This is a genomic window from Variovorax sp. PBS-H4 (assembly GCF_901827205.1).
In the GTDB taxonomy this organism is placed as follows: domain Bacteria; phylum Pseudomonadota; class Gammaproteobacteria; order Burkholderiales; family Burkholderiaceae_C; genus Variovorax.
Map to the genome: position 1 here is coordinate 1,338,354 of NZ_LR594675.1, position 448,814 is coordinate 1,787,167.

The window sequence follows — 448,814 nt, forward strand, 5'->3', positions numbered from 1 at the left end:
AGCGTGCCGGGCGGCAGCCCGTCGAAGCTGAAGTTGGTCGGTCCCTCCGGCGTTGTGCGCCAGCGCACCGCGATGCCGCTGGCACGCGACTGGGCGCGCGCCGCTTCGAGCAGGGCTGAAAGACGCTCGGCTTCGCGATCCAGGTTTTCGTGGCCGGTGTCGCGCAGCGCGAGACCGACACCCGCAGTGGCGAACGCGATGATCGCGATCACCACCAGCAGCTCGATCAGCGTAAAACCACCGGGCCTCCGGCGTCGGGCGCGGTCCAACCGGGAAGCAGCGCGCCTATTGCCAGCTGCCGATGTCGGCATTCTTGCCTTCGCCGCCGGGTTGGCCGTCGGGGCCGAGCGAGAACACGTCGATCTCGCCCTTGAGGCCAGGGTTCATGTATTGGTAGGGGCGGCCCCAAGGGTCGTTGGGCAGCTTCTCGATGTACGGTTTCCAGTTGGGCGCGGCCGGACCGGTGGTAGGCCGCGCGACCAGCGCCTGCAGGCCCTGCTCGGCCGTCGGATAGCGCTGGTTATCGAGCCGATAGAGCTTGAGCGCCTGCATCAGGTTGTTGACGTCGGTGCGGGCGGCTGTCACACGCGCGTCGTCGGCGCGCTCGATCACGTTCGGCACGATCAGCGCCGCGAGCACGCCAATGATGACCAGCACGACCATCAGCTCGATGAGGGTGAAGCCTCGCTGCAGGGTCCGCGCAATAGTGCGTTGGAAAAGGGGCATGAAATTGGGGAGAGGGAGGGTGGAATGCGCGTGGGCGCCTGTGCTGAATGATAATCCCGCCCCATGGCAGCTTCCTACGCCCCCGACCGCTGGCCCTCGGCCACGGCAACGACCGTGTTGTGGGCCTTGGCCGCAGCGAGCATCGTGTTTTGGGGATTGCGGCTGATGTCCCCGTCAGATGCACTCGCGCCGCCCGCACTGAACAGCAACGCCGCGGTAACGGTCGACCCGGCGGCGGTCGCGCAGATGCTGGGCGTGCTGCCGAGCCAGGCTGCCGTCGTGGCAACGCCGGATGCCGCCAGCCGCTTCCAACTGCTCGGCGTGATCGCCGACGCCGACCAGCGGGGCGCGGCACTCATCGCCGTCGACGGCAAGCCACCGAGGCCCTTCCGCGTTGGCGCCACTTTGGCGGACGGGTATGTGCTGCAATCCGTCAGCGCGAGGGCCGCGTCGATCGGTGCGAGCGTCGATGCCGCGCAAGCCTTTGCGCTGCAACTGCCGGCGCGGCCGCTCGCCGTCAACGGTCCGCCGCCTTCTTTGTCCGAGGCGCCGCAGCCTGTGGTCGCGCCGCCGGAGCGTCGCGGCGTCCGACGCTAGGAGTTCGCGCGGCAGAAGCCGTCGCAGCGTTGCAGCCGGCCGTCTCCGGCCCTGTAGACAGCTAGGCCTGCAGAAACAGCCGATAGACCGGGTTGCCGGTTTCCTCCACGAACGGATAGTCCAGCGTCCGAAGGAACTCGTCGAAGGCAGTGTGGTCTGCCGCCGGGACTTGGAGCCCGACCAGGATGCGGCCGTAATCTGCGCCTTGATTGCGGTAGTGGAACAGGCTGATGTTCCAGGTAGGCCGCATGAGGCTCAGGAACTTGAGCAGCGCGCCGGGCCGTTCGGGGAAGACGAAGCGCAGCAGCCGCTCGTCGTGCGCCAGGCTGCTGCGGCCGCCCACCAGGTGGCGGATGTGCTCCTTGGCCAGCTCGTTATGCGTGAGGTCGATGGCGCCGTAGCCATGGGCGAGGAAGGTCTCGGCGATGGTGATGGACTCGCCGCGTGCCTGGGTGGTCAAGCCTACGAACACGTGCGCCTCCCTGGCGTCGCTGATCCGATAGTTGAATTCGGTCACGCTGCGCGAAGCGCCGGGCAACTGCCCGACCAGCTCGCAGAAGCGCCGGAAGCTGCCGCGCTCCTCGGGGATGGTGACGGCAAAAAGCGCCTCGCGCTCTTCACCCACCTCGGCGCGCTCGGCCACGAAACGCAGCCGGTCGAAGTTCATGTTGGCGCCGCAGAGGATGGCCACGTACGTCTGGCCCTGCGTGCCGTGAGCCTCGACGTACTGCTTGATCGCCGCCACCGCCAGCGCCCCGGCAGGCTCGACGATGCTGCGGGTGTCGATGAAAACGTCCTTGATGCCAGCGCACACCGCGTCGGTGTCTACGGTGATGAACTCGTCCACCAGTTCGCGAGAAATCCGGAAGGTTTCTTCGCCTACCAGCTTGACCGCGGTGCCGTCGGAAAACAGGCCGACATCGGCCAGCGTCACACGTTCGCGGGCAGCGACGGAGCGCAGCATCGCGTCGGAATCGTTCATCTGGACGCCAATCACCTTGATCTCGGGTCGCACCGCCTTGATGTAGTTCGCGACGCCCGAGATCAATCCGCCGCCCCCGATGGCGACGAAGACCGCATGGAGCGGTCCTTGGTGCTGGCGCAGGATCTCCATCGCGATCGTGCCCTGGCCGGCGATGACGTCGGGATCGTCGAAGGGGTGTACGAAGACGAGGCCATGAAGCTTCTGCTGCTCCAGCGCATAGCCATAGGCGTCAGAGTAGCTGTCGCCGTGCAGCTGCACTTCTCCGCCGAGCGCGCGCACGGCGTCGATCTTGAGCTGCGGCGTGGTTACCGGCATCACGACCACGGCGCGCGCTCCGAGCTTGCGGGCGCTGAGCGCGACGCCCTGGGCATGGTTGCCTGCCGAGGCGCAAATCACACCTCTGGCGAGTTGCTCGGCGCTGAGGTGGGCCATCTTGTTGTAGGCCCCCCGCAGCTTGAAGCTGAAGACTGCCTGCTGATCCTCACGCTTGAGCAGCACCGTGTTTCCCAGCCGCGCGCTCAGAGCTTGCGCAGGCTCGAGCGCGGATTCAACCGCTACGTCATAAACACGCGCCGTGAGGATTTTCTTCAAGTAGTCGGCGGGGGAAAGCGAAGGAGGCGGCGTGGACATAGGGTCGGGATCATAGGCCGGAGCCCGCTGCCGCAGCATCCCAAGAAAAAAGCCCCGGGCCTTGCGGCTCGGGGCTAAATCCACCAATTGGGAGGGTGGAGGAGACAACCGGTACACACGTTTGTGTGTGCGATGAAATAAAGTATATCGATTCTTTGTTGCGTTGCAACAAGGGAGTGACGCTTTTCCAACACAATCGACACCGGTGCGGTCTTTCATGCTGCGCGCCGCGACCATGGAGTCTGCAAGGATGGAATGTACAGTGAGCTGGACTGGCAGCGCGGGGACGCAATCTGCCATGGGTTTCGTCGCCGAAACCGGCAGCGGCCATGTCCTGGTGATGGACGGAGCGCCAGATGCGGCGAAGCCGGAGAACGGTGGCCGCAACCTGGCCGCGCGGCCGATGGAAACGGTGCTCGCCGGCACCGGCGGCTGCACCGCGTACGACGTGGTGCTGATCCTGAAGAGAGGCCGGCATCAGGTCGAGCGCGTCAGTGTCAAGCTGAGCAGCGAGCGAGCGGAAAAAGATCCAAAAGTCTTCACCAAGATCCACATGCACTTCACTGTGGCGGGCAAGGGCATTCCGGCACCCGCCGTCGAGCGTGCGATCGCCCTGAGCCACGATACCTACTGCTCGGCGAGCGTCATGCTGGCAAAAACGGCCGAGATCACGACGAGCTTCGACCTCATCGAGACTTGAGCGCGGCGCAGGCGCGCCTCAAATGCGGTGGGCGACCGTGGTCATCACCCGGGCTGCCAGCCGCATCAGGGCCTTGGCTGGGGCCGGCAATTCCTGTGCGCCGGCGCTCCAGGCCTGGGCCGCGTGGCGCGCCTCGTCCAGCTTCATCTGGTTGACCACAGCGCGCGAGGCTGTATCGCCCGCAGGCAGACGGTCCAGGTGGCCGTCCAGATGAGCCTCAACCTGCCGCTCGGTCTCTGCGACAAATCCCAAGCTCCACGGATCGCCGAGCCGACCGGCGACGAGACCGAGTCCAAATGCCCCGAGGTACCACAGCGGATTCAGGGCCGAGGGGCGCGCGCCGAGCTGCTCCAGCCGTTGCTGCGTCCAGGCGAGGTGATCCGTCTCCTCGCGCGCGGCCTCGTCGAAGTGCGCCCGAAGCTTCGGGTCCCTCGTGACCACAGCCTGCGCGGTGTACAAGGCCTGGGCACACACCTCGCCGACATGATTCACGCGCATCAATGCGCCGGCCTCGCGGCGCTCGGCTTGGCTGAGTTCGACGCCCGGCCCGGCGGGCTGGGGCACGGCACGAGTGGCATGGGGCTTGGCAAACAAGGTACGCAGAGCCGCGTCCGCGGTCCCTAGGAGATCGTCGAGCGAGAGGGTCATGCAGCAATTGGAACCCATGTGCAGCAGGCGGCTCGCACGGCAGCTCTTCTTTTCATATGACGGGATTTTGCAGGCGGCTGGTGCTTTGTTGCACGAGTGCAACGAAACGGCGAAGCACGCGGCGTTTTCGGGAGAATTGTTTTGCCCAGACGAAGCGGCTCTGGTGCAATAGCGACAACTTCCCAAAAGGAGGTTGGCCCGGGGTCCGGTGGGAGCACAGAAGTGCCAGTCACGGTGAGCCCTTCGCACCGGAGCCCTATGTTTAACCTTGGAGAAACTTGCAATGAAAAAATCTCTAGTTGCCCTGGCTGCTCTGGCTGTTGCCGGTGTTGCCTCGGCGCAGTCGTCCGTGACGCTGTTCGGCGTGGTTGACGCTGCTGTCAGCGGCTTCTCGAACAAGTCGGACCTCGCTGTCCCGTCCCTGACGACCCCGTTCCTGCCGGGCAGCGTCAAGGTTAGCCGCAACGAACTGCGTAACTCGGGCTACAACTCCAGCCGTATCGGCTTCCGTGGTACGGAAGACCTCGGTGGTGGTCTGGCTGCCAGCTTCTGGCTCGAAGCCCCGATCTCCAACGACAATGGCCAAGAAGGTATTGCGACGTTTGCTCGTCGCTCGACCGTGAGCCTCTCGGGTGGTTTCGGTGAAATCCGTCTGGGCCGTGACTACACCCCGACGTTCTGGAACGACACCGTGTTCGATCCGTTCGGCACCAATGGCGTCGGCACCAACCTGATCAGCACCGCGAACACCTCGTTCGGCGCGTGGAACGGCGGCGGGACGACCAGCGTCCCCGGCTTCACCAACGTGACCGGCAGCAACTACGTTCTTGCCAGCAACACCGTCGGCTACTTCCTGCCCCCGAACCTCGGTGGCTTCTATGGCCAGGTGATGTACGGCTTCAACGAGCGTGACAAGTTCGATCCGGGCGCAGCTACGCCGACCGCGCTGAACACTCAGCGTACCGGCCGTTACGTCGGTGGTCGCTTCGGCTACGCCAACGGCCCGCTGGATGTTGCTGCCTCCTACGGCAACAGCACCGTCGGCGACAACTTCTTTGTCGGCACCACGACCTCGGTCAAGACCTTCAACGTCGGCGCTTCTTACGACTTCGGCGTCGTGAAGCTGTTCGGCGAGTACTCGAAGGCCAAGAACGAAGTCGACAGCGAAAGCTTCGTGTTCACCGCTCCGGCCGACATTGACCTGAAGGGTTGGCTGCTCGGCGTGACCGTGCCGGTTGGTCCTGGCCTGATCCGCGCGTCCTACTCGGGCGTCAAGTACGACTTCAACCTGCCGACGACGCCGTTCTTCACGACCGACGACCCGAAGGCTAACAAGTTGGCTCTCGGCTACGTGCACAACCTGTCGAAGCGTACGGCCCTGTACGCGACGGTGGCTCGTGTTCGCAACAAGAATGGCGCCAACCTCACCCTGGGTGGCCCGGCCTTCCTGACCTCCTTCGGTGGCGGCGCATACGCGCCGAAGACCTCGACGGGTTACGACTTCGGTATCCGTCACGCTTTCTGATCTAAAGCTGGCTTAAGCCAGCTTTAATGGAAAGTCTTGAAAGCCGCCCGGCGTAAGCCGGGCGGCTTTTTTCTTTCCGCACTGCGGCAGCAGGGACTACTTTTAAATTCCCGGTGCGTCCCTCTGCACAACCAGATCATCTCTGCCGATGAAGAAGGGCAGCTTCGGACTCCATTGCGCCGACAACCCCCATTGAGAGTTTCATCAAGGTCAACTGATCACGCCCATCCGCCTCGAGCTCGGACTGTGGTGCAACCCCGGGGAACCACCTCTTGGGCATGCGGCTTGCTCTGCTAGCATCATTGAACACGTGCCCTGCTGAATGATTGCTTTCGTACTGCGTCGCCTGATACAGGCCGTGATCGTGATGGTCGCGGTCGCTTTCATCGCCTTCCTCCTGTTCCAGTACGTGGGGGATCCTGTGGTGTTCCTGCTCGGTCAGGATGCGAGGCCGGAGCAGATCCGCGAGCTGCGCGCCGCGCTGGGCCTGGACAAGCCCTTCTTCGTCCAGTTTTGGCATTTCCTGATCAATGCGTCGCAAGGTGAGTTCGGTCTCAGCCTGCGCCAGGGCAGCAAGGTGTCGCGCCTGATCGGCGAGCGCTTCCCAGCGACCCTGGAGCTCTCGTTGGTCGCCGCCTTCCTGGCGCTGGCGATCGGCATCCCGATGGGTGTCTACACGGCGTTGCGGCGGGGCACCTTCATGAGCCAGGTGTTCATGATGATCTCGCTGCTCGGTGTCTCCCTGCCCACCTTCCTGATCGGCATCCTGCTGATCCTGGTCTTTGCCGTGCTGCTCGGCTGGTTTCCCAGCTTCGGGCGCGGCGAGACGGTTCAGTTGGGCTGGTGGAGCACCGGCCTGCTGCGCGCCGACGGCTGGATGCACATCGTGCTGCCGGCCGTGACACTCGCCATCTTCCAGCTCACGCTGATCATGCGGTTGGTGCGCGCCGAAATGCTGGAGGTCCTGCGCACCGACTACATCAAGTTTGCTCGCGCCCGTGGCCTCTCGGATCGCGCCATCCATTTCGGGCACGCGCTCAAGAACACGATGGTGCCGGTCATGACCATCACCGGCTTGCAGCTGGGCGGGCTGATCGCCTTCGCCATCATCACGGAGTCGGTGTTCCAGTGGCCCGGCATGGGCCTGCTCTTCATTCAAGCCGTCACATTCGCCGATATTCCAGTCATGGCCGCCTACCTGTGCCTCATCGCGCTGATCTTCGTCGTCATCAACCTGGTCGTGGACCTGCTCTACTTCGTGGTCGACCCGAGACTGCGCATCGGCGGCGCCGGAGGGCATTGATATGGATGCCCCACGCTATCAGGCTTTGGGACGGGCCTTTGCGCACATCGCCCGCTTCCATCCGGAGATCACCTCCTTCCGGCGCGACCTGCATGCGCACCCCGAGCTTGGCTTCGAAGAGATCTACACCTCCGGCCGCGTGCAGGAGTCGCTGCGGGCTTGCGGCGTTGACGAGATCCATCCGGGTATCGGCAAGACCGGCGTGGTCGGCGTCATCCGCGGGCGCTCGACGGCCAGCGGCCGCATGATCGGCCTGCGCGCGGACATGGACGCGCTGCCGATGTGCGAGGACAACGACTTCGGCTGGCGCTCCGCCAAGAAGGGCCTCATGCACGGCTGCGGTCACGACGGCCATACGGCCATGCTGGTCGGCGCCGCGCGCTACCTCGCCGAAACCCGCGACTTCGACGGTACGGCCGTCCTGATCTTCCAGCCGGGCGAGGAGGGCTTCGCCGGCGCGCGCGCAATGATCGAGGACGGCTTGTTCGACCGCTTCCCCGTGAGCGCGGTCTACGCGATGCACAATTGGCCCGGCCTGCCCGCCGGCACGGTCGGCATCAACCGCGGCGCCATGATGGCAGCGGCCGACCGCATCACGATCGAGATCGAGGGCAAGGGCGGCCACGGCGCGCATGCCTACCTCACCGTCGACCCCGTGCTGGTCTCGGCCCACGTCATCACCGCGGTGCAAAGTATCGTCTCGCGCAATGTGCGGCCCATCGATGCAGCCGTGATCAGCATCTGCGCCGTGCAGGCAGGCGACCTCGGCGCCATGAGCGTGGTGCCCGGCAAGGCAACGCTGGTGGGTACGGTGCGCACCTTCAGCGTCCGGGTTCAGGCGCAGGTGGAGCAGCGGCTGGTGGAGCTGTGCTCAGCCGTCGCAGCCGGATTCGGTGCCACGGCGCAGGTGAAGTTCGAGCGCATTTACCCGGCCACCATCAACACTGCGCCCGAGGCGATGTTCGCCGGCGATGTAGCGCAATCTTTGGTCGGTGCGCACAACGTCGAGCGCAACATGGAGCCAAGCATGGGCGCCGAGGACTTCTCCTTCATGCTGCAGAAGAAGGCCGGCGCCTATTTGCGCATCGGCCAGGATGCTCGCGGCGGCGCCTTTTTGCACAACAGCCGCTACGATTTCAACGACGAAATCCTGCCGCTCGGCGCCGCCTTGCATGCCGGCCTGATCGAGCAGGGCATGCCCCTGCATGTCGCGGACCGTCCCGCCACCGCCGGCGTGGCGACGTCAGCGGTGTCCTGAGTCTTTCCAACCTGAGGAGTGTTTCCATGAACCTGAGAAACAAGCTGGCCGTGATGGCCGTCATTTCCGCGCTGGGCACACTCTGCCTGCCGGCAGGGGCGCAAACGATTCGTGTGGCGAATCAAGGGGATGCGCTCTCTCTCGACCCACACTCGCTCAATGAGTCGCTGCAGCTCTCGGTCGACCTCAATGTGTACGACGCGCTGACCGATCGCAACAAGGATCTGAGTCTCGCGCCCTCATTGGCCACCTCCTGGCGCCAGACGTCGCCGACCGTGTGGCGCTTCGAACTGCGCAAGAACGTCAAGTTTCATGACGGCACGCCTTTCACCGCGGACGATGTCCTCTTCAGTGTGACGCGTGCGGCGGGCGACGGCTCGGACGTGAAGGCCAAGGTCAACGACATCAAGGAGGTTCGCAAGGTCAACGATCACGCCGTCGACATCGAGACCAAGGGGCCGTTCCCGATCCTTCCCGACGTCCTGTCGGACCTCGCGATCATGAGCAAGAAGTGGTGCGAGGAAAACAAGGCCGAGAAGCCGGTCGACCGCCGCAAGGGCATCGAGAACACCGCCTCGTTCAAGGCCAATGGCACTGGGCCTTACCGCGTGCGAGAACGCCAGCCCAATGTGCGCACGGTGTTCGTGCGCAACCCCACATACTGGGGCAAGATCGACGGCAACGTGCAAGAGGTGATCTTCACCCCCATCGCCAATTCGGCGACACGCGTGGCGGCCCTGATGTCGGGCGAGATCGACGTGATGGAACCCGTGCCGGTGCAGGATATCGCGCGCATCAACGCCAGCCCGAACGCGCAGGTGGTGGTCGGGCCCGAGCTCCGCACCATCTTCCTGGGCATGGACCAGAAGCGCGACGAGCTGCTGTATTCGAGCGTCAAGGGCAAGAACCCGTTCAAGGACAAGCGCGTGCGCCAGGCCTTCTATCAGGCCATCGACATCGTCGGAATCCAGCGCACCGTGATGCGAGGCGCCTCGCGGCCCACGGCGCTGATGGTCGGCCCCGGCATCAACGGCTGGAGCGAGGCGCAGGACAAGCGCTTGCCGTATGACGTGGAGGGCGCCAAGAAGCTGCTGGCAGATGCTGGCTACCCGAACGGGTTCGAGGTGACGATGAACTGCCCCAACGACCGCTATGTCAACGATGGGCAGATCTGCCAGTCGGTGGCCGCGAACCTTGCGCGGATCGGAGTGAAGATCAATCTCGCGGCCGAGACCAAGGGCACGTACTTCCCCAAGATTCTGCGTCGCGACACCAGCTTCTATCTCCTGGGCTGGACGCCGACCACGTATGACGCGCACAACGCACTCGACGCGTTGATGCGCTGCCCCGATGACAAGACGGGTGATGGCCAGTTCAACCTCGGCTCGTACTGCAACCCGAAGCTCGACGACTTGATCGGAAAGATCAAGTCGAGCACCGACAAGACTGAGCGCATGGCGATGATCAAGGAAGCCTTCACGATTCACGCGGACGACATTGGGCATCTGCCGTTGCACCAGCAGTCGCTGGCCTGGGGCGTGAGCAAGAAGGTCGCGTTGACGCAGCGGGCCGACAACTTCATGCCTTTCAAATGGATGAGCATCCAGGCGCCCGCAAAGCCCTGAACGCCGGACGAGAAGTGACGACTCCGAGGGCCTGCGATGCGGGCCCGCCTTTTAAGCCTCTAGATGAAAAAGACACTGGCCCGCTGGCTCGACAGCGACGTCGGCTACAGCTTCCGCACCTCGCCCGTGGCCATGCTCGCCGCAGCGATTGCCATCGTCTGCGTCTTCTGCTCGGTCTTCGCCGGCTGGGTGTCGCCGCACAACCCCTTCGACCTCGCGGCTCTGGAACTCGGCGATGCGCGCCTGCCCCCGGCCTGGAGTGCCGAGGGCACGACCAAGTACCTGCTGGGTACCGATGACCAAGGCCGCGACATCCTTTCAGCGTTGATCTACGGTGCACGTATCTCGTTGGTCGTTGGATTGGTCTCGGTGGTGCTGTCTGTCGTGATCGGCGTACTGCTTGGGTTGCTGGCCGGGTTCTGGGGCGGATGGCTGGATGCCTTCCTGATGCGCGTGTGCGACGTCATGTTGTCCTTTCCGCCCATCCTGGTCGCACTGCTGATCGCCGGAGTCGGGCGCGCGCTGTTCCCCAACGCGCACGAGACGGTGGCCTTCGGCGTGCTGATCATCTCGATATCGCTGACCGGTTGGGTGCAGTACGCGCGCACGGTGCGCGGTTCGACCATGGTCGAGCGCAACAAGGAGTATGTGCAGGCGGCGCGCGTCACCGGTGTCGCGCCGCTTCGCATCATGCGCCGGCACGTGCTGCCGAACGTGCTGGGTCCGGTGCTGGTGCTGGCTACCATCCAGGTGGCCACGGCGATCATCACGGAGGCGACATTGTCTTTCCTGGGCGTCGGCGTGCCACCGACCTCGCCGTCCCTGGGCAGTCTCATCCGCGTGGGCAACGACTACCTGTTCTCGGGCGAATGGTGGATCACTGTCTTTCCCGGCCTGATGCTGGTCCTGATCGCGCTCAGCGTGAACCTTCTGGGCGACTGGTTGCGCGACGCGCTCAACCCGCGGCTACGCTGAAGCCGGGAAGCACATTCGAATGAGTCTTCTGCAAGTCCGCAACCTGGTCGTCGAATTCCCGCATCGGCGCGGCACGCTGCGCGCGCTGGACGACATCAGCTTCGAGATCGCGCCGGGCGAGGTTCTCGGCGTGGTCGGCGAGTCGGGCGCGGGCAAGTCCCTGACCGGCGCGGCCATCATCGGTCTGCTGGAGCCGCCCGGGCGCGTGGCTGCGGGGCAGATCGTGCTGGAAGGCCGGCGCATCGACAACCTGGGCCACGAGGCCATGCGTCATGTCCGCGGTCGCAAGATCGGCGCCATCTTCCAGGACCCGTTGACCTCGCTGAATCCGCTCTACACCATCGGACGGCAACTGACCGAAACCATCCGAACGCACCTGCCCGTGGGCGAGGAAGAGGCGAAGAGGCGCGCGATCGGGCTCCTGCAGGACACCGGTATCCCTGGCGCGGCGCAGCGAATCGACCACTATCCGCACCAGTTTTCCGGTGGCATGCGCCAGCGCGTCGTGATCGCGTTGGCCCTTGCCGCCGAGCCCAAGCTGATCGTCGCGGACGAGCCAACCACCGCACTCGATGTCTCGATCCAGGCGCAGATCATCAGCTTGCTGAGGCGCATCTGCAAGGAGCGCGGCGCGGCGGTGATGCTGATCACCCACGACATGGGCGTGATCGCCGAGACCTGCGACCGGGTCGCCGTGATGTACGCAGGCCGCATCGCCGAGATCGGCCCGGTGCAGGAGGTGATCCACCAGCCCGCTCATCCCTACACCTCGGGCCTGATGGCCGCCATTCCCGACATGACGATGGATCGCGAACGGCTCAACCAGATCGATGGCGCCATGCCGCGCCTGAACGCCATCCCGCGCGGCTGCGCCTACAACCCGCGCTGCCCTCGCGTCTTCGAACGCTGCCTGGTCGAGCGGCCGGATCTGCTCAACGCCGGTGCGACCCGTGCGGCGTGCTGGCTGCACGACGCGCACAGCATGTCCACCGTCAACGGGATCGCGCCATGAGACGCCGGTCGAGTGGCACCGCAGAGCCAAGTGCGGGGGCGGCCGAATGAGTGCACCCCTGGTGGTCGCCCAGGACCTCGCCAAGGTCTTCGACGTCTCCCCGCCGTGGCTCAACCGCGTTCTGGAGCGAAAGCCGCGCCTCCTGTTGCACGCGGTCGACGGCGTGAGCTTTTCGATCGAGCGCGGCAAGACCTTGGCGCTGGTCGGCGAATCCGGTTGCGGCAAGAGCACCGTCGCGCGCCTGCTCGTGGGCCTGCACGCGCCCACCCGCGGCGGCATGCAATTCGACGGCCAGGACGCCCACGCCACGTTCAAGAGCGGCGAGGGCCGCAAGCTGCGCCGGCGCATCCAGATGATCTTCCAGGATCCGTACGCCAGCCTCAACCCTCGATGGCTGGTGGAGGACATCGTGGGTGAACCCTTGCGCGAACACGAGATGCTGAACCAGGGGCCTGCTCTCAAGGCGCGGGTCGGCGAGTTGCTGGAGTCCGTCGGCCTGAGCCCGCTGGACATGGTCAAGTATCCCCACCAGTTTTCCGGGGGTCAGCGGCAGCGCATCTCCATCGCGCGTGCCCTTGCCACCCAGCCCGAGTTCCTGGTGTGCGACGAGCCGACCTCTGCGCTGGACGTGAGCGTGCAGGCGCAAGTGCTCAACATCATGAAGGATCTGCAGCGCGAGCGCGGCCTGACCTATCTGTTCATCTCGCACAACCTCGCCGTTGTGCGCCACGTTGCGGACCGCGTCGGGGTGATGTATCTCGGGCGGCTGGTAGAGGTCGCCGACAAGGCAAAGCTCTTCGAAGTGCCGCAGCATCCCTACACCCGCATGCTGCTCGCCGCCATTCCGAAGATGAAGCACGCCGGGGAGGCACGTACGCCGGTGCAGGGTGAGGTCCCCAACCCGCTCGCCCCACCCACTGGCTGCACCTTTCACCCGCGCTGCCCGCACGCCAACGCACGCTGCAAGGCCGAGCGCCCGCCACTGCAGATGCTGCGCGGCGTGCAGGTCGCTTGCCACGCCGTGGAGGAAGGGCGGATCTGACACCGCCATTCGGAAACGAATGGCGCGAAGAATGCGGATCTACTGCTCTTCGCTCCAGGCGAACCCATCGCGCGCGATCATCGCGCTCGATGCGCTGGGGCCCCATGTTCCCGCTGCGTAAGGCCGCGGCGCTCCGTCCGAGGCCCAGCTGTCGATCAGCGGCTCGACCCAGCGCCAGGCTTCCTCCTGCTCGTCGCTGCGCACGAAGAGGTTGAGCCGGCCGTCGATCACGTCGAGCAGCAGGCGCTCGTAGGCGCCCACGCGCTCGGAACCGAAGCGCTTGTCGAAGTCGAGGTCCAACTGCACCGGCGCCAACTGCGGCCCGGCATGGCGGTGGCCGTTGCCGTTGCGTTGGCGCCCATCCTGGGCCTGGGCGAGCATGTGCAGTTCCAGGCCGTCCTTCGGCTGCAGGTTGATCACCAGCTTGTTGAACGCGTTCTGCGGCGCTCTGAAGATCGCATGCGGCGTCGGCTTGAAGTTGACTGCAATGTGCGCGTCGCGCGAGGCCAGCCGCTTGCCGGTCCGGACGTAGATCGGCACGCCGGCCCAACGCCAGTTGGCGATCTCGGTGCGCAGCGCGACGAAGGTCTCGGTGCGGCTCTCCGGGTCCACGCCCTGCTGCTCGCGGTAACCCGGCACGCGCTCGCCGTAGGCGGTGCCTGCGGTGTACTGTCCGCGGATCGCGTGCAGTCCGATGGCTTCCGCCGTCCAAGGCTTGAGCGCGCGCAGCACCTTGAGCTTTTCGTCGCGGATCGCGTCTGCATGCGCGTTGATCGGCGGCTCCATGCCGATCGCGCAGACCAGCTGCAACGCATGGTTCTGGACCATGTCGCGCAGCGCGCCAGTCTGGTCGTAGAACGCACCGCGCTTCTCGACGCCGAGGTCCTCGGCAATGGTGATCTCGATGTTGGCGATGTGCTCACGGCGCCAGATGGGCTCGAACAACGCATTGCCGAAGCGCATCGCGAACAGGTTCTGCACCGATGGCTTGCCCAGGTAATGGTCGATGCGGAACACCTGGTGCTCCGCCAGCACCTTGCAAACTGCCTTGTTGATGGCGCGGTTGGAGGCCAGGTCATGCCCCAGCGGCTTCTCCAGCACCACGCGGGTCTTCGGGCCGTTGAGCCCGGCGGCGGCAATCTGTTCCACCACCTGCGTGAAGAGGGCAGGGGCGGTGGCGAGGTACATCACGACCGTGCTGGCGTCGCGCTGCTTGAGCAGGTCGGCGAGCTTCGCGTAGTCTTCGGTCCGCGACAGGTCCATGCGCTGGTAGTGGAGCAGGGCGGCGAACTTCTTGAACTCCTCCGGGGTCGGCCGCTTGGCGCCTTCGACGGCCTCGAAGCGCGATTGGATCAGCTCACGATAGCCCTCGTCGGACAGCTCGTCGCGCGCCACCCCGATGATGCGGCCGCCCTCGGGCAGGCTGCCGTGACGAAAGGCCTGGAACAGCGCCGGCATCAGCTTGCGCCAGGTGAGGTCGCCGGTACCGCCGAAAAGGACAAGGTCGAAACTCATTGATAAATCCGTGTGGTCGTGGTGATGCTCGGCACGCGAAGCCCCGCCGCCGAATGGTAACGGAGGCTGTCCCGACAGCCACTTCGCTTAAGCTTCGGGGGCGGCCCTGCGGGGCCCTTTTCTAATGAACGAGCAGCCATGAAGAACGTTGTGTTCGATCTGGGCGCGGTGCTGTTGAGCTGGGAGCCGGTGTCGCTGGTGCATGCGGTCATCGCGCCGCACACGCCCACCGCGCAGGCCGCGCATGCTCTGGCGCGCGAAATGTTTCACCACGAGGATTGGCTGGGCTTCGACCGCGGCACGCACAGCCTGGAAGATGCCATCGGGCGCATGGCGCTGCGTCTTTCGCTGCCCGCGGAGCGGCTCAGCACGACGCTGGCGCCGATGGGCGAGCGCCTGGAACCCATCGACGTCACCATCGAACTGCTCGCCTCGTTGCGTGCGCGCCGCGATGCCGGGGAGGCACTGCGGCTCTACTACCTCTCCAACATGCCGGCGCCCTACGCGCGCGTGCTGGAGCAGCGCCATGATTTCTTTGGCTGGTTCGACGGTGGCATTTTTTCGGGCGACGTGCGCCTCCTCAAGCCCGAGCCCGAGATCTACGAACTGCTCGCCGCGCGCTACGGGCTGAAGGCGCCCGACACGGTGTTCATCGACGACTCTGCGGCCAACGTGGCGGCAGCACGTGCACTTGGCTGGGAGGCCATCCACTGCGAGGCGCCGACCGCGCTGCCGTCGCAGCTGGCACCTTATCTGCCAGAGCGCTCGATCCTGTCGACCTCGAAGCCCAGCGAGCGCGCGTAGTCGAGTTCGGCCTGCAGCGTTGCATCGTCCAGCCGCGGTGCGCGCGACAGGACCCACAGGTACTTGCGGTCCGGCGTGCCGACCAGGGCCACCTGGTAGTCCCGGTCGAGCTTGAGGATCCAGTAGTCGCCCCAGGCGAAGGGGAGCCAGCGCATCCAGTCGGGCGCAAAGCTGACCTCGAGCCGGCCGGCGCCGGGCTGCCCGGTGACCGGGGCAATGCGCGCGATCCCGATCGATTCGTCGACACTTCCATCCGACAGCATGCAGCGGTTGAGCACCTGCAGCTTGCCGTCTTCCAGCAGCGTGTATTCGGCCGTGACATCACCAGCGCAGCGCTTCTCGAAGCGATTGGGCAGGCGCGCCTGCTCGTGCCACAGTCCCACATAGCGTTGCAGGTCCACCGGGGCGACCACCTGCAACGGCGCGCGCATCAAGGGTGCGCCATCGGCGGGGCCTGCAAGACGCGCGTTACGCGATGCGCGGGCGGTCGTGAATGCCAGCAGCGTCAGCGCCCCGCCGACGCAGAAGGCCGTGGCCAGAGTGCCGATGGACGCGCTGTGCACACGGTCGTCGAAGACGACGCGCTGCGGCGCAACGGACTGTTGGCGGCGAGAGAACATGAGCATTCCTTCGAGTCGGTCAAGGGACCGACGGTAGTCCTGCCCCTGGCCCCGCTCCGTCAGCCGGGGACCACACGAACTGTAGTTGTGCGGCGGGATAATGCCCGCATGAACCAACTCGATGCCCTCCGACAGTGGACGACCGTGGTAGCCGATACCGGCGACTTCCGCCAGTTGGCCCAGTTCAAGCCCCAGGATGCAACCACCAATCCTTCGCTCATCCTCAAGGCGGTGCAGAAGGCCGAGTATCGGCCCCTGCTCGACGAGGCCGTCAAGAAGCACGGCCATCTCGCGACCGACGAGGTCATCGACCGCCTGCTGGTGCGCTTCGGCACCGAGATCCTCTCGCTCATTCCAGGCCGTGTCTCCACCGAGGTCGATGCGCGGCTGAGCTTCGATACTGCCGCCACGGTGGCGCGGGCGGAGCGCATCGTCGCCCTCTATCGGGCCGAGGACATCGACACCGAAAAGCGCCTGCTGATCAAGATTGCTGCCACCTGGGAAGGCATCGAGGCGGCGCGCCAGCTGGAGCGCAAAGGCATCCACACCAATCTCACCCTTCTGTTCTCGTTTGCGCAAGCGGTGGCTTGCGGCGCCGCGGGCGTGCAGCTGATCTCGCCCTTCGTCGGGCGTATCTACGACTGGCACAAGAAGGCAGCCGGGACAGCCTGGGATGAAGCAGCCAGGTCCGGCGCCGACGACCCCGGCGTCAGGTCGGTGCGCCAGATCTTCGAGTACTACAAGAAGCACGGCATCAGGACCGAGGTGATGGGCGCCAGCTTCCGCAACGTAGGCCAGATCGCCGCGCTCGCGGGCTGCGACCTGCTGACCATCAGCCCCGAGCTGCTGGCCGAACTCGCCGCCAGCAATGAACCACTGGCGCATGCGCTGGACGCGGATGCTGCGCAGGCGCTGGACATCCCGCAACTGGTGCTGGACGAGCCGGCCTTCCGCTTCGCCCTCAATGAGGACGCCATGGCCACCGAGAAGCTGGCCGAGGGCATCCGCGCCTTCGCGGCCGACGCGGTGAAGCTGGAGAAGCTGATGGAGACCGCCGAATGACCCGTACCCGCACACGTTGCGACCGTACTTCGGCCTGGGGCCGCCTTCAGGCGCACTACGACGCTGCCGGCCGCGATTTCGATCTCCGCCAGGCGTTTGCCGCCGATCCGCGGCGCTTCGACGCCTTCAGCCAGCCGGCACCGCACCTCTTCGCCGATCTGTCCAAGAACCTGATCGATGCGAAGACAGAAACCCTGCTGCTGGCGCTGGCCAGCGAGGCGGGTGTCGAGGCACATCGCGATGCCATGTTCGCCGGTGAGCACATCAATGCGACCGAAGACCGCGCCGTGCTCCATACGCTGCTGCGGGCGCCGGCCTCGATGGCCGTGCCTCCCGCGCTGGCGGGCAAGCTGGCGCAGGTGCACGCCACGCTCGACGCCATGCTGGCGTATGCCGAGCAGGTGCGCACCGACCACACCATCACCGACGTGGTCAACATCGGCATCGGCGGCTCGGACCTCGGGCCGCAGATGGCTGTGCGCGCACTCGACGCCTACGTGGCGCCTGGCAAGCGCTTCCACTTTGTCTCGAATGTCGATGGCCACGAACTGGCCGGCGTGCTGCGCGGCCTCGCGCCCGAGCACACGCTGTTCCTGATCGCCTCCAAGACCTTCACCACGGCCGAGACCATGGCCAACGCGCATTCGGCCAAGCGCTGGTTCGAGCAGTCGGGCAACGCCGACATCGCCCACCACTTTGCCGCGCTCACCACCAACGTCGAGGCCGCGCGTGACTTCGGCATCGAAACCACCTTCGGCTTCTGGGACTGGGTGGGCGGGCGCTATTCGCTGTGGTCCTCCATCGGCTTGCCGATCGCGCTGGCCATCGGCGCCGAGGGCTTCCGACGGCTGCTCGCCGGGGCGCACGCGATGGACGAGCATTTCCGCAGCGCGCCGCTGGCGCAGAACCTGCCGGTGCGCCTCGCGCTCCTCGATGTCTGGTATCGCAACTTCCACCGCTTCACCAGCCGCAGCATTGCGCCCTACCACAGCGCCCTGCAGCGCCTGCCTGCCTACCTGCAGCAGCTCGAGATGGAAAGCAACGGCAAGCAGGTCGACGCGAGCGGCGCCGCGCTGCCCTTCGGCACTTCGCCGGTGCTGTGGGGCGAGCCCGGCACCAACGGACAGCACGCTTATTTCCAGATGCTGCACCAGGGCACGGACGTGGTCCCATTGGAGTTCATCGCCGTGCGCGAGCCGGCGCATGAGCTGGAAGGCCACCATCCCAAGCTGCTGGCCAATGCGCTTGCGCAGGCCCAGGCGCTGATGGTGGGCAAGCAGGACGCCGGCGGGCACCGCAATTTTCCCGGCAACCGGCCGAGCAGCTTCTTCGTCTTCGACCAGTTGACCCCAGAGGCGCTGGGCGCCTTCCTTGCGATGTACGAGCACCGCGTGTTCACCAGCGGTGCGCTGTGGGGCATCAACAGCTTCGACCAATGGGGCGTGGAACTCGGCAAGGTGCTCGCCAAGGACATCGAGCCGCGCCTCGCCTCGGGCGACACGGCGGGTCTCGATGCCTCGACAGCCGGCTTGCTGGCACGGCTGCGGTAGCCGGCGCCGAGTCATCAAAGCCGGCGAACCGCCCTTTATGATGGCCGCGGGAGTTTTCCCGTGGGAACTATCAAGAGGAGCTGTTCGATGAATTTTCAAGAAGCCGTCAAGACCTGCTTCAGCAAATACGTGGACTTCAGCGGACGCGCTTCGCGGTCCGAGTACTGGTGGTTCGTCCTTGCCTACGTGATCATCGCGATCGTCGCCGGCTTCATCCACCAGGTGGTCTATGGCGTCGTGGTCCTGGCCTTCCTGCTGCCGATGCTGGCGGCCGGCGCGCGCCGCCTGCACGACATCGGCAAGAGCGGCTGGTGGCTGCTGCTGGGGTTGATTCCGCTGGTGAACCTGGTGCTCCTGTACTTCGCCGTGCAGCCGAGCGCGCCCGAGAGCAATGAATACGGTGCGCCGCCTCTCGCCGTCGCCTGAGCCTTCAGCGCCCCGAACTAAAAAACCCCCGCGGCTCGCGCCGCGGGGGTTTTTCGTTGGCTGAAGCGCGGGGCTGTCTTACATGCCCATGCCGCCCATGCCACCCATGCCGCCCATATCGGGCATGCCGCCGCCGGCAGGTGCGTCGTCCTTCGGCGCTTCGGCGATCATGGCTTCGGTCGTCAGCAGCAGGGCAGAGACGGAAGCGGCGTTCTGAAGCGCGGTACGGGTCACCTTGGTCGGGTCCAGGATGCCCATCTCGAGCATGTCGCCGTAGGTGTCGTTCTGCGCATTGAAGCCGTAGTTGCCCTTGCCGGCCAGCACCGAATTCACCACCACGCTGGCTTCGCCGCCGGCATTGAACACGATCTCGCGCAGCGGCGCTTCGATGGCCTTGAGCACCAGGCGGATACCGGCGTCTTGATCAGCGTTGTCGCCCTTGAGCTTGTCGCCCACGGCCTGCTTGGCGCGCAGCAGCGCCACGCCGCCGCCAGCCACGACGCCTTCTTCCACTGCAGCGCGGGTGGCGTGCAGGGCGTCTTCGACGCGGGCCTTCTTTTCCTTCATCTCGACTTCGGTGGCAGCGCCCACCTTGATCACCGCCACACCGCCGGCCAGCTTGGCCACGCGCTCTTGCAGCTTCTCGCGGTCGTAGTCGCTGGTGGCTTCCTCGATCTGCACGCGGATCTGCTTCACGCGGGCTTCGATGTCGGCACCGGCGCCTGCACCGTCGATGATGATGGTGTTTTCCTTGCCCACTTCGATGCGCTTGGCCTGGCCGAGGTCAGCCAGCGTCACCTTCTCGAGCGTCAGGCCCACTTCTTCGGCGATGACCTTGCCGCCCGTCAGGATGGCGATGTCTTCCAGCATGGCCTTGCGGCGGTCGCCGAAGCCAGGCGCCTTGACGGCCACGACCTTCAGGATGCCGCGGATGGTGTTCACCACCAGCGTCGCGAGGGCTTCGCCTTCAACTTCCTCGGCAATGATCAGCAACGGACGGCCAGCCTTGGCGACTTGCTCCAGCGTCGGCAGCAGGTCGCGGATGTTGCTGATCTTCTTGTCGAACAGCAGCACGAACGGGTTCTCGAGGATCGCGCTTTGCTTGTCGGGGTTGTTGATGAAGTAGGGCGACAGGTAGCCGCGGTCGAACTGCATGCCTTCGACGACTTCCAGCTCGCTGTCCAGCGACTTGCCGTCCTCGACGGTGATCACGCCTTCCTTGCCGACCTTGTCCATCGCGTCCGCGATGATCTTGCCGATGGTCTCGTCGCTGTTGGCCGAGATCGAGCCGACCTGGGCGATTTCCTTCGAGGTGGTGGTGGCCTTCGATGCCTTCTTGAGCTCTTCGACGAGAGCGGTGACCGCCTTGTCGATGCCGCGCTTCAGATCCATCGGGTTCATGCCCGCGGCCACGTACTTGAAGCCTTCGCGCACGATGGCCTGGGCCAGCACGGTCGCGGTGGTGGTGCCGTCACCGGCGTTGTCCGAGGTCTTGGAGGCCACTTCCTTCACGAGCATCGCGCCCATGTTCTGGAGTTTGTCCTTGAGCTCGATTTCCTTGGCGACCGACACACCGTCCTTGGTCACGGTGGGAGCGCCGAAGGAGCGCTCGAGCACCACGTTGCGACCCTTGGGGCCCAGGGTCACCTTGACCGCGTTGGCCAGGATATTCACGCCTTCGACCATGCGTGCGCGGGCTTCGCCGCCGAAGACTACGTCTTTTGCTGCCATGAGTTTTCTCCGAATTCAGAAAAAGGGTTGACTTACTTCTCGACGACCGCGAACAGGTCGTCTTCCTTCATGACCAGCAGCTCGTCGCCCTCGACCTTGACGGTCTGGCCGCTGTACTTGCCGAACAGCACGCGGTCGCCCACCTTGATGTTCAGGGCGATCAAATCGCCCTTGTCGTTCTGCTTGCCAGGTCCCACAGCCAGGACTTCGCCCTGGTCGGGCTTCTCGGCGGCGTTGTCGGGGATCACGATGCCCGAGGCGGTCTTGGTTTCGCTTTCAATGCGCTTGACGATCACGCGATCGTTCAAAGGACGAAGTTTCATTGCATCTCCTGGATAAGAAAACGGGTTCGGTTTTTAGGTGGCGGCTGGGGGCCGTCTGCCTGGCCACTGGAAGCGGGTGTTGTTAGCACTCCTCTTCAGCGAGTGCTAATGATAAGCGCAAATCTGAGGCTTTCAAGGTCACTGTGTGCATTCCGGTCCGGCGCGAGGCGGACCGTGCAGCGGTCGATGCGCCTGCGCTACCGGGACTGCGGCCAGGCGCGCCCCGGGGCGAGCGGCACGCGCTATCGACCCACGGTGCCATCAAAGGCGGGCGAGGCCGTCATCCCGGAGGTCTTGACGCGCATCCAGGCACTGTCGGGCGGCAGTGTCGGGACCGCGAGCCGCTTGTCGTAAGCGGGGACGTTGCCGAGGTAGTCGAGCGTGAACAACGTGCCGTAGGAAGCGGTGTCGCCGCCAAAGGCATTCGTGAAGCCCAGCGCGTCGGTATGGAACGGCAGGAAAGTCGTCGTCTCCTTCGTCTCGGAGATGGAAGTGGTCTTCACTTTCAGGAGGTCTTGTCCCACCACGGCAGGGCTGAGCTTGAACAGGCGGCCGATGGCGTCGATGGAGCCGTGCAGCGACAGCGAATTGCCGTCGAAGCCGAAGCCGGTGTACGGCAGCGTTCCGCTGCCGCTCCAGGTCCTGGTGAACAGGCCGGACGAGTTGGTGCCCGAGGACTTGTAGCTCGCTTTCGTGTCCGACGCCGGTACGAACAGGCGCACGCTCCGGCCCAGGCTGCCATCGACCTCGGTGCGCAGCTCGTGCGCATCGCCGCGCACGTGCAGGTCGAGGTTGAGGACGCTGGTCAGCAAGCCGGTGCTGCCCGGGATCGGAAGCGTCTCGAAGGTGTACTCGACCGAACCCCGCCACGACGTGAGCACGCGCCGGTTGCTGGTGCGGTCACGGGCAGTCACCACCACGTCGCCCATCGACCCCGGCGGGTCGTTGTCCGCCGTCGGCAGGTTGACCTCGATGCGATCATCGCTCCAGGCGCTGACCTGGACGGGCGTGCCGCCCACCGTCACCGTTCCCGTTTTGGTGCCGAAGTTTCCATGGACAACCATGATGTCCTTCCAGCGCGTCTCCAGGTCCGTGATCACCGGATTGGTCAGGTCGAAGCCGTTCCCGAAGCGCTTGACGAAAGCCGGAGCCTGTCCTTTGCCTTCGGCGTCGGGCGTGACGAGCAAGTTGTTCGTGTAGACGTAGCCATCCTGCTCGAAGCCCCGCTTGCCGAGGTAGTCCCAGACCGCCTCCATGTCGAACGCCCGGTTGGCCGGGTCCTTGGCGTCGAACTTGTTGGCGGCGGTCAGGCGGTCGAACATGATCTTCATGGCCACGTGGCCGATGTCGTTGGAAGAGCCATCCCACGCGATGATCGTGCCGGCGCCAGCGTCGGTGAGCCCTTGCCGGAACCCTGCGGCGTCCGGTGTTCCGCTCTCGCACGAAACCATCACCACCAGGGAATTTTCCGAGAACTTGAGACGGTTGCGCACGAACGCCTCGGTGATGCCGTAGCGCGGACGCTGTTGGCCGAGCAGCATCTCCTTGAGCCGTGCCCGATTGCGGTGGTAGATGATTTCGCCGCTGTCGAGCTCGGCCTTGTACCTTGCATCGAGTTCGTCGGTGGTCAGCGTCTCGGTGATCACGCCGAACTGGCGCACCCCGGTCGGCCCGATCAGGGCCGAGTGCGCCGTCAGGTGCAGGATGCCCATCTTTGTCGTCGACAGCGACATCAGCGTATCGATCGTCAGGTCCTTCTGCGGCGCGATCGTCCATCCGCGATCCTTGAGCATTTCCGCGATCCTGGCCTGGGCGGCCTTTGCGTAGGCGAAGTTGCCCTGGTCGTCGGCGGAAAGGAACACTGCGATGCCGCTGGCGGGCACTTCCGGCTTGCCGTTGCCCGATGCCCCCTTCTGCTGGAGAGCATCGCCCGGGCGTTCCATGCGCTGCAGCGATTCGGCAGACAGCGGACGCGCGAGCGGCTTGAGGTTGTCGGTGAACAGGAACTGCCGCCCGTCCCTGAAGCGCGCCCACAGGGATTCCTTCCCGAGCTCGGCTTCGACGAACTCCGGCTGCGCCAGCACATAGGCTTTCAGGTCGCCCCAGGGATCGGCGACCTTGGCCTCCAGCAGGGCTTCGTACTTTTCGGCCACGCGCGACGTGGAGGCGGCGCGTTCGTCGGCCGTCATCACGAGCGACCCAGCCGAAGGACCGCCGGTCGCGTCGCCTCCTCCCCCCAGTGGGAGCATGCCCCCGCTACCGCCTCCCCCGCCGCCGCACGCGGCAAGCAGGAACAACGGAGTGCTTGCAAGAAGGCAAAGAACCCATCGGCGGCAATGGCCTCCCAGGGCGCGGTACAGAAATGCTGGCAACAAAAAAAGCATGCGGCTTCACCTGAAATGAACAATGCGACGCGACTGCATCGCGAAAGCCGCGCAGCTTATGTTCGGATCCGTTCCCTGAGGCCGCACCGCCCTCACGCTCGAACGCCGGGCTCCCATTTCCGGCGTCCTGGCACGGGCAGCGGAGCCCCTTAGCGGTCGGGGCGGCCGGAATCGCCGGGTGCGAAGCCGAAGATGCGCTTGTAGGCGCGCGCCAGGACCGGGCCGGTGGAATAGCCCACGCGCGCGGCCGCCTGGTCCAGCGTCAGCCGCTTGTCGCGAAGGAGCCGTGCGGCCAGGTGCACCCGCCATCGTGCGAGATAGCGCATGGGGGTCTCGCCCGTCTGCTGTTGGAAGCGGGTCGCGAAGGCGGTCCTGCCCATATGGCAGGACGCCGCCAGCGATTCGACGGTCCAGGGGTCCTGCGGATGCGTATGGATCGCGCGCACCGCCTTCAGCACGCGCTCGTCGCGCAGCGGGCCGGAAGTCGCGGGCGATGTCGATCCAGCCTCGCCGCGCAGGTGCGCGAGCACCATGTGCCGGATCAGCACGTTGGATGCTTCCGCCATTCCGACGCCCGCACCCCGGCGCAAGTCGGACATCCAGCGCATGACTGCCACCAGGGGCTGTAGCCACTCCTGCGCGCCGCCGTCGCCGCGCAGATGCAGCACGGGCGGAAGGGCGGCCATCACCGCATGAGAAAGGAAATCGCGCGCCCAGAAGAAGCTGCCGCTCCAGACGCTGTCGTTGCCGTCGATGGCCATCGCGTAGGCGTGGCCGCGCCGCAGCCGCTCGCGTGCGAAGACATCCTCCAGCGACAGCACGGCCGCGTCGGCCCTTGTGAACACGCGGTGCTGCCCACCGTGCGGCAGCAAGGCGACGTCCCCGTGCCGCATCTCGATGGGCTCGTGGTCACCGTAGCGAAGGTAGGCAGTGGCGCCGCACGCCACGTAGAGCGGCGCCCGGGCGTTGCTGTCGACATCGAGTGCGAAGTCCTCGCCGAAACCGAAGTGGAAATGAAGCAATGGCGTAAAAGCCATGGCATCGGCGATGGCCTCGAGGGTCTGCGGCGAGCGCGCGGTGCGGTCGCGCGGCGGGCGACGGGGGCCGGAAGGCAACAAAGGCATTGCGGGGCGTCCAGGGGCGGATGGCGTAGCGGCGCCGCTGCGGCTGGCGGCTCCAGCGAATGTTATCCAGGTCGCGCAGGGTACCGCGCGCACTCAGCCTCCGGGCCGGCGCCTGATCGCGACCAGTTGTGGTCGGGACGCACTCGGCAAACTTGCGACGAGGCAGCAGGCGTCGCACGGTTGGATAGCGAGCGCACCTTTGTCTGTACCCCTTCGCGATTGGCCGCAGAATGGCCGCGATGAAATTCCGCCTCGTCACGGCCGCCTTCGCCGCTGCCGGCTGCTGCGTCGCACAGGCCCAAGACGCTCCGCCCGCGCCCATGCTGCGGGAGATCACCGTGTCGACTCCGCGCGGCGAGATCAGGCCTTTCGACGTGCCCGGCTCGGTCGACCGGGTCGAAGGCAGCGAGATGCGCGAAGGGCGGCTGGGTGCCAACCTTTCCGAAAGCCTCGGCCCGGTGCCTGGGCTGCAGCTTCTGAATCGCCAGAACTACGCGCAGGACCTGCAGCTGTCCATCCGCGGCTTCGGCGCGCGCTCCACCTTCGGCGTGCGCGGCGTGCGCATCTACGTGGACGGCATCCCGGCCACGCTGCCGGACGGCCAGGGCCAGACCTCCAACATCGACATCGGCTCCGCCGCCCGCGTTGAAATCCTGCGCGGGCCTTTCTCGGCGCTTTACGGCAATTCGTCGGGCGGTGTGGTGCAGGCCTTCACCGAGGAAGGGGAGGGGTCGCCCACGTTGGACTTCTCGGTGGCCGGCGGCAGCTTTGGTACCTGGCGCACCGGCAGCAAGCTCAGCGGTTCGACCGACGCCGTCGACTACACGCTGAGTGCGAGCCGCTTTCATACCGACGGCTGGCGCGAACACAGCGCGGCGGACCGCGAGATCCAGAACGGCAAGCTGCGCTTTCACCTGGACGACGGCAGCAAACTCACGTTGGTCTTCAACAGCGTCCATGTCTACGCCCAGGACCCGCTGGGCCTGTCGGCCGGGCAGTACGCGCTCGACCCGCGCAGCGCCGGCCTGGCAACGCAGTTCGACACCCGCAAGACGGCGGACCAGCAACAGCTGGGCCTCACGTACGAGCGCCGCATCGATGCGCGCAACGCGTTGCGCCTGATGGTCTACGGCGGACAGCGCAGCACCGTGCAGTTTCAGTCGATCCCGGCTTCGGCGCAGCTGAATCCGCTGCATGCCGGCGGCGTGATCGACCTGGCACGCGACTACGGCGGCATGGACCTGCGTTGGAGCGCCAACCTGCAACTGGCCGATCGGCCCTTCGACCTGGTCGCCGGCCTGGCCTACGACAAGCTGCGGGAGCAGCGCCGCGGCTTCGAGAACTTTTTCGGACGGGCGACAGCTCCGTTGGCGCTCGGCGTACAGGGCAGGCTGCGCCGCGACGAACGCAACGAGGTTCGCAACCTCGATCCTTATGTCCAGGGCAACTGGCGCTTCACCGACCGCTGGACGTTGGAAGCTGGCGTGCGCCGCAGCAATGTGCGCTTCTCCTCCCACGACCTCTACATCGTCGGCCCGAACGGCGACGACAGCGGCAGCGCGCGCTACGGCAAAACGCTGCCGGTGGCCTCGTTGCGCTACCAGGCTACGCCCGACCTGGCACTCTACGCTTCGGCCGGCCGTGGCTTCGAGACGCCGACGCTCAACGAGCTGTCCTATCGTGCCGACGGCGTCGGCGGGCTCAACTTCGGGCTGCAGCCTTCGGTCAACACCAGCATCGAGGCCGGGGCCAAGGCGCGCCTCGCAGGCGGGCTGCTGACCGCGGCCCTGTTCCAGACCCGCACCCGCGACGAGATCGTGACCAACACCAACGTCAGCGGCCGCGCCACCTTCCAGAATGCGGGGCGCACCAGGCGCGACGGCTTCGAACTTGCCTGGCAGCACGAGACCTTGGACCACTGGCGCACGCAGCTGGCCTACACCTGGCTCGACGCACGCTACCGCGATGGCTTCTGCTCGCCTTCGCCCTGCAGCGCCGCAAGCACCGTGCCCGCCGGCAACCGCATTCCAGGCATTGCCGAGCACGCGCTTTTTGCATCCTTCGGCTGGGTGCCGCCCGAGGGCTGGCGCGCCGGCGCCGAGCTGCGTGCGCTGGGCGCCATCGAGGCGAACGACCGCAACACCGCCGGCGCGCCGGGCTATGCGCTGGCGGCGGTGTACGTGGGCTACGTCAAGCGCTGGTCGCGCTGGGACCTCAACGCCTTTCTGCGCGTGGACAACCTGTTCGACCGCCGCTATATCGGCTCGGTGATCGTCAACGAAGCCACACCGATTGCGCCGCGCTACTTCGAGCCCGCCCCGGGACGAAACTGGACGCTCGGCATGGGAGCGGCGTATCGTTTCTGAATTCCGGCTGCCACGACGAGGAGTGCAGATGGCGCAGATGGAATTCAGGGATCGACACGATGCGGGCCGCGTGCTCGCGAGAGCGCTGGCCCAGTGGCGCGGCCAGTCCGAGGTGGTGGTGCTGGCGCTGCCGCGCGGCGGGGTGCCCGTGGCCTGGGAAGTCGCTCCGGCCCTGCAGGCATCGCTCGACGTGCTCGTGGTGCGCAAGCTCGGCTTCCCGGGCCAGGAGGAGCTCGCGATGGGCGCGATCGGGCCCGGCGGCGTGCGCGTGATGTCCGATATCCCGCGCCTGTGGCCGGTGGAAGATGCCGAGGTCGAGAAGGTGGTCGAACGCGAGCAGGCCGAGCTGGCGCGCCGCGAGCGCCTCTACCGCGGCGAGCGCGCTCCGCTGGCGCTTGCCGGGCGCGTCGCGATCCTGGTCGACGACGGTCTCGCCACCGGCGCCAGCATGCATGCGGCAGTGCTCGCGGTGCGTGCGATGCGGCCGCGGCGCATCGTGGCGGCGGCGCCCGTGGCTTCGAGGGAGGCCGTGCAGTTGCTCGAGACCGTGGCGGACGAGGTGGTCTGCGTCCACGTGCCGGAGCCCTTCCGCGCGGTCGGCATCTGGTACGAGGACTTCGAGCAGACCGGGGACGACGAGGTGCGCCGGCTGCTGCAAGGGCAGGGCGCCTGACGCTGCCAGACGCCCTGCAACTCAGCGTCCTGCGGCGGCTCGCAGCGCCGCTGCCTTGCTCGTATCTTCCCAGGTGAACTCGGGCTCTTCGCGGCCGAAGTGGCCATAGGCCGCCGTCTTGCCGTAGATCGGGCGCAGCAGGTCGAGCATCTGGATGATGCCCTTGGGACGCAGGTCGAAATGCTCCTGCACCAGCTCCGCGAGCTTCTCGTCGGGGATCACGCCGGTGCCTTCGGTGTAGACGGTCACGTTCATCGGGCGCGCCACGCCGATCGCGTAGGCGACCTGGATCTGGCACTGGCGCGCCAGGCCCGCGGCCACGATGTTCTTGGCCACGTAGCGTGCCGCATAGGCGGCCGAGCGGTCCACCTTGCTCGGGTCCTTGCCCGAAAAGGCACCGCCGCCGTGCGGGCAGGCGCCGCCATAGGTGTCGACGATGATCTTGCGGCCCGTCAAGCCGCAGTCGCCCTGCGGGCCTCCGATGACGAAGCGGCCGGTCGGGTTGATCAGGTACTTGGTGTCCTTCAGCCACTCCTTGGGCAGGACCGGCTTGATGATCTCCTCGATGATGGCTTCGTTGAACGAGGCCTTCATCTTGGTCGGCGTCTCGCTCTGGTCCGGATGGTGCTGCGTGGAGAGCACGACCGTGTCGATGCTGTGCGGCTTGCCGTCGACGTAGCGCATCGTGACCTGGCTCTTGGCGTCGGGGCGCAGGAAGGGCAGGCGGCCGTCCTTGCGCAACTGGGCCTGCCGCTCCACCAGGCGGTGGGCGTAGTAGATCGGCGCGGGCATCAGCTCGGGCGTCTCGTCGCAGGCGTAGCCGAACATCAGGCCCTGGTCGCCGGCGCCGGTGTTGAGGTGATCGTCGCTCGCGTGGTCCACGCCCTGAGCGATGTCGTTGGACTGCTTGTCGTAGCAGACCATCACCGCACAGCCCTTGTAGTCGATGCCGTAGTCGGTGTTGTCGTAACCGATGCGCTTGATGGTATCGCGCGCGACCTGGATGTAGTCGACGTGGGCGTTGGTGGTGATCTCGCCGGCGAGCACCACCAGGCCGGTGTTGGTCAGCGTCTCGGCGGCCACGCGGCTGCGCGGGTCCTGGGCGTAGATCGCGTCGAGGATGGCATCCGAGATCTGGTCCGCGACCTTGTCGGGATGGCCCTCGGAAACCGATTCTGAAGTGAAGAGAAAGTCGTTCGCCATGTCGATGAAGCTCCAAGCAGTTGAATTGGCGCGTTGCCAATCCGGTTTGGAGTGTGGCGAACGCTTTAGCAGTGATGTTTAACGTCGCCCTGCAAGTAGTTCCATAACTCAGCGACAATTTCGATTGTATCGAGCCGCGCGATAGCCCGCGCGCGCGTCCTGGTTTTCACCCCCTCCGACCGGATGATTCTTCTGTTTCGATTGCTCGCCCATGTGCCGCTGCGCTGGATGCATGCCGCCGGCCGCTGTCTGGGTTGGCTGGTGTGGTGGGGCTCGCCCACCTATCGCCAGCGCTTCAAAGACAACGCCGAGCGCGCCGGATTCACCCCCGCACAGTACCGCCCGGCCATCGGCGCCGCCGGCGCCATGGCGGCGGAGCTGCCGTGGCTGTGGGCCAGGCCGCAGGGCGAGAGCGTGCTGCCGCGCGTCGTGCGCTGGGAGGGCGCAGCCGAGTTGGAGGCGGCGCTGGCCGCGCGCAAGGGCGTGATCGTCGCCTCGCCGCATGTCGGATGCTGGGAGATCCTCGGGCAGGCGCTCGGCGAGCGCTTCGTCGACGCCTACGGGCCCATCACGGCCCTGTTCCGCCCGGCGCGCAAGAAATGGATGGCCGACCTGATCAATGCAGGCTCGCGCGAGCGGCGCGGCCTGCAGATGCTGCCCACGAGCGTGGCCGGCGTGCGCGGACTGATCCGCACGCTGCGGGCCGGCGGCTACACCGGCATCCTGCCGGACCAGGTGCCGCCGCTGGGGCAGGGTGTCTGGGCGCCCTTTTTCGGCCGGCCTGCCTACACCATGACCCTGCTGCCGCGGCTGGCGCAGCAGACCGGGGCGCGCGTCTTCTTCGGCGTATGCGAACGGCTGCCGCGCGGGGCGGGCTATGTCATCCGGCTCATGCCCTTCGACGGTACCGCCCTGGGCGACCCGAAGGCCACGCCGGAGGCCGCTGCGGCCGCGATGAACGAAGGCGTCGCCGCGCTGATTCGTGCGCTGCCGGGGCAGTACGTCTGGGACTACGCGCGCTACAAGCAGCCGCGCGGCGAACCGGCCGCGGTAACCGAAGCGGAGGCCGCGCGATGAGCGTGTTTTCGCGCCTTGGCATTGTCTTCATGCGCACCCTTGCCCATGTGCCGCTGCCGCTGGTCCGCGGTTTCGGTACTGTGCTTGGCCACGTGCTGCACGCCGTCGCCGGCTCCCGCCGGCGTGTGGTGGACGCCAATCTCGCGCTGTGCTTCCCCGCCAAAGTGCCCTCCGAGCGGCGGCGCATCGCGCGCGAGACTTTCGTCTATGTGGCGCAATCCTGGCTGGACCGAAGCTGGCTCTGGCATGCGCCGGAAGAGACCGTGGCCGCCCGGCTGCAAGTGAAGGGTTCGCCAAGGGAGATCGACGAGATCGCCAATGGAAAGGAGCCGATGATCCTTTTCGCGCCGCATTTCTACGGGCTCGACGCGGCGGCCACCGCGCTCACCATGCACACGGCACGGCCGTCCACCACCATCTACACCACGCAGCGCGATCCGATGGTGGACGAGTGGATCCGCGAGGGCCGCAAGCGCTTCGGCAACGTGATCACGCTCAACCGGGTCGACGGCATCAAGCCGATCATCGCGGGGCTGCGCAAGGGCGGCTTGCTGTACCTTCTGCCCGACATGGATTTCGGGCGGGACCAGACCGTATTCGTGCCCTTCTACGGCGTGCCGGCGGCCACAGTGCCGTCGCTGTCGCGCTTCGCGCGGCTCGGGCGGGCCAAGGTGGTGCCGATCGTCTCGAAGCTCACGCCGACCGGCTACGAGATCGAGGTGCTGCCGGCCTGGCAGGACTTCCCTACCGAGGACGTGGTGGCCGACACCGCGTTGATGAACCAGCGCTTGCAGGGCTATATCGACACCATGCCCTCGCAGTACTACTGGGTGCACCGGCGCTTCAAGACCCGGCCCGAGGGCGCGGCGCCGGTCTACTGAGTCCGCTGCAGAAACGCCTCGATCTCGCGGGCGACGAATTCGGGCTGTTCGTGCACGATCCAGTGCGTGGCGTCGGGCACCTTCTTGAGGTCCAGCTGGGGCACGTAGTCTTCGAGGCCCTCGAGCAAGCCTGGCAGGAGCGCCTTGTCGTCGAGTGCCCAGAAGACGAAGGTGGGAACCTCCACCACCAGCCGCTCGCGCGGCAGTTCGGGCAGTTCGGCGGCAGGCTTGCCGGGCACGGCGGGCTTCATCGGCGTCACACGGTAGAGATTGCAGGCGCCGGTAAGCCCGTGGTCCCACACCTCGCGGTACTTGGCCTTGACCTCTTCCGTCAACCAGCCGTAGCCCTCCGGCCCGGCTTTCATCTGGGTGAACGAGAGCCACATCCGCTTGTAGTCGTCGGCTGAGAGCAGTGCTTCTGCATCGGGGCGCGCGAGAAAGTTCATGTAGGCGCTGGCAGCCTGCTGCGCGGGGTTGTCGCGCAGCTCGCGCACGAAGGTGCCCGGATGCGGTGAATTGATGATGACGAGCCGGCCCAGCTTGTCCGCATGCTGATTGCCGTAGCCCCAGCCGAAGGCCCCGCCCCAGTCGTGCGCGACCAGCGCCTCGATGCGGCCGTCCTCGCGCTCGCTTTGTGCGAGCTGCTCGACGTCCTGGATCAACAGGTGCGCACGATAGGCCGACACCTCTGTGGGGCTGCTCGACTTTTCGAAACCCCGCAGATTCGGGGCCACGCAGCGCCAGCCGCCGTGCTCGGGCTGGCTGAAATGCTCGAGCAGATCGTCCCAGATGAAAGCAGCTTCGGGAAAGCCGTGCAGGAAAACCATCAAGGGGCGGCCGACTTCGCCGGCGGCACGGCAGCTGAGCGTGGTGCCGTTGGGCAGTGCTCGGGCAAAGGTCTGGATCATGGCTGGCTGTCTCCTTCGGTCGGTTCGGCGGGCAGCTCGTCCTGCGGATGGGCCCAGCGCCACAGCAGTTCTGCTGCCTCGTCCACTCCCTGTTGCTTCAAGGCCGAGAAAAGTTTGACCTCGCCGCCGCCGGCCTGCAGTCGCACGATCGACAACGCCTTGGCGCCGTCCGAGCGTGTCAGCTTGTCGGCCTTGGTCAGCAGCACGAGAAACTTCAGCCCCTGCTCGACCCGCGGGCGGATCACCTCGAGCAGGATCTCGTCGAGCTCGGTGAGGCCATGGCGCGGGTCGCACATCAGCACCACGCCGCGCAGGCTCTCGCGCGTCATCAGGTAGTTGCCCATGACGCGCTGCCAGCGCAGCTTCGCCTCACGCGGCACGGCCGCGTAGCCGTAGCCCGGCAGGTCCGCCAGCACCGCGTCGTCCACCTTCTGCTTGCCAACGCCGAACAGGTTGATGTGCTGGGTGCGGCCGGGCGTCTTGGAGGCGAAGGCCAGCCGGGTCTGCTGGGTCAGGGTGTTGATGGCGGTCGATTTGCCGGCGTTCGACCGCCCGACGAAGGCGATCTCCGGCAGCTCGAGGGCCGGCAGATGCTCGAGTTGCGGCGCGCTGGTGAGGAAGTGGGCGGTATGCAGCCAGCCGCGCGCGATGCGGATGCGCTCGGCCGCTGCGGCGTCCACGACAGCGGCCATGCGGGAGGGAGGGGCGGCCGGCTTGCGGCTCGGGGTGGTCATGGGTGGAGCCTCGGTAACGGGGCGCCATTGTAGAATCGCGCGGTTTTGCGCCATAAATCCAGAGCCCCCGATATGAAGTTGTTTGCCCGTTTCCTGCTTGCAGCCCTCGTCGGCCTTGCCGCCAGCACCAGCTTCGCGGCCGACGATCCGGAAGGCAAGCCGGCTGCCGCCGCTGCCCCCGCCAAGGCTGCCAAGCCTGATCCAGCCAAGGGCGACACTGTCTTCAACAACACCCCGGCCAACAGCCAGAGCTGCGCCTCCTGCCACAACGCCGACGGCAACTCGGCCATCGCGGCAAATCCCAAGCTGGCGCAACAGCATCCCGAATACATCCTCAAGCAGCTGCAGGACTTCAAGTCCGGCAAGCGCAAGAGCGCGATCATGAAGCCGCTGGCCTCGGCCCTGTCCGACGAGGACATGCGCAACGTCGCCTGGTTCGTCGGCTCCAAGAAGGTCAAGCCGGGCTTCGCGAAAGAGAAGGACCTGGTCGGCCTGGGCGAGAAGATCTATCGAGGCGGCATCGCAGAGCGCCAGATCCCGGCTTGCGCGGGTTGCCACAGCCCGAACGGCGCCGGAGTCCCGGCCCAGTATCCGCGCCTGGGCGGCCAGCATGCCGACTACACCATGGCGCAGCTCAGCCTGTTCCGCGACGGCACCCGCCAGAACAGCCCGCAGATGATGGGCGTCGCCGCCAAGCTCAACGACCGCGAGATCAAGGCCGTGGCCGACTACATTGCCGGCCTGCGCTGATGGCGCTGGCGCCAGCGTGAACTAACCGCCGATAACAAACCCCAACAGGGCGGGCCGATCCAGCGAGGATGGCCCGCCTTTTTGCTTTCCACTCTCCCCGCGTCCATGTCAGCAGTCTCCACCCACGGCCTCCGCGTCCGCCGCGGTCCCCACGCGGTCCGCGCTGCGGTGGAATTGCTGTCGTCGATGCGCTTCGCCATCGCGCTGCTGACTGTCATCTGCATCGCGTCCATCATCGGCACCGTGCTCAAGCAGCACGAGCCGATCAACAACTACATCAACCAGTTCGGCCCTTTCTGGGCCGAGGTATTCCGTGCAGCACGGCTCGATTCGATCTACAGCGCGTGGTGGTTCCTGCTGATCCTGACCTTTCTGGTGGTCAGCACCTCGCTGTGCATTGCCCGCAACACGCCGCGCATCTTCACGGACCTGAAGAACTACAAAGAGAGCATCCGCGTCCAGAGCCTGCGTGCCTTCGGCCAGCGTGCCGAGACCGCGCTCGACGAGACGCCGGATGTTGCGGCCAACCGCATCGGCCAGCTGCTCGCGGGGGGCGGCTGGAAGGTCAAGCTGCAGCACCGCGATGGCGACGGTTGGATGGTGGCGGCGCGCGCGGGCGGCGCCCACAAGCTCGGCTACATCGCGGCGCACAGCGCCATCGTTCTGGTCTGCCTGGGCGGGCTGCTCGACGGCGACCTGGTAGTGCGCGCGCAGACCTGGTTCAACGGCAAGAGCGTCTACACCGGCGGCGGGCTGATCGCCGATGTGGCGCCGCAGCATCGGCTTTCGCCCAGCAACCCGACCTTTCGCGGCAATATCCTCGTGCCCGAAGGGGGGCAGTCCAGCGTCGCGATCCTGAACCAGGCGGATGGCGTCCTGCTGCAGGACTTGCCCTTTTCCATCGAACTGAAGAAGTTCATCGTCGACTACTACTCGACCGGCATGCCCAAGCTGTTTGCCAGCGAGGTGGTGCTGCACGACCGCGCGACCGGCCAGCAGGTGCCCGCACGCATCGAGGTGAACCACCCTGCCAGCTACAAGGGCATCGAGATCTACCAGTCCAGCTTCGACGACGGCGGCTCGACGGTCAAGCTCAAGGCGGTACCGATGGCGGCTGCGGCGAAGCCCTTCGAGGTCGAGGGCATCATCGGCAACAGCTCGGAGATCACCAACGGCAGCGAGCGGCTGACGCTCGAGTACACGGCGCTGCGCGTCATCAATGTTGAGAACTTCGGCGAGGCCGGGGCCATGACGAGCGGTGCCGATGTGCGCAAGGTCGACCTGCGCAACGACATCGAGTCGCGTCTGGGTGCTGCCAACAAGACCAACAAGCCCAAGGTGCTGCGCAACATCGGCCCGAGCATCGGCTACAAGCTTCGCGATTCCGCGGGCCAGGCGCGCGAGTACCAGAACTACATGGTGCCGGTCGACACCGGCGATGGCCAGCCCGTGTTCCTGCTCGGCATGCGCGAACGGCCAGAGGAGCCCTTCCGCTACCTGCGGGTGCCGGCCGACGAGCAAGGATCGATGGACGGCTTCGTGCGCATGCGCGCAGCGCTGGCCGACGCGGACATCCGCACGCGCGCCATCGAGCGCTACATCGCCCGCGCCGCCGACCCCAAGCAGCCCGAGCTGGCCGGGCAGCTGCGCACCTCGGCGGGCCGGGCGCTCGCGCTGTTCGCTGGCGCCGAGCGTGCGAAAGCCGACGCGGTGAGCGGCGGCGGCTGGCAGGCGATCGCCGAGTTCATGGAGGCGAACGTGCCCGAGGCCGAGCGGGAGCGCGCCGGCGCCGTGCTGGTGCGCATCCTCAACGATGCGCTCTTCGAGGTGCTGAACCTGAGCCGCGAGAACGCAGGCCTGGCGGCGCTGCCGGCCGACGAGAAGTCCCAGGCATTTTTGACGCAGGCGGTGCTGGCCATCAGCGATGCCTACTTCTACCCCGCGCCCGTGGCGATGATGATGACCGACTTCAAGCAGGTGCAGGCCAGCGTGTTCCAGGTCGCCCGCGCCCCTGGCAAGAACATCGTCTACCTAGGGTGCCTGTTGCTGATCGTGGGCATTTTTGCGATGCTGTACGTTCGCGAGCGCAGGCTCTGGGTCTGGCTCGCGAAGGATGCGGGCGCCGGCGGCACGGCGGCCACGATGGCCTACTCGGTCAACCGCAAGACCATCGACAGCGACCGCGAGTTCGAGCGCCTGAAGGACAGGCTGCTCGCCATCGGAAAGAGCGGCTCTTCGTGAGCTGCCGGGCCGCTCCCAGGGCGAATACCGTAGCGCATCGCGCGGAGGCTTAAGCAATGACCACCACCACTCTCACGCTCAATGACGGCTTCCTGTCGCGCCGCAACGCCTTCGACTGGGTGTTCGCCGCGTTGGTCGTGGCGGGCGGGCTCTTCGCCTTTGCGCGCTATGCAGGCGCCATGGACATCTACGAAAAGGTGATCCTGCTCGCCGCCATGCCCTTCGTCGTCTGGCTGGGCTGGTTCTGGCGGCCGTTGCAGGTACTGGCGATCGTGGTGGCCGCGGCCGCGCTGCTCGGCATCGGCTCGTACCAGGGCGACCTTGCAAGAGCCGAGACCGTGTTCTGGCTCAAGTACTTCCTGTCCAGCCAATCGGCCATCCTGTGGATGAGCGTTCTCTTCTTCATGAGCACGTTGTTCTACTGGATCGGCTTCTTCGGCGGCCGGCAGGCGGACACCATGGACCTGATCGGCTCGCGCCTGGCCTGGGCGGCGGTCACGATGGCGCTGATCGGCACGATGGTGCGCTGGTACGAAAGCCATCAGCTCGGCCCGGACATCGGCCATATTCCGGTCAGCAACCTCTACGAAGTCTTCGTGCTGTTCTGCTGGCTGACGGCAACCTTCTACTTGTACTTCGAGTCGCGCTACCGGACCCGGGCGCTGGGCGCCTTCGTGATGCTGGTGGTGAGCGCGGCGGTCGGCTTCCTGCTCTGGTACACGCTGGTGCGTGAGGCCCACGAAATCCAGCCTCTGGTGCCGGCCCTGCAGAGCTGGTGGATGAAGCTGCACGTGCCTGCGAACTTCATCGGCTATGGCACCTTCTCGCTGGCGGCCATGGTGGCTTTTGCCTACCTCATCAAGGAGCAGGCCCAGGAGACGCGCTGGTACAAGCTCACGCCGATGTGGCTTCTTGGCGTGGCGCTGTGCTTCGTGCCTGTGGCATTCCGCCAGCGCGCGCAGGAGGCGGGCGGCAGTTACTGGTTTGTCTACGCAGCCATTTCGGCGCTGATCGCGGCGGGCATCCTGCTGGGCCGCAAGCGCATCGCGGAGCGGCTGCCGGCCAACGAAGTGCTGGACGACGTGATGTACAAGTCCATCACGGTCGGCTTTGCTTTTTTCACCATTGCCACCGTGCTCGGCGCGCTGTGGGCAGCTGATGCCTGGGGTGGGTACTGGAGCTGGGACCCGAAGGAAACCTGGGCGCTGATCGTCTGGCTGAACTATGCGGCGTGGCTGCACATGCGCCTGGTGAAAGGACTGCGGGGCACCGTCGCCGCCTGGTGGGCGCTGGGCGGACTGGCAGTGACAACCTTCGCTTTCCTGGGCGTCAACATGTTCCTGAGCGGCTTGCACAGCTACGGGACCTTGTAGCTGGGGCGGTCCGCAGGACGGGCGGGCAAGTTGAAACCGGCGGAACGTTGGGCGCGTAACCGGATCAGCATTGGGGACGAATAGATCCCAGTACAGCTAAACAGTCGAAAGGCGATCCATGTTGATTCGATCCAAGGACCAGGGCTTCATTCATCCGCACCCGAGCGAGATCACTCCGCGCGCGGCCTACGAAGGGCGGCGCGACATGCTCAAGCTGCTCGCCACTGGCGTCGCGGGCGCGGCCATGGCCTCGTGGGCCGGGCGGGAGGCGCTGGCCCAGGCCACCGCGCCGGGCAAGCTGGCCGCACTCAAAGGCGAGAAGTCGGCCGTGGCCGGTGCGCAGACCATGGAGAAGCTCACCGACTACAAGGACGCCACCAGCTACAACAACTACTATGAGTTCGGCACCGACAAGGGTGACCCGGTGAAGAATGCCGGCACGCTGAAGACACGGCCCTGGACCGTCGAGGTCGAAGGGCTGGTCAAGAAGCCGGGCAAGTACGCTCTCGAAGACCTGCTGAAGCTCAGCGCGCAGGAAGAGCGCATCTACCGGTTGCGCTGCGTCGAGGGCTGGTCGATGGTGATTCCTTGGGTCGGCTACTCACTGGCCGAACTCATCAAGCGGGTCGAGCCGCAGGGCAATGCCAAGTACGTCGAGTTCGTCACGCTGGCGGATCCCAAGACCATGCCCTTCGTGGGCTCGCGAGTCCTCGACTGGCCGTATGCCGAAGGCCTGCGCATGGACGAGGCGATGCATCCGCTGACGCTCCTCACCTTCGGGATGTACGGCGAAGTTCTTCCCAATCAGAATGGTGCACCCGTGCGCATCGTGGTGCCCTGGAAGTACGGCTTCAAAAGCGCCAAGTCGATCGTCAAGATCCGCTTTGTCGAGAAGGAGCCGGGCACGGCCTGGAACAAGGCGGCGGCGCAGGAGTACGGCTTCTACTCCAACGTCAACCCCAACGTCGACCATCCGCGCTGGAGCCAGGCGACCGAGCGGCGCATCGGCGATGGCAGCGGGCTGTTCGCCAAGCGCCACAAGACGCTGATCTTCAATGGGTACGAGGCACAGGTCGGTCAGCTCTACGCCGGCATGGACCTGAAGAAGTTCTACTGACATGTCTGCGCTCAAGCCCGGTACTGCTGTGTCCCCGCTGCCTGGCAAGGCGGCGCCAGTCGCCGGGGGGCGGCCCGGCGGCGGCATGGGCATGAACAAGCTGCTCCTGCATCCGGCGGCCAAGCCCCTGGTGTTCGTGCTGTGCCTGCTGCCTTTCGCCTGGCTGGCGTGGGGCGCTTTCACCGATGGGCTGGGCGCCAATCCGGCGGAGGCCCTGATCCGTTCGACCGGCGACTGGACGCTGCGCTTCATCTGCATCGTGCTTGCCGTGACGCCGCTGCGGGTCATGACCCGGACCAATGCGCTGGCGCGGTTTCGCCGCATGTTGGGCCTGTTCGCGTACTTCTACGTGGTGGTCCACCTGTTGAGCTACAGCCTGTTCGACATGGGCTTCGACATCCCCGAGATCGCGAAGGACATTGCCAAGCGGCCCTTCATCCTGGTGGGCTTCAGCGCCTTCGTGTTGCTTACGCCGCTCGCGGCGACCTCCTTCAACCGTGCCATCAAGGCGATGGGCGCGAAGCGCTGGCAGACGCTGCACAAGCTGGTCTATGTGATCGCCGGCCTGGGCCTGCTGCATTTCTTCTGGATGCGCGCCGGGAAGAACAACTTTGCCGAGGTCTTCGTCTATGCCGCCATCATCTCGGTGCTGCTGGGATGGCGAATCTGGAACTTTGCGCGCACCAAAAGGGCGACCGGGGCTGCTTCCGCTGGGCGCGCTCAGCTGAGCAAGTGAGGGCGCTCAGCCCTCGACCTGCTCGCAGCGCAATTGGTCCTCGATGCTTTCACGGCGGCGAATCAGCGTGGCGCGGTCGCCGCTGACCAGCAGCTCGGCCGCGCGGCCCCGGCTGTTGTAGTTGCTTGCCATCGCCATCGAATAAGCACCGGCCGACAGCACCGCCAACAGGTCGCCGGCCTGCACGTCGAGCGTGCGGTCGCGGCCGAGCCAGTCGCCGCTCTCACAGACCGGGCCGACGACGTCGTAGCTGACGCTCTCGCCCTGACGCGGCGTCACCGGGACGATGCGATGGAAGGCCTGGTACATCGCGGGTCGCGGCAAGTCGTTCATCGCCGCATCGACGATGCAGAAGTTCTTGGCCTCGCCCGGCTTGGTATAGAGCACTTCCGTCACGCAGACACCGGCATTGCCGACCAGTGAGCGTCCCGGCTCGACGATGAGTCGCCGCTGGCCGAAGCCGCGCGCATCCAGGCGCTGGAGCAACTGTTGCCACAGGGCATCGGCCGCGGGCGGCCTGTCGCCGTTGTAGTCGATACCGAGTCCGCCGCCGAAGTCCAGATGGTGCAGCGTGATGCCGGCCTTTTCGATGGCTTCGACCAGGTCGAGCACCCGCTCCAGCGCCTCGAGATAGGGCGCGGCATCGGTGATCTGCGAGCCGATGTGGCAATCGATACCGACCACCCGCAGGCCCTTGAGCGAGGCGGCATGCTGGTAGATGGCCAACGCGCGGTCGTGCGCGATGCCGAACTTGTTGCCCTTGAGACCGGTCGAGATGTAGGGATGGGTCTTTGGATCGACGTTGGGATTGATGCGCACGCTGATCGCGGCCCGCTGTCCTTCCTCTAGCGCGACCGCGTTGAGCACGTCGATCTCGGCTTCGCTTTCCACGTTGAAGCAGGCGATACCCGCTGCCAGCGCTTGCCGCATCTCCTGCTTCGTCTTGCCGACGCCGGAGAAGATCACCTTGGCCGGATCCGCACCCGCGGCGAGCACCCGCGCGAGCTCGCCGCCGGAGACGATGTCGAAGCCGCAGCCCGCCTCGGCAAAGATGCGCAGCACGCCCAGCGCCGAGTTGGCCTTGATCGCGTAGCAGATCAGCGCGTCGCGCCCTTCGAAGCCGCGCTGGTAGGCGGCCAGTGCATCAAGCATCCACTGCGTCGAGTAGATGAAAAGCGGTGTGCCGTGCTCGCGCGCCAGGTCGGGCAGCGCCGCTGCCTCGACGTGCAGCGCGCCGTTCTTGTACCCGATGTGGGGATGGCCAGGGAGGCGTTCGGCGCTCGTCACTTCGTTCCTTCCCGGGTCACGGGAGCGCTGCTGGCAGCGGCGGGCGCCGCGGCAGCACCCGTCGCTGGGCTTGCCGTGCTATCGGCGTTGCGCGAATTCGGGATGAGCAGCCCCGGGAGCGTGGCGCGATTGGTCGCGGCGGGTTCGGTGGGCAGGTAGAGCGCGCCCTTCTGCCCGCAACCGGCGAGCGCGACCCCGACGATCGCGAGGCCAATTGCGCTCACTAGAATTTGACGAACATTCAGCATCACGAAATTGTAATGACCGACCCCGAGTACCTGGACCGCGCCGAGGCCGCGCTTGCTGCGATCGAGCGCAGCTGCGATCACATCAACGACACGAGCGATGCGGACATCGACAACCAGCGCGTGGGCGGCATGATCACCATCACCTTTCGAAATGGCAGCCAGCTGATCGTCAATCTGCAGAAGCCCTTGCAGGAGATCTGGCTGGCGGCACGCTCGGGCGGCTACCACTATCGCTACGACGGCCGGGCCTGGGTCGACACGAAGACCAGCGAGGAGTTCTTCGCCCAGTTGTCGCGCGAGGCAAGCGCGCAGGCCGGCGTACCGCTGCAGTTCACCGCCGACTGAGGCCTTCGGCCGAGGTGATCAGTTGCGGAAGAGGTCCAGGATGCGGCTGCGCTCTTCCGGCTGCGGCGTCGGACCGATCGGTGCGCCCGAGATCGCCTCGGCAGGCGGCGTCGGACCCGGCTCGACGCCCAAGGTCGCGACACCGCGGCCCGGCGCATAGTCGTCGTAGTACCACTCGCCGCCCACGTTGACCACGCCAGCGGGCGGCTTGGCAGTCAGCTCGGTCACCGGCACGCCCTTGATGGCGGTTTCCATGTAGCTGATCCAGATCGGCAGGCTCAACCCGCCGCCGGTCTCGCGGTCGCCCAGCTTGCGCGGCGTGTCGTAACCCATCCAGGCCACCGCCGCCATCGTGGGCTGGAACCCGGCGAACCAGGCATCGAGCGAGTCGTTGGTGGTGCCAGTCTTGCCGTAGATGTCGGGTCGCTTCAGCGTGGCTTGTGCCTTCGCGGCAGTGCCGCTGCGTGCGACTTCCTGCAGCAGGCTGTCCATGATGAAGGCGTTGCGCTGCGGGATGGCGCGCAGGGTCTCGTTGAGCAGTGGCGGCTGGGTTTCCACCAGCACCTTGTCCTTGTGATCGGTAATGCGCGTCACGAGATAGGGACTCACGCGATAGCCGCCGTTCGCGAAGACCGAATAGGCCGTCGCCATTTGCATCGGCGTGACGGCGCCAGCACCCAGGGCCATGGGCAGATAGGCAGGGTGCTTCTCCCGCTCGAAGCCGAAGTTGCCGATCCAGTCCTGCGCGTAGCGCGTGCCGATCGACTGCAGCACGCGGATGGAAACCATGTTCTTGGACTTGGCCAGCGCTCGGCGCAAGGACATGGGGCCCTCGAAATTGCCGTCGTAGTTCTTCGGCTCCCAAGGCTGGCCGCCGGTGGTGCCCGCATCGAAGAAGAGCGGCCCGTCGTTGACGACCGTTCCGGGCGTAAACCCTTTTTCGAGGGCGGCCGAATAGATGAAGGGCTTGAAGCTGGAGCCCGGCTGGCGCCAGGCCTGCGTCACGTGGTTGAACTTGTTCTTGTCGAAGTCGAAGCCGCCGATCATGGCCTTTACGGCGCCGTCGCGGGGGTCCAGCGCAATGAATGCGCCCTCGACCTCGGGCAGCTGGGTAATCTCCCAGGTGTTCTTCGGCGTCTTCACGACGCGGATCACGGCGCCGCGGCGGATCTTGATATTCGGCGGCGCCTTGTCCGAGAGCCCCGATTGTGCAGGCCGTAGCCCTTCGCCGGTGATCTGGACAGTATCGCCATTGGCGCGCACGGCGTTGATTTCCTTTGCACTGGCCTTCAGCACGACCGCCGACATCACGTCACCGTTGTCCGGATGCTCTGCCAGCGCATCATCCACGGCTTCGTCCAGTTCCTTCGGATCATTGGGCAGATCGACAAACTTTTCCGGGCCGCGGTAGATCTGCCGGCGCTCGTAGTCCATGATGCCCTTTCGCAAGGACTTGTAGGCTGCGGCCTGGTCGGCAGCGACCAAGGTGGTGTAGACCTTGAGGCCGCGCGTGTAGGTGCTGTCGCCGTACTGCGCGTACATCAGTTGCCGCACCGTCTCTGCCACGTACTCGGCATGCAGGCGGGTGGGGTCGGCCCCGTCACGCAGGTGCAACTCTTCCTTCTTGGCCTCGGCCGCCTGCTCGGCGTTGATGAAACCGGCTTCCTGCATCCGGTCGATCACGTAGAGCTGGCGCCCGCGCGCACGCGAGGGGTTGTTCACCGGATTGTTCGCGCCCGGTGCCTTCGGCAGCCCCGCGAGCATGGCCGCCTGGGCAATGGTGATGTCCTTGAGCGGCTTGCCAAAGTAGGCTTCCGCCGCGGCCGCAAAGCCGTAGGCCCGGTTGCCGAGGTAGATCTGGTTGAGGTAGATCTCGAAGATCTGGTCCTTGCTGAGCAGGTGCTCGAGCTTGAAGGTCAGCAGCACTTCGTAGATCTTGCGGGTCAGCGTCTTCTCGGAGCTCAGGTAGACATTGCGCGCGACCTGCATGGTGATGGTGGAGGCGCCTTGGCTCTTCACGCGGTTCATGTTCGCTAGGCCCGCGCGCAACAGCCCTTTGTAGTCGACTCCGCCGTGGTCGTAGAAGCGGGCGTCCTCCGCTGCCAGCACAGCATCCTTCATCACCTTGGGGATGGTCGCGATGGGCGTGAGGTTGCGGCGTTCCTCTCCGAACTCGCCGATCAGGATGCCTTCCGACGAAAACACCCGCAGCGGAAGCTTGGGCCGGTAGTCCGCCAGATCGGAGATGTCCGGCAGGTTCGGATAGGCCACAGCGAGCGCCACGGCGACCACGCAGACCAGCGACACCGCTCCGGCCGCGGCAATGCCCAGTCCCCACATCGCAAAGCGCAGAAGCCAGGTCAGCCAAACAGGGCGCTGGGCCGGAGGAGGTGTCTTGGTGGGCCCGTTCGGGCGTGTTTTTTCGGCCATGAAGCGATGTTGAAGTCAGTGCCAATTATAAAAAGCGGGGGCTCTCCAGCGGCTCTTCAATCGACATAAAACCCAAGTACTCGCATTTGTGACGTAAGTTGTGAATCGACGCTGTTACGTCCCCTTTTGACAACGGTTGATGCAAGAGTTGGCCCCCTGGCGCTTGGTTGGCTGTACACCTCCTGCTAGCATGCAACCACACGTAAGTATTTCTAATCGTTACAAACACAACGGGATATAACTTGGCTGCTTTGGGATCGCTATTCAGCCGTCAGCCCGCGCCATTACTCGGGCTGGACGTCAGCTCATCCAGTGTCAAGCTGGTCGAACTCGGCCGCGATGCCGGCGGCAAGCTGGTTCTGGAACGTTGTGCGATCGAGCCCCTCGAGCGAGGCTGGATCACCGATGGCAACGTCGAAAAATTTGACGAAGTGGCCGAGGCAGTCCGACGCGCCGTGCGCAAGAGCGGCAGCCGTACAAAAAATGCCGCGCTGGCCCTGCCGCCCTCGGCCGTCATTACCAAGAAGATCGTCCTCCCGGGCGGCATGAGCGAGCAGGAACTCGAGATCCAAGTCGAGTCCGAAGCCAACCAATACATCCCCTTTTCCCTCGATGAGGTGAGCCTGGACTTCTGCGTCATCGGCCAAAGCGCCAATTCGACCGGCGATGTCGAAGTCCTGATCGCAGCTTCCCGCAAGGAAAAGGTGCAAGACAGACAGGGCCTGGCCGAAGCGGCGGGCCTCAAGGCAGTGATCCTCGATGTCGAGTCCTATGCGTCCCGACTGGCCACTGCGCGACTGATCGAGCAGTTGCCTGGCCAGGGTCGTGACGCCGTGGTAGCCCTGTTCGAAGTGGGCGCCTTCACCACCAGCATGCAGGTACTTCGCAACCAGGAGGTGCTCTACGACCGCGACCAAGCCTTCGGTGGCGCCCAGCTGACGCAACTGATCGTGCGCCAGTACGGCTTTTCCGCGGAAGAGGCCGAGACCAAGAAGCGTAGCGGCGACCTGCCCGACGACTACGGATCGGGTGTGCTCAAACCCTTCGTGGCGAGCATTGCCCAGGAGATCGCGCGCGCCCTGCAGTTCTTCTTTACAAGCACCCCGCATAACCGTGTCGACTATGTACTGCTGGCAGGTGGGTCGGCGGCGCTGCCGGGGCTCACCAGTGCCGTGACGCGGCAGACCTCCTTTGCCTGCTCTTTGGTCAATCCCTTCGATGGGATGGAGATCGGAGGCGGCATTCGCGAGAAGAAGGTGCGGCGCGAGGCGCCTTCGTACCTGACCTCATGCGGGCTTGCCATGCGGAGGTTCCTGCAGTGATCTTGATCAACCTGCTCCCGCACCGGGAGGCTGCGCGCAAGCGTCGGCGGGAAACTTTCTATGCCGCTCTCGGTGCTTCGGCCGTGGCAGGGTTCCTGATCGCGGGTGGCGCGTATCTCTGGTACCAGGCCCAGATCTCCAACCAGCAGAGCAAGAACAGCTTCCTCCAGGCCGAAATCAAGAAGCTCGAAGCCGAGATCAAGGAAATCTCTACTCTCCAGGCCGAGATTGCCGCCTTGCGCGCCCGACAGCAAGCCGTGGAGGATCTCCAGGGCGACAGGAACATGCCGGTGCACCTGCTCAACGAACTGGTGCGTCAGCTTCCTGACGGGGTCTACCTGACGAGCATGAAGCAGGACAACCAGACCGTCACCCTCCTGGGTCAGGCGCAGTCGAACGAGCGGGTCTCGGAACTGTTGCGCAACCTGGGCAACAACAGCCCCTGGCTGGTCAAGCCCGAGCTGGTGGAAATCACGTCCGGAAACGTCAACCTGAGCCCCCGCGATCAGCGGCGCGTCGCGAATTTCACGATGCGCATCGGGCTCAAGCGGCCCACGGATGCGCAAAAGGCGGCCCCAGCGGCGGGCGGCGCTGCAGGATCCGCTGCAGGAAAAGGCTGAGCGTCATCATGGCAACCCAACGCGCATCCTCCAATATCGACTTCGCTGGCGCTCTGCAGCGCTTCGGCGACCAGTTCCGCGGGCTGAATCCCAACGACCCTTCCGTCTGGCCGCCGGTGCCTCGCTACGCCCTGTGCGTGCTGGTCACCGCCCTGGTCCTGGTGGGTCTGTGGTTCGTGTGGCTCACCAACTCGAACGATGAGCTCGTCGCCGAGCAAACCAAGGAAGTTGCGCTCAGGGCCGACTACCAGAAGAAGGTCGGCCAGGCGGCCAACCTCGAATTGCTGAAAAAGCAGCGCGAGCAGGTGCAGCAGTACGTGACCTTGCTCGAAAAGCAGCTCCCGAGCAAGGCCGAAATGGACGCCCTGCTTTCCGACATCAACCAGGCCGGTCTCGGCCGCAGCCTGCAATTCGAGCTGTTCCGCCCCGGCCAGGTGGTCGTGAAGGACTACTACGCCGAGCTGCCAATCGCCGTTCGCGTGACAGGGCGATACCACGACGTGGGTGCCTTTGCGGCAGACATCGCCAATCTCTCGCGCATCGTGACCTTGAACAACCTGGCGGTCGTCCCCGGAAAAGACGGGATGTTGACGATGGACGCCACGGCGAGGACCTTCCGTTACCTGGACGACGAAGAGCAGGCGGAGCAGAAGCGGGCAGCGGCGGGAGCGAAGAAGAAATGAGCAGGCTTGCTTTTGCGTTGTGCGTCGGCGTTGTGACTGCCGTCCTGAGCGGCTGCATGGGCTCGGACCAGGAAGAACTCCAGCAGTGGATGGCCGAGCAGCGGGCGAATGTGCGCCCAACGGTGCCTCCCATCACGGAGCCCAAGAAATTCACGCCCCAGGCCTACACCGAGGCCAGCGCGTTCGAGCCCTTCAACATGCAGAAGCTCACGCAGGCCTTGCGTCGCGACTCGGCTCAGCCGAGCACCTCAGGCCTCATCGCGCCGGAGCTGGCGCGCCGCAAGGAAGCACTCGAAGCTTTCCCCCTCGATTCGATGGCGATGGTGGGCAGCATGAACCGAAATGGTCAGCCGGTGGCACTCGTCACGGTCGACAAGTTGCTCTACCAGGTTCGGGTTGGCAACTACCTGGGACTCAATTACGGGCGCATCACCCGTATCAGTGAAACCGAACTCGCCTTGCGTGAAATCGTGCAGGACGCCGGCGGTGAATGGATCGAACGCGTGGCGACGCTGCAGTTGCAAGAGAGGTCGAAATGAAGAATTCAAGGTTCGCGCAGTGGCTGCGCGTGTTCGGCGTGAGCCTGCTCACGCTCGGCGCGGTTGCGGCAGCGCATGCGCAGAACGCCATCGAGTCGGTCACCAGCTCGATGCAGTCGGGTGCCGAGGTCATCCGCGTCGACCTGACGCAACCGCTTTCCGCCGTGCCCACCGGCTTCGCGATCCAGACGCCTGCGCGCATTGCGCTCGACTTTCCGGGCGTGACCAATGCAATCGGCCGCTCGACCATCGATGTCAACCAAGGCAATCTTCGTTCCGTCAATGTGGTCCAGGCCGGTGAACGTACTCGCCTGGTGCTGAATCTCAAGCAGGCCACCGCGTACAAGGCCGAGATCCAGGGCAAGTCGCTCCTGGTCTCACTGGAGCCCGTCCCGGGTGCCGCGCTCGTCGCCTCGACGCCCCAGGCTTTTGCCGAGAACCGCAACCGGGACACGCTGCCGTTGCGCGACGTTGATTTCCGCCTCGGATCGGACAACACGGGTCGCGTGATCGTCGATCTTGCCAACAACCAAGTAGGGGTCGACATCCGCCAGCAGGGCCGCAGCCTCGTGGTGGAATTCACCAAGTCGACGTTGCCCGAGGGGCTGCGCCGTCGCCTCGATGTGTCGGACTTCGGCACGCCGGTGCAAACCGTCACCACGCAACAGGCCGGTGACCGCGTGCGCATGACCATCGAGCCCAAGGGTGACTGGGAGCACAGCGCCTACCAAAGCGAAAACCAGTTCGTCGTCGAGGTGCGCCCGCGCAAGGTAGACCCGACCAAGTTGACCCAGGGCGTAGGTTACACGGGCGAGAAGCTGTCGCTGAACTTCCAGAACATCGAGATCCGCTCGCTGCTCCAGGTCATCGCCGACTTCACCAACTTCAACATCGTGACCTCGGACTCCGTCACCGGCGCGCTCACCCTTCGCCTGAAGGACGTGCCCTGGGACCAGGCCCTCGACATCATCATGCAGGCCAAGAACCTGGGCATGCGCAAGAACGGCAGCGTGTTGTGGATTGCGCCCAAGGACGAAATCAACGCCAAGGAAAAGCTCGAGTTTGAAGCTCAAGCCGCGATCCAGAACCTGGAGCCTCTTCGTACCCAGTCTTTTCAACTGAACTACACCAAGGCCACCGCGATTGCGCAGGGGTTGACAGGCACGGGCGCGTCCAGCGGCGGCGGCTCCGGCACCACCACCCGCATCCTGAGCCCGCGGGGTAGCGTGATCGCCGAATCGCGCACCAACCAGCTCTTCGTGTCGGACATCCCTTCGCGACTGCAGCAGGTTGCCGAACTCATTCAGAAGCTGGACATTCCGGTGCGGCAAGTACTGATCGAGGCGCGCATCGTCGAGGCTTCCGACACTTTCGGCAAGTCGCTGGGCGTGCGGCTCGGCGGGGGAATTTCCGGTGGCACGGTCGGCTCCAACAACGGACGTCCTGTCTTCGGCAACGTTGGTGCGTTCCCGGTGGTCACGCCGGCTACCGCGACCACGCCGGGCAGTGCACTGACCACCTTCACCAACTCCAACTTCGTCAACCTGCCCTCGACCGGCGTGCAAGGCAACGGCAACGCGCCCGGCACCTTTGCCATTTCGCTCTTCAATTCCAGCTTCTCGCGCATGCTGAACCTGGAAATCTCCGCGCTCGAAGCCGATGGCAAGGGCAAGGTGGTATCCAGCCCCCGCGTGGTGACGGCCGACCAGACCAAGGCGCTGATCGAGCAGGGCACGGAACTGCCCTACCAGGTCGCGACCTCCAGCGGCGCCACCTCGATCGCCTTCCGCAAGGCCAATCTCAAGCTCGAGGTCACGCCGCAGATCACGCCCGAGGGGAACATCATCCTGACGCTGGACGTCAACAAGGACACGGTCGGGCAGGCGACGACGGCAGGCTTCGCAATCAACACCAAGCACGTGCAGACCGAAGTGCTCGTGGAGAACGGCGGCACGGTGGTGATCGGTGGTATCTTCGAACTCACCGAAACCAACGATGAATCGCGCGTGCCGGTGCTCGGTGAAGTGCCCTATGTCGGGGCACTGTTCCGCACACGCAATCGCGTTGCCAACAAGACCGAAATGCTCGTCTTTATCACCCCGAAGATGATTACCGACCGGAACGCCGCGCGCTAAGGCGCGCGGGCGTTCGCAGCACTGCGTGGCGGTCGCACTCGTCGGCTTGCCAGGCGCCGGAAAATCCGCGGTGGGCCGGCGCCTCGGACAGCGTCTCCATCTGCCTTTCGTTGACAGCGATGAGGTGATTGAGCGCCGCATCGGTTGTTCCATCCGGGACTACTTCGAACGCGAGGGCGAGCAGAGTTTTCGCGATGTCGAGGAAAGCGTGATCGCCGATCTCGCAGCCTCTCCCAAAGGCATCGTGTCCACCGGAGGCGGTTCGGTGCTGCGCGAGGCCAACCGGATCCAGCTGCGCTCCCACTTCCATGTGATCTACCTGCGTTCCTCGCCCGAGGACCTGTTCAGGCGGCTTCGGCACGACGTCAAGCGGCCCCTGCTGCAGGTGGCCGACCCCCTTGGCCGGCTGTACGAGCTCTACAGCGCGCGCGACCCCCTGTACCGCGAGGCCGCTCATGATGTGGTCGAGACCGGCCGACCTTCGGTTGCAATGCTGGTGAACATCATCGTGATGCAGCTGGAGCTCGCCGGCGTGATATCCCCGGGCTCCCGAAGCGATGCGCCGGGCTGAGCCTGGACCAGGCGCCATGCGCCTAAACTCGGAACCATGCGAGTGTCCGCCACCCCCGAATGCGTCGAGATCCAGCTCGGCGAGCGCAGTTATTCGATCCTGATCGGCAACGAGCTGCTTCGCGAGCCCGAGAGCTTCGACGCCGTGCCTGCAGCCGCCGCGGCGCTGATCGTTACCAACACCACGGTGGCGCCGCTCTACGGCGAGCAATTGCGCAATGCCTTGGCGGGGCACTTCCGAGCCGTGCACATGCTGGAACTGCCTGACGGCGAGACGCACAAGGACTGGTCCACGCTCAACCTGATCTTCGACGCTCTGTTGCGCCACGGCTGCGATCGCAAGACGGTGCTGTTCGCGCTCGGCGGCGGAGTGGTGGGCGACATGACCGGATTCGCTGCCGCCAGCTACATGCGAGGCGTGCCCTTCGTACAGGTGCCGACCACCCTGCTTGCCCAGGTCGATTCGTCGGTCGGCGGCAAGACGGCGATCAACCATCCGCTCGGCAAGAACATGATTGGCGCCTTCTACCAACCGCGCCTCGTCCTGTGCGATCTCTCTACGCTCGCCACGTTGCCGCGGCGCGAACTCAGCGCCGGACTGGCCGAGATCATCAAGTACGGCCCGATTTACGACATGGACTTCTTCGACTGGATCGAAGCGAACATCGACGCGCTGGTAGCGCGGGAGCCGGCCGCGCTGGCTCACGCAGTCCGGCGCAGTTGCGAGGTCAAGGCTGCGGTCGTGGGGCAGGACGAGCGGGAGACCGGCGTGCGGGCGATCCTGAACTTCGGCCATACCTTCGGTCATGCGATCGAAGCGGGCCTGGGCTACGGCCAATGGCTCCACGGCGAGGCGGTCGGCTGCGGCATGGTCATGGCCGCCGAGCTGTCGCAGCGCCTGGGCGGCGTCGATGCTGCCTTCGTGCAGCGCTTGTCGGCGCTGATCGAGCGGGCAGGATTGCCGGTGGTCGCGCCCGCGCTCGGTGCCGAGCGCTATCTCGAGCTGATGCGCATCGACAAGAAGTCGGAGGCTGGCGAAATCCGCTTCGTGGTGATCGACACGCCCGGCTCGGCTGTCGTGCGCAGCGCTCCCGACGCCCTGGTGCGTGAGGTGCTCGCGCAGTGCTGTGCGGCCTGAATCGAACGCTGGAGCGGCCATGAGCCTGGCACCCCACGCCAGCCATCCTGCGCAGTCCCGCGGGCGGCGCCATGCCGAGGCCCCGGCTCCGACGCGCGATGCGTTCCAGCGCGACCGTGACCGCATCGTGCATTCCACGGCCTTCCGGCGGCTGGTCTACAAGACCCAGGTCTTCCTCAACCACGAAGGCGATCTCTTCCGGACTCGTCTCACGCATTCGCTCGAGGTTGCGCAGCTGGGCCGCTCGATCGCGCGCTCACTGCGGCTCAACGAAGACCTGGTGGAGGCCATCGCTCTGGCGCACGACCTGGGTCACACGCCCTTCGGCCATGCCGGGCAGGATGCGCTCGATGCCTGCATGGAGGCGCATGGCGGGTTCGAGCACAACCTGCAAAGCCTGCGGGTGGTGGATGCGCTCGAAGAGCGCTATCCGCAGTACGACGGACTCAACCTGAGTTTCGAGACCCGCCAGGGCATTCTCAAGCATTGCTCCCGTGCCAACGCCGAGCGCCTGGAGGCGGCCGAGCCCGGCGGAGTGGGACGGCGCTTTCTCGACCGTACCCAGCCGAGCCTCGAGGCGCAGCTGTGCAACCTGGCCGACGAGATCGCCTACAACGCGCATGACATCGACGATGGCGTGCGTTCGGGGCTCATCGGCCTGGAGCGGCTCGGCGAGGTGGCGCTTTTCAGCCGCTATCTGCGCGAAACGCTGGAGGAGCATCCGCATGTGCAGGGCCGGCGCGTTCTCTACGAAGCCATCCGGCGGATGCTGAGCGCGCAGGTGTACGACGTGATCAACGCCACGCGTAGCGCGCTCGAAGCGGCCTCGCCGGGCAATGCGGATGGCGTCCGCCGCGCGGCGCCGCTGGTGCTCTTCAGCGAGGCGATGCGCGCGCAGTCCACCGAGCTCAAGCAATTCCTCTTCCGCAACCTCTACCGGCATCCGCGTGTCATGCAGACCACGACTCGGGCGAAGGAGGTGGTACGCGAGCTGTTCGCCGCCTACATCGATGATGCCGAGCAGATGCCGGCTTCCTATGCGCAGCGCGACGGCCGCCACCGCGCAGTGGCCGACTACATCGCGGGCATGACCGACCGCTTCGCGATCCGCGAGTACGAACGTCTCACGGGAAGGCAGTGGGACCAGTGAACCGCTCCGCCAGTTCCGAAGGCACCGCAGCTGAGGGCGAAGCTGCTCGAATGAGTCGTGCGTCTTCGCACGCTGGCGTCCCCCGCAACGCCTTGGCCGTGGTGTTCGCCGGAGTCGCTGCGGCCCTGCATCTGGGCAAGCTCCCGCCCGCCGTGCCGGCCTTGCAGGCCACGCTGGGCGTGGATCTGGTGCAAGCAGGCTTCCTGCTGTCGCTGGTGCAGGTCGCGGGCATGTGCCTGGGCATGGTGTTCGGACTCGTGGCCGATGCCGTTGGCTTGCGTCGCAGCATGCTGGCAGGTCTGATTTTGGTCACCGGTGCAAGCGTGCTCGGCGGCTGGGTCGGGAGCACGGTCGATGCAGGCCCCCGGGCCATCCATTCGCTGTTCGCCTTGCGCGCCCTCGAAGGCGTGGGCTTTCTGCTGGCGGTGATGCCCGGGCCCGGGCTGATCCGCGCCCTGTCGCCGCCCGGCGCAGAAAAGAAGGCGCTCGGCCTTTGGGGTGCTTACATGCCCCTGGGCGTGGCGCTGGCGCTCCTGCTCGGTCCGGCGTTGATCGCCTGGGGCGGGTGGCCGGGCTGGTGGTGGGTGCTCTCGGCCGTTTCCGCTCTCGCGGCGCTCTGGGTCCTGCTCGCAGTGCCGATGGACCAGCGGCCAGCCATCAAGCCCGTTGCCTCTTCGCCACCGCGTTGGAGCGCGCCCTTGCTCGGCACGGTCCGCGCCAGTGGCCCGCGGACGCTGGCGCTGGCGTTCGGCGTTTATTCCGCCCAATGGATGGCCGTCATCGGCTTCCTGCCGGCGATCTATGCGGACGCCGGCGTGCCGGCCGCCTGGAACGCGGCACTGACAGCGCTTGCCGCCGCGATGAACATCGTTGGCAATGTCAGCGGCGGCCGCTTCCTGCAGCACGGCGTGGCCCCGGAGCGCCTGTTGCGCTGGGGCTTCGTCGTCATGGCACTCGGCGGCGTGACGGCCTTCGCGCAGATCGGCCTGGCTGGCAGCAGCGGGAGCCTGCCACCGGCCTTGCGCTACGTTGCCGTCTGCCTGTTCTCGTTGGCCGGTGGGATGATCCCGGCCACCCTCTTCATGCTCTCCACCCGGCTCGCGCCCAGTCCGTCGGCTGTCTCGACAACTGTGGGAATGATGCAGCAAGCCTCCTCCCTCGGGCAGTTCATCGCTCCACCGGCGGTCGCCTGGATCGCCCATCGGTTCGGCGGCTGGCAATGGACGTGGGGCGTGACCCTGGCCTGTTCGCTGGCGGGCTTGGCACTGGCGGCGCGCGTGGCACCTGCGAGATCGCACAGAGGGCCCGCAACATGAGCGGGGGGGCCGTCACCACCGCAGCGCAGGCACAGGCAGACACGCAGCGCTGGCTCGAGCGCGCGGTGATCGGCCTCAATCTCTGCCCTTTCGCCAAGGCCGTGCATGCGCGCCGCCAGATCCACTACGCGCTGTACCTGCGCGAGGACGACGGAGGCCTGATCGACGCGGTGCTGGACGAAGCGCGTGCGCTGGCCGCATGCTCTGCGTCCGAGCGCGACACCACCCTCCTGATCGCACCGAACACCTTGGCGGATTTTCTCGAGTTCAACGATTTGACGGCGCGGGCCGAGCGTCGCCTGGTCCGCGGCGGCTTCGAGGGCCAGTTCCAGCTGGCGAGCTTCCACCCACGTTTCCAGTTCGCCGGCGCGGAGCCTGACGACATCACCAATGCGACCAACCGCGCGCCGTACCCCACGCTGCATCTGCTGCGGGAGGACAGCGTGAGCCGCGCCGTCGAGGCCTTTCCGGACGCGCAGGCCGTCTTCGGGCGCAACATGCAGATCCTGGAGCAGCTCGGCGCCGAGGGCTGGGCAGCCCTGGATGTCGGGCCCGGGGGAGCGCAGCGATGAGGCCACGCCCGCCCGTTCCGAAGGGGGCTTGCACCGCAGCGCGCAGCGCGGAGGGCTCCCTATGAACGGCAAGGCACCTGCCAAGGTCTCGAAGGCCGAAGCCGAGCTGCACGAAGTCCTGCGTCCCGGCCAGTCCATCGAGCTGCTGAAGGAGCTGCACATCCTCACGCGTGAGGGGCGGCTCAACCAGGATTCGCGCCGCAAGCTCAAGCAGGTCTACCACCTGTTCCAGTTCATCGAGAAACTGCTCGTCGAGCTGCCGGAGGAGGGCGCGCACGCCAGCCTGGCCGACCACGGCGCCGGGAAGTCCTATCTGGGCTTCATCCTCTACGACCTGTTCTTCGGTCCGCGTGGCGGAGGTCAGGTGTACGGGATCGAGACGCGGGCCGACCTGGTCGACAAGTCGCGCGCGTTGGCGAAGCGGCTCGGCTTCGATCGCATGGCCTTCCTCAACATCAGCGCCGCCGAGTCAGCCGACGCGGCCGAGCTCCCGGCGCAGATCGACGTGGTGACCGCGCTGCATGCTTGCGACACGGCCACGGACGACGCCATCGCCTTCGGGCTCGCCAAGCGAGCGCGCTTCATGGTGCTCGTGCCATGCTGCCAGGCGGAGGTCGCCTCCTGCCTGCGCCAGACCAAGGCGCTGTCGCTCTCGCGTACGCCCCTGGCCGAGCTTTGGCGGCACCCGCTGCACACGCGCGAGATCGGCAGCCAGCTCACCAACGTCCTGCGCTGCCTTTACCTGGAGGCCAACGGGTACCAGGTCACCGTCACGGAACTGGTAGGTTGGGAGCACAGCTTGAAGAACGAGCTGATCATCGCCCGCCGCACCGGTCAGCGCAAAGCCAGCGCTGCGGCCAGGCTCGAGCAGCTGCTGGCCGAGTTCGGGCTGGAGTCGCTGCTGGAGACGCGCTTCCGCCTGGGTTGATCCTGCCATGGCCCGCCTTCCCCGTCTCACGCTGGCCGAGCAGCCGCACCATGTGATCCAGCGCGGCAACAACCGCCAGTCCATCTTCGTCGACAACGCAGACCGTGAAATGCTGCTGGGCGTGCTCGGCGAGAACGCGGTGCGCTTTGGCATTGCACTGCACGCCTACGTGCTGATGGACAACCACTATCACCTTCTGGCCACGCCCGCGAGCGCGGACGGGCTGCCGCTGTGGATGCAATCGGTGGGCCGGCGCTACGTGCGCTACTTCAACGACCGGCACGGGCGGACGGGCACTCTGTGGGAAGGGCGCTACAAGTCCACTTTGATTCAGACCGACCGCTACCTGCTGACCTGCATGGCCTACATCGATCTGAATCCGGTGCGCGCCGGCATCGTGGCGGAGGCGCGTGACTATCCATGGTCCAGCCATGCCCACTATGCCGGGCTGCGACACGACAAGCTGGTAACGCCGCATCCGCTCTACTGGTCACTCGGCAATACGCCTTTTGCCCGGGAAGCCGCCTACGTGGATCTGGTGCGCGGCGGCGTCGCGGCGGGCGACCAAGCCGTGTTGACCGAGGCCACGCTCCACGGCTGGGCCGCCGGGGATCCCGACTTTCTCGAGGCGTTGCAGAAGAACACCGCGCGGCGGGTTTTGAAGTCCAGGCCAGGGCGACCTCCAGTTTCGCGTGACTGAAGCAATAGCCCCGGCGCTGGCGAACCGTTCGGCTTATGTGTCCCTAATTTAGGATCAGCGTAGAACGTCGAAATTTAATAGGAATCTGACCCCGAATAAAGGACTTGGCATTATTTGTGCGACGCAATATCCTTCCTTTCCCCGCGAAAAACTGAAGGAGTGCGCCATGACCACGGCTGCCGAGATCGAGTATCTCCAACGAAACGGTCTTTATTCCGCCGCTGACGAGCACGACGCCTGCGGCGTCGGCTTCGTCGCCCACATCAAGGGCGAAAAGAGTCAGTCGATCGTCCTGCAGGGTCTGAAGATTCTCGAGAACCTCGACCATCGCGGCGCAGTGGGCGCTGACAAGCTGATGGGCGACGGCGCAGGCATCCTGATCCAGTTGCCGGATCTTTTGTATCGCGACGAGATGGCAAAGCAGGGGGTGACGCTGCCGCCGCCCGGCGAATACGGCGTCGGCATGATCTTCCTGCCCAAGGAGCACGCCTCGCGCGAAGCTTGCGAGCAGGAGATGGAGCGCGCCATCAAGGCCGAAGGCCAAGTGCTGCTGGGCTGGCGCGACGTTCCCGTCAACCGCGAAATGCCGATGTCGCCGGCCGTGCGCAAGAAGGAGCCGCTGCTGCGCCAGGTCTTCATCGGCCGCGGCAACGACGTGATCGTGCAGGACGCGCTGGAACGGAAGCTCTACGTCATCCGCAAGACCGCCAGCGCGGCCATCCAGCGCCTGAAGCTCAAGCACAGCAAGGAATACTACGTTCCGAGCATGTCGAGCCGCACGGTTGTGTACAAAGGGCTGCTGCTGGCCGACCAGGTCGGCACGTACTACCTCGACCTGCAGGACAAGCGCTGCATCTCGGCGCTGGGCCTGGTGCACCAGCGCTTCTCGACCAACACCTTTCCCGAGTGGCCGCTGGCGCACCCCTACCGGTACGTCGCCCACAACGGCGAGATCAACACCGTCAAGGGCAACTACAACTGGATGAAGGCCCGCGAAGGCGTGATGTCTTCGCCGGTGCTGGGCGCCGATCTGCAGAAGCTGTACCCCATCAGCTTCGCCGACCAATCCGACACCGCCACCTTCGACAACTGCCTCGAACTGCTCACCATGGCCGGCTATCCCATCAGCCAGGCCGTGATGATGATGATCCCCGAGCCCTGGGAGCAGCACGCGACCATGGACCCGCGCCGCCGCGCGTTCTACGAGTACCACGCGGCCATGCTGGAGCCGTGGGACGGGCCGGCCTCCATCGTCTTCACCGACGGCCGCCAGATCGGCGCCACGCTCGACCGCAACGGCCTGCGTCCGTCGCGCTACTGCGTGACGGACGACGACCTGGTGATCATGGCCTCCGAATCGGGCGTGCTGCCGGTGCCCGAGCAAAAGATCGTTCGCAAATGGCGTCTTCAGCCCGGCAAGATGTTCCTGATTGACCTGGAGCAGGGCCGCATGATCGACGACGAGGAGGTCAAGGCCACCCTCGCCAACAGCAAGCCGTACAAGCAGTGGATCGAGAACCTGCGCATCAAGCTCGACAGCGTCGAGGCGCACGGTGTCTCGGCGCCGGTCAGCCAGGTCAGCCTGCTGGACCGGCAGCAGGCCTTCGGCTACACCCAGGAAGACATCAAATTCCTGATGAGCCCGATGGCCGCCGCCGGCGAGGAAGGCATCGGCTCGATGGGCAACGACAGTCCGCTGGCGGTCCTGTCGAACAAGAACAAGCCGCTGTACAACTACTTCAAGCAGCTGTTCGCGCAGGTGACGAATCCGCCCATCGACCCGATCCGCGAGGCGATCGTGATGTCGCTGGTGTCCTTCATCGGCCCGAAGCCGAACCTGCTGGACATCAACCAGGTCAACCCGCCGATGCGGCTCGAGGTGAGCCAGCCGATCCTTGACTTCGCCGACATGGCGAAGCTGCGCGACATCGGCGCCTACACGCAGGGCAAGTTCAAGAGCTACATGCTCGACATCACCTATCCGCTCGCCTGGGGCGAGGAGGGCGTGGAGGCCAAGCTGGCATCGCTGTGTGCCGAGGCGGTGGACGCCATCAAGGGCGGCCACAACATCCTGATCGTGAGCGACCGCGCAGTCAGCGCCACGCAAATCGCCATTCCCGCGCCGCTGGCGCTCTCGGCCATCCACCAGTATCTGGTGCGCGAGGGCCTTCGCACCACGGCCGGCCTGGTGGTCGAGACCGGATCGGCGCGCGAAGTTCATCATTTCGGCGTGCTGGCCGGCTACGGGGCCGAGGCGGTGCATCCGTACCTCGCGATGGAGACGCTCGCCGCAATGCACGAGGACCTGTCCGGCGACCTGAGCGCCGAGAAGGCTATCTACAACTATGTGAAGGCAATCGGCAAGGGTCTGTCCAAGATCATGTCGAAGATGGGTGTCAGCACCTACATGAGCTACTGCGGCGCCCAACTGTTCGAAGCCATCGGCCTCAACAGCGACACCGTGGCCAAGTACTTCACTGGCACCGCGAGCCGGGTCGAAGGCATTGGCGTCTTCGAGATCGCCCAGGAAGCGATTCGCATGCACAAGGCGGCATTCGGCGACGACCCCGTGCTCGCCAGCATGCTGGACGCGGGCGGCGAATACGCATGGCGCGTTCGCGGCGAGGAGCACATGTGGACGCCGGACGCCATTGCCAAGCTGCAGCACAGCACGCGCGCCAACAACTTCAGCACCTACAAGGAGTATGCGCAGCTCATCAACGACCAGAACCGGCGCCATCTCACGCTGCGCGGTCTGTTCGAGTTCAGGATCGACCCGGCCAAGGCCATTCCCGTGGACGAAGTCGAACCCGCGAGCGAGATCGTCAAGCGCTTTGCCACGGGCGCCATGTCGCTAGGCTCGATCAGCACCGAGGCGCACGCGACGCTCGCCGTGGCCATGAACCGCATCGGCGGCAAGAGCAACACCGGCGAGGGCGGCGAGGACCCGGCGCGCTACCGCAACGAGCTCAAGGGCATCCCCATCAAAGTGGGCGACACGCTCAAGAGCGTGATCGGGGAGGCCAACGTCGAGGTCGACCTGCCGCTGGCCGACGGCGATTCGCTGCGCTCGAAGATCAAGCAGGTCGCCTCCGGCCGCTTCGGGGTCACCGCCGAATACCTGGCTTCCGCCGATCAGCTTCAGATCAAGATGGCCCAGGGCGCCAAGCCCGGCGAAGGTGGCCAGCTGCCCGGCGGCAAGGTCTCCAACTACATCGGCCAACTGCGCTACTCGGTGCCCGGCGTCGGCCTGATCTCGCCGCCGCCGCACCACGACATCTACTCGATCGAGGACCTGGCGCAGTTGATCCACGACCTGAAGAACGTGGCGCCGCATGCGAGCGTCAGCGTCAAGCTGGTCAGTGAAGTCGGCGTCGGCACCATCGCGGCCGGGGTCGCCAAGTGCAAGAGCGACCATGTCGTGATTGCCGGCCATGACGGCGGCACCGGCGCTTCTCCGTGGTCCTCCATCAAGCATGCGGGGAGCCCTTGGGAGATCGGCCTGGCCGAGACCCAGCAGACCCTGGTGCTCAACCGCCTGCGCGGCCGCATCCGCGTGCAGGCCGACGGCCAGATGAAGACCGGCCGCGACGTCGCGATCGGCGCGCTGCTGGGCGCGGACGAGTTCGGCTTTGCGACTGCGCCGCTGGTGGTCGAGGGCTGCATCATGATGCGCAAGTGCCATCTCAACACCTGCCCGGTCGGCGTGGCCACGCAGGACCCGGTGCTGCGCAAGAAGTTCTCGGGCAAGCCCGAGCATGTCGTGAACTTCTTCTTCTTCGTCGCCGAGGAAGTGCGCCAGATCATGGCGCAGCTGGGCATCCGCAAGTTCGACGACCTGATCGGCCGCGCTGATCTGCTCGACACCCGGAAGGGCATCGAGCACTGGAAGGCCCGCGGACTGGACTTCAGCCGCCTGTTCGCGCAGCCGAACGTGCCGGCCGACGTGCCGCGTTATCACGTCGAGGCGCAGGACCACGGCCTCGCGAAGAGCCTTGACAACAAGCTCATCGAACGGTCGCGTCCCGCCATCGAGAAGGGCGAGAAGGTGCAGTTCATCGAGGTCGCGCGCAACGTCAACCGTTCCGTGGGCGCCATGCTCTCCGGCGCGCTGACCAAGGTGCATCCGCAGGGCCTGCCCGACGATTCGATCCGCATCCAGCTCGAGGGTACCGGCGGCCAGTCCTTCGGCGCCTTCCTGGCGCGCGGCATCACGCTCTACCTCATCGGCGACGCCAACGACTACACCGGCAAGGGCCTGTCGGGCGGTCGCGTGGTAGTGCGCCCCAGCCTGGACTTCCGCGGCGAGGCCATCCGCAACACCATCGTCGGCAACACCGCGCTGTATGGCGCGACCACCGGCGAGGCCTTCCTCAGCGGCGTCGCGGGCGAGCGCTTCGCGGTACGCCTGTCGGGTGCGACCGCGGTAGTCGAAGGCACGGGTGACCACGGCTGCGAGTACATGACGGGCGGCACGGTCGTGGTGCTCGGCAAGACCGGGCGCAACTTCGCGGCCGGCATGAGCGGTGGCGTCGCTTTCGTCTACGACGAGGACGGCCAGTTCGCGACGCGCTGCAACCTGGCCATGGTCTCGCTCGACAAGGTGCTGACCACGGCCGAGCAGACGGCGAGCGTGCATCGCAAGATCTGGCACGAGGGCGAGACCGACGAGGCCAAGCTCAAGAAGCTGCTGGAAGACCACCACCGCTGGACCGGCAGCAAGCGTGCGCGCGAGCTGCTCGACACCTGGGCCGTGGCTCGCACGCGCTTTGTCAAGGTGTTCCCGAACGAGTACAAGCGCGCCCTGGCCGAGATCCACGACCGCAAGGTCGAGCTCACGAGCAGCGGCAACAACGCGCACGTGGGCCTCGAGCCGCATGCGATGACGAAGCCGGCCGTGGCGGCCTGAGCACCGCGACAGACGAAGAACAGAACCAGGAAATCACGATGGGAAAAATCACGGGCTTCATGGAGCACGAGCGCATCGAGGAGGGCTACAAGCCCGTCGAAGAGCGCGTCAGGCACTACAAGGAATTCGTCATCGGCCTCGATGCCCAGCAGGCCAAGGTGCAGGGTGCCCGCTGCATGGACTGCGGCACGCCGTTTTGCAACAGCGGCTGCCCGGTCAACAACATCATTCCGGACTTCAACGACCTGGTTTACCGCAATGACTGGCAGAACGCCTTCACGGTGCTGGATTCGACCAACAACTTCCCCGAGTTCACCGGCCGCATCTGCCCCGCGCCCTGCGAGGCGGCCTGCGTGCTCAACGTGAACGACGATCCGGTCGGCATCAAGTCGATCGAGCACGCAATCATCGATCGCGCGTGGGAGGAGCAATGGGTTGCGGCGCGTCCGGCCAGGCACAGGACCGGCAAGAAGGTCGCGGTGGTGGGCTCCGGGCCGGCCGGCATGGCAGCTGCGCAGCAACTCGCCCGCGTCGGCCACGACGTCACCTTGTTCGAGAAGAACGACCGCATCGGCGGCCTGCTGCGCTACGGCATCCCCGACTTCAAGATGGAGAAGGTGCACATCGACCGCCGCGTCGAGCAGATGAAGGCCGAGGGCGTGGTGTTCCGAACGGGCGTGGTGGTCGGTGCGGCCAAGGACCCGCTGGGCAAAGGCTCCAAGGTGACCAACTGGGCCAAAGAGACGGTGACGCCCGAGCAGCTCGACAAGGAATTCGACGCCGTTGTCCTGACGGGCGGTGCCGAGCAGTCACGCGACCTGCCGGTGCCCGGTCGCGATCTCGACGGCATTCATTTCGCGATGGAGTTCCTGCCGCAGCAGAACAAGGTCAACGCGGGTGACAAGGTCAAGGGCCAGATCCGCGCGGATGGCAAGCACGTGATCGTCATCGGCGGCGGCGACACCGGCTCCGACTGCGTGGGCACCAGCAATCGCCACGGCGCCGCCAGCGTCACGCAGTTCGAGCTGATGCCGCAACCGCCCGAAGAAGAGAACCGGCCGCTGACCTGGCCGTACTGGCCGTACAAGCTGCGCACCAGTTCCAGCCACGAGGAGGGCTGCGAGCGCGAGTTCGCGATTTCCACGAAGGAATTCATCGGCGAGAAGGGCAAGGTCACCGGCCTCAAGACGGTGCGCGTCGAGTGGAAGGACGGCAAGATGATCGAGGTGCCGGGCACCGAGACGGTGCTGAAGGCCGACCTGGTGCTGCTCGCCATGGGCTTCGTGAGCCCCGTCGCCGGCGTGCTGGATGCCTTCGGCGTCGAAAAGGATGCCCGTGGCAATGCCAAGGCCGGCGTCGACTTCGTTGGCGGCTATGCCACCAACGTCCCCAAGGTGTTCGCCGCCGGCGACATCCGCCGCGGGCAGTCGCTCGTGGTGTGGGCGATCCGCGAAGGGCGCCAGGCGGCCCGCGCCGTCGACGAGTTCTTGATGGGCTACAGCGACCTGCCGCGCTGAAGGCCTCGAATCAGGCGGGGGTTGGCCCCTCAGTTCGGTGGATGGGCACGGGCTGTGCTTGATTTATCATGGACGGCTACCGCAAGCCGGGGATGCCTCAGGCGCCCCGGCTTTTCTGTTGCCCATGAACCCACCCGAGTCCTCACTGGTTGAATTCCGCGATGTCCGTTTCGGCTACGGCGAACGCGCGATCCTCGACAGCGTTTCCTTCACCGTGCCCCGCGGCAAGGTGACGGCACTCATGGGGGCTTCCGGGGGCGGCAAGACCACCGTGCTGCGCCTGGTCGGCGGCCAGGTGCGCGCCCACCGCGGCGAAGTGCTGTTCGACGGCCAGGACATCGGCAAGGCGGGCAGCGACGCACTCTATGCCGCGCGTCGCCGCATGGGCATGCTGTTCCAGTTCGGCGCCCTGTTCACCGACATGAGCGTGTTCGACAACGTCGCCTTTCCTCTGCGCGAGCACACGCCGCTCTCCGAAGCGCTGGTGCGCGACATCGTGCTCATGAAGCTCGATGCGGTCGGCCTGCGCGGCGCACGCCACCTGATGCCCAGCGAAGTTTCCGGCGGCATGGCGCGGCGCGTCGCGCTGGCCCGGGCCATCGCGCTCGATCCCCAACTGGTCATGTACGACGAGCCCTTTGCCGGCCTCGACCCGATCTCGCTCGGTACCGCCGCGCGCCTGATCCGGCAGCTCAATGACACGCTGGGGCTCACCAGCATGGTGGTGTCGCACGACCTGGAAGAGACCTTTCGCATCGCGGACCACGTGATCATCCTGGCCAACGGCGGCGTTGCGGCAGAGGGCCGGCCGGAGGAAGTGCGCCGCAGCGGCGATCCGCTGGTCCATCAGTTCGTCAATGCGCTTCCGGACGGGCCTGTGCATTTCCACTATCCCGGGCTCCCGGTGGAGCAGGACTTCGGCAACAACGCTCACGGGGAGCGGGGATGAGCTGGTACAGGCCGGCCGACGTGGGCTTTGCCGTGCGCTCCAAGCTGGGCGATCTCGGCATGGGCGCGCGCCTGTTCCTGCGCCTCACGCTGCGCGGCGCGGGCAGCCTGCGCCGCTTCGGCCTGGTGCGCGACCAGATCCATTTCCTCGGCAATTACTCGCTCGCGATCATCGCCGTCTCCGGTCTCTTCGTCGGCTTCGTTCTCGGGCTGCAGGGCTACTACACGCTGCAGCGCTACGGCTCCTCGGAGGCGCTCGGCCTGCTGGTCGCGCTGAGCCTGGTGCGCGAGCTCGGCCCCGTGGTTTCGGCCTTGCTGTTCGCGGGGCGCGCGGGGACGTCGTTGACTGCGGAGATCGGCCTGATGAAAGCGGGCGAGCAGCTCAGCGCCATGGAGATGATGGCGGTCGACCCGGTGCAGCGCATCCTGGCGCCGCGCTTCTGGGCCGGCGTGATCACCATGCCGCTGCTCGCGGCCGTGTTCAGCGCGGTCGGCGTGGTCGGCGGCTGGGTGGTCGGCGTGCTGATGCTCGGCGTCGATCCGGGGGCATTCTGGGGGCAGATGCAGGGCGGGGTCGATGTCTGGCGCGACGTGGGCAACGGCGTGGTCAAGAGCGTCGTCTTCGGATTTACCGTCACCTTCATCGCGCTGCTGCAGGGCTTCGAGGCCCAGCCGACGCCCGAAGGCGTGTCGCGTGCCACCACCCGCACCGTGGTCGTGGCCTCGCTCGCGGTACTGGGGCTCGACTTCCTGCTGACCGCGATGATGTTCAGTATCTAGAAAGCTAAAGGCGCTTCATGCAACGTTCCAAGAATGACGTCTGGGTTGGCTTGTTCGTGCTTATCGGGGCGGCGGCACTGCTGTTCCTCGCGCTGCAGTCCGCCAACCTCTTGAGCCTGAATTTCCAGAAGACCTATTCCGTCAGCGCCCGGTTCGACAACGTTGGCGGCCTGAAGCCGCAGACCGCGGTCAAGAGCGCGGGCGTGGTGGTCGGCCGCGTCGAATCGATCACGTTCGACGACAAGATTTTCCAGGCCAGCGTCACGCTGGCTTTGCAGAGCCGTTACAGTTTCCCCAAAGACAGTTCCCTCAAGATCCTGACGAGCGGCCTCCTTGGCGAGCAGTACATCGGAATCGAAGCAGGGGCTGAGGAGAAGACCCTTCAAGCTGGCGACATCATCACCTCGACGCAGTCGGCCGTCGTGCTGGAGAACCTGATCGGACAGTTCCTCTACAGCAAGGCGGCCGATGGCAGTACGCCATCGGGCAATGGCAACAAGAAATGAAAACACGATCCCCCCTCGATTTGCCGTGCCTGCCGCGCGGCACCGCCTCGGCCGTGCGCTGCCTGGGTGCTGTTGCAGCGCTCGCCATTGCTACCGGCTGCGCTTCCGGGCCGAAGGCCAATCCGGCCGACCCGTTCGAACCCTTCAATCGCGGCGTCACGCGCTTCAACGACGTGGTCGACGACGCGGTGCTGGTCCCGGCGGCAACGGCCTATCGCCGCGTGCTGCCTTCTTTCGTGCGCACGGGGGTCAATAACTTCTTCGGCAACCTGTCCGATGTCTGGAGCTTTGCCAACAGCGTGCTGCAGCTCAAGCTGCAGAACAGCGCCCAGACCTTCATGCGCGTGAACGTCAACACCGTCTTCGGGCTCGGCGGGTTGCTGGACATTGCCACCGAGGCCGGCATCGACCGCCACTCCGAAGACTTCGGCCAGACCCTGGGCCGTTGGGGCGTGCCGAGCGGCCCGTACGTGGTGCTGCCGCTGCTGGGCTCCTCGACAGTGCGCGACACGGCCGCCCTGACGATCGATCGGCAAGGGGATCTGCTGAACCAGATCAACGACATTCCGTGGCGCAACTCGCTCTACTTTGTTCGCGTGATCGACGCGCGATCGAACTTTTTGCGTGCCAGCCAACTGATCGACGACGCGGCGCTCGACAAGTACACATTCACGCGCGATGCCTATCTGCAGCGCCGACATAACGAGGTGCATGACGGAGACTTGCCGAACGAAGGCAACTGACCGTGCGTGCGGCGCTTGCATTCCGTTGCGCGCTTTGCACAAGGGCGGGAACCCCGCGGACAGGCTTCCGTTCCAATTGGCTTGCCACGGGTCGCAACGGCTCGAAACTTTCAACAAGGGAAACACGATGATTCAGATCCTGCAACGACGCTCCCTGGGGCGCCTGATGCTGGCCGGTCTGCTGCTTGCAGGCGCCGCTGCCTTCGTGAGGCCGGTCCATGCCGCCGACGAGGCGCCGGATGCGCTGGTCAAACGCCTGTCGAGCGACGTCCTCGAGACCATCAAGGCCGACAAGTCGATCAAGGCTGGCGACGTCAACAAGATCATGGTCCTGGTCGATACCAAGATCATGCCGAACGTCAATTTCCAGCGCATGACCGCATCCGCCGTCGGGCCCGCATGGCGCCAGGCGACGCCCGAGCAGCAGCAGCGGCTGCAGGAAGAGTTCAAGAAGCTGCTGGTGCGTACCTACGCCGGCGCGCTCGACCAGGTCAGTGACCAGACCGTGGCCGTGCGCCCCTTCCGCGGTTCGCCCGACGACAAGGAGGTGCTGGTGCGCACGGAAGTCCGTGGAGGCGGCGACCCGGTGCAGCTCGACTACCGCCTCGAGAAAACGCCTGGCGAGGCGGGTGGATGGAAGATCTACAACTTCAATGTGCTGGGCGTGTGGCTGGTCGATACCTACCGCAGCCAGTTCGCGCAGGAGATCAATGCCAAGGGCATCGACGGCCTGATCACCGCACTCGCCGAGCGCAACAAGCGCAACGGCAAGAGCTGAGTATCGATGCTGGTCCTGCCGCCCAAGCTGACGCACGACGAGGCGCCGGCCTGCGTGCTCATGCTGCGGCAAGGGCTCGCGGGGCAGGCTGCCTCGTCCACCGTGGTTGATGCCAGCGCGCTCGCGCAGTTCGACTCCTCGGCGCTTGCGGTGCTGCTCGAATGCCGGCGTGAATCCAGTGCAATGGGCCGCGGCTTCGCAGTCAAGGGCCTGCCGCCGCGCCTGCGGGAACTCGCGTCGCTGTATGGTGTGGCGGGCCTTCTGCCTGCAGCGCCATGATCCAGCGGCTGCAACCGGCCCGCCAGGCCTTTGTCCCGCCGGAAAGCGAAAAAACGGCGGGGCCCTAAAATCGCGGGCTCCCATGCCTGCGATCTCCTTCCAATCGGTCTGCAAGACCTATCCTGCCTCGCGCCAGCAGCGTGCCGAGGGAAAAACCGGACTGCGTGCAGTCGACGAGGTCACGTTCCAGATCGAGGAGGGTGAGTTCTTCGGCCTGTTGGGCCCCAATGGGGCCGGCAAGACCACGCTGATCAGCATGCTCGCCGGCCTGTCCAGGCCGACCGCCGGAGCCATCAGCGTCCACGGCTTCGATGTGCAGCGCGAGTACGGCCAGGCTCGCCGGAAGCTCGGCGTGGTTCCGCAGGAGCTGGTGTTCGATCCCTTCTTCAATGTGCGCGAGTCGCTGCGCATCCAGTCGGGCTACTTCGGGATCAAGAACAACGACGACTGGATCGACGAGCTCCTGAGCAGCCTTGGACTGGCCGACAAGGCCGGCGCCAACATGCGCCAGCTCTCCGGCGGGATGAAGCGGCGGGTGCTGGTCGCCCAGGCCCTGGTGCACAAGCCGCCGGTGATCGTGCTGGACGAGCCGACCGCCGGCGTCGACGTGGAACTGCGCCAGACCCTGTGGCAGTTCGTCGCCAAGCTCAACAAGCAGGGCAGCACGGTGCTGCTGACCACCCATTATCTCGAGGAGGCGGAGGCGCTGTGCCACCGCATCGCCATGCTCAAGCAAGGCCGGGTGATTGCGCTGGATCGCACCAGCGAGCTGCTGCGCTCGGCCGCGAGCAACGTGCTGCGCTTCAAGACCGATGGCATGCTGCCCTGGGAATTGGCGCGGCATGCGCGCATCACGGGCCGCATCGTGCAGCTGCCGGCGCAGAACGCACGCGAGGTCGAGCAGTTGCTGGCCGCCATCCGCGAGGCCGGGCTCGACGTGGAAGATGTCGAGATGCGCAAGGCCGATCTGGAAGATGTCTTCATCGACCTCATGGCCGGCGAGCAGACGCCGCTGGAGGTGGCTCGATGATGGTTCACGCGTTGGGTTGGCGAGCGCTGCTCTACAAGGAAACGCTGCGCTTCTGGAAGGTCGGCTTCCAGACCGTCGGCGCGCCGGTGCTCACGGCGCTGCTCTACCTGATGGTCTTTGGCCATGTGCTGGAAGGCCGCGTCACGGTCTACGGCTCGGTCAGCTACACCGCCTTCCTGGTGCCGGGCCTGGTGATGATGAGCGTCCTGCAGAACGCCTTTGCGAACAGCTCGTCGTCCATCATCCAGAGCAAGATCATGGGCAACCTGGTGTTCATCCTGCTCACGCCGCTGTCGCACTGGGGCTGGTTCCTGGCCTACGTGGGATCGTCCGTCGTGCGCGGGCTGGTCGTCGGAATGGGCGTGTTCGCGGTCACGGCCCTCTTCGCCGTGCCGGGCTTCGTGGCGCCGCTGTGGATTGCGGTCTTCGCCTTCCTGGGCGCCGCCATCCTCGGCACGCTGGGCCTGATCGCCGGGCTCTGGGCCGAGAAGTTCGATCAGATGGCCGTGTTCCAGAATTTCCTGATCATGCCCATGACCTTCCTCTCGGGCGTGTTCTATTCCATTCATTCCCTGCCGCCCTTCTGGCAGAAGGTGAGCCACCTGAACCCCTTCTTCTACATGATCGACGGCTTCCGCTACGGCTTCTTCGGCATCAGCGACATCTCGCCCTGGGTGAGCGTGGCGATCGTCGGCGGCGCCTGGCTGGTGGTGAGCGCGATCGCGATCCATCTGCTGCGCATCGGCTACAAGATCCGGGGCTAGTCATGTTGGCTCCCAGGCTTTTCACTCGCTGCGCTCCTGTAACTCCACATCCCGAGGGGGCCGAGCCGCGTTGGAGCGGCCCGGCGGCGACCCCCTTCCCACTATGACTGCCGAAGAGCTGCAATCCATCATCCAGGCGGGCCTGACCTGCGAGCACATCACGCTCGAGGGCGACGGCCGCCACTGGTACGCCACCATCGTTTCCGCCGAGTTCGAGGGCAAGCGCGCGATCCAGCGACACCAGCGCGTCTACGCCACGCTCGGTGCCAAAATGCATACCGATGAAGTGCACGCGCTCTCGATGAAGACCTACACGCCCGCCGAATGGGCGGCTCAAAACGCCTAGTCGCTGGACTTTTTCATGGACAAACTCCTGATTCGCGGCGGACGCCAGCTCCGCGGCGAGGTACTTATTTCCGGCGCAAAGAACGCGGCACTGCCGGAACTCTGCGCGGCGCTGCTGAGCGACCGTCCCGTCACGCTGCACAACGTGCCTCGCCTCAACGATGTCACCACCATGTTCAAGCTGCTGCGCAACATGGGCGTGGCGGCCGAGCGCGACGACAACGGCACGGTGCGCCTCGACGCGGGTCCGCTGCACACGCACGAGGCGCCTTACGAACTGGTGAAGACGATGCGGGCGTCAGTGCTCGCGCTGGGCCCGTTGCTGGCGCGCTTCGGCAAGGCCCGGGTCTCGCTGCCGGGCGGCTGTGCCATCGGCTCGCGTCCGGTCGACCAGCACATCAAGGGCCTGCAGGCCATGGGTGCCGAGATCGTGGTCGAGCACGGCTACATGGTGGCGAGCATTGCGGGTGGCCGCCGGCGCCTGCATGGCGCGCGCATCACCACCGATATGGTGACCGTCACCGGTACCGAGAACTTCCTGATGGCCGCGGCGCTCGCCGATGGCGAGACCGTGCTGGAGAACGCGGCGCAGGAGCCCGAGATCACCGACCTGGCCGAGATGCTGATCGAAATGGGCGCGAAGATCGAAGGCCATGGCACCAGCCGCATCCGAGTCCAGGGCGTGGAGAAACTGGCGGGCTGCACGCACCGCGTGGTAGCCGACCGGATCGAGGCCGGCACCTTCCTGTGCGCCGTGGCCGCCACCGGGGGCGAAGTGCTGCTGCGCCACGGGCGCGCCGATCACCTCGATGCCGTGATCGAGAAGCTGCGCGAGGCCGGCGCGCAGGTAGACGTGGTGGCCGAGGGCATCCGCGTGCGCAGCCAGGGCCGCTTGAAGGCACAGGGCTTCCGCACCACCGAGTACCCGGGCTTCCCGACCGACATGCAGGCCCAGTTCATGGTGCTCAACGTGATTGCCGAGGGCACCTCGACCGTGACCGAGACGATCTTCGAGAATCGTTTCATGCACGTCGACGAGATGCTGCGCCTGGGCGCCAGGATCCAGACCGACGGCAAGGTGGCGGTGATCGAGGGCGTGCGACAGCTGTCTGGCGCTACCGTGATGGCGACCGACCTGCGTGCTTCCGCCAGCCTGGTGATCGCCGGCCTGGTGGCCGAGGGCGAGACCCTGGTCGACCGCATCTACCATCTGGATCGCGGCTATGACCGAATGGAAAGCAAGCTGCGCGGCCTCGGTGCCGATATCGAGCGCGTGGCCGGACCGGCGGAGTACCAGCCGTGATCACGCTTGCATTGTCCAAGGGCCGCATCTTCGATGAGACCCTGCCACTGCTGGCCGCGGCAGGCATCGAGGTCAGCGAGGACCCGGAGAAATCGCGCAAGCTGATCCTCTCGACCACGCGCCCCGAGGTGCGCGTGGTGCTGGTGCGCGCGTCCGACGTGCCGACCTACGTGCAGTACGGCGGCGCCGACCTGGGCGTGACCGGGCTCGACGTGCTGCTCGAGCACGGCAACCAGGGCCTCTACCAGCCGTTGGACCTGCGCATCGCTGCCTGCCGCCTGAGCGTGGCTGTGCGCGCCGACTACGACTACGCCTCGGCCGTGCGCCAGGGCTCGCGCATCAAGGTCGCGACCAAGTACGTCGGCCTGGCGCGCGAGTTCTTCGCGAGCAAGGGCGTGCATGTGGACCTGATCAAGCTCTATGGCAGCATGGAGCTGGCGCCGCTCACCGGCCTGGCCGATGCGATCGTCGACCTGGTTTCGACCGGCAACACGCTCAAGGCCAATCACCTGGTCGAGGTCGAGCGCATCATGGACATCAGCGCGCGCCTGGTGGTCAACCAGGCCGCGCTCAAGCTCAAGCAGGCGCCGATCCGGCACATCATCGATGCCTTTGCCGCAGCCACTCCATCCGCCTGAAATGAAATGCCCGCACGCTTATCGCTCCGTGTATCGCTGCCTCCCGAGGGGCTGACATGCCCGTGAAAGCCGCTCCCGCCCGACTCTCGACCGCCTCGGCCGGCTTCGAAGCCGATTTCCAGGCCCGCTTGCACTGGTCGGCCGATACCGACGCAGCGATCGAGCAGGTGGTGGCCGACATCCTGGCCGATGTGCGCGGGCGCGGCGACGCAGCCGTGCTCGACTACACGCGGCGTTTCGATCGGCTCGACGTGGACGACCTGGAGGCGCTCGAACTGAAGGCTTCCGAATTGCGTGCTGCCTTCGAGGCGCTGCCCACCGCGCAGCGCGAGGCCCTGGAGGCCGCCGCGAGCCGGGTGAGGAGCTATCACGAGGCGCAGAAGAAAGCCAGCGGCGAGAGCTGGAGCTACCGCGATGCCGACGGCACCCTGCTGGGCCAGAAGGTCACGCCGCTCGACCGCGTCGGCATCTACGTGCCGGGCGGCAAGGCCGCCTATCCGTCGAGCGTGCTCATGAACGCGATCCCCGCGCACGTGGCCGGCGTCGGGGAGATCATCATGGTCGTGCCGACGCCGGGCGGCGAGAAGAACCCTCTGGTGCTCGCCGCCGCGCACGTGGCCGGCGTGACACGCGCCTTCGCCATCGGCGGCGCCCAGGCCGTGGGCGCGCTGGCCTACGGCACCGCCACCATCCCGGCGGTCGACAAGATCACGGGCCCCGGCAATGCCTACGTGGCCGCCGCCAAGCGGCGGGTGTTCGGCACCGTGGGCATCGACATGATCGCCGGACCGAGCGAGATCCTGGTGCTGGCCGACGGCAGCACGCCGCCTGATTGGGTGGCGATGGACCTGTTCAGCCAGGCCGAGCACGACGAGCTCGCGCAGAGCATCCTGCTGTGCCCCGACGCCGCCTACATCGAGCAGGTGCAGCAGGAGATCGACCGGCTGCTGCCCTCGATGCCGCGCGCCGCGATCATCGCCGCCTCGCTCAATGGCCGGGGCGCGCTGATCCATACGAAGAGCATGGAAGAGGCTTGCGCAATCAGCAACCGCATTGCGCCCGAGCACCTGGAGGTCAGCAGCCGCGAGCCGCACCGCTGGGAGCCGCTGCTCAGGCACGCCGGGGCGATCTTCCTCGGCGCCTACACCAGCGAAAGCCTGGGCGACTACTGCGCCGGCCCCAATCATGTGCTGCCCACCAGCGGCACGGCCCGCTTCAGCTCGCCGCTGGGGGTCTACGACTTCCAGAAGCGCTCCAGCCTGATCGAGGTCAGCGAAGCGGGGGCGCAGCCGCTGGGCCGCATCGCCGTGACTCTGGCCGAAGGGGAGGGCCTGCAGGCGCACGCCGAGGCCGCCCGAATGCGCCTTCGTTGAGAGGTGGGCATGGCGATCCCGGCGCTTCGATCCGTTCGTTGCCTGCTCCTGCTGGGCCTGGTGGCTGCCGGTGCCGCGTGCCAGGCCATGAGCATCCGCGAGCTGCGCATGCTCGAAGCCAACGAGAAGGACGGCAAGCTCTACGCGAGCTACTACCTCGTGGGCGTGGTCGAAGGCCTGCGTGAAGCCAGCGAGACCGAGCAGCGCGCCGGGCAGAAACCGCTGTTCTGCGTCAACGGCCGCCGGCTCGAGCCCGCGATGGCGCGCACGCTCTACCAGACCGAACTCACCCGGAACGCCGACAGCTACGAGGCCGACATGCCGGTCCAGCTTGTCGTTTCCGCCGCCTTGCGCAGCAGCTACCGCTGTCCTTGACCGAATGACCTCCGCTTCCGACAACACCACCCGCGCGCTGGGCCGCATCCGCGCCGACGTCAAGTCCATGCATGCCTATGCCGTGCAGGACGCGCGCGGCCTGATCAAGCTCGACGCGATGGAGAACCCCTTCGGCCTCCCCGCCGCGCTGCAGGCGGCGCTCGGCGAGCGCCTCGGCGCATTGGCGCTGAACCGCTACCCGGGCCCGCGCAGCGGCGACCTCCAGCGCGCGCTGGACGCGTACGCCGGGCTGCCCGAGGGCTTCGGACTGATGCTCGGCAACGGCTCGGACGAGCTGATTTCGCTGCTGGCCATGGCCTGCGATCTGCCTGGGGCTGCCATCCTGGCGCCAGAGCCCGGCTTCGTGATGTACGCGATGAGCGCCCGCTTGCAGGGCCTGCGCTTCGTCGGCGTGCCGCTCACTGCCGATTTCGAGCTCGACCAGGCGGCGATGCTCGCGGCCATCGACCGCGAGAGGCCGGCCCTCGTCTACCTCGCCTATCCCAACAACCCGACCGCCAACCTGTGGGACGACGCGACCATCGAGAGGATCGTCGAGGCGCAGGGCGCGCAGGGCGGCCTGGTCGTGATCGACGAGGCCTACCAGCCGTTCGCGGCGCGCAGCTACATCGACCGGGCGTCGCGCCACGGCCACGTGCTGCTGATGCGCACCCTCAGCAAGTTCGGGCTTGCCGGGGTCCGCTTGGGCTACCTCGTCGGCCCGCATGCGCTGATCGCCGAGGTAGACAAGGTGCGCCCGCCCTACAACATCAGCGTGCTCAACTGCGAATGCGCGCTGTTCGCGCTGGAGCATGCCGAGGTGTTCGCAGAGCAGGCGGCCCGCATCCGCGCGGCCCGCGCCCGCATCGTCGAAGCCCTTGCGCGCCTCCCGGGCGTCAGAAGCTGGCCCAGCGAGGCCAACATGATCCTGGTGCGGGTGCCCGATGCCGGCAAGACCTTCGAAGGCATGAAGTCCCGCGGGGTGTTGGTCAAGAACGTTTCTAGAATGCACCCATTGCTCGCGAACTGCCTGCGCCTGACAGTCGGAACCGCCGAAGAGAATGCGCAGATGCTCGCGGCCCTCGAAGCCTCGCTATGAATATCCCCAAGGCCCCTGAAGCAGTCGTCGCCGCCACCGCGCGGACGGCATCCGTTACGCGCAACACGGCCGAGACGAAGATCTCGGTCGAGCTCAACCTCGACGGCACTGGCCGCTCCAAGCTGTCGACCGGCATCGGCTTCTTCGACCACATGCTGGACCAGATCGCGCGCCACGGCCTGATCGACCTCGACATCGACTGCCAGGGCGACCTGCACATCGACGGCCACCACACCGTGGAAGACGTGGGCATCACCCTGGGCCAGGCGGTGGCCAAGGCGGTCGGCGACAAGAAGGGCATCCGCCGCTACGGCCACGCTTACGTGCCGCTCGACGAGGCCCTCAGCCGGGTGGTGATCGACTTCTCCGGCCGCCCCGGCCTGGTGATGCACGTGCCCTTCACCAGCGGCATGATCGGCGGCTTCGACAGCCAGCTCACCTACGAGTTCTTCCAGGGCTTCGCCAATCACGCCTTCGTCACCCTGCACATCGACAACCTCAAGGGCGTCAACGCCCACCATCAGTGCGAGACGGTCTTCAAGGCCTTCGCGCGCGCACTGCGGGCAGCACTCGAGCTCGATCCGCGCTCGGCCGGCGTCGTTCCTTCGACCAAGGGTTCCCTCTGAACAGCAGCAAGAACACCGTCGCCGTCGTCGATTACGGGATGGGCAACCTGCGTTCCGTCTCGCAGGCGGTGCAACATGCGGCCGACCAGGCCGGGGTGGAGGTCTTCGTGACTTCCGACCCCGAGGTGGTCCGCCGCGCCACTCGCGTGGTGCTGCCGGGGCAAGGCGCCATGCCCGACTGCATGCGTGAACTGCGCGACTCCGGCCTGCAGGAGTCGGTGCTGGAGGCGGCGGCTTCCAAGCCCCTGTTCGGCGTCTGCGTGGGCATGCAGATGCTGCTGTCGTCAAGCGACGAAGGGCCCACCGACGGCCTGGGCCTCATCCCGGGCCGGGTGCTCAGGTTCGAGCTGGCCGGCCGTACCCAGCCCGACGGGAGCCGCTACAAGGTGCCGCAAATGGGCTGGAACCAGGTGCTGCAGACCCGCCCACACGCGGTATGGGCGGGGGTGCCGGATGGCAGCTACTTCTATTTCGTGCACAGTTTCTACGCACGGCCAGCGAATGCGCTCCACAGCGCGGGCGAGACCGAATACGGCGAACGCTTTACCGCTGCCATCGCACGCGATAATATTTTTGCGACCCAGTTCCACCCTGAGAAGAGTGCGGACCATGGGCTGCAGCTGTACAGAAACTTTCTCCACTGGAATCCCTGAAGCAGTTTTTCGCTGCGATTCATCGCTCGCGCTCCGCGCAATCCCGCACCATGCTCCTAATTCCTGCGATCGATCTCAAGGATGGTCACTGCGTTCGTCTCAAGCAAGGCGACATGGACCAGTCCACCACCTTCAGCGAGGACCCGGCCGCCATGGCACGCCAGTGGCTGGAAGCGGGTGCGCGGCGGCTGCACCTGGTCGACCTGAACGGCGCCTTCGCGGGCAAGCCGCAGAACCACGCTGCAATCAAGGCGATCCTGCGGGAGGTGGGCGACGACATTCCGGTGCAGCTCGGCGGGGGCATCCGCGACCTGGACACCATCGAGCGCTACATCGACGACGGCCTGCGCTACGTGATCATCGGCACCGCGGCCGTCAAGAACCCCGGCTTCTTGAAAGACGCCTGTAGCGCCTTCGGTGGCCACATCATCGTCGGCCTCGACGCCAAGGATGGCAAGGTCGCCACCGACGGCTGGAGCAAGCTCACCGGCCACGAGGTCGCCGACCTGGGCAAGAAGTTCGAGGACTATGGGGTCGAATCGATCATTTACACCGACATCGGCCGCGACGGCATGCTCTCGGGCATCAACATCGACGCCACCGTCAAGCTCGCGCAAGCGCTCACCATCCCGGTGATCGCCTCCGGCGGGCTCTCGAACATGGCGGACATCGACAAGCTCTGCGCCGTCGAGTCCGACGGCATCGAGGGGGTGATCTGCGGGCGTGCGATCTATTCAGGCGACCTGGACTTCGCCGCCGCGCAGGCGCGAGCCGACGAACTGGCCGAACAGTAACTCGTAGTCCTGCATCGTGGCGCCCCTTGCCGGGCGCTCTCAAGTCTCAGGGCACGCATGGCGTGCCCTTTTTTCTTTCCGCCGACTTTCCGCAGACGCCGGTGCTCGAATGAGCCGGCGTGTCGGGCGGCAAATGAATTCTCGCTTTTTGTTGCTTTTATCTGTTTGCGGCGACGGGAATTCCTAGCATCCAACGGTCGCCGATTCCCTTCGGTTTCACGAATTGCGGCCTGAGCTCTCGACGTGTGGGTCCGGGAGCGCACAGCCATCGTTCAGGCGGCATCGCCCGCCACGTGCGCGCCACGCGTGTGCGTCCTTGAACGACCCGTGAACTCCCCCCCATGAACAGAACGCATCGCAGCCTTTGGAACTCCGCGCTAGGCGCCTGGGTTGCCGCTCCCGAGAACGCCCCTACGCGAGGCAAGCCCAGCGGCATCGCGCGGGCTTCGGTGCTGACGGTCGCCGTCATGTGCGGCGGCATGCCGGCCGCCCATGCGTGCACCGCAGGCAGCACCACCGAGCTGGCTGCCTGCATTGCGGGGGGCGATGCGGTCATCGATCTGACCGGGGCCATCACGCTCGGTACGCACCTGCCGGTGATCGACCGCAGCGTCACCATCAACGGCCACGGCTTTACCCTCGACGGCGCCGGGCAGTTCCGTGGCTTCTTCATCGGCTCGGGCACTACCACCGTCAATGGGCTGACCATGCAGAACCTGAAGGCCCAGGGGGGGCACGGGGGAACGGTGTACACCCCAGGGGGCGGCGGCATGGGCGCGGGCGGGGCGGTGTTTGTAGCCAGTGGAGCGGGCGCCAGCTTGAACGACGTGATCATCATCGCCAGCCAGGCGGTCGGCGGTGTCGGGGGCGGCCAGCTGACGAGTAGCTTCGCCGGCAGCGGCGGGGGCGGGGGATTGGGCGGCAACGGGGGCGGATTCGTCCAGGGCCTCGACAACGGATACGGCCGAGGCGGCGGGGGCGTGTTCGAAGATGGGGGCATTGGGTCGGTGCTCGCTGGTGGCGGCGATGGCGGGGGACCGAATCCCGGTCAAGGGGGCGCTGCCGGTGCAAACGCCGGCGGTGACGGCGGGGCGTATAGCGGAGGGGGCGGGGGCGGCGGCAATCTCGTGACCAACAGCGGCGGCGGGAACGGTGGCCTGGGCGGCGGCGGAGGAGGCAGCAGCAATACTTTCGACGCTACCGGGGGTTCCGGGGGCTTTGGAGGCGGCGGTGGCGGAGGTCGAGGCAGAGGCGGGGCTGCCGGCTTCGGCGGTGGAGGCGGGGGCGGAGCTTTCACTCGGGGCGGAGGCTCCGGAGGTTTCGGTGGGGGCAACGGCGCAGGTCAGTCCACATCCGACGGCGGAGGCGGGGGTGGCGGCGCAGGCATGGGCGGCGCCATCTTCGTCATGGACGGGGGGGCGATCACCCTCGGCGGCAATACCCAAGTGCGGGGCAGCAGCGTGGTGGCGGGCGAAGGCGGCGGCGGCTCTGCGCAGGCCGGCCTGGCCTTCGGCAGCGGCATCTTCATGCAGGGCACGGGCAGTACGCTGGCCTTCGTGCCTGGAGCAGGCGATACGCAGACCGTGGCCGACGCGATCGCCGACCAGACCGGCTCCGGCGGCACCGGCGCCAACGCCGGCAGCATCGGCCTGGCCAAGAGAGGCGCTGGACGGCTGGTCCTCTCCGGCGCCAACACCTACAGCGGCGGTACCACCGTGACTGGCGGCACGCTGTCGATCTCCTCGGACCAGAACCTTGGCGCGGCCTCCGGCACGCTGACCCTCGATGGCAGCACGTTGCAGAACACCGCGGCCGTCACGACCGCGCGCGCCATCACCATCGGCAGTGCCGGGGGCACCTTCCAGACCGACGCCGACCTGAGTTCCACCGGTTCCATCTCGGGCACGGGCAACGTGATCAAGGCAGGTGTCGGCACCTTGACCCTCGCCGGTACCAACACCTACACCGGGACGACGACCGTCAGCGGCACGCTGCGAGCCGGGGCGGCGAACAGCTTCAGCGCGGCCAGCGCGGTGACGCTCGGCGGCGGCGCGACCCTGGATCTGAACAATTTCAGCCAGACCATCGGCAGCCTGGCCGGATTCGGCTTCGTGGCCCTGGGCACCGGCACACTGACGGCGGGAGGCGACAACAGCAGCACGACCTTCAGCGGCGTGATGTCGGGAAGCGGCGAACTGATCAAGATCGGGGCGGGAACGCTGACCCTGGACCGGGACAACACCATCACCGGGCGAGTGACGATCAACGCGGGCACGCTGCGCCTGGACAATGGCTTCTATGGGCTCGGTGCCAGCAGCGCCACTGCAACGGTGAACAGCGGCGGCACCCTGGACCTCGGCGGGCAGTACGGGATAGCGCAGCACGTCGATCTGATGGGCGGCACATTGACCAGCAGCACCGGCCAGGCGCTGCTTCGGGGCACTGTCACGCTGGGCACGGGAGGTACGAACACCATCGGCAACGACGGGACCAGCCTGACTCTGGCCGGTGCCATCGGTGGCGACAGCGTCACCATCGCCAGCAACGCGGGCAGGATCTACTACCGGGCCGCCAACACCTACACCGGGACCACGACGATCAACGCCGGCGCGGTCCTGGACACCGTAGCGGCCGGAGTCGGAAACGGCAGCGGCATCATCAACAACGGCACGCTGTGGTTCGAACAAGGATCGCGCGGCACTGTCACCCAGGCCATCAGCGGGAGCGGCGAACTGGTCAAGTCCGGCAGCGGCACGCTGACACTTTCCGGCACGAACACTTTCGGCGGCGGCACTTTCGTCGAAGAAGGGACGCTTGCGATCTCGGCAGACGAGAACCTGGGTGCGCGCTCGGGAGTGCTGACCCTCGATGGCGGCACGCTGCGCAACACGGCGGCTTTCACGATGGCCCGCGACGTCACGATCGGAATCTTCAACGCGGGTTTCCAGACCAACGCCGATCTGAGGGCGACCGGGCTCATCTCGGGGGACGGCAGCCTGTACAAGAGCGGCAGCGGCACCTTGACCCTCACCGGCGCCAACAGCTACCTGGGCGGTACAGCCGTCGTGGCAGGCACCTTGTCAATCTCCGCGGACCACAACCTGGGCGACGCATCGGGGGACCTGATCCTCGATGGCGGCGCTCTGCGCACCACCGAAGCCTTCGCCACTGGACGCAACATCGGCATCGACAGCGGTGGCGGCACCTTGCAAACCGATGCCGATCTCACGGCGAGCGGCGAGGTCCGCGGCAGTGGCGCACTGACCAAGACCGGTGCCGGCACCTTGACGCTCAGCGGCACCAATTCCTACCGCGGAGGCACCACCGTGACGGGAGGCACGCTGTCGGTCGCCGAGGACCGGAACCTGGGCCGTAGCTCAGGTGGCCTGACCCTCGGCGGCGGCACGCTGCGCAACACGGCTGCCTTCAGCACCGCGCGACGTATTCAACTCGACGCCGGTGGCGGCACCTTGCAGACCGATGCCGACCTCACGGGGAGCGGCATCGTCAGCGGTCCGGGCGCCCTCATCAAGACCGGCGCCGGCACCCTGAGCCTCACCGGCGAGAACGACTACAGCGGCGGCACGGACCTCAAGCAAGGCGGTCTTGCCGTCGCCAACGACAGCGCCCTCGGCACGGGAGCGCTCGCCATGCACGCAGACACCACGTTGCGCTTCGCCGCCGATGGCCTCAGCCTCGCCAACGCCATCGCCTTCACCGACGCGGTCGATCCCGCCATCGACACCGGTCCCTTTACCGCCACTCTCACCGGCGCCATCACCGGGCCTGGGGACTTGAGCAAATTGGGAAGCGGCACGCTCATCCTCTCGGGTGCCAACACGTACAGCGGCATGACCACTGTGACCGAAGGCACCCTGCGCGCGGGTGCTGCCAATACCTTCAGTCCGGCCTCGGCCCACAGCGTCGCATCGGGTGCCACGCTCGATCTCGCGGGCTTGAGCCAGGGCATCGCTGGCCTTACCAATGCCGGCACCGTCTCCCTCATCGGTGCGACACCCGGCACCACGCTCACCGTCACCGGCCCCTATGCGGGCAACAACGGCCTCCTGCGCCTGGGCACCTTCCTGGGCGACAGCGCGAGCGCCAGTGACCGGCTCGTCCTCAGCGGCTCGAGTGCCGTGGCCAGCGGGCGCACCACCGTGCAGGTCGTCAACCTTGGCGGTTTGGGGGCGCTTACCACGGGCAATGGCATCGAACTGGTGAGTGCCCTCGACGGCGCCACCACGACTGCGCAGAGCACCAAGGACGCCTTCGCCCTGCAGGGCGGCCACGTGGATGCAGGGGCGTACGAATACCGCCTGCAGGCGGGCGATGTCACAGGCGCAGGAGAGAACTGGTATCTGCGCTCCACCAGCACCATCACTCCGCCGCCACCGGCCCCGCCAGCGCCGCCAGCCCCTCCGGCGGCGGCCCCCATCCAGGTGCCGACCTACCGCGCCGAGGTGCCCCTGTTCGCAGCCCTGCCTGAGCAACTGCGCCAGGGCAACCTGGCCATGCTCGGCAACCTGCATCAGCGCATGGGCGGCGACGACATGAAGACGGCTGCCGGGGCTCAAGGCACTGCCGGAGCGACCACCGGCGAGCGCCGCGCCTGGGGCCGCGTGCTCAGCATCGGCCGCAACATCCGGCAAGGCGGCACCGTCAGCCCGCAGAGCGAGGGCCGCTTGAGCGGCCTGCAGGCCGGCACCGACCTCTGGACCCACGCGAACTGGCGTGCCGGCCTCTACGTCGGCCAGCTCGACGGCGACATGCAGGTCCAGGGCTTCGCGCGCGGCATCGCCAACCTCACAGTCGGCAGCAACGACCTCCGCAGCCAGTACCTGGGCGGCTATGCGACCTATACCGACGCCAGCGGCTTCTACGCCGATGGCGTGCTGCAGGCCGGGCGCCACCGCTACGAGGTCAAGCCACAGGCCAACCTGCGCACCAAGGGCAAGGCCAGCAGCTTGAGCGCCTCGCTGGAGCTGGGCCAGTCCTTCGCGCTCGGCGAGGGCTGGCAGATCCAGCCGCAGGCGCAACTCGTGCTCCAGCGCCTGGACCTCGACGACGTGGACATCGCCGGCGCGCGCGTGCATCAGGAACGAGAGGGCAGCTGGCTCGCCCGCGTGGGCGTGCGCGTGAAGGGCGACATCGCCACGAGCGCAGGCCGGCTGCAGCCCTATGCGCGGGTGAACCTGTACCGCATCTCGGGCGGCAGCGATGTCACCCGCTTCATCAACCCGGCGGCCAGCACCGTCATTGCCAGCAGCAGGGGCAGCACCTCGACCGAGCTGGCCGCGGGCTTCACGCTGGGGCTGAGCAAGTCGACCAGCCTTTACGGGGAGGTCGGCAAGCTGTGGGCATCAGGTGGAGATACGCGCGTGAAGTCGCGGCTCAATGCCTCGGCGGGGCTGCGGGTGCGTTGGTAGCCTCGCGGGCGCTCTTGGCCGCGCTCGGTGCTGGCGAACCCTCTCGCGCATGACGAACGCAGCGCGGTAGCTGGCGCGGTCAGCGTGCCGTGGCAGCCTCGGCCGTCACACGCCAAACCTAGAATGGGGCCATGTCTCTCAAAGAGCTCGATTTCCATGGCCAGCCCGCCTTGCGCCTCGCCCTGCCCGAGGGCGGTGCCTGCACGGTAGCGCTGCACGGCGCCCATGTGCTGTCCTGGACCACCTCGGATGGCACCGAGCGCCTCTACCTCAGCCCGGAGGCGCGCTTCGATGGCCAGAGCGCGATCCGTGGCGGCGTGCCGGTGTGCTGGCCGCAGTTCAACCAGCGCGGGCCGCTGCCCAAGCATGGTTTCGTGCGCAATGTAGCCTGGAGGGCCGAACCGCCTGGCGCCGGCAGCAAGCCTGACTCCCTCGTTTTCTCGCTGCACGACGACGAAGCCACGCGGGCCATCTGGCCCCATGCCTTCCATGCCAGGCTGACCGTGACCCTGGCGCCCCGTTCGCTCCGGGTGGCGCTTGACATCGACAACACGGGCGGTGCGCCCTGGTCCTTTGCCGCCGCGCTGCACAGCTACTTGCGCGTCGACGACGTCACGCAGGCTTCGCTGGAAGGCCTGCACGGCGCCAACCGCTGGGACGCAGTGCGTGACGATCGCCATGTCGACCTCGCGCCCGCGTTGCGCTTCGGCACCGAGTTCGACAGCGTCTACGCGGCGCCTGCCAGGCCCTTGCACCTGGTGCAGCCCTCGAGCACGCTCGAGATCTCTCAAAGCGCGAGCTGCACAGAGACCGTGGTCTGGAACCCGGGTCCGGCGCTGAGCGCCCAGCTCCCGGACCTTCCCGACGACGGCTGGCGCCAGATGCTCTGCGTCGAGGCCGCACGCATCGACGAGCCCGTACTGCTGGCGCCGGGTGGCGGCTGGCAAGGCTGGCAGCAGCTCACCGTCCTCTGAATTTCATCTCGACCCCACCCACCATGCTTGCCAAGCGCATCATTCCGTGCCTCGACGTGACCGGCGGTCGCGTCGTCAAGGGCGTCAACTTCGTCGAACTGCGCGATGCCGGCGATCCGGTCGAGATTGCCGCGCGCTACAACGCCCAGGGCGCCGATGAGCTGACCTTCCTGGACATCACGGCCACCAGCGACGGCCGCGACCTGATCCTGCCGATCATCGAGGCGGTCGCCTCGCAGGTCTTCATCCCGCTGACCGTCGGCGGCGGCGTGCGCACCGTCGAAGACGTGCGCCGGCTGCTCAACGCGGGCGCCGACAAGACCAGCTTCAATTCGGCCGCCATCGCGAATCCGCAGGTCATCGAGGAGGCCTCGCGCAAGTACGGCGCCCAGTGCATCGTGGTCGCGATCGACGCCAAGCGGCGCTCCGCCGAAGACGAGGCCCAGCGCGGCCCTGGCTGGGACGTCTACAGCCATGGCGGCCGCAAGAACACCGGCCTGGACGCGGTGCAATGGGCGGTCGAGATGGCGCGCCGCGGCGCCGGCGAGATCCTCCTGACCAGCATGGACCGCGACGGCACCAAGAGCGGCTTCGACCTTGCCCTGACCCGGGCGGTGAGCGACGCAGTAAGCGTGCCGGTGATTGCCTCGGGCGGCGTCGGGAACCTGGACGATCTGGCCGACGGCATCCAGACCGGCGGCGCCGACGCGGTGCTTGCGGCCAGCATCTTCCACTACGGCGAATTCACCGTCGGCGAGGCCAAGGCCTGCATGGCGGCGCGCGGCATTCCCGTGCGGATGTGAAGGTGAGGCGGCCACCCGTCGGCATCCGGCTTCCTGTCATGCGAATCCCCGACAATGTCCAACATGAACTGGCTAGACGAAGTGAAGTGGGACGCGAGCGGCCTGGTGCCGGTGATCGCGCAGGAGCGCGGCAGCAAGGACGTGTTGATGTTCGCCTGGATGAATCGCGAGGCCCTCGAAAAGACGGCCGAGCTGGGCCGCGCGGTGTATTTCAGCCGTTCGCGCGGCAAGCTCTGGTTCAAGGGCGAGGAGTCGGGCCATGTGCAGACCGTGCACGAGATCCGAATGGACTGCGACAACGACGTGCTCCTGCTGGCCGTCACGCAGACCGGCCACGAGCCCGGCATCGCCTGCCACACGGGGCGCCACAGCTGCTTCTTCAGCAAGTTCGACAACGGCCGATGGACCGTGACGGAGCCGGTCCTGAAGGACCCCGCAACGATCTACCCCGCCTCGCCCCGATGAGCCCCGCACAGTCGCCCAGGCGGGCTCGCACCGCAGCACATAGCGCGGAGATCTACCGATGAGCACCGAAGCCCCGCAACGCCCCATGGAAGACGCGCTGGCCCGACTGGCCGCCGTGATCGAGAGCCGCCTGCCGGCGCAAGGCGGCGATCCCGAAAAGAGCTACGTCGCGCGCCTGCTGCACCGCGGCCCCGACGCCTTCCTCAAGAAGATCGGCGAGGAGGCCACCGAGGTGGTGATGGCCGCCAAGGACGCGGACCATGGCGGCGAGCGCACGAAAATAGTGAACGAAGTGGCCGATCTCTGGTTCCACAGCATGGTGGCGCTGGCCCACTACGGCTTCTCGCCACGCGACGTCGTGGCCGAGCTCGAGCGGCGCGAGGGCACCAGCGGCATCGAGGAGAAGGCCCTGCGCAAGGCGAAAGATCGCGAAGCATCCAACGACTGAGACCCGAGGACGCCATGCCCAACGACATCGTGACCGTGGAACCCGATTCGTCGCTCAAGACCTGGGGCTGGATCAGTTACATCCTGCATCTGGTCGTCGCTGTAGGCGCCGTGCTGCCGGGCGCCCAGGCGTCGATTGCGCTGCTGCTGATCGCGCTGGTGATCGACCTGGTCAAGCGCGACGATGCGGCCGGCAGTTGGCAGGCCTCGCACTTCAGCTGGCGCATCCGATCGGTGCTGTGGGCCGGTCTCGCCTACATCCTGACCTCCTGGCTGTGGCTGCTCTTGCTGCTGCCGGGCTGGATCGCCTGGGCACTGATTTCCCTTTGGTTTCTCTATCGCATCGTCAAGGGGATGGTGCGCATGAACGCGGGCCGTTCCATGGAGCCTTCGAATGTCCTCTGATCCGAACTGCATCTTCTGCAAAATCATCGCGGGCCAAGTTCCCTCGCGCAAGGTCTACGAGGACGAGGAGCTGTTCGGCTTCCACGACATCGCGCCCTGGGCGCCCGTGCACTTCATGCTGGTGCCCAAGCGCCACATCCCCTCGATGGCGCAGGTCACGCCGGACGATGCGGCGCTGCTCGGCCGGATCATGACCCTGGCCCCCAGGCTGGCCCTGGAGCAGGGCTGCCGGCCCTATCCGCAGGGCGGTTTCCGCATCGTCGTCAACACCGGTGCCGAGGGCGGGCAGGAGGTTCAGCATCTCCATGTGCACGTCATGGGCGGCCCTCGCCCCTGGCTCAAGGGTTGATATTCCCCGCTGCGCGGAGGGACAGCCTCCCGCGCCTACTAAAATCTGACACTTCTTCAGGAGTAATCCATGGGTTCACTTTCCATCTGGCACTGGCTGATCGTGCTGCTCGTCGTGGTCATGATCTTCGGCACCAAGAAGCTGCGCAACATGGGGTCCGACCTGGGTGGCGCGGTCAAGGGTTTCAAGGACGGCATGAAGGACGGCTCGGCGCCCGAGACCTCCGTCCCCTCCAATCCCCAGGTGAGCGCCAACGGCGCCAACGCCGACAAGTCGACCATCGACGTCGAAGCGCGCCAGAAGTCCTGAGCGCACAGCTTCCGTGATCGACCTCGGCATCTCGAAACTCGCACTGATCGGCGCGGTGGCGCTGATCGTGATCGGCCCTGAGAAGCTGCCGCGCGTGGCGCGCACGGTTGGCACGCTGCTGGGCAAGGCCCAGCGCTACGTGAACGACGTCAAGGCCGAGGTCAACCGCTCGATGGACCTCGACGAGCTGCGCAAGATGAAGGACACGGTCCAGGATGCCGCCCGGGAGGTCGAGCACGGCATCCAGACCGGCGCCAGCGACTTCCAGAAGCAGTTCTCCGATATCGGCCAGCCGAGTTCAGAGCTGGCCGAGCCGACTCCAAGCTACCCCGAGTACAAGCATCCCCGCAAGAAGTGGCGCCTGAAGCAGGGCGCCATGCCGCAGTGGTACAAGGCACGCAACGGCGTGCGCACCCGGGCGCTTTCGGGGGCGGCGCGCGTCGCCCGCTACCGTCCCCACAAGATCGACTGAGAGCCGTCCGCTTGTTCCGGCCGCGCGCAGCGCGCCTCCCACCTTTGCCCGCAGCGCTCCCCCACATGGCCGATTTCCCCGACAAGAACAAAGACGACGAACTGGCCGGCACCGAGCAGCCTTTCGTGGCACACCTGATGGAGCTGCGCGACCGCTTGCTCTACTGTGTCTACGGGCTTGTGATCGCAGGCATCCTGCTGGCAATCTGGCCCGGCCCGAGCGGGCTCATCGACCTCATCGCGGTGCCGATCCGCGCCCACATGCCGCCCGATGCCAAGCTGATTGCGGTCGGTGTGTTCTCGCCCTTCTTCGTTCCCCTGAAGGCGCTGCTGATGGCGTCGGTGCTGCTGACCCTGCCCTGGCTCATGTACCAGGCGTGGATGTTCGTCGCGCCCGGCCTCTACAGCCACGAAAAGAAATTTGCGCTGCCTCTCATCATCTTCGGCAGCTTCCTGGCCTATGCGGGCATCGCCTTCGTGCAGTTCTTCGTGCTCGACAAGATGTTCGGCTTCATCCAGAAATTCACGCCTGAGGCGGTGGCCGCCACGCCGGACATCGCGTCGTACGTCGAAGCCATTCTGTCGCTCTATCTTGCCTTCGGCGTTGCGTTTCAGGTCCCGATCATCGTGATGCTGCTGGTTCGCTTCGAGATGGTCACCATCGAGAAGCTGAAGAGCTTCCGCGGCTATTTCATCGTGCTTGCCTTCGTGGTGGCAGCGGTGCTCACGCCCCCTGACGTGGTCTCCCAGCTTGCGCTGGCCATTCCGATGTGCGTGCTCTATGAAATTGGTATCGTGGCCGCGCGTTACTTCGTAAAGCACAGCAAAGCGCCAGAGGAGAGCGCCGATTCGGCGCAGCAGCCCTGAGCGGCCGGGCCTACTCTGCGCGGCGCACCGGTGTGCGGGGCCTGGGTCCAGGCGTGACGTCCAGTTCCATCTTGTCGCTGCCGCGCTGAAGCGCGAAGCGTGCCGGGTTGCCGGGCTTGAGGCCGGCAACCGCCGTCAGTAGCTCCTGCACGTTGCCGATCTGCTTCTCGCCGACACCGGTGATCACGTCGCCGGGCCGCACGCCCGCTCGCGCCGCCGGGCCGTTCTGCAGCACCCCGGTGATGATCACGCCCTTGCTGGCCTTGATGCCGAAAGTCTCTGCCAGCTCCGGCGAGAGGTCGTTGGGCTCGACGCCGATCCAGCCGCGCGTCACCTTGCCTTCCTTGACGATGTCTTCCAGCACCTGCTTGGCCGTCGAGACGGGGATCGCGAAGCCGATACCCATGCTGCCGCCCGAGCGCGAGTAGATGGCCGTGTTGATGCCCTGGAGGTTGCCGCTGACGTCGACCAGCGCTCCCCCGGAGTTCCCGGGGTTGATGGCGGCATCGGTCTGGATGAAGTTCTCGAACGTATTGATGCCGAGCTGGTTGCGCCCCAGCGCCGACACGATGCCGCTGGTGACGGTCTGGCCGACGCCGAAGGGATTGCCGATGGCCAGCACCTGGTCGCCTACCTGCAGGATGTCGGAGTTGCCGAGCACGATCACCGGCAACTTGTCGAGCTCGATCTTGAGCACCGCCAGGTCGGTGTCGGGGTCGGTGCCGATCACCTTGCCGCGCCCATGCCGGCTGTCGTTGAGCGTGACGTCGATCTCGTCGGCGCCTTCCACCACGTGGTTGTTGGTGAGGATGTAGCCATCGGTGCTGACGATCACGCCGCTGCCCAGGCCGATCTGCGGCTGGTCGCCCTGGTCGCCGAAGAAAAAGCGGAACCATGGGTCGTCGCTGCGTGGGTTGCGCCGAGCCGCCTTGCTGGTGTTGATGCTGACGACCGCCGGCGAGGCCTTCTTCGCCGCCGAGCTCAGGCTGCCGGGCGCAATCGCCGAGGGGTTGGACGCCGGCGCCTCGATCACCGACACCATGCCGCCCAGCGAGGTGGCGCGGCGGCCGATCCATTCGGGCTTGAGCGTCGCAACCACGAAATAGGCCGCGAGCATCACGGTGACGGCTTGGGCGAACAGCAGCCAGGTGCGTTTCATGGAAGAAGGAGGAGAAGAGGGTTGCAGCGTTGCCGTGAAAGCCGGCTTCAGGAGCTGCATTGTCCCTCAACGGTCGGGCGGCACACTCCAAATGAGCGAGGAAGGCTCTTCGATAGCTGCTGTCTGTTCAGGGAAAACACCGATGCCTGCGTTGTCTGGCACATCGGCAGAAGCCTTGCACCTCCTCCTGTCGTTCAAGGTTCGGCCCGGCAAGTCCACAATGGCGCGATGAGCACCACCCGCCACGAGCTATTGCACGCCTTCGACCTGCTGCTCGCGCCCGAGCGCTTCAAGGACTATGGCCCCAACGGCCTGCAAGTCGAGGGCCGCACCTCGGTGCGCAAGATCGTCTCCGGCGTGACCGCGAGCCGTGCGCTGATCGAGGCCGCCATCCTCGCCGAGGCCGATGCGATCTTTGTCCACCACGGCCTTTTCTGGCGCGGGCAGGACGGCCGAGTGACCGGCTGGATGAAGCAGCGGCTGGGCCTGCTGCTCGGTGACGACGTGAGCCTGTTCGCCTATCACCTGCCGCTGGATGCCCATCCCGAGCTCGGCAACAACGCCCAGCTCGGGCTGAAGCTGGGCTTGGTCGCGCACGCGGGGGCGAGCGGGCGCTTCGGAGACCAGGAAATTGGATTCCTCGGCGCGCAAGGCAATGGAGAGAGCTTTGCCAATGGCCGGGAGCTGGCGGCGGATGTGGAGAAGGCGCTCGGCAGGAAGATCACGCTGGTCGACGTGCCGACGCCCCGGCCCATCCGCAACATCGCCTGGTGCACGGGCGGGGCGCAGGGCTATTTCGAGGCAGCGATCGCCGCCGGCGCCGATGCCTTCATCACCGGCGAGATCTCGGAGCCGCAGGCCCACTATGCGCGCGAAATGGGCGTCGCGTTCCTGGCTTGCGGCCACCATGCGACCGAACGTTACGGCGCACCCGCGGTGGCGGCGCATGTGGCCGCCCAACTGGGCCTCGCGCACGAATTCATCGACATCGACAACCCCGCGTGAAGAGCCGAGCCGTTGCCATTACCCTGGGCGATCCCGCGGGCATCGGCCCGGAGATCATTGCCCGCGCATTTCGAGATGCACCCGAGCTCACTCGCGGCTGCTTCGTGGCTGGCGATCACGGGACCGTGCGCCGGGCGGCGCAGGCCCTCGAGGCGCCGGGACGGCTCGCACTGCCGGTTGCGGCGATCGAGGCGCCCGCCGAGGCTTTGGACGCGCCGCCACGCTGCATTCCCGTGCTGCAGGTGGTGCGCCCGCCCGATTCACCGATCGCGCTCGGCGCCATCAGCGCGATTGCCGGGCGCATTGCAGGCGACTGCGTGATCTGGGCCGCGCGCGCCGCCCTGCGGGGAGATGTGGCTGCACTCGTCACCGCGCCGCTGCACAAGGAGGCGCTGGCTGCTGCCGGCTATGCCTTCCCAGGCCACACTGAACTGCTGCAGGCCGAGGCTGCGGCGCACATGGGACGATCGGTGGCCGACGTTCCGGTGCGCATGATGCTGGCGAACGACGAACTGCGCACCGTGCTCGTGAGCATCCACATGTCCTTGCGTGCCGCGATCGATGCTGTCAGCTTCGAGGGCGTGTTGCAGACGTTGCGCATTGCCCACCGATCGCTGTCCGCGCTGCTGGGGCGCGCGCCAAGGATCGGCGTTGCCGGCCTCAATCCGCATGCGGGGGAGGGTGGGCTGTTCGGGACCGAGGAGCGCGACATCATCGCACCGGCCATCGCTGCTGCGCGTGCCGAGGGCATCGCCGCCGACGGCCCGCATGCGCCGGACACCGTCTTCATGCGCGCCCGCGCCACGGCGCAGCATGCCGGCGAATTCGACGTCGTGGTTGCGATGTATCACGACCAGGGCCTGATCCCCGTCAAGTACCTCGGCGTGGAGAAGGGCGTGAACGTCACGCTCGGGCTGCCGCTGGTGCGCACCAGCCCGGATCACGGCACTGCCTTCGACATCGCGGGGAGCGGCCGGGCCGACGCCAGCAGCCTGATCGAAGCAATCCGGATGGCGCGCGCGCTGTCTTTCAGCGGCGATTGAGGCTGTCGCGGATCTCGCGCAGCAGCATGATGTCCTCTGGCGGCCCGGCCGGCGGTGATTCCTCGTGCCTGCGACGCAGCTTGTTGATCTGCTTGACCATCAGAAAGATGATGAAGGCGAGGATCACGAAGTTGACCACGATGGTAAAGAAGTTGCCGTACGCCAGTACCGGCACGCCGGCCTTCTTGAGATCCGCCAGGTTGTTGGCGACACCCGGCGGCACCGTGCCCAGCACCACATAGAGATTGGAGAAGTCCAGCTTGCCGAACACCAGGCCAACGACCGGCATGATGATGTCGGACACGACCGAGTCGACGATCTTGCCAAACGCCGCGCCAATGATCACACCGACCGCGAGGTCGACCACGTTGCCCTTGACAGCGAATTCACGAAACTCCTTCATGAAACTCATGGGATACCTCGGGTGCTTGTTGTTGGATTGCGGCAGTATAGAAGCGCCCATGCCTCGTGGTCGCGCCCTGCGCTCGCGTTGAATTCGCTTGTGACGCTCCGCTACAATCGTCGGTTGACCCAAGCACCCATCGAAGAAGACTGAGGACCCCCATGAGTGACATCTCCGTCGGCCGCCAGCGGATCGACAGCAGCAAGCGGACGTGGTTGATCGCATCAGGCTGTGCCGGCGCAGTGGGCGGCGTGGCAACTGCCATCCCGTTCGTCAGCACCTTCCAACCTTCTGAAAAAGCCAAGGCCGCCGGTGCCCCAGTCGAGGTCGACATTGGTGGCCTGCAGCCCGGCGAGAAGCTGACCGTTGAATGGCGCGGCAAGCCCGTCTGGATCCTCAAGCGCTCGCCGGCGCAGATTGCCGAACTGCCCAAGCTCGACGGCCTGCTCGCCGATCCGCAGTCCAAGCGCAATCCCGACGAGTTCACCCCCGAGTACGCGCGCAACGAGAGCCGCTCGATCAAGCCCGAGGTCCTGGTGGTCGTCGGCATCTGCACCCACCTCGGCTGCTCGCCAACCGACAAGCTGCAGGCCGGCCCACAGCCCTCGCTGCCTGACGATTGGCAAGGCGGCTTCCTGTGCCCCTGCCACGGCTCGACCTTCGACCTGGCCGGCCGCGTCTTCAAAAACAAGCCTGCGCCGGACAACCTGCCGGTGCCGCCGCACATGTACCTCTCCGACACGCGCCTTCTGATCGGCGAAGACAAGAAGGCCTGAGGAGCAAAAGGAACATGGCTGAATTCAAGGAAATCTCACCCAACGCCCCGGCGGGTGAAAAGCTGCTGAACTGGGTCGACAACCGTTTCCCGCTCACCAAGCTGTGGAACGACCAGTGGGGCCGGTACTACGCACCGAAGAACTTCAACTTCTGGTACATCTTCGGCTCGCTGGCGATGCTGGTGCTCGTCATCCAGATCGTGACCGGCATCTTCCTCGTGATGCATTACAAGCCCGATGCGGCGCAGGCCTTCGCCTCGGTCGAGTACATCATGCGCGACGTGCCGTGGGGATGGCTGATCCGCTACATGCACTCGACCGGTGCCTCGGCCTTCTTCATCGTCGTTTACCTGCACATGTTCCGCGGCCTGATCTATGGCAGCTATCGCAAGCCGCGCGAGCTGATCTGGATCTTCGGGTGCGCCATCTTCCTTTGCCTGATGGCCGAGGCCTTCATGGGCTACCTGCTGCCCTGGGGCCAGATGAGCTACTGGGGCGCGCAGGTGATCGTGAACCTGTTTTCTGCCATCCCCTTCGTCGGCCCCGACCTGGCCCTGCTGATCCGGGGCGATTACGTGGTGAGCGATGCCACGCTCAACCGCTTCTTCAGCTTTCACGTGATTGCGGTGCCGCTGGTGCTGCTGGGCCTGGTGGTCGCACATCTGATCGCGTTGCACGAAGTGGGCTCGAACAACCCTGATGGCATCGAGATCAAGGCCAAGCGTGGCCCCGACGGCCACCCGCTGGACGGTATTCCGTCGCACCCGTACTACACGGTGCATGACATCTTCGGCGTGGTGGTGTTCCTCACCATTTTCTCCGCCGTGATCTTCTTCGCGCCTGAGGCCGGGGGCTATTTCCTCGAGTACAACAACTTCATCCCCGCCGATTCGCTGAAGACGCCGAACCACATCGCGCCGGTCTGGTACTTCACGCCCTTCTATTCGATGCTGCGCGCAATCACCAGCGAGATGATGTATGCCCTGATCGCCTGTGTCATCGCGGCTGCCGTATTCGGCGTCTGGAAGGCGCGTGTCGCCGCGGTCTTCAAGGCCATCATCGTGATCGTCGCCGTGGGTGTCGCGGCCATGATGCTGTCGATCGACGCCAAGTTCTGGGGCGTGCTGGTCATGGGCGGCGCCGTCATCATCCTGTTCTTCCTGCCTTGGCTGGACCACAGCCCGGTTCGCTCGATCCGCTATCGTCCGACTTGGCACTGGTACCTGTACGGCCTGTTCGTCATCAACTTCGTGGTCCTCGCCTATCTGGGCGTGCAGCCGCCTTCGCCAACGGGCGAGCGCGTGTCACAGGTGGGTACGCTCTTCTATTTCGGTTTCTTCCTGCTGATGCCGTGGTGGAGCCGCATCGGCGAATTCAAGCCGGTGCCCGAGCGCGTGACCTTCCACGCGCACTGAGAGAGCCGGAGCACACAAACAATGAAGAAACTGATCCTCACCTTGATCGCAGTGCTCGGCATCGTGTCCGGCGCGCATGCCGCAGAGGGCGGCATCGCGTGGGACAAGGCGCCGAACAAGACCAACGACCTCGCCGCGCTGCAGAACGGCGCCAAGCTGTTCGTCAACTACTGCCTCAACTGCCATTCGGCGGCGTTCATGCGCTACAACCGGCTGCGGGACATCGGCATCACCGAGCAGCAAATCAAGGACAACCTGCTGTTCACCACCGACAAGGTGGGCGAGACCATGAAGGCCAACATCGACCCCGTCCAGGCCAAGGCCTGGTTCGGTGGCGTGCCGCCCGACCTCACCCTGGTCGCCCGCTCGCGCGCCGGCCACGGCGGCACCGGGGCCGACTACCTCTACACCTACCTGCGTACCTTCTATCGCGATGACACGAAGGCGACCGGCTGGAACAACCTGGTGTTCCCGAACGTCGGCATGCCCCATGTGCTGTGGGAAATGCAGGGTGATCGCCGCCCGGTGTTCGACAAAGTCGAAGCCCACGGACATGAGACTGAGGTTTTCAAGGGCTGGGAGCAGGTCACACCCGGCACCATGACGCCCCTGCAGTACGACCAGGCCGTGGGCGACCTGGTGGGCTACTTGCAGTGGATGGCCGAGCCGGCGCAGAACACCCGCGTTCGCGTCGGCGTCTGGGTGCTGCTGTTCCTGGTCCTGGCGCTGGTCTTCGTATGGCGTCTGAATGCCTCGTATTGGAAAGACGTGAAGTAACAGAGGGAACGCGGCCCAGCTTTTGCGGGCGCGCGTCCTTGCGGAGTGGGTTGCCGAGAGCAACCCACTCTTTTTAGTTTTTAGGAGCCTTAAGCCATGATGGTCTTGTATTCAGGAACGACCTGCCCTTTCTCCCATCGTTGCCGCTTCGTGCTGTTCGAAAAAGGCATGGACTTCGAGATCCGCGACGTCGATCTCTACAACAAGCCGGAGGACATCGGCGTGATGAACCCGTACGGCCAGGTACCGATCCTGGTCGAGCGCGATCTGATCCTGTACGAGTCGAACATCATCAACGAGTACATCGACGAGCGCTTTCCGCATCCGCAATTGATGCCGGGCGACCCGGTCGACCGCGCTCGCGTGCGCCTGTTCCTGCTCAATTTCGAGAAGGAGCTGTTCGTGCATGTGTCCACGCTCGAGAACCGCAGCGCCAAGGGCAACGACAAAGCACTGGAAAAGGCCCGCTCGCATATCCGGGACCGGCTAACTCAACTCGCGCCCGTGTTCCTCAAGAACAAATACATGCTTGGCGACAATTTCTCCATGCTGGATGTCGCCATTGCGCCGCTGCTCTGGCGCCTGGATTACTATGGCATCGACCTGAGCAAGAATGCCGCACCGCTGCTGAAGTACGCCGAGCGCATTTTCTCGCGACCGGCCTACATCGAAGCGCTGACGCCGTCCGAAAAGGTCATGCGCAAGTAAACGCCGAACGCTGCTGCTGCTTTTTTCATGATCAATGCGCTGGAGTCCTCTTCGACCCGTCCGTACCTGATCCGGGCGCTGTACGAATGGTGCACGGACAACGGCTTCACCCCTTACGTGGCGGTGCAGGTCGACGACACCGTGCAGGTGCCGCGCGAATACGTGAAAAACGGCGAGATCGTGTTGAACATCAGCTTCGATGCAACGAGTTCGCTCAAGCTGGGCAACGACTTCATCGAGTTCAAGGCCCGCTTCGCCGGGACCGCGCGTGAGATCAGCGTGCCCGTGGGCCGCGTGATTGCGATTTATGCGCGCGAGAACGGCCAGGGCATGGCTTTTCCGGCGCCGGCGCCCAGTAGTACAGCGCCAGTCGATGCCGGCTTGGCGGGTGGGCCCGCGGCGCCCGCAGCGCGCGCGCCCCTGCGCGATGCCTCTCGCGGCGCGGAAGCCGACGCCAGCAAGGTGGTGCACCTGATCAGCGGTGAAAGCGCAGCCGAAGACGCCGCGGCAACGACGACGGCGTCCACACCGCCCGACCCCGAAGATCCGCCGCGCCCTCCAGGTGCAGGCGGTTCGCGTCCCTCGCTGAAGCGCATCAAATAGCAGATGGAGCGATGGGGCGGCGCACGCGCGGGCGCCGTTAGAATCACAGCCCATTCCCGTGCCGCTTTAGCTCAGTTGGTAGAGCAACCGCCTTGTAAGCGGTAGGTCGTCAGTTCGATTCCGACAAGCGGCACCACACAAAAAATTCGAAATCCGCATGAATGCTGGGTTTCGGGCGATCCGCAGGGCCTTCCGGTGGTCGAACTCAAGGTAGTTCCACCGGGAAAACCGTATTCGGCTCCCTGCACTTGGCTCGACGCCAAACGGTCTTCAGAACTTTTCGACATTTCGACTATCATCGAAATATGGAAGAAAAAACCGTCGTAGCCAGCCTTGCCGCCCTCGCCCAGCCGGTGCGCCTTCGGGTATTCCGCGCGCTCGTCGTTGCGGGCCCCGAGGGCCTCACCCCGGGAGTCATTGCGGAGCGCCTTGCGGTGCCCTCCACGAGCCTTTCGTTTCACTTGAAGGAGCTGACTCACGCGGGCTTGGTTACCCAGGAGCGCGAAGGTAGGAACCTGATCTACCGGGTCGCCTTCGACCAGATGGACGCGCTCCTCGGGTTCCTCACGAAGAACTGTTGCCAGGGCCAGCACTGCTTCACCGAGGCGACCGCCTGCGCCTGTTGAAGGGGCTGCCATGATTCGGTTCCACGTCCGCTTCCTGCCGGCTCAAGACTTTGGTCTACCTGAACACCCATGACCACTCCAACCTACAACGCCCTCTTCGCATGTACCGGCAACTCAGCCCGTTCCATCCTCGCAGAGGCCTCATGAACCAGACCTGGAGCACCTGCCATCCAGCGCGAGGTGCGGGCGCTGACATGACCGATTCCCCGACATGAGCGCAGTCCTCGAACCGTCCCGCCCAAGCGCGGCCTCCATGAGCGTCTTCGAGCGCTACCTCACGGTGTGGGTCTTCCTCTGCATCGTCTTGGGCATCGCCGTCGGCCAACTGTTCCCCTCGGTGTTTCAGGCCTTCGGCCGCATGGAGGTCGCGAAGGTGAACATCCCTGTGGGCTTGCTCATCTGGATCATGATCGTGCCGATGCTTCTCCGGGTCGATTTCTCGGCGCTGGGGCAAGTCGCGGGCCACTGGCGCGGCATCGGCGTGACGCTCTTCGTCAACTGGGCGGTAAAGCCCTTCACGATGGCCTTCCTCGGCTGGCTGTTCGTGCGGCACGTCTTCGCGGCGCATCTGCCTGCCGACCAACTCGACGATTACGTGGCGGGCCTGATTCTGCTGGCCGCTGCACCATGCACCGCCATGGTTTTCGTGTGGAGCAGGCTGACGGGCGGGGACCCGGTGTTCACGCTCTCCCAGGTAGCCCTCAACGACACCATCATGGTGTTCGCCTTTGCGCCCATCGTCGGCCTCCTGCTGGGCCTCTCCGCCATCACGGTGCCGTGGGACACGCTCATCACCTCCGTGGTGCTCTACATCGTCTTGCCGGTCATCCTCGCCCAGCTCTGGCGGCGCAGCTTGCTGAAGTCCGGCATCGCGACGTTCGAGCGGGCACTGGCACGCATCGGCCCCTGGTCCATCGCGGCTCTGTTGCTCACCCTGGTGCTCCTGTTCGCGTTCCAGGGCGAGGCCATCCTCAAGCAACCGCTGGTCATTGCGATGCTGGCGGTACCGATCCTCATCCAGGTCGTCTTCAACTCCGGCCTTGCGTACTGGCTGAACCGAGTGGTGGGCGAGAAGCACAACGTGGCATGCCCGTCGGCACTGATCGGAGCATCGAACTTCTTCGAGCTGGCCGTCGCCGCCGCCATCAGCTTGTTCGGATTCCACTCCGGGGCCGCGCTGGCGACGGTCGTAGGCGTGTTGATCGAGGTGCCGATCATGCTGGCCGTGGTGAAGGTCGTGAATGCTTCGCGAGGTTGGTATGAACGCTAAGCTGCCGAACGTCGATCTGGCGTGCTTCGCAAGGCCCGACCTTGAACGTTTGCACCCACGGGAGCGAGCGACCCACGCACCGCGCATCCTGCTGCTGTACGGGTCCGTTCGCGAGCGGTCGTACAGTCGCCTGCTGACTGAGGAAGCGGCCCGCCTGCTGCATGCGCTCGGCGCCGAGACGCGCACCTTCAACCCCGCTGGCCTGCCGCTCCCCGATGGCGCCCCTCAGGACCATCCGAAGGTGACCGAGCTTCGCGGCCTTGCGGCGTGGTCGGAGGGCATGGTGTGGACCTCGCCAGAGCGCCACGGCGCCATGAGCGGCATCCTGAAGGCGCAGATCGACTGGATTCCGCTGTCGTTGGGAGCCGTTCGGCCGACTCAGGGGAAGACGCTGGCGGTCATGGAGGTGTCGGGAGGGTCACAGTCCTTCAACGCCGTGAATCAGATGCGGGTGCTGGGGCGCTGGATGCGGATGCTGACCATCCCGAACCAGTCATCAGTGGCGAAGGCGTTCCTGGAGTTCGATGAGGCGGGCCGCATGAAGCCCTCGGCGTACTACGAGCGAGTCGTAGACGTAATGGAGGAACTCGTGAAGTTCACGCTCCTGACGCGGGATTCGGCGGCGTACTTGGTAGACCGCTACAGCGAACGGAGGGAGTCTGCAGAGAAGTTCTCCGCGCGGGTCAACCTGCGGTCCATCTGACGCCGGGAGGCGAACGCTCACATGATAGATGTGTGGATCAGCAACCCCACCCGCTTGGTCGGGGCCAAGTGGATCAACAACTTAGCGGCGCTCCGCTGTTGGATTCAAGCCGACAAGCGGCACACACAAAAAATCTTGGAACCCGCATGCATGCTGGGTTTAGGCTGATCCGCAAGCCTTCCGGTCGCAGAACTCACCCGTCGAAGCCGCAATGCCACCTGCATCAATCCGTATGCTGCCGCGTCAATCCGTGGTCGTCATGCAGTCAGCGGAAGGTCAGTCTGATCGAGTAAGACCCACATGTCCCTAAAGACGGACATCGCGTTGTCGATCGAGAGCACCCGCTGCAGAAAATCGCGTTGCCTCGGGCAGTTGAAATGGAGAACGGACGAAAGTGCAGGTCTAAAGCGCCGAATCAACTTCAATTCATCATTTGCGGAGCCGTCATGAACGCTCTCACTCAAGCTCTCGACCTTGCCAGGCCCGCCCTGGTGCCCGAACTCGAAGCACTCTACAAGGACATTCACCAGCATCCCGAACTGTCCATGCAGGAAGTGCGTACCGCTAAGCTCGTTGCCGATGCGATGCAAGACGCTGGCTACGAGGTGACACGCAACGTCGGCGTGACCGGCGTCGTCTGCGTGCTGAAAAGCGGCGTTGGGCCGACCGTGATGCTGCGCGCCGACATGGACGCGTTACCCATGGCTGAAAACACCGGTCTGCCGTATGCAAGCACCGTGACGGCGCGCGACGCTGACGGCATCGAGGTGGGGGTCGCACATTCGTGCGGCCACGACATGCATGTGACATGGATGATCGGCGCTGCACGCATCTTGGCATCGAACCGCGCCGAGTGGCGCGGCACTCTGGTAGTCGTGTTTCAACCAGGAGAAGAAACGGCAGAGGGCGCGACCGCCATGGTCCACGACTGGGACGAAGGCCGATTTCCGAAGCCTGACATCATCCTTGGCCAACATGTGATGGTTGGTTCGGCCGGCACCGTGAGCTATCGGCCCGGTGTCACGCTGTCGGCCGGAGACAGCCTCAAAATCAGGCTGTTCGGGCGCGGCTCGCATGGTTCGCAGCCGCAGACATCCATCGATCCGGTGATCATGGCCGCCGCGACTGCGCTGCGCCTGCAGACCATCGTCTCGCGCGAGATTGCGCCGACCGAGCCGGCGGTGCTTACGATCGGCTCGCTGCAAGCGGGTACCAAGGAAAACATCATCCCCGATGACGCCACCATCAAGCTGAACATGCGCACCTTCAGTGAGGACACGCGCGAATACATGCTCAAGTCGATCCGTCGCATCTGCTGTGCCGAATGCGATGCCTCTGGGGCCGAACGGCAACCGGAGTTCACCACCATCAACAGCTACCCGCTGACGGAGAACGACCTGGTCGCCACGCAAAAGGTCGCCGAGGCTTTCGGTCAGGCGTTCGGACAGAACGCTTCGCTCGCGGACAGTCCGGCATCCGCCAGCGAAGACTTCAGCATCTTCGGTCGCACTTGGGGCGTGCCTTATGTGTTCTGGTTCGTCGGGGGAACCAGCCCGGACGTGTACGCGAATGCCAAACGGGATCGAACCGTCAACAAAATCCCCAGCAACCACTCGCCGAAATTTGCGCCGCAGATCCACCCGACACTCGAGACCGGCCTCCAGGCCATGTTGACCGCTGCCGGCGCATGGCTTTGTCCTGGCCCATGAATATTCACGAATGGACCACGGCAGGCCTGAGCGACCATCGTCTGTTCACCATTCTCGACTTGGCAGGCACGTTTGCGTTCGCGATCAGCGGTGCGGTCGCAGCAAAAGACCGGGGACTCGACTGGTTCGGTGTCATGGTCATCGCCTTCGCAGTCGCCTGCGGCGGGGGCGTGGTGCGCGACCTATGCATCGGCGCGGTGCCGCCCACCGGGCTGACCGATCGGCGCTATCTCGCTGTCGCCTTGGTCGCGGCATGGATGACGATCGCCGCGGGCCCACTGGTCACGCGACTTGCGCACCCGGTGACCCTGTTCGATTCACTGGGGTTGGGGCTGTTTGCCGTCACCGGTGCGCAGAAGGCCATGATCTTCGGTCACAGCGCGGAGGTGGCGGTCCTGCTGGGAGTGGTCACCGCCGTGGGCGGCGGAGTTGCCCGCGACGTGCTGCTCAATCGGGTGCCGGTGATCCTCCGGCGCGAGATCTACGCGTTGGCTGCGCTGGTCGGCGCCGTCATTGAAGTGGCTGGTGAACGCCTCGGATGGATGTCGAGCTGGCGGACTTGGGTCGCTTTGACGGCGTGCTTCGCGCTGCGTTACCTGTCCCTTCGCTACAAGTGGAATCTGCCACGCGCTCCCGGACGCAATTCCAAGAGCGACTAGGCGTGCTTGTGGCATCGAGGTGGCCGAGCGTACGCCCCAGGCGCACATGCAATCTGGCAGAGGCTGTGAGGACATTGCCGCGTTAGATTGCAGTAAAAGCTGGACCACCTAGACTCTCCCTCATGGCCACCGCCCTGATTTGCACCCACGTTGCCTTGGCTGCGCTGCTTCTGGCAGCCAGCTACGCACGCGCGGCTGCAAGCAAGGCCTCGTCTCAGGCAACGCCCGCACATTCCTAAGCCCGGCGGTCCGCTCTCTCCCCTTTCAGCGCAACCATTCACCGCCGGGCACAAGCCTCGCGCGGTCGCGAATGTCAATTTCGAACGGCGTTCGCATTCGATGGAGTGCTGCAATGCACGCAGTTGGTCACGGCGAGCGAACGCTTACCGGTCTTGATTTCGCCCGTCTCTGGAAGCTCCTGGGTCAGGAGCCTGCTCCGTCGCTCGAGAACCCGCTCGCTGCTACGCCGATCGCCAGCGCCCCCACGGCGACTACGCCAGAAAGTCATTTGACCACCAGGTCGTAGCCTGGCTCTCTGACCGGCCACTTGCCTTGACCCCGCCCTGCCAGAGTCGCGACATCGCGCACTGGGAGGTTCGCGCTAGCCATGTCGAAAGATTCGCCCTGACCCCTCAGTCCACCCTTGCCGTGACCCACTTCCCCCCATACGCATTTCCATATTTCCGCATCCCTTTACACCGGCCGGCCGAACTTAGGTTCGATGTAGATCCGGCAGGGGACCGCGGCGAGTCGCTAGACGCCATCTACGACCGCATTCATAGGCCGGGCAACCCGCTCCATGGCCTGCCGACGTTCGACCTTCATGACTCACGTCTCAAAGTGCACGTCAGGGAGGCCGACGGCGAGCTCTACGCGTACGTCGAAGACACGCAACGTCGATGTCTTGCGGGCTGCACGGTGTTCAACAGACTGGTCGAAGTCGACCGCCGGGCAGATCGGCATCTTCGCTCTCCGCACTCGCGTTATCTGGCGCAATATCAACGGCTCGGTATCGCGACGGCGGTCTACGACTGGGCACTCGGCACCGGCATCTGCCTGATGACAGGCGCGCGTCAGTCGCCGGGTGCGCACGCCCTTTGGCACAGCCTGGCGCGGCGTTACGAATCTGGCTTCGCCGAGCTTCGCCAGAAGAAGCTCACCTACCTGGGCGGCAGGATTGATCCCCGGGATCTTGACCGACTGGAAACCAGGATGTTCTTGCTCCCCAGGACCAGGTCGTTGTCACAGTTCCGAGCCGCGGTCGGGATGCAAGATGCCGCACGCTGGGACGTCGGGGCGTTGGTGCGTCGAGGCGTTGAAGCCTTGAGGCCTTGATCGTTCGAAACGCGCAGGCGCAGCAACACGGGTGTGCTGAGGTAGCCTGTTGCCATGGACTCCCTGATCGCCGCCTCCGCGCGCGCCCTTGCCGCCGGCGACCCGCTCGGTGCGCTCAAGCGGGTTGCACTGCGCGACGACCCGCCGGCGCGGGCTTTGCGCGGCATCGCCATGGCGCAGCTCGGCGATCACGCGCGGGCGCGCGAACTCTTGCGCCTCGCGGCGCGTGGCTTCGGCACCCACGAGGAACTGGCGCGCGCGCGCTGCATCGTTGCCGAAGCCGAAGTGGCGCTCGCTGCCCGCGACCTCGACAGCTCGCCGCGCTTGCTGACAGCGGCGTCGGCCACGCTCGAAGCCGGGGGCGACCATGCCAATGCGCTGCAGGCGCGGCTGATCGCGGCGCGCCGGCTGCTGCTGCTCGGTCGCCTTGAGGAGGCAGCGGCTGCGCTGGCGCGCGTCGATGCGCGCGGCCAAACACCGTCGCTGGTGGCTGTAGCCGCTTTGACCGAGGCCGAGCTCGCGCTGCGGTCGCTGCGCGTCGACACGGCCCGGGCGGCGCTCGACCGTGCGTACGAGGCGGCCCAGCGCGCACGGGTGCCTGCGCTATTGGCCGAGGTCGCGGACGCGCGCACGTTGCTCGACTGCCCGGCAGCCCGGCGCCTGCATCCCGGCGGCGAGCAGCTGCTGCGCCTCGACGAGGTTGCGACGCTCCTGAACTCCGGCGCGCTGGTGGTCGACGCCTGCCGCCGCGGCCTGGGCATCGATGCGCGTTGGCGCTCGCTGGCGCGGCGGCCGGTGTTGTTCACGTTGGCGCGCGCGCTGGCCGAGGCGTGGCCTGGCGATGTCGATCGGGAAGCCTTGATCGCGTGCGCATTCCGCACCCGCCATCCCGACGAGAGCCATCGAGCACGCTTACGGGTCGAAATTGGCCGTCTGCGTGCGCTCGTCACGGCGCAGGCCTGCATCGAAGCCACTGCGCGAGGCTTCGTGCTGAAGCCACGCGATGAGCGCACCGTCGTCGTATTGGCGCCGCCCATCGATGGCGAGCAGGCATCGCTGGCAGCGTTGCTCGCCGATGGCGCGGCCTGGTCGACATCGGCCCTCGCGTTGGCCCTGGGAGCCAGTCAGCGCACCGTTCAGCGCGCACTCGCCGAGCTGGAGGCGGAGGGCCGGGTGCGCTCGATCGGACGAGGCCGGGCTCAGCGGTGGCTGTCGTCGCCGCTGTCCGGATTCACGACGATCTTGTTACTCCCCGCTGTGCTCGCGCTTGACTAGAGTTGTCACCAGGCGCCAATCAAGGTGCATCAGAAGGAGCAAGCGGTGATCAGCAAGACCTTGAAGAAAGAACCCGAGGGCGCAGTGAACGCGGCCGAAATCGTGCGCGAGTACGGGCCCTTTGGCGATGCCAGCAGTGTGCACGGCGTGACGTACGACGGCCAGCGCGTCTGGGCCGCGACCAGCGCCGGGCTGGTCGCGTTCGATCCCCAGAGCGGCCAGACCACGCGCGCTCTGGACTGTGTCGGCGACGCCGGCACCGCTTTCGACGGCACGCACCTCTACCAGATCGCCGAGTCGCGCATCGACAAGGTCGATCCGGTCACGGGCCGGGTGGTGGCGTCGATCCCGGCGCCGGGACACGGAGCCGACTCGGGGCTCACCTGGGCCGAGGGCAGCCTGTGGGTAGGCCAGTACCGTGATCGCAAGATCCACCAGATCGATCCTGCGACCGGAGAAGTCATTCGCACCATCGAGTCCAATCGCTTCGTCACGGGCGTGACTTGGGTCGATGGCGAGCTATGGCATGGAACCTGGGAAGGGGACGAAAGCGACATCCGCCGCATCGACCCGGGAAGTGGCGACGTGCTCCAGCGCCTCGAAATGCCGCATGGCACCGGCGTCAGCGGGCTGGAGTCGGACGGGGCCGGCCTTTTCTATGCGGGGGGCGGAGGAAGCGGGAGGGTCCGCGCCGTGCGGCGCCCCGGAAACGCCATCAGCTCCGAAGGCCCTGCCAAATCGGCGGGCCACGCTTGCTGCGCGCCCGACTGAAAACCGCGCAGTCCGAACCGGATCAGCTTCATGGGAAGTTCATGGCCATGGTTGGCGATCGCAGGGGTCGGCGCCCTTCATGGGCTGAACCCCGCCACCGGCTGGATGTGGGCCGCCGCCTGGGGAGTACGCTCGCGCAGTCGGGCGCAGGCACTGCTGGCGCTTGCGCCGATCGCGATCGGGCATGCCGCTTCGATTGCAGCCGTGGCGGCTGCGGTGGCGCTCGGTCTGTCGATGAACCGCCTGGTGCTGCAAGCTGTGGCGGGCGGGCTGCTGATCGTCCTCGCGGTGCTTTGCCTATGGGGCCGTGCGCCGCAGAGCGCGCGGTCGCCGGCCGGGTATGCCGGGCTGGCGCTCTGGTCGTTCATCATGTCCACTGCGCACGGCGCCGGAGTGATGCTGGTCCCGGCGCTGGTCCCGCTTTGTTTCGGGGATGCGTCGGCCCGGCGAATCAGCACGTCGGACTCGCTCATGCTGGCGCTCGCGGCCGTTGGCGTCCACGCCGCGGCGATGCTTGTCGTCACCGGTTTGATCGCCACGGGCGTTTGCCGTGGCATCGCAGCTGGCATCCGTCTGCCTGAGCACCTGGCGAAAGCCGCCTCCTGCTTCGGGAGACTCAAGCTGCCTTCGGCTCCGGGAGAATGGCCGTCAAGGCAAAGTCGACGAGATGGAGCCAGGTCGCTTCCATGCCCATGATGTTGTGGTGGTCGGAGCCGGCGATCGTCTGCACGCTGATGGGTGTCGGCCAGGCCGCGATGAGCTTCTGCGAGCGCTCCGGCAGCACCACGTCGTCCCGCTCGGCCAGGAGGACCTGTGTCTTTGCGGCGACTTCCTTGCAGTGCGTCAACGAATTGAATTGGTGGCGCAACAACAGAGAAAGCGGAACCAGCGGGAACCGCCGCTTCGCCACCTCCAGCATCGAGTCGTAGGGCGTGATCAGCTGCAGGCTCGAAAACTCCTGCCGCGCCACGAGCTGAATGGCCACCCCCGTCCCCAGGCTTCGACCGACCACGTGCAGACGCGCGTGCGGGAGGGCCCGCCGCAGGTGATTGGAAAATTGGCTGGCGTCCTGCACGGAGGCCAGCTCGGACGGGTGCCCTTCGGAGTCGGCCACTCCGCGGTAGTTGATGGCCGCGAATCCGAAGCCTTGCGGAAGCCAGTGCAGGGCTTGCGCAGTGGCGCGGACATCCTCGCCGCGTCCTGCGAAGTAGATGAACAGGTCCTGCAGCGCTTCCTCGCCATGGGGGTGATAGACATAGCCGCGCACCATCCCGCCCGGCACGGTGTGCGAGTAGGTGGAAAAGTCGTCGGACAGGTGGACGACGGGGTGCTTGCGGGCATTGAACAGGATGTGCCCTTGGCGCGTTGCCAGGAGGGTCCAGTAGGCCGCGATGCTGCCGATGGCAGCGGCCGAGGCCGAAAGTGCGATGCGAAAGGCTCTGGATGACAAGGTTTGCTTCTCAGTGGCGGCCGTGGACCTTCAGGCGCAAGGTGACGTCGGCCCAGCCCCTCGATTTCAATCGCGCCTGGAGCGCAGGCACCAGCTGCCGCAGCTTGGCTGCGGCAGCGCTGCCTCGCACCAGCAGGCACCAGCTGTTGCCGTCGACCGGCCCGGCCTGGACGGCCGAGCGCATCTCGGGCGGGATCAGTTCCTGGATGGCCTGCAGCCGTTCGGAGGCGTCGCGCGCACGCGCCATCAGGCTGGCCAGCGTGGGCGAATCCTCGGCGGCTTGCTGCAGGGTGAGGGGATGGAGACGACGGTTCATGGCAAGGTGCTGAAATGGCAACGCGGCTAAAATGCCCGGTTTGCCGGCACTCGTGCTGGCGGGGTCCGTCCCATTTGGCGTGTTGATTTTGCGCCAGGCGCGCCCACCTGCTTTCACTTTCTTAGGAATTTCGGTCGCGGACCCGCATGCCATGGGGTCGCTGTCGACCCGCTCGCATGGCCACCAATTTCCTGACCCAGATCTTCGGCAGTCGCAACGACCGGCTCCTCAAGCAGTATCGCAAGACGGTCGATCGCATCAATGCGCTCGAGCCGACGCTCGAGAAGCTCAGTGACGACGCCCTGCGTGCCAAGACCCAGGAGTTCAAGGACCGGCTCGGTCGGGGCGAGACCGTCGACGACCTGCTGCCCGAAGCCTTTGCCGTCGTGCGCGAAGGCTCCAAGCGCGTGATGAAGATGCGCCACTTCGATGTGCAGCTGCTGGGCGGCATGGCGCTGCATTTCGGCAAGATCGCCGAGATGCGCACCGGCGAAGGCAAGACCCTGACTGCCACGCTGCCGGTGTACCTCAATGCGCTGACCGGCAAAGGCGTGCACGTGGTGACGGTGAACGACTACCTCGCCAATCGCGACGCGCGCTGGATGGGCCGCCTCTACAACTTTCTCGGCCTCACGGTGGGCATCAACCTGCCGCAGATGCCGCGCGAGGAAAAGCAGGAGGCCTACGGCAGCGACATCACCTACGGCACCAACAACGAGTACGGCTTCGACTACCTGCGCGACAACATGGTCTACGAGACGCAGGACCGCGTGCAGCGCGGGCTGAACTACGCCATCGTCGACGAGGTGGACTCCATCCTGATCGACGAGGCGCGCACGCCGCTGATCATCAGCGGGCAGGCCGAGGACCACACCGAGCTCTACCTGGCCATCAACAAGGTCGTGCCGCTGCTCACCCGCCAGGAAGGCGAGGCCGATCCCCGCACCGGCGAAGGCGTTACCAAGCCGGGTGACTTCACGGTGGACGAGAAGACACACCAGGTGTTCCTGACCGAGGAAGGCCACGAGAAGGCCGAGCGGGTCCTCTCCGAATTCAAGCTGCTTCCCGAGGGCGCCTCGCTCTACGACCCGGCCAACATCACGCTGATGCATCACCTGAATGCGGCGCTGCGCGCGCGGCATCTCTACCACCGTGACCAGCACTACGTGGTGCAGCAGGGCGAGGTGGTGATCGTCGACGAATTCACCGGCCGCCTGATGACCGGCCGGCGATGGAGCGACGGCCTGCACCAGGCCGTCGAAGCCAAGGAAGGCGTCGAAATCCAGGCCGAGAACCAGACGCTCGCCTCGATCACGTTCCAGAACTACTTCCGCCTCTACGCCAAGCTGGCGGGCATGACCGGCACGGCCGACACCGAGGCCTACGAGTTCCAGGAGATCTACGGCCTGGAGACCATGATCATCCCGCCGAACCGGCCGAGCAGGCGCGAGGACCAGCTCGACCGCGTCTACAAGACCACGCGCGAGAAGTACGAAGCCGCGATCGAGGACATCCGCGAGTGCTACGAGCGCGGGCAGCCGGTGCTGGTGGGCACCTCGTCGATCGAGAATTCCGAGATCATCGACGGACTGCTCTCCAAGGCCGGCCTGCCGCACCAGGTGCTCAACGCCAAGCAGCATGCGCGCGAGGCCGAGATCGTGGCACAGGCGGGCCGGACCAAGATGATCACCATCGCGACCAACATGGCTGGCCGCGGCACCGACATCGTGCTCGGCGGCAACGTCGAAAAGGCGATCGAAGCGGTCGAGATCGACGAGGTCATGGACCCTGCCACCAAGGCGTCCGAGATCGCGCGCCTGCGCGCCGATTGGGAAAAGGACCACGAGTTCATCAAATCGGTCGGCGGCCTGCGCATCATCGCCACCGAGCGCCACGAATCGCGGCGCATCGACAACCAGCTGCGCGGCCGTTCGGGCCGCCAGGGCGACCCCGGCTCGTCGCGCTTCTACCTGAGCCTGGACGACCCGCTGATGCGCATCTTCGCAGGCGACCGCGTCAAGGCCATCATGGACCGCCTCAAGATGCCGGACGGCGAGGCGATCGAGGCCGGCATCGTCACCCGCAGCATCGAGAGCGCTCAGCGCAAGGTCGAGGCGCGCAACTTCGACATCCGCAAGCAGCTGCTCGAGTATGACGACGTGTCGAACGACCAGCGCAAGGTGATCTACCAGCAGCGCAACGACATCCTCGATGCCGGCGACCTGACGGCGCAGATCGCCGCATTGCGCGAAGGCTGCTTCACGGACCTGGTCCGCGAGTACGTGCCCGCCGAGTCGGTCGAGGAGCAGTGGGACCTGGCCGGCCTCGAGAAGACACTTGCGAGCGAGTGGGGCATCGACCTCCCGCTGCAGAAGGAAGTAGAAGCGGCGACCGCCATGAGCGACGAGGACGTCGTCGAGAAGGTGATCACCGCTGCCAACGAGGCCTTCAATGCCAAGGTGGACTTGATCGGGCAGGAGAACTTCACGCAGTTCGAGCGCATGGTGCTGCTCCAGAGCATCGACACCCACTGGCGCGAGCACCTGGCCTCGCTGGACTACCTGCGCCAGGGCATCCACCTGCGCGGCTATGCGCAGAAGCAGCCCAAGCAGGAATACAAGCGCGAGGCCTTCGAGCTCTTCGGCCAGCTGCTCGATTCGGTCAAGAACGAAGTCACGCGCCAGCTCATGACAGTTCGCGTGCAATCCACCGAGCAGCTGGAGCAGGCGGCCGAGGCCATGGAGAGCCGCGGCGAGAACCTGGCCAACATCACCTACAGCGCTCCGACCGAGACAGGCGAGGTGGAGGTCCGCGTGGACGAGGAAAGCCAGCGCCGCCTCGCGGCAATCGCTGCGGGTGGCCTGTCTGCCGGCGCCGCTGCCTTCGCGCGCGTGGGACGCAACGATCCCTGCCCCTGCGGCAGCGGCAAGAAGTTCAAGCATTGCCACGGTAAGTTGACCTGACCTGACACCGAACGAACTGAAATCTGCCATGCCAGTGAATCTTTCCGCTCCCGATCCCGCGGCGCTGCACGCGGTGCCCGGCATTCGCATCGGCGTGGCCGAAGCGGGCGTACGCAAGGCCAACCGCAAGGACCTGACGGTCGTGCTGATCGACGAAGGCGCCGCGGTCGGCGGCGTGTTCACGCAGAACCGCTTCTGTGCCGCGCCGGTTCAGGTCTGCCGCGAACACCTGCAGAAGAACTTCGGCATCCGCGCGATGCTGATCAACACCGGCAACGCGAATGCCGGCACCGGTGAGGACGGGCTGGCGCGCACCCGCGCGACCTGCATCGCGCTGGCCCGCAAGCTCGAGGTGGCGACCGAGCAAATCCTGCCCTTCTCGACCGGTGTGATCATGGAGCCGCTGCCCATCGACCGCATCGAGGCGGGCCTGCCGGCCGCGCTGGCCGATGCGCAGCCCGGCCACTGGGCCCGTGCGGCCGAGGGCATCATGACCACCGACACCGTGCCCAAGGCCTTCAGCCGGCAGGTGCAGATCGGCGGCGCGACCATCAGCATCACCGGCATCAGCAAGGGCGCCGGAATGATCCGGCCCAACATGGCGACCATGCTGGGCTTCATGGCGACCGACGCGAAGATCGCGCCCGCGCTCATCCAGCCCCTGGCCAAGGCCCTGGCCGACGCCTCCTTCAACCGCGTGACCATCGACGGCGACACCTCGACCAACGATTCCTTCGTGGTCATTGCGACGCAGAAGGCCGCGCACGCCGCCATCGATTCGCTCGATTCGCCCGATGGCCGCGCGCTGGTCGAGGCCATGCAAGAGGTCGCTCGCCTCCTGGCCCAGGCCATCGTGCGCGACGGCGAAGGTGCCACCAAGTTCATCACCGTGCGCGTGGAGGGCGGCCGCGACGCCGCCGAATGCCGGCAGGTGGCCTACGCGGTCGCACATTCGCCGCTGGTCAAGACTGCTTTCTATGCCAGCGACCCGAACCTCGGGCGCATCCTGGCGGCGGTCGGGTACGCGGGCATCGCCGACCTCGACCAGACCGGCATCGATCTCTACCTCGACAACGTGCACGTGGCCGTCAAGGGCGGGCGCAATCCGAGCTACCGCGAGGAAGACGGCCAGCGCGTGATGAAGCAGAGCGAGATCACCGTGCGCATCGCGCTCGGCCGCGGCGAAGCCGCGGACACGGTGTGGACCTGCGACCTGAGCCACGACTACGTGTCGATCAACGCCGACTACAGGTCATGAATGAGAAGTTCGAACGCCTGATCGAGCGCGCCGAGCAATTGATCGGCCGCATCGAATCCATCCTTCCCCAGCCGCTGGCAGCGCCGGCCGACTGGCACGCCTCCATCGCCTGGCGCTACCGCCGGCGCAGCTCGGGCCATGGCACGCTAGAGCCGGTGCGCCACCTGGCGCCGATGCCGCTCGACGCGCTGAAGGAAATCGACGTCCAGAAGGAAAAGATCGAGCGCAACACGCGTCAATTCGTGGAAGGCAAGCCGGCCAACAACGTGCTGCTCACCGGGGCCCGCGGCACCGGCAAGTCGTCGCTGATCCGCGCCTGCCTTCATGCCTACGCGCCCGAAGGCTTGCGTCTGATCGAGGTCGACAAGGCCGAGCTGACCGACCTGCCGGACATCGTCGAGGTGGTATCGCAGCGACCCGAGAAGTTCATCATCTTCAGCGACGACCTGAGCTTCGACGAGGGCGAGCCGGGCTACAAGGCGCTCAAGTCGATCCTCGACGGCTCGGTGGCTGCGGCTACGCCCAACGTGCTGATCTACGCGACCAGCAACCGGCGCCACCTGTTGCCCGAGTACATGAAAGACAACCTGAGCTACACCCACACCGAGGACGGCGAGGTGCACCCGGGCGAAGTGATCGAAGAAAAGATCTCGCTGTCGGAGCGCTTCGGCTTGTGGGTGAGCTTCTATCCCTTCAGCCAGAACGAGTACCTCGCGATCGTCGCGCAGTGGCTGTCCTCCTTCGGCGCCGATGCGGCGACCATCGAGGCCGCGCGCCCGGAGGCGCTGGTCTGGGCGCTGGAGCGCGGCTCGCGCAGCGGCCGCGTCGCCTACCAGTTCGCGCGCGACTACGCCGGGCGGCACTGAGCGCGTCGATGGCGGACGAACGCAAGCACACCGAGGTGGCGGTAGGCATCCTGATCCGCGCGGCCGACGAGGCATTGCTGCTGTCGACGCGTCCTGAAGGCAAGCCCTATGCCGGCTACTGGGAGTTCCCGGGCGGCAAGATCGAGAGCGGCGAGTCCATCGAGCAGGCATTGCGGCGCGAGCTGCACGAGGAGCTGGGCATCACCATCGATGCCGCCGAGGTCTGGAAAACCACCGAGCACGACTACCCGCACGCGCTGGTACGCCTGCACTGGTGCAAGGTGCGCGCGTGGCGGGGCGAGTTCGAGATGCGTGAAGGCCAGGCCATGTGCTGGCAGCAGCTGCCTTTGTCGGTCACACCGGTGCTGCCGGGGGCGTTGCCGGTGCTCGACTGGCTGGCGCAAGAACGCGGCCTGGCCCGGCCCGCCTACTGAAGCTTGGGGTCTCCGAAAGCCTCGTCATCGGGCGGCGCCTCCGCCGGCATCCGGAATTCTTCGTTGGCCCAGGCGCCGAGATCGATGCCCTTGCAGCGCGCGCTGCAAAACGGGCGGTAGGGATTGCTCGGTCCGTAGACGCTGTCCTGGCCGCACGCCGGGCAACGCACGATGCGCTCGCCAGCGGCAGTCTTCTTGCTCGTTGCCATCGCAAGCCTCAAGCGCAGAGAGTGAGCTCGAAAGGGGTATCTTCCGTGCTCTGGTGCAGGCGGTCGTCCGCCTCGTGCCGCATCAGCCGCACCGACACCATCAGCCGATTGCCGCTGATCTCTGGAATGAGGCCCAGCCGCGGGTCGATGCGCAGCCTCAGCAGTTGAAAGCTGCGGCCCTGCGGCAGCGTTTGCTGGAACTGGCCGCCGGTGGCGATCACCTTGTAGGGCACGTCGGCATCGCGCAGCAGCTTCAGCAGCAGGTAGATCGACTCGGCCAGGGGCGCAAGCGTGGAGGACCAGCGCTCCAGATCGGCACGGCGCTCGTGGGCCTGGCGGTGCTGCCAGGCGTAGTAGGCGGGCAGATCGAACTCGCAGGTCCCGCCGGGAATGCTCGCGCGGCTGCGGATGCTCATCAGCCACTCGTTCTCGGTCAACGCCTGACCCGCCTTGCCCGCTATCGTGTTGAGCGTCGCAAAATTGCTTTCGAGCTTGGCGACGATCTGGTCCAGCACCGCCTCGGAAATCGCGGGGTTGCCGCGGTAGCCATTGAAGACGTTCTTGTGCTTGTCCAGGTCGCGCAGCACGTCGGCCTTGAGGTCGGCGCGCGCGGCCACATCCATGATCTCGAAGATCGTGACCAGCGCGTAGTGGTGGGACAAAGGCGAGTCGGCGGGTACGAGCTCGCCGAGGCGGCGAAACAGGTGCTCCAGCCGCAGGTAAGTCCGGATGCGCTCGTTGAAGGGGTATTCGTAGAGGATCACGTGTGTGTGGGTTTCCCGTCGCGGGATGATAAGCCTCTCACGGTGACTTCGTCTGTGGGACAGGCAGCACTTCACGCACCACGCCCAGCATGTACTCGCCCAGCGCCAGCTGCCCATGCATGGACAGGTGGGTGTCGTTCGAGAAATAGAAGTCCTGGATCTTCTCGCTCTTCTCGCGGGAAAAGGCGTAGAGGTCGGGGCCGAGTCTGGCCTCGACGAAGCCCTTCACGAAGTCTTTCGAGAAGTCGGGCCTGAGGTAGACGGTGGCCTTGTTGGGGATCACCATCCACAGCTGCGGGATGGCCGGGTGCTGCGCGGCAAAGGCCTTGATGCGCTCCAGCGTGCCCAGGGTCAGGGGGCCGTTGCCTTCTTCATCGACGAAGACGGGCAGCTTGTTGCACTCGCGATGGGAAAAGTACTTGCAACCTCCGGGAAAGGACCGGACCCAGGTGTTCTTGTTGAAGAGCAGATCGACCTGAGACTTCTTCGCTCGCCACGAGTTGTAGTAGGCCTCGGGGCCGGTATCGAAACGTGCGGTCCAGTTGGGCAGGGCATCGGGGCCCGGAAGCACGGCGGGCTTGACGAAGGGCTCGAGCCTGGACTCGAAGGGCTTGACGACCTTGTTGCAGGCTTGGCCGTCTACCGTGCGCTCGTCGAGCAGGCGCTCCACGCTTTCGAAGATTATCAGCTTGCCCTTGAAGCCCGCGCGCTGGAGCCACTGGTCGAAATCCTTGCACATCACCGTGCCGTACTGGCCCCAGTAGGTGGTGGCGACGCGGTAGCCCGCTTTCACCAGCGAGGCCTGCCAATAGAGCGTCATCGAGAAGCTGTCGCCGATGACCAGGACGTCGGCCTCGCCGACCGGAGCCGCCTTGAGGTAGGCCGGATCGACCGTGGGGCCGGGCTTGGTCCAGCCGAAATCCTCTTCCGCCAGGTGGCCGATGCGGGTCAGATCGCCATAGGGCGGGAGCGTGGTCAGAGAGACGAGCCACATCGCGAACACGATGACATAGCCGGTGACGAAGATGCGGAGCCAGATCTTTGCGAGCTTCATGTCGCTTGTTTCAGAATTGGAAGTACAGGAAGGGGCTGTAGCCGCCCAGCTTCGACACCGCCCAGGCAAACACCAGGAAGCTGCCTGCAGCGACCATGACGGTCGAACCCAGGGCCAGCACCCTGTTGCCCGCCAGTCCCTGCGGATGCGGCACCCACCGCTCGAGCGAAATGGTGGGCGGGAAGGCCAGGCAGATGATCAGGCCGACCAGCAGCGTCCTGAAGAACTCCGACTTCCGGTAGGGCACCAGCCCCAGCTCGCTGAAGGCCGTGGGCGGTGCCCCGTGGAAGCCCAGCATGCCTTTGTAGACCGCCATTGCCGTGTGCATGCCGTCGGCGCGGAAGACCACCCACGCGACCATCACGCAGAGGAACGTCAGCAGCCAGCCGATCACACGGGCCACGGGCCCTGCAGGAACGTTTCGCCGCACCTTGGCATTCCAGAGGTGGTTGATCATCAGGTAGGCGCCATGCAGCGCGCCCCAGATCACAAAGGTCCAGGCGGCGCCGTGCCAGAGCCCGCCCAGCAGCATGGTGAGGAACAGGTTGAGGTAGCGTCGGGCAGGACCCTTGCGATTGCCGCCCAGCGGCACATAGAGGTAGTCGCGCAGGAAGGTCGACAGCGAGATATGCCAGCGCCGCCAGAACTCGATGATGTTGGTCGACTTGTAGGGCGAGCGGAAGTTGAGGGGCAGTTGCACGCCCAGGCACAGTGACAGGCCGACCGCCATGTCCGAGTAGCCCGAGAAATCGAAGTAGATCTGCAGCGTATAAGCGAGCACGCCGAACCAAGCGGTGTAGAGCGTGGGCGCCATGCCGTTGTGCGCGCCGTTGAACATCAGGTCCGCGTACTGCCCCATCGGGTCGGCAATGAGCAGCTTCTTGGCAAGCCCGAAGCTGAAGATGGCCAGGCCCACGGCCACCTTGTGCGGATCGGCCCTGTAGGTCTGCGGATTGGCGAACTGCGGCATCATCTGCGCGTGGTGCAGCACCGGCCCGGCGATCAGGTGGGGAAAATAGGTGACGAACAGCGCGTAGTGGATGAAGCTACGCTCGTGCACCTTGCCCTGCCAGCAATCGACCAGGAAGGCGATCTGCGTGAAGGTGTAGAACGAGATCCCGATCGGCAGCGCAATGTGCAGCATCGGTATCGGCGAGAAGCCCGCGGCCGCCAGTCCTTCATTGACGTTCGAGACGAAGAAGTTCGCGTACTTGAAGATGGCCAGCACGCCCAGGTTGACCACCAGGGCGATGATCAGCAGGCGCTTGCGCTCGGCGTCGCTGCGCCCCGGCCCGGGCGTGAGCCGCAGTCCGAACCAGTAGTTGATGCAGATCGAGCCGATCAGCAGCGGCAGGGCCTTGACACTCCACCAGCCGTAGAAGAACAGCGAGGCGAGGGCCAGGAAGCCGGCCGCAGCGCGCGCATTGCGTTTGCCGATCATGAAAAAACCGAGCAGGACGATCGGGAAATAGACGAAGAGAAACGCGTGCGAATTGAAAAGCATCTCTGATGGGGCGCACGCGCTGGCCTCGCGCGCCGTCTTCTTCTGTTCGATGGAGGAGCCGCCGCCGAGGCAGCAAACCTTGGATTATCGCTGGGCAGCCGGACGCCAGGACAGAGCGCGGACCTCGGCCGCAAGTTCCTCCAGCGAGAGCGCCTCGTTGAAGATCACCGCGTCCGCGGCTGCCCGGCGTGCACTGCGCGGAGCCTGTTGGGCGATCACGGCGCGCACCGCCTCGGGGCTCCAGCCTGAGCGCGCGACCACGCGCTGCAACTGGGTCTCTTCGGTGGCGTCGACCACCAGCACGCGGTCGACCAAAGCGCGCCAGCGCCTCGATTCGACCAGCAGGGGCACGTCGAAGACGATCAACCCCCGGCCGGCGGCCGCTGCTGCCTGGGCTTCGCATTCCATGCCGATCGCGGGGTGAAGAATAGCCTCCAGCCGCTGCTTTGCCGCAGGGTCCGCAAACACCAGCTCGCGCATGCGGGCGCGGTCCATGCTGCCGTCCGCAGCGACGACGGTGGGCCCGAAGACGGCCTCGATGGCCGGCATCGCGGCGCCTCGCGGCTGGGTCATGGCGCGCGCAATGGCGTCGGTGTCGATCAGTGTTGCGCCATCGGCGACCAGGATGGATGCGACCGTGCTCTTGCCGCTGCCGATCCCGCCGGTCAGTCCGATGCGCAGGCTCAGCCCATCAGGGCGCCCAGGGGAAATGCGAAGGGGATCCATTGCCGCACAGTATCGGGCCCGGCGACGAGGCACACGAGCCCGGCGCCCGCCAGGAAGGGGCCGAAGGAGATCGGAACATCCTTGTGCGCCAGTTTGCCGAGCAGCAGCAGGAGGCTGCCGAGGATGGCCCCCACCAGGGACGAGACCAGCACGATCGCGATGAGATAGTCGGCACCCAGCCAGGCGCCGAGCGCGGCCAGCAGCTTGAAGTCGCCGTAGCCCATGCCTTCCTTGCCGGTCGCAAGCCGATAGGCGTGATAGACCAGCCAGAGGCTCAGGTAGCCGAACACCGCACCCCAGACCGCCGAGGCGAGCGGCACGCCGGTCAAGCCTGCTGCCGCGCCAATGAGGCCCAGCCACAGCAGTGCATAGTTGAGGGAGTCCGGCAGGTACTGCGTATCCAGGTCGATCAGGAACTGGCAGACCAGCAGCGCGGCGAAGGCGGCCCACAGCGCTGCGGCGGGCGACAACCCGTAGCGCCACCCGCACAGCGCGAACAGCCCCGCGGTGACCAGTTCTACCAGAGGGTAGCGGGGGCTGATCGGCGCTTTGCAGGCGCTGCAGCGTCCGCGCAGGAACAGGTAGCTGAGCACCGGCACGTTTTCGTACCAGCGGATCGCATGTCCGCAGTGCCCGCAGCGCGACGCCGGCCGGGCCAGGCCAAAGGGAGGGAGGGCGTCCACCGCCTGGGCCGCTTCGCCGGCGGCTGCCTCGAGCCGGGGGGGCGTGTTCGATTTCGGCCCGAACACCAGGCTCCACAACGAGGGCACGCCCTCGACCTTCATCAGGTTGCCTACGGCCTCGGCCAGCCACTGCCGGTACATCATCATCGGCGTGCGGTAGATCACCACGTTGAGGAAGCTGCCGACGAGCAGCCCCAGCACGCCGGCCAGCGCGGCGTCGAGCCCCTGCGACAGCAGCATCAGACGACCTGGCCGAGCTTGAAGATAGGCAGGTACATCGAGACCACGATGCCACCGATGATCACCCCGAGGAACACGATGATGATCGGCTCCATCAGGCTCGACAGGCCCGCGACCATGTCATCGACCTCCGACTCGTAGAAGTCGGCAGCCTTGCCCAGCATGTGGTCGATGGAGCCGGACTCCTCGCCGATGGCGGTCATCTGGAGCACCATCGAGGGGAACAGGTTGGCGTTGGTCATGGCCATCGTCAGGCTGGTACCGGTCGAGACTTCCTGCTGGATCTTGAGCGTGGCGTCTGCGTATACGGTGTTGCCCGACGCGCCGCCCACCGAATCGAGGGCCTCCACGAGCGGCACGCCCGCCGCGAACATGGTGGCGAGGGTTCGGGTCCAGCGGGCCACGCAGGATTTCTCGATCAGCGTGCCGAAGATCGGCACACGCAGCAACAGGCGGTCCATGAAGCGCTGGACCTTTTCGTTGCGCTTCCACGCCTGGAAGAAGAAGTACAGACCACCGCCGATCACGCTGAAGATCAGCCACCAATAGGCGACGAAGAACTCGCTGATTCCCATCACGATGAGCGTCGGTGCCGGCAGGTCGGCGCCGAAGGAGCTGAACACCTGCTTGAAGGCCGGGATCACGAAGATCATGATGATCGCGACCACCACGAAGGCCACGACGACCACCGAGGTGGGATACATCAACGCCGACTTGATCTTCGATTTGATGGCCTCCGTCTTCTCCATGTAGGTGGCGAGGCGGTCGAGCAGCTCTTCCAGAATACCGGCGGCCTCGCCGGCTTCAACCAGGTTGCAGTAGAGGTTGTCGAAGTACTTCGGGAACTTGCGGAAGGCGGCGGACAGCGAGGTCCCGGTCTCGACATCACTGCGAATGTCGTTGAGCAGCTTGGCAACGCTTGGATTGGCATTGCCGCGGCCCACGATGTCGAAGGCCTGCAGCAGCGGGACGCCGGCCTTCATCATGGTTGCCAGCTGGCGGGTGAAGATGGCGATGTCCTTGGGCTTGATGGCCTTGCCCGAGCGCATCCGCCGCTTCTTGATCTTCGAGGCCAGCACGCCCTGGCGGCGCAGCGCGGCCTGGACCTGGTTCTCGCCGGCCGCGCGGATTTCGCCACGCACCACCTTGCCGTTGCGGTCCTTGCCTTCCCACTCGAAGACGTATTCCTTGAGCGCCGTCCGGGATGCTGCTGCTGTTGCCATTCGATGTCCGCTTCTCTATTCGTTGGTGACCGCGAGCACTTCTTCGAGAGAGGTCAGGCCCTGCATGACCTTCCGCAGCCCGGAACTGCGCAGCGAGCGCACGCCCTCGGCCTCGGATTGCCGGGCGATCTCGAGCGCGCTTCCATCGCGCAGGATGATCTTCTGGATTTCCTCGGAGATCGGCATCACCTGGTAGATGCCCACGCGGCCCTTGTAGCCGCCGTTGCAGGACGGGCAGCCGACGGGCTTGTAGGGCTTCCAGGTGCCGTCGATGTCGCGGTCCTTGAAGCCGGCTTCGAGCAGCGCCTCCCTGGGCACCTCGATTGGCGCCTTGCATACGGTGCACAGCCGGCGCGCGAGCCGCTGCGCGGTGATCAGGATCACGCTGGAGGCGATGTTGAAGGGCGCGATGCCCATGTTGCGCATCCGCGTCAGCGTGGTCGGTGCGTCGTTGGTGTGCAGGGTCGACAGCACCAGGTGGCCGGTTTGCGCGGCCTTGATCGCGATGTCGGCGGTTTCCAGGTCGCGGATTTCGCCGACCATGATGATGTCCGGGTCCTGGCGCAGGAAAGCGCGCAGCGCCGCCGCGAAGGTCAGACCCGCCTTGTCGTTGACGTTGACCTGGTTGACCCCGGGAAGGTTGATTTCGGATGGGTCCTCGGCCGTGGCGATGTTGACGCCCGGCTTGTTCAGCAGGTTCAGGCAGGTGTAGAGCGAAACCGTCTTGCCCGAGCCGGTCGGCCCGGTGACCAGCACCATGCCGTAGGGGCGGCCGATGGCTTGCATCAGCCGCTCTTTCTCGTCGGCGTCATAGCCCAGGGCATCGATGCCCAGGCGCGCGCTGCTCGGGTCGAGGATACGCACCACGATCTTCTCGCCGAACAGCGTGGGCAGGGTGCTGACGCGGAAGTCGATCACCCGGTCGGCGCCGATCTTGAGCTTCATGCGGCCGTCCTGCGGCACCCGCTTCTCGGAGATGTCCAGCCGGGAAATCACCTTGATGCGCGAAGCCAGCTTGTCCTTGATGACCGTGGGCGGCGTGGCGATCTCGCGCAGCTCGCCGTCGATCCGGAAGCGCACGCGGTACTGATGCTCGTAAGGCTCGAAGTGGATGTCCGACGCCCGCATGCTGAAGGCGTCGAGCAGCATCTTGTGCAGGAAGCGGACGACCGGCGCATCCTCGACCTCGGCGATCGCGGCTTCGTTCGCCTCGGCGCTCTCGGCGATCGAGGAGTCGTCGAACTCGAACTCGGCGCCGACGATGCTGTCGATCGTTTCGGCGGCGCTCACCGCCGCCGCCTCGATCATGCGCGAGAGCTTGTCGTACTCGGCAACGACCCAGTCCACGCCCATCTGGGACGCGAACTTTATTTTTTCCGCCGCCTGCTGGTCGGACGGGTCGGCTGTTGCGACGATGAGACGGTTGTTGCGCTTGCTGAGCACCACCACCCGGTAGGCCTGACACAGCTTGGAATCCAGCAGGTCCTTGGGCAGGCGCTGGGAATCGACGGCGTCAAGGTCGAGCAGGGGGGCGCCGAACGCGCTCGACAGGGTGTGGGCGAGATCCGCCGCAGACACCGCGCCGGTGCCGGTCAGCTCGGCGATGAAGCTGCTTCGCCCGCTGAGCGACTTCTGATAGATCTCCTCCGCGGTCCTCACCGGCAGCTTGCCGGCGGAGATCAAGGCGCGCGCCAGCCCGGGGAGGGCGATCGATGCGCTTTCTTTGGCGAGAGGGTCAGCGGCGGCCATTCAGTGTGAATGTAACAAGACGTGAAAAAGCTTCACGATCATCGCTGATCGGCCCTGGGCTGTAAACCGCGACCCTCGACACGCGGACGGGGTATCGTGCATTTACAGCCGAAAAGGCTGGCCAGATGAACGCGAGCAGCTTGCGGCTTCGTTCGAGCGGGTCGCCAGGGCCGGCACCAGTGCTTGGCGGACCTCCCGGAAATTCCAGAGGTCTGCCGGACCTTGCTGACTCCGACACTTTGTCCAGCGTTGGAACGAAGCGCCAGTTTAGCTTGCTCATTGGGGGAACCCCTGGAAGTGGACGGCGACCAGTGAGTACCGTCCCACCACGCGCCGTTTCCATCATCCGCCGGGTCACCGGGAAGAGCCAGCCCTTCCGGCTATTTCGCCGCCTCGACCTTCAGTCGCTCGTTGGGCAGCTCGCCGAACATTTCCGGCGCATAGAGCGCCTCCACCCGGCTGGGCGGCAGCGTGAATTCGCCGACGTTGTTGAGCCGCACCGTGTACTCCATCTTCACCGTGCCTTTGGGCAGGTACTCGTAGTAGCTGCGGAAGGCCTCGAAGCTGCGCTCCTCGAAAGCCGGCCAGCCAGGGCCCGAGCGCTTCTCGCCCTGCGTTGCGATCTGGGAATCGCGGCCTAGGCCGCTACCAAGGATGGTCGCGCCGCCCGGGACGGGATCGGTGATCGCGACCCAGGTCATGTCGGCGCTGGCGTCGACCTCCAGGCTGACCCGCAGCACGTCCCCGCGCGTGTAGATGCCCTTGAGCGCCTGTTCCACCGGCGTCACGGTCTTCCTGATCGCATAGCCGGCGGCGAAAGGCGCCTTGAGCTGGACGGCCGCGACGGACTGCAGCGTGAGCCACGGCTTGCCGCTGCCGCTCTGCGTCACCAGCAGGGTGTCGCGTGCCACTGCCGAGCCGGCAGGCCAGGTGAGGAACATGGCGTTGTTGCGCAGGTTGCCGGGGGCGGCCGGGGCGCCGAAGGCAGTCGTCTGGTTCGGCGCTCCGGCCGGGTCGCTGGCCTTGACGCGCTCGACCTTGCTCCAGTCCACCTGCGCCTTGGCATTGCCGAGGTTGGCGGCGGTGATGCCGGTCACCGGTGTGTTCTCGAACTGCCTGGAGAACTTCTCGAGCGCCAGACCGCCCCACAGATTGGCCGTGGTCGTATGCCACGCGCCTTTCTGCTGGCGCCCGATGAAGCCGCTGGCCAGCCGCCCGATGTCTTCCTTCCATGCCGGATCGTCCAGCACCGCGAGCAGCAGGCGCGCGGTATTGACGTCGCCGTTGGCCATCAGCCACCACCAGTAGTCGTCGCGCTCGGTGCTGAAGATCAGCTTCGTGCCCTGATAGCTCAGGCGGGCCTTCAGCACGTTGTTCGCCTCATCGAGGCGCTGCTGCCGCTGCGGCACGTCGGGCACGCGCTTGAGGATGTTGAGCCAGTCGACCACCGCGCTGGTCGGCCACTGGTTGGGCGTGATGGCAATGCTCCCGGCCATGCGACCCTGTACCTTGCCGTAGCGCGACAGAGCTTCCAGTGCCGCGAGCTTGCGCACGTCCAGGTCCTTGCGCGGGCTCCAGAACGCGCGCTGGATGCGGCCTTCGACGAAGGCGATCAGGCCCTGTTCCATCGGCGCGCGCGTGGCATCCGGCAGCGCAAACGCAGGGTCGAGCGCGGCCGCCTCGTGGGCAGCGGCGAGCAGGTAGGCCGTCAGGATGTCGCTGCCGCGGTTGGCTTCCCCGTCGCGTGGCGGAAAGTAGTTGGCCAGGCCATCGCCATCGAGATAGCCGGGCAGCTGCGCGACCACGGCCTGCCAGGCCTTGCCATCGCGCAACCCGATGGACTTGCTGGTCTTCTGCTCCAGGCAGGCGTAGGGATAGGCGGCGAACCAGTCGCGCACGCCGGTCAATCCCTCGGCCAGCCGCGGCTGCAGCGACAGCTTGAGCCCTCCGCGGCCGGGGAGGGCATCGGCCGGCGGCGCGACGTCCAGGGTGAACGGACCGTCGAGCTGCACCAGCGTGGCCTGCTGCACCGTGAGCGGAACCGCCGGCACGATGCGCTGGCGCACTTTGAGCGCGTCGCGCGCGCCGCCGATCTGGTCCTTGGCCTCGATCTCCCACAGGAGCGCCTCGGCGCGCGTCTGCGCCAGCTGCGCTGGCGCAGTCACCGTCCACGCCAGCTCGCGGGCCTCTCCGGCCGGGATGTCAACCGTCTTCGGCTCCAGAGTCAGGATCGTGGCGCGCGGCGTCGCCTCGACCTTCATCGCCTTCTGCGTGGTGTTGCGAAGCGTGATCTGGGCCTGGAACTGGTCGTCTTCGCGTACCAGCGGCGGCAGGCCGCTGATGATCTGCAGGTCTTGCGTGGCCTGGATCGACGCCTGGCCGGTGCCGAAGAGGCCCGTGCCGGCATCCGCCACTGCCACGATCCTGAACGTGGTCAGCGCGTCGTTGAGCGGCACCGTCACCTGGGCCTGGCCGTTGGCGTCGAGCACCAATGCGGGGTTCCACAGGAGCAGGGTGTCGAGCAGCTCGCGCGTCTGCCCCTTGCCGCCGCCGCCACCGGCCGGCACCGCCTTGCGGCCGTAGTGCCGCCGGCCCACGATCTCCATCTGCGCGGTGGAGGTGGAGACGCCCCAGCTGCGCCGCTGCAGCATCGCCTCGAGCAGCTTCCAGCTGTCGTTGGGCATCAGCTCCAGAAGGGCCTGGTCGACCGCTGCCAGCGCCACCTCGGCGCCCGCTGCGGGCTTGCCGTCTGGCAGCCGGGCCGAAATGGTGACCAGCGCCTTGCCTCGGACCGGGTAGCTGGGCTTGTCGCTCGCCACGTTCACGTCGAGCTGGTGGGCCTGCGTGCCGACGCGGATCTCGGCCAGCCCGAGCCGGAATGCCGGCTTGCTCAGATCGACCAACGCGGTCGGCGCCACGTATTCCTTGCCTTCGTACCAGAAGGCGGTCCACCATTCGCGCGGCGCCTTGAAGCCCCAGGTAAAGAAGCTGTACCAAGGCACCTCGCGCAGCCGGCCGCGCAGCGCGAGCACGCTCACGTAGGCATTCGGCCCCCATTCGGGCTTGACCTGCAGCGTGACGGTCGGATCCTTGCCGTCGAGGCTGACCACCTGCGTCTCGATCACGCCTTCACGCTCGACCGACACCAGCGCGGTGGCGAAGCGGAACGGGCTGCGCACCTGGAAGCGCGCGGTCTCGCCGGGCTGGTAGTTCTTTTTCTCGGGCAGCACGTCGATGCGGTCGTGGTCCTCTCCGCCGAACCAGAGCTCGCCCTGCCGCGTGACGTAGACCGAGCTCGCGGCGCGGCTGTCGCGCCCTTCGGCGTCAGTGGCGCTCGCGATCAGCTCGACCTGCCCGGCCTCCTTGAGCTCGGCCTCGCACAGCAGCAAGCCACGCGCATCGCTCTTGCCGCTGCAGACGGTGCCGATCTCCTTCACCTCGGTCTTGTTGTCGTAGGTGTAGAAGCCGCCCACCATGCGCTTGCGGCTGGTGGTGGTGATGCGCGCGATGGCGCGCACGTTCAGCGTCACGCCCTCCCGTGGCTTGCCCGTGAGGTCCAGGGCCAGCGCCTGGAACTTCAGCTTCTGGCCGGTCGAGACCCAGCCCTCGGTCTTGATGCCGGCGATGACGGCTGCCGGCCACAGCGTCTGCACGCTGCGCAGCGTCTGCACCTCGCCATTGGGATCGGCATAGGTGGCTTCGAGCAGCAGCTCGCGCGGCGTCGCCTTGGCGAGCGGTATTTTCTCGATCGTGAGCTTGCCGGCGCCCGCCTTGTCGAGCGTCAGCGGCAGCTTGTCGGCCACCACGCGCAGCTCCTGCGCCGCGGAATCCGATTCCTCGGCATCGGTTGCCGCCAGCCCCACGTTGCGCGGCGGCACGAAGCTGAAGCTGTCGAAGTCGGCAAACGACAGGCTCTTGGCCCGCACCGCCGCCGACACCCGCACCGGCAGGTTGACGGCGCCGCCGCCGGCCACGTAGTTGATCTGCACGTCGGTCGGGAGCGAGGTTGCAGCGACCAGCGGTTTCTTCTCCGCGGGCGCGATGCGGCCCTCGAGCACTGGCAGGCGGAACTCCTCGACGCGGAACTGCCCGGTGCCGTAGCTGCGCTCGCCGCCGTCCTCGCCCTCGCCGGCGGCGTTGGAGCTGCTGCTGCCCTTGCCGTTGCGCAGCTCGACCTGGTAGAGGCCCAGCTTGGCGGCCGGCGGAATGGAAAAGGTGTTCTCGCCGCTTTGCCCGCCGGTCGCGGTCTTGCGCCATGCAAGCGGCTGGGTGAACTGCTGGCCGCTGCCCACATGCGTGACGACCAGCGTGTCGGGCAGGGTTTTCGGCAGGCCGAAACCGCCGCTCGTCTGGGTGCGGATCAGGTGCTTCATCGACACGGTCTCGCCGGCTCGCAGCAGGGTGCGATCGAACACCGTGTGCGCCACCCGGTCAGGCTCGGGCTCCAGGCTGGTGGGCACGTTGAAGCGCCAGGGCTCGATGCCGCGCTGCCAGTCGCTCCAGGTGAAGGCGAGGTCTTCGACGCCAGCCTCGTCCTTGGCGCGTGCGCTCACGAAGTAGGCGTCGCCGCTGTAGTCCTCCTCGCTGGAGCAACTCGGCGGGGTGGGTGCGATGCCGGCCAGCCGCACCAGCCCGCGCGCGTCGGTGGTGCCGGCAGCGATCTCCTTGCCGTTGCAGTCCGAGACGCGCACCGCCGCGTTGGCGACCACCTTGCCCTTGTCGAGCGTGGTAACCCAGGCGAGCGCGTTCTCGCGGCCCAGCTTGAAGTGCACTGCCAGGTTGGTGGCCAGCGCCGTGGTTCGCACGTACATCGTGCGGCCGGCGCCGTAGCGCTCGTCGAGCAGCGCGTCACCCAATTTCTGCGATGCGATCTCCAGCACATGGAAGCCGGGCGTCAGCGGGATGCCGACCACCTCGAAGGGCCGTGGATCCCCACCCTCGGCCTTGGGCATGTCGAGGGTCTTCACGCCGGACTGGCCGCCGAGCAGCGACACCATGCGGGTCTGCACGTGGTCGCGATCGTCCTTGTCGATCACCTTCGGCAGCGCGCCCTTCACGTCGCGAGCCGCCTGCGAGCGCGCGATCGTGTAGTTGCCGTCGTAGCGCCGCACCTTGCGGAACCAGGCAATGATGTCCGCGTCGGTCCTCGGGCTCATGTCGCTGACCTTTCCGGGCGTCAGCGCCTGCACCTGCAGCGCGGGCTCCACGCGCCGCACGGTGACCGGCATCAGCGCCGTGCCGCCCGGCTCGGCCAGGCGCTCGACCACGCCGAAAGGCGAGGCCGCGAACTTGGCCAGCGGCGGCATGGCGCCGGTCGCGACCTTCAGCGGAAAGCTGTCGGGCGACGCCAGCGACCGTCCCGATGCGTCCTCGAACTTGCTCGGCAGCACGATCGTGAAGGGCGTCTGTTCGGCGAACGGCGGCGGGAAGCTCGCCGAATCGACCACCGCGTCATCATCCCTGGAAGTGTTCTCATCGTCGAACTTCGGCTTGATCGTCTTGCCGCCGCCCTGCAGCGTGATCTGCGCCGCCAGCTTGCGCGCCACCGGCGAATTGAACTGCAGCACCAGCGGCTTGAGCGGCAGGCAGGCCGACTGCGCGTTCTCGCGTTCGCAGGTGAAGGAGACGGCGAAGGGCTCGCGCACCTCGAAGCTCAGGCGCCGCTCGACTGCGTTGGCCACGCCGGAGGGCGTGGCCACACCCTTGCCGTAAACCAGTTGAAGGCGCCCGCCCGCAGTCAGCCGCCGGTTGCACTGCAGCGTGACGAAGCGCAGCGGCGTCTTCTCCGCCTCCTTGTCGCGGCCGAATGCCTTCAGCAAGGCCCGGCGCTGCTCGCCTTCGACCAGCCGGACCGGGATGCGTTCGCCCACGCCGTCGGCCTGGCACCAGACGCCGGCACGCACGCTCTCCAGCGTGGCCGGACCGTTGAGCTCGAGCATGAACTGCTGCTCTTCGTCGATCTTGCCGTAGCTGGGTTGCCAACTGCGCACGAAGGGGCCGCCGCTGGAGAATTGATAGCGCTCGGGCCCGGCAAGTTCGGCGCCCGAGGCTGACTTGAAGCCGGCGACCCGCGTGACCGTGCAGCGCACGCCGGGCGGCAGATCATTCTCGAAGTCCCAGACCCACTGCTTCTCGCCGGTCCAGCGGCCGGTGCCCTTGCCGGCCTGCGCATCATTGCAGCTCACCGACAGCGGCGCAGGGGCCTTGGGGTCGCCGAAATTGACGGCCGCCTGATCGAACTTGGCGACCACCTGGCGGATCCGAGCCACTTCACCTTGTGGCGAGAGGCTGGCGATCTGCAGCGCATGCGCGCCGAGGGCGCACAGGCCCGCCGCGACGGCAGCGAAGGTCTGCGTCATTGTTCTCGTTTTCAACAGCTTCTCCTTAGGTGGCGCAGCGTAGCGCAACTCCGGCACGCCATAGGCGTCCACTATGATCGATCGATATGAAACTGCTGTTCAGCCATCCCGCGGGCAACCAGAACGTGCGCGCCATGCTCGACGGGCTGGAAGCCGCCGGCATGCTTGCCCGTTTTGCGACCACGGTGGCCGTCGAGCCCGACAACGTCGCCCTGAAGCTCGTGCCCCAGGGCCTGAGCCGCGACCTGCTGCGGCGCCGCTTCAACATCCCGCGCGAGAAGATCCTTCAACACCCCTGGCGCGAACTGGCGCGGGCGGTCTGCTCCCGTGCCGGCTGGAACTACTGGCTGCGGCACGAGGAGGGCTTCGCCTCCATCGACGGCGTGCTTCAGGACTTCGACCGCTTCAGCGCCCGCGCGCTGCCGCGGCTGCATGACCGCTTCGGCGTTGGCGCTGTCTACACCTACGAGGACTCCGCCCTCGACACCTTCAAGGCCGCCAAGCCCCTGGGGGTGAAATGCGTGTACGACCTGCCGATCTCCTATTGGGAGGTGGGCCGCAAGCTGATGGAAGAAGAAGTCGATCGGCTGCCGGCGTGGGTCGAGGCCATGGGCGGCGGCATGTCGGATTCGCCGGCCAAGCTCGAGCGCAAGGCGCGCGAGCTGGAACTGGCCGACCTGGTGGTGGTGCCCAGTCGCTTCGTGGCCGACTCGCTGCCGGCCTGGGCCGGGCAAAAGGCGCGGGTGCTCTCGCCCTTCGGTTCGCCGCTGCCGGCGGCCGCGGCCTCGCCCAGGGCGGCCGATCCCTCGAAGCCGCTGCGGGTGCTCTTCGTGGGCTCCATGGGGCAGCGCAAGGGACTGGGCGACCTGTTCCAGGCCATGCACCTGCTCAAGGGCGAGAACATCGAGCTGGTCGTGATGGGCTCGCTGCTCAACGAGCCCGCCTTCTACCGCGGCCAATACGCCGACTTCACCCACGAGAAGGGGCGCCCTCATGCCGAGGTGCTGGCCCTGATGCGCAGCTGCGACGTGTTCTGCCTGCCCTCGCTCTACGAGGGACGCGCGCTGGTCATGCAGGAAGCGATGAGCCAGGGGCTGCCGATCGTGATCACGCCGAACACGGGCGGCGACGACCTGGTGATCGAGGGCAAGACCGGCTTCCTGGTGCCGATCCGCTCCCCGGAGAAGATCGCCGAGAAGCTCGCCTGGTTCAACCAGAACCGGCAGGAACTCCCGGCCATGAGCGAGGCCGCCGTGCAGCATGCGGCGAGCTACACCTGGAAGAAATACAGCGAGGTCGTGATCGACGCCATCCGCAAGCTGGCGTAAGCACCGAAAGCTCCCGCCGGGATCGCCTGTCCTGCGACAGCTGCGCTGTCCATGCCCGGCGCCAAGGCCCTATGAACCGCTACTGGGAAATCGACGCATTGCGCGGGCTCATGCTCGTGCTGATGACCTTCACGCACCTGCCCACGCGGTTCACCGACCCGCTGGGGCAGCCGTTCGGCTTCGTCTCGGCCGCCGAAGGCTTCGTGCTGCTCTCGGCCTTCGTCGCCGGCCTGGTCTACACCCGCGTGAGCGACCGCCAGGGCGTCGATGCCATGCGACGGGCCTTCTGGCGCCGTGCGCTCAAGGTCTACCTGGCGCAGGCGGCGACGCTGCTGTTTCTCTTCACCGTCATCACCCGCGTCGGGCTGCGCATCGACCAACCGGCGGTCAAGAACTTGCTGGCCTTCTACCTCACGAACCCGGTCGACGGCTTCGGCTACTCGCTGCTGCTGGTGTACGAGCCCGCCTTGCTCGACATCCTGCCGATGTACATCTTCTTCATGCTCATGAGCCCCTGGGTGCTTGCCTACGCGCTGCGCCACGGCTGGCTAGGCGTGATGGTGGCGAGTGCCGCGCTATGGGCGCTGGCCCAGTTCGAATTCAGCGAGTGGCTGTACGGGCTGGCGGTGCACTACCTGCACCTGCCTGTGCCGTTTCGTGAGATGGGTGCTTTCAATGCCTTTGCCTGGCAGTTCCTCTGGTTCGCGGGGCTGTGGATGGGCGCCAGCCGGCACGCGCCCGATGCCGAGCCTTTTCGCTTTCCGAAGTGGCTGGTGGCGCTCGCAGTGGCGGCGGCGCTCTACGGGCTTTGGTGGCGCCACCATGGCATCAACGGCCAGGCGCCCTTCGGCGGCGACGACGCCATGAACCTGCTGTTCGACAAGTGGCAACTCGGCCCGTTGCGCATCGTCAACCTGGTGGTCCTGGGGATCGTCGCGGTTCACTTCGGGCCGGCCGTGGTGCGGCGCTTGCCGCGCCTGCATGCGCTGGAAGCCATGGGCTCGGCATCGCTGCCGGTCTTCTGCGCGCATCTCGTGGCGGTGCTCCTGGTGCTCGCCTTCTACGGCGACAGCCAGACTGCGCGGCCGTGGTGGGGCGATGTGCTCCTGCTGGGCGCAGTGTTCGCATGGCTCTACGGCGTGGCGCAGGCGGCGCTGTGGTGGGCCGGGCGGCGGCGCAGCCGGGGTGAGGGCTACCGCGATGCCGGCGCGATCGACAGCTCGGCCTGATCCGCCGGCCGTGCCCACCGGGCACCGATCACCGAGCGCCAAAGGCGATAGCCCTCGTCGTTCAGGTGCAGCTGGTCGCGCAGGAACAGCTCGGCGCGCGGCCGGCCGTCTGCGCCCAGCATGGGCGTGAAGACATCGATGTACTCGCTGTTCGGCAGGCGCCGCAGGTAGGCGGCAACGATGTCGTTGGTCTCGCGCATCCGCGGGAGAAGCTTCTCGCGCGAGGGGCTGGGTTTGATCGAGATGTAGCTGATGCGCGTATCGGGCAGTTCGGCGCGCACGGTATTGGCAAACTGCGCAAAGGCTTCCAGCACCTGGATCGGCGTGCGGCCTTCGGCCAGGTCGTTGTCGCCCGCATAGACCAGCACGTGGCGCGGCTTGTAGCGCAGCACCAGCTCCCGCGCGAAGAAGCTGCAGTCGGCCATGGTCGAGCCGCCGAACCCCCGATTGATGACCACCGGCAACTGCGGGAAGTCCTGCGCCAGCCGGGTCCAGAAGCGGATGGTGGAGCTGCCGACGAAGACGACCCCGTCTTCGCTGGGCCACTGCTGCCGGTCGGCGGCGTCGAAGGCCGAGAGCTCGGCGCGCCAGCGTGCCTGCGCCGCGAGGTAGGCGGGGGATGCGGCAGCGTCGGCACCGCTGGACTGGGCCTGGGAGGCGCACGCCGCGAGCAGGAGCGCGATCGGCAGCAGGACCCGGCGAGCCGCCCTGGCAGCGGGAGCAGCGTTCATCACAACCATGGAATGCAAGAAAGGAGCTTTGATTGTGGAGCATCGCCTGGCACCCATCCCATACGGCGGCGGGCGGCTGTGAATTCGGCAATCGCAAATCGATGAATCCGATCGGCATCGCGCTGCGTATGGCAAAGGAGGACCCGTCCGAGAACAACAGCGTCCACCAAAACCATTGCACCCGACTCGACACGAAAGGACCTCGACCATGACCTTGCGCACCCTCGGCCTACTCGCATCGGCCGCCAGCCTCGCCGCCTGTTCCGGCATGGGCATGAACAAGCCTATGGCGTATTCGCAAACCAACCTCCCCGATGCCGTCAAGGTGCCGGCCGGCCACCGGGTTGCGATGGAGACGGTCGGCGCCGGCGACATCACCTACGAATGCCGCGCCAAGGCCGACGCGCCCGGCCAGCACGAATGGGTCTTCGTCGGCCCGGACGCCCGCCTCATGGACCGCGGCGGAAAGCAGGTCGGCAAGTACTACGGCCCACCGGCTACCTGGGAAAGCGTCGACGGCTCGAAGCTGACCGGCGCCCAGGTCGCTGTCGCGGCCAACGGCAGCGCCAACATTCCCTACCAGCTCGTGAAGGCGAACCCGGCCATGGGCAGCGGGGCCATGCAGGGTGTGAGCTACATCCAGCGCGTCGCCACGCGGGGCGGGACGGCGCCGGCCCCAGCTTGCGCAGCGGCGTCGGCGGGGCAGAAGCAGGTGGTGAAGTACCAGGCCGACTACATCTTCTATCGCGCGATGTAGGCCGCCAGGTGCTTGCCGGTGAGGGTCGAGCGCCCGGCGACGAGCTCGGCCGGCGTGCCCTCGAACACGATCCGGCCGCCGTCATGGCCGGCGCCCGGCCCGAGGTCCACGATCCAGTCCGCATGCGCCATGACCGCCTGGTGGTGCTCCACGACAATGACCGACTTGCCGGAATCGACCAACCGATCGAGCAGGCCGAGCAACTGCTCGACATCGGCCAGGTGCAGGCCGGCGGTCGGCTCGTCGAGCACGTAGGTACCGCCCTTTTCGCTCATGTGGGTGGCCAGCTTGAGCCGCTGCCGCTCGCCGCCGGACAGCGTGGTCAGCGGCTGGCCGAGGCTGAGGTAGCCCAGGCCCACATCCGCCAGCCGTTCGAGAATGGCAAGCGCGGCCGGCGTGCGCGCCTTCCCGGCGCCGAAGAATTCCCTGGCCTCGGCCACCGGCATTGCGAGCACCTCGCTGATGTCGCGGCCGCCGAGCTGATGCTCCAGCACCGAAGCCTGGAACCGCTTCCCCTCGCATTCCTCGCACGGTGTGGCGACGCCGGCCATTGCGCCCTGGTCGGTGTACACGACGCCGGCGCCGTTGCACGCAGGGCATGCGCCCTCCGAATTGGCACTGAACAGTGCCGGCTTCACGCCGTTGGCCTTTGCGAAGGCCGTGCGGATCGGGTCGAGCAGTCCGGTGTACGTCGCGGGGTTGCTGCGCCGCGAGCCGCGGATCGCCGCCTGGTCGATCGTCACCACGCCCGCGCCTGCGGGGATCGAACCGTGTACGAGCGAGCTCTTGCCGGAGCCCGCAACGCCGGTGACGACCACCAGCACGCCGAGCGGGATGTCCACGTCCACGTCCCGCAGGTTGTGCGTCTTCGCACCGCGGATCGAAAGCATGCCGGTGGGCTTGCGCACTTGTTCCTTGAGCGAGGCGCGGTCGTCGAAATGCCGGCCGGTGAGCGTGCTGCTCGCCCGCAGCCCCTCGACGCTGCCCTCGAAGCAGACGCTGCCTCCAGCCGTCCCGGCGCCGGGGCCGAGATCGACGACGTGGTCGGCGATCGCAATCGTCTCCGGCTTGTGCTCCACGACGAGCACCGTATTTCCCTTGTCGCGCAGCCGCAGCAGCAGCTCGTTCATCCGCTGGATGTCGTGCGGGTGCAGGCCCGTGGTCGGCTCGTCGAAGACGTACGTGACGTCGGTCAGCGCCGAGCCCAGGTGCCGGATCATCTTGACGCGCTGCGCCTCGCCGCCCGACAGCGTCCCCGATGGCCGTTCGAGCGAGAGGTAGCCCAGGCCGATCTCCACGAAGGCGTCGAGTGTCTGCACCAGCGCGGCGAGCAGCGGCGCCACCGAGGGCTCGTCGAGGCCGCGCACCCATTCGGCCAGATCGCTGATCTGCATCGCGCAGGCGTCGGCGATGTTGATCTTCTTGATTCTCGAAGACCGCGCGGCCTCGCTGAGCCTCGTGCCGCCGCAGTCGGGGCAGGTACTGAACGTCACCACCCGCTCCACGAAGGCGCGGACGTGCGGCTGGAGCGCATCGACATCCTTGGACAGGAAGGACTTCTGGATCTGCGGGATCACGCCCTGGTAGGTCAGGTTGATGCCGTCGACCTTGATCTTGGTCGGCTCCTTGTGGAGCAGGTCGTGCAACTCTCTCTTGGTGAACTTGCGGATCGGCTTGTCCGGGTCGAAGAAGCCGCAGCCGCGAAAGATGCGGCCATACCAGCCTTCCATGCTGTAGCCGGGGATGATGAGCGCTCCCTCGTTGAGGGACTTGCTGTCGTCGTAGAGCGCCGCCATGTCGAAGTCGGTGACCGAGCCCATGCCCTCGCAGCGCGGACACATGCCGCCGGTGCGGCTGAAGCTCTGCTTCACGGTCATGCCGGCGCCGCGTTCGATCGTGATGGCGCCGCTTGCGCGGATCGATGGGACGTTGAAGGCAAACGCGTTCGGCGAGCCGATGTGCGGCTTCCCGCATCGGCTGAAGAGAATGCGCAGCAGCGCGTTGGCGTCGGTGGCAGTGCCGACGGTCGAACGCACGTTGGCGCCCATGCGCTCCTGGTCGACGACGATCGCGGTCGTCAGCCCTTCGAGCACGTCGACCTCGGGCCGCGCCAGCGCCGGCATGAAGCCCTGCACGAAGACGCTGTAGGTCTCGTTGATCAGCCGTTGCGACTCCGCGGCGATGGTGCCGAACACCAGCGAACTCTTGCCCGAGCCCGAAATGCCGGTGAACACCGTCAGCCGGCGCTTCGGGATTTCGATGCTCACGTCCTTCAGGTTGTTCACGCGCGCGCCATGCACGCGGATCAGGTCATGGCTGTCGGCGACGGGTGGCGCTGCGGGCGACTTCTTGTCCGTCCTCGTGGCCTTGCTGCTCATCGGGGCGCCCGGGGCAGCTCCTGGAGGCGGATCAAGTTGCCCGCGGGATCGCGGAAGTTGTGCGGGAGGAAGGTGGAACGAATGGTGATGTCCATGGCGGTCAGTCTAAGTGCGGCTCCAGCGGCTGCGCGTACGCCAAGTCGACCCGGTCCGGAACGCGGCGCAGGCGGGCGAGGTCGCGCAGGTGATGCGCCGGGGCGGGGCTGGCGGTCATCCGCTCGATCGTGCCACGCCGTCCGGGAGCGCTCAAGCGTCGGCCGGCCAAGCCTGACGGCGGAGCAGCCAAAGGCAGCGCCCCGGGCGCTCCGGTGCCGATACGATTCGGGACCACGAGGAATGTCAATATGCGATCAGCCGGTGCCGCCACCTTCGACGAAGCCTATTACCGGCGCTACTACTTCGACAAGAAAACCAAGGTGGTCGACCCGCAGCACGTCGAGCGCCTGGGTGCGTTCGTCTGCGCCTACCTGCGGTACCTGCGCGTGCCTGTGCAGCGCGTGCTGGACGTGGGTTGCGGCATCGGACTCTGGCGCGACATCGTCGCGCGGCATTTCCCCTTGGCCAGCTATCACGGCGTGGAGTTCAGCGAATACCTGTGCGGGCGCTACGGATGGGAGCGCGGCTCGGTCGTCGACTACCAAGCCGGGAAGCCATTCGATTTCGTCATCTGCCAGGGCGTGCTGCCCTATCTCAGCCCGCCGGATCTGAAGCGCGCGCTGCGCAATCTCAGCCTGCTGAGCCAGGGCGCCCTCTATGTCGAGGCCGTGACACGCGAGGACTTCGCGCGCGACATCGTCGATGAAGACCTCACGGACCCGCGCATCTTCCGCCACAGCGCCGAGGTGTACCGGCACGGGCTGTCGCGCCACTTTCAGGCGGTGGGCGGCGGCGTGTGGCTGAGCCGGCAGGCCGAACTGCCGCTGTTCTCGCTGGAATGCGCAGGGGAATAAGGCCTACCTGAAACGCCCTGGGTTTCTCGCAGAGGCGCGCCCTGGGCGGCCACCGCTCATTTGCCGAAGAGCTTGAGCGCGCGCTGCCAGCCGCGAAGCATGAAGCCCGCGCGTTCCACGTCGGCCTGGGCAACCAGCGGCGCTTCTCCCACCGGCTTGCCGTTCGAGTTTGCGATCACCTTGCCGATCACCGCGCCCTTGGCCACGGGCGCCTCCAGATCGGGCTTGATCTGCACCGAGGTCTGCACCTGCTGGCCGCGCGGCACCGTCACCGTCCATGGCGACTGCAGCGTCGCGGGCACGGTGTCGGCCTTGCCGTAGCTGACCTTGGCGGTCGCCACCACCGCGTTCGGCTGAATGGGAGTCGCCTTCTCGAAATTGCCGAAGCCCCACCCGAGGAGTGCGCGCGTCTGGTCGGCACGTGCCTGCGCACTGTTGGTGTTGAGGATCACGGTGATGAGGCGCATCCCGTTGCGTTTGGACGAAGTGACCAGGCAGTAGCCCGCCTCCTGGGTGTGGCCGGTCTTCAGTCCGTCGACCGTTGGGTCGGTGTAGAGCAGGGCATTGCGATTTCCCTGCTTGATGCCGTTGAACTTGAACTCGCGCTCCGCGTAGATCGGGTAGTAGTCGGAGCTGTCGCGGATGATCGCTCGCGCCAGGATCGCGAGGTCTCGCGCAGACGCCTTGTGCGCCGGGTCGGGCAGCCCCGTCGCATTCACGAAATGCGTGTGGGTCATCCCGAGGCGCTGGGCTTCGGCGTTCATGAGCTTGGCGAAGCCCTCTTCAGAGCCGGCCATATGCTCGGCGATCGCCTTGGACGCGTCGTTTCCGGACTGGACGATGATGCCGCGCAGGATGTCGATGACGGTGGCCTGGCTGTTCAGCGGCAGGTACATGCATGACTCGGTGCCCGAGCCGCGGCACCAGGCGTTCTGGCTGACCGTGACGAGATCGTCCTTCTTGAGCTTGCCCGAGCGAAGCGCTTGTTCGATCAGGAAGCTGGTCATCATCTTGGTCAGTGAAGCCGGCGGCAGGGGCTCGTCGGGATTGGCCGAGGCGAGCACTTCACCTGAATCGAAGTCCATCAACAGCCATGACTTGGCGGCGAGGGCCGGCGCCCCACCGGCCACGGCGGTCTCTCCCGCCACGGGCGCTGCGGCAGGAGCGGCGGCCGCCGGCTTCCTGGCGGCGGCACGCTGGGCGGCGTGAGAGGCCGCGAAGGACACGGAGGCGGGAACCAGGGAGGTCGCGGCGATGGCGAAGACGACCGGGAGAATGGAAAAAGTCTTGGGGTGCATGGGTGTTCAGGCGCGGAATGGGAGATTGTGGCGGATCAAGCGCCGATTTTCGATCGTGAATGGAGGATCGAAGAACGCCGTGCAAGTTCAGTGATCCGCTGGGGCATTCAATCCCGATTGACGCTGCCTCTGCGATGCGGTTCACCCTTCCCGGAGAAATTTCCAGGGGCGCGTGCACGACGACGAGGCGCCCGTGGGGCGCCGTTCTCAGGCTTTGGCTGCTGTCTTCAGCGGCTGTTGCGCCCGATGCCCTGGTAGATGACGCCGGCTTCCTTCATGACGCCCGGCTCATACAGGTTGCGGCCGTCGAAGACCACCGGCGACTTCATCAGCGCCTTGAGCCGCTCGAGGTTGGGACTGCGGTAGGCCTTCCATTCGGTCACGATGATCAGCGCGTCGGCATCGGCCAGCACCTCCAGCGGGTCCTTGGCCGAGGAGAAGCTGATGCGGTCCAGCAGCGCCGGCGCATCCGCGAAGTCCAGTTGCAGCACGCGCTTCGTCTCGTCGACCGCGATCGGATCGTGGGCCACCACGCGTGCGCCGGCGCGCAGCAGCGTGTCGAGTACCACGCGGCTCGGCGCCTCGCGCATGTCGTCGGTGTTGGGTTTGAAGGCCAGGCCCCACAGCGCGAAGCAGCGGCCGCTGAGGTCGCCACCGAAGCGGTCGAGCACCTTTTGCGTCAGCACGCGCTTCTGCTCGTCGTTGACGGCTTCGACCGACTCGAGCACCCGCAGCGCCTGCCCGTTCTCGCGCGCGATGCGCGTGAGCGCCTGGATGTCCTTCGGGAAGCAACTGCCGCCGTAGCCGGTGCCGGCATAGAGAAAGCTGTAGCCGATGCGCGGGTCGGAGCCGATGCCTTGGCGGACCGCCTCGATGTCGGCACCGACGCGGTCGGCCAGGTTGGCCAGCTCGTTCATGAAGCTGATGCGGGTGGCCAGCATGGCGTTGGCCGCGTACTTGGTGAACTCGGCGGAGCGCACGTCCATCACGCGGGTGCGTTCGTGGTTGCGGTTGAACGGCGCGTAGAGCTTGCGCATGGCTGCCAGCGCCTCGCGGCCGTTCTCGTCGTCGCTGTAGCCGATGACGATGCGGTCGGGCCGCATGAAGTCCTCGACCGCCGCGCCTTCCTTGAGGAACTCGGGATTGCTCACCACCGAGAAGCGCAGGTCCGGGCGGCCCCGCTTGTCGAGCTCCTCCTGGATCGCGGCCGCAACCTTGTCGGCTGTGCCCACCGGCACGGTCGATTTGTCGACCACGACCTTGAAGCCGTTCATGTACTTGCCGATGTTGCGCGCCGCCGCCAGCACGTACTGCAGGTCGGCGCTGCCGTCCTCGTCGGGCGGCGTGCCCACGGCGATGAACTGGACGTCGCCGTGCGCCACCGAGGCCTCGATGTCGGTCGAAAAGCTCAGGCGCCTGGCCGCAGTGTTGGATTCGACCACTTCGCTGAGGCCGGGCTCGTAGATCGGGATGCCGCCGGAGTTGAGCGTGTCGATCTTGCGCTTGTCGACGTCCACGCAAAGCACGTTGTTGCCGATGTCCGCGAGACAGGCGCCGGTGACGAGCCCGACGTAGCCGGTACCGATGATGGTGACGTTCATGTGTTCAGTCTGCAGTGGTTTCGGAGAGCGCCTTGTCGAAATAGGCGATGGTCTTCTTCAGGCCTTCCTCGAGCTGGGTCTTCGGCGTCCAGCCGCCGAGCGCCTGCTGGGCCAGCGTGATGTCTGGCCGGCGCTGCTTGGGATCGTCCGCGGGCAGCGGCATGCGCATCAGCTGGCTCTTGGAGCCGGTGAGCTCGATCACCTTGTTGGCGAGCTCCAGCATCGAGAACTCGCCGGGGTTGCCGATGTTGATCGGGCCCGGCACCTCGTCGCCGGTGCCCATCATCCGGAGCATTGCTTCCACCAGGTCGTCCACGTAGCAGAAGCTGCGCGTCTGCTGGCCGTCGCCGTAGATGGTGATGTCCTCGCCCCTGAGCGCCTGCACGATGAAGTTGGACACCACGCGCCCGTCGTTCATGTGCATGCGCGGGCCGTAGGTGTTGAAGATGCGCACGACCTTCGTGCGCAGCTGGTGCTGGCGGTGGTAGTCGAAGAACAGCGTCTCGGCGCAGCGCTTGCCTTCGTCATAACAGCTGCGGATGCCGATCGGGTTGACGCGGCCCCAGTAGGCCTCGACCTGCGGATGGATCTCCGGGTCGCCGTAGACCTCGCTGGTGGAGGCCTGCAGGATCTTGGCACGCACCCGCTTGGCCAGCCCCAGCATGTTGATCGCGCCGTGCACGCTGGTCTTGGTGGTCTGCACCGGATCGTGCTGGTAGTGGATGGGCGAGGCGGGGCAGGCGAGGTTGAAGATCTCGTCCACCTCCACGTAGAGCGGAAAAGTCACGTCGTGCCGCATCAGCTCGAAGCGTGGATGGTCGAGCAGGTGCTCGATGTTGCGCTTGGTGCCGGTGAAGAAGTTGTCGACGCACAGGACGTCGTGGCCCTGCTCGATGAGCCGGTCGCACAGGTGGCTGCCCAGGAAGCCGGCGCCGCCCGTGACCAGGACTTTCTTGGAAGCGTTGTATTGCCGCATGCTGTGAAATCACTCCGTAGGGGGAATCGGTTGGGGGGTCTTCAGTTCAGGCGCGGGGCGTTGCGCCGTGCGCTGTTCGTACATCTTCGCGTCGACCAGCATGCGAAACCACAATGCCTGGAAAAAGGCGAAATAAAAGCCGGTGGTGCCGTCCAGGAAGCCGAGCCGGAAGACGTAGCGGTAGATGAAGTAGCCGAGGGAGCGCAGCCCCGTCGGCAGCTTGTAGTAGATCTCCTTGATGAAGCGCGTGCGCTCGCGCGCGTCGCCCAGCAGCCGGGGCTTGAGCACGTTGTCGGCGGCCAGCCGCGGGCCCAGCTTTTCCTTGGCCTCCGCGTCGCTCCAGCGGTTGTGGCTGGCGATCCAGTCGGTCAGGCGGGCCGAGTTCTTGTCGTGCATGAAGCCCTGGAGCCGTCCCGGCGTCGCCGTGCTGATGAAGTGCTGGTCGTAGAGCCGTGACTCGCAGCGCCCGGCACCCGAGCGGAACAAGCGCAAATGCCAGGGATTGACGCCCGAGAAGCGCAGCATCTGGCCCATGAAGTAGTCGCGCCGGCGCAGCATGTAGGCGTCGAAGCGAGGCGTGCCGGCGAGCAGGGCGCGGATTTCTCCCACCGCCTGTTCGTCCAGAACCTCATCGGCGTCCAGGTGCAACTGCCACCGGTAGTGGGCCTCGATCTGCGAGATCGCCCAGTTGCGCTGGTCGCTGTAGTTGGAAAAGGGCCGCTGCACCACGGTGCAGCCCAGTTCGTCGAGAAGGGCGACGGTGCTGTCGGTCGAATGCGAGTCGACCACGAAGACATTCGGGCTGACCTTTTTCGCCTGCAACACGGTCTCCCGGATGATGGAGGCGGAATTGAAGGTCAGGATGACGACGACGCAGGAGTCTTGTTCCATGGATGGGGTGAGCTGGGGAGCTTCGGCGACACAGGGTGCCCGGCACTTTGCTGCAATGCAATGCCAAACTTTAGCACTACAGTTTTACAAATCGCCACAAAACTGACGAAAAATCCGGGGTAAACCCGAGGAAATCACGGCACTGCGCATAGAGGAAGCTATTGAAGTCGTGCGCGGTGCCGCGCGATCTGCTTGCGCACCTGGGCCGGGGCGGTCCCACCGAGGATGTTGCGCGCATGGACCGATCCGCGCAGGCTCAGCACGTCGTACACGTCCTTCTCGATCTTCGGATGGAAGGTCTGCAGCACCGAGAGCGGCAGTTCCGAAAGGTCCACCTTGTGCGCTATCGCAGCCTTGACGGCATGCGCGACGGTTTCGTGGGCGTCGCGGAAGGGCAGGCCTTTCTTCACCAGGTAGTCGGCCAGGTCGGTGGCGGTGGCGTAGCCGCGCAGCGCGGCCTTCTCCATGGCCTCGGGTTTGACGGTGATGCCGCCCACCATCTCGGCAAAGATGCGCAGCGTGTCCTTGAGCGTGTCGACCGTGTCGAACAGCGGCTCCTTGTCTTCCTGGTTGTCCTTGTTGTAGGCCAGCGGCTGCCCCTTCATCAGCGTGATGAGGCCCATCAGGTGGCCCACGACACGGCCGGTCTTGCCCCGCGCGAGTTCGGGCACGTCCGGGTTCTTCTTCTGCGGCATGATCGAACTGCCTGTGCAAAAACGATCGGCGATGTCGATGAAGCCGAAGGCCTGGCTGGTCCAGAGCACCAATTCCTCGCTGAGCCGGCTGATGTGCACCATCGCGAGCGAGGCGGCAGCGGCGAACTCGATCGCGAAGTCGCGGTCGCTCACGGCATCCAGGCTGTTCTCGCACACCCCGTCCATGCCGAGCGTGTGGGCGACCCGTTCCCGGTCCAGCGGATAGCTCGTACCTGCCAGGGCCGCGGCGCCCAGCGGCAGGCGGTTGACGCGGCGGCGCACGTCGGCCATGCGCTCGGCGTCCCTCGCGAACATCTCGACATAGGCCAGCATGTGGTGGCCGAAGCTCACCGGCTGCGCGACCTGCAGGTGGGTGAAGCCCGGCAGGATCACCTCGGCGTTCTTCTCTGCGATGGCCAGCAGCGATTTCTGCAGGTCGCCGAGCAGCCCGTCGATCAGGTCGATCTCGCTGCGCAGCCAGAGCCGCACATCGGTGGCCACCTGGTCGTTGCGGCTGCGGCCCGTGTGCAGGCGCTTGCCGGCGTCGCCGACCAGCTGCGTGAGGCGCGCCTCGATGTTCAGGTGCACGTCCTCGAGCTCGAGTTTCCAGTCGAAGGCGCCCGACTCGATCTCGCCACGGATCTGCGCCATGCCGCGCTCGATGGCGGCATGGTCCTCGGCGCCGATCACCCCCTGCGCCGCCAGCATGCCCGCATGCGCCAGAGAGCCCTGGATGTCGGCCTGCCACAGCCGCTTGTCGAAGGAGACGCTCGCGGTGTAGCGCTTCACCAGGTCGCTCATCGGTTCGGAGAACAGGGCGGACCAGGCTTCGGATTTCTTGTCGAGTTGGTTGTGGGTCATGGGTGTGAACCGGTTGGGAGGCAATAATGGGTTTGCACCCGATCTTTGCTTGATGCGCAGCCCCTCGATTTTATCGACCACCCCTCAGGCGCCGTCCCCGGCACGGACCCGTGGACCTGCGCGCGCCGGGGCCGCGATCTTCGATGCCTGCCAGATCGGCGTGGTGCTGCGCGCCGTGATGTTCGTCGAGGCCGTGGTGGCTGCGGTGACGTTGTTCCAGGCGTCTGCGCCGTCCGAATGGCTGATGCTGCTGGCCACAGTGACCGGCGGCGCGCTGCCGGCCACGCTGCTGTGGCTGCTCTCGGCCTGCTGGCTCAAGAAGCTGCTGGGCCGCCTTCCGCATGCCGGGCAATACGCAGCCGGCGCGCTGCTCGGAGCGGTAGCCGCGCTCTATGGCTGTGGCCTGCTGCGGCTCACCGGGGTGGTGGGCAGCGCGCCCTGGATCGCCAGCGCCCTGGCCGGCGCCATGTTCGCGGCGCTGGTGATGGCCGCGCTGGTGCTGCGCGCGCGCGGCCAGACGCCCGCGGCGATGACGGCGCGCCTGGAGGAGCTGCAGTCGCGCATCCGTCCGCACTTTCTCTTCAACACCTTGAACAGCGCCATCGCGCTGGTGCGCGAGGAGCCGGCCAAGGCCGAGGCCATGCTGGAAGACCTGAGCGAGCTGTTTCGCCACGCCCTGGCCGATGAGGGCGAGTCGGTGACGCTCGCGGACGAGATCGCGCTGGCGCAGCGCTACCTGGCGATCGAGCAGGTGCGCTTCGCCGAGCGGCTGCGCATCCGCTGGGACATCGATCCCGCGGCCAATGGCGCGCGGCTGCCGCCCTTGCTGCTGCAGCCGCTGGTCGAGAACGCGGTGAAGCATGGCGTCGAGCCCAGCCCGCAGGGCGCCAAACTCCGCATCCGGACCGAGCGCCGCGGCAGCATGGTGGTCATCGAAGTGACCAACAGTTTGCCGCCCCTGCTCTGGGCCGACGAGCCCCTGCCGCGAGGTCATGGCATTGCGCTGGCCAACGTGCGCGACCGGCTGAATCTGCTGCACGACGTGCAGGCGCAGTTCAGCGCGGGCATCGACCGGAACGCCTACCGCGTGCGCATCGCCATTCCTGCAGAAGCTTGAAAAAGCCAGAACCATGCATGTTCTTCGCACCCTGATCGTCGACGACGAAACGCTGGCCCGGTCGCGCCTGCGCACGCTGCTGGCCGATTGCCGCGCGCCAGCAGCCGAGGTCGTGGGCGAGGCCGCGAACGGGGCCGACGCCCTGGCGCGGCTGCTGACCGAGGAACTCGACCTGGTGCTGCTCGACATCCACATGCCCGGCATCGACGGCATCGAACTGGCACGCAGCCTGCGCCAACGCCCCGGTGCGCCGGCGGTGGTGTTCGTCACCGCCCATGCCGTCCACGCCGTCACGGCCTTCGAGCTGGAGGCCGTCGACTACCTCACCAAGCCAGTGCGCGCCGAGCGGCTGCAGCAGGCGCTGCAGAAGGCAGCGCGCTTGCTGCGGGAGCGTCGCGGTCCGGCAGCCGACGTGCCGCAGGAGGTCCTGCTGATACAGGATCGCGGCCGCACCGAACGCGTGCTGCTGTCCGACGTGGTTTATCTCAAGTCCGAGTACAAGTACCTCACCGTGCGCACCGCTGCGCGCAGCCACATCTACGACGGCTCGCTGACCGAGTTCGAGGAGCGCTATCCGTCGCGCTTCGTGCGCGTGCATCGCAACGCGCTGGTGGCACGCCAGGCGATTCGCGCGCTGCAGAAGTACGACGACGGCGAAGACGCCGAGGGCTGGGCATTGCGCCTCGACGGCATTCCCGAGCCGGTCGTCGTGTCGCGGCGCCAGCTGGCGGCCGTGCGCGAGGCATTGAAGGATCCACGATGAACGACGAAGTTGCCCCCAAACCTGCAGAGCAGCCGGCCGAGCCGCTGCCGACGCCGCCGCTGTCGACCGAGCAGGAGCAGACCGTGGCCGCCGCCTCCGAGTCCGCGGAGCAGGAGCAGGAGCGCGTACTGCTGCAAATGCCGATCGACGTGCGCAGCGCCTCGCTGGTGGTGCTTTGTGTACTGGGCGTGCTGTTCACGTTGCAATGGGCCAAGGCCGTCTTCGTTCCGCTGATGCTCAGCCTCCTGTTGACCTATGCGCTCTCGCCGCTGGTCGACCTGCTCCAGCGCTGGAGGATCTCGCGCTGGATCAGCGCCGCCGTGATCCTGCTCGGCCTGCTCGGCGCGATGGGCTGGACGGGGTATTCGCTCTCCGGCAGCGCCACCGAACTGCTCGATACATTGCCTGTCGCGGCCCAGAAGCTGCGCACCGGCATGCGCAGCGGCAGGAGCAACGATCCGGGCGCGCTCGACACCGTGCAGAAGGCCGCCGCCCAGCTGGAGCAGGCGGCCGAGGAGAACTCGGCCAAGGTCGCGGCGCGCAAAGGCGTGACGCGCGTGATCGTCGAACGGCCTGCCTTCAACGTGCGCGACTATCTCTGGAGCGGCACGGTGGGCCTGATCGCCGCCGCCGGGCAGCTCACGCTGGTCGCGTTCCTGACCTATTTCGCACTGGGGTCGGGCGACACCTTCAGGCGCAAGTTGGTGAAGATCACCGGCCCCAGCTTGCAGAAGAAAAAAATCACGGTGCAAGTGCTCGACGACATCACGCAGAACATCGAGCGCTACCTGCTGGTGCAGATCCTCACGAGTGCGATGGTCGGCGTCGCCACCGGCATGGCCTTCTGGGCCATCGGCCTGGAAAACGCGGCCGTGTGGGGCATCCTCGCCGGGGTGACCAACCTCATTCCCTATATCGGTTCGGTCATCGTCATGGCCGCTGCCGGCCTCGTCGCCTTCCTGCAGTTCAACAGCATCGAGATGACGCTGCTGATCGGTGGCACCTCGCTGCTCATCCATACGCTGGTGGGCAACCTGCTGGTGCCCTGGCTCACCAGCCGCACCAGCCGCATGAACCCGGTGGCGGTGTTCGTGGGCGTGATCTTCTGGGGCTGGATCTGGGGCATCTGGGGGCTGCTGCTGGGCATCCCTATCATGATGGTGGTGAAGGCCGTCTGCGATCGGGTGGAAGACCTCCAGCCCATCGGTGAGCTGCTGGGGGATTAGCGCTTCACGGGCTGCTGTCCACGCGCTGTTCGTTGCTGGCGCTGCGGGTCCCTTTCAAGTGAAGCTCCACGTCTGCGACCCGGCTTCCCACGGCCTTGACCGCTTCGCGGATCTGCTCGGGTGTCGCATCGAATCGCCTGGCAAGATCCTCCACGGCACGGGTGGAGCTGACATCGATGCTTTCAGCTTGTGACGAGGCTTGATTTTGCGGCATAGGAGTCCTTGGTCAAGAAACGAGGGCTGCCTGCGAAGCTAGAACACCCTGTGGGGAACCATGTCGGCGCGGGGCGCAACCCGCGCAGCGTGAATTCCTACTTGCTGCCGCCCGGTCGGCAAGAGGCCGGTTTACGTCAGATCGTTCGAACTTGATTCAATGATCGTGGTGCAGGTAGCTCGCCTGCCGCGGCAGCCGCAAGCTCACCAGGAAGGCGATCACCATCATCGCCGAGACATACCAGAAGAAGGCCGACTCGTGCCCCAGCGCCTTGAGCCCCAGCGCGACGTATTCGGCCGAGCCACCGAACATCGCGTTGGCCACGGCGTAGGCCAGACCCACGCCAAGGGCCCGCACCTCCGCCGGGAACATCTCGGCCTTCACGATGCCGCTGATCGAGGTATAGAAGCTCACGATGGCCAGCGCCAGGATGATGAGCGCGAACGCCGCCACCGGGCTCGTCACCCGCTGCAGCGTCATGAGGATGGGCACCGTTGCCAATGCCCCGAGCGCGCCGAAAAGCAGCATGTTGTTGCGCCGCCCGATGCGGTCCGACAGGGCACCGAAGACCGGCTGCATGCACATGTAGAAGAACAGGGCGCAGGTCATCACGTAGCTGGTCGTCTTGATCGGCAGTCCCACCGTGTTGACCAGGTACTTCTGCATGTAGGTCGTGAAGGTGTAGAAGATCAGCGAGCCGCCGGCGGTGAAGCCCAGCACCGTGAAGAAGGCGGCCTTGTGGTGGCGGAACAGGCCCGCGAGCGTGCCGGCCTCCTTGTTCTCGCGGCTCGCGGAACTCGAGGTCTCGTGCAGCTGGCGCCGAAGCTGCATGGCGACGACGGCGGTGATGGCGCCGATCACGAACGGAATGCGCCAGCCCCAGGCCTTGAGCTCCGCCTCGCTCAGCAATTGCTCCAGCACCACGATCACCAGCACCGCGAGCAGCTGGCCACCGATCAGCGTGACGTACTGGAAGGACGAGAAGAAGCCGCGCTGCCCCTTGAGCGCCACCTCGCTCATGTAGGTGGCGGTGGTGCCGTACTCGCCGCCCACCGAAAGGCCCTGGAACAGTCGCGCGACCAGCAGCAGCGCGGGCGCCCAGGCCCCGATGCTGTCGTAGGTCGGCAGGCAGGCAATGGCCAGCGAGCCGGCGCACATCATCGTGACCGAGATCACCATCGAAGTCTTGCGGCCCTGGCGGTCAGCGATCCGGCCGAACAGCCAGCCGCCGATCGGCCGCATCAGGAAGCCGGCCGCGAACACGCCGGCGGTGTTGAGCAGCTGAACGGTGGGATCGGACTTGGGGAAGAAGGAAGAGGCGAAGTAGATCGCCGAGAACGCGTAGACGTAGAAGTCGAACCACTCGACCAGGTTGCCGGAGGAGGCCCCCACGATGGCGAAGATCCTGCGGCGCTTTTCTTCGGCCGTGTAGTGCGTTGCAGGCTGCTGGGGTAAGTTGGACAGGGGCGTGGCTGCACTCATGATCGCGCCTTGGAGTGTTTGTTTTGGCCCGGCCGATTCTGCGCGGCAGCGCGAAGTCGCGCTGTCGGCCGACGCCTTATCCAGGCTCGCTCGATTGGAATTGAGCCGAATCTTCGATCTGCTGAATGGAGTGATGCTTCGATGACGACAACAAGCAAGAAGGTCGTGGTTGCGCTGCTGCTCGGCCTGGCGCTCGGCCTGGCGGGTGCGGCGCCGGTCCATGCGGCGGCCCCCGCGCCGGTCGCCGCGTCCTGCCCCGCGCCGGTGCCGGCGTCGGCGCGCTGCTACACCGGCCGGGACGGCGCCGGTGCCTTCTACTGGATCGCCATTCCGGCGGATTGGAGCCAGGTGCTCGTCATGCATGCGCACGGCGGCCCCGAAACCGGACCGCCGCTCGCCGAGCGCAGCCGCAAGGACCTGGAGCGTTGGGCCGTCACGGTCAAGGCGGGTTACGCCTGGGCGGGCTCGACCTACCGCCGCGGCGGCTACGGCGTGACGATGGCGGCGCAGGACACCGAGCGGCTGCGCCAACTCTTCGTGCGGCACTTCGGCTCGCCGCGCCGCACGCTGCTGCACGGGCAGAGCTTTGGCGCTGCCGTCGCCTCGAAGGCTGCGGAGCTCTATGCCCCGGTGGGTGGAAGGCCGAGCCCCTTCGATGGCGTGCTGCTGACCAGCGGCGTGCTCGGCGGCGGCAACAGCGCCTACGAGTTCCGGCTGGACCTGCGCGTGGTTTATCAGTATGTCTGCCGCAACCATCCGCGGCCCGAGGAGCCGCAGTACCCGCTGTGGATGGGGCTGCCCAAGGGGTCGACCCTCACGCGCGCCGATCTGGCAGAGCGCGTCAAGACTTGCACCGGAGTCGGGCTGCCCGCGGCGCAGCGCACCCCCGAGCAGGCCGCGCGGCTCAAGACCATCACTTCGGTCGTGAAGATCCCCGAGCGCACGCTGCTCGCCCATCTCAATTGGGCCACCTGGCTGTTCCAGGACCTGGTGCAGGAGCGACTGGGCGGGCGCAATCCCTTCGGCAACCTCGGCGTGGTCTACCAGGGCTCGGCAGACGATGCGGCGCTCAACGCAGGCGTGCTGCGTTACTCGGCCGACCCGCAGGCCCAGGGCGCGCTCGCGCTCGACAGCCGGCCGACCGGTCGCACCTCGCTGCCCACGCTGACGCTGCATGCGATCAACGACCCCACCGCGTTCGTCGAACTGGAGAGCGCCTATCGCGCAATCCGCGAGAGCGCGGGCACGGCCGACCGCCTGGTCCAGAGTTTCAGCGACGAGTCCGAGCACAGCTACTTGAGCGAGCCCGAGTACCCCGCGCTCTTCGCCGCGCTGCTGGACTGGATCGACAAGGGCGAGAAGCCCACGCCCGCTTCGCTGGCCGCCCGTTGCGCAGACTTCGAACCGAGCTTCGGCAACGGCGGCAAGGACCGCTGCCGCTTCAGGCCCGAGTACCGTCCTGCACCGCTGGAATCGCGCGTGCCGCCGCGCTGATCAGAAGGTCCCGGGCAGCAGGATGCTCGAATCCACCTCGTCGATCTGCGTGCGTCCGCAGAAGGCCATGGTGAGGTCGAGCTCGCGCTGGATGATCTGCAGCGCGCGGGTCACCCCGGCCTCGCCGTAGGCGCCGAGGGCGTAGAGAAAGCTGCGCCCGATCAACGTGCCGCGGGCCCCGAGCGCGCGCGCCTTCAGCACGTCCTGCCCACTGCGGATGCCGCCGTCCATCCAGACCTCGATTTCCGTGCCCACCGCCTCGGCGATGGCCGGCAGTGCCTCGATGGAGGAGGGTGCGCCGTCGAGCTGGCGCCCACCGTGGTTCGAGACGATCAGCGCATCGGCACCGCTGGACGCCGCCAGCCGCGCATCTTCCACGTCCAGGATGCCCTTGAGGATCAGCGGTCCGCCCCAGAGCTTCTTGATCCATTCCACGTCGGCCCAGCTCAAGGTCGGGTCGAACTGCTCCGCCGTCCACGACGACAGCGACGACAGGTCCTTCACGCCCTTGGCATGACCCGCGATGTTGCCGAACGTGCGGCGCTTCGTGCCCAGCATGCCCAGGCACCACCGCGGCTTGGTCGCGAGATCGATGAGGTTCTTCAGTGTCGGCTTGGGCGGCGCCGTCAAGCCGTTCTTGATGTCCTTGTGCCGCTGGCCGAGGATCTGCAGGTCCAGCGTCAGCTGCAGCGCCGAGACGTTGGCGGCCTTGGCGCGCTCGATCAGCCGCTCGATGAAGTCGCGATCGCGCATGACGTAGAGCTGGAACCAGAAAGGATGGCCGTCGGTGTTCTCCGCGATGTCCTCCAGCGAGCAGATGCTCATGGTCGACAGCGTGAAGGGAATGCCGAAGGCCTTGGCAGCGCGCGCGCCCAGGATCTCGCCGTCGGCATGCTGCATGCCCGTGAGGCCGGTGGGCGCGATGGCCACCGGCATCGCCGCTTCCTGGCCCACCATGGTCGTGCGCGTGGAGCGGCCTTCCATGTTGACGGCCACGCGCTGGCGCAGCTTGATCTTCTGGAAGTCGGCCTCGTTGGCACGGTAGGTGCCCTCGGTCCACGCGCCGGAGTCGGCGTAGTCGTAGAACATGCGCGGAACGCGCGACTGGGCGATCACTCGCAGGTCTTCGATGCAGGTGATCCGGGAAAGGTCGGGCACTCGGGGTCTCCTTCTTGGATGCGCTGGGGGCCCCGATTATCGCGGCGCATCGGCCCGGCACGCCCCGCGGCTGCAGGCTCAGGCCGCCGTGCCGCCTTTGCCCCAGTCCGCGACCACGCTGTTGACCAGGTGCTTGACCATCACGCGCGTGTCCGACCAGTCCATGGTTCGCGTCATGCACGGGAACACGATCATGCCGTGCACCGCCGCGATGAGGATGTCGGCCGCCAGGTGCGGATTCATGGGCGGTCGCGCCAGCGTCTGGAAGTACTCGTCGACCGTCTGGTAGTAAAGCGCCAGGCTGTCCTGCACCGCCGCCGACTTCCCGAAGGGCACGCCGGCGATGCTCACCGCAGGCGACCGGCTGACGCTCGGGGCAGGGAAGATCACGAGAAATTCCTCCATGTGCTCCAGCCAGTAGTCCGCGGTGCCGATGAAGAGCTTGAGCACGCGCCGCAAAGGGCTGCGCACGCGCGCGATCGATTGCCGAAGCTGCTCCGTGGACGCGTGCATGTCGTGCGCACGGATGTGGAAGAACAGGTCCTGCTGGTGCTCGAAGTACTGGTAGATCGAGCCAGGCGCGTAGCCCGCGGCAGCCGCGATGCGCCGCAGCGAAACGGTCGACGGATCTTCGTCGGCGAACAGCTTGCGCCCCGCCGCGATGAAGGCTTCCCTGACCTTGGCCTTGTCCTCGGGCGTCCGCGCACGACTGAGGACCTCGGGTTTGCTGGGGCGGAATGACATGAGACGGCGCAGGTATGAATGACGGTCGGAACGACCGCGGAGAAAGTATAGGCGCGGGGACGGGAAAACCCCGTACATAAATGAACGCGTGCAATTAAAATCCGCGCATGACCCGGAATGCCATCGCCTCGGCGAGCGCCTGCTGTTGCGGCTCTGCGCCGGCCCGACCCGAGAGGACCGCGCCCATCGATGGGCGCTTCGACCTGGTCGACCACTTCGGCCGGCCGGTCGACGAGCGCAGCTTCGGCGATCGCCATCTGCTGGTGTTCTTCGGCTTCTCCCACTGTGCCGTCGTCTGTCCGCGCGAACTGTCGAAGCTCGGCGCCGCGCTCGAGCGACTGGGGCCGCTGGCCGATCGCGTGCAGCCGCTGTACGTCACGGTCGATCCGCAGCGCGACGATCCCTGCGCGATGCAGGCCTGCGTGGCGCGCTATCCGGGCGGCTTCCTGGGCCTGACCGGAACGCCCGAGCAGGTCGCTGCGGCCAAGAAGTCGTATCGGGTCTTCGCAGAGCCTGTGCCGGATGCGAATGCGCCAGGCGGCTACGTGGTTCCGCACACCGCCTTCGCCTACCTGATGGCGCCCGGCGGCCGCTACCTGGCCCACCTGCCTGACGCACTCGACCTCGACGCCGTGGCCGAGCGCCTGCGCCAGCACCTCGAGTGACCGGGCGCAGGGCGTACTCCGCGCTCGACCGGCAGCGGATCCGCCAGGCCTTCATCGATGCGGGTCGCCGCATCCTCGTGGAGGAGGGCGCAGGTGCCATGTCGATGCGCCGCATCGCAGCCGAAGCCGGCTATTCGCCTGCTTCGATCTACCAGTACTTCCCAGACCAGCGGGCGCTGCTCGTCGCCATTCGCGAGTTCGACATGAACGCCGCCACGGACGCCATGGAGGCCTGTGCCCGCGGCACGGCCGAGCCGGCCCGGCGCGTGCGCCAGGTGTTCCTCACCGCCGCGCGCTACTGGCTCGCGCACCCGGACCACTTCGACGTGCTGTTCGCCGGCTCGCGCGAGCGTGCCGTGCTGTGCACACCCGACGGCGTGCCCTTCGGCAGGTCGTCCAGCGTGCTGCGTTCGCTCGCCCTGTACACGCAGGTCGTCGAAGACTTCCTGGATTCACTGCCGTGCCGGCCGGTCGATACGGTGCTGGCCATGGACACGCTGATCGCGACCACGCACGGCGTCATCGCGTTCCCGCGCCTCACGTCGAGCATGTCCTGGTCGGCCACCGCGGCGATGGTTGAAACGGCCGTCAATGCGCTGGTCGACCACTGGATCGGCGCGGCATCGGAAGCGTCCAAGGGAAAACACCGAGCTTTATTTAAACGCGTTTAATTAAAGTCCAGGTCACCGATGCGGCAGGCCGGTTGCGGCAGGCCCATCCCTTTAGGCCAACGCGCTCGAAGCGCACTCTGGAGAGCATCCGTGGCGAAACTCAATGGCGGTCAGGTCCTGATCGAAGTCCTCCGGCGCTTCGGCGTCGACACCGCGTTCACCCTTCATGGCGGGCACCTGGACTCGGCCTACCAGGCAGCGCGCGATGCCGGCATGCGCGTGGTCGACACGCGGCACGAACAGGCGGCGGGCTTCGCGGCGAGCGCCTATGCCCGAAGCAGCGGGCGCATCGGCGTGGCGCTCGTCACGGCCGGCGGCGGCATCACCAACGTGGTCTCGCCGGTGGCCAATGCGCTGGCCGACTGTGTGCCGATGCTCGTGATCGGCGGCGCGTCGGCGATGCAGGACCTCGACGCATTGCCGGTCAACGGCGGCGTGGAGCAGATGGCGGTGATGCGCGCGGTCACCAAGTGGGCCGTGCAGGTGCCACACATCAACCGGCTCGCCGACCTGGTCGGCCAGGCGATCCGCAAGGCGACCACCGGCCGCCCCGGCCCGGTCTACGTCGAGGTCCCGATCGACCTCATGTTCGGGCTGATCGCACAGGACGAAGTTCGCCATCTCGAGCCCGCCGGAGCGCCGACGCGGCCCGCGCCCGCGGCCGATGCGGTGGCACGCACCGTCGCGTGGCTGCGCACTGCCCAGCGTCCCGTGATCCTGGCCGGCGGCGGCACGCTCTACGCGGACTGTGCCGCCGAGCTGCGCGCATTTGCCGAGCGCTCCGGCATCCCGGTGCTGACCAACGCGAAGTCGCGCGGCGTGCTGCCGACCGACCACGCGCTATGGGGCCGGAACTACGCCACGCTGGCACCTGCGCGCGGCCAGGGCCTGGTGCCCGACCTGCTGCTGGTGCTGGGCGCGCGCTTCGGCATCTATACCGGCGGACGGCGCAAGTCCTTCCTGCCGCCGGAGGCGAAGATCGTGCAGGTCGATATCGAGCCCGGTGAAATGGGGCGCATCCGCGAGCCCGACCTTTCGGTGACGGCCGACTGCGGCGAGATGCTGCGCGCGCTGCTCGCCGCCACCGCCGACGAGACCCTGCCCGATACCCGCGAATGGGCCCACCGCCTTTGCGCCGTGGGCGCGGCGTCGAAGCAGAACTTCGCGAAGGTGGCCGATGCGCGCAGCGGACCGGTCCATCCGTACCGGCTGGCACATGCCGTGGCCGCCGCGCTGCCGCGCGACGCGGTGGTCTGCCTCGACGGCGGCGAGTCGCATTCCTGGATCGACATGACGGCGCACAGCGATGCGCCCGGCCGCTGGCTGGGCCACGGCTACGTCGGCTGCATGGGCGAGGGCCTGCCGCTCGCCGTCGGTGCGCAGGTCGCCAACCCGGGGCGGCGCGTCGTGCTGTTCACCGGCGACGGCTCGGTCGGGTTCAACTTTGCCGAGTTCGACACGCTGGTGCGGCACGGCCTGCCGGTCGTCGTGGTGATCAACAACGACCAGATGTGGGGCATGTCCGCGCATGGCCAGGACCTGATGTACGGCGAGGGCATGCGCATGGTCAGCGAGCTCGGCCGCACGCGCTACGAGCAGGCGGCTGCTGCCTTCGGCTGCCATGCCGAGTTCGTGGAGGACGTGGCGGGGCTCGACGCGGCGCTCGAACGTGCGCTGGCTTCGAACCGGCCGGCCTGCGTCAACGTCATGACCGACCCGGGCGTGGTGCATCCGATCACGCAGCGCTTCGTCGGCCGGATGGCCGAGCACGACGCCGAGCGGAACTACGTCCCGTATGCCGACGACCTGGAGGCCTGAGGTGACCGCTCAAACAACGCGATTGCAGGGCCGCAGCGCCCTGGTCACCGGCGCGGGCTCGGGCATCGGCCGCGCCATCTGCGGCCGGCTGTGCGACGAGGGCGCGCGCGTCGCCTGCCTGGACCGTGACGCCGCTGCGGCCAAGGCGACGGCCGAGGCGATCGGGCGCGGTGCCGTGCCCGTGGTCGCGGATGTGGCCAACACGGCCGACATGCGGCGTGCCGTGGAGGAGGCGGTGGCCGCCTTCGGGCGGCTCGACATCGCGGTCAATGCCGCTGGCGTGGGCGCGAGCGCGCGGCTGGTCGACACCGCGCTCGAGACCTGGCAGCGCGTCCTCGACGTGTGCCTCACGGGTGTCTTCGTTTCGTCGCAGGCCCAGGCGCGGCAGATGATCGCGCAGGGCGGGACCGCGGTGATCGTCAACATCGCCTCGACCAACGCGCAGCAGCCCGGCGAGGGCCTGGCGGCGTACTGCGCGGCCAAGGCCGGCGTGGAGATGCTGGGCCGGGTCGCGGCGCTAGAACTGGCGCCGCACGGCATCCGCGTGGCGGCCGTGGGCCCCGGCCTCACGGACACGCCGATGGTCGCGCGGCTGCTGGCCGATCCGGTTGCACGCGACGCCTTCCTCGACAACATCCCGCTGAAGCGACCGGCCCGCCCCGAGGACATCGCCGCAGCGGTCGCCTACCTCGCCAGCGACGACGCGGCCTACGTGACGGGGCAGACCCTCTACGTGGACGGCGGCGCATCGATGCAGCGCTACCCCAGCCTCGCCGCGCGCAAGCCTTCGGCGCCCGCCGCCTGACCGGAACCTGGAGACACACCCATGAAGGCATTGGTCTACGTCGGCGATGCGACGGTGCGGCAGCTGGAGGTGGCGCCGCCGCACGCGGGCAGCGGAGAGGTCATGGTCCGCGTGCTGCAGGCCGGCGTCTGCGGCACCGACATGTGCGTGGTGCGCGACGAGCGGCCCAAGGCCGTGGCGCCGATGACGCTCGGGCATGAATTCGTCGGCCTGCGGCAGGACACCGGCGAGCGCGTCATCGTCAATCCGCTGCTCGCCTGCGGCCACTGCCGCGCATGCGGCGAGGGCCGCCCGCATCTCTGCGACAACCGGCAGGTGATCGGCGTGCACCGCAACGGCGGCTTCGCGGAAGCCGTCGCAGTGCCCGAGCGCAACCTCGTGCCGGCAGGCCGTGCGACGACCACGCAGGCCGCGATGGCCGACCCGGTCGCGACCGCGCTCCACGCCTACCGGCTGGCTGCCCGGGCGATCGGCACCGGCCCGGTGGCGATCCTCGGCGCCGGCTCGATCGGGCTGTCGCTGCTCTTCGTGCTCAAGCGCTTCGGCGTACGCGACATCACGGTGACCGATCTGTCAGCCGAGCGCCGCGCCTTCGCCGATGCGGGCGGTGCCGACCGCACCGCGCAAGGCATCGACGCCAGCTTCGACGTGATCTTCGATTCGGTGGGTGCGGTCGCCACGCGGCGCGACGCCGGGCTCCGGGTGCGCCCCGGCGGGACGGCTGTGTTGGTCGGCCTCCACAGCGCCGACCTCGCCCTGCCGGCGGGTCCGCTGATCGGTGGCGAGCGCACGCTGCAAGGCTCCTTCGGCTACACGCCCGACGAGTTCCGCGAAGCCGTCTCGATGCTGCCCGACCTCGACACGCGTTGGGTGCATGCCGTGCCCTTCGACGAGGCCGAGCAGATGTTCACGCGGCTGCTGGAAGGCCGCCTCCCGCCCGGCCAGATCAAGTTGCAGATGCGCATGAGCGCCTGATTCGCCATCCATTCAAGGAGACCATCATGAGAGCATTCATCCGTACCGCCGTGCTGGCCATCGCGGGGCTCGCCGCCGGGGCCGCCGTGCAGGCCCAGGGCGATCCGATCCGCATCGGCGCCGTGCTGTCGGTGACGGGGCCGGTCGGCTTCATCGGCGACCCGCAGCAGAAGACACTGGAGTTGCACGTCAAGCGGCTCAACGAGCGAGGCGGCGTGCTGGGCCGCAAGGTCGCGCTCACGGTCTACGACGACCAGTCCGACCCGAACAACGCCAACACCTTTGCCAAGCGCCTGGTCGACACCGACAAGGTCGATGTGCTGCTGGGCGGCACCGTGACGCCCAGCGCGCTCGCGATGGTCCCGTATGCGGAGCGCGCCGGTGTGCCCTTCGTTTCGACCGGCGGTGGCCTGGCGCTCGTGGACCCGGTCAAGAAGTGGGTCTTCAAGACGCCACACTCCGACCGCATGGTGGCCGAGCGCATCCTGCAGGACATGCAGGAGCGCGGCATCAAACGCATTGCGCTGCTGTCGGAGACCAGCGGCTTCGGCCAGTCGGGTCGCAAGGAGGTGACCGCCGCGGCCGCCCGGTTCGGCATCACGGTGGTGGGCGAGGAGAGCTACGGGCCGAAGGACACCGACATCACGCCGCAGTTCACGCGGCTTCGCAATCTGCAGGACATCCAGGCGATGCTGATCTTCTGCGGCGCGGGCACCAGCCCCGCGGTGGCGATCAAGAACTACGCGCAGATGGGCTTCAAGCTCCCGGTGTACATGCCGCACGCGGCAGTCAACCAGGAGTTCGTCAAGCTTGGCGGCCCGCCGACCGAGGGCGTGCGCATGCCGACCACCGGCTTCGTGGTGCCTGACGCACTGCAGGACAGCGACCCGCAGAAGGCGCCGTCGCTCGACTTCTACCGCAGCTTCAAGGAAGCGTACAAGGTCGACGCCTCCCCCTTCGGCGGCAACGTGGCCGACGCGCTCGCCATCGCCGTCGACGCGATTCGGCGCGCCGGGAGCACGGACAAGGGGAAGGTGCGCGATGCCATCGAATCCACCAAGGGGCTGGTGGGCCTGAACGGCATCTTCACGATGACGCCGGCCAACCACAACGGCCTGGCACCCGATTCGCTGCGCATCATCGAAGTGCGCAACGCCCGATTCGAACTCGTCAAGTGAGCGGGCCCGCGTGCCAGCCTGGAGCCGACCATGCCTGCTGAACTGCTGCAGTTCCTCTTCTCCGGCCTCACGGTGGGTGCGATGTACGCACTCGCGGCGCTGGGCTATGCGCTGATCTACAACGCCAGCCACATCGTGAACTTCGCACAGGGCGAATTCATCATGCTGGGCGCGATGACGGCGGCCGCGATGGTCGAGGCCGGCAGCAGCCTGCCGATGGCGATCGCCGTTTCCGTCGCGGCGTCGGTGCTCACAGGTGCCTGCATGGAGCGGCTCGCGGTGCGGCCGGCCCGTGGTGCGCCGCTCATCACGCTGCTGATCATCACGCTGGGCGTCGCCCTGGTCATCCGCGGCGCGGTGCAGGTGGTGCTCGGCAAGGGCAACCATGCCTTGCCCGCCTTCTCGGGCGACGTGCCGCTGCGCGTGGGCGGCGCCACGCTGGTGCCGCAGAGCCTGTGGGTTCTGGGCGTCACGCTGCTGGTGGTGGTGGCACTGGCCTGGTATTTCGGGCGCACGATCTCCGGCAAGGGCATGCTGGCCACTTCGCACAACCCGCTGGCGGCCGCGCTGGTCGGCATCGGCACCGACCGCGTGATGCTGGTGTCCTTTGCCATGTCGGGCGCGTTGGGCGCGATCGGGGGCGTCATCACGGCGCCCATCACCTTCACCAGCTACGACGCTGGCGTCGTGCTGGGCCTCAAGGGCTTCGCGGCCGCCGCGCTCGGCGGCATTGGCAGCGGCCCCGGCGCGATCGTGGGCGGCCTCGCGCTCGGCGTGATGGAGGCGCTGGCCGCAGGCTACGTCTCGGCCGCCTACAAGGACGTGGTGGCCTTCGTGCTCATCCTGCTGGTGCTCATGTTCATGCCGCGCGGGCTGTTCGGCGCACGCCTGACGGAGCGCGTATGAAATTCCAGGCGCGCCACCTCGGGGTCGCGATCCTTGCGGCCATCCTGCTGGTGTTCCCCTGGCTGGGCCCGGGCAGCTTCGCCTACGACATCGCGATCCGCATCGCCATCAACGCAGTGGTCGTGATCGGGCTGAACCTGCTGTTCGGCTATGCCGGGCAGATCAGCCTCGGGCACGCGGCTTTCTTCGGCTTCGGTGCCTACGCCTCCGCGATCCTGACCGCGCACTTCGGCTGGCCGCCGCTGGCCGCGCTGGCGGCCGGGGCCGCGGCGACGGGCGTGCTGGCCTTCGTCATCGCGCGGCCGATCCTGCGGCTCGCCGGCCATCACCTGGCGATGGCGACGCTTTCGCTCGGGCTGATCGCGACGATCGTCTTCAACAACGAGACGCGCTGGACGGGCGGCTCCGACGGCATGTCGGTGCCGCCGCTGACGCTGTTCGACTGGTCGCTCGCCAGCGAGCCGGCGTGGTATGCGCTCACCGCCGCCTTGCTGGTGGCCGCAACGTGGACCGCATCCAACCTGGTCGATTCGCCGGCCGGCCGCGCGCTGCAGGCGATCCGCGGCTCCGAGGTGGCGGCGCGCACGGCCGGCATCGACGCCGGCCGCTTCAAGACCCGCGTGTTCGTGCTGTCGGCAGTGATGGCGAGCGTCATGGGCAGCCTGATGGCGCACTACGTCGGCTTCCTCACGCCCGCGGCGGCCGGCCTGGCGCGCTCGGTCGAGTTCGTGATGATGGTGGTGCTGGGCGGCACGGCGTCGGTCTTCGGGTCGATCATCGGCGCCGCGGTCATCACGCTGCTGCCGCAGGTGCTGCACGCCTTCGAGTCCTTCGAGACGCTGCTGCTCGGGGTGATCCTGACGGGCGCCATGATCTTCATGCGGGCCGGCATCGTGCCCAGCCTCCGGGCGCTCTTCGCGCGGAGGTCCCGATGATCGCGGCATCGCCACCGGCGATCGACGCGTTGAAGGTCGAGAACCTTTCCATTGCCTTCGGCGGCGTCAAGGCGATCCAGGACTTGAGCTTCGACGTACATGCGGGCACGGTGCACGCCGTCATCGGACCCAACGGTGCCGGCAAGACGACGCTGATCAACCTCGTCACGGGCATCTACAGGCCCGGAGCCGGCCGCATCGCATTGTTCGGGAAGGACGTGGGCGGCACGCCGCCCGAGCAGCTGGCCCGACTGGGGCTGAGCCGCACCTTCCAGAACCTGCAGGTGTGCATGAACATGAGCGCGGTCGACAACGTGATGATCGGCGCCCATCTCTCGCTCGGCACGGGGCTGCTGCGCGGCATGTTCAGGCCGCCCGCGCTGCGACGCGCCGACGCGGCGTGCCGCGAGCGCGCGCACGCGCTGATGGACTTCGTGGGCGTGGCGGCGTACGCCCGCTCGCAGGCCAGCCAGCTCTCCTACGGCGCGCTCAAGCGCCTGGAGATCGCGCGTGCGCTGGCCGCATCGCCGCGGCTGCTGCTCATGGACGAGCCGGCCGCCGGGCTCAACCACACGGAAACGGCCGAGATCGAGGTCCTCATCCGCCGGATCGCCGAGAGCGGCACGACGGTCGTGCTGGTCGAGCACGACATGAAGCTGGTCATGGGCGTATCGGACCGCATCCTGGCATTGAACGGCGGCCGCCGCCTCGCGCTGGGCAGCACCACCGAAGTGCGCAACGACCCCGAAGTGATCGCCGCCTACCTGGGTGCCGAAGCATGACCGCCGCGCGCCGCCGGGCTCGCCGCGACGAGAAGCATGGAAGGAGGGCCTGTCGATGAGCAAGCTGCTCGAGGTGAAGGGCCTGGCCAGCCACTACGGCCGCATCCAGGCGCTGCACACGCTGGACCTTGCGGTCGGCGAAGGCGAGCTGGTGGCGCTGGTGGGCGCCAACGGTGCCGGCAAGACGACGTTGCTGCGGGCCATCTCCGGCGTGCAGCCGGTGTCCGCCGGCTCCATCGTCTTCGACGGCGAGGAGATCGTGCGCGCGCCGTGCACGCTGCGGGTGAAGCGCGGCATCTGCCAGGTGCCCGAGGGCCGCCAGGTGTTCGGCCCGATGACAGTCGAGGACAACCTGCGCCTTGGCGCCTTCGTGCGGGACGACGCCGCCAGGATCGAGGAAGACCTGGCTGCGATGTACGCGCTCTTCCCGATCCTCGCCGAATTCCGGCGGCTGGCTGCGGGAACACTTTCGGGCGGCCAGCAGCAGATGCTCGCGATGGCCCGCGCGCTGATGGGCCGGCCGCGCTTGCTGCTGCTCGACGAACCCTCGATGGGCCTGGCCCCGCTGATCGTGAAGGAGATCTTCGCCGTCATCGGCCGGCTGCGCGATGAGGGAAAGACCATCCTGCTGGTGGAACAGAACGCGCGCGCTGCGCTCCGCATCGCCGATCGAGGCTACGTCATCGAGACCGGCCGCATCACGCTCGAAGGCCTGGGCCGCACGCTGCTCGCCGACCCGGCAGTGCAGGCAGCGTACCTCGGCATGTAGGCCAGACGCGGGCCGGCGCTCGAGAAAACAACTGGAATGGATGAACGCCATGAACTCTCCCGAAGCCCTTCACATCCTCACCCACCACCAGGCGGGCCATCTCCGCCACTTCGCCAACCTCGCGCGGCAGTTGCCCAACGACTGGTCGCTGATGCAGGGCCGCGGCGCCGGCCAGGACGACTTCGGCGGCTATCGATTCCAGCTCGCCTACATGGCCTACGCGCTGGCGCTGGCCCACCGGCACCGGCTGCCGGCTGCGCCGGGTGTCTTCAAGCCGCTGTTCGAGAAGCTGATCGCGAAGATGCTGCTGCCCGAGGTGTGGATGTACTGGGCCCGCGTGAGCCGGGGCGGCAGCGTGTTCAACATGCACCTGTCCGATCGGCTCGAAGAGGCGTGGGACCCGGTCGCGCGGGACAACATCATGTACAGCGCCTACGTGCAGTCCATGGCGCTGCTCTACGACTACCTGTTCGACGACGACCGCTACGCTGCGCCCGGCGCACTGACCTTCAGCTACTGGTCTTTCTTCTGGGGCGGCAAGGAGCGCCGCTTCGAGTACGACCAGAACAGCCTGAACGAAACCGTCTACTGGCAGATGGTCGAGAGCGGCTACCTCGGCGTGGCCTGCGAGCCCAACTGCGTATTCCAGATCTGCAACCAGCCCGCCATCCTCGGCTTTCGCATGCACGACCTGGTCAACGGCGGGTCGGTTGCGGCCGAGGTGACCGACGCCTACCGGAAGGCGTGGACGCAGTTCGGCCACCTCGGCGCGAACGGCCACTACAACATGATGATGGCGCAGGACACTCACGCGGTGCGCGACAACGCCGGCCCCTCGCCCTGGGCCGACGCCTGGTGCGGCACGCTCATGAACATGTGGAATCGCGACTTCGTGCATGCCCACTATCCGGCGCAGATCCGCGACTGGCGGGTCGAGGGCGAGGACGGCGCGGTCTCGGTGCGGTCCGCCGAGCGGCCGCTCATCATGGGCCAGAAGGTGGTCAACGACGATTCGGATTTCGGCTGGGCCGCAACCTGGGCCTCGGAGATAGGCGACAGCGCAACGCTGTCCGGACTGCAACGCCACGCCGAACGCTACATGGCGCCCACCTGGCGCGAGGGCGGTCTCTACTACCCGCGCAACGACATGCTGCAGGACGCCGAAGGGCACCGTACATTGGTCGAGCCCATGTGCGGCAACGTGCTGATGGGCTATGCGAGCCTGAATGTGCCGGATGGCCTCTGGAAGCTCTACAACGAGCCCATCGCTGCGGATGAACGCCGCCGGCCGGCACTGGTCGAAGTGGGTGAAGGCATCGATGTGCTTCAGGCGTACTTCGATGCGCAGGCGCAGCAGCTGCACTTCACGCTGCGCCGTTGCGCGAGCCGAGGCGCCGGCTTCGAGGTGGTCATCGGGCGGCTGGCAGAGCGCGGCCCGTGGACGCTCTCGATGAACGGCCGCAGGGTGGCTGCCGGCACGGGCGCCACGGTGGGCGAGACCTCGCTGTCGAGCCTGGGCACTGTCGAGCAGGGCGTGCGGCTCGACGGCAGCGAGTTCGCAGACGCGACGCGCTTCATGCTCGCCTTCGAAACGGCCTGAGCGTCTCCCGCGCCCGGCTCACGCGCAAAGCACCCGCGCGTCCACCTTGTCGATGTCGGTGTGTCCGCAGAACGCCATCGTGAGGTCCAGCTCGCGGTGAATGATCTGCAGGGCCCGCGTGACGCCGGCCTCGCCCATCGCGCCCAGCCCGTAGAGCATCGAGCGGCCGATGTAGACGCCCCGGGCACCGAGTGCGCGTGCCTTCAGCACGTCCTGCCCGCTGCGGATGCCGCCGTCCATGTGCACCTCGATGCGGTGGCCCACCGCTTCGGCGATCACGGGCAGCGCCGAGATGGAGGAGGGCGCGCCGTCGAGCTGGCGCCCGCCATGGTTGGAGACGATCAGCGCATCGGCACCCGAGTCGACGGCCAGCCGCGCGTCCTCCACGTCCTGGATGCCCTTGAGGATCAACCGCCCGCCCCAGCGCCGGCGGATCCAGTCGACGTCCGCCCACGAGAGCGTCGGATCGAACTGCCTGTTGGTCCATTCCGACAGCGAGCGCATGGTCTCGATGCCCTTCACATGGCCGAACACGTTGCCGAAGTTGCGCCGTTTCGTGCCCAGCATGCCCATGCACCAGCGCGGCTTGGTCGCCATGTTGGCGAGGTTGGCGAGCGTCGGCTTGGGTGGCACCGAGAGGCCGTTGCGCAGGTCCTTGTGGCGCTGGCCGATGATCTGCAAGTCCAGCGTCAGCACCAGGGCCGAGCAGTTCGCGGCCTTGGCGCGATCGATCAGCCGTGCCATGAAGTCGCGGTCGCGCATCACGTAGAGCTGGAACCAGAAGGGCGAGCCCGTCGCCGCCGCGATGTCCTCGATCGAGCAGATGCTCATGGTCGAGAGCGTAAAGGGGATGCCGAACTTCTCGGCAGCCTTCGCCGCCAGGATCTCGCCGTCGGCATGCTGCATGCCCGTCATGCCGGTGGGCGCGATGGCCACCGGCATCGCGGCCTCGATGCCCGCCATCGTCGTGCGCGTGCTGCGCTGCTCGATGTTCAGCGCGACGCGCTGGCGCAGCTTGAGGCGGTCGAAGTCGGCAGCATTGGCCCGGTAGGTGCCTTCGGTCCAGGAGCCGGAGTCCACGTAGTCGTAGAACATGCGCGGCACGCGCTTCCTCGCGAGGACGCGCAGGTCCTCGATGCAGGTGATGACGCTCATCCGGCTTGCTACTGCGAGCTGATCTTCTGCTCGCTGATCAGCTTGCCCCAGCGGGCCGACTCCTGCGCCATTGCCGTGGCCAGCTGCGCGGAGGGCATGAAGTCGGGTACCGCGCCCTGCAGCGCGGCGGCCTGCGGCAGGTCGGGTGCGCTCATGGCGGTGCGTGCCGCCTCGCCCAGCTTGTCGACGACGGCGGCAGGCGTGCCGGCGGGCGCCAGCAGGAACAGGCGCGGCGCCACGTCGACGCCCGGCACCGCGGTCGACAGCGCGGCCACGTCTTCGGCGCCCGGCAGCTTGTCGTTGCTCATCATCGCCAGGGCCCGCAGCTTGCCGCCCTTGGCCTGCGCCAGGCCGGCGGTTGCGCTGACCACGCCCAGCGGCACCTGGCCGCTGATCACGTCGGGAACGATCTGCGCGGCGCCGCGGTAGGGGATGTGCAGCGCGAAGGTGCCCGACTGGCCCTTCATCATCTCGAAGCCCAGGTGCTGCACGGTGCCCACGCCCGAGGTGGCGAAGGAATAGAAGCCGGGCTTGGCCTTGAGGGCCGCCACCAGCTCGCGCGGGTTCCTGGCGGGAAAGTCGTTGCCCGCGACGATCAGCAGCGGCGACTTGAACAGCCCCGCGACCGGAACGAAGCTCTTGACGGGATCGAAGCTGAGCTTGGCCTGCATGTACTTGGCGATCAACGTCGAGCTGTCGCCCAGCATCAGCGTGTAGCCGTCGGGGGCGGCCTTGGCGACCGCATCGGCGGCGATCACCCCGGCGGCACCGGCGCGGTTCTCCACCACCACTTGCTGGCCGAGCAGGGCTGACAGGCGCGGCGCGATGAGCCGCGCCATGGCATCGACGCCGCCGCCGGCGGAGTAGCCGACCAGCAGGCGGATCGGGCGGTCTGGGTAGGTGCCTTGCGCCGAGGCGAGGCCCGTGTGGCCTGCGAGCAGGGCGGGGCCGAGTGCGAGCAGCGCGCGGCGGTGGATGGCGAATGGCTTCATCGTCTTGTCTCCGGAAATCTGGTGTGGACTTGTGGGATGCGCTCGGCAGGCGTTCAGGCCTTGCCGATGCCGCGCGAGCCCGGGCGCTTCGCCAGCTCGGCCACGCGCTCGCGGTTCGGCTCGAAGCCCAGGCCTGGCTTCTCGGGCAGCGCGAGCACGCCTTGGCTCGGCACCGGCAGATCGTCGAACACCAGCTTGCAGCAGTCGACGGCCACCGAGTGGTACTCGACCAGCGAGCCGTTCGCGAGCCCAGCATGCAGGTGCATGTTGTGGTGCGGCCAGGCGCCGCCGTTCGCGAAGCGTGCGTTGAAGGCAGAGGCCATGCCGGCAATCCGCAGGCATTGCGTGAAGCCGCCGCTGATGCAGGCATTGGGCTGCACCACGTCCACCGCCTGCGCCACCAGCATGTCGCGGAAGCGGCTGGCCTGGCCTTCGTTCTGCCCCGCCGCGAGCGGGATCGAGGTCTTGTGGCGCAGCTTCACGAGATTGGGAATGTCGTTCTGCGAGACCGGCTCCTCGAAGAAGCTGATGCCGTATTCCTCGATGCGCTGTGCCAGCGAGAGCGCGTGGAAATAATCGAGGCTGCAATTCGCGTCGATGTAGATCTGCACGTCGGGTCCCACCGCCTCGCGCACGGCGCGGATGCGCTGCACGTCCTCGGCGATCAGGGCGTCGAGCGGGCGCGGCTCGTCGCGCCGTGCAAGGCCGTGGTGGCCCACCGTCATCTTCAGCCGCTTGAAGCCGCGCTCGACCCAGCTCCGCGCGGCTGCCGCCAACTCGTCGCGTTCGTAGAAGGCAAAGCCGAAGGTGGCATACACCGGCACCTCGGCGCGCGCGCCGCCCAGCAAACGCCAGCAGGGCTGGCCCAGGGCCTTGCCCTTGAGGTCCCACAGCGCGAGGTCCAGTGCGGCGATGGCGTGGCTGGCATAGCCCGACTGGCCGCGCGGCGTCAGCAGCCAGTAGAGGCGCTCCCAGATCTGCTCGTGGCGAAGCGGGTCCATGCCGAGCAGCGAATGGGCGGCGATGTCGTTGACTACCGAGGCGATCACCTCCTCCTCGGTGATGGCTGTCATGCCGGTCCCGACCAGGCCTTCGTCGGTTTCGACGTCGACAAGGCAGAGCGAGAGCGATGTGGTCTTGCTGCGGCCCGCGACATCCACCGAAACAGGCAGGTGCAGGGGCGTGGCCGCGACGCGGGTGATCTTCATGGGGCGTGTGTCTCCAGGGGTGGGGCGCAGTGTAGGAAGGCGGCCACCGCCCTCACAAGCATGCGCCACGAAGCCCGCTTTCGCGAGGCACGAAATCAAGGGTTTGCCCGGGGGCGCGGGTTCAGCGCAGCAGGAAGTCGACCAGCGTCAGCGTGGCCGGCGAGGGCTCCACGCCACTGCGCAGCGCGATGCGGTGGATGCGCGCGGCCCAGGCGTCCGTCAGCGGCACCGCTGCCAGCGGCAGGCTGGCGAGCTGCGGCGCTACTGCCTGCAGCGGCAGCACGGCCACGCCCAGGCCGCCCGCGACCATGCGGCAGACGGCGTCGAAGCTGCGCATCTGCATGCGGATCTTCAGCGCCTTGCCCGCCAGCGAGGCCGAGCGCATCAGCCGGCTGGACAGCGCGGTGCCGTCGTGCAGCGCGATGAACTGCTCGTCGAGTGCCTGCTCCAGCGCGAGCGGCGCGCTGCCGGCGAGCGCGTGGCCGGCCGGCACCACCAGCACCAGGGTGTCGGAGAAGCAGTCGGTAAGCGTGATGCCGTGCGGCGCGTGGGCCATGTCCACGATGCCCAGGTCGGCCCGGCCCTCGAGCAGCATCAGCGGAATGTCGAGGCTGCCGTGCTCGACGACATCGATGCGGATCAGCGGGTGCTCGCGCGCCATTCGGTCGAGCTTGGCCGGCAGCACTTCGAGCATGGCGGAGGTGTTGGCCGCCAGCCGCACGTGTCCTTGCAGGCCTTTCGCGTAGTCGTGCAGGTCGACCGACAGCCGGTCCAGGTCGACCAGGATCTCGCGGCCGCGCCGCACCAGCATCTGGCCTGCCGGGGTGAGCCGCACGCCGCGCGAGGAGCGCTCGAAGACGCGCAGGCCCAGGGCTTCTTCGAGCGCAGTGATGCGTGCGCTCGCGGCCGCCACCGCGAGCTGAAGCCGGTCGCCGGCGGCGCTGATGGAGCCGAGCTCCGCCGCCGCCACGATCACGCGCAGCGTCGCGAGATCAAGCGGCTCGTTCAAGCGCGGTCTCGGGCGCGAACAGGCGGCCGTGGCCGGGCGAGGCGGGGTCGAGGCCGGCCGTGCGCATCAGGTCCAAGAAGCCGGCGGGCGAGCTCGAGGTGACGGGCAGGCCGAGCTTGTGTTCGAGCGGCACGTGGATGTCCAGCGTGAGCAGGCCGCCGCAGGAGATCAGCAGCCCCTGGGCCGTTCGGTCGGCCGCCACGGTGCGTTCGGCCAAGGCCATCAGCGTTTCGCCCGGCACCTGGCCGACCGCTTCGACGCCGGTGATGGACAGGCCTTCGATGTGCGTGACGGCGATGCCGCAGCTCGCCAGGTAGGCCACCAGCCGCTGGTTCAGCGTGTCGATGTAGGCGGTGGCGACCGCGACGCGCCGGATGCCCAGCGCGCGCAGGCTGTCGACGATGGCGTGGCTCATGGTGGTGCAGGGCAGGCCAGTGGCTTCCTGCATGCGCTCGCGCAGCGCGTCGGTGAATTCGAGGCCGCGGTAGAAGCTGAGCGAGGTGCCCATCAGCGATACGGCCTCGGCACCGGCGTCTCGCAGCTCGACGGCGAGCGCGAGGATGCGGTCGACCACGGTGTCGAAGCCTTCGGGCGAGATGCCCGGGATGCCGAGCCCGCGCGCGATGAAACGCACGTCGCGCCCGCCATAGAGCGCCTGCCCGTCGGAGGGAACGAGGCCTGCGGCGGGCGGCACGATGAGGCCGAGGGTGCTAGTCGTCATGTCGTGGTCTCCGGATGCTCGAGTTGTCTCAAGCGCCGGATTGTGCGGCAGGCGACGGCTGCCTCGGCCTTCGCCCGGGCTTCAGCCCTGCAGATGCAGCGCCATGGCGGGGTCGCTGACGCCCGGCCTGCCGCTCTCGACACGCCCGGCGAAGCGGCGCTCGAAGTTCTCGGCGCTGACGGTGAAGTCGTACCAGTCGCCGCTCGTCTGCAGGTTCCAGTGCTGCGTCTCGATATCGCCGGGCTTGATGTCCATGGTCCACGGGCCGTGCTTGCCGTACGCGTTGGCGGCGATCGTCACGCGGCCGCGTTGCTTGCCGCTGTTGCGCACTCTCAGGTACAGGTGGCCGCTGTGGGCCTGGTAGCCGATCCGGATCTCCGGCTGGAACGCCGCCGTGTCGTGAAACAGCGCGTCGCCCTTGAAGCTGCGCACGAACCCGTTGGGGCCATAGACCCATAGCTCGTACTTGCCGCTGTCGGAAGCGCCGGTGTTCCAGGTGTCGCGCAGCGTCTTGCCCGCCTCCACGGTGTAGCGGCGGGGGATGCGGTCGAGGTGCAGCTTGTCGTAGACATGGAAGACGGCGCCCTGCTTGCCGGTGTTGGCGAACGCCAGCGACACCATGCCGCGCGACTCTACCTGCGCGCTGGTGTGCAGCTCGTAGGGGAGTGCACGCGAGGGGCGCACGCCGATCTCCTGGAACAGCGGCTGCGGCGTGGCGGGCGCAGTGGTGATGGGGGCCGTGGGCAGCAGCCTCTGCGCCGCATTGATCGCGGGAAAGTTGCTCGTGTCGGGCAGTTGCGGAAAGACCGGATCGTTCGGGTGCGCGAAGTCGAAGCAGGAGGTGAGGTCGCCGCAGACGGCGCGGTGCCATGGGCTGATGGCGTCCACCGTGATGCCGAAGCGCTTCTCCAAGAACATGCCGAGGGAGGTGTGGTCGAACACCTGCGAATCGACCCAGCCGCCCTTGCTCCACGGCGACACCACGTACATCGGCACGCGCGAACTCAGGCCCCACGGGCGGATCTTGCCGCTGGTGGTGTCGTTGGCGCTCAGGTAGTTGCCCACCGACGCATCGAAGTACTCGCCGTCGAGTGCCACGGTGGACTTGCCCATCAGGTTGCCATTGGCGTCATAGGAAGGCACCGCCGGCATCGGCAGGTGGTCGAAGAAACCGTCGTTCTCGTCGAAGGTCACGAAAAGCACCGTCTTGCTCCAGACTTTCGGATTGGACGTGAGCGCGTCCAGCACGTCCGAGACGAAGTCGGCAGCGCCTGCGGTGCCTTCGCTGCTGCCAGGATGCTCGGCCAGCGCCTGCGTCGGCAGCACCCACGAGACCTGCGGCAGGGTGTCGTTCATCACGTCCTGCTTCAGCTGCGCGAGGAAATTGACAGCGCCGTCGGCCGTGGCCGGGCCACCCGTCAGGCCATGCTCATAGATCGGCGAGCCCGGCTGCGCGGTGCGGAAGCTCTGGAAAGCCAGGCAGCCGTGCATGGCGCCGGTCCAGTTGTTGTTCATGTTCTGGTAGATGTGCCAGCTGATGCCCGCCTTTTGCAGGACATCCGGCAGCGTGTCCCATTTGAAGGCGGTGTTGACGTACTTGTAGTTGTAGGCACCCGTTGCCGGGTCGACCTGGCCCGATCCGCCCGCCTTCTGCGCCCGGCCCGCAACCCAGTTGGACGGGCTGGGCCAGCAGCGCGAGTTGACGGGCTCGCCATCGGCGTGCGTGCTGTTGATGCCCTGCTTGCGCAGTTCCGGGTTGAAGTTGGAGCCCGACCAGAACACGATGCGGTTCGGGTCGGTGCCGGTGAGGACGGAACAGTGATAGCCGTCGCAGATCGTGAAGGCATCGGCCAGCGCGAACTGGAACGGAATGTCCTCGCGCAGAAAGTAGCCCATCGTGGCCTGGTTCTTGAACTGGATCCAGCGGTCCATCTTCCCCTGGTTCCACGCCGCTTGCTGATCGGGAAAATTGTGCGGCGTGCCAGATCCGATCAACGCCCTGCCGGTCCTGGAATCGCGGCGAAAGGGCTGGATCTCCGGGCCGCCGCTCGGGTTGGGCTGGAAATACACCGGCTTGCCGCTCGCCAGCGGGATCGGGAAGCGGTCGCCGAAGCCGCGCACGCCGCGCATGGTGCCGAAGTAATGATCGAAGCTGCGGTTCTCCTGCATCAGGATGACGATGTGCTGGACGTCCTCGATGCTGCGGTGCTTGTCGTGCGCCTCGACCGCCAGCGCTCGGCGGATCGAGGGCGGCAGCACTGTGAGCGCGGTCGCGGCGCCCAGTGTGCCGGCGGTCTTGCGGAGGAAGTCGCGTCGTGGGGGAATGTTCGTGGTCATGGCTTCAGAGGTGGTTGGACCTCGATGAGCTTAGGAAGCGGCCATGACAGGAAAGTGAATCTTCCTCGAAGCGTTGAGCCGAAGCAGGCGGCGGACTTCAGTTCGCGCGAGCCGCCGTGCGCTGGACGGCAATGGGCGAAGTGCCTTTCAAGACACTGATTACCTGGCTGCGGTGCCCTTCAAGCCGGCGCCGCGCACCTCGATCCGGCGCTGGTCCAACACCCTGCCGCGCGCATCGATCAACTCCACCACGTGCCGCCCGGGCCACGGCAACCATTGGGCACTGGCGCCGCGCGCGAAGGGCCTGCCGTCGATATGCCAGGCGACGCCGCTGCCCTCGGCCTCGAAGCGCACGCGCTGGTGGCGTGGGGGGATGTCGGGATCGAGCGCGATGATGGTGCCGTCCACGGGCGCGGTGATACGAGGCGGCGGATCGCCACTCGCGGCCGGCAGGTCGAAGCGAGGCTGTTCGGTGCCGGCGATGAACCATTCTTCGCGGGCCGCTTCCAGCTCGTCGCTGAAACGCACGCGCATGCGCACCAGGCCCGGCGGCGGGACCGGCGGGCGGCTGGCCTCGCGGCGGTGGAGGAAGGCCATGAGCTCGGCCCAGACCGGCGCGGCGCCGCTGGTGCCGCTCACGTCCCACATCGGCGCGCCGCTGGCGTTGCCCACCCACACACCGACCGTGTAGCGCTGCGACCAGCCGACCGCCCAGTTGTCGCGCATGTCCTTGCTGGTGCCGGTCTTCACAGCGCTCCAGAAGCGCGTGCCCAGCACGCTGTCGAGGCCGAAGGTGGGCGCGCGAGCGTTGGCGTCGCTCAGGATGTCGCCGACGATGAAGCTCGCGCGCGGATCGATCGCGAGGGGCTTGCTTCTGCCTCCTTCAAGGGATGCCCGGGAGGGGGGGCTGGACGCCGGCAGGATGCGCGCCTCATTAAAAAGTCCCTGGTTTGCCAGCGTGCGATATCCATTGGTCAACGCCAGCAGCGACACCTCCGCGCTCCCCAGCGCCAGGCTGTAGCCGTAGTAGTCCCCGTTCTGCGCCAGCCCCAGCCCCGCCGCGCGCAGCTGGCGGGCAAAGGCCTCCGGCGAGACCATCACGAGCGTGCGCACCGCCGGCACGTTGAGCGAAGCCGCAAGCGCGGTGCGCACCGAGACGTGGCCCTTGAACTGCCGGTCGTAGTTCTGCGGGATGTAGAGGCCGGCCGCGGTGCTGATCTGTGCGGAGGAGTCGTCGAGCAGCGATGCGGCGGTGAGCCTTCGCTCGGCGATCGCCTGCGCATAGAGCAGCGGCTTGAGCGTGGAGCCGGGCTGGCGCTGCGCCAGCACGCCGTCGACCTCGGCCGCGCGGCTCAGCGCGCCGGAGGAGCCGACCCACGCGAGGACCTCGCCGCTGGCGTTGTCGAGCACCACCAGTGCGCCGTCCTCGACATTGCGCCCGCGCAGTTCCTTGAGATGACGCTGCAGGGTCGTGAGCGCAAAGCGTTGCAGCGGCGCCCGCAGCGTGGTGCGAACGTCGCCCCCTTGCGCTTCGGCCGCATTCGATACCCGCCGTGCCAGATGAGGCGCAATTCCTTCACTCGCCTCGAAGCCCCTGCGTTGCAAGGACGCGCTCGCGAACATCGCGAGCGCGTCGCAATCTACCGCGCCACCAGCGTCCATCGCGCGCATCACCTCGCAGGCCCGTTGTGCGACGAGGGGCGGCTTGGCATTGGGTGCGCGCACCAGCGCCGCGGCAACCGCGGCCTCGCGCGCATCGAGCCCGTGCGGCGCCTTGCCGAAGAGCGTGCGAGAGAGCGCGTCGATGCCGACGATCTCGCCGCGGAAAGGCACGGTGTTGAGATAACCCTCGAGGATCTGGTCCTTGCGCCATTGGCGCTCGAGCTTTTGCGCCGCCAGCGTCTGCCCGAGCTTCTGCGTCAGGTCGCGCCCGCCGCTGCCCCGACGCAAGTCGTCATCGAGCAGCCCCGCGAGCTGCATGGTGATGGTGGAGGCGCCGCGCGTGCGCGTGTTCCACAGGTTGCTCCACGCCGCGGCCGAGACTGCGCGCCAGTCGATGCCGCTGTGCTCGTAGAAACGCTTGTCCTCGCTCAGCAGCATGGCGGTGCGCAGGGCCGGAGAGATATCGCCCAATGCCGTCCATCGGCCGCGGCGCACGCCGGCGTCGGTGCGGATGCGCTGCAGCAGTTCGCCATTGCGGTCGAGCACCTGGATATCGGAAGGGCGGAAGTCGCGCTTCACTTCCTCGAAGCCCGGCAACGCTTGCGCAGGACCGATGGAGGCGAGGAGCAGGCTGAGCGCCAGGAGGGCGTGTGGGGTGCGCGGCATGACGGGTCGCCAGCTTGCCACAAGGCGGGCCGGGGCCGCGAATGCGGTCGGGGACTACTTGCGAACGGGCGGGGGCGCGGGTTGTCAACGTTTGCTGCGCCACGCATCTTGAACGCTCAACGATTATTCAAGGAGATCCGATGAAAACACTCGTCGCCCTGCTGATTGCTGCAACCGCTGCCCTGGCCGGCTGCGTGGCCGTGCCGTACGACAGTGGCCGCTCCCCGCCGCGCGCGAGCTACGGGGACCGCGACCGCGACCGTGATGGCGTGCCCAATCGCTACGACCGCGATCGGGACAATGATGGCGTGCCGAATCGCTACGACAGCCGGCCCAACAATCCGAACCGGTACTGAGGTGCCGCCGGGCGCGCCTCCTAAGGCGGCAGCCCGGGCCTCTGTTGTGGTCCTGCGGGGCTAGGCTTCCAGGATCAACTGCGTCTGCGTGACGACGGCGCACAGCTTGCCTTCCGCGGACCGGATGGTGGTCTGCCACACCATCGTGGTTCGACCTCGATGCAGGGCGATGCTCTCGCCGGTCACCGCGGAGTTCACGCGTGCTCCGCTGATGAACTTGGTGCTGGAGTCGGTGGTCGTCGTCCGCTTGCCTTGCGGCATGTTGATGAGGGTGCCGACCGCGCCGAGCGTGTCGGCGAAGGCCATGTAGGCGCCGCCATGCAGGATGCCGCCGACGGTGCAGAGATCCGGCCGGACGACCAGCTCGGCAATCACGCGCTCTGGCTCGAGCGTGAGGAGGCGAACACCCATGAGGCCGGGAAAAACCGGATCGAGGATCTTCTGGACGGCTTCGAGGGCAGGCACAGGCTGGGTCATGGCGCGGCTTTCCTCGTGTACTCAGGGGGAGAAGGGCTTGTACGGCTTCGCCTCGAATCGAATGGCCGACTTGGCGCGTGCACGCTCGGCCTCGATTTCCCGGTCGCGAGGATCGGCCGCGGTCACCAGCGAATCGATCAGTGTCCGCGCCGTGGCCGCGACGTCATCCACGGCGCGTTGGAAGGCTTCCTGGTTGAGCTTCGACGGGCTCTTGAAGCCGCTGAGCTTGCGCACGAACTGAAGCGAAGCGGCGCGTACTTCTTCATCCGTGGCGGGCGGTTCGAAGTTAAACAGGGTCTTGATGTTCCGGCACATGGTCGCTCCATGGAAAGGGCGGATCAACAGGATGTCTGCGACGATGGATAGAAGGATACGCAGCTTGGGGCGTTGACGCGCGGGCGGCTCGCCTGTTCGAACCCGGGCCTTGTACGCGGTCACGAGCGTGGAAGCCATGGGGTCGACGAATCGTCGCTGAGACTCTGCCGAGCACGGGGCAAAGAACGACAGCTTCAAACTGCCAAATTGGTCGGGGTGAGAGGATTCGAACCTCCGGCCTCTACGTCCCGAACGTAGCGCTCTACCAGGCTAAGCTACACCCCGATGGTTGCGTGAAAAAGAATCGACCTTCGAGGCCCACTGTCGTGAGGTGTCAGGCGCGCCGCTCAAGCAACTGAGCCGCCAATTGTAGCAAACCCGCAGAGTGCGAATTGGCCGGAAAGCCGGCCAGCGCGTCGATCGCGCGCTGGGCTTCGGCGGCGGCGGCCGCGCGCGTGGCGTCCAGGGCACCGGTTTCGCGCACGATGGCGACGATCCGAGGCAGCTGCGCGGTGTCGCCGGCTTCGATCGCGCTACGGATGAGATCGCGCTCGGCTGGGGTGCCGCGCTGCATCGCCAGGATCAGGGGGAGGGTTGTCTTGCCTTCGCGCAGGTCGTCGCCGACGTTCTTGCCGGTCTCGCTCGCATCTCCTGCGTAGTCGAGCACGTCGTCGATCACCTGGAAGGCGGTGCCAAGCGCGCGACCGTAGGCCGCACAGGCTTCTTCCGTTTCCGGTGCAACGCCGGCCAGCACCGCAGCCAGGCGGGTGCTGGCCTCGAACAGCTTGGCGGTCTTCGAGCGGATGACCCGAAGATAGGCCTCTTCGTCGAGCGAGGCGTCGTGCATGTTCATCAGCTGCAGCACCTCGCCCTCGGCGATCACGTTGGTGGCTTCGGCCAGGATCTCCATGACGCGGACGTCGTGGGCGTCCAGCATCATCTGGAAGGCCCGCGAATAGAGGAAGTCGCCTACCAGCACGCTGGCCGGGTTGCCGAAGGACTCGTTGGCAGTGGGACGGCCGCGCCGCAGCGTGGACTCGTCGACGACGTCGTCGTGCAGCAAGGTCGCGGTGTGAATGAATTCCACGACAGCGGCGAGGTTGAATCGCTGCTCGCCCTGATAGCCCAACGCGCCTGCCATCAGCAGCAGCAGAGCGGGGCGCAACCGCTTGCCGCCCGCCGAGATGATGTACTGCGATACCTGACGCACCAGCGGGACGCCGGTGTCGAGGCGGCGGGCGATCACGAGATCGACCCCGGCCATGTCCTCGGCAATGAGGCTGAGCACGGCGGTGGCGGGGGAGTTATCGGCGGGGGGAGCTGACAAGGCGAAGGCGCTCGTGCGCTGCTTGGGGAGAACGGCCGGCCGCGGCCGGAACGCGCAGATTATAGGGAGCCGGGTCCTCACGGAACCCATGCAACCGGGCGGATCTTCTGAAAAACGCCCTTCGTGCTAGAATCTTGGGCTCTGCGGAATTCGCCGTAGAGCCATCTTCCTCAAGAGGTTTATATGTACGCGGTCATAAAAACCGGCGGCAAGCAGTATCGCGTTGCTTCCGGCGAAAAAATTAAAGTAGAACAGATTGCTGCGGACGTAGGCCAGGAAATCGTGATCGATCAAGTGCTCGCAGTCGGCGACGGCAGCGCTCTCAAGATCGGCACGCCCCTGGTGTCCGGCGCAACGGTCACGGTCACCGTGCTGTCGCATGGCAAGCACGACAAGGTCCGCATCTTCAAGATGCGCCGTCGCAAGCACTATCAAAAACGTCAAGGCCATCGCCAGCAGTTCACGGAGCTGCAAATCGGCGCGATCGCCGGCTAAGGAGCTGACACCATGGCACAGAAAAAAGGCGGCGGCTCTACGCGGAACGGGCGTGATTCCAAGCCCAAGATGCTCGGCGTGAAGGCTTTCGGCGGCGAGTTGATCAGCGCAGGCTCGATCATCGTGCGCCAGCGTGGCACCCAGTTCCACCCCGGCACCAACGTTGGCGTGGGCAAGGACCACACGTTGTTTGCCCTGGTCGACGGCCACGTGACCTTCGGCGCCAAGGGCGCGCTCAACAAGCATACGGTCAGCGTGACGCCGGCCTGAGCCCGTCACTTCGATCAGCTCGAAGCCCCGCTTTGTCGGGGCTTCTTCATTTGTAAACTGGACATCTCATGAAGTTCGTGGACGAAGCCTTCATCGACATCGCCGCTGGCGATGGCGGCAACGGCTGCGTGTCGTTCCGCCATGAGAAGTACAAGGAATTCGGGGGCCCCGACGGTGGTGACGGGGGGCGCGGCGGCCATGTTTTCGCTGTGGCAGACCCCAATCTCAACACCCTGGTGGATTTCCGCTTCTCGCGCCGCCATGAGGCGAGGCGCGGGCAGCACGGCATGGGCTCGGACATGTTCGGCGCCGCAGGCGACGACATCACGCTCAAGATGCCGGTGGGCACCATCATCAGCGATGCCGAGACTGGCGAGGTGCTGTTCGAACTGTTGACGCCCGGCGAGACGATCATCATTGCCAAGGGCGGCGACGGCGGCTTCGGCAACCTGCGCTACAAGAGCGCCATCAATCGTGCTCCACGCCAGAAGACGCCGGGCTGGCCCGGCGAACGCAAGAGCCTCAAGCTCGAGCTGAAGGTACTGGCCGACGTCGGCCTCCTGGGCATGCCCAATGCCGGCAAGTCCACGCTCATCAGCGCGGTTTCAAATGCGCGCCCTCGCATCGCCGACTACCCTTTCACAACGCTGCATCCCAACTTGGGCGTGGTGCGCGTGGGACCCGAGCAAAGCTTCGTGGTCGCCGACTTGCCAGGACTGATCGAAGGGGCGTCCGAAGGCGCCGGGCTGGGCCACCAGTTCCTGCGCCATCTGCAGCGCACGCGGCTGCTGCTGCATGTGGTGGATCTGGCTCCCTTCGACGAGACCGATCCTGTCGCGCAGGCCAAGGCCATCGTCGGCGAGCTCAAGAAGTACGACGCGGCGCTGTACGAGAAGCCGCGCTGGCTGGTGCTCAACAAGCTGGACATGATCCCGGCTGAGGAGCGAGCCACGAAGGTGAAGGACTTCGTCAAGCGGCTGCGTTTCAAGGGCCCCGTGTTCGAGATCTCCGCGCTGACGCGGGAGGGTTGCGAGACGCTGGTGAAGGCGGTCTATCAGCACGTCAAGGCGCAGCAGGTCGCCGAGCAGCCGCCGATCGAGATCGATCCCCGCTTCGCCTGACCGACTGCAACGCCCATGACTGCCTCTACCGCTTTGCGCGATGCCCGCCGCCTTGTCGTCAAGGTGGGGTCCAGCCTGGTCACGAACGACGGCCGCGGTCTCGACGATCAGGCCATCGGCGAGTGGTGCCGCCAGCTTGCTGCCCTGGTGCGTGATGGCCGCGAGGTCGTGATGGTGTCCAGCGGGGCCATTGCCGAGGGCATGAAGCGCCTGGGTTGGCGCACGCGGCCGCACGAGGTCCATGAGCTGCAGGCCGCGGCAGCTGTAGGCCAGATGGGCCTGGCTCAGATCTACGAGACCAAACTGCGCGAGAACGGGCTGGGCAGCGCCCAGGTGCTGCTGACCCACGCCGACCTCGCCGACCGCGAGCGCTACCTGAACGCTCGATCCACGCTGGTGACCTTGCTCGCCCTGGGCGTTGTGCCGGTCATCAACGAGAACGACACGGTCGTCAACGACGAGATCAAGTTCGGCGACAACGACACATTGGGTGCGCTGGTCGCGAACCTTGTGGAGGCCGATGCGCTGGTCATCCTCACCGACCAGAAGGGTCTCTATTCCGCCGATCCGCGCAAGAACCCCGATGCGCGCTTCGTGCACGAGGCCGCCGCAGGAGATCCCGCCCTGGAGGCGATGGCGGGCGGGGCCGGCAGCAGCATCGGCCGGGGCGGCATGATCACCAAGATCCTGGCTGCGAAGCGCGCCGCAGGCTCGGGCGCATCAACCGTCATCGCCTGGGGCCGCGAGCCCGATGCCCTGCTGCGGCTGTCGCGCGGCGAGCCCATCGGCACCCTGCTGGTGGCGCAGACCGCCAAGCACCAGGCTCGCAAGCGCTGGATGGCGGATCACCTTCAGCTGCGCGGCTCGGTCACCGTTGATCCGGGCGCCGCGGCCAAGGTGCGGGGCGAAGGCAAGAGCCTGCTGCCCATCGGCATGACCGGCGTCGACGGCGAGTTCTCGCGCGGCGACGTGATCGCAGTCAGGGACGCGGCCGGTACCGAACTGGCCCGCGGGCTTGCCAATTACTCGAGCGCCGAGGCGCGGCTGCTGTGCCGCAAGCCATCCGCAGAATTCGAGCGCCTGCTCGGCTATGTGGCGGAACCGGAAATGGTGCACCGGGACAACATGGTCCTGATGCCCGGCTGAAGACTCAGGGGAGCTCGCGCAGCGGGTTCTTCATCTGCTGGACCATCTCTCGTACCGACGCGCGCGGCGCGTGGCCGCGGCAGACGCCCTGCAGCGCCAGCTCCTTGGCATAGCGCGAGTTGCGGTCGTCGATGCGCTTCCATTCCGGTGTCTTCGCGACTTGCCAGGCCCCATCGCCGTAGCGGGCGTACTGCTTGACCTCTTCCGAGGCACAGCGGATGCCTTCATAGAAGGCGTTGGTGCCGCCGCCCATCTTGCTGTTTGCCACCACCACGTAGCGGACCACGCCATCGCCCGTGACGCTGAGCGTGGCCGGGTCGACGCCGAACTTGAGCGACGAGTAGGCCGGCATCTCGATCGGGATCAACCGGCTCTCGCTGAAGGCGGGAGGCGGCGGCACTTCGGCTTCCTTCCACTCGTCGGCCTGAGCAGTGATCTTGGGCGGCGGCGGCATGCCGGCCTGGGCCCAGTCTGGATTGTCCGTGTCCCTGGCTGTCGACCCGCAGGCGGCCAGCGCACTTGCGAGGGCGAGCACCAGGAGGGGCCTAGCGCGGCGCATGAAGAGGGTCGTTGGTCGAGGACGGATCGGGCGCGGGACGAGGAGCATTAGGATTCGGATCGAAGCTTGCCCCGGGGGGCAGTTCGAAGTTGGGTTCATGGCCTGGGCCGGGAGGGTGTCGCTCGAATTCGCGAGCGCGCACGTTGCTGCGCAAGAAGCGGTTGCGGAAGTCTTGGCGAGGCAGGTAGCGAGCCAGTTCGGTCAGCGCCATCTCGTACACGCCGCGCTTGAATTCGACCACTACATCCAGCGGGACCCAGTAGTCGTGCCAGCGCCAAGCGTCGAATTCGGGGTGGTCGGTGGCGCGAAGGTTCAGGTCCCAGTCGTGGCCGATGAGCTGCAGCAGATACCAGATCTGCTTCTGGCCCTTGTAGTGCCCGCGAGCGTCACGGCGGATGAACCGGTCCGGCACCTCGTAGCGCAACCAGTCGCGGGTACGGGCCACGATGCGCACGTGCTCCGGCTGGAGTCCGACTTCTTCGTGCAGTTCCCGGAACATGGCTTGCTCGGGACTCTCGCCGCGATCGATGCCGCCTTGCGGGAACTGCCAGGAGTGGGTGCGGATGCGCTTGCCCCAGAAAACCTGGTTCTTCTGGTTGAGCAGGATGATGCCGACGTTGGGCCTGAAGCCGTCGCGGTCGAGCATAATCAAACCCCAATTTTTTTGAACTGAGTCGATTATGCATGCCGGGTCGCACTCGGCAAAGCGACCGGTTCCGTAGGCGCCGCCTGGGCGCCTCATCCCCTGTGCCCTTACCTGGATTCCTCCTGCGCAACGATGAAAGCTTCCCGATTCTTTATCTCCACCCTCAAGGAAGCGCCGGCGGATGCCGAGGTCGCGAGCCACCGGCTGATGCTGCGTGCCGGCATGATCAAGAAGCTGGGAACCGGGATCTACACCTACATGCCGATGGGGCTGCGCGTGATCCGCAAGGTCGAGGCCATCGTGCGCGAAGAAATGAACCGCGCCGGCGCCGTCGAGCTCACCATGCCCGTGGTGCAACCGGCCGAGCTGTGGGAGGAGAGCGGCCGCTTCCAGGCCTATGGTCCCGAGCTCCTGCGTATCAAGGACCGGCATGAGCGTGGCTTCGTCGTGCAGCCGACCAGCGAAGAGGTCGTGACCGACATCGCCCGCCAGGAGATTCGCAGCTACAAGCAGTTGCCGAAGAACTTCTACCAGATCCAGACCAAGTTCCGTGATGAGCGCCGTCCGCGCTTCGGATTGATGCGCGGGCGCGAATTCATCATGAAGGACGCCTACAGCTTCGACCGCGATCTCGAGAGCGCCAAGGCGAGCTACAAGGTCATGGCGGACGCCTACCGCCGGATCTTCGACCGCTTCGGGCTGCGCTATCGCGCGGTGGCAGCAGACAGCGGCGCCATCGGCGGCGACGTCAGCCAGGAATTCCAGGTGATCGCAGCCACCGGCGAGGATGCGATCGTCTACTGCCCGGGCAGCGACTATGCGGCCAACATGGAAAAGGCCGAGGCGCTGGCGCCTGCCGGCCCTCGGCCCGCGCCCGCCCAGCCGCTGGCGAAGACCCCCACCCCTGGCAAGGCCACCTGCGAGGAGGTGGCCGAGCTGCTGGACGTGCCGCTCTCGACCACCGTCAAGTCGCTCGTGCTGGCGACCGACAAGCTCGGCGCGGACGGGGCGATCGAAGGCCCGCAGGTCTGGTTGCTGCTGGTGCGCGGCGACCACGACATGAACGAGATCAAGGTGAGCAAGGTGCCGGGCCTGGACCAGGGCTTCCGCTTCGCAACCAGCGCCGAGATCGACGAGCACTTCGGCTGCAAGCCCGGCTACCTCGGCCCGCTCGGCCTGAAGCAGCCGGTCAAGCTGGTCGCCGATCGCGAGGTGGCGGTGATGGCCGACTGGATCACCGGCGCCAACGAGGTCGACTTCCACATGACCGGCGTCAACTGGGGCCGCGACCTGCCCGAGCCCGATCTGGTGGCCGACATCCGCAACGTGGTCGCTGGCGACCTCTCGCCGGACGGCAAGGGCGTGCTGGCGATCGAGCGGGGCATCGAAATCGGCCACGTGTTCGTCCTCGGCACCAAGTACAGCAAGCCGATGAACGCCACCTTCCTCGACGAGGCCGGCAAGCCGCAGTACCTCGAGATGGGCTGCTACGGCATCGGTGTCACGCGCCTGCCGGCGGCCGCCATCGAGCAGAACAACGACGAGCGCGGGATCATCTGGCCTGACGCCATTGCGCCCTTCACCGTGGTGCTGTGCCCCATCGGCATGGACCGCAGTGCCGAAGTCAAGCAGGTCGCCGAGGCGCTGTATGAGGAACTGCTCGCGGCCGGCGTGGACGTGCTGCTCGACGACCGCGGAGAGCGTCCGGGCGCGATGTTCGCCGACTGGGAATTGATCGGCGTGCCGCACCGTCTGGTGATCTCCGATCGCGGCATCAAGGAAGGCCAGTACGAGTACCAGCACCGCCGTGACACGGCCGCCATCAAGGTGCCTGCCTCGGACGCGGCAGCGTTCGTCAAGGGCAAACTGGCGGCATGAGCCTTGCGGCTGTTCTGAAGGCGCCCGGCACCGCTGCGCACACGGCTGAGGTTGTCGGGTGAGCCTGTCGCGGCGTTCGTGCCTGCTGGCGGGCGCCGCGGCCGGCACGCTGCCGTTGTGGCCCGGCGTGGCGCATGCGGGCGCGCAGATCGAAGAGCCGCTGATCGACTCGGTACGCAACGCCTTGAGCGCCTCCATCAGGAGCAGCGCCCCACCGAGACCGGAGTTCAGCGACACCGCCTCGCGGCTGGCCTACCTGCGCTGGCTGGGTGAGATGAGCGAGCGCCTGAAGAAGAAGATCCCCGGGCACCAGGAACGCATAGAGTTTTTGCAGACCGCGTGGTACGAGAGCAAGCGCGCAGGGCTCGAGGTCAGCCTGGTCCTCGGGCTCATTCAGGTTGAAAGCAACTTCCGGAAATTTGCCGTATCGAGCGCGGGTGCCCGGGGCCTCATGCAAGTCATGCCATTCTGGACGCGCGTGATCGGCAACGGCGATTCCTCGACCCTCTTTCGCATGCAGACCAACCTGCGCTTCGGCTGCGTGATCCTGCGACACTACCTCGACCGCGAAGCTGGCGATCTGTTCATGACACTGGGCCGATACAACGGCAGCCGCGGCAAGGCGCCTTACCCGAACGCGGTGTTCTCCAACCAGCGGCTCTGGGTCTTCAACGACCGGCGCGACGATCGCGGGTAGCTCGCGCGCTTTGCGCTAGGCCGCAGGCGTGGCGACCACCGCGCCGCCGCGCGTGACCATGACCTGGTCGATGCGGTGGCTGTCCACGTCCAACACCTCGAAGGTGAAGCCGCCCCAGCTCACGCAGTCGGTGCGCTTGGGCACGCGGCGCAACATCACCATCAGGAAGCCGGCCAGGGTCTCGTACTCCTCGGCGTGCGGCAGCTCGTCGATGTCGAGCGCGCGCTGCACGTCCTGGATCGGCGTCACGCCGTCGATCAGCCACGAGTTCTCGTCGCGCCGCACGATCTGCTGCTCCTCGTCCTGCACGCCGACCAGGTCGCCCATGACGGTGCTCATCACGTCGTTGAGCGTGATCACGCCGACCACCAGCGCGTACTCGTTGACGATGATCGCGAAGTCCTCGTGTGCCTGCTGGAACTGTTCCAGCACCTCGGTGAGCGACAGCCGGTCCGGGATGATCAGCGCCTTGTGCAGCGGCAAGCCCTGCCCGAAGGCCAGCGGCTGGCCGCTGAGGACGCGCTGGAACATGTCCTTCGCGTCCACGTAGCCCAGCACGTGATCGATGTCGCCCTCGCACACCGGGTAGGCCGAGTACGGCTCGGCCACGATGCGCGCGCGCAGCACCGCCTCGGGATCGTCCTTGTGGAACCATGCGATGCGATCGCGCGAGGTCATCACGCTGCTGACGAGCCGCGTTTCGAGCTCGAACACGTTGGCGATCACCTGCTGCTCGCGCACGGCCAGGATGCCGGCGCGAGCGCCAGCCTCGGTCATCGCCAGGATATCGGCGGAGGTGATCTTGTCGTCGCGCTGCATGGGCATGCCCAGGACCTTGAAGAGCAGGTCGGTGCACTGGGTGAAAAGCCAGACCAGCGGCTTCATCACCGTGATCAGCAGCTGCATCGGCCCGACCATGCGCATCGCCAGGCGCTCCGGATCGTTCATGCCCAGGCGCTTGGGAAAGAGATCGGCGAAGACCAGGAACACCGCGATGATGGTGACGAAGGAGGCCAGGAACGCGGCGGTCTGCGCCGTCTCGACCGTGAACCAGAGTTGAAACAGACGCGCGAAGTAGGGGCTGAGCGAACCTTCGCCGACCACGCCGCCGAGGATGGCGACCGCATTGAGCCCGATTTGCACCACGGTGAAGTAGTGTCCAGGCTGCTCCTGGATGCGCAGCACGCGCTCGGCACGCGCGTCGCCTTCGTCGGCCATCTGCCGCAGCCTCAGGCGACGCGAGGCGGCCAGTGAGATCTCCGCCAAAGAAAAAAAGGCGCTGGTCGCGATCAGGATGGCAATGATGAAAAGGCTTTGGGTCAGCGTCATGGGTCGGTCGCGGAAGACCGAGATAGTGCCATGAGCGGCAACCGGACCCGCGGCGCCGGCGCGCCGTGAGGTTGTTTACTGCACGAAGCCGATCCGGCTGCGTCCCGCTCCGGCGCGCGGCAAGTCCTCGACACGCACCTCCTCACGCGCCGCCAGCCGGGCATTGCCGAAGCCCGTCATCAGTGCACGCCGCATCTCACGCGGGGCGACGGTGGCGAGGTGGTCGAGCACGTCGTCCCGCGGCTCCTCGGCCAGCAGGCGGCCCCAGTCGTGCGCGTTGCGGATCGACGCGTAGAGCTGGCGCGCGATCTGCCGGGCCGCATCGGGCGACGGCGCATCGATTTCGAACACGTTCATGCGATTGAGGATCGGCTCGGGAATGCCGCGCGCGTCGTTCGCGGTCGTGACCCAGATCACCTGGCTTGCATCGATCGGCACCTCGGCAAACTCGTCGACGAAGGCATGGGCGGTGTCGTGCTCCAGCAGGCCGTAAAGCGCGCCCAATGGGTCGTACTGCACATCGGCGCCCGCTTTGTCGATCTCGTCGATCACCATGACCGGGTTGGCATATTGGCCGTCGACCAGGGCCTCGAACACCTTGCCGGGCTTCGCGCCCTTCCACTGCGAGGAGGCTCCCGAGAGCAGCCAGCCGGCGGTCATCGAGCTCATCGGCACCAGCGACATGCCGGTGCCCAGCAGCTCGGCCAGGCGCTTGGCGAAATGGGTCTTGCCGATGCCAGGCGGGCCCAGCAGGAGCATGGGCGTGACTTCGAGTCCGTCGCGGCTGTCCTGCGCCAGCGCGACGTGACGCCGCACATCGTCGAGTACCTCCGTGAAGTTGGGCAGCTCCGCGTAGAGCGCGCTCATCTCGGGCACGCCGCTGGGCTTGACCTGGAATCGTTCGGGGCCGCGCTCGAGCATGCGCTCGTAGGTGGTCCGCAGGTGCTCGTGGTCGCGGTCTGGCAGCTTGGCGAGCTTGCGCTCGACATCGTGCGTGCGGAACACGCTGCGCAGGTGCGCCACCGGCAACTGAAAAGACGAGGCAGGCGCCGTCGCCAGCTCGCGGGATGGGCGGGAATCCATTGTCAGACCTCCGTTCGATCACACTTGTGGCACAGCATAAGCCGTGCCCGGTGTCGGCGGTTGTCCAGGTTTTCTCGCTTCGAGGGCTTTTAAGCGGGTCAGACGCCGCCCTGGGGGTGCGTCGGGTCGACCCAGAGCACCGACTCCGGCTTCTCCACCGGCTCGATGTCGAGGTTGATGGCCACGGCCTCGCCGTCGCTTCGGCACAGCACGCACTCGAGCGCCTCGGTCGGGCTGGCATTGATTTCCTGGTGCGGCACATACGGCGGCACGTAGATGAAGTCGCCCGGGCCGGCCTCGGCGGTGAACTCCAGATGTTCGCCCCAGCGCATTCGGGCACGCCCGCGCACCACGTAGATCACGGATTCGAGGTGCCCGTGGTGATGCGCGCCGGTCTTCGCATCGGGATGGATGGTCACCGTGCCGGCCCAGAGCTTCTGTGCGCCGACGCGCGCAAAGTTGATGGCCGCGGCCCGGTTCATGCCGGGCGTCTGCGCGGTGTTCTTGTCGAGCTGGTTGCCCGGTATCACCCGCACGCCGTCATGCTTCCATGCGCCGTCGTGATCATGATCGGAATGTTCGTGGCTCACGGTACGTCCTCATGGCCGGCAAAGCCAGGCCCGTTGGTGAAACACCGCGGAACCGGCTTTGCCGGGCCGCTGGTGTTGCCCCCGGTAGGGGGTGGGCGGCTACACGAAGTGAGCCAACCTGGGGGCGAGCAACATTCTCACCGCGGAACCGGCTTTGCCGAGCCGCTGGTGTTGCCCCCGGTAGGGGGTGGGCGGCTACACGAAGTGAGCCAACCTGGGGGCGAGCAACATTCAACTGTTGAGGACCTGCTGCAGTTCGCCCGATTCGTACATTTCCATCAGGATGTCCGAGCCGCCGACGAACTCGCCCTTGACGTAAAGCTGCGGAATCGTCGGCCAGTTGCTGTATTCCTTGATGCCCTGGCGGATGCCTTCGTCCTCGAGGACATTGACGGTCTTGAGCGTGCGCGTGTCGACGCCCACGGCTTTGAGGATCTGGATGGCGCGGCCGGAGAAGCCGCACATCGGAAAACTGGCGTTGCCCTTCATGAAGAGCACGAGATCGTTGGTCTTGACGAGATCGTCGATGCGCTGCTGGACGTCGGACATGGGCCTCTCCAAAAAATGAGTTGGGCGGATTATTTCACCGTGCGCCAGATCCCGCCCGAGCAGCGCGCGATGCCTGCCAGGTCGTCACGGCTTTGCACCTCGATGAAACCGCGCCGCGAGAGCAGGGCGCGCACGGATGCAGCCTGGTCGTAGCCATGCTCCAGCAGCAGCCAGCCGCCCTCGCGCAGATGCGCGGGCGCGGCCTCGACAATGCGCCGGATATCGTCCAGCCCGTCGGCGCCGGAGACCAGGGCGCTCGACGGCTCGTGGCGCAGGGCGACCAGATGCGGATCGCCTGCGGCAACGTAGGGCGGATTGGAAACCACCAGGTCCAGCTCCAGTCCCGCGCCTTCCAGCCAGTCGGCCTCCGCGAAGCGCACGGCCAGCCCCAGGCGCCGCGCATTGGCACGGGCCACCGCCAGCGCATCGGGGCTGCGGTCGACCGCCGTGACCTCCGCATCGGGACGCGCGCGCTGGATGGCCAACGCGATCGCGCCACTGCCGGTGCCCAGATCGACCACCTTGGGCGACGTGCGGCCGTCGAGGGATTGCAGCGCCCAGTCGACCAGCGTTTCGGTATCTGGCCGCGGCACCAGCACGCGCGCATCGACCTGCAGGCCGAGCCCGTGGAATTCCTTTTCTCCTGTCAGGTAGGCCACCGGCTCGCCCGTCACCCGGCGAGCGCACAGCGAGGCGAAGGCCGGCCACACGGGGTCGACCAGGATGTCGGTGTCATGCGCCAGCAGCCACGCGCGGTCGCCGGAGGGCCGGCCCAGCACGTGCAGCAGCAGCAGCTGGGCGTCGAGCCGCGCTACCCCCAGCGCGGCGGCCGCGGCCAGCATCTGCGCCGCTGTCGATGGCGGCTGGCTGCCCGCGGGGGTCATGCGGGCAGGCTGGCTTCCAGCTCGGCCAGCTTCTCGGCCTCGAGCGCCGCGCGCAGCGCGTCGAGCACCTCGCCCAGATCACCTTCCATGATCGCCTGCAGCTTGTAGAGCGTGAGATTGATGCGGTGGTCGGTGAGCCGCCCTTGCGGAAAGTTGTAGGTGCGGATGCGGTCGCTGCGGTCGCCGCTGCCGATCAGGCCCTTGCGCAGCGCCGCATCCTTGGCGGCGCGCTCGCTGCGCTCCTTCTCCTGGATGCGCGCCGACAGGACCTGCAGCGCCTTGGCCTTGTTGCGATGCTGGCTGCGGTCGTCCTGGCACTCGGCCACGATGCCGGTCGGGATGTGCGTGATGCGCACCGCCGAATCGGTCTTGTTGATGTGCTGCCCGCCGGCGCCGCTGGCACGGTAGGTGTCGATACGCAGGTCCGCCGGGTTGATCTGCACTGCCTGTGCCTCGTCGGGTTCGGCCAGCACGGCCACCGTGCAGGCGCTGGTGTGGATGCGGCCCTGCGTCTCGGTCGCGGGCACGCGCTGCACCCGGTGGCCGCCCGACTCGAAGCGCAAGCGCCCGAAGACCTGGTCGCCGGTCACCCGCACCACCACTTCCTTGAAGCCGCCCAGTTCGCTTTCGCTGGCACTCACGATCTCGCAGCGCCAGCCGGCACGCTCGGCATGGCGCGTGTACATGCGCAGCAGGTCGCCGGCGAAGAGCGCCGACTCGTCGCCACCGGTGCCCGCCCGGATCTCGAGGAAGGCGTTGCGCGCATCCTCCGGGTCCTTCGGCAGCAGCAGGCGCTGGAGTTCGTCCTCCAACGCGACCAGCTCGGCCTCGGCCCCGGCGATCTCTTCGCGGGCCATCTCGGCCATGTCCGGCTCGTCCAGCATCTCGCGGGCGGCTGCCAAGTCGGATTCGCGCTGAAGGTATCGCTGGTAGCGGCCCGCCACCTGCGTCACCTCGGCATGCTCGCGCGAGATGTTCCGGTACTGCGTCATGTCGGACATGATGTCTTCGCGCGAAAGCAGGAAGTCGAGCTCGCCGAGGCGTTGGACGTAGCGCTCGAGCTGATGGCGGAGGAAGGGTTTCACTGGAAAGTCTTGGAAAGCGGAAGCGGGTACCGAACGCACGGGCGCTCGGCCGTCCGGCGTCGGATCGCCGGCTTCAAGACAGCGTCGCTAACGCTCTTTGCGCAGGAACAGCCGCGAGACGGCCTGCGCCGTGTGTTCGCGCGCTGTGGCGTCACCGGCGTGCAACTCGGCCATTGCGCCGTGCAGCATCTTCTGTGTGAGCCCGCGAGACAACGCCTCCAGCACGGCTTCCACGGGCTCGCCCTTGGCCAGCAGCTTGCGCGCGCGGGCCAGCTCGGCTGCGCGCCATTGGTCGGCCTGCGCGTTGAGCTGCTGGATCAGCGGCACGCTGCCGCGCTGGTCCAGCCAATGCATGAAGCTGCGAACGCCGGCGTCGATGATGACCTCGGCCTCCGCCACCGCGGCCTGGCGATTGGCATGGCCCTGCTGCACGACCTGGGCCAGGTCATCGACGGTGTAGAGGTAGATGTCTTCGAGGGCCTTGACCTCGACCTCGATGTCGCGCGGCACGGCCAGGTCCACCATGAACATCGGCCGGTGCTTGCGCAGCTTGAGCGCGCGCTCGACCGCGCCCAGGCCGATCAGCGGCAGCGTGCTCGCAGTGCAACTCACCACGATGTCGAATTCGGCCAGGCGCGCCGGCAGCTCGGCCAGGCGCATGGCCTCGCCGCCGAAGCGCGACGCCAGCTTCTCGCCGCGTTCCAGCGTGCGGTTGGCGATGACGATGGACTTGGGCTCCTTGGCCGCGAAGTGCGTCGCGGCCAGGTCGATCATTTCGCCCGCGCCGACGAACAGCACGCGCGTTTGCTTCAGGTCCTCGAACAGCTGCGCCGCCAGGCGCACGGCCGCGGCGGCCATGCTGATGGAGTGGGCGCCGATCTCGGTGGCGGTGCGCACTTCCTTCGCGACGGCGAAGGAGCGCTGGAACAGCTGGTTCAGCGTGCTGCCGAGCGCGCCCGCAGTTTCCGCGGCGCGCACCGCGTCCTTCATCTGGCCTAAGATCTGGGCCTCGCCCAGCACCATCGAGTCGAGCCCGCTGGCCACCCTGAACGCGTGGCGCGCCGCCTGGTCGTCGTGCAGCGTGTAGGCATGAGAGCGCAGCAAGGCAGGCGTCACGCCACCGCTCTGGGCCAGCCAGTCGACCGTGTGGTCGAGCGCCATGTGGTCGGCGGCGCAGTAGATCTCGGTGCGATTGCAGGTGGAGATGATCGCCGCTTCCACGTCCGGATGCCGGTGGGTGCCAAAGGAGCTGCGCAGGCTCTGCAAGGTCGGGGCAATCTGGTCGATGGCGAACGCGAAACGACCGCGCAGGTCGAGCGGCGCGGTCGTGTGGTTCAACCCGAGGGCCCAGACTGACATAACCCAGGATTATAAAATCCGCCGCCGGCAGCGGCCATCCACGATTCGGATGACCCCGATTGCCGCTTTCTTGCCCCATGTCCGCGCTCGATCTGCTGATTCACCTGCTCAACTTCGCGGCGCCCGCCTTCTGCGTCGCCCTGCTGCTGGCCGCCCTGTTCCGGCTCGCCATGCACGGCCGCAGCGCAGCCGTCCGCCTTTGGGTGCAGGTCGCCGTCAACTTTGCGACCGGGCTGGCAGTGCTGGTCGCCGGCCTGGTCTACTTCGGCCACGACGGGCGCATGGCGACCTATGCCGCCTTGGTGGTGGTGTGCGGCACCACGCAATGGTGGCTGCTGCGCGGCTGGCGCGGCTGAGCAGGAGCGGACGCGCTCACTGCGCGAGCGGGGGCACCGGCGGCGGGGGCGCCGGGGCGGGCGTCGGACCCTGGGGCGCTACCACCGCTGCCGCCACCAGCGACAGACCCGCTTCCTTGAAGCGATCGAGCATGGTGAACAGGACGTCGCTGCGCACGCCTCCGGCCAATCGCGGGCTCTGCACGAAAGCGATGGCCTGGAAGATCAGCATGCCACCCTCGATGCCTTCGAGCGTGACCGAAGGCGCCGGCGCCACGAGCACGCCGCCGTGATCGGTGCAGGCCGACAGCATCAGCTCGCGCGCCAGCTTGGCATCGGTGGTCAACGGCATCGGCAGCCGGATCAGGAGGCGCCCCTCGGCGTTGGTCAACGTCATGTTGCGCACCGTCTTCGTGATGAACTCCGAGTTCGGCACGATCAGCGTGGAGCGGTCGGCCAACTGGATCTCGGTGGCACGCACGTTGATGCGCCGCACGTCGCCCTCGGCCGTGCCCAGCACCACCCAGTCGCCCACCTTGACCGGTCGCTCGGCCAGCAGAATCAGCCCCGAGATGAAGTTCTGCACGATCGCCTGCAGGCCGAAGCCGATGCCCACGGAAAGCGCGCTCGCCACCCAGGCGATCCGCTCGATTCCGATCCCGAGCGCCGAAAGGCCCACGGCGATCACCAACGCGCCGCCGACGTAGCCGAGCAGCGTGGTGATCGAGCTCTGCATGCCGGGCTCCAGCGCGGTTTCCGGCAGGTAGCGCGCCTCCAGCCATTTCTTGAACACGCGCAGGGCGAGGAAGCCGCCGGCCAGCACCGCGACAGCACTGAAAATGGCGCCAGGCACCACTCGGAACTCGCCGATCTTGAGACCGGTGCCGAACTGCCCGCTGCGCTGGAACACCTCGCCCGGGCCCGTGCCCAGCGGTGTGGCGAGCGCGATCAGCATGTAGAAAAAGAGCGCGACCCGGGCCAGCCCCGAGAGCACAACGGCAGCCTGGTCGAGCGTTCGCGGCGCAAAGCCGAAGCTCTTCTGCAGCTTCTGGCCAAGCTCGCTCTTCGAGGCCACGGTGGCCATGAACAGGTCGTCCGCGAACTTGAAGAGCAGGTAGAACGCCGAGGCGACGATGCCGGTCCAGGTCAGCTGGTTGGCCAAGAAGCTGGCCAGCGCGACGTAGCCGATGCCCACCAGCACCCAGATCACGATGACCGCGAGCGCCACGGCGCTCAGCAGGAAGCTGATCCAGAGCGGGCGCTCAGGCTCACCCGACGTTGGCTCTCCCGGTTCAGCCTTCGCGGCTTCTGAGGGCGCGGCTTCGGCGGGCTCGTGCAGGCGAAGCAGCATCATGCCGATGAGCGCCGTCAGCCCCAGCGCGGTGACCACGTGGGTGGCGACCACGGCCGCGAAGCTGGCGTCGACGATGGCGTTGATCTGGCTCGGCACCCAGACCAGCGCCCCGATGACCGCCGTGAGCCAGGGAAAAGGCGCGAGCCGCCGCGCCATCGTGTTCGGAATGGGCGGCAGCCGCCACGAGGGCCGCTTGTTGGACAGCAGCGCGCGGCCCAGCCCGACCACGAAGGCAATGAAGATGATGGACTGCACCACCGCCTGGGCGAGCTTGCGGATCTGCGGCCCGAGGATCCCGTGGCGATCGAGCGTGGCGAACACGACCTGCGCCGCCAGCGCGATCAGCAGCACGTTCACGCCCACGACCACGATCACCAGCAGCGAGCGGCGCAGTCGGCCGGCCGGCAGCACCCGCGCTGCCAGCCGTACCAGCCCATGTTCGGCTGCCCAGTTGCCCAGCAGTGCGAGCAGCAGCGCAGCCGCCAGGCTGGCCAGCACCGATGCGCGATGGGCCGGATCCATGGCGGTGTCGACCGCAGCGCGCAGCTCGGTGCGCAGGCTCGCCAGGCGCTCCAGGTCGGAAGGCCAGGCGTCGCTGATGTCGAACCAGAATTGCCGGCCCAGCGGCGAAGGCGCGCGCTCGGTGAGCTGCGCCTCGAACAACCTGCGGCGCTTCGAGAGCAGCTCGCTGCCGCGCTGCTGGGCGTCGACCGTGATCAGGCGCGCCAGGCGGATGTCGGCGTCGAGCGCATTGCGTTCCTTCAGCAGGGTGGCGCGCTGGCGGGTGATGTCCGGGTCCTCCGGGGGAGCGCCCTCGGCCGGAGGGTTGCCCAGTTCGCCAAGTCGTGCGTTGAGGTCGTTGAGCTGCCCGGTGCGGGACAGGACGAACTTGTCGGCCTGGCCGCCGATGGCATTGATGCGGCCCAGCAGCTCGCGGACCTCCGCGTTGCTTTCGACCGAAGCGGGAATGCTGTCGAGCTGGGTCCGCAAGGCGGCCACCGTCGGTTCCGGCGGGGCGGCGGCGTCCTGCGCAAGGACCGCGCTCCCGAGGACGGCGGCCAGCAGCAGGGCTGCGAGACGAAGCATCCAGCTCATGGCCTGATCATAGAAGGGCACTGCCGAAGCCCCAGGCTCCGGACAATCAGCGCGCGGGGCTGAAGCGGTCGACGCGGTCGGTGACGATGCCGTCGGTGCCCAGGCCCGCCAGCCAGAGGGCGACCGATTCGTCGTTGACGGTGTAGCTGAGCGCGCGCATGTCGGCCGCATGCACCTGGGCCACCATGGCAGCGTCCCACAAGCCATAGTTGCAGACGATCGCCGCGCATTCCAGGCGGCTTGCCGTGTCGAGCCAGCCCTCACGAAGGCTGTCCAGAAGAAGGCCGCGCGGCAGCGCCGGCTCTGCTGCGAGCGCGCCTTCCAGGGATTCGGGCGCGAAAGAAGTCAACACGGGGGGCGGGAGGTCGGTGCGCACCCAGAGCCGGGCCACGAGCTGCGCGACGGCTTCGCCGGTGCGGCGCTCGGCGCCTGGCGTGGGCTTGATCTCGATGTCGAGCAGATAGCGGTTGGCCAGGCAGAAGCGGATCAAGGCTTCGAGCGTGGGCAGCGGCTCGCCGGCGTAGCGGCGCGAATGCCAGGCACCGGCGTCGAGCTGGGCCAACGCGCTCCACGGCTGCTCGCCGGCGACGCCGCGGCCGTTGCTCGTGCGCTCGAGGGTGCTGTCATGCAACAGAAAGGGCACGTCGTCGGCGCTGAGCTTGGCATCGCACTCGAACATGCGGTACCCGTGCTCGGCGCCCAGGCGGAAGGCGGCAAGCGTGTTTTCCGGGGCCAGCCTGCCGGCACCGCGGTGAGCGATCCAGAAGGGGTAGGGCCAGGCCTTCATGCAGCGCGCTTGCCCGAGCCGGCATCGAACCAATGCAGCTTGTCCTGCCGCGCCGCGATTTTCACCGTGTCGCCGGTGACTGGAGCGGGCTGGCCTTCGTCGGCGCGCACCACCAGTTGCTCCTCACCGACGCGGCCGTAGATCAGCCGCTCGGCACCGAGCAGCTCCACGTACTCGACCTGCACCGACCAGCCGTCCGTGTCCAGCGTGAGATGCTCCGGCCGGATGCCGAGGATCATCCCGGGGCGCACGCCCGGCGCGTGTTTGAGCAGGTTCATCGGCGGCGAACCGATGAACCCGGCCACGAAGGTGGTCGCGGGGCGCGCATACACCTCCTCGGGTGTGCCGAACTGGTCCATGACCCCCGCATTCATCACGATGATGCGCTGCGCCAGCGTCATCGCCTCGACCTGGTCGTGGGTGACGAAGAGCGAGGTGATGCCAAGTTCGCGGTGCAGCTTCTGGATCTCCAGCCGGGTCTGTGCGCGCAGCTTGGCGTCGAGGTTGGACAGCGGCTCGTCGAACAGGAACACCTGCGGCTGCCGCACGATGGCACGGCCCATGGCCACGCGCTGGCGTTGGCCGCCCGAGAGCTCGCGGGGTTTGCGATCGAGCAGGTGGCCGAGCTCGAGGATCTTCGCGGCCTTGTCCACGCGCGCCTTGATCTCTTCCTTGGGCACCTTTGCGATCCTGAGCCCGTAGGCCATGTTGTCGAAGTTCGACATGTGCGGGTACAGCGCGTAGTTCTGGAACACCATCGCGATGTCGCGCCGGGCCGGCTCGATGTTGTTCACCACGCGGTTGCCGATGGCGATCTCGCCGGCGCTGATTTCTTCCAGGCCCGCGACCATGCGCAGCAGCGTGGATTTGCCGCAGCCCGAGGGTCCGACGATGACGACGAATTCGCCGTCCTTGACGTCTGCCGAGACGCCGTGGATGACCTGGTTGGCCTTGGCCCCCTGGCCGTAGCGCTTGATGACGTTGCGAAGAGAGATGGCAGCCATTGCGTCGTTGTTTCTTTGTCGATTACTTTTCGGTATCCACGAGGCCCTTGACGAACCAGCGCTGCATCAGCACCACCACGATCACTGGCGGCACGAGCGCCAGGATGGCCGTGGCCATTACCAGGTTCCAGTCCACCGCGGCGTCGCCGGAGGCGATCATTCGCTTGATGCCGATCACCACCGGGTACATGTCTTCGCTGGTGGTGGCCAGCAGCGGCCACAGGTACTGGTTCCAGCCGTAGATGAACTGGATCACGAACAGCGCCGCGATCGAGGTCTGCGACAGCGGCACCAGGATGTCCTTGAAGAAGCGCATCGGCCCGGCGCCGTCCATGCGTGCCGCTTCCACCAGTTCGTCCGGCACGCTCAGGAAGAACTGCCGGAACAGGAATGTGGCGGTGGCCGATGCGATCAGCGGCACTGTCAGCCCTGCGTAGGTGTTGAGCATGTTGAGGTCTGCCAGCACCTTGTACGTCGGCAGGATGCGCACTTCCACGGGCAGCATCAGCGTCACGAAGATCATCCAGAAGACGATCTTCTTGAACGGAAAACGGAAGTACACGATGGCGAAGGCCGACAGCAGCGAGATCGCGATCTTGCCGATGCTGATGACCAGCGCCGTGACCAGGCTGATCCACATCATGCGGCCCACCACCACGCGCGCGCCTTGCGTATCGGCGCCGAGCAGGGCGGCACTGTAGTTCTCGAACATGTGGCCGCCCGGCAGCAGCGGCATCGGCACCCGCAGGATGGCGTCGCGCGTATGGGTGGACGCGATGAAGGCCAGGTAGATGGGGAAGACCACGATCGCGATGCCCAGGATCAGCACCACATGCGACAGGACGGTCAGGCCGGGGCGGCGTTCAACCATGGTGTTGCCTCCGGCTGAAGGACAGGGAAGCGTCGACGCAAGGGGTAGCGGAATGGGCGGCCATCAGTACTGGACCTTCTTTTCGACGTAGCGGAACTGGATCACCGTCAGCGCGACGACGATCACCATCAGCACCACCGACTGCGCGGCGGAGCCGCCCAGGTCCAGCGCCTTGAAACCGTCGTGCCAGACCTTGTAGACCAGGATCGCGGTGTCCCGACCCGGCCCGCCTTCCGTCGTCGCATGCACGATGGCGAAGGTGTCGAAGAATGCGTAGACGATGTTGATCACCAGCAGGAAGAAGGTGGTGGGCGACAGCAGTGGGAACTGGATGGTGGCGAAGCGCCGCAGCGGCCCGGCGCCGTCGATCGACGCCGCCTCGATCAATGCCTTGGGGATGGATTGCAAGCCTGCGAGGAAGAACAGGAAGTTGTACGAGATCTGCTTCCACACGGCGGCCACCACGATCAGCGTCAGGGCCTGGTTGGAGTTGAGCAGGTGGTTCCAGTCCACGCCGATGTAGCGCAGGAAGTACGACACTACCCCGATGCTGGGCGAGAACATGAACACCCACAGCACGCCCGCAATGGCCGGTGCCACGGCGTACGGAATGATCAGGAAGGTCTTGTAGACCAGGCCGCCTCGCAGGATGCGGTCGGCGAAGATGGCCAGCATCAACGACAGCGCGATGCCGCTGCCCGCCACCAGAACCGAAAAGAGCGCCGTGACCTTGAAGGACTCGACGTAGGCCGGATCTTCGAACAGGGTCTGAAAGTTCTCGAGGCCGACGAAAACGGTCGAGGTGCCGAAGGCGTCCTGCGACTGCAGCGATTGCCAGATGGCCTGGCTCGCAGGCCAGAAGAAGAACACCAGGATCACCGCCATCTGCGGGGCGACCAGCAGCCAGGGCAGCCACGCCGACCGGAAAAGAACGCGTTTCTCCATATCACTCCAGACCCTCAAAAACGAAACGCCCGCCCTCGGTCTTCCGATAAGGGCGGGCGTGCGAGTCTACTGCGGCGCCCACCTCCTCGGCAGGCACCCTCCCCGCTTGGCGGGGAGGGCAGGGTGGGGTGCCGTGGACGCCCAAAGGGCTGCGTAGGCGCGAGCCTGCGTCAGCCCTTGTTTGCTTTCTGGAAGCGCTCGAGCTGCTCGTCGCCGCGCTTGACGGCCGCGTCGAGTGCCTCCTTCGCCGTCTTCTTGCCGCTCCAGATCTGCTCGGTTTCCTCGTCGACGATGGTGCGGATCTGGACGAAGCTGCCCAGTCGGACACCGCGCGACTTGTCGGTGGTCTTGCGGATCATCTGCGTCACGGCCACGTCGGTGCCCGGGTTCTCCTTGTAGAAGCCCGAGGCGTCGGTCAGCTTGTAGGCGGCGGTGGTGATGGGCAGGTAGCCGGTGCGCTTGTGGCTATCGGACTGCACCTTGGTGTCGGACAGGTAGTTGAAGAAGCTCGCCACGCCCTTGTAGTGGTCGGCCGGCTTGCCGGACATGACCCACAGGCTGGCGCCGCCGATCACGGTGTTCTGAGGTGCGCCCTTGACGTCGGGGTAGTAGGGCAAGGTCGAGATGCCGTACTTGAACTTGGCGTCCTTGGCAACGCGGGCGTACAGGCCCGACGAGCCGGTCATCATGGCGCATTCGCCGGAAGGGAAGGCGGCGTCGGCCGTGTTGTTGCGGCCCTTGTAGACGAAGGTGCCGTCCTTGGACATCTTGGCCAGGTTCTCGAAGTGGCGCACTTGCAGCGGCGAGTTGAAGGCCAGGCGCGCACTGGGGCCGCCGAAGCCGTTGTTCTGCGTCGCATACAAGGTGTTGTGCCAGGCCGAGAAGCTTTCCAGCTGGGTCCAGCTCATCCAGCTCGTCGTGAAGGGGCACTTGTGGCCGCTGGCCTTCAGCTTGTCGGCTGCCGCGATGACCTCGGGCCACGTGGTGGGCGCTTTCTCGGGGTCCAGTCCGGCCGCCTTGAAGGCGTCCTTGTTGTAGTAGAAGATCGTCGTCGAGCTGTTGAAGGGGAAGCTCAGCATCTGGCCGTTCGGCGCCGTGTAGTAGCCCGCCACTGCGGGCACATAGACGCTCGGGTCGAACTTGGCGCCGCCCGTGCTCATCACTTCGCCCACCGGCTTGATGGCCCCCTTGGAGGCCATCATGGTCGCGGTCCCCACCTCGAACACCTGCAGGATGTCGGGTGCATTGCCCGAGCGGAAGGCGGCGATGGCGGCCGTCATGGACTCGTCGTACTGGCCCTTGTAAGTGGGCACGATCTTGTAGTCCTTCTGGCTCTCGTTGTAATGCTTGGCCAGATCGTTGACCCACTCGCCGAGCGGGCCGCTCATCGAATGCCACCACTGTATTTCCGTCTGGGCCATGGCCGGGGCCGAAAGCGTTGCCGAAAGCGCCGATGCCACGGCGAACGTCTTGAATCGCATGAGAGAGACTCCTGAGGAGGAAAAACGAAAGCGCGAATGCTAGGCCGCGCGTATGACACGGCCGCGTCACATTTTGTGGCAGCACAGCAGCAGGCCAACAGACGGGGAAACCCTTTTTGCGTCTGGGCCGCAGGGCTGCGCGGGGCGGCTTGCTGCGCTGCACCATGCTAGCATCGCCCTCCCTTTTTCAGGTGTTGGTGCCTCCTCCTGAACTTCGGTCGGGGCCTCAGCCAAGCGTATGAGCAAAACCTCCCTCGACAAAAGCAAGATCAAGTTCCTTCTGCTCGAAGGCATTCACCCTTCGGCTGTCGAGGTGCTGCGGACTGCGGGCTATACCAGCATCGAGACACTGCCGGGCGCCTTGCCGGAAGAGGACCTGAAGCAGCGAGTCGCCGACGTGCATTTCCTCGGCATCCGCTCGCGCACGCAACTGACCGCGGAGGTCTTTGCTGCCGCCCAGAAGCTCGTTGCCGTCGGGGCTTTCTGCATCGGGACGAACCAGATCAATCTCGATGCCGCGCGCGAGCACGGCGTGGCGGTCTTCAACGCGCCGTACTCCAATACGCGCTCGGTTGCCGAGCTGGTGTTGGCCGAGGCCATCCTGCTGCTGCGCGGTATTCCCGAGAAAAGCGCCGTTGCGCACCGCGGCGGCTGGCTCAAGTCGGCCGAGAACGCCTTCGAGATCCGGGGCAAGACGCTCGGCATCGTGGGCTACGGTTCCATCGGCGCGCAGCTCTCCGTGCTGGCCGAGGCGCTGGGCATGCAGGTGGCTTTCTTCGACGTGGTCACCAAGCTGCCGCTGGGCAACGCGCGTCAGGTTCGCACGCTGAACGAGCTGCTGCTGCAGAGCGACATCGTGAGCCTGCACGTGCCGGAGACGCCGGCCACCCAGTGGATGATCGGGGCCAGGGAAATTTCGGCGATGCGTCCCGGCTCGATCCTGATCAATGCCTCGCGCGGTACCGTGGTCGACATCGAAGCGCTGGCCGAGGCGCTGAAGCAGAAGAAGCTGCTGGGCGCCGCAATCGATGTGTTCCCGGTCGAGCCGCGCAGCAACAAGGACGAGTTCCAGTCGCCGTTGCGCGGGCTGGACAATGCAATCCTCACGCCGCACATCGGCGGCTCGACCATGGAGGCGCAGGCCAACATCGGGCTCGAGGTGGCCGAGAAGCTGGTCAAGTACAGCGACAACGGCACCTCCACGTCCTCGGTCAACTTTCCCGAGGTGGCGCTGCCGGCGCATCCCGGCAAGCACCGGCTGCTGCACATCCACCGCAACGTGCCCGGCGTGCTCTCCGACATCAACCGCGTGTTCGCCGACAACCACATCAACATCGCGTCGCAGTACCTGCAGACCAACGAGACGGTCGGTTATGTGGTGACGGATGTCGACGCCGCCTATTCCGACCTCGCGCTCGAGAAACTGGCGAAGGTGCCCGGAACGATCCGAAGCCGGGTGCTGTTCTAGGTCGCGTCCGGCAGCACGGTCGGGCCTGACTTAAAATTCGTGGCCCTGGTTCAGGGGCGCGCAGCGCCCGACCGAGGCCCATCCCGATGAATGCACCGACCGCGTTGACGGCGTTGTTGTCGCAGGCCGCAGAGCCCGCGCGATTGCGTGAGATCCCTTACAACTACACCAGCTTCTCCGATCGCGAGATCGTGATCCGCCTTTTGGGCGAGCGCGGCTGGGAACTGCTGCAGAGCTTGCGCGCCGAGCGCCGAACCGGCCGCTCCGCACGCATGCTGTACGAGGTGCTGGGGGACATCTGGGTGGTGCAGCGCAACCCCTATCTCGTCGACGACCTGCTGGACAACCCGCGCCGGCGTGGCCAACTGGTGGATGCGCTCAACCACCGCCTGTCCGAGGTTCAGAAGCGGCGCACGCCCGACGCCGCCGCCCAGCGCGATTCGTTGGTGGGCGAGCTCACCGCGCTGGTGGCGCAGGCCGTGCAGGCCTTCGACGCCTTGTTCCGCGATGTGGCGGCGCTGCGCCGCAAGGCCACGCGCACGCTCGGCCGGCTCACGGCGCGCGACAACATCAAGTTCGACGGGCTCTCGCGGGTGTCGCACGTCACCGACGCGACCGATTGGCGGGTCGAATACCCCTTCGTGGTCCTGACGCCCGACACCGAGGCCGAGATGGCCGCGCTGGTCAAGGGCTGCATCGAGCTCGGCCTCACCATCATTCCGCGGGGCGGCGGCACCGGCTACACCGGCGGCGCAATCCCGCTGGCCTGGAACAGCGCTGTCATCAACACCGAGAAGCTGGAGGCGATGACCGAGGTCGAGATGGTCTCCCTGCCAGGCGTCGAGCAGCCCGTGCCCACCGTGTGGACCGAGGCCGGCGTCGTGACCCAGCGCGTGGCCGACGCGGCCGAGCGCGCGGGCTTCGTGTTCGCCGTCGATCCCACTTCGGCCGAGGCCTCCTGCGTCGGCGGCAATGTCGCGATGAACGCGGGCGGCAAGAAGGCGGTTCTGTGGGGCACTGCGCTCGACAACCTGGCCTCGTGGCGCATGGTGACCCCCGAGGCCGAATGGCTGGAAGTCACGCGCATCGGGCACAACCTGGGCAAGATCCACGACGCCGAAAGCGCCGTCTTCGATCTTCAGTACTTCGCGGCCGATGGCCGTACCAGGCTGCGCAGCGAGCGGCTCGAGATCCCCGGCAAGACCTTTCGCAAGGAGGGCCTGGGCAAGGACGTGACCGACAAGTTCCTCTCGGGCTTGCCTGGCATCCAGAAAGAGGGCTGCGACGGCCTGATCACCAGCTGCCGCTGGGTCGTGCACCGCATGCCTGCGCACACCCGCACGGTGTGCCTGGAGTTCTTCGGCAATGCCAAGGATGCGGTGCCCAGCATCGTCGAGATCAAGGACTTCATGTTCGCCGAGCAAAAGCGTTCCGGCGTGCTGCTGGCGGGCCTCGAGCACCTGGACGACCGCTATCTCAAGGCCGTGGGCTACGCCACCAAGTCCAAGAAGCACGGCGGCCTGCCGAAGATGGTGCTGTTCGGCGACATCGCCGGCGACGATGCCGACGCGGTGGCGCGGGTGACCTCCGAGGTGGTGCGCATCGCCAACTCCCGCAGCGGCGAAGGCTTCATCGCCATCAGCCCCGAGGCGCGCAAGAAGTTCTGGCTCGACCGCAAGCGCACCGCTGCCATCAGCCGCCACACCAACGCCTTCAAGATCAACGAGGACGTGGTGATTCCGCTGCCGCGCATGGCCGAATACACCGATGGCATCGAGCGCATCAACATCGAGCTCTCGCTGCGGAACAAGCTGGCGCTCGCTGATGAGCTGGAGGCCTTCTTCCTGCGCGGGAGCCTGCCGCTGGGCAAGAGCGACGACGCCAACGAGATCTCGTCGGCCGAGCTGCTGGAAGACCGCGTGGCCCAAGCCGTGGTGCTGGTGCGCGAGGTGCGTTCGCTGTGGCAGGGCTGGCTCGATCGGATCGACACGCTGTTCCCGCAGCTGCAGGACCATTCGCTGCGCGCGAGCTGGAAGACGCAGATCCGCGCGCCGCTTGCCGCCATCTTCTCGGGGGCGGAGTTTGCGCCCATCCTTGCCGAGTGCAACGCGATCCACCAGCGAGTCCTCAAGGGCCGGGTGTGGGTAGCACTGCACATGCATGCCGGCGACGGCAACGTGCACACCAACATCCCGGTCAACAGCGACAACTACGAGATGCTGCAAACCGCGCACGCCGCGGTGGCGCGCATCATGGTGCTGGCGCGCAGCCTGGACGGCGTGATCTCCGGCGAGCACGGCATCGGCATCACCAAGCTCGAGTTCCTGTCCGACGACGAGCTGCGGCCCTTCGCGGACTACAAGCAGCGTATCGACCCGGAAGGCCGCTTCAACAAGGGCAAGCTGCTGCGGCCCTCGATGCATGCCGGCCCCGGGCTCTACGCCGACCTGACCAATGCCTACACCCCCAGCTTCGGGCTGATGGGCCATGAGTCGCTCATCATGCAGCAGAGCGACATCGGCGCCATTGCCGACAGCGTGAAGGACTGCCTGCGTTGCGGCAAGTGCAAGCCGGTGTGCGCGACCCACGTGCCGCGCGCCAACCTGCTCTACTCGCCGCGCAACAAGATCCTTGCGACTTCGCTGCTGGTCGAGGCTTTCCTCTACGAGGAACAGACCCGGCGCGGCGTCAGCATCAAGCACTGGGAGGAGTTCGAGGACGTCGCCGACCACTGCACGGTCTGCCACAAGTGCCTCACGCCCTGCCCGGTGAACATCGACTTCGGCGATGTGTCGATGAACATGCGCAACCTGCTGCGCAAGATGGGCCAGAAGTCCTTTCGCCCCGGCAATGCGGCGGCGATGCTGTTCCTCAACGCCACCAACCCGCAGACCATCAAGGCCATGCGAACCGGCATGGTGGACATCGGCTTCAAGGCCCAGCGCCTGGCCAACGACCTGCTCCGTGGCCTCGCGCGCATGCAGACCGCGGCGCCGCCGGCCACGGTCGGGCCAGCGCCGCTCAAGGAGCAGGTGATCCACTTCGTCAACAAGAAGATGCCGGGCGGCCTGCCCAACAAGACGGCACGGGCGCTGCTGGACATCGAGGATGCCGACTACGTGCCGATCATCCGCGACCCCAAGGCGACGACGCCCGAGACGGAGGCGGTGTTCTACTTTCCAGGGTGCGGCTCGGAACGGCTGTTCTCGCAGGTCGGGCTGGCCACGCAGGCGATGCTGTGGCACGCGGGCGTTCAGACCGTGCTGCCGCCCGGTTATCTCTGCTGCGGCTACCCGCAGCGCGGCAGCGGCCAGTACGACCGTGCCGAGAAGATGATCACCGACAACCGGGTGCTCTTCCACCGCGTCGCCAATACGCTGAACTACCTCGACATCAAGACCGTGGTGGTGAGCTGCGGCACCTGCTACGACCAGCTGCAGGGCTACCAGTTCGAGAAGATCTTCCCGGGCTGCCGCATCATCGACATCCACGAGTACTTGCTCGAAAAGGGCATCACCCTGGAAAGCTCCGCGCCTGGCGCAGACGGCTCGGCCTACCTCTACCACGACCCCTGCCACAGCCCGATGAAGCTGCAGGATCCGATGAAGACGGTGAAGGCGCTCGTCGGCGAGCAGGTGCTCAAGAACGACCGCTGCTGCGGCGAGTCCGGTACCTTCGGCGTGACGCGCCCGGACATTTCGACGCAGGTCCGCTTCCGCAAGGAGGAGGAGCTGCGCAAGGGAGAAGCCGCGCTGCGCAACAGCGGCATGGCCGCGCCCAAGGGCAACGTCAAGATCCTCACCAGTTGCCCGAGCTGCCTGCAAGGCCTGAGCCGCTACGGCAAGGACCTCGAGAACGGCCTGCTGGAAGCCGACTACATCGTTGTCGAGATGGCCAACAAGATCCTTGGCAAGGACTGGATGCCCGCGTACGTGGCCGCGGCCAATCAGGGTGGCATCGAGCGGGTGCTGGTATGACGGGCTTGCGCGTGGCGGGTTGCCCGCTGTGCGAAGAGGCCGGCGGCCGTGCGGTGTTCGAGGCGCCCGCGTTTCGCGTCATTCATGCGGCCGAGGAGGGCTTTCCTGCCTTCTATCGTGTCGTATGGAAAGACCACGTGGCCGAGTGGTCCGATCTTGCGCCGCAAGACCGGGGACTGTGCATGGACGCGGTGGTGGCCGTGGAGCAGTGTTTGCGCGACGCACTGTCGCCGGCCAAGATCAACCTCGCAGCCCTTGGCAACATGGTGCCGCACCTGCATTGGCACGTGATCGCGCGCTTCGAATGGGACACGCACTTCCCGTCGTCCGTCTGGGCCGCCGCCCAGCGCGGCCGCGACCCGCAACGCGAGGCCGCGATCGAGGCGAAACTGGAGGCGCTGGAACAGGACATGGCCCGGCGCCTGGCGGCTCATCCACAGAATCGGAGTTCCTGATGGCAGGTTTGCAAACGGGCGCGCCGACGCCCCAGTCGATCACCGTTCACAACCAATCGCGCGTGCTGGAGGTGAGCTTTTCCGATGGCGCGAGCTTCCGCATTCCATTCGAGCTGATGCGCATCTACTCGCCCTCGGCCGAAGTGCAGGGCCATGGCCCCGGACAGGAAGTGCTGCAGACCGGCAAGCGCGGCGTCGACCTGGTGGACCTGCAGCCGGTCGGCAACTACGCGGTACAGCCCAGCTTCTCCGACGGCCACGACACCGGCATCTACTCGTGGGACCTGCTGTACGAACTTGGCGCGAAGCAGGGCGAGCTGTGGGCGGAATACGAACGGCGCCTCGCCGCGGCCGGCGTCGACCGCGACGCGCCGATGGCCGACAAGGGCGGCCACGCCTGCGGCAGCCACTGAGTTCGCTCGGCAATGCACGAATGCCCGCCGTAGTTGCGGGGTCGTCGGCTTGATGTGAACGCTTGCGACCTAACATCGGAAGCATGAGCAGCACCCATTTCGGTTTCGAGACGGTCGACGAAGGCGAGAAGGCGCGGCGCGTGCGCGGCGTGTTCGACTCGGTCGCCAACCGCTACGACCTGATGAACGACCTGATGTCGGGGGGGCTGCACCGCGCCTGGAAGGCCTACACGGTAATGGTCGCCAACGTGGGCCCAGGCTCGAAGGTGCTGGACATTGCGGGAGGCACGGGCGACCTTGCCCTGGCTTTTGCGAAGAAAGTGGGCGCCACCGGAGAGGTGGTCCACACCGACATCAACGAGGCCATGCTGCGCACGGGCCGCGACCGCCTGCTCGATGCCGGCGTCGCGCTGCCCACGCTGGTGTGCGATGCCGAGAAGCTGCCTTTTCCCGACAACCATTTCGACCTTGTGAGTGTCGCCTTCGGGCTGCGCAACATGACGCACAAGGACCTGGCGCTCAAGGAAATGAACCGGGTGCTCAAGCCGCGCGGCAAGCTGCTGGTGCTCGAGTTCTCCAAGGTCGCCAAGCCCCTGTCGAAGATATACGACTGGTACTCCTTCAACGTGCTGCCGCGCCTGGGCAAGGTGGTGGCGGGCGATGACGCGAGCTACCGCTACCTTGCTGAATCGATCCGGATGCATCCCTCCCAGGAGGAGCTCAAGACCCTCATGAAAGAGGGCGGTTTCGGACATGTGGACTATCACAACATGACGGGGGGCGTCGTCGCCCTGCATGTTGGAATCAAGTGCTGATGATCAGAAGAGATTTCTTTGCCGTTCGAGGAGACGTCATGAAAAGTTTGTTGTCCGTTTTGTTGGTGTGTGCGCTGGCCGTCGGAAGCATGGATGCTGATGCGCGCCGCCTGGGCGGCGGGAAGTCCATCGGCAAGCAGTCGAGCAACGTGACGCAGCGTGAGGCCGCGCCCACTGCGCCAGCCACGCCCGGTGCGCCTGCACAGAGCAGTGTGAACAGCGCGGCCGCCAAGCCGGCAACGGCGGCGCCCGCTGCAGCGCCCAAGCGCCCATGGGGTGCGATGCTCGGCGGCTTGGCCGCGGGCCTGGGCCTGGCCTGGCTTGCCCATTCGCTCGGCCTGGGCGCGGCCTTTGGCAACATCCTGCTGATTGGGCTCCTGGTGCTGGCAGCCGTGGTGGTGTGGCGCATCTTTGCAGCACGTTCGCGTGCCAATGGCGCGCAGCGCAGCGGCGGCTTTGCCTTCCAGGGTGCGGGCGGCCCCGCCAATCCTGCTTCACCCGCGCAGTACAGCCCGAACAACGTTGGCAACGACGCCTCGGCCCGTCCGTGGGAGCGCAATACCGCGGCCTTCGACAGCACCCCGGCACAACCCGAGCATGTGACCGGCGGCTCGTCGATGGCGGGCGCGGCGGCGGCCAGCGGCGGGAGCCTGATCGGCTCGGCCCTGAGCGGCGCGCAGTCGTGGGGCATCCCGGCCGGCTTCGACACCGATGGCTTCCTGGCCGCGGCCAAGCGCAACTTCGTGACGCTGCAGGACGCCTGGGACCGCGCCGACATCGGCACCCTGCGCTCGATGATGACTGACAGCATGGTGGGCGAGATCCGCCAGCAGCTGGGCGAGCGCGAGAACCATACGGGCGGCCAGCCCAACAAGACCGAGGTGGTCATGCTGGACGCCAAGCTCCTGGGCATCGAAGAGCTGCCCGATGCCTATCTGGCGAGCGTCGAGTTCTCCGGCATGATCCGCGAGGACCTGTCCTCCGGCCCGAGCCCTTTCCGCGAGGTCTGGAACATGACCCGGCCGGCCAGCGGTTCGAGCGGCTGGCTGGTGGCCGGCGTCCAGGCCCTGCAGTAGGCGCCTGGCGCTTCGAAGCCGGTCGCAAGACCGGATAATGGGGACATGGTCACACCATCGTCCCCATTTTCTTTTCTCGACGATTTCATCAACCGCGTCGGCAGCCGCCTGCAGCCGCCGGACTGGGTGGTTCACGAGGTCCAGCATCGCGCCGTGCTCTTTCTCAATCACGTGCTGCAGCAAGAACCCGAGGCCCAGCAGCGCCTGGCGCGCCAGCAGGGCAGGGTGGTCGAATTCGAATGGCGATTCGTGACCATGAAGGTTGTTGCCACGCCGGCCGGCCTTCTCGATCTGGCAGCCGAGGACGCGGCGCCCGAGCTCATGGTGGTGTTGGCCGAGACCTCGCCCTTTGGCTTGGCCCGTGCCGCAGCGCGCGGCGAGAAGCCTGCGGTGCGCATCGAGGGCGACGTGCAACTCGCCGCCGAGGTCAATTGGCTGGTCGACCACGTGCGCTGGGACGTGGAGGACGACCTGGCACGCCTGATCGGCGACGTGCCTGCCCACACCATTGCCAACGGCGCGCGGCGCGTCGTGGAGGGACTGCGGCAATTCGTCGGTGAGCGCGGAGGCAAGCCCGCCGGCTCCGCAGGCGCCGAATGAGGCGCTTCTACCGCGGCGTCTTCATCGTCCTGGTCGCACTGCGCTATGGGCTGGACGAGCTCGTGCTCACCAGCTTCCAGAAGCCCTGGCTGCGCGTGGTGGCGCGCATCGTGTCCTTCGGCCGCAAGCTCGATGCGCCACGCGGCCAGCGCCTGAGGGAGGCGCTGGAGAGCCTGGGGCCGATCTTTGTCAAGTTCGGACAGGTGCTGTCGACGCGGCGCGACCTGCTGCCGCCCGACATCGCCGATGAACTGGCCTGGCTGCAGGACCGCGTGCCGCCCTTCGATTCGAGGATCGCGATCGCGACCATCGAGCGCGCCTTCCGCCGGCCGGTGGGCGAGGTGTTCGTCGATTTCGACGAGACCCCCATCGCCAGCGCCTCGATCGCGCAGGTGCACTTCGCAACGCTGCGCGAGCGAAGCGGGGCGGTCCGCGAAGTCGCCGTCAAGGTGCTTCGGCCCGGCATGCGCGACGTGATCGAAAAAGACCTCGAGTTGATGGCCATGATGGCCGCCTGGGTCGGGAACCTGTCGAGCGATGCCAAGCGCCTCAAGCCGCGCGAGGTGGTGGCCGAGTTCGACAAGTACCTGCACGACGAGCTCGACCTGGTGCGAGAGGCCGCCAACGCGGCCCAGCTGCGGCGCAACATGACCCAGCTCGACCTCGTGATGATCCCCGAGATGTTCTGGGACTTCTGCCATCCCGAGGTCATCGTGATGGAGCGCATGAAGGGCGTCCCGATCGCGCAGCTCGATCGCCTGCGCGCCGCCGGCGTCGATATCCCGAAGCTGGCGCGCGACGGCGTCACCATCTTCTTCACGCAGGTGTTCCGCGACGGCTTCTTCCATGCCGACATGCATCCCGGCAACATCCAGGTCAGCCTGGAGCCGGCCACTTTCGGTCGCTACATCTCCCTGGATTTCGGCATCGTCGGCACGTTGACCGAGTCCGACAAGGAGTATCTGGCGCAGAACTTCGCAGCCTTTTTCCGGCGCGACTACAAGCGCGTTGCGGAGCTGCACCTGGAGAGCGGGTGGGTGCCCGAGGGCACGCGCATCGACGAGCTGGAGGCCGCGATCCGCACCGTCTGCGAGCCCTATTTCGATCGCCCGCTCAAGGAAATCTCGTTGGGCATGGTGTTGATGCGCCTGTTCCAGACCTCGCGCCGCTTTCACGTCGAGATCCAGCCGCAGCTGGTGCTGCTGCAGAAGACGCTGCTCAACATCGAGGGCCTCGGCCGCCAGCTCGACCCGGAGTTGGACCTGTGGCATACCGCCCGGCCGTTCCTGGAGAAATGGATGAGCGACCAGATCGGCCCGCGCAAGCTGCTGGAGCAACTGCGCGCCGAGGCCCCGCGCTACGCCAAGCTGCTGCCGCAGTTGCCACGGCTGATGCACGACTTCCTGGAGAATCGCCCCGCCGACCACCGGCGCGAACTGCTGGAGCTGCTGGCTGCTCAAAAGCGAACCAACCGGCTCCTGCAGGCCATCATCTACGGTGGCATAGGTTTTGTATTGGGGTTGATCGCGATGCAGGTGCTGGTGCGCGTGCGTCTGTTCTGAAGAGGAGATTTCGCCGTGCTGCTGACTCTGGTCATCGTCTACCTGCTCGTCACGATCGCCATTGGCCTGTACGCCGCCAGGCGTGTGAAGAACACCACTGACTTCGCGATTGCCGGGCGGCACCTGCCGCTCTACATGATCGTGACGACGACCTTCGCCACCTGGTTCGGCTCGGAGACCGTGCTCGGCATCCCCGCCAAGTTCATCGAGGGCGGGCTGCACGGCGTGGTCGAGGACCCTTTCGGCGCCGGCACCTGCCTGATCCTGGTCGGGCTGTTCTTTGCCGGCAAGCTCTACCGCATGACGCTGCTCACCATCAGCGACTACTACCGCGAGCGCTTCGGTCGGACCATCGAGGTCGCCTGTTCGCTGATCATCATGCTGAGCTACCTGGGCTGGGTGTCGGCCCAGGTCACGGCGCTGGGACTGGTGTTCAACCTGCTCTCGGGCGGTGTCGTCAGCATCCCGACCGGCATGGTCATCGGCGTGGTCTCGATCCTGGCCTACACGCTGTTCGGCGGCATGTGGTCGGTGGCGGTGACCGACTTCATCCAGATGATCATCCTCGTGCTCGGCCTGGCGGTGATCGCGATTTTCGCAGGCAACATGGCCGGCGGCGCCGACAAGGTGGTGGCCCTGGCAGCCAGCAAGGACCTGTTCCGCTTCTGGCCGGAGCCGAGCTGGAAAGACATCATCTTCTTCTTCGCCGCGGCCATCACGATGATGCTGGGCTCGATCCCGCAGCAGGACGTGTTCCAGCGCGTGATGTCGGCCAACAGCGTCAAGGCCTCGACCCGCGGGCCGGTGATCGGCGGCATCGCCTACATCCTGTTCGCCTCCGTGCCCATGTTCCTGGTGGCCAGCGCGCTGCTCATCATGCCGGAGCAGACCGCGACGCTGCTCAAGGACGATCCGCAGAAAGTGCTGCCCACCCTGGTGCTGGAGAAGATGCCGTTCGTCATGCAGGTGTTCTTCTTCGGCGCGCTGCTGTCGGCCATCAAGTCCACCGCCTCGGCCACCCTGCTGGCGCCCAGTGTCACCTTCACCGAGAACATCTGGCGCCAGTTCCGCCCGGCGGGCACCGACCGCGAGAACCTGCTCACCATGCGCATCACGGTGCTGCTGTTCAGCGCCGCGGTGCTCGCCTATGCAATCCGCATGCAGGGCACCCCGATCTACGAACTGGTCTCGGGCGCCTACCAGGTGCCGCTGGTGGGTGCCTTCGTGCCGCTGGTCTGCGGCCTGTACTGGCAGCGGGCGACCACCCAGGGCGCAGTGGCCTCGGTAGTGCTCGGTATCGGGGTGTGGCTGCTGTTCCTCGCCATGCCGTGGAGCGAGGCATTCCCGGCCCAGCTTGCGGGGGTGCTGGCTTCCTTCGCGGGCATGTTCGCCGGCTCGCTCGCGCCGCAATGGGTGGCGAACCGGCGTACGCCGCACCGGCCGCTGGCGGTCGATCCGGCCTGAAAAGGTGTGAAGTACACCTCGTGAAGCCGGGCCTGGAGCTCGAAGGGCAACCTTCTGACGCCCTCCATGCCAACCTATAATTAAAAGCTTTGCGAGCGGCCGCCGGCCGCTTTTCTCCTTTCTACCCATGCCTATCTACGCCTACAAGTGCAGCGCCTGCGGCTTTGCCAAGGACGTGCTGCAGAAACTGTCCGATGCCCCGCTGACGGAGTGCCTGCAATGCGGCGCCAGCGCGTTCAGCAAGCAGGTCACCGCCGCCGGGTTCCAGCTGAAGGGGTCGGGCTGGTACGTGACCGACTTCCGCGATGGCGGCGGCAAGAAGGCAGCTGAAAAAGGCAATGCCGACAAGGGCGATGCCGACAAGGGCAAGAGCGCGCCGGCCGATGGTGCTCCCGCGTCGGCTGGCGCCGCCGACGCGCCGGCCGCGGCATCGCCCGCCGCAGCCCCGGCTCCGGCGCCTGCAGCCGCGCCGGCTGCCAAGGGCGACTGAGCGCCGCGCCACGTCATGCTCGCCCTGCGTAAATGGTTGCTGTCCGGCCTGCTGGTCATCGTGCCGCTGGTCATCACGCTGGGCGTTCTGAACTGGATCATCGGCACGCTGGACCAGACGCTGTGGCTGCTGCCAGAGCAATGGCAGCAATGGCTCACCGAGCACAAGGTGCGCGGGCTGGGCGTGCTGTTGACGCTGGCCATCCTGCTGGTCGTCGGCGCGACCGCAAGCAACTTCATCGGCAAGCGCCTGCTGGGCTGGGGCGACGCCGTCGTGCGCCGCATTCCGGTGGTGCGATCCATCTATTCGAGCGTCAAGCAGGTGTCTGACACGCTGTTCTCCGAGAACGGCAATGCCTTTCGCACCGCGGTGCTGGTCCAGTGGCCGCGCGACGGTTCCTGGACCATCGCCTTCGTCACCGGCGCACCCGGCGGCGAGGTGCTCTCGGAACTGGGCGGCGGCGACTACCTGAGCGTCTACGTGCCCACGACGCCCAACCCGACCGGCGGCTACTTCGTGATGCTCAAGCGCAGCGACTGCATCGAACTCAGGATGAGCGTGGACGACGCGCTCAAGTACATCGTGTCGATGGGCGTGGTCGTTCCCGGCGGCCCCGCGACCATCGCGAACAGATAACACACGCGCCCTCGACGGCGCCGGAATCCACTATGGCCATGCGTACACACTATTGCGGTCTCGTGACCGAAGCCCTGCTGGGCCAAACCGTCACCTTGTCCGGCTGGGTCAACCGCCGCCGCGATCACGGCGGCGTGATCTTCATCGACCTGCGCGACCGTGAAGGTTATGTCCAGGTGGTGTGCGATCCCGACCGCGCCACCACCTTTGCCACCGCCGAAGGCCTGCGCAACGAGTTCTGCGTGCAGGTCACCGGCCTGGTGCGCGCACGCCCGGAGGGTACGGTCAACGAGAACCTCAAGAGCGGCAAGATCGAGGTGCTCAGTCACGAGCTGAAGGTCATCAACCCGTCGGTCACGCCGCCCTTCCAGCTCGACGACGACAACCTGTCCGAGACCACCCGCCTCACGCACCGCGTGCTGGACCTGCGCCGTCCTGCCATGCAGCGCAACATGATGCTGCGCTACAAGGTCACGATGGAGGTGCGCAAGTTCCTCGACGCCAACGGGTTCATCGACATCGAGACGCCGATGCTCGGCAAATCGACGCCCGAGGGCGCGCGCGACTACCTGGTGCCCAGCCGGGTGCACGACGGAAGCTTCTTCGCGCTGCCCCAGTCGCCCCAGCTCTTCAAGCAGCTCTTGATGGTGTCCGGCTTCGACCGCTATTACCAGATCGTCAAGTGCTTTCGCGACGAGGACCTGCGCGCCGACCGCCAGCCCGAGTTCACGCAGATCGACATCGAGACCTCCTTCATGGCCGAGGAGGAGATCCGCGAGATGTTCGAAGGCATGATCCGCAAGGTGTTCCGCGCGGCGGCCGAGGTCGAGCTGCCGCCTTTCCCGGTCATGAGCTATGCCGACGCCATGTTCAAGTACGGCTCCGACAAGCCCGACCTGCGCGTCAAGCTGGAGTTCACCGAGCTCACGGACGTGATGCGCAATGTCGAGTTCAAGGTCTTCGCGCAGGCAGCCGGCATGACGGGCGGCCGCGTGGTCGCGCTGCGCGTGCCAGGCGGCGGAGCCGAGGGCGGCCTCTCGCGCGGCGACATCGACGCCTACACCGAATTCGTCAAGATCTACGGTGCCAAGGGGTTGGCCTACATCAAGGTCAACGACGCGGCGCAGGGGCGCGAGGGCCTGCAGAGCCCGATCGTCAAGAATCTCAGCGACGCTTCGCTGGCCGAGATCATTGCCCGCACCGGCGCACGCAACGGCGACATCCTGTTCTTCGGGGCCGACAAGGAGAAGATCGTCAACGACGCGATCGGCGCGCTGCGCGTGAAGATCGGCCACAGCGCCTTCGGCCGCAAGAACGGCCTGTTCGAGGAACGCTGGGCGCCGTTGTGGGTGGTCGATTTTCCGATGTTCGAGTTCGACGAGGAAGGCCAGCGCTGGTCGGCCGTGCACCATCCGTTTACCTCGCCCAAAGACGGCCACGAGGATCTCATGGACACCGCGCCCGAGAAGTGCATCGCCAAGGCCTACGACATGGTGCTCAATGGCATCGAGATGGGCGGTGGCTCCGTGCGTATCCATCGCGAGGAAGTGCAGAGCAAGGTGTTCCGCGCGCTCAAGATCAGCGCGGAAGACGCGCAGAACAAGTTCGGGTTCCTGCTGGACGCGCTGCAGTACGGAGCCCCGCCGCATGGCGGCATCGCCATCGGGCTCGATCGGCTGGTGATGCTGATGACCGGCGCCGAGTCGATCCGGGACGTGATCGCCTTCCCCAAGACCCAGCGCGCCCAGGACCTGCTGACGCAGGCGCCGAGCCCGGTCGACGAGAAGCAGCTGCGTGAGCTGCACATCCGCTTGCGCAATCCCCAGCCCGCCGCTTGAGCGGAAAGCGGCGCAAAACATGAGCCGCACGGCCGCTCCGATGGCTCATGGCGCCGCAGCCGCAGGCGAAGGTGCTCCGGTTGGCCAGCGGCCCTGGAAGATCCCCGAGTCGGTGCTGGTCGTGATCTACACGCCGGCGCTCGAGGTGCTGCTGATCCAACGTGCCGACGCCAAGGACTTCTGGCAGTCGGTCACCGGCAGCAAGGATGATGTCGAAGAGCCGCTGGCGCTCACGGCCGCGCGCGAGGTCGCCGAGGAGACCGGCATCGACTGCGGGGAGGGAAGCGCGCTGGCCGGGCGGCTGCGCGACTGGCAGCTGCAGAACGTTTATGAGATCTACCCGCGCTGGCGTTCTCGCTATGCCCCGGGGATCACCCACAACACCGAGCACCTCTTCGGGCTGTGCATGCCCGAGCGCGTGACGCCTCGGCTCGAACCGCGGGAGCACACGGCCTGGCGCTGGCTGCCCTACCGCGAGGCGGCCGACGCCTGCTTTTCCCCTTCGAATGCAGAAGCGATCCTGCTGCTGCCAAAATTTGCGGGATGAATTTGCCCAGCAGCACCCCGATCGGTAGCAACCTCCGGGTCGCCACCTACAACATCCACAAGGGGGTGCAGGGTATCGGACCGGCCCGGCGGCTGGAGATCCACAACTTGGGCCATGCCATCGAGCAGCTGGACGCCGACATCGTCTGCCTCCAGGAAGTTCGCAAGATGAATCGCCAGGGCGCGGCCCGCTTCAAGCACTGGCCCGAGCTCCCGCAGGCCGACTTCCTGGCCCCCGAGGGCTACACCGCGATCTACGAGACCAACGCCATCACGCGGCATGGCGAACATGGCAACGCGCTGCTGACGCGCTGGCCGGTGCTGCGCAAGACCCATCAGGACATTTCCGACCACCGCTTCGAGCAGCGCGGCCTGCTGCACGTGGCGATCGAGGTCGAGGGCCGGCCCGTGCATGCGATCGTGGTGCACCTGGGTCTGATCCGTGGCAGCCGGGTGCGCCAGATCGCCTTGCTGCGCGATTTCATCGAACGCGAAATTCCGCCGTCCGAGGCACTGGTGGTGGCCGGCGACTTCAACGACTGGGGAGCCCGCATGCGCTACGCGATGAACGCCATGGGCCTGCGCGACACCAGCGACCTGCGCGGGCCACGCACGCTGACCTACCCGTCGCGCCTGCCCGTGACGCAGCTCGACTTCATCTACGGCCGGCAGGTCGAGGCGGTGGCGACCACCGTGCCACGCGGACCGATCTGGGCGCGAATGTCCGACCATCTGCCGCTGGTGGCTGACTTCTTGCTATCGAAATAATAGCAATACGCGCAGGCCGGAAGCGCGCTGCAAGGGTGTTCGCTGCGCTTCATTCGCTGTTAGGATGCGCTGATGCTAAGGAAAATCGATACCGCCGAGCGCCCCGAGCCGGACGCCGGGGACGAGGGCACGCCCGTCTCCGTGAAGATCCGCGAGCGCCTGCTGGCGGCGCGCCAGCGCTTCAATGCCAATGACAACATCGCCGAGTTCATCGAGCCCGGCGAGCTCGAGAGCCTGCTCGACGAGGTCGAACACAAGATGAAGGATGTGCTCGAGGCGCTGGTGATCGACCTCGAGAACGACCACAACACCGAGAACACCGCGCGCCGTGTCGCCAAGATGTACCTGAACGAAGTGTTCAGGGGCCGCTACGTGGCCCCGCCTTCGCTCACCGAGTTTCCCAACGCCGAGCATCTGAACGAGCTCATGATCGTCGGCCCGATCACGGTGCGCAGCGCCTGCTCCCACCATTTCTGCCCGATCATCGGCAAGCTCTGGATTGGCGTGATGCCCAACGAGAAGACCAACGTCATCGGATTGTCGAAGTACGCACGGCTGGCCGAGTGGGTCATGAGCCGCCCACAGATCCAGGAGGAAGCGGTGGTACAGCTCGCCGACCTGATCCAGGAGCGAACGCAGCCCGATGGGCTGGCGCTGGTCATGGAGGCCGAGCACTTCTGCATGCAGTGGCGCGGCGTCAAGGAGATGGACAGCAAGATGATCAACTCCGTGATGCGCGGCGTCTTCCTCAAGGATCCCAACTTGCGGCGCGAATTCCTCGCGCTGATCCCCCGCCGGAGCTGAACGCCATGCTCGTACGCCTGCTTTATGTCAGCCGTGCCGTCGACACCAGCCCCGGTGCAGTGGAGTCGATCCTCGCGCAGTCGCGCTCTCACAACCCCGCGTGTGGCATTACCGGCATCCTTTGCTATGGGGCTGGGGTGTTCCTGCAGGCCATCGAGGGCGGCCGCACGGCAATCAGCGAGCTCTACGGCCATATCCAGCGAGACCCCCGCCACAAGGACGTTGTATTGCTGCACTTCGAGGAGATCTCGGAGCGCCGCTTTGGCGGCTGGACCATGGGGCAGGTCAACCTGTCCAAGCTCAACGTCTCGACCCTCCTCAAGTACTCGGAGAAGCCCGAGTTGGACCCTTATTCGGTGTCCGGCAAGGTTTCGCTGGCACTGCTCGAAGAGCTGATGGCCACGGCCGCCATCGTCGGGCGTCACTGATCGCATTGCTGCGCGGTGCCCGCTCTGCTGCTGGGCTGCGATTTTTCCAGTGCGCCGAGCGCGCGCAAGCCCATTGTGCTCGCGCTCGGATGCGCCATCCCGGGTGGCGTCAAGTTGCAAAGGCTCGAGCGCTTTGCCTCGTTAGATACGTGGCGCGTCTGGCTGGCCGGCCAAGCGGCGTGGATCGGTGCTTTCGACTTTCCCTTTGGCCTGCCGCGTGAGCTGGTGGCACATCTCGGCTGGCCGATGGAGTGGCGCGCCTTGATCTGCCACTATGCGGGCCTCGACCGGGCCCTGATCCGAGAGACCTTCGCAGCCTACTGCGCTGCGCGGCCGGCCGGGGGCAAGTTCGCGCACCGGGCGACCGATGCGCCGGCCGGCTCCAGCCCCTCCATGAAATGGGTCAATCCTCCGGTGGCGTTCATGCTGCATGCCGGTGTGCCGCGGCTGCTGCAGGCGGGCGCGGCCCTGCCGGGCCTGTATGCGCCTTGCGCCGCCGCCGAGCGCATCGCGCTGGAGGGCTATCCGGGCCTGCTGGCGCGGGAGCTGCTCGGGCGCCGCAGCTACAAGAGCGACGATGCTGCCTTTCAAACTGCCGCCCGGAGCGAAGCACGCGCGGATCTGCTCGCCGCGCTCGAAGGGGGCGCCACGCGGTTGGGCCTCAGGCTGGTCGTGAACGGTACCGAGCGCAATCAACTGTTGGCCGACGCTCGCGGCGACTGCATAGATGCAGCGCTGTGCCTTATGCAGGCCGCATGGGGCGCGGCGCGCAGGACGAGCACAGGGCCGGGTTACGGCCTGCCCACGACCATGGACGCGCTGGAAGGCTGGATCGTCACTGCCTGACGTCCGGCGAATCTTGCGAAGCAAGGAGCTCGGCAACAAAAAGCCCGGCGTTGGCCGGGCTTCCTCGCGGGTGGCTCGCAAGAGGCCCTTCTCAATGGCCGAGCCAATCCTTCAGCTCGTCGGCATGCTCTTCCTCGTCGGCCAGGATCTCCTCCAGCATGCGACGGGTGGTCGGGTCCTTGTCGCCGACCAGCGAGATCATCTGCCGATAGGTCTCGATGGCAATGCGTTCTGCCACCAGGTTGGCGCGCACCATGGCCTGAAGGTCCTTGGATTCATCGTATTGGGCGTGGCTGCGCTCGCGCAAAGTTTGCGGGTTGAAGTCCGGATCGCCACCCAGCTGCACGATGCGCTCCGCAATCTTGTCCGCATGGGCGGACTCTTCGTTGGCGTGCACCAGGAACTCGTCGGCAATTGCCGGCGAGGCTTGGCCGCTCGCGGTGAAGTAGTGGCGCTTGTAACGCAACACACAGACCAACTCGGTGGCCAGTGCGTCATTGAGCAGTTGCACGATATCGTCGCGCCATAGCCCATAGCCGGGCGTTACAGCACCATCGTCGAGGCTTTGGGAGGCAGCGTCGATCTTGGCTTGGTCCAGTACCAGCCGCTGCGGCTTTTCGCTTGTCATATTTGTCATGGGAATTCCTTTCGTGGGGGACTGTCCGGCTTCTTGTGCATCAGCGTGGTCACGAGATCGGCCACGTCGGATGTCTTGAGCACCGCGGCGAGCACTGCCGTGATCGACAGCAGGCGCCAGGGCCTGACCAGTACGATCAGCGCTCCCGTCCCCGCCGCGGCAGCGATGAGCTTGACGGGCTGTTCGCGCGCATAGCGCTCGATCAGCGGGCGGGCGAGTTGCCCCGCCGCATTGGCCGGGTGGCGGCGCCACCAGCGCTGAACCACGTTGCGTCCCACTGCAGCCCAGGCGATGCGGTCGATGATCGTTTCACGTCCCACCGGTGGCGCATCCGGCTCATCGACCTGCTCGCTGCTGGTGTATGCGCCATGTCCGCGGCCCTGCAGCTGCGCTACCAGCGCACGGCGTGAAATGGCGAGCCGTTCCTGCGGCGTCAAGCTCTCGCGGTCAGTCGGCACGGGCATCTCCGGCAGCATGCAGGGCATGGATGTCCGCATCCACCTGGGCCCGCAAGTCGTTGAATCCATGAAATTCCATGGGACGCGCGGCGAGGTATCCCGCGACCAAGGCAATGACGGCGGACACCCCTGGAACTGCAACCAATACCCAATGGAAGCTGCCCTGGACGACACCCAGCATGATGGCGGTGCCGGTCAGGCCCAGGGCCAGCATGCCGGCAACGGCTGCAAGGACACCGGCAATGAGCCGCCCGATCAACCCCTTGCTGGCCTCTGCCGCCTCGAGCCTCAGAAGCGCCGCGTAGTTGGAGGCATGTTCGACGAACAGCTCGGGATGCCTGAGCACCGTGGAAAAAATGGGATGAAACATGGTGCTGCAGGCGGCGGCGCAGGCGAGGCGGCTTCAGTTCAATAGTCGTCCCGGCTGCGGCGGCTCGCGAGCACGATCAAGGCTGTGATGACGGCCCCGGCAGCGGCGGCCACGAGCACCGATCGAACCGGCTGGTCTGCGATGTACCGGCCTGTCATGTCGGCCGCCTGTTCCAGGCGGCGCTGGGCGCGGGCGCTGGTGGTCGAAGCGGCATCCAGGCCGCGCTGCACGGCCTGCTGTACACGGGCGGCGAGCTGCTCCACCGTGGGTTCGGCCTCGCGGCGCAGGTCGCGTACCTTCTCGCCTGCAGCGTTCACCGCGTTCTGGGCGTACGCGCGGGTGGTGTCGATGGCGTCATTGGCGTTCTGACGTGCCTCTTCGGCCAATTGCGACGGGGTCTTGATCGTGCTCATGAGAAAAGTCCTTCCGGAGAAAAGTTGCGAGAGCCTGCTCATCGTAACGACGCAGTCATCGTCGCATCAAGCCAGCGATAAAACTGGCAAGTGCCAGCACGATGAAGATGACGAAGAGGATCTTGGCGATGCCTACCGCGCTGGCTGCGATCCCGCCGAAACCGAAGACGGCGGCGATCAGCGCGATGACCAGGAACACGACTGCGTAGTACAACATGGCGGAATCCTTCTTCTGGTGTCTCTCTCGCTGTGTGAATCAAGCGCTCATCGTCTTGGCGAGGCACTTCGTCGAGAGCGTGGAGGCAACGGTAAAGGAGTGTGCTCCAAGACCCTGTCAGTAGCTGAGGCCTGGGGGCGTAGGAGAGGGCCGAATCGCGCAGCGTGGCTGGCATCCGGGCTGCGCTCAGGCGAACTCGCTGGCTTTGGAGGGCTTGGCTGCGGCGGTGGGCAGGCTCGCGCTCAGCCGCGTTCCTTGGCCCGGTGCTGAAGAAATGGTGAGCTTGCCCTTGGCAGTCTCGACGCGGTGCTGCATGCCTGCCAACCCATGAGAGGACGCGCGCGTGTCCTGGATATCGAAACCCGTGCCGTTGTCGCTCACCTCCACCACGACGTGATTGCCGTAGTTCTTCATCACGATGCTGGCCTCGGTCGCCTGAGCGTATTTGCCGATGTTGGTCAGGCTTTCCTGCACCATCCGATAAACGGTCAGCTGGTTGGCTTCGTCGAGACTCACGGGCTCGAGCACCATCTCGATCTCGACGCCGGAGCGCTCGGCGAACTCGCGCCCCAGGATCTCCAGGGAAGCAATGAGACCGAGGTTGGCCAGTGAGGAGGGCCTCAGGTCCTCGATGATGCGACGCTTCAGCGCGATGCCGCTGTTGAGCAGTTCATTCATGTGCTGCAAGCGCTGGATCGCTTCCGGCGAATCGACGAGCCGCGATTTCAGCCGGGCGACATCGAGCTTGGCAGCGGTGAGCAAAGAGCCCAGCTCGTCGTGCAGTTCCCGGGCCAGGAAGCCGCGCTCAGTCTCCCGCACCTCTTGCAAGTGGGTCGCGAGCTCGGCCAAAGTCGCGGTGCGCTCCCGCACCTCGTCCTCGAGCGCATTGCGCTCGCGTTGCAAGGCTTCCTGCTGGCGTTCGCCGGCCGAGCGCAGTGCATGCGTCTGGCGCAGATAGAGATAGAAGGCCGCCAATCCCGCGAGCGCCACCAGCGCAATGCCGATGCGGGCGAAGCGCAGCGACACGGAAATTTGGGCCTGCCCGCGCATCAGCGCTTCGTTGCTGAGCGCGATCAGTTCGCCAGCCTGCTGCCGGATCGCTTCCATTTCCTCGCGCCCGACGTCCGTGGTGATCACGAATTTCCAGGCATCGTCGTTGCCCTCTTGCCGCAACCGCACACTCATGTCGATTTCGGCGAGTTTGCGTGAAACATGCTTTGCAAGCTCCGTCAGCCGCGCAGACTCGGCAGGGCGGTGGGCGTAAAGCAACTGCAGCGCAGCCAGTTGGCCGTCGACCTTCTTGACCGCGCTGTCATAAGGTTCGCGATATCGCGCTTCCCCGGTCAACAAATAACCTCGCTGACCCGTTTCGGCGTCTACGATGCTCTGGAGCAGGAGGTTGAGTGCGAGCCGTATGCGCTGAGCCTCGCTGACTTCCGTCAGCGACTGGGTGGATTGCCGGTAACCTGCCTCGTTGATGCCCACCAGCGCAAGCGCCGCGAGCATCGCGAGCGTCAGGCCTGCGGCCATCTTGGGGAAAGCTAACCAGCGCATGGGGTCTCCGCGGGACGCGAGCAGTTCAAATTCAGGAATAATCGGTGTGAACCAGGGGGCAGTTTGCTGCGACGCAAAAGGCCGCGACACGACAAAGAAGGTATCAGATGATCAAAATTGGAATTGTGGATGACCATGCCATCGTGCGCTCCGGCCTGCGCCAGTTCTTTTCGGAGCACGTCGATCTGCGCGTGGTCGGGGAGGCGGCGAGCGGGCGTGAGGCGATCGAGCTCGTGCGCACCACGGAGCTGGACGTGCTGGTGATGGACCTGTCGATGCCCGGGCAAAGCGGCATCGACGCGCTGGCGATGATCCGCGCCAAGGCTCCGGACGTAGGCATCCTCATCCTCAGCGGATACCCCGAGGAGCATTACGCAATGAACCTGATCCGGCAGGGTGCGAGCGGCTACCTCAACAAGGAATGCGATCCGATGGAAATCGTGAACGCCATCCGGACCATTTCGCTCGGCCGCCGCTACATCACGCCCGCCGTGGCCGAGTTGCTGGCGCGGCAGCTTGACCGCAAGGACGATGCAGCGCCGCACGAGCAACTGTCCGAACGCGAGTTCCAGGTCTTCCTCAAGCTGGCCAAGGGTGAAACGGCGGGCGACATCGCCAAAACCCTGTCGCTCTCCGTCAAGACGGTCAGCACCTACCGCACGCGCCTCATGGAGAAGATGAATCTTTCCTCCAACAGCGACCTCACGTACTACGCACTGAAGAACAAGCTGATCGATTGAGGCTCGCAGGCGGCCCCTGCGCGGTCGGGCGCTCCGCACGGGCGGGGCCATGAGCGTGACGACCTCGCTGCGTCGCTTCAGCTCGAACCCGAGGTCTGCCGCAACGTCGAGGCCTGCTCCATGCAAAAGTCGATCAGCGCGTCGATCTCGTTCGACTTGTCGAAAACTGCGTCCACGCCGAACTGGGCGCAACGCTTCCGGATGTCGGGGGTGGCGTAGTTGCTGAGCACCACGATCTTCTGATCGGGCCGGCGCGTGCTGACTGCCTGCAGCACGCCCAGACCGCTGCCTTGCTTGAGAAACAGGTCGACGATGGCCAGTTCCCACTGATCGACGTTCTCTGCCAACCAGCGGACAGCCTCCGCTTCGGTCTCGGCGTAGCCGACAGCGGAAATGCACGTGAGTTCTTCCAGAGTGCCGACGAGATTCTCGCGGATCGTGACGTTGTCTTCGACGATGTAAGTTTTCAATCTGAGTTCCATGGAGAACCGCGCGTCTGCCTGGAATGAAACTTCGCGACCTTGGCGGATGACTGTGACGAAAGCTAGCTTCTGTTGCCGCAAATGACCAAGCGGGATCATGCAGCCTGCGAGCGCCTCCGGCTGTAGGTCCATTCTTACGAGTTCTGTGGTCTGGCTGCCCGTAGGTGGCGCCCGACAGTTGCTGCGGTCCAGCGCCGACCCGCAGGCAGTGCCACGCCGCTTAGCCTTCGATGCAGTCGGGTTGCAGCGGTCCTGCGGCAGCTCCTTCACCAAGGTGCCAAGATGAAGATGATTTGGAACTATGGGGCTGTCAGCCTGTTGACCCTGGCCGCCGCTGCAGTTGTGGCGCTTGGGGAACCTGCGAATGCCGAGCTGAAATTGGTCGAGGCCACGACCGCTGCTGCGAAATTGGGCACCACTGCCCTTGGTTTCCTCGCCTCGCCCGCGTCCATCACCTCCACGCCGGACCGCAAGACGACCGTGCCGTGACGACGCCGCCCACCCGAAAGCCCCGTTCGCCGATTTGGATGAGGATCGGCGCGACGGTCCTGGGGCTGGTTGCAGCGCTTCTGCTGCTGCTCGCCCTGTTTCCATGGGATACGCTGCGCGGTCCGATCAACCGCTACATCAGCGAGAAGACCGGGCGAAAATTCGAGATTACCCGTCGCCTGGATGTCGATCTGGGGTTGCGCACCGCGACCGTGAAACTCGACGGTATCGAGTTCGCCAACCCTTCGTGGGCGCGGGAGCCCTACCTGGTCCGGGCCGAGCGCGCCACCTTCGACATCCGGCTGTGGCCGCTGTTGGCAAAGCGGGTCGTGATTCCTCACATCTTTCTGGCCTCGCCCGTGCTGGGACTGCAGATGGAAGAGGACGGCCGGCGCACTTGGGCCTTGGGCAAGGACACCGCGGACGAGGGTACCGTGCCAGTCATCGGGCTTTTGGAAGTCGACCAGGGCACGCTCGACTTCCTGGCGTCACACCTCGGCGTCGACCTGCACGCCGACTTCAGCTACGACAGCGGCCGGGGTGAGTTGCCTCTCGACTTTCGCGTTAAAGGCCGTTACCAGCGTCAGCCGCTGACGGCCCAGGGTCGGACCGGCAACGTGCTGCAGCTCAACGCCGCCGGCCAGCCCCCCTTTCCCCTGGAGATCGATGCGGCGGCCGGCCACACGCATCTGAAGGCCAAGGGCAGCGTGGCCGAATTGGCAAGCCTGGACGGGGTCGATGCCCGTTTCGATCTCAAGGGCCAGAACCTGGGCGACCTGTACGGATTGCTCGGAATCGCCTTGCCCCAGACCTCTCCGTACGCGTTGAGCGGCGAACTGCGCAAGCGCGGCAAGCTGTGGGAGGCTGCAGGTCTCCAGGGCAAGCTGGGCCTGTCCGATATTGGCGGCGACATGAAATACGACCAGGCGCCGAAGGTGCCCTCCCTGTCCGGTACGCTGCGCTCGCGCGTGATGGACATGGACGACCTCGGCCCGCTCATCGGCCTGCCGCCCACCGAGCGCTCCGCCAAGGCCATCGAGGGCCTGACGCCGCCGCCGAGCATCACCGAGGTCAAGCGGGCGCAGCGCGATGCCGGCCGCAAGGTGCTGCCCGCGGCCACGCTGGACTTCGAGCGGCTGCGCGCCATGAATGCCGACGTGAAGTACACGGCCGACCGCATCAAGAACGTTCGCGAGCTCCCGCTGGACAAGGGCAGCGTACAAGTGAAACTGCGGGATGGCGTGTTGGCGCTCGATCCATTGAACCTGGGCGTGGCCGGCGGGTCGATTGCCGGCGCCGTACGCATCGACGGCGCGCAGAACCCGGCCGACATCCGCGCCAGGCTGGATGTGCGCGGGATGCAGCTCAGCAGGCTGGTGCCCAAGATCGAAACCATGCGCAGCAGCTTCGGCAAGCTCGATGGGCGGATCAATCTCTCCGGACGCGGCAACTCGGTGGCGAGCTGGCTGGGCCATGCTTCTGGCGACGTCGCCGCACTCACCGGCCGCGGCGAGTTCAGCAATCTGCTGCTGGAGTTCATGGGGCTGGATGGCGGCGAGATCATCAAGTTTCTTCTGCGTGGCGACAAGAACGTGGTGCTGCGCTGCGCCGCGATGGCCTTCGATGTCGACAAGGGCGTCATGGTGAGCCGCAGCGTCGTGCTGGATACGGAGGACACCCTATTCAGCGCGAGCGGCCGGGCCGACCTGGCGAAGGAGACGCTGGACTTCGTGGTGCGGCCGCAACCCAAGGACAAGAGCATCCTGTCCTTGCGCACGCCGCTGGTCATCGGCGGAACCTTTGCCTCGCCCCGAGCGGGCCTGGAGGCCGGATCGCTGGCCGCACGCGGCGCCGCGGCTGTCCTGCTGGGGGCGCTCAACCCCTTGCTCGCGCTGGCAGCGACGGTGGAGACGGGGCCCGGATCCGATGCCGACTGCCAGGCGGTGCTTGCCCAGGCCAAGCAGCCGAGTGCCGGCGAGGCGGCAGCCGGCGCAGCGAAAGCCAGGAAGCAGTAGCGGCGATCTTGCGGGCGGCGATCAGCTCGCGGCCGCAGGCCGGTGGCCGCAGACGCTGCAGCTTGGGTCGCGCGCCACTTGCAATGTGTCGAAGGCCGTGCGGCGTCCGTCAAACATCAGCAGCCTGCCCGCCAGCGAAGGGCCGATGCCGGCCAGCAGCTTCAGCGCCTCGTGCGCCTCCAGCGTCCCGATGGTGCCCACCACCGGCGCGAAAACGCCGAGCACGGCGCAACGCGTTTCCTCGAAATTGGCGTCGGGAGGAAACAGGCAGGCGTAGCAGGGCGAGGCGTCATCGCGTGTGTCGTACACGCTCAGCTGACCGTCGAAGCGGATGGCCGCCCCTGCCACCAGCGGTTTGCCCGCAGCCACGCAGGCGCGGTTCACGGCATGCCGGGTGGCAAAGTTGTCGCTGCAGTCGATCACCACGTCGGCGGTCGCCACCAGGCGTTGAAGCAGAGCCTCGTCGGCCCTCTGCGCGTGGGTGTCGATGCGGATCTCCGGATTGATGTCTTGCATCGCCGCGGCTGCGGATTCGACCTTGGCGCGGCCGACACGGGCGGTGCCGTGGGCGATCTGGCGCTGGAGGTTGGTGAGGTCGACCTCGTCATCGTCGACCAGCGTGATATGGCCGACGCCGGCCGCTGCCAGGTAGAGCACGACAGGGGAGCCCAGCCCGCCGGCGCCGATCACCAATGCGTGGGCGGCGCTGACCCGCTCCTGGCCGTCGATACCGAATTCCTCGAGGAGGATGTGGCGCGAGTAGCGCAGCAGGTCCTGGTCTTCCATGCGGCGCCCGGAACCGATACCGGCGCTCCCCCGAGGGGAGCTGGCGTGGCCGGATCAGTTTTCCTTCTTCTCTTCCTTGTTCTCGACGATGACCTGTGTCTTGCTCACGAGCACGGGCTGGCCCTTGAGCCGGTTCAGCGCCTGCACCAGTGGGAAGTCCTTCTCGTTGCCGAACTCGGGCACCTTGCGGTCCTGCGGCGGCTTCTTGGCTTCCTCTTCGAGGCGTTTGCGCGCCTCGTCGCGGGCCTTTTCGCGCTCGGGGTCCTTGGCCTCGGGGCCTTGGCCGCTCGCCAGGTGCTTCTCGAGGTCGGCCTCGCGCATGCGCAGCGCCGCGAAGGGGCTGCCTTCGGCGCTCTCATCGACCAGGACGTTGGGCACGATGCCCTTGGCCTGTATCGAGGTGCCGCTCGGCGTGTAGTAGCGTGCCGTCGTGATCTTGAGGCCGGTGTCCGGCCCGAGCGGGCGTACGGTCTGCACCGAGCCCTTGCCAAATGTCTGGCTGCCCATCACGATGGCGCGCTTGTGGTCCTGCAGCGCGCCGGCCACGATTTCACTGGCGGAAGCCGAACCTTCGTTCACCAGCACCACCAGCGGCACCGTCTTGAGTCCTGGCGGCAGGTTGCGCAGCGGGTCGCTGCCGGCGCGGCGCTGGTAGAACTCGGGCGCGGCCTTGTAGACGGACTTGCTCTCGGGCAACTGGCCGTCGGTCGAGACCACCGTGACGTTCTCGGGCAGGAATGCGGCCGAGATCGCCACTGCCGCGTCAAGGAGGCCGCCCGGATCGTTGCGCAAGTCCAGCACCAGACCCTTGAGGTTGGGCTCCTGCTTGTAGATTTCCTCGACCTTCTTGACGAAGTCGTCGACCGTGCGCTCCTGGAACTGCGACAGCCGGATCCAGCCATAGCCGGGTTCCATCACCTTGCCTCGCACCGATTGGGTCCGGATCTCCTCGCGCGTGATGGTCACCGGGAAGGTGCGGTTCTCATCCTTGCGGAAGATCGTCAGCAGCACCTTGGTGTTGGCTTCGCCGCGCATGCGTTTCACAGCCTCGTTGAGCGAAAGCCCGCGCACCGCGGTGTCGTCGATGCGGGTGATCATGTCGTTGGGCTTGAGGCCGGCGCGGAAGGCCGGCGAGCCCTCGATCGGCGATACGACCTTGATCAGGCCGTCCTCTTGGGAGATCTCGATGCCCACGCCGACGAAGCGGCCGGTGGTGCCCTCTCGAAATTCCTTGAAGGACTTCTTGTCGAAGTACTGCGAATGCGGATCGAGCCCGGCGACCATGCCGGAGATCGCGTCGGAGATGAGCTTCTTCTCGTCGACCTGTTCGACGTAGTCGCTCTTCACCATGCCGAACACGGCCGCGAGCTGCTGCAGTTCTTCGAGTGGGAGAGGGGCGAGGGAACCTCGTGCAACTGTTTGCAACGAGACCGTGGTCAGCGCGCCGGCAACGGCGCCGGCTGCGACCCAGCCGGTGATCTTGAGTTTCTGCCCCATTTAAATGTCCTTGTCGCCTGTCAAACCAATATACACAGCTTGGAAGCAAGTTGTCTGCCGTGGTTCCGCGTATCCGAGGGCGCCGCGGCAGATTTACTGGCTCAGGCTTTGCCTTGTGCGGCGACCGCGGCTGCCGCCTTCTCGGCGGCTGCCGCGTCGCCGAGGTAGTAGTGCCGCAGCGGCTTGAGCTCGTCGTCGAGCTCGTAGACCAGCGGGATGCCATTCGGAATGTTGAGGCCGACGATGTCCTCGTCGGAGATGCCGTCGAGGTATTTGACCAGGGCGCGGATCGAATTGCCGTGCGCTGCCACCACGAGGCGCCGGCCGGCGCGGATCGCAGGAGCCATCGATTCGTTCCAGAAGGGCAGTACGCGCGCCACGGTGTCCTTGAGGCATTCGGTCAGCGGCACCTGTTCGGGCGCCAGCTTGGCGTAGCGGGGATCGCCGCGCTCGCTGCGCGGATCGGTGGGCTCGAGCGGCGGGGGTGGCACGCTGTAGCTGCGGCGCCAGATCAGCACCTGGTCGTCGCCGTACTTCTTGGCGGTCTCGGCCTTGTTGAGGCCCTGGAGCCCGCCATAGTGGCGCTCGTTGAGGCGCCATGAATGCACCACGGGCAGCCAGGTGCGGTCCAACTCGTCGAGCGTGTGCCACAGCGTGCGGGTGGCGCGCTTGAGCACGCTGGTGTAGGCCACATCGAAGTCGTATCCCTCGGACTTCAGCAGGCGTCCGGCCTGCTTGGCCTGCTCGATGCCGAGTGGAGTGAGGTCGACATCGGTCCAGCCGGTGAAGCGGTTTTCGAGATTCCAGGTCGATTCGCCGTGGCGGATCAGTACCAGTTTGTGCATGGGGGAGGCCTTTGGGAACGCTTGCCGAAACCCGACATTCTAAAATCCGCGGTTTGACACTCAAGAGAACACCGTGAAATTCATCGTCGACAACTGGATGCTGATCCTGATCGCGCTCAGCTCCGGCGGCATGCTGGCCTGGCCGCTGCTGCGTGGGGCCACCTCCGGATCGCTGACGGCGCAGGGCGCGGTGCAGCTGATCAACCGCGAGCGCGCCGTCGTGGTCGATGTGCGCGAACCCGAGGAATTCGCCTCCGGCCACATGATCGGCGCCAGGAACGTGCCGCTCAATCAGCTCGAGGCCAAGCTCGCTTCCGCAGTCAAGAACAAGACGGTGCCGCTGCTGCTGGTGTGCGCCACCGGGGCGCGGGCGCAGCGCGCCGTGGCCATCGCCAAGAAACTCGGCTACGAGCAAGCCCAAGCCGTGGCTGGTGGGCTGAAATCCTGGAAAGAGGCTAATCTGCCGGTTGAAAAGGCCTGAACTTTCCATCCACATGAGCACGATGCAAGCTGTCAAGATGTACACCACCGCCGTCTGCCCCTACTGCATTCGCGCGAAGCAAATCCTCAAAGCCAAGGGCGTCGAAGAGATCGAGGAGATCCGCATCGACGGTGATCCGCAAGCCCGCATCACGATGATGAACATCACCCAGCGGCGCACCGTGCCCCAGATCTTCATCGGCGACACGCATGTCGGCGGCTGCGACGACCTGATCGCCCTCGACAGCCGCGGCGCGCTGGTGCCGCTGCTGCAGGGCGGCTGAGCGCCGCGGGGCGATAATCGCCCCTTTTTCCACCATCCGAACACGCCAGCCCGCCGTCGGGACACCTCTTCCCCGGCGGGCGTTGTTTTGACCTTCGAAAGTTCTTCATGGCCGATCAGCAAGCCCAAGATCCCGTCTTCCAGATCCAGCGCGTCTACCTGAAAGACCTGTCGCTCGAGCAGCCGAACTCGCCGGCCATCCTGCTGGAGCAGGAGCAACCCACGGTCGACATCCAGCTCGGCGTCGATGCCCAGCCGGTGACCGACGGCATCTTCGAGATCACCGTTTCGGCCACCGTGCAGACCAAGATCCAGGACCGCACCGTGTTCCTGGTCGAGGCCAAGCAAGCCGGCATCTTCGAAATCCGCAACCTGCCGGAAGAGCAGATGGGCCCGATCCTCGGCATCGCGTGCCCGCAGATCGTCTACCCCTACCTGCGCGGCAATGTGGCCGACGTCATTCAGCGCGGCGGGTTCCCGCCGGTGCACCTGGCCGAGATCAACTTCCAGGCCATGTTCGAGCAGCAGCAGGCGCAGGCGGCCGGCCAGGCCTCGCCGATCGTTACCCAGTAGAACGCCACGAGGCATTGCGCAGCCGCCGATGAAGATCTGCGTGCTCGGTGCCGGCGCCTGGGGAACGGCGCTCGCCGTCAACGCGGCTGGCCGCCATGCGGTCAGCCTCTGGGCGCGCGATCCGGCCCAGGTGCAGGCCATGGCGGCGACGCGCGAGAACGCCCGCTACCTGCCTGGCATCCCGCTTCCCCCGTCGCTGGTTTTGTGCAGCGGCGCCGTGCTTGCTGCCGTCGCAGATGCTGACCTGGCCATCATTGCCACGCCCATGGCCGCTCTGCGCGAGCAGCTTACGGTGCTGCGCGATGCCGCTGGCCCCGTGGCGTGGCTCTGCAAGGGCGTGGAGCCCCCGCTGGCCGGTGCCGAGGGCCTGCTGGCGCACGAGATCCATGCCCAAGTCGCGCCCGGCCTGGCAGCCGGCGTGCTGAGCGGCCCCAGCTTTGCGCAGGAGGTCGCGCAGGGCCGCCCGACCGCGCTGGTCGCAGCCAGTGCCCATGCCGCGCTACGCGAGGCGCTGGTCAACGCCTTCCACGGCCCGAGCCTGCGTGTCTACGCCAACGAGGACATCGTCGGCGTCGAGGTCGGCGGCGCCGTGAAGAACGTGCTGGCGATCGCCACCGGCCTGGCCGACGGCCTGGATCTCGGCCTCAATGCACGCGCAGCCCTGATCACCCGCGGCCTGGCCGAGATGACGCGCCTGGGTCTCGCCCTGGGCGCCCGACCCGACACCTTCATGGGGCTTTCGGGCCTGGGCGACCTGGTGCTCACCGCCACCGGTGATCTCTCGCGCAACCGCAAGGTCGGCTTGCTTCTGGCCCAGGGCCAGACGCTGGCGCAGGCCGTGGACTCGCTCGGCCACGTGGCCGAGGGCGTCTATTGCGCGCGCACCGTGGTGCAGCGCGCGCGCCACCTGGGCGTCGAGATGCCCATTGCCGAGAGCGTGGTCGCCCTGCTCGACGGCCGCGTGCGGCCGGCGGAGGCGGTGGCGGAGCTGATGCGCCGCGAGCCAGGCGTCGAAGCGCCCTGAGGCCGGAGCCGGCGCGCGAAGACAGACAGAACAACACGATATGGATGACAACTTCTTCGACTTCTCCCCGGCCCGCATAGCCGAACTCGCTGCCGCCGACGGCGCGCGTGCCCTGCGTGAGGACGCCGGCGACGGCGACCTCACCGCCGCACTGGTGCCCGCCGGCAGCCGTGCCCATGCCCGTGTGCTGCTGCGCGAGCCCGCCGTGCTGTGCGGCTCGCCCTGGGTCGACGCCGTCGTGCGGCAGCTCGATCCGCAGGCGCGCATCGTCTGGCACGGCGCGGAAGGCGCGCGCTGCGCGGCCGACCAGGTAGTGCTGGAGGTCGAGGGCGATGCCCGTGCCTTGCTGACCGCCGAGCGCACCGCGCTCAACTTCCTTCAGCTCCTCAGCGCGGTCGCGACTCGCACGGCCGCCTATGTGGAGGCGGTGCGCGGCACGCGCGCCGTCATCGTCGACACGCGCAAGACGCTGCCGGGCCTGCGCCTGGCGCAGAAGTACGCGGTGCGTACGGGCGGAGGCACCAACCACCGCATCGGCCTCTACGACGCCATCCTCATCAAGGAAAACCACATCGCCGCGGCCGGCGGCGTCAGCGCCGCGCTGCGCGCCGCCGCCGAAGCAGGCCAGCGGGCCAGGTTCGTCGAGATCGAGGTCGAGACGCTGGCCCAGCTCGACGAGGCGCTGGGCCAGGGCGCACGCATGGTCCTGCTCGACAACATGGATCTCCCCACCTTGCGCGAGGCCGTGCGCCGCAACGATGCGGCGGCGGGCGCCCGGGCCGTGCTGGAAATCTCGGGCGGCGTCACGATGGAGAGCGTGCGCGGCCTCGCCGAGACGGGCGTGGACCGCATCTCCATCGGGGCCCTGACCAAGGACATCAAGGCGATCGATTTCTCGATGCGTTTCCAGGAAGCCTGATCCATGACATCAGCAGTCATCAGCGTCGAGTACGAGCAGCCGATCGCCTCCGCCGCCTGCGACACGCGCCATGCCTGGGCACGTGTGCCGGCCGAGCCCTCGAAGGCCGAGCGCGAGGCGCTCAAGTCCCGCATCCGCCGCCTCCTGCGCGAGCGCGATGCGGTGATGGTGTCGCACTACTACGTGCACCCCGACCTGCAGGACCTGGCCGAGGAGACCGGCGGCATCGTCAGCGACTCGCTCGAGATGGCGCGTTTCGGCCGCGATCATCCGGCGCAGACCCTGGTCGTCTCCGGCGTGCGCTTCATGGGCGAGACCGCGAAGATCCTTTCGCCCGAGAAGCGCGTGCTGATGCCCGACCTCGACGCCACCTGCTCGCTCGACCTGGGCTGTCCGGCCGATGCCTTCAGCGCCTTCTGCGACCAGCACCCGGACCGTACCGTGGTCGTCTACGCCAACACCAGCGCCGCCGTGAAGGCGCGTGCCGACTGGCTGGTCACCTCCAGCTGTGCACTCGACGTGGTGAGCGCCCTTCACGCGCAAGGCCGCAAGATCCTCTGGGCGCCCGACCGGCACCTGGGCGACTACATCCGCCGCGAAACCGGCGCCGACATGCTGAGCTGGGACGGCGCCTGCATCGTGCATGACGAGTTCAAGGCGCTCGAGCTCGAACTGTTGATCGAGGCCCATCCGGGCGCCAAGGTGCTGGTGCATCCCGAATCACCGGCGTCGGTCATCGCGCTGGCAGACGCCGTGGGCTCCACTTCGGGCATCCTTGCCGCCGCGCAGCGCATGGACGCGCGCGAGTTCGTCGTCGCCACCGACACCGGCCTCCTGCACAAGCTGCGCACGCTCAACCCCGGCAAGACCTTCATCGAGGCGCCCACCGCTGGCAACGGCGCCACTTGCAAGAGCTGCGCGCACTGTCCCTGGATGGCGATGAACGGCCTGGCCGATCTGGCCCGCGTGCTGGAGAAGGGCGAAGGCGAGGTGCATGTAGCGCCGGCGCTGGGCCGGCGTGCGCGCGTGCCGATCGACCGCATGCTGGCCTTCACCGCCGGGCTCAAGGAGGGCCACCCGGCGGGGAGCCTGGTCGCCGGCATCGGCGCGGCTTGATGGCGCCCGTTTCCGCGCTCATCGACTTTTCTTCTCCCGGCGAAACGCGCGACGCACCGCGGCTGCGGCATGCCTTCGGGGTGCCGCGCGAGATCCTGCAGGCGCGCACGGCGCCCGAGGTCCGGCCCCTGCTGGATGCGGTGCAGGCGCAGGCTCGAGGCGGGCGTTGGTGCGTGGGCTATCTGCGCTACGAGGCGGCTGGCGCTTTCGACCCGGCACTGGCGGTGCGCGATCCCGTTGGACCGCTCGCCTGGTTCGGTGTCCACGACGCCGCGCTGCCCTGGCCCGGCGACGACCGCGATGCGGCGCAGCCGGCATTGACGTGGGAAGAGACGTTGTCGCGGGACGAGTTCGACCTGGCACTGGCCCGGCTGCGCGAGGCCATCGGCGCTGGTGACCTCTACCAGGTCAACTACACCTCGATGCTGCGCGGCCGTCTTGCCGGGGCTGCGGGCGCCGGCCCGCATGCCGTGGCGCGTGCCCTGTTCGCCGCCCTGCAGCGTGCACAGCCCGGCGGCTACGCGGCCTTCATCGACGATGGCGAGGAGCAGGTCCTGTCGGCATCGCCCGAGCTGTTCTTCGACTGGTGCGCGGGCCGGCTGCTCACGCGCCCCATGAAGGGCACCGCCGCGCGAGGCGCAACCGCGCAGGAGGATGCCGAGGCCGCCGCCCGGCTGCGCGAGTCAGCCAAGGAGCGCGCCGAAAACGTCATGATCGTCGACCTGCTGCGCAACGACATGTCGCGCGTTGCCCAGCCCTTCTCGGTGCGCGTGCCGCGCCTGTTCCGCGCCGAGGCATTGCCGACCGTCTGGCAGATGACCTCCGACATCGAGGCGCGCACGCGGCCCGGCTGCACGCTGGCCGAGGTGTTCGCGGCCCTGTTTCCGTGCGGTTCGGTGACGGGCGCTCCCAAGGTCAGCGCCATGCGCATGATCCGCGCGCTGGAGCCCGAGCCCCGGGGCGTCTACTGCGGCGCCGTGGGCGTGGTGCGGCCGGGTGGCGATGCCATCTTCAACGTGCCGATCCGCACCGTCACACTGCGCAGTGGGGCGGCGCGTTGCGGCATCGGCAGCGGCATCGTTGCCGAATCGCAGCCCGACGGCGAATGGCAGGAATGGCAGCACAAGCGCGCCTTCCTCGATCGCGCCAGCGCGCCGTTCGAACTGCTGGAGACGCTCGCGCTGGAAGACGGCACGCTGCGCGATGCTTCGGCCCATCTTGCGCGCATGGCCGCTGCGGCAGGGCACTTCGGCTACCCCTGGCCGGAGCAGGGCGCGGCACAGCGCCTGGAAGCGCTGCGCCAGTCGAATCCGCTGGGCCACTGGCGCGTGCGCCTTCTCCTGGACCACGGCGGTCGCATGCACGCGCAAGCCATCGCTCAGGAGGCCGCGCCGCAGCGCGTGCGCCTGCAACTGGCCGACCGGGCCTTCGACGCGTCACACAGCGAATTCGTGCGCTTCAAGACCACCCGCCGCTCGCACTACGAGGCCTTCGCGCCCACGCGTGCCGGCGTGTTCGACACCCTGTTGTGGAACCCGCGCGGCGAGCTCACCGAATGCACGCGCGGCAACGTGGCTTTCCGGGTCGACGGCCGGTGGGTGACGCCGCCCCTGGCCTGCGGCCTGCTGGGCGGAGTCGGCCGGGCGCGCTGGCTGCGCGAGGGCCGGATGACGGAGTCGGTAGTGCGCCTGCAGGACCTGCCGCGGGTGGAGGCGCTGGCCTTCGTGAACAGCCTGCGGGGATGGATCGACGCCGAACTCGACCTGCCGGTGGCCTGAACCGCCGAGGTCGATGACCACGGCGGGCATGCCAGCCTGGGAGCCTTCGCGTTGCAAGGTGAGAAGATCTCCTTGACGCTGTAGCTCATCAGGAAGTCAGATGTCGACTTCCAGGTTGTCGATCAGCCGCGTGGTGCCGAGCCGGGCGGCTGCCAGCGCCACGAGCGACTCGCCGGCCGCTGGCGCCTGCAGGTCGGCACGGCGGCGCAGCGCCATGTAGTCGGGCTTCCATCCTCGCGCTTCCAGCGAACGCATGGCGCGCGCCTCGATGGCCGCGAGATCGCGCTCGCCCGAGCGCACGGCATCGGCCATTGCGTGCAAGGCCTTGGACAGCTGCGCCGCCTCGTCCCGCTCGGCACCGCTCAGGTAGCCGTTGCGCGACGACAGCGCCAGCCCGTCCTCGGCGCGCCGTGTCTCGCTGCCCACGATTTCGATGGGCAGCGCAAACTGACGGACCATGTGGCGGATCATCATCAGCTGCTGGTAGTCCTTCTTGCCGAACACCGTGACGCGCGGCTGCACGCAGGCGAAGAGCTTCATCACCACCGTGCAGACGCCGACGAAAAAGCCAGGCCGGAAATGCCCTTCGAGAATGTCGGCCAGCGCCGGGTCCGGATGCACCTTGCAGGTCTGGGGCTCGGGGTAAAGCGTTTTCTCGTCGGGTGCGAACAGCAGGTCGCAGCCGACCGAGCGCAGCTTCTCGCAATCGCTGTCCCAGGTGCGTGGATAACTGTCGAAGTCCTCGTGCGGCAGGAACTGCAGCCGGTTGACAAAGATGCTGGCCACCGTGACGTCGCCCAGCGGCTTGGCCTCGCGCACCAGCGCCATGTGACCTTCGTGCAGGTTGCCCATGGTGGCGACCAGGGCAGGGCGCTGGTAGCCGCCCAGGAATTCGCGCAGTTCAGGAAGCGTGCGTGCGATGTGCATGGGGTGTTCCTACCAGGCGTGGAGTTGGTCGTCGGGAAAACTGCCGTCCTTCACGGCGCGCACATAGGCCTCGATGGCCGGCGCGATGCCCTCGGCACTCTGCATGAAGTTGCGCACGAACTTTGCCATCTTGCCGAGGTTCATGCCCAGCATGTCGTGCAGCACCAGGACCTGCCCGGCGGTGCCTCGCCCGGCACCGATGCCGATGGTGGCGCAGTGCTTCAGCTCGCCGGTGATTTCGGCGGCCAGCGCGGCCGGCACCATCTCCAGCACCAGCATCGCCGCGCCTGCGTCCTGCAGTGCATGGGCCTCGCGCTTGAGCCGCGCCGCGGCCTCGCCGCCCTTGCCCTGCACGCGGTAGCCGCCTAGCGCGTGCACCGTTTGCGGCGTGAGGCCCAGGTGGGCGCACACGGGAATGCCGCGTTCCACCAGGAAGCGCACGATCTCGGTGGTCCAGCCTCCTCCCTCGAGCTTGACCATGTGGGCGCCGGCCTGCATCAGCGCCGCGGCGCTGCGCAACGCCTGCTCACGCGATTCGTGGTAACTGCCGAAGGGCAGGTCTGCAATCAGCCAGGCCGTGCCTTGCACGCGGTGCAGCCCGCGAAACACGCTCTCGGTGTGATAGCGCATGGTCTCCAGTGTCACGCCCGCCGTGCTGTGCAGGCCCTGGCAGACCATGCCCAGCGAATCGCCGACAAGGATGCACTCGACGCCGGCGGCATCGGCCATGGCGGCAAAGGTGGCGTCGTAGGCGGTCAGCATGACGATTTTTTCGCCGCGCGCGTGCATGTCGGCCAGCCGCGGCAGGCTCAGCGGCTTGCGCTGCGCGGGCCCCGAGGCGGGCGGCAGGGTGCCGTAGGGCGTGGCCGCGCTCGCGGCAGGCGTCGAAGGCATGGTCGGGATCTCTCCGTGGATCGGCCGGAGGCCGGGTCGGGTGGGGCGGCAGGCGCCCCGGGACTGCGCGCTCAGGCGGGAATGGCTTCGCTCGATGCAGGCTGCACGGCGATATGCGCACGCTCTTCCTTGATGCGGTTGGCGCCGTCCACGAACACCAGCTTCGGCTGGTGGCTGCGCACCTGGTCCTCGGGCACCATCCCGAACGCGGCAATGATGACCAGGTCGCCCAGCGAGGCGCGGCGTGCGGCCGAGCCGTTGAGCGAGATGATGCCGCTGCCGCGCTGGCCGCGGATCGCGTAGGTCACGAAGCGCTCGCCGTTGTTGATGTTCCAGACGTGGATCTGCTCGTTCTCCGCGAGGTTGGCGGCCTCCAGCAGGTCTTCGTCGATGGCGCAGGAGCCTTCGTAGTGCAGCTCGCAGTCGGTGACGGTCGCGCGATGGATCTTTGACTTGAGCAGGTTACGGAGCATGGGGTCGAGGCGAAGTGTGTGGTGGAAATCCCGCCCTTGGCCGGAGCCGGGCGCGCAAGGCGTCGAATGCTAGTGGAGAACCATCCAAAGAAAAATTCCGGCGAGGAACTTTGCCCGGCCTGCGCTGCGGCTTTCAGCTCGCCGGCGGCACCAGGATGGTGGGCGCCGCGGGCGCGGCAAGCGATGGGTAGTCGCGGCTGAAGTGCAGCCCGCGGCTCTCGCGCCGGGCCTGGGCCGACCGCACGATGAGCGCGGCCACCTGCACCAGGTTGCGCAGCTCGAGCAGGTCGCGCGTGACGTGGAAATGGGCATAGAACTCCTGGATCTCGCGGTCCAGCAGCGCAATGCGATGGGTCGCGCGCTCCAGGCGCTTGTTGGTGCGCACGATGCCCACGTAGTCCCACATGAAGCGGCGCAGCTCGTCCCAGTTGTGCGAGATGACCACCGTCTCGTCGGCGTCGCTGACGCGGCTGTCGTCCCACGCGGGCAGCGGCGCGACGGCACGGGCTGGCGCCTCGGCGATCGCCTGCGCGGCGGCACGGGCGAACACCATGCATTCGAGCAGCGAGTTGCTGGCCAGGCGGTTGGCCCCGTGCAGCCCAGTGCAGGCGGTCTCGCCGATGACGTGCAGGCCGGGCACGTCGGTGCGGCCCGCGAGATCGGTGAGCACCCCGCCGCAGGTGTAGTGCGCAGCCGGCACGACGGGGATCGGCTCGCGCGTGATGTCGATGCCCAACTCGGCACAGCGTGCCAGGATGTTGGGGAAATGTTCGCGCAGGAAGGCCGGGTTCTGGTGCGAGATGTCCAGGTGCACGCAGTCCAGCCCGTGCTTCTTCATTTCGAAGTCGATGGCGCGTGCGACCACGTCGCGCGGCGCGAGCTCTGCGCGCGCGTCGTGCGCTGGCATGAAGCGTGCACCCCCTGCCGATGGAGGCAGCTTCAGCAGCCCGCCTTCGCCCCGCACCGCCTCGCTGATCAGGAAGGACTTGGCATGCGGGTGGTACAGGCAGGTTGGATGGAACTGGATGAACTCCATGTTCGCCACCCGGCAGCCTGCACGCCAGGCCGCGGCAATGCCGTCGCCGGTGGCGGTGTCGGGATTGGTGGTGTAGAGATAGACCTTGCCCGCGCCGCCGGTCGCCAGGATGGTGTGCGGCGCGCGGAAGGTGAGCACCTCGTCGGTGGCCTCGTCGAGCGCATAAAGGCCCAGGCAGGCCGGGTCATTCAAGCCCAGCTTGCTGCCGGTGATCAGGTCCACCAGCGTGTGCTGCTCGAACAACGTCACGTTGGGCGTGCGGCGCACAGTGTCGATCAGCGTGCGCTGCACCGCAGCGCCGGTGGCATCGGTGGCGTGGACGATGCGGCGCTGGCTGTGCCCGCCTTCGCGCGTCAGGTGCAGCTCGCCGTTCTCGAGCGAGAAGGGCACGCCGAGACCGCGCAGCCATGCGATGGCTTCGGGCGCGTGCTCCACCACGAAGCGCGTGGCCGCCAGGTCGCAGAGGCCGGCCCCGGCAACCAGCGTGTCCTCCACATGGGACTGCAGGCTGTCGTCTTCGCCCAGCACCGCAGCAATCCCGCCCTGCGCCCACTGGCTGGCGCCATCGGCCAGCGCGCGCTTGGTGATCACAGCCACTCGGTGCGTGGGCGCGAGGTGCAACGCGGCGCTGAGGCCCGCGAGCCCACTGCCGACGATCAGGACGTCGAAATCGTGCATGGGTATTGGCTCTCACCGGGGGCGACACCAGCGGCCCGGCGAAGCAGGTTCCGCGGTGTCTCCCGAAGCGGCCTGGCTTCGCCTGCCGCCAATCGAGGATCCCGGGTCCGGCAAAAGGGCAACGTCATGCTGGCGAATAGGCCAGTCGGACGTAGATCGGTGCGAAGGCCTCGGCCTGCGTGATGTCGATCAGCGTCTCTTTGGCCAGCTCCAGCATGGCGATGAAGGTGACAATCAACACCGGCGTGCCGCGCTCGATGTCGAACAGTTTTTCGAACTCGACGAACTGCCGCCCCTGCAGATGGCGCAGCACGATGCTCATGTGCTCGCGCACGCTGAGCTCCTCGCGCGAGATCTTGTGGTGCTGCACGAGCTTGGCGCGGCGCAGGATGTCGGCCCAGGCATCGCGCAGGTCGACCACGTCCACGTCGGGAAAGCGCGGCTTGAGCGACTGCTCGATATAGACCTGCGCCTTCCAGAAATCGCGGCCCGCCTGCGGCATCGCGCTCAGCGAGGCGGCCTGCAGCTTGGCCTGCTCGTATTCGAGCAGCCGGCGCACCAGCTCGGCCCGCGGGTCCTCGACCTCTTCGCCCTCGGCTGTCTTCTTGGGCGGCAGCAGCATGCGCGACTTGATCTCGATCAGCATCGCCGCCATCAGCAGGTACTCGGCCGCCAGCTCGAGGTTGGTCTGGCGGATCTCGTCGACGTAGCTGAGATACTGGCGCGTCAGCGCCGCCATCGGGATGTCGAGAATGTTGAAGTTCTGCTTGCGGATCAGGTAGAGCAGCAGGTCGAGCGGCCCTTCGAACGCCTCCAGGAAGACCTGCAGCGCCTCGGGCGGGATGTAGAGGTCGTTCGGCAGCGCGAACAGCGGCTCGCCATAGAGCCGGGCCAGCGCGACCTGGTCGATCACCTCGGGCATGGCCGCGATCGGCGGTGCGTCGTCGTCCACGAAGCTCTCGGTGCCCTCGGTGCGGGCCTGCTCGCCCGCACCCGCATCCCGGTGGCCCGCTACTGGCCGGATCGGCACGGGGTTACTTCACACGCGTCTGGTAGACGTAGGGCTGCTGCGGCACCGCTCCCTGCTGATACTCGTCGAGCAAGGAGCGGTCGAGGTGCTTGTCCCAGAGCAGACTGCGGCCGGCGCGCTGCTCGGCTTCGAGCGTGGGCTTCTTCTGCTTCATCTCCTCGATGAAGTTCGTGATCTCGGAGGTGTAGTGGGGGCGAGCGAAGATGGACATGGGCTTGAACCTTTGCGCCCGAGTTTACCGGCCCCCGGTCCCGGCCGGCCACTCCGGGGGATTCCGGCGGCCTCATGTCCTGCTTTGCCCGGAACCGAGCGCATAGACTTGGCCCCGTGCATGACGGAAGGGGTCGAATGGTGCAAGGAAGAATCGGGCGCAGATGCGCGGTGGCTGCAGTGCTGTACGCCGCGTGCTGGCTCGCGGGATGCGACCCGCAGCACATCCGTGAACTGGAAGAGGGTGTCTCGACCGAGGCCGACGTGCGCGCGCGCTTCGGCGAGCCCGAGAACATCTGGGATTCGCCTGCCGGGCGGGTGTTCGAATACAACCGGCAGCCGCAAGGCCAGAAGAACTACATGATCACCATCGGGCCTGACGGGAAGATGGCGGCGCTGCGCCAGGTCCTCACGCCCGAGAATTTCGCCCGCGTGCAGCCCGGCATGGCCATGGAGGACCTGCGCAAGCTGCTGGGCAAGCCGGCGCGCAGGACACCCTATCCGCTCAAGAGACAGACGGAGTGGGAGTGGCGCTGGGTGCAGCCACCGAATTCGCCGATGGTCTTCACCGCCACGCTGAACGATGACCAGCGGGTGGTGAGTGCGGGGTCTTCGCCCGATCGCAGCACCGAGGCGCAATAACCTCGAAACGGCAGCTGCTGGCCCCTCAGGGTTCTTCGGGGCCGGGCGTGCCCGAACGGAGTTCATCGGCAAAGCCCGATCGCTCGATGGTTTCGAGCGGCTGCGGCTGCAGCGACTCGATGCGCAATTGCCCGCCGCGCGCCAGCACCGCCTTGTGCACCTGGCGCAGCCCCGCGAGCCCTGTCGTATCGAGCAAGACCAGGTGCATCGCGTCGAGCACCACCGTCATGCCGCGCGGCGCCCGCTCGATCGCCTGCACCGTCGGGTCCAGCTTGGCGGCGGCGCCGAAGAAGAGGGCCCCGTGGAGCTTGAAGGTCAGCACCGGCGGCTCGAGCGAGACCATTTCGACGCTGAACAACCTGCTCATTCGGCGTACGAACAGGGCACACGCGAGCACGATGCCCGCCTGCACTGCCACAGTGAGATCGAAGACGACTGTCAGGAAGAAGGTTCCGAGCATCAGCACCCGGTAGTCGCGGCTCGCCCGGCGCAGCAGGCGCGGCGAGAACTCGCGCCATTCGCCCATGTTCCAGCCCACGAAAAGCAGGATGCCCGCCAGCACCGCCAGCGGCACGTGCTGCGCAAGCGGTGCGGCGATCAGGACCACCGCGAGCAGCGTGAGCGCGTGCACGATGCCGGCAATGGGCGAGTTCGCGCCCGCGCGCACATTGGTCACGGTGCGCGCGATGGTCCCGGTCGCGGGCATGCCGCCGAAGAGAGGAGCCACGAAATTGGCCACGCCCTGCGCCATCAGCTCCTGGTTGGGGTCGTGCCGCGGCAACCCGCTGACTTGGTCGGCAACGCGCGCGCACAGCAGCGATTCAATCGCCCCGAGCAGGGCGATGGTGAGCGTGGGCGTCACCAGTTGCTTGACGGTTTCCCACGAGAACTCGGGGAGGGCAAAGCGGGCCATGCCTTCCGGGATTCCGCCGAAACGGGTGCCGATGGTCTCCACAGGCAAGCTGAAGCCCCACGACACCAGCGTGAGCGAGACCAGTGCGACGATCGGCCCCGGCACGCGCGAACCGGCGCGTACCGCGCGCAGCTCGGCCATGCGACGCAGCACGAGGTGCACCGCGTGGCCGAAGCGTGTGGTGTCGTGCAGCAGCGTGGGCCAAAGAAACAGACCGGCCAGGCAGGCCACGCCGAGCCCGACGGCGTAGGGGTTGAACGTGCCCAGGTGGATGGCCAGGGTGTGCAACTGCGAGAACATGTCGGCCGGCATCTTCGGGATCGTCAACCCGAGCCAGTCCTTGAGTTGCGAGATCAGGATCAGTGTCGCAATGCCGTTGGTGAATCCGATCACGATCGACACCGGCACGTAGCGCACCAGGGTGCCGAGCCGGAACAATCCCATCAGGAACAGCAGCACGCCGGCGCAGGCCGTGGCGATCAGCAGGTTGGCCACGCCGTAGCGCTCGACGATGCCGTAGACGATCACGATGAAGGCGCCGGCCGGCCCGCCGATCTGTACCGCGGAGCCGCCCAGTGCCGCGATCAGGAAGCCCGCAATGATCGCGGTCCAGATGCCGGCCTCGGGCTTGAGCCCGGAGGCGATCGCGAAGGCCATGGCCAGCGGCAGCGCCACGATGCCGACCGTGGCGCCGGCGCCGAGGTCCTTCAAGAAACGCTGCTGATCGTAGCCCGCCAGCGCGTCGATCAATCGGGGACGAAAGCGTGCAAGCGACAGGTGCGAACTCATGGCGCCATTGTGGCGGCGTCTCCGCGCCTTCAGTCTCGCAGCGTGATCACACCCTAGTTATCCCCTGGCAGGACGGCGTCGGCCGCCGCGCCCACGGCCTTGCCGGTGATGCGGGCGGTACCGATGGCTGCATCGGCGGCCAGGCCCACCGCGCCGGCAGTGACGCCCACCGCGGTGCTGGCGACCGTGACCACTGCGCAGCCGTGCAGCGGCAGTGCCAGGGTGATGGCGATGGCGGTGGCCAGGGCGGTGCGTTGCATCAATGACCTCTTGGAAGTGGCGGGCGCGTCAGCGTACCCGCAACCCCGGCGTGGCGCCAGCGCTTGGCTCGAGCACGTAGATCCCGGGCTCGGCCTTCCCGTCGGCATGGCTGGCGGCCAGCACCATGCCTTCGGAGATGCCGAATTTCATCTTGCGTGGCGCGAGGTTGGCGACCAGCACGGTGAGCTTGCCGACGAGCTGCTCGGGCTGGTAGGCGGAGGCGATGCCGGAGAACACGTTGCGCGTTCGGCCCTCGCCGGCATCGAGCGTCAGGTGCAGCAGCTTGGTGGAGCCCTCGACCTTCTGGCAGGCCACGATCTTCGCGATGCGCAGGTCGATCTTCGCGAAGTCGTCGATGGTGATGGTCGGCGCGATGCCTTCGCCGCCCGGATGCACGATGGCCTCGGCCGCTTCTGCCGCGGGGTCCGCCGCGGATTCTGGCGCTTCGAACAGCTGGTCGATCTGCTTGGCCTCGACGCGCTGCATCAGGTGCCTGTACTCGGCAATGGCGTGGCCTTCGCCGAGCAGCCGCGCCGAATCGGCGAACACCAGCGGCTCGCTGCGCAGGAAGCCTTCGACCTGCGCCGCAAGCGCCGGCAGCACGGGCTTGAGGTAGACCGTCATCAAGCGGAAAGCCTCGATGCAGGTGGTGCACACGTCGTGCAGCCGCGCCTCCATGCCGGCCTGCTTGGCCAGCTCCCAGGGCTTGTTCTGGTCCACGTACTCGTTGACCTTGTCGGCCAGCGCCATGATCTCGCGCAGCGCGCGTGCGAAGTCGCGCCCGTCGTACAGCGCGGCGAGCGGCCGGGCGGCCTCCTGCAGAGTCGCCAGCAGCGCAGCGCCATCGGTGCTCACGATGCCCAGTTTGCCGCCGAAGCGCTTGGCGATGAAGCCGGCCGCGCGGCTCGCGATGTTGATGTACTTGCCGATGAGATCGGCGTTCACGCGGGCGATGAAATCGTCGGGGTTGAAGTCGACGTCCTCTACCTTGGCATTGAGCTTGGCCGCGATGTAGTAGCGCAGCCACTCGGGATTCATGCCGATCGAAAGGTACTTGAGCGGGTCGATCCCGGTGCCGCGGCTCTTGCTCATCTTCTCGCCCGACACCGTGATGAAGCCATGCACGTTGACCTGCGCGGGCGTCTTGCGGCCGCTGAACTGCAGCATGGCGGGCCAGAACAGCGTGTGGAAGTAGACGATGTCCTTGCCGATGAAGTGAACCTGCTCCATGGCCGGGTCGGCCACGAAGTCGTCGAAGCTTTGAGTCGTGCGCGAGGGCTCGTGCCAGTGGGCCGCGGCCTGGCCCTTGTCGAAATGGTTCTTCAGACTGGCCAGGTAGCCGATGGGCGCGTCGAGCCAAACGTAGAAGTACTTGCCCGGTGCATCCGGGATCTCGATCCCGAAATAAGGCGCCTCGCGCGAGATGTCCCAGTCGGCCATTCCGGCCTCGAACCATTCGCTGGCCTTCTTCGCCATTTCGGGCTGCAGCTTGCCGTCCTGCGTCCAACCCTTGAGGAAGTCGACCACCTTGGGGTCGGAGAGCTTGAAGAAGAAGTGCTCGGAGCTGCGCAGCTCGGGCGCGGCGCCGGTCAGCGTCGAATAGGGGTTGATCAGCTCGGTGGGCGCGTACACGCTGCTGCACACCTCGCAGGAGTCGCCGTACTGGTCCTTGGCGTGGCACACCGGGCACTCGCCCTTGATGTAGCGGTCGGGCAGGAACATGCCCTTCACCGGGTCGTAGAACTGCTCGATGGTGCGCGTGGCGATCATGCCCGCCGCCTGGAGCTTCTTGTAGATGCCTTGCGCGAGCTCGGTGTTCTCCGGGCTGTCGGTGGAGTGCCAGTTGTCGAAGCGAATGTGAAAGCCGTCGAGGTATTCCTTGCGGCCGGCCGCGATCTCGCCGACGAATTCCTGCGGCGTCTTGCCCGCCTTCTCGGCCGCGATCATGATCGGCGCGCCGTGCGCATCGTCGGCGCCTACGAAGTGCACCATGTGCCCCTGCATGCGCTGGAACCGCACCCAGATGTCGGCCTGGATGTATTCCATGATGTGGCCGACGTGGAACTTGCCGTTGGCATACGGCAGGGCGGTGGTGACGAAGAGCTTGCGCTGGGGCATCGAAGGGCGCTTTCTGGGGGAACGGACGGGAGCCGGCGGCCGTGCGGCCGGGGGGGAGGGCATTTTAGGCGGCACACGCCGCTTACACTTTGGCCCCCTTGCGAGCTGCTGCCATGACCTCTGCCTTGCCGATCCTGTCCGCCGTCGAAACCCGCGTGCTCGGTGTGCTGGCCGAGAAACAGCGCACCGTGCCCGACAGCTACCCGCTGACGCTCAACACGCTGGTGGCCGGCTGCAACCAGAAGACCAGCCGCAACCCGCTGATGGAGCTGTCCGAAACCGAGGCGCAGGCCGCGCTCGACAGCCTCAAGGGCTACAGCCTGGTCATGGAATCCAGCGGCGGGCGTGTCGCGCGATACGAGCACAACATCGAGCGCGTGCTTCGCGTGCCCTCCCAGTCGACCATCCTGCTGACGGTGCTGATGCTGCGCGGCCCCCAGACGGCCGGCGAGCTGCGCATTGCCAGCGAGCGGATGCACAACTTTGCCGACATCTCCTCCGTCGAGGCCTTTCTGGACGAACTGGCCGAGCGCGCGGCCGGTGCGCTGGTCGTGAAGCTCGCTCGGCTGCCAGGGGCGCGCGAGAACCGCTGGATGCACCTGCTGGCGGGTCCGCCCTCGGAGCAGGCGCTGGAGCCGGCAGGAGAGCCGACGGGCCGCGGCGATGCTTCGCTCGGGGAGGTGGCGGCCCTGAGACTCAAGGTCGCGCGGCTGGAGGCCGAGGTCGCAGCCCTCAAGGCGCTGACTTCGCGCATCTGTTCGGAACTGGGCATCGCAGACACGCCTGAAGCGGGCGCATGAAATACGCGGTCTTCTTCCGCAACCTCAACCTTGGGCGACCCCGCTGCCCGACAAGGGCGCAGTTCGAAGCAGCCTTCCTGGGAGCCGGCGCCGAGTCGGCCGTCTCCTTCCTGACCAACGGCACGTTGGTTTTCGAGGCGCGCAACAAGACCCTGGCGCGCAAGGTGCTGGCGCAGGCCTCTCAGACGATGGCAGCGGAATGCGGCTTGCGCGAACCGGGCTTCTTGCGCCGCGTGCATCACCTGGGCCATTTGGTCGCCCTCGACCCGTTCTCGGGCGTGGAACGCGAGAGCGTCTACGAGGTCTGCGTCACCTTCCTGGACGCGAAGCATCCGGCACTGCCTGCGTTGCCGCTGGTCTCGAAGCGCGAGGACGTCGAACTGCTGAGCGCGACGGAGGGAGAAGTCTTCAGCGTCTGCCGGGCGGTCGGGAACACGCCGGGGAGCCCTAATGCCTTCCTGGAAAAATTGCTGGGGACGCCTGCGAGCACGCGGGCCTGGAATACGGTGGTGCGACTGGTTCAGAAGCTCGGCTGAGACACCCGCAATCCGCGTCCTGCAGGAAAGGTGCGAACGCCGACGGAAGTGTTCAGCGCTCTTCGGGCCGTCATGACGTTGGGCGCCCGAGCCTCACCGGCCGGCACTCATCGTGCGGTGCGCCGGTTTCACGGGCTCGTCAGGCGCCGCCGGCGGGGCTGGGCTCCGTGGCCATCGCCTGGTCGACCGCATCGCGCGTCAACGTCGGCGCGAAGGACTCGATGAAGGCGTGCACATAGCCACGCAGATAGCTGCCGCGCCGGACCGCGAGCCTGGTGTGGTTGATGCCGAAGAGGGCGCCGGCATCGAGCGCACGCAGCTGGGTGTCGCGCTCGGCCTCGTAGGCCATGCCGGCGACGACGCCCACACCCATGCCCAGTTGCACGTAGGTCTTGATCACGTCGGCGTCCATCGCGGTCAGCACGATGTGGGGCGCCAGCTTCGCCGCCTCGAAGGCATCGTCGATGCGCGTGCGGCCCGTGAATCCGGTGTCGTAGGTGATCAGTGGATGGCGCGCGAGCGCGTCCAGCGTGAGCGGACCCTCGAGCAGCACGTGCCCCGGCGGCACGATCACCGAATGCGTCCAGCAGTAGCAGGGCAGGGCCACCAGCTGGGGGTAGTCGGCCAGCGCTTCGGTCGCGATGCCGACATCGGCATCGCCGTCGAGCAGCATTTGGGCGACCTGCCTGGGCGAGCCCTGGTGCAGGTGGAGGCGCACATCGGGAAAGTGGCCGCGAAACTCCTGCACCGCGACCGGCAGCGCATAGCGCGCCTGCGTGTGCGTGGCGGCGATGCAAAGGCGGCCGCTCTGGCGGGCCACGAATTCCTGCCCCGCGTGGCGCAGGTTGCTGCTCTCCTGCAGCATCCGCTCGATGATCGGCAACACATGGCCGCCAGGTTCGGTGAGGCCCGTGAGGCGCTTGCCGGCGCGCACGAAAAGCTCGATGCCCAGTTCTTCCTCGAGCTCGCGGATCTGCCTGCTCACGCCAGGTTGGGAGGTGTGGAGCGTGTGAGCGACCTCGGTCAGGTTGAAGTTGCGGCGCACGGCTTCGCGCACCGAGCGCAATTGTTGGAAATTCATGATGCGGCAACGGGAGACGGCGCCCGGCAGAACGTTGGCAGGCTATTGTCCCGAGCCGCCTAGGGTCGAGGAACAACCGAATTGTTGATTCCAAATAATCAACTCATCTTTGGCGCCCGTAGGGTGAACCCGCGGGCAGGCGGGCACGCCTGCGGCACCGCACTAGACTACCTGCCATCAGGAGCCCCCATGACCGTTACCCCCCAGGCGCTCGCCGAAGCGCTCAAGAGCGTCCTCGATCCCAATACGGGCAAGGACTTCGTCAGCACCAAGTCGCTGAAGAACCTGCAGATCCACGAGGGCGATGTGTCCTTCGACATCGAGCTCGGCTACCCCGCCAGAAGCCAGGTCCCGGCGTTGCGCAAGGCGTTGGTCGCCGCTGCGAAGACCGTGCCGGGCGTCGAGAACGTCTCGGCCAACATCGCGACCAAGGTGATCAGCCACGCGGTGCAGCGTGGCGTGCAGCTGATGCCCAATGTCAAGAACATCATCGCCGTGGCCTCGGGCAAGGGCGGGGTGGGCAAGAGCACCACCGCCGCCAACCTCGCGCTCGCCTTGGCGGCCGAGGGGGCGAGCGTCGGCCTGCTCGATGCGGACATCTACGGTCCCAGCCAGCCGATGATGCTGGGGATTTCGCGCCGGCCCGAAAGCGAGGACGGCAAGACCATGGAGCCGCTGGAGAACCACGGCGTGCAGGTGATGTCGATCGGCTTCCTGGTCGACCAGGACGAGGCCATGATCTGGCGCGGTCCCATGGCCACGCAGGCGCTGGAGCAGCTTCTGCGCCAGACCAACTGGAAAGACCTCGACTACCTGATCGTCGACATGCCGCCCGGCACCGGCGACATCCAGCTCACGCTGTCGCAGCGCGTGCCGATGACCGGCGCGGTGATCGTCACCACGCCGCAGGACATCGCGCTGCTCGACGCCCGGAAAGGCATCAAGATGTTCGAGAAGGTGGGCGTGCCGATCCTCGGCATTGTCGAGAACATGGCGGTGCATGTGTGCTCCAACTGTGGCCACGTCGAGCACATCTTCGGCGCGGAGGGCGGCAAGAAGATGGCCGAGCAATACGACATGGCCTACCTGGGCGCACTGCCGCTCGACATCAACATCCGCCTCCAGGCCGACAGCGGCAAGCCGACCGTGGTGGCCGACCCCGATGGCGAGGTGGCGGGCATCTACAAGGCCGTCGCGCGCCGGGTTGCGGTGGGCATCGCCGAGAAGGCCAAGGATTTCTCGGCCAAGTTCCCCACCATCACGGTCAGCAAGAACACCTGAAGGATGAAGCTCTCCCCCAGGTTGGCCCACTTCGTGTGGCCGCCCTGCGTGCTGCGGCCAGAGGCCTTGCCCTTCAGGCCGTCCAAGCCTGCGCAGGCAGGCTTGGAGCCGCGGCCTTCAGCCCCCTCACCGGGGGCAACACCAGCGGCCCGGCAAAGCCGGTTCCGCGGTGTTCCTGGCATGAATTCAACTCGCGCCGCTGCTCGCGCTTGAGTCGATGAATCTTCTGGCCTCGATGCGCTACCTCGTCGCGCTGAGCGAGCACCGCCATTTCGGCCGCGCCGCACAGGCCTGCTACATCACCCAGCCGGCGCTGTCGAACGCACTGCGCGCGCTCGAATCGGAGTTCGGCGTAGTGATCGTCAAGCGTGGGCGCACCTATGCCGGCCTCACGCACGAGGGCGAAGCGGTGCTGGCCGCGGCGCACCGCATGCTGCACGAGAACGAGGTGCTGCAGCAGCTGCTCAAGAGCGAGGAGGCGCATCCGCGGGGCGGCCTGCGCATGGCTGCCGTACCGACCGCCATCCCCATGCTCGCGCGCTTCGCGGCACGGCTGCAGGCGCGGCATCCGGGCATCGCGCCGACCGTGCTGTCGATGAGCTCGCTGGAGCTCGAGACCGGGCTGGAGAACCTGTCGCTGGACATCGCGCTCGGCTATACCGAGCGCATGCACCTGCGCGAGGTCAAGCTCACCGCCTGGCCGCAGAGCATCGAACATTACTTTCTGCTGCGCCGCGGCAAGGAAGCCGGTGGCGCGGCGCTTCGCATCGGCGCTTCCATCGGCTGGGCCGAGGCGGCGCGCCTGCCGCTGTGCCTGCTCACGCCCGAGATGCACAACCGCGCGATCGTCGACCAGGCCTTTGCAGCGGCGGGCGCCAAGGTCGCGCCGGCGATCGAGACCAATTCGGTGCTGACCCTCGCGCTCAGCGTGATGGCAGGCGAGGTCTGCGCGGTGCTGCCCGGTGCCATGGTGGATGCGGTGCGCGGCCATGGCGCCCTGGAGGCGCTGCCGCTGGTGGCGCCGGAGGTGCGCACGCCGATCGGCTTCATGACCCAGACGGCGGTGCGGCCCTCGCGCGCACTCGAGGCGGCGCTGGCGATGCTGCAGGAGCCCGCCTGGCGCGCGGAAGTGGCGGCGCACAGCGGCTCGCTGGGCGCTTCCTCGCAAGCGTCCTGACCGCGGCTGGACAAGCCCGTGCCCTAGACCAGCGACTTCGCGTTGTCGAGCACGTACTCGCAGGCCCGGGTCTTGATCTTGCCGCCCACACTCTTCAGATTGAGGGACTTGCCGTCGCTGCCCTGCAGCAGGCCCTTGCTTCCGTTGGCGAACCCGGTCTGCTGTGTCTTGTTGCCGGCGATCATGCCCAGCAGCTTGTCCTTGACACCGCCCGCTGCGTCGTTGCTCAGGTAGTTGTTCTTGACGCAATACTGGATCACGCCAGCCGCATTGCCGATGCTGCTTGCGCCGATGGCGGGCATGGAGATGCCCAGGCCCTTGGCAAGCGCTGCACCCGCGGCCCCGGTCGTTCCGGCATTGCCGGCGGTGCTCGATTCGGTCCCTGCTTGTCCGCCGCCCATTTTGTCCTTGAGCGCATCGAGCATCTGGTTCTGGGCAAAGCTCGCCTGTGCGAGGGCCAGCAGCGCGGCAGCGGCCGCTATCGATGGAACGTGCATGATCGTCTCCTGCGGAGCTGATGCCCCATCCTGGTCAGGATAGCGCGAAAGGCAGCGCGCCGCGCCGCACTGCCGGCGCTTTCATTTCCAAATTGAATCAGTCGATGTGTGGATTCAATTTGCCAAGTGCCGCGAGGCGCTCCACAGTCCAATCGCGGCATTCCGCCGTCGACAGCCCCGGCAAATGACCCACCCAGGCACCCAGAACGAGATTCAGGCGATCCCCCTCGCCACCCCCGATCAATTGCGCGAGCGCATTCGCCGCAAGAGCAAGCTCAAGGGTCGCCAGCCCGAGGCCGACGCACTGCAGGAGGTGCGCGAACTCATCGGCCCGAAGCCTGATGGCGGCTGGCGGCGCGACCTGCTGATCGAGCACCTTCACCGGCTCAACGACGCGTGCCTCGGCTTGCGCGACCGACACCTGGTGGCGCTGGCCTCGCTCACGAACATTCCGATGGCCGAGGTCTACGAAGTCGCGACCTTCTACCACCACTTCGAGATTCTGCGTGGCGATGAGCAGGCCCCCGGCCTCACCGTGCGCGTGTGCGACGGCCTGGCCTGCGAGCTGGCCGGTGCACAGGATCTGCTCACGCGCCTGCCCGCGCTGCTGGGTGCCGCGGGTCGCGAGGACGTGCGCGTGATCTCCGCGCCCTGCATCGGCCGTTGCGAGCAGGCCCCTGCGGCGGCCGTTCATCAGCGCGCCCTGGCGATGGCGACCCCCGACGAGATCCTGCGGGCGCTGGAATCGCCGCCGCCGCCTGCGCGCGAGACTGGGCATTTCGTGCCCGCAACCTTCGCCGGAAAAAGCGTGACGCCGTCGCTCGATGCGGTGCAGACACTGCCGCCCTTCACCGACTACGCCACCTACCGCGCCAACGGCGGCTACGCGCTGGCGGCGGCCCTGGTCAACGGCGAGCAGGAGGCCGAAGCCGTGATCCAGGCCATGGAAGACTCCGGCCTGCGCGGCCTCGGCGGCGCGGGCTTTCCGGCCGGGCGCAAGTGGCGCATCGTGCGCGAGCAGCCGGCGCCGCGGCTGATGGCGGTCAACATCGACGAGGGCGAGCCCGGCACCTTCAAGGACCGCGTCTACCTGGAGCGCGATCCGCACCGTTTCCTCGAGGGCTTGCTGATCGCGGCGCAGGTGGTGGGCACCGAGGCTTGCTACGTCTACCTGCGCGACGAATACCACGACTGCCGCGCGCTGCTCCAAGCCGAGCTGGCCAGGCTCCAGGCCGATCCGCCCTGCGAGCTGCCGCGCATCGAGCTCAGGCGCGGCGCCGGTGCCTACATCTGCGGCGAGGAGTCCGCGATGATCGAGAGCATCGAAGGCAAGCGCGGAGAGCCCCGCATGCGCCCGCCCTACATCGCGCAGGTCGGCCTGTTCGGCCGCCCGACGCTGGAGCACAACTTCGAGACCCTCTACTGGGTGCGCGACATCGTCGAACGGGGCCCGGACTGGTTCAGCGGCTTCGGCCGCCACGGACGCAAGGGGCTGCGCAGCTTCAGCGTCAGCGGGCGGGTGAAGCAGCCCGGCGTCAAGCTGGCGCCCGCAGGCATCACGGTGCAGGAGCTGATCGACGAGTACTGCGGCGGCATGCTCGACGGCCACCAGCTCTACGCCTACCTGCCCGGCGGCGCCTCGGGCGGCATCCTGCCCGCCCGAATGAACGACATCCCGCTGGACTTCGACACCCTGCAGCCCTACGGTTGCTTCATCGGCTCCGCCGCGGTGATGGTGCTGAGCCAGCACGACAAGGCGCGCGACGCGGCACGCAACGTGATGCGCTTCTTCGAGCATGAGAGCTGCGGGCAATGCACGCCCTGCCGCGTTGGAACGGCCAAGGCCGCGGCGCTCATGGAGGCGCCGGTGTGGGACCAGGCCACGCTGGAGGACCTGGCGCAGGTCATGGGCGATGCATCGATCTGCGGGCTGGGGCAGGCGGCGCCCAATCCGATCCGCTGCATCCAGAAGTACTTTCCGCAGGAGATCGAATGAACGCGCCCGCCAAGCTGAACGAACTGATGCCGCAGACGGTCGAGTTCACGCTCGACGGGCGAGCTGTCCAGGCCTTCGAGGGCGAGAGCATCCTGCAGGCCGCGCAGCGGCATGGGGTGGAGATACCGCGGCTTTGCTACAAGGAGGGGTTGCGGCCCGATGGCAATTGCCGCTCCTGCGTGGTCGAGGTGAAGGGAGAGCGCGTGCTGGCGCCGAGCTGCTGCCGCAATGTGACCTCGGGGATGGAGGTGCAGGCGGCGAGCGAGCGGGCGTTGAAGAGCCAGCGGATGGTGGTGGAGATGCTGCTGTCGGATATGCCGGATGAAGGGTACAAGTGGAACGATGGGGGCGTGGCGGAGGGCAAACCGGTCGGCCAGCACGGCGAGCTCAGCCAGTGGGCTCAATGCCTCGGCGTCGAAGTCCGCCCGGCCCTCAAGGCCCTGCGCCGGGACCAGCCGGCTCCCGACATATCCCACCCCGCCATGGCCGTCAACCTCGACGCCTGCATCCAATGCAACCGCTGCGTGCGTGCCTGCCGCGAGGAGCAGGTCAACGACGTCATCGGCTACGCCCTGCGCGGGGCCGGCTCGAAGATCGTCTTCGACCTCGACGACCCGATGGGCGACAGCACCTGCGTGGCCTGCGGCGAATGCGTGCAGGCCTGCCCCACCGGCGCCCTGATGCCCAAGAGCCACATCGGCTCGCAGCAGGTCGACCGCAAGGTCGACTCGGTCTGCCCCTTCTGCGGTGTGGGCTGCCTGATCACCTACAACGTCAAGGACGAGAAGATCGTCAGCGTCGACGGCCGCGACGGCCCGGCCAACCATGGCCGGCTCTGCGTCAAGGGCCGCTTCGGCTTCGACTACGCGCACCATCCTCAGCGCCTCACCAAGCCCTTGATCCGCAAGCCCGGCGTGCCCAAGGGCTTCGGCGACGCGCCGCGCCCCGGCGACTGGCAGGACGCCTTCCGCGAGGCCAGCTGGGAAGAGGCGCTCGAACTCGCGGCCGGCAAGCTCAAGGACTTGCGCGATACGCACGGCAACAAGGCCCTGGCCGGCTTCGGGTCCGCCAAGGGCAGCAACGAGGAGGCCTACCTGTTCCAGAAGCTGGTGCGCACCGGCTTTGGCAGCAACAACGTCGACCACTGCACGCGCCTGTGCCATGCCTCCAGCGTGGCGGCCCTGCTCGAAGGCGTGGGCTCGGGCGCGGTGAGCAACCAGGTCAACGACGTGGAGCATGCGGAGCTGATCTTCGTCATCGGTTCCAACCCGACCGCCAATCATCCGGTTGCTGCGACGTGGATGAAGAACGCCGCCAAGCGCGGAGCGAAGATCGTGCTGGCAGACCCGCGCGTCACCGACATCGGCCGGCACGCCTGGCGCACCCTGCAGTTCAAGGCCGACGCCGACGTTGCCATGCTCAACGCCCTGATCCACGTCGTGATCGACGAGGGCCTGGTCGACGAGGCCTTCGTGCGCGACCGCGCCAGCAACTTCGAGGCGCTGCGCGAGAACGTCAAGGGCTACAGCCCCGAGGCCATGGCGCCGATCTGCGGCATTCCGGCCGAGACGCTGCGCGAAGTGGCGAGGGCCTTCGCCACAGCCAAAGGTGCGATGGTGCTGTGGGGCATGGGCATCAGCCAGCACGTGCACGGCACCGACAACGCGCGCTGCCTGATCGCGCTGGTGACCGTCACCGGCCAGATCGGCAAGCCCGGCTCGGGCCTGCATCCGCTGCGCGGCCAGAACAACGTGCAGGGCGCGAGCGACGCCGGGCTGATCCCGATGATGTTCCCCAACTACCAGCGCGTCGACGACGCCGGCGTGCATGCGTGGTTCGAGAACTTCTGGGGCGTGCCGCTGGACGAGAAGCCCGGCTACACGGTGGTCGAGATCATGCACAAGGCGTTGGCGCCCGAGAGCGATCCGCACAAGATCCGCGGCATGTACATCATGGGCGAGAACCCCGCGATGAGCGACCCGGACCTCAACCATGCGCGCCATGCGCTCGCGAGCCTGGAGCACCTGGTGGTGCAGGACATCTTCATGACCGAGACCGCCTGGCTGGCCGACGTGGTGCTGCCCGCCAGCGCCTGGCCCGAGAAGATCGGCACCGTGAGCAATACAGACCGCATGGTGCAGCTGGGCAAGCGGGCGTTGAATCCGCCGGGCGACGCAAAGCCCGACCTCTGGATCATTCAGCAGATCGCAAAACGGATGGGCCTGTCCTGGAACTACGAAGGCGAGGAATGCGGCGTCGCGGCCGTCTACGATGAAATGCGCCAGGCCATGCACGCCGCCATCAGCGGCATCAGCTGGGACCGGCTGCAGCGCGAGTCCAGCGTGACCTACCCCTGCCTGAGCGCCGACGATCCGGGCCAGCCGACCGTCTTCATCGACAGCTTCCCGACCGCGGACGGCCGCGTGAAGCTGGTGCCGGCCGACATCATCCCGGCCGACGAGCGGCCCGATGCGCAGTACCCCTTCGTGCTGATCACCGGCCGCCAGCTGGAGCACTGGCACACCGGCAGCATGACGCGGCGCGCGGCGGTGCTCGACGCGCTGGAGCCCATGGCCACCGCCTCGATGAACCAGGGCGACCTCGATCTGCTGGGCCTGCAGGCCGGTGACGTGATCACCATCCGTTCGCGCCGGGGCGAGGTCGCGATCCACGTGCGGCGCGACGACGGCACGCCGAACGGGGCGGTCTTCGTGCCCTTTGCCTACTACGAGGCGGCGGCCAACCTGATGACCAACGCAGCCCTCGATCCGATGGGCAAGATCCCCGAGTTCAAGTACTGCGCGGTACAGGTGTTGCCGGGCGGCACGCCGATGGCGGCGGCGGGCTACGGGACGGGGGCGGTGAGCGCGGCCCACTGAGGCCGGCCGCCCGCCGGCAGCGGGTCGCAAATCTGAAGACGGCGTTCAGCTTGGCTTCACGAGGCCTGCCTACAGTCGCGGGCATGCGACGGACCCGGCCACGTGAATGCCAGTCAGCCCCGCCAGGGCCATGAGATGGAGCGCAACATCATGAGCAGCCCATCGCGCCCCGCCATGGAAGTCGCAAGCCGCGCGCCGCTCGCCGCTGTGCCGGAGCTGGAGCAGCGCGTACCCGCACCGGCACGCCGCAGCATCTCCTGCGTCATCCCCTGCTACAACGAGGGCGCCAACCTCAACGCGCTGCTGTCGAGCCTGGAGGAGACCCTGTGGGCCACGCAGCTCCATTGGGAGATCATCGTGGTCGACGACGGCAGCGCGGACGACACCGTCGCCATTGCCGAGGCATGGTGCCAGCTCTCGGGCTTCCGCTGCATCAGCCTGTCGCGCAACTTCGGCAAGGAGGCCGCGCTCACCGCCGGCCTGCAGGCCGCCTGCGGCGATGCGGTCGTGCTTCTCGACGGCGATCTGCAGCATTCGCCCGCGCTGATCGCTGAGATGGTGCGGCGCTGGCAGGAGGGCGCCGAGGTGGTCTACACCGTGCGGGAGGAGCGGACCGACGAGCATGCGTTCAAGCGCATGGGTACGCGCCTGTTCTACAAGCTGGTGAACGCCTCGCAGCGCTTCGAGCTGCCCGAGGACGCGGGCGACTTCCGCCTGATGGACCGTCGGGTGGTCGACGCCCTGCTGAGCCTGCCGGAACGCACGCGCTTCATGAAGGGCCTTTACGCGTGGGTCGGCTTCAAGGCCGTGGCGCTGCCCTACACTCCGAGCCCGAGGACGCAGGGGAAGAGCAGCTTCAGCGCCGCGCGGCTGGTCAACTTCGCGATCGACGGGCTGACATCCTTCACCACCTGGCCGCTGCGGATGGTCAGCATCACAGGGCTGCTGCTGGCGCTGCCGGCGCTGGTCTACGGCATCTACCTGATCGTCGAGCACATCCTGGTGGGCAACCCGGTGTCGGGGTGGTCCACCATCGTGGTGAGCCTCATGTTCTTCATGGGCGTCCAGATGATTTCCACCGGCATCGTCGGCGAATACGTCGCGCGCATCTTCGAAGAGGTGAAAGGGCGTCCGCTCTACGTCGTGAAGAAGGTGCTGGGCCACGGTCTGGACGCGCCGCAGCCATGAAGGCGGCGCGAGGAACCTTCGGCCCGGAGCAGGCCGGCCTGGTGCTGGCGTGCCTCTTCGCCTGGTTCGCCGCCACCGCCTGGCTGCGTCCCCTGATGTCGCCCGACGAAGGGCGCTATGCCGGCGTGGCCTTCGAGATGCTGCGCTCCGGCGACTGGATCGTGCCGCGGCTGGACGGGATGCCCTTCTTCCACAAGCCGCCGCTCTTCTACTGGATCAGCGCGGCGGCGATGGGGCTGATGGGCGCCTCCGAATGGCCGGCGCGCCTGCCCTCGCTGATCGGCGCCACGCTGGCGGCGGGGGGGCTCTTCCTATTCCTGCGCCGCTGGGCCGGCCCGGCCCGCGCAACCCTGGCCGCCGCGGTGCTCGCCACCATGCCCTTCTTCTACATCGGGGCCCAGTACGCCAACCTCGACATGCTGGTTGCGGGCTGCATCGCGGCCACGCTGCTGCTGGCGGTCCATGCGGCGTTGTCGAAGGTGCAGGGCGGGCCTTGGCGCGCGACGCTGGCCGGCGCCTTCGCCTTTGCAGCGCTCGGCGTTCTGGCCAAGGGGCTGATCGGCGTGGTGCTGCCGGGGGGAATTTTCCTGGCCTGGTGTGCGGCCATCCGCCGCCCCCGACTCGCCGGGCTGCTGGCCTGGCCGCCCGGCTGGGCGCTGCTGCTGGCGATCATGGTGCCCTGGTTCGCGGCGGTGGAGATGCGCCATCCCGGCTTCCTCGATTACTTCGTCCTCACGCAGCATGTGCGCCGCTTCGCGAGCGGGGGCTTCAACGGCGAGCACCCCTTCTGGTTCTACCTGCCGGTGATCGCGGTGCTGACGCTGCCGTGGATCGCATGGGCGGCAGCCGCGCTGCGGCCCTCGCGCGGCCCTCGTGCGCCGCTGTCCGAAGTGGACTGGCTGATGTGGATCTGGTGCGGGGTGATCGTCCTCTTCTTCTCGCTGCCACGCTCGAAGCTGGTCGGCTATGTGCTGCCGGCCCTGCCGCCGCTTGCCTACCTGATCGCAACGGCCGCCCTGGGTGCGACGCGGGCGGGCGGGCGCTGGGCCGCCGCGCCGCGCTGGACGGTTATCGCTTCGGGCGCGGTCTGCATCGCGGCTGCCGTGGGACTCGCCTTGCAGGCTGCGCCGCCCGGCAAGCGGCTGCAACTGCCGGCCGGCGAGGCGGTGGGGGCGGCGGACCAGGTGCTGATGCTGGGCGCCTACTACTACGAGCTGCCGCTCTACTGGGGCTTGCGGCAGCCGGTGCAGGTGTCGGCCGACTGGACGCCGACGGCCGTGGCCCAGCGCGACGACTGGCGCAAGGAGCTCTACGAGGCCGGCCGCTTCGACCCCGAGCGCAGCGCGGCCTTGCTGATCGACGTGCGTCGGCTCCCCGCGGCGCTGTGCGTACCGCACGCGACCTGGCTCATCGGTTCTTCCGGCGCGCCCGTGGTCCTGCCCTGGCTGGCGCAGGCGCGCCTGGTGGCGGTCGACGGTGACACCGCCGTGTGGCGCTTCGCCGGCGGCGCGACGAGCGATCCGCGCTGCCTGCAGCTGAAAGATGGCGTCTTGCCATGAGACATCCGACGTCGCGCATCACCGCACCGCCCAGCGCGGATCCCGTCCAGTGAACGCGGGCGGCGATCGCTTTCTCTGCATCTGCGCCGACGATTTCGGCATGAGCGAGGGCATCAACGCGGCCGTGCTCGATCTCGTCGCGCGGGCTGCAATCTGCGCTGCTTCCTGCATGGTCCTGCGCGGCGCATGGGCGACCGGCGCTGCGAGCCTGCGCAAGGTCGACCCGGCCGCCGCCGACCTCGGGCTTCACCTCGAGCTGAACCGCCCGCCCTCGGACTCGCCGGCGGAACCTGCGCTTGGCGGCCTGATCGCCGCCAGCTACCTAGGCCTGCTGCGTCCCGGCACGGTGCGGGCCCAGATTCGGGAACAGCTGACGCGATTCGAGGAGGGGATGGGCCGGCCGCCGGCCTTCGTGGACGGGCATCGCCACGTACACCAATTGCCCGTCGTGCGGGAGGCGCTGGTGGAAGAGGTGGCTCTTCGCTACGGCCTCGCGGCGCCCTGGATCCGCAGCACCGCTCCGCCGGCAGCAGCACGATTCTTTCCGAGAACGAAGGCCGAGGTGGTCTTCGCGCTCGGCGGCCGGCGCCTTTGCGCGCTGGCTGCCGAGCGCGCCATCGCGACCAGCGGTGCCCTGCTCGGCATCTATGGCTTCGACGGCGGCGCAGTGGCCTATCGGCATCGGCTGCTGCAATGGATCGCCATCTGCCGCAGCGGCGATGTGCTGATGTGCCACCCGTCGCTCGGTGATGCATGGGTCGCGCACGATGCAGCCCGGCGCCACGAGTACGCCGTGTTACGCACGCTGGCCTTTCCGGTGGAGACCGAGGGGGGCAGGGTCCTGCTGCGCCCGCTTTCCCGCCAACCGCCTGTCAAGTCCGAGGCCCGTGCCCAGTCCATCGAATAGTCCATCCAAGCACGTCCCCTGCCCGGCTCGAGCCGCTCGCCGCCGTGCTCGTCGTGACGCTGATGGTCGCCGCCGCCGCGCGCGAGGTCGCAGTGCGCTCGAAGCCGCGCCTGCACGGCGCCCGGGCGCTGCCCTGCTGCCTGGACCGAATCGCCCTCAACCGGCTGCGCAATAGCCGCGGCGCGGTGTCCATCCGCCGCATCGGCTATCGTCAGGCGCATGAACCCGCCCTCCGGTCCGAACATCGACGACGACATCGGCGCGCGCCCCTTGCTCGAGGTCGCGGTCGTGATGCGGCGCGAACGGCTGCACGGGCCCTCCAGCCACTGGCAGCCCTGGCGCTGGACGCTTGAGGGCGTGATACCTGACGAACCCGGCTTCGGCAGTGCGCCGCGCCTGCTGCAGCAAGACGACGAAGTGCAGCGCTGGCTGCACCCGGGCTTCAAGGTCGAATTGTTTCGCGATGACGCCGAAGGTTACGAGCTCAACGCAACGACGCCCGCGCCAGGATGGTTCGTGCTGTGGCGCCTCGAGGATGAAGCTACCGTGGCGCCCGAGCCGATCGCCCGCCCGGTGGTGGTGACGCTGAGCTACAACGAGGCCGGTCGCTGGCTCGATGCGCAGGAAAACGTGGAGCAGGTGCCGGCCCCGGCCGAGGTGGTGGAATGGCTGCGCACCTGGGTCGACGAGCACCACGTGGCCGAACCGAAGCGTCGCCAGCGGCCGCAGAGTTTCAGGCCGTTGGTGGACCGCTTCGGCAATGCGGCCAGCGTGTCGACCGAGAAGAAGCGCGGGCGCGGAGCGGGCGATGTCTGAGGGGTTCTTCGAGCGCTGGTCCCGGCGCAAGCAGCGGGTGAGGGAAGGGGAAGCGCCGGAAGAGGCGGAGAAAGCGCCTGCGGAGGCTGCGCCGGTTGCGCCGGTCGTGGAGGCTGAGGCCCCCCATCCCGACCTTCCCCCAAAGGAGGAAGGAGAAATGGCCCCGCCGACGCTTGCGGACACCGAAGCGCTCAATCCCGAATCCGACTTCAAGCCTTTCCTCGCCAGCAACGTCGCGCCCGAGGTCAAGAACGCCGCACTCAAGAAGCTGTTTGCCGATCCCCACTTCAATGTCATGGATGGGCTCGACACTTACATCGACGACTATTCCGTTTCGACGCCCGTACCCGAGAGCGTCCTGCGCCAGATGGCGAGCGCGAAGTTCATGAAGCTGTTCGATGAGCAGCCCGACAAAAACCCTGAGGCCGACGCATTGCCGGACGTGGCACAGTCGACCACCACCGACACCGTTCCCAGCCAGCCGGTTGCCGCCGATGGGCAACCGGCACGCCAAGAAGCCGATGACCACCACGCTGATCTGCGACTGCAACAAGACGATGCCGCTCGAGCCGAAGACCCTCGGCGCGGCGCTGGCTGAAACACTGCCCCTGCATTCCACGCTGTGCCGCCGCGAGGCGCCGGCCTTCCAGCGCGCCATCCAGTCCGGCGACGACGTGGTGGTGGCCTGCACGCAGGAGAAGCGCCTCTTCGGCGAGCTCGCGCAGCAAACGCCCGGCGCCGAGTCGCCCATCCGCTTCGTCAACATCCGCGAGACCGGCGGCTGGAGCCGCGATGCGGCGGGCGCCAGCCCCAAGATCGCGGCGCTGCTCGCGCAGGCCCGGCTGCCGGAGCCCGAGCCGGTCGGCGTGGTCAGCTACAAGAGCCAGGGGCGGGTGCTGGTGCTCGGCGTGCTCGACGAGGCCGAGCGGGTCTCAGCGATGCTGGCCGATACGTTGGAGGTCACCATCTTCTCGCGCGGCCCCGGCAGCGCAGGCGGTGCGCAGGAGCGCCGCTGGCCCGTCATCGCAGGCCGCATCGACGCGCTCGCCGGCTGGCTCGGCGCCTTCCAGCTGCGCTGGACGCATGACAACGCGATCGACCTCGACCTGTGCACCCGCTGCAATGCCTGCGTCGTGGCCTGCCCCGAGCAGGCGATCGGCCTGGACTACCAGATCGACGACGCGAAGTGCCGGTCGCACCGCGATTGCGAGCGCGCCTGCACGGTGGCCGGCGCGATCGACTTCGGCCGCGCGCCCGAAGCCCTCGAGGCCGGCTTCGACCTGGTGCTCGACCTGGGCGAGGCGCCGCTGATCGACTGGCATGCACCGCCGCAGGGCTACTTTCACCTGCCCGGCGGCCTGGCGAATGCGCAGGCGCCTTCGACCCTGCTGCAGCTGCGCGAGCTGGTGGGCGAGTTCGAGAAGCCGAAGTTCTTCGACTACCGGCAGAAGCTCTGCGCCCATAGCCGCAACGAGCAGGTGGGCTGCAATGCCTGCATCGAGGTCTGCTCGGCCCACGCCGTGAGCAGCGACAAGGCGCGCCAGCGCATCGTCGTGAATCCAAACCTCTGCGTCGGCTGCGGCGCCTGCACCACCGTGTGCCCGACGGGCGCGCTGGGCTACGCCTATCCGCATGCGCCCGACCAGGGAACCCGGCTGCGCACGCTGCTGTCCACGTATGCACTGGCGGGCGGGCGCGATGCGGTGGTGCTGCTGCACGGCCGCGAAGGCGGCCAGGCCTTGATCGAGCAATTGGGCCGCCAGGCGCGGCTCGGCCGCGCGCAGGGCGTGCCGGCCCCGGTGATCCCGTACGGCCTCTGGCATGCGGCAAGCACCGGCATCGACCTCTGGCTGAGTGCCATCGCCTTCGGCGCCTCGCAGGTGGCGGTTCTGACGACCGGCGAGGAAGCGCCTGCCTACGTCGATGCGCTGCGCGCGCAGATGGGCATCGCGCAGGCCGTGCTCGCGGGGCTCGGCTACGCCGGCACGCATTTCCGGCTGATCGAGGCGTCCCAGCCCGCGGTGCTGGACCAGGCGCTGGCGCAACTGTGCGAAGCGCATCCGCAACGCCCTGCAGCGCCGGCCCGCTTCGCCGTCGGTGCCGAAAAGCGCAGCACCCTCGAACTCGCACTCGACCACCTCGTCGATGCGGCGCCGGCCATGAAGACCGGCCGCGATGCGCCGCTCGCCATCGCGCTGCCCGCGGCCTCGCCCTACGGCGCCATCGAGGTCGACAAGAACAAGTGCACGATGTGCCTGGCCTGCGTGAGCGCCTGCCCGGCGAGCGCCTTGCAGGACAACCCCAACGCACCGCAGCTGCGCTTCGTCGAGAAGAACTGCGTGCAGTGCGGCCTGTGCGCCAGCACCTGCCCCGAGGATGCCGTCTCGCTCGTGCCGCGGCTGCTCGTGGCGCCAGAGCGCAGCCAGCCGGTGGTCCTCAACGAAGCGAAGCCCTGGCGCTGCATTCGCTGCGACAAGCCCTTCGGCACGCAGAAAGCCATCGAGGCCATGCTCGGGAAGCTGGCGGGCCACGCGATGTTCCAGGGCGAGGCGCTGGATCGTTTGAAGATGTGCAGCGACTGCCGGGTCATCGACCTGTACAGCGCCTCCGACGAACTCAAGATCACGCAGCTATGAGCCGATGCGCCGTTCCCATGACGACTACCGCAGCGCATCGCGCGGAGGTTTCTCGATGAGCGAGCGATTTCCTGCCACTTCCGCGCTCGACGAGGAGCTCGCGCGCGCCGAGCTCTACGGGCTGCTCGCGCGGCTCTGGTATGCGCCGCCCGACGCCGACCTGCTTGCCGCCTTCCAGGTCGCGCCCACCGAGGCGCCGGCCGCCGGCGCCTTTCTCGAGGAGCCGTGGCGCCAGCTGGTGGGCGTGGCGCGCGGCCTCGAAGCGGCGGCGGTGCGCGACGAGTACGACGCGCTCTTCGGCGGCATCGGCAAGCCGGAGATCTACCTGTTCGGCTCGCACTACCTCAGCGGTTTCCTCAATGACAAGCCGCTGGCGCGCCTGCGCGGCGACCTGGACCGGCTGGGCCTGGCACGCCAGCAAGCGGTGTCCGAGACCGAAGACCACGTCGCCTGCCTGTTCGAGGTGATGCGCTACCTGATTGCGGGCGAGGATGTTGCGGTGGCCAACCTGACGCAGCAGCAGGCCTTCTTCGCCACCCATGTGCAGCCCTGGATGCCCGCGATGTGCGATGCGGTGGCGCAGCATCCGAAGGCGCACTTCTACGTCGCCCTCGCCGCGCTGACCCGCGCCTTTGCCGAGGTCGAGGCCCAGGGCTTCGACATGCTGGACTGAGGCCGGCACAGCAGCGCGGGGGCATTCGTTGCCGACTTATTAGGGTCTGGACTAGTATCCAAAGATATGTAACTGGTTTCATATCCAGTTTTGATGAGCCACTCCTGGAGAAGATATGCAGGACAGCCAAGCCGCCGGCACCAAGCCGGCGTCACGCCGGAGCTTTTTTCTGGGCGCCGCCTCGGTCGGCGCAGCCGCAGCTGCCGTCACGGTGCTGCCCAAGGTCGTCGAGGCGCCAGCCTCCGCCGCTACACCAGCCGCCAAGCCGGCGCCCGAGAACGGCGGCGGCTACAGCCTGAGCGAACACGTCAAGCGCTACTACCAGTCCACTTCGGCCTGAGGAACGACACACCATGTTGCTGACCCGCAAGTCGAGCGTCACCGCGCGTGACGGCCGATCGATTCATTCGTCTTCGTCTTCGTCCGCCGCGCCCTTCGTCCACAGCCTGCGGCGCGGTCTTTCCAATGCCTTGCCGACCATGGACCGACGCGCCTTCCTGCGGCGCTCGGGCCTCGGCGTGGGTGTCGGGCTGGCTGCCGGCCAGCTCACGCTGATGCGCAAGTCGCAAGCGGCCGAGGGCAGGCCTGCGGCCGTGGGCACCGGCAAGATCGAGGTTCGGCGCACCGTCTGCACCCACTGCTCGGTGGGTTGCGCCTCCGACGCCGTGGTCGAGAACGGCGTCTGGGTCCGGCAGGAGCCGGTCTTCGACTCGCCGCTCAACCTGGGGGCCCATTGCGCCAAGGGTGCCGCGCTGCGCGAGCACGGCCACGGCGAATACCGGCTGCGCTACCCGATGAAGCTGGTCGACGGCAAGTACCAGCGCATCGGCTGGGACCAGGCGCTCGACGAGATCACGGCCAAGCTCAAGGACCTGCGCCAGGCCAGCGGGCCCGATTCGGTCTACTGGATCGGCTCCAGCAAGCACAGCAACGAGCAGTCGTACCTGCTGCGCAAGTTCGTGAGCTTCTTCGGCAGCAACAACTGCGACCACCAGGCGCGCATCTGCCACTCGACCACCGTCGCGGGCGTGGCGAACACATGGGGCTACGGCGCCATGACCAATTCGTACAACGACATGCGCAACGCCAAGGTGGCGCTGTACATCGGCTCGAACGCCGCCGAGGCCCACCCCGTGAGCATGCTGCACATGCTGCATGCCAAGGAAAACGGCTGCAAGATGATCGTGGTCGATCCGCGGTTCACGCGCACCGCCGCCAAGGCCGACGAGTACGTGCGCATCCGGTCGGGGTCCGACATCCCCTTCCTGTTCGGCCTGCTGCACCTCATCTTCAAGAACGGCTGGGAAGACAAGAAGTACATCAACGACCGCGTCTTCGGCATGGAAGAGGTGCGCGCCGACGTGATGGCCAAGTGGACGCCCGACAAGGTCGAGGAGGCCTGTGGCGTCAAGGAGGCCCAGATGCTGAAGATCGCGACCTGGCTCAACGAGAACCGCCCCGGCACCATCGTCTGGTGCATGGGCCAGACCCAGCACAGCATCGGCAACGCCATGGTGCGCGCGTCCTGCATCCTGCAGCTGGCGCTGGGCAATGTGGGCAAGTCGGGCGGCGGCACCAACATCTTCCGCGGCCACGACAACGTGCAGGGCGCCACCGACGTGGGTCCCAATCCCGACTCGCTGCCCGGGTACTACGGCATCGCCGAGGGCGCCTGGAAGCACTTCGCCACGGCATGGGGCGTCGACTACGAGTGGATCAAGAAGCAGTTCGCGTCGCCCGCGATGATGACCAAGCCCGGCATCACGGTCTCGCGCTGGATCGACGGCGTGCTCGAGAAGAACGAGCTGATCGACCAGGATTCGAACCTGCGCGGCGTTTTCTACTGGGGCCATGCACCCAATTCGCAGACCCGCGGCCTCGAGATGAAGCGGGCCATGGACAAGCTGGACCTGCTGGTGGTGGTCGACCCGTACCCTTCGGCGACCGCGGCCATGGCCGCCATGCCGGGTCGGCCCGAGGACCTGAACCCCAAGCGCGCGGTCTACCTGCTGCCGGCATGCACCCAGTTCGAGACCAGCGGCTCGGTCACCGCATCCAACCGCTCGCTGCAATGGCGCGAGAAGGTCATCGAACCACTGTGGGAGAGCCGCAGCGACCACATGATCATGCAGCAGTTCGCCGACCGGCTCGGCTTCGGGAAGGAACTCAGCAAGAACTACAAGATGCAGAAGGTCAAGGGCATGGACGAGCCCATCCCCGACGACATCCTGCGCGAGATCAATAGAAGCTGCTGGACCATCGGCTACACCGGCCAGAGCCCCGAACGCCTGCAGGCCCACATGCGCAACATGGGCGCCTTCGACGTGCGCACGCTGCGCGCCAAGTCGGGCAAGGACAAGGTCAACGGCTACGACCTTAGCGGCGACTACTTCGGCCTGCCGTGGCCCTGCTACGGCACGCCCGAGCTCAAGCACCCGGGCAGCGCCAACCTCTACGACACCAGCCGGCACGTGATGGACGGCGGCGGCAACTTCCGCGCCAACTTCGGTGTCGAGCGCAACGGCAAGAACCTGCTCGCCGAGGACGGATCGCATTCGCTGGGCGCCGAGATCACCACCGGCTATCCGGAATTCGATCACCTGCTGCTGAAGAAGCTGGGCTGGTGGGACGAACTCACCGATGCCGAAAAGGCCAAGGCGGAGGGCAAGAACTGGAAGACCGACCCTTCGGGCGGCATCATCCGCGTGACCATGAAGAACCATGGTTGCCACGTCTTCGGCAATGCCAAGGCGCGCGCGCTGGTCTGGAACTTTCCGGATGCCATCCCGCAGCACCGCGAACCGCTGTATGGCACGCGTCCGGACCTGATGGCCAAGTACCCGACGCACGACGACAAGATGGCCTTCTGGCGCCTGCCGACCCTCTACAAGAGCGTGCAGCAGAAGAACATCGCCGACAAGGTGGCCGAGAAGTTCCCCTACATCATGACCTCGGGCCGGCTGGTCGAGTACGAGGGCGGTGGCGAGGAAACCCGCTCCAACCCCTGGCTCGCCGAACTGCAGCAGGAGATGTTCATCGAGATCAACCCGAAGGTCGCGGCCGAGAAGAACATCCGCAACGGCGAGCGCGCCTGGGTCCACACGCCCACCGGCGCCAGGCTCAATGTGCAGGCGTTGGTCACCGAGCGGGTGGGGCCGGACACCGTGTTCATGCCCTTCCACTTCTCGGGCCACTGGCAGGGCGCGGACATGCTGTCCTACTACCCGTCAGGCGCGGCGCCGGTGGTGCGCGGGGAGGCGATCAACACCTCGACCACCTATGGCTACGACAGCGTGACCATGATGCAAGAGACCAAGACCACCATCTGCAACATCGAGAAGGCTTGAACAGTATGTGCCCCCACGCTCATCACTTCGTGTATTCGCTGCCCCCCGAGGGGGCGCATGCCTCCTTTGAGGCGGCTCGGCAGGAGGCATTGATATGGCGCGAATGAAGTTTGTCTGCGACGCCGAGCGCTGCATCGAGTGCAACGGCTGCGTCACTGCCTGCAAGAACGAGAACGAGGTGCCCTGGGGCGTGAACCGCCGCCGGGTCGTCACGCTCAACGATGGGGTGCCGGGCGAGAAGTCGATCTCGGTGGCCTGCATGCATTGCTCCGATGCGCCCTGCATGGCGGTGTGCCCGGTGCAATGCTTCTACCGCACGGAAGAGGGCGTCGTGCTGCACGACAAGGACGTCTGCATCGGCTGCGGCTACTGCTCCTATGCCTGCCCTTTCGGCGCCCCCCAGTTCCCGGCCCAGGGCACGTTCGGCGCTCGCGGCAAGATGGACAAATGCACCTTCTGCGCCGGCGGGCCCGAGGCCAACGGCTCGCAGGCCGAGTTCGAGAAGTACGGGCGCAACCGCCTGGCCGAGGGCAAGTTGCCGGCCTGCGCCGAGATGTGCTCGACCAAGGCGCTGCTGGCCGGCGACGGCGATGTGGTGGCCGACATCTTCCGCACCCGCGTGCTGCATCGCGGCAAGGGTGCCGAGGTCTGGGGCTGGGGCACCGCGTATGGCTCGCAGCAGGCCGGCACGCCGACCAACGGAGGCACCAAGTGAGGCGCGCAACGTTGATCATCGCGGCGGCCGTGGTGTCGCTCGCCGCCTGCAGCGAGAAGCCGCAGACCAACGCTCAGGGCGTGAAGTACGACGCCGCGCCGTGGAGCGGCACCAGCACCGGCGCCAACTCCGGCACGCAGGCGACCGCCGGTACGGCGTTCACCGCCCCCGGCTGGAAAGTGGGCGACAAGAACGCCTGGCAGCAGCAGCTCAAGGTCCGGACCCAGAACGGCCAGAACGACTACACCCGCGACAACTGAAGAAGCGCAAGGAGGCTGCATGAGCTTCATGAACAAGCTGCTGAACGCCCTGGCGCTGACCGCGGCATTGACAGCCGCGCTGGCATCCGGCCCGGGCATGGCGCAGACGCCGAACCCCGCTGCGGGTGGTGGCGCTGTCAGCGGTGCGCCCGCGCCCCAGGCGCCTTCTGTCGAAGCACCCGCAGCCTCGCAGGCGGGCGGCATCCGCGGCCAGAACATCTTCGAGGTCAAGCCCGAGGCCAGCGCCGATCCGAACTACTTCCAGCAGAGCAACGGCGAACGCATGAAGGTGCAGCCCGGCAACAATGCGCCGATGTGGCGGCAGGTGGGGCAGGGCGTGACCGGCTACAGCAGCCTGCCCGTTTCGCAGGCGCCCGAGGCCGGCAACCTGATCCAGCCTTTCGTGAAGTACCCCGGCTCGCGCCTGACCAACGCCGGCGAGGCGTGGCGCCAGGTGCGCAACCAGTGGATCATTCCGTACGGTGCCGCGTTTCTCTTCGTGGTGCTGCTGGCGATCGCCATCTACTACTTCACGCACGGGCCGATTCGGCTGCATGGTGCGCCCACCGGCCGCAAGATCGAGCGCTTCACGCCCTTCGAACGCGCCACCCACTGGTCCAACGCGATCGCCTTCGTGGTGCTGGCGGTCTCCGGGCTGGTGATGGCGTTCGGCCAGTTCTTCCTGCTCCCGATCATCGGCGCGTCGCTTTTCGGCGGCTTGACCTACGCGCTCAAGACCCTCCACAACTTCGTCGGTCCGCTGTTCGTGGTCTCCCTCGTGCTGATGTTCATCACTTTCGTGCGAGACAACCTGCCCAGCATGGCCGACCTGAGATGGCTGGCCAAGGCGGGGGGACTGTTCGGCAGCGCCGAGCCGCCATCGCACCGCTTCAATGCCGGCGAAAAGCTGGTCTTCTGGGGCGGCGTTCTCGTGCTGGGCGCGATCATTGCCGGCTCGGGCCTCTTCCTCGACAAGCTGCTGCCGGGCTTCGTCTACACGCGCGGCGAGATGCAGGTCGCGCACATGATCCACGGGGTGTCGACGATCCTCATGATGGCGATGATCCTCGGCCACATCTACATCGGGACGATCGGCATGACGGGCGCCTACGATGCCATGCGACACGGCTACGTGGACGAGACCTGGGCCCGCGAGCACCACGCGTATTGGTACGACGACATCGTGGCCGGCAAGATCCCGGCCCAGCGCAGCGCCGAGCTGCCCCCGGCCATGCCGGTGCCCCCCGCCCGCGTCGAAGGAAACCCCTCATGAAGAAGACCGTGATCGCCTGTGGCCTCGCGCTGGCCGCGAGCGCTTTCGCCAAGCTGCCCGCGCCGCCCGACACGCCCGAAGCCAAGGCCAAGGCAGCCGAAGCCGCCGCCAGGACCGCCTGGAGCGGAAAGGTCGAGGCCTACAAGCTGTGCGAATCGCAGGACAAGGTCGCGGCCAAGTACCGCGCGGACGCGGCGGCCGCCGGCAAGCAGTTGGCGCCGCCGCCTTCGCTCCCCCCGTGTGCCGACCCGGGCCCCTTCGCCTTCACGCCGCAGGAGCAGAAGCCGCTGGAGGCATCGGGCGCTCACTCGCCGCCGGGCAACGCCTCGTCCCCGCCGAGCAACAACCAGCCCGCCGCGGCCATCAATCCCACGCCGAAGCAGTGACGCATGCCCCGCCGCTTCCACGCCTGACCTCGGCACGCGCCGAGCTCACGCGCGAAGTGGAAGTCGTCGACGAGCATGGCGAGCACGGCTCGGTGTCGATACCCGCTGAACGCGACCTGACGGTCTATGTCGACCGGCGCGAGCTCGTCACGCTGATGACGCTAGGTGCACAGCCCGAGTTGCTGGTGCTCGGCTACCTGCTGAACCAGCGGCTGATCGAGTCGGCGGCGGACGTCGAGTCGATCACGGTCGACTGGGAGGTGGGCGCCGCGGCCGTGAAGACCCACGCCGGCATCGACCGGATCGAGGAGCGCACCGCCAAGAAGGTGGTCACCACCGGCTGCGGCCAGGGCAGCGTGTTCGGCGAGCTGATGGCGGGCATCGATCGCGTCGAACTGCCTGCGACGCGCATGCGGCAGTCGCAGCTCTATGCGCTGGTCAACGCGATCCGGCTCCAGGAGAGCACCTACAAGTCGGCCGGTTCGGTGCACGGCTGTGCCCTGTTCACGCTTGGCGAGGGCGATGATGACGCGCGCATGCAGTGCTTCGTCGAGGACGTGGGCCGCCATAACGCGATCGACACCATTGCCGGCTGGATTGCGATGCAGCCGCCCGGGCGGCTCGCAGGCGGACGCGTGTTCTACACCACCGGTCGCCTGACCAGCGAGATGGTGATCAAGTCGGCCCAGATGGGGGTGGCCATCGTGGTTTCGCGCAGCGGCATCACGCAGATGGGCCACGAGGTTGCCCTGCGCGTGGGGCTGTGCGCCATCGGGCGCGCGACCAACCGGCGCTTCATCTGCTACGCGGGCTTCGAGCGGCTGGCGCTGCAGCCCGAACTGGCGCTCCGGTAAGGGCGTGAACTGGGGTTGGCGGCAGGGGGTCGAACGAATCTTGGCCGCCCTGTTCGTCGCCGCGGCTGCCGCCGTCGCGCCCGGCTTCGCGCAACGAGGCGGGGGGCGGCGGCGGTTTCCATGGGGGCGGTTTCCACGGCAGCGGGTTTGCGGGCGCGGCGCCGTTCCAGGAGGGCACCGTACTTTCGATGGATCCATTGCTGTTGGTTTGAGGCCGGAGCCGGGATGTCGTCCCGGCAGCCGAGTCACTTTCTTTTGCTTCGCCAAAAGAAAGTAACCAAAGAAAAGGCGACCCCACTGCGCGTGACCCTTCGCTTCGCTACGGGCAACCTGCGGTGCTCGCTTTTCGCGGGGTCCGCGCAAACTCGCCTGCGGCTCAAACACGCGCGGCCCTGATCCGCGAAAAGCTCCGCTCCTCGGCACGCGCAGAGGGGATATCGACGGGCCATTGCTTCGCTCGGCCACCAGCGGCCTCGCTGCGCGAGGCCTGGAACAGGGGCGTGCGTATGCGCTCGCACTTGAGCACGAGCACGAGCACGAGCACGAGCACGAGCACGGACATGGACATGGACATGGACATGACATGGAGATGTGCGCGGATCAGGGCCGCGCGTGTTTGAGCCGCAGGCGAGTTTGCGCGGACCCCGCGAAAAGCGAGCACCGGAGGCTTCCCGCAGCGAAGCGGAGGGATGCGGCCAGTGGGGTCGCCTTTTCTTTGGTCACTTTCTTTTGGCGAAGCAAAAGAAAGTGACTCGGCTGCCGGGACGACGCCCCGGCTCCGGCCTCATACCAACGGCAACGTACGAATCGATAGCCAGGCTGTGCCCCCCCAACCCCCTCGAGGGGAGGGAGCTAGACGGGGAGAAGGAGCAAGTCCCAGCCGAAGATCGACACCCACCCGAAGATCGACACCGGATGTCGCATCCCCCCACAGGAAGCCCCCGCAACCCGACCCCACGCCGGGCATCGGCTATGGTGCGCTCCATGAACGCCTCCCTCCGCCTCGGCTGGCGCACCCTCTGGCGCGACCTGCGCGCCGGCGAGCTGCGTCTTCTCATCGTCGCCGTGCTGCTCGCCGTCGCTGCGCTGACCGCCGTCGGCTTCTTCGCCGACCGGCTCAAGGGCGGGCTGCAGCGCGATGCGCGACAGCTGATCGGCGGCGATGCCGTGCTCGCGAGCGACAACCCGACGCCCGCGCCCTTCATCGAGCGGGCTCGCGCGCTGGGCCTGCAGACCGCCGGGACCTACGGATTTCCGACCATGGCGCGCGCCAGCGACGAACAGGGAGGCGCGGCGAAGCTGGTGGCACTCAAGGCAGTGGAGGCCGGCTATCCGCTGCGCGGCAGCCTGCAGGTCAGCACCGCGCCCGGCGCGCCGGGGCAGCCCACGCGCGAGGTGCCCGCGTCCGGCGAGGTCTGGGTCGATGCCTCGCTGCTGGAAGCATTGGGGCTCAAGATGGGCGACACGCTGCTGCTGGGGGACGCCGGCCTGCGCATCGCGCGCGTGATCACGCTGGAGCCCGATCGCGGCGCCGGCTTCATGAGCTTCGCCCCACGCGTCATGCTCAACCAGGCGGATGTGGCACGCACCGGCCTCGTGCAGCCGGCCAGCCGCGTCAGCTATCGCTTCGCGGTGGCTGGAGACACGGTCGCGGTCAAGCGGTTCAGCGACTGGGCGGACGCGACCCTCAAGAAGGGCGAGCTGCGCGGCATACGGCTCGACTCCTTCGAAAGCGGCCGCCCCGAAATGCGCCAGACCCTCGATCGGGCAGAGAAATTCCTCAACCTGGTCGCGCTGCTGGCTGCGCTGCTGTCTGCAGTGGCGGTGGCGCTGGCGGCGCGCGGGTTTGCAGCCAATCACCTCGACGACTGCGCCATGCTGCGCGTGCTGGGCCAGAGCCAGCGCACCATCGCCCAGGCCTATGCCTTCGAGTTCGCGGCCATCGGCCTGGCTGCGAGCGCACTGGGCGTTGCGATCGGCTTTGCCGTGCACTACGTGTTCGTGCTGCTGCTCGCCGGCCTGGTCGACGCCTCGCTGCCGGCGCCGAGCCTGTGGCCGGTAGCGTTCGGGCTCGGCATGGGGTTGACGCTGCTCTTCGCCTTCGGGTTACCGCCGGTGCTGCAGCTCGCGCAGGTGCCGCCGCTGCGCGTGATCCGGCGTGACATGGGCGGCCTCAAGCCGGCCTCGATGGCAGTGCTCGGGCTCGGCGTCGCCGGCTTCGCGGCGCTGCTGCTGGCGGCCAGCAGCGATCTCAAGCTGGGCTTGATCGCGGTCGGAGGCTTTGCCGCCGCGGTGGCTGTGTTCGCCGTGCTGAGCTGGCTGGCGGTGCTGCTGCTGCGCCGCAGCGTCAACGAGACGACCGCGCCGCGCTGGCTGGTGCTGGCCACGCGCCAGATCTCGGCGCGTCCGGCCTACGCGGTGGTGCAGGTCAGCGCGCTCGCCGTGGGGCTGCTCGCGCTGGTGCTGCTGGTGCTGCTGCGTACCGACCTGGTCGCGAGCTGGCGCCGCGCATCGCCGCCGGATGCGCCCAACCGTTTCGTGATCAACGTGATGCCCGACCAGAGCGAGGCCTTCCGCCAGGCGCTGCAGGCCGGCGGCGTCACCAAGTACGACTGGTATCCGATGATCCGGGGCCGGCTGGTCGCGATCAACGACAAACCCGTCACGCCCGACGACTATGCGGACGACCGCGCCAAGCGCCTGGTCGACCGCGAGTTCAACCTCAGCACCGCCGCCGAGCGGCCGCCGCACAACGAGGTGGTGGCGGGCACCTGGGGGCCGGAGAAGCAGGGCGAGGTCAGCGTGGAGCAGGGGCTGATGGAGACGCTGGGCCTCAAGCTCGGGGACCGCCTGCGTTTCGATGTCGGTGGCCAGCAGAACGAGGCGCGCATCACCTCCGTGCGCAAGGTCGACTGGGGCTCGATGCACGCCAACTTCTTCGTGATGTACACCGTGAGCTCGCTGGCCGGCGATGTCCCCGTCACCTACATGAGCGCCTTTCGGGCGCCCGACCGCCCGGGTTTCGACAACGCCCTGGTGCGCACGTTCCCCAATGTCACCAACGTGGACATGAGCGCCACCATCGGGCAGGTGCAGCGCGTGCTCGACCAGGTGATCCGCGCGGTGGAGTTCCTGTTCGGCTTTACCCTCGCGGCGGGGCTCGTGGTGCTGTTCGCAGCGGTGACGGCCACGCGCGAGGAGCGGGCGCGCGAGTTCGCGGTGATGCGCGCGGTCGGTGCGCGCGGCAGCCTGCTGCGGCAAGTGCAGCGCGCGGAACTCGTGGGCGTGGGTCTGCTGGCCGGCTTCCTGGCCAGCATCGTGGCCTCGCTCATCGGCTGGGGACTGGCGCGCTACGTGTTCGACTTCAGCTGGACCGCGTCGCCGCTGGTGCCGATCGCCGGCGCGCTGGCCGGTGCCGTGCTGGCGCTGGCGGCCGGCTGGTGGGGGCTGCGCGAGGTGCTTCGCAGGCCGGTGGTCGATACGCTCAGGCGCGCAGCGGAATAGGCATGGCGCGGCTACGATCGTCGCGTGAGGTGACCGCATGACGAACGAGACCCGCCCCGCCGTCCTGGACCTGATCGGCAACACGCCCCTGGTGCCCGTGACGCGCCTGGACACCGGCCCCTGCACCCTGTTCCTCAAGCTCGAATCGCAGAATCCGGGCGGCTCGATCAAGGATCGCGTGGGCCTCGCGATGATCGATGCGGCAGAGCGCGATGGGCGCCTCGAGCCCGGCGGCACGGTGGTCGAGGCCACGGCCGGCAACACCGGCCTGGGCCTGGCGCTGGTGGCGCGTGCCAAGGGCTACCGCGTGGTGCTGGTGGTGCCGGACAAGATGTCGACCGAGAAGGTGCTGCACCTCAAGGCACTGGGCGCGGAGGTCCACACCACGCGCTCGGACGTCGGCAAGGGCCATCCCGAGTACTACCAGGACTATGCGGCGCGGCTCGCCCGCGAAATCCCGGGCGCCTTCTTCGCCGACCAGTTCAACAACCCGGACAACCCGCTCGCGCATGCCTCCAGCACCGGCCCCGAAATCTGGCAGCAGTGCGGGCACGACGTCGACGCGATCGTCGTCGGTGTGGGCTCGGGCGGCACCATCACCGGGCTCACGCGCTACTTCCGCGAGGTGCAGCCTGCGCTGTTTTTCGTGCTGGCCGACCCGGCGGGCTCGGTGGTCGCCGAGTACACGCGCAGCGGCTCGGTGGGCGAGGCCGGGTCCTGGGCGGTCGAAGGCATCGGCGAGGACTTCATCCCCGGGATCGCCGATCTCTCCGGCGTGAAGAAGGCCTATTCGATCAGCGACGAAGAAAGCTTCGGCGCCGCGCGCGAGCTGCTGCGGGCCGAAGGCATTCTCGGCGGCTCCTCCACCGGCACGCTGCTGGCGGCGGCGCTGCGCTTCTGCCGCGAGCAGACGAAGCCGCTGCGCGTCGTGAGCTTCGTCTGCGACACGGGCACGCGCTACCTCTCCAAGGTCTACAACGACCAGTGGATGCTCGACCAGGGCCTGCTCGCGCGCGAGCAATTCGGCGACCTGCGCGACGTGGTGTCGCGCCGTTTCGAGGAGGGCGGCGTGATCAGCGTCGGCCCCGGGGACACGCTGCTCACCGCCTTCCAGCGCATGCGCCTGGCCGACGTGTCGCAGCTGCCGGTGCTGGAGGACGCGAAACTGGTGGGCGTGATCGACGAGTCCGACCTGCTGCTGAGCGTGCACGCCGATGCCGCGCGCTTCCGCTCCAGCGTGAAGAGCGCCATGACCGATCTGCCCGAGACCCTCCCTTCCAGCGCCAGCCTGGCCGAGCTCGAAGCCGTGCTCGACCGCGGCCTGGTCGCGATGATCGCGGACGAAGCCGGCTTCCACGGACTCATCACCCGCACCGACCTGCTGAACCATCTCCGGAGAAAGTTGAAGTGAGCCAAGACAAGACCTCCCGCGACCCACTCGCATTCGCCACCCGCGTGATCCACGCCGGCCAGGCGCCGGACCCGACGACCGGCGCGATCATGCCGCCCATCTACGCCACCTCGACCTACGTGCAGCAGAGTCCCGGCGTGCACAAGGGCCTGGACTATGGCCGCTCGCACAACCCCACGCGGTGGGCGCTGGAGCGCTGCGTCGCCGACCTCGAGGGCGGCTCTGCGGCCTTTGCCTTCGCCTCCGGCCTGGCCGCGATCTCGACCACGCTGGAACTGCTGGATGCCAATGCCCACGTGGTCTCGGGCGACGACGTCTACGGCGGCACCTTCCGCCTCTTCGAGCGCGTGCGCGCGCGCAGCGCGGGGCACCGCTTCAGCTTCGTCGACCTGACCGATCCGGCGCGGCTGCGGGAGGCGCTGACGCCCGAGACGCGGATGGTCTGGGTCGAGACGCCCACCAATCCCCTGCTGCGGCTGGCCGACCTGCACGCCATCGCCACGATCTGCCGCGAGCGCGACATCCTGTGCGTGGCCGACAACACCTTCGCGAGCCCGTGGGTGCAGCGCCCGCTGGAACTGGGCTTCGACATCGTGGTTCACTCAACCACCAAGTACCTCAACGGCCATTCGGACGTGATCGGCGGCGTGGCCGTGGTCGGCCGCGAGGAACGGCATGCGCCGTTGCGCGAGCGCCTGGGCTTCCTGCAGAACTCGGTCGGTGCGATCGCCGGGCCGTTCGACAGCTTTCTCACGCTGCGCGGCGTGAAGACCCTGGCGCTGCGCATGGAGCGGCATTGCAGCAGTGCGCTGGCACTCGCGCAGTGGCTCGAGGCGCAGCCGCAGGTCGCGCGCGTGCACTATCCGGGACTGGCCTCGCACCCGCAGCATGCGTTGGCGCGGCAGCAGATGACGCAGGGCTTCGGCGGCATGATCTCGATGGATTTGAAGACCGATCTTGCCGGCACGCGGCGCTTCCTGGAGGCGGTGCGCATCTTCGCGCTGGCCGAGAGCCTGGGCGGCGTGGAGAGCCTGATCGAGCACCCGGCCATCATGACGCACGCCACCATTCCGGCCGAAACGCGCGCGAGGCTGGGCATCGGGGATGGGTTGGTTCGGCTCTCGGTGGGTGTGGAGGACCTGGAGGATCTGCGCGCCGATCTGCAACAGGCGCTCGCGGCAATCTGAAGCGCTCGTCGAACGGTCCTCGGCAAAAAGGATCTTGATTCCGGATTCCGGACGAACTACATTTGTCCGCTGCCCCTCCGCGATGACATTCCATGAGCGAACCCAAGAAGCTTCCTTCCCCTGACGACAAGAACCGCATCCAGTCCTTCGGCAAGATGATGGACATCCTCGGCAGCTTCACGACCGTTCACCGGGCGTTGAGCCTGGCGCAGGTGGCCGAGTCGGCCGGCCTTCCGCGCGCGACGGCCCACCGGATGCTCACGGCGCTGCGCGAAATCGGCTTCATCCAGCAGGAAGCGCGCAGCGGGCTGTACGGCCTCGGCATCCGGCTGTTCGAGCTGGGCAACCTGGCGCTCGCCAACATGGACCTGATGCGCGAGGCCAAGCCCTTCATGGACCGGCTCTCCCGCCTCGCCGGCGAGACGGTCCACCTGGGCGTATTCGATGGCTACAACGTCATCGTGGTGGAGCGCGAAGATCCCCAGGAGCGAATTTCGGCACGCGACCTGAGCGGCACCGAATCGGCACCGGCCTACTGCACCAGCGTGGGCAAGGCGGTCCTGGCCTTCCAGGGCCCGGAGGTCATCGAGCGCATCGTGGCAGCCGGCATGCGGCCCTTCACCGCGAACACGCTCACCACCGCGGAAGCCCTGAGCGCCGACCTGGCCGCCATTCGCAAGCGCGGCTATTCCATCGACAACTCCGAGCACCAGGTCTGGGTCCGCTGCGTGGCTGCGCCGATCCGAAACGCGGGCGGCCAGGTCTTCGCGGCGGTGAGCATCACGGGCTCGGCCGACCGGGTGACCGAGGCGCGCACCGAGCAGCTCTCGGGCCTCGTGATCCAGACGGCCGATTCGATCTCTCGTCACCTGGGCTACGTCGAGCAGCCCTGAGCGCGCAGCGCTCCTCCCACTCACGAATCCTGCTCGCGGGTTTTCCCCGATAGGCCGGCTTTTCTTGAAATCGCAGAATAACGGAACGCTGTACCGGATTCCGGAATGATCGGTTCAGCGCTACTCCCATAAGCGTCGCCAACTCGTCGCGACGTCTTCGGACTCAGGCTCCGTCCAGGTCGCCGCCCTCGTTCATGCATTCAAAGGATTTTTTCGTGACCACTCCCAGTTCTTCTTCGCTGCGCCACAAGTTGACCGGCGTCCTGCCTCCCATCACCATGCCCTTCGATGCCAAGGGTGACCTGGTCAAGGGCGGCCTGAAAGAGCAGATCGACTTCATCATCGGCGCGGGCGCCCGCGCGGTGGTGGCAGGCGGCAGTACCGGCGAAGGGCATACGCTGACCGACGCCGAATACGAGACGGTGATGCGCGAGGCCTACGAGGCCACCAATGGCCGCGTCCCCTTCGTTGCCGGCCTGATCGTGCAGAGCACGCGCGACGCGATCCTGCGCACCAACCGGCTGAAGGGCCTCAACATCGAGGCGCTGCAGGTCACCCCCGTGCACTACCTGTTCAAGCCCGATGCCGAAGCCACGATCGAGCATTTCCGCGCCATCCACGACGCCACCGGCATTCCGATCCTCATCTACAACGTGATTCCGTGGAACTACCTCGGCATCGACCTGATGCTGCGCATCATGGACGAGGTGCCCGGCGTCGTCGGCATGAAGCAAAGCGGCGGCGACCTGAAGTCGGTGTCCGACCTGCTGCTGCGCTGCAAGCCCGACAACCTGGTGCTCTCCGGCGTCGACGCCTTGCTCTACCCCGGCTTCTGCATCGGCATGCATGGCGCCATCACCGCGCTGACCAGCGCCGTCCCGGGCGTGATCGTCAAGCTCCAGAAGGCCGTGGCCGCCAACGATCACGAGACCGCACGCGAGATCCACTTCAAGCTGAACGCGCTGTGGAACAGCCTCAACCACGACAACCTGCCGGCTTGCGTGAAGTACATCCAGCACTTGCAGGGCGTGTCGATGTTCGAGCCGCGCGCGCCGATGATGCGCGTCAGCCAGGCGCAGAAGGACGCGATCAGGAAAAACCTGCAGCCGCTGCTGGGCTGATCGACCGAGGAAGGCCGGGGCCACGCGCCCTGGCTCCCCAACCCCTGGAGACATGCAGTGAAGAAGATCCTCAATGTGCCGGCCGACTACGTCGACGAGATGCTCGATGGCCTGTGCGCCGCGCATTCCGAAAGCCTGCGCCTGATCGGTGACGACCGCCGCGTCGTCGTGCGCGCCGGGGGCCCGGTGCCGGGCAAGGTCGCCATCGTGACCGGCGGTGGCTCCGGCCACCTGCCGGTATTCCTCGGCTACATCGGCGACGGCCTGATCGACGGCTGCGCCGTCGGCAACGTCTTTGCCGGTCCGCGCGTCGCCGACTGCCAACTCGCGATGCAGCACTGCGATGGTGGTGCGGGCGTGCTCGCCCTCTATGGCAATTACGGCGGCGACCGGATGAACTTCGACATGGCGCAGGAGTTCCTGGAGCTCGAGGGCAAGGACATCGCCTCGCTGCGCGTGGCGGACGACGTGGCGAGCGCGCCGCCCGAGCAGCGCGAGAAGCGCCGCGGCGTGGCCGGGCTCGTGTTCGTCTACAAGGTGGCCGGGGCACGGGCCGCCGCCGGCGGCAGCCTCGCCGAGGTCACGGCCGCCGCAACGAAGGCGGCCGGCGCGGTGCGCTCCATCGGCGTGGCGCTCACGCCGTGCATCGTGCCGGAGTCCGGCAAGCCGAGCTTCGAGATCGCCGACGACGAGGTCGAATTCGGCATGGGCATCCACGGCGAGCCCGGCATCTGGCGCGGCAAGCTCAGGAGCGCGGATGCGCTCGCCGACGAGATGCTCGATCGCCTGCTGCCCGAACTGAACGCGGCTCGCGGCACGCGCATGGCCGTGCTCGTGAACAGCCTCGGTGCGACGCCCGCGGAGGAGCTCTACATTCTTTATCGCCGAATTGCCGGGCGGCTCGCCGATCTGGGCGTGACTCCGGTCATGCCGCTCGTCGGGCGCTACGCCACGTCCATGGAGATGGCCGGCGCCTCGCTTTCGCTGATGCCGCTCGACGCCGAACTGGAGGCGCTGCTGAAGGCGCCGGCGAGCTGTCCGTTCTGGAAGACCTGAGCATGGACGCACCGATGCTCAAGGCTGCGCTCGATCGTTGGTCGCGCGCGATGGCGGCGGCAGCGCCGGAACTGAATGCACTGGACGCGCGCCTGGGCGATGGCGACCTGGGCGCGACGCTCGAGAAGTGCGCCGCCAACGTGCAGGCCGCGCTGCCCGGCATGCCCGACGCGTTGGAGGACATCTGCAAGTCCACCGCGCAGGCCTGCGCCAAGGCCTCCGGCTCCAGCTTCGGCACGCTGCTCGCGGTCGCGTGGCTGGGGGCTGCGAAGTGGGTGCCGCCGCGCAGCACGCTGACCCGCGCCGAGCTGTCGGCGCTGCTCGCGCAGACGGTGCAGACGCTGTCGGCGCGTGGAGGCGCGGCGCTCGGCGACAAGACCATGCTCGACTCGCTCGATGCCATTGCGCGCGCGCTGGGCGCCGCGAGCGACGAGGGCGACCTGCGCCGGGTTGCGCGCACCGCCGCCGAGGCCGCGATCGCCGACTTCCGCGGCAAGCCCAACCGAATCGGCCGCGCGCGCATGTTCGCCGAGAAATCCCAGGGCCTGGACGACCCGGGGATGGTGGCCGTGCTGCGCATGACCGAAGCCCTGTAGACCTTTCCAAGAGACACCCTGCGCGATACGCGCCGAATCGACAGCCAAAGGACCGACCATGACCAACTCGTTCGAACTCATCGCCGCCACGCGCCGCGGCCTGCTGCTCTCCGCCTTCGCGCTCGCGCTGCCGCTGGCTGCGCATGCGCAGACGCGCGACCTGAAGGCCGGCACCAGCATGGCACCCGACCATCCTGCGGCGCTCATGCTCAACAAGTTTTCCGAAGTGCTCGCGCAGAAGAGCGGCGGCAAGCTGAAGACGACAGTGCACAACAGCGGCGTGCTCGGCGCCGACATGCAGCAGCAGCAGCAACTGCAGGCGGGCACGCAGGACGTGATGACCACCGGCACCGCCACCATGGCCGGGCAGATCAAGGAAATGGCCATCCTCGACTTTCCCTACGTCTTCCAGTCCGGCGAGGAATTCGACCGCACCATGGACGGCGCCATGGGCAAGCTGCTGGCCGACAAGGCCTACGACAAGGGCTGGGTGGTGCTGGCCTACACCCACAACGGCTTTCGCAACACGACCAACAGCAAGCGCCCGATCACCAAATGGGAGGACTTCGACGGCCTCAAGCTGCGCGTGATCCAGAACGCGATGTACATCGACATGTTCAAGCAGCTCGGCGCCAACCCCACGCCGATGCCCGTGACCGAGGTCTACACCGCGCTCGAGACCAAGGCGGTCGATGGCCAGGAGAACCCGCTGGCCCAGATCGTCACCATGCGCATGCAGGAAGTGCAGAAGTACCTGAGCCTGACCCAGCACTCGATCAACTCCGAGGCGCTGCTGATGGGCCGCAAGACCTGGGACAAGCTGTCCAAGGACGAACAGGCGATGGTCATGGCTGCCGCCGCCGAGGCCAAGGGCTTCAAGCGCCAGCAGCTCGCCCTGCTCGAAAAGCAATGGCTCGAGGCCGTGAAGAAGGCGGGCATGCAGGTCAACGAGGTCACGCTGGCCGAGCGTGAGCGCATGGCCACACGCCTCAAGCCCGTGATCGACCGCCAGAACGAACGCGTGGGCGAGGAGTTCGCCCGGCAGTTCTACGCAGAGACCCAGAAGCAGCGCATCGCGGCCAAGTGACCGGGCGCGAGGAGACCTCATGCATCCAACCCCCGCGGCCGCGGCGCAGCGTGGTCTCTTCGACCGCTTCGCCGACGCCTACTTCAGGCTGATCGAGCTGGTGCTCGTGCTGTGCCTGGGCGCCATGGTGATCATGGTGCTCGGCAACGTCATCCTCCGCTACGGCTTCAATTCGGGCATCACCGTGTCCGAGGAACTCTCGCGCTTCCTCTTCGTGTGGCTGGTGTTCCTGGGCGCCGTCACGGGCATGCGCGACAACGCCCACCTGGGCGTCGACATGCTGGTGCGCAAGCTGCCGGTGTTCGGCCGCAAGCTCTGCCTCGCGCTGAGCGAAGTGCTCATGCTGCTGTGCTGCGTGCTGTTCTTCTGGGGCACCTGGCAGCAGCACGACATCAACGTCGGCAACCTGGCCCCGGTCACCGAGCTCTCGATGGAGTGGGTCTTCGGCGTCGCCTACGTCAGCGCCGGCTCGATGGCCTTCCTGATCGTGGCGAAGCTCTGGCGGCTCTTCACCGGGCGGCTGTCGGACGACGAGCTGATCCAGGTCGCGGAATCCGAGGAGCAGGCGGTCATCGATGCGACGACCACCACCACCGGCACCGAGCCGCGAGTGGCCACGGCCGTCGCCGGGAGCCGCCCATGACCGTCTTCGTCTTCGCCGGCTCGCTCGTCGCCGCCATGATGCTGGGCATGCCGATCGCGTTCGCGCTGATCGTCTGCGGCCTGGCCTTGATGCTCTTCATGGGCAACTTCGACGCGCAGATCGTCGCCCAGAACCTGGTCAGCGGCGCCGACAACTTTCCGCTGCTGGCCGTGCCCTTCTTCCTGCTCGCCGGCGAGCTGATGAACCAGGGCGGCATGTCGCGCCGCATCGTCAACGCGGCGCTCGCCTGGGTCGGGCACCTGCGCGGCGGGCTCGGCTACGTCGCGGTCGCTGCCTCGATCCTCATGGCCTCGATCTCGGGTTCGGCCATTGCCGACACGGCCGCCATCGCGGCGCTGCTCATCCCGATGATGCGCACCGCCGGCTACAACATCCCGCGCGCCACCGGCCTCATCTCGGCCGGCGGCATCATCGCGCCGGTGATCCCGCCCTCCGTCGGCCTGGTGCTGTTCGGCGTGGCCGGTGGCGTGTCGATCACCAAGCTCTTCATTGCCGGGATCGTGCCCGGCATCCTGCTGGGCCTCGCCCTCGCGCTCACCTGGTTCTTCGTGGCGCGGCGCGACAAGGTGGAGGTCGCGGCCCGCGTCCCGATGGGCGAGCGGCTGCGCGTCACCGGCCAGGGCTTCTGGGCCTTCGTGCTGCCGGTCATCATCGTCGGGGGGTTGAAGTTCGGCGTCTTCACGCCCACCGAGGCGGCGGTGGTCGCTGCCGCCTACGCCTTCATCGTCGGCAAGTTCATCTACGGCGAGCTGAAGTGGAACCAGCTCTACGGGGTATTGCTGTCGGCCGCCAAGACCACGGCCGTGGTGATGTTCATGGTGGCCGCCGCGCTGGTGTCGGCCTGGCTCATCGCGATGGCGAACATCCCGGCGCAGGTCACCGAGATGATGCGGCCCTTCCTCGGCAACCCGACGCTGCTCATGTTCGCGCTGATGGTGCTGGTGGTGATCGTGGGCACCGCGCTCGACTTCGCACCGACCATCCTGATCCTCACCCCCGTGCTGATGCCGATGGTGAAGGAAGCCGGCATCGACCCGGTGTACTTCGGCGTGCTCTTCGTCATCAACAACGCCATCGGCCTGATCACGCCGCCCGTGGGCACGGTGCTCAACGTGGCCAGCGGCGTGGCCAAGGTGCCGATGGGCGACGTGATCAAGGGCGTGATGCCCTTCTTGATCGCGCAGCTCGTCGTGCTCTTCCTGCTGGTGCTGTTCCCGAGCATCGTGCTGGTCCCGCTCAAGTGGCTGCACTGAAACCCTGTCACCCGCACCGAACACAAGGAGACTTCCATGACCCCTTTCCGCTTTGCCCGCTGGGTGGGTGCCGTGCCCTGCGCCGCGCTCGCGCTTTTCGCAGCCGCCACGCACGCCGCCGACATCAAGCCGCGCACGATCAAGTTCGCCTTCGTCAACAACGCCGAGCATTCGCAGGGCATCGGTGCCAAGAGGTTCGCCGAGATCGTCGGGCAGAAGAGCGGCGGCAAGATCAACGTGCAGGTCTTCCCGGCCGGCGTGCTGGGCGGCGACCTGCAGGTCATCTCCTCGCTGCAGGGCGGGACGGTCGAGATGACGGCCGTCAGCGCCGGCCTGCTGGTCGGGCGTGACAAGGCCTTCGGGATCTTCGACTTTCCCTTTCTTTTCGCCAACGCGAAGGAAGCCGATGCCGTGGTCGACGGGCCCTTCGGCAAGCGCATGAGCGAGCGCGCGCAGTCGCAGGGGCTGGTCAACCTGAGCTGGTGGGACATCGGCTTTCGCAGCATCGCCAACACCAAGCGCCCGATCGTGAAGGCCGAGGACATCAAGGGGCTGAAGATCCGCGTGATCCAGTCGCCGATCTACGTGGACTTCTTCCGGGCGCTGGGGGCAAATCCCGTGGCCATGCCGTTCTCGGAGCTGTACACCGCCATGGAAACGCGCACCGTCGATGCGCTGGAGAACCCGATCTCCAACGTCGAGGTGAACAAGTTCTACGAGGTCTCGAAGTACCTGTCGATCACCAATCACATGTACAACCCGATGATGATCCTCTTCAGCAAGAAGATCTGGGACCAGTACACGCCCGACGAGCGCGAGCTCCTCACGGCCGCGGCGGAGGAGGCGAAGCTCTATCAGCGCAAGGTGTCGCGCGACCAGGACGCGCAGTCGCTGGCCACGGTCAAGAAGGCCGGCCTGCAGGTGAACGAGGTCGCGCCGGCCGAACTGGCGAAGATGCGGCAGATGGCGCAGCCCGTCATCGACAAGTTCAGGAAGGAAGTCGGCGAGGACGTCGCCGACGCCATGGACAAGGCCGTGCAGGACGCGCGGACGGCCGCCAAGTGACGGCGGCCAGGCACATCGAGGAGCCGGCGCGCCGCACGCCGCTGGTGGAGGACTACGCGGTCATCGTGGCCGGCGGCGGCACGGCCGGCGCCATCGCCGCGATCGCGGCCGCGCGCAATGGCGCACGCACGCTGCTGGTCGAGCGCGGCGGCTTCCTGGGCGGCCACATCGCGTCGCAGCTGCTGGAGCACAGCGCGGGGTGGTTCGATGCGCGCGGGGAACGCATCGTCGCGGGCCTGCCGCAGGAGCTGGTCGACCGGCTCGTGGCCGCGGGCGCATCGCCCGGCCATGTGCGCGACGACACCGGCTACACGCTGTCGCGCGTACCGGTGAACCACGAGCTCTTCAAATCGGTCGTGACTGCGATGTGCCATGAGGCCGGCGTCGACCTGCTGATGTTCTCCCCTGTGGTGCAGGCGCTGCGCGAGGGCGATTGCCTCCACGGCGTGATCGTGGAGAACAAGTCCGGCCGCACCGCGTACGCTGCCCGCGCGGTGGTCGACTGCACCGGCGATGCCGACGTGGCGGAGCGCGCGGGCTGCAGCTTCCTGTCGCAGCAGACCGGCGCCGCCGACGCGCAGCCGGTGAGCCTCCTGTTCAAGCTCGGCGGCATCGACCATGCGGCGCTGCTCGACCACGTGGCCGCGCATCCGGACCAGTTCAAGCTCGGCGTGCCGGTGTCGGCGCTCCGGGGCGAGGACCACGTCAACCTCTGGGGCTTCGGTCCGGAACTCGCACGGGCCCGCGAGGACGGCGTGGTCTCGCTCGCGCGCAACGAGCTGCACTACAGCGGCTGGGTGCGCACCGGCGAGGCCGTGATCAACGTCACCCGCTGCGCGGTGGACGCGACCCGCGCCGACGAGATGGGCCGCGCCGAAGTGGTGCTGCGCCGCCAGATGCAGGAGTTCGCCGAGTTCTTCCGCCGCTACATTCCGGGCGCGCAGAACAGCTTCCTCTCGGCCAGCGCGTCCTGCGTCGGCGTGCGCGAAAGCCGCCGCGTCGAGGGCCGCGCCGTGCTGACCGACGACGATGTGCGCCGCGGCCGGCGCTTCGCCGACGGCGTGCTGCGCGGGGGCTTTCCGATCGACAGCCACGATCCCAAGGGCGCGAGCCTCGATTCGGCCGAGCATGTCGACAGCGGCTACGACATCCCGCTGGGCGCCATGCTGCCGCGCGGCGTCGACGGCCTGCTGGTCGCCGGGCGCTGCATCTCGGCCGAGCGCAAGGCGCTCGCCAGCGCGCGCATCACCGCCACCTGCATGGCGATGGGCCAGGCCGCGGGCACGGCCGCCGCGCTGGCCGCGCGCGAAGGGGTCGCGCCCGGGGCCATCGACATCGGGCTGCTGCAGCGCACGCTGCGCGCGCAGGGCGCCATCCTCGGAGGTGCCGCGTGATCGGGCAGATCGTGGTCAGCGGCCTCGCAATGGGCGCCATCTACGCGCTCATCGCGCTGGGCTATGCCTTCGTCTGGAAGACGATGGCGATCGTCAACTTCGCAGCCGGCGAGTTCGTCACCTTCTCCGCCTACATCTTCGTCGCGACCTTCATCACCGCGCTGGGGTTTCCGTTCCTCGTCGCAGCGCTCTCGGCCGCGGTGGTGATGGCGGTGCTCGGCGCAGTGTTCTCGCGCGTGGTGTTCGCGCGGCTGCAGGCCCAGCGGCCGCTGGTCTCGATCATCGCGACCGTCGGCTTCGGCATCTTCCTGAAGGAGATGGCGCACATCATCTATGGCCCTGAGCCGCTCCTTTACCCGAGCCCGCTGGGCGCCGGCGGCCTGACGCTGCTGGGCGTCACCATCGGGTGGCAGCACATGCTGATCCTCGGCGTGGTCGTCGTGCTCACGGCGCTGCAGCAGGTGGTGCTTCGCCGCACCATGGCCGGCAAGATGATGCGCGCCGTTGCGGTCGACCGCGACACGGCCGCGCTGATGGGCATTCCGGTGCAGAAGGTGCTGGCGGGCACCTTCGCCTACTCCAGCGTGCTGGCCGCGCTCGCCGGCATCCTGCTGGCGCCGCTCTTCTTCGTGACCACGGAGATGGGCGGGATGGTCGGGCTCAAGGGCTTCGTCGCGATGATCATCGGTGGCTTCGGAAGCATTCCGGGCGCCATCGTCGGCGGCCTCCTGCTCGGGCTCGGCGAGAACCTGGGCGCCTACTGGATCTCGTCGACCTACAAGGACGCGATCGCCTTCGTGCTGCTGCTCGTCTTCCTCGCGGCGCGTCCGCAAGGCCTGCTGCCCGAACGGCAGGCCGACCGGGCCTGAAGGACGCCACGACATGCTGCCACGCAAACTGCTGCTCGCCGCCGTGGTCCTGGGCTTCGCGGTGCTGCCCTGGGCGGGCGGCATCAACAGCTATTGGGTCCACATCCTCAACCTCACCTGGATCGCGGCCATCGCCGCGCTCGGCCTCAACATCGCCACCGGCATGACTGGCCAGATCGTGCTCGGTCAGGCGGCGCTGATGGGCGTCGGCGCCTATGCGACAGGGCTGGCGATCGTCCGCTGGGCGATGCCGTGGTGGATCGCGCTGCCGGGCGCCATGGTGCTGGCGGCCCTGGTCGGCGTCGCGATGGGCCTGCTCGCGATGCGCATCAAGGGCCACTACCTCGCGATCGTCACCTTGGCGCTCAACGAGATCTTCCGCCAGGTGGTGCTCAACGAAGACCAGGTCACCGGCGGCCCGATGGGGCTGCGCGACGTGACCCCGCCGACGCTCTTCTCGCCGCTGGGCGCTGACCTGGACCTTCAGCTCTACCTACCGCTGCTGCTCGCGATGATCGCCGTCTACGCGATCGCGCTGCGCCTTTACGGCCGCCGGCTGGGGCGGCAGATGCGAGCGGTGCGCGACGACGAGCTCGCCGCCGAATCGATGGGCGTCAACTCGCGCGGCACCAAGATCCGGTCCTTCGTGCTGTGCAGCGTGTTCGGCGCGCTGGCCGGTGGCCTCTACGTGCTCGTCAACGGCTTCATCTCGCCGAACAATTTTCCGATTGCCGAGAGCATCCGGCTGCTGCTGATGACGGTCATCGGCGGCCTCGGCTCGATCGGCGGCACGGTGCTCGGCGCTGCGGTGGTGACCATCCTGCCGGAAGCGCTGCGCGAGCTGCAGGCCTACTACATGGCGGCCTTCGGGATCGGCGTAGTGGTCGTGCTGCTGGTGGCGCCGCGCGGCCTCGGCGTGCTGGGCGACTGGCTGCTCGCGCCCTGGCTGCCGCTCATCGAGCAGGGCCGCCAGCCCGGCGGCGTGCTGGCGCTGCCGAAGGACGATGCGGCGCCCCGCGCATCCATCGCCCCGCGCCCGCGCGCGCCGGGTGCGGACGCGAAGCTGCTGATGCAGGTGCGCGGCATCGCCAAGCATTTCGGCGGCGTGTACGCGCTCGACAAGATCGACTTCGATGTGCGCGAGGGTGAAATCCTCGGGGTCATCGGGCCCAACGGTTCGGGCAAGTCGACCTTCATCAACACCTGCTCGGGCATCGTGCGCGCCGACGCCGGCACGGTCTTGCTCGACGGCGAGGACATCACGCGGCTTGCGCCCTGGGACATTCATGCGCGCGGCGTCGCGCGCATCTTCCAGAACGTGCGGCTGTGGGATTCCATGACCGTGCTCGAGAACGTGATGCTCGCCTGGCGTGCGCCCGCGTCCGGCGACAGCGAGGACGCGGCCCGCAGCGCGGCGCAGGAGGCGCTCGACGCCATGGGCATCGGCTTCCTGGCGACCCGCCGCGCGGGCGATCTCTCCTTCGGCCAGAGCCGCCTCGTGGAGCTGGCGCGCGCGATGGTGACGCGCCCTCGCTTGCTGCTGCTCGACGAGCCCGCCGCAGGCTTGCGCGGCGGCCTGGTCATGGAACTGGCCGACATTCTCCAGAAGCTGCGTGCGCAAGGCACCACCGTGCTGGTGGTCGAGCACCGCATCAAGCTCGTGATGGCGATGTGCGACCGGGTGGTCGTGCTGAACCTGGGCGAGAAGATCGCGGAGGGCACGCCGGCCGAGATCCAGGCGGACCCCGCAGTCATCGAAGCCTACCTGGGCGAGCGAGCCGGCTATGACGCGGCACTGCCGGCCGGTGAAACCGCACCGGCGGCCGAGGCGCTCGCACGCTCTGCCTGAAGGAAGCGACACATTCAAACCCTGGGGCATGCACGGCCCCGCCACAAGAACGGAGACCCTATGAACATCAGCCAACGACCTCTCGCTTCGGCATTCGCCGCGGCCCTCACGCTCGCCGCGGGCTTCTCGGCCATGGCGCCCGCGCTGGCGCAGGAAGCCGTCACCATCGGCGCAGCGGCCCCGCTGACCGGGCCGCGCGCCAACCTCGGCCGCTATTTCAAGCAGGGCGTCGACCTGGCGGTGGAAGAGATCAACAAGGGCGGCGGGGTGCTGGGCAAGCCGCTGAAGGTGGTCTACGAGGACGACCAGGCCGACAACCCCAACGTGGCGATCAACGCCGTCAACAAGCTGGTGAAGATGCACAAGGTGACCGCCTTCGTCGGCCCGCACTTCTCGGTCGCGCAGCTCGCCACGCAGAAGATCTACTGCGGCAACGCGGTGTCGGTCACCGGCGCGAGCGGCGTTCCCGTGACCAGCAACAACTGCAAGACGGTGATCCGCAACCGTGCCAACGACAACCTGCAGGCCAAGGCGCTGGTCGAGTACGCGCGCAACACGCTGAAGATCGACAAGCTGGGCGTGCTGTCGATCAACGACGATTTCGGCAAGGCGGGCGCCGCCCGCGTGATCCAGCAGATCGAAGCCGCCGGGCTGAAGCCGGTACGCGTCGAGTCGCACAACCCGGAAGACAAGGACTTCTCCGCCCAGCTCGGGCGCCTGCGCGACGCAGGCGTGGGCCTGGTGATCATGTGGACGCACGACAACGAAGCCGCGCTCATCGTGCGCCAGGCCAAGCAGCTCGGCCTGACGATGAAGTTCGCGGGCAGCACGTCGCTGAGCCAGCCGGTGTTCGTGAAGCTCGCGGCCGATGCCGGGGAAGGGGCGCTGAGCTCGAGCGACTTCGTGCCCGGCAACCCCGACCCGGCCGTGCAGGAATTCGTCAAGAAGTACGAAGCCCGCACCAAGACCGAAACCGAGCTCTATGCCGCCACTTACTACGACGCGACCTGGCTTCTCGCCAAGGCGATCAACCAGGCCGGCTCCACCGATCCGATGAAGATCCGCGAGGCCTTCGGCAAGATCTCGCACAAGGGCGTGCTGGCCGACTACCGCTGCGAGGCCAACGGCGACTGCAACCACCAGATCAACATCATCGAGGTGCAGAAGGGCCAGCCGGTGGTGAAGACGACGGTCAAGTTCTGATGGAGGCAATGCCCGCGATGCCTGCGATGCCTGCGATGCCCGCGATGCCCGCGATGCCCGCGATGCCCGCGATGCCCGCGATGCCCGCGATGCCCGCGATGCCCGCGATGCCCGCGATGCCTGCGATGGTCCTGGAGATCCGCGCGGCGGACGCGTACTACGGCAAGGCGCAGATCCTGTTCGGCGTCAGCGTGTCGGTGCGCAAGGGCCAGGTGGTGTCGCTCATCGGCGCCAACGGTGCCGGGAAGTCGACCACGCTCAACCTGGTGATGGGGCGGCTGCGCGCGGCGAAGGGCGCCGTCGAGCTCGAGGGCCGCTCGATCGCCGGGCTCTCGACGGAGGGCATCATCGCGGCGGGCGTGGCCTGCGTGCCGCAGCGCCGGCGCATCTTCTCGACACTCACCGTGCTCGAGAACCTCGAGGTGGGCGCGTACGTGCGGCGCAAGGACCCGGCGGCGGTCGCGCGCACGCTCGACGAGGTCTACGCGCTCTTCCCGGTGCTTTCCAGGAAGGCGCACATGATGGGCGGCGTGCTGTCCGGCGGCGAGCAGCAGATGCTCGCGATCGGGCGCGGGCTGATGTCGAACCCTTCGCTGCTCTTGCTGGACGAACCGTCGATGGGCATTTCGCCCAAGCTCACGACCGAGATGTTCGCCGACATCCGGCGCATCGCGCAGACCGGGCGCACCGTGCTCATCGTCGAGCAGAACGCCTACGCCGCGCTCGGCATTTCCGACCATGGCTACGTGCTGGAGAACGGCGCGGTGGCGCTCGAAGGGCCGGCTGCCCGATTGATGCATGACGACTATGTCCGCCAGACCTACCTCGGCGCCTGAGGCCGGCGCGACCGGGGAGATGCGCCGCGACCGCACCGAGACCGCACGCAAGGTGCAGGCCTTGCTGCCCGCGCTGCGCGAGCGGCTGGGCGACCGCGTGTCGGTGGCCACGGCGGTACTCGACCATCACGGCGGCGGCGGGGAGGGCGTTCCGATCAGCAGCCCGCCCGATGCCGTCGTGTTCCCGCTCGACAACGAGGAGGTGGCATTCATCGCCCGCCACTGCTTCGAGGCCGGCATCCCGATCGTTCCCTTCGGTACCGGCACTTCGCTGGAGGCGCACGTGACGGCGGTGCATGGGGGGCTCAGCGTCGATCTGTCGCGCATGGACCGCATCCTCGACGTCAGCGCGAATTCGCTGGATTGCCGGGTGCAGGCCGGCGTGAAGCGGCTGCAGCTGAACGCCGGCGTGCGCGACCTGGGGCTCTTCTTTCCCATCGATCCCGGCGCCGACGCGAGCCTCGGCGGCATGGCGTCGACGCGCGCCTCCGGCACCGCCGCCGTGCGCTACGGCACGATGCGCGACGCCGTACTGGGCTTGACCATCGTCACGGCCGACGGCCGCATCGTGCGCACCGGCACGCGTGCGCGCAAGACGGCAGCCGGGCTCGACCTGACGCGGCTCTTCGTGGGCAGCGAAGGCGTGCTGGGCATCATCACCGAGATCCAGCTGCGCCTCTGGGGCTTGCCCGAGACGGTGCAGGCGGCGGTCTGCCAGTTCAGCGACCTGTCGGCCGCCGTGCAGACGGTGATTGCGACGCTGCAGGTCGGCATCCCGGTCGCACGCATCGAGTTGCTGGACGCCGTGCAGATGGCCGCCTGCATCGCCTATTCGAAGCTCGAAGGCATGCAGCCGCTGCCGACGCTCTTCATCGAGTTCCACGGCGGGCCGGCCGCGGTGCGCGAGCAGATCGAGACGCTGGAGCAGATCGCCGCCGACGCGGGAGGCCGCGGCTTCGAGTGGGCGCAGCGGCCGGAAGACCGCAGCCGGCTCTGGAAGGCGCGGCATGACGTGACCTATGCCAACCTGGCGCTGCGCCCGGGCTGCAGGATGATCGGCACCGATGCCTGCGTGCCGATCGCCGCGCTGGTCGAGTGCATCGGGCAGACGCTGGCCGACGTCGCCGCGAGCGGCCTCGTTGCGCCCCTGGTGGGCCACGTGGGCGACGGCAACTTTCATCTCGGCATCGTCTTCGATCCGGCGAGCGAGGACGAGCGCGCGCGGGCCGAGGCGCTGGCCGAGCGCGTGGCGATGCGCGCGATCGGCTTCGGCGGGACCTGCACAGGCGAGCATGGCATCGGCCTGCACCGCATGCATCAGCTGGTGGCCGAGCACGGCGAAGGCGTGGACCTGATGCGCGCGGTGAAGCGCGCGCTCGATCCGAAGGGCATCATGAATCCGGGGAAGATGATCCTAGAGACAGGAGCGACATGAGCAGCACATTCACCGGCTGGGGCTTCATTGGCGCCAGCACCGTTGCACGCGAACACATGCTGGCGGCGGTGCGCGCGCAGCCGGGCCACGACGTGGTGGCGATCGCGAGCGGCGACGCGCAGCGTGCCCGGGCATTTGCCGACGAGAACGGCATCCGGACCGCCGTGGACCGCATCGAAACGCTTCTGGCCGACCCGTCTGTGCGCGCGGTCTACATCAGCAGCACCAACGAGCAGCACCGCGACCAGGCGCTGGCCGCCATCGCGGCGGGCAAGCATGTGCTGTGCGAGAAGCCGCTGGCGATGACCGTGGACGACGCGAAAGGCATGGTCGCGGCGGCGCGCGAGGCGGGCGTGGTCTTCGCCACCAACCATCACCTGCGCAATGCCGCCACGCATCGCAAGGTGCGGGAGCTCATTGCGGAAGGCGCCATCGGCAAGCCGCTCTTCGCGCGGGTCTTCCACGCGATTTACCTGCGTCCGCAGGTGCAGGGGTGGCGCATCCACAGCCCCGAAGCAGGCGGTGGCGTGATCTTCGACATCGGCGTGCATGCCGCCGACACACTGCGCTTCGCGCTGGCCGCGGAGCCGGTGGCGGCGGTCGGCATGGCGCAGGCCGGTTTCCTGTCGCAGAACGGCGTGGAAGATGGCGTGATGGCGGTCCTGCGGATGGACAACGGCGTGCTGGCGCAGATCCACGCGGCCTACACGGTGCGCCATGCGGACACGGGCTTCGAAGTGCATGGCGAGAGCGGTTCCATCGTCGCGCGCAACGTGATGATCGTGCGAGCGGGGGGTGAGGTGCTGTTGCGCGACGCGCAGGGAGAGCGCGCGGTACCGGTCGAGCACGAGGGGCTCTACACGATCGGCGTGCGGCGCTTCTGCGAGGCGATGGCAGGCCGGGGGAGCCCTGCCGCTACCGGCGAGGACGGCGTGCGTTCGCTCGAGACCGCAATCGCAATCGCGCAAGCCTGCAGGACCGGAACGCTCGTGCAGATTGCGGCGCCGGGCTGAACGGCGAGCGCGGTCGCCAGCTCAGCCTCCCAGGTCGCCCGCCAGGTTGGCCAGCGTTTCCGGCGCGATCACCGTCATCGCCGGATAGTTCGTGTGGTCGCAGCCCAGCTTGACCTGCGCGCCCGCCCGCACTGCCGCACGCGCCGCGTCGTCGAACTCGAAGCGCAGGAAGTGCACCGCCGACGTCTTCTCCGCGGTCTCGCGGCCCAGGTCTTCATCGGCAATGGCGTAGACGCGCCCATGGCCCTCGACTTCGACGAACATGCGCTCCGCCACGCCGATCAGCCGCGCAAGCTCGCGCTTGCGCTCGTGCACGTCGGTGTACTCGATCAGCATGGTCGCTTTCCAGTTGCTGCCATCGGGCACCAGCGGCAGGTAGGCCTCGATCTCGCCGCGGATGCCGTCTTCCTCGAAGATCTTCTCGATGTGCAGCATTTCCTGGATCTGGCGGCGGATGGTGGTTTCGTCCTCGAACTGCACGCTCACATGCTCGCCCAGGCGGACCGTGCGCAGCTTGCGGTGGGCGATGAATTCCGGAGCGCTCGACTTGCGGATCTTCGCGTAGGCCTCCAGCGTCATCAGGGTGTCCGGCGTGATGGTCATCGTCGCTACTCCAGGCCATAGGCCATGCGCACGAGGCTCAACGGGTGCTGCAGCTTCGCCGCTGGCAGCCCGTCCTGCGCCATGCCCTGCGCGATGTGGTGGCCGGCCAGTGCGCAGTCGGAGCTGATGTAGTCGGGCTCGTTCTTGGCCATGGCCTTGAACACCGGTTTGCCGATCTTCATCGCCACCGCGTGGTAGGCGCTCTTCACGCCGTAGGTGCCGGCGTGTCCCGAGCAGCGCTCCACCGTGTTGAGCTGCACCGGCACGGTCTGGCCGATCAGCTTAAACATCTCCTCGGTCTTGCGGCCGATCTTCTGCACCCGGCCATGGCAGGGGATGTGGTAGCTGAGCCTGCCCAGCGGCGTCTTGAAGTCGGTCTTGAGCAGGCCGTCCTTGTGGCGCGCCACCAGGTACTCGAAAGGATCGAACATGGCCTGCTGCACCAGCTTCACGTCCGCGTCGTCGGGGAAGAGCAGCGGCAGCTCCTGCTTGAACATCAGCGTGCAGGACGGGATGGCCGTGAGGATGGCGAATCCGTCCTTCGCGTACTTCGCCAGCACGGGGATGTTGGCCTCCTTGTGCTTCGCCACGCCTTCCAGGTCGCCGAGCTCGAACTTGGGCATGCCGCAGCAGCTTTCCTTCGAGACGACGATGTACGGGATGCCGTTGTGGCGCAGCACCTTGATCAGGTCGAAGCCGATGCCGGGCTCGTTGTAGTTCACGTAGCAGGTCGAGAAGATCGCGACCTTGCCGGGCGTGCGCTCGCCGTCGACCACCGGCTGCGCGTCGTCGTCCTTGGGGGCGCTCCAGCGGAAGCGCTGGGTGGCAAGGTCGGGCAGCCACGCATCGGGATGCACATGCAGGGCGCTGTCGAGCAGCTTGCGCATGGGTTTCGTGCGGTTGAGCGCGTTGACCGCCTGCACGACCACAGGTATGCCGGCAAGCTGGCCGTGCACATCGGTGGAGGCAAGCAGCTTCTCGCCGCCGGCGACCCCGCCGTTCCTGAACTTGATGGCCTTGGCGCGCAGCATGGTGTGCGGGAAGTCGACGTTCCACGGATGCGGCGGCACGTAGGGGCACTTGGTCATGTAGCAGAGGTCGCACAGGTAGCACTGGTCGACCACGCTGCCGTAGTGCCTCGGGTCGACGCCGTGGACCTCGCCATCCTCGGTCGCGTCGACCAGGTCGAACAGATTCGGGAAGGCCTGGCACAGGCTCACGCAGCGACGGCATCCGTGGCAGATGTCGAAGATGCGTGTCATCTCGCGCTCGCACGCGGCCTGGTCGTAGAACTCGGGGTTCTTCCAGTCCACCGGGTGGCGCGTCGGCGCCTCGAGATTGCCTTCTCGATTCGTCATGGGATAGCCGTGGCGTGGCGCGCGGCGTCAGCGGGTGGGGAGCCGGTGCAGGAAGCCCGCCCGCGCAGCGCCCGCGTGGGCGCCTCAGTCGACCAGCGCCTCGAGCGCCTTGGTGTAGCGGTTGGCGTGCGAGCGCTCGGCCTTGGCCAGCGTCTCGAACCAGTTGGCGATCTCGTCGAAACCCTCTTCGCGGGCCTGCTTGGCCATGCCCGGGTACATGTCGGTGTACTCGTGGGTCTCGCCAGCGACGGCTGCCTTGAGGTTCAGCCGGCTGTCCCCGATCGGCAGGCCGGTCGCCGGGTCGCCCGACCCGTGCTCGAGGAATTCCAGATGGCCGTGCGCATGGCCGGTTTCGCCTTCGGCGGTGGAGCGGAACAGCGCTGCGACATCGTTCTGGCCTTCGACGTCGGCCTTGTTCGCGAAGTAGAGGTAGCGTCTGTTGGCCTGGGATTCGCCTGCAAAGGCGTCCTTCAGGTTCTGCTCGGTTCTCGATCCTTTCAAGTCCATGGCTGTCTCCTCGGATTGGCTAGGCATGCAAGTGGAACCGTCGCTACCGGCGGCAGCGGCGCCACTGCAATCTACACCATGCGGCGAGCTACGGCATATAAAGCCTCAATAAGGATCATTGAGGCAGGCAATGAGATCAGCCCGGCAGCACGGCTCCGCCCAGCTGCGGGAACACCTTGGCCACCTTGGCGAGCAGGTAATCGCCGTAGATGCCGTCGAAGGCATGCACGTTGGCATGGTCCCAGCGCGTGGCGCTGTCGTCGACCACGGCAGGCCGGGGCAGGCCTTCGATGGGCTTCACGCGCGCGTGGAAGTTGGGGTCGAAGAAGAGGGGAAAGGACAGCCGGTCGCGGCCCGAGGTGTTGCGCAACACGCGGTGCGGCGTCGAGCGGTAGAGGCCGCCGGTCATGCGGTCCAGCATGTCGCCGATGTTGATCACGAAGGCGTCGGGGATGGGCGTGGCGTCGATCCAGCCCTTGCCGGTGCGCACCTGCAGGCCGCCGATGTCGTCCTGGCGCAGGACGGTGAGCAAGCCGTAGTCGGTGTGCTCGCCCACGCCCCAGGCGACATCGAGGCCCTCCGGCACCGGCTGCGCCGGGTAGTTGAAGAGACGAAACAGGATGAGCGGGTCGGCCGTGTAGCGCTCGGCAAAGTACGTGGCTTCGAGGCCCAGGCTCAGCGCGATGCCTTCCATCAGCTGATGGCCCAGCTGCGTGGCCGCGGCCATGTAGTCGAGGATGGTCTGCCTGAAGCCGGGGACGTCGGGGAAGAGGTTGCGGCCGTGCACGGGCGTGCGCGCCAGCACCAGCGGATCGTCCTCGGGCAGTTCGGTGCCGAGGTACAGCCCTTCTTTCCAGTCGGGGCGGCCCGAGGTGAGCTCGCCGCCGGTCGGAAAGTAGCCGCGCCAGGCGCGCCCGCCCAGTTCCATGCGCCACTGCATCTTGGTGGCCTCGGGGAGCGCGAAGAAGGCGCGGCTCAGGTCTTCGAGGCGCCGAGTCAGCCCAGGGTCGACACCATGGCCGCTGACATAGAAGAACCCGTGCGCACGGCAGGCCCTGCCGATCTGCGCAGCGACTTCAGCCTGCCCCGGTGCCCGTGCCACCAGCGGCGCGATGTCGATCACGGGCAAAGAAGGGTTCAAGGCGTTCATCCTGGGCAGCGTATCAAACGGCATGGGCGAAGAGCGTGCGGATGTCGGCAAGAAACTGGTGCGCGCGCGGGTGTTGCGGCCGGTTGAAGAAGTCGTCGGGGGTCGCGCGCTCCAGCACGCGGCCGGCATCCATGAAGAGCACGCGATCGGCAACGTCGCGCGCAAAGCCCATCTCGTGGGTCACGACCACCATGGTCATGCCCTCGCGCGTGAGGTCGCGCATGACCAGCAGCGCTTCGCCGACCATTTCGGGGTCGAGCGCGCTGGTCGGCTCGTCGAAGAGCATCAGCGGGGGGTGCATGGCCAGCGCCCGCGCGATTGCCACGCGCTGCTGCTGTCCGCCCGAGAGCTCGGACGGAAAGGCATCGGCCTTGTTGGCCAGGCCGACGCGCTCGAGCAGCGCCATCGCACGCTCCGTGGCTTCGCAGGTACAAAGCCCGGGCGGCGAAATTGCGCTTTCACATATGCATACTGGCGTCATGCAAATGCAGGAAAAGCCCACTTTCGACACACCCTTCGAGTGGATCGGCGGCGAAGAGAAGGTGCACGCGCTGGTCGAGCGCTTCTACGACCTGATGGAGCTGGAGCCGGCCTATGCGCAGCTGCGCGCGGTGCACGGAGCGTCGCTCGACAACGCGCGCCAGCGGCTGTTCTGGTTTCTCTGCGGCTGGCTGGGCGGGCCGCAGCACTACACCGATCGCTTCGGGCATCCGATGCTGCGGGCGCGGCACCTGCCGCAGAGCATCGGGGGGCACTCCATCGGCATCAAGGAGCGCGATCAGTGGCTCGCATGCATGGACCAGGCGATGGGTGAAGTGGGTGTCGACGAGAAGCTTCGGGAGCGGCTGCGCGCGTCGTTCTTCCAGACGGCGGACTGGATGAGGAATTCACCCACCTGATCGGGGCTGCGGGTTGTCTCCGGGCGACCGTGCGCAAGCGGCCGGGCACGGACATGAGCCGGGCCGTCCTGATGCGCCCGCAGTTCCCGCGCTTACGGCATGGCCGCGCCCGCACGCCCAGGCCGCAGCAAAACCACCACCGCCCCCGCGCCCCCTTCATCAGCGCGCGCCTGCACGAAGGCAAGCACCTCGTCCTTCTGCATCAGCCAGCTCTGCACCTTGCCCTTGAGCACCGGTGTCTTGCCGGGCGAGCCCAGGCCCTTGCCGTGCACCACGCGCACGCAGCGCCAGCCGCGCCGGGTCGCATCGCGCAGGAAGGCAGCGAGCGCCTCGCGCGCCTCGTCGCGGCGCAGGCCATGCAGATCGATCTCGCCCTGGATGGTCCAGCCGCCCTTGCGCAATTTGCGCGTGACGTCCGGGCCGATGCCGGGCCTGCGGAAGCTCAGGGCGTCGTCGATGTCCAGCAGCGTCGTCGCATCGAATTCATCGCTGAGCGCTTCGTGAAGCACGCGTTGCTCGTCAAGTTGCTGCTGCACCGCGATCGGCGGCGGCGGCTCGGGTGCCAGCGGGACAGCGGGCCGGCTGCGCAGCGGCTGCGTGATGCCGATGGCGCGTGAGAACAGGTCCTGGTCCGCGGCACGCTTCTTCTCGGCCGCGGCGGATGCGGCTGCTTCGGCGGCTTCGCGCTGGCGCTGCTCGGCCAGGGTCTTCTGCACGCCTTTGAGCTCGGCGAGGCTCTTGAGGGCTTTGTGTTTGCTTGGCATCGGCTTGTCGCCGGAGGATACGTCCTCGGCGCAGCGCTCAGATCAGGCCGCGCGCGGCCATCGACAAGGCTTGGCCCGGGGCGACGATCACATGGTCCAGCACCCGCACATCGACCAGCGCCAGCGCGGTGCGAAGCGTGTGGGTCAGCGCCTCGTCGGCGCGCGAGGGCTCGACGCACCCGCTCGGATGGTTGTGCGCGAGGATCACGGCCGCGGCGTGGTGGTGCAGGGCGCGCATCACGACTTCGCGCGGGTAGACGCTGGTCTGCGTCAGGGTGCCGCGGAAAAGCTCCTCGAGGGCGATCAGACGCAGCTGCGCATCAAGAAAGAGCGCGGCGAAGACTTCGTGCGGCTTGGCCGCCAGGTGAAGCTGCACGTATTGCTTGACGGCTTCGGGCGATTCGAACAGCTCCCGGTCTTTCAGGCGCTGGGCCATGGTGCGCCGCGCCAGCTCCAGCACGGCCGCCAGGTTGCCGCGCTTGGCGCTGCCGCCCAGGCCCTTGATTCGCTTCAGGTCGTCCACCCCGGCATGGAGCAGGCCGCTCAGCCCGCCGAAGCTGTCGAGCAGCTCCTGTGCGAACTGCAGCACGTTCTTGCCGGGGATGCCGGTGCGCAGCAGCAGCGCCAGCAGCTCGACGTCGGCGAGCGCGGCGGGGCCCTTGAGTATGAGTTTTTCGCGCGGTCGCGCGTCGAGGGGAAGATCGGTGAAAGACATGACTTGCATGGGCTCTTGGCCCCCTCCCTAAAATACAGGCCCCAGTCTAAAGCCATCCCGACCGTGTCCTCCACTCCTTCAGGCGCCATCGTGGCGCCCGGTTCCTTCCTCACGCTGCACTACCGGCTGGCCGGCCCGGCGGGCGACATCATCAACACGTTCGGCGACAAGCCGGCCACGCTCTCGCTGGGCACCGGCGAACTCTCGCCGGCCGTCGAGCAGCGGCTGATCGGCCTGCCCGAGGGCACGCGCGCGACCTTCGAGCTTCCACCCGGCGAAGCCTTCGGCGAGCGCAATCCCGAGATGCAGCAGTGGGTCGCGCGCAAGCTGCTCGCGCAGATGGGCGATCCGGACGAGCAATACGCGGTGGGCGACGTGGTGCAGTTCCCCACGCCCGACGGCAGCGGCAGCTACGCCGGCGCGGTGATCGAAGCCCACGAGACGGCGGTGCGCTTCGACTTCAACCATCCGCTGGCGGGGCAGCCGGTGAGCTTCGAAGTGCAACTGATCGGCGTGCTCTGACATGGCCGTGCAGGAAGTCATCCTTGCCGAGCCGCGCGGCTTCTGCGCCGGCGTCGACCGTGCCATCGAGATCGTCGAGCGCGCGCTCGCGAAGTTCGGCGCGCCGATCTATGTGCGCCACGAGATCGTGCACAACACCTATGTGGTGAACGAGCTCAAGGCCAAGGGCGCGATCTTCATCGAGGACCTGGCCGAGGTGCCTCCCGGCGCAACGCTGGTGTTCAGCGCTCATGGCGTGAGCAAGGCCGTGCAGGCCGACGCGCGGGCCCGCGGCTTCGAGATCTTCGACGCCACCTGTCCGCTGGTGACCAAGGTGCACGTGGAAGTCGCCAAGCTCGCCAAGGAAGGCTACGAGTTCATCATGATCGGCCACAAGGGGCACCCCGAGGTCGAGGGCACGATGGGCCAGTTGTCCAGCGGCATTCACCTGGTGGAGGACGTGGCCGATGTTGCGCGCGTCCAGCCGGCGCAGTCCGAGAAGCTGGCCGTCGTCACGCAGACCACGCTGTCGGTGGACGACGCCGCCGAGATCTCTGCTGCGGTGCGGGCGCGCTTCCCGAAGGTCCGCGAGCCCAAGCAGCAGGACATCTGCTATGCGACGCAGAACCGGCAGGATGCGGTCAAGCTCCTGAGCCCCCAGGTCGACGTCGTGATCGTGGTCGGCAGCCCGACCAGTTCCAACAGCAACCGCCTGCGCGAGCTGGCACAGCGCCTGGGCACCGAGGCCTACATGGTCGATTCCGCCGACGAACTGCAGCCCGCATGGTTCGAAGGCAAGGGCCGCGTGGGCCTGACGGCCGGCGCCTCGGCGCCCGAGGTGCTGGTGCGCGAAGTGGTCGAGCGCGTCAGGGCGCTCGGTGCGGTGTCGGTGCGCAAGATGAACGGCATCGAAGAGACCCTGAAGTTCCCGCTGCCGAAGGGCCTGAAGCTCGACGACATGCCCGCACCGGGCCATATCTCGTGACCGGCGCTGCCACCATCGACTGGCGCCGCGACATCGAGGCGGCCGCTCGACGCATCGACGAACACGCCCCGCACTTCCTGCGCCAGACGCCGCTGTGGAAGCTGCCGGGCCGCGCGCTCGGCATCGAGGTGCCCGGGGTCGAGCTCTGGCTCAAGCTCGAGCATCTGCAGGCCGGCGGCAGCTTCAAGGCGCGCGGCATGATGAACCGGCTGCTCGCCAACAAGATTCCCGCCAGCGGTGCCATCGTGGCCTCCGGCGGCAATGCGGGCATCGCGACCGCCGCGGCGTCGCAGGCGCTGGGCGTGCATTGCGAGGTCTTCCTGCCCACCGTCTCGCCGGAAGCCAAGCGCACAAAGCTGCGCGCGCTCGGTGCCACGGTGATCGTGGGCGGCGAGGTGTACGCCGACGCGCTGGCCGCCTGCCTCGAGCGCCAACGCGAGAGCGGCGCGTTGCTGACCCATGCCTACGACCAGGCCGAAGTCGTGGCTGGCGCCGGCACGCTGGGGCGTGAGATCGAGGAAGAGGGCGGCCTGCCTGACACGGTGCTGGTCAGCGTGGGCGGCGGCGGCCTGATCGGCGGCCTCGCGGCCTGGTTCGAGCAGCGCAGCCGCGTGGTGGCGCTCGAACCCGAGCGTGCGCCCACGCTCTTTCGCGCTCGCGAGGCGGGCGAGCCTGTGGATGTGGACGTGGGCGGCGTGGCGGCCGATTCGCTGGGCGCACGCCGGATCGGCGCCTTCGCCTGGGACATCACGCAACGGCACGTGCGCGACGCGCTGCTGCTGCCCGACGAGGCGATCCGCGCCGCGCAGCTGTGGCTGTGGAAGGAGCTCAAGCTGGCGGTCGAGCCGGCCGCCGCCCTGCCGCTGGCCGCGCTCCACACGGGCGCCTATGCGCCGCGCGAGGGCGAGAAGATCTGCCTGATCGTCTGCGGCGCGAACGTGGACCCTGCGGGCCTGTCGTGAGGACGGTCGGCTCGATCAGCTCTGCGGCTGGTCGACGTTGACCATCCACGGCACGCCGAACTTGTCCTGGAGCATGCCGAAGCCAGGCGACCAGAAGGTGGCGGCATAGGGAACCGTGACCTTGCCGCCTGCGGACAGTGCGTTGAAGAGCTGCTCGCCTTCCTTCACGTCCTTCGCCTGCACCGAAAGCGAAAAGCCTTTGTAGCCGTCGAAGGCCATGCCGGGGGGCAGGTCCGAGGCCATGAGCTGCTTGCCGCGCGCTTCGAAGGTGGCATGCATGACTTTGTTCTTGTGCGAGTCCGGTGTGTCCTTGCCCATCGGGCTCTCGCCGAAGGTCATGCTGAAGAGGATCTTTCCGCCCAGGCTCTTGGCATAGAACGCCAGCGCCTCGGCCGCGTTTCCGTTGAAGGATAGATAGGCTTCCATCGAATCTCCTTGGGTTGCTGGTGGGGAGAGCGATCCTACGCCCCCGCCTAAAATCGCTCGATGCTCGATATCACTCTGTTACGCAAGGACCTCGCGTCGGTCGTTGCCCGTCTCGAAACCCGCAAGAAGAACCAAAGCTTTCTCGACGTGGCCAGCTTCAGCGCGCTCGAGGCCGAGCGCAAGACCCTGCAGACCCGCACCGAAGAACTGCAGGCGCGCCGCAATGCGCTCAACAAGCAGATCGGACCGTTGAAGGCAAAAGGCGAATCGATCGATGCGCTGATGACCGAGGTCAATGCGCTCAAGGCCGAGCAGGAATCCTCCGCCACGCGGCTCGAGGCGATCCAGCCCGAACTGCAGGCCCTGCTGCTCGCGGTGCCCAACCTTCCGCATTCGAGCGTCCCCGTGGGTGATGACGAAAAAGCGAACGTCGAGGTGCGCCGCTGGAGCCCCGAGGGCGGCAACGGCGCCGATGCGCCGGCGCTGGGCTTCGAGGCGCGCGACCACGTCGACCTCGGCGCGCCGCTGGGGCTCGACTTCGAGACCGGCGTCAAGCTTGCGGGCTCGCGCTTCACGGTGATGAAGGGACCCATCGCGCGGCTGCATCGGGCGCTCTCGCAGTTCATGCTCGACATCCAGACCCAGCAGCACGGCTACACCGAATGCTATGTGCCCTACGTGGTCAATGCCGACACGCTGCGCGGCACCGGTCAGCTGCCCAAGTTCGAAGGCGACCTGTTCGCGGCCAAGAAGGGCGGCCAGGATGGGGAGCCGGCGCCCGACCACTCGGCGCTGTACCTCATCCCCACCAGCGAGGTGCCGCTCACGAACTTCGTGCGCGACGAAGTCCTGGCCGAGTCGCAGCTGCCGCTGCGACTGACTGCCCATACCCCATGCTTCCGGTCGGAAGCGGGCAGCGCCGGGCGCGACACCCGCGGCATGATCCGCCAGCACCAGTTCGACAAGGTCGAGATGGTCCAGGTCACGCATCCGGAGAAAAGCTACGAGGCCCTCGAGGCCATGACCACCCACGCAGAGGCGGTGCTCCAGGCGCTGGAGCTGCCTTACCGCGTGGTCCTGCTGTGCACCGGCGACATGGGCTTCGGGGCGGCCAAGACCTACGACCTCGAGGTGTGGCTGCCGGCGCAGAACACCTATCGCGAGATCAGCTCGGTGTCGAACTGCGAAGCCTTCCAGGCGCGGCGCCTGCAGGCGCGGTTCAAGAACGCGCAAGGCAAGAACGAACTGGTGCACACCCTCAACGGTTCGGGCCTCGCGGTCGGCCGGACCTTGGTTGCGGTTCTGGAAAACCATCAGCAACCCGACGGATCGATCGTCGTTCCGGCTGCGCTGCGGCCTTACATGGGCGGCCTGGAAATGCTGCGGCAGTGAAGGGCGGCCGAAAGTCTCTGCTAGAATCGCCGGCTCGACAAACACCAGACTCCGGAGAGGTGGCAGAGTGGTCGAATGTACCTGACTCGAAATCAGGCGTACGGTAACCCCGTACCGTGGGTTCGAATCCCACCCTCTCCGCCAGCATATCCCAAACGTAGGCAGCCGTCTACGTTCATTTCCCACCGAAACACATGCAGAATCAGGCACTTAGCCGCTTCTGCGTCCGGTCGAAGCCCTACCAACCCCACCGAACCGACCCGTTCTCCACGGGGGTTCTGTTGGCATCCCTGTAGGCACGCAGACGGCATCGAGCCAGGATGCCTACAAATACTCTCACCGATCACCAGTGCCGCACCGCCAAGCCAGCGGAGAAAGCGCGCAAGCTCTTCGACGGTCATGGCCTGTACCTCTTCATCAGCCCGAAGGGTGCGAAGACATGGCGCTGGGCCTACCGTGACGAGGTCGGCAAGCAGCAAACCAAGTCGTTCGGAGCCTACCCCTTGCTCGGGCTGGCTGACGCTCGGAAGAAGTGCGAGGAGGCCCGTAGAGGGCTCCTGAACGGCGTCAGTCCCAAGAAGAAGATCAAGGCCAAGACCACTTTCTGGGAGGACTGCGAAGCCTACTGGAGCGGGCGCAAGGACGTGACCGACGACTACCGGTCCAACGCCCTCCGCGCGCTTGAGATGCACCTGAAGCCGAACCTCGGCGGGCTGGCTACAGGCGCGATCACTAAGGCGCTCTTGCTCGACGAGCTCAACCGCATGGACGCGGCCGGCCTGTACGTCTACGTCCGCAAGGTCCGAATGTGGTCCTCTCAGGTCTTCGATTGGGCGGTGGAGCAGGGAACAGCCGAGATCAACCCGGCAGAGCTCATCAACCCTCAGAAGGCATTCGGCCGGCGCAAGGTCAAGAACCATGCTTCGCTGGAGCTCAACGAGGTTCACGAATTCATGCACCGGCTTTCCTTTGAGGAGGATCTGAGCTCCGTGCTTGCCTGCCGGTTCATGGCCTACACCTGGGTTCGCACGAACGAGCTGCGCATGATGCGTTGGGACGAGATCGACGGCGATACGTGGCTGATCCCGGAAGACCGCATGAAGCGCGAAAAGGATCACCTTGTGCCGCTGTCCCGCCAAGCGCTCGAAATCCTCGGGAAGATGCGCGCCCGATCGCGAGGCAGTGAGTACGTCTTCGCCGCCGACCATCGGATCGACCGGACCATCAGCGAGAACACCGTCTTGGCCCTGATCGCTCGCATGGGCTACAAGGGCGAGATGACCGGTCATGGCTGGCGGTCCATCGCCTCGACCTGGGCGAACGAGGAAGGCTTCGACTCGGACGCCATCGAACGCCAGCTCGCCCACTCCCCGGAGGACCGGATACGAGCCGCGTACAACCGGGCGGAGTACATGAAGGTTCGCCGTCCCATGATGCAGGCCTGGGCGGACTGGCTAGACAAGCCCTATACCGGCAGCGCGAAGGGTTGAAAGCCGCCATCCCATCGTCTTGCGGCTGATCGCCACGTCCGGCTTTGGAAGCCTGCCGGCCTTGAGCCAGCGCCTCACAGCCTCGCTGCCGACGCCGAGCTCCTTGCATAGGTCCGCGCGGTAGATCACGCGATCTGAGGTTTGTTCTTGGCTCACGCCTCTACCTCCTTAGGTAAGGGGTGGATGTTCATGCTGCCTCCATCTGTGTCACAAGATCGGTGTAGTTGCCCCACTGGTCAGCCATGGCCGCGGCGATGCCCGGAAGGGTGCGACTGCGCTCTTTCCACCGATCCGGTCCCGGCGACATGAAATGCACGCGAGGTTCGCGGCCGGCGACGATGTTCGTGGGCAGCAACGGAGGCAGCCCCTTGAGCCACAGGCAGGTGGCCTTTGTCTCGCCATGTCCGAACATCCACGGCTGGATGATCTGCGTCGGAGGCACGCTGATGCGCGAGGCGGCGTGCCCGTGCTGAATCGGGTTCTCGACCACTACGCGAGGAATCGGCGCATGCATGCATTGCAGGAAGAACCGGCAGGCTTCCTCCAACTCTGCCCATAGGTTGCGTTCCTCAAGCCAGCGAACCCCGGAGTTCGTCAGCCTGGTGCATGGGGGGTGGAAGATTCCCAGATCCCATTCGCGGTCGATCACCTCCAGCAAATCGCCTTGAATGTGCCACTGCGGATCGCCCTCACACGGCAGCAGATCACAGGACCAAGCGTCATGCCCGCGCGCTCGGAATGCATCACGCACCGCAGCGCTCGATTCGCATCCAACGATCACTCGCATGGCCCTCCCCCTCCTTCTTTCCCCTGATATGCAGCAGAGCGGATAGCCTTGCGCCTCTCGTCACGGTTCATCTGCTGAGCAGCAAATGCGGCCATGACTTTGGCATCTTTCATCGAGCAGTTCACCGGCATGACGACAGCAATCTGCTTGCCGTCCTGGTCAACGATTTCGTTGTGCTTGGCCTTGTAGGTGGTCATGCCTTGCCTCCCGATGTCGTCGTCGTCCAGCGGGCGGCTGCGCAGCCACCGATACCGCGCCGCATCCTCCGCGTCTCCGCTCTCCCGTGGGGGGTGGGCGAGGGGATACCAATCCCGCTTCGGGGTGGTATTGGGTGCGCACATCCAGCCGCAGTGCCGACATTCCTTCGGCTCCGCTCCCTCCGGCACAGCCGCTGTGCTCGCTACAGCAGGATCGGTGCGAGAGAGGATGTAGTCCGTCACTCGGCAGGCGAAAGCGCGGCCAGCCTCGACGCTGTGCCAGCCGTCCATGGCGATCTCTGCGGCTTGTTCGAGCAGAGCTTCGCGCTCGTTCGGGGTTGTCGGCTCACTCATCGGCTCAGCTCCATCATGATTGTTGGCTCGTACCAGTCGGCACAGAACAGCACGCGAGCGCGCTTGTCGTCCTGCTTCATCGCCTTGACGGCGCGGACCATGGCTGTCTTCTCGGTCTTGCAGTTGCCGCCGATAGTGGTCCAGCGGCGAGCGCCTCGCCTGCGCGTCTGAGCGAGGTAGTAGCCTGCCGGTGAGTGGATATGGACGTTGCCGATCCAGGTCATGACCGCTCCCCTGCTGGCCGCTCTGCCTGGGTGGCGAGGGATCGAACCGCCTCAGCGAACCTTTGTCGGGCGGCATACATCCAGGTATCAACATCTGCAAGCGACATGCCTTCACGCTCTGCAAACGCCGCCTTGCGCGGAAGGCTCGTCAGGCTCCCCCGCTCAAGTTCGTTCAAGCACATGTCGATGAACAGGCGTGAGGGACGGCCCCATATCCCATCTGGCTCCCCTGCCTGTGCGGAAGAGGCGAGGGCGAGGACTGCGCGGCCAGCGTCAATCCAGCTTGACGGCCAGCGCCCGCCGTCCTCCGCGAAGGGCCTGCACGCATCCATGATCTGCTCATCGCTGACCGCGCTCTGTGCGGCAGGCTGAGGGGTGGCGAGCATGGCGACGTAGTCCAGCACCTTGGCTCGGGTGAACTGGATTTGCCCGTAGAGCGTGCCGCTTTCGGTGTTGAAGCCCCCGGCTTGCTTGCCGTAGTCCATCCACAGCCGCCCAAGGGCATCAAGTTCCGTCTTTATCGTTTCGACTATCGCCCCCGCTGGCTGTACTGGTGATTGATGCACTGCTGGGGGAGGGGAGGCGAGGGCTGCGCGAGACCTCCAGTGCATCCCGGCGTTGGTCGCATGCTCCAGCAATGGCGACCGGAAGCGATAACGCGCGGCTGGGCTGGCGTCCCAGTAGGCGTCGGCAAGCTCCATCAGACGCTGAAGCCACGCCGTGAAGTCCCAAGCCGTCCCCTCTGCCTGCCCTGCTGTTGGAAGAAAGGCATACAGCTTGTGCTCACCATCGGGAAGCGCCTCTGCACCATCCTCCCATCGAACAAGCACTGTCGCGCGGCCAAATACAGCAGTGCCGCCGCGATGCACGGTTGCCACCGCTGCCTGCCCTGCTGGTGCGGATGGTGCTGCGGCGAGGGCTTTGCCAACCTCAACGCCCATGACCCATGCGATTGCCTTGTCGATGTCTTCGTAGGGAGTGCGGCTGATGGTGACAGCCTTGCCTTGCAACGCCTTAGCAATCGCGCTGATGTCATGATCCGCAAGGCCAAGGCTTTCTATCCGGTAGAGCGGGGTGTACTCGTACATCGGACCTTCCAGCTCCTTATTGTCGTCCTTGCACCAGACAAGTTCCTGATGAGGCCCGTCTTCTGGCGAGTCGGTGTGCTCGATGAACGCTGCCGGCTTAATCGGCGATGTTGGGGCGGAGTTGGTCGGATCAGCCACGGCCACTCTCCTTCGTGTCGTCATCCCCCGGCAGGCGGGCGGCGATTAAGGCCTGACGCATCACTTGCCGAGCGGTTTTCTTTTGTGGTTCGTGCCACAAGGACCAGCCGACATGCTGGACCTTGCAGGCCCGCTCTACTTGATCCTCGCTCGGATGCTGGTTCGTGTCTTGGTGCGAGGGGGTGGCGAGGGCATCGAGAATGCTTTGCGCTTCATCGCGACTGAGCCGCACGCACTCGATGCTCGGCTTGGCGTCGTAGTGCTCGATGTAGCGTGCGAGCATTTGGGCCAGCGCCTCGGCCTGCGCGGGCGCCTCCTTAGTGGAGTCATCAAAGCCTTGCCGATACCCCGACCACCACGCGGTATTTTGGTCGGGGTCTCTTGGCGCTACAGCAACGAGGTGCGCAGGCGCCTCCGGGACCAGCTTGCCGGGAGCCACGAGCTCGGCGCTGTCACGGATTGACCCATGGACCGCTTCGCGCTCTTCGCTGGTGAGCGGTCTGGGCACCTCCGACAAATGCACGGGGAAGGCGGTTTGCTGAGCCATCTTCATCGCGTCTTGGAAGCCTTGCGCATAGGGGTCTATCTCTGGGCGCGCCTTCCAATCGGCGGCACGCGGCGCGCGGCGTTTCTCTTCGCCTTCAGCTTCGGTCAGCCGCTCCAGCGCCAGATATGGTGTGTCTGCGAAGCCTGCCGGCGACTGTTGAAGATCAACGAAGGTAGGGCCAACGGCGCACCATTGATCGCCGTCCATGAAAACCCGATAGGCCGGCTCCACAGGGGCTGCGCTCTTGGCTTGACCAGCGAGGGCGGCACGGTTCTGCCATGTCACCCAAGCGATGGTGAACTCTCGTCCTCCGATCGGCCCGAAGCTCAGGAGGTTCGAGGTCCAGAACGCCTCGAAAAGCTCCCGCTCATCCCTCACCCCCTCTTTATCTCTTGCTGAGGAGGAGAGGGCGCCGATGGCCTCGCCCAAGCGGATGCGGTCAGCCCAGTCCAGCGGCTCTTCCTTGCGTGCAATTGCCATCAGAGCCTTCTGCAGGTCGTTCGTCTCAGGCTTCATGGTCTTCCCCGCTGTCGTTGAGATAGTCGTCGATGGCTTGCTCCGGGTCCGCACCTTCGTCGATTGCCTTGAGACCAACGCTCACGATGTCAGGCGGCCAACCGAAGAGGCCGTGTCGCTTCTCGATGGCGATGCATGCATGGGTCTGCCCGGCGATCATTGCTCGCGAGTACCGCGCCAGGTCGCTCAACCCTTCAGGGGTCGGTGTGGTGCTCATGCTCGTCCTTCAGCTTTTGCTACGCGTTCGAACTCTTCGCGGGTTACGCGCTCGCCCATGTAGAACATCCTTCCGCTTTCCAGTTCAGCAGGCCATTTGCGCAGGGCACGGACAGCGCACTTCACCACCTCGTTGTGTTCGTCGGGCCAGTGCGCTTGCGATGGGTGGACTTGCTTTACTTCACTCATGTTCTTTCCTGATATGAATAGAGGGAGGTCAGTGCTCCGGGGTGCAAGCGACCGGGCCTCCGTCGAGCTTCACGAGCGCGACGCTGCAGGCCTTCGGGTCTTCAACAGGCGCGACAACGACCGGCGTGTAGGCGTCACCACCGCCGCCACAGCCAGGCAGGGCGAGGACGGCGAGAGCGGCTAGGTGACAGGCGATGAGAAACGGGATGGTGCGCATGGTGTTCTTTCAGAAAGGGAGTGCGTCGAATTCCCACGACGGGCAATCGACCGGACCTTTGAACCAGTCGCCAGGCGGGACCTGGCCGTACACGTCGCACTTCTCGAGCTGGTAGTGCGAGCAGTTGCCGCAGCCGGGCGTGATTGCGTCCAGGCGCGTGAGCTCCTTGCGGAGTGCGTCACGTTGGACATTGAGCGAAGCGATGTTCATCCGACCACACGCGCACCCCACTGCTTGCGCAGGGTGTCCATAAGAGGGTTCTCGAGCGTCAGTGCCTTCTTGTCCTTGAAGGCGTGGATCTCTGCACTGCTGAAGTGCTTCGCAACCTTGTCCGGGTCGCCGTTGACGAATGTCCGGCCGTCCGGGGTCTGGTAGGTCACTGCCTCGTCGCTGGCCTCGGTCATGGTGCCGATGCGCTCCAGCAGAATTGGGATCACGCGGTGATCGCGGCATCCGGTGCGCTGGCGTTCAACTGCGATGTCGGCGCGCGTCTTCCCGCACGACCAGCGCGCATTGCCGTCGAGCTCCGGCGTGCTGTGTGCGCACGTCCTGCAGTTCGGCTCCGGCGCTTCGTCGCCGTGGCACAGCGGATGGAAGTGGCAGAACTTGCATTCGAACCACGACGGGTCTGCGCTGATGCGGGCCGGCGGCTCAGACGCCTTGACGACGCGCAGCGCGCGCGCCTGCAGCTTCTCGAACTCGGCCTTGTCGAAATGCACGCGCTCGGTGTATAGCGCCGCGTCGTTCTTGTTCTCGGCGTAGTAGAGCGCGCGGTCCATGCCCGTCAGGCCCATGTAGACCTGCATCTGCGCGAAGTGCAGCGGCTTCGCTTTCTGCACACCCTTGGCCTGCAGGTCGCGAAAGCTCTTGTCGTTGTGGGTCTTGAACTCGCAAACGTGCCAGGCCTTGGGGGCTTCGGGCAACCCCTGCGCCGCGGCGTCCATGCTGCCGCCGAAGTGGTGGCCGCATGCCTCGTCGCTGACGCGGTACTGCTGCCCGCGGTTGTCCACGTCGTGCACCGTGACACCGGCAGCGCGCAGTTCCTCGACGAATCGAAGTTCCGCGCGCCGTCCGATTTCGAACAGGCGCAGGATGCGCCCCTCGAAGCGCTGCGCCTTCGCCCACCGGAAGGCCAGCCACAAGTGCCGCTCGCATGCGTGGCCAATCAGGCTCGCGCCCAGGTGCGGCCGATGGCCGCTATCCTGAGTGCGCTCGATCTCGGCCAGCACGGTCTGCGCCGTGGTGTTGGTGGGCGCGGCGATGGCGACCATCTCAGGCAGCCTTGCGAGCCCAGGGAGCAGCGGGCGCCGCAGAAGCTGCGGCCGCCGGTGCAGCAGCGAACGGGGTTTGCGGCTGCGGAGCGGTGCCGGCGGCCACAGCCTCGAAGCCGGTGATGTCGTTGCTGGCGGCGTACTCGCCTTCCGCGGCGCGAACCTTCACGCGGATACGCACCGGCTTCTCGTGCAGCTGCAGCGTGTCGGCCAGGTTGATGACGTTCACCGCGTGGCAGAGCGCGGACAGTTGCTTCTGGGCGATCTCCTGCGCCTGAGCGCTGGCGTTCTCGATGTTGAGATTCGCCCACACTTGCCGGCCGTTGTGCGGGCCGTCGATGATGCGGAACGCGAGCTTGAGAGCGCGGCCGCTGCGCGTGGGCTTGAGTTCGCTATCGACCACCATGGCAACGTAATTGCCGGCGGGCAGGGGATCGAAGGCGGTTTTTTGCGGCTCGACTTGAGCGGCGTTGAACTGGAACAGCATGATGAAAAAGTCCTCTTAGGAAACGTCCGCGGATACCGCCGCGGCAACGGTCTTGGGCGAGGTGCCCACGATCTTTTTGGCGATGGCCGCTAGGTCGGGCACTTCGAACATGTCGAGCGCGCCGCTGCGGTCTTTGGCCTCGTGCGTGAAGTCGCGGCCGGTCTGGAGCCAGCGCGTGGTGTTGCCCTCGGGGTCCTTCTCGACCCGATAGGCGAAGACTTCGTCGAAGAAGTAGGGAAGCGCCTGCGCCATGCGCTGGCCTGGCGCGCTGGGGCCGTACAGCACGGCGCCGCTCTGCTCGTCCTTGGTCTTGTCCTGCTTGCAGGACATGTAGACGTTGCGGCCCGGCAGGTCGCGGAAGGCGCGCACCAGGTCGGTCATCTGCTCGGCCAGGGCGCCATAGGCTTGGCGCGGGTCCTTGGTCAGCTTCTTCTCGGTGTTGAGCACCACCTCGGCGATCTCGCTGATGGAGTCGATGCACACCCAGTCGTAGACCTGACCTTCGGGCGAGATCAGGAAGGCATAGGCCTCGTGCACGTCGGAGATGCTGGCCACCTCGAGCACTGGGATGTCCACGTCGCGCAGCGACAGCAGGCCCGCCTCGGCGCTGATGATGATGGGCTTGCCCGGCGCGGTCGCGCAGAGCTTCGTCTTGCCCGCTCCACTCGGACCGTGAACCAGAATTTTCAGACCCTGCGTTACCGCCGAGTCGCGAGTGCTACGAAGTTGCACAGCCATGATTGCTCTTTCTGTTGATGAGGGAAGGGGTCGTGAGGGCCCTGTCGGCCGGCCAGCCGGCGCGGATGCGGTACTGCAGGGTTTTGGGCTCGAGGCCAACTTCTTCGGCCCATGCCGTCACGCATTGGGTCCGGCCCAGGTAGGTCACAAGTACGTTCTGGCGGGTGTTGCGCCCTTGCTCGCGCGGCGTGGCCCAGCGGCAATTGCCGGGCTCGTAGTTGCCGTCGTTGTCGATCCGATCAAGCGTGGTGCCCAGCGGGCGCGCTCCCATGTCTTCGATGAACGCAGCCAAACTCGCCCAGCGTGCGCAAACGCAGATGCCGCGTGCGCCGTACTTGTGGAAGTCCTTGCTTGCAGCGTCGTCGCAGCGCTCGCGCATCGAGCGCCAGGACCGCGCCGTCGGCGTGTCCGACATTCCGTGCACTGCGCGCGCTCGGTTGCGCGCCGCAAGATCAGGCCTGCTTGCCATCGCTCTCTTTCAGGGTGATGGCCGGCTTGGCCGGCGTGGTGGTGATGAACTTGGCCGCCGCGGCGTAGCTGTCGGCGTCCAGGTCCTGGAGAGCGCGCAGCTGTTTGAGGTCGGTGTCTGCCTTCCAGCGGAAGGCCTTCTGTGCATTCGGGCCGAGCCCCTGCCAAGCGGCTTGGAGGGCGTCGGTATCGACCTTGCGCGTGACCTTCCACGCCACCGAGACGGCGCCTTCGGTCTTGCTGCCTTCGCCGGTTTCCGGGGCAGTGAAGTGCGTCAGGATTTGGTCTTCGACTGCAATGCGCATGTCGCGCGCAGTCGCCTCCATCACCTTGGCAATGCGGAGTTGCTCCTCGAGCTCGGCAAGGGTGGTGTCGGGTTGGAACTTGAGAACGGCGCCCATGTTTGGCTTTCAGCGTTGGAGAGAAAGGCGCACCAGCCAGACGACCAGTGCGATGAGAAGGGGGAGGGCGAGCGCCAGAGAGGCGAGCAACATCGGCGCGTTGCTCCCGGAGGCGTTCGGCGCGTCGGGCAACTCCATGCGGTCGCTGTCCCGCGCGTCGATGTCGATGGGGCCGTGATAACTTGTGTCGTGGCTCATAGCTGAAACCCCTCGTGGTGTTGACGTTTCGCGTCGAGATAAGCTTGGTGTGCGCTCTCGGGGTCCTTGAACGTGCCGAGATGCTTGTTCCGGCCGTTCAACTGGATGGTTGCGCGGTAGCTGCGCTTTCGAGGCTGGTAATTGACGCCCATGAATCCGGTCTTGCTGTCGCGGCGCGCGGCACGGACGTTGTTGCGATTCACCGTTGGAGACGCTTCGCGCAGGTTCGCTATCCGGTTGTCTGCGCGGTCGCCGTTGACGTGATCGATGCCGTGCTCTGGCCACGCGCCATGCACGTACAGCCATGCGAGGCGGTGCGCCTTGTAGATCTTTCCCAGCAGCTGAACGCAGACGTAGCCTTGGTCGCCAAGATGACCTGCGGGCCGATCAACAGCGCCTCGGCCCGCCTTCCTCGGCTTCCACCAGAGGTGCCCGGTTTCCGGGTCGTACCTCATGAGCCCGCGCAGCTGCTCTGCGGTGCATGGGGTCTTCATGGTGTTCACCAGATGGCTCCGAAGGGCTGCAACATGCACAGCACCAGCCCGCCAGCAATCGCGACGGCCAGGGCGTAAGAGGCGACGGTTTCGAGGGCGTCCTTCATGCGGCACTCCCCGGCAGGCGCACGCCCATGCGGCGGGCCAGTTGCTGAAAGCGCGCGATGTGCTTGGCGACCGTTGCTTCGCTGCGCTGCGCCTCTTCGCGGCGGCGCTGAAGCTCGGCGGGCGAGGTGAGTTCGTAGGCGGCGCAGTTCATGACGCGCTCCTTGCCAGCAGGGCCGCTTCTTCGATCTCGGCGATCTGCGCGTCCGACAGCAGGGGCAGGATGTCCACGCCGCGCACGTAGGCCGCGCAGAGCGTCACGTCTTCCGGGCAGCCGGGGTAGGGTGCGTCGCCGTAGTGCTGCGCTTCTTCCTCGCGCTGGTAGTCGAGGTGGCACACGATGTCCACGAGGCAGTCGGTGCACCACATGTATTCGATCTGGTTTTCGCCGACGGCCGGCACTTGGAAGCGCCGCGCCTCTGCGATGGCGTTTTCTTCGAAGCGCTTCTGCCGCGCGTCGAGGGCCTCCTGGCGGGCTGCCGCCAGATCCTTGAATGCGTCGTAGAGCGCGCTCATGAGGCGCTCCACTGAGCCAGGTGGTCGATGCGCTGCGTGTAGCGCTGCACCAGCAGCTGCCCCACCTCGAGCGCCTTGCCGGCCTTCACCAAGGCGAGCATCTTGTCGTCCACCAGTTCGCCCAGATCGCAGGCGTCGAAGGCCTTGGTGTGGCGCGTCACCGCGTCCAGGTAGGCCGCTTCGTAGCCGATGGCCGGGTCGGCGGTCTTGTCAAGGTGACGCGGACCAGAGTCGCGGCGCTCGATGTTCGGGAAGAGGTTCATGACTGGCCTCAGAACGTGCGCGCCACGCCGACACCGAACCCGACCGAGCCTCGCGTGTCCACCGATGCGCTCGCCTTCGTGATCCAGCGGCCCGACTCGCTGCGCCACGAGATGCCGACAGCGAGAGCACCCTGATTGCGGAAGTAGCCAGCACCAGCGCCGATCACCTTCGTGCCGGGCTCCGGTGCCTGAGGGATGCTCGCGGCTGCAAAGGCGCTTGCCGTGCCGGCGTAGGCGTTGCGGGCGTTCGACTCGCTCTCGAGGTGCAGCGCGTAGGCCTGGGCATTGACCGCGGCCATGTCTGCGTCCTTGCCGTCACGACCATTGCGGCCGGCCGGGCCTTGCTCGCCATCACGACCCGGAAGACCGGGCACTTCCTTGATGACGGTGGTCGATTGGCCGTCCTTGCCCGGCGCGCCGGTGTCGCCCTTCGGGCCTTGCGGTCCCGCAACGATCACCGGGGGCGGCGGGACTTGACCACCGCAATGCGGGTTGCCCGTGTGCTGCCCGTTGCCACATACGGCGTCGGGGATGTCTGCAGTGGGTTTGGTTGCGTGCGCGCTGGCAGCGGCGAGGATCGTCAGGGCGAAGAGTGCAGCTTTCATCTATCCATCTCCTGCGCCGAACCACTCAGCGCTTGATGTGTATTGAACCAGAGTTCAAAGCAAAACGCAACTACAGTTCAACTCCATGGTTCAAATGTTTATGACCGGATGGTCATTAGCGATCAGGCGCGCATGAAAAAGCCCGCACAGCGGGCTCTGCCGAGGGGTCAGCGGGGGCGTCGTCGGAACGGGCGCAGCAGCACGTCTGCCTTGACCCATCCGATGGCGAGTGCGATCAGCGCAACAGGGAAACTGTATGCGGCGATCGAGAGCGCGGCTGTTTGGCCGGCGGTCAGAGCGACCACGACCATGATCGCGACCATTAGCAGGTACGCCGTCAACAGTGCGAGAAGGGCGCCTGCGAGCCGCTTCATCTCGTCTCCAGCGGGTCTCGCCCGTGCACCAGGCCGGCGAGTTGATCGGACAGGAAGGCAACCATCCCGCGCGCCGCGGTGGCGTTGCGGTAGCACCAGCCGGCCACGTTGGTGATGTAGCGAGCACGGGGCAGGGTGCAGACGAAGGCTATGCCCGTCACCTCGCCTTCCTTGGCGAGCTGCAGCAAGGTTTCGAGCGCCTCCACGGTGTCGTGGCTGATGTTGTCTGGGATGAGGCGGTGCACCATGTCTCAGCCCTCCCTGCGGCTCTTGGCCGGCTTCTTCTCGCCAGGGTGGAAGGGCTCTATCTGCTTGCCCTTATATGGCGCTGGCGGCGGCGCCCCGAAGGTCTCACGCACGCGGGCGTCGGTAACACTACCAGTCATCCCCTGACGGCCCAGGTATTCCGTCACGATCTTTCGAACGTGGTCCGCCTTCGCCTTCAACGTGGTGCGGAGCGCCTGCTTCTCGTCGTCGGGCAGCATCTCGAAGTCTTCCAGGAGCGCCCACTGACTTTCTGAGATGGAGCGCGGCGCGGCTGGTGCTGATGCGCTGTCGCGTTCGCCGGCGCCGGTCCGAAGCCACTCAGCATTGACGGACAGAAAGGCGGCCGTCGCCATGAGGTTGTCGGCGCTCATCCCCTGCGTCTTGCCGTCCACGATCTTCTTGATTCCTTGGTACGACATGCCGACGGCCTTGGCCAGCCGCGAGACAGTGACGCCTCGTGCATCCATCGCCGATTGGAGCCGTTCGCCCAGAGTAACCATGGTTGAATGATGCGCTGAACCCAGGTTGCATATGGTGTTGAACTGTGGTTCAATCCCCGCATGCTCAAACACCAAGCCCTTGAATTGCTCGGCGGCACCGTAGCCACCGCAGCCGCAGCAATCGGCGTGACCTACCAAGCGGTGGACAAGTGGCCCGACGAGCTCCCATCCAGGATCGTCGATCGCGTGATCGCGGCACTGGTGAAGAAGGGGCGCCCCGTGCCGCCCGAATTGCTTGAACCCGAGCCGAAAGCTGCGGCCTGAACGAAGTGGCGGTGTGTTTTGCATGCCGCCTATTTTTTAGCCTGTACCTGATAAGTCCTGATACGCGATGAAATCAAAAGTTATCAATGCGCCCACCGCCCAGCTCACATTGAGCTTCGAAGAGGGCCTTTCGCAGCGCTTCGGCTCACTGCGCGAATGCGTCGCAACGGGCGTGTATCAGCGTGGCCTCGGCAAGTGCGCGATCGACCTCGACAAGGCGCCTGGCAACCTGAGTGTCGAGCTCTCCGAGGACACGACGCGCAAGTTTTCCGTCGAGAGCCTCGAGCGCTACATCGAGAAGACTGGCGACACGACGCCGATCCACTATCTGATCGACCGCTTTCTGCACGACAACTCTCGCAAGCAGGAAGCCGCGCTGGCGCAACTCGGCCCGGTGCTGCAGCAGCTGCTCCCGATGCTCAAGCAAGCGGGGTTGGTGTGAAGACCCAGAGCGAGCGACTGTACGTTGCGCGCTTGGCCGCAGAGGTGGCGGAAGCGGGGCTTGCTGGTCGCCCCATGCCGGATCTCGGAGTCACACACATGAAGGCGGAATGGCTGGATCTGCTCAATGCCCTCTACGTCAATGCGCTTAAGCGAGGCGGACACCTTAAGCGTCCGCTCCTGACCTCGTGATGCAGGCCAGCGATTCAGACATGGGGAACCCGCACGAGGCGATGGCCGATCGTCTTCGGTTGTGCGTGCCGCGCGACCTCTGGCAGTACAGGCAGTGGCTGCTGTGGCGCTATGAGCCCGGCCAGGATAAGCCCAGGAAAGTGCCTTACTACATCAGCGGCGCGCGGCGCTCTGGTAGGCAGGGAGATGCCGCAGACATGTCCGGCCTCGCCACCTTCGATCAGGCCGAGACCCTGTTCCGCGCCGGCGGGTATGACGGCGTCGGCTTCGCAGTCTTGGAGTCGTCGCCAGTCAAGGCGATCGATCTCGATGCCTGCGTCGATGGCAACGGCCAACTTCTGCCCGAGGCAGAAGCCATTGTGAACGAGGCGGACAGCTATGCCGAACTGTCGCCCAGCCGCGGCGGCGTGCGCATCCTGGTCTACGGCACCATGCCCTCGACGAAGGCGATGAACCGATTCGGCCCTGGCCGGCACCTCGAGCTCTTCGGCACCAGCGGCTTCGTCACTGTCACCGGCAACGTGCTGGGAGAATCGACTGTGCGGCCGATGTCGCCGGAGTTCCGCAACTGGCTATGCGCGCAGGCGGGCGTCGATACCCGCCCCGTCTCGGAAGTCCCATCCATCCCGACGCAGACCGTCGATGCAAAGCAGATAGAACACCTGCGCGGCGCACTCACCGCGCTCGACCATACCGACTACCACCAGTGGATCAATGACGGCATCGCGCTTAAGTGCCTGGGCGCCGTCGGGCTCGAGATGTGGGTCGAGTATGGCCAACGCTTCGACGGGTTCAACATCAATGAGGCGCGTCAGAAGTGGGCTGGCTTCCGGCCGACACGTGCCGACTTTCGCTCGATCTTCGCGAGGGCCCAGGCTCGCGGATGGATCAACCCCATGTCGAACGCAGCGGCGGTCGCGGCGCGCGCGGTCAGCCCTGACGGGTTGCTGCTGACCGTCACCCAGCTGCGCGACCGGGCGCAGAGCCTGCGCTGGGCTGTGAAGGGGGCCGTGCCCGACAACTCGATCGGCATGATCTTCGGCGCGTCCGGCACCTTCAAAAGTTTCATCGCGCTCGACTATGCGCTGCACCGGGCCTACGGCATGCCATGGATGGGCCGCAAGACGAAGCAAGCCGTCCCGATCTACCTGGCCGCTGAAGGCAGCGCCGGCCTCTGGTGGCGCCTCGATGCGTGGCACCGTATGCATGGCATGGATCCGGCGGCCTGCCCACTGCGCGCCGTCATCGTGCCGCTGTCCCTCAGCACCGAAGCCAGCACCCTGCGCGCCGCGGTAGAGGCCGAGGCGATCAAGCCCGGCGACATCGTCATCGACACCATGTCGCAGACCTTCAGCGGCGAGGAAAACAGCGCGAAGGAAGTCGCCGAGTTCTTCAGGCGCATCAGCACTGAACTTCGCCAGGCCTTCGAGTGCACCGTGTTGATCGTCCACCACTCTGGGCACAACGCAACCGAGCGGGCTCGCGGTTCCAGCGCCATGCTGGCCAACCTCGACTTCCAGTTCTCGGTTCAACGCGAGGACGGCTCGATGTTCGCGACCCTGGAATGCGTGAAGCAAAAGGAGTCCGAGCGCTTCGAACAGTCGGTCTTCTCGCTTGAACGCTTCGTGCTCGCTCACGACGAGGACCAGGACGAGATTTCCAGCCTCGCCGCTCGCCATGTAAATCAAGCCTCTGAATTGCTGACCGCAATTGATAACCGCAACGAGACCGCCAATTCAGTGTTTATTCGGTTCGTGCGTGAGCACGGTAATTTTGAAATTGTTCGCCGCGAATTTATGAATTGGCTTGGAGATAAAAAGCAAGCGACGAAGCGCAGCGATTGGAAGCGCGCCCTCGATTTCGCCGTGACTCAGAAGCTCGTCGGAACAGACCAGAGCGGCCGCATCTGGGTACTCGAAGGAGGCGTTGCATGACCCGTTGCAAGACCGTTGCAGACCCGTTGCAGACGTTGCCAGCGTTCGGCGTTGCACGGACCCCCTACTACGTAGGGGGGTTCTCCGTTGCAACGCACTCCGCAACGCCCCCCGTTGCAACGCCTGATGCAACGCCTGAGTCATGGCGCCCAAGTTACCGGCACACCGAGCACAGCTTGGCGGAAACGAGGAAACGATTAATTGAATTAGAAGCAAAGCGGGCGGCAAAAAATGGATTAACCCGCACAGATGCATGCCCTTGGCCATATCACACCCTGGAAGGCCAACACTGGACGGCATGTTTTCTTTTAGCTGGAGGTAAATTGAAATGAATTCCAATGAAGTGGTGGAGAATTCCGATGAGGTGCAAAAGCTTCGACCCGAGGACGACGCTGTAACCCCGGTGCCGTCGCGCGCGCCCGCGCGTTTGCCGGCGGACGAGGCATCGGACCGCCTCGGCTACGAGCCATTCGGCTACGCGGAGCGCTCGTGATCCTCGCCATCGACCCCGGCACCTCGCAGTCCGGCTGGTGCGTGTACGACGGGCAACGCGTGGCCGACTCGGGGGTGACGCCGAACGCCGAACTGCTCACGATGCTGCAGGCAGAGCAGGCCGAGCCTCTGCGCTTGGCCGTCGAGATGATCGCGAGCTACGGCATGCCTGTCGGTCGCGAGATCTTCGAGACCTGCGTGTGGATCGGGCGCTTCGTGCAAGCCTGGCCGGGCCAACCCGCCGAGCTCGTCTACCGCAAGGACGTGAAGCTGCACCTGTGCGGCACACCGCGGGCCAAGGACGCCAACGTACGCCAAGCGCTCATCGACATGTTCCCTGCGGCGGGCGGGGGCAAAACGCCGCAGATCGGCACGAAGGCGCAACCGGGCCCGCTGTTTGGCGTGAGCTCGCACGCGTGGCCGGCGCTGGGCGTGGCCGTCACTGCGCTGCATCGCAGTCGAGGTGCGGCATGAGGGCGAGCAAGGCGCGCAGAACGCGCCCATCTCGCGCGAGTGCAGCCCTCGATCGGACGTGGGAGCAAGCCTGTGCCTGGGCGCGAGAGGTCAGAGCGCAGAGGCAACGCGTGATCGAGGCGATGCAGAGGGCAGGGGAGAAGGCGCAATGACCGACATCAAAACTTTGCCAGGCGTGCACTGGTGGGCCGTGATTGTGGACATGGAGAAGCGCGGCTACACCCATGCGGCGATGGGCGCTGCGGTCGGGGCCTCGCGCACCGCAGTCGAGAGTTGGAAGAACCGGGACAACGAGCCTGGCCACGACATCGGCGAGCGGTTGTGCGCGCTGTGGCGGGTGGTGACGGGGCGGCCTCGCGAGGAGTTGCCGCGCAAGGCGGGCGGCGTGCTGTCAGCTGCCTCGTTCCGGTAGCCAAGATTTCGGCAGGGGTTGGCACGAAAGTGCCCCGGTCCACAACACCGGAGCAACCCATGGGCCGTACCGCCGCACCCGCCACGCCTGGCACCGATCCCGCCGCAGCGCCGGCACCCGAAGACGGCGTGCCCGCAGTGCCCGAGACCCCCGAGGAGAAGGTGGCGCGCCTCGAGCGCGAGATGGCGGACATGAAAGCCCTGGTGCAATCGATCGGTCGCAATCAGGCCGTGCAGCATCAGCCTGCCGTCGCTCTGCCCGAACTGGCCGACATCATGGCCAAGAAGCCCGACTTCTCCGTGCTCACGAAGCAGGGCTGGTACGTGCCGGCCGTGCTGCCCAGCCAACGCACGGGCTCGGGGGCCTGACCATGTGCGGAGGCGGCCCCAAAGCTCCCCCACCGGCGCCGCCGCGAGAAGACCCGCAGGTGGCAGCCGACCGCGCTGCTGCTGAAGCTGCGAGCAAGGCCAACGCGGACGCTGCGGTGCGCCGCGGCAACCAGCGCCGCAGTGCGCTATCCACCGGCGCCGGAGGCGGTTCCTCTGCGCTGGCCTACGGCAAGACCACCTTGGGCGAGTAATGACCGAAGCCGCGCAACAGCTGGAGCGCCGCCTGCAGCAGTTGATGGCGCAGCGGCTCCCGAACGAATCCATCTGGCAGGACGTATTCCAGTACCTGGCGCCTGAGCGCGCCATCGGCTGGTTCTCCAGCCCGACAGAGGCAGCAGGCTCCACTGCTGCCCGCCAGCGCGCGGAGATCTTCGACTCGACCGCCATCGATGCGGGCGAGGTGCTGAAGTCAAACATCGCGTCCTGGATGACGCCGGACAACAGCCGGTGGTTCTCGCTCGACGTGGGCCAGGAGGATGACGAGCAGGCCGTGGCCTGGATGGACGGCGCCGCTCAGTTCCTCTTCGAGCACATCACGTCCGCAGGCTTCGGTGCCGTGGCCGGTGAGTGCTACAGCGACATGGTGCCCGCGGGCTGGTTCGTGCTCTACATCGACGAGGGCAAGGACGAGAAGGGCCGCCCTATCGGTGGCTACAACTTCGAGCAGTGGCCGCTCTACCAGTGCTACGTCGCGAGCAGCCGGCCCGCCGGTCGCGTGGACACGATCTGTCGCGTCTTCGATCCCACTGTCGAGCAGGTGGTCGCCGAGTACGGCATCGACAAGGTCAGCGACGAGACGGCCAAGAAGTTCCAGGACGGCAAGCTGACCGAGAAGGTGCCCATGCTGTGGGTCATCGAGCCGCGGCGCGAGGGCCAGTACGGCGCCAAGCTGGCGAAGAACCTGCCGTTCCGCTCCTGCCACATGGAGCGCCAGAAGAAGCACATCGTGCGCGAGTCGGGCTATCACGAGTTCCCGTGCGCTGTGCCGCGCTGGCGCCTGATCCCCGGTACGCCGTACGCCACGGGCCTTGGCTCCAACGTGCTGCCCGATGTCAAGACCCTGAACAAGATCGTCGAGATGGAGCTGATGAACCTCGACATCGCCGTGGCCGGCATGTGGAAGGTCGTGGACGACGGCGTGCTCAACCCTAAGAGCGTGCGCATCGGCCCGCGCAAGATGATCGCCATGGCCAGCATCGAGAGCATGCAGGCGCTGGAGACCGGAGCGGACTTCAACGTGTCGTTCTCCAAGGGCGACCAGTTGCGCCAGTCGATCCGCCGCGCGCTGCTGGCCGACCTGCTCACGCCCGTGGGCGGCCCGGTGCGCAGTGCCACCGAGATCTCGCAGAACATCAACCAGATTCGCCAGCTGATGGCGCCGCTGGTCGGCCGCTTCCAGTCCGAATTCCTGCAGGTGGTGGTCGAGCGCTGCTTCAACATCGCATTCCGTGCTGGCGCGCTGGTCGAGGCCCTGGGTCCTGTGCCTGAGGGACTGCTGGATGGCGACTACTCCGTCAAGTACATCAGCCCGCTTGCCCGCTCCCAGTTGATGGAGGAGGTCACGGCGATCGACACCTTCATCGCCGGCCAGGTGGCGCTGGCTGGATCCACGCAAGATATGACCGTCATGGACGCGATCAAGCTGGACGACGCAGCCTACGAGAAGGGCAAGGCCCTGGGCGTGCCGGCCAAGTTGCTCCGAGGTCCCAAGGAGCTCGCCGAGAAGCGCGACATGGACAGCAAGAACCGGCAGCAGGCCGAGCAGGCGCAGCAGCAGCAGGCATTGCAGGCGCAAGCCGCATCCACCGCCATTGAGTCCGCTGCGGCCGCCTGATGCACTACCGCGACCTGACGGCCGAGCAGCTGGCCGAGACCTACCGCCAGATCTTCGAGGTGGACCAGCGCGGCGCGCTGATCCTCGAGCACCTGATCGCCAAGTTCAGCAAGGGCGCCAAGGTCGAAGGCGGCATCGATGCGGTGCTCGCCACCTATCACCGCTTGGGGGAGAAAAGCGTGGTGCAGCACATCGTCAATCAGATCAACCGGGCGAACAGCGTGCCCGATAACGAGGAGAGCGAGTAATGAAATTCGGAGTCAAGCATGCATATCTGGAAGGAGAACCTGGCGCGGGTGGCGGCGGTGCTGCTGTCACGCCTGCCGCAGCCACTCCCGCCCCCGATGGTGCAGGAGCCCCCGCCGTCCAACCGGGCGCAGCGCCGGGCAGCGGCGCGCCGGCAAGCGGAGATGGCAATCCAGCGAGCTCGGCGCTGAGCGGTGGCGCTGAGTGGACCATCGAGAGCATCCCCGAGAAGTTCCGCGTCAAGAACGACGCCGGCGAGTTCGACCACCAAGCCATGCTGCGCAAGGTGGACGAGCACCGCAGTGCGCTGGAGAAGCGCATGGGCTCGGGCGACATCCGCCCCAAGTCCGCGGCCGAATACAAGCTGCCCCAGAGCGACACCTTCAAGACGCTGCAGATCGACGAGACGCAGGCCAAGGCATTCCAGGAGAAGGCCCACGGCTGGGGCCTGAGCCAGGGCCAGTACGAAGCCGTCATGACCGAATGGGCCACGCTCGCCCCGCAGTTGGTCAATGCCGGCCAGGCGGAGACCGTAGACAGCGCCGTGGCCTCGCTGAAGGAGGTCTGGAAGGACCAGTACGACGCCAACATCAAGGAGTCGTTCCGCGTGGTGAGCCGAGTGTCCGAAGCGGCCGGCATCCCGTTCGATGAAGTCGAGAAGGCGATCGGCAACAACCCGACGGCGATCCGCCTCTTCGCCGCCCTTGCCCCCGAGATGCGCGAGGACGCCACACCAGCGGCAGCCAACGGCGGCACCGGCGGCGGTGCACAGACCCGCTCGCAGTACGTCGCCGAGAACTGGGCCGCGTACAGCAACCCCCAGGACCCGAAACACAAGATGGTCACCGACCACGCGAATGCGCTGGCCGCACGCGAGGCCGCGCGCATGCCCAAGAACTGATTTTGCGGTTGTCTCCACCCGTGCCTCGCAAGGGCACTTAGGCCCGCTTCGGCGGGTCTTTTTTATGCAGCCAAGATTTCGGCAGCATGAAATTCGACATTGCAGGCCACGGCCCCGCAGTGGCAAGCGGGATCACCACCAAGCCCGCGATAGCCAGCGATGCAGGCCCCGGCAACGGGATCACCTGAACGGCGAACACCAGTTCAACTTTCAGGAGCGATTCATGACCGATACCGTGACCCGCCAGTTCGTAACGCAGTTCGACAGCGACCTGCGCCTACTGGCCCAACAAAAGAATTCCCGCCTGCGCGCCACCGTCTTCGACCGCGGCACGATCGAGGGCGCGAGCTTCACCATCAACAACCTGGACAAGGTCGAGATGGACGAGAACACCGTGCGCCACGGTGACACCCTCTGGTCCGACATCGACCACACGGCTCGCACCGTGCCGATGCGTGACTTCTTCAAGGCCCTGCCGCTCGACAAGGCGGACGTGCCGAAGATGAAGGTCAACCCGGTGACGGGTGGCCAGTACATGCAGCAGCTGGTGGCCGCGCGCAACCGCAAGATCGACGACATCATCTTCGCCGCTGCCCTGGGCTCGATCAACAGCGTGGACGGCTCGACCGGCCCCTACACCCTGCCTGCCGGCCAGATCATCGCCGCGGGTGGCACTGGCCTCACCAAGGCCAAGATCATCCAGGCGCGCACGATCTTCATGGCGAACGAGATAGGCGAAGAGGACGACGAAGAGCTCTTCATGCTCTACGACGCCCTGGGCGCCTCGCAGATCCTGGCGGACACCACGCTCACCAGCGCGGACTTCATGGCCGCCAAGATGCTGCAGACGGGCGAGGTCTCGGGCAAGTGGATGGGCTTCACCTGGATTCCATTCCAGCGCGTGCAGAACGCCGCCGGCGTGCGCACCACGGCCGCCTATTCGAAGACGGCCCTGCACTTTGGTACGGGCTTCGAAGAGGGCGACGTTGCGGTGCGTGCCGACAAGAAGAACACCACGCAGGTCTCCATGGCCGGCAGCTACGCCGCGGGTCGTCAGGACGAGAAGAAGGTCGTCCAGATCTCCTACCAGTAATCCAACCTGACATCGGAGAAACACCATGGCTGAAGTCAACGTCACCCGTACCAAGCTGGCCCAAGTGGCCGGCACGAAGTCGCCTGCTGCGACCTACAACGGCGCCAAGGCGATCGTCATCGAGACACCTGCGGCCTACGCTGCGCCTGCTCAGAACGACATCGCCGGCACCGAGATTTACCTGCGCAAGGGCGATCGCGTCCTGGCGCCCGTCACCGTCTCGTGCGCCGCCGGCACCGCCTCGAGCACGCTATCGGTGGGCATCCGTGATGCAGTCACGAAAGTGGCTGTGGATGCCACCGCCCTCGTGAATGCGGCCGCGATCAACGCTGCGGCGACCGCGCAGTTCAACACCGGCACGAAGCTGATCAGCGGTCAGACCTACCTGATGCCGCAGGACGTGGAAATCTATCTCACGTTCGGCGGTGCGGTGGGTACGGCCAACCAGGCGATCCGCGTCGAGCTCGAAGTCGTCGCGCCGTAACTGGGGCTTGCCCCGCAACCGAGGGGCTGGCCGCTGGTCAGCCCTTTTCTTGTTTCTGGAGGACTGAATGACGCCGATCGGGATCTGCTCCAACGCACTGCTGCAGTTCGGCAAGTCGCCGATTGCCAGCTTCGAGGAGCCCGGCGACCTGGCGCGCCTGTGCTCCAACCTCTACCCGGGCGAGCGCGATTCGATCCTGCGAGAGAACGATTGGAACTGCTCGATCAAGCGCGACATCCTCGCGCCGATGGCCAGCGCGCCGGCGTTCGGGTTCTCGGCCCAGTTCCAACTTCCCGGCGACTTCCTGCGCATGGTCAGCATCGGCGACGTGCTGGTGGGCGAGCCGCAGTGCCGCTCCTTCAAGGTCGAGGGCCGGCGCGTGTTGGCCAGCGGCACGACGCTACCGATCGTCTACGTCTACCGTAGCGATGAAGCCGAATGGGATGCGAAGCTGGTGGAACTGATGACGGCGCGCATGGCCTGGAAGCTGTGCTACGCCGTGACGCAATCGACCAGCCTGCGCGACGAGCTCAAGGCCGAATACAGCGCGCTCGCCAAGGCGGCGCGTGCGATCGACGCGCAGGAGAACCCCAGTGCGCAGTTGGGCGAGGACTCGCCGCTTATCAGCGCGAGGTACTGAATGCCGAAGTTCAGCCTCCTGCAGAGCAACTTCACGGGTGGCGAACTGTCCCCCGCGCTGGCGCTCGGCCGCGTGGACATCGCCAAGTACAACAACGGGGTGAAGCGCCTGGAGAACTGCCAGGTGACGGTGCAGGGCGGGGCCAAGCGCCGGCCCGGCACGCGCTTCATCGCTGCCACCAAGATCGCCAACAAGCGGGCGCGTCTCATCGAGTTCGTCTACAACCGCGGCCAGGCCTATGTGCTGGAGCTCGGCGACGGCTACATGCGCTTCTTTGCTGACCGCGCGCAGATCGTCAACGGCACGCCCGTGGAGGTGGTGTCCCCCTACACCGAGGCCCAGCTGCCAGCGGTCAACTACGTGCAGAAGGCCGACACCGCCTTTTTCGTGCAAGAGGGCGTGTTTCCCCATCGGCTGCAGCGCTTCAGCACCATCGAGTGGCGAATGGGCGTGGTGCCGTTCATCACGCCTGCATTCGAGGAACAGGGGCAGTACCCGCTCGTCAGTCTGCAGTTCACGATTGCCCCCGGCATCCCCGTCCCGCCGGGCACCTACATCCTGACGGCTGCGGCGGCCATCTTTCTAAGGTCCGACGTGGGCCGGCTCCTGAGTGCCAACAGCGGCACCGCCAAGATCATCGGGTACACCAGCAACACCGCGGTGACGGTGCAGGTTCTCAGCACCTTCAAGAACCGTGACCTCTTCGCGGGTAGCTGGAACCTCGAGGGCTCGCCGCAGGACAGCATCGCACCGTCGAGCAAAGGGCAGGTTGGACAGCTCATCTCGCTGAACGCGAACTTCACCTACCTCTCGTCGCAGAAGACCATCACCGCCTTCGTGTCCGGCTATGGCACGGTCGCCGTGGAGGTCACCGGGCACGGCTACGTCGCGGGGGATACCGTCAACGTGAGCGGCACCAGTCGCATCGATGGCAACTGGGTGGTGAACCGCGTTATCGACGCCAACCATTTCAACTGGATGGCACCGACGCTCCCCGACGGCATCCTTGGCACCACGGGCACCGTCGCAAAGATCCAAGTCTCGGCGGACAGCGAGGTTTGGCAGCCGACCGACGTGGGCAGCTACGTGAACATCAATGGCGGACTGGTTGAGATCACCGAGTTCGTCAACGTGGGCACCGTCAACGGGCGCGTGCTGCGCGAGTTGGCTGCCGACGTGCCGGCCGGCGCGAATGCTTGGACGCTCGAGCAGGTGGCGTGGAATGCCAGCAAGGGCTACCCGCGCGCGGTCACGATCAACAAGCAGCGGCTGATGTTCGCCGGCTCGCCCGGCTACCCGCAGCACGTCTGGGGTAGCGAGATCCAGGGCTACCTGAATTTCCAGTTCGGCACGGCCGATGACCAGGCCTTCCGTTTCGAGATCGACGGCCCGCGCAACAGCCCAATCCGCCACCTCGCGCCCGCCAAGCAGCTGCTGGTGCTTACCGAGGCCGATGAGATGAGCCTGAAGGGTGGACAGGAAAAGCCGATCACGCCGACCAACATTCAGAAGACCGACGAGTCCACTGTCGGCGCCGGCGCGGTGCGTCCGATCAAGGTTGGCAACGAGATGGTATTCGTGCAGGCTGCGGGCAAGAAGATCGCCGGCATTGGCTACCGCTACGAGATCGACGGCTTCGACTCGCCCGACCGGACCATCTTCGCCTCGCACATCACGGGCACTGGGGTCGTACAACTGGCCCATCAGAAAGAGCCGGACTCCACGCTTTACGCCGTGCGCGCAGACGGGCAGCTTGCCGCGTGCGCCTACGACATCTCGCAGGAGGTGACGGGCTGGGGCCGGTGGATCACGCAGGGCAGTTATGAGTCGGTGGCGTGCGTGCCCACGGCCATCGGCGAGGACACCTACGCGATCGTCGCGCGCACCGTCGGCGGAAGCACCGTGCGCTACGTCGAGGTGTTCGACCCTGACATGCTGGTGGACTGCGGCATCACAGGCACGAGCGTGGGCGGGCAGGCGACTTGGACCGGCCTGGGGCACCTTGAGGGCATGGTGGTGCAGGCCTGGGCGGACGGTGCCTACATGGGCGAGTTCACCGTGACCGGCGGCCAGATCACGCTGCAGCGCAACGCCAACAGCGTGCAGATCGGGCTTGGCTTCACCTGCCTGGTCGAGATGCTGCAGCCGGAGGTGGGCGGCAATGGCTCGACGGCACAAGGCTCTCAGGTCCACGTCAACGAGGTCATCATTCGCACGATCAACACCAAGGCGGCGCTCATCAACGGGCAGCCGATCGATCCGCGCCGGTTCGGGGAAGCCCTGCTTGACCAGCCAATTCCCGACTTCGACGGCGATGTGCGCGTGACCACGCTTAGCGACGAGATGTACCGCACGAGCCAGATCATCACCCAGCCGTACCCGTTGCCGTTCCACCTGCTCGACGTGATCCGCAGTGTGACGATCAACAACTGAGGGCGCCATGAAAGTCGAAGTCGCCACCCCCGAAGACGCCGCCGAGATCGCGGCGCTTGGCCGTCTGCTCCACGACACGAGCAGCTATGCAGACATCCCCTACAACGAGGCGAAGGTCGCCACCCTGATGCAGCACCTGACCAAGGGCGGGGACAACGTCGTCTTTGTGGTGCGGCGCGATGGCGCGATCGTGGGCGGCATCGCTGGCAGCGTGGCGCCGCAGTGGTTCAGCGACGAACTGCTTGGGTACGAGTTCTCCTTCTTCGTCGAGCCGAGCGCACGCCACAGCGGCGCGGCCGTGAAGCTGCTGCTGGCTTTCAAGTCCTGGTGCAAGGCGCGCGGTGCGAAGAAGGTCCGCATCGGCATCACCACTGGCATCCACGAGGAGCTCACCGGCAAGTTCTACCGGCGCATGGGCTTCCAGGACGCCGGCACGCTTTTTCAATTGGAGGTCTGACCATGGGCATCGAAACAGTCATCGCCATCGGGCTTGCGGCAGCCGGCACGGCCGTGAGCGTCTATGGCCAGCAGCAGCAGGCGAAGGCAGCGGAGAACGTTGCCAACATGCAGGAGCAGCAGGGCAAGGAAGACGCCGCCTTTGCTGCCAGCGAGGCGCAGGTGCAGGCTCGCATGATCCGCAAGGCGGGGGAGAAACAGCGAGCGGATGCGCGCGCCTCACTCGCCGGTGCCGGGGTGACGGTGGGTGTAGGCACTGCCGAGCAGATCGACAAGGAAATCCAGGGCGACAGCGAGCAGGACGCGCTGATGGCGATCTACGACGGTTCGAACCGCTCGCGTGCGATCACCCAGAGTGCCAACCAAGAGGCGTACCGCAGTCGCAACGCTGCGCAGGCCGCGCGAATCGGCTCCGTGAGCTCGGCGCTTCAGGGCGGCGCGACCATCGCGAAGGGTTGGAACACCACGAATTCGAAGAAGGTGGCGTAAGTGGCGAAGATCCCGACCGGCCAGTTCGGCTACCGCACCCCCCAGGGCGGCGACATCACGCCCATGCCCCGCGTGGACAACCAGGTGGGCGACGCGCTCAAGCAACTGGGCAACACGGCGGTGGCCGCCGGCGGCAACATGCTGGAGGAGCAGCAGCGCGAGGCGCGGCTGGCCGCCGATCGTGCCGCGCAGGCGCAGGCCCTGACCGCGCACGCGACCATCCAGAACGGCCTGGCTGACAGCTTCGACGCAATCCAGGCCGACCTGCTGGACGGCAAGACCGACAAGCTCGCCGCCGAGGCAGCGTGGAAGGAGGCCTCGAAGAAGGTGGTGGCCGACAACATCCAGTCGGTGCCGGCCGATCGACAGCAGTTGGTCACGGCCCAGGTGCAGGGTCTGCAGGGTCAGCTGCAAAACAAGCTCTTCGACACCTTCCGCAAGCGCGACCAGCAGGACGTGTCCGCCAGCCTCCTGACCTACAACGAGCAGATGCAGCGCTTCGCCGGCACGGACCCTGCCGCCGCGGTGAAGCAGTACCACACCTTCGCCGATCAGATGGGGCCTGCCGCAGGCTGGACGCCCGAGCAGATCGCCAAGTCCAAGCAGCAGTTCACCGAAGGGGTCACCTTCAACCAGTTCCGCCGCCAGGGCCAGGCGGCCATGCAGTCGGGCAGCGTGGGCGCGATCGACGAGGTGCAGAAGCGGCTCGCCGGCCCCGAGGGCGATGCACTGGATCCGGCCAAGCGCAACACCCTGGACCAGACCCTCTTCGGCTGGAAGCAGAGCATCGAGGCGCGCGAGGCGCGCAACGCCGACAAGGCCGAGCGCGAGCAGCTGAAGCGCTTCAACACGGCGACCGACGCGCTCAATCAGGGGCGCGACCTGGTGCTCAACGGCGCCGCGCTGTCGCCCGACTTCATCGCCGACCTGAGCACCAAGGCGCAGGGAACCGGGCTTGAGAAGGACGTGCAGACGCTGCTGGAGGTGCAGAAGCAGGCCAGCGGGTTCGCCAACCTGTCGGCGCCCCAGCGCGCGGCACAGCTCGAGCAGGCGCGCGGCCGGCGCGCGGACCCGTCCCGCGGCTTCGACCCCCAGGACGAGAAGCAACTGAACGCCGCGCAGCAGATCAATGACCGCCTGAACAAGCGCATCAACGACGGCGAGGCGTGGGCCGCGGCGCAGAGCGTGGGCGTGATCCGCGAGGCGCCGGCGCTGACCATCGGCAACGCCGACCAGGCCCTGCAGGTGTTCCAGCAGCGCACGCGCGACATCGGCGCCGTCGAGGCATGGGCCGGCAAGAAGGTCTCCCCACTGCAGCCCGCCGAGGCCGAGCAGTTGCAAAAGATGGTCCGGTCCCTGAAGCCCGACGCGGCCGCGTCCCTGCTGGGCCAGATCGGCGGCGTGGTGGGCGATCCCGAGCGCATCGCGGCTGTCGCCAAGCAACTCGGCGACAAGGACAACACGATGGGCATGGCGATGCTCTACGCCAATTCCAAGACGACACAAGGCCGCTACACCGCCGAGCTCATCCTGCAGGGCGAGCAGGCGATCAAGGACAAGATCGTCAAGGTGGACGGCGCGGCCGAAAGCGGCTGGCGCGCGGAGATCGCCAAGCGCGTGCGCGGCGCCTATTCGAACCAGGAGGTCGAGAACAACGTGGTCGAGGCGGCATTCAAGATCGCCGCGGCCAAGCAGGGCGACGTGGACAACGCCATCAACCTCGCCGCCGGCGGCATCGTCGAGCGCAACGGCGGCAAGATCCCGCTGCCGTACGGCATGAAGGAACCGGAGTTCGAGAAGCGGCTGGCCGCGATCACACCCGAGTCGCTGCTGCCGCAGGTGTCGGCGCGCCCAGTCAACCCCGCTACCGCTGATCGTTCCGCGTCCACTTCACCTGCCGATGCTTTCGTGCTGGTTGGCCCAACGCGCATGCCGCTCGCCGACTTCGTGAAGACGCTTCCCGACGCGCGGCTGGTGCACGCCGGGCAAGGCCTCTACAACGTGCGCGCCGGCAATCAGCTGGTGACGAACGAGCGCGGCCAGCGCATTACGCTGAAGGTGTCGCCGTGATTGATTCGATGTTCCAGGCCGGCACCGACCAGGCGCTCGACGACCAGGTGGCGCGGCCGAAGCCGTTCCAGCCCGAGGCGCCCGGCTTCAGCTTCGGTGCACTGGCCAAGGCGCCTTTCCAGGGAGTGAGTGCCGGCAGCACCGAAGGCGCTGCGTTCGCAGCCGAAATCCTCGGTGCATTCGGACAGACCGAGGCGGCAACTGGAACGGCCAGCGGGCGCGGCATGTTCGCCACGCAGACCCCAGAGGAGCGCAAGCAGGCCGAGGAGGCGCGCCGCAAGGTGCTGGAGAACGACAACCTCTTCAGTAACGAGGCGGGCGACGAACTGCGCCGGCGCGCCAAGGACGTGATGCCCGACCCGACGCAGACCCATGCGGCCGCGCAAGTGGTGGCTGGCGTGGCGAAGTTCGCCACGAAGGCAGTCGGCTACACGGCGGCAGCCGGCCCACTCGCTCCGGTTCTGCTGGGTGGCGATGAAGGATTGACCGAGGCCGACAAGCTGAAGCAGGAGGGCGTGGACATCGAAACGCGCACGAAGGCCGGCGCTGTGGCTGGCACGGTGGCCGGCGTTTCCATTGCGCTGCCGGTGGCCATCCCGAGCTCGGCGGTCAAGACCGCGGCGCTGGTGGTGGCCGGCGGCCCCGGCGGCTTCGTCGCCCAGAATGCAGCCGAGCGCGCGATCCTGCAGAACGCCGGCTACGACAAGCAGGCGAGCCAATACGACCCGCTCGACCCGGTAGGCCTGGCGCTTTCCACGCTGGTGCCGGCTGGCTTCGGTGCGGTGGCGGTGCGCGGCGCGCGCGTAAAGGCTGCGCCCACGCTCAAGGACGTGGTCCTGGGCATCGAGAGCGGCGGCCGACGCTACGGCGCAGACGGCAAGATCCTCGAAGGCCCCCAGGTGAAGGGCGGCACCGCCAAGGGCGAGATGCAGGTGATGGACGCCACGAACCTCGATCCGGGGTTCGGGGTGCGGCCCGCAGCCGACAACAGCCCGGCCGAGCGCGCGCGCGTGGGCAGCGACTACCTGGATGCCATGCTCAAGCGCTACGGCGGCGACGAGGCGAAGGCCATGGCCGCGTACAACGCTGGCCCGGGCGCACTGGATGCAGCGCTGAAGAAGGGCGGCAATTGGCTCGACCACATGCCCGCGGAGACGCAGGCCTACGTCACCAAAGGGATGAAGAAGCTCGGCGGCGAGCGCACGAATGCGGCAGCGCGCGCGGCCATCGCGGCCGATGCCGATACGGTCGCCGCTGCGCGCGTGCGGCAGACCGGCCAGACGATCGACAGCTACCGGCTGACGCCCGACAGCGACCTGCCCGGGATGACGGCGCACCAGGACGCCATGGAGTCGGCGCACGCCATGCTTGCCCGCGGCGAGCCGGTGCAGGTGGCCGACCTGATCCGCGCGTCCGACACGCCGCCGTCGATCCTGTCCGTCGCATCAGACACCAAGCCTGGCGCCGGCCAAGCCATCGAGCCGGTATCCGCACGCCTGCAGTCCGACACTGGCCTGCAGTTCACCGTCGAGCGCGACTTCCGCGGCAAGTACACGGCCAAGAATGACGCCGGCGAGGCGATCGGCTCCGTCATTTACACCGACACGCCGCAGGGCGGCTACCGCGTGACTGGCGTGGAAGTGAAGCCGGATTTCCAGCGGCAGGGCGTGGCATCGGCCATCTACGATTTCCTGGAACACTCCGTCACCAAGCAGCCCATGGAGGCGAGCGGGTCGCAGAGCCCGGCTGGTGCCGCGTTCCGTGAAGCGCGCAAGCAGCGCCAGGTCGATCAACCCACGTCGCGCGCGCTGTCGCCCGAGCAACGTGTGGCAGCTACGGTCAACGGTGCCCGCGCGTTGCAGGACGTGATGCCCGCGCGCGCCGCGCCGGCCACTGGCCGGCAACTGTTCGAAGCCGCGGGCGAGTCCGCCGGTCCCGTCAAGCCGATAGCCGATGGCGCCGGTGCGGCCCTGGGCAAGCAGGCCGCCGAGGTGGCAGACATCAACCCCGACTTGATGGTGCAACTGGAGGGCATGGACAAGCCGCAGCGCGTGGGCGACCTGCTCGAGGCGGTGAAGAAGGAAGCGGCCGAGGACGCACAAGAAGCGTCCTTCGTCGAGACGGCGGTGAACTGCCTACTACGCAGCGCCTGAGATGAGCAACACGATCGCCAGAACTGTCGCGGCGAGGGCCATGCATCCAAGGATGAACCCGTACGCCCGTGCTGCCTCGACCGCCGCGCGCCAGCGGCCGGTGGCCGCCCAGGTCGCGAGGGGAGCGATGGAGAACAACGCGACGAGCGCCGCGATGAACAACAGAAAGGACTTCATGTGAAGCCGGATTGTGCAGCAGCGGTGCAAGCCGTGGCTAAAACCTTGGGGCGCAAGCCATTGACCGACGCCCAGATCAAGGCTGTCGATGACCGCATCAGCGCGACCATGCGCCAGCTCGCGCGCACCGACCCCGAATGGCAGGCCAAGAGCCGCGACGAGCGAGTGATGGCCGCTTCCGAGCAGGCCATGGCAGACATCCAGGCCGAAGCGGCGCGCAAGGTCGAGAACACCCAGCGCCAGATCCTGAAGACCGCAGCGACGGAAACCCGCATCACCGACACCATGGCCGGCATGAAGGAGGGGCGCAATCGCGCCCTTGTGAACGACATCGACCAGACCGGCCACTACATCAATGGGATCAAGCAGGAGGCGGTCGGCAACCTGGTGAACCTGATGGACGCGGCGAGGGGCGGGGAGGGGGCCGGCTTCGGGCGGCGCGTGCTCATGTTCCTGTTCGACGCCGACAACCCCGGGATGACGCGCGACCTCTCGACCGAGATCTTCCGCAATGGTGACGGATCTACCGGCAACAAGGTGGCGCAACTGGGCGCGCAGGCGTACCTCAAGGTAATCGAAACCCTGCGTCAGCGCTTCAACTCGGCCGGCGGTGACGTGGGCCGGCTCGAGTACGGCTACATCCCCCAACCGCACGATGCCGGCAAGGTGCGCGGCGCCGGAGGCGATGCGGCGCGGCAGGCATGGGTGGACAAGATACTGCCTTTGCTCGACCGCGGCCGCTACGTCGATGAGGCAGGCGCACGCTTGGGGGACGCCGATGTTCGCGCGCTGCTCGGCAAGGCGTGGGAGACGATCAGCAGCGACGGCGCAAACAAGCGCGAGCCTGGCGCCTTTGGTGGTGGCGGCGCCAAGGCGAACGCCGGCAGCGAGTCCCGGCAGATCCACTTCAAGGACGCCGACAGCTATCTCACCTACATGCAGCAGTTCGGCACCGGCAGCATGTACGACGCGGTGATCGGGCACGTCGGGCGCATGGCCCGAGACATCGGCCTGGTCGAGCGCTACGGCCCGAACCCCAATGCACAGATGCGCCTGCAGATGGACCTTGCGGAGCGCGCCGACGGCGGCGTGAAGCGGGACTTCGGGCTTCGGCCTGAAAGCTATTGGGATCAGATCAACGGCACGGCTGGCACGCCGCAGTCGGCCAAGCTCGCGCAGATCGGCACCGATGCCCGCAATATCCAGACGTTCGGGAAGCTGGGTAGCGCGGTCATCTCCAGCATCACCGACCTGGGCACCTTCGCGGTGACCACCGGCTTCAATAAGCTGTCGTACTGGGATGCCATCGCCAACATCGGAAAGAGCGCTGCGTCCAAGGATGCGCGTGACTTCATGACCACGCACGGGATCATCGCGGAATCGATGATCGGCGACATGAACCGTTGGACCGGGGACAACATCCGCCAGACCTGGAGCGGCCGGCTCGCGAACAGCACCATGAAGCTCTCGCTCATGAATGCCTGGACCGACACGCTGCGCCGCGCCTTCTCGCTCACGATGATGCAGGGCATGGCCCGACTGTCCAAGACCGAGTGGGGCAAGTTGGGCGAGTGGGACCGCACGCACCTTGAACGCAAGGGGATCACCGAGGCTGATTGGCAGGTGATCACGAAGGCCGAGCTCACGCACTTCCAAGGCAAGGACCACCTCACGCCTGAGGCCATCCGCGCCACCGGGCACGAGCGCGCCGACGAGGTGGTGGCCAAGGTGCTCGGCCTGATTCAGGATGAGAGCGAGTACGCGGTTCTCAATCCGGACCTCGCCACGAAGACCATCGCTTCGGGCGGCGCGACGCAGCGCGGCACGATCCGGGGCGAGCTCGCGCGCAGCGTCATGCAGTTCAAGTCCTTCCCGATCGCGATGGTGTCGCGGCACTGGCGGCGGATGCTGGAGGCGCCGAAGGTGACCGACGGTAGCGCGCCTGTCTTGGCGAACCGCGTGATGTACGCCGGCGCGCTGATGTTGAGCACCACGGCGCTCGGTGCCATCGCGCTTCAGGCGAAGCAGATCATCGGCGGCAAGGACCCCATCGACATGCAGGGCGAGCACGCTGGCAAGTTCTGGGCGAAAGCGGTGGCACAGGGCGGCGGCCTGTCAATCGTCGGCGACTTCCTGCTGAACGATCCAGCCGACCAGCCCGGCGACTCGCTGGGCAACCTCACGAAGACGGCCGCAGGCCCGGCGCTCGGCGCAGTTGGCGACCTGGCGGGCAAGACCCTGACCAATGCGTACAAGGCTGCCAAGGGGAAGCCCACGCACGCCGCAGCCGAGGGTCTGCAGTGGGTGCGTTCAAACACGCCGTACACGGGCATCTGGTACGCGCGCGCTGCGCTCGACCACGCCGGCATGCACGCGCTGCAGGAGAACCTCAGTCCGGGCTACCTGTCCAAGATGAAGCAGAGGGCTTCGAAGGACTTCGGACAGCAGTACTGGTGGAATCCGGGAACGGGCGGCCCCGATCGCGCCCCCGACATGGCGAAGGCGGTGGGGCAATGAGGGAAGACCAGAAAGCACGACTCGACGAAATCGAAGAGCTCCTGACCGAGGAGTTTCTGATCGAGGCCGACCCGCGCGAGTGGCCAGGCTTCGGCCAGCCGCCTGCCAGTTGGACGAGCGAGGAGCGCGGGAATCGGCACTGGACGAAGAAGAACGCCATCGGCACGGCGGCCACGCTGCGCTCGCTGCAAGACCTGATCGACCGACACAACAAGAACGCGAGCAGCGACCCGGAGACGCAGGACGGGCGCGATGACGATCTCGAGAAGCACATCGGCAGGTACGAGAAGGAGGCGGCCAAGCTGCTCGACAAGGTGCAGGCAGCCGGCCGGAGCAATTGAGCAAGCCGTCCTTCCTAGCGTTCTTTCTCGCCTGGGCCGATCGCCAGCAATGGAAGGTCCCGGAGCCGCACGTCCGTATCTGCCACTGGATGGAGCACCGCGGGCCGCTCGCCGTCCTGCGCTGCCACCGAGGCATTGGTAAATCCACGCTGCTGGCGGTCTACAACGCCTGGCGCTACCGCTACGACCCGAGCTACCGAATCCTGCACCAGTCGGAGTCCGACGGCACCGCCTACAAGACCAGTCGCGACACGCAGAACGTGCTGCGCAGGCACCCCTGGACGCAGGGCATGCTGCCGGAAGGGCAGGGCACCGTCGAGCAGTGGTGGGTGGACGGCTCCACAGACGCACGGAATGCGTCCATGTACGCCAAGGGCATCCTATCCAACGTCACCAGCGCGCGCGCGGACGAGTGCCAGAACGATGACGTGGAGGTGCCGCGTAACATCGGCACGCCCGAGGCGCGCGAGAAGCTGCGCTACCGCCTGGGCGAGCAGACTCACATTCTGGTGCCCGGCGGCCGGCACCTGTATATCGGCACGCCGCACACGCACGACAGCCTCTACGACGAGCAGGAGAAGCTGGGCGCGGATTGCCTGACCATCCGCATGTTCGACCAGGAGCACCGCGTCGAGAGGCCGGCGATGGTGATCGAGCCGGGCTTCGTGCCGGAATACATCTTCGTCGGCATCGGCAAGGGCGCGCGCCTGCTGGTGCCTGATGTTGACTACAAGATCAATCCGCTCGGCCATGTGCGTGGCAGCGTCCGTTTCGCCGGGCTGCCCGAGGGCTTCATCGACTGCTATGCCGGCTGTGCCTGGCCAGAGCGCTTCACGCGCGCGGAACTGCTCACGCGCCGGCGCAAGACCCGCACGATCAACGAGTGGGACAGCCAGTACCAGCTGCACTCCAAGCCCATAGGAGACATCCGGTTGGACCCTGACAAGATCGTTCCGTACGACGCCAAGCCGATCCTGAAAAGCGCCAACCGCGAGGCCATGCTGATGCTCGGGAACGTGCGCATCGTGAGCGCCGCGTGCCGCTGGGACTGCGCGCTCGGCAAGATCAACACCGATGCCTCCGCGATCTCGCTGGTCTACACCGACGCTGCGGGCCGGCTGTACTGGCAGTTCGCCATCGGCCTGACTGGCGACATCGACCAGCAGTGCAACACCGTGCGCGAGCTCGTCATCGAATACAACATCCCGGCGGTGACGGTCGAGACCAATGGCCCGGGAGGCTTCGTGCCGCCGATCCTGCGCAAGCACCTGAAGGGGCTGGGCATTCCGGGTAAGCAGCTGCCGGCGCTCACCTGCGGGGTCCTGGAAGACCACGCGAGCACGAACAAGAACAAGGACATCCTGGACGCCTTCGAGGCGCCCATGTCCATCGGGGCGCTCTGGGCTCACATCGACGTGCTCGACGGCCCGACCTGGGACCAGATGAAGGAATGGAACCCGGCCGTCAAGGAGCAGCCGGACGATTACCTCGACTCGGGCGCGCGCGCGATCCGCGCCAACCCGGTACGAATCGGCAACGGACACGCCGCCAAGATTTCGGCAGGCGTCCAGCGTGAAATCTGGCGGCCCGCATCGGGCGTCTATGAGGTCACGCTGGAGCCCGCTGAATGACTGTCCCCGCACAAACGCCTGTCAGCACCCACGTTGGCAACGGAGTAACGACCTCGTTCGCCTACGGGTTCAAGCTGCTGGACGCGGCCGACATCCGGGTCAGCGTCGCAGGGGTCCTGAAGACCCTGAACACCGACTACACCGTGACTGGGATCGGCGCTGAGGCCGGCGGAACCATCGTGTTCCTCGCGGCCCCCGTGAGCCTGGCGGCGATCGAACTGGTGCGCAGCGTCACCGTCCAGCGTCTCACCGATTACCAGTATTCCGGCGATTTCCAATCTCCGACGGTCAACCGCGACTTCGATCGCCTCGTCATGATGCTGCAGGACAGCGGCGTGGCCGTCGCCAATGCCCTGCGCTACCCGCCAGGCGACCCCGCGAGCGGCGTTCTACCCGATGCTGCGGCGCGCGCGCTTAAGGGCCTCGCGTTCGATGCCGATGGCAATCCATTCCTCACCACGGCCGCCGGCGATGCGAACGCGCTCGCTGCACAGTTGGCCTCCGTGGCAACCTCGGCGCTCGGAGGCGGTCAGGTTGGGTACGACGCGGCGCTTGCGTACGCCGGGGGAACTGCAGGCAAGGGGATCAAGGATGCCGCAGCGGCGGCAGCAGCTGGCTTGGCGAACGCCGCAACTGCCCTGGCGGCCGCGGGCGCAGCGACAACCAACATCAACGCGTTCAAGACCGATGTGGCGAGCGTCGCCGACAATGCCAAAGGCGCCGCCCTGATGGGCTACAAGGCGCCATTCACGGGCGCGGTGGGTCGCACGCTGGCCGCCAAGCTGGCCGCTGAAGCGGTGAGCGTGCTCGACTTCGGTGCAGATCCGACTGGCGCCGCCGATGCGACTGCTGCATTCCAAGCCGCCTACGCTGCGAGCAAGGTGATTCGTGTGCCCGCGGGCATCTACACCATCACCGGCGCGATTGGATCGCTGACCGATGGTCTTGGCGTGAATTGGATCGGCGACGGCAGCAAGGTGACCACGATCCGCATGGCGCACGCCAGCGCGCAGTTTCAGGTCTCGGGCCGTGGGTGGACGGTAGCCGAGATCGGCTTTGAAGCCCAGGCTGTCGTCAGCGCTGCAATCAAGTGCGGCGAGGTCGATTCCAACGACAACGCCCAGCTGACGAACTGCCACTTCATCAGCAACAGCCCGGTGTCGGACGGCGCCGGTCAGAAGTATTTCCTGATCTGCTGCGATCTCTATCGCATGTGGTACTCGACGATCACGGGCAACGTGTTCCGCAACGGCTTCTACAACGACCGCTTCGCGGGCGTGGGCCTCAAGTTCCACTACTCCGTCAACAACACGATCAGCGAAAACTCGTTCGCCTGCTTCGACAAGGCTTACGAATGGACGACCGATACCTACATTGGCACGTACCAATGCGAGGGCCACATGATCAGCGGCAACGCCTTCGTGTGGAACACCTGGCACATCTACCTCGGCGCCGGCCTGCTGGCGTGCATCGTTGGCAACATCCTTGATCAGGCGCCCATCACCGCTTACCCGATCGAGAGCTACGCCACCTGCACGCAGCTTGTGGGGAACTGGATCGGCTCGGGCTACCCCGTGTTCCTCAAGAATTCCGACCGGCACATCGTCGCCAACAACGTCTTCGACCAGTTGGTGGGCGCTACTGCGGCCGGGCATGCCGCCTTGGTCATCGATAACGCCGATTACGGGATCATCACCGGCAACGTGGTCCGCGGCTACTGGGTAGGCATGAGCGCCAATTCCAGCTGCAGTTTCTGGACGATGACGGGCAATATGGCGGTGGGCCAGAGCAGCGGCGTGGCGTGGAACTTCTCCCTCATGAACGCCGACAGCATCTTTGCGAACAACAACGCATGCGATCAGATCCAGGTGTTCGGGACGGGCCTTGACCGGACCACCTACGCGACCACGGTGGTGCCGACGTTCGGCTCGCCTGGGACCACGCAGACATTCGACATCCCACTGCCGGTGAACCGCTTCTCGGTCCCGCCGATTGCCATGGTGACGCCCGACTCTACCGGCGATCTGGTCTGCAGCGTTGATCACGCGAACACCACCGTTAGCAACGTGCGAGTGGTGGTCAAGAAGCGCGACGGCACTTCGTTTTCCGGCGGATACCGCTTCTTCCTGAACGCACACGCGCTCTGACAGGCCTGTCGAATGAAACAAGAAATCAAAGACATCGCCGTAGAACTCGCAGTGCGCACGGCCCCCGCCGGCGGAATCGCCTGGTACTCGCAGATCAGCTGGACCGCCTTCCTCACCGGCGTGCTTGTCGTGCTGCAGATCCTGTATCTCGTGCGCAAGTGGTGGCGTGAGGAATCCGAGTGGGGCGTGAAGCTCCGGCGCTGGGCTGAAGGCAAGTTCACCAAGCCGGGCGATCTGACATGAATTCCAAGGCACAGCTCGCAGCGAAGATAGGATTCGGTGCTGCGGCTGTGGCTGTGGCCTTCGTGGCCACGCACGAGGGCACGATCCTTCGGGCCTACCGAGACCCGATCGGGATCATCACTGCATGCACAGGCCATGTAGACGCCAACCTACGCATGGGCACCACCTACACCACGGCGCAGTGCCAGGAGATGCTCTACGTCGATCTGGTCAAGCATGCCGATGATCTTGATTGCGTGCGAGTGCCCCTGACCGATGGTCAGAAGGTCGCGCTGTTGTCGTTCACCTTCAACGTTGGGGCGCGGAACTTCTGCGGATCAACTCTCGTGAAGAAGGCCAACGCTGGCGCACAGGCGCTTGAGTGGTGCGCGGAACTGAACCGCTGGACCTATGCCGGAGGCAAGCAGCTTCCCGGTCTTGTGAAACGCCGAGAGGCCGAGTATGGGCTGTGCATGTCATGACCGAACGTTTCGCCTCCCGCAAGTTCCTGCTGGCGCTGCTGGCATTCCTGACGTTCACCGGACTCCTGCTCACTGGAAAGCTGGACCAGGCTGCGTATGTGACGCTGACCATGTTCTGCCTCGGAGGCTATTTGGGGGCCAACGTCATCCAGAAGGCGACGGCAAAGAAGGAGGCACCATGACCCGAGAAATTGACATTGCCGAGCGTCAAGCTCTGGCCCAGCCGCGCGACTTCCCTGACGACATGCGCGAGGACAAATGCTGCTGGAACGTCTGTGGTGACTGCCTGCGGTGCTTCGTTGGCGTCCCTACCCGGATTCAGTGCCGTGTCTGCCAACTGAGGAAGACGCTGTGAAGCTGAGTCCGCGTGAGCGCGACGTTCTGCTGCTGATCGTCAAGGGCCTCAACAACAAACAGATTGCGCGTGAACTGAACTTGAGCGTCCACACGACCAAGCACCATGTAGGACGACTGTTCAACCGCATCGACGTGACCTCTCGTCTGCAGGCTGCTATGTGGTACGTGCGGTCATTCCAACCGTCAGCAGGGCAACTATGACGAATCCATGGGCTCTGCTCGCCATCGTGATCGCATGGGGATCGTCGATCGCTGGGGCAGGGTGGTACGGCATGGGAATAGGTCGAGATCAGGAGATCGCCGGCCAATCGAAGATCAAGCAGGCCATCGAGGACACCAGAGAGGCCGCACAGCAGGGGGCGGCCTACGCGATTGCAGCCCTCAAGCCCGTCAACACCACAATCGTCCAGAAGGTTCAACGTGAGATCACTCAGAACACCGTCTATCGTGATTGCCGCGTGCCTGCTGACGGCGTGCAGCTTGCCAATCAAGCCATCACAGGAAGGTCGCCCGAGCCCTCTGGTGGTGTCATCGTGCCCAGCCCTGACGCCTCTAAGCGATGACTCGATGGGGGCGCTCCTGGCGAAGCTCGTAGAGGTGGGTAACACCTACCGCGAGTGCAGAGAGGCCGCTCTTGCTGGTCAGCCTGTCGGTAGGACCGATTACTCGCTCAAGAAGCCCTGAGTAGGTTGATGGCGGCCGGTGCTGATCTCCGGCTTGCATGCACTCACGACTGTACGGCGCCACTTCTGACGCTTTCGAGCGGCATGCTGTTACGTGTCTAGCGCATCAGCACTGCGCATTCACCATCAGACATGAGCTTTCCGGAGCAGTCCCCACAGTCGTGCACAACTGAAGGCTTGCTTGATCCGCGCTAAAGCTCATGTCTGATGGTGCCGGCGCTGAACTCCGGCTTTGGGTGGTCTTAGCCCCCCGCGTGTCCGCCCCCTCTTACTAGAGACGCTGCGTATCAGCCTACGCATCACCATCAAGTAAGCGCTGGTTTGCTACCCCTAGTCCATGTTGCCGTGCACAGCAGAGCATGGGTTTTAGGGCAAGGTTTCTGGCTTGCAATCGCCTCACGAGCCAACGCTTACTTGATAGTTGATGGCGGCTGGAATCGAACCAGCTTTCCGGCATGGGATGCCTACCCAGCTTTCGCCTCTCGGAACTTCCGTCGCCCAACCAATAGGCCACACCATCAAGGCTTCGGACTGCTTCAGCCTGGTTAGGGCTTCGGGGACCACCCGGCAATCCGAAGTCTTGATGGCCCTCCCACCTAGTTGCGCATCGGCCGGGATCGCCCAACCGTCCAGGTGAGAGGACGGGCCAATTTTACTGCCTTGGACCGCAGTCCGCGAACAGCAGAACATGCACCTTGTCGGCAGCATCGTGCAAGGCTTTCACAGCATTTAAGACGGTGTGAAGCTCCTTTTCGCATTCGATCTCGTATGCGTGGTCCATCACCCTAGACATATTCTGTACTGTGACGGTGCAGAATTGTTCCAGAGCGTGCGTTGCGTCGTGCTTGGCGTCGTTGCTCATCCGTGTCCCTTACGAGTTTGGATAGCGGCATCCTCAAGGATGGCTTGCCCGATGTCTTCTCCGCTTCCCTCGCAGATGCAGCCTTTCCACGCTTCAGCAATTCGCTCGCGCTCCTGCTTGACGGCTTCCTCAGCATAGGCACGGAGCTGCGCGTACCTGTAGACCTGCTCGGTTGAGCACAGCAGCCGCGTTCGCTCGTCGAAGGGCGCATGCTGAAAGACCAGGGGGCCAACGTGGCCGCCGCTGTCTCGCACGTAGCCGAATGGCGCTGGCAACTCAGGTAGATCCATGGGTCTCTGCTCCTTCATATCGTGCAGCCTTCGTGGTGTTCTCGCTTGGCCATCACGTATTTTGCGTGCGCCTCCTCCGGCGTGCCGAACGTGCCGAGGTAGGTCCATTTGCCTCGTATCACGATCCGAGCGATCCAGCGGCTCCTTCGCGCCGACACGCCGAGCAGGTTTGTCGAGTTGTTGGACAGTGCGCGCTTAAGGTTCTCTTGATTTGTGCGGTGGTTGACATCTCTGAGATTGGCAATCGCGTTGTTCTTCTGATTGCCATCGATGTGGTCGATCATTCCTATTGGCCAATGGCCATGGACGTATAGCCATGCCAAGCGATGAGCGTCGTGCCGTTGTAGCAGGATGCCTATTCGCCGGTAGCCGGTTTTCTTGTTGATGTCGCCAGCCAAGCTGCCGGCGTTTGCTTTTCCCCCTGGGCGTGTTACGCGCCAGGTGAAGACGCCAGTCTCCGGGTCGTAATGAAGCAGCTCGCGCAGACGCGCGGCGGTAAGATCGGCAGAAGCCATGAAGCGGTTTCCTCGCGGAGTGGTCAGGACTCCGTGGGTGCTGATACGCCCACGGGATCCGAATTGCCTACCCTCAACACCCGTAGGCATCTGAGTAGGCATCCTCAGGAGGAAGGCCCGGCAACCCGCATGAATGCTAGTGCTGTGCCTCCCACCCTCTCCGCCAGCAATCAAGCACCCGCGCGGATTGCAGCCCGGTGGGCCCTAGTGGCCCCTAGTGGCCCATTTTATTACCCTACTTTTTTCGTGCATCCGATCGTCGTTGAGCGTTTGGGAACGCCCAGCCGGCCCAGCCCCAGCGCCCGGGCGACGCCCCAGCCGCCTCAGCCGCCTCAGCGCCCCGGCGGCGCCTAGCGCCCCAGCCGCCCCAGCACTCGACCGCCGCTTCGAACGGCTTCGATTGGATGCGATTCAGGTAGCCGTAGATGTGGAGCTTCAGCACGACCGAGGGGTGGCACGAAGGACGGCCGGTTGCCGCCGGCTCGACGCCTTTGAAGCCGATTGCCTGCAGATCGAGCTCCTCGCGAAATCAGGCAAGTTGCTGTTGAAGGCTCAAGTGATCCTCGACGTGCCAACTCTCGACGATCTGGCCGCCAGCGATCCGCATGATGTCAGTGGCTAGATAGTCGATACGCTGGCCCGCCCCCGACCGTCCCTCACGACTACCGAGAAAGCGTCCCGTCACGCGCAGGTGGCTCACTACACGATCGCCGACGATCACCTGCTGCAGGACATGCACTCGCCCGTTGGGAAACGCCTCGTGGAATGCACTTTGCGCGGCAGTCAGGCCCGCGATGCTTGGCTCCCGGCCCGGTGGAGGCGTGCGATCCCGGAAGTCTGGCGAAACCGTCGTTGCCAGCATGGCATCGCTGCCGCCATTCCACCAACCATAGTACCGCTGCGTTAGGGTAGCAATGTCACTGCCGTCGGGATCCGCCGATGCGACGAGAAGCTCTGGCTTGGCCATTCGGTAGGCCAACGTGTCTGTCGCGGTCGAGGTGTCCCAATCCGGGGTCAGAGAGCCGCTGAAATCGCGCCAGCGACGCAGCCAAGTGGCTACGTCGACCATCGCAATGTTCCGTCTAGCGTTTAAGGTCTCAGCCTTGGGCCACGCGACGCCATCATCGCGAGCGAAGCCTAGACGGTACTTGCGCATGGTGTCCTCGGGGTGCTTTGCCACCTCCGCCTTCAGTTCGGCGATCGACCACAGCACCCGCTCCATCGGGCGGCCGAGCACTTGTTCTACGGTAATAGCCAATTCCTCATAGGTGAAGGTGTCGCCGGATAGGTAGACGACCTTGTCGGCATGCTCGCGATTCGACACGGCGATCAGCGCTGTCATGCGGCCGATGTCTTCGGGTGTCGTCACAGTGAGGCGATGAGACCAGGCGCCAAGCGCATGAACTATTCCTCTTTCCAGATTCACCAGGCCAAAAGCCGGAAGAAAGACAAAGCTCGTGAACATGCCTGTCGAGACGATGGTCCACTTGACACGTGACTGTGAACGAAGCAGGTTCCGGACATCGAACTGCTCGTCGAACACTTCCTGGCCACTACCATGGCCGATGATGTCGTAGTCCACGCCGAACTGCCATGGGATGTAGTGTTCAATGTCAGCGCTGAGTGCTGCCGCAGTGATCTTGAGTTGGGTGCCGCGGCCGCCAACGAAGCCTGTGCAACCGACGACCTGCGTAAACTTTGAGAAGATCGATGCAAGTTCTTCCACGCTGTCTTTGGCAAGATCGGCCTCGACGACATCCAATCCCAGTAAGCGCAGCTCCTCGCGCTGTTTGCTGACGACGTCGTTTGCCCCTCCCTGCATCATCGGCGGCAACAGTACAGAGATCGAACCGCCTAGATGGCCAAATCGAAGGAGTTCCCGGATGACAGGCATGCCGAGTTCGCCGGCTCCTAGGACAAGAACTTTTCGGGAGGAGGAAATGTTGGACATGAAATACCTTGTGTTGATTCGTCCGACAGAATGCTCGATCCATCAACACAAAAGAAGCAGGCACACCGTTGATACCGCGTAACCCGACCCCGTTCGAGGAGATCATCCGAATGTCGCAGCAGGCTTGCGACGCGCTGAGCGATGAAGATGATGGCCTTAAGCGCGAGATCCTCGCCCACGCCGGAAGCCGTTGGTCGCTCGGCATCGTGCACGCACTCGCGACTGCCGGAACTCTGCGCCACGCTGTGCTCGCGCGGCGGCTCGAAGGCATTACACAACGCATGCTCACACGAACACTGAGGCATCTGGAGCGAGACGGGATGATCGCGAGGGATGACTACGGTGAGGTTTCGCCCCGCGTTGAGTACAGCTTGACGGACGTAGGGCGAGGGTTCTTGGCCAGCATGATTCCCCTATGGGGATGGATCTTGGACCACTCCCAGGAGTTGAGGGCGGCCCGCGAACAATTTGACAGACCACCGGAGCGCGGCGATGAGCGGCCGGGAACGGTAGTTCATAGGTTGAGTTCTCGACGAGCTGAGCCAAGGTCCGGGTTAGGCGTCTGAGGTCTGAAGAAGCCCAGATCAGTTCCTCCATCGACGATGCGAGAGTCTCGTTAACAATCGAAACTTGTAGCGGGTGGATGCACAGCTTCCCACCGAAGCCTAGTCGTCGACTCCGGCGGGAGTCTTCGATCATTGGGTATCTTGGGTTGTTCAATAGGACTTGGGAAGTCCTAGGACATGCTCCGCGAGGTAAGAAAGGATGAGATTGGTGGATACCGGCGCCACTTGGTAAAGCCGGGTTTCTCGGAATTTTCTTTCAACGTCGTACTCATTGGCAAAGCCAAAGCCTCCGTGAAACTGGATGCACGCGTTTGCTGCCTCCCAACTGGCCTTGGCGGCTAAATACTTTGCCATGTTCGCCTGAGGGCCGCATGCCTGGTGCGCGTCGAAGAGCCGGCACGCTTCCCAGCGCATCAGGTTTGCGGCTTCAACTTCGATGTATGCTTCTGCGATCGGAAACTGCACGCCTTGGTTCTGTCCGATGGGACGACCAAACACAACGCGTTCCTTCACATACCGCGTGACGCGATCTATAAACCAATAGCCGTCGCCGATGCACTCAGCGGCAATGAGGGTCCGCTCCGCGTTCAGCCCGTCAAGAATGTACTTGAAGCCGTGACCTTCTTGGCCGATGAGGTTCTCCTCAGGGATCTCTAGATTCTCGAAGAACAGCTCGTTCGTCTCGTGATTTACCATGTTGGGAATCGGGCGAACGGTCATTCCGGATCTTCTCGCTTCCAGCAGGTCCACCATGAAGATCGACATGCCCTCGGTTTTCTTTTTTACATCGGCCAGAGGCGTCGTGCGTGCGAGGAGAATCATCCATTCGGAATGCTGAACTCTGGAGATCCAGACCTTCTGCCCGTTGATCACGTACCGGTCACCCTTCTTCACCGCCGTGGTTCGAATGCGTGTCGTATCCGTCCCCGTCGAGGGTTCCGTCACCCCCATTGACTGCAGGCGCCACTCGCCGCTGGCAATCCTGGGGAGAAACCTCTCCTTCTGCGCTTGCGACCCGTGCCGTAGCAGCGTGCCCATGTTGTACATCTGACCGTGACACGCACCCGAGTTGCCCCCCGATCGGTTGATCTCCTCCATGATGACCGAAGCCTCAGCGAGCCCGAGACCGGCGCCGCCCCATTCCTGCGGTACGAGGGCGGCCAGCCAACCAGCTTTGGTCAGGGCTTGAACGAAAGCGTCGGGGTAGGCACGCTCTTCATCCACCTTGCGGTGGTACTCATCTGGAAACTCCGCGCACAGCGCGCGCACCGCATCGCGGATGTCTGGGTAGGCTTCTTGGCTTGACTTCATGTTTGGAACTCGCAGTTTGCTTGCATCGCAAGGTGGTCATCGCTGTCCAAGGCCCAAAGGATCAGGCCCGGGCTGTCGGGTGCTGGGCAGGCATGTAGCCGAAGAGGCCGACCATTGAAGCATGGGCGGACTGCCTTGAACTGGAACTTGCGGATCGCAGCTCCCGGTGCCACGCGCCGGGCCAGGTCCGCCAGCAATGTCGCGATCAGCGGGCCCTGGACCACCAGTGCTGGGTAGCCTTCAATCGTCGTGGCATAAGGCCGGTCATAGTGGATTCGGTGAGCATTGAAGGTCAGCGCTGAATAGCGGAATAGCAACACTTCGTCTGGGACGATGGCTCGCTGCCATGCCGCACTTCCAGGGTGGGTAAAAGATCTCGCACTTGGGCCACCAAGTCGCGCCGCCGCGCGATAAACAATGTCCTGATGCTCGGTCAGCGCTATCCCTCGCGCGTTGTGGATCTCGTGCTCGACCGTGACGAAGATCAAATCGCCGCTACTTCCGGACTTCTGCGTTAAGGACAAGATGCGGGAGTCGCGCCGGACGGTCTCTCCGATCCGCAGTGGATTTCCGATCTTCCATTGCAGGCTACCGGCGGCCCACATTCGCCGAGGCAGAGGAACGGGTGGCAGAAAGCCACCCCGCCGCGGATGTCCGTCGGCATCAATGCTGGCCGTCGGAGGCGCCGACAAGAAGTAGAGCCAGTGCCACAAAGGGGGCAACACGACTGGAAGTTCGTCTTCCCTGTCTAGCATCGCGAACAGCCTCTGGGCGGAGGAGCCTTGGAGCACATCTTCTACCGTCGCGGTCCGTCCCACCCATTCTTGGAGGTTCTCCAGCGATGCGTCTGCTGGACTGGTGGGCATCAAGTGCTCGTCACTGGTGGTCACGTTTACCGCCTGCTCATTGCTCAGCCTCGCGGATCATGTTCCTCGCAATCACGAGTTGCTGGATCTGCGAAGTGCCTTCGTAAATACGGAACAGACGAACATCTCGATAGAAGCGCTCGATGCCGTAGTCGCTCACATACCCAGCGCCGCCAAAGATCTGTACCGCACGATCCGCGACACGGCCGCACATCTCAGACGCGAACAGCTTCGCGCAGGATGCCTCCGTGCTCACGCTCCATCCGTCGTCTCGTCGGCGAGCAGCGTCCAAAACCATGCTTCTCGCCGCGTAGATCTCGGCTTTGCTATCCGCGAGCATGGCTTGCACCAGTTGGAACTGGCTGATCGGCTGTCCAAATTGCTTCCGCTCGGTGGCGTACTGCAGTGCGTCGCCCAGCATTCGCTCTGACGCCGCCACGCAGATCGCCGCGATATGGATGCGGCCCTTGTCCAGTACCTTCATCGCTGTCTTGAAGCCCATGCCTTCGACGTTGCCGATAAGGTTGGCAGCAGGCACACGGCAGTTCTCGAAGATCACGTCGCAGGTGTGTGCACCTCTCTGGCCCATTTTGCTGTCGCGCTTGCCAAAGGTGATACCCGGCGTCTTCGCGTCAACAATCAACGCAGAGATGCCGCCGGCGCCCTTGTTGCCGAGGTCTGTGCGCGCCATCAGCGTGAAGATTCCGGCTTGCGGCGCGTTTGTGATGAAGCGCTTGGTACCGTTGATGACGTAGCAGTCTCCGTCGCGAATGGCGGTCGTGCGCAGCGAGGCGGCATCCGAGCCTGACTCGGGTTCTGTGAGCGCAAACGAAGCGATGAGCTCTCCGGTTGCCAGACGGGGAAGGTAGTGGCTCTTCTGGGCCTCGGTCCCATCGAAAAGTATGCCTTGCGATCCGATACCTACCGTTGTTCCGATCAGCGATCGGAAGGCAGGCGACGCCCTGCCGAGCTCCAACATCGCAATGACTTCTTCCTCCATGGTCAGTTGCAAACCACCGTACTCTTCTGGAATGGTCAGACCGAAAAGGCCCATAGCCTTCATGTCCTCGACGATATCCGCAGGGATCTCGTCGGTCTCGGCAACGATGGCCTCGTTGGGGATTAGGCGTTCGCGCACAAAGCGGGCAATGCTGCCGACAAGGGCATCCAGCGTATCGCGGTCTCTGATCATGAGCGGGGGGAGTTAAGGGAAGTTGGGACAGGACTTTGGGCGGGCATCGCTCGTTCCGTCAACAACGCGCACTCGTTGGTTCCGTGCCTTGGAATAGCCGCCGCGCCCCACAAGACTGCTAGAAAAGGGCACCTCGCCGCGCCATTCCGTTGCACGGAATGAGTGAGACATTCGCGTTTACCGCCTTGGCCCACCGGGCGCATGCTTCGTGATCGACGTGAAACAAGCGAGGAGCATGCAATGCAAGGTGAAGCAATGTTGACCGGTAAGGTCGTGGTGGTGACTGGCGCCGGTGGCGGCATTGGCCGGGAGATTGCGCTGCACATGGCACGCCAGGGTGCACGCGTCGTGGTCAACGACATCGGTGCGTCGCTTTCGGGCGAAGGCCGTGATGAAAGCGCGGCGCAGCGTGTCGTCGATGAGATTGCCGGACTTGGCGCAGAGGCCATTGCGGACGCGAACAGTGTTGCCGACAGCGCTGGCGCTGCTGCCATTGTCCACACGGGCTTGGAGCGCTTCGGCCGCATTGACTGCGTCGTCAATAACGCGGGGATCCTGCGCGACCGATTCTTTCACAAGATGTCGGACGAGGAATGGGACGCGGTCATCAAGGTCCATCTCTACGGCGCCTACTTCATGAGCCGCGCCGCGGCTGGGCCGATGAAGGAGCAGGGCAGCGGCAGCCTAATTCATATGACCTCCACCTCCGGACTGATCGGCAATCTTGCCCAGGCTAACTACAGCGCCGCCAAGTTGGGTGTGGTCGCACTGTCGAAGTCGATCGCGCTCGACCTTGAGAAGAGTGGTGTGCGATCCAACTGTATCGCGCCCTTCGCCTGGAGTCGCATGGTCAGCTCGATACCCACCGACACGCCTGAGCAGGCCATGCGCGTCGAGAAGATCAAGCAGATGACGCCTGACAAGATCGCCCCGCTGGCTGTTTACTTGGCCAGCGATGCAGCCGCCGCGGTGAACGCGCAGGTGTTTACGGTGCGTAACAACGAGATCGTCTTGATGAGCCAGCCACGTCCGCTGCGCTCTGTGCAGCGCAGCGAGGGCTGGACAGCCCGGAGCATCGCCGACCATGCGATGCCCGCCTTGCGTGCGTCCTTCGTGCCCATGGATCGGTCAGCCGACGTATTTAGTTGGGATCCGGTCTGAGACGAGAGCACCGCGCAGAGCCATGATTGAGACCGACCTTGAAGCGCTGGACTTCTCTGCGCTGTTGCGCCCGGGCGATCGGGTCGCATGGGGCCAAGCAGCCGCCGAACCTGTGCCGCTGACCCGTGCCCTTATGCAGCAACGACATCGCATTGGAGGCCGCTTCTCGGTGTTCATGGGAGCGACGTGGTCCGATACGTTGGATCCCACATTCGCCGACGTCGTGGATTTCCAGGCCTATTGTGGATCTGGCGCCAACCGCCTGCTCGCCGATGCGGGTGTGCTGGACGTCCTGAGCTGCCATTACTCCGACTTGCCGGTTGCATTGGGTGCTGGAGGGGCCAATGCGGTGGATGTACTGCTGCTGCAGTTGGCTAACCCCGGTCCGGACGGACGCTACAGCTTGTCCGTTGCGCACGAGTACCTCACGCCGCTTATCGACTCTGCCCGCGTGCTCGTGGCGGAGGTCAACGCGCAGGCGCCATGGACCCATGGCGAGCGCAGTCTGAGGCTGGAGGATATCGACGTGCTCGTGCGAACTGACCGTCCTCTGGTCGAGCTTGCGCGCGCCGGGGGTTCAAGCCAAGAGTCGGTCATCGCCGACCGCGTGGCCGGGTTGATCGATGATGGCGCGACGCTGCAGGCGGGTGTCGGGGCGGTTCCGGAAGCGGTGCTCGCCCGTCTAGGTGACCGTCGTCATCTAGGCCTGCACACAGGGGCCCTGGGCGACGCCGCAGCCGGCCTGATCGAGTGCGGTGCCGCTACCAACGAGCGCAAGGCGCTGGACCGTGGCGTCAGCGTCGCCGGCCTAATGATGGGCAGCAGCAAGGTCCATCAGCTGGCTCATCGCAACCCGAAGATTCAGTTCAGATCTACCGCCTACACGCACGCACTAAGCACGCTGGCGGCCTTGCGCGGACTGGTCGCGATCAACTCGGCGCTAGAGGTCGACCTCAGTGGCCAGGTCAATGCCGAGGTAGCGGCAGGCCGCTACGTCGGCGCGGTCGGCGGTGCGATGGACTTCGCCAGGGGCGCGCGTGCCGCGGGAGGCATGTCGATCATCGCGTTGCCATCACGCTCCGGCCGCCATGCACGCATTGTCTCCCTCCTGGACGGGCCGGTGAGCACGCCGCGTAGTGACGCTGCGTTCGTCGTCACCGAGCATGGCGTGGCCGATCTGCGCGGAACATCAATACGGCAGCGCCTGCAGCGCATGCTCGATGTTGCCCATCCGGAGGACCGAGCAGCGCTGGAGCGCGCTGCCTTTTCGAACAACAGGAGTTCCCCCCAATGAGAAGAGCAGCCATCGTCAGTCCCTTGCGCACCCCGGTCGGTCAGTTCGGCGGCGCGTTGCGCAACCTTGCGGTCGAGTCGCTCACCCGGCCCGTGATCCAGGCGGTCTTGGCCCGCAGCGGCGTGGATCCGGCACGGATTGATGACGTTGTCTTCGCCCAGTCTTATGCCAGCAGCGAAACTCCTTGCATCGGCCGATGGGCGGCGTTGGATGCGGGCTTGCCGCTTGAGGTCCCAGGCATGCAACTGGACCGGCGCTGCGGCGGCGGCCTGCAGGCAATAGTCACTGCCGCCATGATGGTGCAGACCGGCGCAGCCGACGTCGTGCTGGCAGGAGGCGTGGAGAGCATGAGCAATATCGAGTACTACACGACGGACCTGCGCTGGGGTTCGCGTTCCGGCTCGAGCAAGCTGCATGATCGCCTGGAGCGCGGACGGGAGCGGTCTCAGCCGGAGGGGCGCTTTGGCTACATCTCGGGGATGGTCGAGACTGCAGAGACCTTGGCGCGCGAATACGGAATCAGCCGCGCAGAGGCGGACGCCTTCGCCGTCCGCAGCCACGTGCGCGCTGCGAGTGCCTGGGACGAAGGGCGCTTCGCTGCCGAGGTAGTGCCACTGAACGTTCCCCAGCGCAAGGGCGACGCCGTCGTCTTCTCGCGCGACGAAGGCATCCGCCCGGACACCACACCCGACTCCCTGGCGCGGCTCAGGCCCTTGACGGCTGGTGGTGTGGTGACAGCCGGCAACGCGAGCCAGCAGAACGATGCCGCGGCGGCCTGCCTGGTGGTCGCCGAGGACCGTCTGGACGCATTGGGCCTCACGCCCATCGGATATCTCACCGGCTGGGCCGCATCCGGTTGCGACCCGGCTCGCATGGGTATCGGGCCGGTGTCGGCGGTGCGGAAACTCTTCGAACGCACTGGTTTCGGTTTCGACGACCTCGACCTGGTCGAGCTCAACGAGGCGTTTGCGGTCCAAGCCCTGGCCGTCCTCAAGGGGTGGGGCTGGAACGACCCAGAGCGACTCAACGTCAACGGCTCCGGTATCTCGATCGGGCATCCAATCGGAGCCACCGGTGTGCGCATCGCGACAACGCTGCTGCACGAGCTGCAGCGGCGCCAAGGCCGCTACGGGCTCGAAACCATGTGCATCGGCGGTGGCCAGGGCCTGGCAGCCATCTTTGAGCGGGCGTGAGGATGGCGATCAACGTGGGCCGCCTGAAAGAGTGGGCTTTCGGTGAAGTGGAGCATCGGTATACGGAGCGCGAGAGCGCGCTGTACGCCTTGTGCTTGGGCTTTGGGGCCGACCCGCTGGATGAGCGGGCACTCCGTTACGTCGCCGGCGACGCGCTACGAGCGGCGCCGTTCATGGCTGCTGTGCTCGCTTTCCCTGGCCAATGGATGCGCGATCCGCGCAGCGGCATCGATTGGAAGCGCGTGGTCCATGGCGAACAGGGCGTGCGACTGCACCGCCCTCTGGCCGCGACAGGTTGCCTGGTCGGCCGCACCCGGGTCAGCGCCGTCATCGACAAGGGACGAGAAAAGGGCGCGGTGGTTCAGATGGAGCGCTCTCTTTACGACATGACGAGCGGGGACTTGCTGGCCACCGTCGAGCAACTCAACTTCTGCCGTGGTGACGGTGGATTCAGCGAGGACGGCCAGCCCAGCGATGCTTCGCCGCCTTCCATGGCATGGGCGCCGTCTTGCGCCCCTGACGACATCTGCGACCTCCCGACTCGGCCAGAGACGGCGCTGCTCTATCGCCTTTGCGGGGATCCGAACCCGCTGCACTTTGATCCGGCGGTCGCACGATCCGCTGGCTTCGCGCGCCCGATCCTTCATGGTCTGGCCACCTACGGCATTGCGGGGCATGCCGTGTTGCGCACCGCCTGCGGCTATGACGCTGGCCGACTCCGCTCCCTGCATGCTCGCTTCTCCGCGCCGGTCTACCCCGGCGAGACGCTGCGCACCGAGCTCTGGCGCGATGGCCCGTGGGTGCGCTTCCGGTGCAGAGTCCTTGAGCGCGACCAATTGGTGCTCACCGCCGGCCGGGCTGAGCTGGTGCCAACGACGGATCGTTCCGTACATCAGAACTGAAAGGCCGTGCGACGCATGGGTTCCTTCGCACGAAGGTGCCTTTCTGGCGCGTGCGACAAGGCCTGACGGAGTTTCCATTGCACGGAACATTGGACGCGCCAGCGTTGACCCTCGGCATCTCGTGCATATCAAATCGATCCACAACAACCTTTATGAGACATACATGAGCCTCACATCATCTCGCTCGTTTTCGTTGTGTGCAGCGGCTGCTCTCGCGCTCGCCGTCCACGCGCCGGTGGCCGCGCAAACGATCAAGCTCGGCCTTTCAGTCCCGCTGTCTGGCGCCGGAGCCAACTGGGGAAAGGGCGGCGAGTGGCTGTGCCAACAGGCTGCCGCGGAGATCGCCAAAGAAGGCGGCGTAAAGGTCTCCGGTAAGGTCTATAACTTCGAGTGCGTCGCCTACGACAACAAGTACAACGCTGCCGACGGTACCCGTGTAGCACAGACACTACTGAGCAGGGATAAGGTGCGTTTCATCGGCGGCAGCCTGGGCACAGCGCCGGTGCGGGCGCTGCAGTCGCGCACCGAACGTGAGAGCGTGCTGCTGTTCACCGTGGCCTGGGGTGCCAGTATCAAGGGACCGCAATACCCGCTGACGTTCACTCAGATGAACACGCCGAACGAAATCTCGTTGCCGCTGGTGCGCCAGATCACGCGGTCCCAACCGCAAATCAAGACCGTGGCTCTGCTCAATCCCAACGATGCTACCGGTCAGGAGACTGAGCAGATCGCCCGGAAGGCCTGGGCTGCAGCAGGCGTCAAGGTCGTCTCCAGCGACTGGTACGAACGCGGCAGTTCGGAGTTCCAGCCCATCGCCACCAAGCTCAGTGCGCAGAAGCCTGATGCCGTCGACCTTTGCGCCAGTCCGCCGTCCGATGCCGGCCTGGTGTTCAAGGAGCTTTCTGCCCTCGGCTGGAACGGCGTGAAGGTCGTCGAGGTCGGCACCGGCGCCGAGGGCCTTCTGGCCACCGGCGGCACTGCAGTGGAGGGCGCTTACCTCGGCGCCGCGGTCACGTTCGATGGTCCTCAGGTGACGCTGCGGCAAAGAGCGCTCAACGAGGGTGCACGTGCGTTGCTGGGCGAGTCCCTTAATGCGGTGCAGATCGGCTTCTACGATTCCGTCAAGGCACTCAGAGCTGCCATGGAGAAGGCCCAAAGCGTCGAACCCGAAGCAGTCGCGAAGATGCTGCCATCGGTGACCTTCGACTCTTTCTACGGAAAGTCTGCATTCGGCGGTAAGGAAACCTACGGCACGCCGCAGCAAATGTTGGTGCCGGTGATCGTGACCCAGGTCCGGAGCGGCAAGCTTGTGGAGGTCGCACGCTTGGTCCCGCAAGAGTTGCGCGTCCGCGGCGTCCAGTAAGGCAGGAAGCTCAACCATGCTGCAGAACCTAGTGCAACTGCTGCTGACGACGCTGCAGATCGGTGCGGTGGTGATCCTGTTCGCGCTCGGGCTGACGCTGATCTTCGGTGTGCTTCGCATTGTCAATTTCGCTCACGGCCAGTTCTTCACACTCTCGGCGCTGGTGGTGGGCGTGTGCGTGCCGCTGTTGGTGCGCAGCGGTCTGCCTGTCGCGCTTGCGTACGTCGTCGCCGTCATGGCGGGGATCGCCGTCGCCACGGCGCTTGGCATGTTGGTATACCAGTGGGGTTTTCGCCGACTCGAGCGCGACATGATCGGCTCGTTCATTCTTTCCACAGGGGTGGTGTTGCTGCTGGAGGGCATCTTCCTGGAAGTCTTCGGAGGCGCCGTGCGGCCGGTCCCCCCGCTGGTGCAAGGCAATGTGGAGTGGCTCGGTTTTACGGTGGCCGCGCAGCGATTGTTGCTCTGCGCCATCGCACTGGCGCTCACCGTGGGGCTCGCACTCCTCCTGACGGCCACCCGCTTCGGCCGCTCGCTTCGTGCGGTCGCGATCGATCATGAGGCCGCCATGCTGCAGGGTATTCCTTACCGGAAGATTGCCTTGCGCGGCTTTTTGCTGGCCACGTTGATCGGCGCCCTGGCCGGTGCGCTGACCGCGCCGATCTCAGCCGTGTCCCCGACCCTGGGCGACGCCTACCTGGTCAAGGGCTTCATGGCCGTGGTCATCGGCGGCCTGGGTAGCGTGGGCGGCGCCATCCTCGGCAGCTTGCTGATCTCTGCGATCGAGACCTTCGGGGGCTTCCTGTTCGATCCGTCCGCCGCCAGTCTCGCCACTTTTGTGCTCGTGATGTTCATCTTGTTGATCAAACCCAAAGGATTGCTCGGTCATGGATAAGACATCGCTTGCCCCGCCTTCGATCACGGCTCTGGCTGCTCTGATGGTGGCCGTCGTGGTCGGGCAAGGCTACGCTGCTACGTTGGTGACTTGGATGGCTATCGCTGCGCTGGCCGCAGCCAGCCTGCGTTTCGTTTTGCTCATCGGAGAGCTCAATTTCGCGGTGGCGGCGTTCTATGGCATCGGGGCCTATGCCGCGTCGCTTGCGACGACCTTGTGGGGATGGCCTTTCGCCCTGTCTTTGCTTCTGGCAGCAGGCGTTGCGGCGGTGTTCAGCGTCGTGTTCGGCTTCATCACCTTGCGCACCAAGGGGCCTTACTTCCTGCTGATCGGCTTCGCGTTCACCGAGGTGATGCGGATCGTGTACACCAGATCGCCCCTGCTGGGCGGCAATTCAGGAATGGTGGGCATATTTCCACCGGAGGCGCTCCAGGGGTGGTTCCACGTGTTTGCCGTGGCGATGGCCGCGTCGGGTGTGCTCGTCCTCTATGCGCTCGAACGATCGCACCTGGGTCGCGTGTTCACCGCCATCCGCGACAACGAAAACGTGGTGCGGTCGGTCGGGATCCATGCGCATGGCATGAAGATCCTTTGCTTCGGCATTGCGTGCGCCGCCGCGGGTCTGGCAGGGGCCCTGCATGCGTTTGCCAACAACGTGATCAGTCCCGGCGATTTCGGATTCCTGCTGTCGGCTTCTGTGCTGGCCTACCTGAAGGTGGGTGGCGAGGATCATGCCGTAGGCCCAGTCGTCGGAGCTGTGCTGATGGTTTTGCTAGGCAGCCTCGCGCAGAGCTTCGGCGGCAGCGAGCACATCTTCCATGGGGCCGGCATCGTCGTCGCAGTGCTCTTCATGCCGCGCGGGTTGGTCGGTTGGGTGAGCATGCGCGTACGCCCGAGCCAGCGCAGGCATGCCCGACAGCACACAGCGGGGGAGTCGCTCTGATGATTGTCCAAACTGCGACTGCGAAGTCCACGGCGCAGCCCTTGTTGCGGGGTCAGGGGCTGACCCGACGGTTTGGGGGCCTCGTGGCGGTGTCAGGCCTCGACATCGAGATCCACGATCGGGAGATCCTAGGGCTGATCGGACCGAATGGCGCCGGCAAGAGCACCACCTTCAATCTCATCAGCGGCTTCTACAAGCCCTCTACGGGCCGCTTGTTCCTGCACGGGGAAGACATGACCGGCGCCTCGCCGGAGCGCATCAGCCGCAAGGCCGGTTTAGTCCGCACGTTCCAGCACGGCAGTCTGATGCCAAGCATGAGCGTTCGGGACAATCTGTTCGTGGGTGCTATCGGCGCGCTGCCCGCCGCGTCGCGCGCCGTGCGCGAGCGGCGGGTGCGCGAGACAGCAGAACTGCTCGGACTGCAATCGAGACTGGACGAACGGGCGGGGCAACTGCCGCACGGATTGCAGCGGCTGGTGAGCATCGCGATCGCATTTGCCGTGCGGCCGCGCCTGCTCTGTCTGGACGAGCCGTTGACCGGCCTGAACCAGACCGAAGTGGGATCAATTCTGGAGGTGTTTTGCCGCATACGCGATGAGTTCGGATGCTCCATCTTGCTGGTGGAACACAACATGAAGGCTGTTATGAGCGTGTGCGACAGATTGGTGGTGCTGCACCATGGCCAACTGCTGGCGACCGGAACGCCGGCGCAGGTCGGCGTCGACGCGAAGGTCGTTGCCGCCTACCTGGGAGGCGCACATGCGCAGTGAAGTCGGGTCCTTGCAGATCCGGGGAATCTCGGCCGGATACGGCTTGCTACAGGTACTGCACGACGTGTCGCTCACAGTGGCTCCCGGCGAGGTCGTGACGCTGATTGGCGCCAATGGTGCGGGTAAGTCCTCGCTGATGAAGGTTGCGAGCGGCCTGCTGGCGGCGAGCGCAGGTGAGGTGCTGCTGCATGGCCAGAAAGCGACGCACGTGGCTGCGGACGAACGGGTTCGGCGCGGGCTAGCCCTGGTGCCTGAAGGGCGTCGCCTGTTCGGCGCCATGACCGTGATGGAGAACATGGAGTTGGGCGCGTACTGCCGGGACGATGCGAAGGCGATCGCTGGCGACATGGAGCGCTGCCTGACTTTGTTTCCCGATCTGCGCAGTCGACTGGACACCGTGGCTGGCACCCTGAGTGGCGGGCAGCAGCAGATGGTAGCGGTCGCCCGGGCAATGATGAGTGCTCCCAAGGTGCTGCTGCTGGACGAGCCCACCATCGGTCTGGCGCCAGCGGTGGTGCAGATGATTGCCCGTGCGATCGGGGACATCCGACGCAGCGGCGTCGATGTGCTGCTGGTTGAGCAGAACGCAGAGGCGGCGCTGGCGATCGCCGACTACGCCTACGTGCTGGAGGGTGGCCGCGTCGCGATGCACGGCGTGGCAAGGGACCTGGCAGACAACGACCAGGTGCGCCGTGCGTACATGGGGCTGTGAGCGCCTGAGCGAAGAAAAGGAAACGCGATGATCGATCCCCAACGTAGAGTTTGGCAGCCGAACGCCCACCAGATCGAGGCGGCCAGCATCGGGCGTCTGATAGCACGCCTAGGCTTCTCGAACTACGAAGACCTGTTCGCGTTTTCGCAGAGCAACCCGGCGGCGTACTGGAATGCAGTAATGGCTCACTGCGCCATCGTCTGGCAAACCCCCCCGCAAGGCTATGTCGACGCCTCGCGGGCCGTGGAGGTCCCCCGCTGGTTCCCAGGCGGTCGCCTGAACTGGGTGGAGACCGTACTGCAATGGAGTGAGAACCCAAAGACCGCCGGTCAACTTGCGGTGGTCGCGGAGCGGGAGGACGGGTCCATCCGCTCGCTGACTTATGCCCAACTCGATGAGCACGTGCGCACGTTTGCCGCAGGTCTGGCTGCTCACGGCCTGGCCCGCGGCGAGCGGATCGGGCTGCTCATGGAGAACGGGATCGAGGCTACGGTGTCCATGCTGGCGATCGCCTGGCTGGGCGCCATCGCAGTCCCGCTTTTCAGTGGCTTCGGCGTGGACGCCATCGTGGCCCGCTTGTCCTCTTCGGAGGCGAGAGCGGTGATTGCGAGCACTGGATTCGGCCGGCGCGGCAAGCGCGTGGAGGTGGAGGCCGCACTGCGGACAGCTTATGCGCGCCTGCCAGCTGTGGACATCGTCGTCTGGAAACATGAGGGAGAGCGCCACGCGGCGGAGCCGGGGCAACTGGACTGGCAGGCGGTGTTTGAGGCTGGTGCAAGCCGCCCTGCCGCGTCTGCCGTCATGGAGCCGAACGACCCCTTCATGGTGATCTACACGTCTGGCACCACCGGCAAGCCCAAGGGAGCGGTGCACACCCATGGGGGCTTTCCGCTCAAGATCGCTCACGACGCCGCCGTGCATTTCGACGTTGAGCCGGGCGATGTCTTCTGCTGGCCCGCTGATATGGGCTGGATAGCCGGAACCTTGGTGCTTGGATGTGCTCTGTTGCGGGGCGCGACCCTCGTCTGCTATGACGGAGCGCCGGATTTTCCCGACTGGTCGCGCATGTCGCGCTTGGTCGAGCGCCACCGGATCACGCATTTTGGCTCCGCGCCGACGCTGATTCGAGGACTGGCGAGCAACGCCGCAAGCGCGCTGCAGGGCGACCGCAGCAGCCTACAGTTGCTCATCACTGCCGGCGAAGGCATCGATCCGGAGCATTTCTGCTGGTTCCAGGAGCATTTCGGCTCAGGCGGCGAACCGTTGATCAATTACACCGGCGGCACCGAGGTCTCCGGCGCGTTGCTCTCAAGCGTAGTCGTGCGACCGATCCGGCCGAGCGGGTTCAACACGATCTCGCCGGGCGTGGATGTCGACGTGGTCGACTCCACCGGCGCATCCATCACCGAGGCGGTGGGTGAACTGGTGGTCCGCCGTCCGTTCGTGGGCATGACCGCGTCGTTCTGGAAGGACGACGCGCGCTTCCTGGAGACCTATTGGCGCACGCTGCCCGGGATGTGGATGCATGGCGACCTGGCCCGGCGCACGGCCGAAGGCGACTTCTTCATGATGGGCCGCTCCGACGACACCATCAAGCTGGCCGGCAAGCGCCTGGGTCCCGCCGAAGTGGAAGAGATTCTGCTCGAGTTGCCGGAAGTCGCGGAGGCGGCTGCGATCGGCGTGGACGATGCGGCCAAGGGTCAAAAGCTGGTGGTGTTCGTAGTGGCCGATCAGGCGCATGCCGCGGCGCCCGATTTGCCGCTGCGCGTTCAGCGGCATGTCGACGAGCGGCTGGGTCGCCCGTTTCGTCCTGGCATGGTTCACGTGGTCACGCAGTTGCCGAAGACACGGAGTTCAAAAATCATGCGCCGTGTTTTGCGCAGCGTCTACTGTGGCTTGCCGCCCGGCGACCTTTCGGCGTTAGACAACCCGGCAGCGCTTGAGGAAATCCGCTTGCTGGTGATGCCCGCCTGAGATGGTGGCGAATCGAAAGGAGACACGCAATGGACATGGGACTTGAGGGCCGCAAGGTATTGATCACTGGAGCATCGCAGGGCATTGGCGAGGGGCTGGCCCGCTCATTCGCTGCCGAGGGCTGCGAGCTCTTCCTGGTCGCGCGCTCGGCCGACAAGCTGGCTGCGGTCGCGGCGGCGACGCAGGAGCGGCACGGCGTTAGCGTGCACACCTTGCCGATCGACATGACGGTGCCGGGCGCCCTCGACGCTGTGATGGGGTTCGCCGAAGGCGCGGACGTGCTGGTGAACAACGCGGGCAACATTCCAGGCGGCAACCTGTGGGATGTCGACGAGGTGGCGTGGCGGCAAGGCTGGGAGCTGAAGGTCTTCGGCTACATCAACCTGACCCGGACCATGTATGCCGCGATGAAACGGCGGGGCGGTGGCGTCATCCTCAACAATATAGGCAACGGCGGAGAGAACTTCGACTTCAACTACATCGCGGGCAGCACCGGCAACGCCGCACTTATGGCGTTTACGCGGGCGCTGGGTGGCCGAAGCCTGGACGACCGCATCCGCGTGGTGGGTGTGAATCCAGGGCCGGTCGACACCGACCGGATCAAGAAGGTCTTGCGCAGCCACGCGCAGCGCACGCTCGGCGACGCCGCGCGGTCCGCAGAGCTTCTGTCCGCTTACCCGCTGGGCCGGCCAGCGACGGTTGATGAGGTGGCCGCCCTCTTTGTCTATCTGGCCTCCGACCGTTCAGCCTATACGAGCGGCGTGATCATCACGGTCGACGGTGGCCTTACCTCCAAGCGATCGGTGTGATCGGCATGTCCAGCGAACGCTCCACCCCCGCCAACCGGTCGGCACGGACGATCGCGCCCGCGGCGGGCCACTCCGGACCCATCGTGCAACCGGTGGCCCGGGGGCTTTCGCTGTTGGCTGCGTTCACACCAAACGACGTATGGCTGGGCAATGGGGAACTGGCTGCCCGCAGCGGTCTACCGCCATCCACGGTGTCCCGCATGGCCCAGACGCTCGTGGCGCTGGGTTATCTGCACCATGCCGCCGAGCAACGCAAGTATCGATTGGCCGCGCCGGTACTGGCACTCGGCTATGGAGCCATCGCCAACTCGGAGGTCCAGCGCCTGGCGCGTACGCAGATGCAGGCCTTCGCCGAAGAGCACAAGGTCCACCTGAATCTCAGTACCCGCGACCGTTTGGACCTCATCGTGCTGGAGAGCTGCAGCAGCCGGCAGGCCGCCATTGCGCTGGACCTGCACGTGGGCGTGCGCATCGGCCTGGCCTCCTCGCCTATGGGCTGGGCGCTGCTGGCCGCGCTGCCGGAACTGGAGCGCTACTACCTTATGGGCAATGTGGAGCGCCGCATGGCACGTGAGTGGCCACGGCTTCGACGTCGCTCCAGCGAGGCTATCGCCCAGGTGTTCCGGCTGGGCTTCTGTACCTCGCTGGGCGAGTGGGACCCTGACCTCGGCATCGTGGCTGTGCCGCTGATGATCGCCGGTCACGCTCCACTGGTGCTAGCTTGTGTCGGCTCCACGGCACAGATGTCGCGCGCCCGGGTGGAGCGTGAGCTGGGGCCACGCCTGCTGGGCGTGGCGGTTGGGTTACAGGAGCAGGGAGCACCACAATGACGAGAACGCGAGTCCGACCTCCGTCGCGCGTGGCTGGTCCTGAGGCCACACTGCTGACCGTGGAGCGCGGCATGCAGGTGCTGAGAGCCTTTCGCTGCGAGCGGTCTGCGGTGTCCAACGCCGAACTTGTGCGGCGCACTGGTTTATCCAAGGCGACGGTTTCGCGGCTGACCAGCACATTCATCCAGCTCGGTTTCCTGCGTCACGTCGCGGGCGGCCGTGAGTTCGAGCTGGGTACAGGCCCCTTGAGCATCGGCCATTCATTCATCGAGGCCAGTCCCCTGGTGCGCATGGCCAACCCGTTTCTGCAGGCGCTGGCGGACAAGCTCAACGTTTCAGTGGCGCTGGCGATCCCGAACGGGCTGGAGATGCTGTACATCTGCTATCGGACCAGTGACCGGATTGCCACCCTGCGGTTGGGTGTCGGTTCCTTGCTGCCACTGGGCACCACCTCGATCGGCCGTGCCTGGCTTTGGGCTCTTGCGCCCGCTGAGCAGAAGCGGCTCATTTCTGAACTCAAGCGTGCGGCGGGCGGCCGAGGGGCTGCTTTGGAGCAAAGCATCCGCGAGAGTTTCGCCGAGCTGGACGCCAACGGCACCTGCGCCGTGCTCGGCGGCTACCAGCGCGACGCCTATGGCGTGGCCACGCCGTTGCGCGTTGGGCGCGACGGTACTCTCATGGGGCTGAGCTGCGGTAACGCCGAGGTGGCACCCAACGTCGCCCAGGCCAGAAAACGCATTGGCCCTGAACTGAAAAAGGCGGCAGTGCAGCTCGAGGCACTGTTCGCCGAAACCGATGGCCTGCCATGAGCACACGCGCCTTACTGGAACACACAAGACTGGACTGCAACGTGCTTGAAGGTATTCGGGTTCTCGATTTTGGAAGGTTTATCGCAGGCCCATTTTGCGCCGCGTTGCTGGCTGACTTTGGCGCCGACGTGATCCGGGTCGACCGTGTGGGCGGCAGCGAGGACCGCTTCATCATGCCGGTGACGCCGGAGGGCGAAGGGGCGTTGTACCTGCAGGTCAACCGCAACAAGCGCTCGATCACACTGGACCTCGAAAGCCCGGAAGGGCGCGAGGTGGTGAACCTCTTGTTGAAGCGCACGGATGTCGTCGTAGCCAACATGCCACCCAGCACGATCAAGAATTTGGGATTGGACTATGAGAACCTGCAGAAGGTGCGGCCCGATATCATCCTGACGGCGTCGTCGGCTTTTGGTGAGCATCCATCGGCTCAGCAGCGCGTCGGCTTCGATGGGGTGGGGCAAGCGATGAGTGGAGCGGTTCACCTTGCGGGGCTGCCGGGCCACCCCATGAAGGCCATGGTACCCGTGGTGGATTTTGCGACTGCCTTGTCATGCGCGCTCGCAACGGTGATGGCACTCTACGAACGAAAGTCCAGCGGCCGCGGCCAGCAGGTCAGCTCGTCTTTGCTGCACACGGCTCTCAACTTTGCCAGCGGCAATCTGATCGAGGAGGCGTTGCTGGGGATCGATCGGCAAGCCACCGGCAACCGTAGTCCGATTGCCGGCCCTTCCGATATCTATCGTGTGCGGGATGGCTGGATCATCGTGCAGGTCATCGGGCCGGCGTTGTTCAAGCGCTGGGTCGGCCTCGTCGGACGGCCCGAACTGTTGCAGGACCCGCGTTTCCGGGACGATCGCGAGCGCGGCGAGCATGGCGAGGTGCTCAGTGGTCTCATGTCGGAGTGGAGCGCACAGCGCACACGCTCCGAAGCTTTGGCACAACTGGAGGCTGCGCGCATCCCTGCTGGTCCTGTGCACTCTCCACGCGAGGCATTGCAGGATGAAGTGATCCGGGCGTCCGGGGCGTTCACTCCAGTTGCCTATCCAGGCCTGGAGCGTCCCGTGCCCTTGGTGGCACCACCAATTTCCATGACGCGCACGCCACCCACGCTGCGCCGTCCGCCGCCGACCATCGGCCAGCACACCGACGAGGTGCTGCAGGAGTTGGGCTATCAGCGCGGCGACATCGATCAGTTGCGCCAGCGCGGCATCGTCTGAACTTCTGTAGAGGGTGCGATGAGAGCACACGTCGAGATGGCGCCCCTGGATCTGGCGAGCGGATGGAGTCCGCTGCCCGGGTTCGATGGCCTTGAGGTCAAGTTGCTGGGCAGTGACCTTGACGAGGCGCGGCGATGCGGTGCTCGCTCGCGCATGGTTCGCTTCGCCGCGGGTGCGCTGACACGCGGCGCGCTGGTTCATGGCTACTGGGAAGAGGTCTACGTCCTCTGCGGCGACATGTTCGCCCTGGACCGTCCCGATGCGCCATCGCTCGCACCGATGTACTCGGTGCGGCCGCCTGGCACGCCGCATGGACCTTTCGGATCCCGCACAGGATGCGTGCTTCTCGAAATCCAGTACTTCGCCGGGACCGGCGAACCTTTCAACCCTCCCGTCTGACCCTCATGAGCACTCTATTTTCTCCCTTGACCTTGCGCGGCATCACCGTGCGCAACCGCATCGGCGTATCCCCGATGTGCCAGTACAGCTGCGTGGAGGGCGTACCCACGGACTGGCATCTGGTGCACCTTGGCTCGCGCGCGGCGGGTGGCGCCGGGCTGGTGATCACGGAGGGCGCGGCGATCTCTCGCCAGGGGCGCATCACCCCCTCGGATCTGGGCATCTGGTCGGACGAGCAACTGGACGGACACCGCCGCATTGCGCGCTTCATCGCCAGCCAGGGCGCGGTCGCAGGTATCCAGCTTGCGCACGCCGGCCGCAAGGCCTCACGCGTCCCGCCCTGGGAGACGGACCCCAGTCAGACCCAGGGCCGGCCGCTCGCCTGCCACGAAGGAGGATGGGTCCCGGACGGACCGAGCCCGATCGCGTTTGCGCCAGGCTATGCCGTGCCCACCGAGGTCAGCCACGACGAGATCTCTCAGGCAGTCCGCGACTTCGTTGAGGCGGCCGAGCGTGCCGATCGCGCCGGCTATGACTGGATCGAAGTGCACGCGGGCCACGGCTATCTGCTGCATTCGTTCAATTCCCCTTTGGCCAACCAGCGCAGCGATGCCTATGGCGGGTCGCTTCAGGGCCGATGCCGACTGACGCGGGAGGTGGCGCGTGCGATCCGTGCGGCGTGGCCCCAGCACAAGGTGCTGGCGTTTCGCCTGTCGTACACGGATTGGGCCGAAGGCGGCTGGACGCTGGAGGAGACCGTGCAGCTGTGCGCCTGGCTGAAAGAGGATGGTGTTGATCTGATCGATGCCAGCTCCGGAGGCAACACGCCGAACCCGGCGGTCAAGGTGGGGCGCGGCTACCAAGTGCCGGGCGCAGAAACCATCCGGCGCCAGTGCGACATGCCCACCGCGTCCGTAGGCTGGATCGACGAGGCGGAGCAGGCAGATGCCATCGTGCGCGAGGGCCGTGCCGACATGGTGATGCTGGGGCGCGAGATGCTGCGCGATCCCTATTGGCCGCTGCGCGCTGCGCTGCGATTGGGCGTCGCTGCGCAGGCCCGGCTGCCCGTCCAGTACAGCGCTGCGTGGGCCCACCTCGGCAGCTTCAGCTTTGATCCGATCACAGCACCGCAGATCAGCCACGCCGGCAATCCTGCGGTCGACGACGCGCGGCATCTGATCCTCTGACACAAGGAGGCCGGTCGGCGAAGAGCGGACCGCATGGCGGGAGGAGACTCCAAAGCAGAAGGGCCGACCACGAGCCGGTCGGCCCTTCCGCACTTGACGCCCGGATCAGATCAACCAGCGTCCGCCAGTTCGGTTTTTGGCAACGCCCGGGGCATCCAGTGCTCATCGCTGGACAAGCCGGCACGCTCGAACAGACGGTCGCGCGCCCCGTTGACACGGCGTTCCAGATCCGCAAGGTCGACCCCGACGAGCTGCCCGTGGCGCTTGACCGCCCGGCCGGCGACGAACACCGAATCCACGTTTCCGGGGTGCGCCGATTCGACGATGTTTCCGTACGAGTAGTTCAGCGGCATCATGTTGATCTGGCTGGCATCGAGCATCACGACGTCGGCGTCTTTGCCGGGTGTGAGTGAGCCGCAGATGTTGCCCAACCCGCAGGCGCGGGCGCCTTCAATGGTTGCGAAGCCGAAGACCTCTTTGCTGGTCAGCGGGATTGGGTCGAAGTCGCGGTTCTCCTGCAGCGCCTTGCGCGCCTCGTTGCCACGCGTTGTACTCAACAGCAGCCGCATCGCAGCGAACATGTCGCCAGGTGCCGATGAGACCACATCCACACACAGGCTCGGCTTGAGGCCCAGCTTCAGCAGGCGCAGCGTAGGTGGATCGCCAAATCCTTCGTTCAGCGCCGTGTCGGGCGCCAAGGAGGCCGAACCGCCGCTGTCCACCAGGATCTGGAGTTCGTCATCGGGCAACGTGCAGCAGTGCACATAGTTGGTACCGCGGTACAGCAGGCCGCGGGCCTGCAACTGCTTCATGGGCTGGACCGCGGACCAGCGACCCACGCCGACATGGACCGAGATCGGCAAGCCGAGTGCGTGTGCCTGGCGGAACTCCTGTTCGGTCATGTCCAGCGGCGTGAACTCCGGCCCACGCGCCGCAAATGCCATGCGCAGTAGCTGGTCCGAGGACGAGAAGTGCTCAAGTTTCACGCGCGCCACGTCGAACATGTTCGACGGCTTGTCGTTGGGCGGAATCCACTCGTCGTTGCCATTTCCGTAAGCCCATACGGCGCGTATGCCGGCATCGCGCAGGCCCGCGATCGCGCCATCGGCATGGTCGGGCGTGTTGTTGTTGTGGCTCCAGTCGAACAGCGTGGTGATGCCGGCATTGAGGCACTCGAGCGCGCCGAGATGGTTGGCCAGCCGCATGTCATCGGGCGTGAACAGCCCGCCCATCACCAGACGCATGCCGGTGTAGTACTGACCCAGCGTCCAGTCGGTGCCGACCGCTCGCAGCAAGGACTGCCAGGTATGCCGGTGGCTGTCGACGAAGCCGGGCATCACCACCATGCCCCGCGCGTCGATTGCTTCGGCGTCGCTCGCGTCGATCGACGGCCCGACGGCTTCGATGCGGCGACCCGCGATGAGCAGGTCGCCGCGGCGCAGATCACCGACGGCCGGATCGCCAGAGACGATGGTGCCGCCACGCAGCAGAGTGCGTTTTTCGTTTTTGTTCATGTTGGATCTCCAGGCAGGTTGGCTGACGCGTTCGGTTCAGCTGGAAACTTCAGGCAGGCGGGCCGAAGGGAACGCCGGGGGCCGCTTCCCTCGCACCGAATCCAGTCCTTCGGCGGCGTCTTCGCCGAGGAAGTCCTGCATCTCCAACGCTAGCGAATGGTCGAAGATCGGACCGGCCATGCGCATCCACTGGTTGAGTGCGACCTTGGTGTGGCGGATGGCCGTCTGGCTACCCTGCGCCAGGCGGGCGGCCACGGCCAGCGCGCGGTCCATCAGCTCTGCACCTGGTACGCACAAGCTCACGAGGCCGATACGCTCGGCCTCTTTCCCATCCAGGAAGTCAGCGGTCATGAGGTAGTACTTGGCTTTGGCGATACCGCACAGCAGGGGCCAGACGATGGCGGCGTGGTCGCCCGCAGCGACGCCCAGCTTCACGTGCCCATCGGTCAGGCGTGCGCCGTCGGCGATGATGCTGATGTCGGCCAGCAGCGCAACGGCCAGGCCAGCGCCCACAGCGGTGCCATTGATGGCCGACACAATGGGTTTTTCGCAGGCGAGCATGTTGTAGACGATGGCGGCCGCCTCCTGTTGAACGACGGCGACCTCGCGCGGGTTGCCGACGATCTGCTCCACCCAGGCCAGGTCGCCGCCGGCGGAAAACGCGCGCTCACCCGCACCCGTCACGACGACGACCTTGGTCTGTGCATCGGCTTGTACCACGCTCCAGAGCTGGGTCAGCTCCCAATGCATCAGGCCATTGGTCGCGTTCATGACCTCCGGCCGGTTGAGGGTTGCGAGCAACACGCCGTCGGGGTGGCGATCGAAGCGGATGAACTGAAAATCTTCATAGTGCATGGGCGGGGTCCTATCAAGTCGGGTGGTCTGCGTCGGCGCCTTCGCTCACGCTGAGGTAGCGTCGCTGCAGCGACGCATCGGCCGCAAAGTCGTGTGTGCTGCCTTGCCAGACGATGCACCCTTTCTCGATGACGTAGTGGCGCTCTACCACGCGGCTGACGGACTCGACGTCCTTGTCGATCACGATCATCGCGACGCCACCCTTTGCGAGCGTGCGCAGGATGTCCCAGATCTCCTCGCGGATCAATGGCGCCAGGCCTTCGGTGGCCTCGTCGAAGATGAGCAGGTCCGGATTGGTCAGCAGTGCGCGCCCGATGGCCAGCATCTGCTGCTCGCCCCCGGACAGCAGATTGCCAGGGTTGAACAGGCGCTCGCGCAAGCGCGGAAAGAAATCAAGTACGCGCTCCAGCGTCCAGGCGTTGGGGCGATCGGCCCGGCGGTTGGCCACGAGCAGGTTCTCGCGGACATTGAGGTTCGGGAAGATGCGCCTTCCTTCCGGCACCAGGCCGATGCCGCGGCATGCGATGGCATGCGGTGGCAGGTGGTCGATGCGTTCGCCCTTCCATCGGATCTGCCCGTGCTGGGCGCGGCAGATTCCCATGACGGCGTTGATCAATGTGCTGCGGCCCATTCCGTTGCGGCCCAGCAGGCCGATGGGCTGCCCGCTCGCTATGGACAGCGAGACACCGTGCAGCACCTTGGCCGAACCGTAGCCGGCATGGACGTCCTCGATCTCAAGCAGCATGCGCGACTTCCGGTTGGGTGTGCCCCAGGTAGGCGGCCTGGACCGCGGGATCGGAGCGGATATCGGCCGGCGCGCCGGTGGCGATCACGCGGCCGGCGACCAGCACCGTCAACCGGTCTGCCAGCGAGAACACCGCCTCCATGTCGTGTTCCACCATGACGATGGTGTACCGCCCCTTCAGTCGCAACAGCAGGTCGACCAGTTTGCGGCTCTCGTTGTGGCCCATGCCGGCCATGGGTTCGTCCAGCAGCAGCAGCTTGGGGCGCATGGCCAGGGCGATGGCGATCTCCAGCTGCCTGCGCTCACCGTGCGACAACTCGGCCGCGGTGGTATGGGCCCGTGCGTCCAGGCCTGCCAGCGCGAGTGCCTCGCGTGCCGGGCCGCAAAGAGACTCGTCGGTCGCCGCGCAGCGCCAGAACCGGAAGCTGTGCCCCTGGTTGGCCTGAACGGCCAGGGCCACGTTCTCCAGCGCGGTGAAATCCATCACCACCGAAGAGATCTGGAAGGATCGGGCGATGCCCAGCAAGGCCCGCTTGTGCACGGGCTCCCGGGTGATCGGCTGGCCTTCGAAATGGATGCTGCCCTCGTCGGAGCCCAGAATGCCGTGCAGTTGATGGATCAGTGTCGTCTTGCCGGCCCCGTTGGGACCGATGAGCGCGTGGAATTCATTCCGCCGGATGTCCAGGCACAGGTCCGACGTGACCTTGAGGCCGCCGAAACGTTTGCACAACCCGGTGATTCTGAGGATCGCGTCAGTCATGGCCCGCCCTGTTCTTCCTGTGTGACAACAAGGCCTGCCCGAGGCCGGCCAGACCGGTGCGCAGGAATGCCACCATCAGGATGATCAGGATGCCGAACGGCAACTGCCAGTGGATGGTCAGACCGGAGAGTTGCAGCTCCAACAGGAGGAACACGGTCGCGCCAACGACCGGGCCCCAGATGGTGGTCATCCCGCCCAGGACCACCATCACGATCAGCTCGCCCGAGCGTGTCCAGGCCAAGTCGGCGGGGCTCACGAACTGCTGGGTGAGGGCCAGCAGGACACCCGACAGCCCCGCCATCGCACCAGCGATGGTGAGGGCTGCAAGCTGGTAGTTCGTGGGGTTCAACCCAACGGAGGAGACGCGCCGTTCGTTGCCAGCGCAGGCGCGCATCACCACGCCGAAGCGGCTGCGCACCAGGCGCAGGCTGAGCACCATGACGGTCACGAGGCAAGCCAGGCACACGAAGTAGACGGTGGTGCGGTTCTGCAGGTCCAGGCCCGCCAGCTTGAGCTGCGAGTTCACCTGCAAGCCCTCGTCGCCGCCGTACTGGTCCAGGGAGATGAACAGGTAGTACAGCATCTGGTTGAAGGCCAGCGTGATCATGATGAAGTAGGCGCCGCGTGTGCGCAGTGCCACCATGCCCAGCACTGCGGAGGTCGCCGCTGTGATCATGATGGCAACCGGCGCGGCCACCAGCAGATTGGTCGTTCCCAGGGCGGACATCAGACCACCGCCCGAGGGATCCTCCGCATGCATGGCGAGAATGGCCACCACGTAGCCGCCCAGGCCCAGCACGGCTGCATGCATGATGCTGATCAGCCCGGCAAACCCCAGCAGCAGGTTGAGTGACACGGCGGCGATGGCAAACACGATCACGCGCGCGAACACGCGGAGTAGAAAGGGCTCGTTCAATGCGTGGCAAGCGGTGGAACCATCGCGAGCAGCAGGCTGACGATGACAATGGGCAGCCATGGCCCCACGTGTGGGCGCAGGCGCGACGTCGAGCCCGCGGGCGCGACAAAAGGGAGTTGGCTGGTGTCAAGCATGGGCGGGGAACAGTCCTTGGGGGCGCCATGCGAGCAGCAGCGCCATGAACAGGTAGATGACCATCGAGCCAAGTGCGGGATTGAGCAGCACTCGACCGAACGTGTCGGCCAGACCCACGAGGACCGCGGCGATGAACGCGCCACGCACGGAGCCCACGCCACCGATGACGATCACGACCAGCGCCAGGATGAGAATAGGCTCACCCATTCCCACCTGCACCGCGAAGATCGGTCCCGCCATGACGCCGGCAAGGCCGGCCAGCCCTGCGCCCGCCAGAAAGACGACGGAGAACACCGCCGTGACATTGATTCCCAGCGCGGACGCGGCGACACGGTCGCTGGCGCCGGCACGCACCCAGGTGCCGGCACGGGTATGGACCACCAGCAGATACAGCAGCAGCGCAACCGCCAGGCTCACGCCCAACACCACCAGCCGGTAAGTGGGGTAGTGCAAGTCGGGCAGCAGTCGAACGGAGCCCTGTAACGCAACGGGCAACTTCATCTGCAGCGGGGTCGCGCCCCAGAGCATTCGAACGGCTTCGTTGATCACCATGATCAGGCCGAAGGTCACCAGAGTCTGATCCAGGTGGCTGCGGTGGTAGAACCACCGCAGCAGCAGTCGTTCGATCAGTGCGCCGAACAGTGCGGCGGCGGGCACGGCCGCCAGAATGGCCAAAGGGAAGCTGCCGGTGTGGGCCAGCACGGTCGCGCCGACGTACGCGCCCACCATGTAGAGCGAGCCGTGCGCCAGGTTGATCAGGTTCATGATCCCGAACACCAGCGTGAGGCCGGCCGAGGTCAGAAAAAGCATCAGGCCGAACTGGCAGCCGTTGAGGGCTTGTTCTATCAGCAGGTTCAGCGTCATGGCTGGCCTGTCTTCGTTGTCTTGGGCATGTCTCGCTCCACGGTTTCAAGTGAAATCCCGGTTGTTGCACCGGGCGCCCTTAGGATGCCGTTCGGCCGCGCGGACCGTCAACAGCGACACGCCCGTAGTTCCGTACATTGGTAGAGCGTCGTCTTTGGCCGCCCGCCCAGCCAGGGCCCGCGAACCGAGGGCAACCCCGGCCGAAAAATGCCCAGCTGCACCTGCGCACCGATAGTCGATGACGCCCGGCTGGCGGCCGCATGCACCTCTTCCCACCCGCAGGCGACTGCCGTTGTACGGAACGATGCGGTCATCCGGATTGACGGGGCGATCCGTTGACGTGAATCTTCCAGCCTGCAGGATGGCCTGCTGCTATTCAACTACACGCAGGAGACAAAGATGGAACTTCCCTTCGCTCGTCCGAGCCTGGCGCTGGTCGCGGCCTGCGCGCTGTGCAGCCTTCCGGCGGCCGCTGCAGACAAGATCAAGCTGGGCATCCTGGCCACGCTGTCGGGTCCCAATGCGGTGATGGGCACCCAGATGCGAGATGGCTTCAACCTGGCGCTGGAGGAGAAGGGCGGCAAGCTCGGCGGGCTTTCGGTCGAGGTAATCCATGTTGACGACCAGCAGAAGCCGGACATCGCGCGGCAGGCTGCCAGCAAGCTGGTGGAATCGGACAAGATCGACGTGCTCGTCGGACCCATGTTTTCCAGCGTGGTGAACGCCGTGCTGCCCGTCGTCAACCAGGCGAAGATCCCGATGCTGGGCGTCTCCGGAGCGCCATCGTCTCTGGCAGGCGCCGACTGCTCGCCGTACTTCTTCTCGACATCTTGGCAGGGCGACACGCTCGCCGAAGCCATGGGCATGACCTTGCAACAGAACAAGGTCCAGAAGCTCTATGTCATGGTGCCCAATTTTCCAGGCGGCAAGGAAGTGGTGGCCGGCATCAAGCGCCACTTCAAGGGCACCATCGTCGGCGAGGTGTACACGCCACTAAGCCAGCTGGACTTTGCCGCGGAGCTGGCGCAGCTGCGTGCCGCGGCTCCGGACGCCGCCTTTGTGTTCTATCCCGGCGGCCTGGGTATCCAGTTCGTGAAGCAATATGCGCAGGCGGGATTGAAGGACAAGATTCCGCTCTATTCCGCGTACACCATCGATGCAGCCACACTCCCCGCCATCGGCGAAACAGCGATCGGCGTGGGCACAGCGGAGTTCTGGGGACCTTCCATCGACAACCCCGCGAACAAGCGCTTCGTCGAGGGCTTCGAGCGGAAGTACAAGTACCCGGCCTCTTCATACGCGGTGCAGGGTTACGACGCCGCGCACCTTCTGGACAGTGCCGTGCGCAAGGTGGGCGGCAAGGTCGAGGACCGTGCGTCGATGTTGAAGGCGCTCAAGGCGGCCGACTTCCAGTCGGTTCGTGGCCCCTTCAAATACAACAACAACCAGTTCCCCATCCAGGACCTGTACCTGGGCGAGATCGTCAAGGGAGCGGACGGGATGCCCGTCATGCGCTTGGGACGCAAGGTGTTCAGCGAGTACGCGGACTCCTATGCGGCGCGTTGTCCATTGAAGTGAACCATTTCGGAAGGAAGATTGATGAAGGTTTTGGTGGCGGTGAAGCGTGTGGTGGACTACAACGTCAAGGTTCGCGTCAAGAGTGACGGCAGCGGCGCCGACATCGCCAACGTGAAGATGAGCATGAACCCGTTCGACGAGATCGCTGTCGAAGAGGCGGTCCGCCTGAAGGAGAAGGGCGTCGTCACCGAAGTCATCGCCGTCTCGTGCGGCGATGCCAAGTGCCAGGAGACGCTGCGCACCGCCATGGCCCTCGGCGCCGACCGCGGCATCCTGGTCGAGACCACCGAAGAGCTGCAGCCGCTGGCCGTCGCCAAGCTGCTGAAGGCACTTGTCGACAAGGAGCAACCCCAGTTGACCATCCTGGGCAAGCAGGCCATTGACGACGACGCCAACCAAACCGGCCAGATGCTGGCCGCGCTGGCCGACCTGCCGCAAGCCACCTTCGCATCGAAGGTCGACGTGGCGGACGGCAAGGTCACCGTCGTGCGCGAAGTCGACGGCGGCATGGAAACGCTGAGCCTGGCGCTTCCGGCCGTCATTACGACCGACCTGCGCCTGAACGAGCCCCGCTACGTGACGCTGCCCAACATCATGAAGGCCAAGAAGAAGCAGCTCGACACCTTCAAGCCTGAAGACCTCGGCGTCGACGTCAAGCCGCGCCTGAAGACCCTGAAGGTCAGCGAGCCGCCCAAGCGCGGCGCGGGCATCAAGGTGCCCGACGTGGCCACGCTGGTGGACAAGCTCAAGAACGAAGCCAAGGTGATCTGAGGACCAACGACATGACCGTACTAGTGATTGCAGAACACGACCACGCTACCGTCAAGCCGGCGACCCTCAACACCGTGACCGCGGCCATCGCCTGCGCCAGCGGCGACGTGCACGTGCTCGTGACCGGCACCAACGCCGCCCAAGTCGCCGCGGCCGCCGCGCAGATTGCCGGTGTCTCCAAGGTCATCGTGGCCGATAGCCCGTCCCTCGCCGAGAACCTCGCTGAGAACGTCGCCGCGCAGGTCCTGGCCATCGCATCGAACTACAGCCACATCCTGTTCCCGTCGACCGCCAACGGCAAGAGTGCCGCGCCGCGCGTGGCCGCCAAGCTCGACGTGGCGCAGATCAGCGACATCACTTTGGTTGTGAGCCCCGATACCTTCGAACGCCCGATCTACGCCGGCAACGCCATCGCGATCGTGCAGAGCAGCGATGCAACCAAGGTCATCACCGTGCGCATCACCGGCTTCGATGCCGCGGCTGCCACGGGCAGCAGCGCATCGGTCGAAACCGCAGAAGGCGTGGCCGATTCGGGCAAGAGCAGCTTCGTCGGCCGTGAAGTCACGAAGAGCGAACGCCCCGAACTCACGGCTGCCAAGATCATCGTTTCGGGCGGGCGGGCTCTTGGCAGTGCTGAGAAGTTCACCGAAGTCATGGCGCCCCTGGCCGACAAGCTTAATGCGGGCCTCGGTGCAAGTCGCGCAGCGGTCGATGCGGGCTACGCACCGAACGACTGGCAAGTGGGCCAGACCGGCAAGATCGTCGCGCCGCAGCTCTATATCGCCGCAGGCATCTCGGGCGCGATCCAACATTTGGCCGGCATGAAGGACTCCAAGGTGATCGTCGCCATCAACATGGACGAGGAAGCGCCGATTTTCTCGATGGCCGATTACGGTCTTGTGGCCGACCTGTTCACGGCCGTGCCGGAGCTCTCGACACTTCTTTGATGCCTTCGTCGCTCGCCCGATGCTGCTAGGTGTTGAGGCTGCTCTTTCTCGGCGGCAGAAGCGTAGGCTCCATGCGCCCTGCATCCCGACATTCGGCCGACACCCTCCCGCCAGAAGGCCTGCGCCGGCATTCAACACGCAAGAAGCCCAAGAGATCAAACTCCTGGGCTTTTTTGTTGGCTCTCGTTCGACAGGTAGTCGAAGAAGGCTTCGAGTTCGGTGGACTTGTCGAAGACCGCGCTCGCACCGGCCGTCGCGCACCGGCTGCGAATCTCCGGTGTCGCATAGTTCGTCAGCACCACGATCCTCTGGTCCGAACGTCGGTCCTTGAAAGCTCGCAGCACCGTCAGCCCGGAGCCTTCCTTGAGAAACAAGTCCAGGATCATCAGGTTCCACCGCTCGGCGTAGCGGGTCGCCGCAACGATGGCTTCGGAAGCGGTCTCTGCCGTCGCCAGAACTTCGATATCGGCAAACTCCAACAGCGCAGCAATCAGGTTGTCGCGAATGGTCTTGCTGTCTTCGACAAGAATGGTTGCCAACAACACGCCCGCGACCTTTCCTCTGATTTTTTCCGGCACCGTTGCCGATGCGCTTGTTCTACGCGTCCGCCCGCGCGGGGAGCTGTAGGCGGAGCACCCGAGAAGGGCGGTGTGTCGATGGGTCCGCTGCGGCGGTGTGCTCCTTCCCGCAAGTCGATGGGCTTTTCACGTGCGAGAAGAGTCGTTCGAAAATGAATACGAAAGTATGGGAGTTTTTCACAGGCATCTAAGGTTTTGAGCATTTAAGAAGCCCAAAGTACTACATTTGTTGGCCAAAATGTAGGCCATGAAAGATGCAACCGATACCAACCTGGGGTGGTGGACCGACAAGCCCGAGCGAGCGCCGCGGGCCTCTTCGTTCAACCCGATCTCCGGCCCTTTCCGTCGGCGGCGACCGGAAAACGTATGGATCAAGGCAGCGCTGATCCTTGCACTCATGGTCGGCTTTGGCTGGTCGCTGCTGAATCTCGCGCGCTTCTTGGCCTAGGAGTCGAGCCGCGAATTGGCCGAGCGGCCCAGTCCGGCGGCATGAGGCAATGCCAGCGAGGGCCGCACTTTAAGACAGGCCTAAGACTGGCGTTTCAACATCGAGGTAGACAGTCGCCCGGCGCTGGTAGAGGTCGCTTCGGCTCCCGCCCCCTGCTGGGCGGGTTCCTCGATGCCGGCGACTGTCGCTATTTGTAGAAGAACGGGGCGATGCCTCAGACCACCAGCGGCGTCGCTGCTCCGTCCATCGAGACCATGGCGCCCGAGATGTAGCCGGCGCGCGGCGAGCTCAGGAACACGACGGCACTGGCGATGTCTTCCGGGTTCGCGATGCGCCCCAGCGGCATGCGGGCCTCGGCATCGCGCCGCACCTCCTCTTCGCTGCGCTGGTGCAGGCGCGCGTCGGCCGCCAGGCCTTCGGCCATGCGCTCGGTCAATGTCATCGCGGGATTGACCGCGTTCACGCGCACCCCCAGCCGCCCGTAGGCGGCGGCGAGGCCGGCGGTGGCCAGCATCAGTGCCGCGTTGGCTGCGCCGCCAGCCAAGTGGGTGGGCGCGGCGACCTTGCCGCCCATGCCGATGATGTTGACGATGGCGCCCGCGCCCCGCGCGCCCATGCGCTTGATCGCCGGATCCATCACGTGGATGTAGGTGAAGAACTTGGCTTGCATCGCGTCGTGCCACGCTTGCGGCTGCAGCTCGCCGAAGGGCGTGCGCCGCGCGGCGCCCGCGGAGTTGACCAGCACCTCCACCGGGCCGAGGCCCGCCTCGGCGGCATCCAGCATCGCGAGCGCCGCAGCTGCGTCGCCCAAGTCGGCGCTGTGGCCGCGTACCGCGGCATGGCCTTCCGAGCGCAGCTGCGCGAGGGCCGCGTCGAGGTGCGCCTGGCTGCGCCCGGCCAGGCTGACCTGCGCGCCTTCGCGCAGGAACTCGCGGGCGCAGGCCAGGCCGATGCCGCGGCTGCCGCCGGTGATGAGGACGTGCTTGCCGCTCAATTGAAGATCCATGAAGCCTCCGGGGTCGAGTTGCCGAAACAGCAAGATCTTAGGGGTGGTCTTTAGGGGGACTTGCCGAGTTCGGCCCGCCTATGTTGTCATCCATGCACCATTCCTATTGCTGTTCGGAGGCACCAACGATGAAGACCGTGGCAGAAATTCTCAAGGACAAAGGCGACCGTGCCGTTCACAGCCTCGGGCCCGACGCCTCGGTCTATGAGGCCGTCGCGCTGATGGCGCGAAAGAACATCGGTGCCCTGCTGGTGATGGAGGGCGAGCGCATTGTGGGAATGCTCAGCGAGCGCGACTACGCGCGCAAGGTCGTGCTGATGGCGCGCTCATCCAAGGACACCCGCCTGCGCGAGATCATGACCCCAACCGTGATCTATGTGCATCCTTCGCAGAGCAGCGAGGAATGCATGGCGGTAATGACCGAGAACCGGGTGCGCCACCTGCCGGTGCTCGATGACGAGGACCGGCTCATCGGGCTCATCTCGATCGGCGACTTGGTCAAGGGCATTATCTCGGAGCAGAAGTTCATCATCGAGCAGCTTCAGCACTACATCTCGGGCGAGCACGCCTGAGCTGGAGCCAGCCAGCTGCGCCGGCCGCCCGGGGCGAAGCAATTCATTTGCGCGACCCGATTGCGATGTAGATTAGGGCGCCAACCGGAGACGAGCATGCTGATGACCACGCAGACGACCGAAGCCGCGCGCAAGGACGAGCGCCTCAAGGAAGTAGAGCAGCTGGTGCGTGCCAAGCTCCCGGCCGAATCGGTGGAGGAAGTCTGCGCCTTCGTGCGCCGCTACTTCGCCCAGGTCGACCCGGAAGACCTGGACGAGCGGCCGGCGGCGGACCTCTACGGCGCCGCGCTTTCGCACTGGAGCTTCGCGCGCAAGCGCGAGACGGGACGGGCCAAGCTGCGGGTCTTCAACCCGACGGTCGCGGAGCACGGCTGGCAGTCGACCCACACCATCATCGAGATGGTGAACGACGATATGCCCTTCCTGGTCGATTCGGTCACGATGGAGGTCAACCGCCACGGGCTCACGCTGCACCTGATCATTCATCCGCTCATGGCAGTGGATCGCGGCGCGGACGGCGTGCTGCGGGGCCTGGCGAGTGAGGCGGGAGCATCGCCGGATGCGCGCCGCGAGTCCTTCATCCACGTCGAGGTCGACCGCGTGCCGGAGCCGGCGCGCATGGAGGCGCTGGCCGTCGACCTCGAGCGCGTGCTCGACGACGTGCGCCGGGCCGTGGCCGACTGGAAGCTCATGCGGGAGCGGGTGCTCGCGATCGTGCAGGGCCTCGACAACCGCCCGCCGCCCATCCCGCCACAGGAGCTGGCCGAGGGCCAGGCCTTCCTGCGCTGGCTGGCCGACGACCATTTCACCTTTCTCGGCTATCGCAGCCACGAGCTGGTCAAGGCCAACGGCGACGATGCGCTGAAGATCGTGCCGGGTTCGAGCCTGGGCATCCTGCGCGACGCAGAGGCGCCGAGCGCCAACGCCGCCTTCGCCGCGCTGCCGCCCGAAATCCGCGCCAATGCACGCCGGCCCGAGCTGCTGGTGGTGACCAAGTCGACGTCGCGCTCCACCGTTCACCGGCCCGGCCACCTCGACTACGTGGCCGTCAAGCGATTCGACGAGCGGGGCGAGGTGTGCGGGGAAGACCGTTTTCTGGGACTCTTCACGTCCACCGCCTACAGCGCGAATCCGGCCGATATCCCGCTGTTGCGCCGCAAGATCGCCAGGGTGGTGGAGCGTGCCGGTCTCGCGGCCGGAAGCCATTCGGGCAAGGCGCTGATCAACATCCTCGAGACCTACCCGCGCGACGAGCTGTTTCAGATCGGCAACGATGACCTGCTGCAGACGGCGACGGGCATCCTGCACCTGGGCGAACGCCAGCGCTTCCGCCTGTTCGTGCGGCGCGATCCGTTCGAGCGCTTCCTCTCTTGCCTGATCTACGCGCCGCGCGAGAACTACACCACGGAGCTGCGCCAGAGGTGGCAGGACATCCTGATGCGCGAGTTCAACGGGATCGCTTCGGAGTTCAACGTGCACCTGTCCGAATCGGTGCTGGCGCGCGTCCAGATCACGGTGCGCACCAAGCCCGGGAGCATCCCCGCTTTCGATGTGCGCGAGCTGGAGGAGAAGCTCGTGGCCGCCGCCCGCCGCTGGGGCGACGACCTGAAGACCGCACTGATCGAAGCCGCCGGCGAGGCGCAGGGCAACGCCTTGCTGCGGCGCTTTGGAACGGCCTTCCCGGCGGGTTACCGCGACGAGTTCGCCGCGCGCGCCGCGGTGCACGACATCCAGCTGATGGCGCAACTGGGCGACGAGCAGCGCCTGGGGATGAACCTGTACCGCCCGCTGGAAGCGCCCCCCGGCACGCTGCGCTTCAAGGTGCTGCGCCGCGGCGAGCCGATCACCCTGTCGGCCAGCCTGCCGATGCTCGAGCACCTCGGCATGAAGGTGCTCGACGAGCATCCGCACCGCGTCGCGCCGCAGGGCGAGTCGCCGGTCTGGGTCCATGACTTCGGACTCCTGGCGGCCTCGGGCGACACCGAGATCGAAGTCGATGCGCTGCGCCCGGTGTTCGAGGCGGCCTTCGACGCCGTGCTGAACGGAGAGGTCGAGAACGACGACTTCAACCGCCTCGTGACGGCGGTGCAGTTGCCGGTGCACGAGATCGTGATCCTGCGCGCCTACGCCAAGTACATGCGGCAGATCGGCTTCGCCCTCTCGCAGTCTTTCATCGAGGGCACGCTGGCCACGCATGCCGGGATCGCGCGGGCGCTGGTCGAGCTCTTCAAGCTGCGCTTCGACCCGCAGCCCGCGCCCGACGCGCAGGTGCGCGAGGAAGACAAGGTGCGCGAGATCGAGGCCGCGCTGGACGGTGTGTCCAACCTGTCTGAAGACCGCGTGCTGCGCCAGTACCTGGCGCTGATCCAGGCCACCCTGCGGACCAACTACTGGCGCCGCGATGCGGCGGGCCGGCGTCGCGCGTTCCTGTCCTTCAAGTTCGACGCGGCCAAGGTGCCGGACCTGCCGGCACCCAAGCCGCTGTTCGAGATCTTCGTGTATTCGACGCGCTTCGAGGGCGTGCACCTGCGCGGCGGGCGGGTGGCGCGGGGCGGCCTGCGCTGGTCGGACCGGCCGGAGGATTTCCGCACCGAAGTGCTGGGCCTGGTCAAGGCGCAGATGGTGAAGAACACGGTGATCGTTCCCGTGGGTTCCAAGGGCGGCTTCGTCCTCAAGCGCGCGCCGGCAGCGAGCGACCGCGACGCCTACCTGCGCGAGGGCGTGGCCTGCTACCAGGACTACCTGCGAGGCTTGCTCGACATCACCGACAACCTGGCGGGCACGGCCATCGTGCCGCCGCCGCAGGTGCGCCGCCACGATCCCGACGACGCCTACCTGGTCGTCGCGGCCGACAAAGGCACCGCCACTTTCAGCGACTACGCCAATGGCATCAGCAAGGAGTACGGCTTCTGGCTGGGCGATGCCTTCGCTTCGGGCGGCTCGGTCGGTTATGACCACAAGGCCATGGGGATCACCGCCCGCGGCGCCTGGGAGTCGGTCAAGCGGCATTTCCGCGAGATGGGTATCGACACCCAGAGCACCGAATTCACCGTGGCCGGCGTCGGCGACATGTCGGGCGACGTGTTCGGCAACGGCATGCTGTTGTCGCCGCACATCCTGCTGGTGGCGGCCTTCGACCACCGGCACATCTTCCTGGACCCGTTGCCCGATGCGGCGAAGAGCTTTGCCGAGCGCGAGCGCCTGTTCAAGCTGCCGCGTTCCTCGTGGGCCGACTACGACGCGAGCCTGATCTCCGAAGGCGGCGGCGTGCATCCGCGCAGCGCCAAGTCGATCCCGCTCACGCCGCAGGTGAAGCAGGTGCTGGACATCCAGGCCGACGCGATGACGCCCACCGAGCTGGTCAACGCGATTCTCAAGGCCCCCGTGGCGCTGATCTACAACGGCGGCATCGGCACCTACGTGAAGGCGACCAGCGAGACCCACGCGCAGGTGGGGGACCGCGCCAACGACGCGCTGCGCGTCAACGGCCGCGAGCTGCGCTGCAAGGTTTTCGCCGAAGGCGGCAACCTCGGCTGCACGCAGCTCGGGCGCATCGAGTACGCGCGCGCGGGCGGGCGGATCAACACCGACGCCATCGACAACTCGGCCGGTGTCGACACGTCCGACCACGAGGTCAACATCAAGATCTTGCTGGGCCTGCCGATCACCGAAGGAGAGCTCACCGAAAAGCAGCGCAACGCGATCCTGCCGGAGATGACCGACGACGTCGCCGCGCTGGTTCTGCGCGACAACGTCTTGCAGACCCAGGTGCTTTCGGTCACCGGGCGCATTGCACCGCAGCTGCTCGATGCGCAGACGCGTTTCATGCAGTACCTGGAGAAGGCCGGGCGGCTGAACCGCGCTATCGAGTACCTGCCTTCCGACGAGGAGCTGGCCGAGCGCCGTGCGCAGGGCCAGGGCCTCGCCAGCCCGGAGCGCGCGGTGGTGCTGGCCTACAGCAAGATCTGGCTGTACGACGAGCTGCTCGAGTCGACGCTGCCCGACGACCCGTGGGTCGCGACGGCGCTGGAGCGCTACTTCCCGTCGCTGCTGCGCCAGCGCTTCGCGGGCTGGATGCCGCGCCACCCGCTGAAGCGCGAGATCATTGCGACCCACGTCACCAACGGCACGATCAACCGGGTCGGCAGCACCTTCGTGCACCGGCTGGTCGAGACCACCGGCGCACGCGCCTTCGAGGTGGTGCGTGCCTATCTGCTGTCGCGCGAGATCTTCGGCATCGTGCCGCTGTGGCTCGCCATCGAGGGTCTGGACAACCGGGTCGACGACGAGGTGCAGTCCGGCATGTTGATCGATACCGGCCGGCAGCTGGAGCGCGGCACCATGTGGTTCCTGCGCTCACGCCGGCTGACCGGGGACATGGCATCCACCATCGAGCACTTCAAGTCCAACGTCGAGACGCTGTCGGCGCGTTTGCCGCAGCTGCTCGACGCCGACGAGCGCGCCCGCGTCGATGCCGCTGCGGCCCACTACACGGCGCGGGGTGTGCCGCGCGAACTGGCCGAGCGCGTGGTGAACTTCGGCACGCTCTACGCCACCCTCGACATCGCCGAGATCGCCGGCAGCGCGCGTTGGCCGGTCGAGCTGGCGGCGGCGGTCTACTTCGACCTTGCCAACCGCCTCGGCATGCCGTGGCTGCGCGATCGCATCTCTGCGCTGCCGGGCGACCAGCACTGGCAGGCCCTGGCCAAGGGCGCCATGCAGGACGACCTCTCCGGCCTGCAGCGCGCGATCACCCATGCGGTGCTCACCGGCGGCAGCGAGGGCGAATCGCCGGCCGCGCGCGTCGAGGCGTGGCAGGCCAGCAACGGCCGCACGCTGGAGCGCGCAGCGCAGCTGATGGGCGAACTGCGCGCTGTCGCGGTGCCCGACGCCGCGATGCTGGCAGTGGCGCTGCGCGAGCTGCGGGCGCTGGCCTGAAGCTGTTCAGGACGCGTTGTGACCTCCCCTCGAACATGCGGGCCGTGCGCCGATAGTGGGCGGACAAAAGGCCCAGCGCGTCGTCCCGCCAGCCCGACATCGCGGGCTTCGCAGCGCCATGCTCCACAATCGCTACAAGAACACAACAAGAGCGAATGGAGGACTGGATGGCCTACGAGCTGCTGAGAAAAATTGCCGGCGCTTCGTTACCGATAACGCTGAGTTCAGAGGCGGACATCGAGAACTTGCGCGTCCTTCGGGATGCGGGCTACGTGAAAGCCGAGTTGCCGCCGCAAGGCAGGCCGGCTCCTGCCGTCGTGACCGCGCTGACACCGCTCGGTCGCACGGCCATGCGCCACTTCGGGGGCGGCTAGGCTCTGTCCGTTGTGCGTGCGCGACGTTGATGGGAGCGAATCGGCAGCGCACCCAGTTAAGATTGCGGCACGGTGGGGCGCCCGGTGCGGGCTTCCAAGCCGCCTTCAAAGGCGGCCGGAGCTTTTCGCAGCGCGCCCGAGAGCCGCACACAGGGGGCCCCTCGACAGGGGCTTTTTTTATGGCCGGACTGACATCGGAGGGACCGTGAGCCATGATGGGTAATTCGTCCTTCGCGGGGCTTGGCAACTCGTCCTTTGCCAGCCTCACGCCGGCGCCGGCCTCTGCCGACGAGGCCGAACCGTGGGTGCGCGGCGAGCTGATCCGCAGCCTGATGCGGGCCTCGCGCGGCTCCTACCTGCTGGCTGCGGCGCTGATGCCGGCGATGGTGGGCCTGAGCTGGGGGCATGTACCCGCCTGGCAACTCTTCGTCTGGCTGGCCATCGGCATCAGTGCCACGGCTTGCCGCATCTGGGGGGAGCAGGTCTACGGCCGCCACTATGCCGATCGCGATTCCGCCGCCCAGCAGTACTTCGTCGAACGCTACCGGCATCTCTGGAGCGCCAGCGCGTTCGCCTGGGGCCTGTCGATCCTGATCTTCTTCGAGCGCACGCCGCTGGTGAACCAGTTCATGAGCTGGCTTATCGTCGCCGGCGTGGCCACTTTCCCGCTCAACGGGCTGGCGCTGCATCCGCCGCTGCTCAAGCGCTACGTCAACACGCTGTTCGTCACCATGCTGGCGGCGATCGTCTTCCGCGTCATCGAGCTCAAGTTCGAGCGCCCGCATTTCCATTACGGTTTCCTGCTGCTGCCGGGGCTGCACTGGTGGCTGCTCCTGCGCGCCGGCCGGCGCATCCACGAGACTGCGCGCAACAGCTTCGAGCTGCTGTTCCACAACCACATCCTGATCAACTCGCTGACCCAGCAGCGCCAGGCGGCCGTGTCGGCCGTGGCAATGAAGAACCGCTTTCTTGCGAGCGCGGCGCACGACATGCGCCAGCCGGTGCTGGCGCTGTCGCTCTACGCCGACTGGCTGCGCAACGAGCCGGAACTCGTGGCCGAAATCGCGCCGAAGATCGTGCGCGCCACGCACGCGGTCAATGCCTTGTTCGACTCGCTGTTCGACCTGGCCCGCATCGACTCGGGCCAGGTTCGGCTGCACATCGAGCGGGTCGACGTTGCCCAGCTGCTGCACGACCTCGAGCTGCAGTACCGCCCGGTCGCCGAGGCCAAGGGCCTGAGCTTCCGCATGCACGTGAGCTCCGGCACGGTGCTGACCGACCCGATCCGCGTGCGCCGCATGATCGGCAACCTGCTGGCCAATGCCATCAAGTACACGGCCGAGGGCGGCGTGCTGCTGGCTTCGCGCCACACCCGGGACGGCCTGCGGGTGGAGGTGTGGGACACCGGCATCGGCATCGCGCGCGAGCACCTGCGCGACGTGTTCCTGGAGTTCTACAAGGTCGCTGACCACGCTGGTACGTCCGATGGCTTCGGCCTCGGCCTGGCGATCGTGGCGCGGCTGTCGCACGCGCTGGGCCATCCCGTGAGCGTGCGCTCCAGGCTCGGCCGCGGCAGCGTGTTCCGTGTGGCCCTGCACGACGCCGACGAGTCGCAAGCCCAGACCCGCATCTCCGGCGCGGTCGGATAAGAAAAAAAGCCGCCTCGCAGGGCGGCTTTTTCGTTCCAGGAACACCGCGGAACCGGCGTTGCCGGGCCGCTGAAGAGCTAGCTGTTACTGGAGAGCAGCCCGTTCGTGCGGGCATGGTGCAGCGCTTGCGTGCGGCTCTTGACGCCAAGACGCCTGAAGAGTCGCCACAGGTGCACCTTCACCGTGTGCTCGCTGATGTCGAGCTCGGTCGCGATGTCGCGGTTGCTCATGCCCTGGTCCAGCATGGCGATCAGTTGGGTCTGGCGCTTCGAGAGCTTGCTGCTGGCCGCGGCCACCGGTTCCTCGGCCTCGGTATCGGCCATCAAGAGCCCCCGCAGCGCGGCGGTGAGCTCGGCCGAACTGGCCGACTTCTCGATGTAGGTGTCCGCGCCGGCCTCGATGCAGGCCTCTTCCATGTCGCCGGCCGGCGAGGCCGAGTAGACCGCCACCGGCACGTCGGGATAGATCTTCTTCACCGCGATCACTCCCGAAACCCCCGTCACGTCGGGAAGCTTCAGGTCGAGGCAGAACAGGCCAGGCTCCCCATGCTGCTTGACCGCGCTGGCCAGCTTGTCCAGCCGTTCGAGCTCCACGATGGTCTCAGCCGGCCGCAGGCGCCGCAGCACCATCACGATGGCGTCGCGCATCAAGGGGTGGTCGTCGATGACATAGATACTCATAACTTTTTTCTCACTGTATGCGGGCCGGCTGGCCGGCCCTTGTTGGTCGCGCGGAGTTCTTCGTCTCAGTCGCTCGTGTCGCCCGTGGCTTCGGCAGCGAGCGCTTCGAGTGCGTCCGTTGCCGCGCGCATGTTCGCATTGTCGATGGGTTCGAGTTGCGCGGCGAGCAAGGCCAGGGCCGCGCCGCGCTGTTCCCTCAGCGTGCCGATCGCGCGGCCCGCGTCTTGCGGCGATGCGAAACCCAAGCTTTGTAACAGTTGTGAGCCGTGTTCGTCGAGCAGCTTGAAATAAAAAAGCCCATCCTTGTCCCGGTATTGCTTGAATGCGGGCCTGGCGGCCCTCGCCGCCTTGGGCCTGGCCGTGCCACGGCTGCCCGCAGCCGCGAGGTTGCGCAGGCCGACCGCATGGCGCAATTCGGCCATGAAGGGGCGTGAGATCGCCCGGGCCTTTTCGGCACCGGCCAGCAGGATCTTCTCGATCTGCGCCGGGTCATTGACCAGGGCCTCGTACTGCGCGCGCATGGGTGCGATCTCGCGGTCGATGCGCTCGAACAGGCGCTGCTTGGCATCGCCCCAGGCAATGCCCTCGACGAAGGCGCGCCGCAGCGTTTCGGTTTCCTCGGCGTCGGCAAAGGCCTGGTAGATCTGGAACAGCGCCGAGCCCTCGGTGTCCTTGGGCTCGCCGGGAGCGCGGGAGTCCGTCACGATGCCTGCGATCAGCTTCTGCAGCTGGGCGCGCGGGGCGAAGAGCGGGATGGTGTTGTCGTAGCTCTTGCTCATCTTGCGGCCGTCGAGGCCCGGCAGCGTAGCCACTGCGTCGTCGATCTCGGCCTCGGGCAGGGTGAAGTGCTCGCCGTAGAGGTGGTTGAAGCGCTGTCCCATGTCGCGCGCCATCTCGATGTGCTGGATCTGGTCACGCCCCACCGGCACCTTGTGGGCGTTGAACATCAGGATGTCGGCGCCCATCAGCACCGGGTACATGAACAGGCCGGCGCTGACGTCGGCGTCCGGGTCCTCGCCGCGCGCGGCGTTCTTGTCCACTTGCGCCTTGTAGGCATGGGCGCGGTTCAGCAGGCCTTTGCCGGTGACGCAGGTCAGCAGCCAGGTCAGCTCCGGAATCTCGGGGATGTCGGATTGGCGATAGAAGGTCACCCGCTGCGGATCGAGGCCGCAGGCCAGCCAGGTCGCCGCGATCTCCAGCGTGGAGCGCTGGATGCGCGCGGGCTCGTCGACCTTGATCAGCGCGTGGTAGTCGGCGAGGAAATAGAAGCTCTGCACATGGGCTTCGCGGCTGAAACGAACAGAGGGGCGCACCGAGCCGACGTAGTTGCCCAGGTGCGGCGTGCCGCTCGTGGTGATGCCGGTGAGGAAGCGAAGGGGCTTGGAGGAGGAACTTGCCATGGGAGGAGCGTAGTCAGCGCGGCAGCGCCGTGACGGGCGAGATGAGCAGGCCGATGGCCTGGTAACCGAAGCTCATCAGCGGGCGCAGCCACCAGGTGCCGACGATGCCGGCGACGACCAGGCCCATGACGATGAAGAAACCGTGGGGCTCGATGCGCGCGAGGAAGTCCTGAGCGCCGCCACGCGGCACCAGGCCGGCGAGCACCCGGCCGCCGTCCAGCGGGGGCAGCGGGAACAGGTTGAAGGCCCACATCACGAGATTGACCAGAACGCCGCCGCGCGCCATCTCGAGGAAGAAGGTCTCCTCGACGCCTGCGGCACGCATCAGCACGAAGGCCAGCGCCCACAAAATAGCCTGGATGAAGTTCGAGGCCGGGCCGGCCAGCGCCACCCAGATCTGGTCGCGCTTCGGATGGCGCAGCCGGCCGAAGTTGACCGGCACCGGCTTGGCATAGCCGAACAGGAAGGCACCGGAGGTGGCGAAATAGAGCAGCAACGGCATCAGGATGGTGCCGATGGGGTCGATATGCTTGACCGGATTGAGCGTCACGCGGCCCATCATCCACGCCGTCTGGTCGCCCAGGTAGCGGGCCACGTAGCCGTGAGCCGCCTCGTGCACCGTGATCGCGAAGATCACGGGCAGTGCATAGATCAGCACTTTTTCGATCAGATTGGAGATATCCACCGAACCATTGTCTCAGACGGCCCCGGCCTGGCCAGGGGCGCAGACCTTCACAGGCCCAGTACCGCCAGCGGCCCCCGGCCCTCGCGCACCAGCACCGGCTCGCCGCCGGTGCCCATGGGCGTCAAGTCGACCACGGTCGTGGGTTCGGAAGGGCAGGCGCCGCAGGCGATGACCGCGCCGATCTGCTTCTCGAAGCGATCGCGGATCATCTGCGCATCATTGAGTGCCTCGGTCTCGCCGGGCGGGATCAGGGTGGTGGCCAGCAGCGGCTCCCCGTGCAGCATGAGCAGTTCGCCCAGCACCTTGTGGTCGGGCACGCGCAGGCCGATGGTCTTGCGCTGGGGATGGCTGACCCGACGTGGCACTTCCTTGGTGGCCTCCAGCAGGAAGGTGTACGGGCCCGGCGTCGCTGCCTTCAGGAGACGGTACTGCTTGTTGTCCACCTTTGCATAGCTCGAGAGCTCGCTCAGGTCGCGGCACAAGAGGGTGAGGTGGTGCTTCTCGTCGACCTGCCGGATGCGGCGCAGCTGGTCGACCGCGTCCTTGTCGTCCAGATGGCAGGCCAGGGCGTAGCTCGAGTCGGTGGGCACCGCCACGATCTCGCCGCGCGCCAGCAGCGCGGCTGCCTGCTTGAGCAGGCGCTGCTGAGGGTTGTCCGGATGAAGTTCGAAGTACTGGGCCATGTGTTCGATGCATTCTGCCGGCAAACGGAGGCGGGGGCCTGCTCAGGACTCCGCAGGCTCGATCGGCTCTCTCCGCTCACGCACCGTGAGCCAGGCGCCGGCGGCGCCGCACACCGCGATCATCGAGATGCCGATCAGCGACACCCGGTCCGGTACCTGCGAGAAGACCAGCCAGCCGCCGAGCATGGCAAAGGCAATCTGGGCGTAGAGGTAGGGCGTGAGGGTGGAGGCCGGCGCGCGCTGGTACGCCAGGATCAGGATGAAGTGCCCGACCGTGCCCATGAAGCCCATCAGGCACAGCAGCGCCCACCAGTTCCAGCCCGGCAGCGCCGCCCAGGCGAAGGGCAGGGCGAGCGACGCCAGCAGCGTGCCCACCCAGCCGGTGTAGAAGTGCATGGTCAGCGGGTTCTCGGTGCGGGCCAGCTTGCTGGTGAGCACCTGGAACCAGGCGTTGGTCAGCACGAGTCCGATGGGCAGCAGCACGGCCCAGCTCAAGGCCTCGCTGCCCGGGCGGAGGATGACGAGCGTGCCGATGAAGCCGCCCGCCACCAGCACCCAGCGAAGCGGCGACACCTGCTCGTGGAGCGTCGTCGCGGCCAGCAGGGTGATGACCAGCGGCGCGATCAGCACGATCGAGGTGAACTCCGCCAGGGGCATGTAGCGCAGGCTGAAGAAGGCCAGCGTGCTCGAGGTCAGGAGCAGCGCCCCGCGAAGCATCTGGTATCTCGGGTGCTTGGTGCGCAGCAGCGCCGTGCCCTTCAGCGGCAGCAGCACGGCGGTGGTCGCCACCGCCTGGAAGGCGTAACGGAACCACACGCCCATGAGGATCGGCACGCCGGCGGTCGAGAGCTTGGTGGCGCTGTCCAGCGTGGCAAAGCAGGCCACGGCCAGCATGAGCAGCCCGATGCCGGCCAGGATGCGCTCGGATTCGAGGTCGCGCGTGCGCTTGCGCTCCGCCAGGCCGCCAGTCGTCGTCGTGCTCGGGCTGCTCACTGGATCCGGTCTTCGAGCAGTTCCCACACCGGGGTCAGCTTGCCCGGGAGCAGCGGCAATTTGCCGAGGTCGCAATGGCTTTCATCGGGGCTGTGGAAATCACTCCCGCGCGACGCGGCGAAGCCGAATTCCAGCGCCTTGTCGGCGTATTCGACGTACTCCGCCGGCGAATGGCTGCCGGTCACCACCTCGATGGCCCGGCCGCCGTGTTCCTTGAACTCGAGGAACAGCGCATATTCCTCGTTCGCCGTGAACTTGTAGCGCCCCGGATGCGCGATCACGGCGAGGCCATGGGCCTGGGTGATCCAGTGCACCGCGTCCTTCAGTGCGGCCCAGCGGTGCGGCACGTAGCCCGGCTTGCCTTCGGTGAGGAACTTGCGAAACACCTCGGCGGTGTCGCGGCAATGGCCTTGCTCGACCAGGAAGCGAGCGAAATGGGTGCGCGAGATCAGCTCGGGATTGCCCACGAACTTGAGCGCGCCTTCGTAGGCGCCCTGGATGCCCACTTGGGCCAAGCCGTCCGCCATTTCCTGGGCACGCCGTCCCCGGCCGCCGCGGGTGGCGTAGAGCCCCTCGCTGATGGCGGCGTCGTGCGGGTCGAAGCCGAGCCCGACGATGTGCACCGTCTCGTTCGCGAAGGTGACCGAGATCTCGGTGCCGGTGAGATAGCGCATGCCCTGCGCCCGCGCTGCCGCGGCTGCAAGGTGCTGGCCGCCAATCTCGTCATGGTCGGTCAGGGACCAGAGCTCGACGCCGTTTGCGGCGGCGCGGGCCGCCAGTTCCTCGGGAGTGAGGGTGCCGTCGGATACCACGGAGTGGCAGTGCAGGTCGGCGTTCAGGATGGAAGACACCCGGTGAATCTTATTCCTTCTTGCATGGGCTTGCAGGGCCCATGGGGACTGCGGAGCTTGCTATCGAACGAATAGCAGTCGGAGGATGGGTGCAACGGCCGGCAGCGCCGAGCCAGGTCGCGAGCTTCGCCAGCACGCCGTTCGCCCTTCATGTCAGGGTTGTGACGACGCCGGCGGCCGATGCCGTCCGTCACAAGCCCGTCATTGCCGACCGGCAGGATGGTGCTTTTTCTTCCGTCTTTTCGAGGCCCCATGACGCTGCCCAGCACCCTCAGCGACCAGGACGAACTGATGCAGCGCATCGCGCGCGATCTGATCGACAGCTATGACGAAGAACTGGAACTCGAGATCGAGGACCGCAACCCGGACGAGCTCGAGTCGGGCCAGCCGGCCGACAAGGCAGCTCGCCGTGCCTACTTCAAGGAGCTGTTCCGCCTGCAGGGCGAGCTGGTCAAGCTGCAGGACTGGGTGCAGCACAGTCGCCAGAAGGTGGTGATCCTTTTCGAGGGCCGCGACGCGGCGGGCAAGGGCGGGGTGATCAAGCGCATCACCCAGCGGCTCAATCCTCGGGTGGCCCGTGTCGCAGCGCTGCCGGCACCCAACGACCGCGAGCGCACCCAGTGGTACTTCCAACGCTACGTGGCGCACCTGCCGGCCGCCGGCGAGATGGTGCTGTTCGACCGCAGCTGGTACAACCGCGCCGGCGTCGAGCACGTGATGGGCTTCTGCACCGACGACGAATACGAGGAGTTCTTCCGCACGGTGCCCGACTTCGAGCGCATGCTGGTGCGCTCCGGCATCAAGCTCATCAAGTACTGGTTCTCGATCACCGACGAGGAGCAGCACATGCGGTTCCTGGGGCGCATCCACGACCCGCTCAAGCAGTGGAAGCTCAGCCCGATGGACCTTGAGTCCCGCCGCCGCTGGGAGGAATACACCAAGGCCAAGGAAACCATGCTGGAGCGCACGCATATCGAGGAAGCGCCCTGGTGGGTCGTGCAGGCCGTCGACAAGAAGAAAGCGCGCCTGAACTGCATCACCCATCTGCTCGGCCAGATGCCCTACCAGGAGGTGCCGCACGCGCCGATCGCACTGCCCGCGCGCGAGCGCCACGCGGACTACCTGCGCCTGCCGGTGCCGGCGTCGATGTACGTGCCCGAGGTCTACTAGGGCGCCGCGGCGCCGCTTATGGCGCGGAAGCTGCTAAGGTGCGGAGCCGAACCCGGCCCACGCACGCACCATGGCCCGTCGCTCTTCCTCGACCTCTGCCGCCAAGGCGTTCACGCGTGCCTACCAGCGCAGCATGAAGGCGCTCACCGCGGCCACCCTGCGCAGCGGGAAGCGCATCGCCGGGCAGGTGCAGCGCGTGGCAGCCGAGCATCTCAAGCCACCGCGCGGCCCCGGCGACTGGCTGGCAGGGGCGGCGCTCGGCCCCGGCGGCGCGCGGCGCTACCACCTGTACCGGCCGCCGGACATGCAGCTGGGCGAGCGGCTGCCGCTGCTGGTGATGCTGCATGGCTGTGGCCAGACCGGACGCGACTTCGCCGCCAGCACGCGCATGAACCTGCTGGCCGCCCGGGAACGCTTCTTCGTGCTTTACCCGGAGCAGGACCGCATGGCCCATCCGCAGGGCTGCTGGAACTGGTACGACCACCGTTTCGGCAAGGCCGATGCCGAGGCTGCGACGCTGATGGCCGCCATCGACCAGGCCTGCATGCTGTACCCGGTCGACCGCGAGCGCGTTGCCGTGGCAGGCCTTTCGGCTGGCGCGGGCATGGCGGCGCTGCTGGCCACGCGCTACCCGGTGCGCTTCAAGGCCCTGGCCATGCATTCGGGCGTGGCGCCCGGCGCTGCCCGTTCGCCTGCCACCGCACTGGGCGCGATGCGCGGGCGCCGTGTGCCACCGATGCCCGCCACGGCAGTCGGCAAGGCCATGGGGGCGGCCGCGGTCCTCACCACGCTGCCGCCGCTGCTGATCCTGCACGGCGATGCCGATCTCGTGGTGTCGGCCAGCAATGCGCTGAGCACGGCCGAGGTGTGGGCCACCGCCACCGGCGCGCGTCCGGGCATCGAGCGCACCGTCCAGCGCGGCAAGCGCCACGCGATGCGCATCACCGAGTTCAAGCGCCAGGGCCGTACCTTCGTCATGCTGTGCGAGGTTGCAGGCCTGGGTCATGCCTGGAGCGGCGGCGCGCCGCGCCTGGCCTTCAGCGACGCGGCCGGGCCCAATGCGTCGCGGCTGATCTGGGCCTTCGCCTCGAAGCAGTTCAAGGCGGCTCCGCCGCGCTGAAGACGTGTTCCCCATCGCCTGCGAAGTGTGCCGCGCAGGCGGCCCGCTTGATGGTGCTGTTGAAGCAACACCTGAAGCAGAAGCATCCCGCGCTGCTGCGCACTTGATCCCTGTACGCCACCCGGCGTATTTCCGCCGCGGCGCCTGTTGCGCAGACTCCCCTGTGTCATTCACACCCAGGAGAAGAGTCCCATGCAACAACGTCGATTCACCCTCAAGGCGCTCACGGCCGCGGTCGCGCTGGCCGGCCTTTCTGCCATTCCGGCGCTGGCGGCCGACACCATCAAGGTCGGCGTGCTGCACTCGCTGTCGGGCACCATGGCCATCTCCGAAACCGTGCTCAAGGACACGGTGCTGATGGCCATCGACGAGATCAACGCCAAGGGCGGCGTGCTGGGCAAGAAGCTCGAGCCCGTGGTGGTCGACCCCGCCTCCAACTGGCCGCTGTTCGCCGAAAAGACCAAGCAGCTGCTCGGGCAGGACAAGGTTTCGGTGATCTTCGGGTGCTGGACCTCGGTGTCGCGCAAATCGGTGCTGCCGGTGGTGGAGGAAATGAACGGCCTGCTGTTCTACCCCGTGCAGTACGAGGGCGAAGAGCTCAGCAAGAACGTCTTCTACACCGGGGCCGCGCCGAACCAGCAGGCCATCCCCGCGGTCGACTACCTGATGAGCAAGGAAGGCGGCGGCGCCAAGCGCTGGGTGCTGCTGGGCACCGACTACGTCTACCCGCGCACCACCAACAAGATCCTGCGCGCCTACCTCAAGAGCAAGGGCGTGAAGGACTCGGACATCGACGAGAAGTACACCCCCTTCGGCCACAGCGACTACCAGACCATCGTCGCCGACATCAAGAAGTTCTCTTCCGGCGGCAAGACCGCCGTGGTGTCGACCATCAACGGCGACTCCAATGTGCCCTTCTACAAGGAGCTCGGCAATGCCGGCCTGAAGGCCAAGGACGTGCCGGTGGTCGCCTTCTCGGTCGGCGAGGAAGAGCTGCGCGGCGTCGACACCAAGCCGCTGGTGGGCCACCTGGCCGCATGGAACTACTTCATGTCGATCAAGAACCCGACCAACACGGCCTTCATCAAGCAGTGGAGCGACTACGCCAAGGCCAAGAACATCGCCGGCCACAAGGACAAGCCGCTCACCAACGACCCGATGGAAGCCACGTACATCGGCATCCACATGTGGAAGCAGGCGGTCGAGAAGGCCAAGAGCACCGACACTGACAAGGTGATCGCCGCGATGGCCGGCCAGACGTTCACCGCGCCGTCGGGCATCGTGTCGAAGATGGACGAGAAGAACCACCATCTGCACAAGAGCGTGTTCATCGGCGAGATCAAGGCCGACGGGCAGTTCAGCGTCGTGTGGAAGACGCCGGGTCCTGTCAAGGCCAAGCCGTGGAGCCCGTACATCGAGGGCAACGACAAGAAGCCGGACTACCCGGCCGGCAAGTCGATGTAAGGCACGAGCGGTCCCTCTCTCCTGCTCCCTCTCCCATCGGAGAGAGGGTCGGAGTGAGGGCCGGCGGCGGTCGTGGCCGCCATTCCTTTTTGTGCGCCGCGTGCCCTCACCCCAGCCCTCGCCCGGAGGGAGAGGGAGCAAGTCCAATACCGATGCTTCGACGAACACTTCACCGCGTGCTCTGCGCCTCGACGCTGCTGTCAGCCCTGGCCGCCCACGCACTCACCCTCGACGAGGCCCGCGCCATCGCGTCGGGCGAGTCCGAGGCCCGCATTGCCGCCCTCAACAAGGCCGTTGCCGCCGCCGACGAGAAGACCGCTGCCTTCATCCAGGCCATGGCCGACGACGCGGTCAAGTACACCGACGACAGGGTCTTCCTCGTCAAGGACGACAAGGCCTACGACCCCGTCACCGGCGCCGAGCTCAAGCTGCCCGACAACGCAGAAGACGTCGTCAACAACAACCTCATGCGCGGCGCCCTCGATGCCGCGCAGGCCGCGCTCAGGCTCACGAGCAAGGACGAAGCGGTGCGCGCCGAGGCGGCGCAGGCCCTCTTCAAGGAGCCCGACGAATCGCGCCTGCCGCTGGTCGAGAAGGCACTCGCCGCCGAGACCAATGACCGGATCAAGGCCCGGCTCGAACTGGTGCGCGCCGCCAGCATGCTGAGCAGCGCCGACAAGGCCAAGCGCCTCGCAGCCGCGAAGGCGCTGGGCGAGAGCCGCAGCCCGGACACCAAGCTGCTGCTCAACCAGCGGCTGGCCGACGAGACCGATGCCGAGGTCAGGAAGACGATCGAGGCTTCCATCGGCAGCATCGACGGCTCGCTGGTCTGGGGCGACCGCATCAACGCGATCTTCAGCGGCGTCAGCCTGGGCTCCGTCCTGCTGCTGGCCGCACTGGGGCTGGCCATTACCTACGGGCTGATGGGCGTGATCAACATGGCGCACGGCGAGCTGATGATGATCGGCGCCTACGCCACCTACGTGATGCAGGGCCTCTTCCAGCGCTACATGCCCGAGCCGCTCTTCGGCTGGTACCTGGTCGCCGCCATTCCCGCCGCCTTCCTCGCTTCGGCGCTGGTAGGTGCGGTGCTGGAGCGCGGCGTGATCCGCTTCCTTTACGGCCGGCCGCTCGAGACCTTGCTGGCCACCTGGGGGATCAGCCTGATGCTGCAGCAACTGGTGCGCTCGCTCTTCGGCGCGCAGAACGTCGGCGTCGAAAATCCTGGCTGGATGAGCGGCGGCTTCACCATGCTGAGCAACGTCACGCTGCCGTGGAACCGCATCTGCATCATCGCCTTTGCGGTCCTGGTGCTGCTGGCCATGGGCTGGCTGATCAGCCGCACGCGCCTCGGTCTGTTCGTGCGCGGCGTCACGCAGAACCGTCCGATTGCCTCCTGCATGGGCGTGAACACGGCCCGCATCGACACCTACGCCTTCGCCCTGGGCTCGGGCATCGCCGGGCTGGCGGGCTGTGCGCTGTCGCAGATCGGCAACGTGGGCCCCGACCTCGGCCAGAGCTACATCGTCGATTCCTTCATGGTGGTGGTCATGGGCGGCGTCGGCCAGCTCGCCGGCACCGTGTACGCGGCGCTCGGCCTGGGCGTACTCAACAAGTTCATCGAAGGCTGGGCCGGCGCCGTGCTCGCGAAGATCGCGGTGCTGGTCTTCATCATCATCTTCATCCAGAAGCGGCCGCAGGGCATCTTCGCAGTGAAAGGTCGGAGTGCCGAAGCATGAGCCGCACGGCCGCTCCGAAGGCGAACAGAACCGCACCGCGAAGCGCAGAGGTTACCGAATGACTCGATTCGCACTTCCTTCCAAGGGCCCGCTCCTGAGCACCAAGGGCTGGACCGCCTTCTTCGCCGCGCTGATCGCCGTCTGCGCCTTGGCCCCCGTGCTCAACCTGCTGGTGCCTGCGGGCAGCGCGCTGCACATGAGCGACTACGCCGTCGCGCTGGTCGGCAAGATCATGTGCTACGCCATCTGCGCCCTGGCCATGGACCTGATCTGGGGCTACACCGGCATTCTCTCCCTGGGCCACGGCCTGTTCTTTGCGCTGGGGGGCTACATGATGGGCATGTACCTCATGCGCCAGATCGGGCGCGACGGCAACTACAAGAGCGACTTGCCCGACTTCATGGTCTTCCTCGACTGGAAGACCCTGCCCTGGCACTGGACCTTGAGCGACAGCTTCGTCGCCACGCTGGTACTGATCGTCGCCGTGCCGGGGCTGATCGCGTTCGTGTTCGGCTTCTTCGCGTTCCGCTCGCGCATCAAGGGCGTGTACTTCTCGATCATCACGCAGGCCATGACCTTCGCCGCGATGCTGCTGTTCTTCCGCAACGAGACCGGCTTCGGCGGCAACAACGGCTTTACCGACTTCAAGCGCATCCTGGGCACGCCGATCGCGACACAGGAGATGCGCATGACGCTCTTCGCGCTCACCGGGCTGACGCTGCTGGGCTTCTTCCTGTTCGCGCGGTGGCTCATCGGCAGCAAGTTCGGCCGCGTGCTCCAGGCCATTCGCGATGCCGAGTCGCGCGTGATGTTCTCGGGCTACAACCCGCTGCCCTACAAGCTCACGGTCTGGGTCATCTCGGCCGTGATGTGCGGCGTGGCCGGGGCGCTGTACGTGCCGCAGGTGGGCATCATCAACCCGGGCGAGATGAGTGCAGCCAACTCGATCGAGATCGCGATCTGGGCCGCAGTGGGCGGGCGGGCCACGCTGGTGGGTCCGATCCTCGGCGCCTTCATCGTGAACGGCGCCAAGAGCTGGCTCACGGTGGCTTACCCGGAGTACTGGCTTTACTTCCTGGGCGCCCTGTTCATCGCCGTCACGCTGTTCCTGCCGGACGGCATCGTGGGCCTGGTCAAGAGGTGGACGACCCGAGACGCGAAAGCTGCGGCAAACGAAGAACCACGCCAGCTCGCGCGGCGCGCCGTGGCGGCGGAGCAGGGCGTCGAGCCCGACGCTCTCGCGCCGCTGGCGGTGCAGCCCGAAGGAGCGCGCGCATGACACCCGACCTGATGGACGCCGGCGCAGAGCGCATCGCGCGGCACGGCCAGCACAGCGACTTCGGCAAGCTCACCGCCTCGGGCGGCCGCGAGGCCGGCTATGGGCGACACGCGACGCCCGGCGAGGTCGACCTCACCCACGGGCGCATCCTCTACCTCGAGGACGTGAGCGTCAGCTTCGACGGCTTCAAGGCCATCAACAAGCTCTCGCTCGACATCGCGCCGGGCGAACTGCGTTGCGTGATCGGCCCGAACGGCGCCGGCAAGACCACGATGATGGACATCATCACCGGCAAGACGCGGCCGGACGAAGGCACGGTGTTCTTCGGCAGCACCATCGACCTGCTGCGCCACAAGGAGGCCGACATCGCCCAGCTGGGCATCGGCCGCAAGTTCCAGAAGCCGACCGTGTTCGAGCAGTTGACGGTGTTCGAGAACCTCGAACTCGCGCTCAAGACCGACAAGGGCGTGAAGGCCTCGATGCTGTTCCGGCTCGACTCCGCGCAGTCCGACCGGCTGGCCGAGGTGCTGCACACCATCCACCTGGAGGACAGCGTCTCGCGCCTCGCGGGCAACCTGAGCCATGGCCAGAAGCAGTGGCTGGAGATCGGCATGCTGCTGATGCAGGACCCGAAGCTGCTGCTGCTCGACGAGCCCGTGGCCGGCATGACCGACGAGGAGACGGCGCGCACCGCCGAGCTCTTCCTGAAGCTGAAGGGAAAGCATTCGCTGATGGTGGTGGAGCACGACATGAGCTTCGTGCGGACCATCTCGGAGATCGTCACCGTCCTGTGCGACGGCTCCGTGCTGGCGCAGGGCACGCTCGACGAAGTGCAGGCGGACGAGCGTGTGATCGAGGTCTATCTGGGGCGTTGAAAACGCGGGAACAGCACGATGCTCAAGGTCAGGAACATTCATCAGTACTACGGCGGCTCACACATCCTTCGCGACGTGAGCCTGGAGGCGCAAGCGGGCAAGGTCACCGTCCTGCTCGGCCGCAACGGCGTGGGCAAGACGACGCTGCTCAAGTCCCTGATGGGGCTGGTCCCCATCAAGAGCGGCAGCATCGACTTCGACGGTGTGCCGGTCCACAGGAAGACGCCCTACGAGCGTGCCCGTGCGGGCATGGGCTTCGTGCCGCAGGGCCGCGAGATCTTCGCGCGCCTCACGGTCGAAGAGAACCTGCGCATGGGCCTGGCCTACCGGCCTGCGGGCACGCCGATCCCGTCAGAGCTGTTCGAGCTCTTCCCGGTGCTCAAGCAGATGCTCAACCGCCGCGGGGGCGACCTCTCGGGCGGCCAGCAGCAGCAGCTCGCGATTGCGCGCGCACTGGCGCCGAGCCCCAAGCTCCTGATCCTCGACGAGCCCACGGAAGGCATCCAGCCCAGCATCATCAAGGACATCGGCCGCGTGATCCGCATGCTCGCCGACCGCGGCGACATGGCGATCGTGCTGTGCGAGCAGTACTACGACTTCGCGCAGGAGCTGGCGGACGACTACCTGGTGATGGAGCGAGGCGAGGTGATCGCACGCGGCATGGGCAAGGACATGGAGGCGCAAGGGGTGCGCCAGCTGGTCGCGATCTGAACGCTGCCGGCACCGCAGCCCCGGCGCCCTGGCGGCAATCCAGTGCATTCATTTGCGCAGCGATTTGGGTGACAGCACACTAGCGGGTGTCGCCTCTGCGCTCACCGCCGCTTCGCCATGCTCCTTGCCCGCCAGTTCCATCCTCGTCCGATCAGGGCCAGCGCATGGAAACGCTGATTGCCCTGATGGTCGACCACGCCGTCGCGGTGGTCTTCATCACCACCTTCGCGGCACGCGTCGGCCTGCCGTTGCCCGCCGCGCCGGTGGTGGTCGTGGCCGGCGGTATCGCGGCCATGGCCCAGCCGCTGCTGCTGCTCGCCTTGGTCGCCGCCGCACTGCTGGCGAACGTGCTCGGCGACGCCGTGTGGTTCTACGCGGGCCGTACCTACGGCTATCGCTTCATGCGGCTGCTGTGCAGGATCTCCATCTCGCCGGACTCCTGCGTGCGCAGCAGCGAATCCCTGATCACCCGCTGGGGCGGGCTGTCGCTGGTGGCGGCCAAGTTCGTGCCCGGCGTTTCCGTGGTGGCGCCGCCGATGGCCGGCGCACTGGGCATGTCCTCGTGGCGCTTCCTGGGCTTCGAAATCGTGGCTGCCTTGCTGTGGGTCGGCGTCTTCCTCGGGCTCGGCTGGGTCTTCCGGGAGCAGATCGAAGCCGTGCTCGACACGCTGGCCAATGCCGGCGGCGTCGCGACCGCAGCGCTCGTCGTGGTGCTGGCAGCGATGCTGGCGCTGCGCTGGTGGCGCCGCCGCAGCGTCCGGCGCATCGCGAGCATGCCGCGCGCCGGTGTCGACGAGCTGCTCGGGCTGATGGCGGGCGAGGCTCCGCCGATCGTGGTCGACGTGCGGGGAGATACCGGCGTGCAGGTCGATCCGCGCCGCATCCCGGGTGCCCTGTCCATACCGCTCAACGCCTTGCAGCAGCGCCGGGCGGTGCTGCCCTTCGACGACACGGCGCGCGAGATCATCCTCTACTGCAATTGCCCCAACGAGATTTCGGCCGCGCTCGCCGCGCAGGCGCTGATGGCGCGCGGCTTCATGCGGGCGCGGCCGCTGGCGGGCGGACTGGAAGCCTGGGTCGAAGCGGGCCATCCCGTCGCCGAGGCCTGACCCTGCAGATCGAAGCTCAGCGGGTCAGGAGCTGGAGCAGCGTGTTGGCGACGACCACCGTCGCCTTGCGCAGTTCGTCCAGCGGCGCGCGCTCGTCGGCGCAATGGCCATTGGCTTCGAGCAGCGACTCCGGGCCGGCACCATACATCACGGTGGGAATGCCGGCTTCCATGCGCGCGCATCTGCGCGGCCTTCAGGAAGACGTCAAGCGCGCCATCATCGAATGAGCGGGCCGTCGCTCGAAGCGCTGCCCAGCGGCGGCGCCACTTCCTCCAGCGGCTTGCGCTCTGCGTCCACCGCAAAGCGCAGCGCCAGCAGCCCGGCGATCACCACCAGCGCCGCCCCGATCGCATAGCCGACGGCCACCGCGCCGCGGCTGCCGGTCTCGATCAGCGCGCCAAAGAGCACCGGGGCGATGAAGCCGCCCGCGCCCGTGCCCACTGCGTAGAAGATCGCGATCGCGATCGCCCGCATTTCCAGCGGGAACACCTCGCTCACCGTCAGGTAGGCCGAACTCGCCGCTGCCGAGGCCAGGAAGAACACGGCCGACCAGGCCAGCGCCTGGCTGCGCGCGTCGAGCCAGCCCTGCATGAAGGCCCAGCCGGTCAGCGCGAGGCCGATGCCTGAGCACACATAGGTCAGCGCGATCATGCGACGGCGCCCGACCCGGTCGAACAGCGGCCCCAGGATCAGCGGGCCCAGCACGTTGCCGAGTGCGAAGGGAAAGATGTAGAGCGCCACCCGCTCTTCCGGCACCCCATGGAAGCGCGTCAGCACCAGCGCATAGGTGAAGAAGATCGCGTTGTAGAAGAAGGCCTGCGAGATCATCAGCGCCAGCGCCACCGCACTGCGCTGCGGATAGCGGCGCAGCAGCACCTGCGCGACCTCGCGCCAGCCCGGGCTGGCGCGCCGGCTGTAGCGCACGCGGCCTGCAGGCGCCGGCAGCGCCCCATGCTGCGCGGCAACCTCGGCCTCGATGGCCGCGACGATGTGCTCCGCTTCTTCCGCGCGGCCATGCGCCATCAGCCAGCGCGGACTTTCCGGCACGTCGCGCCGCACCAGCAGGATCGCCACTGCCAGCAGCGCGCCCAGGCCGAAGCCCGCGCGCCAGCCCCATACGGGCCCGAGCACCTGCGGGTCGAGCAGCACCAGGCTCAGTCCCGCGCCAAGCGCAGCCCCGATCCAGAAGCTGCCGTTGATGGCCAGGTTGACGCGGCCGCGCACACGCGCGGGAATCAGTTCGTCGATGGCCGAGTTGATGGCCGCGTATTCGCCGCCGATGCCCAGACCGGTGAAGAAGCGGCACAGCGCGAAGAAGGCAAAGTTGGGTGAAAAAGCAGTGGCCAGCGTGGCCAGTGCATAGACCGCGAGCGTCAACAGGAACAGCTTCTTGCGCCCCAGCCGATCGGTGAGCCGGCCGAAGAGCAGGGCGCCGATCACTGCGCCGCCGATATAGAGCGAGCCCGACCAGCCGATCTGCGCCGCCGTGAGCGCCAACGTGTCGGGCCGTTCCAGCACGCCGCCGATCGAGCCGACGAGCGTGACCTCCAGCCCATCGAGCACCCAGGCGATGCCGAGTGCCAACACCACGCGCCAGTGCCAGCGCGACCAGGGCAGGCGGTCGAGGCGGGCCGGGATGTCGCTGTGGACATCTCTCATCGGGTCGGCGTCGCGAGGCAGGTCATGTCGCGAGCCTAATGCCGCCAGCGGGCGGCGCCTGTAGTCGCATGCCCCATGCATGGGGCACGGACCCTTCCTGGAATCAGAAGACGCCGAATACCTTCAGCAGGATGATCACGCCGATCGGTACGCCGCACAGCCAGAGGATGATGCTTTTCATGGTTTTCTCCTGTTCATTGGAGTCACCACCTTAGCGATCGCCGTGCCGGCGCCGAGACGGAGAACAACGGGCAGCCGGGTAGGGCAAGGGCCCACCGGGCAGCGGGCCGGGGCCGGGTCACATCGCCCAGATGCGCGGCGGCGCACCCCGCATCTGCCACAGCTCGGCACGCCAGGCCTGCCACGCCTGCCGCAGCAACTGCATGGCCGGCTCGACCAGGGGCGCCAGGACGCGCAGCACGACCACGCCCGGCTGCGGGCTGGTGGCGCCGGCACTGTCGCGCAGCGCATGCGCTTCGATCAGCGCACGCACGGCATCGAGCGCGGCCTCTCGCCGGGCCCGCGCCAGCGGTGCGCCCGCAACGAAGAACAGGGAGGCCAGGCACCGATGCCCGGCCAGGCCCAGCCGGCCATCGAGCAGCCGCGGGTCCGCTGCATCGATGCGCCCGCGTTCGAGCCAGGCGCCAGGCATCTCGATGTGCTGCAGCAGCGTGCCGCGCTCGAACGGCTTGCCGGCGCCGGGCAGGCCGAGTGCCGTCACATCCCATCCGATGAGCTCCGCACCCTCCGCCAGCTGCAGCGAGAGCCGGTTCTCCGCGCGGCAGCCGCTGAAGCAGATCGCTTCGAGCGGCAGCCATTCGAGGCGCGCGCCGGGCTCCAGCCGCAGCGCGGTGCGCTGCACCGCGGGCTCGCCCTCCGAGCGATAGAAGCGGCTGGCGCCCGGCGTCGTGATCAGCCCATGGCTGCCGGGCGCCGCGCTCACGCGGATGTCGAGGGTGTCTCCACCCACCAGCCCGCCCGGCGGATGCACCAGCACGTTGTGGCAGACCGCATCGCCCTCGGGGTACAGGCTCTGCAGGATCCGCAGCGGGCCCTCGTGGCGAAAGCGCGCGACGCTTCGCGGGCCTTCCAGTCGGTAGTCGAGCTCGAGTCGCGCGTTCCAGGGCATGGGGGCGAGTGTAGGAGGAGGGTGACGACGCCAGGGCGTGTCGAGTTCATCCCCGAAAGAAGTGGACAAGCTTGTGGAAAACTCCGGGCACAAGTCGTCAGGGCCTTGTCGGGCAACGACTTGCGCTGGGTTGCCCAAGGAAACGGCAGAGCTGGGGAAGCTAGCCTCGTCAACCCGTCCACGCCCCCACGTGCGCGGCCATGGCTTCGTCGAGCAGCGCTGGCCCTATGCATTCGATGGGGTGTGCCGAAGCCGCGAAAACGTCCCGGCAGGACGGCGCTGCGTCGCGCTGCCCGGGGGGCTCGCCCCGGAACACGCGCAAGCGCTCGGCATCGATGCCGAAGACCACGCGGCCGATGCCGGACCAGGAGATGGCGCCCGCGCACATGACGCACGGCTCGCCCGAGGCATAGATCGTGGCGGCCGCCAGTGCCTCGCGCGAGAGGCTGCGCCCTGCCAGCATGCGCACTGCATTGGTCTCGGCGTGCCCGGTGACATCGCCGGTCTCGGCCGTGTTGCACCAGGCCTCGGCCAGCACTTCGCCGTCGGCCGAGACGATCACCGCGCCGAAAGGCCGGTTGCCGCGCCGCCGCGCGGCATGCGACCACACGATCGCCTTGCGCAGGTAGCGCCCGTCTCGCTCGTCGAGCGGTGTCTCGGGGGAAGGGGTGGAATGAAGGAGCAGATCCATGGGTTCATGCTACCCAAAGGTGTCCAGGCGCACCGGCTCAGGACCGCGGGGTGCTCGCGAACTTGAACGACCAGCCGAGATTGAGCCCCGCCGCCGCCACCAGAATCGCTGCCGCGCCGGCCAGCTGAACCGCCTGCAGCCGATGGTCGAAGGCCACCATGTCCACTCCGATCGCCACGATCGGATAGACGAAGGAGAGGGCACCTACCGCGTGCGTCGGCAGCTTCTGGATCGCGCCGTAGAGCAGCACGAACACCAGGCCGGTGTAGATCACGCCCATCACCGCGAAGCTCCCCCAGGCACGGGCATCGGTGGGCAAGGTCGAGAGGTTGGCGAACGGCGCAATCATCACGACGCCCACGCACACCTGGGCCAGCGCGATCATGTGCGGAGGCGTGCCGCTGAGCTTCTTCGTGATCATGGCGGCGACCGCATAGAAGAAGGCCGCACCCAGCGCCATGAGCACGCCCGCGACATAGCCGGCCCCGGTGTAGCTGGCGCCGGGCTTCGCCTGGACGATCAGCAGCACGCCGGCAAAGGCGATCCCCAGCCATCCGAGCTGAGTGGCGCTGACGCGCTCGGAAAACAGCAGTGCGCCGAGCGCGACCATCATGAAGGGTTGCGTGTTGTAGACCGTGGTTGCGATCGCGATCGACGCCCGCGAGAACGAGGCGAAGATCAGCAGCCAGTTGAGCACGATGGCGATTCCGCCGAGCGCCGCCCACCCAAGCAGGCGAAGCGAGAGCTTGCCGCGCAGCATGCCCAGGGCGGCGCAGACGGCCAGCAGCGTGGCCGCGCCGAATGCACAGCGCCAGAACAGCAGGTCGATGACCGGCTGTCCCGAACGCACGACGAACCAGCCGATGGTCCCTGAGATCACCATGGCGGCAGTCATCTCGAGCATGCCGCGTGTCTTGTCGGTCATCGTTGGGGATCTCTGGAGGGTTCGAAGGTACTTGTGGGAATGGGGCCGGTCCTGCATTCTGAAGGCACGGCCGAGCCCGATGGGGCAACGGCCCGGCGAGGCGACGGCATTGGTGATTCCCCTCAAAAGTTGGGATGCACACATGAGAACCAACGAACTACACTGGGCCGATGTCCATTTGGCTGACCTCGGCTTTTCAGAGCGAGCACTGGGCGGTGGGCGACCAGACATGGTCGCGCAATCCGGCAACGGGTGTCTTCGAGCTGGCCGACTACAAAGGATGGGGTGCGCCCCCGCCGGCGTGCGACCCCCTCGACCTGGCGCCCCTGGTGGGCGCCCGCGTGAGTGCCGACGCAGCGGATCGGGCTGGCCAGTCCGTCGCGCTCTTTCCCGGACCCTTCAAGTTCTCTCCGGTAACGGGCAAGGCGCTGCCCGCCCCATCCACGGCCCATCGCGGCACCTGGGCCCCGCCTTTCGGCGATGACGGTTGCGCCGACGATTCGCCACATGGGTTGCGCCTGACGGCCGCGCCTCTTGGGCTGCGCTCGACCTTGACCGTCGAGTCCCTGCCGGACCGCCAGCTTGCGGCGCCCCCAGCCGGCCACTATCAATTCCTGGTCAGCGCGTGCCAGACCTGCGACGCGCGATTGCTCGCGCTCGAGTTCGCACGTGGACGCATCTACCACTGGCTGCCGCACTCCGAGCGCTGGCTGGAGCTCCGTCCTGCGGGCGCGCGGGCACTCGGCAGGAGCACCCTCGGCGAGCAGGCCTGGGGCGTGGCAGTGCACGACCCGCAGGGCGCCAGCAGGATCTTCATGCCGACCGACGACGGACTGGCCATCGTCTCCATCAACCTGATCGCCGGCACCTTCGAGTCGCACGTCGTCGGCACACGCTGCCTGGGCGCACCGGTCCTGTGGCAGGGCAAGGTGTACGTGCCGATGCTGCAGGAAGACGGCAAGCTCGGCATCCATGGCCTGGATCCGGCGGGCACTTCGCTTCGCCGCGTCGAAGGGCCGGGGCTCGATGCGGCGTCGGCGGCGTGGGTGCGGCCGCTGGCCGATCGCCGGCAGATCGTCTGGATGTCGGCTGCGGGCCAGTTGGTCGTCAAGCCCGGCGCCGGCGACACGCTCGAAGCGTCCTTGCTGCCTTGGCCGCCCGGCGTCGTGCCGAGCTTCGAGCTGGGCAGTCCCTACCTGTCTCGCAGCGGGCATCTGTGGCAGCAGTGCATGCTGCAGGACGACGGCAAAGGCCGCGAAGAGGGACAGCGCTTCGGCTTCGTGCAACTGGGGCTTCAAGAGCCCGAGATCAGGCCGGCCAGTTCGCCTCGGCTCAGCACCGGCGCCGCATCCTTCCAGCTCGATGCGCGCTTGCGGATCGCGCCGTGGTTCGATGCCGACGTTTCCATGGATTCCAACGCCGGCGAAGTGATCATTCCCCTGCTGGAGTCGACCGCCACCTCGACGGTCCTGTGCGCGCGCGTGGCGAGCACCATGCCGGCCGACAGCCTCTTCGCGTCCAACGAGGCGCACACGGCCACCTTCGAACTGCACGGCGAAAACGACGTGCAGTTCTGGGTCGCCCGCCTGCCGCGCCCCTGGGCGACCCAGCCCTTCGTGTACGCGGGGCACCTGTATCTCTATCACCCCGACAAGCGTCGTTTGCCGGGCTGGCGGATCGACCCATGAGCGCTCCTCGACCCCTTTCCCGACTATGGCGAACCTGGCGGAACTGGACCTGACGTTTTCGCAGCCGTGCAAGCGCTGTGCGCAGCTGCTGCATGGGCGCGTGAGGTTCTGTCCGTACTGCGGCGGCGAGCACGACGTCCCCCGGTGGGGCGACGAGGCGGCGAACACGGCGTTCGGACCGGGGCACGTGGATCCCGATCCAGCCGAGCCGGTGGCATCGCTGGAAGACGGGCTGCCCGCCGTCGAGGGGCACGAAGCCACGGAGACGCTCGATCGTTCCATCGTTCCCGAGATCCGCAGCGAGGCGCGCGAAGAGGCGGGCCTGGACATTGCGCATATCGTCCCCGCCGCCTTCGAATGGCCTGACGAGCTGCCGGTCGGGATCACGGCGGCCGAGCCGCGCGCCGTGGCGCCGCGCGGGAAGCCTGTGTTGAAGAACGCAGCGATCGGCGTGGGGGTGGCCATATCCGTGCTCGCCTTGGTCCTCGGCTATCTCCGTTCCGGCCAGGACGGCGACGCGGGGACGACGGAGGCGGCGACGCCGCCGCAGCCGGCGCAGGTGCAGAACGTGCCACGCCTCGCTGCCGCAGCGGTTCCGGCCGAACTGCCGGCGGCCGCGCAAGTTCCGGCCGCCGCCCCTGTGCCGGTCGCGCCGGTGGTGCCGGTCCCGGCGGTCGCCGCCGTTCCTGCGTCGGCCATGCCTGCGCCGGAAGCCGGGAGAACCCGGTGCAACGAAGCGCTTGCGGCGTTGGCCCTGTGCCCCGACGCAGCAGGCGCGCGATGAGGGGCGCAGTCCGATGCATGGGTCGTGCCGCCGTACCGCGACCCCACGAGGAAACCTGGAAGGAGCCAGCATGGCAATCCGATCACTGCTGACGGGGCTGATGTGGCTTGCCCTCCTGCCCGCGGCCCTCGCGGCGCCGCCCCAGGCCGAGTACAAGATCGTCACCGCGTCGAAGAGCGGCACGTACATCCAGATCGGCCGCGACCTCGCCAAGTGGGTGGCCGAGCCCGCCGGCATCGATCTCGAGGTGCTGGAATCGAAGGGCTCTGCGGAGAACGTGCATCGCATGCGCTTCGAGCAGGGCGTCAAGCTCGCGCTGGTGCAATCCGACGTGTACCAGGCCTTTCTGAACGAGGCGAAGGCGGGCAGCGCCGACGCGGGCAACATCATCCGGCCGCTGCGCCTGATCCTGCCGCTCTACGACGAGGAGATCTATTTCGTCGCCCGCGCCGACTCGCCGCTGAACTACATCCACGAGATCAGGAACAAGAAGATCAGCGTCGGCGCGCTGGGCAGCGGCACCGCACTCTCCGCGAGAACGCTCTACCAACTGATGTACGGCGAGCCGATATCGCCCGCCAACGCGCAGTACCTGAGCAACGAGGAGGCGCTGGCCCAGCTCACCGTCGACAAGTCGATCGATGTCGCCATCATCGTGGCCGGACAGCCCGCCAAGCTGTTCACCGACATGAAGCCCGAAGCACGCAACTTCATCAAGATCCTGAAGCTGGACGACAAGGCGCCGGAAACCGCACGCGTGACGAAGACCTACTTTCCCGCGACCATTCGCGCGGCGAGCTACGCCAACTGGCTCACGGCGGACATTCCGACTCTGACCATCAAGGCTTACCTGGTCACCTACGACTATGGCCTGCAATCGACGGTCGGCAACCTGGTCCGCTTCGCCGACTCGCTGTGCGCCAACTTCGACAAGCTCCAGGCCAATGGGCATCCCAAGTGGAAGCAGGTGAAGCTGGAGCTTCCGCCGCTGAGCCAGGGATGGCGCTACTACCCGCCAATGGAAAAGCGGCTGCGGGCCTGCCTGGCTGGGCGGAGTGCGCCCTCGACGGTCGGGACCTGGCCCAGGTCGTCGGCAACGCCGACGCAGCGCGCCTGTACCGAGCAGGAGCTGGTGCTGGGCATCTGCAACCGGTAGCGGGAAGTGGGAAGCGGGAGAGCGAGGCTCACCACCCCGCCGCATCGCCCATCAGCGCGCGACGGGCCAGCAAAAAGGTGGCGGCGTTCCAGCTCTGGCCCGCCATTCCCCTGGGCGCCAGCGTCCGGCCGTGGAACCACTCGGTGAAGCGCCAGTCGTCCAGTGCATTCACGCCGGCCAACCGTGCGAGCTCTGACCAGGCCGGCTCGTGCAGCCCCAGGCGCGCCAGCATCATCACCCAGAAGCCGCCGACGAAGGGCCAGATGCCGCCGTTGTGGTACTGGTGCACGAGGTTCTGCTGGTGACGGCCCATGTAGAGCCGCCACAGCGGGTGCTGGGGCGTCAGCGGATACAGCACCACGCGCAGCGGATAAGGCACGCTGGCATTCGCCGCGCTGAGGGTGTCGACGATGCGGTAGGCCATGGCGGTATCGGCCAGTCCGCTCTGAATGGCGAGTATGTTGCCGAAGACGTCCCCTTCGTGGCCGACCACCGAGAGATTGACGAAGCTCAGGTACAGGCGCGGATCGCGCTGGCCCCGGCGCGCATAGTGCCGCAGCAGCCGCGCCCGGTGGTACTTGGGAAGTTCGGCCTGGAAGGGGTTGAAAAGGTGGTTGAAGTGGTAGTGCGTCGCCTCGGCGTGGTCGAGCCCATAGCGCCGCTTGACCTCGTACCAGAGCGTGTTGGTGTAGAGCACGTAGCCCGAGCGCGGCATGATGTCGGCCCAATCGCTGGCCTCGTTCTGCTGCAGCAGCCGGAAGTGCTGGTGCTCCTGCGCCAGCAGCCAGCCGGTCGCGCGGCTCACCTCGTCGCTCCAGCGCGACGGGCCGACGCGGCCGTGGCGGCGCACGTGGTCCACCGCGATGAGCCACCACAAGGTGGCGTCGATGCAACCCAGGTACCAGAAGTCGGCATCGCGGCCTTCAGGATCCACGTACTTGGGGATCTGCCCGTTGGCCGCCTGCTGCGCTGCCAGGGCATCGAGGCTGTTCACTGCGCCTTCCTCCAGGGCAGGTACGCCGCTGCCGCACATCGCCATCACGCAGATGGCGGCGTCGCGCCCGAAGATTCGCGTGTAGCGCCGCGCCTCCGCCGCTTCGGTCCGGCTGGCGGCGAGGATGCCGTGAGGGGTCAGGTTGCGCTCGAGGAGGTCGAGCGAGGCCTCGGCGCAGGCGTCGATCAGCGCGTGGGCGGAAGCGTCGGGATGATGGGTCATGGGTCGTGCGGTCGCCGGAGAGTCTGCCAGCGGCAATTCTCGCGGCTTGCGCATCCGCGCGAGGCGGCATCGCTAAGATGTCCGCCGATCGGGTCCGGAGACCCCTACGCGAAAGGACGCCCCTGAACATGAGCGCCGACGACCCCGTTCGACGAAGCCGCAGGCGTTCCGCCTGGGAACGCGCCCGCTCTCCCTCCCGCGCACGGGCGCGCGCTCGGGCGCGCAGGAGGGGCTTGATGGTGTTCTTCGGCGCCGTGGCGCTCGTGATGATGGTCATCGGCGCCGGGCTGTACCACCTTTCGGCCTCCGAGCGCACACCGGCTTCCGCCATGGCTGCAGTGTCGCCGCAGGCAAGCGGGAAGCCGTTGGAGCGGACCGCCGCGTTCCCGCCCCTCAGCCTGCCATCCGACGATGCGCCCCATGGGTCCGCCATGGAGTGGTGGTACTACAGCGGCATTTTGCGTGCGGAGACAGGCCAGGGCTACGCCGTTCACATGGTCGTCTTCGTGGCCAACGGATTGGTCAAGCACACCGTCATGCATGCCGCCCTGACCGACCTGCAGACCGGCAAGCGCTATGTCAGCCAGAGCCGCACGGGCGGCACCCCCGCAAGGAGCGTCGCCTACGGCTTCGACTTCAGGCAGGAGGGGTGGCAGGTCACCGCGTCGCCGTCGTTCCATGTACTGCAGGCCAATTTCGATGGCGCCTCGATCGCCTTCGACCTGGGCGTTTCCGGGCCGGTCGTCGCCCACCGCGCGCCGGGGTCGGAGACGCCCGGCCTGCTCGACTTCGGCAACAGCGGCATCAGCTACTACTATTCGCGCCCCCGGATGCCGGCGCGCGGCAGCATCGCCATCGCGGGGAAATCGGTGCCGGTCAGCGGTGAGCTCTGGTTCGATCACCAGTGGGGCGAATTCGACGTCCTGACGCTGGGCTGGAACTGGTTCGCCCTGCACCTGGACGATGGGTCCGACCTGATGGTCTACGAACTGTTCGACATGGACGGCCGGAAGGTCATGACGGCGGGCACCCATTCCGACGCCCAGGGCTCGCAAGCCATCGAGCCCGGCCAGGTCGAACTGGCGCCCGGCCGCACATGGACGAGCCCGAAGACCGGCATCGGCTACATCGTCGAATGGGACATCAAGCTGCCGACCGGCGTCCTGAACATCAAGCCCTTCTTCGCCGACAGCGAATTCGATTCGGGCGCGACGACGGCCAACGTCTATTGGGAAGGTCCGGTCAAGGTGGGCGGCAGCCGCCAAGGGCAAGGCTTCCTCGAGTTGAGCGGGTACGACCGCTTGCGCGCCAAGCCCGCGAAGAGCAAGTGATACTGCGCCGGCGTGATTGCGCCCAGGACCGTACCGGAGAAGGAAAGCTTCATGTCAACGATCGGATTGTTCGACACCGCCGTGGCCGCGTTGAATGCATCGCTGGCGACGCCGGCCGGCATCGTTGCGCTTTGCTCCGCCGCCATCGCGGGCTCGCTCGTCATCGTGAGCTCCTTCGTGAGGACCATGATCCCCTTGCGCTGCCTGGCGATCGGCGGCAACCTGGGCTTCCTGATCTACGGCGCGCTGCATCCGTCTCTGATCCTGGTGTTGCTGCATGGGGCGTTGCTGCCGATCAACATCTTTCGCGCGGCCCAGATGGTCCGCCTCACACGCCGGGTGCAACTGGCGGCAGCCACCAGCGATTTTTCGGGGGTCTGGCTGCGGCCTTACATGCGCCGGCGACGGCTGAGGAAAAACGCCGTGCTGTTTCGCAAGGGCGACGCCGCCAAGCGCCTGTATTTCCTCGCCGAAGGCCAGATCGAGTTCGTGGAGATCGGCCAGACCATGGAGCCCGGCCGGCTGTTCGGCGAGATCGGCTTCTTTGCGCCCGACAAGCGACGCACGCTGACGGCGCGCTGCGCCACGAACTGCACCGTGCTGCAGATGGACGAGATGACCTTCAAGTCGCTCTATTTCCAGAACCCGGCCTTCGGCTTCGAGGTCGTGACGCTGGTGGCGGGCCGGCTGCTGGCAGACCGGCAGCGGCTGGAAGAGCGGCTCGCCGCCGGATTGCCGGCGGCCTGAAAAAAGAGGCGCTCAACGCAGGTCGCGCGAGCGACCCGGATCTTGCCCCGGAATCACCGACCCGATCGAGGCCGCCATGAACTGTTCCCTGGCGACCACCCGGGGGCTGCGGTGTGCATCCGTCTCGAGCCTCGCGATGGCCCATCGGGCAATCTCCTCGGCGCCGAACCGGTCGTCCGCCAGCCGGTGGAGCTCATCCGAGAAGGCGAGCAGCCAAGCCTCCTCCGGCGTCGGCGTTCGAGGATCCCAAAGGGTGTCTTCGCGGCCAGCGCCAGGCAGGCCCGAGTCTTTCTTCGGGTCTCGCACGCCGGATGCGCGGAGCGTGGAGGTAAAGGCCCAGGCTTCGCGTTGATCCTTGTCGAGCACGATTGCCGGTTCGGAGCGTTCTTCGCGCTGGGTTGCAGCAATGACGTCCAGGTCGTCCGCAGTCAAGGGAGCTGCACCCTTGGCACGCGCCTTGAGAGCCACATCGAGGGCAAAGGCCCAGTGGGGCGGAACCAGCGGGTCCTTGCACGACATTCGCGAGGCGAGCTTCGCGGCCTTGGGACTCATTTGCTGGATCCACTCGTAGCAGTCGTTCCAGTGCATCTGCCGCCTCCATCGTGTAGTTGACCTGTCTCTCGCTACCGGCAACCGGCGTTCCCGCTCGTCGAAACGCCGAGCCTCCAGTAATACGGGGCGCGCAAGCCGCTCACCGTGAACCATCGCTCCGCGTCGAATATTCCGCAAGATGTTCTACCCGGGGACCGGAGACCCCCAAAACAACCGCTTTCAAATCTGCGACTAGCCATGGACCAGGCACAGGAACACAATGCAACATCATGAAACGCGCGACAACGCTTCGCCGCCTGGCGCTGTGGTTCTGGTTCCTGATGCTGCCGGTTGCCGCGCTGGCGCAGGCACAGCTCGGGAGCGCGGCTGCCTTGCGGGCCAAGTACGAGGGCGTGCAGGCGCAGCTCGATCGAAACGTCTTCGGACGGCCCCTGGTGCTCGAATCGACGGAAGCCTCCGGGCAGTTGAGCGGCGACATCTTCGCGGTGCTGAGTCATCCTTTCGCCCAGGTGAGCGGCTCCCTGAGTCAGCCTGCCGTCTGGTGCGACGTGCTGATGCTCCACCTCAACACCAAGCACTGCGCAGTGCGCGGAACAGCCACCGCCCGGATGCTCGCCGTGTCGGTCGGCCGCAAGTTCGACCAGCCGCTTTCCGAGGCCCAGCGCGTCGAATTCATCTGGCAGCCGCCGAATGTCGCGGACGACTACCTGAGCGTGCGGCTGAGCGCGGACAAGGGGCCGCTGTCGACCCGCGACTACCGCATCGAACTGGAGGCGACGCCGTTGAGCAACGGCAAGACCTTCATCCATCTGGGCTACGCCTACGCCTACGGCGTTGCCGCGCGCATCGCGATGCAGGGCTATCTGGCGACGCTCGGCGCCGACAAGGTGGGGTTCACGGCCACCGGCAAGGACTCGTCGGGCGAGCCGGCGTACGTGGGCGGCGTGCGCGGCGTGGTGGAGCGCAACACCATGCGCTACTACCTCGCCATCGATGCCTACATGGACGCCCCCAAGCAACTGCCGCAGCGCCTCGCGACCTGGTTCGACAGCACGGAGCGCTACGCGCGGCAACTGCACGAGGTGGAGCGGGAGGAGTACCTCTCCATGAAGCGCAGCGAATACAAGCGTCTTGCGAGCGGCGTCGCCGAGTGAGCTCGGCGCTCAGTCGAGCGAGATGTGCGCGCGATCGGCCACGTTGCGCCAGCGTGCCAGGTCGCGCGTGATGACCTCCGTCACCTGCGCCGGCGCGCTCGCCTGCACCTCGTAGCCGAGCCGCCCGAGCCGCTCTGACAATTCGGCGTCGAGCGCCGTCCGGGTGGCGTCGCGCACCTTCGCCAGCACGGGTGCAGGCAGGCCCGCGGGCGCCATGAGGCAGTACCAGACCTCGTAGTTCACCGAGGGCCCACCCGCTTCCTTCAACGTAGGCACGTCGGGCAGTTGCCTGGCGCGCTTCTCGCCGAAGACCGCAATCCCGCGCAGCTTGCCGGCCGCGAGATGCCCCGCCACGGAGGGTGTGGTCGCAAACACCATGTCGATCTGGCCGCCGATGGCATCGTTGACCGAGGGCGCGGTTCCCTTGTACGGCACATGCAGCGTCTTCAACGGCGAGACCGACGACAGGTACTCGCCGACGAGGTGCGGCGACGTTCCTGCGCCTGGCGTGCCATAGCTCAGCGCCTGCTTCTGCGACAAGGCCAGCAGCTCTGCGAAGTTCTTCGCCGGAAAGTCGGGCCGCACGGCGATGACCACCTGGGTGGTGCCGATCATGCTGACGGGCACGAAGTCCTTGAGCGGGTCGTAGCGCACATTCTTGTTGACGCTCGGGTTGGTGGCGAGGAAGTCGTTGGCGAAGAGCAGCGTGTAGCCGTCCGCCGCCGCTCGTGCGACCGCGTCCGTGCCCATGTTGCCGCCGCTGCCGGGCCGGTTGTCGACGACGACCGGCTGACCCAGCGCGCGGCCCAGCTTTTCGGCGAACGGCCGGGCGATGGTGTCGAAGCCGCCGCCAGGCGGAAAGGGCACGACCATCGAGATCGGGCGGGCAGGGTAGGCCTGCGCCTGCGCGTGGACAGCGGCGCCGGCAAGCAGGCTGGCGCCGATGCCGACCACCGCGCGGCGGCGGCTGATGCAGAGGGTGCGGGACATGGTCAGAGCCTCGGCAGTTCGATCTGGATCAGCTGAGTCGCGTGCTCGGCGTGCATGCTGCTGGGGCCATCGCCGGAGTAGAGCGAAGACCGCGCTTGCCAGTGGCCCGAGGCGGTACTGCCGCTGCCTTGCAGCACGAAGACGATGGTGTTCGGCGGCACGGGCAGTTCGGCGCCTGCATCGAGAGCCAACTGGCTCAATCGGGTGTGCGCCTCTGAATAGGTGCCCAGGTGCTTGCGCGCAACGCCGCGCGCCGTGGGGTCCGGTATCCATGCCGCGGCGTCCGGCCTCATGAAGACCGGCTTGTCGTAGCGGCTCTCGGGGTAGCGAAGCTCCCGCTGGTTCATGTGTTCCCACACGGCCTCGTACGCATCCTGGTTGCGCGTGCCGCCTTCGGGCTTGGCCACCTTGTAGACGCCGCGCTCGAAAGTGCCGGTTTCCTTGAGCTCGGCGATGCCGCGCTGGAACTCCGCTTCGGACAGGTAGCCGCTGCGGCTCGCGCCGCCGAACTGCAGCACCAGCGTGATCGATTCGCCGGGGATGCTCTGCGGCCCGTAGAAGACGCCTTCGGGAAAGTAGCCGACCATGCCGGGCTTCATCACGCCGTCGCGCGAGAAGTCGGCGTCGCCTTCCAGCTGCACGCGCACCTGGTCGAAGTTGTGCCTGTGGCGTGGCGAATCGAAGTCGCTGTACGTGTAGGACAGCTGCAGGAAGAAGTTGCCGGCCGTCCCGTCCTTTCCTGACAGCAGCGGGTAGTAGCGGAACTTGCCGCCGCGGGCGTGGACTCTTTCGATGATCTCGAGATCGCTTAGATTCAGGACCTGTTGCATGAGGTGGGGTCTCCGGTGTTCTCTCTCTCTGTTGACGCAGCCCGGATGTTCGTGGGCACGAGTCCCTGCGTCGAGCGACATTTCTGCACAACCGCCTTGCCGGTACGGCAACGCCACGATTGCGAGACAAGAACCATGGTCCCCCGCCGTCCGCTGCTCGATCACCTGAGCCTTTCGTCCTTGAAGCTGATTGCGGCCATCGAACGCGAGGGCAGCCTGTCGCGCGCGGCGTCCACGCTGCACATCGTGCCGTCGGCCGCGAGCCGGCGCATCACCCAGCTCGAATCCGCGACCGGCACGGCGCTCCTGCACCGGACCACGCGCGGCGTCGAGTTGACGGCCGCCGGCCTATCCGTGGCGCGCTATGCCCGCTCGATGATGGGCGAGGTCGCCGCACTCGACGAGGAACTGCAGAACCTGCAGGCCGGCGTGACCGGGCGCATCAAGCTGGTGGCGTCCATCTCGGCCATCGTGCAGCACCTGCCGCAAGACCTGGCGCTGTTCCTGCGCGCGCATCCGGATATCAAGGTCGAGCTTGCCGAACACACCAGCGCAGACATCGTGGGTCTGTTGCTGCAGGAACGCGCGGACATCGGCGTGTTCGTGTCGAACGGCGAGGTGCCGGGCCTCGAGCTGCGACCTTATCGTTCGGAGCGCCTGGTGGTCATCCTGCCGGCAGGACATCGCCTCGCGAGGCGCAAGGAACTGCGCTTCGAACAGTTGCTCGACGAGGAATGGGTCGAGCTGCCGCCCGGCACTGCGTTGGCGAGCCGAGTCGCCGACGAAGCGCTGAAGTTCGGCGTGCGGCTCAAGAGCCGCATCCAGGTGAAGGGCATGGATTCGGCCAGCCGGATGGTGCAATGCGGCCTGGGCATCGGGCTGCTGCCGCAGGCGAGCGTTGGACAGCAGGCGCAGTTTCCCAACCTGGTGTGCGTGCCGCTGAAGGAGCCGTGGGCCGAGCGGACCAGCTACCTGGCGGCCGCGTCGCGCAGCCGGCTCTCGGCGGCCGGCCAGGCCCTGTGGTCGGCGCTCGGCAGCACCACGTGCTGATCCGGAGCCTCGCCGCCGGCCCTGGACGGAAGGCGCTCAGTCGTCCTTGTCCTTGTGCCCGGACCGATCGGTCAGGAAGTCGAGCGTGGCCTGCCAGGTCTGCGGCGAGTTGAGGATGCCGAGGTGGCCGGTGCGCAGGATCGGGTCGTAGGCGCCTTGCCCCGTGAGCACGAGCTCGCGCGCGCCACGCAGGCTGGCGCTCCTGGAAAAGTCGTTGGGCTTGCCGAACGAATCGACGGCGGGCACCGGCGCCACCGCGCCGTCCTGGACCGGGAAGTAGACGAAGCTCGCGTCGCCGTTGCGAATGACCAGCACGCGCGTGGGGCCGTCGTTCTCGCGCCCGCCGTTGCGGCCATTGAGCAGGCGCAGGAAGGGCGTGTCGGGCGAGCCCAGCTCCTGGCACACGTCGCTGGCCGGGGTGAAGCCGCCTGCCGCTGGCGCCTGGAAGTAGTTGGCCGGGTCGGGGGAGCAATTGATGATGCCGTGGTTGGGGCCGTCGATGGCCACGAAGCGGCGAACGACGTGCTGCGCCTCGTCCTGGCGCATCCACTCGCGCGCCAGCGTCACGCCGAGGCTGTGGCCGACGATGTCCACGCGCTGGGCGCCCGTGAAGTCCATCACCGCCCGCACGAAGCGGCGCAGGTCCGGCACGTTGGCCGCGTTGGTGTGGGCGATGCTCGAGCGGCGCGTCTGGTCCGAGGCGAGGTCGCACTGGTCGCCCTGGTAGCCGATGCCCCAGAGCTCGCTGGTGGCGTAGCCGTTGTCGGCCAGGAACTGCGCAAGCGCCTGGATACGGCCGTAGGGGCTGCAGGCGGTGGCGAACGGCGTGTCGTTGTTGCCGTGGATGAGGATCACCGGCGTTCGCGTGACCGGGCCGGCGGCGCCGAAGCCGATCAGCGGCCTGGCGAGCGAAGTGTCTTCGATCGAAGGGAAGCCGGGCGGCAGCGTGTTGCCCACGGTGCCCGCGGCTTGCGCGGCGGCCATGGCGACGAAGGCTGCAAGGGCGGCGGCGTGGCGAATCCACTTGTTCATCGGCGGTCTCCTTCCTCTGCGGCGGCGATGATGCCGGCGAAAGGCGGCGCTGGCAAGGCCGTTCCGGGCGCTGCGTGCGTCCTCATCAAGATGCAACAGCGTTCGACTCTGCGCAATACCGCACGGCCGAGGAACTATGGGACGGGCAGAATCGGGAACCCCCGGAATCGGGAAGACGATGCGCAGAGGCGTGCACGGCGCAAACCCGCGCATCCCCTCGGCAAGCTTATAGATACGCTATGGATCCCTTCGTTGGCCAACTGCTGTCCCCGCACTACGAAGCCGGGCCCATCGCGCTCTCTTATGTGATCTCATTCTTCGGGTCTCTGTTGGCCCTGCTGTGCGCCGACAAGATGGTGCGCAGGGACGGCACGCTCGACCTGTCCATGCTGGCCTGCGGCGCGGTGGCGCTGGGCGGCATCGGCATATGGTCCATGCACTTCATCGGCATGGTCGCTTACAGGCTGCCCGTGCCGATCGCCCATGACGTGCCGCTGACGGCCGTTTCGTTGATCGCCGCTGTCGTCTTGTCGGGCGCTGCGCTGTACCTGGCCGGCGGCAAGCGCTTCACCCGCGGCGGCTGGCTGGCTGGCAGCCTGGTGGCGGGCATCGGCGTGTGCGTGATGCACTACATCGGCATGTTCGCCATGAACATGCGCGCCAGCATGAGCTTCGATCCGGTCATCGTCGCTGCCTCGGTGGCGATCGCCATCGGTGCGGCGGCGGCAGCACTGTGGCTGGCCTTCAACCTCACGGAACTGGCGCACCAGTTCGTCGCGGCCGCGGTGATGGGAGGAGCGGTCTGCGCCATGCATTACACCGGCATGGTGGCGGCCACCATGGTTTGCACCAGCAGCCCGGGAGCGTCCTCCTTCCTGGTAGGTGACGGCAACCTGGGCCTGGCGGTTTTCAACACCGCGTCGGTGGCGCTGATCTTCATCTTCAGCCGGATCGAGATCGACGACTGGCTCGACAACGTGCGGGCCAAGGCACGGATCGGCGCGCTGCCGTCGGCATCGGCGCATTCGGGCCCGCCCGCCGGTCCGCGGCCCTGAACGGGTCGTGCGCTTGTTGATGACGAAGATCCGAACCGGTCGCCCTCCGGCCCAGCGAATGCCATAGCATTTGCACATGAAGCCCTGCCTCGTGGTCCTGGCCATGGTCTCCGTCGGCGTCCACGCTGCCGAGGCCGAACGCAACAGCCTGGGCATGGCCTTCGTGAAGCTGCCGGCCGGTGAGTTCCTGATGGGCAGCGACGAGGCGCCCGAATCGTTGGCCCGCGCCTATCCGCAGCTGCCGACAAGTCGATTCGCACAACTTGCCGACGAAGCACCGGTTCACCGCGTGCGCATCACGCGCGCCTTCTGGATGGGGCAGCACGAAGTCACGGTCGGCCAGTTTCGGCGTTTCGTCGAGGCGTCGGGCTACGTGCCCGAGTCGGTGGCCGACCGAACCGGCGGCTACGGCTGGCGCGCCGACTACGACCCCGCAACCACGAAGCGCGGCGACGCCTTCGAAGGCCGCGATCCCCGCTACTCGTGGCGCAACCCCGGCTTCAAGCAAGGCGACGACCATCCGGTCGTCAACGTGACCTGGAACGACGCCCAGGCGCTGGCCGCCTGGCTGAGCAGGATGGAAGGCCGCCGCTACCGCTTGCCGACCGAGGCCGAGTGGGAATACGCCTGCCGCGCCGGCACCCGCACCCGCTACAGCTCGGGCGAGGACCCGCGCTCGTTGCTGGGCGCGGCCAACGTGTTCGACGCCAGCAGCGCGAGCTACTGGCCGCGCTGGCGACCCATGGCGCTGGACGGCGACGACGGCTGGCCCTTCACCGCGCCGGTCGGCCGCTTCGCGCCGAACCCGTGGGGCCTCTACGACATGCACGGCAATGCCTGGGAGTGGGTCGCCGACTGGCATGGCGACACTTACTACGCGCAGTCGCCACTCGACGACCCGAAAGGCCCCGAACGGGGCGAAGTACGGGTGCGCCGCGGAGGCTCGTGGCACACCTGGCCGTTTTACGCCCGTGCGGCGTACCGCAACTGGAACTCGCCGGACACGCGCTACACGCTGGTCGGCATCCGCCTCGTTCGGGACGATTGACACGCACTAAAGTGCGGATCTGCGCGACAATGCAAGCATAATAGTGCCGGTCGTGCTGCAGATCACTTGGCGGCCACGAGGGTGCCGAGACCTCCCTTGAGAACAGACGATGATCCCAAAGCTTGTCGACGCGCGGCTGGATGGCTTGCGGCTGGAAGCGCAGCGCAATGTGCCGCTTCACCAGCAGATTTCGGAGGCAATCAAACGCCGGATCGCATCGGGCGTGCTGCCCGTGGGGGCCCGCCTTCCGTCTTCTCGCGATCTGGCCTCGCAGTTGGGCGCGTCTCGCGCCACCGTTGAACTCGCGTACGGCAATCTGGCGGCTGAAGGTTATGTCGCCCGTCGATCAGCAGCGGGGACCCGGGTGCTACCGTTGCGCACCGAAGCGCCGGCGCCCGCGCTTCAAACCTTTGGGGCACGTCTGATGCCCGGCCTGGCATCGGAAGCCGCGCAACTGCCGAAGATGTTCCAGATGGGATTGCCGGCACTGGACGCGTTTCCGCGCAAACTCTGGTCCCGGTTGGCGGCGCGCCACGCACGCGCACTGTCTGTGTCCAAGATGGTGTATCAGCAACCGGGCGGCTTTGCGCCGCTGCGTCGTGCGATAGCGAATCATCTGGCGATGGGCCGTGGGCTCGCATGCACCGCAAGGCAGGTCTTCGTCACTTGCGGATTTCTGGGTGCGTTGTCATTGGCATCGCGTGCAGCACTCACCGCAGGCGACAAGGTCCTGGTGGAAGACCCTGGATTCCCGCCGGCCCGCGAAGCCATCAAGCTCGGGGGTGGCATCGCGGTTCCTGTTCCGGTGGATGGCCTCGGCATGGACTTCGCTGCCGGCATCTCCTCCGCGCCTGATGCACGGGCCGTGCTGATCACGCCGGTCGCACAGTTCCCTCTGGGCGGCGCTCTTTCGGCCAGCCGTCGCGAGCAGATGCTGGCTTGGGCAAGTTCGTCGCACGCGTGGGTGCTGCAGGATGACTATGAGGAGAACTTGAACGGCGTGGACAGAACAGCAAGCTGGTCTGCATCCGTCGCGTCGGCCGAGCGGGTGTTGCATCTGGGATCGTTCAGCAATTTGCTGTTTCCGGGGTTTCGGCTTGGATACCTCGTGGCACCCGAATCGCTCGTCGGCCCGTTGGAGCACGCAGCCGCGCTGCAGCCCGCGAATCCGTCGCTGCTCGACCAGATGGTGGTCTTCGACTTCATTGCGCAAGGCCTTCTCGTGCGGCATCTCGCGCGCATGAAGAGCCTCTACGCAGAGCGGAGGCTGGCGCTGCGGAAGGCGCTGAACGAGGCATTCGGCCCTCTCGGACACGCAGAGAGCTGTGGAATGCATGTGCTGCTTCGCTTGCGCATCGATTGCGACGATGTCGCCCTCGCCGCGCTTGCCCGTTCCCACGGGATGGCCGTGAATGCCCTCTCGCCGATGGGCGTGAACGTGAACACCGGGCCGGGACTCCTGCTCGGATACACCAACATCCTCCCGGCGGCCGCGATGGATGCCGCGTTGTGCCTGAGGAACGTTCTTCAGGACAAGGGGCCTTCTCCTGCAGAGCCTGCGCCTGCGGATCGCTGCATCGCAGGCGGGTACGGCTGACTGGGCGGCAGGGACCGCTGCCGCGTCATTGTTGGTCTGGTCGGATAAGCGAATCTTGGACATGGGCTGTTTCATGGCGCACGCCTAAGCTGGCAAAGCTGCAGCGCTCGATCAGCAGCCTTGCGAGTCCGCACCGGTGCGGCTTCTGCACAGGTTGCTTCCCGTCCAACAGAGAAAGAGTCAGTTCGATGTCCAAGTCTTCCAACCATTCACGCAACATCCGGTCGGCATGCGCGATCGCTGTTGCCGCCGTACTGCTAGGTGCCTCGCCATCGTGGGCCCAGAGCACGACTGCGCCGGCCAGTGGTCGCAATATCGAGTCGGTGCTTGCTGAAAAGCTGTCCGTCACACCTGGCAAGGTCCTGACGTCCCAGATCGTGCACTACCCACCCGGTGGGGCATCGAAGTCGCACCGCCATGATGCGGACGTCTTCGCCTTCGTATTGTCCGGAAACATCGTCTCGCAAACGGACGGGCACGGAGATGCAAAGGTGTATCACGCCGGGGAAGGGCGCTTCGAGCGGCGGGGCGAGCACCACGTCATCAGCCGCAACGCGAGCGCCACGGAGCCGGCCAGCATGCTCGTGGTCTATGTGCACGACGAGGGCGCGACCCTGACAACCTTCGACCACTAGGAAGATCGACCCAAGGCCGCTCGCCAGCGGCCTGCATGTGCAAACCGCCCTGCGCCCGGGTGCTGCGAGATGCCGCCCGGTGTGGAAGCGCGCTCTGCATCAATGAAAAAAAGACAGGAGACAGCAGTGTTAAATCGTGCCATCGCATTCGGCATGCCCTTCGCAGCCGCAGTGCTGCTCATCGTCGGCGGCACCGTGCCGCCGGCCGCGCATGCCCAAGGCCGAACTTCGGCCAAGCCCCAGGGAGCATCCTCAGGCAGCGACGACACTGATCGCAAGAGCGTCATGCGGCTCGAAGGAAATCCGCAGACCACGCAGTTCGGCTGGTTCGACAACTCACAGCCACCGGTCGCCAGGATGCGTTCCGGAGACACGATCGTGATGGAGACATTGATCCATGGCGACAAGCAGATCGTCATGAATGAAATGACCATCGCCCAGATGACCCTGCGTGCCAGGCAGGAGCAGGCCGAATCGCCCGGCAGGGGCCCTCATTCCATCACCGGTCCCGTGTACATAGAGGGTGCACAGCCCGGCGACGTACTGAAGATCGACATCGGCAAGATCGTGCCGAGCTCCTACGCGTTGAACTTCAGCTATCCGGGCTTTGCCGGCGCGTTCCCGAAAGTGTTTTCGCAGGGGCAACTGAAGTACTTTCTCCTGGACAGCGAAAGGCAAAGGGTCGAGTTCTCGCCCGGGATCGAAATTCCTCTTCGCCCCTTTCCTGGACTGATCGCTGTGGCGCGTGCCGAGCCGGGCCGCTACAGCACGGTGCCGCCGGGGCGTTTCGGTGGAAATCTCGATATCAACGAGATGGTGTCCGGCACCACGGTCTACCTTCCCGTCTTTGTCGAGGGAGGTCTGCTCTGGTCCGGAGACTCCCACGCCGCGCAAGGAAACGGCGAAATCAATCTCACGGCCCTTGAGACATCGTTCAAGGAACTGCCCTTGACGGTGACCGTGCTCAAGGGAAAGAAGCTGGACTGGCCGCGGGTCGAGACCCCCACGCATTGGATCGCAATGGGATATGACAAGGATCTGAATGTCGCCTTCAGCATGCTGCAGGACCAGGCCACAACGCTCATCGCAGAGCAGAGCGGAGTCGGCCAGGCCGAAGCGCGCTCGATGATGCTGGCCAAGTGGGACTGTCGCGTCGCCGAGATAGTGAACGTCCTCAAGGGCACCTACTGCATGATCCCCAAGGCAGCGAATGCTGCCGCGCCCGCGCTGCCCACCCGGGACGGGCCCGAAGCAATGGTCACGCACGCAAGGAACGTCGACCTCAACAAGGCCATGGACGAGGCCGCGCTTTCCATGGTCGACAGGCTGGCGGGCGAAAAAGGGCTCACTCGCCTGGAGGCCTATTCCCTCGCCAGCATGGCCATGGATTGCCGCCTGGGCCCGCCCGCAGGCACGGAGCACGAAGTGCACTGCCTGATGAACGAGAAGCTCTGGACGGCCAGCCGCTGATGCCTGCGCCCATCGGACTCACCAGGAGGGCAGCTATCGCAGGCACGCTTGCCGCTGCCGGTGTCAGCGCCGAAGAACTCCCGCCCGCCGATGTGTGCACGTCGCGTCTACGTGTCGTGGCCGCGACGAGCGATCTTGCCAGCCTGGTCCAGGCCGTCGGTGGCCCGCTTGTCGAGGTCCGTACCGTGGCGCCGCCGATGGCCGACCCCGAGTCGTTTGAACCGCGAGCAAGCGACCTGGCGCTGATCGCAAGCGCTGCGCTCGTCGTGAGGATCGGGCTGGGCTATGACCATTGGCTCGAAAAGCTGCTCGATCGGCGGGGCCGAAGCTTCTGCAACAGGCCGGCTCCGGTGGTCGACGCGTCCTCCGGAATCCCTCTGCTGGAGGTCGTTGGACGCAATCCGTTCTCTCAAGACAACCATGGGCACGGCATCGCGAACCCGCACTACTGGCTGGACCCTGCGAACGCCCGAATCATGACGGCGACGATCGGCGAGGCCATTGCCAACGCCTCCGAAAGCGCACGAGAAGCCGTCCTTCAAAATTGCCGGCGATTCCTCGAGCGGCTCCGTCGGAAGATGGGCACCTGGACGGACACCTTGTCTCCGTTTCGCGGCACTGCGCTACTCGCGTACCACAACAGCTGGCCGTACTTCGCACGCCGGTTCCGTTTGAACGTCGTGGGATTCATAGAGCCGAGGGAAGGGGTCACGCCGAGTGTCGCGCATTTGGCGGCATTGCTGTCGCAAGCGCGTGAGAACGATGTCCGTGCGATCCTGCAGGCAACCCACGAGCCGAAGCAATTCTCCGGAACAGTCGCTGCACGCCTGGGCATTCCCTTGATTCACCTCGCACCCGGTGTCGGGAGTGTGCCCGAGGCTGGAGACTACCTGGCTCTCATGGACTACAACGTCAACTCCCTGGCACGCGCGCTCGCCAAGGCGCATTGAGGACACATCATGGTATTGGCAGACTTGATCGCCCTCATGGCGCCGTCGTTCGCCGGCTGCATGCTCTTCGTGGCCATCCACCAGTGCTTCGGCGTGCACGTGCTGCGGCGGGGAGTCATCTTCGTCGACCTGGCGCTTGCGCAGATGTCGGCACTCGGCGCCACACTGGCCTTTGCCGCAGGCCACGACCCGGCGAGTGTCGGCGGCATCGCATACACGCTGTGTTTCTCCGCAGCGGGGGCGGCACTGCTGGCGTTCGCTCGCGCACTGCCCAAGGGCATCGATCATGAAGCGTACATCGGCATCATCTACGTGGTCAGTACAGCCGCGACGATCGTCGCTGTGGATCAGTCTCCACAAGGCGCCGAGCACGTCAAGCAGATTCTCGTGGGCAGCATCCTGGGGATCTCGATCGAGGGGCTGCCGAAGCTGGCGCTGCTGTATGGCGTGGTAGGAGCACTCTTGTGGCTGGCGCGAAGGCCGATCGCACAGGCGAGTGCGTTTGCTCCAACTGAGCATGCGCGCGCACACGCAGCCTGGGACTTCGTCTTCTACTTTCTTTTCGGCCTCGTCGTCACAAGCTCCGTGGCGATCGCCGGCATCCTGCTCGTGTTCTGCTTTCTCATCATTCCATCCTTGATCGGATCGCTTTTCTCCAGGCGACCTGTGGTGTTGCATGTCGTCGGATGGGTTGCGGGGACAGTCGCAAGCGCAACGGGACTCGCGGCTTCCTACGCGTTGGATCTGCCTGCAGGTGCCGCGCTCGTGATCGCGTTTGCATTCGTGCTTCTCGTGGCCTGCCTGTTGCGCGGCGTTCTGTGGGTGCCGCCACAGCAACGGCTTGCGGGCCTGCGCAAGTTCGCTCGCGCGGTCTGCGCCGGCGTCTTCGGTGCGGCAGGCCTGGCAATGCTCTGGCTCGTCGCCGTGCCACGCGCGGACCAGCCTTTGCTCGTGTTCGTCGAGCGGCTCGCAGGTACAGGCCCTGAACACTACTTGACAGGTGCCGAGCGGCGGCGATATGCGAATGCGCTTGCGACATCCAGACTGAAACACGAGCAAGCGAGCCAGCTCACCTCGCAGGAGAGGCAATCCCGCTGGCAGGGAGACGGCCTTTCGGATGAAGCGATCCGTGGCATCGGCACATTCCAGCAGGCCTTCAACGAAATGGCTCGTGGGGAAGATTTCGTGGTGCGTGAGCTGACGGTGCGCGCGCGGGAGCGCCAGCGCTGGCGCGTGGCGCCCTTCGGTCTTGCGCTGAGCATGGCGGGCTTGTGGTGGGCGCTGAGGCGTTCATCACAGGCGTGAGGGGCCTCAAGCTTGTGATGCCTGCCTGACTGCGTACGTGGCGTCGCATAGAACCCACCGCAAACCTCGCCGCGTCCGACACGCCGCAACCCGCGCCGCGGAGTAGAAGTGGAGCCATCTTTTTGCAAGGAGCCCCGCATGCCCCGACAAGCATTTGCACTCCATTCCTCGCTCGCCGCCTTGGCCTGCGCGGCCACCCTCATTGGCACCGGCGCGTGGGCGCAGGCGCAAGGCACCGCTTCGCAGGCGGAGCGCGAGCGCGCGACCTGCGACGGCGTCCAGCAAGACCGCGAAGCCTGCCGCCGCGAGGCCGGCGCAGCGAAGCAGGAAGCGCAGCGCGGCGGCCTCGCGCCGGCGGGCCAGGCCGAGCAGAACGCGCTGGCGCGCTGCCAGATGCTGCAGCCGGCGGGCGACCGCGCCGATTGCGAGGCACGCGTCAAGGGCGCAGCCACCAGCAGCAGCGGCAGCGTAATGGGCGGTGGCGTGATCCGCGAGAGCGTCACGCCGGTGCCGGCCTCGCCGCCAGCGCCAGCCCGCTGAAGTTGCGCACCCGTTCACGACGCACATCTTTCAGGAGAACCGAACATGCAGATCGAAACGCCGCACATCCATCCCACCCCGCAACAGGCTGAGCCCGGCACGGAGATCTTGCCCATGCCCGTGGCAGGCAACGACATCGGGCCGGCCCCCGCGCTCGGGAACGAGGCGATGCGCGCAGAGGTGCCATCGAAGCTGCACCGCACCTGGGACAAGGTGCGCACTGCAGTCAATTCGCTGCCGACCCATGCGCGGCAAGCCAAGGTGCAGGGCGCGCAGTATGTGGCCGAGGAACCGGTCAAGGCCGCGATGATGGCGGCGGCCGGCGGGGCTGCGCTGGCCATCGTGCTGCGGGCTGCGGCGCGCCGCGCCTGGCGCTGATCCGCGTTCCTTGGCCCCTGGAGCCGCCGCGGCATCTGAACCTACGCGAACAAGCGCCGAGGGCAACGGGTCGCGCATCTGCCGCGCCCGGACGATGTGCGCATGCCCGACAGCGATGCGATGCCCTTCACCGACGCGCGACCTCCGCGCGAAATCCCTCTCTGGCATCGCATCCGTCGCTGGGCCTTGCCAGTGCTGGGCATCGCGGTGCTCGCACTGCTGCTGTCCCACGCGCACAAGGTGGACTGGGCCGGCGCCTGGCAGGCACTCGAGCGCTACTCGCCCGGCGTGCTGCTGGGGGCGCTGGCGCTGTGCACCGCAAGCCATGCGCTGTACGGTTGCTATGACCTGATCGGCCGGCACCACACGCAGCATGGCCTGCCGCGGTGGCGAAGCTGGGCGATCGCGGTCACCAGCTACGCCTTCAACCTCAACCTGGGCTCGCTGGTGGGCGGCGTGGCGATGCGCGCCCGGCTGTATGCGCGGGCGGGCCTCGACGAGACCACGGTGGCGCAGATCGTGGGCCTCAGCCTGGCGACCAACTGGCTGGGCTACGGGCTGGTGGCGGGCTGCGTGTTCGCCTCCGGCGTGGTGAAGCTGCCGGCGGAATTCGCGCTCGGGGAGGATGCCTTTCGTGCGCTCGGCGTGCTGATGCTGCTGCTGGCGGTGGCCTATGTGCTCGCCTGCGCAAAGATGCAGGGCAGGCGGTGGCAAGTGCGCGGACGCCGGGTTCGGCTGCCGTCGGCGCGCCTGGCGCTGGTGCAGCTCGGCCTATCCGCGGCGAACTGGGCGTTGATGGGGTCCGCCATGTACCTGCTGCTGGGCGGCAAGGTGCCGTATTCCGTCACGTTGGGGGTATTGCTGGCGGCTTCGGTCGTCGGCGTGGTGACGCCGATCCCGGCGGGCCTCGGGGTATTGGAGGCGGTGTACCTGGCGCTGCTGTCGGGCTCGGTGCGCCAGGGCGCGCTGATGGGCGCACTGCTGGCTTATCGCGCGCTGTACTACCTGGTACCCCTGGGCGGCGGCCTGGTGCTGTATGGGGTGCTGGAGCGCTACGCTTCGGCGCGTCCGCCGCCGGAGGCCGAAGGCGCCGGCAGGCTCAGCCCACCACGACCTCGCTGATCTGCATCACGGGCTTGAGGTCCGTGTAGTTGGCGACGTCGGCCATGATCGCCTTCGCATGCGGGCCGAAGCCGGCCTGGAAGCTTTCCACCGAATCACAGTAGATGTGGCACATGCCGATGTACGGCGCCGGTGCACCGGGCGCACCGCCCGCCAAGCCCTTGTCGATCGTGTACGACTTGCACGCGTCGCCCATCTTTTCCTTGAGCATCGGCATGTGCTTGTCGCGGTAGTACTCGTGGTCGAACCGGGCGCCGGCGGTGTTGGGGTACATCACGCTGACCTTGATCATTTGCTTATCTCCGTGTGGCAAGGTCTGTGAGCATAGGAGATGGCGTGGCCCTGAACAAGCACGCTGGCGCGGCGCGCCTGCGCGTCTAATCCCTCCTTGCCCGCATGGCCTTGGACATCGACGAGACCACGGCGGCCCATTCCTCGCGTGTCAGCAGCAGGGCGGTCTGGGAATGGAGCGCGGTGTCTTCCTTGTCGAGATGGTCGAGCAAGAGCCTGCGATGCTCCGCCACCAGGTTCTCGACGGCGTCGGCGTCAAGCGCGTCGCCGCTTTGCGACCGCTCCAGCCGACCTTTGATTTGCGCAAGCAGTTCGTCGCAGCGCTCGTGCTGCCGCTCGAGACGGTGGAGCAGATCGTCCGCCTCGGCAGACCTGCCGCGCAGCACCCCCAGGAGGGCCACTCCCTTGGGTCGATGAGTCGTTTCGTCGAAGGCCTGGAGCCGTTCGATCAGGCGGACGATGCGCATGGCCGCAGAACCCGAGCGTCTCCACTCGCCACTTTTCAATTCGTGCTCGAGCAGGCTCAGCAATTCACGCATGCGTGCGTGCTCCCCACGCAACACGGTCCACGCGCATTCGGCCGCCAACATGTCTGCCCCCTTCGCAACAGGGCCTCTCCGCGCTCTGCGCGGGAGGTTTTCAGCCGTACTATCGATTTCGTTCTACCGCGTTGCGGCCTGCACCGCAAGATGAACTTTTCCGCTTTACGCGTGGCGCATGCCACACTGGCGCAGGCCACCGATGGACTGCCGCCTATTCATTCTGGGAGCCGCGGTGCGCCCAGCCGGTGGTGTGCTTCTCGACCACGCTGAAGAGCTCGTACATCAGCATCGCCATCGCGCCCACTACCACCAGTCCGGCAAAAGCCAGCCCCATCTGCATGGCCGAGCCAGCCGAGATCAGCAGGTAGCCGATGCCCTCGTTGGCCGCGGTCATCTCGCTCACCGTGGTGCCGACGAAGGCCAGCGTGATCGCGACCTTGAGCGAGGCGAAGAAGTAGGGCATGGAGCGCGGCAGGCCGATCTTCACCAGCACGTCCCAGCGCTTGGCGCCCAGCACGCGCAGCACGTCCTCCAGCTCGGGTTCGAGCGTCGCCAGGCCGGTCGCGATGTTGACCATGATCGGAAAGAAGCTGATCAGGAAGGCGGTGAGGATCGCCGGCCCGACGCCGATGCCGAACCACACCACGAGGATGGGCACGAACGCCGCCTTGGGCAGCGCGTTGAAGGCGGTCATCAGCGGGTACATCGCGGCATAGGCCAGCCGCGAGCTGCCGACTACGAAGCCCAGCAGCACGCCCACCACGATCGCCAATCCGAAACCCGCCATCGTGACCCAGAAGGTACGCCAGGCGTGGCCCGCGATGATCGACTTGAATTCCCAGAACTGCGTCCAGATGCGCCAGGGGCTCGGAAAGATGAACTCCGAAACCCCGAAGCCGGCGCAGATGATCTGCCACAGGACGATCACCGCCACCAGCAGCAGCCAGGGCGACCAGCGTTCGAGTTGCTTGCTGTTCATGGAGTGCCTTCGCCTTCGGCTGCGGTGCTGTTCGCCTTCGGAGCGGCCGTGCGCCTCATGCCGCCACCCCCGCGCCGCGGATGGCGCCGATATGCCCGCGTAGCTCCAGCACGATGTCGGTGAATTCCTTGGTATAGGTGAGCTCGAGCTCGCGCGGACGCGGCAGCTCGATCTCGCGCCTGACCACGAAACGGCCCGGGCTCTTGCTCATCACGTACACCGTGTCTGCCAGAAACACCGATTCGCGCAGGTCATGCGTGACCAGGATCACGTTGAAGCGCTGCTCGGTCCAGAGGTCGCGCAGGATGCACCACAGCTCCTCTCGCGTGAAGGCGTCGAGCGCCCCGAAGGGCTCGTCGAGCAGCAGCATCTTGGGTTCGTGGATCAGCGCGCGGCAGATGCTCGCGCGCTGCTGCATGCCACCCGAAAGCTGCCAAGGGAACTTGTCCTCGTAGCCGCCCAGGCCCACTTTCTGGAGCAGCCGCCGGGCGCGCTCTTCGTAGGCCTTGCGCTTCGCCTTGAAGCTCGAGCGGTAGGGCTCGACGATCTCCAGCGGGAGCAGCACGTTCCCCACCGTCGTGCGCCATGGCAGCAGCGAAGGCGCCTGGAAGGCCATGCCCGAGATCTTCACCGGGCCGGTCACCGGCTCGCCGTCGATGCGGATCTTGCCCATCGAGGGCATCTTCAGCCCTGTCGTGAGCTTCATGAAGGTGGACTTGCCGCAGCCCGAGGGCCCGACGATGGCGATGAACTCCCCGCGCTTTACTTGCAGGTCGATGGCTTCGACCGCGAAGTGGTTGGCTTGCAGCAGCGCCTCGTTGTAGGCGAGCCAGACGTCCTGGAAGTCGACGAAGGGCAAGGTCTCCGCGACCGCCATCACTTCTTCAGGATGTTGTTGAGCTCGGCCGGCGGCGGGAGCAGTGCGGCCGTCCATACCGCGTCCGGGCTCACGCGGGTCTTGGTGTTGAAGGCGTCCGAGACCTGCGAGGCCATGAGCGAAAGCCGGCCCGCATTGACCACGCCGAAGCCTTCGGCGCGTGCGTCGGGGCTGTTGATCACGGTGTCGATGGCCAGCTTGAGGCGACGCGTTTCCAGCGCACTGTCGATGATGCCGTCGCGCTTCTTGACCGACTCGATGGCCACGGCCGGATTGGCGATCACCTCCTTCGCGCCCTTGGCGAAGGCCGAGAGGAAAGCCTTGACGGCAGCCGGGTTCTCCTTGATCAGCTTGGGCGAGGCAATGATCACGTTGCCGTAGAGCTTCACGCCGTAGTCGGGGTAGGGCAGCACCACGATGTCGGCTGCCTTGGCGCCGCGCGCCTCCAGGTTGAGCAGCGAGGTGAAGGTGAAGCCGGTGATCGCGTCGATGTCGCCGCGGATCAGCATGGTCTCGCGCAGTGTCGGGTCCATCGCGGTCCAATTGACCGCGCCGATGTTGTTGGCCTTGGCGAAGATCGGAAAGGCGCGACGGCCGGCGTCGAAGACCGGGGCGCCCAGCTTCTTGCCCGCCAGGTCTGCCGGCTTGGTGATGCCGCTCTTCTTCATCGTCATGACCGAGGCCGGCGTGTTGTTGTAGACCATCATCACCGCGACGGGCTTGTTGGGACTGTCGGGGTTGTTGGCGTGGAACTCCATCAGTGCCGCGAGGTCGGCGAAGCCCATCTCGTAGGCGCCCGACGCGACACGCGTGACCGTACCGCCGGATCCGTTGCCCGCGTCGATGGCGACGTCGAGCCCCGCGTCCTTGAAGTAGCCCTTGGCGGCCGGATGCAGGAACAGTGCGGCCGGACCCTCGAAGCGCCAGTCGAGCTGGAACTTGATGGGCGTGAGCGGCTGCGCGTGGGCGGCGGCCAGGCCGAAGCTGAGTGCCGAGGCGGCAAGAAAGGAGTGGAGGAGTTGGCGCTTGTTCATGCAGGACCCGTGGAAGATGAGTGCCGGCATTCAAGCAAATTCGATGCCGTCACGCACTTGGTGCGAACCCTTCCGGCTGAACCAGGGAGGTGCATGCGCCGCGCACTGCCCAGTGAAGAACGCCCTTCCGCGTGCACCGCGGCAGGGCGCTTATTCTGGTGCGTGGCTTACTTCGTGGCGCTTGCGTTGGCCACGGCCAGGGCCGTCATGTTGAGCACGCGGCGCACGGTCGCCGAAGGCGTCAGGACGTGCGCCGAGCCGCTCGCGCCCATGAGAATGGGTCCGACGGTCACGCCGTTGCCGCCGGTCATCTTGAGCACGTTGAAAAGGATGTTCGCGGCGTCGAGGTTGGGGCAGATCAGCAGGTTGGCCGAGCCGCTGAGCGTGGTCTCGGGCAGGGCGTTGCGGCGCACGGTCTCCGACAGCGCGGCATCGCCGTGCATCTCTCCGTCGCATTCGACGTCGGGCGCCATCTTGGCGAACAGGTCGCGCGCCGCGCGCATCTTGCGTGCCGAACTGCGCTCGGAAGAGCCGAAGTTGGAATGCGAAAGAAAGGCCACCTTGGGCGGCAGCCCGAAGCGGCGCACCTCCTCGGCTGCCATCAGCGCGATCTCGGCCAGGGTCTGGGCGTCCGGGTCCTCGTGCACGTTGGTGTCGGCAATGAAGAGGGTGTATTTCTCCAACATGATCGCATTGAGCGTGGCGAAGCCCGGCGCGCCGCGCTTGAGGCCGAGCACCTGGTTGAGGATCTTCAAGTGGCTGTCGAAGCGCCCGACCAGGCCGCAGAGCATCGCGTCGGCATCGCCCAGGTGGACCATCAGCGAGCCGATGGTCGTGTTGGAGCGCCGCACCATCGCCTTCGCTGCCTCGGGCGTGATGCCGCGGCGGCCCATGACCTTCTGGTAGGCCTCCCAGTAGGTGCGAAAGCGCGGGTCGTCCTCGGGGTCGACCACGTCGACATCCGTGCCGAGGCGGATGCGCAGGCCGGCCTTCTTGAGGCGGGTCTCGATCACGGCCGGGCGGCCGATGAGGATCGGCTTGGCCAGGCCTTCGTCCACCGCCAACTGGGCGGCACGCAGCACGCGGTCGTCCTCGCCTTCGCAATAGGCTACGCGCTTGGCGTTCGCCAGCTTGGCGGCGCTGAACACCGGTCGCATGAACATGCCGGTCTGGTAGACGAAGCGCGCCAGGTTCTGGCGGTAAGCGTCCAGGTCGTCGATCGGCCGCGTGGCGACGCCCGAGTCCTGGGCCGCCTTGGCGACCGCGGGCGCGATGCGCAGGATCAGGCGCGAGTCGAAGGGCTTGGGGATGATGTAGTCCGGACCGAAGGCCAGCTCCTGCCCCTGGTAGGCAGTGGCTACTTCTTCGCTGATGTCCGCCTTGGTCAGCTCGGCGATCTCGCGCACGCAGGCGAGCTTCATCTCCTCGGTGATCTTGCTCGCGCCGCAGTCCAGTGCCCCGCGGAAGATATAGGGGAAGCACAAGACGTTGTTGACCTGGTTCGGGTAGTCCGAGCGGCCGGTGGCGATGATGCAGTCGGGCCGCACTTCCTTGGCCAGCTCGGGCCGGATCTCGGGTTCCGGGTTGGCCAGCGCCAGGATGATGGGCTTGTCGGCCATGCTCTTGACCATGTCCTGCGAGACCACCCCTGGCGCCGAACAGCCGAGGAACACGTCCGCCTTCTTCATCACGTCGGCCAGCGTGCGCGCGCCGGTGTCCGCCTGGGCATAGCGCGACTTCGAGTCGTCGAAGCCTCCCGGGCGGCCGATGTAGATGAGGCCCTTGGAGTCGACCGCGAAGATGTTGGCCGGTTTGGCGCCCATGCCGACCATCACGTCCAGGCAGGCGATGGCGGCGGCGCCGGCGCCGGAGACGGCAATCTTCACTTCGTCGATCTTCTTGCCGACCAGTTCCAGCCCGTTGATCAGCGCCGCGGCCGAGATGATGGCGGTGCCGTGCTGGTCGTCATGGAACACCGGAATGTTCATGCGCTCGCGCAGCTTGCGCTCGATGTAGAAGCACTCGGGCGCCTTGATGTCCTCGAGGTTGATGCCGCCCAGCGTTGGCTCCAGCGCGGCGATGATCTCGACCAGCTTGTCGGGGTCGGATTCGGCCAGCTCGATGTCGAACACGTCGATGCCGGCGAACTTCTTGAACAGGCACCCCTTGCCTTCCATCACCGGCTTGGCGGCCAGCGGGCCGATGTTGCCCAGGCCGAGCACCGCAGTGCCGTTGGTGACCACCCCCACCAGGTTGCCGCGCGAGGTGTACTCGGCGGCCTTGGACGGATCGGCCTCGATGTCGAGGCAGGGATAGGCCACGCCAGGGGAGTAGGCCAGCGACAGGTCGCGCTGGTTCAGCAGCGGCTTGGTCGGGGAAATCGAGATCTTGCCCTTGACGGGGGAACGGTGGTATTCGCGGGCGGCATCGCGCAGTGCTTCTTCTGCCGGGGACAGGGGGGCGGCCATGAAAGTCTCCTTTGTTCTGATGAGGAGAGAGGCTACTCCAAAAGCGCGGGCCGCTCGCGCGGTGGAAGCACGAACCGGACAGGGCGGCGGATGATGATCGCGCCTGGCCCAAAGAAAAAGCCCCGGCCGAAGCCGGGGCCTGGTCCCGCACTGAGCTCAGCGCATCACGGCACGTTCGAAGAGTGCACAGCGAACGGCTTGAAGGGCAGTGCCAGCTTGCCGGCGTACTCGCCGTTGGACGTCATCGTCGGGCACACACCCGGCGCGGAACAGAAGTTGTTGTCCGGGTAGATCAGGTCGCCGAAGCGGTAGTTGTCGATGCTCTGGCCGCTGTAGTTCGCCACGCTCACGATGTTGCCTTGCGTGGAGTAGTTGTCGGACATCGTCACCATGACCGGGTCCACGCGCGAGTCCTCCATCGTGCGCATGACGGTGCCGCTGTTGCCGTCGGCGGCGAACTTCACCCAGCCCCACTTGCGATTGGCGCGATCGGTGAAGATCAGCATCGTGTTGATGGGGTCGGCCTGGCCCGGGTAGTCCTTGGCCGCGGCCAGGTGCGTGATGTTGCTGCCCAGCCCCGTCATGACGCCGACTTGGGCGACCTCGGCAGGCGTGCCGGCCACGGGCTTGGCGCCCTGCACATACCCGCCCAGCGAGTACATGTACACCTTGCCGTTTTCGGTGGCGACCCAGGCGCGTGCGTAGTGCGGGTTCGCCTCCCAGTACATGTCGTTCGGCGGCGCCATGCGACGGCGGTCGTCCTTGCTCCAGTAGTTGTAGGTCGAGGTCGTGAGGACACTGGTGGGCTTGTCGGCCAGCGTGATCGTCTTGATGACCGCCGGTGCCGCCTGCGGACGATCCGCCAGCAGGTAGGGCCACTGGTTGGCGGCCAGGCCGACGTTCTGCGTTTCCAGGTTGCTGGCGGCGCTGCCGAGGTACATCTCGTTCGTGTACTTGAACAACGGGCCGAGATCGACGAAGGCAACAGTCTTCTCCGACTTCGACGCGACCACTGCGATGCCGCCCTTGGCGTATCTCTCGTAGTAATCGCCGCCCGGCAGCAGCTTGCCCCGGTTGCCGGACATCGGCGAGGCTTCCTTCGCCATGCCCGACAAGCTGCCGCTGCTGGTGTACACGACCGCCGCATACGGGTGCATGCCTGTCGTCACCTTGATCGACGTGGGCGCCTTCATGTTGGCAGGCAGATCGACGTAGCCGAGCACCTTCATGAAGATGTAGTTGCCCTGGTTGAAGAAGCCGGGATGCACCATGTCCATCCAGTCGTGCCACCAGTCGTACTTGGGGCCGTTGAGCGTGCAGCCCTCGCAGGAGCCGCCGAGCGAGACGACCGCGACCTGGCCCTTGTGGTTGATCGTGTCCCACACCGTGACGAATGCGAACTCCCCGCCGCCGGTGACGGAAATGGCGGTCGGCACCTTGCCCAGCGCCAGCTTGACGCTGGCACGGTTCTGTGCGGTGTACGTGCCGACGGTGAAGATCGTTGCCGGCTTCGTGGGGCTGCCCTGCGTCGCGATCAGCGACAGGCGCGTCGACGGGCTGTCCGCCGCGTTTTCGCCGCGGTCTTCCACGATGGGCAGGTCTGCCGGCTCGTTCGGCGACAACACGCCCGCGGCGTAGTAGGTGTCGATCGAGCTGGGTGTCATGCGCTTGTCTTGCCACATCAGCTGCGGGCGCTGCATGAAGGTCACGCGGTCGGTCGCCTGCGACTGGAACCACGCCACCGAGCTGGACAGCGAGCTGCCGGTGGCGGGTGTGCCGATGGACGCGCCATGGATGCTCACGTACAGGTTGCTTGCGGCGTTGTTCTCGGCACCGAGTTGGTAAAAGATGTCATTGCCCACGCTGTGATTGATCGCGCCGACGTCGCCCCGCAGCGGAAGCGTGTTGACGCCGGTGCGCGTCGCCGCTGGTCCGAACCGGTACGCCACGCCCTCGGCCTGGCCGAACTTGTAGGCGATGTTGTCGTAGGCACTGGCAACGATCGCGCCAGAGCTGTCCACCACATCGCCGGCGATGGGCGTGGGTGCCGGTGCCGGGGCCGGAGCCGGGGCCGGGGCCGGGGCCGGGGCTGGAGCCGGAGCAGGGGCCGGGGCTGTCGCAATCGGAGCCGTGATGGATTTGGTGGGCGAGTCGAGCTCGGTCGCGGGCCCGGCCGAGATGCATGATTTCGCCGTCATGAACGCAGGATCGTCGCCGAAGAAGGTGTTGGTGCACGCTGCCGTCCCGCTGACCGTTCTGGTGATCCAGCGCGAGTCGGCGCCGTACTTCACCAGGGTGGCGGCGGACACCGTGAACGAGGAACCTTCCTGCGCGAGCACGGTTCCCGCAGGGGGCGCGGGTTGCACGTAGCAGGCCTTCGCGACGTATTCCAGCGGGTCGCGGCCGAATGTGTTGTTGTTGCAGGCCACGGCGCCAGTGAGCGTCTTGCTCGTCCAGCCCGAATTTGCGCCGTACTGCACGAGCGTGGACGCGGACAACTGGAAGGTCTGGCCTTCGTCCGCGACCTTGACCCAACTCGAATCGAGCTTGCTGAGTGCAGCCTCCTTGCTTGCGACGGGCGCGGGCGCGGGCGCAGGCGCCGGCTCATTGGCCCCTGCAGTGGTCGACGCCACCGGCGAAGCCGTCAGCCCATCCGTGCCTTGAGGCAGAGCGAAGCCGCCGCCTGAGCCGCTTCCGCCGCCTCCGCAGCCTGCGAGTGCACCTGCTGCCACTAGAAGCAGAAGGGCGCATTGGTCGATCTTGCTCACACTGAACTCCTGTTCGATCTAAAATTCGGAAAAAAGAATTCCCCGCGCTTGAAAGAAGCGCGCAAAGAAATTGCTCAATAAGCTGCTGAAAACCGGGAGGGCGGACGGCCCGCGATGGCCCACGAAGGGCTGGAGGGATGGGGCACACGTAGTCCGTGCTCAACCCTGTGCGTGGTGCGGGCCCTGGGGCCGCTGCAACCGACTTGTTGTCGGTTTTTGAGTACTTAGGTACTTAAATAAGCTGCATTAACTGCGCCTAATCGCTGCGATTCGCTGCGAGAAACTCCTTCAGGGTGTTGCTTTCGCTTGTGTCAATAGATATCGGATGGGATCTATTGTCAGCCGACAGCCCGTGCTTGTGTAGGACAACATGCCGCCGCATGGGAATTAATTCACGACTTTTGGCAATGTCGCAACAAAATTAGCGCAATGAAGTAGTTCGGCTTAATAACCATTTTGGGTACGTTTGCGGCTTTTTTTGGCGCCGTCCCCTGTTGGCCTAATTCGAATTAAGCTGAAAGAATTAGGAGTGCATTTGAATTGCCCGGCGAAGCAGGCAAGTCCTGGCCAGGGAGGCGATGGGGCCGCTGTGGCAGCGGCCCGGCCGGGCGATCAAACGATGCCGGCTGCCTGAAAGGCGCTCATCTCTTCCTGCGAGACCTTGGCGAGGCGCGACAGGACTTCGGCCGTGTGCTGGCCGGGAAGGGGGGCAGGATTCCGATACCCGCCCGGCGTGCGGCTGAACTTGAGGGGAAATCCAGCTGCAGCAGCCTCGACTTCGCCGCCGGAAAGCGGATTCCAGACCGGCTCGATCATCGAGCGATCATGGAGATGGCGCCAATGCATCACGTCATCGATGCTGCGCACGGGACTGCAGGGGACCTTGGCATCGGTCAGATGCTCGATCACGCTCGCAGTCGTTTCCTGGCCAGCCCACGCTGCGACGATCTCGTCCACTTGGGCGTTGTTGGCGAGGCGCCAGGCCAGGCGGCCAAACTCAGGATGTTCAAGCAGGTCGTTTCGTCGCATCACGCGAACGAGTGCGGCCCAGTCGTCTTGCGTGGCTGCACCGATGACGACCCAGCCGTCGAGCGTTCGATACGCATTGAAGGGCGAGAACCGCATGATGCGGCTTCCTTGCCGAGCGTTCAGCCCCAGCCGCTCATAGCAGTCGAGAGGTTCGTCGAAGATCAGCGAGAACAGGCAGTCGACCATCGACACATCGACAGCCTGGCCGGTGCCGGTGCGTTCCCGATGCAGCAGTGCGGCGACGATGCCGTTGGCAGCAAAGACACCGGCGATGGCGTCCGAGATCGGGGAGCCGGCCTTCACGGGCCCGGAGTCCGGCTGCCCCGTGATGCTCATGAGACCGACCGCCGCCTGCACCATCGGGTCGTACGCTTTCAGGTTCCGGTCTGGTCCGGTCGCGCCGTACCCGGACAGTGCACAGTAGACGAGTCGCGGATTCGCCTCCCTGAGTCGCGTGTAGCCGATGCCCAGTCTGTCCGCGACGCCAGCGCTGAAGTTCTCGATCACCACGTCCGCCTTGGCAACCATCTTCAGGAACAGCGCCACGCCGCGCCCGGATTTCAGGTTCAAGGTGACGGATTTTTTTCCGCGTGATCGTTTCAGGTAGGCCAGGCCCATGTCCTGGTCCGTCTGGCGATCGAACGACACGCCTTGCGGCCCGGCATACGGGGGCGCAAAGGCAGTAGGGTCCCCGGTTCGCGGATCATCGATCTTGATGACCTCTGCTCCCATGCCGGCGAGCAGGAGCGTGGCTTGAGGTCCGGAGAAGAAGCGGGTCAGATCGAGGACGACGATGCCGTCCAGTATGTTGCTCATGCCTGTACCTTGATACGGCCCTCGCCGATCGAGTCAGTCTAGGCAATACCAGGGACGGCGGCCAATAGTCGATTCCGCTGTGGGTATAGACGAGGCTTATACCTTTGTCGTCGAAGCACTGGCGCCGACTTCGGCACCGATCCACACCGAGTCGCGCACAAGCGACGTGCTGACTTCAATGATGAGTTCGGAAATGCAGGTCGCGGCCGCGCTGAGCGCAACGATGTCGTAGGTGCACAGAGAGACACCCCGCGTCAGCTTCACACCGGCAATGCGGTGGGCAGTGACCCCGTCGTGATGGGTGGCCCCCGAGAGCGCGGAAGCCGACAGGATGGACGAGGCCAGGCCGCTGGCCACGACGGACTTGATGGTCGGCAGCGAATCCAGTTCGGCGATCACCACGAGCGGCAGGCCTGCCGCGTCGAAAGCGCGGTTCACGATCTGTCGCGTCGCGTTGGCTGCCCCGGGCAGGGCAAATCGGTGCGTGGATGCCTCGTCCAGCGAGATCGGTTTTCCAGACCTCTTTTTACCGGCCGACAACAGGAACAGTTCCTCGACGAGCAATGGCGTCACGTGGAGGTTGGACACCTGCTTGGCCGCAAGGACGGCGGCTCCCTGCATCTCGGCCGCGTCGAAAAGCAAGGACATCTCCACGCGGCCATTGACGACGAGATCGCGCAGATGCCCGCTCAGGCCTTCGATGATCTGCAGCCGGATACCCGGGTAGCGCGCCTGGGCTGCCGCGATCAAAGGCGTTGCGAGCATGTTCGCAACGCTCGTCGGCATTCCGATCGACACGACGCCCATGGGGTCGGACCCGGCGTGAGTCACTTCCGTCTTGAGCCGGTCCATCAAGCGCAGCACGCTTTGCGCATGGCGGTACAGGACCATGCCTGCGTCTGTCGCGGCGACGCCCCGCACGGAGCGGGACAGCAGCTTCACATTCAGTTCTGACTCGAGGCTTGCCACCTGCTGACTCAGTGCCGGCTGCACGATGCACAGATCCGCAGCCGCGCGTGACAAGCTGCCCAATTCGACGATCCGCACGAAATAGCGTAGTTGTCGCAGTTCCATGCCTTGAGTGTCCCACGCAGGCAACCCGCCGCATCGCCGGGCAGCGCGGGAAAGAGTCCCCAGCGATCTGTCTGGGTGATGCCGGAATCTCGATTCCCTATTTTTCGTCGTGAGTAGCCAGACCTAGACTGGCCCCCGACCAACGTGCTACGAAGAGACGGAGCCAGCAGATGAGCAAGCCACAAGTCGAGATGTATTGGGATGCCGGCAGCACCAACACCTATTTCGCACTCAAACTGATCAAGCCGATCCTGGAGAAGCACAACGCCGAGCTGGTACTGCAGCCCTACAACGTGGGGTACGTCTTTCGCAGCAACAACTACGAGTTGATGAAGGAGCCCAAGGCCAAGCTGCGGGCCCGCAAGACCGACCTGATGCGGTGGGCTGCAAAGTACGACCTGCCGTTCCAGATCCCGAGACAGTTCCCGATCAAGTCGAGCCGCATCCTGCGTGGCTCGCTCGCCATGCGCCGCAAGGGACTGGAGCTGCAGTTCGTCGAGCGGGTCTTCGATGCCTATTGGCAGGAGGGCAACGCGACCGTGGCCGAGTACGAGGGCCTGCGGCCCATTGTCACGGCGCTCGGTGTCGACGCGGACTGGTTCGAACAGCTTGCGGCGAGCGAAGAGATTGCTGCCGAGGTTGCCCGCAGCACGGACTGCGGGATCGAGCGCGGCGTCTTCGGCGTTCCGATGATCTTCGTCGAGAACGAGATGTTCTGGGGCAAGGACCGCATGGAGTTCGTCGATGACGAGCTCACGCGCCTCGCAGCCCGCGCTGGGCAGGCAACGGAGCAGTCGGCATGATCGACCTGTACTTCTGGAGCACGCCAAACGGCTACAAGGTCTCCATCCTGCTGGAAGAGCTCGAGCTCCCCTACCGGGTCATACCGGTGCATATCGGGAAGGGCGACCAGTTCAAGCCCGAGTTTCTGCGTATCAGCCCGAACAACAAGATTCCCGCGATCGTCGACCCCGATGGACCCGGCGGCGAGCCCGTGGCGCTGTTCGAGTCGGGCGCGATCATGATGTATCTCGCGGAGAAGACCGGATGGCGCTTTCTGCCCGAGCCGATGCGGCGGCGCTACGAAGTCGTTCAATGGTTGATGTTCCAGATGGGAGGAGTGGGGCCGATGCTCGGCCAGGCGCACCACTTTCGCAAGTACGCGCCGGAACCCATTCCTTATGCCGTGGATCGCTACACGAACGAAGCGGCGCGACTGTATCGGGTCATCGACCAGCGCTTGTCCGAGGCGACTTATCTCGGAGGCGACGAGTACTCCATTGCCGACATGGCGACCTACCCCTGGCTTCGTGCCTACAGGTGGCAGGGCCAGGACATCGAGGACTACCCGCACCTGAAGCGCTGGTATCTCGCCGTTCGAGCAAGGCCGGCCGTCCAGCGGGGCCTGGCGGTTCTTTCGGAGAAGGTGGACAGAACTGCATCGAAGCCGACCGGCGAGCGTTGGGACAACCTGTTTGGCAGCGCGCAATTCGACAAGCGCCCGGCTGCGGAGTGAAGACCATGGCATTGCCGATGCTCGAGGGCATTCGCGTTCTGGACCTGACCCAGATCGTCGCCGGTCCCACCTGTTCGCGTCTCCTCGCAGACGCAGGCGCCGAGGTGGTCAAGCTGGAACTTGCGCCATCCGGAGATCGAACCCGGGTTGGGGGCTTGCGCACGAATCATCCCGAATTCAAGGGCGACTCGCAGAGCACCTACTTCTTTCAGCACAACCATTCCAAGTCGAGTCTGGCGCTGGACTTCAAACACCCCAAGGGCCGGGAACTGATCAAGCGGCTCGTCGCAAGTTTCGACGTGCTCGTCGAGAACTTCTCGCCCGGCGTGATGGCGCGAGCAGGACTGGCTTACGAGGATCTCAAGGCGATCAATCCTCGGCTGGTCATGTGCTCGATCTCACTGGCCGGCCAGACCGGTCCTTTGAGCCAGAAGCCCGGCTATGACTACATTGCCCAGGCCTACGCGGGGGTGACGGATCTCATCGGTGACCCGAACGGTGCGCCCTCCTTGATCACGATGGCCATCGGCGACACCTCGACGGGCATCGCTGCGGCCATGGCCGTCGGCTTCGCCTTGCTCCATCGCGAACGGACCGGCGAAGGGCAGCACGTGGAGGCTTCGCTGCTTGACACCTACTTCACCATGCACGAAGTGGCGGTGCCGCGAGTTGCGCTGCGCAAGGGTTACACGCCGAAGCGCACGGGATCCCAGCACCCCGATGGCGGGCCCACCGGCATCTTCGTCTGCTCCGACGGTACCTATCTCACGCTCGCGATCCTGCCGCACCAATGGCGACAGTTCGTCGATACCCTGGAAATGCCGCAGCTGCTGGCCGATCCCCGATTCGCGTCTGCTTCGCTGCGGCGGGACAACAACGCGGCATTGAAGGCGATCCTGGAGGAGTGGCTGGCCCGCTTTCCGTCGCGGGACGCGGCCATCGAGCGCCTCGAGATGAACCGCATCCCCGTTGCGCCGGTTCTTACGCTCAACGAAGCCATGGCACATCCTCATCTGCGCGAGCGAGGAACCGTGCGCCGCGTCAGGGATCGCGCCCTGGGTGAGTTCGACATCCCGGGATCGCCCGTCCGCTTCTCCGCAAGACCGCCTGCCGAAGCGGTGCATGCCGATCGTCTCGGCGAGCACAACATGGCGATTCTGGGCAAGTACCTGGGCCTCTCACCGGAGGACGTGAACGACCTTCACCAGGAAGGTGTCCTGGTGCGCGACGCCACGCTCGCGTCCGATCGGAGGGCGCCGCCCTCCACCTCATGAGCTTCGTTCCGGGCGCGTAACAGAGCTGCGCCTGCCCTGCCGGGCATGAGCAGCGCGACAGAATCCAAGGAGACAACCATGTCAGGCAAATTTTTCGCCGCGCTGCTGCTCGGCGCGTGTGCAGTCGCGGGTGCTCAGAGCTATCCGAGCAAGCCGATCACATTGATCGTCCCGTTCGCAGCAGGAGGTCCGACCGATGTCGTCGCGCGGCAGGTCGGCACTGCGATGGCGAAAAGTCTGGGGCAGCCCATCGTGGTCGAGAACCGCCCCAGCATCGGGGGGATCGTGGGGAGCGAGGCCGTGATTCGTGCGGAGCCGGACGGCTACACGCTCCTCATTCACAACATCGGCATGGCAACGCTGCCGTCCTTGTCGCGGAACCTGCGATTCAATCCGCTTCGCGATTTCGCTTATGTGGGCGAAGTCGTCGATGTTCCGATGACGCTGGTGGGAAGAAAAGACTTGCCGCCGACGGGCTTCAAGGAACTGAATGTCTATCTGTCGGAAAAGCGCCGTCAGATCAATCTTGCGAACGCCGGCATCGGCACGGCCTCGCACCTGTGCAGCCTGTTGCTGATGAGTCGACTCGGCGTCCCGATGACGTCAGTACCGTACAAGGGCGCCGCGCCGGCGATGAGCGATCTGATGGGGCGCCAGGTGGACCTGCTGTGCGACCAGGTGACCACGACGACGCAGCCGATTCGAGGCGGCCTCGTCAAGGCGTACGCGGCGACCACGAAGGCCAGGCTGCCGACTCTGCCCAGTGTGCCGACGCTCGTCGAGCAAAGCACGGATGGGTTCGAGATGACGGTTTGGCATGGCATCTATGCCCCGAAGCGCACCCCCAAGGAAATCATCGCGAAGCTCTCCGCTGCGCTCAGGCATGCCCTCGTCGACAAGGAATTCAGGGATTCCATGGCAAAGCTCGGCGCGCTTCCGGTGGCTGCGGACCGTGCGACGCCGGAAGGGCTCCAAGGTCAGCTGGAACGGGAGATCGAGCGCTGGACACCGATCATCAAGCAGGCTGAGGCCTACATTGATTGAGGCCGTCGCAGGTCGACCTCCCATGAGTTCCGCCGGCGATCTTGATCTGTTCGTGATCGGTGCGGGCAGCGGTGGCGTGCGTGCCGCGCGCATGGCGGCACGGCGCGGCGCAAGGGTCGCGATCGCCGAGGTCGCCCCGCTGGGCGGAACGTGCGTCAACCTGGGCTGCATCCCCAAGAAGCTCTACAGCTACGCCTCGCACTACCTCGAAAGCTTCGAGGAGTCGCATGGTTACGGCTGGCACGGTGGCATCCGGCCCGTACTCGACTGGCCAATGCTGAAGAAGAACCGCGCAGTCGAAATTGCGCGGCTCAACGCTGTGTACGGCGATCTGCTGGCGGGCGCGGGGGTCACGGTCCTTCGCGGTCGGGCCCATGTGGTGTCCGAGAACCTGGTCCAGGTCGGCTCCAAGGTTTACGGCGCCAAGAAGATTCTCATCGCGACCGGTGGTCACCCGGTGATCCCGAAGGTGCCGGGGGCCGAGTTCGCGATCAGCTCGAACGAGATCTTCGATCTTCCCGCTTTCCCCGCGCACCTCGTCGTCGTCGGTGCCGGATACATCGCGACCGAGTTCGCCTCGATCTTCCGGGGGCTCGGTGCGACGGTGACCCAACTGTGCCGCGGCGAACAGTTGTTGCGCGGATTCGACGAGGACGCGCGGCACTTCGTCGCTGCCGAAATGCGCAAGAAGGGCATCGACCTGCGTACCGGCGCCGATGTCGAAGGGGTCGAGCGCGGTGCCGATGGGCGTCTGCACGTCGCTCTGCGAACAGGCGGCGAGATCGTGGCCGACACGGTTCTCTGTGCCACTGGAAGGGCTCCTAACACGCAAGGGCTCGGGCTCGAGGGCGTGGGAGTCCGGCTCGCACCCAACGGTGCGGTGATCGTCGATACCCACTACCGCAGCAACGTGGAGAGCATCTACGCGATCGGCGACGTGATCGATCGTGTTCATCTGACGCCGGTCGCTCTTGCCGAGGCCATGACGCTGGTGGATCACCTGTACGGCGAGGGCAAGCGCGTGCTTGACTACGACCTGATTCCCACCGCCGTGTTCACCCATCCGAGCGTCGGAACGATCGGCCTCAGCGAGGCCCAGGCGCGTGCGCGCTTCGGCAGCGTGCGCGTGTTCCGAAGCGAGTTCAAGGCGCTGAAACACACGCTGTCCGGCAGTACCGAGCGCACGCTGGTGAAGCTCGTCGTGGATGCCGCGACGGATCGGGTGGTCGGCCTGCACATGGTCGGCGCCGATGCAGGAGAGGCAATACAGGGATTTGCAGTCGCGATGACGGCCGGCGCGACCAAGGCACAGTTCGACGCGACGCTGGGCGTCCACCCGACCGCCGCCGAAGAGTTCGTGGCGATGCGCGAACCGGTCGCCCGACGCATCGTTCCTTCGACCCGTCGGCACTGGCGCCTGCCTGCCGAGAAGGTGCAGCGCCGGGCACGCACGCCGCTTCGGGCAGCGCGGACGGCGCCCGCCTGCCTGGCTGAATAGCATTCATTCTCATTTGTGAGGGTACAATGCGCGCTCCGATGAGCGCCGCCACCACTGCCACCGCCCCCTCTCGACGCCGTTCCTACTGGCTCAAGACCCTGCACGAATGGCATTGGGTCAGCTCGGCGCTGTGCCTCATGGGCATGCTGCTGTTCAGCATCACCGGCATCACCCTCAACCATGCCTCGCAGATCGAGTCCCGGCCGGCCGTGACGCGCAAGGCCGCCCCCGTCGATGCCGCGCTGCGCGGGCAATTGGCAGGCTTGCAGCCGGACATCGCGAAGACGGCCAAGGGCAAGGCCGAGCTGCCGGCCGAGCTCCAGCGCTGGGTGCAGGCGCAGTGGGGCGTCGACACGTCCGGCAAGCAAGCGGAGTGGTCGCAGGACGAGATCTATCTCTCGTTGCCCCGGCCGGGCGGCGACGCCTGGTTGCGCATCGGGCTCGAGGACGGCGAGGCCGAATACGAGCTGACCGACCGCGGCTGGATCTCCTATCTGAACGACCTCCACAAGGGACGCAATACCGGCGCCGCCTGGAGCTGGTTCATCGACATCTTCGCGGCGGCGGCGCTGCTGTTCTCCATCACCGGCCTGCTCATCCTCAAGATGCATGCCGGCAACCGGCCGTTCACGTGGCCGATGGTTGCGATGGGGCTGCTGGTGCCTTTCCTCCTGGCGCTCCTCTTTGTCCATTGATCGAAACCCGAAGAAGAAAGGTCTTTTCGTGCACATCCGCTATTCACTCGCGCCCGTCGCCATGTCGGCGTTGATGGGGGCGCCCGCATGGGCGGCGAGCCTGGCAGTCAACATCGAGGTTCCGCGCCTCAATGCCGCGGAGTACCACCGGCCCTACGTAGCCGCCTGGATCGAGCGGCCCGACAACACGCTGGCCACCACGCTGGCGGTCTGGTACGACGTGCGCACCAAGACCAACAACCCCGAGGGAGAAGGCACCAAATGGCTCAAGGACCTGCGCCAGTGGTGGCGTCGCGGCGGCCGCGAGCTGGCGGTGCCGGTCGACGGCGTGACGAGCGCGACCAAGCCTGCAGGCAAGCACCAGCTGAGCTTCGTGGAAGGCAGCAGCGCGCTGCCCAAGCTGGCGCCGGGCGCGTACAAGCTGGTCGTCGAGGCGGCGCGCGAAGTCGGTGGCCGCGAAGTGGTGAGCATCCCGTTCCAGTGGCCGCCTGCGAGCGCGGCACAGCCGGTCGCGGCCGGCAAGGAAGAGCTCGGAGAGATCCGGCTCGAGCTCAAGCCTTAGTGGCCCGCAACAGCACACCACGCCGTTTTCTTCAACGAGAGGAATCTTCATGATCCAGCCCGCCCTGCGCCTCGCCGCCCTCGCCCTTGCACTGTCGTGCGCCGTCTCTGCCGTGCAGGCCCACAACGCATGGCTTCTGCCGTCCACCACCGTGCTGTCGAAAGGCGACACCATCACCGTCGATGCGGCGGTGTCGAACGACTTGTTCGTCGCCAACCATGCGCCGCTGCGGCTGGACGGCCTGCAAATCGTCGCGCCCGACGGCAGCCTGATCAAGCCCGAGAACGAAGCCAGGCTCAAGCACCGCAGCGTGTTCGACGTGCCCGTGGCCCAAGCGGGCACCTACCGAATCGCCGTGCTGAACAACGGCGTCTTCGCCAGTTGGAAGGACAAGGCCACCGGCCAGAACAAGCGCGCGCGTGGCACGGCCGAGACGATCGGCAAGGAGATCCCGGCCGATGCGACGGACGTGAACATCACCCAATCGGCAGGCCGCGTCGAAACCTTCGTCACTGTCGGCAAGCCCAGCGCGCTCAAGCCGATCGGCCAGGGCCTGGAACTCGTGAGCACGGGCAGCCCGACCGATCTCGTCAAGGGTGAGAAGTCGAACTTCGTGCTGCGCGTCGATGGCCAGCCTGCCAAGGATCTCGAAGTCACCGTGACGGCCGGCAACACGCAGTACCGCGACAAGCTGAGCGAAGTCAAGCTCAAGACCGACGACAAGGGCCAGTTCAGCGTGACATGGCCCAGTGCCGGGATGTTCTGGCTGGACGCCTCTACGCGCGACGACAAGACGACCGTGCCCCAGGCCAAGGAGCGCCGGCTGAGCTACGCGGCCACGCTCGAAGTGGCGCCTTGAGCCCCGCCTTCGCTCGCCGGCTGCCAGAGTCCTATGGCGCTGCGGCGTTGCCGCGCCGCGCCGATCCGTCCAGCCTGCAGCGCCTCGAAGGGCGCACCATGGGCACCACCTGGTCATTGCGCTTCGACAATCCGGGCATGCTGGCGCTCGAAGATGTGCGCGCGGCTGTCGAGGATCCGCTCGACCGCGTCGTGGCACAGATGAGCCAGTGGGAACCCGAGTCGGACATCAGCCGCTACAACCGCGCACCGGCCGGTTCGCGGCACCGCCTGCCACGTGAGTTCGCGAGCGTGCTGGCCTGCGCGCTCGACTGGGCACGCGCCAGCGGTGGCGCGCTCGACCCGACTGTCGCGCCGCTCGTGGCCTGCTGGGGCTTCGGCCCCGAGGCCGCTGCCGCTGCGCCAGAGCCGCACGAGCTCGCCGATGCCGCCGCGCGGGTGGGCTGGCAGCGCCTGTGCTTCGAACGTGGCGACCCCAGCGTGCTGCAGCCCGGCGGCGTGGTGCTCGACCTGTCGGGCATCGCCAAGGGCTTCGCGGTCGACCACGGCGTCGAAGCATTGCGTGCGCTCGGCTTGCGCGACGTGCTGTTCGAGGTCGGCGGCGAGCTGCGGGGCGCGGGCCGCCGCCCCGGTGGCCTGCCGTGGCAGGTGCAGGTCGATGCGGGCACCGGTCCGGCGCTTTGCGTGCCGCTGGCCGACATGGCGGTCGCGACTTCCGGCGACCGCTGGCACGTGCGCGAGCATGCGGGCCGGCGCTGGTCCCACAGCATCGATCCGCGCAGCGGCCAACCGGTCAGTCCGGCGTTGGCAGGCGTCACCGTGCTGCATGCGCAATGCATGGAGGCCGACGCGCTGGCCACCGTGCTGACCGTGCTCGGCCCGCACGAAGGCCTGCGCTTTGCCGATGAACACGGCATTGCCGCGCTGTTCAGCGTGCGCGGCGCCGCAGGGCTCGAGCGGCACGCCAGCGCCGCCTGGAAGGAACGCCAGGACTGATGGACGACGGTTGGCGTCAGCTCGCGGCGACCGCGTCGGTCTTCGCCTATGGTGCCCTGTGTGCCGCGATCTGGCAGCGCGAGCGCCGGCGTGCGCAGGCGCGGGTGGCCGACGCCGCGTCGCTTGCCACCGCCGGCGAACCGATGCTGGTGCTGCACGCCACGCAGACGGGCCAGGCCGAGGCGATCGCCTGGCAGACCGCGCGCTGGCTCCATGCCCAAGGCGCGGCCGTGCGCGTCATGTCGCTCAACGAGCTCGACCTCGCCACCTTGCAAGCCGCCCCGCGCGCACTGTTCGTGGCCAGCACCTACGGCGAAGGCGATGCGCCCGATGGCGCCAGCGCCTTCGTCGAACGGATCATGGAAGCGCGCGCGCAGTTGTCGGGCCTGCGCTATGCGCTGCTCGCGCTGGGCGACCGCCAGTACGCGCACTTCTGCGGCTTCGGACGCCGACTCGACGCTTGGCTGCGCGACAGCGGTGCCGTCCCCGCCTTCGAGCGTATCGACGTCGACAACGGCGACGACACCGCGATGGCCCGCTGGCGCCAACAGTGGCAGGGGGAGCGGCAGGAGGAGGGCGCCGGCACTGCGGGCGAAGCGCCTCCCGACGATGACTTCGAGCCATGGCGCCTGGTGGCTCGCCGGCAGCTCAATGCGGGCAGCGCCGGCGCACCGGTGTTCCACTTGGCCTTTGCCCCGTCGAGCGGTGCGCTGCCGCACTGGGCTTCCGGCGACCTGGCGCAGATCCGGCTGGCCTCCGACCCGCAACGTCCGCGCGACTACTCGATTGCCTCGATTCCGGCCGATGGCGAACTGCAACTGCTGGTTCGCCAGGAGCAGCACCCCGACGGCACACTCGGCGCCGCGTCCGGCCTGCTCACTGCCGCGCTGGCGCCGGGCGATGCCGTGGCGATGCGCCTGCGTCAGCACGGCAACTTCCGTCTGAACGGCAACGCCGATCGGCCGCTCATCCTGATCGGCAACGGCACCGGCTTGGCGGGCCTGCGCGGCCACCTGCGCGAGCGCATCGCCCGCGGGCGGCACGACAACTGGCTCGTGTTCGGTGAACGCAGCGCACGGCACGACTTCCTGTACCGCGATGAACTCGAAGCTTGGCTGGCGTCCGGAGCGCTCGCCCGGCTCGACATGGTGTTCTCGCGCGACGAAGAGTCGCTGCACGGTGAGCGGCGCTACGTGCAGCATCGCCTTTTCCAGGCTGCAGAGGAGGTGCACGCCTGGGTCGAGCGCGGTGCCGCGCTCTACGTGTGCGGCAGCCTGCAGGGCATGGCATCGGGCGTGGACACCGCGCTGCGCCAGATCCTCGGGCGCGACCGCCTGCACGAGATCGCGGTCGCGGGCCGCTATCGGCGCGACGTCTACTGAGCCTCGCGCCAGGGCGCCGAGACGTTGCACGCCGCCAACGTCCGCAAGGAAATTTGTCGCGAGTGTGAAGTTGCGTGAACTTTGTTATTGATAGTCGTTATCATTTGCACCGTTGTCGCCGGGCACCTCGGCGAACGAACTCAGCCAGCCAATCCCCCGCATCGCCCAGATGCGCCGCGCGGACCCGCCAGTGAAGTTCTCACCCAATTTCAATCTGGAGGTTCCTCTCATGGCCTATATCAAGAGCCGCAAGCACGCAGTCGCGCGCGGCGTTCCCCCCTTCGGCACGGCCGCGGCAGCTGCGACGCTGATGGCATTTGCCTTGCCCGCTTCCGCACAAACCGCGGGCGGCGCCTCGACTTCAACCCTGCGCGAGGTGCGGGTCGAAGCCACGGCGGACAGTTTCAAGGCCGACCGCGTTTCATCGCCCAAGTTCAGCGAGCCGCTGGTCGACACGCCGCAGACCATCACCGTCATCAAGAAGGAAGTGCTGCAGGAGCAGGGCGCCACCACCTTGACGGACGCCCTGCGCAACACACCCGGCGTCACCTTCCAGATGGGCGAGAACGGCAACACGAGCACGGGCGACGCCGTCTTCCTGCGCGGCTTCGATACCTCCGGCAGTGTCTTCATCGACGGTGCGCGCGACATCGGGACCGTGACGCGCGACATGTTCAACGTCGAGTCGGTCGAAGTCGTCAAGGGTCCGGCCAGCGCCGACATCGGCCGGACCGCGCCCACCGGCTACATCAACCTCGTCAGCAAGGTGCCGGTGGCCGAGAACTTCTTCACCGGAAGCGTCGGCATCGGCAGCGGCGACTACAAGCGCGTCACTGGCGACTTCAACCGCGTGCTCAACGAATCCGGTTCGATGGCGTTCCGTCTGAACGTGATGAAGCAGGACAGCGGCGTCGTCGGCCGCGACTACGTCGAGAACAAGGGCTGGGGCGTTGCGCCTTCCATCGCCTTCGGCCTGAACACGCCCACGCGCGTGGTCCTGCAGTACCAGCACATCGACCAGAAGAACCGCCCCGACGGCGGCCTGCCGACCATCGGCCTCGACGGCTTCTATCTCTCCCAACTCTCGGCGCGCGGCGGCAATGGGCCGCAGGTCGACACCCGCAACTACTACGGCTACCTGTCGGACCACGACAACGTGAAGGCCGACATGTTCACCGCGCGTGTCGATCATGACTTCGGCAACGGCTTCAAGCTGCGCAACCTCACCCGCTGGGGCAAGACCGACCAGGACCTCGTGCTCACCGGCGTCTTCAGCAGCGGCCCGCTCACCCCCAGCGTGTTCAATCCGCTGACCTGGTCCACCCGTGTGCTGCCGCAGGGCAAGCTGCAGCGCAATGAGATCCTCACCAACCAGACCAACCTCACCGCCGAGCTGGCAACCGGGTCCGTGAAGCACACCATCAACGCCGGCCTCGAGCTCACGCGCGAAGAGCAGGACAACGGGACGTTGGCCGCCGTCATCAACGGGACCAACGGCCAACTGGTGAGCGGCACCTACCAGGCCTACAACAGCATGTACCTGCCGAACATCTACCGGCCGTTCGTGCCCGTGCTGCCGACCGGCGCATCGGTGGAGGGCAAGACCTCCACCGCCGCGGCCTACGTGTTCGACACCATGAAGTTCAACGAGCAATGGCTGCTCACCGGCGGCCTGCGCTTCGAGCACTACCGCACCAACTACTTCAGCCTCGGTGCGCCGGCCACCCCGGGCGGAGCGCAGACCGCGATGACGCAGGAAAAATCGGACAACCTCGTCACCGGCAAGATCGGCCTGGTCTACAAGCCCGCGCCCAACGGCAGCATCTATGCCGCCTATGCCACCGGCGCACAGCCGCCCGGGGGCAACTTCGCCTTCCAGACCACCGCCACGGCCAACATCAACAACCTGAACCTCGATCCGCAGAAGTCGAAGACCGCGGAAATCGGCACCAAGTGGGATGTGATGGATGGTCGTCTCGCACTGGCGGGCGCGCTCTTCCGCACCACCAACGAGAACGAGCAGGTCCAGGTCGACACCTTCGGCAACTTCGAGCAGTACGGCAAGACCCGCGTCCAAGGCGTCGAACTGAGCGCGGTCGGCCAGATCACGCCGGCCTGGCAGCTGATCGCCGGCCTCGCGCACATCGAGACCGAGATCCTCGAAGGCTCGCGCACCACGCCCACCCAGCAGGGTGCGCAGGTCCGCTACTCGCCCAAGCTCACCGCGACGCTGTGGACGAGCTACAAGTTCCAGAACGGGCTCACCATCGGCGGCGGCGCGCGCTACGTGGCGACGCAGCAGCGCGCGACCAGCAACGCGGCCGCCTCGCCGACCTCCTTCTTTCCCGAGATCCCCAGCTACGCCGTGTTCGACGCCATGATCGGCTACGAGATCAACAAGAACGTCTCGGTGCAGCTCAACCTCTACAACCTGACCGACAAGTTCTACCTGGCGCGCGTCAACAATGCCGGCAACCGCCTGGTGCTGGGTACGCCGCGCTCGGCGCTGCTGTCGGCCAACTTCAGGTTCTGATCGCCGGAGCGCGATGCGACACTCGGAGCCCCGCCCGCAAGGCCGGGGTTCTTTCGTTGATTGGAGGCCCTCCAGATGATGTTGCATGTTCCCGGCGTCCTCGCTCCCCAGCAGGTGCGCGAGTTGCGGGATGCGCTGGATGCCGCGGACTGGGTCGACGGCCGGGAGACGGTGGGCCCCCAGGGCGCTCGCGTCAAGCAGAACCGCCAGTTGCCCGAGCTTTCGCCGGTCGGCCGCGAGCTGGGCCAGGTCATCCTCGCTGCGCTGTCGAAGAGCCCGCTCTTCTTCTCTGCTGCATTGCCCCTGCGCTTCGTGCCGCCGCTCTTCAACCGCTACGAAGGCGGCGAGAACTACGGGCTGCACATCGACGGTTCTGTTCGCTCGGTCCCGGTCAGCAACATCCAGCTGCGCACCGACCTTTCATGCACGCTCTTCCTGTGCGAGCCCGACGAGTACGACGGCGGCGACCTCGAGGTGGTCGACACCTACGGCACGCACGAGGTCAAGCTGCCGGCCGGCGACCTCATCCTGTATCCCTCGAGCAGCCTGCACCGCGTGCACCCGGTGACCCGCGGCGCCCGCGTCTGCTCGTTCTTCTGGGTGCAGAGCATGGTGCGCGACGACCGGCAGCGCGCAATGCTCTACGAGCTGGACCAGTCGATCCAGAAGCTGCGCACGCGGGTGGGGGACTGCGAGGAGACGGTGTCGCTCACGGGGCACTATCACAACTTGCTGAGGATGTGGGCGGAGGTCTGAGCGCCGACCCCGTGCGCGAGCACACGTTTCAGGAATCGATGCGGATGTTGTTCGCCTTCGCGATCTTTCCCCACTTGTCGAACTCCTGGCGCGACAGCTTCGCGAATTCCTCGACCGAGTTGCCCACCGGCTGCAGGCCCAGCTCGACCAGCTTGCGCTGCACCTCGGGTACGCGCAGTACCTTGACGATCTCGGCGTTGAAGCGCGCGATGATGTCCGGCGGCGTGCCAACCGGCACATAGAAGCCTTGCCAGCCGTCGCCGTCGTAGCCCGGCAACAGCTCGGCCACGGCAGGCACGTCCGGCAGCGACGGGCTGCGCTGCTTGCTCGTGACGGCCAGCGCGCGCAGCTTGCCGCTCTTGATCAGCGGCACGGCCGTGGTCGCGGGCTCGAAGGCGAGCGGCATCTGGCCGGCCATGACGTCGGCGAGCGGGCTGCCCTTGTAGGGCACGTGCACCATCCGGATGCCCGCCATGTTGCACATCATCTCCATCACGACGTGCGGCCCCGAACCGACGCCCAGCGAGCCGTAGTCGACCGACCCGGGCTTGGTCATCGCGCGCGCGAGCAGGTCCTTGAGGCTCTTGTCTGGCTGGTTCGGGCCGGTGATCAGCACATAGGGCACCAGCGCCACCTGCGTCACCGGCGCGAAGTCGCGGAAGGTGTCGTAGGGCAGCTTGACGTAGACGTTGGGATTGATGCCCATGATCGAGTTGACCGTCATGAACAGCGTGTAGCCGTCGGCCGGACTCTTGGCCGCCACCTCGGCGCCGATGATGCCGGCCGCGCCGGCGCGGTTGTCGATCACGATCGGCTGCCCCAACGCGCGGCCCAACGGCTCGCTGATGATGCGCGTCACCACGTCCGGCGATACGCCGGCTGCGAACGGCACGACTATGCGAATCGGTTTCTGGGGCCAGGGGCCCTGGGCCAGCAACGGGGGCGTTGCGACGGCAAACGCCGTGGCACCAAGGCGGCCGAGCGCGGCGCGGCGGGAAAGAAAATGGGACATAGGGTCTCTCTTCGTTGTCGTTGAATCTGGAGTCAGGCCAGCCATTCACGCATTGCGCCGATCACCGCCGCGTGCGCAACGATGTGCGGATAGTGGCCCCCGCGTGCGAGCGTGAGGCGCCGGGCGTGCGGGTAGCGTGCGCGCACTCGCTCGCGCACCGCGGGCGCGATCACCGCGTCGTCCTCGCAATCGCACACCATGGTGTTCGCAATGCCAACAGCCGGCGGTAGCGCCTGCGCGCTCGCGACCTGCCGAAGGCGTGCATGGAAGGCGTGCGCCGGAAGGCCGTGATGGAGCATGTGCAGCTGCACGCTGCGCAGCAGGTCGTCGGGCCGAGCTTCGAAAGCGGCACGCCAGCGTGCGCGGACCTCGTCTCCCGTCGCCGCATCGAGCCAGGCCACATCGAAGAGCGGCGAGCCCGCGACGTCGGCGCCGTCCACGAACGTGTTGGAAAGCCAGAGTGCGTCGACCCGATGTGGAAAACGCAGCGCGAAAGCCTGCGCCCACCACGCACCGTAGGAAGAGCCCCAGAGCGCGACCGGCCCCGCGGCCAGCGAGCGCAGCAGCGCTTCGAGGCCTGTGGCCAGCGCGTCGGGTGCCAGACCGCCCGGGTAGGTCACACGGATCACGCGGCGCTCGGGCTCGAAAGCCTCTGCAATCCGCCAGGCCGTATCGCCGTTGCCGAGCGCGCCGGGCAGAAGCACCAGCGGCAAGGCGCCTGCGTCGCCTGCCGGACCACTGTCTCGGAACTGCCAGTGCGCACCGGCTTCGTCGATGAAGTCGTTCGGCGCAGCCAGCCTTGCGAAAGGCACAGCTTGCGTGGTCACGCCAACAGCCCTTCTTCGCGCAGCGTTGCCTTGGCCTTCTCGGTGAAGTCGGCCTCGGGCGCATTGCCGCCGATCACGAACATGAGGAAGTGCGTCTTGTGCGGCTCGTCATGCGTGATGTTCTCGAACCGCCGGTTCACGCCCGCCGGGAAGGAGCAGATGTCCCACGGGCCGACGTCGAAATATTCCTCCTTGCCGTCGAGCTCCCACGCGCAGCGCCAGGTGCCGGTGAGCGGCATGAAGGTCTCATTGGTGTCGTGGTTGTGCATCATCGGGCCGTTGCCAGGCTTGGCCTCGCAAAAGCCGAGGTTGAAACCTTCGCTGATGCGGATGGCAGCGTTCTCGGCCGCCTGCGCGCCGACCGGCGAGACCACATCGGCCCCGCCCTTGCCCTTCGGCGGCTGGAAGCCCACCGCGTTGTAGAGCTTGCGCACCGCACTCGGATAGCGGCTGTCCGGCAGCCCGCCGTCGAAGCCCTTGAGGTCTTTGAAGTAGGCGACGCGTTTGCGCATCTCTTCGCGGGTGAGGCGGATCTGGGGAATAGTCATCGGGCATCTCTCGTGTAGTGAAGGGATGTGTCCGAGTATTCGCATGCGTGCCGCCGCAGGCAATTGCAGCAGCTGATGACCGCCATCGGATTTCTGATGAAGGGTCAGGGTTTTCCCGCGCGCGCCGGGTCCGGCGGCGAAGCGCTTGGGTCACCGATGCCGGCGGCACAATGCGGTCATGCGGCTGCAAGACTTCGATCTGAACCTGCTGCGCGCCTTCGATGCCCTGCTGCGCGAGCGGCACGTCACGCGCGCGGCCGAGCGGCTCGAGATGAGCCAGTCATCCATGAGCGCTTCGCTCGCCAAGCTGCGCGATGTGCTCGGCGACGAGCTGCTGATGCGCTCCGGCACCGGGCTGGTGCCGACCGAGCTCGCGTTGTTGATCTGGCCGCGCGTACAGGACGCGATCGCCGCGGTGGAGCGGGTGATAGAGCCTCCGCGCTTCGATCCCACGACCGCGAGCCATACCTTCCGCCTGATCGTCATCGACTACATCGACCTGCTCATGATGCCGGCCGTGATGCGCCGCATCCGCCGCGAAGCGCCAGGCGTCAAGTTGCACGTCCTTCAGACCAATCCGCACCACTTCGGCGAGATGATGGCGGCCGGCGAGCTGGATCTTGCGCTCACCTATTTTCCGAATGCGCCCGACTACCTCAAGGGGCGGAAGCTGTTTTCGGATCGCTTTCTCGGCCTCGCCGCGAGCGGCCATCCGGTGCACAAGCAGGCGCTCGATGTGGCTGCCTTCTGCGCGCTGCCGCACGTGACCATCGAGCCGGTGTCCGCGCAGATATACAACGTGCAGATCGATGCCGCGCTGGAGCCTCATGGGCGGCGCCGCAATGTCCTGATGATCAAGCCCAGCTTTCTCGCGCTTCCGTTCGTGCTCGAGACTTCCGACATGGTGGCGAGCGTGCCGGCGCGGTTCGCGCGGCGGATGACGCGCATGGCCGCCGTGGAGCCCTTCGACCTGCCGCTGGAACTGCCGCTCTTCGATGTGCGCATGCTTTGGCATCCGCGCACCGACCATTCGCCGGCGCACGAATGGCTGCGCGCGCTGATGATCGATTGCGCGCGCGAGGCATGAGTCGCGGCGTCTTCCGCAGGCGTCGAAAATCCTGGCGGGCCCGAGCGCCTACGCAGCCAGCCGATGACGAGACGCATCCGCTGCCGGAGGCTTCCCCGCACCACGGTCGAAGCTCGTCCACTTGCGCTCGTAGTCCATGCGGTCGAAGTGCTCCACCATGAAGTCGATGAAGGCACGCACCTTGGCCGACATGTGGCGCCGGCTCTGGAACGCGAAGTTGATGGTGAGGTGCGGCATGTCCCAGTCGTCCAGCACGGACAGCAGACGGCCCGCCACCAGATCCTCGTAGAGGATGTACTTGGGCTGCACCACGATGCCCATGCCATCGAGTGCCGCAGCGCGCAGCACCTGGCCGTCGTTGGATTCCAGCAGGCCCTTGACGTGCACCGTGCGGGTTTCATCGTTGCGCCGGAAACTCAGGTCGTTGGGGTTGTTGCTGTACGTGTAGATCAGCATCGGCCGCTGCTGCAGCTCCTCGATCGTGGTCGGCATGCCGTGAGCGTCCAGGTAGCCGGGTGACGCAGCCAGGATCCTTCGCGTGGTGGCCAGCCGCCGGATGGTGATGTTGGAGTCGTTCTCGTACTCGCGCGTGCGGATGGCGACATCGATGTTGTTGTCGATCAGGTCGAAGTAGCGGTTCGCCGTCTCGACGTGCACCGTCACATTCGGATAGCGCTGCGTGAACTCTCGCAGGAGCGGCGAGATGTGATGCACCGAGAACGACAGCGACGCCGTGATGCGCAGCGTGCCGGTCGGGTTGAGCGTGGTGGCACTGGCGGCCGATTCGGCGTCGCTCATGTCGGCCAGCACGCTCTTGCAGCTCCGGTAGAAGGCCTCACCGACCTCGGTGAGCGTGAGGCGACGGGTGCTTCGCTGGATCAGCCTGGCCCCCAGGCGCTCCTCCAGCGCCGCGAGGTGGCGGCTTGCCGCTGCGTTCGACATGCCCAATGCCTCGGCCGCCCGGGACATGCTGCCCAGTTCAGACGTTTTCACCAATAGTTCGATTGCCGTCCAGCGGTCCACCGATGCACTCCTGCGGTTCGTTGCTTGCGAACTCCGCAGTTTCCCTCATCGGTCGTCATGCGCTGCGGCGGACCCCGCTCGGGTGCAAAGGGAAAACCCTGGGTTTTCCGGCTGGCGGAAACAAGCTTCCCGTCTATCCCACTGGTTCCGCGGCGCAGGCCTTCTTAAAGTCCGTCGCAATCGAAGCGAAGCGCCAGAGCACCAGGAGACGGTTGTGCAGAACCTGAACGAAGACAACATCACGCGCGCCGTGATCGCCATGCATGCGGGCGCCGAGAACGCCCGGCTTCGCGAGCTGATGACCAGCCTGGTGCAGCACCTGCATTCATTCGCACGCGATGTCGGGCTGACCGAAGCGGAGTGGTTCACAGGGATCCGCTTCCTGACGGACATCGGGCACATCACCACGGACAAGCGCCAGGAGTTCATCCTGCTGTCCGATACGCTGGGCCTGTCCATGCTGGTCACTGCGCTCAACAACAGGAAGCCTCAGGGTTGCACCGAGGCCACGGTGTTCGGCCCTTTCCACGTGGAAGGATCTCCTCGCATTCCGCTGGGCGGCGACGTGGCCAACGGGGCCCAAGGCGAGCCCTGCTTCGTGCGCGGCAGCGTTGTCGACCTTCAGGGCCGACCGGTGCCCGGCGCTGAACTGCAGGTCTGGCAGGCCGATGCGACCGGCCATTACGACGTCCAGTATGCGGCGGCGGGCGAGGGCGACCACGAGCACCGCGCCCGCGCCACCCTGAATGTCGACGCACTCGGCAAATTCCACTTCAAGACCATTCGCGCCGAGGCGTACCCGATTCCGCACGACGGCCCGGTCGGCAAGATGCTGGAGGCATTGGGACGCCACCCATGGCGCCCCGCGCACCTGCATTTCATGATCACTGCCCCTGGCTTCGAACGCCTGATCACCCATGTGTTCCGCAACGGCGATCAATACCTCGACTCCGACGCCGTCTTCGGCGTGCGCTCGTCGCTGATCGCCGACTGGATCGAACACCCGCCCGGTGTCACGCCCGACGGCGCGCGCAGTGCCATTCCGTTCTACACGCTCGACTTCCGCTTCGTGCTGAACCCGCTCCCGGCGGCGTCCGGCCGCGCGGCCGCAGCGGGTGCGCGCACGGCGCCGGTGTGATGCGACCGAACTCCACATCGGCGGGACGCACGTTCATCACGGGCGCCACGGTCGTCACCATGGACGAGGCGCTGGGCGTGCTCGAGGATGCCTGCGTGGAGATCGTGGCAGATCGCATCGCGGCCATTGGCCTGCCGCATGAAGGCACGCCCGCGGGCGCAGCCGATACGGTGATCGACGGCCGAGGGTTCATCGTGTTCCCGGGCTTGGTCAATGCTCACATGCACACATGGCAGACCGCGCTGCGCAGCATGGCCAGCAACTGGACCTTGCTGGAGTACTTCCGCTGGATGCATGCCGGCCTCGGGACACTCTTCGCACCCGAAGACATCGGCATCGGCACCTATGCGGGCGCGCTCAATCAACTCAATGCGGGTACGACCACCCTGGTCGACTGGTGCCACAACAATCCGACGGCGGCGCACACGGACGCGGCGATCGATGCCCTGGCCCGCAGCGGCATCCGCGCCGCGTTCTTCCACGGAAGCCCCAAGCCCGACCCCGCGCCGGGGCAGGCTCCGTTTTGGGAAGTGCCGCACCCTCGAGCCGAGATCCAGCGCCTGCGGGCCGACGCGCGCTTCGGCAGCGGCGGACTGCTCAGCCTGGGCATGGCGATCCTCGGCCCGCACTATTCGACGCTCGAGGTCGCGTTGTCGGACTTTGCGCTGGCCCGCGAGCTCGACCTGACCGTTTCCATGCACCAGGGCGGCGGCCCTGCCCGTGCGCCGGAGGGCTGGACCGTGCTCGCGCGCCAAGGTCTGCTCGGTCCCCGCGTGAACATCGTGCACGGCAATGGGCTGAGCGACGCCCAACTGGACCGCTTCGTCGAGTCAGGCATGAGTTTCTCGATCACGCCCGAAAACGAAATGACCCAGGGACATGGGCATCCGATCGTGGGACGGCTTCGCGACCGGGGCGTCGCGCCTTCGATCGGGGTGGACCTGGAATCGGGCCTGTCTGGCGAGATGTTCATCGCGGCCCGCATCGCCATGGTTCATCAACGTGCCCTCGACAACGCGGCATTCCGCGCCGCCGCAACCGGAGATGCCGTCATTCCCGAGACCACCACGATCCACACGCTGGATGCGCTTCGCTGGGCGACGATCGAAGGCGCCCGGATGCTCGGGCAGCAGGACCGCATCGGGTCCATCACCCCCGGCAAGCAGGCCGACCTGGTGCTGATCGACGCCCGGCTGCCCAACATGCAGCCGGTGCACGACCCCGTCAGCACTGTCCTGATGCAGACGAGCCTGGCGAATATCGATTCGGTCATGGTGGCCGGACGTTGGCGCAAGCGACACGGCGCGCTGGTGGACGATCACGGCCGAGCGCTCGATCCGCAGGCCTGGTTGCCGGCACTGCAGGCGTCGGGCCGGCGGCTGGCCGCAGCCGTGGGCTGGAAGCCCGCGCAACCCAAGGACCGGTGAGAGCCGCATGCCCTTCGATCACCCCTTCACATTCGTCACCCACCCATCGCGCGTGGTGTTCGCACCGGGAAGCCTGCATCAGCTGCGCCAGGAAGTCGATGCGCTGGGCGCGAGGCGCGCGCTGGTGCTGTGTACTCCGCGGCAGACGAACATTGCCGAAATGGCATCCACGTTGGTCGGCTCCGCCAGCGCCGGGATCTTCAGTGGCGCCGAGATGCACGTGCCGGTGGAATCGGTCCGGCGCGCCAGGCAATACGCCCGCGAGGTCGGCGCGGACTGCGCGGTCGCTGTCGGAGGAGGCTCGACAGTGGGCCTCGGCAAGGCCATCGCGTTGGAATCAGGACTTCCGATCATTGCTGTGCCAACCACCTATGCCGGCTCCGAGATGACGCCGATCTACGGCATGACCGAGGCGGGGGTGAAGAAGACCGGACGCGACCTGCGCGTGCTGCCCAGGACGGTGCTGTACGACCCGGTGCTGTCGCAGCATCTTCCTGTCTCGATATCGGTGGTCAGCGGCATCAATGCGATCGCCCACGCCGCGGAAGGCCTGTATGCCAGGGACGGCAATCCAGTGATGTCCCTGCTGGCCGAGGAAGGCATTCGAGCGCTCGCACAGGGCCTGCGTAGCATCCATCGCGCGCCGGCCGACATGGCCGCGCGCAGTGCCTGCCTGTACGGCGCGTGGCTTTGTGGCTCGGTGCTGGGGCACGTGGGCATGTCGCTGCACCACCAGTTGTGCCACACACTTGGCGGGAGTTTCAATCTGCCGCATGCAGAGACACACACCGTGGTTCTGCCCCACGCGCTCGCGTACAACGCGGCCGCCGCGCCGGAGGCGATGGCCCGGGTGGCTGCAGCCATCGGGGCGCCAGAGGCGGCCACCGGGCTTTACGACCTGGCGCTCGAACTGGACGCACCGACCTCGCTGCGTGAGATAGGAATGCCGAGAGAAGGCCTGGGTCGGGTCGTGGAACTGGCGCTCGCCAATCCCTACTGGACTCCGCGCCCGCTGGAAGCAGAGGCACTGGCAAGACTGCTCGACGACGCCTGGACAGGCGCACGGCCAAACGATCAGAAGCCCCCGGACGGACATGTATGGAACACGACTTCCTGATCGTCGGTGGCGGTACGGCCGGCGCCGTCCTGGCGGCGCGTCTTTCGGAAGACCCGCGGCATCGTGTCCTGCTGGTCGAGGCAGGGGGCGATATCGCGCCAGGCAAGGAGCCCGCCGACATCCGCGATGCCTTCCCGGTCTCGACGCTGAATCCGGACTACTTCTGGGACGGCCTGACCGCGACGGCCAGCGACGGCGGCGTGCCGGTGCCATACCCGCAGGCCCGTGTCATGGGAGGCGGTTCGAGCATCAACGGCCTTTACGCGTTGCGCGGCATTCCGTCGGACTACGCACGTTGGGCGAAAGCCGGCGCCGGAGATTTCTCGTGGGAATCGGTGCTGCCCTATTTCCGGAAACTCGAGGGCGACCGGGACCGGCAGGACGGTGCCGGCGGGTTGCATGCCATTGGTCGCACACCCAAGGAACAATGGCCGGCCTTCGTCCGTGCGATGGAACAGGCGGCGCAAAAAGCCGGGCTGCCCTTCGTGCCTGATATCAACGAACAGCCGGGCGACGGCTTCTTCTCGATGCCCAACGCCATCGATGGGGAAGAGCGGGTCACCACGGCGGGCGCCTATCTGACCGCCAGAACCCGGGCCCGGGCGAATCTCGAAATTCTCTCGAACGTGCAGGTCACCCGCCTGTGCGCGAGCGACGGCTGTGTCTCCGGGGTGGAAGCAATACGTGGGGGTGCATCGCTTCATCTGCGTGCACGCAGCGTCATCGTCTCCGCCGGCGCGATCCATTCCCCGGCGCTTCTCCTGAGATCCGGAATCGGACCTGCCAG

The 448,814-nt window shown here is 66.5% G+C and carries 438 protein-coding genes, 4 tRNA genes and 3 pseudogenes (2 of these 445 cut by a window edge); 280 read left to right on the forward strand and 165 right to left on the reverse strand.

Annotated features, from left to right (window positions below):
- A protein-coding gene (locus E5CHR_RS06275) for a prepilin-type N-terminal cleavage/methylation domain-containing protein (RefSeq protein WP_162578889.1) crosses the window boundary here: on the reverse strand, positions 1-311 show its 5' portion. Its footprint begins 196 nt before the window's first position; 311 of the gene's 507 nt are visible here — the first part of the coding sequence; the start codon lies at positions 309-311; its stop codon lies off the left edge, out of view.
- On the reverse strand, positions 286-726 hold the full coding sequence (gspG, locus tag E5CHR_RS06280; protein WP_162578890.1) for a type II secretion system major pseudopilin GspG: 441 nt from the start codon (positions 724-726) through the stop codon (positions 286-288). Before gspG ends, E5CHR_RS06275 begins: the two co-directional genes overlap by 26 nt.
- A 63-nt stretch (positions 727-789) precedes the next feature.
- Between gspG and E5CHR_RS06285 the strand changes: the two genes are divergently transcribed.
- Positions 790-1,323, forward strand: coding sequence for a type II secretion system protein N (locus tag E5CHR_RS06285; protein ID WP_162578891.1), 534 nt, complete (start codon positions 790-792; stop codon positions 1,321-1,323).
- Between the two features lie 61 nt (positions 1,324-1,384).
- Here E5CHR_RS06285 and ilvA read toward each other — a convergent pair whose 3' ends face one another.
- Positions 1,385-2,938, reverse strand: a complete 1,554-nt coding sequence (ilvA, locus tag E5CHR_RS06290; RefSeq protein WP_162583593.1) for a threonine ammonia-lyase, biosynthetic — start codon at positions 2,936-2,938, stop codon at positions 1,385-1,387.
- A 250-nt stretch (positions 2,939-3,188) separates the two neighbouring features.
- Here ilvA and E5CHR_RS06295 point away from each other — a divergent pair, with 250 nt between their 5' ends.
- Positions 3,189-3,638, forward strand: a complete 450-nt coding sequence (locus E5CHR_RS06295; RefSeq protein ID WP_162583594.1) for an OsmC family protein — start codon at positions 3,189-3,191, stop codon at positions 3,636-3,638.
- Between the two features lie 18 nt (positions 3,639-3,656).
- Here the strand turns inward: E5CHR_RS06295 and coq7 are convergent, their stop codons facing one another.
- Complete coding sequence (coq7, locus tag E5CHR_RS06300; protein WP_162578892.1) at positions 3,657-4,286, reverse strand: 2-polyprenyl-3-methyl-6-methoxy-1,4-benzoquinone monooxygenase; 630 nt, start codon at positions 4,284-4,286, stop codon at positions 3,657-3,659.
- 283 nt (positions 4,287-4,569) lie between these two features.
- On the opposite strand from coq7, the gene E5CHR_RS06305 reads away from it, so the two are divergent.
- The 7 genes from E5CHR_RS06305 to E5CHR_RS06335 all read left to right on the forward strand — a co-directional run bounded on the left by E5CHR_RS06305 (position 4,570) and on the right by E5CHR_RS06335 (position 13,026).
- Positions 4,570-5,811 carry a porin gene (locus E5CHR_RS06305; protein ID WP_162578893.1) on the forward strand — a complete coding sequence of 414 codons (1,242 nt, stop codon included), beginning with the start codon at positions 4,570-4,572 and terminating at the stop codon, positions 5,809-5,811.
- A 322-nt stretch (positions 5,812-6,133) separates the two neighbouring features.
- The gene (locus E5CHR_RS06310) at positions 6,134-7,114 is read left to right on the forward strand and encodes an ABC transporter permease (protein WP_162578894.1); all 981 of its coding nucleotides are present in this window, start codon (positions 6,134-6,136) and stop codon (positions 7,112-7,114) included.
- A 1-nt stretch (position 7,115) separates the two neighbouring features.
- The gene (locus tag E5CHR_RS06315; protein WP_162578895.1) at positions 7,116-8,372 is read left to right on the forward strand and encodes a M20 aminoacylase family protein; all 1,257 of its coding nucleotides are present in this window, start codon (positions 7,116-7,118) and stop codon (positions 8,370-8,372) included.
- A gap of 26 nt (positions 8,373-8,398) precedes the next feature.
- Entirely contained in the window at positions 8,399-9,997 is a 1,599-nt protein-coding gene (locus E5CHR_RS06320) for an ABC transporter substrate-binding protein (protein WP_162578896.1), read from the forward strand.
- A 63-nt stretch (positions 9,998-10,060) separates the two neighbouring features.
- Positions 10,061-10,972, forward strand: a complete 912-nt coding sequence (locus E5CHR_RS06325) for an ABC transporter permease (RefSeq protein ID WP_162578897.1) — start codon at positions 10,061-10,063, stop codon at positions 10,970-10,972.
- A 19-nt stretch (positions 10,973-10,991) separates the two neighbouring features.
- Positions 10,992-11,984, forward strand: coding sequence for an ABC transporter ATP-binding protein (locus tag E5CHR_RS06330; protein ID WP_162578898.1), 993 nt, complete (start codon positions 10,992-10,994; stop codon positions 11,982-11,984).
- Positions 11,985-12,030: 46 nt separating this feature from the next.
- Positions 12,031-13,026 carry an ABC transporter ATP-binding protein gene (locus tag E5CHR_RS06335; RefSeq protein WP_162578899.1) on the forward strand — a complete coding sequence of 332 codons (996 nt, stop codon included), beginning with the start codon at positions 12,031-12,033 and terminating at the stop codon, positions 13,024-13,026.
- Between the two features lie 39 nt (positions 13,027-13,065).
- Here the strand turns inward: E5CHR_RS06335 and zwf are convergent, their stop codons facing one another.
- Positions 13,066-14,541: a glucose-6-phosphate dehydrogenase gene (gene zwf, locus E5CHR_RS06340; protein ID WP_162578900.1), complete on the reverse strand. Its 1,476-nt coding sequence runs from the start codon at positions 14,539-14,541 to the stop codon at positions 13,066-13,068.
- A 138-nt stretch (positions 14,542-14,679) separates the two neighbouring features.
- Between zwf and E5CHR_RS06345 the strand changes: the two genes are divergently transcribed.
- On the forward strand, positions 14,680-15,345 hold the full coding sequence (locus E5CHR_RS06345) for an HAD-IA family hydrolase (protein ID WP_162578901.1): 666 nt from the start codon (positions 14,680-14,682) through the stop codon (positions 15,343-15,345).
- On the opposite strand, the gene E5CHR_RS06350 is transcribed toward E5CHR_RS06345, so the two are convergent.
- Complete coding sequence (locus E5CHR_RS06350) at positions 15,291-15,965, reverse strand: lipocalin family protein (protein WP_162578902.1); 675 nt, start codon at positions 15,963-15,965, stop codon at positions 15,291-15,293. The genes E5CHR_RS06345 and E5CHR_RS06350 overlap by 55 nt on opposite strands.
- 108 nt (positions 15,966-16,073) lie before the next feature.
- On the opposite strand from E5CHR_RS06350, the gene tal reads away from it, so the two are divergent.
- The 3 genes from tal (at position 16,074) to E5CHR_RS06365 (ending at position 19,003) form a co-directional block, all read left to right on the forward strand.
- Positions 16,074-17,027 (forward strand): transaldolase, encoded by a 954-nt coding sequence (gene tal / locus E5CHR_RS06355; protein WP_162578903.1) that lies wholly within the window; start codon positions 16,074-16,076, stop codon positions 17,025-17,027.
- Positions 17,024-18,577, forward strand: coding sequence for a glucose-6-phosphate isomerase (gene pgi / locus E5CHR_RS06360; protein ID WP_162578904.1), 1,554 nt, complete (start codon positions 17,024-17,026; stop codon positions 18,575-18,577). The genes tal and pgi overlap by 4 nt, the downstream gene beginning before the upstream one ends.
- 87 nt (positions 18,578-18,664) lie before the next feature.
- Positions 18,665-19,003, forward strand: coding sequence for a DUF805 domain-containing protein (locus E5CHR_RS06365; protein WP_162578905.1), 339 nt, complete (start codon positions 18,665-18,667; stop codon positions 19,001-19,003).
- A gap of 78 nt (positions 19,004-19,081) precedes the next feature.
- Here E5CHR_RS06365 and groL read toward each other — a convergent pair whose 3' ends face one another.
- From groL to E5CHR_RS06385, 4 genes are all read right to left on the reverse strand, one after another.
- Complete coding sequence (gene groL, locus E5CHR_RS06370) at positions 19,082-20,734, reverse strand: chaperonin GroEL (protein WP_162578906.1); 1,653 nt, start codon at positions 20,732-20,734, stop codon at positions 19,082-19,084.
- A gap of 32 nt (positions 20,735-20,766) precedes the next feature.
- Positions 20,767-21,057, reverse strand: coding sequence for a co-chaperone GroES (groES, locus tag E5CHR_RS06375; RefSeq protein WP_162578907.1), 291 nt, complete (start codon positions 21,055-21,057; stop codon positions 20,767-20,769).
- Positions 21,058-21,299: 242 nt separating this feature from the next.
- Positions 21,300-23,246 (reverse strand): hypothetical protein, encoded by a 1,947-nt coding sequence (locus E5CHR_RS06380; protein ID WP_162578908.1) that lies wholly within the window; start codon positions 23,244-23,246, stop codon positions 21,300-21,302.
- A 344-nt stretch (positions 23,247-23,590) separates the two neighbouring features.
- Positions 23,591-24,565: an AraC family transcriptional regulator gene (locus E5CHR_RS06385; protein WP_162578909.1), complete on the reverse strand. Its 975-nt coding sequence runs from the start codon at positions 24,563-24,565 to the stop codon at positions 23,591-23,593.
- A 239-nt stretch (positions 24,566-24,804) separates the two neighbouring features.
- Between E5CHR_RS06385 and E5CHR_RS06390 the strand changes: the two genes are divergently transcribed.
- Both E5CHR_RS06390 and E5CHR_RS06395 read left to right on the forward strand, forming a co-directional pair.
- The gene (locus E5CHR_RS06390; protein WP_162578910.1) at positions 24,805-26,931 is read left to right on the forward strand and encodes a TonB-dependent receptor; all 2,127 of its coding nucleotides are present in this window, start codon (positions 24,805-24,807) and stop codon (positions 26,929-26,931) included.
- A 28-nt stretch (positions 26,932-26,959) separates the two neighbouring features.
- Complete coding sequence (locus tag E5CHR_RS06395) at positions 26,960-27,604, forward strand: phosphoribosyltransferase (RefSeq protein WP_162578911.1); 645 nt, start codon at positions 26,960-26,962, stop codon at positions 27,602-27,604.
- Positions 27,605-27,625: 21 nt separating this feature from the next.
- Here E5CHR_RS06395 and metK read toward each other — a convergent pair whose 3' ends face one another.
- Positions 27,626-28,807 (reverse strand): methionine adenosyltransferase, encoded by a 1,182-nt coding sequence (gene metK / locus E5CHR_RS06400; RefSeq protein ID WP_162578912.1) that lies wholly within the window; start codon positions 28,805-28,807, stop codon positions 27,626-27,628.
- Positions 28,808-28,990: 183 nt separating this feature from the next.
- Between metK and E5CHR_RS06405 the strand changes: the two genes are divergently transcribed.
- Both E5CHR_RS06405 and E5CHR_RS06410 read left to right on the forward strand, forming a co-directional pair.
- Positions 28,991-29,884: a lysophospholipid acyltransferase family protein gene (locus tag E5CHR_RS06405; protein WP_162578913.1), complete on the forward strand. Its 894-nt coding sequence runs from the start codon at positions 28,991-28,993 to the stop codon at positions 29,882-29,884.
- Positions 29,881-30,765 carry a lysophospholipid acyltransferase family protein gene (locus tag E5CHR_RS06410; protein WP_162578914.1) on the forward strand — a complete coding sequence of 295 codons (885 nt, stop codon included), beginning with the start codon at positions 29,881-29,883 and terminating at the stop codon, positions 30,763-30,765. The genes E5CHR_RS06405 and E5CHR_RS06410 overlap by 4 nt, the downstream gene beginning before the upstream one ends.
- Here E5CHR_RS06410 and E5CHR_RS06415 read toward each other — a convergent pair.
- Positions 30,759-31,673, reverse strand: a complete 915-nt coding sequence (locus E5CHR_RS06415; protein WP_162578915.1) for an alpha/beta fold hydrolase — start codon at positions 31,671-31,673, stop codon at positions 30,759-30,761. The two genes, E5CHR_RS06410 and E5CHR_RS06415, sit on opposite strands and share 7 nt — an antisense overlap.
- Positions 31,670-32,407, reverse strand: coding sequence for a ribosome biogenesis GTP-binding protein YihA/YsxC (gene yihA, locus E5CHR_RS06420; RefSeq protein WP_162578916.1), 738 nt, complete (start codon positions 32,405-32,407; stop codon positions 31,670-31,672). Before yihA ends, E5CHR_RS06415 begins: the two co-directional genes overlap by 4 nt.
- Before the next feature lie 72 nt (positions 32,408-32,479).
- Between yihA and E5CHR_RS06425 the strand changes: the two genes are divergently transcribed.
- The 5 genes from E5CHR_RS06425 to E5CHR_RS06445 all read left to right on the forward strand — a co-directional run bounded on the left by E5CHR_RS06425 (position 32,480) and on the right by E5CHR_RS06445 (position 38,624).
- Entirely contained in the window at positions 32,480-33,157 is a 678-nt protein-coding gene (locus E5CHR_RS06425; protein WP_162578917.1) for a c-type cytochrome, read from the forward strand.
- 105 nt (positions 33,158-33,262) lie between these two features.
- A complete protein-coding gene (locus tag E5CHR_RS06430; protein ID WP_162578918.1) occupies positions 33,263-35,398 on the forward strand; it encodes a cytochrome c biogenesis protein ResB in 2,136 nt (711 codons plus the stop codon).
- Positions 35,399-35,454: 56 nt separating this feature from the next.
- Entirely contained in the window at positions 35,455-36,771 is a 1,317-nt protein-coding gene (gene ccsB, locus E5CHR_RS06435; RefSeq protein ID WP_162578919.1) for a c-type cytochrome biogenesis protein CcsB, read from the forward strand.
- Between the two features lie 118 nt (positions 36,772-36,889).
- Entirely contained in the window at positions 36,890-37,888 is a 999-nt protein-coding gene (gene msrP, locus E5CHR_RS06440; protein WP_162578920.1) for a protein-methionine-sulfoxide reductase catalytic subunit MsrP, read from the forward strand.
- 91 nt (positions 37,889-37,979) lie between these two features.
- Entirely contained in the window at positions 37,980-38,624 is a 645-nt protein-coding gene (locus tag E5CHR_RS06445) for a sulfite oxidase heme-binding subunit YedZ (RefSeq protein ID WP_162583595.1), read from the forward strand.
- 6 nt (positions 38,625-38,630) lie between these two features.
- Here E5CHR_RS06445 and lysA read toward each other — a convergent pair whose 3' ends face one another.
- Together lysA and lptM are read right to left on the reverse strand one after the other, a co-directional pair.
- Positions 38,631-39,911, reverse strand: a complete 1,281-nt coding sequence (gene lysA, locus E5CHR_RS06450; RefSeq protein ID WP_162578921.1) for a diaminopimelate decarboxylase — start codon at positions 39,909-39,911, stop codon at positions 38,631-38,633.
- Complete coding sequence (lptM, locus tag E5CHR_RS06455; RefSeq protein ID WP_162578922.1) at positions 39,908-40,159, reverse strand: LPS translocon maturation chaperone LptM; 252 nt, start codon at positions 40,157-40,159, stop codon at positions 39,908-39,910. Before lptM ends, lysA begins: the two co-directional genes overlap by 4 nt.
- Positions 40,160-40,171: 12 nt before the next feature.
- Here lptM and cyaY point away from each other — a divergent pair, with 12 nt between their 5' ends.
- Complete coding sequence (cyaY, locus tag E5CHR_RS06460) at positions 40,172-40,504, forward strand: iron donor protein CyaY (RefSeq protein ID WP_162578923.1); 333 nt, start codon at positions 40,172-40,174, stop codon at positions 40,502-40,504.
- An 18-nt stretch (positions 40,505-40,522) separates the two neighbouring features.
- Here cyaY and E5CHR_RS06465 read toward each other — a convergent pair whose 3' ends face one another.
- The gene (locus E5CHR_RS06465) at positions 40,523-42,934 is read right to left on the reverse strand and encodes a penicillin-binding protein 1A (RefSeq protein ID WP_162578924.1); all 2,412 of its coding nucleotides are present in this window, start codon (positions 42,932-42,934) and stop codon (positions 40,523-40,525) included.
- A 242-nt stretch (positions 42,935-43,176) separates the two neighbouring features.
- On the opposite strand from E5CHR_RS06465, the gene E5CHR_RS06470 reads away from it, so the two are divergent.
- From E5CHR_RS06470 to tatC, 41 genes are all read left to right on the forward strand, one after another.
- The gene (locus E5CHR_RS06470; RefSeq protein ID WP_162578925.1) at positions 43,177-44,256 is read left to right on the forward strand and encodes a pilus assembly protein PilM; all 1,080 of its coding nucleotides are present in this window, start codon (positions 43,177-43,179) and stop codon (positions 44,254-44,256) included.
- Positions 44,253-44,876, forward strand: coding sequence for a PilN domain-containing protein (locus E5CHR_RS06475; RefSeq protein ID WP_162578926.1), 624 nt, complete (start codon positions 44,253-44,255; stop codon positions 44,874-44,876). Before E5CHR_RS06470 ends, E5CHR_RS06475 begins: the two co-directional genes overlap by 4 nt.
- Before the next feature lie 8 nt (positions 44,877-44,884).
- Positions 44,885-45,559, forward strand: a complete 675-nt coding sequence (locus E5CHR_RS06480) for a type 4a pilus biogenesis protein PilO (protein WP_162578927.1) — start codon at positions 44,885-44,887, stop codon at positions 45,557-45,559.
- Positions 45,556-46,098 carry a pilus assembly protein PilP gene (locus E5CHR_RS06485; RefSeq protein WP_162578928.1) on the forward strand — a complete coding sequence of 181 codons (543 nt, stop codon included), beginning with the start codon at positions 45,556-45,558 and terminating at the stop codon, positions 46,096-46,098. The genes E5CHR_RS06480 and E5CHR_RS06485 overlap by 4 nt, the downstream gene beginning before the upstream one ends.
- The gene (pilQ, locus tag E5CHR_RS06490; RefSeq protein ID WP_162578929.1) at positions 46,095-48,233 is read left to right on the forward strand and encodes a type IV pilus secretin PilQ; all 2,139 of its coding nucleotides are present in this window, start codon (positions 46,095-46,097) and stop codon (positions 48,231-48,233) included. The genes E5CHR_RS06485 and pilQ overlap by 4 nt, the downstream gene beginning before the upstream one ends.
- A gap of 25 nt (positions 48,234-48,258) precedes the next feature.
- Positions 48,259-48,804 carry a shikimate kinase gene (locus E5CHR_RS06495; RefSeq protein ID WP_162578930.1) on the forward strand — a complete coding sequence of 182 codons (546 nt, stop codon included), beginning with the start codon at positions 48,259-48,261 and terminating at the stop codon, positions 48,802-48,804.
- A gap of 36 nt (positions 48,805-48,840) precedes the next feature.
- Positions 48,841-49,941, forward strand: a complete 1,101-nt coding sequence (aroB, locus tag E5CHR_RS06500; RefSeq protein WP_162578931.1) for a 3-dehydroquinate synthase — start codon at positions 48,841-48,843, stop codon at positions 49,939-49,941.
- 19 nt (positions 49,942-49,960) lie between these two features.
- A complete protein-coding gene (locus E5CHR_RS06505; RefSeq protein WP_162578932.1) occupies positions 49,961-51,091 on the forward strand; it encodes a deoxyguanosinetriphosphate triphosphohydrolase in 1,131 nt (376 codons plus the stop codon).
- 50 nt (positions 51,092-51,141) lie between these two features.
- Positions 51,142-52,407 (forward strand): MFS transporter, encoded by a 1,266-nt coding sequence (locus E5CHR_RS06510; protein ID WP_162578933.1) that lies wholly within the window; start codon positions 51,142-51,144, stop codon positions 52,405-52,407.
- The gene (locus tag E5CHR_RS06515; RefSeq protein ID WP_162578934.1) at positions 52,404-52,979 is read left to right on the forward strand and encodes a DUF1415 domain-containing protein; all 576 of its coding nucleotides are present in this window, start codon (positions 52,404-52,406) and stop codon (positions 52,977-52,979) included. The genes E5CHR_RS06510 and E5CHR_RS06515 overlap by 4 nt, the downstream gene beginning before the upstream one ends.
- A 61-nt stretch (positions 52,980-53,040) precedes the next feature.
- Positions 53,041-53,907, forward strand: coding sequence for a class I SAM-dependent methyltransferase (locus E5CHR_RS06520; protein ID WP_162578935.1), 867 nt, complete (start codon positions 53,041-53,043; stop codon positions 53,905-53,907).
- 7 nt (positions 53,908-53,914) lie between these two features.
- Entirely contained in the window at positions 53,915-54,607 is a 693-nt protein-coding gene (locus E5CHR_RS06525; RefSeq protein ID WP_162578936.1) for a transposase, read from the forward strand.
- A gap of 166 nt (positions 54,608-54,773) precedes the next feature.
- Positions 54,774-59,516 carry a glutamate synthase-related protein gene (locus tag E5CHR_RS06530; protein WP_162578937.1) on the forward strand — a complete coding sequence of 1,581 codons (4,743 nt, stop codon included), beginning with the start codon at positions 54,774-54,776 and terminating at the stop codon, positions 59,514-59,516.
- Between the two features lie 38 nt (positions 59,517-59,554).
- Positions 59,555-61,033, forward strand: a complete 1,479-nt coding sequence (locus tag E5CHR_RS06535) for a glutamate synthase subunit beta (protein ID WP_162578938.1) — start codon at positions 59,555-59,557, stop codon at positions 61,031-61,033.
- 124 nt (positions 61,034-61,157) lie between these two features.
- Positions 61,158-61,982, forward strand: a complete 825-nt coding sequence (locus E5CHR_RS06540; RefSeq protein ID WP_162578939.1) for an ABC transporter ATP-binding protein — start codon at positions 61,158-61,160, stop codon at positions 61,980-61,982.
- Complete coding sequence (gene mlaE, locus E5CHR_RS06545; protein ID WP_162578940.1) at positions 61,979-62,761, forward strand: lipid asymmetry maintenance ABC transporter permease subunit MlaE; 783 nt, start codon at positions 61,979-61,981, stop codon at positions 62,759-62,761. Before E5CHR_RS06540 ends, mlaE begins: the two co-directional genes overlap by 4 nt.
- 17 nt (positions 62,762-62,778) lie before the next feature.
- Complete coding sequence (gene mlaD, locus E5CHR_RS06550; RefSeq protein ID WP_162578941.1) at positions 62,779-63,267, forward strand: outer membrane lipid asymmetry maintenance protein MlaD; 489 nt, start codon at positions 62,779-62,781, stop codon at positions 63,265-63,267.
- Positions 63,264-64,010 (forward strand): MlaA family lipoprotein, encoded by a 747-nt coding sequence (locus E5CHR_RS06555; RefSeq protein ID WP_162578942.1) that lies wholly within the window; start codon positions 63,264-63,266, stop codon positions 64,008-64,010. Before mlaD ends, E5CHR_RS06555 begins: the two co-directional genes overlap by 4 nt.
- Before the next feature lie 127 nt (positions 64,011-64,137).
- Positions 64,138-64,788 (forward strand): MlaC/ttg2D family ABC transporter substrate-binding protein, encoded by a 651-nt coding sequence (locus tag E5CHR_RS06560; RefSeq protein WP_162578943.1) that lies wholly within the window; start codon positions 64,138-64,140, stop codon positions 64,786-64,788.
- Positions 64,789-64,794: 6 nt separating this feature from the next.
- Positions 64,795-65,067: an STAS domain-containing protein gene (locus tag E5CHR_RS06565; protein ID WP_162578944.1), complete on the forward strand. Its 273-nt coding sequence runs from the start codon at positions 64,795-64,797 to the stop codon at positions 65,065-65,067.
- Positions 65,068-65,149: 82 nt separating this feature from the next.
- Complete coding sequence (locus E5CHR_RS06570) at positions 65,150-66,097, forward strand: ABC transporter ATP-binding protein (protein WP_162578945.1); 948 nt, start codon at positions 65,150-65,152, stop codon at positions 66,095-66,097.
- A complete protein-coding gene (locus E5CHR_RS06575) occupies positions 66,097-66,861 on the forward strand; it encodes an ABC transporter permease (protein ID WP_162583596.1) in 765 nt (254 codons plus the stop codon). The genes E5CHR_RS06570 and E5CHR_RS06575 overlap by 1 nt, the downstream gene beginning before the upstream one ends.
- A 103-nt stretch (positions 66,862-66,964) precedes the next feature.
- Positions 66,965-67,207 (forward strand): BolA family protein, encoded by a 243-nt coding sequence (locus E5CHR_RS06580; protein WP_162578946.1) that lies wholly within the window; start codon positions 66,965-66,967, stop codon positions 67,205-67,207.
- 15 nt (positions 67,208-67,222) lie between these two features.
- Positions 67,223-68,509: a UDP-N-acetylglucosamine 1-carboxyvinyltransferase gene (gene murA / locus E5CHR_RS06585; RefSeq protein ID WP_162578947.1), complete on the forward strand. Its 1,287-nt coding sequence runs from the start codon at positions 67,223-67,225 to the stop codon at positions 68,507-68,509.
- A complete protein-coding gene (hisG, locus tag E5CHR_RS06590) occupies positions 68,506-69,147 on the forward strand; it encodes an ATP phosphoribosyltransferase (RefSeq protein ID WP_162578948.1) in 642 nt (213 codons plus the stop codon). The genes murA and hisG overlap by 4 nt, the downstream gene beginning before the upstream one ends.
- A gap of 56 nt (positions 69,148-69,203) precedes the next feature.
- The gene (gene hisD, locus E5CHR_RS06595) at positions 69,204-70,520 is read left to right on the forward strand and encodes a histidinol dehydrogenase (protein WP_162578949.1); all 1,317 of its coding nucleotides are present in this window, start codon (positions 69,204-69,206) and stop codon (positions 70,518-70,520) included.
- A gap of 9 nt (positions 70,521-70,529) precedes the next feature.
- Positions 70,530-70,895, forward strand: coding sequence for a hypothetical protein (locus tag E5CHR_RS06600; RefSeq protein WP_162578950.1), 366 nt, complete (start codon positions 70,530-70,532; stop codon positions 70,893-70,895).
- Positions 70,896-70,899: 4 nt separating this feature from the next.
- On the forward strand, positions 70,900-71,994 hold the full coding sequence (gene hisC / locus E5CHR_RS06605; RefSeq protein ID WP_162578951.1) for a histidinol-phosphate transaminase: 1,095 nt from the start codon (positions 70,900-70,902) through the stop codon (positions 71,992-71,994).
- Positions 71,991-72,620, forward strand: a complete 630-nt coding sequence (gene hisB, locus E5CHR_RS06610; protein WP_162578952.1) for an imidazoleglycerol-phosphate dehydratase HisB — start codon at positions 71,991-71,993, stop codon at positions 72,618-72,620. The genes hisC and hisB overlap by 4 nt, the downstream gene beginning before the upstream one ends.
- On the forward strand, positions 72,617-73,273 hold the full coding sequence (hisH, locus tag E5CHR_RS06615; protein WP_162583597.1) for an imidazole glycerol phosphate synthase subunit HisH: 657 nt from the start codon (positions 72,617-72,619) through the stop codon (positions 73,271-73,273). The genes hisB and hisH overlap by 4 nt, the downstream gene beginning before the upstream one ends.
- Positions 73,274-73,323: 50 nt before the next feature.
- Positions 73,324-74,067: a 1-(5-phosphoribosyl)-5-[(5-phosphoribosylamino)methylideneamino]imidazole-4-carboxamide isomerase gene (gene hisA, locus E5CHR_RS06620; protein ID WP_162578953.1), complete on the forward strand. Its 744-nt coding sequence runs from the start codon at positions 73,324-73,326 to the stop codon at positions 74,065-74,067.
- 341 nt (positions 74,068-74,408) lie between these two features.
- Positions 74,409-79,496, forward strand: a complete 5,088-nt coding sequence (locus E5CHR_RS06625) for an autotransporter outer membrane beta-barrel domain-containing protein (protein WP_162578954.1) — start codon at positions 74,409-74,411, stop codon at positions 79,494-79,496.
- Positions 79,497-79,627: 131 nt separating this feature from the next.
- Positions 79,628-80,470 carry a D-hexose-6-phosphate mutarotase gene (locus E5CHR_RS06630; protein ID WP_162578955.1) on the forward strand — a complete coding sequence of 281 codons (843 nt, stop codon included), beginning with the start codon at positions 79,628-79,630 and terminating at the stop codon, positions 80,468-80,470.
- Between the two features lie 23 nt (positions 80,471-80,493).
- Positions 80,494-81,273: an imidazole glycerol phosphate synthase subunit HisF gene (gene hisF / locus E5CHR_RS06635; RefSeq protein WP_162578956.1), complete on the forward strand. Its 780-nt coding sequence runs from the start codon at positions 80,494-80,496 to the stop codon at positions 81,271-81,273.
- A 54-nt stretch (positions 81,274-81,327) separates the two neighbouring features.
- The gene (gene hisI / locus E5CHR_RS06640) at positions 81,328-81,738 is read left to right on the forward strand and encodes a phosphoribosyl-AMP cyclohydrolase (RefSeq protein WP_174255698.1); all 411 of its coding nucleotides are present in this window, start codon (positions 81,328-81,330) and stop codon (positions 81,736-81,738) included.
- 58 nt (positions 81,739-81,796) lie between these two features.
- The gene (locus tag E5CHR_RS06645) at positions 81,797-82,186 is read left to right on the forward strand and encodes a phosphoribosyl-ATP diphosphatase (protein WP_162578958.1); all 390 of its coding nucleotides are present in this window, start codon (positions 81,797-81,799) and stop codon (positions 82,184-82,186) included.
- Positions 82,187-82,200: 14 nt separating this feature from the next.
- Complete coding sequence (locus tag E5CHR_RS06650; RefSeq protein WP_162573312.1) at positions 82,201-82,590, forward strand: DUF4870 family protein; 390 nt, start codon at positions 82,201-82,203, stop codon at positions 82,588-82,590.
- A complete protein-coding gene (locus E5CHR_RS06655; protein ID WP_162578959.1) occupies positions 82,580-82,939 on the forward strand; it encodes a histidine triad nucleotide-binding protein in 360 nt (119 codons plus the stop codon). Before E5CHR_RS06650 ends, E5CHR_RS06655 begins: the two co-directional genes overlap by 11 nt.
- A gap of 69 nt (positions 82,940-83,008) precedes the next feature.
- Positions 83,009-83,248, forward strand: coding sequence for a Sec-independent protein translocase subunit TatA (gene tatA / locus E5CHR_RS06660; protein WP_162578960.1), 240 nt, complete (start codon positions 83,009-83,011; stop codon positions 83,246-83,248).
- A 13-nt stretch (positions 83,249-83,261) separates the two neighbouring features.
- Positions 83,262-83,720 carry a Sec-independent protein translocase protein TatB gene (gene tatB / locus E5CHR_RS06665; protein ID WP_162578961.1) on the forward strand — a complete coding sequence of 153 codons (459 nt, stop codon included), beginning with the start codon at positions 83,262-83,264 and terminating at the stop codon, positions 83,718-83,720.
- Between the two features lie 65 nt (positions 83,721-83,785).
- Entirely contained in the window at positions 83,786-84,586 is an 801-nt protein-coding gene (gene tatC / locus E5CHR_RS06670) for a twin-arginine translocase subunit TatC (protein ID WP_162578962.1), read from the forward strand.
- 10 nt (positions 84,587-84,596) lie between these two features.
- Here the strand turns inward: tatC and E5CHR_RS06675 are convergent, their stop codons facing one another.
- A complete protein-coding gene (locus E5CHR_RS06675) occupies positions 84,597-85,745 on the reverse strand; it encodes a trypsin-like peptidase domain-containing protein (protein WP_162578963.1) in 1,149 nt (382 codons plus the stop codon).
- A gap of 228 nt (positions 85,746-85,973) precedes the next feature.
- Between E5CHR_RS06675 and E5CHR_RS06680 the strand changes: the two genes are divergently transcribed.
- Together E5CHR_RS06680 and pdxA are read left to right on the forward strand one after the other, a co-directional pair.
- Complete coding sequence (locus E5CHR_RS06680) at positions 85,974-86,750, forward strand: Nif3-like dinuclear metal center hexameric protein (protein ID WP_162578964.1); 777 nt, start codon at positions 85,974-85,976, stop codon at positions 86,748-86,750.
- Entirely contained in the window at positions 86,747-87,793 is a 1,047-nt protein-coding gene (pdxA, locus tag E5CHR_RS06685; protein ID WP_162578965.1) for a 4-hydroxythreonine-4-phosphate dehydrogenase PdxA, read from the forward strand. Before E5CHR_RS06680 ends, pdxA begins: the two co-directional genes overlap by 4 nt.
- On the opposite strand, the gene mscL is transcribed toward pdxA, so the two are convergent.
- Positions 87,780-88,205, reverse strand: coding sequence for a large conductance mechanosensitive channel protein MscL (mscL, locus tag E5CHR_RS06690; protein ID WP_162578966.1), 426 nt, complete (start codon positions 88,203-88,205; stop codon positions 87,780-87,782). The genes pdxA and mscL overlap by 14 nt on opposite strands.
- Before the next feature lie 152 nt (positions 88,206-88,357).
- Here mscL and petA point away from each other — a divergent pair, with 152 nt between their 5' ends.
- The 15 genes and pseudogenes from petA (at position 88,358) to E5CHR_RS06765 (ending at position 100,823) form a co-directional block, all read left to right on the forward strand.
- Positions 88,358-88,972, forward strand: a complete 615-nt coding sequence (gene petA, locus E5CHR_RS06695; protein WP_162578967.1) for a ubiquinol-cytochrome c reductase iron-sulfur subunit — start codon at positions 88,358-88,360, stop codon at positions 88,970-88,972.
- Between the two features lie 14 nt (positions 88,973-88,986).
- Positions 88,987-90,387, forward strand: coding sequence for a cytochrome b (locus E5CHR_RS06700; protein ID WP_162578968.1), 1,401 nt, complete (start codon positions 88,987-88,989; stop codon positions 90,385-90,387).
- 21 nt (positions 90,388-90,408) lie between these two features.
- Positions 90,409-91,164: a cytochrome c1 gene (locus E5CHR_RS06705; protein ID WP_162578969.1), complete on the forward strand. Its 756-nt coding sequence runs from the start codon at positions 90,409-90,411 to the stop codon at positions 91,162-91,164.
- A gap of 96 nt (positions 91,165-91,260) precedes the next feature.
- A complete protein-coding gene (locus E5CHR_RS06710; protein ID WP_162573324.1) occupies positions 91,261-91,872 on the forward strand; it encodes a glutathione S-transferase N-terminal domain-containing protein in 612 nt (203 codons plus the stop codon).
- 27 nt (positions 91,873-91,899) lie between these two features.
- Positions 91,900-92,475 carry a ClpXP protease specificity-enhancing factor gene (locus E5CHR_RS06715; protein WP_162578970.1) on the forward strand — a complete coding sequence of 192 codons (576 nt, stop codon included), beginning with the start codon at positions 91,900-91,902 and terminating at the stop codon, positions 92,473-92,475.
- Positions 92,476-92,535: 60 nt separating this feature from the next.
- Positions 92,536-92,611: transfer RNA gene (locus tag E5CHR_RS06720), tRNA-Thr, on the forward strand.
- Between the two features lie 169 nt (positions 92,612-92,780).
- Entirely contained in the window at positions 92,781-93,101 is a 321-nt protein-coding gene (locus E5CHR_RS06725; protein WP_162578971.1) for an ArsR/SmtB family transcription factor, read from the forward strand.
- Positions 93,102-93,170: 69 nt separating this feature from the next.
- Positions 93,171-93,239 (forward strand): annotated as a pseudogene (locus E5CHR_RS06730) (arsenate reductase ArsC); the annotation flags it as partial.
- Positions 93,240-93,312: 73 nt separating this feature from the next.
- Entirely contained in the window at positions 93,313-94,371 is a 1,059-nt protein-coding gene (arsB, locus tag E5CHR_RS06735) for an ACR3 family arsenite efflux transporter (protein ID WP_162578972.1), read from the forward strand.
- Positions 94,361-95,074, forward strand: a complete 714-nt coding sequence (arsH, locus tag E5CHR_RS06740) for an arsenical resistance protein ArsH (protein WP_162578973.1) — start codon at positions 94,361-94,363, stop codon at positions 95,072-95,074. Before arsB ends, arsH begins: the two co-directional genes overlap by 11 nt.
- A gap of 446 nt (positions 95,075-95,520) precedes the next feature.
- On the forward strand, positions 95,521-96,783 hold the full coding sequence (locus E5CHR_RS06745; RefSeq protein WP_162578974.1) for a M20 family metallopeptidase: 1,263 nt from the start codon (positions 95,521-95,523) through the stop codon (positions 96,781-96,783).
- Between the two features lie 26 nt (positions 96,784-96,809).
- Positions 96,810-97,442 (forward strand): trimeric intracellular cation channel family protein, encoded by a 633-nt coding sequence (locus E5CHR_RS06750; RefSeq protein ID WP_162583598.1) that lies wholly within the window; start codon positions 96,810-96,812, stop codon positions 97,440-97,442.
- 648 nt (positions 97,443-98,090) lie between these two features.
- Positions 98,091-98,777, forward strand: a complete 687-nt coding sequence (locus E5CHR_RS06755) for an N-acetyltransferase (RefSeq protein WP_162578975.1) — start codon at positions 98,091-98,093, stop codon at positions 98,775-98,777.
- 54 nt (positions 98,778-98,831) lie between these two features.
- Positions 98,832-100,052 carry a helix-turn-helix domain-containing protein gene (locus E5CHR_RS06760; RefSeq protein ID WP_162578976.1) on the forward strand — a complete coding sequence of 407 codons (1,221 nt, stop codon included), beginning with the start codon at positions 98,832-98,834 and terminating at the stop codon, positions 100,050-100,052.
- A 45-nt stretch (positions 100,053-100,097) separates the two neighbouring features.
- Positions 100,098-100,823, forward strand: a complete 726-nt coding sequence (locus E5CHR_RS06765) for a Vgb family protein (protein WP_162578977.1) — start codon at positions 100,098-100,100, stop codon at positions 100,821-100,823.
- A gap of 77 nt (positions 100,824-100,900) precedes the next feature.
- Here E5CHR_RS06765 and E5CHR_RS32055 read toward each other — a convergent pair whose 3' ends face one another.
- The 3 genes from E5CHR_RS32055 to E5CHR_RS06780 all read right to left on the reverse strand — a co-directional run bounded on the left by E5CHR_RS32055 (position 100,901) and on the right by E5CHR_RS06780 (position 102,589).
- Complete coding sequence (locus tag E5CHR_RS32055; protein ID WP_162578978.1) at positions 100,901-101,362, reverse strand: hypothetical protein; 462 nt, start codon at positions 101,360-101,362, stop codon at positions 100,901-100,903.
- A 77-nt stretch (positions 101,363-101,439) separates the two neighbouring features.
- Positions 101,440-102,273, reverse strand: a complete 834-nt coding sequence (locus E5CHR_RS06775; RefSeq protein ID WP_162578979.1) for an alpha/beta hydrolase — start codon at positions 102,271-102,273, stop codon at positions 101,440-101,442.
- A gap of 10 nt (positions 102,274-102,283) precedes the next feature.
- On the reverse strand, positions 102,284-102,589 hold the full coding sequence (locus E5CHR_RS06780; protein WP_162578980.1) for a hypothetical protein: 306 nt from the start codon (positions 102,587-102,589) through the stop codon (positions 102,284-102,286).
- Between the two features lie 176 nt (positions 102,590-102,765).
- Between E5CHR_RS06780 and secA the strand changes: the two genes are divergently transcribed.
- From secA to E5CHR_RS06800, 4 genes are read left to right on the forward strand one after another with little or no spacing between them, the layout of a single operon-like run.
- Positions 102,766-105,552, forward strand: a complete 2,787-nt coding sequence (gene secA / locus E5CHR_RS06785) for a preprotein translocase subunit SecA (protein ID WP_162578981.1) — start codon at positions 102,766-102,768, stop codon at positions 105,550-105,552.
- 28 nt (positions 105,553-105,580) lie between these two features.
- Complete coding sequence (gene argJ, locus E5CHR_RS06790; protein ID WP_162578982.1) at positions 105,581-106,810, forward strand: bifunctional glutamate N-acetyltransferase/amino-acid acetyltransferase ArgJ; 1,230 nt, start codon at positions 105,581-105,583, stop codon at positions 106,808-106,810.
- The gene (locus E5CHR_RS06795) at positions 106,807-107,676 is read left to right on the forward strand and encodes an ATP-binding protein (RefSeq protein WP_162578983.1); all 870 of its coding nucleotides are present in this window, start codon (positions 106,807-106,809) and stop codon (positions 107,674-107,676) included. Before argJ ends, E5CHR_RS06795 begins: the two co-directional genes overlap by 4 nt.
- A gap of 8 nt (positions 107,677-107,684) precedes the next feature.
- Entirely contained in the window at positions 107,685-108,110 is a 426-nt protein-coding gene (locus tag E5CHR_RS06800) for an NUDIX domain-containing protein (protein ID WP_174255699.1), read from the forward strand.
- Here E5CHR_RS06800 and E5CHR_RS06805 read toward each other — a convergent pair.
- From E5CHR_RS06805 to E5CHR_RS06845, 9 genes are all read right to left on the reverse strand, one after another.
- Complete coding sequence (locus E5CHR_RS06805) at positions 108,104-108,319, reverse strand: DNA gyrase inhibitor YacG (protein WP_162578984.1); 216 nt, start codon at positions 108,317-108,319, stop codon at positions 108,104-108,106. The genes E5CHR_RS06800 and E5CHR_RS06805 overlap by 7 nt on opposite strands.
- An 8-nt stretch (positions 108,320-108,327) precedes the next feature.
- A complete protein-coding gene (zapD, locus tag E5CHR_RS06810) occupies positions 108,328-109,083 on the reverse strand; it encodes a cell division protein ZapD (RefSeq protein WP_162578985.1) in 756 nt (251 codons plus the stop codon).
- A 37-nt stretch (positions 109,084-109,120) separates the two neighbouring features.
- Positions 109,121-110,137, reverse strand: a complete 1,017-nt coding sequence (locus tag E5CHR_RS06815; protein WP_162578986.1) for an HAD family hydrolase — start codon at positions 110,135-110,137, stop codon at positions 109,121-109,123.
- Positions 110,138-110,147: 10 nt separating this feature from the next.
- Positions 110,148-111,641: an MBOAT family O-acyltransferase gene (locus tag E5CHR_RS06820; RefSeq protein ID WP_162578987.1), complete on the reverse strand. Its 1,494-nt coding sequence runs from the start codon at positions 111,639-111,641 to the stop codon at positions 110,148-110,150.
- Between the two features lie 84 nt (positions 111,642-111,725).
- Positions 111,726-112,367: a dephospho-CoA kinase gene (coaE, locus tag E5CHR_RS06825; RefSeq protein WP_162578988.1), complete on the reverse strand. Its 642-nt coding sequence runs from the start codon at positions 112,365-112,367 to the stop codon at positions 111,726-111,728.
- Complete coding sequence (locus tag E5CHR_RS06830; protein ID WP_162578989.1) at positions 112,325-113,290, reverse strand: prepilin peptidase; 966 nt, start codon at positions 113,288-113,290, stop codon at positions 112,325-112,327. The genes coaE and E5CHR_RS06830 overlap by 43 nt, the downstream gene beginning before the upstream one ends.
- On the reverse strand, positions 113,290-114,513 hold the full coding sequence (locus E5CHR_RS06835) for a type II secretion system F family protein (RefSeq protein WP_162578990.1): 1,224 nt from the start codon (positions 114,511-114,513) through the stop codon (positions 113,290-113,292). Before E5CHR_RS06835 ends, E5CHR_RS06830 begins: the two co-directional genes overlap by 1 nt.
- A gap of 15 nt (positions 114,514-114,528) precedes the next feature.
- On the reverse strand, positions 114,529-116,262 hold the full coding sequence (pilB, locus tag E5CHR_RS06840; RefSeq protein ID WP_162578991.1) for a type IV-A pilus assembly ATPase PilB: 1,734 nt from the start codon (positions 116,260-116,262) through the stop codon (positions 114,529-114,531).
- A 380-nt stretch (positions 116,263-116,642) separates the two neighbouring features.
- Positions 116,643-122,621: an alpha-2-macroglobulin family protein gene (locus E5CHR_RS06845; protein ID WP_162583600.1), complete on the reverse strand. Its 5,979-nt coding sequence runs from the start codon at positions 122,619-122,621 to the stop codon at positions 116,643-116,645.
- Positions 122,622-122,707: 86 nt separating this feature from the next.
- Here E5CHR_RS06845 and E5CHR_RS06850 point away from each other — a divergent pair, with 86 nt between their 5' ends.
- Complete coding sequence (locus tag E5CHR_RS06850) at positions 122,708-123,949, forward strand: glycosyltransferase family 4 protein (RefSeq protein ID WP_162578992.1); 1,242 nt, start codon at positions 122,708-122,710, stop codon at positions 123,947-123,949.
- Positions 123,950-124,020: 71 nt separating this feature from the next.
- Positions 124,021-125,178, forward strand: a complete 1,158-nt coding sequence (gene opgC, locus E5CHR_RS06855; protein WP_162578993.1) for an OpgC domain-containing protein — start codon at positions 124,021-124,023, stop codon at positions 125,176-125,178.
- On the opposite strand, the gene E5CHR_RS06860 is transcribed toward opgC, so the two are convergent.
- A complete protein-coding gene (locus E5CHR_RS06860; RefSeq protein WP_162578994.1) occupies positions 125,142-125,909 on the reverse strand; it encodes an SGNH/GDSL hydrolase family protein in 768 nt (255 codons plus the stop codon). The two genes, opgC and E5CHR_RS06860, sit on opposite strands and share 37 nt — an antisense overlap.
- Before the next feature lie 208 nt (positions 125,910-126,117).
- Between E5CHR_RS06860 and E5CHR_RS06865 the strand changes: the two genes are divergently transcribed.
- Positions 126,118-126,666 (forward strand): DUF3455 domain-containing protein, encoded by a 549-nt coding sequence (locus E5CHR_RS06865; RefSeq protein WP_162578995.1) that lies wholly within the window; start codon positions 126,118-126,120, stop codon positions 126,664-126,666.
- On the opposite strand, the gene E5CHR_RS06870 is transcribed toward E5CHR_RS06865, so the two are convergent.
- A complete protein-coding gene (locus tag E5CHR_RS06870) occupies positions 126,651-129,044 on the reverse strand; it encodes an ATP-binding cassette domain-containing protein (protein ID WP_162578996.1) in 2,394 nt (797 codons plus the stop codon). The genes E5CHR_RS06865 and E5CHR_RS06870 overlap by 16 nt on opposite strands.
- 344 nt (positions 129,045-129,388) lie before the next feature.
- Between E5CHR_RS06870 and E5CHR_RS06875 the strand changes: the two genes are divergently transcribed.
- Complete coding sequence (locus E5CHR_RS06875; RefSeq protein WP_162578997.1) at positions 129,389-129,994, forward strand: class I SAM-dependent methyltransferase; 606 nt, start codon at positions 129,389-129,391, stop codon at positions 129,992-129,994.
- A gap of 56 nt (positions 129,995-130,050) precedes the next feature.
- Here the strand turns inward: E5CHR_RS06875 and E5CHR_RS06880 are convergent, their stop codons facing one another.
- From E5CHR_RS06880 to argH, 5 genes are all read right to left on the reverse strand, one after another.
- Positions 130,051-131,292 (reverse strand): D-alanyl-D-alanine carboxypeptidase family protein, encoded by a 1,242-nt coding sequence (locus E5CHR_RS06880; RefSeq protein ID WP_162578998.1) that lies wholly within the window; start codon positions 131,290-131,292, stop codon positions 130,051-130,053.
- A gap of 227 nt (positions 131,293-131,519) precedes the next feature.
- Positions 131,520-132,893 (reverse strand): UDP-glucose dehydrogenase family protein, encoded by a 1,374-nt coding sequence (locus tag E5CHR_RS06885; RefSeq protein ID WP_162578999.1) that lies wholly within the window; start codon positions 132,891-132,893, stop codon positions 131,520-131,522.
- Positions 132,894-132,897: 4 nt separating this feature from the next.
- On the reverse strand, positions 132,898-133,869 hold the full coding sequence (locus tag E5CHR_RS06890; protein ID WP_162579000.1) for a UDP-glucuronic acid decarboxylase family protein: 972 nt from the start codon (positions 133,867-133,869) through the stop codon (positions 132,898-132,900).
- Positions 133,870-133,878: 9 nt separating this feature from the next.
- A complete protein-coding gene (locus tag E5CHR_RS06895; RefSeq protein ID WP_162579001.1) occupies positions 133,879-134,760 on the reverse strand; it encodes a glycosyltransferase family 2 protein in 882 nt (293 codons plus the stop codon).
- A gap of 158 nt (positions 134,761-134,918) precedes the next feature.
- Complete coding sequence (gene argH, locus E5CHR_RS06900) at positions 134,919-136,316, reverse strand: argininosuccinate lyase (RefSeq protein ID WP_162579002.1); 1,398 nt, start codon at positions 136,314-136,316, stop codon at positions 134,919-134,921.
- 52 nt (positions 136,317-136,368) lie between these two features.
- On the opposite strand from argH, the gene E5CHR_RS06905 reads away from it, so the two are divergent.
- Genes E5CHR_RS06905 through E5CHR_RS06915 form a run of 3 tightly spaced genes read left to right on the forward strand, consistent with a single transcriptional unit; the run spans position 136,369 to position 139,422 of the window.
- Positions 136,369-137,433 (forward strand): sensor histidine kinase, encoded by a 1,065-nt coding sequence (locus E5CHR_RS06905; RefSeq protein WP_162579003.1) that lies wholly within the window; start codon positions 136,369-136,371, stop codon positions 137,431-137,433.
- A 13-nt stretch (positions 137,434-137,446) separates the two neighbouring features.
- Positions 137,447-138,196 (forward strand): LytR/AlgR family response regulator transcription factor, encoded by a 750-nt coding sequence (locus E5CHR_RS06910; protein WP_162579004.1) that lies wholly within the window; start codon positions 137,447-137,449, stop codon positions 138,194-138,196.
- Entirely contained in the window at positions 138,193-139,422 is a 1,230-nt protein-coding gene (locus tag E5CHR_RS06915) for an AI-2E family transporter (protein ID WP_162579005.1), read from the forward strand. Before E5CHR_RS06910 ends, E5CHR_RS06915 begins: the two co-directional genes overlap by 4 nt.
- Positions 139,423-139,426: 4 nt before the next feature.
- Here E5CHR_RS06915 and E5CHR_RS06920 read toward each other — a convergent pair whose 3' ends face one another.
- Complete coding sequence (locus E5CHR_RS06920; RefSeq protein WP_162579006.1) at positions 139,427-139,636, reverse strand: DUF3606 domain-containing protein; 210 nt, start codon at positions 139,634-139,636, stop codon at positions 139,427-139,429.
- A gap of 156 nt (positions 139,637-139,792) precedes the next feature.
- On the reverse strand, positions 139,793-141,118 hold the full coding sequence (locus E5CHR_RS06925) for an MFS family transporter (RefSeq protein ID WP_162579007.1): 1,326 nt from the start codon (positions 141,116-141,118) through the stop codon (positions 139,793-139,795).
- Positions 141,119-141,259: 141 nt separating this feature from the next.
- Here E5CHR_RS06925 and E5CHR_RS06930 point away from each other — a divergent pair, with 141 nt between their 5' ends.
- Positions 141,260-142,612, forward strand: a complete 1,353-nt coding sequence (locus E5CHR_RS06930) for an alpha/beta hydrolase family protein (protein WP_162579008.1) — start codon at positions 141,260-141,262, stop codon at positions 142,610-142,612.
- Here E5CHR_RS06930 and E5CHR_RS06935 read toward each other — a convergent pair whose 3' ends face one another.
- Together E5CHR_RS06935 and E5CHR_RS06940 are read right to left on the reverse strand one after the other, a co-directional pair.
- Positions 142,613-143,770 carry an alpha-hydroxy acid oxidase gene (locus E5CHR_RS06935; RefSeq protein WP_162579009.1) on the reverse strand — a complete coding sequence of 386 codons (1,158 nt, stop codon included), beginning with the start codon at positions 143,768-143,770 and terminating at the stop codon, positions 142,613-142,615.
- Positions 143,771-143,848: 78 nt separating this feature from the next.
- Positions 143,849-144,514, reverse strand: coding sequence for a TetR/AcrR family transcriptional regulator (locus E5CHR_RS06940; RefSeq protein WP_162579010.1), 666 nt, complete (start codon positions 144,512-144,514; stop codon positions 143,849-143,851).
- Positions 144,515-144,621: 107 nt separating this feature from the next.
- On the opposite strand from E5CHR_RS06940, the gene E5CHR_RS06945 reads away from it, so the two are divergent.
- From E5CHR_RS06945 to E5CHR_RS06995, 11 genes are all read left to right on the forward strand, one after another.
- Complete coding sequence (locus E5CHR_RS06945; protein ID WP_162579011.1) at positions 144,622-145,179, forward strand: SCO family protein; 558 nt, start codon at positions 144,622-144,624, stop codon at positions 145,177-145,179.
- Positions 145,176-145,850: a TetR/AcrR family transcriptional regulator gene (locus E5CHR_RS06950; RefSeq protein WP_162579012.1), complete on the forward strand. Its 675-nt coding sequence runs from the start codon at positions 145,176-145,178 to the stop codon at positions 145,848-145,850. The genes E5CHR_RS06945 and E5CHR_RS06950 overlap by 4 nt, the downstream gene beginning before the upstream one ends.
- A 90-nt stretch (positions 145,851-145,940) precedes the next feature.
- Positions 145,941-147,668 carry a thiamine pyrophosphate-binding protein gene (locus E5CHR_RS06955; RefSeq protein ID WP_162579013.1) on the forward strand — a complete coding sequence of 576 codons (1,728 nt, stop codon included), beginning with the start codon at positions 145,941-145,943 and terminating at the stop codon, positions 147,666-147,668.
- Position 147,669: 1 nt separating this feature from the next.
- Positions 147,670-148,473, forward strand: a complete 804-nt coding sequence (locus tag E5CHR_RS06960; RefSeq protein WP_162579014.1) for an SDR family NAD(P)-dependent oxidoreductase — start codon at positions 147,670-147,672, stop codon at positions 148,471-148,473.
- Between the two features lie 21 nt (positions 148,474-148,494).
- Positions 148,495-149,448, forward strand: coding sequence for a zinc-dependent alcohol dehydrogenase (locus E5CHR_RS06965; RefSeq protein WP_162579015.1), 954 nt, complete (start codon positions 148,495-148,497; stop codon positions 149,446-149,448).
- A 26-nt stretch (positions 149,449-149,474) separates the two neighbouring features.
- Positions 149,475-150,626 carry an ABC transporter substrate-binding protein gene (locus E5CHR_RS06970; RefSeq protein WP_162579016.1) on the forward strand — a complete coding sequence of 384 codons (1,152 nt, stop codon included), beginning with the start codon at positions 149,475-149,477 and terminating at the stop codon, positions 150,624-150,626.
- Between the two features lie 30 nt (positions 150,627-150,656).
- Positions 150,657-151,532 carry a branched-chain amino acid ABC transporter permease gene (locus E5CHR_RS06975; protein ID WP_162579017.1) on the forward strand — a complete coding sequence of 292 codons (876 nt, stop codon included), beginning with the start codon at positions 150,657-150,659 and terminating at the stop codon, positions 151,530-151,532.
- Positions 151,529-152,467 carry a branched-chain amino acid ABC transporter permease gene (locus tag E5CHR_RS06980; RefSeq protein WP_162579018.1) on the forward strand — a complete coding sequence of 313 codons (939 nt, stop codon included), beginning with the start codon at positions 151,529-151,531 and terminating at the stop codon, positions 152,465-152,467. Before E5CHR_RS06975 ends, E5CHR_RS06980 begins: the two co-directional genes overlap by 4 nt.
- Positions 152,464-153,249 carry an ABC transporter ATP-binding protein gene (locus tag E5CHR_RS06985; protein WP_162579019.1) on the forward strand — a complete coding sequence of 262 codons (786 nt, stop codon included), beginning with the start codon at positions 152,464-152,466 and terminating at the stop codon, positions 153,247-153,249. The genes E5CHR_RS06980 and E5CHR_RS06985 overlap by 4 nt, the downstream gene beginning before the upstream one ends.
- A 64-nt stretch (positions 153,250-153,313) precedes the next feature.
- Positions 153,314-154,018: an ABC transporter ATP-binding protein gene (locus E5CHR_RS06990; protein WP_197893897.1), complete on the forward strand. Its 705-nt coding sequence runs from the start codon at positions 153,314-153,316 to the stop codon at positions 154,016-154,018.
- Between the two features lie 49 nt (positions 154,019-154,067).
- Complete coding sequence (locus E5CHR_RS06995; RefSeq protein WP_232061985.1) at positions 154,068-155,618, forward strand: linalool dehydratase/isomerase domain-containing protein; 1,551 nt, start codon at positions 154,068-154,070, stop codon at positions 155,616-155,618.
- A gap of 18 nt (positions 155,619-155,636) precedes the next feature.
- Here E5CHR_RS06995 and E5CHR_RS07000 read toward each other — a convergent pair whose 3' ends face one another.
- The 7 genes from E5CHR_RS07000 to pbpC form a co-directional block, all read right to left on the reverse strand.
- Entirely contained in the window at positions 155,637-156,773 is a 1,137-nt protein-coding gene (locus E5CHR_RS07000; RefSeq protein WP_162579022.1) for an alpha-hydroxy acid oxidase, read from the reverse strand.
- A gap of 8 nt (positions 156,774-156,781) precedes the next feature.
- Positions 156,782-157,765: a Bug family tripartite tricarboxylate transporter substrate binding protein gene (locus tag E5CHR_RS07005; protein ID WP_162579023.1), complete on the reverse strand. Its 984-nt coding sequence runs from the start codon at positions 157,763-157,765 to the stop codon at positions 156,782-156,784.
- 53 nt (positions 157,766-157,818) lie between these two features.
- Positions 157,819-158,973: a mandelate racemase/muconate lactonizing enzyme family protein gene (locus tag E5CHR_RS07010; RefSeq protein WP_162579024.1), complete on the reverse strand. Its 1,155-nt coding sequence runs from the start codon at positions 158,971-158,973 to the stop codon at positions 157,819-157,821.
- A 121-nt stretch (positions 158,974-159,094) separates the two neighbouring features.
- On the reverse strand, positions 159,095-159,982 hold the full coding sequence (locus E5CHR_RS07015; RefSeq protein WP_162579025.1) for a LysR substrate-binding domain-containing protein: 888 nt from the start codon (positions 159,980-159,982) through the stop codon (positions 159,095-159,097).
- Positions 159,966-160,703 carry an arylmalonate decarboxylase gene (locus E5CHR_RS07020; protein WP_162579026.1) on the reverse strand — a complete coding sequence of 246 codons (738 nt, stop codon included), beginning with the start codon at positions 160,701-160,703 and terminating at the stop codon, positions 159,966-159,968. Before E5CHR_RS07020 ends, E5CHR_RS07015 begins: the two co-directional genes overlap by 17 nt.
- Before the next feature lie 81 nt (positions 160,704-160,784).
- Positions 160,785-163,040 (reverse strand): phosphocholine-specific phospholipase C, encoded by a 2,256-nt coding sequence (locus E5CHR_RS07025; RefSeq protein ID WP_162579027.1) that lies wholly within the window; start codon positions 163,038-163,040, stop codon positions 160,785-160,787.
- 159 nt (positions 163,041-163,199) lie between these two features.
- On the reverse strand, positions 163,200-165,368 hold the full coding sequence (gene pbpC / locus E5CHR_RS07030) for a penicillin-binding protein 1C (RefSeq protein ID WP_162579028.1): 2,169 nt from the start codon (positions 165,366-165,368) through the stop codon (positions 163,200-163,202).
- A gap of 140 nt (positions 165,369-165,508) precedes the next feature.
- Here pbpC and E5CHR_RS07035 point away from each other — a divergent pair, with 140 nt between their 5' ends.
- The gene (locus E5CHR_RS07035) at positions 165,509-165,724 is read left to right on the forward strand and encodes a thrombospondin type 3 repeat-containing protein (RefSeq protein WP_162579029.1); all 216 of its coding nucleotides are present in this window, start codon (positions 165,509-165,511) and stop codon (positions 165,722-165,724) included.
- Positions 165,725-165,784: 60 nt separating this feature from the next.
- Here the strand turns inward: E5CHR_RS07035 and E5CHR_RS07040 are convergent, their stop codons facing one another.
- The 4 genes from E5CHR_RS07040 to E5CHR_RS07055 form a co-directional block, all read right to left on the reverse strand.
- Complete coding sequence (locus E5CHR_RS07040; RefSeq protein WP_162579030.1) at positions 165,785-166,201, reverse strand: PaaI family thioesterase; 417 nt, start codon at positions 166,199-166,201, stop codon at positions 165,785-165,787.
- A 21-nt stretch (positions 166,202-166,222) separates the two neighbouring features.
- Complete coding sequence (locus E5CHR_RS07045; protein WP_162583601.1) at positions 166,223-166,516, reverse strand: DUF2277 domain-containing protein; 294 nt, start codon at positions 166,514-166,516, stop codon at positions 166,223-166,225.
- Positions 166,517-166,724: 208 nt separating this feature from the next.
- A tRNA-Pro gene (locus E5CHR_RS07050) sits at positions 166,725-166,801 on the reverse strand.
- Positions 166,802-166,850: 49 nt separating this feature from the next.
- Positions 166,851-167,843, reverse strand: a complete 993-nt coding sequence (locus E5CHR_RS07055; protein WP_162579031.1) for a polyprenyl synthetase family protein — start codon at positions 167,841-167,843, stop codon at positions 166,851-166,853.
- A gap of 183 nt (positions 167,844-168,026) precedes the next feature.
- Here E5CHR_RS07055 and rplU point away from each other — a divergent pair, with 183 nt between their 5' ends.
- The 4 genes from rplU to proB all read left to right on the forward strand — a co-directional run bounded on the left by rplU (position 168,027) and on the right by proB (position 170,875).
- On the forward strand, positions 168,027-168,338 hold the full coding sequence (gene rplU, locus E5CHR_RS07060) for a 50S ribosomal protein L21 (RefSeq protein ID WP_068680024.1): 312 nt from the start codon (positions 168,027-168,029) through the stop codon (positions 168,336-168,338).
- Between the two features lie 12 nt (positions 168,339-168,350).
- The gene (rpmA, locus tag E5CHR_RS07065; protein WP_162579032.1) at positions 168,351-168,608 is read left to right on the forward strand and encodes a 50S ribosomal protein L27; all 258 of its coding nucleotides are present in this window, start codon (positions 168,351-168,353) and stop codon (positions 168,606-168,608) included.
- Positions 168,609-168,676: 68 nt separating this feature from the next.
- Complete coding sequence (gene cgtA / locus E5CHR_RS07070; RefSeq protein WP_162579033.1) at positions 168,677-169,729, forward strand: Obg family GTPase CgtA; 1,053 nt, start codon at positions 168,677-168,679, stop codon at positions 169,727-169,729.
- Positions 169,730-169,744: 15 nt separating this feature from the next.
- The gene (gene proB, locus E5CHR_RS07075; protein ID WP_162579034.1) at positions 169,745-170,875 is read left to right on the forward strand and encodes a glutamate 5-kinase; all 1,131 of its coding nucleotides are present in this window, start codon (positions 169,745-169,747) and stop codon (positions 170,873-170,875) included.
- Between the two features lie 4 nt (positions 170,876-170,879).
- On the opposite strand, the gene E5CHR_RS07080 is transcribed toward proB, so the two are convergent.
- Positions 170,880-171,434, reverse strand: coding sequence for a CNP1-like family protein (locus E5CHR_RS07080; protein ID WP_162579035.1), 555 nt, complete (start codon positions 171,432-171,434; stop codon positions 170,880-170,882).
- Positions 171,421-172,080: an RNA pyrophosphohydrolase gene (locus tag E5CHR_RS07085; protein ID WP_162583602.1), complete on the reverse strand. Its 660-nt coding sequence runs from the start codon at positions 172,078-172,080 to the stop codon at positions 171,421-171,423. The genes E5CHR_RS07080 and E5CHR_RS07085 overlap by 14 nt, the downstream gene beginning before the upstream one ends.
- A gap of 132 nt (positions 172,081-172,212) precedes the next feature.
- Here E5CHR_RS07085 and E5CHR_RS07090 point away from each other — a divergent pair, with 132 nt between their 5' ends.
- Entirely contained in the window at positions 172,213-173,958 is a 1,746-nt protein-coding gene (locus E5CHR_RS07090; RefSeq protein WP_162579036.1) for a proline--tRNA ligase, read from the forward strand.
- Between the two features lie 58 nt (positions 173,959-174,016).
- On the forward strand, positions 174,017-174,655 hold the full coding sequence (locus E5CHR_RS07095) for a lytic transglycosylase domain-containing protein (RefSeq protein ID WP_162579037.1): 639 nt from the start codon (positions 174,017-174,019) through the stop codon (positions 174,653-174,655).
- 15 nt (positions 174,656-174,670) lie between these two features.
- Here E5CHR_RS07095 and E5CHR_RS07100 read toward each other — a convergent pair whose 3' ends face one another.
- The 7 genes from E5CHR_RS07100 to hemA all read right to left on the reverse strand — a co-directional run bounded on the left by E5CHR_RS07100 (position 174,671) and on the right by hemA (position 181,534).
- The gene (locus E5CHR_RS07100; RefSeq protein ID WP_162579038.1) at positions 174,671-175,984 is read right to left on the reverse strand and encodes a hemolysin family protein; all 1,314 of its coding nucleotides are present in this window, start codon (positions 175,982-175,984) and stop codon (positions 174,671-174,673) included.
- Between the two features lie 75 nt (positions 175,985-176,059).
- On the reverse strand, positions 176,060-177,067 hold the full coding sequence (locus E5CHR_RS07105; protein WP_162579039.1) for an AAA family ATPase: 1,008 nt from the start codon (positions 177,065-177,067) through the stop codon (positions 176,060-176,062).
- A gap of 98 nt (positions 177,068-177,165) precedes the next feature.
- A complete protein-coding gene (locus E5CHR_RS07110) occupies positions 177,166-177,657 on the reverse strand; it encodes a cupin domain-containing protein (protein ID WP_162579040.1) in 492 nt (163 codons plus the stop codon).
- 231 nt (positions 177,658-177,888) lie between these two features.
- Positions 177,889-178,206, reverse strand: a complete 318-nt coding sequence (gene grxD / locus E5CHR_RS07115; RefSeq protein ID WP_162579041.1) for a Grx4 family monothiol glutaredoxin — start codon at positions 178,204-178,206, stop codon at positions 177,889-177,891.
- 29 nt (positions 178,207-178,235) lie between these two features.
- Positions 178,236-179,090: a peptide chain release factor N(5)-glutamine methyltransferase gene (prmC, locus tag E5CHR_RS07120; RefSeq protein ID WP_162579042.1), complete on the reverse strand. Its 855-nt coding sequence runs from the start codon at positions 179,088-179,090 to the stop codon at positions 178,236-178,238.
- Positions 179,087-180,175 (reverse strand): peptide chain release factor 1, encoded by a 1,089-nt coding sequence (gene prfA, locus E5CHR_RS07125; protein ID WP_162579043.1) that lies wholly within the window; start codon positions 180,173-180,175, stop codon positions 179,087-179,089. The genes prmC and prfA overlap by 4 nt, the downstream gene beginning before the upstream one ends.
- An 87-nt stretch (positions 180,176-180,262) precedes the next feature.
- Positions 180,263-181,534 carry a glutamyl-tRNA reductase gene (hemA, locus tag E5CHR_RS07130; protein ID WP_162579044.1) on the reverse strand — a complete coding sequence of 424 codons (1,272 nt, stop codon included), beginning with the start codon at positions 181,532-181,534 and terminating at the stop codon, positions 180,263-180,265.
- A gap of 77 nt (positions 181,535-181,611) precedes the next feature.
- On the opposite strand from hemA, the gene E5CHR_RS07135 reads away from it, so the two are divergent.
- Entirely contained in the window at positions 181,612-181,890 is a 279-nt protein-coding gene (locus E5CHR_RS07135) for a hypothetical protein (RefSeq protein WP_162579045.1), read from the forward strand.
- A 16-nt stretch (positions 181,891-181,906) separates the two neighbouring features.
- On the opposite strand, the gene E5CHR_RS07140 is transcribed toward E5CHR_RS07135, so the two are convergent.
- From E5CHR_RS07140 to ugpB, 6 genes are all read right to left on the reverse strand, one after another.
- A complete protein-coding gene (locus tag E5CHR_RS07140) occupies positions 181,907-184,318 on the reverse strand; it encodes a DUF3772 domain-containing protein (protein ID WP_162579046.1) in 2,412 nt (803 codons plus the stop codon).
- Positions 184,319-184,364: 46 nt separating this feature from the next.
- Entirely contained in the window at positions 184,365-185,105 is a 741-nt protein-coding gene (gene ugpQ / locus E5CHR_RS07145) for a glycerophosphodiester phosphodiesterase (protein WP_162579047.1), read from the reverse strand.
- Positions 185,102-186,109 carry a sn-glycerol-3-phosphate ABC transporter ATP-binding protein UgpC gene (ugpC, locus tag E5CHR_RS07150; RefSeq protein WP_162579048.1) on the reverse strand — a complete coding sequence of 336 codons (1,008 nt, stop codon included), beginning with the start codon at positions 186,107-186,109 and terminating at the stop codon, positions 185,102-185,104. The genes ugpQ and ugpC overlap by 4 nt, the downstream gene beginning before the upstream one ends.
- A gap of 22 nt (positions 186,110-186,131) precedes the next feature.
- Entirely contained in the window at positions 186,132-186,980 is an 849-nt protein-coding gene (ugpE, locus tag E5CHR_RS07155; protein WP_162579049.1) for a sn-glycerol-3-phosphate ABC transporter permease UgpE, read from the reverse strand.
- 63 nt (positions 186,981-187,043) lie between these two features.
- Complete coding sequence (gene ugpA / locus E5CHR_RS07160; protein WP_162579050.1) at positions 187,044-187,925, reverse strand: sn-glycerol-3-phosphate ABC transporter permease UgpA; 882 nt, start codon at positions 187,923-187,925, stop codon at positions 187,044-187,046.
- A gap of 170 nt (positions 187,926-188,095) precedes the next feature.
- Entirely contained in the window at positions 188,096-189,406 is a 1,311-nt protein-coding gene (gene ugpB, locus E5CHR_RS07165; RefSeq protein ID WP_162579051.1) for a sn-glycerol-3-phosphate ABC transporter substrate-binding protein UgpB, read from the reverse strand.
- A 238-nt stretch (positions 189,407-189,644) separates the two neighbouring features.
- On the opposite strand from ugpB, the gene serA reads away from it, so the two are divergent.
- From serA to E5CHR_RS07250, 17 genes are all read left to right on the forward strand, one after another.
- Positions 189,645-190,874, forward strand: a complete 1,230-nt coding sequence (gene serA, locus E5CHR_RS07170; RefSeq protein WP_162579052.1) for a phosphoglycerate dehydrogenase — start codon at positions 189,645-189,647, stop codon at positions 190,872-190,874.
- A gap of 86 nt (positions 190,875-190,960) precedes the next feature.
- Positions 190,961-194,851 (forward strand): DUF3683 domain-containing protein, encoded by a 3,891-nt coding sequence (locus tag E5CHR_RS07175; protein ID WP_162579053.1) that lies wholly within the window; start codon positions 190,961-190,963, stop codon positions 194,849-194,851.
- Between the two features lie 5 nt (positions 194,852-194,856).
- Positions 194,857-195,306 (forward strand): HIT family protein, encoded by a 450-nt coding sequence (locus E5CHR_RS07180; RefSeq protein WP_443083111.1) that lies wholly within the window; start codon positions 194,857-194,859, stop codon positions 195,304-195,306.
- Positions 195,306-195,719: a gamma-butyrobetaine hydroxylase-like domain-containing protein gene (locus E5CHR_RS07185; RefSeq protein ID WP_162579055.1), complete on the forward strand. Its 414-nt coding sequence runs from the start codon at positions 195,306-195,308 to the stop codon at positions 195,717-195,719. Before E5CHR_RS07180 ends, E5CHR_RS07185 begins: the two co-directional genes overlap by 1 nt.
- Positions 195,720-195,802: 83 nt before the next feature.
- Positions 195,803-196,534, forward strand: a complete 732-nt coding sequence (gene ubiE, locus E5CHR_RS07190; protein ID WP_162579056.1) for a bifunctional demethylmenaquinone methyltransferase/2-methoxy-6-polyprenyl-1,4-benzoquinol methylase UbiE — start codon at positions 195,803-195,805, stop codon at positions 196,532-196,534.
- A 38-nt stretch (positions 196,535-196,572) separates the two neighbouring features.
- Complete coding sequence (locus E5CHR_RS07195) at positions 196,573-197,610, forward strand: Tim44 domain-containing protein (protein WP_162579057.1); 1,038 nt, start codon at positions 196,573-196,575, stop codon at positions 197,608-197,610.
- Positions 197,611-197,655: 45 nt separating this feature from the next.
- The gene (locus tag E5CHR_RS07200) at positions 197,656-198,210 is read left to right on the forward strand and encodes a ubiquinone biosynthesis accessory factor UbiJ (protein ID WP_162579058.1); all 555 of its coding nucleotides are present in this window, start codon (positions 197,656-197,658) and stop codon (positions 198,208-198,210) included.
- Positions 198,207-199,772 carry a ubiquinone biosynthesis regulatory protein kinase UbiB gene (gene ubiB / locus E5CHR_RS07205; protein ID WP_162579059.1) on the forward strand — a complete coding sequence of 522 codons (1,566 nt, stop codon included), beginning with the start codon at positions 198,207-198,209 and terminating at the stop codon, positions 199,770-199,772. The genes E5CHR_RS07200 and ubiB overlap by 4 nt, the downstream gene beginning before the upstream one ends.
- A gap of 15 nt (positions 199,773-199,787) precedes the next feature.
- A complete protein-coding gene (locus E5CHR_RS07210; protein ID WP_162579060.1) occupies positions 199,788-201,236 on the forward strand; it encodes a sodium:solute symporter family protein in 1,449 nt (482 codons plus the stop codon).
- A gap of 127 nt (positions 201,237-201,363) precedes the next feature.
- Positions 201,364-201,726: an FmdB family zinc ribbon protein gene (locus E5CHR_RS07215; protein ID WP_162579061.1), complete on the forward strand. Its 363-nt coding sequence runs from the start codon at positions 201,364-201,366 to the stop codon at positions 201,724-201,726.
- A 15-nt stretch (positions 201,727-201,741) separates the two neighbouring features.
- Positions 201,742-202,362, forward strand: a complete 621-nt coding sequence (locus E5CHR_RS07220) for a DUF502 domain-containing protein (RefSeq protein ID WP_162579062.1) — start codon at positions 201,742-201,744, stop codon at positions 202,360-202,362.
- A gap of 32 nt (positions 202,363-202,394) precedes the next feature.
- Positions 202,395-204,200, forward strand: a complete 1,806-nt coding sequence (aspS, locus tag E5CHR_RS07225; RefSeq protein WP_162579063.1) for an aspartate--tRNA ligase — start codon at positions 202,395-202,397, stop codon at positions 204,198-204,200.
- 40 nt (positions 204,201-204,240) lie between these two features.
- Positions 204,241-204,747, forward strand: coding sequence for a dihydroneopterin triphosphate diphosphatase (gene nudB, locus E5CHR_RS07230; RefSeq protein WP_162583603.1), 507 nt, complete (start codon positions 204,241-204,243; stop codon positions 204,745-204,747).
- Positions 204,744-205,514: an endonuclease/exonuclease/phosphatase family protein gene (locus tag E5CHR_RS07235; protein ID WP_162579064.1), complete on the forward strand. Its 771-nt coding sequence runs from the start codon at positions 204,744-204,746 to the stop codon at positions 205,512-205,514. Before nudB ends, E5CHR_RS07235 begins: the two co-directional genes overlap by 4 nt.
- 72 nt (positions 205,515-205,586) lie before the next feature.
- Entirely contained in the window at positions 205,587-206,318 is a 732-nt protein-coding gene (gene folE / locus E5CHR_RS07240; protein ID WP_162579065.1) for a GTP cyclohydrolase I, read from the forward strand.
- 5 nt (positions 206,319-206,323) lie between these two features.
- Entirely contained in the window at positions 206,324-206,746 is a 423-nt protein-coding gene (locus tag E5CHR_RS07245; RefSeq protein ID WP_162579066.1) for a BLUF domain-containing protein, read from the forward strand.
- A 15-nt stretch (positions 206,747-206,761) separates the two neighbouring features.
- A complete protein-coding gene (locus tag E5CHR_RS07250) occupies positions 206,762-207,592 on the forward strand; it encodes a DUF429 domain-containing protein (RefSeq protein WP_443083065.1) in 831 nt (276 codons plus the stop codon).
- 91 nt (positions 207,593-207,683) lie between these two features.
- Here E5CHR_RS07250 and E5CHR_RS07255 read toward each other — a convergent pair whose 3' ends face one another.
- From E5CHR_RS07255 to E5CHR_RS07280, 6 genes are all read right to left on the reverse strand, one after another.
- A complete protein-coding gene (locus E5CHR_RS07255) occupies positions 207,684-208,229 on the reverse strand; it encodes a ferritin-like domain-containing protein (RefSeq protein ID WP_174255701.1) in 546 nt (181 codons plus the stop codon).
- Entirely contained in the window at positions 208,226-208,693 is a 468-nt protein-coding gene (locus E5CHR_RS07260; RefSeq protein WP_162583606.1) for a hypothetical protein, read from the reverse strand. Before E5CHR_RS07260 ends, E5CHR_RS07255 begins: the two co-directional genes overlap by 4 nt.
- Positions 208,677-209,057, reverse strand: coding sequence for a hypothetical protein (locus E5CHR_RS07265; protein WP_162579067.1), 381 nt, complete (start codon positions 209,055-209,057; stop codon positions 208,677-208,679). The genes E5CHR_RS07260 and E5CHR_RS07265 overlap by 17 nt, the downstream gene beginning before the upstream one ends.
- Before the next feature lie 38 nt (positions 209,058-209,095).
- On the reverse strand, positions 209,096-209,470 hold the full coding sequence (locus tag E5CHR_RS07270) for a hypothetical protein (protein WP_162579068.1): 375 nt from the start codon (positions 209,468-209,470) through the stop codon (positions 209,096-209,098).
- A gap of 55 nt (positions 209,471-209,525) precedes the next feature.
- Complete coding sequence (locus E5CHR_RS07275; RefSeq protein WP_083944504.1) at positions 209,526-209,687, reverse strand: DUF1328 domain-containing protein; 162 nt, start codon at positions 209,685-209,687, stop codon at positions 209,526-209,528.
- A gap of 186 nt (positions 209,688-209,873) precedes the next feature.
- The gene (locus E5CHR_RS07280; RefSeq protein WP_162583607.1) at positions 209,874-211,217 is read right to left on the reverse strand and encodes a CHASE3 domain-containing protein; all 1,344 of its coding nucleotides are present in this window, start codon (positions 211,215-211,217) and stop codon (positions 209,874-209,876) included.
- Positions 211,218-211,348: 131 nt separating this feature from the next.
- On the opposite strand from E5CHR_RS07280, the gene E5CHR_RS07285 reads away from it, so the two are divergent.
- Positions 211,349-211,981: a response regulator gene (locus E5CHR_RS07285; RefSeq protein WP_068680104.1), complete on the forward strand. Its 633-nt coding sequence runs from the start codon at positions 211,349-211,351 to the stop codon at positions 211,979-211,981.
- 77 nt (positions 211,982-212,058) lie between these two features.
- Here E5CHR_RS07285 and E5CHR_RS07290 read toward each other — a convergent pair whose 3' ends face one another.
- The gene (locus E5CHR_RS07290) at positions 212,059-212,463 is read right to left on the reverse strand and encodes a response regulator (RefSeq protein WP_162583608.1); all 405 of its coding nucleotides are present in this window, start codon (positions 212,461-212,463) and stop codon (positions 212,059-212,061) included.
- A gap of 282 nt (positions 212,464-212,745) precedes the next feature.
- On the opposite strand from E5CHR_RS07290, the gene E5CHR_RS07295 reads away from it, so the two are divergent.
- Both E5CHR_RS07295 and E5CHR_RS07300 read left to right on the forward strand, forming a co-directional pair.
- Positions 212,746-212,952 (forward strand): hypothetical protein, encoded by a 207-nt coding sequence (locus tag E5CHR_RS07295; protein WP_162579069.1) that lies wholly within the window; start codon positions 212,746-212,748, stop codon positions 212,950-212,952.
- A gap of 38 nt (positions 212,953-212,990) precedes the next feature.
- Positions 212,991-214,967: an AsmA family protein gene (locus tag E5CHR_RS07300; protein ID WP_162579070.1), complete on the forward strand. Its 1,977-nt coding sequence runs from the start codon at positions 212,991-212,993 to the stop codon at positions 214,965-214,967.
- Positions 214,968-214,988: 21 nt separating this feature from the next.
- On the opposite strand, the gene E5CHR_RS07305 is transcribed toward E5CHR_RS07300, so the two are convergent.
- From E5CHR_RS07305 to gpmA, 3 genes are all read right to left on the reverse strand, one after another.
- On the reverse strand, positions 214,989-215,753 hold the full coding sequence (locus E5CHR_RS07305; RefSeq protein WP_162579071.1) for a HesA/MoeB/ThiF family protein: 765 nt from the start codon (positions 215,751-215,753) through the stop codon (positions 214,989-214,991).
- A gap of 54 nt (positions 215,754-215,807) precedes the next feature.
- A complete protein-coding gene (locus tag E5CHR_RS07310; RefSeq protein ID WP_162579072.1) occupies positions 215,808-217,250 on the reverse strand; it encodes a S41 family peptidase in 1,443 nt (480 codons plus the stop codon).
- 101 nt (positions 217,251-217,351) lie between these two features.
- On the reverse strand, positions 217,352-218,095 hold the full coding sequence (gene gpmA / locus E5CHR_RS07315; RefSeq protein ID WP_162579073.1) for a 2,3-diphosphoglycerate-dependent phosphoglycerate mutase: 744 nt from the start codon (positions 218,093-218,095) through the stop codon (positions 217,352-217,354).
- A 73-nt stretch (positions 218,096-218,168) separates the two neighbouring features.
- Between gpmA and E5CHR_RS07320 the strand changes: the two genes are divergently transcribed.
- From E5CHR_RS07320 to pabB, 7 genes are all read left to right on the forward strand, one after another.
- Positions 218,169-218,576 carry a rhodanese-like domain-containing protein gene (locus E5CHR_RS07320; protein WP_174255702.1) on the forward strand — a complete coding sequence of 136 codons (408 nt, stop codon included), beginning with the start codon at positions 218,169-218,171 and terminating at the stop codon, positions 218,574-218,576.
- A gap of 22 nt (positions 218,577-218,598) precedes the next feature.
- Positions 218,599-218,859 (forward strand): glutaredoxin 3, encoded by a 261-nt coding sequence (gene grxC / locus E5CHR_RS07325; RefSeq protein ID WP_162583610.1) that lies wholly within the window; start codon positions 218,599-218,601, stop codon positions 218,857-218,859.
- Between the two features lie 107 nt (positions 218,860-218,966).
- Positions 218,967-219,431 (forward strand): protein-export chaperone SecB, encoded by a 465-nt coding sequence (gene secB, locus E5CHR_RS07330; protein ID WP_106556529.1) that lies wholly within the window; start codon positions 218,967-218,969, stop codon positions 219,429-219,431.
- A gap of 28 nt (positions 219,432-219,459) precedes the next feature.
- Complete coding sequence (locus E5CHR_RS07335) at positions 219,460-220,455, forward strand: NAD(P)H-dependent glycerol-3-phosphate dehydrogenase (RefSeq protein WP_162579074.1); 996 nt, start codon at positions 219,460-219,462, stop codon at positions 220,453-220,455.
- A gap of 40 nt (positions 220,456-220,495) precedes the next feature.
- Positions 220,496-221,374, forward strand: coding sequence for a carboxylating nicotinate-nucleotide diphosphorylase (gene nadC / locus E5CHR_RS07340; protein ID WP_162579075.1), 879 nt, complete (start codon positions 220,496-220,498; stop codon positions 221,372-221,374).
- 3 nt (positions 221,375-221,377) lie between these two features.
- Positions 221,378-222,490, forward strand: a complete 1,113-nt coding sequence (nadA, locus tag E5CHR_RS07345) for a quinolinate synthase NadA (protein WP_162579076.1) — start codon at positions 221,378-221,380, stop codon at positions 222,488-222,490.
- On the forward strand, positions 222,490-224,268 hold the full coding sequence (gene pabB, locus E5CHR_RS07350; protein WP_162579077.1) for an aminodeoxychorismate synthase component I: 1,779 nt from the start codon (positions 222,490-222,492) through the stop codon (positions 224,266-224,268). The genes nadA and pabB overlap by 1 nt, the downstream gene beginning before the upstream one ends.
- A 96-nt stretch (positions 224,269-224,364) precedes the next feature.
- On the opposite strand, the gene panC is transcribed toward pabB, so the two are convergent.
- From panC to E5CHR_RS07380, 6 genes are all read right to left on the reverse strand, one after another.
- A complete protein-coding gene (gene panC, locus E5CHR_RS07355) occupies positions 224,365-225,195 on the reverse strand; it encodes a pantoate--beta-alanine ligase (RefSeq protein WP_162579078.1) in 831 nt (276 codons plus the stop codon).
- Between the two features lie 9 nt (positions 225,196-225,204).
- Entirely contained in the window at positions 225,205-226,089 is an 885-nt protein-coding gene (gene panB, locus E5CHR_RS07360) for a 3-methyl-2-oxobutanoate hydroxymethyltransferase (protein WP_162579079.1), read from the reverse strand.
- A gap of 71 nt (positions 226,090-226,160) precedes the next feature.
- Positions 226,161-226,562 (reverse strand): aspartate 1-decarboxylase, encoded by a 402-nt coding sequence (panD, locus tag E5CHR_RS07365; RefSeq protein WP_162579080.1) that lies wholly within the window; start codon positions 226,560-226,562, stop codon positions 226,161-226,163.
- Positions 226,563-226,695: 133 nt separating this feature from the next.
- The gene (gene nadB / locus E5CHR_RS07370; RefSeq protein WP_174255703.1) at positions 226,696-228,276 is read right to left on the reverse strand and encodes an L-aspartate oxidase; all 1,581 of its coding nucleotides are present in this window, start codon (positions 228,274-228,276) and stop codon (positions 226,696-226,698) included.
- Positions 228,277-228,400: 124 nt separating this feature from the next.
- Positions 228,401-229,198 carry a segregation and condensation protein A gene (locus E5CHR_RS07375; RefSeq protein ID WP_162583612.1) on the reverse strand — a complete coding sequence of 266 codons (798 nt, stop codon included), beginning with the start codon at positions 229,196-229,198 and terminating at the stop codon, positions 228,401-228,403.
- Positions 229,199-229,310: 112 nt separating this feature from the next.
- A complete protein-coding gene (locus tag E5CHR_RS07380) occupies positions 229,311-229,517 on the reverse strand; it encodes a DUF3460 family protein (RefSeq protein ID WP_162579081.1) in 207 nt (68 codons plus the stop codon).
- Between the two features lie 137 nt (positions 229,518-229,654).
- Here E5CHR_RS07380 and E5CHR_RS07385 point away from each other — a divergent pair, with 137 nt between their 5' ends.
- Entirely contained in the window at positions 229,655-230,158 is a 504-nt protein-coding gene (locus E5CHR_RS07385; protein WP_232061986.1) for an outer membrane protein assembly factor BamE, read from the forward strand.
- Positions 230,159-230,183: 25 nt separating this feature from the next.
- Here E5CHR_RS07385 and E5CHR_RS07390 read toward each other — a convergent pair whose 3' ends face one another.
- Genes E5CHR_RS07390 through metG form a run of 3 tightly spaced genes read right to left on the reverse strand, consistent with a single transcriptional unit; the run spans position 230,184 to position 234,239 of the window.
- Positions 230,184-231,860, reverse strand: coding sequence for a SulP family inorganic anion transporter (locus E5CHR_RS07390; protein ID WP_162579083.1), 1,677 nt, complete (start codon positions 231,858-231,860; stop codon positions 230,184-230,186).
- A gap of 53 nt (positions 231,861-231,913) precedes the next feature.
- Positions 231,914-232,120, reverse strand: a complete 207-nt coding sequence (locus tag E5CHR_RS07395) for a hypothetical protein (protein ID WP_162579084.1) — start codon at positions 232,118-232,120, stop codon at positions 231,914-231,916.
- Between the two features lie 28 nt (positions 232,121-232,148).
- Positions 232,149-234,239: a methionine--tRNA ligase gene (gene metG / locus E5CHR_RS07400; RefSeq protein WP_162579085.1), complete on the reverse strand. Its 2,091-nt coding sequence runs from the start codon at positions 234,237-234,239 to the stop codon at positions 232,149-232,151.
- 113 nt (positions 234,240-234,352) lie between these two features.
- Here metG and E5CHR_RS07405 point away from each other — a divergent pair, with 113 nt between their 5' ends.
- Both E5CHR_RS07405 and E5CHR_RS07410 read left to right on the forward strand, forming a co-directional pair.
- Positions 234,353-235,039: a YceH family protein gene (locus E5CHR_RS07405; RefSeq protein WP_162579086.1), complete on the forward strand. Its 687-nt coding sequence runs from the start codon at positions 234,353-234,355 to the stop codon at positions 235,037-235,039.
- Positions 235,036-235,575 carry a DUF1697 domain-containing protein gene (locus tag E5CHR_RS07410; protein WP_162579087.1) on the forward strand — a complete coding sequence of 180 codons (540 nt, stop codon included), beginning with the start codon at positions 235,036-235,038 and terminating at the stop codon, positions 235,573-235,575. Before E5CHR_RS07405 ends, E5CHR_RS07410 begins: the two co-directional genes overlap by 4 nt.
- Before the next feature lie 139 nt (positions 235,576-235,714).
- Here E5CHR_RS07410 and E5CHR_RS07415 read toward each other — a convergent pair whose 3' ends face one another.
- The gene (locus tag E5CHR_RS07415; protein WP_162579088.1) at positions 235,715-236,656 is read right to left on the reverse strand and encodes a CysB family HTH-type transcriptional regulator; all 942 of its coding nucleotides are present in this window, start codon (positions 236,654-236,656) and stop codon (positions 235,715-235,717) included.
- 189 nt (positions 236,657-236,845) lie between these two features.
- Between E5CHR_RS07415 and apbC the strand changes: the two genes are divergently transcribed.
- Together apbC and E5CHR_RS07425 are read left to right on the forward strand one after the other, a co-directional pair.
- Positions 236,846-237,937, forward strand: a complete 1,092-nt coding sequence (gene apbC, locus E5CHR_RS07420; RefSeq protein WP_162579089.1) for an iron-sulfur cluster carrier protein ApbC — start codon at positions 236,846-236,848, stop codon at positions 237,935-237,937.
- Positions 237,938-238,154: 217 nt separating this feature from the next.
- On the forward strand, positions 238,155-239,114 hold the full coding sequence (locus E5CHR_RS07425) for a LysR family transcriptional regulator (protein WP_162579090.1): 960 nt from the start codon (positions 238,155-238,157) through the stop codon (positions 239,112-239,114).
- Positions 239,115-239,137: 23 nt separating this feature from the next.
- On the opposite strand, the gene E5CHR_RS07430 is transcribed toward E5CHR_RS07425, so the two are convergent.
- The gene (locus E5CHR_RS07430; RefSeq protein WP_162579091.1) at positions 239,138-239,611 is read right to left on the reverse strand and encodes a DUF2501 domain-containing protein; all 474 of its coding nucleotides are present in this window, start codon (positions 239,609-239,611) and stop codon (positions 239,138-239,140) included.
- A 184-nt stretch (positions 239,612-239,795) separates the two neighbouring features.
- Between E5CHR_RS07430 and E5CHR_RS07435 the strand changes: the two genes are divergently transcribed.
- The 16 genes from E5CHR_RS07435 (at position 239,796) to E5CHR_RS07510 (ending at position 259,100) form a co-directional block, all read left to right on the forward strand.
- Positions 239,796-241,607: an NADH-ubiquinone oxidoreductase-F iron-sulfur binding region domain-containing protein gene (locus E5CHR_RS07435; RefSeq protein ID WP_162579092.1), complete on the forward strand. Its 1,812-nt coding sequence runs from the start codon at positions 239,796-239,798 to the stop codon at positions 241,605-241,607.
- Positions 241,604-244,486: a formate dehydrogenase subunit alpha gene (fdhF, locus tag E5CHR_RS07440; protein WP_162579093.1), complete on the forward strand. Its 2,883-nt coding sequence runs from the start codon at positions 241,604-241,606 to the stop codon at positions 244,484-244,486. Before E5CHR_RS07435 ends, fdhF begins: the two co-directional genes overlap by 4 nt.
- Positions 244,487-244,636: 150 nt before the next feature.
- On the forward strand, positions 244,637-245,674 hold the full coding sequence (locus E5CHR_RS07445; RefSeq protein ID WP_232061987.1) for a glycosyltransferase family 2 protein: 1,038 nt from the start codon (positions 244,637-244,639) through the stop codon (positions 245,672-245,674).
- Positions 245,671-247,233, forward strand: coding sequence for a glycosyltransferase family 39 protein (locus E5CHR_RS07450; protein WP_162579094.1), 1,563 nt, complete (start codon positions 245,671-245,673; stop codon positions 247,231-247,233). The genes E5CHR_RS07445 and E5CHR_RS07450 overlap by 4 nt, the downstream gene beginning before the upstream one ends.
- Before the next feature lie 49 nt (positions 247,234-247,282).
- Positions 247,283-248,140, forward strand: a complete 858-nt coding sequence (locus E5CHR_RS07455) for a ChbG/HpnK family deacetylase (protein WP_232061988.1) — start codon at positions 247,283-247,285, stop codon at positions 248,138-248,140.
- Positions 248,141-248,359: 219 nt separating this feature from the next.
- Positions 248,360-248,956: a DUF3305 domain-containing protein gene (locus tag E5CHR_RS07460; RefSeq protein WP_162579096.1), complete on the forward strand. Its 597-nt coding sequence runs from the start codon at positions 248,360-248,362 to the stop codon at positions 248,954-248,956.
- Complete coding sequence (locus E5CHR_RS07465; protein WP_162579097.1) at positions 248,949-249,554, forward strand: DUF3306 domain-containing protein; 606 nt, start codon at positions 248,949-248,951, stop codon at positions 249,552-249,554. Before E5CHR_RS07460 ends, E5CHR_RS07465 begins: the two co-directional genes overlap by 8 nt.
- Positions 249,478-251,592, forward strand: coding sequence for a 4Fe-4S binding protein (locus tag E5CHR_RS07470; RefSeq protein WP_232061989.1), 2,115 nt, complete (start codon positions 249,478-249,480; stop codon positions 251,590-251,592). The genes E5CHR_RS07465 and E5CHR_RS07470 overlap by 77 nt, the downstream gene beginning before the upstream one ends.
- 55 nt (positions 251,593-251,647) lie before the next feature.
- A complete protein-coding gene (locus E5CHR_RS07475) occupies positions 251,648-252,265 on the forward strand; it encodes a TorD/DmsD family molecular chaperone (protein WP_162579098.1) in 618 nt (205 codons plus the stop codon).
- 115 nt (positions 252,266-252,380) lie between these two features.
- On the forward strand, positions 252,381-252,605 hold the full coding sequence (locus E5CHR_RS07480; protein WP_162579099.1) for a formate dehydrogenase: 225 nt from the start codon (positions 252,381-252,383) through the stop codon (positions 252,603-252,605).
- A 13-nt stretch (positions 252,606-252,618) separates the two neighbouring features.
- Complete coding sequence (locus E5CHR_RS07485; protein ID WP_162579100.1) at positions 252,619-255,612, forward strand: formate dehydrogenase subunit alpha; 2,994 nt, start codon at positions 252,619-252,621, stop codon at positions 255,610-255,612.
- A gap of 94 nt (positions 255,613-255,706) precedes the next feature.
- Positions 255,707-256,327, forward strand: a complete 621-nt coding sequence (gene fdh3B, locus E5CHR_RS07490; protein ID WP_068680177.1) for a formate dehydrogenase FDH3 subunit beta — start codon at positions 255,707-255,709, stop codon at positions 256,325-256,327.
- Positions 256,324-256,587: a hypothetical protein gene (locus E5CHR_RS07495; RefSeq protein WP_162579101.1), complete on the forward strand. Its 264-nt coding sequence runs from the start codon at positions 256,324-256,326 to the stop codon at positions 256,585-256,587. Before fdh3B ends, E5CHR_RS07495 begins: the two co-directional genes overlap by 4 nt.
- 28 nt (positions 256,588-256,615) lie before the next feature.
- Complete coding sequence (locus E5CHR_RS07500; RefSeq protein ID WP_162583615.1) at positions 256,616-257,860, forward strand: formate dehydrogenase subunit gamma; 1,245 nt, start codon at positions 256,616-256,618, stop codon at positions 257,858-257,860.
- Positions 257,857-258,246: a hypothetical protein gene (locus E5CHR_RS07505; protein WP_162579102.1), complete on the forward strand. Its 390-nt coding sequence runs from the start codon at positions 257,857-257,859 to the stop codon at positions 258,244-258,246. The genes E5CHR_RS07500 and E5CHR_RS07505 overlap by 4 nt, the downstream gene beginning before the upstream one ends.
- Positions 258,243-259,100 (forward strand): formate dehydrogenase accessory sulfurtransferase FdhD, encoded by an 858-nt coding sequence (locus E5CHR_RS07510; protein ID WP_162579103.1) that lies wholly within the window; start codon positions 258,243-258,245, stop codon positions 259,098-259,100. Before E5CHR_RS07505 ends, E5CHR_RS07510 begins: the two co-directional genes overlap by 4 nt.
- 376 nt (positions 259,101-259,476) lie before the next feature.
- Here the strand turns inward: E5CHR_RS07510 and E5CHR_RS07515 are convergent, their stop codons facing one another.
- Entirely contained in the window at positions 259,477-259,674 is a 198-nt protein-coding gene (locus E5CHR_RS07515) for a hypothetical protein (RefSeq protein WP_162579104.1), read from the reverse strand.
- 410 nt (positions 259,675-260,084) lie between these two features.
- On the opposite strand from E5CHR_RS07515, the gene E5CHR_RS07520 reads away from it, so the two are divergent.
- The 18 genes from E5CHR_RS07520 to E5CHR_RS07605 all read left to right on the forward strand — a co-directional run bounded on the left by E5CHR_RS07520 (position 260,085) and on the right by E5CHR_RS07605 (position 281,536).
- The gene (locus E5CHR_RS07520; RefSeq protein ID WP_162579105.1) at positions 260,085-262,604 is read left to right on the forward strand and encodes an ABC transporter permease; all 2,520 of its coding nucleotides are present in this window, start codon (positions 260,085-260,087) and stop codon (positions 262,602-262,604) included.
- A 37-nt stretch (positions 262,605-262,641) separates the two neighbouring features.
- A complete protein-coding gene (locus E5CHR_RS07525) occupies positions 262,642-264,015 on the forward strand; it encodes a pyridoxal-phosphate dependent enzyme (protein ID WP_162579106.1) in 1,374 nt (457 codons plus the stop codon).
- The gene (locus E5CHR_RS07530) at positions 264,012-265,202 is read left to right on the forward strand and encodes a trans-sulfuration enzyme family protein (RefSeq protein ID WP_162579107.1); all 1,191 of its coding nucleotides are present in this window, start codon (positions 264,012-264,014) and stop codon (positions 265,200-265,202) included. The genes E5CHR_RS07525 and E5CHR_RS07530 overlap by 4 nt, the downstream gene beginning before the upstream one ends.
- Positions 265,203-265,294: 92 nt before the next feature.
- Positions 265,295-266,095, forward strand: a complete 801-nt coding sequence (locus tag E5CHR_RS07535) for an IclR family transcriptional regulator (RefSeq protein WP_162579108.1) — start codon at positions 265,295-265,297, stop codon at positions 266,093-266,095.
- Between the two features lie 215 nt (positions 266,096-266,310).
- Entirely contained in the window at positions 266,311-267,216 is a 906-nt protein-coding gene (locus tag E5CHR_RS07540; RefSeq protein ID WP_197893842.1) for a dihydrodipicolinate synthase family protein, read from the forward strand.
- Between the two features lie 57 nt (positions 267,217-267,273).
- Positions 267,274-268,272 (forward strand): dihydroxyacetone kinase subunit DhaK, encoded by a 999-nt coding sequence (locus E5CHR_RS07545; protein WP_162579109.1) that lies wholly within the window; start codon positions 267,274-267,276, stop codon positions 268,270-268,272.
- A gap of 2 nt (positions 268,273-268,274) precedes the next feature.
- Positions 268,275-268,868, forward strand: coding sequence for a DAK2 domain-containing protein (locus tag E5CHR_RS07550; protein WP_162579110.1), 594 nt, complete (start codon positions 268,275-268,277; stop codon positions 268,866-268,868).
- A gap of 58 nt (positions 268,869-268,926) precedes the next feature.
- On the forward strand, positions 268,927-269,955 hold the full coding sequence (locus tag E5CHR_RS07555) for a DctP family TRAP transporter solute-binding subunit (protein ID WP_162579111.1): 1,029 nt from the start codon (positions 268,927-268,929) through the stop codon (positions 269,953-269,955).
- Positions 269,956-269,974: 19 nt separating this feature from the next.
- A complete protein-coding gene (locus E5CHR_RS07560) occupies positions 269,975-270,598 on the forward strand; it encodes a TRAP transporter small permease (protein WP_162579112.1) in 624 nt (207 codons plus the stop codon).
- Positions 270,595-271,872 (forward strand): TRAP transporter large permease, encoded by a 1,278-nt coding sequence (locus tag E5CHR_RS07565; RefSeq protein WP_162579113.1) that lies wholly within the window; start codon positions 270,595-270,597, stop codon positions 271,870-271,872. Before E5CHR_RS07560 ends, E5CHR_RS07565 begins: the two co-directional genes overlap by 4 nt.
- 36 nt (positions 271,873-271,908) lie before the next feature.
- On the forward strand, positions 271,909-272,937 hold the full coding sequence (locus E5CHR_RS07570; protein WP_162579114.1) for a TRAP transporter substrate-binding protein: 1,029 nt from the start codon (positions 271,909-271,911) through the stop codon (positions 272,935-272,937).
- On the forward strand, positions 272,934-274,331 hold the full coding sequence (locus E5CHR_RS07575; RefSeq protein ID WP_162579115.1) for an FAD-dependent oxidoreductase: 1,398 nt from the start codon (positions 272,934-272,936) through the stop codon (positions 274,329-274,331). The genes E5CHR_RS07570 and E5CHR_RS07575 overlap by 4 nt, the downstream gene beginning before the upstream one ends.
- Positions 274,328-275,200, forward strand: a complete 873-nt coding sequence (locus tag E5CHR_RS07580) for a branched-chain amino acid ABC transporter permease (protein WP_162579116.1) — start codon at positions 274,328-274,330, stop codon at positions 275,198-275,200. The genes E5CHR_RS07575 and E5CHR_RS07580 overlap by 4 nt, the downstream gene beginning before the upstream one ends.
- 13 nt (positions 275,201-275,213) lie before the next feature.
- Complete coding sequence (locus tag E5CHR_RS07585; RefSeq protein ID WP_162579117.1) at positions 275,214-277,049, forward strand: branched-chain amino acid ABC transporter ATP-binding protein/permease; 1,836 nt, start codon at positions 275,214-275,216, stop codon at positions 277,047-277,049.
- A 60-nt stretch (positions 277,050-277,109) separates the two neighbouring features.
- Positions 277,110-278,252, forward strand: coding sequence for an ABC transporter substrate-binding protein (locus E5CHR_RS07590; protein WP_162579118.1), 1,143 nt, complete (start codon positions 277,110-277,112; stop codon positions 278,250-278,252).
- 8 nt (positions 278,253-278,260) lie between these two features.
- Positions 278,261-279,088, forward strand: a complete 828-nt coding sequence (locus E5CHR_RS07595; protein WP_232061990.1) for an ABC transporter ATP-binding protein — start codon at positions 278,261-278,263, stop codon at positions 279,086-279,088.
- A gap of 19 nt (positions 279,089-279,107) precedes the next feature.
- Complete coding sequence (locus E5CHR_RS07600) at positions 279,108-280,523, forward strand: FAD-binding oxidoreductase (protein WP_162583618.1); 1,416 nt, start codon at positions 279,108-279,110, stop codon at positions 280,521-280,523.
- Positions 280,520-281,536 (forward strand): Gfo/Idh/MocA family protein, encoded by a 1,017-nt coding sequence (locus tag E5CHR_RS07605; protein ID WP_162579119.1) that lies wholly within the window; start codon positions 280,520-280,522, stop codon positions 281,534-281,536. Before E5CHR_RS07600 ends, E5CHR_RS07605 begins: the two co-directional genes overlap by 4 nt.
- A 21-nt stretch (positions 281,537-281,557) precedes the next feature.
- Here E5CHR_RS07605 and E5CHR_RS07610 read toward each other — a convergent pair whose 3' ends face one another.
- From E5CHR_RS07610 to E5CHR_RS07630, 5 genes and pseudogenes are all read right to left on the reverse strand, one after another.
- Positions 281,558-282,139, reverse strand: coding sequence for a DUF3501 family protein (locus tag E5CHR_RS07610; RefSeq protein WP_162579120.1), 582 nt, complete (start codon positions 282,137-282,139; stop codon positions 281,558-281,560).
- Positions 282,140-282,144: 5 nt separating this feature from the next.
- Positions 282,145-283,497 carry a (Fe-S)-binding protein gene (locus tag E5CHR_RS07615; RefSeq protein WP_162579121.1) on the reverse strand — a complete coding sequence of 451 codons (1,353 nt, stop codon included), beginning with the start codon at positions 283,495-283,497 and terminating at the stop codon, positions 282,145-282,147.
- An 84-nt stretch (positions 283,498-283,581) separates the two neighbouring features.
- Entirely contained in the window at positions 283,582-284,004 is a 423-nt protein-coding gene (locus E5CHR_RS07620) for a rubrerythrin family protein (protein ID WP_068680194.1), read from the reverse strand.
- Between the two features lie 136 nt (positions 284,005-284,140).
- Positions 284,141-285,145: an isopenicillin N synthase family dioxygenase gene (locus E5CHR_RS07625; protein WP_232061991.1), complete on the reverse strand. Its 1,005-nt coding sequence runs from the start codon at positions 285,143-285,145 to the stop codon at positions 284,141-284,143.
- Between the two features lie 22 nt (positions 285,146-285,167).
- A pseudogene (locus E5CHR_RS07630) lies at positions 285,168-285,578 on the reverse strand (amino acid ABC transporter ATP-binding protein); the annotation flags it as partial.
- Between the two features lie 55 nt (positions 285,579-285,633).
- Between E5CHR_RS07630 and E5CHR_RS07635 the strand changes: the two are divergent.
- Positions 285,634-286,053, forward strand: coding sequence for a group II truncated hemoglobin (locus E5CHR_RS07635; protein WP_162579122.1), 420 nt, complete (start codon positions 285,634-285,636; stop codon positions 286,051-286,053).
- Between the two features lie 92 nt (positions 286,054-286,145).
- Here the strand turns inward: E5CHR_RS07635 and E5CHR_RS07640 are convergent, their stop codons facing one another.
- Positions 286,146-286,817, reverse strand: coding sequence for a Smr/MutS family protein (locus tag E5CHR_RS07640; protein WP_162579123.1), 672 nt, complete (start codon positions 286,815-286,817; stop codon positions 286,146-286,148).
- Positions 286,818-286,854: 37 nt separating this feature from the next.
- Positions 286,855-287,532: a RadC family protein gene (radC, locus tag E5CHR_RS07645; RefSeq protein WP_162583620.1), complete on the reverse strand. Its 678-nt coding sequence runs from the start codon at positions 287,530-287,532 to the stop codon at positions 286,855-286,857.
- 63 nt (positions 287,533-287,595) lie between these two features.
- On the opposite strand from radC, the gene E5CHR_RS07650 reads away from it, so the two are divergent.
- The 3 genes from E5CHR_RS07650 to E5CHR_RS07660 are packed head-to-tail and all read left to right on the forward strand — an operon-like array spanning position 287,596 to position 289,980.
- Entirely contained in the window at positions 287,596-288,054 is a 459-nt protein-coding gene (locus E5CHR_RS07650) for an FKBP-type peptidyl-prolyl cis-trans isomerase (RefSeq protein WP_162579124.1), read from the forward strand.
- 1 nt (position 288,055) lies between these two features.
- The gene (ispH, locus tag E5CHR_RS07655) at positions 288,056-289,018 is read left to right on the forward strand and encodes a 4-hydroxy-3-methylbut-2-enyl diphosphate reductase (protein WP_162579125.1); all 963 of its coding nucleotides are present in this window, start codon (positions 288,056-288,058) and stop codon (positions 289,016-289,018) included.
- Positions 289,015-289,980: a threonine/serine dehydratase gene (locus tag E5CHR_RS07660; RefSeq protein ID WP_443083066.1), complete on the forward strand. Its 966-nt coding sequence runs from the start codon at positions 289,015-289,017 to the stop codon at positions 289,978-289,980. Before ispH ends, E5CHR_RS07660 begins: the two co-directional genes overlap by 4 nt.
- Positions 289,981-289,995: 15 nt before the next feature.
- On the opposite strand, the gene E5CHR_RS07665 is transcribed toward E5CHR_RS07660, so the two are convergent.
- The gene (locus tag E5CHR_RS07665) at positions 289,996-290,406 is read right to left on the reverse strand and encodes a VOC family protein (RefSeq protein WP_162579126.1); all 411 of its coding nucleotides are present in this window, start codon (positions 290,404-290,406) and stop codon (positions 289,996-289,998) included.
- A 60-nt stretch (positions 290,407-290,466) separates the two neighbouring features.
- Between E5CHR_RS07665 and serS the strand changes: the two genes are divergently transcribed.
- The 3 genes from serS (at position 290,467) to E5CHR_RS07680 (ending at position 293,288) form a co-directional block, all read left to right on the forward strand.
- Complete coding sequence (gene serS, locus E5CHR_RS07670) at positions 290,467-291,798, forward strand: serine--tRNA ligase (protein ID WP_162579127.1); 1,332 nt, start codon at positions 290,467-290,469, stop codon at positions 291,796-291,798.
- A 53-nt stretch (positions 291,799-291,851) separates the two neighbouring features.
- Positions 291,852-291,942 (forward strand) — tRNA-Ser (locus E5CHR_RS07675).
- A 176-nt stretch (positions 291,943-292,118) separates the two neighbouring features.
- Entirely contained in the window at positions 292,119-293,288 is a 1,170-nt protein-coding gene (locus E5CHR_RS07680; protein WP_162579128.1) for a tyrosine-type recombinase/integrase, read from the forward strand.
- 187 nt (positions 293,289-293,475) lie between these two features.
- Here the strand turns inward: E5CHR_RS07680 and E5CHR_RS07685 are convergent, their stop codons facing one another.
- The 23 genes from E5CHR_RS07685 to E5CHR_RS07795 form a co-directional block, all read right to left on the reverse strand.
- Positions 293,476-294,075 (reverse strand): hypothetical protein, encoded by a 600-nt coding sequence (locus E5CHR_RS07685; protein ID WP_162579129.1) that lies wholly within the window; start codon positions 294,073-294,075, stop codon positions 293,476-293,478.
- The gene (locus tag E5CHR_RS07690; protein ID WP_162577769.1) at positions 294,066-294,626 is read right to left on the reverse strand and encodes a hypothetical protein; all 561 of its coding nucleotides are present in this window, start codon (positions 294,624-294,626) and stop codon (positions 294,066-294,068) included. Before E5CHR_RS07690 ends, E5CHR_RS07685 begins: the two co-directional genes overlap by 10 nt.
- Positions 294,623-294,850 (reverse strand): hypothetical protein, encoded by a 228-nt coding sequence (locus E5CHR_RS07695; protein ID WP_162579130.1) that lies wholly within the window; start codon positions 294,848-294,850, stop codon positions 294,623-294,625. Before E5CHR_RS07695 ends, E5CHR_RS07690 begins: the two co-directional genes overlap by 4 nt.
- Positions 294,847-296,076 carry a hypothetical protein gene (locus E5CHR_RS07700; protein WP_162579131.1) on the reverse strand — a complete coding sequence of 410 codons (1,230 nt, stop codon included), beginning with the start codon at positions 296,074-296,076 and terminating at the stop codon, positions 294,847-294,849. Before E5CHR_RS07700 ends, E5CHR_RS07695 begins: the two co-directional genes overlap by 4 nt.
- On the reverse strand, positions 296,069-297,139 hold the full coding sequence (locus tag E5CHR_RS07705; RefSeq protein ID WP_162579132.1) for a hypothetical protein: 1,071 nt from the start codon (positions 297,137-297,139) through the stop codon (positions 296,069-296,071). Before E5CHR_RS07705 ends, E5CHR_RS07700 begins: the two co-directional genes overlap by 8 nt.
- The gene (locus E5CHR_RS07710) at positions 297,129-297,356 is read right to left on the reverse strand and encodes a hypothetical protein (RefSeq protein ID WP_162579133.1); all 228 of its coding nucleotides are present in this window, start codon (positions 297,354-297,356) and stop codon (positions 297,129-297,131) included. The genes E5CHR_RS07705 and E5CHR_RS07710 overlap by 11 nt, the downstream gene beginning before the upstream one ends.
- On the reverse strand, positions 297,353-297,544 hold the full coding sequence (locus tag E5CHR_RS07715) for a hypothetical protein (protein ID WP_162579134.1): 192 nt from the start codon (positions 297,542-297,544) through the stop codon (positions 297,353-297,355). The genes E5CHR_RS07710 and E5CHR_RS07715 overlap by 4 nt, the downstream gene beginning before the upstream one ends.
- Positions 297,545-297,572: 28 nt before the next feature.
- The gene (locus tag E5CHR_RS07720) at positions 297,573-297,761 is read right to left on the reverse strand and encodes a hypothetical protein (protein WP_162579135.1); all 189 of its coding nucleotides are present in this window, start codon (positions 297,759-297,761) and stop codon (positions 297,573-297,575) included.
- Between the two features lie 9 nt (positions 297,762-297,770).
- On the reverse strand, positions 297,771-297,971 hold the full coding sequence (locus E5CHR_RS07725) for a hypothetical protein (RefSeq protein WP_162579136.1): 201 nt from the start codon (positions 297,969-297,971) through the stop codon (positions 297,771-297,773).
- Positions 297,968-299,032, reverse strand: a complete 1,065-nt coding sequence (locus E5CHR_RS07730) for an oxidoreductase (protein WP_162579137.1) — start codon at positions 299,030-299,032, stop codon at positions 297,968-297,970. Before E5CHR_RS07730 ends, E5CHR_RS07725 begins: the two co-directional genes overlap by 4 nt.
- Before the next feature lies 1 nt (position 299,033).
- On the reverse strand, positions 299,034-299,519 hold the full coding sequence (locus E5CHR_RS07735; RefSeq protein ID WP_162579138.1) for a DUF669 domain-containing protein: 486 nt from the start codon (positions 299,517-299,519) through the stop codon (positions 299,034-299,036).
- Positions 299,520-299,534: 15 nt separating this feature from the next.
- Positions 299,535-300,257 (reverse strand): ATP-binding protein, encoded by a 723-nt coding sequence (locus E5CHR_RS07740; protein ID WP_162579139.1) that lies wholly within the window; start codon positions 300,255-300,257, stop codon positions 299,535-299,537.
- Positions 300,238-300,726 (reverse strand): hypothetical protein, encoded by a 489-nt coding sequence (locus tag E5CHR_RS07745; protein WP_162579140.1) that lies wholly within the window; start codon positions 300,724-300,726, stop codon positions 300,238-300,240. The genes E5CHR_RS07740 and E5CHR_RS07745 overlap by 20 nt, the downstream gene beginning before the upstream one ends.
- On the reverse strand, positions 300,710-301,126 hold the full coding sequence (locus tag E5CHR_RS07750) for a DUF7173 family protein (RefSeq protein ID WP_162579141.1): 417 nt from the start codon (positions 301,124-301,126) through the stop codon (positions 300,710-300,712). Before E5CHR_RS07750 ends, E5CHR_RS07745 begins: the two co-directional genes overlap by 17 nt.
- Before the next feature lie 9 nt (positions 301,127-301,135).
- Positions 301,136-301,324, reverse strand: coding sequence for a hypothetical protein (locus E5CHR_RS07755; protein ID WP_162579142.1), 189 nt, complete (start codon positions 301,322-301,324; stop codon positions 301,136-301,138).
- On the reverse strand, positions 301,321-301,818 hold the full coding sequence (locus E5CHR_RS07760) for an HNH endonuclease signature motif containing protein (RefSeq protein WP_232062275.1): 498 nt from the start codon (positions 301,816-301,818) through the stop codon (positions 301,321-301,323). The genes E5CHR_RS07755 and E5CHR_RS07760 overlap by 4 nt, the downstream gene beginning before the upstream one ends.
- A 103-nt stretch (positions 301,819-301,921) precedes the next feature.
- Entirely contained in the window at positions 301,922-302,077 is a 156-nt protein-coding gene (locus E5CHR_RS07765; RefSeq protein ID WP_162579144.1) for a hypothetical protein, read from the reverse strand.
- Positions 302,074-302,439, reverse strand: coding sequence for a hypothetical protein (locus tag E5CHR_RS07770; protein WP_162579145.1), 366 nt, complete (start codon positions 302,437-302,439; stop codon positions 302,074-302,076). Before E5CHR_RS07770 ends, E5CHR_RS07765 begins: the two co-directional genes overlap by 4 nt.
- Entirely contained in the window at positions 302,436-302,702 is a 267-nt protein-coding gene (locus tag E5CHR_RS07775) for a hypothetical protein (protein WP_162579146.1), read from the reverse strand. Before E5CHR_RS07775 ends, E5CHR_RS07770 begins: the two co-directional genes overlap by 4 nt.
- Before the next feature lie 8 nt (positions 302,703-302,710).
- Entirely contained in the window at positions 302,711-303,307 is a 597-nt protein-coding gene (locus E5CHR_RS07780) for a YadA C-terminal domain-containing protein (protein ID WP_162579147.1), read from the reverse strand.
- A gap of 167 nt (positions 303,308-303,474) precedes the next feature.
- Positions 303,475-303,681, reverse strand: a complete 207-nt coding sequence (locus E5CHR_RS07785; protein WP_162579148.1) for a hypothetical protein — start codon at positions 303,679-303,681, stop codon at positions 303,475-303,477.
- Positions 303,678-303,929, reverse strand: coding sequence for a hypothetical protein (locus E5CHR_RS07790; protein WP_162579149.1), 252 nt, complete (start codon positions 303,927-303,929; stop codon positions 303,678-303,680). The genes E5CHR_RS07785 and E5CHR_RS07790 overlap by 4 nt, the downstream gene beginning before the upstream one ends.
- A gap of 3 nt (positions 303,930-303,932) precedes the next feature.
- Positions 303,933-304,448 (reverse strand): helix-turn-helix domain-containing protein, encoded by a 516-nt coding sequence (locus tag E5CHR_RS07795; RefSeq protein ID WP_162579150.1) that lies wholly within the window; start codon positions 304,446-304,448, stop codon positions 303,933-303,935.
- 60 nt (positions 304,449-304,508) lie between these two features.
- On the opposite strand from E5CHR_RS07795, the gene E5CHR_RS07800 reads away from it, so the two are divergent.
- The 19 genes from E5CHR_RS07800 (at position 304,509) to E5CHR_RS07890 (ending at position 321,845) form a co-directional block, all read left to right on the forward strand.
- The gene (locus tag E5CHR_RS07800; RefSeq protein WP_162577770.1) at positions 304,509-304,712 is read left to right on the forward strand and encodes a hypothetical protein; all 204 of its coding nucleotides are present in this window, start codon (positions 304,509-304,511) and stop codon (positions 304,710-304,712) included.
- Between the two features lie 67 nt (positions 304,713-304,779).
- Positions 304,780-305,154 carry a hypothetical protein gene (locus E5CHR_RS07805; RefSeq protein ID WP_162579151.1) on the forward strand — a complete coding sequence of 125 codons (375 nt, stop codon included), beginning with the start codon at positions 304,780-304,782 and terminating at the stop codon, positions 305,152-305,154.
- Positions 305,155-305,344: 190 nt separating this feature from the next.
- On the forward strand, positions 305,345-307,279 hold the full coding sequence (locus tag E5CHR_RS07810; RefSeq protein WP_162579152.1) for an AAA family ATPase: 1,935 nt from the start codon (positions 305,345-305,347) through the stop codon (positions 307,277-307,279).
- 328 nt (positions 307,280-307,607) lie between these two features.
- On the forward strand, positions 307,608-307,772 hold the full coding sequence (locus E5CHR_RS07815; RefSeq protein ID WP_162579153.1) for a hypothetical protein: 165 nt from the start codon (positions 307,608-307,610) through the stop codon (positions 307,770-307,772).
- Positions 307,769-308,245: a hypothetical protein gene (locus tag E5CHR_RS07820; RefSeq protein WP_232061992.1), complete on the forward strand. Its 477-nt coding sequence runs from the start codon at positions 307,769-307,771 to the stop codon at positions 308,243-308,245. Before E5CHR_RS07815 ends, E5CHR_RS07820 begins: the two co-directional genes overlap by 4 nt.
- 148 nt (positions 308,246-308,393) lie before the next feature.
- On the forward strand, positions 308,394-308,657 hold the full coding sequence (locus tag E5CHR_RS07825) for a hypothetical protein (RefSeq protein ID WP_162579154.1): 264 nt from the start codon (positions 308,394-308,396) through the stop codon (positions 308,655-308,657).
- A gap of 59 nt (positions 308,658-308,716) precedes the next feature.
- Positions 308,717-309,025: a hypothetical protein gene (locus tag E5CHR_RS07830; protein ID WP_162579155.1), complete on the forward strand. Its 309-nt coding sequence runs from the start codon at positions 308,717-308,719 to the stop codon at positions 309,023-309,025.
- Between the two features lie 59 nt (positions 309,026-309,084).
- On the forward strand, positions 309,085-309,237 hold the full coding sequence (locus E5CHR_RS07835; RefSeq protein ID WP_197893843.1) for a hypothetical protein: 153 nt from the start codon (positions 309,085-309,087) through the stop codon (positions 309,235-309,237).
- Complete coding sequence (locus E5CHR_RS07840) at positions 309,237-310,880, forward strand: portal protein (RefSeq protein WP_162579157.1); 1,644 nt, start codon at positions 309,237-309,239, stop codon at positions 310,878-310,880. Before E5CHR_RS07835 ends, E5CHR_RS07840 begins: the two co-directional genes overlap by 1 nt.
- Positions 310,880-311,128: a Bbp19 family protein gene (locus tag E5CHR_RS07845; RefSeq protein ID WP_162579158.1), complete on the forward strand. Its 249-nt coding sequence runs from the start codon at positions 310,880-310,882 to the stop codon at positions 311,126-311,128. Before E5CHR_RS07840 ends, E5CHR_RS07845 begins: the two co-directional genes overlap by 1 nt.
- Positions 311,128-312,027: a hypothetical protein gene (locus E5CHR_RS07850; RefSeq protein WP_162579159.1), complete on the forward strand. Its 900-nt coding sequence runs from the start codon at positions 311,128-311,130 to the stop codon at positions 312,025-312,027. Before E5CHR_RS07845 ends, E5CHR_RS07850 begins: the two co-directional genes overlap by 1 nt.
- 223 nt (positions 312,028-312,250) lie before the next feature.
- Positions 312,251-313,120 carry a phage capsid protein gene (locus E5CHR_RS07855; protein ID WP_162579160.1) on the forward strand — a complete coding sequence of 290 codons (870 nt, stop codon included), beginning with the start codon at positions 312,251-312,253 and terminating at the stop codon, positions 313,118-313,120.
- 25 nt (positions 313,121-313,145) lie between these two features.
- Complete coding sequence (locus tag E5CHR_RS07860) at positions 313,146-313,604, forward strand: hypothetical protein (protein ID WP_162579161.1); 459 nt, start codon at positions 313,146-313,148, stop codon at positions 313,602-313,604.
- 67 nt (positions 313,605-313,671) lie between these two features.
- On the forward strand, positions 313,672-314,244 hold the full coding sequence (locus E5CHR_RS07865) for a hypothetical protein (RefSeq protein WP_162579162.1): 573 nt from the start codon (positions 313,672-313,674) through the stop codon (positions 314,242-314,244).
- Positions 314,245-316,677 (forward strand): hypothetical protein, encoded by a 2,433-nt coding sequence (locus E5CHR_RS07870; protein WP_162579163.1) that lies wholly within the window; start codon positions 314,245-314,247, stop codon positions 316,675-316,677. It abuts the gene before it with no gap.
- Between the two features lie 7 nt (positions 316,678-316,684).
- The gene (locus tag E5CHR_RS07875; protein WP_162579164.1) at positions 316,685-317,134 is read left to right on the forward strand and encodes a GNAT family N-acetyltransferase; all 450 of its coding nucleotides are present in this window, start codon (positions 316,685-316,687) and stop codon (positions 317,132-317,134) included.
- Positions 317,135-317,136: 2 nt separating this feature from the next.
- Positions 317,137-317,622: a hypothetical protein gene (locus E5CHR_RS07880; protein WP_162579165.1), complete on the forward strand. Its 486-nt coding sequence runs from the start codon at positions 317,137-317,139 to the stop codon at positions 317,620-317,622.
- Positions 317,623-319,692: a hypothetical protein gene (locus E5CHR_RS07885; protein ID WP_162579166.1), complete on the forward strand. Its 2,070-nt coding sequence runs from the start codon at positions 317,623-317,625 to the stop codon at positions 319,690-319,692. It begins immediately after the preceding gene.
- The gene (locus tag E5CHR_RS07890) at positions 319,689-321,845 is read left to right on the forward strand and encodes a GNAT family N-acetyltransferase (RefSeq protein WP_162579167.1); all 2,157 of its coding nucleotides are present in this window, start codon (positions 319,689-319,691) and stop codon (positions 321,843-321,845) included. The genes E5CHR_RS07885 and E5CHR_RS07890 overlap by 4 nt, the downstream gene beginning before the upstream one ends.
- On the opposite strand, the gene E5CHR_RS07895 is transcribed toward E5CHR_RS07890, so the two are convergent.
- A complete protein-coding gene (locus E5CHR_RS07895) occupies positions 321,831-322,022 on the reverse strand; it encodes a hypothetical protein (RefSeq protein WP_162579168.1) in 192 nt (63 codons plus the stop codon). The two genes, E5CHR_RS07890 and E5CHR_RS07895, sit on opposite strands and share 15 nt — an antisense overlap.
- 33 nt (positions 322,023-322,055) lie before the next feature.
- Between E5CHR_RS07895 and E5CHR_RS07900 the strand changes: the two genes are divergently transcribed.
- The 9 genes from E5CHR_RS07900 to E5CHR_RS07940 all read left to right on the forward strand — a co-directional run bounded on the left by E5CHR_RS07900 (position 322,056) and on the right by E5CHR_RS07940 (position 330,282).
- Positions 322,056-324,539, forward strand: a complete 2,484-nt coding sequence (locus E5CHR_RS07900; protein WP_162579169.1) for a hypothetical protein — start codon at positions 322,056-322,058, stop codon at positions 324,537-324,539.
- Positions 324,536-324,880, forward strand: a complete 345-nt coding sequence (locus E5CHR_RS07905) for a hypothetical protein (protein WP_162579170.1) — start codon at positions 324,536-324,538, stop codon at positions 324,878-324,880. Before E5CHR_RS07900 ends, E5CHR_RS07905 begins: the two co-directional genes overlap by 4 nt.
- Complete coding sequence (gene terL / locus E5CHR_RS07910; protein ID WP_162579171.1) at positions 324,877-326,511, forward strand: phage terminase large subunit; 1,635 nt, start codon at positions 324,877-324,879, stop codon at positions 326,509-326,511. Before E5CHR_RS07905 ends, terL begins: the two co-directional genes overlap by 4 nt.
- Entirely contained in the window at positions 326,508-328,658 is a 2,151-nt protein-coding gene (locus E5CHR_RS07915; protein ID WP_162579172.1) for a glycosyl hydrolase family 28-related protein, read from the forward strand. Before terL ends, E5CHR_RS07915 begins: the two co-directional genes overlap by 4 nt.
- Before the next feature lie 12 nt (positions 328,659-328,670).
- Positions 328,671-328,901 carry a hypothetical protein gene (locus tag E5CHR_RS07920; RefSeq protein WP_162579173.1) on the forward strand — a complete coding sequence of 77 codons (231 nt, stop codon included), beginning with the start codon at positions 328,671-328,673 and terminating at the stop codon, positions 328,899-328,901.
- Positions 328,898-329,362, forward strand: coding sequence for a lysozyme (locus E5CHR_RS07925; protein ID WP_162579174.1), 465 nt, complete (start codon positions 328,898-328,900; stop codon positions 329,360-329,362). Before E5CHR_RS07920 ends, E5CHR_RS07925 begins: the two co-directional genes overlap by 4 nt.
- Entirely contained in the window at positions 329,359-329,544 is a 186-nt protein-coding gene (locus E5CHR_RS07930; RefSeq protein WP_162579175.1) for a hypothetical protein, read from the forward strand. Before E5CHR_RS07925 ends, E5CHR_RS07930 begins: the two co-directional genes overlap by 4 nt.
- A gap of 169 nt (positions 329,545-329,713) precedes the next feature.
- Complete coding sequence (locus E5CHR_RS07935; protein ID WP_162579176.1) at positions 329,714-329,920, forward strand: response regulator transcription factor; 207 nt, start codon at positions 329,714-329,716, stop codon at positions 329,918-329,920.
- Entirely contained in the window at positions 329,917-330,282 is a 366-nt protein-coding gene (locus E5CHR_RS07940; RefSeq protein ID WP_162579177.1) for a hypothetical protein, read from the forward strand. Before E5CHR_RS07935 ends, E5CHR_RS07940 begins: the two co-directional genes overlap by 4 nt.
- Positions 330,283-330,824: 542 nt before the next feature.
- Here E5CHR_RS07940 and E5CHR_RS07945 read toward each other — a convergent pair.
- From E5CHR_RS07945 to E5CHR_RS07960, 4 genes are all read right to left on the reverse strand, one after another.
- Positions 330,825-330,922 (reverse strand) — tRNA-Gly (locus E5CHR_RS07945).
- A 338-nt stretch (positions 330,923-331,260) separates the two neighbouring features.
- A complete protein-coding gene (locus tag E5CHR_RS07950) occupies positions 331,261-331,554 on the reverse strand; it encodes a hypothetical protein (protein WP_162579178.1) in 294 nt (97 codons plus the stop codon).
- 14 nt (positions 331,555-331,568) lie between these two features.
- Positions 331,569-332,069 (reverse strand): HNH endonuclease signature motif containing protein, encoded by a 501-nt coding sequence (locus E5CHR_RS07955; RefSeq protein WP_162579179.1) that lies wholly within the window; start codon positions 332,067-332,069, stop codon positions 331,569-331,571.
- A gap of 529 nt (positions 332,070-332,598) precedes the next feature.
- Entirely contained in the window at positions 332,599-334,020 is a 1,422-nt protein-coding gene (locus tag E5CHR_RS07960; protein ID WP_162579180.1) for an ester cyclase, read from the reverse strand.
- Positions 334,021-334,130: 110 nt separating this feature from the next.
- On the opposite strand from E5CHR_RS07960, the gene E5CHR_RS07965 reads away from it, so the two are divergent.
- On the forward strand, positions 334,131-334,586 hold the full coding sequence (locus E5CHR_RS07965; RefSeq protein WP_162579181.1) for a winged helix-turn-helix transcriptional regulator: 456 nt from the start codon (positions 334,131-334,133) through the stop codon (positions 334,584-334,586).
- A 150-nt stretch (positions 334,587-334,736) separates the two neighbouring features.
- Here the strand turns inward: E5CHR_RS07965 and E5CHR_RS07970 are convergent, their stop codons facing one another.
- The 3 genes from E5CHR_RS07970 to E5CHR_RS07980 are packed head-to-tail and all read right to left on the reverse strand — an operon-like array spanning position 334,737 to position 337,955.
- A complete protein-coding gene (locus E5CHR_RS07970; RefSeq protein WP_162579182.1) occupies positions 334,737-335,897 on the reverse strand; it encodes an acyl-CoA dehydrogenase family protein in 1,161 nt (386 codons plus the stop codon).
- On the reverse strand, positions 335,894-336,787 hold the full coding sequence (locus tag E5CHR_RS07975) for an FAS1-like dehydratase domain-containing protein (RefSeq protein WP_332061188.1): 894 nt from the start codon (positions 336,785-336,787) through the stop codon (positions 335,894-335,896). Before E5CHR_RS07975 ends, E5CHR_RS07970 begins: the two co-directional genes overlap by 4 nt.
- Positions 336,788-336,800: 13 nt before the next feature.
- Positions 336,801-337,955 (reverse strand): acyl-CoA dehydrogenase family protein, encoded by a 1,155-nt coding sequence (locus tag E5CHR_RS07980; protein ID WP_162579183.1) that lies wholly within the window; start codon positions 337,953-337,955, stop codon positions 336,801-336,803.
- Between the two features lie 255 nt (positions 337,956-338,210).
- Here E5CHR_RS07980 and E5CHR_RS07985 point away from each other — a divergent pair, with 255 nt between their 5' ends.
- From E5CHR_RS07985 to E5CHR_RS08060, 16 genes are all read left to right on the forward strand, one after another.
- Positions 338,211-339,116, forward strand: coding sequence for an SDR family NAD(P)-dependent oxidoreductase (locus tag E5CHR_RS07985; RefSeq protein WP_162583624.1), 906 nt, complete (start codon positions 338,211-338,213; stop codon positions 339,114-339,116).
- Between the two features lie 22 nt (positions 339,117-339,138).
- Positions 339,139-340,410, forward strand: a complete 1,272-nt coding sequence (locus E5CHR_RS07990) for an acetyl-CoA hydrolase/transferase family protein (protein WP_162579184.1) — start codon at positions 339,139-339,141, stop codon at positions 340,408-340,410.
- On the forward strand, positions 340,407-341,603 hold the full coding sequence (locus E5CHR_RS07995; protein ID WP_162579185.1) for an acetyl-CoA C-acetyltransferase: 1,197 nt from the start codon (positions 340,407-340,409) through the stop codon (positions 341,601-341,603). The genes E5CHR_RS07990 and E5CHR_RS07995 overlap by 4 nt, the downstream gene beginning before the upstream one ends.
- Positions 341,604-341,605: 2 nt before the next feature.
- Positions 341,606-342,505 (forward strand): MaoC/PaaZ C-terminal domain-containing protein, encoded by a 900-nt coding sequence (locus tag E5CHR_RS08000; RefSeq protein WP_162579186.1) that lies wholly within the window; start codon positions 341,606-341,608, stop codon positions 342,503-342,505.
- A 163-nt stretch (positions 342,506-342,668) separates the two neighbouring features.
- A complete protein-coding gene (locus E5CHR_RS08005) occupies positions 342,669-343,868 on the forward strand; it encodes an ABC transporter substrate-binding protein (protein WP_162579187.1) in 1,200 nt (399 codons plus the stop codon).
- Positions 343,869-343,887: 19 nt separating this feature from the next.
- Positions 343,888-344,763 carry a branched-chain amino acid ABC transporter permease gene (locus tag E5CHR_RS08010; RefSeq protein ID WP_162583625.1) on the forward strand — a complete coding sequence of 292 codons (876 nt, stop codon included), beginning with the start codon at positions 343,888-343,890 and terminating at the stop codon, positions 344,761-344,763.
- Positions 344,764-344,806: 43 nt separating this feature from the next.
- Positions 344,807-345,706: a branched-chain amino acid ABC transporter permease gene (locus tag E5CHR_RS08015; RefSeq protein ID WP_232061993.1), complete on the forward strand. Its 900-nt coding sequence runs from the start codon at positions 344,807-344,809 to the stop codon at positions 345,704-345,706.
- The gene (locus E5CHR_RS08020) at positions 345,706-346,476 is read left to right on the forward strand and encodes an ABC transporter ATP-binding protein (protein WP_162579189.1); all 771 of its coding nucleotides are present in this window, start codon (positions 345,706-345,708) and stop codon (positions 346,474-346,476) included. Before E5CHR_RS08015 ends, E5CHR_RS08020 begins: the two co-directional genes overlap by 1 nt.
- Positions 346,466-347,188 (forward strand): ABC transporter ATP-binding protein, encoded by a 723-nt coding sequence (locus E5CHR_RS08025; RefSeq protein WP_162579190.1) that lies wholly within the window; start codon positions 346,466-346,468, stop codon positions 347,186-347,188. The genes E5CHR_RS08020 and E5CHR_RS08025 overlap by 11 nt, the downstream gene beginning before the upstream one ends.
- Positions 347,189-347,215: 27 nt before the next feature.
- Complete coding sequence (locus tag E5CHR_RS08030; RefSeq protein ID WP_162579191.1) at positions 347,216-349,162, forward strand: AMP-binding protein; 1,947 nt, start codon at positions 347,216-347,218, stop codon at positions 349,160-349,162.
- 29 nt (positions 349,163-349,191) lie between these two features.
- Positions 349,192-349,971 (forward strand): SDR family oxidoreductase, encoded by a 780-nt coding sequence (locus E5CHR_RS08035; protein WP_162579192.1) that lies wholly within the window; start codon positions 349,192-349,194, stop codon positions 349,969-349,971.
- Between the two features lie 5 nt (positions 349,972-349,976).
- A complete protein-coding gene (locus tag E5CHR_RS08040) occupies positions 349,977-350,801 on the forward strand; it encodes an IclR family transcriptional regulator (RefSeq protein WP_162579193.1) in 825 nt (274 codons plus the stop codon).
- Positions 350,798-351,610: an IclR family transcriptional regulator gene (locus E5CHR_RS08045; protein ID WP_162579194.1), complete on the forward strand. Its 813-nt coding sequence runs from the start codon at positions 350,798-350,800 to the stop codon at positions 351,608-351,610. Before E5CHR_RS08040 ends, E5CHR_RS08045 begins: the two co-directional genes overlap by 4 nt.
- Positions 351,607-352,827 (forward strand): CaiB/BaiF CoA transferase family protein, encoded by a 1,221-nt coding sequence (locus E5CHR_RS08050; protein WP_162579195.1) that lies wholly within the window; start codon positions 351,607-351,609, stop codon positions 352,825-352,827. Before E5CHR_RS08045 ends, E5CHR_RS08050 begins: the two co-directional genes overlap by 4 nt.
- An 18-nt stretch (positions 352,828-352,845) precedes the next feature.
- Positions 352,846-353,226 carry a cupin gene (locus E5CHR_RS08055; protein WP_162579196.1) on the forward strand — a complete coding sequence of 127 codons (381 nt, stop codon included), beginning with the start codon at positions 352,846-352,848 and terminating at the stop codon, positions 353,224-353,226.
- Positions 353,227-353,231: 5 nt separating this feature from the next.
- Positions 353,232-354,413, forward strand: coding sequence for an NADH:flavin oxidoreductase/NADH oxidase (locus E5CHR_RS08060; RefSeq protein WP_162579197.1), 1,182 nt, complete (start codon positions 353,232-353,234; stop codon positions 354,411-354,413).
- 110 nt (positions 354,414-354,523) lie between these two features.
- On the opposite strand, the gene E5CHR_RS08065 is transcribed toward E5CHR_RS08060, so the two are convergent.
- The 6 genes from E5CHR_RS08065 to E5CHR_RS08090 all read right to left on the reverse strand — a co-directional run bounded on the left by E5CHR_RS08065 (position 354,524) and on the right by E5CHR_RS08090 (position 360,202).
- Positions 354,524-355,927 (reverse strand): amidohydrolase family protein, encoded by a 1,404-nt coding sequence (locus tag E5CHR_RS08065; protein ID WP_162579198.1) that lies wholly within the window; start codon positions 355,925-355,927, stop codon positions 354,524-354,526.
- A gap of 36 nt (positions 355,928-355,963) precedes the next feature.
- A complete protein-coding gene (locus E5CHR_RS08070; RefSeq protein WP_162579199.1) occupies positions 355,964-356,782 on the reverse strand; it encodes an enoyl-CoA hydratase/isomerase family protein in 819 nt (272 codons plus the stop codon).
- Positions 356,783-356,795: 13 nt separating this feature from the next.
- Positions 356,796-357,527 (reverse strand): ABC transporter ATP-binding protein, encoded by a 732-nt coding sequence (locus tag E5CHR_RS08075; RefSeq protein WP_162579200.1) that lies wholly within the window; start codon positions 357,525-357,527, stop codon positions 356,796-356,798.
- Positions 357,517-358,287, reverse strand: coding sequence for an ABC transporter ATP-binding protein (locus E5CHR_RS08080; RefSeq protein WP_162579201.1), 771 nt, complete (start codon positions 358,285-358,287; stop codon positions 357,517-357,519). The genes E5CHR_RS08075 and E5CHR_RS08080 overlap by 11 nt, the downstream gene beginning before the upstream one ends.
- Entirely contained in the window at positions 358,280-359,203 is a 924-nt protein-coding gene (locus E5CHR_RS08085) for a branched-chain amino acid ABC transporter permease (protein ID WP_162579202.1), read from the reverse strand. Before E5CHR_RS08085 ends, E5CHR_RS08080 begins: the two co-directional genes overlap by 8 nt.
- A 126-nt stretch (positions 359,204-359,329) precedes the next feature.
- Positions 359,330-360,202, reverse strand: coding sequence for a branched-chain amino acid ABC transporter permease (locus tag E5CHR_RS08090; RefSeq protein ID WP_162579203.1), 873 nt, complete (start codon positions 360,200-360,202; stop codon positions 359,330-359,332).
- A gap of 399 nt (positions 360,203-360,601) precedes the next feature.
- On the opposite strand from E5CHR_RS08090, the gene E5CHR_RS08095 reads away from it, so the two are divergent.
- Genes E5CHR_RS08095 through E5CHR_RS08105 form a run of 3 tightly spaced genes read left to right on the forward strand, consistent with a single transcriptional unit; the run spans position 360,602 to position 363,498 of the window.
- Complete coding sequence (locus E5CHR_RS08095) at positions 360,602-361,780, forward strand: ABC transporter substrate-binding protein (RefSeq protein ID WP_162579204.1); 1,179 nt, start codon at positions 360,602-360,604, stop codon at positions 361,778-361,780.
- Between the two features lie 21 nt (positions 361,781-361,801).
- Entirely contained in the window at positions 361,802-362,551 is a 750-nt protein-coding gene (locus E5CHR_RS08100; protein ID WP_162579205.1) for an electron transfer flavoprotein subunit beta/FixA family protein, read from the forward strand.
- Between the two features lie 11 nt (positions 362,552-362,562).
- A complete protein-coding gene (locus tag E5CHR_RS08105) occupies positions 362,563-363,498 on the forward strand; it encodes an electron transfer flavoprotein subunit alpha/FixB family protein (RefSeq protein ID WP_162579206.1) in 936 nt (311 codons plus the stop codon).
- Between the two features lie 155 nt (positions 363,499-363,653).
- On the opposite strand, the gene E5CHR_RS08110 is transcribed toward E5CHR_RS08105, so the two are convergent.
- The gene (locus E5CHR_RS08110) at positions 363,654-364,043 is read right to left on the reverse strand and encodes a response regulator (RefSeq protein WP_162583626.1); all 390 of its coding nucleotides are present in this window, start codon (positions 364,041-364,043) and stop codon (positions 363,654-363,656) included.
- Between the two features lie 280 nt (positions 364,044-364,323).
- Between E5CHR_RS08110 and E5CHR_RS08115 the strand changes: the two genes are divergently transcribed.
- Entirely contained in the window at positions 364,324-364,524 is a 201-nt protein-coding gene (locus E5CHR_RS08115; RefSeq protein ID WP_162579207.1) for a hypothetical protein, read from the forward strand.
- A 214-nt stretch (positions 364,525-364,738) separates the two neighbouring features.
- On the opposite strand, the gene E5CHR_RS08120 is transcribed toward E5CHR_RS08115, so the two are convergent.
- Entirely contained in the window at positions 364,739-365,530 is a 792-nt protein-coding gene (locus E5CHR_RS08120; protein WP_162579208.1) for an SDR family oxidoreductase, read from the reverse strand.
- A 128-nt stretch (positions 365,531-365,658) separates the two neighbouring features.
- On the opposite strand from E5CHR_RS08120, the gene E5CHR_RS08125 reads away from it, so the two are divergent.
- From E5CHR_RS08125 to shkS, 4 genes are all read left to right on the forward strand, one after another.
- Complete coding sequence (locus E5CHR_RS08125) at positions 365,659-366,102, forward strand: CBS domain-containing protein (RefSeq protein ID WP_162579209.1); 444 nt, start codon at positions 365,659-365,661, stop codon at positions 366,100-366,102.
- A 96-nt stretch (positions 366,103-366,198) separates the two neighbouring features.
- Positions 366,199-371,040 carry an NAD-glutamate dehydrogenase gene (locus tag E5CHR_RS08130; protein ID WP_232061995.1) on the forward strand — a complete coding sequence of 1,614 codons (4,842 nt, stop codon included), beginning with the start codon at positions 366,199-366,201 and terminating at the stop codon, positions 371,038-371,040.
- Positions 371,041-371,207: 167 nt separating this feature from the next.
- Positions 371,208-371,414 carry a hypothetical protein gene (locus E5CHR_RS08135; RefSeq protein ID WP_162579210.1) on the forward strand — a complete coding sequence of 69 codons (207 nt, stop codon included), beginning with the start codon at positions 371,208-371,210 and terminating at the stop codon, positions 371,412-371,414.
- Positions 371,415-371,626: 212 nt separating this feature from the next.
- Positions 371,627-373,063, forward strand: coding sequence for a surface-behavior sensor histidine kinase ShkS (shkS, locus tag E5CHR_RS08140; protein WP_232061996.1), 1,437 nt, complete (start codon positions 371,627-371,629; stop codon positions 373,061-373,063).
- A gap of 77 nt (positions 373,064-373,140) precedes the next feature.
- Here shkS and E5CHR_RS08145 read toward each other — a convergent pair whose 3' ends face one another.
- The 6 genes from E5CHR_RS08145 to E5CHR_RS08170 form a co-directional block, all read right to left on the reverse strand.
- Positions 373,141-373,743, reverse strand: a complete 603-nt coding sequence (locus E5CHR_RS08145; protein WP_162579211.1) for a LuxR C-terminal-related transcriptional regulator — start codon at positions 373,741-373,743, stop codon at positions 373,141-373,143.
- Positions 373,744-373,808: 65 nt separating this feature from the next.
- Entirely contained in the window at positions 373,809-375,143 is a 1,335-nt protein-coding gene (locus E5CHR_RS08150) for a tryptophan--tRNA ligase (RefSeq protein WP_162579212.1), read from the reverse strand.
- 13 nt (positions 375,144-375,156) lie between these two features.
- Positions 375,157-375,828 (reverse strand): site-2 protease family protein, encoded by a 672-nt coding sequence (locus E5CHR_RS08155; protein WP_162579213.1) that lies wholly within the window; start codon positions 375,826-375,828, stop codon positions 375,157-375,159.
- Between the two features lie 47 nt (positions 375,829-375,875).
- Positions 375,876-376,511 (reverse strand): L-threonylcarbamoyladenylate synthase, encoded by a 636-nt coding sequence (locus E5CHR_RS08160; RefSeq protein WP_162579214.1) that lies wholly within the window; start codon positions 376,509-376,511, stop codon positions 375,876-375,878.
- 42 nt (positions 376,512-376,553) lie between these two features.
- Positions 376,554-377,471: a DMT family transporter gene (locus tag E5CHR_RS08165; RefSeq protein ID WP_332061344.1), complete on the reverse strand. Its 918-nt coding sequence runs from the start codon at positions 377,469-377,471 to the stop codon at positions 376,554-376,556.
- A gap of 29 nt (positions 377,472-377,500) precedes the next feature.
- A complete protein-coding gene (locus E5CHR_RS08170; RefSeq protein ID WP_162579215.1) occupies positions 377,501-378,355 on the reverse strand; it encodes a 3',5'-nucleoside bisphosphate phosphatase in 855 nt (284 codons plus the stop codon).
- A 252-nt stretch (positions 378,356-378,607) separates the two neighbouring features.
- Between E5CHR_RS08170 and ppk2 the strand changes: the two genes are divergently transcribed.
- The 8 genes from ppk2 (at position 378,608) to E5CHR_RS08210 (ending at position 387,822) form a co-directional block, all read left to right on the forward strand.
- Entirely contained in the window at positions 378,608-379,525 is a 918-nt protein-coding gene (gene ppk2 / locus E5CHR_RS08175; RefSeq protein ID WP_162579216.1) for a polyphosphate kinase 2, read from the forward strand.
- A gap of 70 nt (positions 379,526-379,595) precedes the next feature.
- Positions 379,596-380,645 (forward strand): extracellular catalytic domain type 1 short-chain-length polyhydroxyalkanoate depolymerase, encoded by a 1,050-nt coding sequence (locus tag E5CHR_RS08180; protein WP_162579217.1) that lies wholly within the window; start codon positions 379,596-379,598, stop codon positions 380,643-380,645.
- Between the two features lie 192 nt (positions 380,646-380,837).
- Entirely contained in the window at positions 380,838-382,109 is a 1,272-nt protein-coding gene (urtA, locus tag E5CHR_RS08185) for an urea ABC transporter substrate-binding protein (protein ID WP_162579218.1), read from the forward strand.
- A 152-nt stretch (positions 382,110-382,261) separates the two neighbouring features.
- The gene (gene urtB, locus E5CHR_RS08190) at positions 382,262-383,848 is read left to right on the forward strand and encodes an urea ABC transporter permease subunit UrtB (protein WP_162579219.1); all 1,587 of its coding nucleotides are present in this window, start codon (positions 382,262-382,264) and stop codon (positions 383,846-383,848) included.
- Between the two features lie 58 nt (positions 383,849-383,906).
- Positions 383,907-385,127, forward strand: a complete 1,221-nt coding sequence (gene urtC, locus E5CHR_RS08195) for an urea ABC transporter permease subunit UrtC (protein ID WP_162579220.1) — start codon at positions 383,907-383,909, stop codon at positions 385,125-385,127.
- Positions 385,124-386,002 carry an urea ABC transporter ATP-binding protein UrtD gene (gene urtD, locus E5CHR_RS08200; protein ID WP_162579221.1) on the forward strand — a complete coding sequence of 293 codons (879 nt, stop codon included), beginning with the start codon at positions 385,124-385,126 and terminating at the stop codon, positions 386,000-386,002. The genes urtC and urtD overlap by 4 nt, the downstream gene beginning before the upstream one ends.
- Positions 386,003-386,020: 18 nt before the next feature.
- Positions 386,021-386,713, forward strand: coding sequence for an urea ABC transporter ATP-binding subunit UrtE (gene urtE, locus E5CHR_RS08205; RefSeq protein WP_162579222.1), 693 nt, complete (start codon positions 386,021-386,023; stop codon positions 386,711-386,713).
- A 164-nt stretch (positions 386,714-386,877) separates the two neighbouring features.
- Positions 386,878-387,822: a VTT domain-containing protein gene (locus tag E5CHR_RS08210; protein WP_162579223.1), complete on the forward strand. Its 945-nt coding sequence runs from the start codon at positions 386,878-386,880 to the stop codon at positions 387,820-387,822.
- 16 nt (positions 387,823-387,838) lie between these two features.
- Here E5CHR_RS08210 and E5CHR_RS08215 read toward each other — a convergent pair.
- The 5 genes and pseudogenes from E5CHR_RS08215 to E5CHR_RS08235 all read right to left on the reverse strand — a co-directional run.
- A pseudogene (locus E5CHR_RS08215) lies at positions 387,839-387,991 on the reverse strand (peptidase M20); the annotation flags it as partial.
- Between the two features lie 47 nt (positions 387,992-388,038).
- Entirely contained in the window at positions 388,039-389,481 is a 1,443-nt protein-coding gene (locus E5CHR_RS08220; RefSeq protein ID WP_162579224.1) for an MFS transporter, read from the reverse strand.
- 298 nt (positions 389,482-389,779) lie between these two features.
- The gene (locus tag E5CHR_RS08225; protein WP_162579225.1) at positions 389,780-390,610 is read right to left on the reverse strand and encodes an urease accessory protein UreD; all 831 of its coding nucleotides are present in this window, start codon (positions 390,608-390,610) and stop codon (positions 389,780-389,782) included.
- Between the two features lie 169 nt (positions 390,611-390,779).
- Positions 390,780-391,301, reverse strand: coding sequence for a nucleoside deaminase (locus E5CHR_RS08230; RefSeq protein ID WP_162579226.1), 522 nt, complete (start codon positions 391,299-391,301; stop codon positions 390,780-390,782).
- 37 nt (positions 391,302-391,338) lie between these two features.
- On the reverse strand, positions 391,339-392,226 hold the full coding sequence (locus E5CHR_RS08235; protein ID WP_162579227.1) for a DMT family transporter: 888 nt from the start codon (positions 392,224-392,226) through the stop codon (positions 391,339-391,341).
- 170 nt (positions 392,227-392,396) lie between these two features.
- Between E5CHR_RS08235 and E5CHR_RS08240 the strand changes: the two genes are divergently transcribed.
- The 3 genes from E5CHR_RS08240 (at position 392,397) to E5CHR_RS08250 (ending at position 395,854) form a co-directional block, all read left to right on the forward strand.
- The gene (locus E5CHR_RS08240; protein WP_162579228.1) at positions 392,397-393,914 is read left to right on the forward strand and encodes a hypothetical protein; all 1,518 of its coding nucleotides are present in this window, start codon (positions 392,397-392,399) and stop codon (positions 393,912-393,914) included.
- Between the two features lie 187 nt (positions 393,915-394,101).
- Positions 394,102-394,698: a hypothetical protein gene (locus tag E5CHR_RS08245; RefSeq protein WP_162579229.1), complete on the forward strand. Its 597-nt coding sequence runs from the start codon at positions 394,102-394,104 to the stop codon at positions 394,696-394,698.
- Between the two features lie 70 nt (positions 394,699-394,768).
- A complete protein-coding gene (locus E5CHR_RS08250; RefSeq protein ID WP_162579230.1) occupies positions 394,769-395,854 on the forward strand; it encodes a TAXI family TRAP transporter solute-binding subunit in 1,086 nt (361 codons plus the stop codon).
- A gap of 28 nt (positions 395,855-395,882) precedes the next feature.
- Here the strand turns inward: E5CHR_RS08250 and E5CHR_RS08255 are convergent, their stop codons facing one another.
- Positions 395,883-397,070 carry a glycoside hydrolase 100 family protein gene (locus tag E5CHR_RS08255; RefSeq protein WP_162579231.1) on the reverse strand — a complete coding sequence of 396 codons (1,188 nt, stop codon included), beginning with the start codon at positions 397,068-397,070 and terminating at the stop codon, positions 395,883-395,885.
- Positions 397,071-397,306: 236 nt separating this feature from the next.
- On the opposite strand from E5CHR_RS08255, the gene E5CHR_RS08260 reads away from it, so the two are divergent.
- Together E5CHR_RS08260 and E5CHR_RS08265 are read left to right on the forward strand one after the other, a co-directional pair.
- Positions 397,307-398,401: a lipocalin family protein gene (locus E5CHR_RS08260; protein WP_162579232.1), complete on the forward strand. Its 1,095-nt coding sequence runs from the start codon at positions 397,307-397,309 to the stop codon at positions 398,399-398,401.
- Between the two features lie 51 nt (positions 398,402-398,452).
- Positions 398,453-399,148 carry a Crp/Fnr family transcriptional regulator gene (locus tag E5CHR_RS08265; protein ID WP_162579233.1) on the forward strand — a complete coding sequence of 232 codons (696 nt, stop codon included), beginning with the start codon at positions 398,453-398,455 and terminating at the stop codon, positions 399,146-399,148.
- Positions 399,149-399,160: 12 nt separating this feature from the next.
- Here the strand turns inward: E5CHR_RS08265 and E5CHR_RS08270 are convergent, their stop codons facing one another.
- Complete coding sequence (locus tag E5CHR_RS08270; protein WP_162579234.1) at positions 399,161-399,736, reverse strand: hypothetical protein; 576 nt, start codon at positions 399,734-399,736, stop codon at positions 399,161-399,163.
- A gap of 233 nt (positions 399,737-399,969) precedes the next feature.
- Here E5CHR_RS08270 and E5CHR_RS08275 point away from each other — a divergent pair, with 233 nt between their 5' ends.
- A complete protein-coding gene (locus E5CHR_RS08275; RefSeq protein WP_162579235.1) occupies positions 399,970-400,854 on the forward strand; it encodes a hypothetical protein in 885 nt (294 codons plus the stop codon).
- Between the two features lie 9 nt (positions 400,855-400,863).
- Here the strand turns inward: E5CHR_RS08275 and E5CHR_RS08280 are convergent, their stop codons facing one another.
- Both E5CHR_RS08280 and E5CHR_RS08285 read right to left on the reverse strand, forming a co-directional pair.
- Entirely contained in the window at positions 400,864-401,844 is a 981-nt protein-coding gene (locus tag E5CHR_RS08280) for a Bug family tripartite tricarboxylate transporter substrate binding protein (protein WP_162579236.1), read from the reverse strand.
- Positions 401,845-401,846: 2 nt separating this feature from the next.
- On the reverse strand, positions 401,847-402,674 hold the full coding sequence (locus tag E5CHR_RS08285) for a hypothetical protein (protein WP_162579237.1): 828 nt from the start codon (positions 402,672-402,674) through the stop codon (positions 401,847-401,849).
- A 135-nt stretch (positions 402,675-402,809) separates the two neighbouring features.
- Here E5CHR_RS08285 and E5CHR_RS08290 point away from each other — a divergent pair, with 135 nt between their 5' ends.
- On the forward strand, positions 402,810-403,724 hold the full coding sequence (locus tag E5CHR_RS08290; RefSeq protein ID WP_162579238.1) for a LysR substrate-binding domain-containing protein: 915 nt from the start codon (positions 402,810-402,812) through the stop codon (positions 403,722-403,724).
- A gap of 36 nt (positions 403,725-403,760) precedes the next feature.
- On the opposite strand, the gene E5CHR_RS08295 is transcribed toward E5CHR_RS08290, so the two are convergent.
- Positions 403,761-404,756 carry an alpha/beta fold hydrolase gene (locus E5CHR_RS08295; protein ID WP_162579239.1) on the reverse strand — a complete coding sequence of 332 codons (996 nt, stop codon included), beginning with the start codon at positions 404,754-404,756 and terminating at the stop codon, positions 403,761-403,763.
- A 239-nt stretch (positions 404,757-404,995) separates the two neighbouring features.
- Between E5CHR_RS08295 and E5CHR_RS08300 the strand changes: the two genes are divergently transcribed.
- From E5CHR_RS08300 to E5CHR_RS08345, 10 genes are all read left to right on the forward strand, one after another.
- A complete protein-coding gene (locus E5CHR_RS08300) occupies positions 404,996-405,811 on the forward strand; it encodes an MHYT domain-containing protein (RefSeq protein WP_162579240.1) in 816 nt (271 codons plus the stop codon).
- Positions 405,812-405,914: 103 nt separating this feature from the next.
- Positions 405,915-406,859, forward strand: coding sequence for a formylglycine-generating enzyme family protein (locus E5CHR_RS08305; RefSeq protein ID WP_232062276.1), 945 nt, complete (start codon positions 405,915-405,917; stop codon positions 406,857-406,859).
- Positions 406,860-406,968: 109 nt separating this feature from the next.
- Positions 406,969-408,456, forward strand: a complete 1,488-nt coding sequence (locus E5CHR_RS08310) for an aminotransferase-like domain-containing protein (protein WP_162579242.1) — start codon at positions 406,969-406,971, stop codon at positions 408,454-408,456.
- Positions 408,457-408,644: 188 nt separating this feature from the next.
- The gene (locus E5CHR_RS08315; RefSeq protein WP_162579243.1) at positions 408,645-409,091 is read left to right on the forward strand and encodes a cupin domain-containing protein; all 447 of its coding nucleotides are present in this window, start codon (positions 408,645-408,647) and stop codon (positions 409,089-409,091) included.
- 126 nt (positions 409,092-409,217) lie between these two features.
- Positions 409,218-410,561 (forward strand): acetamidase/formamidase family protein, encoded by a 1,344-nt coding sequence (locus tag E5CHR_RS08320; RefSeq protein ID WP_162579244.1) that lies wholly within the window; start codon positions 409,218-409,220, stop codon positions 410,559-410,561.
- Entirely contained in the window at positions 410,561-411,511 is a 951-nt protein-coding gene (locus tag E5CHR_RS08325) for a metal ABC transporter substrate-binding protein (RefSeq protein WP_162579245.1), read from the forward strand. The genes E5CHR_RS08320 and E5CHR_RS08325 overlap by 1 nt, the downstream gene beginning before the upstream one ends.
- Positions 411,512-411,547: 36 nt before the next feature.
- Positions 411,548-412,816: a metal ABC transporter permease gene (locus E5CHR_RS08330; RefSeq protein WP_269474077.1), complete on the forward strand. Its 1,269-nt coding sequence runs from the start codon at positions 411,548-411,550 to the stop codon at positions 412,814-412,816.
- Between the two features lie 138 nt (positions 412,817-412,954).
- Entirely contained in the window at positions 412,955-413,356 is a 402-nt protein-coding gene (locus E5CHR_RS08335; RefSeq protein WP_162579247.1) for a hypothetical protein, read from the forward strand.
- A 45-nt stretch (positions 413,357-413,401) separates the two neighbouring features.
- The gene (locus tag E5CHR_RS08340; protein ID WP_162579248.1) at positions 413,402-413,734 is read left to right on the forward strand and encodes a hypothetical protein; all 333 of its coding nucleotides are present in this window, start codon (positions 413,402-413,404) and stop codon (positions 413,732-413,734) included.
- A 102-nt stretch (positions 413,735-413,836) separates the two neighbouring features.
- Positions 413,837-414,856, forward strand: a complete 1,020-nt coding sequence (locus E5CHR_RS08345) for a lysylphosphatidylglycerol synthase domain-containing protein (protein ID WP_162579249.1) — start codon at positions 413,837-413,839, stop codon at positions 414,854-414,856.
- Here the strand turns inward: E5CHR_RS08345 and E5CHR_RS08350 are convergent.
- From E5CHR_RS08350 to E5CHR_RS08390, 9 genes are all read right to left on the reverse strand, one after another.
- Positions 414,834-415,148, reverse strand: coding sequence for an EthD family reductase (locus tag E5CHR_RS08350; RefSeq protein ID WP_162579250.1), 315 nt, complete (start codon positions 415,146-415,148; stop codon positions 414,834-414,836). The two genes, E5CHR_RS08345 and E5CHR_RS08350, sit on opposite strands and share 23 nt — an antisense overlap.
- A gap of 85 nt (positions 415,149-415,233) precedes the next feature.
- Positions 415,234-415,737, reverse strand: coding sequence for a hemerythrin domain-containing protein (locus E5CHR_RS08355; RefSeq protein WP_162579251.1), 504 nt, complete (start codon positions 415,735-415,737; stop codon positions 415,234-415,236).
- 163 nt (positions 415,738-415,900) lie between these two features.
- Positions 415,901-416,668 (reverse strand): ABC transporter permease, encoded by a 768-nt coding sequence (locus E5CHR_RS08360; RefSeq protein ID WP_162579252.1) that lies wholly within the window; start codon positions 416,666-416,668, stop codon positions 415,901-415,903.
- A 55-nt stretch (positions 416,669-416,723) separates the two neighbouring features.
- Positions 416,724-417,545: an ABC transporter ATP-binding protein gene (locus tag E5CHR_RS08365; RefSeq protein WP_162579253.1), complete on the reverse strand. Its 822-nt coding sequence runs from the start codon at positions 417,543-417,545 to the stop codon at positions 416,724-416,726.
- On the reverse strand, positions 417,545-418,579 hold the full coding sequence (locus E5CHR_RS08370) for an ABC transporter substrate-binding protein (RefSeq protein ID WP_162579254.1): 1,035 nt from the start codon (positions 418,577-418,579) through the stop codon (positions 417,545-417,547). The genes E5CHR_RS08365 and E5CHR_RS08370 overlap by 1 nt, the downstream gene beginning before the upstream one ends.
- 167 nt (positions 418,580-418,746) lie before the next feature.
- Entirely contained in the window at positions 418,747-421,047 is a 2,301-nt protein-coding gene (locus E5CHR_RS08375) for an NADP-dependent malic enzyme (RefSeq protein ID WP_162579255.1), read from the reverse strand.
- Positions 421,048-421,211: 164 nt separating this feature from the next.
- Positions 421,212-423,815, reverse strand: coding sequence for a hypothetical protein (locus E5CHR_RS31675; RefSeq protein WP_162577771.1), 2,604 nt, complete (start codon positions 423,813-423,815; stop codon positions 421,212-421,214).
- Positions 423,816-424,427: 612 nt separating this feature from the next.
- The gene (locus E5CHR_RS08385; RefSeq protein ID WP_162579256.1) at positions 424,428-425,660 is read right to left on the reverse strand and encodes a CaiB/BaiF CoA transferase family protein; all 1,233 of its coding nucleotides are present in this window, start codon (positions 425,658-425,660) and stop codon (positions 424,428-424,430) included.
- A 96-nt stretch (positions 425,661-425,756) separates the two neighbouring features.
- The gene (locus tag E5CHR_RS08390) at positions 425,757-426,734 is read right to left on the reverse strand and encodes a LysR substrate-binding domain-containing protein (protein ID WP_162579257.1); all 978 of its coding nucleotides are present in this window, start codon (positions 426,732-426,734) and stop codon (positions 425,757-425,759) included.
- Between the two features lie 170 nt (positions 426,735-426,904).
- On the opposite strand from E5CHR_RS08390, the gene E5CHR_RS08395 reads away from it, so the two are divergent.
- The 12 genes from E5CHR_RS08395 to E5CHR_RS08450 all read left to right on the forward strand — a co-directional run bounded on the left by E5CHR_RS08395 (position 426,905) and on the right by E5CHR_RS08450 (position 439,848).
- Positions 426,905-427,537, forward strand: coding sequence for a 2-hydroxychromene-2-carboxylate isomerase (locus tag E5CHR_RS08395; RefSeq protein ID WP_162579258.1), 633 nt, complete (start codon positions 426,905-426,907; stop codon positions 427,535-427,537).
- Positions 427,534-428,250 (forward strand): glutathione binding-like protein, encoded by a 717-nt coding sequence (locus E5CHR_RS08400; protein WP_162579259.1) that lies wholly within the window; start codon positions 427,534-427,536, stop codon positions 428,248-428,250. The genes E5CHR_RS08395 and E5CHR_RS08400 overlap by 4 nt, the downstream gene beginning before the upstream one ends.
- 5 nt (positions 428,251-428,255) lie before the next feature.
- Entirely contained in the window at positions 428,256-429,524 is a 1,269-nt protein-coding gene (locus E5CHR_RS08405) for a CaiB/BaiF CoA transferase family protein (protein WP_162579260.1), read from the forward strand.
- Positions 429,525-429,602: 78 nt separating this feature from the next.
- Positions 429,603-430,568: a tripartite tricarboxylate transporter substrate-binding protein gene (locus E5CHR_RS08410; protein ID WP_162579261.1), complete on the forward strand. Its 966-nt coding sequence runs from the start codon at positions 429,603-429,605 to the stop codon at positions 430,566-430,568.
- A 22-nt stretch (positions 430,569-430,590) separates the two neighbouring features.
- Complete coding sequence (gorA, locus tag E5CHR_RS08415) at positions 430,591-432,066, forward strand: glutathione-disulfide reductase (protein WP_162579262.1); 1,476 nt, start codon at positions 430,591-430,593, stop codon at positions 432,064-432,066.
- A 38-nt stretch (positions 432,067-432,104) separates the two neighbouring features.
- Positions 432,105-432,761, forward strand: a complete 657-nt coding sequence (locus E5CHR_RS08420; RefSeq protein ID WP_162579263.1) for a PepSY-associated TM helix domain-containing protein — start codon at positions 432,105-432,107, stop codon at positions 432,759-432,761.
- A 34-nt stretch (positions 432,762-432,795) separates the two neighbouring features.
- Positions 432,796-433,323, forward strand: coding sequence for a DUF2271 domain-containing protein (locus E5CHR_RS08425; RefSeq protein WP_443083112.1), 528 nt, complete (start codon positions 432,796-432,798; stop codon positions 433,321-433,323).
- Positions 433,324-433,372: 49 nt separating this feature from the next.
- A complete protein-coding gene (locus E5CHR_RS08430) occupies positions 433,373-434,182 on the forward strand; it encodes a DUF4198 domain-containing protein (RefSeq protein ID WP_162579265.1) in 810 nt (269 codons plus the stop codon).
- A complete protein-coding gene (locus E5CHR_RS08435) occupies positions 434,179-435,177 on the forward strand; it encodes an FAD:protein FMN transferase (protein ID WP_232061997.1) in 999 nt (332 codons plus the stop codon). The genes E5CHR_RS08430 and E5CHR_RS08435 overlap by 4 nt, the downstream gene beginning before the upstream one ends.
- The gene (locus tag E5CHR_RS08440) at positions 435,177-436,559 is read left to right on the forward strand and encodes a sulfite reductase subunit alpha (protein ID WP_162579267.1); all 1,383 of its coding nucleotides are present in this window, start codon (positions 435,177-435,179) and stop codon (positions 436,557-436,559) included. Before E5CHR_RS08435 ends, E5CHR_RS08440 begins: the two co-directional genes overlap by 1 nt.
- Positions 436,560-436,788: 229 nt before the next feature.
- The gene (locus E5CHR_RS08445) at positions 436,789-439,092 is read left to right on the forward strand and encodes a catecholate siderophore receptor Fiu (RefSeq protein ID WP_162579268.1); all 2,304 of its coding nucleotides are present in this window, start codon (positions 436,789-436,791) and stop codon (positions 439,090-439,092) included.
- A gap of 75 nt (positions 439,093-439,167) precedes the next feature.
- The gene (locus E5CHR_RS08450; protein WP_162579269.1) at positions 439,168-439,848 is read left to right on the forward strand and encodes a Fe2+-dependent dioxygenase; all 681 of its coding nucleotides are present in this window, start codon (positions 439,168-439,170) and stop codon (positions 439,846-439,848) included.
- A gap of 28 nt (positions 439,849-439,876) precedes the next feature.
- Here E5CHR_RS08450 and E5CHR_RS08455 read toward each other — a convergent pair whose 3' ends face one another.
- Genes E5CHR_RS08455 through E5CHR_RS08465 form a run of 3 tightly spaced genes read right to left on the reverse strand, consistent with a single transcriptional unit; the run spans position 439,877 to position 442,235 of the window.
- A complete protein-coding gene (locus E5CHR_RS08455; protein WP_162579270.1) occupies positions 439,877-440,860 on the reverse strand; it encodes a Bug family tripartite tricarboxylate transporter substrate binding protein in 984 nt (327 codons plus the stop codon).
- 32 nt (positions 440,861-440,892) lie between these two features.
- Positions 440,893-441,687, reverse strand: a complete 795-nt coding sequence (locus E5CHR_RS08460) for an alpha/beta fold hydrolase (protein WP_162579271.1) — start codon at positions 441,685-441,687, stop codon at positions 440,893-440,895.
- A complete protein-coding gene (locus E5CHR_RS08465) occupies positions 441,684-442,235 on the reverse strand; it encodes a cupin domain-containing protein (protein WP_162579272.1) in 552 nt (183 codons plus the stop codon). Before E5CHR_RS08465 ends, E5CHR_RS08460 begins: the two co-directional genes overlap by 4 nt.
- A 178-nt stretch (positions 442,236-442,413) precedes the next feature.
- Here E5CHR_RS08465 and E5CHR_RS08470 point away from each other — a divergent pair, with 178 nt between their 5' ends.
- A complete protein-coding gene (locus E5CHR_RS08470) occupies positions 442,414-443,322 on the forward strand; it encodes a LysR family transcriptional regulator (protein WP_162579273.1) in 909 nt (302 codons plus the stop codon).
- A 48-nt stretch (positions 443,323-443,370) separates the two neighbouring features.
- Here the strand turns inward: E5CHR_RS08470 and E5CHR_RS08475 are convergent, their stop codons facing one another.
- Complete coding sequence (locus E5CHR_RS08475) at positions 443,371-444,345, reverse strand: LysR family transcriptional regulator (protein ID WP_162579274.1); 975 nt, start codon at positions 444,343-444,345, stop codon at positions 443,371-443,373.
- Between the two features lie 214 nt (positions 444,346-444,559).
- Here E5CHR_RS08475 and E5CHR_RS08480 point away from each other — a divergent pair, with 214 nt between their 5' ends.
- The 4 genes in view from E5CHR_RS08480 to E5CHR_RS08495 are tightly spaced (at most 7 nt apart) and all read left to right on the forward strand, a layout consistent with a single transcriptional unit that may run on beyond the window.
- Positions 444,560-445,483: an intradiol ring-cleavage dioxygenase gene (locus E5CHR_RS08480; RefSeq protein WP_162579275.1), complete on the forward strand. Its 924-nt coding sequence runs from the start codon at positions 444,560-444,562 to the stop codon at positions 445,481-445,483.
- Positions 445,483-446,910 (forward strand): amidohydrolase family protein, encoded by a 1,428-nt coding sequence (locus E5CHR_RS08485; protein WP_162579276.1) that lies wholly within the window; start codon positions 445,483-445,485, stop codon positions 446,908-446,910. The genes E5CHR_RS08480 and E5CHR_RS08485 overlap by 1 nt, the downstream gene beginning before the upstream one ends.
- 7 nt (positions 446,911-446,917) lie before the next feature.
- Complete coding sequence (locus E5CHR_RS08490; RefSeq protein ID WP_162579277.1) at positions 446,918-448,027, forward strand: maleylacetate reductase; 1,110 nt, start codon at positions 446,918-446,920, stop codon at positions 448,025-448,027.
- Positions 448,009-448,814 carry the start of a GMC family oxidoreductase gene (locus E5CHR_RS08495; RefSeq protein ID WP_162579278.1) on the forward strand. It continues 862 nt past the right edge of the window, so the window shows 806 of its 1,668 coding nt (coding positions 1-806); its start codon is at positions 448,009-448,011; its stop codon lies beyond the right edge, outside the window. The genes E5CHR_RS08490 and E5CHR_RS08495 overlap by 19 nt, the downstream gene beginning before the upstream one ends.

Excerpts from the sequence above, each read along its gene's own strand:
- gspG (WP_162578890.1), bottom strand. The coding sequence starts at position 726 with ATGCCCCTTTTCCAACGCACTATTGCGCGGACCCTGCAGCGAGGCTTC.
- E5CHR_RS06285 (WP_162578891.1), top strand. The coding sequence starts at position 790 with ATGGCAGCTTCCTACGCCCCCGACCGCTGGCCCTCGGCCACGGCAACG.
- ilvA (WP_162583593.1), bottom strand. The coding sequence starts at position 2,938 with ATGTCCACGCCGCCTCCTTCGCTTTCCCCCGCCGACTACTTGAAGAAA.
- E5CHR_RS06295 (WP_162583594.1), top strand. The coding sequence starts at position 3,189 with ATGGAATGTACAGTGAGCTGGACTGGCAGCGCGGGGACGCAATCTGCC.
- coq7 (WP_162578892.1), bottom strand. The coding sequence starts at position 4,286 with ATGACCCTCTCGCTCGACGATCTCCTAGGGACCGCGGACGCGGCTCTG.
- E5CHR_RS06305 (WP_162578893.1), top strand. The coding sequence starts at position 4,570 with ATGAAAAAATCTCTAGTTGCCCTGGCTGCTCTGGCTGTTGCCGGTGTT.
- E5CHR_RS06310 (WP_162578894.1), top strand. The coding sequence starts at position 6,134 with ATGATTGCTTTCGTACTGCGTCGCCTGATACAGGCCGTGATCGTGATG.
- E5CHR_RS06315 (WP_162578895.1), top strand. The coding sequence starts at position 7,116 with ATGGATGCCCCACGCTATCAGGCTTTGGGACGGGCCTTTGCGCACATC.
- E5CHR_RS06320 (WP_162578896.1), top strand. The coding sequence starts at position 8,399 with ATGAACCTGAGAAACAAGCTGGCCGTGATGGCCGTCATTTCCGCGCTG.
- E5CHR_RS06325 (WP_162578897.1), top strand. The coding sequence starts at position 10,061 with ATGAAAAAGACACTGGCCCGCTGGCTCGACAGCGACGTCGGCTACAGC.
- E5CHR_RS06330 (WP_162578898.1), top strand. The coding sequence starts at position 10,992 with ATGAGTCTTCTGCAAGTCCGCAACCTGGTCGTCGAATTCCCGCATCGG.
- E5CHR_RS06335 (WP_162578899.1), top strand. The coding sequence starts at position 12,031 with ATGAGTGCACCCCTGGTGGTCGCCCAGGACCTCGCCAAGGTCTTCGAC.
- zwf (WP_162578900.1), bottom strand. The coding sequence starts at position 14,541 with ATGAGTTTCGACCTTGTCCTTTTCGGCGGTACCGGCGACCTCACCTGG.
- E5CHR_RS06345 (WP_162578901.1), top strand. The coding sequence starts at position 14,680 with ATGAAGAACGTTGTGTTCGATCTGGGCGCGGTGCTGTTGAGCTGGGAG.
- E5CHR_RS06350 (WP_162578902.1), bottom strand. The coding sequence starts at position 15,965 with ATGTTCTCTCGCCGCCAACAGTCCGTTGCGCCGCAGCGCGTCGTCTTC.
- tal (WP_162578903.1), top strand. The coding sequence starts at position 16,074 with ATGAACCAACTCGATGCCCTCCGACAGTGGACGACCGTGGTAGCCGAT.
- pgi (WP_162578904.1), top strand. The coding sequence starts at position 17,024 with ATGACCCGTACCCGCACACGTTGCGACCGTACTTCGGCCTGGGGCCGC.
- E5CHR_RS06365 (WP_162578905.1), top strand. The coding sequence starts at position 18,665 with ATGAATTTTCAAGAAGCCGTCAAGACCTGCTTCAGCAAATACGTGGAC.
- groL (WP_162578906.1), bottom strand. The coding sequence starts at position 20,734 with ATGGCAGCAAAAGACGTAGTCTTCGGCGGCGAAGCCCGCGCACGCATG.
- groES (WP_162578907.1), bottom strand. The coding sequence starts at position 21,057 with ATGAAACTTCGTCCTTTGAACGATCGCGTGATCGTCAAGCGCATTGAA.
- E5CHR_RS06380 (WP_162578908.1), bottom strand. The coding sequence starts at position 23,246 with ATGACGGCCGACGAACGCGCCGCCTCCACGTCGCGCGTGGCCGAAAAG.
- E5CHR_RS06385 (WP_162578909.1), bottom strand. The coding sequence starts at position 24,565 with ATGCCTTTGTTGCCTTCCGGCCCCCGTCGCCCGCCGCGCGACCGCACC.
- E5CHR_RS06390 (WP_162578910.1), top strand. The coding sequence starts at position 24,805 with ATGAAATTCCGCCTCGTCACGGCCGCCTTCGCCGCTGCCGGCTGCTGC.
- E5CHR_RS06395 (WP_162578911.1), top strand. The coding sequence starts at position 26,960 with ATGGCGCAGATGGAATTCAGGGATCGACACGATGCGGGCCGCGTGCTC.
- metK (WP_162578912.1), bottom strand. The coding sequence starts at position 28,807 with ATGGCGAACGACTTTCTCTTCACTTCAGAATCGGTTTCCGAGGGCCAT.
- E5CHR_RS06405 (WP_162578913.1), top strand. The coding sequence starts at position 28,991 with ATGATTCTTCTGTTTCGATTGCTCGCCCATGTGCCGCTGCGCTGGATG.
- E5CHR_RS06410 (WP_162578914.1), top strand. The coding sequence starts at position 29,881 with ATGAGCGTGTTTTCGCGCCTTGGCATTGTCTTCATGCGCACCCTTGCC.
- E5CHR_RS06415 (WP_162578915.1), bottom strand. The coding sequence starts at position 31,673 with ATGATCCAGACCTTTGCCCGAGCACTGCCCAACGGCACCACGCTCAGC.
- yihA (WP_162578916.1), bottom strand. The coding sequence starts at position 32,407 with ATGACCACCCCGAGCCGCAAGCCGGCCGCCCCTCCCTCCCGCATGGCC.
- E5CHR_RS06425 (WP_162578917.1), top strand. The coding sequence starts at position 32,480 with ATGAAGTTGTTTGCCCGTTTCCTGCTTGCAGCCCTCGTCGGCCTTGCC.
- E5CHR_RS06430 (WP_162578918.1), top strand. The coding sequence starts at position 33,263 with ATGTCAGCAGTCTCCACCCACGGCCTCCGCGTCCGCCGCGGTCCCCAC.
- ccsB (WP_162578919.1), top strand. The coding sequence starts at position 35,455 with ATGACCACCACCACTCTCACGCTCAATGACGGCTTCCTGTCGCGCCGC.
- msrP (WP_162578920.1), top strand. The coding sequence starts at position 36,890 with ATGTTGATTCGATCCAAGGACCAGGGCTTCATTCATCCGCACCCGAGC.
- E5CHR_RS06445 (WP_162583595.1), top strand. The coding sequence starts at position 37,980 with ATGAACAAGCTGCTCCTGCATCCGGCGGCCAAGCCCCTGGTGTTCGTG.
- lptM (WP_162578922.1), bottom strand. The coding sequence starts at position 40,159 with ATGCTGAATGTTCGTCAAATTCTAGTGAGCGCAATTGGCCTCGCGATC.
- cyaY (WP_162578923.1), top strand. The coding sequence starts at position 40,172 with ATGACCGACCCCGAGTACCTGGACCGCGCCGAGGCCGCGCTTGCTGCG.
- E5CHR_RS06465 (WP_162578924.1), bottom strand. The coding sequence starts at position 42,934 with ATGGCCGAAAAAACACGCCCGAACGGGCCCACCAAGACACCTCCTCCG.
- E5CHR_RS06480 (WP_162578927.1), top strand. The coding sequence starts at position 44,885 with ATGGCAACCCAACGCGCATCCTCCAATATCGACTTCGCTGGCGCTCTG.
- E5CHR_RS06485 (WP_162578928.1), top strand. The coding sequence starts at position 45,556 with ATGAGCAGGCTTGCTTTTGCGTTGTGCGTCGGCGTTGTGACTGCCGTC.
- pilQ (WP_162578929.1), top strand. The coding sequence starts at position 46,095 with ATGAAGAATTCAAGGTTCGCGCAGTGGCTGCGCGTGTTCGGCGTGAGC.
- aroB (WP_162578931.1), top strand. The coding sequence starts at position 48,841 with ATGCGAGTGTCCGCCACCCCCGAATGCGTCGAGATCCAGCTCGGCGAG.
- E5CHR_RS06505 (WP_162578932.1), top strand. The coding sequence starts at position 49,961 with ATGAGCCTGGCACCCCACGCCAGCCATCCTGCGCAGTCCCGCGGGCGG.
- E5CHR_RS06510 (WP_162578933.1), top strand. The coding sequence starts at position 51,142 with ATGAGTCGTGCGTCTTCGCACGCTGGCGTCCCCCGCAACGCCTTGGCC.
- E5CHR_RS06515 (WP_162578934.1), top strand. The coding sequence starts at position 52,404 with ATGAGCGGGGGGGCCGTCACCACCGCAGCGCAGGCACAGGCAGACACG.
- E5CHR_RS06520 (WP_162578935.1), top strand. The coding sequence starts at position 53,041 with ATGAACGGCAAGGCACCTGCCAAGGTCTCGAAGGCCGAAGCCGAGCTG.
- E5CHR_RS06525 (WP_162578936.1), top strand. The coding sequence starts at position 53,915 with ATGGCCCGCCTTCCCCGTCTCACGCTGGCCGAGCAGCCGCACCATGTG.
- E5CHR_RS06530 (WP_162578937.1), top strand. The coding sequence starts at position 54,774 with ATGACCACGGCTGCCGAGATCGAGTATCTCCAACGAAACGGTCTTTAT.
- E5CHR_RS06535 (WP_162578938.1), top strand. The coding sequence starts at position 59,555 with ATGGGAAAAATCACGGGCTTCATGGAGCACGAGCGCATCGAGGAGGGC.
- E5CHR_RS06540 (WP_162578939.1), top strand. The coding sequence starts at position 61,158 with ATGAACCCACCCGAGTCCTCACTGGTTGAATTCCGCGATGTCCGTTTC.
- mlaE (WP_162578940.1), top strand. The coding sequence starts at position 61,979 with ATGAGCTGGTACAGGCCGGCCGACGTGGGCTTTGCCGTGCGCTCCAAG.
- mlaD (WP_162578941.1), top strand. The coding sequence starts at position 62,779 with ATGCAACGTTCCAAGAATGACGTCTGGGTTGGCTTGTTCGTGCTTATC.
- E5CHR_RS06555 (WP_162578942.1), top strand. The coding sequence starts at position 63,264 with ATGAAAACACGATCCCCCCTCGATTTGCCGTGCCTGCCGCGCGGCACC.
- E5CHR_RS06560 (WP_162578943.1), top strand. The coding sequence starts at position 64,138 with ATGATTCAGATCCTGCAACGACGCTCCCTGGGGCGCCTGATGCTGGCC.
- E5CHR_RS06565 (WP_162578944.1), top strand. The coding sequence starts at position 64,795 with ATGCTGGTCCTGCCGCCCAAGCTGACGCACGACGAGGCGCCGGCCTGC.
- E5CHR_RS06570 (WP_162578945.1), top strand. The coding sequence starts at position 65,150 with ATGCCTGCGATCTCCTTCCAATCGGTCTGCAAGACCTATCCTGCCTCG.
- E5CHR_RS06575 (WP_162583596.1), top strand. The coding sequence starts at position 66,097 with ATGGTTCACGCGTTGGGTTGGCGAGCGCTGCTCTACAAGGAAACGCTG.
- E5CHR_RS06580 (WP_162578946.1), top strand. The coding sequence starts at position 66,965 with ATGACTGCCGAAGAGCTGCAATCCATCATCCAGGCGGGCCTGACCTGC.
- murA (WP_162578947.1), top strand. The coding sequence starts at position 67,223 with ATGGACAAACTCCTGATTCGCGGCGGACGCCAGCTCCGCGGCGAGGTA.
- hisD (WP_162578949.1), top strand. The coding sequence starts at position 69,204 with ATGCCCGTGAAAGCCGCTCCCGCCCGACTCTCGACCGCCTCGGCCGGC.
- E5CHR_RS06600 (WP_162578950.1), top strand. The coding sequence starts at position 70,530 with ATGGCGATCCCGGCGCTTCGATCCGTTCGTTGCCTGCTCCTGCTGGGC.
- hisC (WP_162578951.1), top strand. The coding sequence starts at position 70,900 with ATGACCTCCGCTTCCGACAACACCACCCGCGCGCTGGGCCGCATCCGC.
- hisB (WP_162578952.1), top strand. The coding sequence starts at position 71,991 with ATGAATATCCCCAAGGCCCCTGAAGCAGTCGTCGCCGCCACCGCGCGG.
- hisA (WP_162578953.1), top strand. The coding sequence starts at position 73,324 with ATGCTCCTAATTCCTGCGATCGATCTCAAGGATGGTCACTGCGTTCGT.
- E5CHR_RS06625 (WP_162578954.1), top strand. The coding sequence starts at position 74,409 with ATGAACAGAACGCATCGCAGCCTTTGGAACTCCGCGCTAGGCGCCTGG.
- E5CHR_RS06630 (WP_162578955.1), top strand. The coding sequence starts at position 79,628 with ATGTCTCTCAAAGAGCTCGATTTCCATGGCCAGCCCGCCTTGCGCCTC.
- hisF (WP_162578956.1), top strand. The coding sequence starts at position 80,494 with ATGCTTGCCAAGCGCATCATTCCGTGCCTCGACGTGACCGGCGGTCGC.
- hisI (WP_174255698.1), top strand. The coding sequence starts at position 81,328 with ATGTCCAACATGAACTGGCTAGACGAAGTGAAGTGGGACGCGAGCGGC.
- E5CHR_RS06645 (WP_162578958.1), top strand. The coding sequence starts at position 81,797 with ATGAGCACCGAAGCCCCGCAACGCCCCATGGAAGACGCGCTGGCCCGA.
- E5CHR_RS06650 (WP_162573312.1), top strand. The coding sequence starts at position 82,201 with ATGCCCAACGACATCGTGACCGTGGAACCCGATTCGTCGCTCAAGACC.
- E5CHR_RS06655 (WP_162578959.1), top strand. The coding sequence starts at position 82,580 with ATGTCCTCTGATCCGAACTGCATCTTCTGCAAAATCATCGCGGGCCAA.
- tatA (WP_162578960.1), top strand. The coding sequence starts at position 83,009 with ATGGGTTCACTTTCCATCTGGCACTGGCTGATCGTGCTGCTCGTCGTG.
- tatC (WP_162578962.1), top strand. The coding sequence starts at position 83,786 with ATGGCCGATTTCCCCGACAAGAACAAAGACGACGAACTGGCCGGCACC.
- E5CHR_RS06675 (WP_162578963.1), bottom strand. The coding sequence starts at position 85,745 with ATGAAACGCACCTGGCTGCTGTTCGCCCAAGCCGTCACCGTGATGCTC.
- E5CHR_RS06680 (WP_162578964.1), top strand. The coding sequence starts at position 85,974 with ATGAGCACCACCCGCCACGAGCTATTGCACGCCTTCGACCTGCTGCTC.
- mscL (WP_162578966.1), bottom strand. The coding sequence starts at position 88,205 with ATGAGTTTCATGAAGGAGTTTCGTGAATTCGCTGTCAAGGGCAACGTG.
- petA (WP_162578967.1), top strand. The coding sequence starts at position 88,358 with ATGAGTGACATCTCCGTCGGCCGCCAGCGGATCGACAGCAGCAAGCGG.
- E5CHR_RS06700 (WP_162578968.1), top strand. The coding sequence starts at position 88,987 with ATGGCTGAATTCAAGGAAATCTCACCCAACGCCCCGGCGGGTGAAAAG.
- E5CHR_RS06705 (WP_162578969.1), top strand. The coding sequence starts at position 90,409 with ATGAAGAAACTGATCCTCACCTTGATCGCAGTGCTCGGCATCGTGTCC.
- E5CHR_RS06710 (WP_162573324.1), top strand. The coding sequence starts at position 91,261 with ATGATGGTCTTGTATTCAGGAACGACCTGCCCTTTCTCCCATCGTTGC.
- E5CHR_RS06715 (WP_162578970.1), top strand. The coding sequence starts at position 91,900 with ATGATCAATGCGCTGGAGTCCTCTTCGACCCGTCCGTACCTGATCCGG.
- E5CHR_RS06725 (WP_162578971.1), top strand. The coding sequence starts at position 92,781 with ATGGAAGAAAAAACCGTCGTAGCCAGCCTTGCCGCCCTCGCCCAGCCG.
- arsB (WP_162578972.1), top strand. The coding sequence starts at position 93,313 with ATGAGCGCAGTCCTCGAACCGTCCCGCCCAAGCGCGGCCTCCATGAGC.
- arsH (WP_162578973.1), top strand. The coding sequence starts at position 94,361 with ATGAACGCTAAGCTGCCGAACGTCGATCTGGCGTGCTTCGCAAGGCCC.
- E5CHR_RS06745 (WP_162578974.1), top strand. The coding sequence starts at position 95,521 with ATGAACGCTCTCACTCAAGCTCTCGACCTTGCCAGGCCCGCCCTGGTG.
- E5CHR_RS06760 (WP_162578976.1), top strand. The coding sequence starts at position 98,832 with ATGGACTCCCTGATCGCCGCCTCCGCGCGCGCCCTTGCCGCCGGCGAC.
- E5CHR_RS06780 (WP_162578980.1), bottom strand. The coding sequence starts at position 102,589 with ATGAACCGTCGTCTCCATCCCCTCACCCTGCAGCAAGCCGCCGAGGAT.
- secA (WP_162578981.1), top strand. The coding sequence starts at position 102,766 with ATGGCCACCAATTTCCTGACCCAGATCTTCGGCAGTCGCAACGACCGG.
- argJ (WP_162578982.1), top strand. The coding sequence starts at position 105,581 with ATGCCAGTGAATCTTTCCGCTCCCGATCCCGCGGCGCTGCACGCGGTG.
- E5CHR_RS06795 (WP_162578983.1), top strand. The coding sequence starts at position 106,807 with ATGAATGAGAAGTTCGAACGCCTGATCGAGCGCGCCGAGCAATTGATC.
- E5CHR_RS06800 (WP_174255699.1), top strand. The coding sequence starts at position 107,685 with ATGGCGGACGAACGCAAGCACACCGAGGTGGCGGTAGGCATCCTGATC.
- E5CHR_RS06805 (WP_162578984.1), bottom strand. The coding sequence starts at position 108,319 with ATGGCAACGAGCAAGAAGACTGCCGCTGGCGAGCGCATCGTGCGTTGC.
- E5CHR_RS06815 (WP_162578986.1), bottom strand. The coding sequence starts at position 110,137 with ATGAAGCTCGCAAAGATCTGGCTCCGCATCTTCGTCACCGGCTATGTC.
- E5CHR_RS06820 (WP_162578987.1), bottom strand. The coding sequence starts at position 111,641 with ATGCTTTTCAATTCGCACGCGTTTCTCTTCGTCTATTTCCCGATCGTC.
- coaE (WP_162578988.1), bottom strand. The coding sequence starts at position 112,367 with ATGGATCCCCTTCGCATTTCCCCTGGGCGCCCTGATGGGCTGAGCCTG.
- E5CHR_RS06830 (WP_162578989.1), bottom strand. The coding sequence starts at position 113,290 with ATGCTGCTGTCGCAGGGGCTCGACGCCGCGCTGGCCGGCGTGCTGGGG.
- E5CHR_RS06835 (WP_162578990.1), bottom strand. The coding sequence starts at position 114,513 with ATGGCAACAGCAGCAGCATCCCGGACGGCGCTCAAGGAATACGTCTTC.
- pilB (WP_162578991.1), bottom strand. The coding sequence starts at position 116,262 with ATGGCCGCCGCTGACCCTCTCGCCAAAGAAAGCGCATCGATCGCCCTC.
- E5CHR_RS06845 (WP_162583600.1), bottom strand. The coding sequence starts at position 122,621 with ATGACGCAGACCTTCGCTGCCGTCGCGGCGGGCCTGTGCGCCCTCGGC.
- E5CHR_RS06850 (WP_162578992.1), top strand. The coding sequence starts at position 122,708 with ATGAAACTGCTGTTCAGCCATCCCGCGGGCAACCAGAACGTGCGCGCC.
- opgC (WP_162578993.1), top strand. The coding sequence starts at position 124,021 with ATGAACCGCTACTGGGAAATCGACGCATTGCGCGGGCTCATGCTCGTG.
- E5CHR_RS06860 (WP_162578994.1), bottom strand. The coding sequence starts at position 125,909 with ATGAACGCTGCTCCCGCTGCCAGGGCGGCTCGCCGGGTCCTGCTGCCG.
- E5CHR_RS06865 (WP_162578995.1), top strand. The coding sequence starts at position 126,118 with ATGACCTTGCGCACCCTCGGCCTACTCGCATCGGCCGCCAGCCTCGCC.
- E5CHR_RS06870 (WP_162578996.1), bottom strand. The coding sequence starts at position 129,044 with ATGAGCAGCAAGGCCACGAGGACGGACAAGAAGTCGCCCGCAGCGCCA.
- E5CHR_RS06875 (WP_162578997.1), top strand. The coding sequence starts at position 129,389 with ATGCGATCAGCCGGTGCCGCCACCTTCGACGAAGCCTATTACCGGCGC.
- E5CHR_RS06880 (WP_162578998.1), bottom strand. The coding sequence starts at position 131,292 with ATGCACCCCAAGACTTTTTCCATTCTCCCGGTCGTCTTCGCCATCGCC.
- E5CHR_RS06885 (WP_162578999.1), bottom strand. The coding sequence starts at position 132,893 with ATGAACGTCACCATCATCGGTACCGGCTACGTCGGGCTCGTCACCGGC.
- E5CHR_RS06890 (WP_162579000.1), bottom strand. The coding sequence starts at position 133,869 with ATGCGGCAATACAACGCTTCCAAGAAAGTCCTGGTCACGGGCGGCGCC.
- E5CHR_RS06895 (WP_162579001.1), bottom strand. The coding sequence starts at position 134,760 with ATGGAACAAGACTCCTGCGTCGTCGTCATCCTGACCTTCAATTCCGCC.
- argH (WP_162579002.1), bottom strand. The coding sequence starts at position 136,316 with ATGACCCACAACCAACTCGACAAGAAATCCGAAGCCTGGTCCGCCCTG.
- E5CHR_RS06905 (WP_162579003.1), top strand. The coding sequence starts at position 136,369 with ATGCGCAGCCCCTCGATTTTATCGACCACCCCTCAGGCGCCGTCCCCG.
- E5CHR_RS06910 (WP_162579004.1), top strand. The coding sequence starts at position 137,447 with ATGCATGTTCTTCGCACCCTGATCGTCGACGACGAAACGCTGGCCCGG.
- E5CHR_RS06915 (WP_162579005.1), top strand. The coding sequence starts at position 138,193 with ATGAACGACGAAGTTGCCCCCAAACCTGCAGAGCAGCCGGCCGAGCCG.
- E5CHR_RS06920 (WP_162579006.1), bottom strand. The coding sequence starts at position 139,636 with ATGCCGCAAAATCAAGCCTCGTCACAAGCTGAAAGCATCGATGTCAGC.
- E5CHR_RS06925 (WP_162579007.1), bottom strand. The coding sequence starts at position 141,118 with ATGAGTGCAGCCACGCCCCTGTCCAACTTACCCCAGCAGCCTGCAACG.
- E5CHR_RS06930 (WP_162579008.1), top strand. The coding sequence starts at position 141,260 with ATGACGACAACAAGCAAGAAGGTCGTGGTTGCGCTGCTGCTCGGCCTG.
- E5CHR_RS06940 (WP_162579010.1), bottom strand. The coding sequence starts at position 144,514 with ATGTCATTCCGCCCCAGCAAACCCGAGGTCCTCAGTCGTGCGCGGACG.
- E5CHR_RS06945 (WP_162579011.1), top strand. The coding sequence starts at position 144,622 with ATGACCCGGAATGCCATCGCCTCGGCGAGCGCCTGCTGTTGCGGCTCT.
- E5CHR_RS06965 (WP_162579015.1), top strand. The coding sequence starts at position 148,495 with ATGAAGGCATTGGTCTACGTCGGCGATGCGACGGTGCGGCAGCTGGAG.
- E5CHR_RS06970 (WP_162579016.1), top strand. The coding sequence starts at position 149,475 with ATGAGAGCATTCATCCGTACCGCCGTGCTGGCCATCGCGGGGCTCGCC.
- E5CHR_RS06975 (WP_162579017.1), top strand. The coding sequence starts at position 150,657 with ATGCCTGCTGAACTGCTGCAGTTCCTCTTCTCCGGCCTCACGGTGGGT.
- E5CHR_RS06980 (WP_162579018.1), top strand. The coding sequence starts at position 151,529 with ATGAAATTCCAGGCGCGCCACCTCGGGGTCGCGATCCTTGCGGCCATC.
- E5CHR_RS06985 (WP_162579019.1), top strand. The coding sequence starts at position 152,464 with ATGATCGCGGCATCGCCACCGGCGATCGACGCGTTGAAGGTCGAGAAC.
- E5CHR_RS06995 (WP_232061985.1), top strand. The coding sequence starts at position 154,068 with ATGAACTCTCCCGAAGCCCTTCACATCCTCACCCACCACCAGGCGGGC.
- E5CHR_RS07000 (WP_162579022.1), bottom strand. The coding sequence starts at position 156,773 with ATGAGCGTCATCACCTGCATCGAGGACCTGCGCGTCCTCGCGAGGAAG.
- E5CHR_RS07005 (WP_162579023.1), bottom strand. The coding sequence starts at position 157,765 with ATGAAGCCATTCGCCATCCACCGCCGCGCGCTGCTCGCACTCGGCCCC.
- E5CHR_RS07010 (WP_162579024.1), bottom strand. The coding sequence starts at position 158,973 with ATGAAGATCACCCGCGTCGCGGCCACGCCCCTGCACCTGCCTGTTTCG.
- E5CHR_RS07020 (WP_162579026.1), bottom strand. The coding sequence starts at position 160,703 with ATGACGACTAGCACCCTCGGCCTCATCGTGCCGCCCGCCGCAGGCCTC.
- E5CHR_RS07025 (WP_162579027.1), bottom strand. The coding sequence starts at position 163,040 with ATGACCACGAACATTCCCCCACGACGCGACTTCCTCCGCAAGACCGCC.
- pbpC (WP_162579028.1), bottom strand. The coding sequence starts at position 165,368 with ATGCCGCGCACCCCACACGCCCTCCTGGCGCTCAGCCTGCTCCTCGCC.
- E5CHR_RS07035 (WP_162579029.1), top strand. The coding sequence starts at position 165,509 with ATGAAAACACTCGTCGCCCTGCTGATTGCTGCAACCGCTGCCCTGGCC.
- E5CHR_RS07040 (WP_162579030.1), bottom strand. The coding sequence starts at position 166,201 with ATGACCCAGCCTGTGCCTGCCCTCGAAGCCGTCCAGAAGATCCTCGAT.
- E5CHR_RS07045 (WP_162583601.1), bottom strand. The coding sequence starts at position 166,516 with ATGTGCCGGAACATCAAGACCCTGTTTAACTTCGAACCGCCCGCCACG.
- rplU (WP_068680024.1), top strand. The coding sequence starts at position 168,027 with ATGTACGCGGTCATAAAAACCGGCGGCAAGCAGTATCGCGTTGCTTCC.
- rpmA (WP_162579032.1), top strand. The coding sequence starts at position 168,351 with ATGGCACAGAAAAAAGGCGGCGGCTCTACGCGGAACGGGCGTGATTCC.
- cgtA (WP_162579033.1), top strand. The coding sequence starts at position 168,677 with ATGAAGTTCGTGGACGAAGCCTTCATCGACATCGCCGCTGGCGATGGC.
- proB (WP_162579034.1), top strand. The coding sequence starts at position 169,745 with ATGACTGCCTCTACCGCTTTGCGCGATGCCCGCCGCCTTGTCGTCAAG.
- E5CHR_RS07080 (WP_162579035.1), bottom strand. The coding sequence starts at position 171,434 with ATGCGCCGCGCTAGGCCCCTCCTGGTGCTCGCCCTCGCAAGTGCGCTG.
- E5CHR_RS07085 (WP_162583602.1), bottom strand. The coding sequence starts at position 172,080 with ATGCTCGACCGCGACGGCTTCAGGCCCAACGTCGGCATCATCCTGCTC.
- E5CHR_RS07090 (WP_162579036.1), top strand. The coding sequence starts at position 172,213 with ATGAAAGCTTCCCGATTCTTTATCTCCACCCTCAAGGAAGCGCCGGCG.
- E5CHR_RS07100 (WP_162579038.1), bottom strand. The coding sequence starts at position 175,984 with ATGACGCTGACCCAAAGCCTTTTCATCATTGCCATCCTGATCGCGACC.
- E5CHR_RS07105 (WP_162579039.1), bottom strand. The coding sequence starts at position 177,067 with ATGGATTCCCGCCCATCCCGCGAGCTGGCGACGGCGCCTGCCTCGTCT.
- grxD (WP_162579041.1), bottom strand. The coding sequence starts at position 178,206 with ATGTCCGACGTCCAGCAGCGCATCGACGATCTCGTCAAGACCAACGAT.
- prmC (WP_162579042.1), bottom strand. The coding sequence starts at position 179,090 with ATGACCCCCGCGGGCAGCCAGCCGCCATCGACAGCGGCGCAGATGCTG.
- hemA (WP_162579044.1), bottom strand. The coding sequence starts at position 181,534 with ATGTCAGTCTGGGCCCTCGGGTTGAACCACACGACCGCGCCGCTCGAC.
- E5CHR_RS07135 (WP_162579045.1), top strand. The coding sequence starts at position 181,612 with ATGTCCGCGCTCGATCTGCTGATTCACCTGCTCAACTTCGCGGCGCCC.
- E5CHR_RS07140 (WP_162579046.1), bottom strand. The coding sequence starts at position 184,318 with ATGAGCTGGATGCTTCGTCTCGCAGCCCTGCTGCTGGCCGCCGTCCTC.
- ugpQ (WP_162579047.1), bottom strand. The coding sequence starts at position 185,105 with ATGAAGGCCTGGCCCTACCCCTTCTGGATCGCTCACCGCGGTGCCGGC.
- ugpC (WP_162579048.1), bottom strand. The coding sequence starts at position 186,109 with ATGGCTGCCATCTCTCTTCGCAACGTCATCAAGCGCTACGGCCAGGGG.
- ugpE (WP_162579049.1), bottom strand. The coding sequence starts at position 186,980 with ATGGTTGAACGCCGCCCCGGCCTGACCGTCCTGTCGCATGTGGTGCTG.
- ugpA (WP_162579050.1), bottom strand. The coding sequence starts at position 187,925 with ATGGAGAAACGCGTTCTTTTCCGGTCGGCGTGGCTGCCCTGGCTGCTG.
- ugpB (WP_162579051.1), bottom strand. The coding sequence starts at position 189,406 with ATGCGATTCAAGACGTTCGCCGTGGCATCGGCGCTTTCGGCAACGCTT.
- serA (WP_162579052.1), top strand. The coding sequence starts at position 189,645 with ATGAGCAAAACCTCCCTCGACAAAAGCAAGATCAAGTTCCTTCTGCTC.
- E5CHR_RS07175 (WP_162579053.1), top strand. The coding sequence starts at position 190,961 with ATGAATGCACCGACCGCGTTGACGGCGTTGTTGTCGCAGGCCGCAGAG.
- E5CHR_RS07185 (WP_162579055.1), top strand. The coding sequence starts at position 195,306 with ATGGCAGGTTTGCAAACGGGCGCGCCGACGCCCCAGTCGATCACCGTT.
- ubiE (WP_162579056.1), top strand. The coding sequence starts at position 195,803 with ATGAGCAGCACCCATTTCGGTTTCGAGACGGTCGACGAAGGCGAGAAG.
- E5CHR_RS07195 (WP_162579057.1), top strand. The coding sequence starts at position 196,573 with ATGAAAAGTTTGTTGTCCGTTTTGTTGGTGTGTGCGCTGGCCGTCGGA.
- E5CHR_RS07200 (WP_162579058.1), top strand. The coding sequence starts at position 197,656 with ATGGTCACACCATCGTCCCCATTTTCTTTTCTCGACGATTTCATCAAC.
- ubiB (WP_162579059.1), top strand. The coding sequence starts at position 198,207 with ATGAGGCGCTTCTACCGCGGCGTCTTCATCGTCCTGGTCGCACTGCGC.
- E5CHR_RS07215 (WP_162579061.1), top strand. The coding sequence starts at position 201,364 with ATGCCTATCTACGCCTACAAGTGCAGCGCCTGCGGCTTTGCCAAGGAC.
- E5CHR_RS07220 (WP_162579062.1), top strand. The coding sequence starts at position 201,742 with ATGCTCGCCCTGCGTAAATGGTTGCTGTCCGGCCTGCTGGTCATCGTG.
- aspS (WP_162579063.1), top strand. The coding sequence starts at position 202,395 with ATGGCCATGCGTACACACTATTGCGGTCTCGTGACCGAAGCCCTGCTG.
- nudB (WP_162583603.1), top strand. The coding sequence starts at position 204,241 with ATGGCTCATGGCGCCGCAGCCGCAGGCGAAGGTGCTCCGGTTGGCCAG.
- E5CHR_RS07235 (WP_162579064.1), top strand. The coding sequence starts at position 204,744 with ATGAATTTGCCCAGCAGCACCCCGATCGGTAGCAACCTCCGGGTCGCC.
- folE (WP_162579065.1), top strand. The coding sequence starts at position 205,587 with ATGCTAAGGAAAATCGATACCGCCGAGCGCCCCGAGCCGGACGCCGGG.
- E5CHR_RS07245 (WP_162579066.1), top strand. The coding sequence starts at position 206,324 with ATGCTCGTACGCCTGCTTTATGTCAGCCGTGCCGTCGACACCAGCCCC.
- E5CHR_RS07255 (WP_174255701.1), bottom strand. The coding sequence starts at position 208,229 with ATGACAAATATGACAAGCGAAAAGCCGCAGCGGCTGGTACTGGACCAA.
- E5CHR_RS07260 (WP_162583606.1), bottom strand. The coding sequence starts at position 208,693 with ATGCCCGTGCCGACTGACCGCGAGAGCTTGACGCCGCAGGAACGGCTC.
- E5CHR_RS07265 (WP_162579067.1), bottom strand. The coding sequence starts at position 209,057 with ATGTTTCATCCCATTTTTTCCACGGTGCTCAGGCATCCCGAGCTGTTC.
- E5CHR_RS07270 (WP_162579068.1), bottom strand. The coding sequence starts at position 209,470 with ATGAGCACGATCAAGACCCCGTCGCAATTGGCCGAAGAGGCACGTCAG.
- E5CHR_RS07275 (WP_083944504.1), bottom strand. The coding sequence starts at position 209,687 with ATGTTGTACTACGCAGTCGTGTTCCTGGTCATCGCGCTGATCGCCGCC.
- E5CHR_RS07280 (WP_162583607.1), bottom strand. The coding sequence starts at position 211,217 with ATGGCCGCAGGCCTGACGCTCGCGATGCTCGCGGCGCTTGCGCTGGTG.
- E5CHR_RS07285 (WP_068680104.1), top strand. The coding sequence starts at position 211,349 with ATGATCAAAATTGGAATTGTGGATGACCATGCCATCGTGCGCTCCGGC.
- E5CHR_RS07290 (WP_162583608.1), bottom strand. The coding sequence starts at position 212,463 with ATGGAACTCAGATTGAAAACTTACATCGTCGAAGACAACGTCACGATC.
- E5CHR_RS07295 (WP_162579069.1), top strand. The coding sequence starts at position 212,746 with ATGAAGATGATTTGGAACTATGGGGCTGTCAGCCTGTTGACCCTGGCC.
- E5CHR_RS07300 (WP_162579070.1), top strand. The coding sequence starts at position 212,991 with ATGAGGATCGGCGCGACGGTCCTGGGGCTGGTTGCAGCGCTTCTGCTG.
- E5CHR_RS07305 (WP_162579071.1), bottom strand. The coding sequence starts at position 215,753 with ATGGAAGACCAGGACCTGCTGCGCTACTCGCGCCACATCCTCCTCGAG.
- E5CHR_RS07310 (WP_162579072.1), bottom strand. The coding sequence starts at position 217,250 with ATGGGGCAGAAACTCAAGATCACCGGCTGGGTCGCAGCCGGCGCCGTT.
- gpmA (WP_162579073.1), bottom strand. The coding sequence starts at position 218,095 with ATGCACAAACTGGTACTGATCCGCCACGGCGAATCGACCTGGAATCTC.
- grxC (WP_162583610.1), top strand. The coding sequence starts at position 218,599 with ATGCAAGCTGTCAAGATGTACACCACCGCCGTCTGCCCCTACTGCATT.
- secB (WP_106556529.1), top strand. The coding sequence starts at position 218,967 with ATGGCCGATCAGCAAGCCCAAGATCCCGTCTTCCAGATCCAGCGCGTC.
- E5CHR_RS07335 (WP_162579074.1), top strand. The coding sequence starts at position 219,460 with ATGAAGATCTGCGTGCTCGGTGCCGGCGCCTGGGGAACGGCGCTCGCC.
- nadC (WP_162579075.1), top strand. The coding sequence starts at position 220,496 with ATGGATGACAACTTCTTCGACTTCTCCCCGGCCCGCATAGCCGAACTC.
- nadA (WP_162579076.1), top strand. The coding sequence starts at position 221,378 with ATGACATCAGCAGTCATCAGCGTCGAGTACGAGCAGCCGATCGCCTCC.
- pabB (WP_162579077.1), top strand. The coding sequence starts at position 222,490 with ATGGCGCCCGTTTCCGCGCTCATCGACTTTTCTTCTCCCGGCGAAACG.
- panC (WP_162579078.1), bottom strand. The coding sequence starts at position 225,195 with ATGCACATCGCACGCACGCTTCCTGAACTGCGCGAATTCCTGGGCGGC.
- panB (WP_162579079.1), bottom strand. The coding sequence starts at position 226,089 with ATGCCTTCGACGCCTGCCGCGAGCGCGGCCACGCCCTACGGCACCCTG.
- panD (WP_162579080.1), bottom strand. The coding sequence starts at position 226,562 with ATGCTCCGTAACCTGCTCAAGTCAAAGATCCATCGCGCGACCGTCACC.
- nadB (WP_174255703.1), bottom strand. The coding sequence starts at position 228,276 with ATGCACGATTTCGACGTCCTGATCGTCGGCAGTGGGCTCGCGGGCCTC.
- E5CHR_RS07375 (WP_162583612.1), bottom strand. The coding sequence starts at position 229,198 with ATGCCCGAGGTGATCGACCAGGTCGCGCTGGCCCGGCTCTATGGCGAG.
- E5CHR_RS07380 (WP_162579081.1), bottom strand. The coding sequence starts at position 229,517 with ATGTCCATCTTCGCTCGCCCCCACTACACCTCCGAGATCACGAACTTC.
- E5CHR_RS07385 (WP_232061986.1), top strand. The coding sequence starts at position 229,655 with ATGGTGCAAGGAAGAATCGGGCGCAGATGCGCGGTGGCTGCAGTGCTG.
- E5CHR_RS07390 (WP_162579083.1), bottom strand. The coding sequence starts at position 231,860 with ATGAGTTCGCACCTGTCGCTTGCACGCTTTCGTCCCCGATTGATCGAC.
- E5CHR_RS07395 (WP_162579084.1), bottom strand. The coding sequence starts at position 232,120 with ATGCAACGCACCGCCCTGGCCACCGCCATCGCCATCACCCTGGCACTG.
- metG (WP_162579085.1), bottom strand. The coding sequence starts at position 234,239 with ATGCCCCAGCGCAAGCTCTTCGTCACCACCGCCCTGCCGTATGCCAAC.
- E5CHR_RS07405 (WP_162579086.1), top strand. The coding sequence starts at position 234,353 with ATGACCTCTGCCTTGCCGATCCTGTCCGCCGTCGAAACCCGCGTGCTC.
- E5CHR_RS07410 (WP_162579087.1), top strand. The coding sequence starts at position 235,036 with ATGAAATACGCGGTCTTCTTCCGCAACCTCAACCTTGGGCGACCCCGC.
- E5CHR_RS07415 (WP_162579088.1), bottom strand. The coding sequence starts at position 236,656 with ATGAATTTCCAACAATTGCGCTCGGTGCGCGAAGCCGTGCGCCGCAAC.
- apbC (WP_162579089.1), top strand. The coding sequence starts at position 236,846 with ATGACCGTTACCCCCCAGGCGCTCGCCGAAGCGCTCAAGAGCGTCCTC.
- E5CHR_RS07425 (WP_162579090.1), top strand. The coding sequence starts at position 238,155 with ATGAATCTTCTGGCCTCGATGCGCTACCTCGTCGCGCTGAGCGAGCAC.
- E5CHR_RS07430 (WP_162579091.1), bottom strand. The coding sequence starts at position 239,611 with ATGCACGTTCCATCGATAGCGGCCGCTGCCGCGCTGCTGGCCCTCGCA.
- E5CHR_RS07435 (WP_162579092.1), top strand. The coding sequence starts at position 239,796 with ATGACCCACCCAGGCACCCAGAACGAGATTCAGGCGATCCCCCTCGCC.
- fdhF (WP_162579093.1), top strand. The coding sequence starts at position 241,604 with ATGAACGCGCCCGCCAAGCTGAACGAACTGATGCCGCAGACGGTCGAG.
- E5CHR_RS07445 (WP_232061987.1), top strand. The coding sequence starts at position 244,637 with ATGAGCAGCCCATCGCGCCCCGCCATGGAAGTCGCAAGCCGCGCGCCG.
- E5CHR_RS07450 (WP_162579094.1), top strand. The coding sequence starts at position 245,671 with ATGAAGGCGGCGCGAGGAACCTTCGGCCCGGAGCAGGCCGGCCTGGTG.
- E5CHR_RS07460 (WP_162579096.1), top strand. The coding sequence starts at position 248,360 with ATGAACCCGCCCTCCGGTCCGAACATCGACGACGACATCGGCGCGCGC.
- E5CHR_RS07465 (WP_162579097.1), top strand. The coding sequence starts at position 248,949 with ATGTCTGAGGGGTTCTTCGAGCGCTGGTCCCGGCGCAAGCAGCGGGTG.
- E5CHR_RS07470 (WP_232061989.1), top strand. The coding sequence starts at position 249,478 with ATGACCACCACGCTGATCTGCGACTGCAACAAGACGATGCCGCTCGAG.
- E5CHR_RS07475 (WP_162579098.1), top strand. The coding sequence starts at position 251,648 with ATGAGCGAGCGATTTCCTGCCACTTCCGCGCTCGACGAGGAGCTCGCG.
- E5CHR_RS07480 (WP_162579099.1), top strand. The coding sequence starts at position 252,381 with ATGCAGGACAGCCAAGCCGCCGGCACCAAGCCGGCGTCACGCCGGAGC.
- E5CHR_RS07485 (WP_162579100.1), top strand. The coding sequence starts at position 252,619 with ATGTTGCTGACCCGCAAGTCGAGCGTCACCGCGCGTGACGGCCGATCG.
- fdh3B (WP_068680177.1), top strand. The coding sequence starts at position 255,707 with ATGGCGCGAATGAAGTTTGTCTGCGACGCCGAGCGCTGCATCGAGTGC.
- E5CHR_RS07500 (WP_162583615.1), top strand. The coding sequence starts at position 256,616 with ATGAACAAGCTGCTGAACGCCCTGGCGCTGACCGCGGCATTGACAGCC.
- E5CHR_RS07505 (WP_162579102.1), top strand. The coding sequence starts at position 257,857 with ATGAAGAAGACCGTGATCGCCTGTGGCCTCGCGCTGGCCGCGAGCGCT.
- E5CHR_RS07515 (WP_162579104.1), bottom strand. The coding sequence starts at position 259,674 with ATGTCCATGTCCATGTCCGTGCTCGTGCTCGTGCTCGTGCTCGTGCTC.
- E5CHR_RS07520 (WP_162579105.1), top strand. The coding sequence starts at position 260,085 with ATGAACGCCTCCCTCCGCCTCGGCTGGCGCACCCTCTGGCGCGACCTG.
- E5CHR_RS07525 (WP_162579106.1), top strand. The coding sequence starts at position 262,642 with ATGACGAACGAGACCCGCCCCGCCGTCCTGGACCTGATCGGCAACACG.
- E5CHR_RS07535 (WP_162579108.1), top strand. The coding sequence starts at position 265,295 with ATGAGCGAACCCAAGAAGCTTCCTTCCCCTGACGACAAGAACCGCATC.
- E5CHR_RS07550 (WP_162579110.1), top strand. The coding sequence starts at position 268,275 with ATGGACGCACCGATGCTCAAGGCTGCGCTCGATCGTTGGTCGCGCGCG.
- E5CHR_RS07555 (WP_162579111.1), top strand. The coding sequence starts at position 268,927 with ATGACCAACTCGTTCGAACTCATCGCCGCCACGCGCCGCGGCCTGCTG.
- E5CHR_RS07560 (WP_162579112.1), top strand. The coding sequence starts at position 269,975 with ATGCATCCAACCCCCGCGGCCGCGGCGCAGCGTGGTCTCTTCGACCGC.
- E5CHR_RS07565 (WP_162579113.1), top strand. The coding sequence starts at position 270,595 with ATGACCGTCTTCGTCTTCGCCGGCTCGCTCGTCGCCGCCATGATGCTG.
- E5CHR_RS07570 (WP_162579114.1), top strand. The coding sequence starts at position 271,909 with ATGACCCCTTTCCGCTTTGCCCGCTGGGTGGGTGCCGTGCCCTGCGCC.
- E5CHR_RS07585 (WP_162579117.1), top strand. The coding sequence starts at position 275,214 with ATGCTGCCACGCAAACTGCTGCTCGCCGCCGTGGTCCTGGGCTTCGCG.
- E5CHR_RS07590 (WP_162579118.1), top strand. The coding sequence starts at position 277,110 with ATGAACATCAGCCAACGACCTCTCGCTTCGGCATTCGCCGCGGCCCTC.
- E5CHR_RS07595 (WP_232061990.1), top strand. The coding sequence starts at position 278,261 with ATGCCCGCGATGCCTGCGATGCCTGCGATGCCCGCGATGCCCGCGATG.
- E5CHR_RS07600 (WP_162583618.1), top strand. The coding sequence starts at position 279,108 with ATGCGCCGCGACCGCACCGAGACCGCACGCAAGGTGCAGGCCTTGCTG.
- E5CHR_RS07605 (WP_162579119.1), top strand. The coding sequence starts at position 280,520 with ATGAGCAGCACATTCACCGGCTGGGGCTTCATTGGCGCCAGCACCGTT.
- E5CHR_RS07610 (WP_162579120.1), bottom strand. The coding sequence starts at position 282,139 with ATGACCATCACGCCGGACACCCTGATGACGCTGGAGGCCTACGCGAAG.
- E5CHR_RS07615 (WP_162579121.1), bottom strand. The coding sequence starts at position 283,497 with ATGACGAATCGAGAAGGCAATCTCGAGGCGCCGACGCGCCACCCGGTG.
- E5CHR_RS07620 (WP_068680194.1), bottom strand. The coding sequence starts at position 284,004 with ATGGACTTGAAAGGATCGAGAACCGAGCAGAACCTGAAGGACGCCTTT.
- E5CHR_RS07635 (WP_162579122.1), top strand. The coding sequence starts at position 285,634 with ATGCAAATGCAGGAAAAGCCCACTTTCGACACACCCTTCGAGTGGATC.
- E5CHR_RS07640 (WP_162579123.1), bottom strand. The coding sequence starts at position 286,817 with ATGCCAAGCAAACACAAAGCCCTCAAGAGCCTCGCCGAGCTCAAAGGC.
- radC (WP_162583620.1), bottom strand. The coding sequence starts at position 287,532 with ATGTCTTTCACCGATCTTCCCCTCGACGCGCGACCGCGCGAAAAACTC.
- ispH (WP_162579125.1), top strand. The coding sequence starts at position 288,056 with ATGGCCGTGCAGGAAGTCATCCTTGCCGAGCCGCGCGGCTTCTGCGCC.
- E5CHR_RS07665 (WP_162579126.1), bottom strand. The coding sequence starts at position 290,406 with ATGGAAGCCTATCTATCCTTCAACGGAAACGCGGCCGAGGCGCTGGCG.
- serS (WP_162579127.1), top strand. The coding sequence starts at position 290,467 with ATGCTCGATATCACTCTGTTACGCAAGGACCTCGCGTCGGTCGTTGCC.
- E5CHR_RS07680 (WP_162579128.1), top strand. The coding sequence starts at position 292,119 with ATGCCTACAAATACTCTCACCGATCACCAGTGCCGCACCGCCAAGCCA.
- E5CHR_RS07685 (WP_162579129.1), bottom strand. The coding sequence starts at position 294,075 with ATGCGAGTGATCGTTGGATGCGAATCGAGCGCTGCGGTGCGTGATGCA.
- E5CHR_RS07690 (WP_162577769.1), bottom strand. The coding sequence starts at position 294,626 with ATGAGTGAGCCGACAACCCCGAACGAGCGCGAAGCTCTGCTCGAACAA.
- E5CHR_RS07695 (WP_162579130.1), bottom strand. The coding sequence starts at position 294,850 with ATGACCTGGATCGGCAACGTCCATATCCACTCACCGGCAGGCTACTAC.
- E5CHR_RS07705 (WP_162579132.1), bottom strand. The coding sequence starts at position 297,139 with ATGAAGCCTGAGACGAACGACCTGCAGAAGGCTCTGATGGCAATTGCA.
- E5CHR_RS07710 (WP_162579133.1), bottom strand. The coding sequence starts at position 297,356 with ATGAGCACCACACCGACCCCTGAAGGGTTGAGCGACCTGGCGCGGTAC.
- E5CHR_RS07715 (WP_162579134.1), bottom strand. The coding sequence starts at position 297,544 with ATGAGTGAAGTAAAGCAAGTCCACCCATCGCAAGCGCACTGGCCCGAC.
- E5CHR_RS07720 (WP_162579135.1), bottom strand. The coding sequence starts at position 297,761 with ATGCGCACCATCCCGTTTCTCATCGCCTGTCACCTAGCCGCTCTCGCC.
- E5CHR_RS07725 (WP_162579136.1), bottom strand. The coding sequence starts at position 297,971 with ATGAACATCGCTTCGCTCAATGTCCAACGTGACGCACTCCGCAAGGAG.
- E5CHR_RS07730 (WP_162579137.1), bottom strand. The coding sequence starts at position 299,032 with ATGGTCGCCATCGCCGCGCCCACCAACACCACGGCGCAGACCGTGCTG.
- E5CHR_RS07735 (WP_162579138.1), bottom strand. The coding sequence starts at position 299,519 with ATGCTGTTCCAGTTCAACGCCGCTCAAGTCGAGCCGCAAAAAACCGCC.
- E5CHR_RS07740 (WP_162579139.1), bottom strand. The coding sequence starts at position 300,257 with ATGGCTGTGCAACTTCGTAGCACTCGCGACTCGGCGGTAACGCAGGGT.
- E5CHR_RS07745 (WP_162579140.1), bottom strand. The coding sequence starts at position 300,726 with ATGGCAAGCAGGCCTGATCTTGCGGCGCGCAACCGAGCGCGCGCAGTG.
- E5CHR_RS07750 (WP_162579141.1), bottom strand. The coding sequence starts at position 301,126 with ATGGGCGCCGTTCTCAAGTTCCAACCCGACACCACCCTTGCCGAGCTC.
- E5CHR_RS07755 (WP_162579142.1), bottom strand. The coding sequence starts at position 301,324 with ATGAGCCACGACACAAGTTATCACGGCCCCATCGACATCGACGCGCGG.
- E5CHR_RS07760 (WP_232062275.1), bottom strand. The coding sequence starts at position 301,818 with ATGAAGACCCCATGCACCGCAGAGCAGCTGCGCGGGCTCATGAGGTAC.
- E5CHR_RS07765 (WP_162579144.1), bottom strand. The coding sequence starts at position 302,077 with ATGAACTGCGCCGCCTACGAACTCACCTCGCCCGCCGAGCTTCAGCGC.
- E5CHR_RS07770 (WP_162579145.1), bottom strand. The coding sequence starts at position 302,439 with ATGAGCGCGCTCTACGACGCATTCAAGGATCTGGCGGCAGCCCGCCAG.
- E5CHR_RS07775 (WP_162579146.1), bottom strand. The coding sequence starts at position 302,702 with ATGAACCTCTTCCCGAACATCGAGCGCCGCGACTCTGGTCCGCGTCAC.
- E5CHR_RS07780 (WP_162579147.1), bottom strand. The coding sequence starts at position 303,307 with ATGAAAGCTGCACTCTTCGCCCTGACGATCCTCGCCGCTGCCAGCGCG.
- E5CHR_RS07785 (WP_162579148.1), bottom strand. The coding sequence starts at position 303,681 with ATGAAGCGGCTCGCAGGCGCCCTTCTCGCACTGTTGACGGCGTACCTG.
- E5CHR_RS07790 (WP_162579149.1), bottom strand. The coding sequence starts at position 303,929 with ATGGTGCACCGCCTCATCCCAGACAACATCAGCCACGACACCGTGGAG.
- E5CHR_RS07795 (WP_162579150.1), bottom strand. The coding sequence starts at position 304,448 with ATGGTTACTCTGGGCGAACGGCTCCAATCGGCGATGGATGCACGAGGC.
- E5CHR_RS07800 (WP_162577770.1), top strand. The coding sequence starts at position 304,509 with ATGCTCAAACACCAAGCCCTTGAATTGCTCGGCGGCACCGTAGCCACC.
- E5CHR_RS07805 (WP_162579151.1), top strand. The coding sequence starts at position 304,780 with ATGAAATCAAAAGTTATCAATGCGCCCACCGCCCAGCTCACATTGAGC.
- E5CHR_RS07810 (WP_162579152.1), top strand. The coding sequence starts at position 305,345 with ATGCAGGCCAGCGATTCAGACATGGGGAACCCGCACGAGGCGATGGCC.
- E5CHR_RS07815 (WP_162579153.1), top strand. The coding sequence starts at position 307,608 with ATGAATTCCAATGAAGTGGTGGAGAATTCCGATGAGGTGCAAAAGCTT.
- E5CHR_RS07825 (WP_162579154.1), top strand. The coding sequence starts at position 308,394 with ATGACCGACATCAAAACTTTGCCAGGCGTGCACTGGTGGGCCGTGATT.
- E5CHR_RS07830 (WP_162579155.1), top strand. The coding sequence starts at position 308,717 with ATGGGCCGTACCGCCGCACCCGCCACGCCTGGCACCGATCCCGCCGCA.
- E5CHR_RS07840 (WP_162579157.1), top strand. The coding sequence starts at position 309,237 with ATGACCGAAGCCGCGCAACAGCTGGAGCGCCGCCTGCAGCAGTTGATG.
- E5CHR_RS07845 (WP_162579158.1), top strand. The coding sequence starts at position 310,880 with ATGCACTACCGCGACCTGACGGCCGAGCAGCTGGCCGAGACCTACCGC.
- E5CHR_RS07850 (WP_162579159.1), top strand. The coding sequence starts at position 311,128 with ATGAAATTCGGAGTCAAGCATGCATATCTGGAAGGAGAACCTGGCGCG.
- E5CHR_RS07855 (WP_162579160.1), top strand. The coding sequence starts at position 312,251 with ATGACCGATACCGTGACCCGCCAGTTCGTAACGCAGTTCGACAGCGAC.
- E5CHR_RS07860 (WP_162579161.1), top strand. The coding sequence starts at position 313,146 with ATGGCTGAAGTCAACGTCACCCGTACCAAGCTGGCCCAAGTGGCCGGC.
- E5CHR_RS07865 (WP_162579162.1), top strand. The coding sequence starts at position 313,672 with ATGACGCCGATCGGGATCTGCTCCAACGCACTGCTGCAGTTCGGCAAG.
- E5CHR_RS07870 (WP_162579163.1), top strand. The coding sequence starts at position 314,245 with ATGCCGAAGTTCAGCCTCCTGCAGAGCAACTTCACGGGTGGCGAACTG.
- E5CHR_RS07875 (WP_162579164.1), top strand. The coding sequence starts at position 316,685 with ATGAAAGTCGAAGTCGCCACCCCCGAAGACGCCGCCGAGATCGCGGCG.
- E5CHR_RS07880 (WP_162579165.1), top strand. The coding sequence starts at position 317,137 with ATGGGCATCGAAACAGTCATCGCCATCGGGCTTGCGGCAGCCGGCACG.
- E5CHR_RS07895 (WP_162579168.1), bottom strand. The coding sequence starts at position 322,022 with ATGAAGTCCTTTCTGTTGTTCATCGCGGCGCTCGTCGCGTTGTTCTCC.
- E5CHR_RS07905 (WP_162579170.1), top strand. The coding sequence starts at position 324,536 with ATGAGGGAAGACCAGAAAGCACGACTCGACGAAATCGAAGAGCTCCTG.
- E5CHR_RS07915 (WP_162579172.1), top strand. The coding sequence starts at position 326,508 with ATGACTGTCCCCGCACAAACGCCTGTCAGCACCCACGTTGGCAACGGA.
- E5CHR_RS07920 (WP_162579173.1), top strand. The coding sequence starts at position 328,671 with ATGAAACAAGAAATCAAAGACATCGCCGTAGAACTCGCAGTGCGCACG.
- E5CHR_RS07925 (WP_162579174.1), top strand. The coding sequence starts at position 328,898 with ATGAATTCCAAGGCACAGCTCGCAGCGAAGATAGGATTCGGTGCTGCG.
- E5CHR_RS07930 (WP_162579175.1), top strand. The coding sequence starts at position 329,359 with ATGACCGAACGTTTCGCCTCCCGCAAGTTCCTGCTGGCGCTGCTGGCA.
- E5CHR_RS07940 (WP_162579177.1), top strand. The coding sequence starts at position 329,917 with ATGACGAATCCATGGGCTCTGCTCGCCATCGTGATCGCATGGGGATCG.
- E5CHR_RS07950 (WP_162579178.1), bottom strand. The coding sequence starts at position 331,554 with ATGGATCTACCTGAGTTGCCAGCGCCATTCGGCTACGTGCGAGACAGC.
- E5CHR_RS07955 (WP_162579179.1), bottom strand. The coding sequence starts at position 332,069 with ATGGCTTCTGCCGATCTTACCGCCGCGCGTCTGCGCGAGCTGCTTCAT.
- E5CHR_RS07960 (WP_162579180.1), bottom strand. The coding sequence starts at position 334,020 with ATGTCCAACATTTCCTCCTCCCGAAAAGTTCTTGTCCTAGGAGCCGGC.
- E5CHR_RS07965 (WP_162579181.1), top strand. The coding sequence starts at position 334,131 with ATGTCGCAGCAGGCTTGCGACGCGCTGAGCGATGAAGATGATGGCCTT.
- E5CHR_RS07970 (WP_162579182.1), bottom strand. The coding sequence starts at position 335,897 with ATGAAGTCAAGCCAAGAAGCCTACCCAGACATCCGCGATGCGGTGCGC.
- E5CHR_RS07980 (WP_162579183.1), bottom strand. The coding sequence starts at position 337,955 with ATGATCAGAGACCGCGATACGCTGGATGCCCTTGTCGGCAGCATTGCC.
- E5CHR_RS07985 (WP_162583624.1), top strand. The coding sequence starts at position 338,211 with ATGTTGACCGGTAAGGTCGTGGTGGTGACTGGCGCCGGTGGCGGCATT.
- E5CHR_RS07990 (WP_162579184.1), top strand. The coding sequence starts at position 339,139 with ATGATTGAGACCGACCTTGAAGCGCTGGACTTCTCTGCGCTGTTGCGC.
- E5CHR_RS07995 (WP_162579185.1), top strand. The coding sequence starts at position 340,407 with ATGAGAAGAGCAGCCATCGTCAGTCCCTTGCGCACCCCGGTCGGTCAG.
- E5CHR_RS08000 (WP_162579186.1), top strand. The coding sequence starts at position 341,606 with ATGGCGATCAACGTGGGCCGCCTGAAAGAGTGGGCTTTCGGTGAAGTG.
- E5CHR_RS08005 (WP_162579187.1), top strand. The coding sequence starts at position 342,669 with ATGAGCCTCACATCATCTCGCTCGTTTTCGTTGTGTGCAGCGGCTGCT.
- E5CHR_RS08015 (WP_232061993.1), top strand. The coding sequence starts at position 344,807 with ATGGTGGCCGTCGTGGTCGGGCAAGGCTACGCTGCTACGTTGGTGACT.
- E5CHR_RS08020 (WP_162579189.1), top strand. The coding sequence starts at position 345,706 with ATGATTGTCCAAACTGCGACTGCGAAGTCCACGGCGCAGCCCTTGTTG.
- E5CHR_RS08025 (WP_162579190.1), top strand. The coding sequence starts at position 346,466 with ATGCGCAGTGAAGTCGGGTCCTTGCAGATCCGGGGAATCTCGGCCGGA.
- E5CHR_RS08030 (WP_162579191.1), top strand. The coding sequence starts at position 347,216 with ATGATCGATCCCCAACGTAGAGTTTGGCAGCCGAACGCCCACCAGATC.
- E5CHR_RS08035 (WP_162579192.1), top strand. The coding sequence starts at position 349,192 with ATGGACATGGGACTTGAGGGCCGCAAGGTATTGATCACTGGAGCATCG.
- E5CHR_RS08040 (WP_162579193.1), top strand. The coding sequence starts at position 349,977 with ATGTCCAGCGAACGCTCCACCCCCGCCAACCGGTCGGCACGGACGATC.
- E5CHR_RS08045 (WP_162579194.1), top strand. The coding sequence starts at position 350,798 with ATGACGAGAACGCGAGTCCGACCTCCGTCGCGCGTGGCTGGTCCTGAG.
- E5CHR_RS08050 (WP_162579195.1), top strand. The coding sequence starts at position 351,607 with ATGAGCACACGCGCCTTACTGGAACACACAAGACTGGACTGCAACGTG.
- E5CHR_RS08055 (WP_162579196.1), top strand. The coding sequence starts at position 352,846 with ATGAGAGCACACGTCGAGATGGCGCCCCTGGATCTGGCGAGCGGATGG.
- E5CHR_RS08060 (WP_162579197.1), top strand. The coding sequence starts at position 353,232 with ATGAGCACTCTATTTTCTCCCTTGACCTTGCGCGGCATCACCGTGCGC.
- E5CHR_RS08065 (WP_162579198.1), bottom strand. The coding sequence starts at position 355,927 with ATGAACAAAAACGAAAAACGCACTCTGCTGCGTGGCGGCACCATCGTC.
- E5CHR_RS08070 (WP_162579199.1), bottom strand. The coding sequence starts at position 356,782 with ATGCACTATGAAGATTTTCAGTTCATCCGCTTCGATCGCCACCCCGAC.
- E5CHR_RS08075 (WP_162579200.1), bottom strand. The coding sequence starts at position 357,527 with ATGCTGCTTGAGATCGAGGACGTCCATGCCGGCTACGGTTCGGCCAAG.
- E5CHR_RS08080 (WP_162579201.1), bottom strand. The coding sequence starts at position 358,287 with ATGACTGACGCGATCCTCAGAATCACCGGGTTGTGCAAACGTTTCGGC.
- E5CHR_RS08090 (WP_162579203.1), bottom strand. The coding sequence starts at position 360,202 with ATGACGCTGAACCTGCTGATAGAACAAGCCCTCAACGGCTGCCAGTTC.
- E5CHR_RS08095 (WP_162579204.1), top strand. The coding sequence starts at position 360,602 with ATGGAACTTCCCTTCGCTCGTCCGAGCCTGGCGCTGGTCGCGGCCTGC.
- E5CHR_RS08100 (WP_162579205.1), top strand. The coding sequence starts at position 361,802 with ATGAAGGTTTTGGTGGCGGTGAAGCGTGTGGTGGACTACAACGTCAAG.
- E5CHR_RS08105 (WP_162579206.1), top strand. The coding sequence starts at position 362,563 with ATGACCGTACTAGTGATTGCAGAACACGACCACGCTACCGTCAAGCCG.
- E5CHR_RS08115 (WP_162579207.1), top strand. The coding sequence starts at position 364,324 with ATGAAAGATGCAACCGATACCAACCTGGGGTGGTGGACCGACAAGCCC.
- E5CHR_RS08120 (WP_162579208.1), bottom strand. The coding sequence starts at position 365,530 with ATGGATCTTCAATTGAGCGGCAAGCACGTCCTCATCACCGGCGGCAGC.
- E5CHR_RS08125 (WP_162579209.1), top strand. The coding sequence starts at position 365,659 with ATGAAGACCGTGGCAGAAATTCTCAAGGACAAAGGCGACCGTGCCGTT.
- E5CHR_RS08130 (WP_232061995.1), top strand. The coding sequence starts at position 366,199 with ATGCTGATGACCACGCAGACGACCGAAGCCGCGCGCAAGGACGAGCGC.
- E5CHR_RS08135 (WP_162579210.1), top strand. The coding sequence starts at position 371,208 with ATGGCCTACGAGCTGCTGAGAAAAATTGCCGGCGCTTCGTTACCGATA.
- shkS (WP_232061996.1), top strand. The coding sequence starts at position 371,627 with ATGATGGGTAATTCGTCCTTCGCGGGGCTTGGCAACTCGTCCTTTGCC.
- E5CHR_RS08145 (WP_162579211.1), bottom strand. The coding sequence starts at position 373,743 with ATGAGTATCTATGTCATCGACGACCACCCCTTGATGCGCGACGCCATC.
- E5CHR_RS08150 (WP_162579212.1), bottom strand. The coding sequence starts at position 375,143 with ATGGCAAGTTCCTCCTCCAAGCCCCTTCGCTTCCTCACCGGCATCACC.
- E5CHR_RS08160 (WP_162579214.1), bottom strand. The coding sequence starts at position 376,511 with ATGGCCCAGTACTTCGAACTTCATCCGGACAACCCTCAGCAGCGCCTG.
- ppk2 (WP_162579216.1), top strand. The coding sequence starts at position 378,608 with ATGACGCTGCCCAGCACCCTCAGCGACCAGGACGAACTGATGCAGCGC.
- E5CHR_RS08180 (WP_162579217.1), top strand. The coding sequence starts at position 379,596 with ATGGCCCGTCGCTCTTCCTCGACCTCTGCCGCCAAGGCGTTCACGCGT.
- urtA (WP_162579218.1), top strand. The coding sequence starts at position 380,838 with ATGCAACAACGTCGATTCACCCTCAAGGCGCTCACGGCCGCGGTCGCG.
- urtB (WP_162579219.1), top strand. The coding sequence starts at position 382,262 with ATGCTTCGACGAACACTTCACCGCGTGCTCTGCGCCTCGACGCTGCTG.
- urtC (WP_162579220.1), top strand. The coding sequence starts at position 383,907 with ATGACTCGATTCGCACTTCCTTCCAAGGGCCCGCTCCTGAGCACCAAG.
- urtD (WP_162579221.1), top strand. The coding sequence starts at position 385,124 with ATGACACCCGACCTGATGGACGCCGGCGCAGAGCGCATCGCGCGGCAC.
- urtE (WP_162579222.1), top strand. The coding sequence starts at position 386,021 with ATGCTCAAGGTCAGGAACATTCATCAGTACTACGGCGGCTCACACATC.
- E5CHR_RS08210 (WP_162579223.1), top strand. The coding sequence starts at position 386,878 with ATGGAAACGCTGATTGCCCTGATGGTCGACCACGCCGTCGCGGTGGTC.
- E5CHR_RS08220 (WP_162579224.1), bottom strand. The coding sequence starts at position 389,481 with ATGAGAGATGTCCACAGCGACATCCCGGCCCGCCTCGACCGCCTGCCC.
- E5CHR_RS08225 (WP_162579225.1), bottom strand. The coding sequence starts at position 390,610 with ATGCCCTGGAACGCGCGACTCGAGCTCGACTACCGACTGGAAGGCCCG.
- E5CHR_RS08230 (WP_162579226.1), bottom strand. The coding sequence starts at position 391,301 with ATGGATCTGCTCCTTCATTCCACCCCTTCCCCCGAGACACCGCTCGAC.
- E5CHR_RS08235 (WP_162579227.1), bottom strand. The coding sequence starts at position 392,226 with ATGACCGACAAGACACGCGGCATGCTCGAGATGACTGCCGCCATGGTG.
- E5CHR_RS08240 (WP_162579228.1), top strand. The coding sequence starts at position 392,397 with ATGTCCATTTGGCTGACCTCGGCTTTTCAGAGCGAGCACTGGGCGGTG.
- E5CHR_RS08250 (WP_162579230.1), top strand. The coding sequence starts at position 394,769 with ATGGCAATCCGATCACTGCTGACGGGGCTGATGTGGCTTGCCCTCCTG.
- E5CHR_RS08255 (WP_162579231.1), bottom strand. The coding sequence starts at position 397,070 with ATGACCCATCATCCCGACGCTTCCGCCCACGCGCTGATCGACGCCTGC.
- E5CHR_RS08260 (WP_162579232.1), top strand. The coding sequence starts at position 397,307 with ATGGTGTTCTTCGGCGCCGTGGCGCTCGTGATGATGGTCATCGGCGCC.
- E5CHR_RS08265 (WP_162579233.1), top strand. The coding sequence starts at position 398,453 with ATGTCAACGATCGGATTGTTCGACACCGCCGTGGCCGCGTTGAATGCA.
- E5CHR_RS08270 (WP_162579234.1), bottom strand. The coding sequence starts at position 399,736 with ATGCACTGGAACGACTGCTACGAGTGGATCCAGCAAATGAGTCCCAAG.
- E5CHR_RS08275 (WP_162579235.1), top strand. The coding sequence starts at position 399,970 with ATGAAACGCGCGACAACGCTTCGCCGCCTGGCGCTGTGGTTCTGGTTC.
- E5CHR_RS08280 (WP_162579236.1), bottom strand. The coding sequence starts at position 401,844 with ATGTCCCGCACCCTCTGCATCAGCCGCCGCCGCGCGGTGGTCGGCATC.
- E5CHR_RS08285 (WP_162579237.1), bottom strand. The coding sequence starts at position 402,674 with ATGCAACAGGTCCTGAATCTAAGCGATCTCGAGATCATCGAAAGAGTC.
- E5CHR_RS08290 (WP_162579238.1), top strand. The coding sequence starts at position 402,810 with ATGGTCCCCCGCCGTCCGCTGCTCGATCACCTGAGCCTTTCGTCCTTG.
- E5CHR_RS08295 (WP_162579239.1), bottom strand. The coding sequence starts at position 404,756 with ATGAACAAGTGGATTCGCCACGCCGCCGCCCTTGCAGCCTTCGTCGCC.
- E5CHR_RS08300 (WP_162579240.1), top strand. The coding sequence starts at position 404,996 with ATGGATCCCTTCGTTGGCCAACTGCTGTCCCCGCACTACGAAGCCGGG.
- E5CHR_RS08305 (WP_232062276.1), top strand. The coding sequence starts at position 405,915 with ATGGTCTCCGTCGGCGTCCACGCTGCCGAGGCCGAACGCAACAGCCTG.
- E5CHR_RS08310 (WP_162579242.1), top strand. The coding sequence starts at position 406,969 with ATGATCCCAAAGCTTGTCGACGCGCGGCTGGATGGCTTGCGGCTGGAA.
- E5CHR_RS08315 (WP_162579243.1), top strand. The coding sequence starts at position 408,645 with ATGTCCAAGTCTTCCAACCATTCACGCAACATCCGGTCGGCATGCGCG.
- E5CHR_RS08325 (WP_162579245.1), top strand. The coding sequence starts at position 410,561 with ATGCCTGCGCCCATCGGACTCACCAGGAGGGCAGCTATCGCAGGCACG.
- E5CHR_RS08330 (WP_269474077.1), top strand. The coding sequence starts at position 411,548 with ATGGCGCCGTCGTTCGCCGGCTGCATGCTCTTCGTGGCCATCCACCAG.
- E5CHR_RS08335 (WP_162579247.1), top strand. The coding sequence starts at position 412,955 with ATGCCCCGACAAGCATTTGCACTCCATTCCTCGCTCGCCGCCTTGGCC.
- E5CHR_RS08340 (WP_162579248.1), top strand. The coding sequence starts at position 413,402 with ATGCAGATCGAAACGCCGCACATCCATCCCACCCCGCAACAGGCTGAG.
- E5CHR_RS08345 (WP_162579249.1), top strand. The coding sequence starts at position 413,837 with ATGCCCGACAGCGATGCGATGCCCTTCACCGACGCGCGACCTCCGCGC.
- E5CHR_RS08350 (WP_162579250.1), bottom strand. The coding sequence starts at position 415,148 with ATGATCAAGGTCAGCGTGATGTACCCCAACACCGCCGGCGCCCGGTTC.
- E5CHR_RS08355 (WP_162579251.1), bottom strand. The coding sequence starts at position 415,737 with ATGTTGGCGGCCGAATGCGCGTGGACCGTGTTGCGTGGGGAGCACGCA.
- E5CHR_RS08360 (WP_162579252.1), bottom strand. The coding sequence starts at position 416,668 with ATGAACAGCAAGCAACTCGAACGCTGGTCGCCCTGGCTGCTGCTGGTG.
- E5CHR_RS08365 (WP_162579253.1), bottom strand. The coding sequence starts at position 417,545 with ATGGCGGTCGCGGAGACCTTGCCCTTCGTCGACTTCCAGGACGTCTGG.
- E5CHR_RS08370 (WP_162579254.1), bottom strand. The coding sequence starts at position 418,579 with ATGAACAAGCGCCAACTCCTCCACTCCTTTCTTGCCGCCTCGGCACTC.
- E5CHR_RS08375 (WP_162579255.1), bottom strand. The coding sequence starts at position 421,047 with ATGGCCGCCCCCCTGTCCCCGGCAGAAGAAGCACTGCGCGATGCCGCC.
- E5CHR_RS08385 (WP_162579256.1), bottom strand. The coding sequence starts at position 425,660 with ATGAGCAACATACTGGACGGCATCGTCGTCCTCGATCTGACCCGCTTC.
- E5CHR_RS08390 (WP_162579257.1), bottom strand. The coding sequence starts at position 426,734 with ATGGAACTGCGACAACTACGCTATTTCGTGCGGATCGTCGAATTGGGC.
- E5CHR_RS08395 (WP_162579258.1), top strand. The coding sequence starts at position 426,905 with ATGAGCAAGCCACAAGTCGAGATGTATTGGGATGCCGGCAGCACCAAC.
- E5CHR_RS08400 (WP_162579259.1), top strand. The coding sequence starts at position 427,534 with ATGATCGACCTGTACTTCTGGAGCACGCCAAACGGCTACAAGGTCTCC.
- E5CHR_RS08405 (WP_162579260.1), top strand. The coding sequence starts at position 428,256 with ATGGCATTGCCGATGCTCGAGGGCATTCGCGTTCTGGACCTGACCCAG.
- E5CHR_RS08410 (WP_162579261.1), top strand. The coding sequence starts at position 429,603 with ATGTCAGGCAAATTTTTCGCCGCGCTGCTGCTCGGCGCGTGTGCAGTC.
- gorA (WP_162579262.1), top strand. The coding sequence starts at position 430,591 with ATGAGTTCCGCCGGCGATCTTGATCTGTTCGTGATCGGTGCGGGCAGC.
- E5CHR_RS08420 (WP_162579263.1), top strand. The coding sequence starts at position 432,105 with ATGAGCGCCGCCACCACTGCCACCGCCCCCTCTCGACGCCGTTCCTAC.
- E5CHR_RS08430 (WP_162579265.1), top strand. The coding sequence starts at position 433,373 with ATGATCCAGCCCGCCCTGCGCCTCGCCGCCCTCGCCCTTGCACTGTCG.
- E5CHR_RS08440 (WP_162579267.1), top strand. The coding sequence starts at position 435,177 with ATGGACGACGGTTGGCGTCAGCTCGCGGCGACCGCGTCGGTCTTCGCC.
- E5CHR_RS08445 (WP_162579268.1), top strand. The coding sequence starts at position 436,789 with ATGGCCTATATCAAGAGCCGCAAGCACGCAGTCGCGCGCGGCGTTCCC.
- E5CHR_RS08450 (WP_162579269.1), top strand. The coding sequence starts at position 439,168 with ATGATGTTGCATGTTCCCGGCGTCCTCGCTCCCCAGCAGGTGCGCGAG.
- E5CHR_RS08455 (WP_162579270.1), bottom strand. The coding sequence starts at position 440,860 with ATGTCCCATTTTCTTTCCCGCCGCGCCGCGCTCGGCCGCCTTGGTGCC.
- E5CHR_RS08465 (WP_162579272.1), bottom strand. The coding sequence starts at position 442,235 with ATGACTATTCCCCAGATCCGCCTCACCCGCGAAGAGATGCGCAAACGC.
- E5CHR_RS08470 (WP_162579273.1), top strand. The coding sequence starts at position 442,414 with ATGCGGCTGCAAGACTTCGATCTGAACCTGCTGCGCGCCTTCGATGCC.
- E5CHR_RS08485 (WP_162579276.1), top strand. The coding sequence starts at position 445,483 with ATGCGACCGAACTCCACATCGGCGGGACGCACGTTCATCACGGGCGCC.
- E5CHR_RS08490 (WP_162579277.1), top strand. The coding sequence starts at position 446,918 with ATGCCCTTCGATCACCCCTTCACATTCGTCACCCACCCATCGCGCGTG.